Source organism: Paenibacillus sp. IHB B 3084 (assembly GCF_001447315.1).
GTDB lineage: Bacteria > Bacillota > Bacilli > Paenibacillales > Paenibacillaceae > Paenibacillus.
The window spans coordinates 2,668,014-3,129,386 of sequence record NZ_CP013203.1; the positions used below are offsets into that span (position 1 = coordinate 2,668,014).

The 461,373-nt window shown below is 46.4% G+C and carries 431 protein-coding genes, 1 tRNA gene, 26 pseudogenes and 5 riboswitches (2 of these 463 running past the window's edge); of the genes and pseudogenes, 295 read left to right on the forward strand and 163 right to left on the reverse strand.

Annotated features, from left to right (window positions below; all coding sequences use genetic code 11):
• On the forward strand, nucleotides 1-163 hold the 3' end of the coding sequence (rlmH, locus tag ASL14_RS12465; protein WP_134911800.1) for a 23S rRNA (pseudouridine(1915)-N(3))-methyltransferase RlmH. Its footprint begins 317 nt before the window's first position; 163 of the gene's 480 nt are visible here — the last part of the coding sequence; its start codon lies beyond the left edge, outside the window; its stop codon occupies nucleotides 161-163.
• Between the two features lie 213 nt (nucleotides 164-376).
• Here the strand turns inward: rlmH and ASL14_RS12475 are convergent, their stop codons facing one another.
• Both ASL14_RS12475 and ASL14_RS12480 read right to left on the reverse strand, forming a co-directional pair.
• Complete coding sequence (locus ASL14_RS12475; protein ID WP_134911801.1) at nucleotides 377-1,561, reverse strand: MFS transporter; 1,185 nt, start codon at nucleotides 1,559-1,561, stop codon at nucleotides 377-379.
• A gap of 22 nt (nucleotides 1,562-1,583) precedes the next feature.
• Nucleotides 1,584-2,594: an alpha/beta fold hydrolase gene (locus ASL14_RS12480; protein WP_134911802.1), complete on the reverse strand. Its 1,011-nt coding sequence runs from the start codon at nucleotides 2,592-2,594 to the stop codon at nucleotides 1,584-1,586.
• Nucleotides 2,595-2,729: 135 nt separating this feature from the next.
• Here ASL14_RS12480 and ASL14_RS12485 point away from each other — a divergent pair, with 135 nt between their 5' ends.
• From ASL14_RS12485 to ASL14_RS12500, 4 genes are all read left to right on the forward strand, one after another.
• Entirely contained in the window at nucleotides 2,730-3,626 is an 897-nt protein-coding gene (locus tag ASL14_RS12485; RefSeq protein WP_134911803.1) for a LysR family transcriptional regulator, read from the forward strand.
• A gap of 449 nt (nucleotides 3,627-4,075) precedes the next feature.
• Entirely contained in the window at nucleotides 4,076-4,162 is an 87-nt protein-coding gene (locus ASL14_RS29550) for a winged helix-turn-helix transcriptional regulator (protein ID WP_420873700.1), read from the forward strand.
• On the forward strand, nucleotides 4,128-4,292 hold the full coding sequence (locus ASL14_RS29555) for a winged helix-turn-helix transcriptional regulator (RefSeq protein ID WP_189338256.1): 165 nt from the start codon (nucleotides 4,128-4,130) through the stop codon (nucleotides 4,290-4,292). The genes ASL14_RS29550 and ASL14_RS29555 overlap by 35 nt, the downstream gene beginning before the upstream one ends.
• A 128-nt stretch (nucleotides 4,293-4,420) precedes the next feature.
• On the forward strand, nucleotides 4,421-4,930 hold the full coding sequence (locus tag ASL14_RS12500) for a hypothetical protein (RefSeq protein WP_134911804.1): 510 nt from the start codon (nucleotides 4,421-4,423) through the stop codon (nucleotides 4,928-4,930).
• Between the two features lie 46 nt (nucleotides 4,931-4,976).
• Here ASL14_RS12500 and ASL14_RS12505 read toward each other — a convergent pair whose 3' ends face one another.
• Entirely contained in the window at nucleotides 4,977-5,216 is a 240-nt protein-coding gene (locus ASL14_RS12505) for a hypothetical protein (RefSeq protein ID WP_134911805.1), read from the reverse strand.
• Between the two features lie 173 nt (nucleotides 5,217-5,389).
• Here ASL14_RS12505 and ASL14_RS12510 point away from each other — a divergent pair, with 173 nt between their 5' ends.
• The 3 genes from ASL14_RS12510 to ASL14_RS12520 all read left to right on the forward strand — a co-directional run bounded on the left by ASL14_RS12510 (nucleotide 5,390) and on the right by ASL14_RS12520 (nucleotide 8,124).
• Nucleotides 5,390-6,724, forward strand: a complete 1,335-nt coding sequence (locus ASL14_RS12510; RefSeq protein WP_134911806.1) for an SMI1/KNR4 family protein — start codon at nucleotides 5,390-5,392, stop codon at nucleotides 6,722-6,724.
• Between the two features lie 170 nt (nucleotides 6,725-6,894).
• Complete coding sequence (locus tag ASL14_RS12515) at nucleotides 6,895-7,497, forward strand: class I SAM-dependent methyltransferase (RefSeq protein WP_134911807.1); 603 nt, start codon at nucleotides 6,895-6,897, stop codon at nucleotides 7,495-7,497.
• A 168-nt stretch (nucleotides 7,498-7,665) separates the two neighbouring features.
• Nucleotides 7,666-8,124, forward strand: coding sequence for a phage tail protein (locus ASL14_RS12520; RefSeq protein ID WP_134914531.1), 459 nt, complete (start codon nucleotides 7,666-7,668; stop codon nucleotides 8,122-8,124).
• Nucleotides 8,125-8,436: 312 nt separating this feature from the next.
• Here the strand turns inward: ASL14_RS12520 and ASL14_RS12525 are convergent.
• Both ASL14_RS12525 and ASL14_RS12530 read right to left on the reverse strand, forming a co-directional pair.
• A pseudogene (locus tag ASL14_RS12525) lies at nucleotides 8,437-9,797 on the reverse strand (IS1182 family transposase).
• Nucleotides 9,798-9,983: 186 nt separating this feature from the next.
• On the reverse strand, nucleotides 9,984-11,027 hold the full coding sequence (locus tag ASL14_RS12530) for a zinc-binding alcohol dehydrogenase family protein (protein ID WP_134911808.1): 1,044 nt from the start codon (nucleotides 11,025-11,027) through the stop codon (nucleotides 9,984-9,986).
• A 126-nt stretch (nucleotides 11,028-11,153) separates the two neighbouring features.
• On the opposite strand from ASL14_RS12530, the gene ASL14_RS12535 reads away from it, so the two are divergent.
• The 6 genes and pseudogenes from ASL14_RS12535 (at nucleotide 11,154) to ASL14_RS12560 (ending at nucleotide 13,997) form a co-directional block, all read left to right on the forward strand.
• Nucleotides 11,154-11,609 carry a winged helix-turn-helix transcriptional regulator gene (locus tag ASL14_RS12535; RefSeq protein ID WP_442953253.1) on the forward strand — a complete coding sequence of 152 codons (456 nt, stop codon included), beginning with the start codon at nucleotides 11,154-11,156 and terminating at the stop codon, nucleotides 11,607-11,609.
• A gap of 59 nt (nucleotides 11,610-11,668) precedes the next feature.
• Complete coding sequence (locus ASL14_RS12540; RefSeq protein WP_134911809.1) at nucleotides 11,669-11,881, forward strand: hypothetical protein; 213 nt, start codon at nucleotides 11,669-11,671, stop codon at nucleotides 11,879-11,881.
• 18 nt (nucleotides 11,882-11,899) lie between these two features.
• A pseudogene (locus ASL14_RS12545) lies at nucleotides 11,900-12,607 on the forward strand (IS4 family transposase); the annotation flags it as partial.
• A 111-nt stretch (nucleotides 12,608-12,718) separates the two neighbouring features.
• On the forward strand, nucleotides 12,719-13,009 hold the full coding sequence (locus ASL14_RS12550) for a JAB domain-containing protein (RefSeq protein ID WP_134911811.1): 291 nt from the start codon (nucleotides 12,719-12,721) through the stop codon (nucleotides 13,007-13,009).
• A 113-nt stretch (nucleotides 13,010-13,122) separates the two neighbouring features.
• Nucleotides 13,123-13,251: a winged helix-turn-helix transcriptional regulator gene (locus ASL14_RS12555; RefSeq protein ID WP_442953254.1), complete on the forward strand. Its 129-nt coding sequence runs from the start codon at nucleotides 13,123-13,125 to the stop codon at nucleotides 13,249-13,251.
• A 206-nt stretch (nucleotides 13,252-13,457) separates the two neighbouring features.
• Nucleotides 13,458-13,997, forward strand: a complete 540-nt coding sequence (locus ASL14_RS12560) for a hypothetical protein (RefSeq protein ID WP_134911812.1) — start codon at nucleotides 13,458-13,460, stop codon at nucleotides 13,995-13,997.
• A 67-nt stretch (nucleotides 13,998-14,064) separates the two neighbouring features.
• Here ASL14_RS12560 and ASL14_RS12565 read toward each other — a convergent pair whose 3' ends face one another.
• Complete coding sequence (locus ASL14_RS12565; protein ID WP_134911813.1) at nucleotides 14,065-14,445, reverse strand: hypothetical protein; 381 nt, start codon at nucleotides 14,443-14,445, stop codon at nucleotides 14,065-14,067.
• Between the two features lie 180 nt (nucleotides 14,446-14,625).
• Between ASL14_RS12565 and ASL14_RS12570 the strand changes: the two are divergent.
• Nucleotides 14,626-15,723, forward strand: a pseudogene (locus ASL14_RS12570) (SMI1/KNR4 family protein); the annotation flags it as partial.
• 427 nt (nucleotides 15,724-16,150) lie between these two features.
• On the opposite strand, the gene ASL14_RS12575 reads toward ASL14_RS12570, so the two are convergent.
• Complete coding sequence (locus tag ASL14_RS12575) at nucleotides 16,151-16,771, reverse strand: NAD(P)H-dependent oxidoreductase (protein WP_134911814.1); 621 nt, start codon at nucleotides 16,769-16,771, stop codon at nucleotides 16,151-16,153.
• 166 nt (nucleotides 16,772-16,937) lie between these two features.
• Here ASL14_RS12575 and ASL14_RS12580 point away from each other — a divergent pair, with 166 nt between their 5' ends.
• From ASL14_RS12580 to ASL14_RS12600, 5 genes and pseudogenes are all read left to right on the forward strand, one after another.
• Nucleotides 16,938-17,615 (forward strand): MarR family transcriptional regulator, encoded by a 678-nt coding sequence (locus tag ASL14_RS12580; protein WP_223264300.1) that lies wholly within the window; start codon nucleotides 16,938-16,940, stop codon nucleotides 17,613-17,615.
• 46 nt (nucleotides 17,616-17,661) lie between these two features.
• Nucleotides 17,662-18,003 (forward strand): annotated as a pseudogene (locus ASL14_RS12585) (helix-turn-helix transcriptional regulator); the annotation flags it as partial.
• Between the two features lie 239 nt (nucleotides 18,004-18,242).
• Nucleotides 18,243-18,600, forward strand: a pseudogene (locus tag ASL14_RS28025) (EVE domain-containing protein); the annotation flags it as partial.
• A 2-nt stretch (nucleotides 18,601-18,602) separates the two neighbouring features.
• Nucleotides 18,603-18,959, forward strand: a complete 357-nt coding sequence (locus tag ASL14_RS29300) for a hypothetical protein (RefSeq protein WP_335338637.1) — start codon at nucleotides 18,603-18,605, stop codon at nucleotides 18,957-18,959.
• Nucleotides 18,844-19,449, forward strand: a complete 606-nt coding sequence (locus tag ASL14_RS12600; protein ID WP_335338629.1) for an MFS transporter — start codon at nucleotides 18,844-18,846, stop codon at nucleotides 19,447-19,449. The genes ASL14_RS29300 and ASL14_RS12600 overlap by 116 nt, the downstream gene beginning before the upstream one ends.
• Here the strand turns inward: ASL14_RS12600 and ASL14_RS12605 are convergent.
• The 4 genes and pseudogenes from ASL14_RS12605 to ASL14_RS12620 form a co-directional block, all read right to left on the reverse strand.
• Nucleotides 19,432-20,052 carry an MFS transporter gene (locus ASL14_RS12605; protein ID WP_134911816.1) on the reverse strand — a complete coding sequence of 207 codons (621 nt, stop codon included), beginning with the start codon at nucleotides 20,050-20,052 and terminating at the stop codon, nucleotides 19,432-19,434. The two genes, ASL14_RS12600 and ASL14_RS12605, sit on opposite strands and share 18 nt — an antisense overlap.
• A gap of 316 nt (nucleotides 20,053-20,368) precedes the next feature.
• Nucleotides 20,369-20,606, reverse strand: a pseudogene (locus ASL14_RS28030) (hypothetical protein).
• 282 nt (nucleotides 20,607-20,888) lie between these two features.
• Nucleotides 20,889-21,830: an NAD(P)H-binding protein gene (locus tag ASL14_RS12615; RefSeq protein WP_134911817.1), complete on the reverse strand. Its 942-nt coding sequence runs from the start codon at nucleotides 21,828-21,830 to the stop codon at nucleotides 20,889-20,891.
• 91 nt (nucleotides 21,831-21,921) lie between these two features.
• On the reverse strand, nucleotides 21,922-22,809 hold the full coding sequence (locus ASL14_RS12620; RefSeq protein ID WP_134911818.1) for a LysR family transcriptional regulator: 888 nt from the start codon (nucleotides 22,807-22,809) through the stop codon (nucleotides 21,922-21,924).
• Between the two features lie 411 nt (nucleotides 22,810-23,220).
• Here ASL14_RS12620 and ASL14_RS12625 point away from each other — a divergent pair, with 411 nt between their 5' ends.
• Complete coding sequence (locus ASL14_RS12625; RefSeq protein WP_134911819.1) at nucleotides 23,221-23,754, forward strand: hypothetical protein; 534 nt, start codon at nucleotides 23,221-23,223, stop codon at nucleotides 23,752-23,754.
• 140 nt (nucleotides 23,755-23,894) lie between these two features.
• On the opposite strand, the gene ASL14_RS12630 is transcribed toward ASL14_RS12625, so the two are convergent.
• Nucleotides 23,895-25,340: a DEAD/DEAH box helicase gene (locus tag ASL14_RS12630; RefSeq protein ID WP_134911820.1), complete on the reverse strand. Its 1,446-nt coding sequence runs from the start codon at nucleotides 25,338-25,340 to the stop codon at nucleotides 23,895-23,897.
• Between the two features lie 646 nt (nucleotides 25,341-25,986).
• Here ASL14_RS12630 and ASL14_RS12635 point away from each other — a divergent pair.
• A complete protein-coding gene (locus tag ASL14_RS12635) occupies nucleotides 25,987-27,486 on the forward strand; it encodes a malate:quinone oxidoreductase (protein WP_134911821.1) in 1,500 nt (499 codons plus the stop codon).
• A 396-nt stretch (nucleotides 27,487-27,882) separates the two neighbouring features.
• Nucleotides 27,883-28,176, forward strand: coding sequence for an alpha/beta-type small acid-soluble spore protein (locus ASL14_RS12640; protein WP_134911822.1), 294 nt, complete (start codon nucleotides 27,883-27,885; stop codon nucleotides 28,174-28,176).
• 375 nt (nucleotides 28,177-28,551) lie between these two features.
• Here the strand turns inward: ASL14_RS12640 and ASL14_RS12645 are convergent, their stop codons facing one another.
• The gene (locus tag ASL14_RS12645; protein ID WP_134911823.1) at nucleotides 28,552-29,133 is read right to left on the reverse strand and encodes a TetR/AcrR family transcriptional regulator; all 582 of its coding nucleotides are present in this window, start codon (nucleotides 29,131-29,133) and stop codon (nucleotides 28,552-28,554) included.
• 318 nt (nucleotides 29,134-29,451) lie between these two features.
• Here ASL14_RS12645 and ASL14_RS12650 point away from each other — a divergent pair, with 318 nt between their 5' ends.
• From ASL14_RS12650 to ASL14_RS12675, 6 genes are all read left to right on the forward strand, one after another.
• Nucleotides 29,452-30,513 carry an LLM class flavin-dependent oxidoreductase gene (locus ASL14_RS12650; RefSeq protein ID WP_134911824.1) on the forward strand — a complete coding sequence of 354 codons (1,062 nt, stop codon included), beginning with the start codon at nucleotides 29,452-29,454 and terminating at the stop codon, nucleotides 30,511-30,513.
• Nucleotides 30,514-30,537: 24 nt separating this feature from the next.
• A complete protein-coding gene (locus ASL14_RS12655) occupies nucleotides 30,538-31,476 on the forward strand; it encodes an alpha/beta hydrolase (protein WP_134911825.1) in 939 nt (312 codons plus the stop codon).
• Between the two features lie 204 nt (nucleotides 31,477-31,680).
• Nucleotides 31,681-32,094, forward strand: coding sequence for a hypothetical protein (locus tag ASL14_RS12660; protein WP_134911826.1), 414 nt, complete (start codon nucleotides 31,681-31,683; stop codon nucleotides 32,092-32,094).
• A gap of 90 nt (nucleotides 32,095-32,184) precedes the next feature.
• Complete coding sequence (locus ASL14_RS12665) at nucleotides 32,185-33,141, forward strand: endo-1,4-beta-xylanase (protein ID WP_134911827.1); 957 nt, start codon at nucleotides 32,185-32,187, stop codon at nucleotides 33,139-33,141.
• Between the two features lie 435 nt (nucleotides 33,142-33,576).
• The gene (locus ASL14_RS12670) at nucleotides 33,577-34,872 is read left to right on the forward strand and encodes a GntP family permease (RefSeq protein WP_134911828.1); all 1,296 of its coding nucleotides are present in this window, start codon (nucleotides 33,577-33,579) and stop codon (nucleotides 34,870-34,872) included.
• A 21-nt stretch (nucleotides 34,873-34,893) separates the two neighbouring features.
• On the forward strand, nucleotides 34,894-36,048 hold the full coding sequence (locus ASL14_RS12675) for a glycerate kinase family protein (RefSeq protein WP_134911829.1): 1,155 nt from the start codon (nucleotides 34,894-34,896) through the stop codon (nucleotides 36,046-36,048).
• A 167-nt stretch (nucleotides 36,049-36,215) separates the two neighbouring features.
• Here ASL14_RS12675 and ASL14_RS12680 read toward each other — a convergent pair whose 3' ends face one another.
• From ASL14_RS12680 to ASL14_RS12695, 3 genes are all read right to left on the reverse strand, one after another.
• The gene (locus ASL14_RS12680) at nucleotides 36,216-37,256 is read right to left on the reverse strand and encodes a CdaR family transcriptional regulator (protein ID WP_134911830.1); all 1,041 of its coding nucleotides are present in this window, start codon (nucleotides 37,254-37,256) and stop codon (nucleotides 36,216-36,218) included.
• A 298-nt stretch (nucleotides 37,257-37,554) separates the two neighbouring features.
• Nucleotides 37,555-38,445, reverse strand: coding sequence for an RDD family protein (locus ASL14_RS12685; RefSeq protein WP_237171629.1), 891 nt, complete (start codon nucleotides 38,443-38,445; stop codon nucleotides 37,555-37,557).
• Between the two features lie 580 nt (nucleotides 38,446-39,025).
• Nucleotides 39,026-39,901 carry a GNAT family N-acetyltransferase gene (locus ASL14_RS12695; RefSeq protein WP_134911831.1) on the reverse strand — a complete coding sequence of 292 codons (876 nt, stop codon included), beginning with the start codon at nucleotides 39,899-39,901 and terminating at the stop codon, nucleotides 39,026-39,028.
• 173 nt (nucleotides 39,902-40,074) lie between these two features.
• On the opposite strand from ASL14_RS12695, the gene ASL14_RS12700 reads away from it, so the two are divergent.
• Nucleotides 40,075-42,021 carry a BglG family transcription antiterminator gene (locus ASL14_RS12700; RefSeq protein WP_134911832.1) on the forward strand — a complete coding sequence of 649 codons (1,947 nt, stop codon included), beginning with the start codon at nucleotides 40,075-40,077 and terminating at the stop codon, nucleotides 42,019-42,021.
• Between the two features lie 172 nt (nucleotides 42,022-42,193).
• Nucleotides 42,194-44,200, forward strand: a complete 2,007-nt coding sequence (locus ASL14_RS12705; protein WP_134911833.1) for a PTS fructose transporter subunit IIABC — start codon at nucleotides 42,194-42,196, stop codon at nucleotides 44,198-44,200.
• Between the two features lie 88 nt (nucleotides 44,201-44,288).
• Here the strand turns inward: ASL14_RS12705 and ASL14_RS12710 are convergent, their stop codons facing one another.
• Nucleotides 44,289-45,188, reverse strand: a complete 900-nt coding sequence (locus ASL14_RS12710) for a DMT family transporter (RefSeq protein ID WP_134911834.1) — start codon at nucleotides 45,186-45,188, stop codon at nucleotides 44,289-44,291.
• 110 nt (nucleotides 45,189-45,298) lie between these two features.
• Between ASL14_RS12710 and pdxR the strand changes: the two genes are divergently transcribed.
• The gene (gene pdxR / locus ASL14_RS12715; protein ID WP_134911835.1) at nucleotides 45,299-46,672 is read left to right on the forward strand and encodes a MocR-like pyridoxine biosynthesis transcription factor PdxR; all 1,374 of its coding nucleotides are present in this window, start codon (nucleotides 45,299-45,301) and stop codon (nucleotides 46,670-46,672) included.
• 107 nt (nucleotides 46,673-46,779) lie between these two features.
• Here the strand turns inward: pdxR and ASL14_RS12720 are convergent, their stop codons facing one another.
• Nucleotides 46,780-47,694 carry a phosphatidate cytidylyltransferase gene (locus ASL14_RS12720; RefSeq protein WP_134911836.1) on the reverse strand — a complete coding sequence of 305 codons (915 nt, stop codon included), beginning with the start codon at nucleotides 47,692-47,694 and terminating at the stop codon, nucleotides 46,780-46,782.
• A gap of 95 nt (nucleotides 47,695-47,789) precedes the next feature.
• On the opposite strand from ASL14_RS12720, the gene ASL14_RS12725 reads away from it, so the two are divergent.
• Nucleotides 47,790-48,332, forward strand: coding sequence for a C40 family peptidase (locus ASL14_RS12725; RefSeq protein WP_134911837.1), 543 nt, complete (start codon nucleotides 47,790-47,792; stop codon nucleotides 48,330-48,332).
• Between the two features lie 18 nt (nucleotides 48,333-48,350).
• Here ASL14_RS12725 and ASL14_RS12730 read toward each other — a convergent pair whose 3' ends face one another.
• Entirely contained in the window at nucleotides 48,351-49,241 is an 891-nt protein-coding gene (locus ASL14_RS12730) for a diacylglycerol/lipid kinase family protein (RefSeq protein WP_134911838.1), read from the reverse strand.
• 139 nt (nucleotides 49,242-49,380) lie between these two features.
• Between ASL14_RS12730 and ASL14_RS12735 the strand changes: the two genes are divergently transcribed.
• A complete protein-coding gene (locus ASL14_RS12735) occupies nucleotides 49,381-50,247 on the forward strand; it encodes an SDR family oxidoreductase (protein ID WP_134911839.1) in 867 nt (288 codons plus the stop codon).
• A gap of 257 nt (nucleotides 50,248-50,504) precedes the next feature.
• Nucleotides 50,505-50,846 carry a zinc ribbon domain-containing protein YjdM gene (locus tag ASL14_RS12740; RefSeq protein WP_044648825.1) on the forward strand — a complete coding sequence of 114 codons (342 nt, stop codon included), beginning with the start codon at nucleotides 50,505-50,507 and terminating at the stop codon, nucleotides 50,844-50,846.
• A gap of 42 nt (nucleotides 50,847-50,888) precedes the next feature.
• Here the strand turns inward: ASL14_RS12740 and ASL14_RS12745 are convergent, their stop codons facing one another.
• Complete coding sequence (locus ASL14_RS12745; RefSeq protein ID WP_134911840.1) at nucleotides 50,889-51,644, reverse strand: AIM24 family protein; 756 nt, start codon at nucleotides 51,642-51,644, stop codon at nucleotides 50,889-50,891.
• A gap of 247 nt (nucleotides 51,645-51,891) precedes the next feature.
• Here ASL14_RS12745 and ASL14_RS12750 point away from each other — a divergent pair, with 247 nt between their 5' ends.
• The gene (locus tag ASL14_RS12750; RefSeq protein ID WP_134911841.1) at nucleotides 51,892-52,944 is read left to right on the forward strand and encodes an LLM class flavin-dependent oxidoreductase; all 1,053 of its coding nucleotides are present in this window, start codon (nucleotides 51,892-51,894) and stop codon (nucleotides 52,942-52,944) included.
• 153 nt (nucleotides 52,945-53,097) lie between these two features.
• On the opposite strand, the gene ASL14_RS12755 is transcribed toward ASL14_RS12750, so the two are convergent.
• The 3 genes from ASL14_RS12755 to ASL14_RS12765 all read right to left on the reverse strand — a co-directional run bounded on the left by ASL14_RS12755 (nucleotide 53,098) and on the right by ASL14_RS12765 (nucleotide 55,810).
• Nucleotides 53,098-53,604, reverse strand: a complete 507-nt coding sequence (locus tag ASL14_RS12755) for a DUF1036 domain-containing protein (RefSeq protein ID WP_134911842.1) — start codon at nucleotides 53,602-53,604, stop codon at nucleotides 53,098-53,100.
• 82 nt (nucleotides 53,605-53,686) lie between these two features.
• Entirely contained in the window at nucleotides 53,687-55,195 is a 1,509-nt protein-coding gene (locus tag ASL14_RS12760) for an aminotransferase class V-fold PLP-dependent enzyme (RefSeq protein ID WP_134911843.1), read from the reverse strand.
• A 138-nt stretch (nucleotides 55,196-55,333) separates the two neighbouring features.
• Nucleotides 55,334-55,810 (reverse strand): DsrE/DsrF/DrsH-like family protein, encoded by a 477-nt coding sequence (locus tag ASL14_RS12765; RefSeq protein WP_134911844.1) that lies wholly within the window; start codon nucleotides 55,808-55,810, stop codon nucleotides 55,334-55,336.
• 263 nt (nucleotides 55,811-56,073) lie between these two features.
• Here ASL14_RS12765 and ASL14_RS12770 point away from each other — a divergent pair, with 263 nt between their 5' ends.
• Nucleotides 56,074-56,433, forward strand: coding sequence for a winged helix-turn-helix transcriptional regulator (locus ASL14_RS12770; RefSeq protein WP_134911845.1), 360 nt, complete (start codon nucleotides 56,074-56,076; stop codon nucleotides 56,431-56,433).
• Nucleotides 56,434-56,517: 84 nt separating this feature from the next.
• Here ASL14_RS12770 and ASL14_RS12775 read toward each other — a convergent pair whose 3' ends face one another.
• Complete coding sequence (locus ASL14_RS12775) at nucleotides 56,518-57,081, reverse strand: NAD(P)H-dependent oxidoreductase (protein WP_134911846.1); 564 nt, start codon at nucleotides 57,079-57,081, stop codon at nucleotides 56,518-56,520.
• Nucleotides 57,082-57,445: 364 nt separating this feature from the next.
• Here ASL14_RS12775 and ASL14_RS12780 point away from each other — a divergent pair, with 364 nt between their 5' ends.
• Both ASL14_RS12780 and ASL14_RS12785 read left to right on the forward strand, forming a co-directional pair.
• The gene (locus ASL14_RS12780; RefSeq protein WP_134911847.1) at nucleotides 57,446-58,405 is read left to right on the forward strand and encodes a radical SAM protein; all 960 of its coding nucleotides are present in this window, start codon (nucleotides 57,446-57,448) and stop codon (nucleotides 58,403-58,405) included.
• Nucleotides 58,406-58,706: 301 nt separating this feature from the next.
• Nucleotides 58,707-59,681: an aldo/keto reductase family protein gene (locus ASL14_RS12785; RefSeq protein ID WP_134911848.1), complete on the forward strand. Its 975-nt coding sequence runs from the start codon at nucleotides 58,707-58,709 to the stop codon at nucleotides 59,679-59,681.
• An 85-nt stretch (nucleotides 59,682-59,766) separates the two neighbouring features.
• On the opposite strand, the gene ASL14_RS12790 is transcribed toward ASL14_RS12785, so the two are convergent.
• Complete coding sequence (locus tag ASL14_RS12790; RefSeq protein WP_189338257.1) at nucleotides 59,767-60,150, reverse strand: hypothetical protein; 384 nt, start codon at nucleotides 60,148-60,150, stop codon at nucleotides 59,767-59,769.
• On the opposite strand from ASL14_RS12790, the gene ASL14_RS12795 reads away from it, so the two are divergent.
• The gene (locus ASL14_RS12795; protein WP_134911850.1) at nucleotides 60,149-60,346 is read left to right on the forward strand and encodes a hypothetical protein; all 198 of its coding nucleotides are present in this window, start codon (nucleotides 60,149-60,151) and stop codon (nucleotides 60,344-60,346) included. The genes ASL14_RS12790 and ASL14_RS12795 overlap by 2 nt on opposite strands.
• Here the strand turns inward: ASL14_RS12795 and ASL14_RS12800 are convergent.
• The 4 genes from ASL14_RS12800 to ASL14_RS12815 all read right to left on the reverse strand — a co-directional run bounded on the left by ASL14_RS12800 (nucleotide 60,341) and on the right by ASL14_RS12815 (nucleotide 64,827).
• Nucleotides 60,341-62,281: an ABC transporter permease gene (locus tag ASL14_RS12800; protein WP_134911851.1), complete on the reverse strand. Its 1,941-nt coding sequence runs from the start codon at nucleotides 62,279-62,281 to the stop codon at nucleotides 60,341-60,343. The genes ASL14_RS12795 and ASL14_RS12800 overlap by 6 nt on opposite strands.
• Nucleotides 62,271-63,032: an ABC transporter ATP-binding protein gene (locus ASL14_RS12805; protein WP_134911852.1), complete on the reverse strand. Its 762-nt coding sequence runs from the start codon at nucleotides 63,030-63,032 to the stop codon at nucleotides 62,271-62,273. Before ASL14_RS12805 ends, ASL14_RS12800 begins: the two co-directional genes overlap by 11 nt.
• Before the next feature lie 102 nt (nucleotides 63,033-63,134).
• Nucleotides 63,135-64,139 carry a sensor histidine kinase gene (locus ASL14_RS12810; protein WP_134911853.1) on the reverse strand — a complete coding sequence of 335 codons (1,005 nt, stop codon included), beginning with the start codon at nucleotides 64,137-64,139 and terminating at the stop codon, nucleotides 63,135-63,137.
• Nucleotides 64,132-64,827, reverse strand: a complete 696-nt coding sequence (locus tag ASL14_RS12815) for a response regulator transcription factor (RefSeq protein ID WP_134914533.1) — start codon at nucleotides 64,825-64,827, stop codon at nucleotides 64,132-64,134. Before ASL14_RS12815 ends, ASL14_RS12810 begins: the two co-directional genes overlap by 8 nt.
• Nucleotides 64,828-64,997: 170 nt before the next feature.
• Between ASL14_RS12815 and ASL14_RS12820 the strand changes: the two genes are divergently transcribed.
• On the forward strand, nucleotides 64,998-65,627 hold the full coding sequence (locus ASL14_RS12820) for a YfbR-like 5'-deoxynucleotidase (protein WP_044646380.1): 630 nt from the start codon (nucleotides 64,998-65,000) through the stop codon (nucleotides 65,625-65,627).
• A gap of 148 nt (nucleotides 65,628-65,775) precedes the next feature.
• Here the strand turns inward: ASL14_RS12820 and ASL14_RS12825 are convergent, their stop codons facing one another.
• A complete protein-coding gene (locus tag ASL14_RS12825; RefSeq protein ID WP_134911854.1) occupies nucleotides 65,776-67,314 on the reverse strand; it encodes an FAD-dependent oxidoreductase in 1,539 nt (512 codons plus the stop codon).
• Between the two features lie 288 nt (nucleotides 67,315-67,602).
• On the opposite strand from ASL14_RS12825, the gene ASL14_RS12830 reads away from it, so the two are divergent.
• Complete coding sequence (locus tag ASL14_RS12830) at nucleotides 67,603-68,589, forward strand: aldo/keto reductase (RefSeq protein WP_134911855.1); 987 nt, start codon at nucleotides 67,603-67,605, stop codon at nucleotides 68,587-68,589.
• Nucleotides 68,590-68,667: 78 nt separating this feature from the next.
• On the opposite strand, the gene ASL14_RS12835 is transcribed toward ASL14_RS12830, so the two are convergent.
• The 3 genes from ASL14_RS12835 to ASL14_RS28040 all read right to left on the reverse strand — a co-directional run bounded on the left by ASL14_RS12835 (nucleotide 68,668) and on the right by ASL14_RS28040 (nucleotide 70,352).
• Nucleotides 68,668-69,291, reverse strand: coding sequence for an acetate uptake transporter (locus ASL14_RS12835; protein ID WP_134911856.1), 624 nt, complete (start codon nucleotides 69,289-69,291; stop codon nucleotides 68,668-68,670).
• A gap of 111 nt (nucleotides 69,292-69,402) precedes the next feature.
• Nucleotides 69,403-69,753: a right-handed parallel beta-helix repeat-containing protein gene (locus ASL14_RS29305; RefSeq protein ID WP_335338630.1), complete on the reverse strand. Its 351-nt coding sequence runs from the start codon at nucleotides 69,751-69,753 to the stop codon at nucleotides 69,403-69,405.
• Nucleotides 69,741-70,352, reverse strand: coding sequence for a glycoside hydrolase family 55 protein (locus ASL14_RS28040; protein ID WP_223264302.1), 612 nt, complete (start codon nucleotides 70,350-70,352; stop codon nucleotides 69,741-69,743). Before ASL14_RS28040 ends, ASL14_RS29305 begins: the two co-directional genes overlap by 13 nt.
• A 338-nt stretch (nucleotides 70,353-70,690) precedes the next feature.
• Here ASL14_RS28040 and ASL14_RS12845 point away from each other — a divergent pair, with 338 nt between their 5' ends.
• From ASL14_RS12845 to ASL14_RS12880, 8 genes are all read left to right on the forward strand, one after another.
• Nucleotides 70,691-71,419 carry a YheC/YheD family protein gene (locus tag ASL14_RS12845; protein ID WP_134911857.1) on the forward strand — a complete coding sequence of 243 codons (729 nt, stop codon included), beginning with the start codon at nucleotides 70,691-70,693 and terminating at the stop codon, nucleotides 71,417-71,419.
• Between the two features lie 42 nt (nucleotides 71,420-71,461).
• Entirely contained in the window at nucleotides 71,462-72,361 is a 900-nt protein-coding gene (gene aepX, locus ASL14_RS12850) for a phosphoenolpyruvate mutase (RefSeq protein ID WP_134911858.1), read from the forward strand.
• Entirely contained in the window at nucleotides 72,361-73,521 is a 1,161-nt protein-coding gene (aepY, locus tag ASL14_RS12855; protein WP_134911859.1) for a phosphonopyruvate decarboxylase, read from the forward strand. Before aepX ends, aepY begins: the two co-directional genes overlap by 1 nt.
• A complete protein-coding gene (locus ASL14_RS12860) occupies nucleotides 73,518-74,630 on the forward strand; it encodes a 2-aminoethylphosphonate aminotransferase (protein WP_134911860.1) in 1,113 nt (370 codons plus the stop codon). Before aepY ends, ASL14_RS12860 begins: the two co-directional genes overlap by 4 nt.
• Nucleotides 74,631-74,646: 16 nt before the next feature.
• Nucleotides 74,647-75,387 carry a YheC/YheD family protein gene (locus tag ASL14_RS12865; RefSeq protein ID WP_134911861.1) on the forward strand — a complete coding sequence of 247 codons (741 nt, stop codon included), beginning with the start codon at nucleotides 74,647-74,649 and terminating at the stop codon, nucleotides 75,385-75,387.
• A gap of 157 nt (nucleotides 75,388-75,544) precedes the next feature.
• Complete coding sequence (locus ASL14_RS12870; protein WP_134911862.1) at nucleotides 75,545-75,901, forward strand: nucleotide excision repair endonuclease; 357 nt, start codon at nucleotides 75,545-75,547, stop codon at nucleotides 75,899-75,901.
• Between the two features lie 108 nt (nucleotides 75,902-76,009).
• A complete protein-coding gene (locus tag ASL14_RS12875) occupies nucleotides 76,010-76,954 on the forward strand; it encodes a helix-turn-helix transcriptional regulator (protein WP_134911863.1) in 945 nt (314 codons plus the stop codon).
• Nucleotides 76,955-77,020: 66 nt separating this feature from the next.
• Nucleotides 77,021-77,545 carry a DinB family protein gene (locus ASL14_RS12880; RefSeq protein WP_134911864.1) on the forward strand — a complete coding sequence of 175 codons (525 nt, stop codon included), beginning with the start codon at nucleotides 77,021-77,023 and terminating at the stop codon, nucleotides 77,543-77,545.
• On the opposite strand, the gene ASL14_RS12885 is transcribed toward ASL14_RS12880, so the two are convergent.
• The 4 genes from ASL14_RS12885 to ASL14_RS12900 form a co-directional block, all read right to left on the reverse strand.
• A complete protein-coding gene (locus ASL14_RS12885; RefSeq protein WP_134911865.1) occupies nucleotides 77,478-78,014 on the reverse strand; it encodes a Crp/Fnr family transcriptional regulator in 537 nt (178 codons plus the stop codon). The genes ASL14_RS12880 and ASL14_RS12885 overlap by 68 nt on opposite strands.
• Before the next feature lie 36 nt (nucleotides 78,015-78,050).
• A complete protein-coding gene (locus ASL14_RS12890; protein ID WP_134911866.1) occupies nucleotides 78,051-78,791 on the reverse strand; it encodes an SDR family oxidoreductase in 741 nt (246 codons plus the stop codon).
• Between the two features lie 28 nt (nucleotides 78,792-78,819).
• Nucleotides 78,820-79,398, reverse strand: a complete 579-nt coding sequence (locus ASL14_RS12895) for a TetR/AcrR family transcriptional regulator (protein ID WP_134911867.1) — start codon at nucleotides 79,396-79,398, stop codon at nucleotides 78,820-78,822.
• 138 nt (nucleotides 79,399-79,536) lie between these two features.
• Entirely contained in the window at nucleotides 79,537-80,082 is a 546-nt protein-coding gene (locus ASL14_RS12900; RefSeq protein ID WP_134911868.1) for a glutathione peroxidase, read from the reverse strand.
• A 203-nt stretch (nucleotides 80,083-80,285) separates the two neighbouring features.
• Here ASL14_RS12900 and ASL14_RS12905 point away from each other — a divergent pair, with 203 nt between their 5' ends.
• The 3 genes from ASL14_RS12905 (at nucleotide 80,286) to ASL14_RS12915 (ending at nucleotide 82,180) form a co-directional block, all read left to right on the forward strand.
• Nucleotides 80,286-81,017, forward strand: coding sequence for a YheC/YheD family protein (locus ASL14_RS12905; protein WP_223264303.1), 732 nt, complete (start codon nucleotides 80,286-80,288; stop codon nucleotides 81,015-81,017).
• A 198-nt stretch (nucleotides 81,018-81,215) separates the two neighbouring features.
• The gene (locus ASL14_RS12910) at nucleotides 81,216-81,662 is read left to right on the forward strand and encodes a GNAT family N-acetyltransferase (protein ID WP_134911870.1); all 447 of its coding nucleotides are present in this window, start codon (nucleotides 81,216-81,218) and stop codon (nucleotides 81,660-81,662) included.
• Nucleotides 81,663-81,748: 86 nt separating this feature from the next.
• On the forward strand, nucleotides 81,749-82,180 hold the full coding sequence (locus tag ASL14_RS12915; RefSeq protein ID WP_134911871.1) for an Rrf2 family transcriptional regulator: 432 nt from the start codon (nucleotides 81,749-81,751) through the stop codon (nucleotides 82,178-82,180).
• On the opposite strand, the gene ASL14_RS12920 is transcribed toward ASL14_RS12915, so the two are convergent.
• The 3 genes and pseudogenes from ASL14_RS12920 to ASL14_RS12930 all read right to left on the reverse strand — a co-directional run bounded on the left by ASL14_RS12920 (nucleotide 82,136) and on the right by ASL14_RS12930 (nucleotide 83,865).
• Nucleotides 82,136-82,396 carry a hypothetical protein gene (locus tag ASL14_RS12920; RefSeq protein WP_189338258.1) on the reverse strand — a complete coding sequence of 87 codons (261 nt, stop codon included), beginning with the start codon at nucleotides 82,394-82,396 and terminating at the stop codon, nucleotides 82,136-82,138. The genes ASL14_RS12915 and ASL14_RS12920 overlap by 45 nt on opposite strands.
• A gap of 189 nt (nucleotides 82,397-82,585) precedes the next feature.
• Nucleotides 82,586-83,282: pseudogene (locus ASL14_RS12925) on the reverse strand (SDR family oxidoreductase).
• A gap of 31 nt (nucleotides 83,283-83,313) precedes the next feature.
• Nucleotides 83,314-83,865, reverse strand: coding sequence for an NAD(P)H-dependent oxidoreductase (locus ASL14_RS12930; RefSeq protein ID WP_134914534.1), 552 nt, complete (start codon nucleotides 83,863-83,865; stop codon nucleotides 83,314-83,316).
• Nucleotides 83,866-84,078: 213 nt separating this feature from the next.
• Here ASL14_RS12930 and ASL14_RS12935 point away from each other — a divergent pair, with 213 nt between their 5' ends.
• Nucleotides 84,079-84,429, forward strand: a complete 351-nt coding sequence (locus ASL14_RS12935; RefSeq protein ID WP_134911872.1) for a winged helix-turn-helix transcriptional regulator — start codon at nucleotides 84,079-84,081, stop codon at nucleotides 84,427-84,429.
• 385 nt (nucleotides 84,430-84,814) lie between these two features.
• Here ASL14_RS12935 and ASL14_RS12945 read toward each other — a convergent pair whose 3' ends face one another.
• Nucleotides 84,815-85,555, reverse strand: a complete 741-nt coding sequence (locus ASL14_RS12945) for an SDR family NAD(P)-dependent oxidoreductase (protein WP_134911873.1) — start codon at nucleotides 85,553-85,555, stop codon at nucleotides 84,815-84,817.
• Between the two features lie 154 nt (nucleotides 85,556-85,709).
• On the opposite strand from ASL14_RS12945, the gene ASL14_RS12950 reads away from it, so the two are divergent.
• Entirely contained in the window at nucleotides 85,710-86,615 is a 906-nt protein-coding gene (locus ASL14_RS12950; RefSeq protein ID WP_134911874.1) for a LysR family transcriptional regulator, read from the forward strand.
• 6 nt (nucleotides 86,616-86,621) lie between these two features.
• Here ASL14_RS12950 and ASL14_RS12955 read toward each other — a convergent pair whose 3' ends face one another.
• Together ASL14_RS12955 and ASL14_RS12960 are read right to left on the reverse strand one after the other, a co-directional pair.
• Nucleotides 86,622-86,909, reverse strand: a complete 288-nt coding sequence (locus ASL14_RS12955; RefSeq protein WP_134914535.1) for a JAB domain-containing protein — start codon at nucleotides 86,907-86,909, stop codon at nucleotides 86,622-86,624.
• A 12-nt stretch (nucleotides 86,910-86,921) separates the two neighbouring features.
• Nucleotides 86,922-87,791, reverse strand: a complete 870-nt coding sequence (locus ASL14_RS12960) for an AraC family transcriptional regulator (RefSeq protein ID WP_134911875.1) — start codon at nucleotides 87,789-87,791, stop codon at nucleotides 86,922-86,924.
• 332 nt (nucleotides 87,792-88,123) lie between these two features.
• Between ASL14_RS12960 and rlmN the strand changes: the two genes are divergently transcribed.
• The 5 genes from rlmN to ASL14_RS12985 all read left to right on the forward strand — a co-directional run bounded on the left by rlmN (nucleotide 88,124) and on the right by ASL14_RS12985 (nucleotide 93,681).
• Nucleotides 88,124-89,221: a dual-specificity RNA methyltransferase RlmN gene (rlmN, locus tag ASL14_RS12965; RefSeq protein WP_134911876.1), complete on the forward strand. Its 1,098-nt coding sequence runs from the start codon at nucleotides 88,124-88,126 to the stop codon at nucleotides 89,219-89,221.
• A gap of 157 nt (nucleotides 89,222-89,378) precedes the next feature.
• Nucleotides 89,379-90,080 carry a dihydroorotate dehydrogenase electron transfer subunit gene (locus ASL14_RS12970; protein ID WP_134911877.1) on the forward strand — a complete coding sequence of 234 codons (702 nt, stop codon included), beginning with the start codon at nucleotides 89,379-89,381 and terminating at the stop codon, nucleotides 90,078-90,080.
• Nucleotides 90,061-90,993 (forward strand): dihydroorotate dehydrogenase, encoded by a 933-nt coding sequence (locus ASL14_RS12975; RefSeq protein ID WP_134911878.1) that lies wholly within the window; start codon nucleotides 90,061-90,063, stop codon nucleotides 90,991-90,993. Before ASL14_RS12970 ends, ASL14_RS12975 begins: the two co-directional genes overlap by 20 nt.
• 316 nt (nucleotides 90,994-91,309) lie before the next feature.
• Nucleotides 91,310-92,959: an ATP-binding protein gene (locus tag ASL14_RS12980; RefSeq protein ID WP_144435688.1), complete on the forward strand. Its 1,650-nt coding sequence runs from the start codon at nucleotides 91,310-91,312 to the stop codon at nucleotides 92,957-92,959.
• The gene (locus tag ASL14_RS12985; RefSeq protein WP_134911879.1) at nucleotides 92,956-93,681 is read left to right on the forward strand and encodes a response regulator; all 726 of its coding nucleotides are present in this window, start codon (nucleotides 92,956-92,958) and stop codon (nucleotides 93,679-93,681) included. Before ASL14_RS12980 ends, ASL14_RS12985 begins: the two co-directional genes overlap by 4 nt.
• A 51-nt stretch (nucleotides 93,682-93,732) precedes the next feature.
• On the opposite strand, the gene ASL14_RS12990 is transcribed toward ASL14_RS12985, so the two are convergent.
• Both ASL14_RS12990 and ASL14_RS12995 read right to left on the reverse strand, forming a co-directional pair.
• The gene (locus tag ASL14_RS12990; RefSeq protein ID WP_134911880.1) at nucleotides 93,733-94,752 is read right to left on the reverse strand and encodes a 2-hydroxyacid dehydrogenase; all 1,020 of its coding nucleotides are present in this window, start codon (nucleotides 94,750-94,752) and stop codon (nucleotides 93,733-93,735) included.
• A 17-nt stretch (nucleotides 94,753-94,769) separates the two neighbouring features.
• On the reverse strand, nucleotides 94,770-95,825 hold the full coding sequence (locus ASL14_RS12995) for an AEC family transporter (protein WP_134911881.1): 1,056 nt from the start codon (nucleotides 95,823-95,825) through the stop codon (nucleotides 94,770-94,772).
• A 277-nt stretch (nucleotides 95,826-96,102) separates the two neighbouring features.
• On the opposite strand from ASL14_RS12995, the gene mmuM reads away from it, so the two are divergent.
• Nucleotides 96,103-97,050: a homocysteine S-methyltransferase gene (gene mmuM / locus ASL14_RS13000; RefSeq protein ID WP_134911882.1), complete on the forward strand. Its 948-nt coding sequence runs from the start codon at nucleotides 96,103-96,105 to the stop codon at nucleotides 97,048-97,050.
• A 212-nt stretch (nucleotides 97,051-97,262) separates the two neighbouring features.
• On the opposite strand, the gene ASL14_RS13005 is transcribed toward mmuM, so the two are convergent.
• Both ASL14_RS13005 and ASL14_RS13010 read right to left on the reverse strand, forming a co-directional pair.
• Nucleotides 97,263-99,566 (reverse strand): GDYXXLXY domain-containing protein, encoded by a 2,304-nt coding sequence (locus ASL14_RS13005; RefSeq protein WP_189338269.1) that lies wholly within the window; start codon nucleotides 99,564-99,566, stop codon nucleotides 97,263-97,265.
• Between the two features lie 225 nt (nucleotides 99,567-99,791).
• Nucleotides 99,792-100,685 (reverse strand): AraC family transcriptional regulator, encoded by an 894-nt coding sequence (locus ASL14_RS13010; protein ID WP_134911884.1) that lies wholly within the window; start codon nucleotides 100,683-100,685, stop codon nucleotides 99,792-99,794.
• A 283-nt stretch (nucleotides 100,686-100,968) separates the two neighbouring features.
• On the opposite strand from ASL14_RS13010, the gene ASL14_RS13015 reads away from it, so the two are divergent.
• Complete coding sequence (locus ASL14_RS13015; RefSeq protein ID WP_134911885.1) at nucleotides 100,969-102,153, forward strand: acyl-CoA dehydrogenase family protein; 1,185 nt, start codon at nucleotides 100,969-100,971, stop codon at nucleotides 102,151-102,153.
• A gap of 238 nt (nucleotides 102,154-102,391) precedes the next feature.
• Here ASL14_RS13015 and rhaD read toward each other — a convergent pair whose 3' ends face one another.
• Genes rhaD through rhaB form a run of 3 tightly spaced genes read right to left on the reverse strand, consistent with a single transcriptional unit; the run spans nucleotide 102,392 to nucleotide 106,038 of the window.
• On the reverse strand, nucleotides 102,392-103,237 hold the full coding sequence (gene rhaD, locus ASL14_RS13020; RefSeq protein WP_134911886.1) for a rhamnulose-1-phosphate aldolase: 846 nt from the start codon (nucleotides 103,235-103,237) through the stop codon (nucleotides 102,392-102,394).
• A 50-nt stretch (nucleotides 103,238-103,287) separates the two neighbouring features.
• A complete protein-coding gene (gene rhaA, locus ASL14_RS13025; protein WP_134911887.1) occupies nucleotides 103,288-104,544 on the reverse strand; it encodes an L-rhamnose isomerase in 1,257 nt (418 codons plus the stop codon).
• Between the two features lie 12 nt (nucleotides 104,545-104,556).
• Nucleotides 104,557-106,038 carry a rhamnulokinase gene (gene rhaB, locus ASL14_RS13030; protein WP_134911888.1) on the reverse strand — a complete coding sequence of 494 codons (1,482 nt, stop codon included), beginning with the start codon at nucleotides 106,036-106,038 and terminating at the stop codon, nucleotides 104,557-104,559.
• A 292-nt stretch (nucleotides 106,039-106,330) separates the two neighbouring features.
• Nucleotides 106,331-106,434: riboswitch (purine riboswitch) on the forward strand.
• Nucleotides 106,435-106,591: 157 nt separating this feature from the next.
• Here rhaB and ASL14_RS13035 point away from each other — a divergent pair.
• The 17 genes from ASL14_RS13035 to ASL14_RS13110 all read left to right on the forward strand — a co-directional run bounded on the left by ASL14_RS13035 (nucleotide 106,592) and on the right by ASL14_RS13110 (nucleotide 123,621).
• Complete coding sequence (locus ASL14_RS13035; protein ID WP_134911889.1) at nucleotides 106,592-107,209, forward strand: xanthine phosphoribosyltransferase; 618 nt, start codon at nucleotides 106,592-106,594, stop codon at nucleotides 107,207-107,209.
• Nucleotides 107,203-108,510, forward strand: a complete 1,308-nt coding sequence (locus ASL14_RS13040; RefSeq protein WP_025686240.1) for a nucleobase:cation symporter-2 family protein — start codon at nucleotides 107,203-107,205, stop codon at nucleotides 108,508-108,510. Before ASL14_RS13035 ends, ASL14_RS13040 begins: the two co-directional genes overlap by 7 nt.
• A gap of 542 nt (nucleotides 108,511-109,052) precedes the next feature.
• Nucleotides 109,053-109,256, forward strand: a riboswitch (cobalamin riboswitch).
• Nucleotides 109,257-109,463: 207 nt separating this feature from the next.
• Nucleotides 109,464-111,047 carry an ABC transporter substrate-binding protein gene (locus tag ASL14_RS13045; RefSeq protein ID WP_134911890.1) on the forward strand — a complete coding sequence of 528 codons (1,584 nt, stop codon included), beginning with the start codon at nucleotides 109,464-109,466 and terminating at the stop codon, nucleotides 111,045-111,047.
• A 15-nt stretch (nucleotides 111,048-111,062) separates the two neighbouring features.
• On the forward strand, nucleotides 111,063-111,992 hold the full coding sequence (gene nikB / locus ASL14_RS13050; RefSeq protein WP_134911891.1) for a nickel ABC transporter permease: 930 nt from the start codon (nucleotides 111,063-111,065) through the stop codon (nucleotides 111,990-111,992).
• A 15-nt stretch (nucleotides 111,993-112,007) separates the two neighbouring features.
• On the forward strand, nucleotides 112,008-112,823 hold the full coding sequence (nikC, locus tag ASL14_RS13055; RefSeq protein ID WP_134911892.1) for a nickel transporter permease: 816 nt from the start codon (nucleotides 112,008-112,010) through the stop codon (nucleotides 112,821-112,823).
• The gene (locus ASL14_RS28980; RefSeq protein ID WP_223263970.1) at nucleotides 112,820-113,476 is read left to right on the forward strand and encodes an ATP-binding cassette domain-containing protein; all 657 of its coding nucleotides are present in this window, start codon (nucleotides 112,820-112,822) and stop codon (nucleotides 113,474-113,476) included. The genes nikC (ASL14_RS13055) and ASL14_RS28980 overlap by 4 nt, the downstream gene beginning before the upstream one ends.
• Complete coding sequence (locus ASL14_RS28985; RefSeq protein WP_223263971.1) at nucleotides 113,470-113,847, forward strand: ATP-binding cassette domain-containing protein; 378 nt, start codon at nucleotides 113,470-113,472, stop codon at nucleotides 113,845-113,847. Before ASL14_RS28980 ends, ASL14_RS28985 begins: the two co-directional genes overlap by 7 nt.
• Nucleotides 113,844-114,620 (forward strand): ABC transporter ATP-binding protein, encoded by a 777-nt coding sequence (locus tag ASL14_RS13065; RefSeq protein ID WP_134911893.1) that lies wholly within the window; start codon nucleotides 113,844-113,846, stop codon nucleotides 114,618-114,620. The genes ASL14_RS28985 and ASL14_RS13065 overlap by 4 nt, the downstream gene beginning before the upstream one ends.
• A gap of 142 nt (nucleotides 114,621-114,762) precedes the next feature.
• A complete protein-coding gene (gene nikA / locus ASL14_RS13070) occupies nucleotides 114,763-116,388 on the forward strand; it encodes a nickel ABC transporter substrate-binding protein (RefSeq protein WP_134911894.1) in 1,626 nt (541 codons plus the stop codon).
• A 46-nt stretch (nucleotides 116,389-116,434) separates the two neighbouring features.
• Complete coding sequence (gene nikB, locus ASL14_RS13075) at nucleotides 116,435-117,379, forward strand: nickel ABC transporter permease subunit NikB (RefSeq protein WP_134911895.1); 945 nt, start codon at nucleotides 116,435-116,437, stop codon at nucleotides 117,377-117,379.
• Nucleotides 117,379-118,209, forward strand: a complete 831-nt coding sequence (gene nikC, locus ASL14_RS13080) for a nickel ABC transporter permease subunit NikC (protein ID WP_134914537.1) — start codon at nucleotides 117,379-117,381, stop codon at nucleotides 118,207-118,209. Before nikB (ASL14_RS13075) ends, nikC (ASL14_RS13080) begins: the two co-directional genes overlap by 1 nt.
• A 19-nt stretch (nucleotides 118,210-118,228) precedes the next feature.
• The gene (gene nikD / locus ASL14_RS13085) at nucleotides 118,229-119,059 is read left to right on the forward strand and encodes a nickel import ATP-binding protein NikD (protein ID WP_134911896.1); all 831 of its coding nucleotides are present in this window, start codon (nucleotides 118,229-118,231) and stop codon (nucleotides 119,057-119,059) included.
• Between the two features lie 38 nt (nucleotides 119,060-119,097).
• Nucleotides 119,098-119,907: a nickel import ATP-binding protein NikE gene (nikE, locus tag ASL14_RS13090; RefSeq protein ID WP_134911897.1), complete on the forward strand. Its 810-nt coding sequence runs from the start codon at nucleotides 119,098-119,100 to the stop codon at nucleotides 119,905-119,907.
• 140 nt (nucleotides 119,908-120,047) lie between these two features.
• Nucleotides 120,048-120,857 (forward strand): transporter substrate-binding domain-containing protein, encoded by an 810-nt coding sequence (locus tag ASL14_RS13095; RefSeq protein ID WP_134911898.1) that lies wholly within the window; start codon nucleotides 120,048-120,050, stop codon nucleotides 120,855-120,857.
• A gap of 30 nt (nucleotides 120,858-120,887) precedes the next feature.
• Complete coding sequence (locus ASL14_RS13100) at nucleotides 120,888-121,604, forward strand: amino acid ABC transporter permease (RefSeq protein ID WP_134911899.1); 717 nt, start codon at nucleotides 120,888-120,890, stop codon at nucleotides 121,602-121,604.
• Nucleotides 121,605-121,608: 4 nt separating this feature from the next.
• The gene (locus tag ASL14_RS13105; RefSeq protein WP_134911900.1) at nucleotides 121,609-122,376 is read left to right on the forward strand and encodes an amino acid ABC transporter ATP-binding protein; all 768 of its coding nucleotides are present in this window, start codon (nucleotides 121,609-121,611) and stop codon (nucleotides 122,374-122,376) included.
• A 228-nt stretch (nucleotides 122,377-122,604) separates the two neighbouring features.
• Entirely contained in the window at nucleotides 122,605-123,621 is a 1,017-nt protein-coding gene (locus ASL14_RS13110; protein ID WP_134911901.1) for an asparaginase, read from the forward strand.
• A 139-nt stretch (nucleotides 123,622-123,760) separates the two neighbouring features.
• Here ASL14_RS13110 and ASL14_RS28055 read toward each other — a convergent pair whose 3' ends face one another.
• Both ASL14_RS28055 and ASL14_RS13120 read right to left on the reverse strand, forming a co-directional pair.
• Nucleotides 123,761-124,186, reverse strand: a complete 426-nt coding sequence (locus ASL14_RS28055) for a Gfo/Idh/MocA family protein (RefSeq protein WP_335338631.1) — start codon at nucleotides 124,184-124,186, stop codon at nucleotides 123,761-123,763.
• Complete coding sequence (locus tag ASL14_RS13120; RefSeq protein ID WP_134911902.1) at nucleotides 124,089-124,343, reverse strand: DUF6953 family protein; 255 nt, start codon at nucleotides 124,341-124,343, stop codon at nucleotides 124,089-124,091. Before ASL14_RS13120 ends, ASL14_RS28055 begins: the two co-directional genes overlap by 98 nt.
• Nucleotides 124,344-124,602: 259 nt before the next feature.
• Here ASL14_RS13120 and ASL14_RS13125 point away from each other — a divergent pair, with 259 nt between their 5' ends.
• Together ASL14_RS13125 and ASL14_RS13130 are read left to right on the forward strand one after the other, a co-directional pair.
• Entirely contained in the window at nucleotides 124,603-125,733 is a 1,131-nt protein-coding gene (locus tag ASL14_RS13125) for a hypothetical protein (RefSeq protein ID WP_223263973.1), read from the forward strand.
• Between the two features lie 172 nt (nucleotides 125,734-125,905).
• Nucleotides 125,906-127,307 (forward strand): annotated as a pseudogene (locus ASL14_RS13130) (transcriptional regulator).
• A gap of 207 nt (nucleotides 127,308-127,514) precedes the next feature.
• Here the strand turns inward: ASL14_RS13130 and ASL14_RS13135 are convergent.
• Nucleotides 127,515-129,254: an ABC transporter substrate-binding protein gene (locus tag ASL14_RS13135; RefSeq protein ID WP_134911904.1), complete on the reverse strand. Its 1,740-nt coding sequence runs from the start codon at nucleotides 129,252-129,254 to the stop codon at nucleotides 127,515-127,517.
• A gap of 146 nt (nucleotides 129,255-129,400) precedes the next feature.
• On the opposite strand from ASL14_RS13135, the gene ASL14_RS13140 reads away from it, so the two are divergent.
• The 4 genes from ASL14_RS13140 to ASL14_RS13155 all read left to right on the forward strand — a co-directional run bounded on the left by ASL14_RS13140 (nucleotide 129,401) and on the right by ASL14_RS13155 (nucleotide 132,013).
• Nucleotides 129,401-130,987: a DUF4153 domain-containing protein gene (locus tag ASL14_RS13140; protein ID WP_134911905.1), complete on the forward strand. Its 1,587-nt coding sequence runs from the start codon at nucleotides 129,401-129,403 to the stop codon at nucleotides 130,985-130,987.
• A gap of 13 nt (nucleotides 130,988-131,000) precedes the next feature.
• Nucleotides 131,001-131,567: a hypothetical protein gene (locus tag ASL14_RS13145; RefSeq protein ID WP_134911906.1), complete on the forward strand. Its 567-nt coding sequence runs from the start codon at nucleotides 131,001-131,003 to the stop codon at nucleotides 131,565-131,567.
• Between the two features lie 9 nt (nucleotides 131,568-131,576).
• Complete coding sequence (locus ASL14_RS13150) at nucleotides 131,577-131,756, forward strand: hypothetical protein (protein ID WP_134911907.1); 180 nt, start codon at nucleotides 131,577-131,579, stop codon at nucleotides 131,754-131,756.
• Nucleotides 131,757-131,839: 83 nt separating this feature from the next.
• Nucleotides 131,840-132,013 carry a hypothetical protein gene (locus ASL14_RS13155; protein WP_223263974.1) on the forward strand — a complete coding sequence of 58 codons (174 nt, stop codon included), beginning with the start codon at nucleotides 131,840-131,842 and terminating at the stop codon, nucleotides 132,011-132,013.
• 498 nt (nucleotides 132,014-132,511) lie between these two features.
• On the opposite strand, the gene ASL14_RS13160 is transcribed toward ASL14_RS13155, so the two are convergent.
• Nucleotides 132,512-132,691 carry an aspartyl-phosphate phosphatase Spo0E family protein gene (locus ASL14_RS13160; RefSeq protein ID WP_134914539.1) on the reverse strand — a complete coding sequence of 60 codons (180 nt, stop codon included), beginning with the start codon at nucleotides 132,689-132,691 and terminating at the stop codon, nucleotides 132,512-132,514.
• A gap of 238 nt (nucleotides 132,692-132,929) precedes the next feature.
• On the opposite strand from ASL14_RS13160, the gene ASL14_RS13165 reads away from it, so the two are divergent.
• Nucleotides 132,930-133,607, forward strand: coding sequence for a hypothetical protein (locus ASL14_RS13165; RefSeq protein ID WP_134911908.1), 678 nt, complete (start codon nucleotides 132,930-132,932; stop codon nucleotides 133,605-133,607).
• 182 nt (nucleotides 133,608-133,789) lie between these two features.
• Here the strand turns inward: ASL14_RS13165 and ASL14_RS29560 are convergent.
• A pseudogene (locus ASL14_RS29560) lies at nucleotides 133,790-133,979 on the reverse strand (transposase); the annotation flags it as partial.
• Between the two features lie 316 nt (nucleotides 133,980-134,295).
• On the opposite strand from ASL14_RS29560, the gene ASL14_RS13175 reads away from it, so the two are divergent.
• The 4 genes from ASL14_RS13175 (at nucleotide 134,296) to ASL14_RS13190 (ending at nucleotide 137,849) form a co-directional block, all read left to right on the forward strand.
• Entirely contained in the window at nucleotides 134,296-134,835 is a 540-nt protein-coding gene (locus ASL14_RS13175; protein ID WP_134911910.1) for a hypothetical protein, read from the forward strand.
• Nucleotides 134,836-134,853: 18 nt separating this feature from the next.
• Nucleotides 134,854-135,834, forward strand: coding sequence for a hypothetical protein (locus ASL14_RS13180; RefSeq protein WP_134911911.1), 981 nt, complete (start codon nucleotides 134,854-134,856; stop codon nucleotides 135,832-135,834).
• A 29-nt stretch (nucleotides 135,835-135,863) separates the two neighbouring features.
• The gene (locus tag ASL14_RS13185) at nucleotides 135,864-136,595 is read left to right on the forward strand and encodes a hypothetical protein (protein ID WP_134911912.1); all 732 of its coding nucleotides are present in this window, start codon (nucleotides 135,864-135,866) and stop codon (nucleotides 136,593-136,595) included.
• Between the two features lie 381 nt (nucleotides 136,596-136,976).
• Nucleotides 136,977-137,849: a copper amine oxidase N-terminal domain-containing protein gene (locus ASL14_RS13190; protein WP_134911913.1), complete on the forward strand. Its 873-nt coding sequence runs from the start codon at nucleotides 136,977-136,979 to the stop codon at nucleotides 137,847-137,849.
• 302 nt (nucleotides 137,850-138,151) lie between these two features.
• On the opposite strand, the gene ASL14_RS13195 is transcribed toward ASL14_RS13190, so the two are convergent.
• Nucleotides 138,152-139,525, reverse strand: a complete 1,374-nt coding sequence (locus ASL14_RS13195) for a tetratricopeptide repeat protein (RefSeq protein WP_134911914.1) — start codon at nucleotides 139,523-139,525, stop codon at nucleotides 138,152-138,154.
• 235 nt (nucleotides 139,526-139,760) lie between these two features.
• The gene (locus tag ASL14_RS13200; protein ID WP_223263975.1) at nucleotides 139,761-140,219 is read right to left on the reverse strand and encodes a WG repeat-containing protein; all 459 of its coding nucleotides are present in this window, start codon (nucleotides 140,217-140,219) and stop codon (nucleotides 139,761-139,763) included.
• Between the two features lie 124 nt (nucleotides 140,220-140,343).
• Here ASL14_RS13200 and ASL14_RS13205 point away from each other — a divergent pair, with 124 nt between their 5' ends.
• The gene (locus ASL14_RS13205; RefSeq protein ID WP_134911915.1) at nucleotides 140,344-141,021 is read left to right on the forward strand and encodes a hypothetical protein; all 678 of its coding nucleotides are present in this window, start codon (nucleotides 140,344-140,346) and stop codon (nucleotides 141,019-141,021) included.
• 111 nt (nucleotides 141,022-141,132) lie between these two features.
• Here the strand turns inward: ASL14_RS13205 and ASL14_RS13210 are convergent, their stop codons facing one another.
• A complete protein-coding gene (locus ASL14_RS13210; RefSeq protein ID WP_223263976.1) occupies nucleotides 141,133-141,417 on the reverse strand; it encodes a hypothetical protein in 285 nt (94 codons plus the stop codon).
• Between the two features lie 480 nt (nucleotides 141,418-141,897).
• Nucleotides 141,898-142,860 (reverse strand): tyrosine-type recombinase/integrase, encoded by a 963-nt coding sequence (locus tag ASL14_RS13215; protein WP_134911916.1) that lies wholly within the window; start codon nucleotides 142,858-142,860, stop codon nucleotides 141,898-141,900.
• A 102-nt stretch (nucleotides 142,861-142,962) separates the two neighbouring features.
• Between ASL14_RS13215 and ASL14_RS13220 the strand changes: the two genes are divergently transcribed.
• Together ASL14_RS13220 and ASL14_RS13225 are read left to right on the forward strand one after the other, a co-directional pair.
• A complete protein-coding gene (locus tag ASL14_RS13220) occupies nucleotides 142,963-143,535 on the forward strand; it encodes an HD-GYP domain-containing protein (protein WP_134911917.1) in 573 nt (190 codons plus the stop codon).
• Nucleotides 143,536-143,555: 20 nt separating this feature from the next.
• Nucleotides 143,556-144,104: a PilZ domain-containing protein gene (locus tag ASL14_RS13225; protein ID WP_134911918.1), complete on the forward strand. Its 549-nt coding sequence runs from the start codon at nucleotides 143,556-143,558 to the stop codon at nucleotides 144,102-144,104.
• A 200-nt stretch (nucleotides 144,105-144,304) separates the two neighbouring features.
• Here the strand turns inward: ASL14_RS13225 and ASL14_RS13230 are convergent, their stop codons facing one another.
• Nucleotides 144,305-144,817, reverse strand: a complete 513-nt coding sequence (locus tag ASL14_RS13230; protein ID WP_223263977.1) for a hypothetical protein — start codon at nucleotides 144,815-144,817, stop codon at nucleotides 144,305-144,307.
• Between the two features lie 261 nt (nucleotides 144,818-145,078).
• Between ASL14_RS13230 and ASL14_RS13235 the strand changes: the two genes are divergently transcribed.
• The 5 genes from ASL14_RS13235 to ASL14_RS13255 all read left to right on the forward strand — a co-directional run bounded on the left by ASL14_RS13235 (nucleotide 145,079) and on the right by ASL14_RS13255 (nucleotide 149,533).
• Nucleotides 145,079-145,396, forward strand: a complete 318-nt coding sequence (locus ASL14_RS13235) for a PTS sugar transporter subunit IIB (RefSeq protein ID WP_025684653.1) — start codon at nucleotides 145,079-145,081, stop codon at nucleotides 145,394-145,396.
• Nucleotides 145,389-145,721 carry a PTS sugar transporter subunit IIA gene (locus ASL14_RS13240; protein WP_025684654.1) on the forward strand — a complete coding sequence of 111 codons (333 nt, stop codon included), beginning with the start codon at nucleotides 145,389-145,391 and terminating at the stop codon, nucleotides 145,719-145,721. The genes ASL14_RS13235 and ASL14_RS13240 overlap by 8 nt, the downstream gene beginning before the upstream one ends.
• 85 nt (nucleotides 145,722-145,806) lie before the next feature.
• Nucleotides 145,807-147,135, forward strand: a complete 1,329-nt coding sequence (gene celB / locus ASL14_RS13245; protein WP_134911919.1) for a PTS cellobiose transporter subunit IIC — start codon at nucleotides 145,807-145,809, stop codon at nucleotides 147,133-147,135.
• A gap of 75 nt (nucleotides 147,136-147,210) precedes the next feature.
• Nucleotides 147,211-148,620, forward strand: coding sequence for a glycoside hydrolase family 1 protein (locus tag ASL14_RS13250; protein ID WP_149917088.1), 1,410 nt, complete (start codon nucleotides 147,211-147,213; stop codon nucleotides 148,618-148,620).
• 202 nt (nucleotides 148,621-148,822) lie between these two features.
• Entirely contained in the window at nucleotides 148,823-149,533 is a 711-nt protein-coding gene (locus tag ASL14_RS13255) for a GntR family transcriptional regulator (protein ID WP_044644208.1), read from the forward strand.
• A 98-nt stretch (nucleotides 149,534-149,631) separates the two neighbouring features.
• Here ASL14_RS13255 and ASL14_RS13260 read toward each other — a convergent pair whose 3' ends face one another.
• The gene (locus ASL14_RS13260) at nucleotides 149,632-150,168 is read right to left on the reverse strand and encodes a PadR family transcriptional regulator (protein ID WP_044644212.1); all 537 of its coding nucleotides are present in this window, start codon (nucleotides 150,166-150,168) and stop codon (nucleotides 149,632-149,634) included.
• 216 nt (nucleotides 150,169-150,384) lie between these two features.
• Between ASL14_RS13260 and ASL14_RS13265 the strand changes: the two genes are divergently transcribed.
• Both ASL14_RS13265 and ASL14_RS13270 read left to right on the forward strand, forming a co-directional pair.
• The gene (locus tag ASL14_RS13265; RefSeq protein ID WP_134911921.1) at nucleotides 150,385-151,641 is read left to right on the forward strand and encodes an L-lactate MFS transporter; all 1,257 of its coding nucleotides are present in this window, start codon (nucleotides 150,385-150,387) and stop codon (nucleotides 151,639-151,641) included.
• A 56-nt stretch (nucleotides 151,642-151,697) separates the two neighbouring features.
• Complete coding sequence (locus ASL14_RS13270; protein ID WP_134911922.1) at nucleotides 151,698-153,647, forward strand: oxidoreductase; 1,950 nt, start codon at nucleotides 151,698-151,700, stop codon at nucleotides 153,645-153,647.
• A 246-nt stretch (nucleotides 153,648-153,893) separates the two neighbouring features.
• Here the strand turns inward: ASL14_RS13270 and ASL14_RS13275 are convergent, their stop codons facing one another.
• Nucleotides 153,894-155,429: a family 43 glycosylhydrolase gene (locus ASL14_RS13275; protein WP_442953152.1), complete on the reverse strand. Its 1,536-nt coding sequence runs from the start codon at nucleotides 155,427-155,429 to the stop codon at nucleotides 153,894-153,896.
• 347 nt (nucleotides 155,430-155,776) lie between these two features.
• Between ASL14_RS13275 and hmpA the strand changes: the two genes are divergently transcribed.
• Complete coding sequence (gene hmpA / locus ASL14_RS13280) at nucleotides 155,777-157,006, forward strand: NO-inducible flavohemoprotein (RefSeq protein WP_134911924.1); 1,230 nt, start codon at nucleotides 155,777-155,779, stop codon at nucleotides 157,004-157,006.
• A gap of 100 nt (nucleotides 157,007-157,106) precedes the next feature.
• Here the strand turns inward: hmpA and serS are convergent, their stop codons facing one another.
• From serS to ASL14_RS27370, 3 genes are all read right to left on the reverse strand, one after another.
• Nucleotides 157,107-158,408: a serine--tRNA ligase gene (serS, locus tag ASL14_RS13285; protein ID WP_134911925.1), complete on the reverse strand. Its 1,302-nt coding sequence runs from the start codon at nucleotides 158,406-158,408 to the stop codon at nucleotides 157,107-157,109.
• A 298-nt stretch (nucleotides 158,409-158,706) separates the two neighbouring features.
• Nucleotides 158,707-159,153 (reverse strand): AbrB/MazE/SpoVT family DNA-binding domain-containing protein, encoded by a 447-nt coding sequence (locus tag ASL14_RS13290; RefSeq protein WP_134914540.1) that lies wholly within the window; start codon nucleotides 159,151-159,153, stop codon nucleotides 158,707-158,709.
• A gap of 36 nt (nucleotides 159,154-159,189) precedes the next feature.
• Complete coding sequence (locus tag ASL14_RS27370) at nucleotides 159,190-159,621, reverse strand: AbrB/MazE/SpoVT family DNA-binding domain-containing protein (RefSeq protein ID WP_189338154.1); 432 nt, start codon at nucleotides 159,619-159,621, stop codon at nucleotides 159,190-159,192.
• A 179-nt stretch (nucleotides 159,622-159,800) separates the two neighbouring features.
• Between ASL14_RS27370 and ASL14_RS13300 the strand changes: the two genes are divergently transcribed.
• The 4 genes from ASL14_RS13300 to ASL14_RS13315 all read left to right on the forward strand — a co-directional run bounded on the left by ASL14_RS13300 (nucleotide 159,801) and on the right by ASL14_RS13315 (nucleotide 164,063).
• A complete protein-coding gene (locus tag ASL14_RS13300; RefSeq protein ID WP_134911926.1) occupies nucleotides 159,801-161,189 on the forward strand; it encodes a helix-turn-helix domain-containing protein in 1,389 nt (462 codons plus the stop codon).
• Between the two features lie 229 nt (nucleotides 161,190-161,418).
• Nucleotides 161,419-161,598 carry an aspartyl-phosphate phosphatase Spo0E family protein gene (locus tag ASL14_RS13305; RefSeq protein WP_134911927.1) on the forward strand — a complete coding sequence of 60 codons (180 nt, stop codon included), beginning with the start codon at nucleotides 161,419-161,421 and terminating at the stop codon, nucleotides 161,596-161,598.
• Between the two features lie 988 nt (nucleotides 161,599-162,586).
• Entirely contained in the window at nucleotides 162,587-163,231 is a 645-nt protein-coding gene (locus tag ASL14_RS13310) for a hypothetical protein (protein WP_134911928.1), read from the forward strand.
• Between the two features lie 238 nt (nucleotides 163,232-163,469).
• Complete coding sequence (locus ASL14_RS13315; protein ID WP_187644847.1) at nucleotides 163,470-164,063, forward strand: hypothetical protein; 594 nt, start codon at nucleotides 163,470-163,472, stop codon at nucleotides 164,061-164,063.
• A gap of 372 nt (nucleotides 164,064-164,435) precedes the next feature.
• Here the strand turns inward: ASL14_RS13315 and ASL14_RS13320 are convergent, their stop codons facing one another.
• Complete coding sequence (locus tag ASL14_RS13320; protein WP_134911929.1) at nucleotides 164,436-164,786, reverse strand: hypothetical protein; 351 nt, start codon at nucleotides 164,784-164,786, stop codon at nucleotides 164,436-164,438.
• Nucleotides 164,787-164,885: 99 nt separating this feature from the next.
• On the opposite strand from ASL14_RS13320, the gene ASL14_RS13325 reads away from it, so the two are divergent.
• From ASL14_RS13325 to ASL14_RS13335, 3 genes and pseudogenes are all read left to right on the forward strand, one after another.
• Entirely contained in the window at nucleotides 164,886-165,632 is a 747-nt protein-coding gene (locus tag ASL14_RS13325) for a hypothetical protein (protein ID WP_134911930.1), read from the forward strand.
• Nucleotides 165,633-165,752: 120 nt separating this feature from the next.
• Nucleotides 165,753-165,842: pseudogene (locus tag ASL14_RS29565) on the forward strand (YolD-like family protein); the annotation flags it as partial.
• A gap of 530 nt (nucleotides 165,843-166,372) precedes the next feature.
• Nucleotides 166,373-166,672, forward strand: coding sequence for a hypothetical protein (locus ASL14_RS13335; protein ID WP_223263978.1), 300 nt, complete (start codon nucleotides 166,373-166,375; stop codon nucleotides 166,670-166,672).
• Between the two features lie 620 nt (nucleotides 166,673-167,292).
• Here the strand turns inward: ASL14_RS13335 and ASL14_RS13340 are convergent.
• Nucleotides 167,293-167,484, reverse strand: a complete 192-nt coding sequence (locus ASL14_RS13340) for a hypothetical protein (protein ID WP_134911932.1) — start codon at nucleotides 167,482-167,484, stop codon at nucleotides 167,293-167,295.
• A 155-nt stretch (nucleotides 167,485-167,639) separates the two neighbouring features.
• The gene (locus ASL14_RS13345) at nucleotides 167,640-168,455 is read right to left on the reverse strand and encodes an ABC transporter substrate-binding protein (RefSeq protein ID WP_134911933.1); all 816 of its coding nucleotides are present in this window, start codon (nucleotides 168,453-168,455) and stop codon (nucleotides 167,640-167,642) included.
• A gap of 136 nt (nucleotides 168,456-168,591) precedes the next feature.
• Here ASL14_RS13345 and ASL14_RS13350 point away from each other — a divergent pair, with 136 nt between their 5' ends.
• The 6 genes from ASL14_RS13350 to ASL14_RS13375 all read left to right on the forward strand — a co-directional run bounded on the left by ASL14_RS13350 (nucleotide 168,592) and on the right by ASL14_RS13375 (nucleotide 176,998).
• The gene (locus tag ASL14_RS13350; RefSeq protein WP_134911934.1) at nucleotides 168,592-171,144 is read left to right on the forward strand and encodes a DUF2339 domain-containing protein; all 2,553 of its coding nucleotides are present in this window, start codon (nucleotides 168,592-168,594) and stop codon (nucleotides 171,142-171,144) included.
• Nucleotides 171,145-171,306: 162 nt separating this feature from the next.
• Nucleotides 171,307-172,656, forward strand: a complete 1,350-nt coding sequence (locus ASL14_RS13355; RefSeq protein ID WP_134911935.1) for a sodium-dependent transporter — start codon at nucleotides 171,307-171,309, stop codon at nucleotides 172,654-172,656.
• 272 nt (nucleotides 172,657-172,928) lie between these two features.
• Entirely contained in the window at nucleotides 172,929-174,887 is a 1,959-nt protein-coding gene (locus tag ASL14_RS13360; RefSeq protein ID WP_134911936.1) for an acyltransferase family protein, read from the forward strand.
• A 358-nt stretch (nucleotides 174,888-175,245) separates the two neighbouring features.
• Nucleotides 175,246-176,202, forward strand: a complete 957-nt coding sequence (locus tag ASL14_RS13365) for a polysaccharide deacetylase family protein (protein WP_134911937.1) — start codon at nucleotides 175,246-175,248, stop codon at nucleotides 176,200-176,202.
• 115 nt (nucleotides 176,203-176,317) lie between these two features.
• Nucleotides 176,318-176,701 (forward strand): AbrB/MazE/SpoVT family DNA-binding domain-containing protein, encoded by a 384-nt coding sequence (locus ASL14_RS13370; RefSeq protein WP_134911938.1) that lies wholly within the window; start codon nucleotides 176,318-176,320, stop codon nucleotides 176,699-176,701.
• Nucleotides 176,702-176,998 (forward strand): type II toxin-antitoxin system RelE/ParE family toxin, encoded by a 297-nt coding sequence (locus ASL14_RS13375; protein WP_044644232.1) that lies wholly within the window; start codon nucleotides 176,702-176,704, stop codon nucleotides 176,996-176,998. It abuts the gene before it with no gap.
• Between the two features lie 101 nt (nucleotides 176,999-177,099).
• Here the strand turns inward: ASL14_RS13375 and ASL14_RS13380 are convergent, their stop codons facing one another.
• The 3 genes and pseudogenes from ASL14_RS13380 to ASL14_RS13390 all read right to left on the reverse strand — a co-directional run bounded on the left by ASL14_RS13380 (nucleotide 177,100) and on the right by ASL14_RS13390 (nucleotide 181,268).
• A complete protein-coding gene (locus tag ASL14_RS13380; protein ID WP_134911939.1) occupies nucleotides 177,100-178,227 on the reverse strand; it encodes a glycoside hydrolase family 88/105 protein in 1,128 nt (375 codons plus the stop codon).
• A gap of 50 nt (nucleotides 178,228-178,277) precedes the next feature.
• Nucleotides 178,278-179,792 (reverse strand): MFS transporter, encoded by a 1,515-nt coding sequence (locus ASL14_RS13385; RefSeq protein ID WP_134911940.1) that lies wholly within the window; start codon nucleotides 179,790-179,792, stop codon nucleotides 178,278-178,280.
• Nucleotides 179,793-179,919: 127 nt separating this feature from the next.
• A pseudogene (locus ASL14_RS13390) lies at nucleotides 179,920-181,268 on the reverse strand (right-handed parallel beta-helix repeat-containing protein).
• 328 nt (nucleotides 181,269-181,596) lie between these two features.
• Here ASL14_RS13390 and lepB point away from each other — a divergent pair.
• Nucleotides 181,597-182,220 carry a signal peptidase I gene (gene lepB, locus ASL14_RS13395; protein WP_134911941.1) on the forward strand — a complete coding sequence of 208 codons (624 nt, stop codon included), beginning with the start codon at nucleotides 181,597-181,599 and terminating at the stop codon, nucleotides 182,218-182,220.
• Between the two features lie 96 nt (nucleotides 182,221-182,316).
• On the opposite strand, the pseudogene ASL14_RS13400 reads toward lepB, so the two are convergent.
• Nucleotides 182,317-183,098 (reverse strand): annotated as a pseudogene (locus tag ASL14_RS13400) (GTP-binding protein); the annotation flags it as partial.
• A gap of 282 nt (nucleotides 183,099-183,380) precedes the next feature.
• Here ASL14_RS13400 and ASL14_RS13405 point away from each other — a divergent pair.
• On the forward strand, nucleotides 183,381-185,201 hold the full coding sequence (locus tag ASL14_RS13405) for a methyl-accepting chemotaxis protein (protein ID WP_134911943.1): 1,821 nt from the start codon (nucleotides 183,381-183,383) through the stop codon (nucleotides 185,199-185,201).
• Between the two features lie 153 nt (nucleotides 185,202-185,354).
• Here the strand turns inward: ASL14_RS13405 and ASL14_RS13410 are convergent, their stop codons facing one another.
• Both ASL14_RS13410 and ASL14_RS13415 read right to left on the reverse strand, forming a co-directional pair.
• Nucleotides 185,355-186,185 (reverse strand): carbohydrate ABC transporter permease, encoded by an 831-nt coding sequence (locus ASL14_RS13410; RefSeq protein ID WP_134911944.1) that lies wholly within the window; start codon nucleotides 186,183-186,185, stop codon nucleotides 185,355-185,357.
• Nucleotides 186,185-187,081, reverse strand: a complete 897-nt coding sequence (locus tag ASL14_RS13415) for a carbohydrate ABC transporter permease (protein ID WP_134911945.1) — start codon at nucleotides 187,079-187,081, stop codon at nucleotides 186,185-186,187. The genes ASL14_RS13410 and ASL14_RS13415 overlap by 1 nt, the downstream gene beginning before the upstream one ends.
• A gap of 190 nt (nucleotides 187,082-187,271) precedes the next feature.
• On the opposite strand from ASL14_RS13415, the gene ASL14_RS13420 reads away from it, so the two are divergent.
• The 4 genes from ASL14_RS13420 to ASL14_RS13435 all read left to right on the forward strand — a co-directional run bounded on the left by ASL14_RS13420 (nucleotide 187,272) and on the right by ASL14_RS13435 (nucleotide 193,474).
• Nucleotides 187,272-189,065, forward strand: a complete 1,794-nt coding sequence (locus ASL14_RS13420; protein WP_134914542.1) for a cache domain-containing sensor histidine kinase — start codon at nucleotides 187,272-187,274, stop codon at nucleotides 189,063-189,065.
• Nucleotides 189,058-190,719: a response regulator transcription factor gene (locus ASL14_RS13425; RefSeq protein ID WP_134911946.1), complete on the forward strand. Its 1,662-nt coding sequence runs from the start codon at nucleotides 189,058-189,060 to the stop codon at nucleotides 190,717-190,719. The genes ASL14_RS13420 and ASL14_RS13425 overlap by 8 nt, the downstream gene beginning before the upstream one ends.
• Nucleotides 190,720-190,825: 106 nt before the next feature.
• Entirely contained in the window at nucleotides 190,826-192,130 is a 1,305-nt protein-coding gene (locus tag ASL14_RS13430; protein ID WP_134911947.1) for an ABC transporter substrate-binding protein, read from the forward strand.
• Between the two features lie 315 nt (nucleotides 192,131-192,445).
• A complete protein-coding gene (locus tag ASL14_RS13435) occupies nucleotides 192,446-193,474 on the forward strand; it encodes an NADH:flavin oxidoreductase/NADH oxidase (protein ID WP_134911948.1) in 1,029 nt (342 codons plus the stop codon).
• Nucleotides 193,475-193,628: 154 nt separating this feature from the next.
• On the opposite strand, the gene ASL14_RS28075 is transcribed toward ASL14_RS13435, so the two are convergent.
• The 4 genes from ASL14_RS28075 to papA all read right to left on the reverse strand — a co-directional run bounded on the left by ASL14_RS28075 (nucleotide 193,629) and on the right by papA (nucleotide 197,115).
• Entirely contained in the window at nucleotides 193,629-194,297 is a 669-nt protein-coding gene (locus ASL14_RS28075) for an ATP-binding cassette domain-containing protein (protein WP_223263979.1), read from the reverse strand.
• Nucleotides 194,291-195,358: an ABC transporter transmembrane domain-containing protein gene (locus ASL14_RS28080; protein WP_223263980.1), complete on the reverse strand. Its 1,068-nt coding sequence runs from the start codon at nucleotides 195,356-195,358 to the stop codon at nucleotides 194,291-194,293. Before ASL14_RS28080 ends, ASL14_RS28075 begins: the two co-directional genes overlap by 7 nt.
• A 112-nt stretch (nucleotides 195,359-195,470) precedes the next feature.
• Nucleotides 195,471-196,874 (reverse strand): PapB family radical SAM/SPASM ranthipeptide maturase, encoded by a 1,404-nt coding sequence (papB, locus tag ASL14_RS13445; RefSeq protein WP_134911949.1) that lies wholly within the window; start codon nucleotides 196,872-196,874, stop codon nucleotides 195,471-195,473.
• A gap of 91 nt (nucleotides 196,875-196,965) precedes the next feature.
• On the reverse strand, nucleotides 196,966-197,115 hold the full coding sequence (gene papA, locus ASL14_RS29570) for a freyrasin family ranthipeptide (protein ID WP_189338156.1): 150 nt from the start codon (nucleotides 197,113-197,115) through the stop codon (nucleotides 196,966-196,968).
• Between the two features lie 299 nt (nucleotides 197,116-197,414).
• On the opposite strand from papA, the gene ASL14_RS13450 reads away from it, so the two are divergent.
• The 4 genes and pseudogenes from ASL14_RS13450 to ASL14_RS28085 form a co-directional block, all read left to right on the forward strand.
• Complete coding sequence (locus tag ASL14_RS13450; RefSeq protein WP_134911950.1) at nucleotides 197,415-198,344, forward strand: ABC transporter ATP-binding protein; 930 nt, start codon at nucleotides 197,415-197,417, stop codon at nucleotides 198,342-198,344.
• Nucleotides 198,337-199,047, forward strand: coding sequence for an ABC transporter permease (locus tag ASL14_RS13455; protein ID WP_134911951.1), 711 nt, complete (start codon nucleotides 198,337-198,339; stop codon nucleotides 199,045-199,047). The genes ASL14_RS13450 and ASL14_RS13455 overlap by 8 nt, the downstream gene beginning before the upstream one ends.
• Before the next feature lie 29 nt (nucleotides 199,048-199,076).
• The gene (locus ASL14_RS13460; protein ID WP_134911952.1) at nucleotides 199,077-199,811 is read left to right on the forward strand and encodes an ABC transporter permease; all 735 of its coding nucleotides are present in this window, start codon (nucleotides 199,077-199,079) and stop codon (nucleotides 199,809-199,811) included.
• Between the two features lie 4 nt (nucleotides 199,812-199,815).
• A pseudogene (locus ASL14_RS28085) lies at nucleotides 199,816-199,914 on the forward strand (putative holin-like toxin); the annotation flags it as partial.
• A gap of 173 nt (nucleotides 199,915-200,087) precedes the next feature.
• On the opposite strand, the gene ASL14_RS13465 reads toward ASL14_RS28085, so the two are convergent.
• Nucleotides 200,088-203,513 carry a family 14 glycosylhydrolase gene (locus ASL14_RS13465; protein ID WP_134911953.1) on the reverse strand — a complete coding sequence of 1,142 codons (3,426 nt, stop codon included), beginning with the start codon at nucleotides 203,511-203,513 and terminating at the stop codon, nucleotides 200,088-200,090.
• A gap of 370 nt (nucleotides 203,514-203,883) precedes the next feature.
• Here ASL14_RS13465 and ASL14_RS29310 point away from each other — a divergent pair.
• Nucleotides 203,884-204,009: pseudogene (locus tag ASL14_RS29310) on the forward strand (hypothetical protein); the annotation flags it as partial.
• Between the two features lie 393 nt (nucleotides 204,010-204,402).
• On the opposite strand, the gene ASL14_RS29575 reads toward ASL14_RS29310, so the two are convergent.
• Nucleotides 204,403-204,636 (reverse strand): glutaredoxin family protein, encoded by a 234-nt coding sequence (locus ASL14_RS29575; protein WP_025683858.1) that lies wholly within the window; start codon nucleotides 204,634-204,636, stop codon nucleotides 204,403-204,405.
• A 32-nt stretch (nucleotides 204,637-204,668) separates the two neighbouring features.
• Nucleotides 204,669-204,740: transfer RNA gene (locus ASL14_RS13485), tRNA-Cys, on the reverse strand.
• A gap of 139 nt (nucleotides 204,741-204,879) precedes the next feature.
• Here ASL14_RS13485 and ASL14_RS13490 point away from each other — a divergent pair.
• The 3 genes from ASL14_RS13490 to ASL14_RS13500 all read left to right on the forward strand — a co-directional run bounded on the left by ASL14_RS13490 (nucleotide 204,880) and on the right by ASL14_RS13500 (nucleotide 207,293).
• Entirely contained in the window at nucleotides 204,880-205,107 is a 228-nt protein-coding gene (locus tag ASL14_RS13490) for a hypothetical protein (RefSeq protein WP_025719393.1), read from the forward strand.
• A gap of 1,315 nt (nucleotides 205,108-206,422) precedes the next feature.
• On the forward strand, nucleotides 206,423-206,857 hold the full coding sequence (locus ASL14_RS13495; protein WP_134911955.1) for a sigma-70 family RNA polymerase sigma factor: 435 nt from the start codon (nucleotides 206,423-206,425) through the stop codon (nucleotides 206,855-206,857).
• Nucleotides 206,858-207,047: 190 nt separating this feature from the next.
• The gene (locus ASL14_RS13500) at nucleotides 207,048-207,293 is read left to right on the forward strand and encodes a helix-turn-helix domain-containing protein (RefSeq protein WP_134911956.1); all 246 of its coding nucleotides are present in this window, start codon (nucleotides 207,048-207,050) and stop codon (nucleotides 207,291-207,293) included.
• 313 nt (nucleotides 207,294-207,606) lie between these two features.
• Here the strand turns inward: ASL14_RS13500 and ASL14_RS13505 are convergent, their stop codons facing one another.
• From ASL14_RS13505 to ASL14_RS27380, 5 genes are all read right to left on the reverse strand, one after another.
• Entirely contained in the window at nucleotides 207,607-207,912 is a 306-nt protein-coding gene (locus tag ASL14_RS13505; RefSeq protein WP_134911957.1) for a hypothetical protein, read from the reverse strand.
• A complete protein-coding gene (locus ASL14_RS13510; protein ID WP_134911958.1) occupies nucleotides 207,894-208,970 on the reverse strand; it encodes an anti-sigma factor in 1,077 nt (358 codons plus the stop codon). The genes ASL14_RS13505 and ASL14_RS13510 overlap by 19 nt, the downstream gene beginning before the upstream one ends.
• Nucleotides 208,957-209,463, reverse strand: coding sequence for a sigma-70 family RNA polymerase sigma factor (locus tag ASL14_RS13515; RefSeq protein WP_134911959.1), 507 nt, complete (start codon nucleotides 209,461-209,463; stop codon nucleotides 208,957-208,959). Before ASL14_RS13515 ends, ASL14_RS13510 begins: the two co-directional genes overlap by 14 nt.
• A gap of 1,657 nt (nucleotides 209,464-211,120) precedes the next feature.
• On the reverse strand, nucleotides 211,121-211,843 hold the full coding sequence (locus tag ASL14_RS13520) for a phospholipase A2 family protein (RefSeq protein ID WP_134911960.1): 723 nt from the start codon (nucleotides 211,841-211,843) through the stop codon (nucleotides 211,121-211,123).
• A gap of 70 nt (nucleotides 211,844-211,913) precedes the next feature.
• Nucleotides 211,914-212,084: a hypothetical protein gene (locus ASL14_RS27380; protein ID WP_155252347.1), complete on the reverse strand. Its 171-nt coding sequence runs from the start codon at nucleotides 212,082-212,084 to the stop codon at nucleotides 211,914-211,916.
• A gap of 250 nt (nucleotides 212,085-212,334) precedes the next feature.
• Here ASL14_RS27380 and ASL14_RS13525 point away from each other — a divergent pair, with 250 nt between their 5' ends.
• Together ASL14_RS13525 and ASL14_RS13530 are read left to right on the forward strand one after the other, a co-directional pair.
• On the forward strand, nucleotides 212,335-212,565 hold the full coding sequence (locus ASL14_RS13525; protein ID WP_223264349.1) for an IS3 family transposase: 231 nt from the start codon (nucleotides 212,335-212,337) through the stop codon (nucleotides 212,563-212,565).
• A 42-nt stretch (nucleotides 212,566-212,607) separates the two neighbouring features.
• Nucleotides 212,608-212,919, forward strand: a complete 312-nt coding sequence (locus ASL14_RS13530; RefSeq protein ID WP_257721108.1) for a DDE-type integrase/transposase/recombinase — start codon at nucleotides 212,608-212,610, stop codon at nucleotides 212,917-212,919.
• A gap of 334 nt (nucleotides 212,920-213,253) precedes the next feature.
• Here ASL14_RS13530 and ASL14_RS13535 read toward each other — a convergent pair whose 3' ends face one another.
• The 3 genes from ASL14_RS13535 to ASL14_RS13545 all read right to left on the reverse strand — a co-directional run bounded on the left by ASL14_RS13535 (nucleotide 213,254) and on the right by ASL14_RS13545 (nucleotide 219,095).
• Nucleotides 213,254-214,177: a S8 family peptidase gene (locus tag ASL14_RS13535; RefSeq protein WP_134911963.1), complete on the reverse strand. Its 924-nt coding sequence runs from the start codon at nucleotides 214,175-214,177 to the stop codon at nucleotides 213,254-213,256.
• A 475-nt stretch (nucleotides 214,178-214,652) separates the two neighbouring features.
• A complete protein-coding gene (locus ASL14_RS13540; protein ID WP_134911964.1) occupies nucleotides 214,653-216,866 on the reverse strand; it encodes an alpha-glucuronidase family glycosyl hydrolase in 2,214 nt (737 codons plus the stop codon).
• Nucleotides 216,867-216,899: 33 nt separating this feature from the next.
• The gene (locus ASL14_RS13545) at nucleotides 216,900-219,095 is read right to left on the reverse strand and encodes a glycoside hydrolase family 52 protein (RefSeq protein WP_134911965.1); all 2,196 of its coding nucleotides are present in this window, start codon (nucleotides 219,093-219,095) and stop codon (nucleotides 216,900-216,902) included.
• A 181-nt stretch (nucleotides 219,096-219,276) separates the two neighbouring features.
• Here ASL14_RS13545 and ASL14_RS13550 point away from each other — a divergent pair, with 181 nt between their 5' ends.
• From ASL14_RS13550 to ASL14_RS13560, 3 genes and pseudogenes are all read left to right on the forward strand, one after another.
• Nucleotides 219,277-220,218 carry a helix-turn-helix domain-containing protein gene (locus tag ASL14_RS13550; protein ID WP_134911966.1) on the forward strand — a complete coding sequence of 314 codons (942 nt, stop codon included), beginning with the start codon at nucleotides 219,277-219,279 and terminating at the stop codon, nucleotides 220,216-220,218.
• A gap of 92 nt (nucleotides 220,219-220,310) precedes the next feature.
• Nucleotides 220,311-220,454 (forward strand): annotated as a pseudogene (locus tag ASL14_RS13555) (SDR family oxidoreductase); the annotation flags it as partial.
• Between the two features lie 254 nt (nucleotides 220,455-220,708).
• On the forward strand, nucleotides 220,709-221,152 hold the full coding sequence (locus ASL14_RS13560; protein ID WP_134911967.1) for an Lrp/AsnC family transcriptional regulator: 444 nt from the start codon (nucleotides 220,709-220,711) through the stop codon (nucleotides 221,150-221,152).
• Here the strand turns inward: ASL14_RS13560 and ASL14_RS13565 are convergent.
• Nucleotides 221,138-222,319 carry a serine hydrolase domain-containing protein gene (locus tag ASL14_RS13565; protein ID WP_134911968.1) on the reverse strand — a complete coding sequence of 394 codons (1,182 nt, stop codon included), beginning with the start codon at nucleotides 222,317-222,319 and terminating at the stop codon, nucleotides 221,138-221,140. The genes ASL14_RS13560 and ASL14_RS13565 overlap by 15 nt on opposite strands.
• A gap of 185 nt (nucleotides 222,320-222,504) precedes the next feature.
• The gene (locus tag ASL14_RS28095) at nucleotides 222,505-222,888 is read right to left on the reverse strand and encodes a hypothetical protein (RefSeq protein WP_223263982.1); all 384 of its coding nucleotides are present in this window, start codon (nucleotides 222,886-222,888) and stop codon (nucleotides 222,505-222,507) included.
• Between the two features lie 6 nt (nucleotides 222,889-222,894).
• On the opposite strand from ASL14_RS28095, the gene ASL14_RS13575 reads away from it, so the two are divergent.
• Together ASL14_RS13575 and ASL14_RS13580 are read left to right on the forward strand one after the other, a co-directional pair.
• On the forward strand, nucleotides 222,895-223,095 hold the full coding sequence (locus tag ASL14_RS13575) for a MerR family transcriptional regulator (protein WP_134911969.1): 201 nt from the start codon (nucleotides 222,895-222,897) through the stop codon (nucleotides 223,093-223,095).
• Entirely contained in the window at nucleotides 223,092-223,793 is a 702-nt protein-coding gene (locus tag ASL14_RS13580; protein WP_134911970.1) for an SDR family NAD(P)-dependent oxidoreductase, read from the forward strand. Before ASL14_RS13575 ends, ASL14_RS13580 begins: the two co-directional genes overlap by 4 nt.
• Nucleotides 223,794-223,858: 65 nt before the next feature.
• Here the strand turns inward: ASL14_RS13580 and ASL14_RS29580 are convergent, their stop codons facing one another.
• On the reverse strand, nucleotides 223,859-224,053 hold the full coding sequence (locus ASL14_RS29580) for a helix-turn-helix domain-containing protein (protein WP_189338158.1): 195 nt from the start codon (nucleotides 224,051-224,053) through the stop codon (nucleotides 223,859-223,861).
• A gap of 865 nt (nucleotides 224,054-224,918) precedes the next feature.
• Between ASL14_RS29580 and ASL14_RS13590 the strand changes: the two genes are divergently transcribed.
• Complete coding sequence (locus tag ASL14_RS13590; protein WP_223263983.1) at nucleotides 224,919-225,365, forward strand: hypothetical protein; 447 nt, start codon at nucleotides 224,919-224,921, stop codon at nucleotides 225,363-225,365.
• Nucleotides 225,366-225,751: 386 nt separating this feature from the next.
• On the opposite strand, the pseudogene ASL14_RS13600 reads toward ASL14_RS13590, so the two are convergent.
• The 4 genes and pseudogenes from ASL14_RS13600 to ASL14_RS13615 form a co-directional block, all read right to left on the reverse strand.
• Nucleotides 225,752-226,654, reverse strand: a pseudogene (locus ASL14_RS13600) (helix-turn-helix transcriptional regulator).
• Between the two features lie 82 nt (nucleotides 226,655-226,736).
• Nucleotides 226,737-228,098, reverse strand: a complete 1,362-nt coding sequence (locus ASL14_RS13605) for an amidohydrolase family protein (RefSeq protein ID WP_134911972.1) — start codon at nucleotides 228,096-228,098, stop codon at nucleotides 226,737-226,739.
• A 208-nt stretch (nucleotides 228,099-228,306) separates the two neighbouring features.
• Complete coding sequence (locus ASL14_RS13610) at nucleotides 228,307-229,068, reverse strand: ABC transporter permease (protein ID WP_134911973.1); 762 nt, start codon at nucleotides 229,066-229,068, stop codon at nucleotides 228,307-228,309.
• Nucleotides 229,065-229,803: pseudogene (locus ASL14_RS13615) on the reverse strand (ABC transporter ATP-binding protein). The gene ASL14_RS13610 and the pseudogene ASL14_RS13615 overlap by 4 nt, the downstream one beginning before the upstream one ends.
• 270 nt (nucleotides 229,804-230,073) lie before the next feature.
• On the opposite strand from ASL14_RS13615, the gene ASL14_RS13620 reads away from it, so the two are divergent.
• The 3 genes from ASL14_RS13620 (at nucleotide 230,074) to ASL14_RS13630 (ending at nucleotide 232,986) form a co-directional block, all read left to right on the forward strand.
• Nucleotides 230,074-230,652: a TetR/AcrR family transcriptional regulator gene (locus ASL14_RS13620; RefSeq protein WP_134911974.1), complete on the forward strand. Its 579-nt coding sequence runs from the start codon at nucleotides 230,074-230,076 to the stop codon at nucleotides 230,650-230,652.
• Nucleotides 230,653-230,825: 173 nt separating this feature from the next.
• Nucleotides 230,826-232,232, forward strand: coding sequence for an alanine/glycine:cation symporter family protein (locus tag ASL14_RS13625; RefSeq protein ID WP_134911975.1), 1,407 nt, complete (start codon nucleotides 230,826-230,828; stop codon nucleotides 232,230-232,232).
• A gap of 109 nt (nucleotides 232,233-232,341) precedes the next feature.
• A complete protein-coding gene (locus tag ASL14_RS13630; protein ID WP_134911976.1) occupies nucleotides 232,342-232,986 on the forward strand; it encodes an SDR family oxidoreductase in 645 nt (214 codons plus the stop codon).
• A 90-nt stretch (nucleotides 232,987-233,076) separates the two neighbouring features.
• On the opposite strand, the gene ASL14_RS29585 is transcribed toward ASL14_RS13630, so the two are convergent.
• A complete protein-coding gene (locus ASL14_RS29585; RefSeq protein ID WP_134911977.1) occupies nucleotides 233,077-233,184 on the reverse strand; it encodes a DUF2568 domain-containing protein in 108 nt (35 codons plus the stop codon).
• A 115-nt stretch (nucleotides 233,185-233,299) separates the two neighbouring features.
• Here ASL14_RS29585 and ASL14_RS13640 point away from each other — a divergent pair, with 115 nt between their 5' ends.
• Together ASL14_RS13640 and ASL14_RS13645 are read left to right on the forward strand one after the other, a co-directional pair.
• Nucleotides 233,300-234,013, forward strand: a complete 714-nt coding sequence (locus tag ASL14_RS13640) for an MBL fold metallo-hydrolase (protein WP_134911978.1) — start codon at nucleotides 233,300-233,302, stop codon at nucleotides 234,011-234,013.
• Between the two features lie 121 nt (nucleotides 234,014-234,134).
• Nucleotides 234,135-235,763, forward strand: coding sequence for a glycosyltransferase 87 family protein (locus ASL14_RS13645; protein ID WP_223263986.1), 1,629 nt, complete (start codon nucleotides 234,135-234,137; stop codon nucleotides 235,761-235,763).
• Nucleotides 235,764-235,869: 106 nt separating this feature from the next.
• Here ASL14_RS13645 and ASL14_RS13650 read toward each other — a convergent pair whose 3' ends face one another.
• The 4 genes from ASL14_RS13650 to ASL14_RS13665 all read right to left on the reverse strand — a co-directional run bounded on the left by ASL14_RS13650 (nucleotide 235,870) and on the right by ASL14_RS13665 (nucleotide 239,274).
• Complete coding sequence (locus ASL14_RS13650; protein ID WP_134914544.1) at nucleotides 235,870-236,574, reverse strand: Crp/Fnr family transcriptional regulator; 705 nt, start codon at nucleotides 236,572-236,574, stop codon at nucleotides 235,870-235,872.
• A 61-nt stretch (nucleotides 236,575-236,635) separates the two neighbouring features.
• The gene (rd, locus tag ASL14_RS13655; RefSeq protein ID WP_134911980.1) at nucleotides 236,636-236,806 is read right to left on the reverse strand and encodes a rubredoxin; all 171 of its coding nucleotides are present in this window, start codon (nucleotides 236,804-236,806) and stop codon (nucleotides 236,636-236,638) included.
• 2 nt (nucleotides 236,807-236,808) lie between these two features.
• Complete coding sequence (locus ASL14_RS13660; protein WP_134911981.1) at nucleotides 236,809-238,002, reverse strand: NAD(P)/FAD-dependent oxidoreductase; 1,194 nt, start codon at nucleotides 238,000-238,002, stop codon at nucleotides 236,809-236,811.
• Nucleotides 238,003-238,038: 36 nt separating this feature from the next.
• The gene (locus ASL14_RS13665) at nucleotides 238,039-239,274 is read right to left on the reverse strand and encodes an FprA family A-type flavoprotein (RefSeq protein ID WP_134911982.1); all 1,236 of its coding nucleotides are present in this window, start codon (nucleotides 239,272-239,274) and stop codon (nucleotides 238,039-238,041) included.
• 256 nt (nucleotides 239,275-239,530) lie between these two features.
• Here ASL14_RS13665 and ASL14_RS13670 point away from each other — a divergent pair, with 256 nt between their 5' ends.
• On the forward strand, nucleotides 239,531-239,872 hold the full coding sequence (locus ASL14_RS13670) for a cupin domain-containing protein (RefSeq protein ID WP_134911983.1): 342 nt from the start codon (nucleotides 239,531-239,533) through the stop codon (nucleotides 239,870-239,872).
• A gap of 88 nt (nucleotides 239,873-239,960) precedes the next feature.
• On the opposite strand, the gene ASL14_RS13675 is transcribed toward ASL14_RS13670, so the two are convergent.
• Together ASL14_RS13675 and uxuA are read right to left on the reverse strand one after the other, a co-directional pair.
• Nucleotides 239,961-240,815 carry an SDR family oxidoreductase gene (locus tag ASL14_RS13675; RefSeq protein ID WP_134911984.1) on the reverse strand — a complete coding sequence of 285 codons (855 nt, stop codon included), beginning with the start codon at nucleotides 240,813-240,815 and terminating at the stop codon, nucleotides 239,961-239,963.
• Nucleotides 240,812-241,948 (reverse strand): mannonate dehydratase, encoded by a 1,137-nt coding sequence (gene uxuA, locus ASL14_RS13680; RefSeq protein WP_134911985.1) that lies wholly within the window; start codon nucleotides 241,946-241,948, stop codon nucleotides 240,812-240,814. The genes ASL14_RS13675 and uxuA overlap by 4 nt, the downstream gene beginning before the upstream one ends.
• A gap of 143 nt (nucleotides 241,949-242,091) precedes the next feature.
• Between uxuA and ASL14_RS13685 the strand changes: the two genes are divergently transcribed.
• The 8 genes and pseudogenes from ASL14_RS13685 to ASL14_RS13715 all read left to right on the forward strand — a co-directional run.
• The gene (locus ASL14_RS13685; RefSeq protein ID WP_134911986.1) at nucleotides 242,092-243,723 is read left to right on the forward strand and encodes a response regulator; all 1,632 of its coding nucleotides are present in this window, start codon (nucleotides 242,092-242,094) and stop codon (nucleotides 243,721-243,723) included.
• Nucleotides 243,720-245,504: a sensor histidine kinase gene (locus ASL14_RS13690; protein ID WP_134911987.1), complete on the forward strand. Its 1,785-nt coding sequence runs from the start codon at nucleotides 243,720-243,722 to the stop codon at nucleotides 245,502-245,504. Before ASL14_RS13685 ends, ASL14_RS13690 begins: the two co-directional genes overlap by 4 nt.
• An 82-nt stretch (nucleotides 245,505-245,586) precedes the next feature.
• On the forward strand, nucleotides 245,587-245,700 hold the full coding sequence (locus tag ASL14_RS27385; protein WP_161797149.1) for a putative holin-like toxin: 114 nt from the start codon (nucleotides 245,587-245,589) through the stop codon (nucleotides 245,698-245,700).
• 409 nt (nucleotides 245,701-246,109) lie between these two features.
• The gene (locus tag ASL14_RS13695; protein WP_134911988.1) at nucleotides 246,110-247,777 is read left to right on the forward strand and encodes an ABC transporter substrate-binding protein; all 1,668 of its coding nucleotides are present in this window, start codon (nucleotides 246,110-246,112) and stop codon (nucleotides 247,775-247,777) included.
• Between the two features lie 14 nt (nucleotides 247,778-247,791).
• The gene (locus ASL14_RS13700) at nucleotides 247,792-248,766 is read left to right on the forward strand and encodes an ABC transporter permease (protein ID WP_134911989.1); all 975 of its coding nucleotides are present in this window, start codon (nucleotides 247,792-247,794) and stop codon (nucleotides 248,764-248,766) included.
• Nucleotides 248,767-249,234: 468 nt separating this feature from the next.
• Entirely contained in the window at nucleotides 249,235-250,158 is a 924-nt protein-coding gene (locus ASL14_RS13705) for a carbohydrate ABC transporter permease (RefSeq protein ID WP_134911990.1), read from the forward strand.
• Between the two features lie 48 nt (nucleotides 250,159-250,206).
• Nucleotides 250,207-252,363: an endo-1,4-beta-xylanase gene (locus tag ASL14_RS13710; protein ID WP_442953263.1), complete on the forward strand. Its 2,157-nt coding sequence runs from the start codon at nucleotides 250,207-250,209 to the stop codon at nucleotides 252,361-252,363.
• A gap of 52 nt (nucleotides 252,364-252,415) precedes the next feature.
• Nucleotides 252,416-252,682, forward strand: a pseudogene (locus tag ASL14_RS13715) (family 43 glycosylhydrolase); the annotation flags it as partial.
• Nucleotides 252,683-253,011: 329 nt separating this feature from the next.
• On the opposite strand, the gene hxlB reads toward ASL14_RS13715, so the two are convergent.
• Both hxlB and hxlA read right to left on the reverse strand, forming a co-directional pair.
• Entirely contained in the window at nucleotides 253,012-253,569 is a 558-nt protein-coding gene (gene hxlB, locus ASL14_RS13725) for a 6-phospho-3-hexuloisomerase (RefSeq protein WP_134911992.1), read from the reverse strand.
• Nucleotides 253,570-253,574: 5 nt separating this feature from the next.
• Nucleotides 253,575-254,210 (reverse strand): 3-hexulose-6-phosphate synthase, encoded by a 636-nt coding sequence (gene hxlA, locus ASL14_RS13730; RefSeq protein WP_013312540.1) that lies wholly within the window; start codon nucleotides 254,208-254,210, stop codon nucleotides 253,575-253,577.
• Between the two features lie 427 nt (nucleotides 254,211-254,637).
• Here hxlA and ASL14_RS13735 point away from each other — a divergent pair, with 427 nt between their 5' ends.
• A complete protein-coding gene (locus ASL14_RS13735) occupies nucleotides 254,638-255,429 on the forward strand; it encodes a DNA-binding protein (protein WP_223263988.1) in 792 nt (263 codons plus the stop codon).
• Nucleotides 255,430-255,703: 274 nt separating this feature from the next.
• Here ASL14_RS13735 and ASL14_RS13740 read toward each other — a convergent pair whose 3' ends face one another.
• Together ASL14_RS13740 and pepT are read right to left on the reverse strand one after the other, a co-directional pair.
• Complete coding sequence (locus ASL14_RS13740; protein WP_134911993.1) at nucleotides 255,704-256,540, reverse strand: methyl-accepting chemotaxis protein; 837 nt, start codon at nucleotides 256,538-256,540, stop codon at nucleotides 255,704-255,706.
• A gap of 199 nt (nucleotides 256,541-256,739) precedes the next feature.
• Nucleotides 256,740-257,975, reverse strand: a complete 1,236-nt coding sequence (gene pepT, locus ASL14_RS13745) for a peptidase T (RefSeq protein WP_134911994.1) — start codon at nucleotides 257,973-257,975, stop codon at nucleotides 256,740-256,742.
• A 177-nt stretch (nucleotides 257,976-258,152) separates the two neighbouring features.
• Here pepT and ASL14_RS13750 point away from each other — a divergent pair, with 177 nt between their 5' ends.
• The 5 genes from ASL14_RS13750 (at nucleotide 258,153) to gpmA (ending at nucleotide 264,097) form a co-directional block, all read left to right on the forward strand.
• Nucleotides 258,153-259,217, forward strand: a complete 1,065-nt coding sequence (locus tag ASL14_RS13750) for a LacI family DNA-binding transcriptional regulator (protein ID WP_134911995.1) — start codon at nucleotides 258,153-258,155, stop codon at nucleotides 259,215-259,217.
• Between the two features lie 214 nt (nucleotides 259,218-259,431).
• Entirely contained in the window at nucleotides 259,432-261,726 is a 2,295-nt protein-coding gene (locus tag ASL14_RS13755) for a glycoside hydrolase family 2 protein (protein ID WP_134911996.1), read from the forward strand.
• A gap of 235 nt (nucleotides 261,727-261,961) precedes the next feature.
• Nucleotides 261,962-262,249, forward strand: a complete 288-nt coding sequence (locus tag ASL14_RS13760) for a hypothetical protein (RefSeq protein WP_134911997.1) — start codon at nucleotides 261,962-261,964, stop codon at nucleotides 262,247-262,249.
• A 170-nt stretch (nucleotides 262,250-262,419) separates the two neighbouring features.
• The gene (locus ASL14_RS13765; RefSeq protein WP_134911998.1) at nucleotides 262,420-263,160 is read left to right on the forward strand and encodes a Bax inhibitor-1/YccA family protein; all 741 of its coding nucleotides are present in this window, start codon (nucleotides 262,420-262,422) and stop codon (nucleotides 263,158-263,160) included.
• A 187-nt stretch (nucleotides 263,161-263,347) separates the two neighbouring features.
• Nucleotides 263,348-264,097, forward strand: a complete 750-nt coding sequence (gpmA, locus tag ASL14_RS13770; protein WP_134911999.1) for a 2,3-diphosphoglycerate-dependent phosphoglycerate mutase — start codon at nucleotides 263,348-263,350, stop codon at nucleotides 264,095-264,097.
• Nucleotides 264,098-264,174: 77 nt separating this feature from the next.
• On the opposite strand, the gene ASL14_RS13775 is transcribed toward gpmA, so the two are convergent.
• Nucleotides 264,175-265,671 (reverse strand): alpha-amylase, encoded by a 1,497-nt coding sequence (locus ASL14_RS13775; RefSeq protein ID WP_134914545.1) that lies wholly within the window; start codon nucleotides 265,669-265,671, stop codon nucleotides 264,175-264,177.
• A gap of 261 nt (nucleotides 265,672-265,932) precedes the next feature.
• Here ASL14_RS13775 and ASL14_RS13780 point away from each other — a divergent pair, with 261 nt between their 5' ends.
• The 5 genes from ASL14_RS13780 to ASL14_RS13805 all read left to right on the forward strand — a co-directional run bounded on the left by ASL14_RS13780 (nucleotide 265,933) and on the right by ASL14_RS13805 (nucleotide 271,262).
• A complete protein-coding gene (locus ASL14_RS13780; RefSeq protein WP_134912000.1) occupies nucleotides 265,933-266,742 on the forward strand; it encodes an HNH endonuclease in 810 nt (269 codons plus the stop codon).
• A 570-nt stretch (nucleotides 266,743-267,312) separates the two neighbouring features.
• The gene (locus ASL14_RS13790) at nucleotides 267,313-267,744 is read left to right on the forward strand and encodes a DUF1641 domain-containing protein (RefSeq protein ID WP_044644287.1); all 432 of its coding nucleotides are present in this window, start codon (nucleotides 267,313-267,315) and stop codon (nucleotides 267,742-267,744) included.
• A gap of 27 nt (nucleotides 267,745-267,771) precedes the next feature.
• Nucleotides 267,772-268,953, forward strand: coding sequence for an NAD(P)/FAD-dependent oxidoreductase (locus ASL14_RS13795; protein ID WP_134912001.1), 1,182 nt, complete (start codon nucleotides 267,772-267,774; stop codon nucleotides 268,951-268,953).
• A gap of 211 nt (nucleotides 268,954-269,164) precedes the next feature.
• Complete coding sequence (locus ASL14_RS13800; protein WP_134912002.1) at nucleotides 269,165-270,271, forward strand: hypothetical protein; 1,107 nt, start codon at nucleotides 269,165-269,167, stop codon at nucleotides 270,269-270,271.
• A gap of 193 nt (nucleotides 270,272-270,464) precedes the next feature.
• Entirely contained in the window at nucleotides 270,465-271,262 is a 798-nt protein-coding gene (locus tag ASL14_RS13805; RefSeq protein ID WP_134912003.1) for a copper amine oxidase N-terminal domain-containing protein, read from the forward strand.
• 80 nt (nucleotides 271,263-271,342) lie between these two features.
• Here ASL14_RS13805 and ASL14_RS13810 read toward each other — a convergent pair whose 3' ends face one another.
• Nucleotides 271,343-272,386, reverse strand: a complete 1,044-nt coding sequence (locus ASL14_RS13810) for a stalk domain-containing protein (protein WP_134912004.1) — start codon at nucleotides 272,384-272,386, stop codon at nucleotides 271,343-271,345.
• Nucleotides 272,387-272,657: 271 nt separating this feature from the next.
• Nucleotides 272,658-272,834 (reverse strand): CsbD family protein, encoded by a 177-nt coding sequence (locus ASL14_RS13815; RefSeq protein ID WP_068939077.1) that lies wholly within the window; start codon nucleotides 272,832-272,834, stop codon nucleotides 272,658-272,660.
• 154 nt (nucleotides 272,835-272,988) lie between these two features.
• Here ASL14_RS13815 and ASL14_RS13820 point away from each other — a divergent pair, with 154 nt between their 5' ends.
• From ASL14_RS13820 to ASL14_RS13830, 3 genes are all read left to right on the forward strand, one after another.
• Entirely contained in the window at nucleotides 272,989-273,504 is a 516-nt protein-coding gene (locus ASL14_RS13820) for a DUF2179 domain-containing protein (protein WP_025683910.1), read from the forward strand.
• Between the two features lie 73 nt (nucleotides 273,505-273,577).
• Entirely contained in the window at nucleotides 273,578-273,778 is a 201-nt protein-coding gene (locus tag ASL14_RS13825) for a cold-shock protein (RefSeq protein ID WP_134912005.1), read from the forward strand.
• A gap of 105 nt (nucleotides 273,779-273,883) precedes the next feature.
• Complete coding sequence (locus ASL14_RS13830) at nucleotides 273,884-274,096, forward strand: cold-shock protein (protein ID WP_044644293.1); 213 nt, start codon at nucleotides 273,884-273,886, stop codon at nucleotides 274,094-274,096.
• Nucleotides 274,097-274,222: 126 nt separating this feature from the next.
• Here the strand turns inward: ASL14_RS13830 and ASL14_RS13835 are convergent, their stop codons facing one another.
• From ASL14_RS13835 to ASL14_RS13845, 3 genes are all read right to left on the reverse strand, one after another.
• Nucleotides 274,223-275,236, reverse strand: coding sequence for a substrate-binding domain-containing protein (locus tag ASL14_RS13835; RefSeq protein ID WP_134912006.1), 1,014 nt, complete (start codon nucleotides 275,234-275,236; stop codon nucleotides 274,223-274,225).
• Between the two features lie 196 nt (nucleotides 275,237-275,432).
• Entirely contained in the window at nucleotides 275,433-276,617 is a 1,185-nt protein-coding gene (locus ASL14_RS13840; protein ID WP_134912007.1) for a glycoside hydrolase family 130 protein, read from the reverse strand.
• A complete protein-coding gene (locus ASL14_RS13845) occupies nucleotides 276,614-277,789 on the reverse strand; it encodes an AGE family epimerase/isomerase (protein ID WP_134912008.1) in 1,176 nt (391 codons plus the stop codon). Before ASL14_RS13845 ends, ASL14_RS13840 begins: the two co-directional genes overlap by 4 nt.
• Before the next feature lie 321 nt (nucleotides 277,790-278,110).
• Here ASL14_RS13845 and ASL14_RS13850 point away from each other — a divergent pair, with 321 nt between their 5' ends.
• The 15 genes from ASL14_RS13850 to ASL14_RS13915 all read left to right on the forward strand — a co-directional run bounded on the left by ASL14_RS13850 (nucleotide 278,111) and on the right by ASL14_RS13915 (nucleotide 296,687).
• Nucleotides 278,111-279,433, forward strand: a complete 1,323-nt coding sequence (locus tag ASL14_RS13850) for an ABC transporter substrate-binding protein (RefSeq protein ID WP_134912009.1) — start codon at nucleotides 278,111-278,113, stop codon at nucleotides 279,431-279,433.
• 67 nt (nucleotides 279,434-279,500) lie between these two features.
• Nucleotides 279,501-280,385, forward strand: a complete 885-nt coding sequence (locus ASL14_RS13855; protein WP_134912010.1) for a carbohydrate ABC transporter permease — start codon at nucleotides 279,501-279,503, stop codon at nucleotides 280,383-280,385.
• Between the two features lie 2 nt (nucleotides 280,386-280,387).
• Nucleotides 280,388-281,221 carry a carbohydrate ABC transporter permease gene (locus tag ASL14_RS13860; RefSeq protein WP_044644298.1) on the forward strand — a complete coding sequence of 278 codons (834 nt, stop codon included), beginning with the start codon at nucleotides 280,388-280,390 and terminating at the stop codon, nucleotides 281,219-281,221.
• A gap of 45 nt (nucleotides 281,222-281,266) precedes the next feature.
• A complete protein-coding gene (locus ASL14_RS13865; RefSeq protein WP_134912011.1) occupies nucleotides 281,267-282,316 on the forward strand; it encodes a glycoside hydrolase family 130 protein in 1,050 nt (349 codons plus the stop codon).
• A 12-nt stretch (nucleotides 282,317-282,328) separates the two neighbouring features.
• Entirely contained in the window at nucleotides 282,329-283,288 is a 960-nt protein-coding gene (locus ASL14_RS13870) for an acetylxylan esterase (protein WP_134912012.1), read from the forward strand.
• A 56-nt stretch (nucleotides 283,289-283,344) separates the two neighbouring features.
• Nucleotides 283,345-283,444: riboswitch (purine riboswitch) on the forward strand.
• Nucleotides 283,445-283,511: 67 nt separating this feature from the next.
• Nucleotides 283,512-284,690, forward strand: a complete 1,179-nt coding sequence (locus tag ASL14_RS13875; RefSeq protein ID WP_134912013.1) for an MFS transporter — start codon at nucleotides 283,512-283,514, stop codon at nucleotides 284,688-284,690.
• A gap of 52 nt (nucleotides 284,691-284,742) precedes the next feature.
• A complete protein-coding gene (locus ASL14_RS27390; protein ID WP_187644841.1) occupies nucleotides 284,743-284,886 on the forward strand; it encodes an RAxF-45 family protein in 144 nt (47 codons plus the stop codon).
• Between the two features lie 106 nt (nucleotides 284,887-284,992).
• Entirely contained in the window at nucleotides 284,993-287,095 is a 2,103-nt protein-coding gene (gene abc-f, locus ASL14_RS13880; RefSeq protein WP_134912014.1) for a ribosomal protection-like ABC-F family protein, read from the forward strand.
• Between the two features lie 462 nt (nucleotides 287,096-287,557).
• A complete protein-coding gene (locus ASL14_RS13885) occupies nucleotides 287,558-287,734 on the forward strand; it encodes a gallidermin family lantibiotic (RefSeq protein WP_134912015.1) in 177 nt (58 codons plus the stop codon).
• A 170-nt stretch (nucleotides 287,735-287,904) separates the two neighbouring features.
• Complete coding sequence (locus ASL14_RS13890) at nucleotides 287,905-288,633, forward strand: ABC transporter ATP-binding protein (protein WP_134912016.1); 729 nt, start codon at nucleotides 287,905-287,907, stop codon at nucleotides 288,631-288,633.
• Complete coding sequence (locus ASL14_RS13895) at nucleotides 288,630-289,430, forward strand: DUF2705 family protein (protein ID WP_134912017.1); 801 nt, start codon at nucleotides 288,630-288,632, stop codon at nucleotides 289,428-289,430. The genes ASL14_RS13890 and ASL14_RS13895 overlap by 4 nt, the downstream gene beginning before the upstream one ends.
• 12 nt (nucleotides 289,431-289,442) lie before the next feature.
• A complete protein-coding gene (locus ASL14_RS13900; RefSeq protein ID WP_134912018.1) occupies nucleotides 289,443-290,222 on the forward strand; it encodes an ABC transporter permease in 780 nt (259 codons plus the stop codon).
• 14 nt (nucleotides 290,223-290,236) lie between these two features.
• The gene (locus ASL14_RS13905; protein ID WP_134912019.1) at nucleotides 290,237-293,428 is read left to right on the forward strand and encodes a lantibiotic dehydratase; all 3,192 of its coding nucleotides are present in this window, start codon (nucleotides 290,237-290,239) and stop codon (nucleotides 293,426-293,428) included.
• Nucleotides 293,425-295,308 (forward strand): ABC transporter ATP-binding protein, encoded by a 1,884-nt coding sequence (locus ASL14_RS13910; RefSeq protein ID WP_134912020.1) that lies wholly within the window; start codon nucleotides 293,425-293,427, stop codon nucleotides 295,306-295,308. Before ASL14_RS13905 ends, ASL14_RS13910 begins: the two co-directional genes overlap by 4 nt.
• The gene (locus ASL14_RS13915) at nucleotides 295,305-296,687 is read left to right on the forward strand and encodes a lanthionine synthetase C family protein (protein ID WP_134912021.1); all 1,383 of its coding nucleotides are present in this window, start codon (nucleotides 295,305-295,307) and stop codon (nucleotides 296,685-296,687) included. The genes ASL14_RS13910 and ASL14_RS13915 overlap by 4 nt, the downstream gene beginning before the upstream one ends.
• 108 nt (nucleotides 296,688-296,795) lie before the next feature.
• Here the strand turns inward: ASL14_RS13915 and ASL14_RS13920 are convergent, their stop codons facing one another.
• A complete protein-coding gene (locus tag ASL14_RS13920) occupies nucleotides 296,796-297,800 on the reverse strand; it encodes a cellulase family glycosylhydrolase (protein ID WP_134912022.1) in 1,005 nt (334 codons plus the stop codon).
• A gap of 166 nt (nucleotides 297,801-297,966) precedes the next feature.
• Here ASL14_RS13920 and ASL14_RS13925 point away from each other — a divergent pair.
• The 3 genes and pseudogenes from ASL14_RS13925 to ASL14_RS13935 all read left to right on the forward strand — a co-directional run bounded on the left by ASL14_RS13925 (nucleotide 297,967) and on the right by ASL14_RS13935 (nucleotide 300,905).
• Nucleotides 297,967-299,198, forward strand: a pseudogene (locus ASL14_RS13925) (ABC transporter substrate-binding protein).
• Between the two features lie 16 nt (nucleotides 299,199-299,214).
• Nucleotides 299,215-300,081 carry a carbohydrate ABC transporter permease gene (locus ASL14_RS13930; protein ID WP_134912023.1) on the forward strand — a complete coding sequence of 289 codons (867 nt, stop codon included), beginning with the start codon at nucleotides 299,215-299,217 and terminating at the stop codon, nucleotides 300,079-300,081.
• Nucleotides 300,081-300,905, forward strand: coding sequence for a carbohydrate ABC transporter permease (locus ASL14_RS13935; protein WP_134912024.1), 825 nt, complete (start codon nucleotides 300,081-300,083; stop codon nucleotides 300,903-300,905). The genes ASL14_RS13930 and ASL14_RS13935 overlap by 1 nt, the downstream gene beginning before the upstream one ends.
• Before the next feature lie 109 nt (nucleotides 300,906-301,014).
• Here the strand turns inward: ASL14_RS13935 and ASL14_RS13940 are convergent, their stop codons facing one another.
• The 3 genes from ASL14_RS13940 to ASL14_RS13950 form a co-directional block, all read right to left on the reverse strand.
• Nucleotides 301,015-302,709 carry a DUF4179 domain-containing protein gene (locus tag ASL14_RS13940; RefSeq protein ID WP_134912025.1) on the reverse strand — a complete coding sequence of 565 codons (1,695 nt, stop codon included), beginning with the start codon at nucleotides 302,707-302,709 and terminating at the stop codon, nucleotides 301,015-301,017.
• Entirely contained in the window at nucleotides 302,669-303,229 is a 561-nt protein-coding gene (locus tag ASL14_RS13945; RefSeq protein ID WP_134912026.1) for an RNA polymerase sigma factor, read from the reverse strand. The genes ASL14_RS13940 and ASL14_RS13945 overlap by 41 nt, the downstream gene beginning before the upstream one ends.
• Before the next feature lie 313 nt (nucleotides 303,230-303,542).
• A complete protein-coding gene (locus tag ASL14_RS13950; RefSeq protein WP_134912027.1) occupies nucleotides 303,543-304,550 on the reverse strand; it encodes an acrylyl-CoA reductase family protein in 1,008 nt (335 codons plus the stop codon).
• 355 nt (nucleotides 304,551-304,905) lie between these two features.
• Here ASL14_RS13950 and ASL14_RS13955 point away from each other — a divergent pair, with 355 nt between their 5' ends.
• Nucleotides 304,906-306,315 carry an MATE family efflux transporter gene (locus ASL14_RS13955; protein ID WP_134912028.1) on the forward strand — a complete coding sequence of 470 codons (1,410 nt, stop codon included), beginning with the start codon at nucleotides 304,906-304,908 and terminating at the stop codon, nucleotides 306,313-306,315.
• A 194-nt stretch (nucleotides 306,316-306,509) separates the two neighbouring features.
• Entirely contained in the window at nucleotides 306,510-307,523 is a 1,014-nt protein-coding gene (locus ASL14_RS13960; RefSeq protein ID WP_134912029.1) for a LacI family DNA-binding transcriptional regulator, read from the forward strand.
• Nucleotides 307,524-307,708: 185 nt separating this feature from the next.
• Here the strand turns inward: ASL14_RS13960 and ASL14_RS13965 are convergent, their stop codons facing one another.
• Nucleotides 307,709-308,665, reverse strand: coding sequence for a sugar kinase (locus ASL14_RS13965; RefSeq protein WP_134912030.1), 957 nt, complete (start codon nucleotides 308,663-308,665; stop codon nucleotides 307,709-307,711).
• A 339-nt stretch (nucleotides 308,666-309,004) separates the two neighbouring features.
• Here ASL14_RS13965 and kduI point away from each other — a divergent pair, with 339 nt between their 5' ends.
• From kduI to ASL14_RS14005, 8 genes are all read left to right on the forward strand, one after another.
• The gene (gene kduI, locus ASL14_RS13970; RefSeq protein ID WP_134912031.1) at nucleotides 309,005-309,835 is read left to right on the forward strand and encodes a 5-dehydro-4-deoxy-D-glucuronate isomerase; all 831 of its coding nucleotides are present in this window, start codon (nucleotides 309,005-309,007) and stop codon (nucleotides 309,833-309,835) included.
• Nucleotides 309,836-309,910: 75 nt separating this feature from the next.
• Complete coding sequence (locus ASL14_RS13975; RefSeq protein WP_134912032.1) at nucleotides 309,911-310,555, forward strand: bifunctional 2-keto-4-hydroxyglutarate aldolase/2-keto-3-deoxy-6-phosphogluconate aldolase; 645 nt, start codon at nucleotides 309,911-309,913, stop codon at nucleotides 310,553-310,555.
• A gap of 50 nt (nucleotides 310,556-310,605) precedes the next feature.
• On the forward strand, nucleotides 310,606-311,382 hold the full coding sequence (gene kduD / locus ASL14_RS13980) for a 2-dehydro-3-deoxy-D-gluconate 5-dehydrogenase KduD (RefSeq protein WP_044644320.1): 777 nt from the start codon (nucleotides 310,606-310,608) through the stop codon (nucleotides 311,380-311,382).
• 238 nt (nucleotides 311,383-311,620) lie between these two features.
• Nucleotides 311,621-312,859, forward strand: coding sequence for a CynX/NimT family MFS transporter (locus ASL14_RS13985; protein ID WP_134912033.1), 1,239 nt, complete (start codon nucleotides 311,621-311,623; stop codon nucleotides 312,857-312,859).
• Nucleotides 312,840-313,991, forward strand: coding sequence for a winged helix-turn-helix domain-containing protein (locus ASL14_RS13990; protein WP_134912034.1), 1,152 nt, complete (start codon nucleotides 312,840-312,842; stop codon nucleotides 313,989-313,991). Before ASL14_RS13985 ends, ASL14_RS13990 begins: the two co-directional genes overlap by 20 nt.
• Before the next feature lie 91 nt (nucleotides 313,992-314,082).
• Nucleotides 314,083-315,447: an MFS transporter gene (locus ASL14_RS13995; RefSeq protein WP_134912035.1), complete on the forward strand. Its 1,365-nt coding sequence runs from the start codon at nucleotides 314,083-314,085 to the stop codon at nucleotides 315,445-315,447.
• Nucleotides 315,448-315,496: 49 nt separating this feature from the next.
• Complete coding sequence (locus ASL14_RS14000; RefSeq protein ID WP_189338159.1) at nucleotides 315,497-316,084, forward strand: GNAT family N-acetyltransferase; 588 nt, start codon at nucleotides 315,497-315,499, stop codon at nucleotides 316,082-316,084.
• Nucleotides 316,085-316,356: 272 nt separating this feature from the next.
• Nucleotides 316,357-317,523 (forward strand): cation:proton antiporter, encoded by a 1,167-nt coding sequence (locus ASL14_RS14005; RefSeq protein ID WP_134912036.1) that lies wholly within the window; start codon nucleotides 316,357-316,359, stop codon nucleotides 317,521-317,523.
• 173 nt (nucleotides 317,524-317,696) lie between these two features.
• On the opposite strand, the gene ASL14_RS14010 is transcribed toward ASL14_RS14005, so the two are convergent.
• Nucleotides 317,697-318,332: an NAD(P)-dependent oxidoreductase gene (locus ASL14_RS14010; protein ID WP_134912037.1), complete on the reverse strand. Its 636-nt coding sequence runs from the start codon at nucleotides 318,330-318,332 to the stop codon at nucleotides 317,697-317,699.
• A 256-nt stretch (nucleotides 318,333-318,588) separates the two neighbouring features.
• Here ASL14_RS14010 and ASL14_RS14015 point away from each other — a divergent pair, with 256 nt between their 5' ends.
• The 3 genes from ASL14_RS14015 to ASL14_RS14025 all read left to right on the forward strand — a co-directional run bounded on the left by ASL14_RS14015 (nucleotide 318,589) and on the right by ASL14_RS14025 (nucleotide 322,205).
• Entirely contained in the window at nucleotides 318,589-319,542 is a 954-nt protein-coding gene (locus tag ASL14_RS14015; RefSeq protein ID WP_134912038.1) for an alpha/beta hydrolase, read from the forward strand.
• Between the two features lie 211 nt (nucleotides 319,543-319,753).
• The gene (locus ASL14_RS14020; RefSeq protein WP_134912039.1) at nucleotides 319,754-320,311 is read left to right on the forward strand and encodes a glycerol-3-phosphate responsive antiterminator; all 558 of its coding nucleotides are present in this window, start codon (nucleotides 319,754-319,756) and stop codon (nucleotides 320,309-320,311) included.
• Nucleotides 320,312-320,501: 190 nt separating this feature from the next.
• Nucleotides 320,502-322,205, forward strand: coding sequence for a glycerol-3-phosphate dehydrogenase/oxidase (locus ASL14_RS14025; RefSeq protein ID WP_134914547.1), 1,704 nt, complete (start codon nucleotides 320,502-320,504; stop codon nucleotides 322,203-322,205).
• Between the two features lie 99 nt (nucleotides 322,206-322,304).
• Here ASL14_RS14025 and ASL14_RS14030 read toward each other — a convergent pair whose 3' ends face one another.
• Nucleotides 322,305-322,982: a CidB/LrgB family autolysis modulator gene (locus ASL14_RS14030; protein ID WP_134912040.1), complete on the reverse strand. Its 678-nt coding sequence runs from the start codon at nucleotides 322,980-322,982 to the stop codon at nucleotides 322,305-322,307.
• On the reverse strand, nucleotides 322,979-323,350 hold the full coding sequence (locus ASL14_RS14035) for a CidA/LrgA family protein (protein WP_025683925.1): 372 nt from the start codon (nucleotides 323,348-323,350) through the stop codon (nucleotides 322,979-322,981). Before ASL14_RS14035 ends, ASL14_RS14030 begins: the two co-directional genes overlap by 4 nt.
• 131 nt (nucleotides 323,351-323,481) lie before the next feature.
• Between ASL14_RS14035 and cidR the strand changes: the two are divergent.
• Nucleotides 323,482-324,380, forward strand: a pseudogene (cidR, locus tag ASL14_RS14040) (cidABC operon transcriptional activator CidR).
• A 95-nt stretch (nucleotides 324,381-324,475) separates the two neighbouring features.
• Here cidR and ASL14_RS14045 read toward each other — a convergent pair.
• Together ASL14_RS14045 and ASL14_RS14050 are read right to left on the reverse strand one after the other, a co-directional pair.
• A complete protein-coding gene (locus ASL14_RS14045; protein WP_134912041.1) occupies nucleotides 324,476-324,658 on the reverse strand; it encodes an aspartyl-phosphate phosphatase Spo0E family protein in 183 nt (60 codons plus the stop codon).
• Between the two features lie 135 nt (nucleotides 324,659-324,793).
• On the reverse strand, nucleotides 324,794-325,783 hold the full coding sequence (locus ASL14_RS14050; protein WP_223263990.1) for a diguanylate cyclase: 990 nt from the start codon (nucleotides 325,781-325,783) through the stop codon (nucleotides 324,794-324,796).
• Nucleotides 325,784-326,042: 259 nt separating this feature from the next.
• Between ASL14_RS14050 and ASL14_RS14055 the strand changes: the two genes are divergently transcribed.
• Genes ASL14_RS14055 through ASL14_RS14065 form a run of 3 tightly spaced genes read left to right on the forward strand, consistent with a single transcriptional unit; the run spans nucleotide 326,043 to nucleotide 329,553 of the window.
• Nucleotides 326,043-328,409, forward strand: coding sequence for an ATP-dependent DNA helicase (locus tag ASL14_RS14055; protein WP_134912043.1), 2,367 nt, complete (start codon nucleotides 326,043-326,045; stop codon nucleotides 328,407-328,409).
• Entirely contained in the window at nucleotides 328,399-328,908 is a 510-nt protein-coding gene (locus ASL14_RS14060; RefSeq protein WP_134912044.1) for a MarR family winged helix-turn-helix transcriptional regulator, read from the forward strand. The genes ASL14_RS14055 and ASL14_RS14060 overlap by 11 nt, the downstream gene beginning before the upstream one ends.
• A gap of 36 nt (nucleotides 328,909-328,944) precedes the next feature.
• Nucleotides 328,945-329,553 carry a pentapeptide repeat-containing protein gene (locus ASL14_RS14065; protein ID WP_134912045.1) on the forward strand — a complete coding sequence of 203 codons (609 nt, stop codon included), beginning with the start codon at nucleotides 328,945-328,947 and terminating at the stop codon, nucleotides 329,551-329,553.
• Nucleotides 329,554-329,638: 85 nt separating this feature from the next.
• Here the strand turns inward: ASL14_RS14065 and ASL14_RS14070 are convergent, their stop codons facing one another.
• A complete protein-coding gene (locus ASL14_RS14070; protein WP_134912046.1) occupies nucleotides 329,639-330,247 on the reverse strand; it encodes a hypothetical protein in 609 nt (202 codons plus the stop codon).
• A 213-nt stretch (nucleotides 330,248-330,460) separates the two neighbouring features.
• On the reverse strand, nucleotides 330,461-330,637 hold the full coding sequence (locus ASL14_RS14075) for an aspartyl-phosphate phosphatase Spo0E family protein (RefSeq protein WP_134914548.1): 177 nt from the start codon (nucleotides 330,635-330,637) through the stop codon (nucleotides 330,461-330,463).
• 206 nt (nucleotides 330,638-330,843) lie between these two features.
• Here ASL14_RS14075 and ASL14_RS14080 point away from each other — a divergent pair, with 206 nt between their 5' ends.
• From ASL14_RS14080 to ASL14_RS14140, 14 genes are all read left to right on the forward strand, one after another.
• Nucleotides 330,844-331,800 carry a nucleoside hydrolase gene (locus ASL14_RS14080; protein ID WP_134912047.1) on the forward strand — a complete coding sequence of 319 codons (957 nt, stop codon included), beginning with the start codon at nucleotides 330,844-330,846 and terminating at the stop codon, nucleotides 331,798-331,800.
• Between the two features lie 443 nt (nucleotides 331,801-332,243).
• A complete protein-coding gene (locus tag ASL14_RS14085; protein ID WP_134912048.1) occupies nucleotides 332,244-332,849 on the forward strand; it encodes a hypothetical protein in 606 nt (201 codons plus the stop codon).
• Nucleotides 332,833-333,363, forward strand: coding sequence for a hypothetical protein (locus ASL14_RS14090; RefSeq protein WP_134912049.1), 531 nt, complete (start codon nucleotides 332,833-332,835; stop codon nucleotides 333,361-333,363). The genes ASL14_RS14085 and ASL14_RS14090 overlap by 17 nt, the downstream gene beginning before the upstream one ends.
• 169 nt (nucleotides 333,364-333,532) lie before the next feature.
• Nucleotides 333,533-333,874 carry a PAAR-like protein gene (locus ASL14_RS28105; protein ID WP_237171575.1) on the forward strand — a complete coding sequence of 114 codons (342 nt, stop codon included), beginning with the start codon at nucleotides 333,533-333,535 and terminating at the stop codon, nucleotides 333,872-333,874.
• Nucleotides 333,875-333,921: 47 nt separating this feature from the next.
• Nucleotides 333,922-334,389, forward strand: coding sequence for a DUF4163 domain-containing protein (locus tag ASL14_RS28110; protein ID WP_223263991.1), 468 nt, complete (start codon nucleotides 333,922-333,924; stop codon nucleotides 334,387-334,389).
• Nucleotides 334,386-335,189: a hypothetical protein gene (locus ASL14_RS14100; RefSeq protein WP_223263992.1), complete on the forward strand. Its 804-nt coding sequence runs from the start codon at nucleotides 334,386-334,388 to the stop codon at nucleotides 335,187-335,189. Before ASL14_RS28110 ends, ASL14_RS14100 begins: the two co-directional genes overlap by 4 nt.
• Nucleotides 335,190-335,209: 20 nt before the next feature.
• Nucleotides 335,210-336,538: a phage late control D family protein gene (locus ASL14_RS14105; RefSeq protein ID WP_223263993.1), complete on the forward strand. Its 1,329-nt coding sequence runs from the start codon at nucleotides 335,210-335,212 to the stop codon at nucleotides 336,536-336,538.
• 348 nt (nucleotides 336,539-336,886) lie between these two features.
• Nucleotides 336,887-337,231: a hypothetical protein gene (locus ASL14_RS14110; RefSeq protein ID WP_014278613.1), complete on the forward strand. Its 345-nt coding sequence runs from the start codon at nucleotides 336,887-336,889 to the stop codon at nucleotides 337,229-337,231.
• A gap of 175 nt (nucleotides 337,232-337,406) precedes the next feature.
• Nucleotides 337,407-338,480, forward strand: coding sequence for an ABC transporter substrate-binding protein (locus ASL14_RS14115; protein ID WP_134912050.1), 1,074 nt, complete (start codon nucleotides 337,407-337,409; stop codon nucleotides 338,478-338,480).
• The gene (locus ASL14_RS14120) at nucleotides 338,480-339,409 is read left to right on the forward strand and encodes a nucleoside hydrolase (RefSeq protein ID WP_134912051.1); all 930 of its coding nucleotides are present in this window, start codon (nucleotides 338,480-338,482) and stop codon (nucleotides 339,407-339,409) included. Before ASL14_RS14115 ends, ASL14_RS14120 begins: the two co-directional genes overlap by 1 nt.
• 27 nt (nucleotides 339,410-339,436) lie before the next feature.
• Nucleotides 339,437-340,258 carry an ABC transporter permease gene (locus ASL14_RS14125; RefSeq protein ID WP_134912052.1) on the forward strand — a complete coding sequence of 274 codons (822 nt, stop codon included), beginning with the start codon at nucleotides 339,437-339,439 and terminating at the stop codon, nucleotides 340,256-340,258.
• Between the two features lie 6 nt (nucleotides 340,259-340,264).
• A complete protein-coding gene (locus ASL14_RS14130; RefSeq protein WP_044644351.1) occupies nucleotides 340,265-341,053 on the forward strand; it encodes an ABC transporter permease in 789 nt (262 codons plus the stop codon).
• Nucleotides 341,054-341,069: 16 nt separating this feature from the next.
• The gene (locus ASL14_RS14135; protein WP_134912053.1) at nucleotides 341,070-342,128 is read left to right on the forward strand and encodes an ABC transporter ATP-binding protein; all 1,059 of its coding nucleotides are present in this window, start codon (nucleotides 341,070-341,072) and stop codon (nucleotides 342,126-342,128) included.
• 28 nt (nucleotides 342,129-342,156) lie between these two features.
• Nucleotides 342,157-343,884, forward strand: a complete 1,728-nt coding sequence (locus ASL14_RS14140) for an adenine deaminase C-terminal domain-containing protein (RefSeq protein WP_134912054.1) — start codon at nucleotides 342,157-342,159, stop codon at nucleotides 343,882-343,884.
• A 49-nt stretch (nucleotides 343,885-343,933) separates the two neighbouring features.
• On the opposite strand, the pseudogene ASL14_RS14145 reads toward ASL14_RS14140, so the two are convergent.
• Nucleotides 343,934-344,299: pseudogene (locus ASL14_RS14145) on the reverse strand (Rpn family recombination-promoting nuclease/putative transposase); the annotation flags it as partial.
• Between the two features lie 1,430 nt (nucleotides 344,300-345,729).
• Nucleotides 345,730-346,038 carry a hypothetical protein gene (locus ASL14_RS27395; protein ID WP_134912056.1) on the reverse strand — a complete coding sequence of 103 codons (309 nt, stop codon included), beginning with the start codon at nucleotides 346,036-346,038 and terminating at the stop codon, nucleotides 345,730-345,732.
• A gap of 170 nt (nucleotides 346,039-346,208) precedes the next feature.
• On the opposite strand from ASL14_RS27395, the gene ASL14_RS14155 reads away from it, so the two are divergent.
• From ASL14_RS14155 to ASL14_RS14170, 4 genes and pseudogenes are all read left to right on the forward strand, one after another.
• Nucleotides 346,209-347,438, forward strand: a complete 1,230-nt coding sequence (locus ASL14_RS14155) for a M20 metallopeptidase family protein (RefSeq protein WP_134912057.1) — start codon at nucleotides 346,209-346,211, stop codon at nucleotides 347,436-347,438.
• A gap of 234 nt (nucleotides 347,439-347,672) precedes the next feature.
• Complete coding sequence (locus ASL14_RS14160) at nucleotides 347,673-348,152, forward strand: Dps family protein (RefSeq protein ID WP_134912058.1); 480 nt, start codon at nucleotides 347,673-347,675, stop codon at nucleotides 348,150-348,152.
• Between the two features lie 150 nt (nucleotides 348,153-348,302).
• Nucleotides 348,303-349,426: pseudogene (locus ASL14_RS14165) on the forward strand (nitric oxide synthase oxygenase).
• Nucleotides 349,427-349,600: 174 nt separating this feature from the next.
• Nucleotides 349,601-350,059: a hypothetical protein gene (locus ASL14_RS14170; protein ID WP_134912059.1), complete on the forward strand. Its 459-nt coding sequence runs from the start codon at nucleotides 349,601-349,603 to the stop codon at nucleotides 350,057-350,059.
• 68 nt (nucleotides 350,060-350,127) lie between these two features.
• On the opposite strand, the pseudogene ASL14_RS14175 reads toward ASL14_RS14170, so the two are convergent.
• The 5 genes and pseudogenes from ASL14_RS14175 to ASL14_RS14195 form a co-directional block, all read right to left on the reverse strand.
• Nucleotides 350,128-350,564 (reverse strand): annotated as a pseudogene (locus ASL14_RS14175) (AbrB/MazE/SpoVT family DNA-binding domain-containing protein).
• 192 nt (nucleotides 350,565-350,756) lie between these two features.
• Nucleotides 350,757-351,476 (reverse strand): 3-ketoacyl-ACP reductase, encoded by a 720-nt coding sequence (locus ASL14_RS14180; protein WP_134912060.1) that lies wholly within the window; start codon nucleotides 351,474-351,476, stop codon nucleotides 350,757-350,759.
• Between the two features lie 159 nt (nucleotides 351,477-351,635).
• Nucleotides 351,636-352,430, reverse strand: a complete 795-nt coding sequence (locus tag ASL14_RS14185; protein ID WP_134912061.1) for a DUF4097 family beta strand repeat-containing protein — start codon at nucleotides 352,428-352,430, stop codon at nucleotides 351,636-351,638.
• A gap of 57 nt (nucleotides 352,431-352,487) precedes the next feature.
• Complete coding sequence (locus ASL14_RS14190) at nucleotides 352,488-353,045, reverse strand: DUF1700 domain-containing protein (protein WP_134912062.1); 558 nt, start codon at nucleotides 353,043-353,045, stop codon at nucleotides 352,488-352,490.
• On the reverse strand, nucleotides 353,038-353,367 hold the full coding sequence (locus tag ASL14_RS14195) for a PadR family transcriptional regulator (protein WP_014278596.1): 330 nt from the start codon (nucleotides 353,365-353,367) through the stop codon (nucleotides 353,038-353,040). Before ASL14_RS14195 ends, ASL14_RS14190 begins: the two co-directional genes overlap by 8 nt.
• Nucleotides 353,368-353,757: 390 nt before the next feature.
• Here ASL14_RS14195 and ASL14_RS14200 point away from each other — a divergent pair, with 390 nt between their 5' ends.
• Complete coding sequence (locus ASL14_RS14200; RefSeq protein ID WP_134912063.1) at nucleotides 353,758-354,291, forward strand: DUF6985 domain-containing protein; 534 nt, start codon at nucleotides 353,758-353,760, stop codon at nucleotides 354,289-354,291.
• 56 nt (nucleotides 354,292-354,347) lie between these two features.
• Here the strand turns inward: ASL14_RS14200 and metE are convergent, their stop codons facing one another.
• From metE to ASL14_RS14220, 4 genes are all read right to left on the reverse strand, one after another.
• A complete protein-coding gene (gene metE, locus ASL14_RS14205) occupies nucleotides 354,348-356,675 on the reverse strand; it encodes a 5-methyltetrahydropteroyltriglutamate--homocysteine S-methyltransferase (protein ID WP_134914549.1) in 2,328 nt (775 codons plus the stop codon).
• Nucleotides 356,676-356,833: 158 nt separating this feature from the next.
• A riboswitch (cobalamin riboswitch) is annotated at nucleotides 356,834-357,029 on the reverse strand.
• A gap of 291 nt (nucleotides 357,030-357,320) precedes the next feature.
• Nucleotides 357,321-357,818: an anaerobic ribonucleoside-triphosphate reductase activating protein gene (gene nrdG, locus ASL14_RS14210; protein WP_134912064.1), complete on the reverse strand. Its 498-nt coding sequence runs from the start codon at nucleotides 357,816-357,818 to the stop codon at nucleotides 357,321-357,323.
• Nucleotides 357,815-359,764, reverse strand: a complete 1,950-nt coding sequence (locus tag ASL14_RS14215; protein ID WP_134912065.1) for an anaerobic ribonucleoside triphosphate reductase — start codon at nucleotides 359,762-359,764, stop codon at nucleotides 357,815-357,817. Before ASL14_RS14215 ends, nrdG begins: the two co-directional genes overlap by 4 nt.
• 295 nt (nucleotides 359,765-360,059) lie before the next feature.
• The gene (locus ASL14_RS14220; RefSeq protein WP_134912066.1) at nucleotides 360,060-360,530 is read right to left on the reverse strand and encodes an AbrB/MazE/SpoVT family DNA-binding domain-containing protein; all 471 of its coding nucleotides are present in this window, start codon (nucleotides 360,528-360,530) and stop codon (nucleotides 360,060-360,062) included.
• Between the two features lie 288 nt (nucleotides 360,531-360,818).
• Between ASL14_RS14220 and ASL14_RS14225 the strand changes: the two genes are divergently transcribed.
• From ASL14_RS14225 to ASL14_RS14235, 3 genes are all read left to right on the forward strand, one after another.
• Complete coding sequence (locus ASL14_RS14225; RefSeq protein WP_134912067.1) at nucleotides 360,819-361,829, forward strand: LacI family DNA-binding transcriptional regulator; 1,011 nt, start codon at nucleotides 360,819-360,821, stop codon at nucleotides 361,827-361,829.
• Nucleotides 361,830-361,974: 145 nt separating this feature from the next.
• Complete coding sequence (locus ASL14_RS14230) at nucleotides 361,975-364,956, forward strand: glycoside hydrolase family 3 C-terminal domain-containing protein (protein ID WP_134912068.1); 2,982 nt, start codon at nucleotides 361,975-361,977, stop codon at nucleotides 364,954-364,956.
• A 66-nt stretch (nucleotides 364,957-365,022) separates the two neighbouring features.
• Nucleotides 365,023-365,517, forward strand: coding sequence for an Rrf2 family transcriptional regulator (locus ASL14_RS14235; RefSeq protein ID WP_134912069.1), 495 nt, complete (start codon nucleotides 365,023-365,025; stop codon nucleotides 365,515-365,517).
• A 75-nt stretch (nucleotides 365,518-365,592) separates the two neighbouring features.
• On the opposite strand, the gene ASL14_RS14240 is transcribed toward ASL14_RS14235, so the two are convergent.
• The gene (locus ASL14_RS14240; protein WP_134912070.1) at nucleotides 365,593-366,684 is read right to left on the reverse strand and encodes a diguanylate cyclase; all 1,092 of its coding nucleotides are present in this window, start codon (nucleotides 366,682-366,684) and stop codon (nucleotides 365,593-365,595) included.
• A gap of 227 nt (nucleotides 366,685-366,911) precedes the next feature.
• Between ASL14_RS14240 and ASL14_RS14245 the strand changes: the two genes are divergently transcribed.
• The 3 genes from ASL14_RS14245 to ASL14_RS14255 are packed head-to-tail and all read left to right on the forward strand — an operon-like array spanning nucleotide 366,912 to nucleotide 370,896.
• Entirely contained in the window at nucleotides 366,912-368,543 is a 1,632-nt protein-coding gene (locus tag ASL14_RS14245) for a spore germination protein (RefSeq protein WP_134912071.1), read from the forward strand.
• Nucleotides 368,521-369,759 carry a Ger(x)C family spore germination protein gene (locus ASL14_RS14250; protein WP_223263994.1) on the forward strand — a complete coding sequence of 413 codons (1,239 nt, stop codon included), beginning with the start codon at nucleotides 368,521-368,523 and terminating at the stop codon, nucleotides 369,757-369,759. Before ASL14_RS14245 ends, ASL14_RS14250 begins: the two co-directional genes overlap by 23 nt.
• A gap of 24 nt (nucleotides 369,760-369,783) precedes the next feature.
• Nucleotides 369,784-370,896 (forward strand): GerAB/ArcD/ProY family transporter, encoded by a 1,113-nt coding sequence (locus tag ASL14_RS14255; protein ID WP_134912072.1) that lies wholly within the window; start codon nucleotides 369,784-369,786, stop codon nucleotides 370,894-370,896.
• Between the two features lie 49 nt (nucleotides 370,897-370,945).
• On the opposite strand, the gene ASL14_RS14260 is transcribed toward ASL14_RS14255, so the two are convergent.
• Nucleotides 370,946-371,254 (reverse strand): YczF family membrane protein, encoded by a 309-nt coding sequence (locus ASL14_RS14260; protein ID WP_134912073.1) that lies wholly within the window; start codon nucleotides 371,252-371,254, stop codon nucleotides 370,946-370,948.
• A gap of 185 nt (nucleotides 371,255-371,439) precedes the next feature.
• Here ASL14_RS14260 and ASL14_RS14265 point away from each other — a divergent pair, with 185 nt between their 5' ends.
• The 6 genes from ASL14_RS14265 to ASL14_RS14290 all read left to right on the forward strand — a co-directional run bounded on the left by ASL14_RS14265 (nucleotide 371,440) and on the right by ASL14_RS14290 (nucleotide 376,750).
• Entirely contained in the window at nucleotides 371,440-371,835 is a 396-nt protein-coding gene (locus ASL14_RS14265) for a Fur family transcriptional regulator (RefSeq protein ID WP_134912074.1), read from the forward strand.
• Nucleotides 371,811-372,650, forward strand: a complete 840-nt coding sequence (locus tag ASL14_RS14270) for a winged helix-turn-helix transcriptional regulator (RefSeq protein WP_134912075.1) — start codon at nucleotides 371,811-371,813, stop codon at nucleotides 372,648-372,650. Before ASL14_RS14265 ends, ASL14_RS14270 begins: the two co-directional genes overlap by 25 nt.
• 145 nt (nucleotides 372,651-372,795) lie before the next feature.
• Nucleotides 372,796-373,209 (forward strand): BlaI/MecI/CopY family transcriptional regulator, encoded by a 414-nt coding sequence (locus ASL14_RS14275; RefSeq protein WP_014278583.1) that lies wholly within the window; start codon nucleotides 372,796-372,798, stop codon nucleotides 373,207-373,209.
• A gap of 3 nt (nucleotides 373,210-373,212) precedes the next feature.
• Nucleotides 373,213-374,073, forward strand: a complete 861-nt coding sequence (locus ASL14_RS14280; protein WP_134912076.1) for a M56 family metallopeptidase — start codon at nucleotides 373,213-373,215, stop codon at nucleotides 374,071-374,073.
• Between the two features lie 120 nt (nucleotides 374,074-374,193).
• A complete protein-coding gene (locus ASL14_RS14285; protein WP_134912077.1) occupies nucleotides 374,194-374,601 on the forward strand; it encodes a DoxX family protein in 408 nt (135 codons plus the stop codon).
• Nucleotides 374,602-374,758: 157 nt separating this feature from the next.
• Entirely contained in the window at nucleotides 374,759-376,750 is a 1,992-nt protein-coding gene (locus ASL14_RS14290; protein WP_134912078.1) for a methyl-accepting chemotaxis protein, read from the forward strand.
• Nucleotides 376,751-376,845: 95 nt separating this feature from the next.
• Here the strand turns inward: ASL14_RS14290 and ASL14_RS14295 are convergent, their stop codons facing one another.
• Nucleotides 376,846-377,826 carry a DMT family transporter gene (locus ASL14_RS14295; RefSeq protein WP_189338160.1) on the reverse strand — a complete coding sequence of 327 codons (981 nt, stop codon included), beginning with the start codon at nucleotides 377,824-377,826 and terminating at the stop codon, nucleotides 376,846-376,848.
• Between the two features lie 179 nt (nucleotides 377,827-378,005).
• Here ASL14_RS14295 and ASL14_RS14300 point away from each other — a divergent pair, with 179 nt between their 5' ends.
• From ASL14_RS14300 to ASL14_RS14330, 7 genes are all read left to right on the forward strand, one after another.
• Nucleotides 378,006-378,863 carry a LysR family transcriptional regulator gene (locus ASL14_RS14300; protein WP_134912080.1) on the forward strand — a complete coding sequence of 286 codons (858 nt, stop codon included), beginning with the start codon at nucleotides 378,006-378,008 and terminating at the stop codon, nucleotides 378,861-378,863.
• A gap of 70 nt (nucleotides 378,864-378,933) precedes the next feature.
• Entirely contained in the window at nucleotides 378,934-379,647 is a 714-nt protein-coding gene (locus ASL14_RS14305; RefSeq protein ID WP_134912081.1) for a pirin family protein, read from the forward strand.
• 15 nt (nucleotides 379,648-379,662) lie between these two features.
• On the forward strand, nucleotides 379,663-379,998 hold the full coding sequence (locus tag ASL14_RS14310; RefSeq protein WP_134912082.1) for a hypothetical protein: 336 nt from the start codon (nucleotides 379,663-379,665) through the stop codon (nucleotides 379,996-379,998).
• A gap of 868 nt (nucleotides 379,999-380,866) precedes the next feature.
• Nucleotides 380,867-381,268 carry a hypothetical protein gene (locus ASL14_RS29590; RefSeq protein ID WP_442953153.1) on the forward strand — a complete coding sequence of 134 codons (402 nt, stop codon included), beginning with the start codon at nucleotides 380,867-380,869 and terminating at the stop codon, nucleotides 381,266-381,268.
• Entirely contained in the window at nucleotides 381,207-381,644 is a 438-nt protein-coding gene (locus ASL14_RS29595; RefSeq protein ID WP_442953154.1) for a transposase, read from the forward strand. The genes ASL14_RS29590 and ASL14_RS29595 overlap by 62 nt, the downstream gene beginning before the upstream one ends.
• Nucleotides 381,645-381,879: 235 nt before the next feature.
• Nucleotides 381,880-382,320 carry a hypothetical protein gene (locus ASL14_RS14325; protein WP_134912083.1) on the forward strand — a complete coding sequence of 147 codons (441 nt, stop codon included), beginning with the start codon at nucleotides 381,880-381,882 and terminating at the stop codon, nucleotides 382,318-382,320.
• A 24-nt stretch (nucleotides 382,321-382,344) separates the two neighbouring features.
• Nucleotides 382,345-382,524 carry a hypothetical protein gene (locus ASL14_RS14330; protein WP_134912084.1) on the forward strand — a complete coding sequence of 60 codons (180 nt, stop codon included), beginning with the start codon at nucleotides 382,345-382,347 and terminating at the stop codon, nucleotides 382,522-382,524.
• A gap of 74 nt (nucleotides 382,525-382,598) precedes the next feature.
• Here the strand turns inward: ASL14_RS14330 and ASL14_RS14335 are convergent, their stop codons facing one another.
• Nucleotides 382,599-383,000, reverse strand: coding sequence for an ArpU family phage packaging/lysis transcriptional regulator (locus tag ASL14_RS14335; protein ID WP_237171576.1), 402 nt, complete (start codon nucleotides 382,998-383,000; stop codon nucleotides 382,599-382,601).
• Between the two features lie 702 nt (nucleotides 383,001-383,702).
• Here ASL14_RS14335 and ASL14_RS28115 point away from each other — a divergent pair.
• From ASL14_RS28115 to ASL14_RS14350, 3 genes and pseudogenes are all read left to right on the forward strand, one after another.
• Nucleotides 383,703-383,858: pseudogene (locus ASL14_RS28115) on the forward strand (transcriptional regulator); the annotation flags it as partial.
• Between the two features lie 266 nt (nucleotides 383,859-384,124).
• A complete protein-coding gene (locus ASL14_RS14345; protein ID WP_134912086.1) occupies nucleotides 384,125-384,670 on the forward strand; it encodes a PadR family transcriptional regulator in 546 nt (181 codons plus the stop codon).
• Nucleotides 384,648-385,145 carry a hypothetical protein gene (locus ASL14_RS14350; protein WP_134912087.1) on the forward strand — a complete coding sequence of 166 codons (498 nt, stop codon included), beginning with the start codon at nucleotides 384,648-384,650 and terminating at the stop codon, nucleotides 385,143-385,145. Before ASL14_RS14345 ends, ASL14_RS14350 begins: the two co-directional genes overlap by 23 nt.
• 134 nt (nucleotides 385,146-385,279) lie before the next feature.
• Here the strand turns inward: ASL14_RS14350 and ASL14_RS14355 are convergent, their stop codons facing one another.
• The gene (locus ASL14_RS14355) at nucleotides 385,280-385,798 is read right to left on the reverse strand and encodes a DUF3231 family protein (RefSeq protein ID WP_134912088.1); all 519 of its coding nucleotides are present in this window, start codon (nucleotides 385,796-385,798) and stop codon (nucleotides 385,280-385,282) included.
• A gap of 185 nt (nucleotides 385,799-385,983) precedes the next feature.
• Between ASL14_RS14355 and ASL14_RS14360 the strand changes: the two genes are divergently transcribed.
• The 19 genes and pseudogenes from ASL14_RS14360 to ASL14_RS14440 all read left to right on the forward strand — a co-directional run bounded on the left by ASL14_RS14360 (nucleotide 385,984) and on the right by ASL14_RS14440 (nucleotide 404,747).
• On the forward strand, nucleotides 385,984-386,226 hold the full coding sequence (locus ASL14_RS14360; protein WP_134912089.1) for a WGxxGxxG family protein: 243 nt from the start codon (nucleotides 385,984-385,986) through the stop codon (nucleotides 386,224-386,226).
• Between the two features lie 423 nt (nucleotides 386,227-386,649).
• On the forward strand, nucleotides 386,650-386,820 hold the full coding sequence (locus tag ASL14_RS27400) for a hypothetical protein (protein ID WP_189338161.1): 171 nt from the start codon (nucleotides 386,650-386,652) through the stop codon (nucleotides 386,818-386,820).
• Between the two features lie 238 nt (nucleotides 386,821-387,058).
• On the forward strand, nucleotides 387,059-388,684 hold the full coding sequence (locus ASL14_RS14365) for a spore germination protein (protein ID WP_134912090.1): 1,626 nt from the start codon (nucleotides 387,059-387,061) through the stop codon (nucleotides 388,682-388,684).
• Nucleotides 388,684-389,906 (forward strand): annotated as a pseudogene (locus ASL14_RS14370) (Ger(x)C family spore germination protein). Before ASL14_RS14365 ends, ASL14_RS14370 begins: the two are co-directional and overlap by 1 nt.
• Complete coding sequence (locus ASL14_RS14375; RefSeq protein ID WP_134912091.1) at nucleotides 389,899-390,123, forward strand: hypothetical protein; 225 nt, start codon at nucleotides 389,899-389,901, stop codon at nucleotides 390,121-390,123. The pseudogene ASL14_RS14370 and the gene ASL14_RS14375 overlap by 8 nt, the downstream one beginning before the upstream one ends.
• 39 nt (nucleotides 390,124-390,162) lie before the next feature.
• Nucleotides 390,163-391,335 (forward strand): GerAB/ArcD/ProY family transporter, encoded by a 1,173-nt coding sequence (locus tag ASL14_RS14380; RefSeq protein ID WP_134912092.1) that lies wholly within the window; start codon nucleotides 390,163-390,165, stop codon nucleotides 391,333-391,335.
• Between the two features lie 107 nt (nucleotides 391,336-391,442).
• Nucleotides 391,443-392,288 (forward strand): uroporphyrinogen-III synthase, encoded by an 846-nt coding sequence (locus ASL14_RS14385; RefSeq protein WP_134912093.1) that lies wholly within the window; start codon nucleotides 391,443-391,445, stop codon nucleotides 392,286-392,288.
• 171 nt (nucleotides 392,289-392,459) lie between these two features.
• The gene (locus ASL14_RS14390) at nucleotides 392,460-393,014 is read left to right on the forward strand and encodes an LOG family protein (RefSeq protein WP_134912094.1); all 555 of its coding nucleotides are present in this window, start codon (nucleotides 392,460-392,462) and stop codon (nucleotides 393,012-393,014) included.
• 57 nt (nucleotides 393,015-393,071) lie between these two features.
• Nucleotides 393,072-393,255: riboswitch (cobalamin riboswitch) on the forward strand.
• Nucleotides 393,214-393,441 carry a hypothetical protein gene (locus ASL14_RS27170; RefSeq protein ID WP_189338162.1) on the forward strand — a complete coding sequence of 76 codons (228 nt, stop codon included), beginning with the start codon at nucleotides 393,214-393,216 and terminating at the stop codon, nucleotides 393,439-393,441. (Overlaps the previous riboswitch by 42 nt.)
• Nucleotides 393,442-393,569: 128 nt before the next feature.
• Nucleotides 393,570-395,405: a precorrin-3B C(17)-methyltransferase gene (cobJ, locus tag ASL14_RS14395; protein ID WP_134912095.1), complete on the forward strand. Its 1,836-nt coding sequence runs from the start codon at nucleotides 393,570-393,572 to the stop codon at nucleotides 395,403-395,405.
• Nucleotides 395,406-395,500: 95 nt separating this feature from the next.
• Nucleotides 395,501-396,645, forward strand: a pseudogene (locus tag ASL14_RS14400) (sirohydrochlorin chelatase).
• On the forward strand, nucleotides 396,642-397,421 hold the full coding sequence (gene cobK / locus ASL14_RS14405; RefSeq protein ID WP_134912096.1) for a precorrin-6A reductase: 780 nt from the start codon (nucleotides 396,642-396,644) through the stop codon (nucleotides 397,419-397,421). Before ASL14_RS14400 ends, cobK begins: the two are co-directional and overlap by 4 nt.
• Before the next feature lie 147 nt (nucleotides 397,422-397,568).
• Nucleotides 397,569-398,213, forward strand: coding sequence for a precorrin-8X methylmutase (locus tag ASL14_RS14410; protein ID WP_014278561.1), 645 nt, complete (start codon nucleotides 397,569-397,571; stop codon nucleotides 398,211-398,213).
• 74 nt (nucleotides 398,214-398,287) lie between these two features.
• On the forward strand, nucleotides 398,288-399,433 hold the full coding sequence (locus tag ASL14_RS14415) for a cobalt-precorrin-5B (C(1))-methyltransferase (RefSeq protein ID WP_134912097.1): 1,146 nt from the start codon (nucleotides 398,288-398,290) through the stop codon (nucleotides 399,431-399,433).
• A complete protein-coding gene (cbiE, locus tag ASL14_RS14420; protein ID WP_134912098.1) occupies nucleotides 399,426-400,682 on the forward strand; it encodes a precorrin-6y C5,15-methyltransferase (decarboxylating) subunit CbiE in 1,257 nt (418 codons plus the stop codon). The genes ASL14_RS14415 and cbiE overlap by 8 nt, the downstream gene beginning before the upstream one ends.
• A 29-nt stretch (nucleotides 400,683-400,711) precedes the next feature.
• On the forward strand, nucleotides 400,712-401,428 hold the full coding sequence (gene cobI / locus ASL14_RS14425; RefSeq protein ID WP_134912099.1) for a precorrin-2 C(20)-methyltransferase: 717 nt from the start codon (nucleotides 400,712-400,714) through the stop codon (nucleotides 401,426-401,428).
• Nucleotides 401,425-402,219 (forward strand): precorrin-4 C(11)-methyltransferase, encoded by a 795-nt coding sequence (gene cobM / locus ASL14_RS14430; protein WP_134912100.1) that lies wholly within the window; start codon nucleotides 401,425-401,427, stop codon nucleotides 402,217-402,219. The genes cobI and cobM overlap by 4 nt, the downstream gene beginning before the upstream one ends.
• Nucleotides 402,212-403,300, forward strand: a complete 1,089-nt coding sequence (locus ASL14_RS14435) for a cobalt-precorrin 5A hydrolase (protein WP_134912101.1) — start codon at nucleotides 402,212-402,214, stop codon at nucleotides 403,298-403,300. Before cobM ends, ASL14_RS14435 begins: the two co-directional genes overlap by 8 nt.
• The gene (locus tag ASL14_RS14440; protein ID WP_134912102.1) at nucleotides 403,293-404,747 is read left to right on the forward strand and encodes a cobyrinic acid a,c-diamide synthase CobB; all 1,455 of its coding nucleotides are present in this window, start codon (nucleotides 403,293-403,295) and stop codon (nucleotides 404,745-404,747) included. The genes ASL14_RS14435 and ASL14_RS14440 overlap by 8 nt, the downstream gene beginning before the upstream one ends.
• 164 nt (nucleotides 404,748-404,911) lie before the next feature.
• Here the strand turns inward: ASL14_RS14440 and ASL14_RS14445 are convergent, their stop codons facing one another.
• Nucleotides 404,912-405,361 (reverse strand): AbrB/MazE/SpoVT family DNA-binding domain-containing protein, encoded by a 450-nt coding sequence (locus ASL14_RS14445; RefSeq protein WP_134912103.1) that lies wholly within the window; start codon nucleotides 405,359-405,361, stop codon nucleotides 404,912-404,914.
• A gap of 425 nt (nucleotides 405,362-405,786) precedes the next feature.
• Between ASL14_RS14445 and ASL14_RS14450 the strand changes: the two genes are divergently transcribed.
• From ASL14_RS14450 to ASL14_RS14500, 11 genes are all read left to right on the forward strand, one after another.
• On the forward strand, nucleotides 405,787-406,425 hold the full coding sequence (locus ASL14_RS14450) for a ThuA domain-containing protein (protein WP_134912104.1): 639 nt from the start codon (nucleotides 405,787-405,789) through the stop codon (nucleotides 406,423-406,425).
• Between the two features lie 102 nt (nucleotides 406,426-406,527).
• Nucleotides 406,528-406,887, forward strand: a complete 360-nt coding sequence (locus tag ASL14_RS14455) for a phasin family protein (protein WP_134912105.1) — start codon at nucleotides 406,528-406,530, stop codon at nucleotides 406,885-406,887.
• Nucleotide 406,888: 1 nt separating this feature from the next.
• Nucleotides 406,889-408,559, forward strand: coding sequence for an ABC1 kinase family protein (locus ASL14_RS14460; protein WP_134914551.1), 1,671 nt, complete (start codon nucleotides 406,889-406,891; stop codon nucleotides 408,557-408,559).
• A 23-nt stretch (nucleotides 408,560-408,582) separates the two neighbouring features.
• Nucleotides 408,583-409,155 (forward strand): hypothetical protein, encoded by a 573-nt coding sequence (locus tag ASL14_RS14465; RefSeq protein ID WP_134912106.1) that lies wholly within the window; start codon nucleotides 408,583-408,585, stop codon nucleotides 409,153-409,155.
• 92 nt (nucleotides 409,156-409,247) lie between these two features.
• Nucleotides 409,248-409,487, forward strand: a complete 240-nt coding sequence (locus ASL14_RS14470; RefSeq protein ID WP_044644405.1) for a hypothetical protein — start codon at nucleotides 409,248-409,250, stop codon at nucleotides 409,485-409,487.
• The gene (locus tag ASL14_RS14475) at nucleotides 409,488-409,910 is read left to right on the forward strand and encodes a type II toxin-antitoxin system VapC family toxin (protein ID WP_134912107.1); all 423 of its coding nucleotides are present in this window, start codon (nucleotides 409,488-409,490) and stop codon (nucleotides 409,908-409,910) included.
• Nucleotides 409,911-410,181: 271 nt separating this feature from the next.
• Nucleotides 410,182-411,630, forward strand: a complete 1,449-nt coding sequence (locus ASL14_RS14480) for a SulP family inorganic anion transporter (RefSeq protein ID WP_134912108.1) — start codon at nucleotides 410,182-410,184, stop codon at nucleotides 411,628-411,630.
• Between the two features lie 220 nt (nucleotides 411,631-411,850).
• Nucleotides 411,851-412,516: an amino acid ABC transporter permease gene (locus ASL14_RS14485; RefSeq protein WP_134912109.1), complete on the forward strand. Its 666-nt coding sequence runs from the start codon at nucleotides 411,851-411,853 to the stop codon at nucleotides 412,514-412,516.
• The gene (locus ASL14_RS14490; RefSeq protein WP_134912110.1) at nucleotides 412,497-413,174 is read left to right on the forward strand and encodes an amino acid ABC transporter permease; all 678 of its coding nucleotides are present in this window, start codon (nucleotides 412,497-412,499) and stop codon (nucleotides 413,172-413,174) included. Before ASL14_RS14485 ends, ASL14_RS14490 begins: the two co-directional genes overlap by 20 nt.
• Nucleotides 413,175-413,192: 18 nt before the next feature.
• Nucleotides 413,193-413,948 carry an amino acid ABC transporter ATP-binding protein gene (locus ASL14_RS14495; protein ID WP_134912111.1) on the forward strand — a complete coding sequence of 252 codons (756 nt, stop codon included), beginning with the start codon at nucleotides 413,193-413,195 and terminating at the stop codon, nucleotides 413,946-413,948.
• Nucleotides 413,949-413,965: 17 nt separating this feature from the next.
• Entirely contained in the window at nucleotides 413,966-414,844 is an 879-nt protein-coding gene (locus tag ASL14_RS14500; protein WP_134912112.1) for a cysteine ABC transporter substrate-binding protein, read from the forward strand.
• Between the two features lie 308 nt (nucleotides 414,845-415,152).
• Here ASL14_RS14500 and ASL14_RS14505 read toward each other — a convergent pair whose 3' ends face one another.
• Nucleotides 415,153-415,422 carry a helix-turn-helix domain-containing protein gene (locus tag ASL14_RS14505; RefSeq protein WP_134912113.1) on the reverse strand — a complete coding sequence of 90 codons (270 nt, stop codon included), beginning with the start codon at nucleotides 415,420-415,422 and terminating at the stop codon, nucleotides 415,153-415,155.
• A 226-nt stretch (nucleotides 415,423-415,648) separates the two neighbouring features.
• Between ASL14_RS14505 and ASL14_RS14510 the strand changes: the two genes are divergently transcribed.
• Nucleotides 415,649-416,008 carry a hypothetical protein gene (locus tag ASL14_RS14510; RefSeq protein ID WP_134912114.1) on the forward strand — a complete coding sequence of 120 codons (360 nt, stop codon included), beginning with the start codon at nucleotides 415,649-415,651 and terminating at the stop codon, nucleotides 416,006-416,008.
• A 405-nt stretch (nucleotides 416,009-416,413) separates the two neighbouring features.
• Here ASL14_RS14510 and ASL14_RS14515 read toward each other — a convergent pair whose 3' ends face one another.
• Nucleotides 416,414-417,646 carry a PHB depolymerase family esterase gene (locus tag ASL14_RS14515; RefSeq protein WP_134912115.1) on the reverse strand — a complete coding sequence of 411 codons (1,233 nt, stop codon included), beginning with the start codon at nucleotides 417,644-417,646 and terminating at the stop codon, nucleotides 416,414-416,416.
• Nucleotides 417,647-418,037: 391 nt separating this feature from the next.
• On the opposite strand from ASL14_RS14515, the gene ASL14_RS14520 reads away from it, so the two are divergent.
• Entirely contained in the window at nucleotides 418,038-419,582 is a 1,545-nt protein-coding gene (locus tag ASL14_RS14520; protein ID WP_134912116.1) for a phytoene desaturase family protein, read from the forward strand.
• Entirely contained in the window at nucleotides 419,554-420,168 is a 615-nt protein-coding gene (locus ASL14_RS14525) for a TetR/AcrR family transcriptional regulator (RefSeq protein WP_134912117.1), read from the forward strand. The genes ASL14_RS14520 and ASL14_RS14525 overlap by 29 nt, the downstream gene beginning before the upstream one ends.
• Before the next feature lie 18 nt (nucleotides 420,169-420,186).
• Here the strand turns inward: ASL14_RS14525 and ASL14_RS14530 are convergent, their stop codons facing one another.
• Entirely contained in the window at nucleotides 420,187-421,608 is a 1,422-nt protein-coding gene (locus ASL14_RS14530; protein WP_134912118.1) for an SMI1/KNR4 family protein, read from the reverse strand.
• Between the two features lie 208 nt (nucleotides 421,609-421,816).
• On the opposite strand from ASL14_RS14530, the gene ASL14_RS14535 reads away from it, so the two are divergent.
• Nucleotides 421,817-423,406, forward strand: a complete 1,590-nt coding sequence (locus tag ASL14_RS14535) for a DUF6138 family protein (RefSeq protein WP_134912119.1) — start codon at nucleotides 421,817-421,819, stop codon at nucleotides 423,404-423,406.
• Here ASL14_RS14535 and ASL14_RS29600 read toward each other — a convergent pair.
• The 8 genes from ASL14_RS29600 to ASL14_RS14570 form a co-directional block, all read right to left on the reverse strand.
• Complete coding sequence (locus ASL14_RS29600) at nucleotides 423,396-423,599, reverse strand: DUF7716 domain-containing protein (protein WP_442953155.1); 204 nt, start codon at nucleotides 423,597-423,599, stop codon at nucleotides 423,396-423,398. The genes ASL14_RS14535 and ASL14_RS29600 overlap by 11 nt on opposite strands.
• Complete coding sequence (locus ASL14_RS14540; protein ID WP_134912120.1) at nucleotides 423,509-423,745, reverse strand: hypothetical protein; 237 nt, start codon at nucleotides 423,743-423,745, stop codon at nucleotides 423,509-423,511. Before ASL14_RS14540 ends, ASL14_RS29600 begins: the two co-directional genes overlap by 91 nt.
• A complete protein-coding gene (locus ASL14_RS14545; RefSeq protein ID WP_134912121.1) occupies nucleotides 423,726-424,286 on the reverse strand; it encodes a hypothetical protein in 561 nt (186 codons plus the stop codon). Before ASL14_RS14545 ends, ASL14_RS14540 begins: the two co-directional genes overlap by 20 nt.
• A gap of 97 nt (nucleotides 424,287-424,383) precedes the next feature.
• Nucleotides 424,384-424,479, reverse strand: a complete 96-nt coding sequence (locus ASL14_RS28125; RefSeq protein ID WP_223263997.1) for an immunity 26/phosphotriesterase HocA family protein — start codon at nucleotides 424,477-424,479, stop codon at nucleotides 424,384-424,386.
• 30 nt (nucleotides 424,480-424,509) lie between these two features.
• Nucleotides 424,510-424,749 (reverse strand): hypothetical protein, encoded by a 240-nt coding sequence (locus tag ASL14_RS14550; protein ID WP_223263998.1) that lies wholly within the window; start codon nucleotides 424,747-424,749, stop codon nucleotides 424,510-424,512.
• Nucleotides 424,750-424,916: 167 nt separating this feature from the next.
• Nucleotides 424,917-425,438: an SMI1/KNR4 family protein gene (locus ASL14_RS14555; protein WP_134912122.1), complete on the reverse strand. Its 522-nt coding sequence runs from the start codon at nucleotides 425,436-425,438 to the stop codon at nucleotides 424,917-424,919.
• Between the two features lie 49 nt (nucleotides 425,439-425,487).
• Nucleotides 425,488-426,117: a hypothetical protein gene (locus ASL14_RS14560; protein ID WP_134912123.1), complete on the reverse strand. Its 630-nt coding sequence runs from the start codon at nucleotides 426,115-426,117 to the stop codon at nucleotides 425,488-425,490.
• A 282-nt stretch (nucleotides 426,118-426,399) separates the two neighbouring features.
• Nucleotides 426,400-427,044, reverse strand: a complete 645-nt coding sequence (locus ASL14_RS14570) for an immunity 50 family protein (RefSeq protein ID WP_134912124.1) — start codon at nucleotides 427,042-427,044, stop codon at nucleotides 426,400-426,402.
• Nucleotides 427,045-427,472: 428 nt separating this feature from the next.
• Between ASL14_RS14570 and ASL14_RS14575 the strand changes: the two genes are divergently transcribed.
• The 13 genes from ASL14_RS14575 to ASL14_RS14640 all read left to right on the forward strand — a co-directional run bounded on the left by ASL14_RS14575 (nucleotide 427,473) and on the right by ASL14_RS14640 (nucleotide 444,428).
• On the forward strand, nucleotides 427,473-429,776 hold the full coding sequence (locus ASL14_RS14575; protein WP_223263999.1) for a DEAD/DEAH box helicase: 2,304 nt from the start codon (nucleotides 427,473-427,475) through the stop codon (nucleotides 429,774-429,776).
• Between the two features lie 239 nt (nucleotides 429,777-430,015).
• Complete coding sequence (locus ASL14_RS14585; RefSeq protein WP_134912125.1) at nucleotides 430,016-430,984, forward strand: cation diffusion facilitator family transporter; 969 nt, start codon at nucleotides 430,016-430,018, stop codon at nucleotides 430,982-430,984.
• A 114-nt stretch (nucleotides 430,985-431,098) separates the two neighbouring features.
• Nucleotides 431,099-432,121 carry an LCP family protein gene (locus tag ASL14_RS14590; RefSeq protein WP_134912126.1) on the forward strand — a complete coding sequence of 341 codons (1,023 nt, stop codon included), beginning with the start codon at nucleotides 431,099-431,101 and terminating at the stop codon, nucleotides 432,119-432,121.
• Between the two features lie 154 nt (nucleotides 432,122-432,275).
• Nucleotides 432,276-433,439, forward strand: coding sequence for an AI-2E family transporter (locus ASL14_RS14595; RefSeq protein WP_134912127.1), 1,164 nt, complete (start codon nucleotides 432,276-432,278; stop codon nucleotides 433,437-433,439).
• Nucleotides 433,440-433,536: 97 nt separating this feature from the next.
• Nucleotides 433,537-434,556 (forward strand): LLM class flavin-dependent oxidoreductase, encoded by a 1,020-nt coding sequence (locus ASL14_RS14600; RefSeq protein WP_134912128.1) that lies wholly within the window; start codon nucleotides 433,537-433,539, stop codon nucleotides 434,554-434,556.
• A 231-nt stretch (nucleotides 434,557-434,787) separates the two neighbouring features.
• Entirely contained in the window at nucleotides 434,788-435,681 is an 894-nt protein-coding gene (locus tag ASL14_RS14605) for an ABC transporter ATP-binding protein (protein WP_134912129.1), read from the forward strand.
• Between the two features lie 10 nt (nucleotides 435,682-435,691).
• A complete protein-coding gene (locus ASL14_RS14610; RefSeq protein ID WP_134912130.1) occupies nucleotides 435,692-436,492 on the forward strand; it encodes a hypothetical protein in 801 nt (266 codons plus the stop codon).
• A gap of 87 nt (nucleotides 436,493-436,579) precedes the next feature.
• On the forward strand, nucleotides 436,580-437,056 hold the full coding sequence (locus tag ASL14_RS14615) for a glutathione peroxidase (RefSeq protein WP_134912131.1): 477 nt from the start codon (nucleotides 436,580-436,582) through the stop codon (nucleotides 437,054-437,056).
• Nucleotides 437,057-437,440: 384 nt separating this feature from the next.
• Nucleotides 437,441-438,802 (forward strand): FAD-dependent oxidoreductase, encoded by a 1,362-nt coding sequence (locus ASL14_RS14620; RefSeq protein ID WP_134912132.1) that lies wholly within the window; start codon nucleotides 437,441-437,443, stop codon nucleotides 438,800-438,802.
• 386 nt (nucleotides 438,803-439,188) lie between these two features.
• Entirely contained in the window at nucleotides 439,189-440,037 is an 849-nt protein-coding gene (locus tag ASL14_RS14625; RefSeq protein WP_134912133.1) for a formate/nitrite transporter family protein, read from the forward strand.
• 359 nt (nucleotides 440,038-440,396) lie between these two features.
• Nucleotides 440,397-442,529: a molybdopterin-containing oxidoreductase family protein gene (locus ASL14_RS14630; protein ID WP_134912134.1), complete on the forward strand. Its 2,133-nt coding sequence runs from the start codon at nucleotides 440,397-440,399 to the stop codon at nucleotides 442,527-442,529.
• A gap of 47 nt (nucleotides 442,530-442,576) precedes the next feature.
• Nucleotides 442,577-443,830 carry an MFS transporter gene (locus ASL14_RS14635; protein WP_134912135.1) on the forward strand — a complete coding sequence of 418 codons (1,254 nt, stop codon included), beginning with the start codon at nucleotides 442,577-442,579 and terminating at the stop codon, nucleotides 443,828-443,830.
• A gap of 103 nt (nucleotides 443,831-443,933) precedes the next feature.
• Nucleotides 443,934-444,428 (forward strand): GNAT family N-acetyltransferase, encoded by a 495-nt coding sequence (locus ASL14_RS14640; protein ID WP_134912136.1) that lies wholly within the window; start codon nucleotides 443,934-443,936, stop codon nucleotides 444,426-444,428.
• A gap of 109 nt (nucleotides 444,429-444,537) precedes the next feature.
• On the opposite strand, the gene ASL14_RS14645 is transcribed toward ASL14_RS14640, so the two are convergent.
• A complete protein-coding gene (locus ASL14_RS14645; protein WP_134912137.1) occupies nucleotides 444,538-445,086 on the reverse strand; it encodes a GNAT family N-acetyltransferase in 549 nt (182 codons plus the stop codon).
• An 84-nt stretch (nucleotides 445,087-445,170) separates the two neighbouring features.
• Nucleotides 445,171-445,896 carry a copper amine oxidase gene (locus tag ASL14_RS14650; RefSeq protein WP_134912138.1) on the reverse strand — a complete coding sequence of 242 codons (726 nt, stop codon included), beginning with the start codon at nucleotides 445,894-445,896 and terminating at the stop codon, nucleotides 445,171-445,173.
• Nucleotides 445,897-446,104: 208 nt separating this feature from the next.
• On the opposite strand from ASL14_RS14650, the gene ASL14_RS14655 reads away from it, so the two are divergent.
• Nucleotides 446,105-447,784: a glutamine--tRNA ligase/YqeY domain fusion protein gene (locus tag ASL14_RS14655; protein ID WP_134912139.1), complete on the forward strand. Its 1,680-nt coding sequence runs from the start codon at nucleotides 446,105-446,107 to the stop codon at nucleotides 447,782-447,784.
• A gap of 192 nt (nucleotides 447,785-447,976) precedes the next feature.
• Here the strand turns inward: ASL14_RS14655 and ASL14_RS14660 are convergent, their stop codons facing one another.
• Nucleotides 447,977-449,200, reverse strand: a complete 1,224-nt coding sequence (locus tag ASL14_RS14660) for an MFS transporter (RefSeq protein ID WP_134912140.1) — start codon at nucleotides 449,198-449,200, stop codon at nucleotides 447,977-447,979.
• A 197-nt stretch (nucleotides 449,201-449,397) separates the two neighbouring features.
• Here ASL14_RS14660 and mobA point away from each other — a divergent pair, with 197 nt between their 5' ends.
• Nucleotides 449,398-450,078 carry a molybdenum cofactor guanylyltransferase gene (gene mobA, locus ASL14_RS14665; RefSeq protein WP_134912141.1) on the forward strand — a complete coding sequence of 227 codons (681 nt, stop codon included), beginning with the start codon at nucleotides 449,398-449,400 and terminating at the stop codon, nucleotides 450,076-450,078.
• Here the strand turns inward: mobA and ASL14_RS14670 are convergent.
• Both ASL14_RS14670 and ASL14_RS14675 read right to left on the reverse strand, forming a co-directional pair.
• Nucleotides 450,075-450,521: a DUF3592 domain-containing protein gene (locus tag ASL14_RS14670; protein ID WP_134912142.1), complete on the reverse strand. Its 447-nt coding sequence runs from the start codon at nucleotides 450,519-450,521 to the stop codon at nucleotides 450,075-450,077. The genes mobA and ASL14_RS14670 overlap by 4 nt on opposite strands.
• Before the next feature lie 237 nt (nucleotides 450,522-450,758).
• On the reverse strand, nucleotides 450,759-451,220 hold the full coding sequence (locus tag ASL14_RS14675; RefSeq protein WP_134912143.1) for a VOC family protein: 462 nt from the start codon (nucleotides 451,218-451,220) through the stop codon (nucleotides 450,759-450,761).
• Nucleotides 451,221-451,379: 159 nt separating this feature from the next.
• On the opposite strand from ASL14_RS14675, the gene ASL14_RS14680 reads away from it, so the two are divergent.
• Nucleotides 451,380-451,814, forward strand: a complete 435-nt coding sequence (locus ASL14_RS14680) for an Lrp/AsnC family transcriptional regulator (protein WP_014278505.1) — start codon at nucleotides 451,380-451,382, stop codon at nucleotides 451,812-451,814.
• 89 nt (nucleotides 451,815-451,903) lie between these two features.
• On the opposite strand, the gene ASL14_RS14685 is transcribed toward ASL14_RS14680, so the two are convergent.
• From ASL14_RS14685 to ASL14_RS14700, 4 genes are all read right to left on the reverse strand, one after another.
• A complete protein-coding gene (locus tag ASL14_RS14685) occupies nucleotides 451,904-452,836 on the reverse strand; it encodes a 1-phosphofructokinase family hexose kinase (protein WP_134912144.1) in 933 nt (310 codons plus the stop codon).
• 14 nt (nucleotides 452,837-452,850) lie between these two features.
• Complete coding sequence (locus ASL14_RS14690; RefSeq protein WP_025683394.1) at nucleotides 452,851-453,165, reverse strand: DMT family transporter; 315 nt, start codon at nucleotides 453,163-453,165, stop codon at nucleotides 452,851-452,853.
• Nucleotides 453,165-453,506 (reverse strand): DMT family transporter, encoded by a 342-nt coding sequence (locus ASL14_RS14695; protein WP_025683393.1) that lies wholly within the window; start codon nucleotides 453,504-453,506, stop codon nucleotides 453,165-453,167. Before ASL14_RS14695 ends, ASL14_RS14690 begins: the two co-directional genes overlap by 1 nt.
• A 64-nt stretch (nucleotides 453,507-453,570) precedes the next feature.
• Nucleotides 453,571-454,164: a TetR/AcrR family transcriptional regulator gene (locus tag ASL14_RS14700; protein ID WP_134914552.1), complete on the reverse strand. Its 594-nt coding sequence runs from the start codon at nucleotides 454,162-454,164 to the stop codon at nucleotides 453,571-453,573.
• A gap of 266 nt (nucleotides 454,165-454,430) precedes the next feature.
• Here ASL14_RS14700 and cls point away from each other — a divergent pair, with 266 nt between their 5' ends.
• On the forward strand, nucleotides 454,431-455,942 hold the full coding sequence (gene cls / locus ASL14_RS14705; protein WP_134912145.1) for a cardiolipin synthase: 1,512 nt from the start codon (nucleotides 454,431-454,433) through the stop codon (nucleotides 455,940-455,942).
• Nucleotides 455,943-455,984: 42 nt separating this feature from the next.
• Here the strand turns inward: cls and ASL14_RS14710 are convergent, their stop codons facing one another.
• Nucleotides 455,985-457,523 (reverse strand): phospholipase D family protein, encoded by a 1,539-nt coding sequence (locus ASL14_RS14710; RefSeq protein ID WP_134912146.1) that lies wholly within the window; start codon nucleotides 457,521-457,523, stop codon nucleotides 455,985-455,987.
• A 375-nt stretch (nucleotides 457,524-457,898) separates the two neighbouring features.
• Here ASL14_RS14710 and ASL14_RS14715 point away from each other — a divergent pair, with 375 nt between their 5' ends.
• The 4 genes from ASL14_RS14715 to ASL14_RS14730 form a co-directional block, all read left to right on the forward strand.
• The gene (locus ASL14_RS14715) at nucleotides 457,899-458,324 is read left to right on the forward strand and encodes a DMT family transporter (protein WP_044646203.1); all 426 of its coding nucleotides are present in this window, start codon (nucleotides 457,899-457,901) and stop codon (nucleotides 458,322-458,324) included.
• Between the two features lie 57 nt (nucleotides 458,325-458,381).
• Nucleotides 458,382-459,086: a Crp/Fnr family transcriptional regulator gene (locus ASL14_RS14720; protein ID WP_134912147.1), complete on the forward strand. Its 705-nt coding sequence runs from the start codon at nucleotides 458,382-458,384 to the stop codon at nucleotides 459,084-459,086.
• A 35-nt stretch (nucleotides 459,087-459,121) separates the two neighbouring features.
• Entirely contained in the window at nucleotides 459,122-459,613 is a 492-nt protein-coding gene (locus ASL14_RS14725) for a DMT family transporter (protein ID WP_025683387.1), read from the forward strand.
• Between the two features lie 334 nt (nucleotides 459,614-459,947).
• Nucleotides 459,948-461,373: the 5' portion of an IS1182 family transposase gene (locus ASL14_RS14730; RefSeq protein ID WP_134912148.1), read on the forward strand. It continues 134 nt past the right edge of the window; only the first 1,426 of its 1,560 coding nucleotides appear in the window; it begins with the start codon at nucleotides 459,948-459,950; its stop codon lies beyond the right edge, outside the window.

Genomic DNA, 461,373 nt, shown 5'->3' on the forward strand with positions numbered 1-461,373 from the left:
CATTGGCGGTAGTCATGGTCTCTCTGACGAAGTCCTCCGCCGCGCCCAGCAGAAGCTGAGCTTCGGAAGGATGACTTTGCCTCATCAACTGATGAGGCTGGTGCTGGTAGAGCAGATTTACCGAGCGGTGAAGATTAATCGGGGTGAACCGTACCATAAGTAGGGCGAAATTTTTTCCAAGGAAAGGATTGGGCGATCTCCCGCATTTCAACCCTGATCTCGATTTCGATGAAGGACCTGCTTCGGTAAGAGAGCTACGGACACAGCTTAGGCGGCAAATGGTGTACTTTTATGCACATCGGAATATGGGAATGACGTGCCGGTGTGTTAAAAATGACTTGGATTTGAATGCTGGGATTGTAGAAAGAGGAGCTATTTAATATTTTTCTTTAGTAACAGTAGACGTTCCAATCCCACTGCTCATTTTTTTGAATAGCAAGATGGCAAGAAGTAATGCAACGCTTACAGCAGCCAGACCTACCCAATTCAAATTCAGAACAGAGGTACGACTGATGACAAGGCCGCCTAATCCAGATCCTAGCGCAAAACCAAATTGGATGAAGGAAGTATTTACGCTCAGGGCAATGTCTGGATTTCGAGGTACCAGAGTGACCAAAAATAGCTGCTGAGCAGGGGAAATGCTCCAGGTTGCTAACATAAAGATCATTAAAACTAAGATTAATACAATGATATTGACACCAGCTAGAGTGAATAAAAGGAGCATTGCTCCCTGTAACAGGAGTCCAATACAAATTGTGAATTTTGATCCCTTTGTATCTGCCAATTGTCCACCCACTTTGGATCCGATGAAGCTGCAAATTCCCGCTAGGAATAAAACACCGCTAATTTCGGTTATGGAAAGAGAGGATGCGGCTTGCAAGAAAGGTGTAATATAAGTAAAGAGCGTAGAGTAACCACCAATATAAAATAAAGTAATAGCCAAGGCAGTTACAATTTTTGAATCTTTTAAAATAGAGAGCTGCATCCTGAGGGTAACAGCTTCTTCTTCTCTGATTGTAGGAACCTTTTTATAGATGATAAACAATGGAAGAACGCTTATTATACCGATCAAAATAAACAAAACTCTCCATCCAAACATCTCGCTAAAAAATGTGCCAGCTGGAACACCCAGAACTAACGAACTACTGAGCCCCATCAAAATAATACCGATGGCATTGCCCCTTCTTTCTTTTTCGACGAGTCGTGTCGCTACTGCCATGGCTACTACGGTTGCGATTCCTCCACTAGCCCCTTGAATAATTCGTACCCATAGTAATGCTTCGTAAGAAAGGTTTACAAACATAAGTCCGTTGGTGGCAATAAACACACTGAGGGCAGCCATCAGCAGCTTCTTACGATCCATATTTATGGTTACTGCAATTAGAACCGGAGCAATAATGGCCGCTGCCAGAGCAAATACGGTCACCAGTAAACCAGCCTCGGAAGTAGATACTCTCAAATCCACGGCGATCATTTCAATGACTCCTGTAATAATGTATTCAATGGTTCCGATTAGAAAAACAGCAAGTGCTAGGATATATATAATCAATTTATTTTTCAATTTAATCCGCTCCTCCTCAGTTTCATTCAAGCAAGAAACTTTTTAGACTTTTATCTATAAATACGGAATCTGGTTCATGCTGTCCAATGCCTGCGCAATGCCCCCACTTGGATTCAATCGGGAGGAAGAATGCATTTGGTATATGTCGTGCTTCAACTTTGCTATCCTGGGGAGGGAAGAAAAGGTCTGTACTTCCCGGCATAACCAGGGCCCGTGCTGTTATCCTGCTTAATGCAAGGTCAAAATCGCCGTTATACGTCGGATTAGCGCTAATGTCACCTGTAATTCCGGTACGTAACATGGTGATCAGGTCATTAGCGTCAAAGGTCAAAAATACTTGATCCCAGTAATCGACGAGATATTCCTCCAGTGTGTGGTAGCCCTCTTGCTGATAGAGCTGCTCTAGATAATAAGCCTGAGAGAACCCCCAAGCTGCGTAGACTCGACCCATGGCTGCCAATCCCGTTTTGGGTTTCTGCGTGTAAAAGCCATTTTTCCAAGCAGAATCAGCCTGAAGGGCAGCGATCATTCCTTCAAATACAACCTTTGCATGTGGCCGGGTCATGGCAGTCCCGCCGAATGGAGCGATTCGTTTTACCATATCGGGATAGCTTGCCCCCCACTGAAAGGTCTGCACAGCGCCTAGTGACCAACCTACAACGAGGGCGATTTCTGCAATACCAAACTTTTGATTCACCAGTTGATGCTGCAGTCGCACATTATCATAAATCGAAATCAGTGGAAAATTCGCTTGATGATAGGGCGATGGCGTATTGCTTGGCGAGGAGGAGAGTCCATTGCCCAACATATTAGGGACGATGATAAAATATTTTTCTGGATCCAGTGCCTTGCCAGGTCCGATTAACCATTCGTTATCAGTATGCAAGCCGGCAAACCAGGTGGGATATACAATCACATTATTTTTGGCTGCATTTAGCATGCCGTATGTTTTGTAGGCGAGAATGGCATTTGGCAGAGTGTCACCGGATTGCAGCAGAACATCTCCTAGTTCATAAATTTCATAATCTCTCATATAAAAAACTCCTTTTCATAGCTAAAAGTATGCACTGCCTTCCTTGTCATCACTCTACGATGCTGCTATTGTTAAGTCAAAGAAACGTTTATGAATAGAACGTTCATTTTTCTTGAATTAAGGAGCGGGAACTCGATGGAATTGCGCCAATTAAAAACCTTTTATACGCTTGCTTCCACACTCAACTTTACCCGAGCTGCAGAAGTGCAGAACTATGTCCCTTCAACGGTTACGATGCAAATGAAGGCCTTAGAGGAAGAATTGGGTGTCAAGTTGGTGGACAGATTGGGTAAAAATGTGACTTTGACCGATGCAGGGAGAACGTTCCTGCGCTATGCAGATAACATATTGAGTGTGGTTGAAGAAGCACAACATGCCGTCAAGCAATCCGGCGAATTGACGGGTACGGTAGTCATAAGTGCCGATGAAACGTTGTGTACGTACCGGCTGCCGGCTGTATTGCGCCAGTTTCGTTTGTGCTATCCAGGGATTCGGTTAATGTTTCGACCGCTGGCTAATTCGAACCTCAAACAGAGCTTGCGTGAAGGGGACGCTGACATTATTTTTATGCTGGATGAGGACAAGGGTGAGACAGGATTTTGCGGTGAAAAAATGCTGGATGAGCCCTTTTATCTATTGGTATCACCAGATCATCCTTTGGCTGCACATACTGCATTGGCCATTGAAGATTTTCATGGCGAGACCTTTTTGTTGACGGAGAAGGGATGTTCCTATCGCACTTTTTTTGATCGAAGTCTTTCACAGAAGGGCATGGGGGGAATTACCGAATTGGAGTTTAACAGTGCTGAGGCTATTAAACAATGTGCGAAAATAGGAATCGGCATTGCCATATTGCCTGAAATGGCCGTGATCGGAGAAGTGAATCGGGGAGAATTGGTTCCGTTGCCGTGGGATTTGACCGCCACATCGTTTGCAACCCAAATGTTTTGGCATGAAGCGAAGTGGATCTCGCCTGCAATTGAAGCCTTTTTGAGCTTGACCAGAGAAACATTTTTGAAAAATAACACCTAAAGAGATTTCGCGCACAGGTGTGCAATTAGAATGATACTTTATCGGACGTGGCGATCGTAAAGGGTACGCTGGACAGTTTATTCAAACCGACGCTAATGCGACTAGATCTGAATCGTTACTCATGATCCTACGCATGCTGAATGCCAGTCTTGATCATTCGCTAGATTTAGAATATAAGAATAGAGTCGCTTGAATTCGGCAGGTACTGGTCAAACGGTATCTGCTATTTTGTATGCGGCTAAGATGTCGACAGAGTGTTTCGTCGCACTGGATTTTTCGCTGATAGACCTGTTAATCTGAACCGTATCATAAGTGATAGGAATGCAAATTCGTTACCCACAATGAAATGCACTTAAATATATTCTACCTAGTTCGGTGCAAAGACTCATGGAGGTTTTGTATTTTATGTCTAAAAAGCATGAAGATAGGGAGAATATTGCATTGCACGTCTGGATAAGGTGCTGTCAGAAGCGTTGAAAGAATTGGTTACTGACAGTCTCGTTGAACGGACGGTATATTCAGAAATACCCGCCTAAAGTCTGTTATAAGATCACGGAATATGGAATGACACTGGGTTCGATATTTGAAGTGTTGCATGAATGGGAAAAAGAACGCAATAACCAGTCGAACTACCGGCAACGGCTAGTTTTGCTTCCAACGTTTTGAGCAGGCTAAAGCCCCGATGACGACGAACCCATCAAGCGATTTTTGGCGTGCGCATGCCCCATTCGCACAAGCAGGCAGCCCGCCCCTGGCGTAAACTGAATTATAATCAGTGAGCGAGGTGAACTTCCATGGCACAATCGAAAGAGATGCGTGCACGGGCTAAGAAGCTTCGAGGCCGTCCGGTCTACGTTACCCTGCACAGCGGAGAGACTTACGTCGGCTACATCACCGACGTTAATCGCGGCGGGTTAATACTTGCCGGTGCTGCTGGAGCTCCCCCACATGCTTCTTCCGGGATGAAAGACTCCCGATCTCTCAAACGCAGAGCCGGTTCGCATGCCCCGAGCGCCCGTCTCGGCAACCGGAGAAGCGGCGCGCGTAAACCGCCTGGCCGTTCGCGCTCCCGCAAGCCGGACGCCAAGGTGTCTGCATTCCTGCCGATGATGGGCTCACTGTTTGGCGGCCTGGGCGGGCTTGGCGGTATGCTCGGCGGCGGCCTGCGGCTGTTCGGCATGATCCAGAAATTTGTCCCGGTCGTGAAGATGGGCTACGGCATGATCAAGTCCATTCGCCCGTTTCTCGGCGCCGTTCAAGGCTTGATGCCCCCGGCCGGTCCGGCCACGCCGGATAACGAATAATCGTATACCTGCGGACTTTAAGCCCCTTTTGAGTGGTCAAAGGGGGCTAGCCTACCCCATCACTTTCTAACAAGGAATAAAAATGATCACGGTCTTCGTCATCACATTTGCCAAGTGTCCGTATCCTAACAAATTCGTGTTGGCCATACATGTCTATTTCCTCACCGTACCTATTGTAGAACGCGATCATATTGCTATCCTGATTCAATTCCATGTACCCGTAACATTTTGCTTCAGGCGCTTCACCGTAAAAGAGCGTAAATTTGATTTTGATCACTCTGTGCATGCAGGTCCTCCTTTTCTGTCTTTCATAATTTACTGCACCGGTTGTATACTGGTAAAAACTTACTTAAAGATACATATCATTGTAAAGAGAGGTACGACCCATAGAAAAAATAATAAAATTGCTGGATAAGCAAACAAAGGAAACCTGGCTATGGTCAACAGGAGGGTTCAAATATGTGGTTTGGGAAGAAAGAAACGCAACTGGATCGAATAAAAAACAAACTGAGTCAAGCCATGCACAAAGACACGGCTTTCTCGGTGTTTGGAGCATCCTCACATCAATACAGGGTTAATGAGAAGCTTACAGCAAAAGGGCTGGCGGACTGGCAAGCCCACAATCAGGTCACACTTCCTGAGCCTTACGCGCAGTTTTTAACGAAAGTCGGCAACGGAGGCGCCGGACCCTATTATGGAATCTATTCGATCGAAAAGGCAGCTTCCTATACCGAGCGCCAGGCACTCCTTGCAAAATCCGTTCTGCATCCCGGGATGATCAAAGAGGAATGGAACCATCTGATTGAGCCCCTGACCAAGGATGAGGACATCCCCGATGAGGAATACGACGAAGCCTGTAATAAGGTGCTGGGCGGCATGTTGTGCATAGGCACCCAAGGCTGCGAATACGAAATATATCTCGTACTTGAAGGGAAACACAGGGGGAGAATTGTGTACACCTCCGATTTTCATCCCGATCATCCCTTTTTCTTTGTCTATGAAGACAGCTTTCTGGACTGGTACGAGCGCTGGCTGGATGAAATTATTCTGGATTATGATATCGGGTGGTTTGGCAGTCGACTGCCAGGTGATGAGAATGCGCTGATCCAGATTTATCAGAGCGCTCCAAACGAAGAAACCCAAGCAAAAGCGCTTGATGGAATGTTCAAGTTTAAGAAAGTTTCTCAGCCAACCCTTGGTTTTTTGAAAAATATTGCGGAGCAAAGCCCAAAAAACCGGACCACAGCCATTTGGCTAATCTGCAAAACTTCTTTTGACGCGGGTAGAAAATATCTTCTGGAGCTGTTGCAATCGGATGAGCATGAGGGTTTTCTGCAAGCTTTACAGATTTTGCATGCCTCCAGTAAAACTGTGAATTTAACGGAATTTATTCCAGTGATCTTGCAAAGGCTTGACAGGATTCACGACCCGGAAACGTTGCGTTATGCAGGGTATATCTTGGAAGATAACGGTGCGATTACTCTCCAGAACTTTGCGCCTTTCTTGTGTCACGCCGACCCGAAAATGCAAACCACTGCCATCTATGCCGCGCGCAGTTGCGAAAACAAGCTGGGAAGCTGGCAGATCATTGAACAGATGTTGATGGGGGGCGGCCCACAGGTGCTGAATAACTCGATTTTATACTGGGGCATTATTCCACATGAGAAGTTGCTGCCTTACTATAAGGCGGTATGGCCGGAATATAAAAGCAATCCGAATTTCAGAGAAAAATTTATCGGTTGTTTGCGAGAACTGCATTTGCCAGATGATTATTTCGACAAAAACGAATCGTGAGGAAGGTGTACATGAACCAGCCCAAGGTTGTCTCCTCCATTCATACATAGATTTTGTTTTCCATAAGCACGAACCGAATAAGAATGTGGACTAAATGCAAATGCTTCGATAGAATATCATTCTATATTGTTGTATTCAGGATTTTATTAATACAGATTGGAGAGGAAATCATGGGAAATACGGATAAGTTTGAAATGATAGCTAATATATATGACACTTCTGAAAGAATTCAAATTGCAAAGGCATCATCTGATGCCATTCGTGAATATGTAGTTGACGTTAATAGTAAGAATGCTGTTGATTTCGGGTGCGGAACGGGTCTTGTCGGAATGAACTTGTTAAACGATTTTAATTCTATGCTTTTTCTGGATACTTCACAAAACATGATTAATCAAATAAAGCAAAAAATTTTCGATTTTAATATTCAGAATGCAGATACATTATGCTTTGATTTTGAAAAGGAAGGTCTATCGGATTTGCATACTGACTATATTTTTATGGCTCAGGTTCTACTCCATATTCATGATGTTGAATTCGTTTTATCAAGATTATTTGATGTTCTAAATGAAGGAGGACATTTATTAATCGTAGATTTTAATAAAAATGAAAAAGTAGTTTCAGATATAGTTCATAACGGATTTAGTCAAGAAGAGCTGACTGACATTATGACTAAAATAGGATACAGAGATATCCAGTCCAAAACTTTTTTTAACGGAAGTAAAATATTCATGGGACATGATGCATCTATGTTTATTCTTGATTCTAAAAAATAAACTTTTAGGCAGAAATGATCCCGTTAGTAGATTTGAGACTATTGAGTAGCGATATAAAAAAGTGCCACCCGTAAAGGATGTCCTTTAAACTTGTTATTACAGGCGGTGAACCGTAACATGGGTAGCGGCAAGTTTTTTGGAAATAATGAGATAAAAGGAGAGATGGAAATGTCCTATATCGTTGATTTTAATAATGTGTCTACGGTTGGTTTAGAGTCTTCACCTGTAGTAGAAGCGCTTGCTGGTTTGCGTGCTAATGAAGCCCGTTACTTTATGAACAAATACAAGCATGAATTTACGGTTGTGTCAGCTAGTGAAAGTCAGGAGACCCTTGATTATGTGAACCGAATTTTGAAAGAGCGTGATATTGAGTTTGCGGCCAAACCTTTAGAAACGTCACGTTTTCAAGTGGAAAATATTAAATTTGCCTGTGTCTTTTATGAGGATGGTCTTGAGGTCATCATGTATACGGTTGATGACCCTAAGAAGCGGGCCGTTGGTTTTAAGCTTTCTGAGGGGATGGAGGTACCAAAGGAGCTAGAAGGGAAGTTTAAGTTTGCTAGGCAGAAGTCAAAACTAGCTGGAACAATTCGGGGATCGTTTTTTGTAATTAAAGGAGAATACTAAATTAGGCAGAAGCGCAATTAGAGAATTCCATCCACTTGTTCTATTTGCAAAAAAGATGCGAGATCAAAGAATGGGCCATCCCGCAAAAGGATGGTCCTAAATCTTGCCGTTACAGACAGCACGGAGAACCGTATCATAAGTGATGGCAATTTTTTTACAAAGTTTGGCAATATTTTGTCTCGCCCGCACCATACCGTTGTACACAAAAAGGCCCCATAAGGGGTCTCAGATTGTCGAGAAACCCCATCTTTTTGAGACGTGGGTTTCTTTTTCTTTACATCATAAGGGTCTGGTATCTGGAAAAACGGGGGGTTACCCCTGTTTTTCCAGGCGATCCAGGCGGATCGCCATCTTCTTCATGTTCTGCACAGCTGCCGTCATGAGGGCTTGTTCCCTGACGTTCAGAAGTCCGCACAAACGGCAATAGCGAAACCCATGAGCTCTTTGGCATCCGCGAAGCTTCGCTCAATCGTCTTTTTTCGTTTGCGGTACAGCTGGTTTCCCGGATGGACTCAGCCGGTTGCTCCGTACCCACTCTTTGCTGTCTTCCCAGACATGCCGAGTCACCACTTTGCGCTGGTTTCGAGACTGGGTGCACTGGCCCAGTAGTGGGCATTGCTGGCACTGAGCTGGATCAGACGCATACTGTCGGTATCCCTTACGATCCGTCGTTCGGTAGGGCAGCTCCTGTTTGGCTGGGCATATATACACATTGCGTTTGGCATCGTATTCAAACTTCCATTTCGGAAACAGGCCTTGTCTGAGATGGAATCTTCGGTGAGCAATCACGGCAAAAATCTTTCGGTTTTGCAAACCTCGGCAAATCGGCGTCGTTAAATAACCGGAATTTAGTGCAACAGCTTCTACTTGAAAACCAAAACGCGCTCTCTGGCGGTCCAAACGGGACAAATAGGGGACGGAATCATGTACATTCCCCGGTGTCACATGCACATCCGTAATCACATTGTACTTCATATCCACCGTACGGTGGTCCAGATAAAAAAAGCCTTCGGGCTTGCCATCACGGATCATATAGCCGCTGTCCGGGTCTGTTTTGCTCACTTTAATTTCTTTTTCTTCGTTCACTTCCTCTCGAGATTTTAACGCTTTTTTCCGTGGTTTCTCCGGTCCTCTTTTACTGCTGCATTAAGCTCATCCATATAGTCTTTGGTATTCTGCAATACTTGCTCTTTGGTGTACTGGTGTTTATTGGCATTGGCTTTGACGTGTGTAGAATCGGTGATGAGAACACGCCCGCCCACCATTCGGTGAGAGATCGCCTGCAGCACCATTTCATCGAAGATATCTTGAAAGATTGTGGTGTCTTTGAAGCGTGTGCGGCGGTTCCAGCTTATCGTCGTATGGTCTGGAACTTTATCGGTTAAGCCCAGCCCCAGAAACCAGCGATAAGCCAGGTTCGTTTGAATTTCTCGCTTGAGTTGCCGTTCTGAGCGAATGCCATAGAAATAACCGAGAAAAATCATTTTAAACAACACGGTAGGATCAATGGCAGGGCGCCCATTGTCTGCACAATATAGCGGGCTTACCTTCTCATGAATAAAGGAGAAGTCTATATATTTATCCACTTTGCGAAGCAAATGATCTTGGGGTACCAGTTCTTCCAGAGAAACTAATTCAAAGGATTGTTGTTTGTCTCGATGAGATCGCAGCATACGAGCACCGTCCGTTCTATACGAAGTTACCTATATTATACAACATTAACGCGGTGTCGTCTTAAATAAAATCAACATAAAATAGGCTGTAGAGACTTTCTCGACAGCCTGAGGCCCCATAGGGGGCCTTAGTCTTGTTTATACACATTACCACTTTTTGGAACCGAACGCGCCTTCTTCGTAGTATCAGAAGTTTTCTAAAACAATTTTTCCAATGGACCGTCCAGTTTCCAACTTCTCATGTGCTAAACGTAGGTTTGCTGCATTAATGGGTTCTAGTCGTTCGTTTAGCGTAGTTTTTAATTTTCCATCATCAATTAAGTCCGCCAGGTCATTCAGTAATTCGTGTTGTTTAATCATGTCTTTGGTATGAAACAAGGACCGTGTAAACATGAACTCCCATACAAACGTTACACTTTTAGAAAACAGCAAGTCCATTTTCAGGCTTCCTGCCCAGGTAGCCTTATCTGCAGGAACGATACAGCAAATTATACCTTGAGGGGTAATGACCTCCGCCATATTCGCTAGATGTTGTACAGTATCATTCAAGCAAAAGATATAATCTACGGTGTCTAGACCAACTTCCTTGAGCTGAGGTTGAAAAGGGTTGTTGTGGTTTATTATAAAATCCGCACCTAGACTTTTAACCCATTGAGTTGACTCTGGACGCGAAGCAGTACCGATGACAGTCAAACCTGCTAATTTGGCAAGTTGAATAGCAATCGACCCTACTCCTCCTGCTGCACCGATAATAAGTATACTTTTGTTTTCATTTGCGTTTAGGCTAATTCCTAAACGATCAAATAGGCCCTCCCATGCAGTTATCGAGGTAAGCGGTAATGCGGCTGCGGCTGCGAAATCCAAACTTCTCGGCATATTTCCTACAATTCGTTCATCAACCAAGTGAAATTCACTATTACTGCCTGGTCGAGATACACTGCCCGCATAATAGATCTTGTCCCCAGGTTTAAACAATTGACAGTCAGGGCCAACTTGTTCTACGATTCCAGCAGCATCCCAACCAAGAATTTTCGGTGATTCGGCTTCGTAGTTATGGTTTTCGCGAACGCCTACGTCTGCAGGGTTGACAGAGATTGCTTTTACATTTACAAGCAAATCACGGCCCGTAGGTTCCGGTTTATCCAAATGCAGATCAATAAGGCTTTCCGGATTGGATATTGGGAGGTATCGGTAAGCACCGACTGCTTTCATCTTTTGGTGAGTATTCATGGGTATCCATCCTCTCAAATAGGAAATGTTGTACAGTTGTATTGTAAACCAATTCGATTACTTTAAGTAAGTACGCATATTTTTATGATATAGTATTAAAAATCAAACCTTTAGGGAGATGAGCTGATGGGAGACCGAAGAAACAAATATGGAGCGAGTCCGGATATGCAAGCATGTCCGGTTGAAACAACGCTGGATGTTATTGGTGGAAAGTGGAAGGGGATCATTCTCTATCAGCTCCTGGACGGAACGAAAAGATTCAATGAATTTAGGCGCCTCAATCCGGGAATTACGCAGTTTATGCTCACATTACAGTTAAGAGAGCTTGAACGGGATGGCATCATTCACCGAGAAATATATAAAGAGATTCCGCCAAAAGTGGAATACTCCCTTACTGATTTCGGAAGGACTTTGGAACCGGTCATTATGTCTATGAAAGCATGGGGGAGTCTTATAAAATGCGGCTTGATGAAAATCGAACGATACAAGGGGAGGAAAGTTAAAGGCAAGTTGGGTAACAAGCTAGGGGTGGGTATAAGGCCACAGTTACAGGAAGTAAATAGAATATACCAGGCCTGTTGATTAACTAAAAATAGGATAAAAAGAGCCGCCTTGAGCAGTGGAAAGGCTATCGCTCCGGCGTGGATCAAGCGTCGTTAAGTGGTTTGCCGACGGTTCATTACTCTACCTTCTCCGGGAAAGCCGCCGAGGTTCCTTTTGCTGTGTTCAAAACATGGTTTCACCAACTTCTTCAAAGCCGAGGACGAGCCGAACGGCGAACTTTACAGATTCCTCAGGAACTGCTGCTCATCGACTCGACCACCGTAACGGTAGGAAAGACTCGTCTGCCCTAGGCTCCTTATCATGGCGAACGAGCCGGCGTAAAGCTTCATGTCGCTTGGGATGCGACCTCTTTACAGCCTCGGCGCGTCGAAGAAACCACTGCCGTATGTCATGACGGCCCCCTGGGTGAAGTCCTCGCCGATCCGTCCTACACGCTGGTTCAAGATCGAGCCTATGGTAAAATCGAGCGTTTCGATCGATACCTGGAGCAAAAGCAAGGGTTTGTGATTCGCTTAAAAGAGAATGTGCACCTCGTTACTCCTCGGTCGTTACGACAGTGGAATCCAGAAAACGCTCCCGTGAAACGGGATATCACTTGTCGGTTAGACACGCCTGCGAACCGTTCTCAAAAACGGCATCATGTGGTGGTTTTTGAGGATGGGCACGGTCATGACATCCGCGTGGTGATGAATCTCATGCACATCACAGCTGAAGAAATAGCCTTGATGTATAAAGCTCGTTGGCAGATTGAACTGTTTTTTCGCTGGATCAAGCAACATTTGAATATTCCAACACGGTTTGGAACCACCGAAAATGCGGTGTATGGACAGTTGTTCTCAGCGCTTATCGTATACGTACTGTTAAAAACGATGTATGATCGCTTAAGCCTTCGTGTTCCCAAGCATGAAGCACTGGAGTTTGTTCGTTTTGCGCGCCTGCTCTTGCTAAATAAGCTTGCTGCTCATTGGAGATACCTTCTATATACCTTGAATATGAAGGATATCTTTCATCCTTAAATTCACAATAATTGGTTAATCAACAGGCCTGATATTATATTAATGAATAAAAATTAGAACCTAAGTGTCGTTTAGATACTTAGGTTTTTTTATGAGAAGGTAGGTAATAATATGCAGTCAGCAAAACGAGTAAACATCGTATCAGTAAAACTAGTAAAAGAAGCAAGTATGTTATACAAAGGTCGTCGCATTCGTAGCCCACAAGATAGCTATGAAATCTTCAAAGAGTTTCTAGGTGAAGTGGATCGTGAGTACTTTGTTATCATGTGCCTTGATACAAAGAATCAGCCAACTAATATCAATGTGGCACATATCGGAAGTCTAAATGCTAGCATAGTTCATCCGCGCGAGATCATGACCGTACCATTAGTGATGGTAAAGGAAATTCGTTACCCACAATGAAAAGCACTTAAATATGTTCTACCTAGTTCGGTGCAAAGACTCATGGAGGTTTTGTATTTTATGTCTAAAAAGCATGAAGATAGGGAGAATATTGCATTGCACGTCTGGATAAGGTGCTGTCAGAAGCGTTGAAAGAATTGGTTACTGACAGTCTCGTTGAACGGACGGTATATCCAGAAATACCGCTTAAAGTCTGTTATAAGATCACGGAATATGGAATGACACTGAGTTCGATATTTTGAAGTGTTGCATGAATGTGAAAAAGAACAAAACAACCAGTCGAACTAACGGCACGGTTAGTTTTGCTTCCAACGTTTGGAGCAGACTAATGCCCCGGTGACGGCGAGCCCATTAAGCGATTTTGGGCGTGCGCATGCCCCATTCGCACAAGCAGGCAGCCCGCCCCTGCCGTAAACTGAATTATAATCAGTGAGCGAGGTGAACTTCCATGGCTCAATCGAATGAGATGCGCGCACGGGCTAAGAAGCTTCAGGGCCGTCCGGTCTACGTTACCCTGCACAGCGGAGAGACTTACGTCGGCTACATCACCGACGTTAATCGCGGCGGGTTAATACTTGCCGGTGCTGCTGGAGCTCCCCCACATGCTTCTTCCGGGATGAAAGACTCCCGATCTCTCAAACGCAGAGCTGGTGCGTATGCCCCGGGCGTACGTCTCGGCAACCGGAGAAGCGGCGCGCGTAAACCGTCTGGCCGTTTGCGCTCCCGCAAGCCGGACGCCAAGGTGTCTGCATACCTGCCGATGATGGGCTCACTGTTTGGCGGCCTGGGCGGGCTTGGCGGCGCCACTGCGGGCGCAGGAGGGCTTGGTGGTATGCTCGGCGGCGGCCTGCGGCTGTTCGGCATGGTCCAGAAATTTGTCCCGGTCGTGAGGATGGGCTACGGCATGATCAAGTCCATTCGCCCGTTCTTCGGCGCCGTTAAAGGCTTGATGACCCCGGCCGGTCCGGCCGCGCCGGATAACGAATAATCGTATACCTGCGGACTTTACGCCCTCTTTGAGTGGTCAAAGGGGGCTAGCCCACAAACCATTACGACTACCACTGTTTAATCCAAATCGGATTTAACTCGGAATAGCCCATTTCTTTTAGTAAATCCCAGGCATTATCCAGAACTTGAGGCTTCCCCTGGATCCAAAGCTCTTGTCGTTTTGTCATCAAGTAAGAGATGATTTCAGCGATATGCTTGGGTTTACCCAGATGGATGACAGTTTCCATTTCATTATTTTGTGCTGAAATGTCATAAAAAGACCAAAAAGTACGAGGCTCCTCTTCAGGAGGATTTGCCTGAAAGATGAGCGTGATTTTGATGTTTTTATTCTCTTTGGGAGATAGGTTTAAGATGAAGCGAGACCCGCCTGAGTACCAATAAACGAAGGCATAACCGTCGACCGTAATATTTCTTAATTGGCTTTTCATTATTCTCCCCCTCACTATATGTTGGTTAAAAATGATCTGCGTTTGATGAGTTTAGTTAAATAATTATGTCGTTGAGATACATATCATTGTAAAGAGAGGTACGACCCATAGAAAAAATAATAAAATTGCTGGATAAGCAAACAAAGGAAACCTGGCTATGGTCAACAGGAGGGTTCAAATATGTGGTTTGGGAAGAAAGAAACGCAACTGGATCGAATAAAAAACAAACTGAGTCAAGCCATGCGCAAAGACGCGGATTTCTCGGTGTTTGGAGCATCCTCACATCAATATAGGGTTAAAGAGAAGCTTACAGCAAAAGAGCTGGCGGACTGGCAAACCCACAATCAGGTCACACTTCCTGAGCCTTACGCGCTGTTTTTAACGAAAATCGGCAACGGAGGCGCCGGCCCCTATTATGGAATTTATTCAATTGGAAAGGCAACTTCCTACACTGAGCGCCAGGCACTCCTTGCAAAATCCGTTCTGCATCCCGGGATGACCAAAGAGGAATGGAACCATCTAATTGAGCCCCTGACCAAGGACGAGGACATTCCCGATGAGGAATACGACGACACCTGTAATAAGGTGTTGGGCGGCATGTTGTGCATAGGCACACAAGGTTGTGAATACGACATGTATCTCGTACTTGAAGGGAAATACAGGGGGAGAATTGTGTACACCTCCGATTTTCATCCCGATCATCCTTTTTTCTTTGTCTATGAAGACAGCTTTCTGGACTGGTACGAGCGCTGGTTGGATGAAATTATTCTGGATTATGATATCGGGTGGTTTGGCAGTCGACTGCCAGGTGATGAGAATGCGCTGATCCAGATTTATCAGAGCGCTCCAAACGAAGAAACCCAAGCAAAAGCGCTTGATGGAATGTTCAAGTTTAAGAAAGTTTCTCAGCCAACCCTTGGTTTTTTGAAAAATATTGCGGAGCAAAGCCCAAAAAACCGGACCACAGCCATTTGGCTAATCTGCAAAACTTCTTTTGACGTGGGTAGAAAATATCTTCTGGAGCTGTTGCAATCGGATGAGCATGAGGGTTTTCTGCAAGCTTTACAGATTCTGCATGCCTCCAGTAAAACTGCAGATTTAACGGAATTTATTCCAGTGATCTTGCAAAGGCTTGACAGGATTCACGACCCGGAAACGTTGCGTTATGCAGGGTATATCTTGGAAGATTACGGTGCGATTACTCTCCAAAACTTTGCGCCTTTCTTGTGTCACGCCGACCCGAAAATGCAAACCACTGCCATCTATGCCGCGCGCAATCGTTGCCATTTATTATAATCTTATACGTATTTATTGTATTGTTACCTGAAGTTTTAATTGTTATATTTAGAAATTACATTCTAAATAAGTTTAGACGTCATAACGATGAGTAACGCATGAAACGATTCGGAAATGCCTTCCAGCTAAGTATTTCTTTGCTCAGTTGTTCATCCACAGATAATGCGTCATGTCAAACGGTTTAAGGTGAAAACAATGATCACAGATTTAATGTATAGCAATGAGAGGATTGGATTAACATGCGAAAAAAACTGAGAGGATTCTCAGTCTTTTTCGTTGCCGAAGCTGCCAACGAGGGGAGCCATATCATAAATAGTGGTAAAGCGGAGAATAGAGTTGTAGTTCGAAGCAGCAATGTTAACTTTGCGAGAAGTGGCTTGAGTATTATTTTATTGAAACGAGGAGTGAATTATAGCAGTGCGAAGCGTTGTTCTGTCTTATCAAGATATTTCACACGCGCATCTAAGCTACGATTTGACATGCCGGTATAATTATACCAATGGAGGTTTTCCCGTATTCCCATTTTGCGGAAGGTGCCTCTGAACAGGATTTTGGTGATGGGATTGCCAAAAATCCAGCGATAAAAGAAGTCGGGAGTGTTCATCACGGTCAGCAGGGAGACCCCTTTAATATTCGGGAGAAGGCATTTGAATGGCCGCCCAGGTTTGATTTCTTCGTATACAATGCCTTTTGCGAATACCTTATCGAGGAATCCTTTGGTAAGAGCAGGCATGGCCTCCCACCATATAGGGAAAATGAAGATGATGTGATCCGCTGCAATAAGACGTTGTTGGTAATTAATCACTAAAGGATCGATGGTCGTCTTTTGTCGCCAGGAAGCGAGTTCTTCACTTGACATGACCGGATTAAATCCGTCTTTATGCAGATCGACAAGGTCAATTTCATGGCCTTTGGTGGTAAGACCTCGCATAACGGATGCTAGTAGGGCTGCGGAATAGCTCCGCTGATGTGGGACATTCTCGGATGCTGATGCTCCGTATGGATGATCAAAAACAATTAAAACATTCATATATATCTCCTTTTTGATTAATTGTTTTCAGGAAATTAAATGATGATTATGGAAACAATAATACTATTTAAGTTTCCCTTTTGTCAATATTGTTTCCGAGAAACTTTATTTATGTTCTCTGTCTTGTTAAAATGAGAATAAGATGAACTTACGAGGAGACTGTACAGTGACCCATTCTTTCGATAATTTACCCAATAAGGATATTCTGATAAAAAAACTGATAGAGACTATTCCCAAATTACAAAAGCGGTTTCAAGCGGAGGATGACGAAGAGAAGGATTGGATGATTCAGCACTGCAGCAATCCCATTATTATTGATTTCCTCAAAGAATCCACAGTCATGATGCTTCATGTAATAGATGCTATTGGACAGCTTGAGCCGGTGAACGGCACTTCCATTTCAAAGCAATTCGGAATTCCTAAAGGCAGCGTGTCCAAAATCACTAGAAAATTAGTTCAACAGCAAATCATTCGCACGGAGTTTCTTCCGGATAATAAAAAAGAAGTGCTCTTTCTCACAACTCCCCTAGGAAAAGAAATATTCGATTTGCATCTAGCTCTGCATAAGCAGATGAATAAAGGGATAAATCGTTTTCTACAGAGATATGACGAAGATGAATTGTTATTTCTTATCAAAGGGTTTGAGGATACTTTAGAGGCGTCTTGGGTTAATTCAGAATCCGTTGTTGAAGAAGAGCGTTTAGATCCCAGGAAACATCTTGGGTCAATGGAAGACGAGGAAATGAGTCATATCGTAGACATGCTTAAACAACTTGATACACGCAGCCTCAAAAAAGCCAAGACGATCCTCAAGGATGTATTTTTTACATCTTTTGATGAGTAAGGTGACCTAGAGCAAATCGCGATTTGGTTAAAGGCCAAAATTAGGGAGGGTAGTTTTACGCACGGTTGCTCCTTACGGACTTGTACTTCATCAAGGGTCATGGGTACTCATCGCATGGTGTGAATTGCGACAAGGCATCCGTCACTTCCGGTTGTCCCGGATCACGGAACTTATTGATTTGGGAGATAGATTTAGAGAATTGAACAATTTCTATATAGATACCATAGAGGCTCATTCGGGATGCCTGTTGGTTACCTTTCGCGTTCGGCAGCCTGAGGAGCCGCTACAATGGGTGCTCGGATGGGGAGGTGGAGTGGTTGTGCTTGAGCCTGATTCCTTACGATATCGGGTCAGAAACGAACTGGAGAAAATGTTAAAACGCTACTGACATAATGGTGTCAGTGGCGTTTTTGTATACTTAGATAAAAAAAGAAACTAATGGAGTTGATAAATGATGTTTACAACAAAGGAAGCATTACAACGTTGAGATGTTGAATCATCTGCCCGATTGACCACTCGTTCTCACTTGGCTTTTGCTTCAGCTGATCCATATTGAATTGATCCAGTTCATGAATATAATTATCGCAGTTTCCTCAATAACAAAGGAAGGGAATTCAAGATATGAAAATGGATGAAATAAGCCAGAAGAGCCGCTTCTGGATTGGTGTTGTGTCCGCATCCCATGTGAAGATTGAGAGTTGGGCGGATTCGCTCAGCTCTGTCACGGCAAGTCAGGACCTTTAAGTAAGATGCGTGTAGGCAATTGGTTGATCTACTATTCCCCGCGTACAGATATGACGAGAGGGACACCAATCAAGCGTTCACCGCTATCGGGGAAGTGGCCGATGATAAAGTCTACGAATATCAGATGTCCGATTCGTTTGTGCCATTCCGCAGAAATATCCGTTATATTTCATGCCGGGAGGTACAGATTAGAGGTCTATTAGAACAGCTTTGTTTCACGCGAGGGAACCCAAATTGGGGGTTGTGACAGAACTGACCAAGCCAAGGGTCGATCTTGTATCCATTGTGATGTCAACCGTCGGTTTCGGCTGCGTCACCTACGGTTTCAGCCAAACAAGTGTCTCTCTTGAGCCTGAAGGTTACGGATCGATTGCAATAGGCAGCCTTTTCTTGCTCTTGCTTGTATGGCGCCAGCTCAAGAATCAAAGAGCCGTTGATCGATCTTTCAGTATTCCGGCATCCCACTTTTTCTCTGGTTGCGGTATTGATTGTAATTGTGATGATGGTTCTATTCGCCACAACAACATTGCTGCCGTTCTATATGCAGGATGTGATGAAGTTGACAGCATTCGCGACAGGCTTACTTCTAATGCCAGGTAGCATTTTGAACGGGATGCTGATGCCGGTGTCGGGGAAATTATTCGATAAATTCGGGCCGAGACTCGTAATTGTGCCCGGACTGTTCCTGATCGCCATATCGTTGTGGCTGTTTGACGGCATCGACAGTGATACAACACAAGGTTCCGTTCTGTTCAATCATGTCCTCTTATTCTTAGGCATGTCGTTCGTCGTCATGCCGGCTCAGACGACAGGATTGAATCAACTTCCACGTCACCTGGTCCCTCATGGCACAGCCATATACAATACGCTCCAACAGATTGCAGGGGGAATTGGCATCGCATTGTTCGTAGGCATCATGTCGTCTGGAGCCAATCGTTATCTTCACCATTCGCTCGATCCCACTGCGATGCATGAGAAGACACAAAGCATGGTTTCCGGTCTACAAACGGTTTTTTGGATTGAATTTATTCTTGCAATACTTATTTTGGTGCTGGGTTGGTTTATAAAAAAGTCACCTGAACATAATTGATTCATTACTAAGCACAAATTGAATCATAAGTTTAAAATTCAAGTACATGAATGCATAAATCATCGAAAATAGTGCGACAGGAATCACCATGTAGAACAGCCATCGCCAGTGAAAGGTATCGATAATCAAACCAGACAAAGCCGGTCCGATGACAGGAGCGACCATGATGACCAGCCCCATAGAGACCCATGGCGGCACCCCGGCGTTCTGGAGGATAGAGGGCGAAAATCGTATCAACGGGATCAATAATCCTGTCCCGCAAGCCTGAACAACCCTGCCCATCAGCAAGATTCCGAATCCCGGGGATACTGCGCACAAGCAGGTACCGGCCGAAAATAACGCCATCGCAGACATAAACAATTGGCGAGTCGTGAACCATTGCTGCAGTAATGCGGTCACCGGCACCAGTACGCCGATCACGAGCATATAACCCGTCGATAACCATTGTATGGCCGAAGCAGCAACGTTAAATTCCCTCATCAATCCAGGAAACGCATTGGTAAGTAAATTTTCGTTAAAAAACGCGACAAATGTACCGATGAGTAGAGTGGTTAACATCGGCCCTCTCTTCATTCCACTTGCCTCTTGAACCCGTTTGTCCATTTTCTACCTCCCGATTGTTCATTACGTTCCGTCCATTGTTTGTATATCGCTTATCCCACATCGCCTGAAGATCATTCTAAGTGAAGCGGGCTGAATTGGAAAAAGCGAAATCGCTCATCATACTCAGAAATTCATTCATATTTCGAAGGCATAAGGGGGGCTCCCCCACTATGTCCTCATTCGCACATTATTTCTTGACAAGATGAGATTTGGGGACTATGATAACGTGCCGGTCAACTCTACAAGGCAAAATAAAATCAAAAAGGCTGACTTTCCGTAGTGCCTTGGCACCGGAATCGTCAGCCTATCGTGCAGATTATCCTACACCATCACTTTCTAACAAGGAATAAAATGATCACGGTCTTCGTCATCACATTTGCCAAGTGTCCGTATCCTAACAAATTCGTGTTGTCCATACATGTCTATTTCCTCACCGTACCTATTGTAGAGCGCGATCATATTGCCATCCTGATTCAACTCCATGTATCCGTAATATTTTCTTCAGGCGCTTCACCGTAAAAGAGCGTAAATTTGATTTTGATCACTCTGTGTATGCAGATCCTCCTTTTTTGTCTTTCATATTGGCTTTGAATATATACAGTATTATCCATAAAATGTCAACAATTATTATAATGGTATATGGAGTTATTATTGGAGAATAAGGATTATTAACATGATATAAGGCTTGATCGATCAGATTATAAAAAAACTCTGGGTTCCTTGGTTGTAGGTACCCAGAGTTTCGCTTTGTTGATGGTATGCAGGGAGCCGTGCGGCCCCACTCTTCGGACGTAAATCAGCTTCTGATCTCTCCGCAAATATTATCATGACTTGGATTAATTATCTTTGGAATGTCGCTCCCCCACTTGGTACTCATTTGCATGTTCAAACATATATTTCACCGTTACGGGATCTTTGCCCGTCAGCTTTTTAAAGTCGTCCGTAAATATATCCATTTTCCCTAAGCGAATAGCTTGTCCAAAAGTAACCATACCTTCAGAAGAAAAGGGGGCTTCGGAATCTTCTGCAAATTTGCCATCCGTTGTTCTGGGAACACCCATTGCATCAAATATGGCGTAGTTTTCTTCATCCGTGATCTGCTTGTAGGTAATATGATGACCCGTTACTTCATTTCCAATCTTGATAAAGTCGGACATTGTTATTAATTCAGGACCATTTATATTTAATATCGCCTCATGATAATTGCTTGCTGCTAATGCATAAGCGACAGCCTTTGCACAATCTTTCCGTGAGATATAGGCCATCTTGCCGTCACCCTGGTTATTTTTCAACACTCCGTCAGACTTCACATAGGTGAAGTAATTGGTAACCATGGCTTCCGCATATTGCGAATTACGCAGGAAAATATAATCTAACCCGACACTTTTGATATAATCTTCGGTATATACATGGTCCAGTTTCTCAACACTTGGATTGGATTCATCCGCCGCATTAACCAATGAAGTATAGATGATTTGTTTTACTCCAGCTTCTTTCGCCGCATCGACCACGTTTTTGTGTGCATTTTGGCGTTTTACCCCCACAAAAGGCATGGAGATTAAAGCAAGCTTATCTGCATTAGCAAAAGCTTCTGCAAGCCCGTCTATTTTATTAAAATTGGTCACATGCGTTTCAATGCCTTGATCTGCATATTCTTGTAAAGATGCTGGATCATATGCGCAAAAAATAATTTGGTCTTTTTCCACTATTTTTAATAAATATTCAGCCGCTTGTCTGCCCAGATTGCCATCTACACCGGTTAATAATAACTTACCCATGCTCATCGTCACTCCTTGCTGAAATGATCTACACTTATATATTATGTGAAAAAAATAACAATGTATAACACAAAAAACTTATGGACTATTGCTAAAACGAATTTTGTATTTGATGTAGGAATGAGTATAATGCCGGATTTGAATTATTTTTTAAGTAGCCGATTTCGATTTTAAAAGTATGGTGTGAATCATGTATAGGAATGAGTCGGACCTCTTCTTTCAGGTCAGCAAGATCATAGTTATCTGGAAAAAAGCCAATTAAATTCTCTGTAATGATATAAAACAGCTCTGTCTCGACATCATCTGCGGTTCGAAGGATGCTTGGCTGGTAACCATCTTCCATGGCATGTTGAATCATTAAATAATAGGAGTCTCCAATGACCATTGGATTCAGCATAACAAGCGGATGCTCATATAATTGATCCTTTGAGATGGATTCAAAACAGAAGAGGGGATGTTGTTTACTTACAGCCGCGCAGTATCGTCCGCTATATAATGTATGGGTTAGAATTTCCTCTTTCCCATGAAACTCTGAGTCAAAGGCAACGGCCACGTCATATATTCCTTTTTGCAGATACTCAGCGATATCCTTTAGCAATACTTTATTTAATTCAAGTTTAATCTTTGGATGATTTTCTTTAAATGAAGGAATGAATTTTAACAAGCTTTGGATATCTGTGATTGCAGCATATTCGATGCTCAATAGTTGGGTATTATTTTTCTGGAAATTTTCCATGCTTGTTTTCATATGATTATATTGCTTCCAGAGCACGACGGCCTCTGCATAAAACAGCCATCCCGCTTTTGTGGGTTCAATCGGAATTTGTTTTCTGTCAATTAACTGAATGTTGAACTCATTCTCAAGTGCGGCAATTTGTTGGCTAATTGTAGTCTGCGATACAAAATTTTTCTTTGCTGTTTCTGTAAAGTTTCTACATTCAACGAGATCTATAAAATATTTTACCCTTTTTAGATTCATGTGTACCTCCAATTGTATGAAATTTATTATACCTTACGTTCCCGCCATAAATTCAAGCCAGCATACCCTAATGTTAATGTCAAACCGGCGGTTCATAATTTGGAGGTAATGTCAGCTTATTGGCGCGCGTTGCTAAGTAAAGATATCACGCTTACGGATTCTTAGACACGCCAAGCAGACATGCAAAATGTGTGTATCTGCTGACCCGTTGTTAATGTACCGGAGCATCCAAGTTTATCCTAAAAACGGATAAGATAAACCTTATCACAAATAACTGCAAGTTCATTGAACGGAGTAGGGGGAAGGTAGTATGCTTATTTCTAATCATTTAAAAAAGTATAAACAGGCGATGCTTTACTCCCCAAGGCTACATTGCTATCCAAAGAAGACCTGCTGGTTGATGATTTTTTAATGGAGCGCAATGGGCTCCTTGAAATGTACTACGCGCCGCATAATGAGTACATTAATCCTTCTGCCAAGGTGGTCATTATTGGGCTAACGCCCGGTTGGAGACAAATGAGAATAGCTATACAAGAAGCAAAAGCAGGCCTGGAAAAGGGCCTTTCAGATGAGGAGGTATGTAGAAAAGCGAAAGAAGCAGCCGGATTCGCGGGAACAACGAGAATCCATTTGATCGACATGCTTAATGCACTTGATCTTCATCGGCAGTTGAACATATCGTCCTGCGGAGAATTGTTTCAGCAGCATCGGGGGTTGCTGCATACCACTTCTTTGTTACGGTTTCCGGTTTTCGTTGCGAAGAAAAATTATAACGGAACCCATCCCAATCTAATATCAAACCCATTTCTTAAGAAGGCTGCCCTATTGTCTGTGCATGAAGAGCTCAGAATCGTGAACCAAGCGCTAATTATACCGCTGGGAAAAATGGTGGAACGTGTTCTTCATCTTCTTGTACGGGAAGGGAAGCTAGATGCTGAACAATGACAGAACAATTAAACATCTACCCCGCATCGGAAAAACAGCCCAAAGAGAGATCGACCTCTATTCAAAAAAGGTGATCTCTCCGTGGTTAAAGATTCACATCCACTGAATTGCTTTCAGCCATTTTTCATGCCGTGTAGCTTCTACCTATTCCCCTTACGCACCTTTAACAGCTTCCCTTTTACGGTCGTATTCTTCATAATCTCCAGTACCAGTGGGCCCTTGCCATTCAGAATCTCAACATCTGTCACATTATCAAGAATCGTAATAATCCCGATATCGTCTGCGCTTACCCCGTCCAGCTTAGCGATTGTCCCAACAAAGTCGACAGCTCTGAGTTTCTTCTTCTTGCCGCCATTGAAGTTCAGCTTCATAATCTGTTGGTTTAATTGCTCGCGCTTATCTTTTTTGAGTTCAGTTCTGACATGTAGCTTCTGTTCAAAATCTTCTCTACGGAGATCCACAGCCTCTTCTGAGGGAGCTTTTACGTTCGGAATCGCGAATCCAATATATGCTTCAATATCGGCTAATCGTTTGCTATCCTTAGGAGTGACCAGGGTAATGGCTTTCCCTGTCTTGCCTGCACGTCCCGTACGTCCCGTGCGATGAACATAGCTTTCCTTCTCAAGTGGAATATCGTAGTTAATGACATGGGTGATATTGGTGATGTCGATCCCCCTTGCGGCAACATCTGTCGCGATCAAGTAACGGAACTGCCCCCTTCTGAACGCATTCATCACCTCAAATCGCTCATCCTGCTCCATACCACCATGAATGCGATCACATGGATATTCAAGATCAGCCAATGCTCTGAATAATGTATCTACATTCTCCTGCGTACGACAGAAAATAATGCAGCTGTCAGGATTCTCAACAATGAGCAGATCTTGCAGCAGTGCCAGCTTGTCCGACTCCTTCACCTGAATAAGAGAGTGATCAATTGTGGCGGTCGTTATACCGGTCGCTTTAATTTCAATTTCAACAGGCTTGTTCATATATTTACGTGACAGTGTGGCCACATCCTCAGGGAAGGTAGCGGAGAATAACATCGTAACCCTGTCATCAGGCAGAGCCTGGATGATGGACTGAACTTGCTCGATAAAGCCCATATTCAGCATTTCGTCAGCCTCATCAATCACGAGATAGGCAATCCGATCTAACGATAGCGTGCCTCGTTCAATATGGTCTAGTACACGTCCTGGCGTACCTACAGCGACATGCGTTCTTTGCTTTAACTCGGCCTTTTGTATATGAAAAGGATGCTTGCCATAAAGGGGCGTTGCTTTTATCCGCTTAAAGCGTCCAATATTCGTGATGTCTTCGGTGACCTGTAATGCGAGTTCACGGGTTGGCGTCAGGATTAAAGCTTGGGGTTTATTCTCATTCCAATCTACTAACTCGCAAAGTGGAATACCATATGCCGCTGTTTTGCCGCTACCTGTTTGCGATTTGGCGACAAGATCCTTCTTTTCAAGCGCAACTGGAATGACTTCCGTCTGAATTTCGGTGGGCGTCTCATAACCCAAGCTATTCAGCGCTCGCACAATTTCTTCACTTAATGGGTAATCTGAAAAATGCTTTTGACTCATTTTCAACCTCTTCTGCGCTGTATTTGAATACCTATACATATAGAATGTCATCGTGTATCGAACTTATACTCATATAGTATACTCTATATTCAGGTTCACTCTAATACATATCAATGATTCCCCCAAGCTTGCCGTTACAGACATCGCAGTGATTGTATCCCAAGCGACATGCACGAGTGCCACAAATGCCTCTTGGTCACGAAACTGATATAGCCCCGTTTGGCTGAGTTGGCAATGACCTGCTCGGCAGAATAGGGGGGTACTGATTAAGCCCAGGGACTCTGTTGACCTTTAAGTTACGATCAATATTCCTTTGGATGACTCAACAAAAGAAAAAATGAAGAGACTCCTTGGCTCAGGTCATCGCTTTACTAGTTAAGCAAGTACGGTGAACCGTACCACAAGGATAGTAGAGCGGAATGTCGAATTAGTCCTGTATAATGAGTTGTGGGCGATTTATCACTTTTTTTTTCATAACGAAATGGTTTATAATTAGTAGATAATAGTCGATATAATTTTTAAAAGACTATAAACTAGTTATAATGGAGACAGAAAAGGTATGTTCCTGAGTGGAGCCTTCTTCTTGTATCACCTAAGCAGGAGGGCCTGCTCTTTTTTGCAAATATAAGAGATAAGGAAGGTTTTTATGAGCAACATACAGAAAAAAACAGACGTTATCTTAATTGGTGCCGGAGTCATGAGCGCGACTCTGGGATCATTGCTGAAAGAGTTAGCACCGGAATGGGAAATCACAGTGTTTGAGAAACTTGCAAGCGCAGGAGAAGAAAGCTCTAACGAATGGAATAATGCCGGTACGGGCCATGCTGCACTGTGCGAGCTGAACTATACATCCGAGAAAGCTGACGGATCTATAGATATTAGTAAAGCTGTAAACATTAATGAGCAGTTTCAGCTCTCAAGACAGTTTTGGTCTTTTCTTGTAAACAGCGATTTGATTCGTAATCCGCAGGACTTTATCAAGCCAATACCTCATATGAGTTTGGTAAGCGGAGAAAAAAATGTATCTTTTTTAAAAAAGCGATTTAAAGCGCTATCAAACGTTTCTCTGTTTCAAGGAATGGAATTTTCCAATGACCCTGAAAAGCTGAAAGAATGGATTCCGCTGATCATGGAAGGCCGCACATCGAATGAACCGATCGCGGCAACCAAAATCGACTCCGGAACAGATGTCAACTTTGGTGCTTTAACACGTTTGTTGTTTGACCATTTAAAAAGTAAAAACGTCGAGATCAAATACAAGCATAGTATTAAGGATATTAAACGCACGAGGGATGGCTCGTGGGAAGTCAAAGTGCATAATCTTGATAACGGTAAAATCGAATACCATACTGCGAAATTCATCTTTATCGGCGGTGGGGGCGGAAGTCTGCCTTTACTACAAAAAACCGGTATTCCTGAGTCCAAATATATTGGAGGATTCCCGGTAAGTGGACTATTTATGGTATGTAACAATCCTAAAGTTGTCGCGCAGCATCATGCAAAAGTATACGGTAAAGCTAAGGTTGGTGCTCCTCCCATGTCTGTTCCGCATCTGGATACAAGATATATCGGCGACAAAAAAGCACTGTTGTTTGGGCCGTTTGCTGGCTTCTCACCAAAGTTCTTGAAAGCGGGTTCAAATTTGGATCTGATCTGTTCTATAAAACCAAATAACCTCTTCACGATGTTGGCAGCAGGTGTAAAAGAGATGGCGTTGACCAAATACCTGATCCAGCAAATGATGTTATCGAATGAAAAGCGCCTGGAAGAATTACGCGAGTTTATTCCGAACGCCAATATCGAGGACTGGGAGATCGTGGTAGCGGGTCAACGTGTGCAGGTGATCAAAGATACGGAGGTCGGTAAAGGCACCCTTCAATTTGGTACGGAAGTGGTTAGTGCCGCTGATGGCTCGATAGCTGCATTGCTCGGCGCTTCTCCGGGTGCTTCTACTGCTGTTAACGTTATGCTGGAAGTATTAGAAAGATGCTTCCCACAACATATGAAAGAGTGGGAACCGAAAATAAAAGAAATGATTCCTTCTCATGGCGTGTCACTGGCGGAAAACCCAGAGCTTTTCCAAGAAATTCATGCTTTCACAACGCAGGCGCTGGGTTTGGGCGAAAAAGAACCGCTTCATCGTTAATTTTGGATGTAGAAACAAGGATATCTCGGGCTTGTATTACTTTCTTTAGAAGCAGTTCGTTGATATATTGATATATCCTTTTTACCGTACTTTTACCTTTCCTTCGGTATCAGTGCTTTCCTTGCTCAATTATCCATATTATCCTTAGATGCAGATAATGTGTCATACCAAACGGTTTAAGGTGAAAATAATGATCGCAGATTTAATGCAAAAAGTGATGTTTATTTATAGCCAATGAGAGGATTAGATTAGCATGCTATATAGACTGAGAGCATTCTCAGTCTTTTTCGTTGCCGAAGCAACCAACGATTGTAACCTGCACCGAAGTGGAAGCGGGATGAAATTTTGTGCTTCCGGGCATGTTAGGGAAAAAGACATCGAGGGGAGTGCATCAAGATGGCAAGAAGAAGGAGGAAATATGCGGTGCCAGGGGTGGAACAGGGAATGCAGGCTTTCAAAGCAGATGTAATGAGGCAGGAAGGATATGCCGTTGATCCGAATCATCCGGACGACGTAAAATACGAAGTTGCTAAGGAGCTTGGTGTACCTCTGCATCCAGGTGACAATGGCAGTCTGACTACGGAATCAGTGGGCCATGTAGGCGGCAAAATTGGCGGTTCCATGGTTCGGGAAATGATCCGTCTCGCCCAAGAGCAATTAGCGAACAGGGACAGTCCTGAAGACAACTAGGAGTACGCCATGCATTGGAAAAAGCTATTGTAATGATCGTTTGTATCACATTCGTATGGCCTTTTTTGACAGCAAATTCTGAAGTGTCTGCTGCATCTTATGAAAGCATTGACACCATTACACTGCAGAAGTCATCTTGCTCTATAGGCGAAGGGTGAACTTTGGACTTATCATACAGCTCTAGCCAAGAAGTCAACCCAAAGCGGCTTGCTCGCAAGGCTGAGGATCAAGAGAAGAGTACGACGTATCCTCCTACGCTCAAGAGGCCTTAAAGTTGGAGTATGAGAAGTAGAAGTTGGAAAGGGCACCCGATTGGGTGCCCTTTAAACTGCCGTTTTAGTGATTCTCATTCGTTAAAATTGAACTCGTTCCGAATTACTTAAGCAGTGTAAGTGTCACCTTTATCGTGTTATCAATAAAGGATCGCTCTGGACGAGACTTTATCATTACGGTCAGTCCAATTAACGATACGACTAGCGCCTGTGATACAGCCTTCGCATCTAGCTCGATCTCAAGCTCACCTGATTGTATACCTCGTTCAATGGTTTCTTGAAATATGACCGATAGGTACATTTGATGTTCCCTTGTAAGAATTTCAAATTTCTCATCATGAGGTGCAAGTTCAACCATTGTATTGATGCAAAAGCATCCTTTTCTAGGGTTTTCTGCATATTCCTCCTCGACCACACCTTCAAAAAAAGTTCTAAATGCTTCTTTTACAGATGGGTTGCTTTGAAGTTTGGTTCGGATCAGAGCAGCACGGGACATCATGTATTTGCGCAGCGCAGCTTCGAACAATTCTTTTTTGCCTCCAAAAGCTGAATATATACTGGGGCGTTGAATTTCCATTCTGGAAGTTAAATCACTTAATGAGGTAGCCTCATATCCCTTCTCCCAAAATATTTGCATAGCTGCATCTAATACTTTTTCTTCGTCAAATTCGCGGATTCGTCCCATAATCAATACCTCTCATTACTCTTGATTTTATTCTTAATTCAATGACTCTGATCATAATTGACAGGAGTCTTTATTTGCGTACCAATTAGTATGTTATTATCTTATAATTAGCCTGTTAGATTGTCAAATGCAGTTTGGTTTATCGCACCAAGGAGATATCGATATGAAGATAAATCAAAGTGTTTTTACTAAATTTATTGACATTATTCTTTTTGATGAGTTATATTTACTGGGAAAAATATTTTACCGATCGGTATGATATTTTATCGGTATTTAATTGGCATACAAAGAAAGCTATTAGAATTGGAGAGATGGACCATGGAGATAGGTATTACTTCGTTTGTAGAAACAAAGCCTGACGTTCAGACAGGTGAAGTGATAAGTCACGCACAGCGATTGCGCGAAGTTGTCGAGGAAATTATCCTTGCTGATCAAGTGGGACTTGATGTGTTTGGGGTAGGTGAGCATCATCGGCAGGATTATTCGGCATCTTCACCAGCAGTTGTGCTGTCAGCGGCTGCAGCGCAGACGAAACGGATTCGGCTGACTAGTGCAGTGACAGTGCTTTCTTCAGCTGATCCCGTTCGCGTTTTTCAGGATTTTGCTACGCTGGATGGTATTTCGAATGGACGTGCGGAGATTATGGCAGGCCGGGGTTCCTTTATTGAATCTTTTCCACTGTTTGGCTATGACTTGGATGACTATGATGAACTGTTTGAACAACATTTGGAATTGCTCCTTAAAATACGGGAGTCCGAAAAAGTAACCTGGAAGGGCGGGCATCGGCCAGCGATTAACAATTTGGGCGTGTATCCACGACCGGTTCAGAATCCTTTACCGATATGGGTTGGCAGCGGGGGCAGGCAGGATTCTGCTATCCGTGCAGGTCTGTTAGGACTGCCCTTGATGCTGGCGATCATTGGTGGGAATCCAATGAATTTTGCACCGCTTGTGCAGCTTTATAAGAAAGCAGCAGCGCACGCTGGTCATGACGAATCGCAGCTTAAGGTTGGATCGCACTCGATAGGATTTGTCGGAGAGAATAATGAACGAGCTGCAGATACATATTTCCCTTCTACGATGGCAGGTATGAATAGATTAGGCAGGGAGCGGGGCTGGGCGCATTATGATCGTTCTAGCTACGATGCCGCGCGCAGCTTTGAAGGTGCGCTGTATGTTGGTGATCCTGAGACTGTTGCTCAGAAGATCATTCACCTTCGCAAACATGTAGGCGTTACACGCTTTATGCTGTATGTTCCGTTAAGCACGATGCCGCATGCCGAGGTGATGAGGGCCATTGAGCTGCTGGGAACAGAGGTAGCACCCCGAGTTCGGAAGGAAATAGCCCAGTGGGAAGCGGAGACGGAAAAAAGATTATAAAAACCAAACATAGGAGTGATTCGCATGGATTTTGAAAATCGTTTGTTACCAGAATTAAGGTCGGTAATCGCACAATTTCCTGGCTTTCAACTGGAAGAAAATTTAGAACTGAGCAGAAGCTATTTGTCGAGTCCTCCCATTGAGCAGTCGGAGCACGTACGCACGACAAGCCGGATGATTCCGAGCGTAGCAGGCGAGATATTAGTCAAAATCTACGAACCTGCCCAGCGAACTGACGTTAGGCTTCCGGCCATGCTGTGGATTCACGGGGGAGGCTATGTGATGGGCCATCCTGATATGGACGATGCTTTGTGCGAACGCTTCGTGCAGGCGGCCAAATGCGTCGTCGTATCGGTCGATTACCGACTTGCTCCCGAGCACCCTTACCCAGCTGCCATCGATGACTGTTATGCCGCTTTGACGTGGATGACCGACAAAGCTGAGTTCCTAGGCATCGACTTGGATCGCATCGCGATTGCCGGTGCAAGCGGGGGCGGCGGTTTGACCGCAGCGCTTGCTTTAATGGTTCGCGACAAAGGCGGGCCAGCCCTGATCTTCCAAATGCCGCTGTATCCGATGATCGATGACCGCAATATTACGGCCTCAAGTCATGAAATTACGGCCGATAATGCACCATGGAACCGGACGAACAACTTGGCGGCCTGGAACATGTACTTGGGCGATCGTACCGAAGACAGCGAGGTGTCCCCATATGCGGTGCCATCGAGAGCGGAAAACTTGGCTGGCCTGCCGCCGACCTATACGTGCGTAGGCCAGCTCGATCTGTTCCGAGATGAGACGATTGAATATACGACGCGCCTTGCCCAAGCGGGTGTAGACGTCGAATTCCATCTGTATCCCGGCACATTCCACAACTTTGAAGGGATGGTTCCGCAAGCAGAAGTAAGCCAGCGTGCCAGCCAAGGTTATGTGGACGCGATTGCAAGAGGGCTTAATCCTTAAACAATTAAAGGGGCTGTCTCCAAAGGTCTGAAACGACTTGGGAGATAGCCCCTTTGTAATACACAGTTCAGGATTTTGCAAATTCCTCAGTTATCAAAGATGGTAGGGAATGAAATTCGTCATTTCAAGGATTACACGTTTGTTTGTCTTAAAAGGAGGCCCTGGTACGGGGAAATCAGGCTTATTCGAGGAATTGGAGAGCATATGGCACAGCAAGGCTATGAGATATGGATTCTTCATTGCGCAGCGGATAACGATTCGTTGGACGGAGTAATTATAACCAATTTAAAAGCAGGAATCGTGGATGGAACGGCACCACATGCCATTGAGACCGAACTGCCTGAGACAGTCATCGTACACGTGGATGTAGAGCAGGCGGCCGATAGGCTTCAGTTGAATCTGCAGAAGCAAGAAATAGACAGCTTGACCGAGCAGATCTCTATATCCAGATTCACTCTAATACATATCGAATATTCCCCAATCTTGCCGTTACAGACTGCAAAAGCAATTTTTCGCTTAGATTTAATTGAAACGATGTATAGCAAAGGATCGCAGATGTTTGGCTGTCCCGCAAAGGATGTAAAGTTTTTCGGGTTAAATCTTTATTTTCACATGTAGCAAAAAATAACCATTAATTATTATAATTGTAAATGTAAGCGCTTATTTAATTGGAGGTATTAAACCTAATACGTGTGAGGAGGAGATTATATGTTGAGATTTAAAGTAGGCAAGTTGGTGAGCAGTTTAGCGTTGGCAAGTGTGTTGTTATCTTCTGTTCTGGTAAATCAGGCTGATGCTGGTCTGGCGAAGGGAAACAAATTCCTCGGGAATGTCATTGCCGGCAGTGTCCCTCCTAGTTACGGAACGTACTGGAATCAGGTGACGCCGGAGAATTCAACCAAGTGGGGCTCGGTTGAAGGCAGCCGTAACAACATGAACTGGTCTCAGGCGGATACCGCCTACAATTATGCCCGTAATAATGGCTTCACTTTCAAGTTTCACACCTTGGTATGGGGCGCCCAGGAGCCAGGATGGATTGGCGGACTGTCGGCTGCTGATCAGAAGGCGGAAGTGACTCAGTGGATTAAAGCTGCCGGTCAGCGCTATCCGAATGCGGCGTTTGTAGATGTGGTGAATGAGCCACTGCATCAGAAGCCGTCCTTCCGCAATGCGATTGGTGGTGACGGGTCGACCGGATGGGATTGGGTAATATGGTCGTTCCAACAGGCCAGACAAGCTTTTCCAAATGCCAAGCTGCTTATAAATGAATATGGAATTATCAACGACCCTTCATTAACCGACCAATATGTCAATATTATTAATCAGCTCAAGAGTAGAGGCCTGATTGACGGAATTGGCATTCAATGCCACCAGTTCAGCATGGACACTGTCTCAGTTAACACGATGAACACTGTACTGAACAAGTTAGCGGCAACAGGATTGCCAATCTATGTGTCGGAACTGGATATAACCGGTGATGACAATACCCAGCTTGCCAGATACAAGGAGAAATTCCCGGTATTATGGCAGCATTCCGCGGTGAAGGGAGTTACGTTCTGGGGATACATCCAGGGGCAAACCTGGATATCGAATACACATCTGCTTAATACGAACGGCTCGGAACGTCCCGCGCTCCAATGGTTGAGACAATATCTGGGCAGCTAGTGCCAATGGCGATGCCAAAAACCCCAGATGTGGAGTTTTGCTGAGCGGGGGAGACGTTTACTTGACTAAGTCTTTTGTAGAGCGACTTTAAAGCTTAAGCCTTGGGTGAAAAGATGTGCTCCCAAGGCTTTTTTCTTTTTAACCTATATGCACGAATACATAGAGCAAACTTTGCAGGACATGGTGAGGCAAAAGGTACACCAGAAACAGTTAGCTCAATCGTTTGAAAATGAGATAAAATATATAGTGGTCTAAGTAGAAAATATGCAAACCAGTCTTTTTTTGAAGGGTGTTCAAAGACCAGATTCCTGAAGGGAAACATGGACTTTTTTATGTGCAAATGCACAATCAATTTCGTCTGTTCTTCAATATTTTTCACCCTCCGCAATCGATATAATGAAAGCGTAATCAAAAATGGCCCGGGGGGTTAGACAGATGGAAGGATTGACGATCAGTTGGATAGGAGCTCTGGCAGGGCTGGCTATTGCAATTATTCTGATATTAAGAAGGCTGAATCCGGTTTACGCTTTATTTTTGGGAGCTATTGTAGGCGCTTTATTGGGCGGAGCCAATCTGGAGCAGACGATCAGCGTGTTAATAAACGGTACGCAAAGTGTGATGGGGACGGTCATTCGTGTGCTCGCCGCAGGTGTATTGGCAGGCGTAATGATGGAATCCGGGGCAGCGGAGACAATTGCGCAGGCTATTGTAAAGAAATTTGGCGGTAGCAAAGCGATTCTTGCACTAGCCTTGGCAACGATGATTATTACGGCGGTAGGCGTATTTATTCCCGTTGCAGTGCTAATTGTGGCACCGATTGCATTGTCTGTCGGTAACAAAATGGGGATTTCCAAGCTGGCGCTCCTGTTGGCTTTGTCTGGAGGCGGAAAAGCGGGGAACATCATCTCTCCCAATCCTAATACGATTGCGGCGGCACGCGGATTTAATCTGGATTTAAGCCACGTTATGTTGGCGGGTGTGGTTCCTGCGATATGCGGTTTAATTATGACTGTTTTGGTGGCATCTATGTTGAAAACCAAAGGTGTTAAGGTGTCCGATCAGGATATCATGGACAGTGATGTCGATACATCGAAATACCCGGCGTTGGGACGGGCGATTGTAGCCCCACTGGTGGCTGTTATTTTGCTGATGATTAACCCGATTGGTTCCATCTCCGGCATTGAAGCACTTTCGAGTTTCAAGGTGGACGCAATGTACATTTTGCCGATCGCCGGGATTGTGGGTATGCTGGCAATGGGGCAAGGGCGCAATATTTTGAAGTATTCGGCCTCCGGTTTGAATAAAATGACGGCGACCGTGCTGATTTTGATCGGTGCAGGCGGGATTGCGGGTCTGATCTCTGCCTCCAATTTGTCCGCTCAGGTGGTTGGCCTGATTGAAGCTTCGGGTGTTTCCGGTACCTTTTTGGCACCGCTTGCAGGTATTCTGATGGCAGCTGCCACGGCGTCCACCTCGACGGGCGTTATCTTGGCGACAGGCTCGTTTGGGGAAGCTATTCTGAATATGGGAACGGCCCCACTTGCTGCAGCTGTCATGGTGCATACAGGAGCTACAGTCATTGATTCTTTGCCGCAGGGCAACTATTTTCACGTCACGGCAGACAGCATGAAAATGAGCATTAAACAACGGATGGGATTGATTCCTTACGAAGCTATTGTGGGTGGAACGATGGCAATTGTAGCGACACTCATGTATGGATTTTTACTTTAATATTCACGATGGGGTGAGAAGATGAGAGAGAAAACATTTGTGCTGGCACCAGATTCTTTTAAAGAAAGCATGACGGCTAAAGAAGTATGTATCGCGATGGAGAAAGGACTGCGCAAGGTCTATCCGGTAGCGAATTATGTCCACGTACCTATGGCGGACGGCGGTGAAGGAACGGTGCAGTCACTGGTGGATGCGACAGGCGGGCAGATTCGTTATATCGAGGTGACAGGACCGCTTGGTGAACCTATAACTGCTGCATACGGCTTGCTGGGAGACGGCACCACGGCGGCAATCGAGATGGCATCCGCCAGTGGAATCCATCTGGTTAACAAGGATAACAAAAACCCGCTAAAGACAACAACCTACGGCACGGGTGAGTTAATCCGTGAATGTCTGAATCAGGGAATTCGAAAAATTATCATCGGCATTGGCGGAAGTGCGACAAATGATGGCGGTACAGGAATGGCTGAAGCGCTGGGTGCCAGATTTTTGGATGCAACAGGCAATACTCTTCCGCGCGGCGGCGGTAGTCTGGGCGAGCTGGCCAGTGTTGATATTTCATCACTGGATGGTCGCTTGCAGCAGGTACAACTGATTGTAGCCTGTGATGTGACAAATCCGCTGTGCGGAGCGCATGGGGCATCTTATGTATTCGGCCCGCAAAAAGGGGCAACCCCGGAAATGGTGCAACAATTGGATGCCAATCTTGCCCATTACGCGGATGTGGTGAAGCAGCAACTGGGCAAGGATGTACGCGATCTTCCGGGAGCGGGCGCAGCAGGAGGATTGGGTGCGGGGTTGCTGATTTTTACTCAGGCGGTACTGCAAAAAGGCATTGAAATTGTGATCGAATACACCGGATTAAAGCAGAAGCTGGCGAATGCGGATATCGTTTTTACGGGGGAGGGCGGTATTGATTTTCAGACCAAATTCGGTAAAACTCCTTATGGAGTAGCTCAGGCGGCAAAACAGTCTGGTAAAAAGGTCATTGCGGTCGCAGGTTACATTGGGGAAGGGATCGACACGTTGTACAAGGAAGGAATAGATGCGGTGTTCGGCATCGTGCCGGGAGCCTCGGAGTTGGGTAAGCTGCTGGCCGAAGGGCCGCAAAACGTAGAGCGTACGTGCGAGAATATCGCAAGAGTACTCCAATTCAGCGAGAAATGGACAGATTGAGAAGCGGGTTATAAACGTAAAACGGCATAATACAAATACGATATAATACGAGCGCTCGCCTGTAATCCCGAGCTTAGCCAAAGCCAGATTGACTGAGAAATTTGGGAGTGACGGCGAGCAGAAATATGTTATTTTTACCGAAAATTGATCTGGCATAATACAGCAGTTCATTGATACAGTGCCAATAAGCCGTGCGTAAGCTCAAAAAGTTGAAGGAGATTCCGGGGATCTTTACCCGTTAAGGTATGGATGCGCTTCAGGCGGTATTGCAGCGTATTTCGGTGAATATTTAATTCATCTGCGGTAAGGGAGACACTGCCGTTATGGTTAATAAAGCTTCGCAGCGTATCCAGCAAATCCACGGTATCTTCCAGCTTGCTAACCAGATAGATCGTGTTCGTCAGGTTCGTTTGACTCAATTTGACCAGAAATTCGACTTCCACAAAAGAAATTTTTTGCACAGGCGGGCGCAAAGCCAGTAAAACATTCATAGCTGACTTGGCTTGCATATAAACATCCGCAATGTTGTGCTCTTGTCTGCTGACCGTAATCAGCACATCGGGATGGCTGCACACAAGTGGCTCTAGCAGTTTGTCTGTCGGCTCCTGATTTTGTATTAGGATGAGATAGCAGTCTTCCTCCATACGAAAGGATGGATGCTGCATGAATATATTGGACAACTCGGCTAAATGAGCTGGATCAGCAGGCAGGTACTTTACATATACAGCCGAAGTTTTTAGAAGCAAATCAATGTGATATTGAGCTGCTTCTTTTTTTATTTTTTGCGTGTAGGCTCCCTGATGATTTAACAGCATTTCCAGCACAGATTTTTTGCGGTTGGCTTCGTGGGCCAGATGCTCCAATGAGATCCGCTGTTCAATCAGGAGAGACACCGTAGTTTTAACAATATTGCAAAAAGGACGCACTTCATCAGGAATGCCTGAAATACCAATGACACCAACTAACTCATGATGAATGACAATCGGTTCATTGGTTCCCTTTTTCTCATAGTGGCCGTCCTGCCACACTTCAACCATTTTCCCGGTTTCGAGCGCCTGAACAGCTCCTTGGTGAATGGTTCCGATTCGTTCACTCTCGCCGCTGCCCATGATAATGCCTCGTTCATTCATAATATTGATATTGTATGGAATATCCTTCATCATTTTGTCTACGATGTCTTGGGCTTGTTTTTCGGAGAGCTGAAACAAATCAGGATTCCTCCTTTATCTATAGTGATATAGTGTATTTTAATGTACCACCTTTATGAAAGGGTTTTCAATTTATTGTGCATCTGAACAATATGATAAGGCAGGTCGCCGAGCATGTCAGTCCATTTTATCATAGGTGTGAAATTGCAGCGTATTATGATAATCCATTAGACGATGTCATATATTTTAGTATTGAGTTGTAATCTACGGAGGAGAGTGTAGTTGTACGCAAAAAAACAGGGCTCTAAGGAAGCACCTGCTTTATGTGTCTTATCCTTTTTATTGCCAGCCACGCAGTCTAATGATGAACCTCGCGGAAGCTATAGGTAATGTCGTGTAGTTCTTTCTTTAAACGGCCGTCTTTAGACGCTGGTGCATATCCAAGCACCTGGTAGTAATTCTTTTCGGTCTCAATAATCGCTACATGGGTGACATATTTGTCCACATCTTTTTTACCTTTAATCACAAACTCAAGGGCAGGATATCCATGAATGGTTGTGTTAGAGACAGGTCCTACACTGGACAGGTTCCACTCTTTGGTTAAGTTATTTTCAGCTTTCTTACCATACTGTTGAAGAGTTATATTGCCCAATTGTTTTTTCGAGTGGGATAGTACCACAACGGACTTTTGGATGTACGGATTGAATATCGCTATCTCTGCTTTTCCTTCACGGTCTGGGTCTGTTGACCAGTCCAATGGGGCCGTGATTTGAAATCGTCCATCTTTACTTACATAGCTTTGCTCTTTCTTGTTCACTGGAGCTTCAGGAGGCACGTAATTGTTTGCCAGTATAAAAATAGCATTTACAAACGAGGCTCCCAAGATCACCATTGCAGTAAAAAATATAAAGAGCGAACGTTGCATTGTCTTTTTGCTAATCGGCTCTAAATCCCGTACCTTTACAACATATGTACCCGCAGCTAAATCACCAATTCGTTGTCTTGATGCAGTTACTAACACACTGATACCAGCAGGTATCCCACCCATTAGCAATGGATTGGTGTCTATTAGCCTGAGCAGCGTACGAATGAGTGATTTAAGAAAACCAGGAGGCTTTCCTTCCCCGTTAACCACCTTAATACGAAAAACGAACTTACCAAGCGTATAGCCTGTGTAACCTTCCAAAAGCAAATAATAGCTGAAGAAAGCAATAAGCAGAATACAACGGGATGCGATCGCTAAAGGCAAAAACCATCTATCCGTTATTTGAATGACAGAAATAAAAAAACAAATATACCCGATTAAAAAAATATGAAATCAAAAACCGTTGCTCCCCACCGTCTAAACAGAGTAGAATTCCCGTACGTTTTTGATATTTCGGCCATTCTATTGGTGTCTGTCCCATAATTTTGACCATGCCGAATGTACATCTGTCTTGATGAAGTTTCCTGCGGATTGTGTGATACGTGCTGTTCGTCCAAAAAATACACCTCTTCTTAATAATTAAAAACACACTCCTTATATTAACGGTCATTTTACAATCCATGTTTAGGAAAACATTCTATAAACAAAGAAATTATTATAAATATCCCTTCCTCTCATTGAACTGCATTCAGGCGCTAGTAGAGCCAGAGAATGCACAATCCTTGCGTTTGCTTGAAAAAGCAGGCTTTCGGCAAGAAGGGCTCCTCTCCCAATATGAATTTACGTTAGGGAAATATGATGATCTTTACATGTGCGCATTGGTCAAATCAGAGTATATCAATCGTTCTCAGAAATGATAGATGTAGGTGAATCAAGCAAGGAGCATGGATAGGAAGAAGGTTGATCATTGTACAACATGATCAACCTTCAGCGGCATACACATTTCATATTGCTCTATGGGGTTTTTCGAGAGACCTATTTTTTGGATAAAGCCTTCAAGAGAGTCATTGTCGGACAGACAAATGTACACCTTCTCAATCTTGTGGATCTCTGCTGCTCTATGAAGGAGGGCGCGTCCTAATCTTTGGTTGCGATGCTTAGGATCGACCCAAAGAAAGTTGATTTTACCCTGAGCACTCATGCTCACCATGCCGAGACACGTTTGATTCACTTCGTAGATGCCGAGAAAAGCTTCCTGTGTACTGGTGGCGTAATAAGGTGTGTCACTTTGCCAATGGATGTGGCAGTTGGTGAGGGTCTTACGAAAAGCTGCGACGTCATCAAATGTAACTTCCTTAAGAATATACGAAGATGAGAGGGCAGCGGGTGGGGCGGAGGGCAGAGTGCCGTTGTAGTATTTCAGCGTATAGCGTGGCTGATAGCCTTGCTTTTCATATAATTTGACGGCCCGATGATTATCCTTGATGACTTCGAGCCATAGCTGCTGGCAGTCCGCGGAGATGGCTGTTTGTTTATGTAATTCCAGCAACTTGTTGCTAATCCCCTGACCACGGTAAGCCGGAGCGACGCATAGCGTACCGCAACGCATGGTCTTGTACCCGTCGAACTGCCGGACACCGCCGAGAATTAAGCCGATCGGTTGATTCTCATCCATGGCAAGGAAAGAGTGATTCCGTGTATTACCCTCTGGACCAAAAAAACGTGCTGCGAAATCGTCCTGAACCGTGGTCAGCCGAATGGAATAATCCGAGAACCCAAGCAAAAATGCTTGAAATATGTGTTCCATGCTGACATCATTGCATCTCATATAGGTGATCACTGTTATTCCTCCTGAAAATCCAGTATATTTGGATTGTCTTATTATACACTCCTTATGTTGTTGTAAGGTTACAATTAGTATCGCTTAGCTATACTTAAAGTCAACACAAAACCAGCAAAAATATAACTCGAAATGCCCTGGACATTCTTTATTTTGGAAGATGGGAGAATGGAATGAATAAAAGGCAAATGGAAATTTTACGCATGTTGTTAACTGAACCGGACCGGTTGTGGTTAGCGCAGGATCTGGCGGATCTCACCGACTGCTCTGAAAAGACGATCCGTAACGATCTGAAATTAATTGAAGATTATATCGTCAAGCATTCTGATGCCAATCTGGTGAGAAGGCCGGGACGCGGCATTTATCTGGAGATGGGTGAAGCGGATCAGAATGAATTGTTCCATCGACTGTATGCGGATGAGAGTACAGCCCAACACGAGTCCGATGAGGAAAGGGTGCTGCATCTCGCCTATCGGCTCTTGATGAATGCCAAGCCTGTGACCATCCAGGATCTAGCTTCACAGTATTATGTGAACAAGACGGTGATCCGTAAAGATATGGAGAAGATTGATGGCTGGCTGCACAGCTTTGATCTAGCCTTGATTACCAAGCAGCGCGTAGGCTTGACCATTCAAGGCTCTGAGAAAAATAAGCGAATCGCATTGGCGCGGATGAACCAGCTGATTGACAGTCCTGAGTTAACAGGACAGATGATGCGCAAACAGTTTGAATCGCACGAGATTACAACCATAAATCATGAATTAAAAGCATTTCAAAAACGCCATGAGCTCAGCTTTACTGACGAGGCTTTCGAAGCTCTAATGCTGCATATCCTCTTAATGGTCAAACGAACCAAGATGGGACAACCCATTTCTCTCTCCAAGCAGGACATTGCCTTTTTGCAGGAGAAACGCGAATTTACATGGGCTACGTCTTTTTTGCAGCAGTTGCAAAAGTTGTTTGCCGTGCCTTTTTCCAAGGAAGAGACGGCGTATTTAACTCTGCACCTGCTTAGCGGGAAGTTCCGTTACCAGCAGGAGGAAAGAAGGGGAAGACAAGGCGAGCTGGCAGATAGCCACCCGCTTTTGCCTGAGTTGATTGAGCAGTTAGTCCGGCGGATGTCCGAGCTGAATATGATTGCCTTTTCCAAGGACAAGATGTTGCTGAAAGGGTTGAATGTCCATTTATATACGACCCTGAACCGTCTTCAATATGGGTTGACCGTGTCCAATCCTATGCTGGCCGAGATCAAGAAGATGTACCCCTACATGTTCGACCGGGTTATTATTACACTGGAAGAGGTGGGGAAGTGGATCCGGCTATCATTCCCCGAGGAGGAAGCGGCGTATTTAACGCTGCATTTTCAGGCTTCTGTGGAGCGATTGCACCAGAAAGAGAGTCATCCCCAGAGAGCCATCATCGTGTGTCACATGGGCATCGGTATGTCCCAACTGCTGCGCACCAAGGTGGAACGTAAATTTCCGGCTGTACATGTGGAGACAACCCTTTCCAAAGCAGAAGTCCAGGACTATCTGGCAGCCCAGGAGGTGGATCTCGTCATTACAACCGTAGATCTCCCAGAGATGAACGTTCCGCACATTCTCGTCTCTCCATTGCTGGATGCCAAGGACGAGCGTCGACTGGAGCAAGTGATCCGACGACTGGATGAGCCGGAACAGAGGACGGCAGATGAATCTGTATTTTTTAAATATACAACACCTTTTTTGGTCTTTCCCCAGCAGGAAGTGCAGCATCCAGAACAATTGATCTCCAAGCTGGCGCAAATACTGGAGGACAAAGGATATGTTGAGCCCGGTTACAGCGTACTGGCGCGAGAAAAAATGTCTGCTACGACGATTGGGGGAGGCATAGCCATCCCGCATGGCGGTTCTGAGTGGATAAGGCAGTCCTCTATTGTAATCGCTACCTTGAAGCAGCCGCTTACCTGGGGAACCGAGAAAGTAGAGCTTGTGTTCTTGCTTGCGGTTAAACAGGATGGGCGGGAAGAAATGCGCCAGTTATTCAAGGAATTGTCCCTGATCAGTGAGCAACCTGCTTTGGTTCATGCCTTATCTAAGGAGACCGATGCGATGAGATTATTAGGGAAAATGAAGGGATAAACTAAAATCAAAAGAAGCTGTGCTCTGGAGCAGGACTTATAGATAAGTCCTGTTTTTTGTCGGTATAATTCCGTTTTTCCGAAAGTTCCGGTAAAAAGTTCGTCCGATAACAGCAAGATAGGCGTTTATACTATCAATGTAAGCGGAAACACTAGAGAGAAGGGGAATGACTATGAAGATATTGGCGATTACCTCATGTCCTAACGGAATTGCACATACGTATATGGCAGCTGAGAATCTGCAAAAGGCAGCAGCAAAGCTGGGCATCGAGATGAAGGTCGAGACACAAGGCTCCATTGGAGTCGAAAATCAACTGACCGAGCAGGAAATCCGTGAGGCAGATGGCATTATTATTGCAGCGGATAAAACGGTGGTTAAAGACCGCTTCGTCGGTAAGAAACTGCTGGTCGTTGGCGTACAGGATGGCATTCGCCGTCCGGAAGAATTGATCCAGCGGGTGATGAAGGGTAATGTACCTGTGTACCAAGCAGAGTCACGTTCTGCCGAAGCTAGCTCACAGGAGAACAAACCGAAACAAAATCCCATTTACCGCCACTTGATGAACGGTGTATCCTATATGGTACCCTTCATCGTCATTGGGGGATTGCTCATTGCCATTGCGTTGACGATTGGCGGTGAGAAGACACCAGGCGGTCTGGTTATACCGGACGGTTCTTTCTGGAAGACGGTTCAGAATATCGGTTCGGCTTCGTTTACCTTTATGATACCGATCCTCGCCGGATTTATCGCGATGAGCATTGCGGATAGACCGGGGCTTGCACCGGGTATGATTGGCGGATTCATTGCTGCGAACGGTAGCTTTTATGGAAGTGAGGCGGGGGCTGGATTTATTGGCGGGATTATCGCTGGTTTCCTGGCGGGTTATGTTGCACTTGGGATTCGGAAAATTAAAGTTGGCCGAGCATTACAGCCGATTATGCCTATTATTATTATCCCTGTATTGGCATCGCTAATTGTTGGATTAATCTTTGTCTTTGTGATTGGTGCTCCAGTCGCACAATTGTTTGAAGCTTTAACGGGTTGGCTTGCAGGTATGCAAGGTACAAGTTCAATTCTACTGGCATTGATTCTAGGTGCGATGATCTCCTTCGATATGGGTGGACCTGTGAACAAAGTCGCTTTCTTATTCGGTTCGGCCATGATTGGCGAAGGGAATTATGAAATTATGGGGCCAATCGCCGTTGCGATTTGTATTCCGCCGATTGGGAGGGGACTTGCAGCGATGATCAACAAACGTAAATTTGCACCTGCGGAACGCGAGGCTGGGAAGGCAACATTCACGATGGGGTTGTTCGGTATTACCGAAGGTGCGATTCCATTCGCGGCACAAGATCCACTGCGTGTTATTCCCAGTATCATGGTAGGTTCCATGGTCGGTTCTGTCATCGCCATGTTGGGAAATGTAGGTGATAAGGTAGCTCATGGTGGACCGATTGTAGCTGTACTTGGTGCAGTGGACCATGTGCTTATGTTCTTCATCGCCGTTATTGTCGGCGTAGCCGTATCGGTTGTCCTGGTGAGCTTGCTGAAAAAAGATATTGCAGCAACTGTAACTTCGGATGTTGCTGGGGAAGCGATGCCCGGACATTCTACCGCAGGAGCTGGACAATCTGCGATTACTACAACGGCCGCTGCGGAGTCATCTGCTTCAACAACCGTTACAAATAACGGGCCAGCCGTGTCTCCGCAAGCCATTCACATTGAGAAACTGACGGATATTGTAACGATGGATCTGATTAATTTGGATCTGGAAGGAACGACACGAGATGCTGTGGTTGATGAAATGATCGGAGCACTTGAGAGAACTGGAGCCGTAAGCTCTGCCAGTGATTTCAAACAGGCGATATTAGCCAGAGAGGAAGAAGGCTCCACAGGCATTGGAATGAATATTGCCATTCCTCATGGCAAATCGGAAGCTGTCCTGAAGCCAAGCGTGGTCTTCGGCATCAAGCAGGGCGGTGTTGACTGGAATAGTGCAGACGGAAGTGAAGCAAAACTGATCTTCATGATTGCCGTACCGCGCAACAGCAAGGAAAATGCGCATCTGAAAGTGCTGCAAATGTTATCGCGTAAGCTGATGGACGATCATTTCCGAGAGGCGCTTCTGGCAGCTACAACGAAGGAAGAAGCATATCAATTGCTGGATCGGGTGCATTAATTCAATGCGCTAAGAACTTGAATCAAAGAAGTGGGGCTCCCGAAGTTTCAGCCGGGAGCCTCTTTTTTTGAGAAAGTCTTTGCGTGAGTCAGCGGCGTTCACCGCGTGACATGAGCATGATGCCCAGAAACACAAAGCCTGCACCAGCTAGATGAGCAAATGAGAAGGATTCACGGAGGATGATATAGGACAGCAACAGTGAACTGACGGGAATACAACCCGTGTATACAGCTGCTGTACTAGCCGATACCCTTGACACGCCCCGAAACCATAATACGTAGGCTAATGCTGTGACAAAGATACCATAATATAAGACAAGCCCAATCTCCCCTGCTCCAACGTGGTTAAAGTTGAACTGTCGGGCCTCCCCGAAGGAACAACCCAGAAACATGAAGAATGAAAAGAGTGTTATATACATGGTTCCAAGCAGGGAAGAGACATGGCTGGATAGCATCTTGCGTAACACTGTCAGTGCCGCTTCTCCGAACACAGCAGACAGAACAAGCAGCATGCCAATGAACGAGGTTGCGTTGGGAGCATTGAACCAGAGCGCCGATATGTGAGGTACTTGCAGTGCCAAAACACCGAGCAGTGAACAGGCGATCCCGAGACCGGGGCGTAGCGTAATCTTTTCTCTCAGCAGTACATACGAAAGAAGTGCAACGATAGCTGGGGTCAAGCTTGTTAAAATTCCACTTTCGGAAGCAGAGGCGTAGGCCAGCCCGTACAGCATTAGGACGCGGAAGAGAAACATGCCGATCAGAGCCTGAATGAACAGGATTAATGCATCCCGTTTGCTGATCCTTAGTGAATATTTCTTGATGAATACAATGGGTACCAAGAACAGAAGGGCAACGGCCAGACTGGCAGATTGCGATAAAAAAACAGGCAGCCGCATCACGACCAGTTTACCGACTACTACAGAACTGCCGACAATGGAGGTTGCGATCACTAATTCCATGTAAGTCGAAAAGGTTGGTTTGTTCATTTCATCTCACCTCTTGTACAGATATTGATATATACTGTAGCAATAGAAACTGGGCACTTGTAGATCCAGTTGAAGAGGTTTTTGACAGTACCGCTTGAGGGGGGCAACCTATGTGGTTATCTATCGATAAGAATGTGACAGTTCCGATGCTGCGTCAGGTGTATCAAGCGATACGGGACCGTATTTTAGCCGGAGAACTGCATGCAGGATATAAACTTCCTTCGACCCGGGTGCTGGCCTTACAGTTGAACGTTTCCCGGAATGTTATCCTCGAAGCTTATGAAATGCTGCTAGCCGAAGGCTTAGCCATTGCGCGCTCGGGTTCAGGTACCTATGTAGCCGAGGGGGCCGTTCTTCCAGGTTATGTATCCGCACCGCCTATCGAGGCGTCTGCGTCTGCAATGAATACTTCATATTCAAATGAGGTGTCGGTAATATCCTTCCGGACAGGCCTCCCCGCATTGGAATTGTTCCCGCGCAAATCATGGGCCGACTTGCTTCAGAGCGTATGCAAAGAGGCTCCTGATCTGGCACTGGGTTATGGCGACCCTGCTGGAGAGCCTGAGTTACGAAGGGAGCTGGCCGACTATTTGGTTCACACCAGAGGAGTGAAAGCCAGACCGGAACATATTGTAATCACTAGCGGAGCAGTACAAGCGATTCAGCTTGTCACCCGTCTGTTACTGTCAGCTGGAGACGAAGCTCTGGTAGAGGAACCGACAAATGAAGATTTAAAAAGCATTCTGTCGGCTACAGGGGCCACACTGCGGAGCATACCTGTTGATGATTTGGGAGTTATAACAGCCGATCTGCCGCAAAAGAGCCACCCCAAGCTGGCATATCTTACACCCTCGCACCAGTTCCCGCTGGGAGGTATCTTGCCGATCCAAAGGCGGATCGAGCTTATCCAGTATGCGGCCCGGACAGGATGCCTGCTGCTCGAAGATGATTATGACAGTGAGTTCCGGTATGACGGGGCGCCCGTCCACTCCTTGCAGAGTCTGGATCCAGAACGGGTGTTATATGTCGGGACGTTTAGCAAAATTTTGTTCCCCGCACTGCGGATCGGCTATATTGTTCTTCCCCCGTCACGAGTCGCTGATTTTATCCGTTTAAAGCAACTGGCGGATTACCAGACGGCGAGCCTGGAGCAAATTGTGTTGAGTCGGTATATCAGGAAGCGACTCCTTCATAAGCATGTACATAAGATGAAAAAAGTGTACGCCAAGCGTCGTCAGGTCCTGCTTGATAGCCTGGAGCAGCATTTTACAGGGCAATACCGGGTATGTGGCCGATCGGCTGGTTTACATTTGGTAGCAGAGTTTCAGTTCCCACTCCGAGAGAATTTGCTAGAACATCTCCGTAGCGAAAATGTATTTGCGGCACAGCTCGAAGGGAATCGACTGCTAATGGGCTACGGGCATCTAAAGGAAAACGAAATTCGTGAAGGGGTTAGCAGGATTAGGAATGCCCTGCAACGGTAGTACACGCAAAAGCAGCCTATCCTTAAGTGAGGATAGGCTGCTTTTTTCATAACAAGATATCGTGTTCTATGGTCACCTATTCATAAGAGGTTTGAGCCATGTAATCGCTACATAAAGTCAAAAAAATAACGGATCACGTGAAAAAAGACGGGCGAGGTGTAGGTCAAGCTATCCACCCGGCTTAAGTAGCTTTTTTTCAAAGCATCGAACTTATCGTCATCGCCGATTAATAAATCTCGCTTCAGCACGGAAACCGTTAAGCTGCCGAAGAAACCGCTCAAGCTGATCAGCATGCCGAAAATAATTCCAAATTTCGGGTCAAACGGCGTCAGGTAGGGATAGATGAGATAGGAAGCCGCTATAGTTACGGGAAAAGCGAATGCAAAGCCTTCCCAAGTTATATTGGGATTGGATGTCGGGACGATTTTTCGCTTTCCGAAATAGAGTGATGCTAGATAGTGTACGACATCATTGAGCTGCGTCAGTACCACTAGAAAAAGTACAAGTTTCGCTCCGTATTGCGGCGTAGCAAACTGAAAATAGGCCAGATGACTCAACCCGAAAACCATCAGCATGAGTCCCCATTGGGTCGAGCTGACACTGCGCAAAAAACCAACCGTTCCTTTGTTAATCAATCGCGGGAGCGGTAGCAGCAAGAATACATAGATAGGGATAAAGACAATAAACATTCCGTACCACCCGATATAAATCCAATAAAATTGTACGGGAATCGCCAAGTACGCCCATAGAAACAATCTGCGATCAGCTTTTCTGGATCTAATCATGGAAAAGTATTCTTTTAGCGCAAAAAAGGTGAGTGCCATCAGGGAAAGCAGTGAAACGATCGGATTGAAAAGTGTTGCCAAGCAAAAGATAAAGAACATACCCCACCATGTCTTGATGCGAAGCCCAATAGCTGCATAGTCTTTGTCTGGCTGTGTTTTGACTACTACTATGTAAATTAGATGGATGACCAATAAGGCTGTAAAAATAAGAATTAACGTTAATAGCGAACTGTCCATTACCACTCACCAACTTATCGCGAAATAGGGTTCCATTAGGGTTCCTATGTTATTATGAAGGAATAATTCAAACTTGATAAGGGGAAATTTCGTAAATGGTAGCAGATCAGTCCGTCTTTATCTTGCTTACGAATACGGGAACGTTTCTTACGAGAGTCATTAAAAGCTATACGAGGGCGCCATACAATCATGCCTCCATTTCCTTCAACCGGGAACTTTCGGAGTTATACAGCTTCGGGAGAAAGACCCCCAACAACCCGCTGGATGGTGGTTTCGTGAAAGAGGATATTAAGACAGGTACATACAGCAGATTTCCGAATACAACATGTGTCATCTACGAGCTTCAAGTAACCGAGCGTGAAGTCGAAAAAATGAAACGGGTCCTACACGTCTTTATCCGAAGTCGTCAAAAATATATGTATAACTTACTGGGTTTGATTGGTATTGCACTCAAAGAACCAGTCGAGTTCAGCAATTCCTATTTTTGTTCGCAGTTCGTCGCAGAAATTTTACAGCGATCCGGCATAAAAATATGGAACAAGTTGCCCGCTCTTATTACGCCGGACGATTTTCGGCAAAGCGACCGACTGCATTTGATTTATGAAGGAAAATTGAGCGAGTATGATCCTCAAGCTTGAGGACCAGCACCGCATTACTTAGACCTCTTCCGGCACAATCACCTCAATATGACGTGGTAAAATCCGAAGCTCGATGGGTAAAGACGGCCCTGCCTCCCCATCTACATTCGTACTGACCGATTCTGCGGAGCTGACACTTACATGCTTTGCGGTAAAGTAAACTACATCCTTATGATCTTTCAGGCTGCCGAACAATAAAGATAGGCTGGCCGTCACAGTATTCAATATATTGAGGTTTTTGAAAATAAAGCAGTGAAGCAGACCATCGTCAACAGCAGCATCGGGCGCCAGTTTTTCGAATCCGCCGACCGAGTTGGTTAAAGCAGCGAGAAAGAGAGGGGATTCCCCTTCCCAGGTCTGTTCATCATAACGTATGACGAGAGGGTGGGCAGCATTGCCGATGAGTTCTTTAATTCCTTCTTTTAAGTAGGCAAAAGCGCCAAGCTTGGACTTATCGTCGGACGATACGGAAGACAGCGATTCAGCGAGTGAGCCTGCGGCAACAATGTTGGCAAACAATTGGTCGTTTAATCGGCTCAAATCTACTGTTTTTACGCTGGAAGAAGTGAGTGTACGGATCGCCTGCTCGGGGTTCAGCGGAATTTGTAAGGCACGGGCAAAATCATTGACCGTCCCAAGGGGGACAACACCCAGCTTAGGGCGGTGGTCTTGATCCATAAGGCCGTTGATCGTTTCGTGAAGTGTGCCATCCCCGCCGATGGACACGACCAGGTCATAGCCTTCCTCGCACGCCGTGGTGCAAAACCGCGTAGCGTCCAGTTTTTTTGCCGTCTCCTTGATCGTAACGTCGTATCCTTTGTCACGTAGAATGTCTTCTACGTTTCTGACATGTTCGACTGCCTCCTCTTTTCCAGAAGAAGGATTTACAATAATCATGGCTTGCTTCATACACATGTTCCTCTCTATATGAGAAAGTTTGGATTACTAACCCTTACCCGAAAAGCAGACCTTTTGACTCCAAATTAGACAATCGTCATATTTATAGTTACTATAGAAAGGTAAATAAAATCTGAATGGAGGATTTCATATGAAAATCGCATTAACAGGAGCAACCGGGCAACTGGGTTCCATCGTGGTAGAGGCGTTGCTTGCATCCGTATCGGCAGAAGACCTTATTGTTAGCGTGAGAAATCCGGAAAAAGCAGAAAACTTGCGTGCCCGTGGCGTTGACGTTCGTCATGGCGACTTTGATAAACCGGAGACGCTGGACCAAGCGTTTGCTGGTGTAGACCGACTGCTGATTATATCCGCAGAAGGCGATAATGATACGAGAATTCGCCAGCATAAGGCTGCTGTGGATGCTGCTGTACGTGCGGGAGTAGGCTTCATCGCTTATACCAGCGCTGCCAATGCGGCCGACAGCACTTTGTTCCTTGCACCTGTACATCGTATAACGGAAGAGTTCATTCGCGAATCGGGCATCCCTTACTCTTTCCTGCGCAATAACTGGTATCTTGAAAATGAAGCAGGCACGATTCAATCCGTGCTGGCCGGGGCTCCCTGGCTGACCTCAGCAGGTTCCGGTAAAGTAGGTTGGGCTGCCCGTGCAGATTATGCGCAAGCGGCGGCAATCGTATTATCCGGCGAAGGGCATGAAAACACAATATATGAGCTTTCCGGCAAGCCGATTACCCAAGAAGAGTTTGCGGCGATTCTTGCTGAGGTGCTGGGTAAGGATGTGCCTGTACAGCAGGTAGACGATACTGCGTATGCCGACATTATGCTTGGTGCGGGCGTACCGGAAGCCGCAATCCCTATTGTGGTCGGTATTCAAAAAGCCATTCGCGAAGGAGCTTTGGATGTTGTAAGCAACGATTTCGAGAAGCTTCTGAAACGCCCGCTTACGCCGCTTAGCCAAGGAATTCGTGAGCTGGTTGAGCAAACAAAGGTATAAACGTGCCGTAGAGTACATTTTCAATATATGATTCTGCTCATGATGAAGGATGCTACCTAACGAGGCGGGCATCCTTTTTCAATCATCATCATCATTTCAAAAGGAAAGGAAAATCCTAAACTAATTTCCTCTATTAGTGGAATCGTTGCTGATTATCCAATATACTTGTAAGGAACTCCAAGGAGGGCTTGGAGCAAGGTTTGTTTCATAGGATGATCACAGGTGTAGAATTGATAATGAATGGAGTACATACAAATATGTCTAATTTGCCAAATTGCCCGGAATGTAATTCAGAATACACGTACGAGGATCGGAGTCTTTTCATTTGCCCGGAATGCGCTCATGAGTGGTCTTCCGATTCAGAAGCAGCAAATAACGAAGATGTAAAAGTCATCAAAGATGCCAATGGTAACGTTCTGCAGGACGGTGATTCTGTAACCGTCATTAAAGACCTTAAAGTCAAAGGAAGCTCATCCGTCCTGAAAATCGGCACAAAAGTAAAGAATATCCGTCTGGTGGAAGGCGACCATGATATTGATTGCAAAATTGATGGCTTCGGAGCGATGAAATTAAAATCCGAGTTTGTGAAAAAGAACTAAAATGTAAAAAAGGAGAAGCCGAGGGCTTCTCCTTTTTTATGTTTATAATGGTGCTAACCATACGGTTCCTGTTCCCCTGTACACATTGACCAGCCCTTCGCCGGAAGCAGCCGAGCCCATTTTGGTTTTTCCGGATTTTTCGACGGTGAACTGTAAGGTATTGGACCACATGAGGGCAAAGTTACCATCCACCTTCAGCACATCGTTTTGCAATTCTATAACGACCGCTTCCTCGGAAGGGATTGGCGCTTGAAGTGCCAGAACTCCTTTTCCGCGGGCGCTTAAATTAAATAACCCTTCTCCACCCAGTGCGGCAGAGGAAAGATTACTACGTGCAACGACGGATATGTCTAGCGTCGTGTCACAAGCCAAAAACAAGCCGTCTTCGATGGCAATGTGATCATTGTCGACATCAATAAGCCAAATGTAACTATAAGTAGGTTCCAGCATAATCGTACCTGTGCCTTTATAGAGAGGTTTGATGGCACTTGTTCCCGTTACAGCACCGGACACCAAATTTCGCATTAAGCCCCCTACGCCTTTTACGCCGGTAGTCATCTCCATACTGCCCACCGTATATTGCATGGCGCCCGCCTTCATCATGATTTCACTATTGTTGATTTCGATCATGAGCTGCTTGCGGCGCATGTTACTTTTGCTCATATAGTAATTGGCTTCCGCAGCCGCAACCGAGGTGCAGCTTAAATCCGAGATGTATTCCAATACGGTAAATCCACCTAATTGGTCTGCGATGGCAACATTGCTGTTATCCTTTAGGTTATTGATGACAAAAGCCATGGATGTATGAGCCCCCTTGTTGTATTCACGCTGTGAGGATTGAGATCTCTTTTATTCCATAAAATATTCGACAGAAAGATATCGTTTCCTGCGGAAAATCCTCAGGTTCTCTTAAGCCGGTTCCATATTTAGAAAGCAGAGCTTGAAAAAGTTATAAAAAAGTTCAAAATAAAGATATCGGTTTTTAAAATGGTTTGCTTACAAAGCAGCCGATGGGAACGAGACATTGAAGTAGGGGGTAGGGCAAGTGGAGATAGGTATCAGCACATTTGTAGAAACAACGCCGGATACACAAACGGGTGAGGTCATCAGTCATGCGCAACGAATACGTGAAGTTGTCGAGGAGATTGTGCTTGCAGATCGGGTAGGGCTGGATGTATATGGCGTGGGAGAGCATCATCGTAAAGATTATGCGGCATCTGCTCCTGCGGTAATACTAGCTGCTGCTGCTTCGCAGACCCAGCGGATTCGGCTGACCAGCGCGGTCACAGTACTTTCCTCAGATGATCCGGTGCGTGTATTTCAGGATTTTGCTACGCTGGATGGTATCTCGAATGGACGGGCTGAAATCATGGCAGGCAGGGGTTCTTTTATCGAATCCTTCCCGCTGTTTGGCTATGATTTAGATAACTATGACGAACTGTTTGATGAAAAACTCGAACTGTTGTTGAAAATACGGGATTCGGAAAAAGTCACCTGGAAAGGTGGACATCGGCCTGCGATCAATAATCTGGGCGTGTATCCACGTCCGGTTCAGGACCCGTTGCCCGTATGGATTGGTAGCGGAGGCAATCAGGAATCTGTGGTTCGCGCGGGCTTGCTTGGGTTACCATTGGTTCTGGCGATTATTGGCGGTAGTCCTGTGCAGTTTGCGCCGCTTGTGGAGCTGTATAAAAAAGCGGCTGCGCACGCAGGGCACGACGCATCATTACTTCCGGTTGCATCACACTCCCATGGTTTTATCGCAGAAAATACCGAGCTTGCAGCCGACAAGTTTTTCCCTTCCACCCAGCAGAGTATGAATGTGCTTGGGCGGGAGCGTGGATGGGGACCTTACACTCGTTCCAGCTTTGATTCCGCGCGTAGCTTTGAAGGGGCGCTGTATGTAGGCGATCCCGATACGGTTGCCAAGAAAATCATTCACCTGCGCAAGCAGGTAGGCATTACACGCTTTCTATTGCACGTACCTGTAGGCACGATGCCGCACGAGGATGTCATGAGAGCCATTGAGCTATTGGGAACAGAGGTAGCCCCACGGGTTCGCGAGGAAATATCCAAATGGGAAGCCGAGAGTAAATAAGTGGATTTACTCAATAGATATAAGAGAAAGGAGCAGACCCATGGGGATGGGGTCGCTCCTTTTTTTGGTTCTAAAATAATCTGTATGTGCGTGCTTGAAAAGGTAATTCTTTAGCTTGGCTTAGCTAGCCTGTTTTGCGAAATGCCCAATTATTTATTTGGTCCGTTTTTTATGCGCGATGCGTTTTTGCAATAGAGGTTTCCCTTGTTTTAGTTTCTTAGGTGTTGCAGGGACTCTGCGTAAAGGTTTTTCTTGTGTTGCTTTTGAAGGCAGTGTCATGCGGAGAGTGGATGATTCAGGTTTTCTTTGACTACTGCTCGTTATAAAGTTGATGGTGTAGTTCAAGACGAACGGACTAACTGCGATTCTCCGCAGTCCCACGCTTCTACAAGTGGTACAGCCTGTATCCCAGCACCAATCGAAGGCCGTCTCAGGAACTTGAGTGAAGTATGAACCCCGCCATTGGCGTCCAAAATCATCTTCAGCGTAATAAAAGAACGTATTGCCTCCTGCGAAGCCGCTCCACACCTGGATAGTCTGTCCGGGGTTAACACGGTACCAGCCTGCTTTAGAGTAGTTAACAGGACTACAGCTGAAGTCCGGGTAGGCAAAGACTACAAAGATAGCCGCATTGGTACTGTTGCGAAAATTGAGACCCATTTGTCGTCACTTCTTTCCTCATATAGTAATCTTACAGAGTATTCTATGAGAGTTTTGAAAGAAGGAAACGGACAGGAGTCTCCTAATCGCTAAAATTGAACCATTTGCTGATGTCTATTTTGTTATGTTCATTCATAGATCGCCATTCGTTTGATTCTGGTTGATAGGTATAATCTTTTTGCCAGGTCATGATGTTTTCCACGATTGCCCGTATGGAAGAGGCGATATAGGAGACTTCCTGATTCGTCATCATGGGATGGAGGGACAGGCGCACCCAGCCGGGTTTTCTCGATAGGTCTCCCGCATGGATGAGGTCTGACATCTCATTAGAGGTTTGTTGGTCGATACCCAGCAAACAGTGTCCATACGTTCCTGCACAGGAGCAGCCGCCGCGGACCTGGATTCCGAACCGATCATTCAGTAATTTTACGATCAGATTGTAGTGGATATGGTCAACAACGAAAGAAACGATTCCGAGTCGTTCTTGGCTTCTTCCACCTAAAACGTGCAGGCCTGGTATTTTATCCAACCCGTTTAACAATAACGACGTTAGTTCATTTTCGCGCTCCAACATGCGCTTTTGTCCCATCTGTTCTTTTAGCCGAATGCAGAGTGCCGTTCGAATGGCCTGTAGAAAAGCAGGAGTCCCCCCATCCTCGCGTGCTTCGATATTGTCTTTATATTCGTACCCACCCCAAGGATTGGTCCAGCTTACCGTACCGCCTCCAGGCTGATCCGGGGCATGGTTGAGGCTTAGTTTCGAATCCATAATGAGAACACCGCTTGTTCCGGGGCCGCCGAGAAATTTGTGGGGAGAAAATACAATAGCATCCAATCTTTCAAGCGGCTCTGCGGGATGCATGTTGATCGCGGCATAAGGAGCGTTTGCAGAAAAATCAATGAAACACACCCCGCCATGCTCATGCATTTTGCGGGATAGCTGATAAATCGGCGGCTCAAACCCCGTAACATTGGAACAGGCTGTAAAAGCGCCGATCTTGGTAGGGCGATGACGGAATTGAAGCAGCAAACGTTCCAGATTTGCCGGATCAACGGTACCACTGGGACCGGGAGGAATGCACACGACGTCTCCAATCGTTTCAGCCCAGGAGATATGATTCGAGTGATGCTCCATATGGGTGACAAAAATAACGGGACGTTCTTTTTCAGCGATAGGGTAGTGATGCTTTAATTTTTCATGTATTTTCAATCCCAGCATGCGTTGAAGCTTATTTATTGCCCCTGTCATACCGGACCCGGCAAACAGAATGATGTCTTGTTCGTTGGCATGAACGTGGTTCTTAATGATTCGCTTTGCCTCTTCGTAGGCTTGGGTCATCAGGGTACCTGTCAAATTAGACTCCGTATGGGTATTCGCCACAAAAGGACCGAGATGGTTAGCTATTTTGGACTCAATAGGTCCATACAGACGACCGCTGGCAGCCCAATCCGCATACACCAGCTTTTTTGACCCGTATGGAGATTCAAAGGTTTGACGATATCCAATCGTACCTTCCCGATACCGTGCGAAATAAGCCTCGCCAGAAGGCTGGTACGCACTATTGTTGCTTCCGATCCGAGCCTTGAGCATACTGCGGCGCCTCCCACGTGGTTCTGTCGTTCTAGGGTACGTAGGAAGACCCGAATGGGTTAAGAAAAATAGGCGAATGTCATCATTTTGTCAAAATAAAAGCCTCATCCGAGAGTCGGACAAGGCGTGAGTTACAGCTTATATGAACAGCTGCATATCGGATTCGAGCGCGTCTTTGAGATACGTTTTAGCCTCGATAATTTCTAGTTCAGGTATGAATTCTTCGGGTTTAAAACCCATAATGTCCACCGATAGCTTGCAGGCATAAAATTTGACGTTCTTTTTCCGTGCCCCCTTCAAGAAATGAATCAGCTTCGGGGCTTCGTTATCTTCGATCATTTCCGTCAGCATCAGCTTGCCCAGACCGCTAAAATTCATTTTGGACAACGGCAACTCCTCAGGTCCTTTTGGAGTCATCCAGCCCATAATTTTTTCATAAATCGTCTTGTCCTCAAGCGTCATTTTATCAGGATCACGAACCAGAAATAATCCCCAGAACGCAAAAAACATCGTCACGTCCACTTCCAATTCCCGAGCCGTATTCGCCAAAATCAGTCCAGCCATCGCCTTATCATAATCCCCGCTGAACATGAGCAGGTTCATCTTTTTGTCCACTACCTTCCGCCTCCATTACCAACAGATATATTCAGTATGGATTTGGAAATGAGAAGTATGCCCAGTTCACATATTGCTCACAATTGGAGGGCAACTATCGTAAGAAGGAATGAATGTCAAATCGTTTTGCCAACTTATTAAAAGCATCTTTAACCAAGCAGTATAGCGAAGAACCGATCTTACTTTACCTCCTTTCAGTAACACTGTAAAATGCACAGTATGCATATTTATGTCTTATACCCACCCAAAGGAGAGTGTAACTTATGAGTGAAAGCTGTGTTCCTACTGGTGTGATGCTAAAAGATACTGGGTTCGGATATACGTTGTCCTTAATAGGCGGTAAATATAAAATGATCATTTTGTATTGTCTATCTGAAAATAGGGTTATGCGGCATAATGAGCTGAAGCGAAGGATCGGTACCATTTCTTTTAAAACGCTAAGCATCATGTTGAAAGAACTGGAGGCAGATGGCCTGATCATACGCAAAGAATTTCCCCAAGTCCCTCCAAAAGTTGAATATTCATTATCTGAACGCGGTCTTTCTCTCATTCCATTGTTAAATATGATGTGCGAGTGGGGAGAGAATAACAGTTCGCCAGCTCTGGAGGCTATACAGCGGTAGGCATATCTATTTAGTCTAATTCAAAAAGAAGTATCTCCTAAACAAGGAAATACTTCTTTTTTGTAGCTTTAATAAAGCTACCTATTACAGGTTGTCCACAAAATTCAAATAATCTTTCGCGCTATTTTCCAAATGGGGTGTAACCAGCTCATTTTCTTTGCCAGGCTCATTTTCACCAGGTTCGCTTTCTATACCATAAAACGCAAAAAACGAACGATAATCCGCATTGCAGTATAGCAATGTAGTTTCAAAAGGAGATAATAAATGTTCAAGCGTATAGCGGTATCTTCCCTCTTCGCTGTAATCTTCTTTTTTGATTCCGGCAGATACAGCCAAGCCGACTTTACGATTCTTTAATTTATCCCCTCCATTTGAACCATATGCCCAACCATAAGCAAAAACATCGTCAAGCCACTTTTTAAGAAGTGGCGGACAATTAAACCAATAGACCGGGAACTGTAAAACAAGATTACGATGTGATTCAATTAATTGCTGTTCTTTTTCCACATCAATGTTGCCGTCAGGGTAAATGTTATACAATTCGTGTACAGTATACTTTTCAGAATATTTTTTGAGTTCTTCTACCCATCGCTTATTAATCACGGAATTTTCTATGTTTGGGTGCGATACGATAATGAGAGTTTTCAATGATTTGCCCTCCTTGAATATGATTTACTTCTAGAGTATAGAGTACGCAATGCAAATAAGTAAGTATGCACTTTTAGTACAGGTACTTACATAAAGGTTAGTGTCAATTCAGTTTTGTATATTTTTTAGCCTACAGATTTATAGAATACTATTATTTTTGCTGGGCGGTTGGTATGGGGTGTTATAGGCATAATGCGACTAAAATACATGACCGGATAAAGCCATGTCTTCTCGGTTATATGCGTGTATTCCATACCATTCATTTAAAGTGACCGTTACCAATGTCATATCTCCCAGCCATCCTGATTCTGTATAATCTCAAGGGAATTCAAGACACAAGCCTGAGATCGGGAGGGTCATGGAAGTGACTACAGAGAATAAATATAAATCGCTTGAACTGGAAAAGCCGGGTATCTACGAGTTGGAGGGGCTGGAAGTTGGGGTCACCTCCAATTGTAATTTCAAATGCGATTATTGCTGCGCATACCAGCGTAATGATGGACAATGCATCAGCAGTAAAGAAGTGATACGCATCATCGATGAAATTCCCACCTTAAAGCGCGTGCGGCTGTCCGGGGGAGAGGTGACCTTGAAGTATCAGGATTGTCTGGACATTGTGGCTCACTGTTCGAGCAAGGGAATCGCTACCCAGCTCAACACTAATGCCAGCTTGCTCAGTCCTGAACGGATTGAGAGGTTGCGTGACGCGGGACTTTCCAACATCCATATCTCCTTCAACTTCACGGACCCCGAAAAATATGCGGCATATTATCATGTTCATCCTCGCATGTATGAGACAATCGCCCAGAATATTCGGTTATGTACCGAAGCCAAGCTGGAAACGGTGCTGGAGACTTTGTTATTTGCCGAGACGCAGAACAACATGCCGGCAATCAGCGAGAAAGTATATGAACTCGGTGTACGCATTCATGAAATCCAAAATAGCATCGTGATGGATCATACCAACTGGAACGCTATCTCCACCAAGGAAGCACTCGTCCGTTCCGTTCATGACTTGATCGCACATAAAAAGGAAGACACCGCGCTGTATTTCACTTGTATGGATCGCTTTGCAGAAGCTTTAGGCTTCAAGGAGCAGCCGGGTGTTTACTTTTCAAACTGCGTGGATGGTAAAAAGCAGCTTCATCTTCACGGGAATGGTGATATTCTGATCTGTGAACTGTGCCACCCCGTGGTCATCGGCAACATTTACGACGGAACCTCTCTAAAAGACATTTACACCCATAAACCCAAGCCGCTTCAGGATTTTCTCGACAAACTGCCTTGTCCTGCATACGATGCGCTTTTTCCAATAGGGATCTGAGAGAGGAAAGATGTAAATAACGGAGTGGTTGCCCTTAAAAGCGGCTATTGCTAAATAGCAGGGATGTTACAGCATTCTTGCTATTTTTTATTATATATTTGATCACAATTCCATCAGCATTTACAATGCGGAAAAGTGAAATGAGGCAACCATCTTAAGTATAGATTCAAGGTCAGCCAGCTCAATAAAGTCAATTGCTGCCCTTCATGCAACTACCTGATTTCTACTTCATATATTTTCGTGAAAGGGTTTACATGCTAGAATATAAGAATGCTATCCTCTTACGAAAGAAGGAACAGATATGAAATATAGAAATGTAGGCAACAGTGGTCTTAAAATCAGTGAAATCGGTTTGGGCAGTTGGTTGACGTACGGAACAGCCGCCGAGCAGGAAGCAGCTCATACCTGTATTGCCAAAGCCTTTGAACTCGGAATTAATTTCTTTGATACCGCCAATGCGTATAATCGGGGTGAAGGCGAAAAGGCTATGGGAGCCGCTTTGAAGCCTTATCGAAGAGAAAGCTATGTGTTATCTACGAAGGTTTACTTTCCTATGGATTCCGGTCCCAATGACAGGGGACTGTCACGCAAGCACATTATGGAGCAATGCGAGGCTAGTCTTAAGCGTCTTGGCACGGATTATATCGACATTTACTTCTGCCATCGTTATGATCCGGACACCCCTTTGGAAGAGACGCTGCGGGCTCTGGATGACCTTCAGGCTCAAGGCAAGATCCTGTATGCTGCGGTAAGCGAATGGAGTGCTGCCCAGCTCACGGATGCTTATGGCATTGGAAAAAGGCTGAATCTGCGTCCGCTGATTGCCAATCAGCCGATCTATAATATGTTTGAGCGTTATATCGAACATGAGGTACTCCCCGTATCGGGGCAGGTAGGTATCGGCCAAATTGTATTTTCGCCTCTGGCCCAAGGTATCCTCACGGGTAAATACAAACCGGGACAACCTTTACCGACGGGCAGCCGCGGGGCTGATGCCTCCGTCAATAATGTCATCAGCAGTTACATGAACGATACCGTTCTAAACTGTGTCCAGGAGCTGGATGAGCTGGCGAAGGATTTGGGTGTCACCCTGTCACAGCTCGCGCTTGCCTGGATTCTGAGAGAACCGGGTATCAGCGCTGCACTCATTGGGGCCACTAAACCGACACAAATCGAAGAAAATGTGAAAGCAGTCGAGGTGATGCTTCAACCGGAGACATGCGCGGAAATCGAGCGGATTCTGAAGCAAGTAGAAGGATTTGAGCCTTTGCGTTAAGCATGTATACTGTTCTTGAAAAGGGAATATTCCCACGGATAAAGCCTCACGCTTCTCTGTCACAGACATGAAGTGAGGGGTTCTTTTAACTTGCTCCTAGCATGGCATAAATACCTGAAATCTCACTTAATAAAATGCCGCTGATCACAAAAATGGATTGTTTCTTACTGAGATCAACCCGATCGAAAACAATAGGTAACAACCATTTTATACTTATGAAGAACCATGCGGCCTCCAACAAACCTATGATTAATACTTTTCTCCCCCAGTAAAACTGCATTTCTGATGTGAGCGGACCGGAAAAACTCAAGACACTTGAAGTACGGATATTCCAGGAAATGATGACTACAAATATAAGAAGAATCAACAGGGTCAAAAAAATATAGATGATATCTTTAACAGCCTCTTTTGTGAGCTTTGGCGATTTTTTAAACTCAGGTAAACCAATCAGGAAAAAAACGATCCCCATGAAAATTGCCACGCCTACAGAGGAACCAAGTATAATATTGGCTACGATGCTGATGCCATTGATGAGTAATAATAAAATAAGCTCTCCCCTTTGGGGTAACGATGATAGTCATTTTATTGTACACGCAGGAATAAAAATGCTCAATCATTTGGAAAAAGCCCCAGTACTTTCGCCTGGAGCTTTTGACCAATTATAATGCTGCTTTAATGACTTTTTTATAATACAGGATGGATAGTATCCCGAAAATGGAATATAAGGCGGTGTATAGTACCATAACGATAATCATAGGCATCCAAATTTCAGTTCCAAACAAGAACCAGCCGGATTGGACGGCGAAATAGCTGTGTGAAAGGCCGATTACTAATGGAATGCCGAAGTTAAAGATTTGTTTTATTTTGATGCCTCTAAGCAGGTCCCCTTGTGTGAACCCTAACTTTCTCAACACCGTATAATTGGCTTTTTCGTCTTCGCTCTCATCCATTTGCTTAAAGTAAAGGATACAGCCTGATGTAATGAGAAAGGTGAGTCCTAAAAATCCAACTACAAACATGATCACTCCCATGTTCCGCTTCTGATTGCTGCTCATTTCAAGGCGTGATGTTTGTTGATCATTAAAATTGGCAGCTGTAAAGAGGCGATCGGCTTCTTTGATCTGGTCTTCATTCATCATATCAATTCCAATATATAAGGATGATTTCTTTTGAATCTCAGGATTCACATCTTTCTTTAACCGCTCAAATATGGTTTCGTCTACAATGGCAGTGGGTAGTCCCCCGGCTGTAAAATAGTAGGGAATAACATATTCCTTTTTTAGACCCAAATATTGTTGATGTATGACTTCCTTTTTCCCCTGTAAATCCAATGGACCCGAGTTTTTCAAGGACATGAATTTCTGAAGCAGATCGTTATAGCCCGTTAAAATGGTTTGATCTGGAGATACATCCGTCCCTTCCACGGATTGTTCGCTTATAACAGGCAACGTCATGGAATTCGCACCGATATTTAATCCTTCCAGAGGAGTCTCCATGATTTGCGCTGTGTCCACACTGACTTGAATGACTTCAATTTTCTTTTCACGATACTTTATATCATGCTCAAGCAGTATCTTTTTGAACTTCTCCGCATCCGATATATTCGTCATTGAAAAATGGGAAGGCACATTGTTCTCAGCTGCTTGATCCGCAGAATAATAGGCGATATAGCTTAAGGAGAGTAAACCGATGGCAAGTGCCGATACCGTTGTAATAATGGTCAACAACAAAGCATTGGATTTCATACGGAACATAATGGATGAGAGAGACAGCACCTCATTAATGTTCAAATACCCGCCTTTACTTTTTCTGATGATATTTGAAATAAAGCGGATAGATCCTTTATAAAAAAGTAGTGTTCCGATGATGACAGAGCCCAAAATAAACACCATAGCCATAAATAATTCATTCATGGATGTAAAGTCTCCACCAAATAATTTGGAAGAAACATAGTATCCTACAGCGATAAATGAAACTCCAATGATCCCGATGATCATCTCATAGATAGATATTTTCTTGATTTTCCCTTCGGTGGTTGAGGTCACTCTGAACAAAGACAAAATACTCTGTCTTTTGATAAAGGAATAATTCATGAGCATGATCAACAGATAGATGATACCAAAAACGATGAGTGTTTGAGTCAGTGCTTGGTTAGAGAGATATAGAGTGGCAATGGCTTCGACGCCCGTCGTCTTAAATAAAATCATGATCACTAATTTGGAAAAGGAAAATCCAACCCCAATTCCAATGAATAGTGAACTGAAGTATAGAATTAAGTTTTCAGCACTTAGGATGCGAAAAATTTTGTTTTTAGTCATTCCGATCAATTGAAATAGGCCAATTTCTTTGCTGCGTCTTTTTATGAATATATTATTAGCATACAAAAGGAAGATGCAGACAATAGCGACCAGTAAAACGGATGCTGCCCGTATGGAAGCTGCACCTTTAACGGAACCCTTCACTTCGTCCATGGAGGGATCGTATTGTAATGTGACAAAAGCGAAATAGAGCGCCACACTGAAAATGAGGGCAAAAACATAAAGGTAATAATTTTTCAGGTTTTTTTTCAAATTTTTCAGGATGAGTTGATTAATGTTCATATTGGACCCCGCCTAAGACCCCTTGGGTTCTCATGATATCTTGGAAGAAGCTTTGTCTTTCTTGTTCACCTTTATGAAGCTGTGTATACATTTGTCCATCCTTAATAAAAATGACTCTACTGCAATGGCTGGCAGCGACCGGATCGTGCGTGACCATAATGATGGTTGCCTTGCGCTTCTGGTTTAACTGGCCCAGCTTGTTCAATAAATCGGAAGCTGATTTGGAATCCAGCGCACCCGTAGGTTCATCAGCAAAAATAATACTGGGCTCATGAATAAAGGCTCTAGCCGCAGATGTACGCTGTTTTTGTCCGCCCGAAATTTCATTAGGGTACTTATCTTTCAGTTCATAAATTCCCAGTTCTGTAGCTACTTCCTGAAATTTTCGGTTTGCTTCTTTTTTAGGAGTTTTGGTGATGGATAAGGGTAAAAGAATGTTCTCCTTCACGGTTAGCGTATCCAGCAGGTTATACTCTTGAAAAATAAAGCCCAGATGTTTTTTGCGGAATTCAGCCAGTTGCTTCTCCTTCATTTTCGTCATTTCGATGTCTTTAATTTTGATGGACCCGTGGCTTACCTTATCAATGGAGGAAAGGACATTGAGCAGAGTGGTTTTACCTGAACCGGAGGCTCCCATAATACTGACAAATTCCCCTTCTTCAATATGGATATCAATTCCTTTTAATACCTCTTGAATATTTAGTTTGTTGCCGTAGCTCTTATGAATTTTATTTGCTTCTAAAATATTCACTTCGACGCACTCCTTTTTGTTCTTGTAACTTTATTATAAAAATAGGGAAGCTGCTTTTCCTTTGATTGAGCGAACAATACATAAAAGCATGTGACATCTCTGTCACATGCTCACCATACTCACGAAGTCATTTTGTTTGGGAAAAATTAAAGTAAAGGTTGTACCGGCGTCCGGTTTGGAATGCATATCTATATGTATGAGCAAAGGCGTTGCTGCCTTTTTCGTTAAATATAACCCCATGCCCGTTGAAGTATGATCAGAATGTTGGGTCGTGGATGTAAAACCTTTCTCGAAAATACGGGGTATATCCTTCGGATCAATACCGCGACCAAAGTCTTGGACTTCAAGCCGTATTCGATCATTTTGTTCATAGCTGTGAATGATAATATCACTGGCATCGCTATATTTGATGGCATTGGTTAAGAGCTGCCTAACGATAAAAGCAAGCCATTTGGCATCACTCAGCACTTCCATGTGCTCCAGTTGGATATCAAAACCGATCCCTTTTTGGATGCACCATGACTGTAATGCTTTGATCTCTTTAAAAACAAGAGATTTTAAATTCACTTGCTCGACATACAAATCATTTTCAATAAAAGATATGCGTTTGTGATGGAGCTGCTGATCCAGCAGTAAGTGAATTCGTAGCCATTCATAGGTTAACTGAGCTTTTAGGGACTTGTCGTCCAACCGCTCAATCATCAAATGCATGGTGGTCAAAGGTGTTTTCACCTCATGAATCCAGGATAATAGTTCATCTTTTTCGTGTTCAAGTGTCAATTGATTTTGCGAGATGATTTGTTGTAACCGTTCGGTCTGGTCAGTGATTTTTTGTTCAATGATTTGCTCAAATGGACTCTCCGGTTCGCCTATACCCGTTAATTCGAGAGGGCTTTCCCATTCTTCTAGTGTTTTATAGAATTTGGTTTCTTTAGGGTAGCGGATAATTAAAAAAACCAAGAATACCATCATAGATAAGAAGACAATATAAAGGATCGGCATAAACGGGATTGCTGCATCCACATAAGCAATGAGCAGGATAAGGAATTGCTGACATACAAAAAGTAGAATCCAGCTTCGCCTTTCCATAAGATATTTTTTAATCATAGGCATGTGCCTCTTCTGTAGCCATGTAGCCTTGCCCCACCTTCGTTTCAATGAAACGGCCCAAATCCAGCTCATCCAGTTTTTTTCGCAGGCGATTCAAGTTGACGGTCAGGGTATTGTCGCTGACAAAACGTTCATCATCCCAAAGGCTTTTAATTAATTCCTCCCGGGAGACAATTTTGTTTTTTTGCTCAATTAGAAGCTTTAAAATATAAATTTCGTTCTTGGTTAATTCGATGGAGCCAGCCTCATTGGCAACTACATTTTTTTCGTAATCGACCGTGGCTCCACACCATGTTTTCAGGGAGACAGGTTCTGTATTGTAATTGTACACGCGGCGAAGTGTCGCCTGTAATTTTGCAATGAGTACATCAAAATGAAACGGTTTTTGGATAAAATCATCCGCTCCAAGCTGCATCGACATCACCATATCCGTAGGGTGATCACGTGATGATAAGAAGATGATAGGGACGTTAGAGCGGGATCGAATCATTCGACACCAATGAAACCCATCAAATTTCGGTAATTGAATATCAATCACGACCAGATCAGGCTTTATCATTGTGAATTCCTGAATTACCTTACTAAAGTCCTGGATGCCATACACGTCATAGGCCCATTGAGTTAATCTATCTTTAACTTCATGAAATAAAGTTTCATCATCTTCAATTAGTAAGATTTTAAACAACGATTTCACCGCACTTTTAACTTTTTTATATAAAGTGTATAGCAAAATTGGTTTGTATGCTATATGTGTAATTCTCCACTTTATACTGCGCTAATCTGCTGTTAACAGTTGAGCCCTATAGTAGGATCTATATCCACAAATATCATATAAACTAAAGGATGGATGCAAGTATGGGGATTCATACGTATTTTCGATCGCTAAACGAGCTGGAAAGAATTATTCGTTGTCCAGGCAAGTTTAAATTTGAAGAACACAGCGTATCTGCTCATTCATGGAAAGTGGTACAGTATGCCAAAACGCTGGCTGATATTGAAGAGCGAAACGGGGTTAGCATTGACTGGAAAAAGCTTTACGAGATCACAAGCAGTCACGATTACGGGGAGATTTTTATTGGAGACATTAAAACGCCTGTTAAGCATTCCTCCAAGGAACTCCGGTTATTAATCCAGCAGGTCGAAGAAGGTATGATTGAGTATTTTATTGAAGAGAATATTCCGGAGGAGTTCAAAGCCATTTTCCGCAAACAGTTACGGGAAGGCAAAGACAATTCAGTAGAAGGTTTGATCCTTGAAGTTGCTGACAAGATGGATCAGGTGTACGAAGCATTTGCCGAACTACAGCGGGGAAATACTGAAAAAGAATTTATAGTCATGTATCGTAATGCGCTTGTGAAAATCAAAAATATCCAATTAAAATGTGTTGATTATTTTTTGGAACATATTTTGCCGGATATGGTTAAGGAAGAAACGCCTTCATCCATTGATATTAAAAAGATTACGGAAGAAGCCTTAGCACTATAAATGAAAATTTCCTTACCGTCCAGAAGCTACAGAAGCGCTTCTGTTCATACATAATGATGTCCATTTCTGCTTGCAATGCAATCACGAAAAAAAGAGCAATAAGGGACAGTGATTGAACTGTTCTTATTGCTCTCTTGGGTTGATGGTGCTATTCGAATTCAACCTTGCCAAGCGATTTTTTGGCCGGTCCTTCGATTACTTCGCCTTGATAGGAATAGCGAGAGCCATGGCACGGGCAATCCCATGTTCTTTCCGCCTCGTTCCACTCGACTTCGCAGCCCATATGGGTGCAAGTTGTGTCCACTAGGTGCAATGCTCCTTGTAGATCTCGGTAAGCGCCCGCCCTTTTGCTATTTACCTGGATGACCGCTCCTTCGTCATGCTGTAGTTCTTCGGCTTTTTTGTGGATCATTTCCAACTTCCCAGCAATCAAGTGTTTAGCCACATTTGCATTTTGTGTCACGAATGTTTTAATGTCGGGGTCCATATGAAACCTTGAGGGGGAGAAAAGATCCTGGTACGGGCTTTCCTTTCTGGTAATCAGATTCGTATTTAATAAAGCTGCCGCCACACTTGTGGTCATCCCCCATTTTCTATAACCCGTAGCAACAAGGATGTTAGGGATGGTGGATAGCTCCTGCCCGATATAGGGGAGCTTGTCTAGCGTATACAAGTCTTGAGCTGACCAGCGATAAGTGATTTCCTTTAATCCAAATGTTTGCTCTGCGAACTTTTCTAAAGCTTCATAGTACTGGAAGGTGCAGATTCCTTGGCCCGTTTTGTGGCCTTCCCCACCGACGATGACCATCGGTTCTCCGTTTACCAGCACCGAGCGAAGCGAACGTTTTGGGGTTTCCGCACTTAGGTACATACCACCCGGGTAGATTCTGTCGGTCTTGACGGCTAGTACATAAGAACGCTCGGCATGCAATCGCGCAAAATAAAGACTGTTTGGATCATTGAATGGAAAATGCGAGGAGGACACGACATGGTTGCAGGTAATTTTATTTCCGTCGTTTGTTTTAATGATGGCAGGGTTTCCTTTTTCCACACCTACAACGGTGGTTTGCTCATAAATTTTCCCGCCCTGACGGATGACTTGGTTTGCCAAATACCTTAAGAAAGGAACCGGATTAAACTGGGCCTGGTTTTTCATCATAATAGCTGCTTTAGTTGAGAAAGGCAGAGGCGTTTGCTCGACATAACCTCCCGGGATGCCCAATTCTTCGTAGGCTTTATATTCGGCGGCGATTTTCTCCACATACGTATCTGCACATGTATAAACGTAGGCATCTTCTTCTGTAAATTGACAATCGATATTATACTCCTCTACCGTTTGTTTAATGAATTGAAGAGCGTCACGGTTGGCTTCGTAATAGAGCCGGGTTTTTTCCTTGCCAAAATGTGAAAGAAACTCGCTGTAGATCAAGTCATGCTGGGCGGTTATTTTGGCGGTAGTATGGCCCGTTGTTCCATGAAGTATCCGCCCTGCGTCGACGACCGCGACGTTTAGTCCTTTTTTAGAAAGTAAATAAGCAGTGGTAATACCGGTGATCCCCGCACCTACAATGGCAACATCCACCTGAATATCCCCACTAAGCTTGGGAAAACTGGGGATGTCAGTTGAAGCTAACCAATACGATTCCGGAAATTGCGGAAATTTTGTATGAGATTCATTTTGATCCATTATTACAACCGACCCCTTTGATTACACTTTATGTGTATTATTTCCATTGTAGGCTTCTATATTCACTAAACGACTCTCATTATGATAAATTGGCCTGCACCTTCCAGGCTTTTTTAACGTTGGCTTCCATTCCTGAAAATCAAAAATTCTCCTGAATAATTTGATATAGAGCGCGTCACGAGGCAACGCTTGACTTCAAGTTAACTTTAAGTAGTAACATAAAGGATGTAACGTGATGGGGCCAGAAAGGCGAACGACAAAATTCTTTCAATATAGGAGTGATGGACATTGAAAAAGAAACAATTGGGTAAAAGTGACCTTCAAGTATCTGCACTGGGTCTGGGCTGCATGGGAATGTCCGAATATTATGGTGAGCTGGATGATCAGGAGTCGATCAAAACGCTTCATCGTGCGCTGGAGTTAGGGATAAACTTCTGGGATACTGCCGATACCTACGGTGTGGGGGAAAATGAAAAACTGATCAGTCAAGTTTTGCGGAGCCACCGTGATGAGGTTGTATTGGCTACCAAATTTTCGATTATGCGCGGAGAAGATGGTGCATTTCTGGGTGTAAACGGCCGTCCTGAATATGTGAAAGAAGCGTGTGATCGCAGCCTGCAAAGACTGGGTGTAGATGTGATTGATTTGTACTACCAGCACCGTGTCGATCCGAATGTACCTATCGAAGAAACGGTGGGCGCGATGAGTGACTTGGTTCAGGCAGGAAAAGTCCGCTATCTGGGACTATCCGAAGCTTCTCCTGCGCTCATTCGACGTGCTCACAAGGTACACCCGATTACAGCCCTGCAAACAGAATACTCCTTATGGAGCCGGGAAGCGGAAGATGAAGTTATACCGACGTGTAAGGAACTGGGCATCGAATTTGTGGCCTACAGTCCACTTGGACGCGGCTTTTTGAGCGGGCAAATTCAGAAGTTTGATGATTTTGCAGAAGACGATTTCCGTCGCTCCGTGCCACGTTTTCAACCTGAGAACTTCCAGAAAAATCTCGATCTCGTGCAGCATGTTAAAGACCTCGCTGCTCAAAAAGGTGTTAAGCCTTCTCAACTGGCTTTGGCATGGTTGCTTGCGCAAGAGGGGATTGTTCCGATTCCAGGCACCAAGCGGGTGAAGTATTTGGAGGAAAATGCAGGGGCAGTCGATATCACTTTATCCGCGCAGGAGATGGAAGCCATTAACGCGATCATTCCAAAAGGAATGGCAGCGGGTCTTCGTTACCCGGCAGAGCGGATGCCGAATTGGCAAGCCGAATAATTCCAACTTTATAACCCAAAAAGCCGTCCTTAACGCGGATCGGCGCGAAAGGCGGCTTTGCGGGGCTTTCATATACAGCTAAGGACGTGGTTTGAAAATACCGAAGGGACGTCCTACAGGCAGGAACGTACGGCCAAAGTGAGCATTCAGAACGGCGGCTCCTGTACCGTACAGCGAGAGAAGACCAATTCCCATTTCAGCATAAGCCGCGATGGTATGGAATACCTCAGGAGCAACACCGAATGCATCGAAGCTAAGACCGAGGAACAGAAAATCAATCAATACAAAGATAAAAAACAGAACCTTATGCGTCTCCATCGCTCCAATGGTCATGAATAGCGTGAAGATGAGATAGCCCGCAAAGGCAAAACCGAGCTGTTTACCGTCTACAGCAGAAGCCAGCTCAGGGCCGAATACGCCCATTTTGATCATCCAGCTACTAGCTACGGCTAACCAGAAGAAAGCGTAAGCGCCGAATGCCGTCATGCCAAAGGTGTTATTATGCTTTGCATCCTGAATGCAGGCAAACAGCTGTGCAAAGGCACCAAGGAAGATTGCCCAAGGGATGATGAAGCTCAAGCCTTCAGTGAGACCGAGCTTTTGGGATGAAGCCACAAGCGTTACAATAGCCAAGCCAAACAGACCGATCGCGCTCGGATCGGCCGTTACGATTTTTACGTTAGAATGAGATTCGTTTTGCATGAAAAAATAGAAGCCTCCAATAATGTTCAAGTACGCGTCAATCTGCCGATGCCAGAGTCACACTGACATATTGTAACGGAAACAGAGGAACTAGCATAGTACATAATTCTGCTACCGATTGCGATTTCCTGTATTGACGTTATTACTTCCCCCCTCGATACTGACTGATTTGCCTGAAGTATCTGTGATGTTGTCCTTAATTTCATTGGATCTGGAATCGGTAACCCGTATTCCTATGTTGGAGAATCCGGAGTATGTGGTCATTTCGTTACCAATAATTTTGTTGTTATTGGCACTGGAAAGGCGGATGATTGCGTCAGGATTAAGTGAAGAATTGGTTTGAATAAATTCATTGTCTGTGAAGGTATTGCCATCCGATTGGACTAGCAGACCTTGCAGGGATGCATTTTTTACCGTATTCCCGTATACGTTGTTACCTGTCGCTCCAGTCAGTACAAAGATTCCCCGAGGAAATTTTCAATTACATTATTGGTTACGGTATTGTTGACCGTCGTGTACGTTGCGCGTGACAGATTGATTCCACTGCCTCCACCCGAGTTGGTAATCTGGTTATTCGTAATTTTGACGTTACGGAACTCACCTGCCGGATAGCTTTCATGTCCGATGGTCGTGTCACGAATCTCTACTCGATCCAGCGTGAAGTGCGAGACGGCCACATCTATAATAATACCGCCTACCTGACTTTCTCCGTGGGCTTCACGGTTCGTACGGTCTGCATCAATCGTAAGATTGGATAATTTCACATTTAATCGCTCAGAATTATCCCGCAGGACAGGATTCGCAATAACGTATTGGCTTTTGGTGCCTGTTTTTTTGAAAATGGTTTTTCCCATTCCGTCCCCGTTCATACTCACCCCGGCATATAAACGGATCGAATCGTCAACCAGATACGTACCTGCCGGGAAGTACACGGTTCCCTCTGTACCACGATCATAGAAATACTTTAACGCATTCTGAATTTCCCTCGATTGTGAGGAATTCGAGTTGGGTTTAACGCCAAAATCCTTGGCATTAATCTCATTGTCGGCTGCTTGGGCCACATGCGGGTTTCCTCCTATAGAACCTTGAATAACGAGAGCAATGACGGCTACCAGCAACAAGCTGAGCCTGGCCTTGTCTGACTGGAAATAAAAGCTCCGCTACCTTCCTGGTTGCGGAGCTTTTGTGATTTGGCGACAGCCTATTTTCTGTGGTCCGAACCCCGAGCCTGTCCGAAAGGTTGTCTCCTAGGGGTTTTCGTATTTATAACAAGCTGGGACATGCCGTTTTGTGACATGAATCTTGGTTTCTAGCAGAGGTAGCGGCCCACGCAGAAGGGGATCTGGATGCATATGCATACTGTATGCGCAAAAACCCAAAAAGATAAGAGGGATGACAAGTGCCCATTGGAAAAATGAAAAAGCATAAAGAAATGTTGCAACATCCCGTTTTGCGTCCGCATTTACCTGAAACCCACTGGTTTACGGATTCGAGGACCTCGCGGATGCTGAATACCTATTCATCGGTCTTCATAAAACCTAATCACGGGAGTGGTGGCAGCGGGATTATCCGGGTCAAGAGATTGAAGAAAGGATATGAGGTTCGTAGGGGCTCAAGTCGAAGGATTGTTGGATCTCGTTTTGTCTTGAGAGCAATTAAGTCATACCAGAAATCCAGACACATGTATTTAGTACAGAAGGGACTTCGGTTAGCCAAGTACCATGGGTCGATTTTTGACACAAGGATATACCTACAGAAACCAGGGGGGAAATGGGTGATTTCCGGCACGGCCGCCCGTGTCGCGGCACCTCATAAGTATGTTACCAATTATCTTAAAGGAGGGCATGCAGTATCCTTGCATCGAGTGCTTTTCAGCCTTTTTAAGCACAACCGCACGAAAGCGGATGCCTATTTTCGTAAAATATCCAAACTATCTGTCATCATTGCCAAAACGATTAATAAACGGCATCCAGTTCGCGAATTGGGGGTCGATATTGCCATAGATAAAAAAGGCCGTATTTTGATTATCGAGGCCAATTCACACCCCGGACATATGCTGTTTACCCAGCTTCCCGATCCTACTATGATCAACACGATCATGAGAAACAAGAGGCTTATTTGGAAGTAGATTCCTTGCACATTATTTTTAGGGGAGAAGGAGAAAGTTTCAATGAAAAAAACAAAGCAGCTAAGAGAGTTGGTCAATTCTCAAAAACTGGAGTTTATCATGGAAGCTCATAATGGTCTGTCAGCCAAAATTGTGGAGGAGGCGGGGTTTAAAGGAATTTGGGCCAGCGGGTTGTCCATCTCTGCAGCGATGGGAGTCAGGGACAACAATGAGGCTTCCTGGACGCAGGTATTGGATGTTTTGGAATTCATGAGTGACGCTACTTCCATCCCGATTTTACTGGACGGAGATACGGGGTACGGCAACTTCAATAATGCAAGGCGGCTGGTGAAAAAACTGGAGCAGCATCATATAGCGGGGGTATGCATCGAAGATAAGCGGTTCCCCAAAATGAATTCTTTCATTAACGGTCAAGGGCAGACTTTGGCTGATATCGAAGAGTTTTCCGGGAAAATTAAAGCGATGAAAGATACGCAAACGGACGCGGACTTTACGGTGGTGGCCAGAGTAGAGGCATTTATTGCCGGGAAAGGGCTTAAAGTGGCGCTGCAGCGGGCAGAGGCGTACCGGAAGGCAGGAGCCGATGCCGTATTTATACACAGCAAAAGATCGGATGCCGCAGAGATTGAAGCGTTCATGAAGGAATGGGCCGGAAGATTGCCGGTAGTGATCGTGCCTACCAAATACTATACGACTCCAACCGTCAGGTTTAAGGAGATGGGGATCAGCCTTGTGATTTGGGCAAACCATAATTTGAGAGCATCCATCCAAGCCATGAAACAATTATCTGACCGAATTTATCGGGATGAAAGCCTTGTTCATATCGAGAAGAGCGTCGCAACCCTCGAAGAAGTATTCCGGCTTCAAGGGGTCGAGGAGCTGCAGGCTGCGGAACGGCAATACCTCCCGTCGTCAGAACCGGATTCGGGTGAGCACGTATAATGGACACAAAATTGTTAGGAGAAGAGCTGGGAAAATTAGGATTTACCTTTTTCAGCGGTGTTCCATGCTCCTTCTTGAAAAGCTTGATCAATTATGCCATAAACGAATGCGATTATGTTGCAGCGGCTAACGAAGGGGATGCGGTCGCCATTGCATCCGGAGCTTATATAGGGGGGAAGAAGTCGGTAGTCCTTATGCAAAATTCAGGACTAACCAATGCTGTTTCGCCATTGACCTCTCTTAATTACCCTTTTCATATTCCGCTGCTTGGATTTGTCAGCTTGCGCGGAGAACCGGGGATACCTGACGAGCCTCAGCATGAACTGATGGGCCGGATTACAACGCAAATGCTGGATGTGATGGATGTGGAATGGCAGTATCTCTCCAAAGATTTAGAGGAGGCAAAAAATCAGCTGATCCAGGCTAATGAACAAATTGCGCGGCGTCGCTCGTTCTTTTTTGTCGTTAAGAAAGGGACTTTTGACAAAGAGCCATTGCAAAAACTGCAAACCTCCATTCATGTAAATCAGGTCCGGCAGCATGGTCATGCGGATCATCAAATGCCTACACGGTATGATGCATTATCTGCGATTAACTCCATGAAAGACGGTGATACCGTACAGCTCGCAACAACTGGTAAAACCGGGCGTGAGCTGTATGAAATTGAAGATGTGTCTAACAACCTGTACATGGTGGGTTCAATGGGATGTATAGGTTCCTTTGGACTTGGTTTGGCTCTGAGCCAACCAGGCAAAAATATCGTCGTGATTGACGGAGACGGATCTCTGTTGATGCGTATGGGGAGTCTCGCAACCAACGGGTATTACCATCCACCCAATATGGTTCATATTCTGCTCGATAATAACGCTCATGAATCAACAGGCGGGCAAAGTACAGTATCCCATAATGTGGATTTTATAGATATTGCGGCTTCATGCGGGTATACGAAGTCGATTCATGTTCACAGTCTCGAGGAACTGAAAGCCTCTTTACAGGAATGGAAAGTGAATAGAGAACTTACGTTTTTGTGCCTGAAAATATCTAAGTATTCCAAGGATCAGCTTGCTCGACCGCATATGAAGCCTCACGAAGTAAAAGAACGTCTGTTGCGTTTTATTCATAACAGTCCTTTGAAGGGCAAGGAAGTGGGCGGTTCATGAGTTCTCCCGTCAAGAAAAATATTTTGCTTACCCCTGGTCCGGCAACGACTACAGAAAGTGTGAAATGGTCACAGGTGGTTCCGGATATCTGTCCTCGTGAAGCCGAGTTTGGCCAAATCATGGAATATATTTCTACAGAGCTTACCCGGCTGGTCGCAGACCCGGATCATTATGCAACCGTATTGTTTGGTGGATCGGGTACTGCAGCGGTGGAATCCATCATAAGCTCGGTCCCGAATCACGATGCAGTGGTCATTGTCAGCAATGGAGCCTATGGAAAACGGATGTGCGAGATAGCGAAGGTTTATGGAGTGGACTATTTTGAATTCAAAAGTCCTCCCGATGATGCTATTGATTTGGCTGAATTAGAAAGATATATCCAATCTTCCGAACGCACCGTCTCCCATCTGGCCGTCGTACACCACGAGACGACAACGGGCCTGCTTAACAAGGTAAAGGATATCGGAGAATTATGCAAAAGGTATCAAATCGACATGATCGTGGATGCCATGAGCTCATTTGCGGCCATTCCAATTCAATTGAAGGAAATGAACATTGCCTACCTGGCGACAAGCTCCAACAAAAACTTACAGGGAATGGCCGGGGTTTCGTTTGTGATCGCCGAAAAAAGCAAATTGGAGAATTTGAAAGGCCAGAAACCAAGAAGCTATTATTTGAATTTGTATGCTCAATACAACTATTTTGTGGAACATGGGCAGATGCGGTTTACTCCTCCAGTCCAAACCTTATATGCGCTTAGACAAGCGATTGAGGAATTAAAGCAGGAGGGGGTGGATAAAAGATACGAAAGGTACACGACATCCTGGAAAACCTTAATTAACGGGTTAGCCCGCTTAGGTCTAACCTATATCATTCCCGAAGAGCATCATTCCAAAATCATTACTTCCATTCTTGAACCTCATTGTGCAGGTTATGATTTTCAATCTATGCATGATTATTTTTACAGCAAAGGTATTATGATTTATCCCGGCAAGCTTGAGAAACTAAATACGTTCCGGATTGCCAATATAGGTGATATCACGTATAAGGAAATGGAGTTATTTTTGGAATGGCTTGAACGCTATCTCAGTAGCATAAAATGCGGATGAGAAAGGTGGAGTCCCCATGGCATCAGCAGCAAAAGATAAGTGGTACAAATATTTGTTATTGAGAAGGTATGCGTCTCTGAGGTCTTATGTCCCCGAAACGAAGCTCCTGGACAGGTATAATTTTTCGAAACTTCTCTCCAAGTACGTGCATGTTATCGTGAAACCGGTGTGGGGGAGTCGTGGACAGGGGATCTTCCAGGTCTCCTGGCTAGGAAACCATAAGTACATTGTACATTACGAGAATAAACGAGTTTTAGTACGGGGCAGAACCAATACGTATCATTATATTAGAAGAAAAATCGGGAACGCCAGTTATATGGTTCAACGCAGAATTACTCGTCCGACCATCCACAAACGCCCTTTTGATATGAGAGTCATCATTCAACGGAGAATCAACTCATCTGTATGGGTAGTCACAGGAAAGGTTATCAAAGTTGCAGGCAAAGGCTATATTGTATCCAATAATACACGGAGTAAAGGGACATTGCTCAGCTTTAAATCCGGTATTCAGCAATCTTCTGTTCGGCACTTGTCTGCCAGTGCATTAGAGTCCCATATTGATCGTGTTTCCATCCGTTCCGCGAAGAGATTAAGTGCTTTTTTTCCGGGACACCGTATATATGGACTGGACATTGGAATAGACCGGAAAGGAAGTATCGGGATTATTGAAGCTAATCTTTATCCGGCAAGGTCCCATTTCCGTAAGCTGAAGGATAAAACGATGTATTACCGCATTACGGATTACAAAAACGGATAACATAAAATGAAAAGGTGGCTCTGTATTCATCAGAGTCATCTTTTTCTCATACAGTTTCTAAGTCGGGAGTTTTAGTCATGGGACAAGGATTATTGAATGGTGTTACATCGGGATTTGTGATAGTATTTACACCTATATAGAATGAGGAAGTGACATAGTGATAAACATAACGATTCCAACCCCGGACATCACGATTACCAAACAGGTTAACCCTGAGCTGAGCCATATTTATGGATTTACAGATTTCCACCTGATTCCCAGAGATAAGAGTGGTATTTTTATGTTCTACAACGCGCAGGAGGAATTGCTGTTCGTTGGTAAAGCAAGAAAGCTGAGACAAAGAATCAAAAAGCATTTTGAGGATACCGTATCACCAATCAAGGACAAGCGGAACGAAGTGGCGATTATTGAGGTTTGTATTGTGGAAGATGCGGTAGAGCGAGAAATCTATGAAACCTACATCATCAATTCACAAAAGGCTAAATATAACGTCGAAAAAGTATTTTTTAAGTAATGAAGTAACTTCCGTATGAAAAAAGAGCAATAAGTCGCAGTGATGTACTGCCCTTATTGCTCTTTTGTATTACTGTATTTTAGATCCTTCCAGGGAGGGTGCCGTGGTATGAACAAAACAGACCGCCTGCTAGCTATCTTGCTAGAATTGCAACGTAAAGATATTTTACGAGCCGAGGATTTGGCGGCCATATTCGAAACAAGTGTGAGAACCATCTATCGGGATATTCAGGCACTAAGCGAATCGGGTGTACCGATTATAGGTGCACCCGGCATTGGATATTCCCTGATGGAGGGATATTTTTTGCCCCCGGTGAGCTTTAGCGTGGAAGAAGCCGTGGCGTTGCTAATCGGGACAGATTTTGTCGAACAAAAATTTGATGCAAATTACGGCATCAAGGCGCAGGCTTCTCGCAGAAAGATTGAAGCTATTTTACCGGAGAGTGTTCGCAGGGAAGTTTCCCGGGTGCGTACGACCATCAGGCTGCTCGCGGTGGGTGAAGGGGCAAACCTTAAAGAGAAAACCTGTTTGGAAACGCTGCGTCTCGCTATATTGGGAAAACGGAAGGTACGGTTCGGCTATTCCAAAAGAATGCCAGAGGATGACGGGAATCGTCAAAGTGTGCGTGTGGTCGCCCCCTATGGGCTTGTGCTGATTCGTGGTTCGTGGATGTTGATTGGGCAATGCGAATTGCGGCAGCAACTTCGCCATTTCCGCTTGTCCCGGATGGACGAGCTTATCGTGCTGGAGGAGAGGTTTCAGTTCCCCATCGATTTTAATTTGCAGGATTACAAGCAAACCGATGATCGCCATGTACGTGTTCGTATATTAGCCCGTTCGGATATCGCTGATAAAGTGAAGGAAGCGAACAATTTTTACATGGAGGCTGTAGAGGAGCGTGCGGATGGACTGCATGTACTCTTCCGCGTCAGGCAGCCAGAGGAATTACTACAATGGATACTCGGGTGGGGTGCAGATATGGTCGTGCTGGAGCCTGAATCGCTCCGGGATCGGGTACGATCGGAAGTCGAAAAAATGTTGAAATGCTACTGACATAAGGCTGTCAGTAGCATTTTTGTATAGTAAAGCTACTTGAAGGAGAGGGGCAGTTAATAGTATATGAATACAACAACCGAAACATTGCAGCGTTTTGAACAAACGGTACAACACTATCTTCTTGAATTGGACCACTTTAGCTTGGAGCAATTGCAGTACACACCGCAGGAGGGCGAATGGTCACTTGGACAAATGTACCTTCATTTGGTGAACTCTGCTCTTTATATGCATCTGAAGAACGTTGATGTTTGTCTACAGCCTAATGGGGAGACAGGGGTTAAAACGGAAGCAGGCACGGCCATCTTTGATCTGGGAGGCTTTCCGCCAATACGTATCCAGGTCCCGTCATCCCCGCAGTACACTCCACCACAACCGACTAGCAAAGAAGAAATTGTAGAGGGATTGAACGCGGTAATCCGCAAAATGAGAGAGATTGAGCCGAACGTTGGGGAAACAGCAGGGAAGTCTACCGTTTCTCATCCCAGATTCGGCGCGTTGAATGCTGGAGAGTGGTTTACGCTCATCGAGATGCATTATCGCCATCATCTTTTGCAGAAGGAGCGCTTGAAGCACGCAATAGCCGATTAATCGTCTCCCGGCGCAGACCGATGAACTGGCCGATTTCCTCCTGCGTTAGCACGTCTGTTAGCGTGGCGGGTGCGATGTAGGAGTGGAACCAGCGTTGAAGCTTCCGAAGCTTCTCGGCAGGTGACACCTCGGTAAGCTGGTCGATTCGTTGCTGCATCATGCGCAATTTATCCTGTAGCTGCAAAGCGACAGCCCGACATCGCGCCGGCTCTTGCTCCAGCGCGAGATACCATTCCTTTTGCGACAGAACTTCAACCTCTGAGGTTACCAGCGCCACTGCTGTACCGTAATAAGGATTGGGACTGATCAGGGAGTGATGCGGGATGATTTCATCGGGCACAATCACATTAACTAAAATTTGCGAGCCGTCTTCATGGACTCGGATAATTTTTAACAGGCCGCTCTTTAAGTGATATAGAGGGCCGGATTCCCCTTGCCGGAACAGGGTCTCGCCTTTGTGTAATATCATGAGCGTGAACAGCCTCCATTTCATGTATTCCAGCTTTTAAATGAATCCGCCGTTGACGCGAATTGTCTGTCCGGTAACCCACTGTGATTTGGCGCTGACCAGGAACTCAATCACATCAGCGATATCTTCCGGTTCACCGAGACGACCCATCGCATTCATTTTTTTCATGACTTCGATCTGTTGCTCGGTTTTTCCTGCTTGAAAAAGCTCGGTGTTCACGGGACCGGGAGCCACGGCGTTGATCGTAATTTGTTTACTCCCGAATTCTTTCGCAAGCTGGCGGGTAAATTGCTCCACCGCGCCTTTCGTACCCGCGTATACGCTATAGGTCGGAAACATTTGTCCGATGACGGACGTAGACAGGTTCACGATTCTTCCGCAGTTTTCCATGTATTTCATCGCTTGTTGACAGGCAAAGAAAGTCCCTTTTACATTCAGTGCGAATTGTTTGTCAAAATCGGACTCGGTTACCTCAGCCAGAGGTTTGGTGATCATCAATCCGGCATTGTTAACCAGAATATCCACTTTGCCGAATTCAGCAATCGTATGTGTAAATAAGGCTTCAATATCACTCATCTTGCCCAGATCAGCGCGGAGCGCTATGGCTTTTCCGCCTTTTTGAATAATGCCCTCCACGACTTCCTGAGCTTTGTCCGGACTGCTGGCATAATTGATGACTACATTAGCGCCCAGATCAGCCAGTTGCTCGGCAATAGCACGTCCAATTCCTCTGGAGGAACCGGTGATAATCGCTATTTTTCCGTCCAAATGTTTCATAGGTATTTAACCTTCTTTCTATAATTTTTTAAGAGATTCCTTTTTCTAAAAGCATCCACACATCCGAAAACTCCTGATCAATCGCAGGACTCTTCCATTCGTAAGCATGAGCGGGATGATGAAAACGGGCTGTGGCATAGAAAAGGGTACGCGCCAGTTGGGCTGGCTGATCCGATGTGATGTTCCCGTGTGCAATGATGTCAGCGAGCTGATCCACAATGTGGGCGATATGCTGGTCGATTAAATCAGCGGCTTGCTCGGTGACCCGGGTATACATCTCGAACATCTCCTCGTCATCGCGGGCATAATACTGCTTGAGTTCGATCAAGGTCTGTATATATCGTTTTAAATGCGGCGTTCCCAGCAGGGATGAATCCTGACACACCTCCGTTAACGGAGCGATAATCTTTTCATTCAGCCATTTTTCGGTCACGCCTTCAAGAAGTTCGGCTTTGCTTTTAAAATGTCGATAAATGGTGCCATGACTTACTCCTAATACTTTGGCAACATCGGTCACGGAGGTTTTAGCTACACCAAAACGTCTAAGTGTGTCTTCTGTAGCGATGAGAATCTGTTGCTTGGTTAAAATATCTGAGGATTTTTCCATAGAGACACGGTCAAGTTGCCGTGTGAGTCACCTCCTTGAAGTCAGGATAACACAAAAGAGTATCAAATGACAAATATTCATTTTTGTCATTTGATACTCTTTTTCTTCTAAACAAATTCAAAGGAGTAAACTGAAACCCTACAACAGTGATTCGATGACAGAATCTATTTCAAAGGGCTCCGTCGTTGATTCAAATCTTCCATTTACATGACCATCGCGATCGATCAGAAACTTGGAGAAATTCCACTTGATCCCGTCGCCAGCGTATATTTCCGGATACTTATCCCTCAGGAAATCCTCCATCCATTGACCGTCCTTGGTTTGGGTATCGAAGCCTTGAAACGGTGCCTGTTGTGTCAGATATTGAAATAAAGGATGAGGAGATGGACCTCTTACATCCGTTTTCTCAAATAGCGTGAATGTTACTCCATGGTTAATTTGGCAGACCCCCTGAACTTCCGAATTGCTACCCGGCTCTTTTTCATTGAATTGGTTACAAGGAAACGCGAGAATTTCAAAACCTTGTTCCCGTCGACTTTCATAGAGCTTCTGTAGATCAGCGAATTGACGGGAAAAGCTACATTTGCTGGCTGTGTTTACGATGAGGAGAACTTTTCCGCTGTAGTCTGACAGTTTAATCGGCTTCCCGTTAATTGAGGTTGCTTGAAAATCATAAATAGACATATTAAAGTCCCTCCTCATATTATTTTTTATACATCATATATCCAGAGTGTCTATTGGTCTAATAGATTATTCGAATGACCTTTATAGGTAGAAGGGGGTTCGCCTCTTTCATAGCAAACTGTGACATTAGCCGTTACCAAGATAGAATATGGATGCATATTCATGTAATGCGTGCAAAAACCCAAAAGAATAGAGGGATATTCGTGCCCATTGGAAAGATGGTTCAATACAAGGAAATGCGACATCATCCCGTTTTGAGCTCTCATTTGCCTGAAACCCACTGGATTTCTACTGCGAAGACCTTACGTATGCTAAATACCTATCGCACGGTCTTTATCAAGCCCAATTACGGGAGTGGGGGGAATGGTATCATACGGGCCAAAAAGCTGGGAAGGAAATATGAGGTCCGTTGCGGCTCCAGTCGCAGGGTCGTCAAATCCCATGCGGTCCGTAGAGCCATTAGATCCTACAGGAAGCCCCATCGGCGCTATTTGGTACAGAGAGGACTGCGGTTAGCGAAGTACAAAGGCTCTATTTTTGATGCCAGAGTGTACATGCAGAAACCGGAATCAGAATGGATCATTTCAGGGATAACCGGGCGTGTGGCAGCCCCATCCAGATTCGTGACCAATTACCGGAAAGGGGGACATGCGGCTCCGATATCCAAAGTGCTTTTAAGAGTTTTTAAAAATGACAGAACGAAAATGAGACAGACTCTGGATCAGATCATCGAACTTTCCAAAATGATTGCCGACACGATAGAGCAAAACCATTCAGTTCGCGAGTTGGGCATTGATTTGGCTATTGAGAAGAGTGGTCAGATCTGGATTATCGAGGCCAATCCGCACCCCGGACATATGCTGTTCACGCAACTCCCTAACCAAACCATGATCCGTACCATTTTGAAGAACAAGCGTCGGATTAAAAAACATTAGTATAGAGTTGCTCAAGCACATTGGAATCTCATCAATCAAAAACCAGTCGAAGCACGAAAATAAAGAAGTGTTAGGCTGGTTCTGTTTTATCAAGCTATGATAGTTCATTAGTGAAATGTGCTAGTTATCTCTAATGCTTTGCATATTAATCCTCTATATAGTATATTTATTCAATCGTAAGCAAGAGGGGGAGTTAACATGTCATTTATCGTAAGAAATGCTGAACCTAACGATGTGAATGGTTTGACGGAGTTAATGTATGAGTATATTGTTGGTTTTTATAAGAATCCCAGACCGGCTGCTGAGAAACTACATAATTTGATTTTTAACCTTTTCGAGAAGCAGGCAGGTATACAGTTCGTAGTAGAGCAGGATGGGGAGCTGATTGGATTCGCTACATTATACTTTGCTTTCAGCACGATGAGAGCAGATAAAATTACCATCATGAACGATCTGTTTGTTATGGAGCCATACAGAGATACTGAGGTGGAATCGCAACTGTTTTTGGAATGCCGCCGATACTCACAAGAGCATGGGTATGCGTACATGTCCTGGATCACGGGGCCCAGCAATCAGCGGGCACAACGTTTCTTTGAAGAAAAGGGTGCTGTCCAGGCAGATTGGATTAACTATTCCATTAACTAAATCAAGGGTTCTTGCAAGCTAATGTGAAGCCATTGACGCCCTCGTTTTGTTGGAACTATACTGATTACAACAAAGAGGGTGATTCGATGAAACAAATTAGCAGCCGATTTTCAATTGCGGTGCATACCATGTCCATGATTGCTTTGCGTCCATCGTTATGTACAGGCGATTACATTGCCAAAAGCGTCAATAGTAATCCTGTCATCATACGCAAAATCATTGCGCAATTAAAAAAAGCCGGATTTATCCAAGTCAAAGCAGGTGTCGGTGGGGCTTCTTTATTAAAAGAAGCAGAGCAAATTACACTACTGGATATCTATAAAGCCGTTGAAGCATCAGACGATGGCGACCTGTTCAGGTTCCATAAAGACCCGGACCCCGAATGCTCGGTGGGGAAACATATTGAAGAGGTACTGCATCCTGAGATGGTGCAGGCACAGTTGGCGCTGGAAGGAAGGCTTTCTTCCGTCACGTTAGGACAAATTGCTGCCCAACTTCAGCAAAAAGCGGGCTACTGATGAGCAGAAGAGGCCAGAGCGCAGGTTTTTGGCAAGCTCCAAAGCTTGCTCGGTCCCCGAAACGATGACATAGGGATAGACCGTGGCTAATTGAAGCTCGGCGTCGGGAATAGCCCATTGTCTGTCAGACGGCTTTCCGGTGATTTTTTCATAATGGGCTACAGCCGACTCCAGACTACTCGCAAATACCGGAATAAAATGATCTGTAATATTCATAATTTCATCCTCCAGTTGAGTTGTACAATACCTTATAGCATCGTTGTAACTAATTTTGTTATAACAATATTAGTTACAACGTAGGTGCGATGTCAAGTGAATTCTATGAATTGCTGTTTATAAATCTGGTCGACCTTGCTAAGGCTTGGGAGCTGTGCTATATAGCTGACATGATTTTTGGCAAAGCGTTTATGTTAGAGCGTGTCCTCCATCCACATGAAGAATGGTTCCGGTCACAAAATGATTTTGGATTAAATAAAGTACGCCTTGTGCAACATCCTCCGCATGTCCCACTCGTTTTACAGGGAGCTTATTTGCCACTGTATCATAGAACTGATTACGTGCATTTTCAGGCATTTTGCTACGGGAAGGTGTATCGATAATGCCAGGTGAGACGACATTCACGCGGATGGGAGCAAGCTCCAACGCCAAGGTTTGACCAAGATTCGAAACGGCTGCATTAACAGCACCAAGCGCTGAGGATCCAATCATCGGTTTGAATGCCACCACACCGGAAAATAAGGTAATGGAACCCTTTGCTGAGAGTTTGAGTGCTCCGTATTTAGCCGCATAATATTGGCCCCAAAACTTGTTTTCGAATAGCGTGCGTGCGTGATCCGTTTCCAACTGGAGGAATGACCCCCCGGATGTTTCGGCAGCGCTAATGACCAGATGATCATACTTGCCGACTTGTTCAAAAAAGGACTTTACCTGCTGCTCATCTGTCGTATCCAGCACGGGGTCCCAGCATTTCTTTGGCCTTGTGCAATTTATCTTCCGAGCGGCTGGCGATAACCACTTCCGCCCCAAGCGAAATGACTTGCTTAGCTGTCTCTAAACCAATACCTGAGCTTCCACCAATAATCACAATTTTTTGATTTTTCAAATCAATAACCTCCTATGTTTTGCTGAATGTATTAATCATTGAATACGGCTTGTAGATGTGTATCAAGATCAGTAATAAATTTAGGGATATTTGGGTTTTTAATGACGTCGTAGCATGCATAGCTCTTTAGAGGCTTCATACCGAGAAACGTATGTGCAGAGTGCAAATGACGGAGCGCTCCTTCTAAGCTATCGCCATTAAAAAATCGAGTTGGATCATTAAAGGCTTTTTCCGGGGCATTCCAAGTCGTTGAGAACATATATTTCTTGTCGGTTAATAAACCGCCGCTTCCATATTCACGAGCACCCGTGAAGAATACACCGTAAGCGTAAACTTCATCCATATAAGTCTTCAATAACCCAGGAACACTGAACCAATAGATGGGGGTTTGATAAATGACCACATCCGCCCATAAGAACTTTTCTTGTTCTTCGCTAATGGTGTATCCGTTTTGAACAGATGTTGTTTTGATCTCGTTCTCTTCACTTAAAAGACGCACCATATGGTCCATCAATGTTTGGTTCAATTTTCCTTCGGACGCATCATACTTTTGATGACCATTAATGATTAATATATTATTCATTTCTCCATCTCCTTTTCCCACTGTCTTTGTTGCCCCTGTCCCCAACCGCTAATCACCTCCTCATGTTAGAGAAAGCGTTACTTACTACATCAATATCGTATATGTATTAAATTCATTTAGGGAAGTAGTGATATTTAATTCATATAGTTACCAAAAGGAATTATTGTGATATTATTGGGTTTAACAGTTATTTTTTTGGGGAGGATGGTTCCTATGCACGTTCAAGAACCAATTCAATTGACCAAAGGGATACCAGGTGAGCCATGCCCTATTGCCCAGACGCTTGATTTGATCGGAACGAAATGGACTTTTTTAATCATTCGTGACCTTCTTATCGAAGGAACACTGCGATTTAGCCAACTTCTGAAATCCATGAAGGGGATTAGTCCCAAAACACTTTCCCTACGCCTGAAGGAGCTTGAAGACAATGGTCTGTTAGTGAGAAAGGTTTATCCCGAGGTTCCCCCGCGCGTTGAATATTCGTTAACGGAAAAAGGGAAGCGACTGGAAAGTATTTTTATTGAGTTGAAGAGATTTGGTTTAGATTTAAAAGCAGATCATTGAGGGAGCGCCCGGGAGGCATAAAGTTCTTGCCGCTCTAATACAAATTGCAACCGAAACATTCCAGGGTATCGTCAAGATAAGACGATACCAATTTCCTGTACTCTGAAAAAGGAAAATGCGAATCAAAATGTTCACTTATGTGGTGGTTTCCACTATCTATATAATAACGAAGGTAAACAGAAGGGATGATGGAAATTACCAACAACTAAGAAAGAAGATTTTTATTTTGGTTTGATGATGTGTTTGGGGATGGTATCACTGCTTTCGTATTGGAATTATTTATTGTCGGTCCAGTAGCAAAGAAAATAGCCTTCTCAATACTATACGATTTCTTGCTGGGAAGGCGGTTTGTTTTTTTATCAGAAGTCCCAAAATCTTCGCGTTATTACAGCGTTTGTCCGCTGTCCACCGTAATAATCTGGCCTGTCATGGCTTCCTGTTCCAAGGCAGAGCAAACCATGCTGGCGATATCTTCGGGCGTGGAAATGTGCTGTAGCAGCAAATGAGGAAACAATTGTTTCATTTGATCCTCCCTCCCCGCCCACCATCTTGTCGCTACCGCTCCCGGCACGATGCAATTGACGCGGATATCTGGTGCCAAGGCTCGTGCCAAAGATTTTGTTAGCCCGTGAACGGCCGCTTTAGATACGGCATAAGGGAGTGAGGAACCTAGCCCCGTCTGTCCCGCTATACTTCCAAGATTAACGATGGCACCTTGTTTACTACTCTTCATAAAAGTAGCTACGGCTCTGGCGCAGTAAAACATGCCTTTTACATTTACATTAAAAAGATCATCCCATACCTCTTCCGTGGCCGCCTCCAGATCATCCATAGGAATGTGATGTGTAATGCTGGCATTATTCACGAGTACATCAACGGTGTCGAATTGCTGAACAATCTGGTCCACCATATCTCGTACCTCTTTGTCTTGGGAAATATCTGCCTGTAACGAAATAGCTAGCCCACCCTTTTCAAGTATCATCCGCACGGTTTCCTCAGCATCTTTTTTAGAGCGCGAATAGTTGACGACCACCGTAGCCTTTCGATCTGCCAGCGCCATGCATACAGCTCTCCCAATTCCTGTACCCCCACCTGTAACCAATGCTACTTTTTGATGTAAATCCATATACAATCGCTCCTTATCCGTCCATTTGATTTTGCTTCTGAAAAAATAAATACCATCTGATATGTATCATTGTAGGGGATGTACATGGTTCTGTATAATTGAATTAAATGAATAGATGGTTCAATAAAATTGAATTCAGATCAGGAGTATGAGGATGGATATTAAAACACTCAAAACATTTCAAATGATCGTGAACTACGGGAGCTTTGTTCGTGCGGCGGAAGAGATGAATTATGCGCAATCTACAGTTACGATGCAAATGCAAAAGCTGGAGTCGGATATGGGAGTTCAACTGATTGAACGAGGCAAGAAAATAAAGTTAACTGAGGCGGGCAGGGTGTTTTATGAGCAAAGTCTGCACATTGTAAAGGATATGGAGCAATTGCAGAAGAACATAGAGGATCTGCAATGGGGCACCGCAGGCCATATTCGTTTAGGAGTGACCGAGCCGACCGCCAGCTACCGATTACCGGCGATTCTAAAGCGATTCTTATCCGATTATCCGAACATTCAGATCTCCATCGAGTTTGGAAATACCCCCACCTTGAGTGAGTGGATTCTCAAAGGGGATATTGATTTAGCGCTGTGTTCCGCACCAGATTTGGGCACTGAGCTATATTTTGAACCTTTATGTAAGGAGAATTTTGTGGTTTTGATGCCTGAACATCATCCGCTTGCCGAAAAAACAAGCATTGGGCCAGAGGATTTACAGGGACATCGGTTGCTAATTACGTCAGCCACCTGCCCCTATCGTCGCAAACTAGAAATGGTCATGAAGGAATATGGAATAACCACGTTAGATACCATGGAAATTGGCAGCATGACGGCTTTGAAATTCTATGTGGAAAGTGGGTTAGGTATTGCCCTTGTACCCCAAATTCTAGTGAATCCCGTTCCGGCAGGAACAACGACGAGGGAATTAAGCGGCAGTTTGATAGATATGACTTTCGGTATTCTCTGTAAAACAACAGAGTATCCGCTTAAGCTGGCAGGTTCAAAGCTTTATTCTGTGTTGAAGCAAGAGCTTAAGGGGGAAGCCTTTCAAAATAATCTGGACTGATGTTCACTACATGAGCCCTTCTTCCTTCATGCTAATGAACGTTTTGTCTCCTAATATGACATGATCCAGCAATTCGATGCCGAGTAAAAGACCTGCGTCTCGTAATCGGAGGGTCGTGCTTACATCTTCTGAGCTAGGAACAGGTGTACCTGAAGGATGATTATGACAGGCAATGATAGATGCAGAGTTGGCAAGTACGGCGAGCTTATAAGTTTCTCTTGGATGAACCAATAAAGTATTCAATGTACCGCAAGATACTGGATGTACAGCAGAAAACCGACTGCCTTTGGCAATCGGTTCATTGGTTTACTTTTTGCTAATCGGAATCCATACCTCGCATCGGTAATCCTCAGCACGGGAATCTCCCATAGTATACACTTCCAGCTCCGGTCCGCCTGAATGCTCATAATTGCTGGCAGGGAACCATTCCTGAAAAATTCTTTGCCATACCTTTTGGATCGAGTGAGGCATAGGGCCGATGGATGTAAACACGGCCCAGGTTGCAGCCGGAATCGTTCTGGCATCCAATCCGTTGGAAGCGGCTACGTCCTCGGTGCCCTCTGCGGCAATCAGGTACGTGAATTTCTCTTCCCCATGCTTGAAATCCAAACAAATACCGAGGATATCCTCGCTTGTTCCCAAGGCTTGAATCCGATCCGATGTACCATCCGCCTTCAGCTCGTCCCAGAATTTCGGGATTTCCCGGAAATTTTCACCGTCTTTCGTTGTGACTTGGATGGACTTGCCAATGACCGTAAAGGCCGCTTTCTCTACGATTTTATAATCCATATCCTGATCTCCCTTCAACGATAGATGGAAGGTAATGCGTGGAAAGGCTTTCAGGTTCACCCCAGGGCTTCTGGCCTCAGAGGGAGATATACCGTGTACCTTACGGAACGCTTTAGAAAAAGATTCGGGGGAATCATATCCGTATTTGAATGCTACATCCAAGACTTTGGTGGTAGAAAGACTCAATTCCTGTGCAGCCAAGGTCAATCGACGTTTACGTACATATTCGGCTACCGTGACGCCGGTAAGCATATGAAACATACGTTGAAAATGAAAAGGAGACGAATAGGCTGCCTTTGCAATTTCGTCGATATCCAGCGGCTGCTGCATTCTTTCTTCCATCAGATCCAGTGCGTTCTTGATCCGAAGTAACCATTCCAACCGCATCACCTTCCTTGGTTGTAATCATATCATTAGCGGTGTCCGTAATCCTGTCTTTGCGTGCTCTTGTTGAACAGGCTCTGTCGCCTAGTTTAATGGGAGGCATACTCTGTTTCAAGTCGGAATTTCATACTGAAATTTTAGAGGATACATTTCGCCTGCCCCCTTGTGTTCATAATTAAAATTTGGGACAATGAAAGAAGCGTTTGAATAGCGAAGACTGCTTAAACATGCTATGATGCAATGATGGCTGAGACGATTGGTAAGTGCTTTGTTTTAAATAAACGGATTGTATATAGAGGAAGACGAATTTTAACGTTTTGAAAAGAGGATCGAACATGAAAAAAGAATCCATTTATGGATTAACGCTAGATCAGTTGACAGCATGGCTCATCGAGCGTGGACATAAGAAATCCCGGGCGTTGCAGGTATGGGACGCACTGTACCGGAAACGGATTACTGATTTTGCTGCGATGACGGAGATTCATGAAAATTGTACCCGCCTGTTGGCAGAACATTTTCCGATTCAAACATTGGAAGAGCATGTGAAGCAGCAGTCGGCGGATGGGACGGTCAAATTCTTGTTCCGTCTTCAGGATGGTAATTTGATTGAAACAGTATTGATGCGGCACAAGTTTGGGCTGTCGGTGTGTGTGACAACGCAGGTGGGCTGTAACATCGGGTGCAGCTTTTGCGCGAGCGGGCTGTTGAAGAAGAGCCGTGACCTGTCCAGCGGTGAAATTGTAGAGCAGATTATGAAGGTGCAGTTGTTTCTGGATCAGGAACGTCCGGGCGACCGGGTCAGTCACGTCGTTGTGATGGGGATTGGTGAGCCGTTTGATAACTTCGTGAACCTGTCCGACTTTATCCGGGTCATTAAGGATCATAAAGGGCTTGCGATTGGTCCGCGACATATTACGGTTTCTACGAGCGGACTTGCCGATAAAATTATTGAATTTGCCGATTCCGATCTGCATGTCAATCTGGCGATTTCCCTTCATGCGCCGAATAATGAGACTCGCACCCGCATCATGAAGATCAATCGGGCGATTCCCATTGAGAAGCTGATGGAGGCGATTGATTACTATCTGGATAAAACAAATCGTCGGATTACGCTGGAGTATATTTTGCTGAAGGATGTTAATGATACTAAGGAACATGCGCTGGAGTTGGCTGAGTTGGTGGGCCACCGTCGCAATTTGGCAAATGTAAACCTGATTCCATACAATCCGGTAGATGAGCATAGCCAATACCAGCGGAGTGAGTCGGAGTCGATTACGGGCTTCTATGATGTTCTGAAAAAACAAGGCATTAGCTGTAGTGTTCGGTTGGAGCATGGAGTCGACATTGACGCGGCTTGCGGACAGTTGCGCAGCAAGCAAATCCGCAAGGATGCAAAAGGTAGTCGCACATCGGAACGTGAAGCGATTAGTTAATACAGAAGCGTACTCTTTAACAGGAGTACGCTTTTTTTATGCTGGATTATTGAGGAGAAAGAAAAGCACTCAAACCTAACTCAGTCTATAAATGTGAAAATAGTCACGTAACCATTGCTGTTTTTACGTTATAGTGAGTGGTTAGTGGAGGGGTTATATGGCTAACGTAATTTCGAATGTGGCGCTCGTTCCGGGCATTTATGTTATGAAAATAGAGGGAACCTTTAAAGGGGAAATGGGCCAGTTTTACATGCTGCGCAGTGGAACCGGGTACCCATTGCTACCTAGACCTATTAGCATTTACGATATCGGGGAAGAGGACATTTCCTTTCTATATCGGGTTGTGGGAGAAGGGACAAGTTTGTTTTCCCGGTTGCAGCCGGGGCAGGAGGTTCAGTTGGAAGGGCCTTTCGGCAATGGCTTTCCTCAGGTAGAAGGTAGCTTGGCCTTAATCGGCGGTGGTATGGGCACGGCTCCATTGCTGCTGGCTGCAAAGCATTATCCGCATGCACATGTTTATCTGGGGTTTGCGCAGCAAGCCTTTGGGGTGGACGCTTTTGAAGCTGTGGCAGCCTCTGTACACGTTCGTGTAGGGGGGAGCATCGTCGAGAAGGTCGATCCCCATCTCTATGTGAATCTGTTTTCCTGCGGGCCGACTCCGATGCTACAAGCACTTGCGGTGAAAGCAGCAGGCTCGCCGTCCCGTTTATATATATCAACAGAAAGACACATGGCCTGTGGTATTGGCGCGTGTTTGGGCTGCACCATGCATACCCGTGGAGGTAATAAGAGGGTGTGTAAGGAAGGGCCTGTATTCCCGGTAGAGGAGGTGGATTTTGATGATCTCCATGGCGTGTAATATTGCGGGCGTCCCGTTCAAGAACCCGATCATCATGGCATCCGGTACATTTGGGTTCGGACGTGAGTATGCGGAATTTTACTCTCCTGAACTGTTGGGCGGTATCGTCGGCAAGGGATTAACCCTTCATCCGAAGGCTGGCAATACCGGATCACGCATACATGAAACAGCATCCGGTATGCTCAATAGTGTGGGACTGGAAAATCCGGGTGTGTCGGCCTTTTTGAAGGATGAGCTGGATGACATGACGCGCTGGAATACGGCTGTAATTGCTAACGTGGGTGGCTCCAATCTGGAGGAGTACGTTCAGGCCGTAGCCATGATTACGGAAAATGCGCAAAAACGGCGCACGATGAATCGCAGAGGCGTTGATATGCTGGAGCTGAACATTTCCTGTCCCAACGTAAAGCAGGGCGGGATGCAATTTGGCATTCAGACCGAGGTGGCGCGGGACGTGGTACGGCAGGTGCGCAACGTAACAGCGCTTCCGCTGGTCGTGAAGCTGTCTCCAAATGCAGAGAATATTACGCAGATGGCGGTCATGTGCGAGGAAGAAGGCGCAGACGGTGTCTCGCTGATCAATACATTTTCTGCGATGAAAATTGATATACGTCGGCGACGCAGTGTTTTTACGAATACGTATGCAGGTCTTTCCGGTCCGGCAATCAAGCCGATTGCCTTGCGCATGGTTCATCAGGTGGCGCAGGCGGTATCCATTCCGGTGATCGGGATGGGTGGCATCAGCTCGGTGGAGGATATTATTGAATTTACGATGGCAGGAGCAGCTGCGATTCAGGTGGGAACATACAATTTTGTCCACTTGCACGCAGGAGCTGAGCTGGTCTACGGTCTTGAACAATGGATGCAACGGGAAAAGGTGCAGACGCTGGATGAGATACGGGGAATCTTGTGAATTTCGTACTCGTTTGCATAAACTTAAGCATACGAAACCGGCTTGTCTTCCAGGGCAAGCCGGTTTTGTATTTTATTGTACCGAAACAGCCAAGCTCAACTAGTGGTTAATATCGCACTTGTTCAAGATGAACGAAATTTGGTTATTCAGCAAATTGTCTTATTTCAGATAGAGGCTACGTTTGTTGTCGTTGGAAGGTTTTTAGAGCTTGCAGATTAAGAAGGAATTTGTCAAACGTTGTCGAATATCAAGGGATTATAGGAGTAAAAGACATGCTCTTCTTCCCAATGGAGAGCTTGAAAAAAGAAGCAAGGTGATGGGGTTGTGGTTCAAACGTAAGTCGAAACCGAGACGACAATTCAAAGTTTCGCTACAGTTCATGATTATTATTTTGGTTGTTTTAGCTATCATTATTTCCTTAATTATTTCCTTGCTTCTCATTCGTAATTTCGTGATTAACAAGCATTTTGATAATACGAAGGAAAAACTTTCGGGTATTGCCAAGGTCATTGCAAGTGACAGCGATGTCATTCGAAATGTCGAGCAGGGAGTTCCTGTGAAGCAGATTCAGGACTATTCGCTTAGAGTAATGAATAATGTTAATGTGGATTTTGTTGTCATTCTGAACCGCGATTTAATTCGGCTATCCCATCCAGATGCAACGATGATTGGCAAACCGTTCTCTGATTTGAATGATGCCAGAAGAACGCTGTCCGGTCAGGGGCATTTTTCTGAAAATATAGGTATTTTGGGCTCAGGCTACCGATATTTTGCGCCGATATTTAATAAACAGAATGAGGTCATTGGCATTGTATGTGTGGGACTGACCATGAGAACTCTAAATTATGATTTGATGCAGGCGCAGTATACCATTTTTGGAGGACTGATGCTTGGGCTCTTTAGTGGAATTCTGGGTGCCATCTTCCTGGCTCAAAAAATCAAAACGATTTTATTCGGGCTTGAGCCGCAAGAGATAGCAGCACGATTACGTGAAAAAGAAATTATTGAAGATGAGGTCGCTGAAGGAATTATAGCCATTTCGGCTGACAAGAAAATTATACTCATGAACAAAGAAGCTCAGGCCAAGTATCAACTGGCGAACCAGGACATGGAAACCCCGATTGGCGAGCAGGTCGATACCAACTTTTATAATGTGCTCTTCAAAAGAGTGTTTGATGACAAGAAGAAGATCAAGGATCGCTCATTTTATGTGAATGGTATAGAAGTCATTGCGACAATAACCCCTATGTATATTGAAAATGAGTTTTTTGGAGCAGTTGCAACGCTGCGAGACCAATCCGAGATGATTCATCTTAGCAACCAGTTAAGTGGTACAAAATATTATATTAACTCACTTCGCGGACAGACCCATGAATTTATGAACAAAATGCACGTCATATCCGGACTGATTGAGATGAGGCAATATGCAGAGGTCAGTCAGTATATTCAGCAGCTAAATCACCGGTATCAAAATGAGGTAGGCTTTCTGACCGAGAGAATTAAAGTTCCGGCATTAGCAGGTTTTATTATGGGTAAAATCAACGAAGCACGCGAACAGAATATTTCGGTTCTTCTTGAAGAAAGCTCGAATGTCTCTAATGTGGAGATGCAGGACATTGTTCATAATGTCATACACATACTGGGCAATTTTTTTGACAACGCCATAGACTCGATTTTACAAAAAAAACAACCTGGTAGAATTGAGTTGAAATTAAACTATGAGTGTGAGGGAAATGTATTCATTCTGAAAGTGAAAGATAATGGTATGGGGATTGATTTTGAAATGCAAAAAAGAATATTCGAGCATGGTTTCTCAACCAAAGGAGAAGATAGAGGCTACGGCTTGAATCTGGTTAAAACCATGGTGGACAATCATCAGGGAATCATTGAGCTTGACAGCCAGCCGGGCCTGGGAACAAGTATATATGTAGAGTTGCCCTGTACATTGGAGGTGACAAATGAATGAAGGTTCTGATTGTTGAGGATGATCCCATGGTTGCTGAGCTAAATCAACAGTTTATTGAGCGCATGGACAATTTGGATGTTGTATGTAAGGCAGATACTGTAAAGAAAGCACAGGATTGTCTTCAAAAATGGACACCGGATCTGGTATTGCTGGACGTTTATTTACCTGGAAAAAGCGGATTAACTTTATTATCACATATTCAGGAGCATCAGTATCATGCGTCGGTTATTTTAATTACGGCTGCAAAAGACATTCAAACGGTGAAGGAAGCTGTTTTTTATGGAGTTGCAGACTATTTAATTAAACCCTTTACATTCGAACGCTTTAAGTTGGCTGTTGAGAAAATCCAGCGTCTGGCCACGGTGATGGAGGAAGGGAACGGAATTAATCAAGCTGCCATTGATCATTATTTTAATAAAGATGAGCATACGGGTATGGAGAAGAAAGGATCTCCTGAAAACCTATCCAAAAATCTTTCCAAAAACCTGTCCAAACTGACCATGACCACGATACTGAAGAGCATCCAAGAGCTGGATGGTCAATTTTCAGTCGAAACCTTAGCCAGAGAAGTGGACTTGTCCCGTATTACGGTGAAAAAATATATTCAGTTCCTGGTGGACGATGGCTTCTTGATTGAATCGATTGAATACCACAAGGTTGGAAGGCCGCTAATGCTCTATCAGGTGAATCCTAATTTAAAAGAACCGCCATTTCCATTGTAATCTGGAAATAGCGGTTCTTTTTTTGTCCAACAATAGTGCCGAGCTTTCTAATTATTTCATAGAAAGAACAGGGAGCGGGACCAGATTGTCCGAAGATTGGGTTGCAAGTATATCACGGAAGTTGTCGTAGCTGGTTTCAATCATGTTGGATAACGCCGTAACGGTATTCGAGCCAGCATGAGGCGTTACCAAAACTCTTGGATACAGCTCCACAAGCTTCTGGATCGTTGGGTCCGGGAGCATTTGCCATGGATCAAATGCTCTAAAGAATAATTCATCTTCTTTAGGGAAGACATCCGTAGCGAAGCCTTCCAGATGATTGCTGAGCAATGCGTCCAAAATAGCTTGGTTATCTTGTAATTCTCCACGTGAAGTATTGATTAGAATAGATCCCTTTTTCATTTTTGCTAAAAAGCTGGCGTTAATCATCTTGTCGTTCTGTCCCGGCAGATAAGGAACATGTACACTGACGATATCACTCTCTGCCAATAGCTCATCTAAAGTTGTGAATGGAATGACTTCCTTGGCTGCGTCGGATTGGTACACATCATAGCCAATAACGGATGCTCCTAATCCTTTAAACAATTTGGCTTCCGTCAGACCAATGCGACCGACCCCGATAATCCCAACTTTACAGTTATGGATCTCTTTGCTGAATGTATGCTCGTCCACAATGAAATTTTTAAACGAGCTTTTGGTAGTCATATAGGCTGTGTGACGGAACAACATCATAGCCAGAGTTAAGGATAGCTCCGCGATGGCATTCGGAGAATATGATGGCACACGTGCGACCTTCATTCCGAATTCGCTGCAGGCATCTAAATCAATGTGGTTGATTCCGACCGTTCTGGTGAAAACATATTGAATGCCGTAATCCTTGAATTTCGTGAGATTCTCTCGATTCGCAGCGCAGTTTCCTCTTAACAAAACGGCATCGTGATGCTGCGCCAATTCTGCATTGCTGGAAGTTAACAGTTCTTCTACCAGCGTTAGTTGAAAGTTATATTTATTGAGGTCATGGAAATATGGTTTCTCATAAGAACGGACGCCGTAGCAAATTATTTTTAACATGTTGTTTTCCCCCTGATTTAGAAAATGCCAATTTTATCAATGATATTTAGCGTAATAATCCAAACTGGAATCATGACGACAGAAGTTATAGTTGATAGAAGCGATGCATTGGAAGTCAATATGGCTTCCTTATCAAAGCTGATGGCATAGGCTGCGGCTACGGTAGCTGTAGGAGTAGCCATCATAATGACAATAGTAGATAAAGCGACAGTATCGACCGACAGAATATGGGATACAGTTAACAAAGCCAGCAAAACGATGTTGACAATGGGTACAAGCCAAACCTTAACTATGCTGTAATACCAAGAGGTCTTGTCAGTAGCTGCCGACTTGAAGCTGATCTCACCCAATGTAGAGCCAATCGATAACCAGGCTAATGGTGAAGCTAGCCCAGCAAGGTAGGTCATGGGCTTGAACAACCAGACAGCGGTTTGATCAATTCTTAGAAAAGCGAATTGCTGAATGGCCCCATCCTCAGTAGCTACGCTCATCTGTGGCAAATAACCCTGAAACAACCACACAAACAAGCCTAGAAAAGTGGCGATAACGATCGGATTTAAAAACATGGTTTTGAGATTTTTAAGCTCCATTTTTAAGCCGCTCATTTTGATATAGCCATAGGAGTATAAGAAAATGCGGTAGCCTATGTTAAAAATGGAACTGTACATAACTCCGGTAGGACCATAGATTGCCGCAACAATTGGAATTCCGAAAAAAGTAGTAGAACCGAAAATAGTTAATACCCGCAGAACATCCTGTTTATCCTTGTTGTAGCTCAGGAAGAAAGGTTTTGAAATAAAAATGAGAATAATATAAATTAAAATTCCCCATATTAAAACATTCATGCCTTGCTTTAATATTGTAGGATTAATATCCTGCATGAAAGAATTAAAGGCTAGCGCTGGTAAAGCCACGGTTAAAACAACCTTGGACAGCAGCTTTCCTACTTGTGCTGTAAAAATCCCCTTCTTGCGGCAAAAGAAACCGAGAAGGATAATAAAAACGGTGGAAGCGATGGAACTGAGAATATTATTATCTGTTAAGGTCGATGTAATCATTTGTAGTAAAGACATAGATAAAACCCTCTCTTGTACCTTTTTTCACAAATATGACTATGCAATTCCCTGATCTTTTGGCCAAAGTGGTTGGTTTGCACTTTTATAGTAAAATGACTTTGTGAAAAAAAGAACAATATCTAATTAATTTAACTTATGAAACTAATTTAAAAAATTTATACGTTACATCAGATGGGCAAATGAGAGGTACTCATCAACATACATGCTATAATATAAAAAATTAAACCCAACTTGATTAGTGGGTTAAATAGAAAAGACGAGCAGGAGGAACCCTATGAATCCGATACAACATATACTGGACGAATTTCCGCTGATCGTGCTCGATGGCGCAATGGCTACTGAATTGGAGCGTCACGGGCATGATCTGAACGACAGCTTATGGTCGGCTAAAATACTCCATGAGCACCCGGAGTCTATCAAGCGTGTGCATAGAGACTATTTTGAAGCGGGTGCAGACTGCGCGATCACTGCGAGCTATCAGGCTACCGTTGAAGGCTATGCCAAACGGGGCTTGAGCGAAAATGAAGCGCTGGAGTTGATTCAGTCCTCAGTACGGATTGCCGTACAGGCACGGGATGAATTTTGGGCAGATATTACGGCCGGTGCAAAACAACAGCATCGCCCCAAGCCGCTAGTCGCGGCCTCCGTCGGCCCTTACGGGGCGTTTTTGGCGGATGGCTCAGAATACCGTGGTGATTATACGCTGAGCGAGGAACAGCTTGTAGAGTTCCACAGGCCGCGTATGAAAGCGCTGATCGAAGCGGGCGCGGACATTTTGGCCTGTGAAACAATACCCTGTCTGGTCGAAGCCAAGGCCATCGCGCGATTGCTAAAGGAATTTCCCGGCACGTATGCCTGGATCAGCTTTAGTGCAAAGGATGGGCAGCACATCTGCAATGGGGAGTCTGCCGCCGCGTGCGCCGAATGGCTGGATGAACATGAGCAAGTGGCTGCTGTAGGTATTAATTGTACTTTGCCGCAGTACATTCCATCGCTCATCCACGAAATGCGCAGTTATACGGATAAGCCTGTGGTGGTATATCCCAATCTGGGGGAGGAATATGACCCGGTTACCAAGACATGGCACGGTACGAGTTGTACAGAGACGTTCGGGCAAAGTGCTCGCCAATGGTATGAAGCAGGAGCCCGTCTGATTGGTGGTTGTTGCCGGACTCAGCCGGAGGATATCCAAGGGATTGCGAATTGGTCGAGAGACGCATAGGCGGGGCTGAACGAAGGATGAAGAAGGCAATTCATAAGGGACGGCCTTCGACTATACTGTAAAAGTAAACAGGCTGAACCAAGTGACTCTCCAGTAATGGAGGGCTTGGTTCAGCCTGTTTTTGTAATGACAAATAGTCTTTGTATCATGCAGGAGTGACGTACAACAGCGTGACAGCATCCCACTTGATACACGATCTCCACGATCTCCGGTTAGCTGTCTGACAGCCGTTCCAGCAACGCATCCCCGTTCTGACTTACCCGAATGTGAGCATAATGAGCGTTCTGTTCAACATTACGCCCGGTTCCCTCAGGGATGAAATAATTCTCAATACCGTACTGAATACGTGAACCATTCCATTTTCCATTTAGAATAACCTCATGATTGGCAAGCTTGTCACCATCCTGATGCAGTCGATCAACGGTGTATACTCCTTGGCTATTCGGCGCAAGCACGACTTTAACCTTGCCCTGATTCCAATTGTCCTGCGAAAAAGGGGTAGAGATATCGTAATTCAGCATGACATAATCGCCTTGTAACAGAGAGCGAGGGTCTACAGGAGCTAGTTTGAGCTTGATGGAAGCGCCTGTGGCAAGCAGGCTTTCACTTCTTACGGTCTGATAGCCGATCACACCGAGCTGTAGCACGATAACTACAGCGATCAGCAGCGGGCTTAAGCGCATGAAGCTAAAGCTGCGGTGGTCGGCATCAAACGCTGTCTTGCCGCTATGGGCCATCCGCCGATCCGCCCACCACGCAATTCCGAGTGCAATGACACCCAGCAGCGCCAGCGTAAAGGACTTATACAGTAGCGTCCACAACAAATCATAGTACTTGAAGCCAATAAAAATAAACCAGAACGCTACGCTCGTGATGGCCTCCGATCTTTGTTTTAGTCGGATGAAGGTAAAGACCATGCCTGTAACGATAACGAAATAAAGAATGTTAATCAGCACATAAGAGTGTGGAATGACATCCTTGAAGAAGGTCGCCCACAACATAAACAGCAGGCTGAAAAATAAGGAGCTATCCAGAAGGTGTTCCCGCGATGCCGTCTTGGGTATAAAATAACTTGCTGCATACAGCACAGCATTGACCAAGAAAAGAGAGAGGATAATGTACTCAAAGGACCAGTTCCAAGAATCCCACTCCTGAAACTGCTGAAATAGAATGGTCGCCAAATTCAGGTTTACAAAGGTATAGGTGAAAAAGAGTTGCCTTTTCCCTTTGGAACGAAACCATCCGGCGATGGAAACGATCAGAAATAATACCGAAAGCAACGTCATATCTGACCATAAAATGGCTACCCAGCCTGTAATAAAACTGATCGTCAACAGGGTATAACGTATTACAGAATCCAGCTTGGATTCCGGAATGACAATCATCGAAATCATAAGCAGCAACGACACACCCAACAGTACATATTCGGTGTGGTTTACATTCGTGCTAATGTTAATCAGTCCGATCAGGGATATACTTCCAATCAGCACTCCAACCACTTTGATCACACGGGATACGGTTTTGCTGATCCATTCACTGCTACGTTCTTCGGGAACGGTTGTCTCAGTCTTTGATGTACTGATGCCCGTTGTCTCCGTATCGGATTTTGCGATATCCCCTTTGTTCTCGTTGGATATTTCCCCAGCTTCCGGCGGTGTTTTCCCCAAACGATTCAAATAACGGAAAAACCATACATTACCCGTCAACAGTAGCGCCACAAAAATCAACCCAAAGACAAAGAACAGCGATGAAGAGTACGCTTCCGCCAGCTCAATAAATTTAAAGACAGCAAAAGCGGAGGTCGCCAATGCATTCAAGGTGAGCAGCGTTCTACTCAGTCGGACCTTGGTAAACACATAAAATCCAATAGCGATTACAGCGATACATGGTATGTTCATAACGAGACCATATTCATCCAATGCAAAAGAGTTAGTCATCGTCAGCACGGCTATATGGAAAACGATAAAGCTCATATATTTCAGCGGTCCAGAATGTATACGATGAAGGAACGTCAATAGAAACAACACCAGATTGACCAGTGCGAACACTCCGGCAATGGACAACGATCCCAGTTCGCTATAAGACGTACTTTGCATCGTAGGATAAAAGTAAAGCCACAAACCGAGATGAATTAATACATAGGACAGTATATAAAAAGGATTGTAGCGTGTAATCCAGCTTAACAGCAGAGCCGGAACCGACCAAATCAAGAACAACCCGTAACTGTCCGCGTGGGAATTGTATATTTGACCGAGCAACGCCACGGAAATGCCAAAGGCTATACAGCCAGCCACCAGAAATATATTCGATAGAAAGACTTGCTGACCGGGAATAGCGCGTATACGTGCAAATACAAAGGACAAGCCATAGAACAGAACGATAAGCGCAGCAGCCAGCACAATTTTGACCGTCCGATCCAGTCCACCCCAATTGGAGGCGAAAAAATAAATAATCGCGGCCAGTACCAGTGAGATGCCTAGCAGATAGCCCGTACGTATCGCATTGAATCGCAGCATTCGTTTCACGTACCTTTCCTGTTGGTTTGATGCCTATTATAACGTTGAAAGGTCTGAGAACCAAGTAGGAATTAGGATCAGGTCATAAAAAAAGGAGAACCACCGTATACGGTGGTTCTCCTGTATCACTGCTGAACTCCATGCCAGCGTACTCGTGCTATCTTTTTTGCGCCAAATAACAGGGTAGTAAAGAGTGATGAAACCTACGCCATACGGTACTATGCATTAAGCGTTGGCGGTACGGAACTCTTGCCGGGCTTGATGCCGGAACCGATGCTCACGCGGCGGAATTCCAGCCGTTTTCTTGAATGCCTTGGAAAAAGTGGACATATCCGTGTAGCCGATGGACTGGGCAATGATCGACAAATTGTAAGTCGTTTGCTCCAGCAATCTTTTGGCCTCATCGATCTTGAGGTTTTGCAAATACTTGGCGGGGGAAATCAGGAAGGTGGAATGGAATTTGCGTGAAAAATGCGCGCGATCCACGCCTACATGCTCGGCAATCTGTTCAATCGTAATGCGGTCACAATAGTGCATATCAATGTAATCTTTCCCCTGTTGTAGCCAATAGTCAGAGCATACATAGTTGCGCATTGTATCCGATGTGTTGCGGGACAGCTCCTCGAAAATCTGGTGCAGTGTAATAAGACGCGCGAGATCGCTGTCACGTCTGCTGCTGTCATTTACAATGGAAAACAAATTCGAGATGAGTCCAATGACTTCTTCGCTTACTGCATTGGCCAAAAAAGGCGTACAGGGTTTAATCCCGATTCGCTCCAGTAAAGCAAGAGATTTGGGTCCCTCAAAAGCAATCCATACCTTTTGTAACGGGTTCTCCTGATCCGTGTAGTATTCATGTGCAAGATGTGGGAAGAAGCAGAATAGGTCAGACTTCTGCACATGATATTTCTTTTGCTTATAAATAAACTCAGCCTGACCGTCAAGCACAAAAATTAAATAGAAATAAGGCACAGCCTTGGGGCCGACATGACAGCTGGTCTTGGAAATATCCATACCGAGCCTGACTGGCCATATCGCGCTGGATTTTTCCAGTTCAGTAGCTGTGAAATAATGGTCTTCCACGATGTCGAAGTGATCTTCGTTCTTTACTCTTTTCACAACATGTCACCTCTCCTTTGGTGGAGATAAGGGGATTTTGACTTTATTGTATATAAAGGAATGGATAATTACAAGTTAATTCATTGGAATTTGGGGGTATCAAATCAAAACCATTTCCGGAGGGTGCTGTTTTTTTGTCAATTTGATCACATGCTAAGGAAAGTAGATCACAAATTGACATAGACGCACCGTTTGAAAGCTTGATACTATTAAATGATAATCTCTATGGAATATCTTATTTAGGCTATATTGGATAAGCTTCTAGGCAAAAGGAGGGGCTTCATTGTCTTTATTAGAATACGGATTCGCTACAACAAAAGAGCAAGTGGACAAGCTAAAGCTGATTGGAACCATTGTGGAGCGCCATCACGAGACGGCACGTAAGGCGGACGAAACGAACGAGCTTAACGCAAGCCTGCTTCACGATCTAAAGGAAATCGGATATCATACGCTCTCCGTTCCCCGCGAATATGGAGGGCTGGGGGCATCCCTGACTGAATTTCTGTTATACCAGGAAAGAATTGCTCAGGTTGACGCTGCGATGGCGTTGGCTTTGGGCTGGCATCATATTATCCTGTTCGGCTTGTCCGAGGATCGTCCTTGGCAGGAGGAACAATACGCTGCGTTATGTTGTGAAGTAGTCGAACGGGGGGCGCTGGTGAACCGTGCCGATTCGGAGATTGGCACTGGAAGCCCGACTCGTGGGGGCAAGCCCCAGACCTTGGCAGAACGGACAGAACAGGGCTTTGTCCTCAACGGGACCAAGGCGTTCACGTCTCTTTCGACCGCGCTGGACTACTTCATCGTGTCTGCCTCGGATACTGAAACCGGAGGCGTATCGGAGTTCCTGATTCCGAAGGAAGCGCTGGGGGTATCCATTAACCGGACCTGGAACACGGTGGGAATGCGGGCGACAGCCAGTCATGATCTTGTGCTGAAGGATGTACAGCTTCCCGAGCACGCAAGGGTACACCAGCGGCAGCCATCCCGCAAAAACGTGAAGCCCGGCTTCTTTTTGCTCAATATTCCGGCTGTCTATTTGGGGATCGCACTGGCTGCTCGTCAGGAGGCGATTCAATTTGCTTCCAGCTATCAGCCGAATAGCTTGCCGCACCCGATCATCGAATTGCCGCATATCCGGCAAAAACTCGGACAGATCGAGCTGGAGCTGACAGCCGCCCGGCACCTGTTATATGGCGTAGCTGCGCGTTGGCAGCCGAATGCCACGGTGCCTCCCGAGCAGGCGAACCCGGATCTCGGCGCAGCCAAGGTGTTTGCTGTGCAAACAGCTTTGTCTGTAGTGGATCTGGCGATGAAAATCGTCGGGGTACACAGCCTGTCGCTGTCCCATCCGCTACAACTGATGTACCGTAATGTGCGCTTCGGTCTGCATAACCCGCCAATGGAGGACGCTGTCCTGAATCAGTTGACGGATCGGGCTATTCGTGAAGCTTCCGAATCCAAGTAACCGTCATGAATTAAAAAAATAGGTAACGAAACGAAAACAGGGCTCCTTAAATGCACACCAGCACAGGAGTCCTGTTTTCTATTGTTTTTAATCAGTCGGGGTGATTATTTCGCAACACCGAATGAATATAGAGAGCAGCATAAAGCGTGATATCCCGTAGGCATGACAAAGGCTCCATGGCTGGTTTGAGACGAGCCGTGGAGCTTTTTAGGTTGTGAGCTATGAGGTTAGCCTATGTTTATACGTTCAGGATTCCTTCTTTTGGAGTAACGTTAAAGGCTTTAGCCAGATCCGCCAATTCCTGATCCGTAATCCGCTGCTGGATATCATGCTGTGCAATGAGCATATAAATTTGCGCCGCTTTTTCAATCGTTTCAATCAGGCCAAACGCTTCATCAATGGAGCTGCCTGTTCCGAAAATACCGTGATGAGGCCATAATACGGCGTGATGATCTTTCATTTTTTTGGCCGTTTCGCGGCCGATTTCGCTGGAGCCCGGTACCATCCAAGGGATTACACCGATACCGTCTGGAAAGACGACAATACATTCGGTACACATTTCCCACAGTGTTTTGGTGAACTGGTTTTCGTCCAGGCTATGAATGAAGGTCATGGCAATGACATGGGTGGCATGATTATGGATCACAACACGATGGTTAGGATCCACCTTCAATCGTTCGATATGGCTCATAAAATGAGACGGCAATTCGCTGGTAGGTACCGCGTCATGCTTGAGGCCCCACAAGACTTCCAATTGCTCGCCATCCTGCGAGACACGAAGGACACCTAAATTGGCTTCCGGATCGGCAAGGACGTTCTTAAAATATTTACCTGATCCAGTGACAATAAAATATTTTCCAGCCAGCTCATTCACTGGAAAAGCAGGCTTAATCGTCCGAATGACTTGATGAATATCAAGATATTTGGCAACCTCTGCTTCATCCAGAATATAACTGACATTCCCTCCGTTACGCTCATCCCAGCCGAATTTCCACATGTTTTGCGTAATTTCCGCCATCTCGCGGACGAATGGAATATCCAGTTCTGATTTCCGTTCTTTTTGATTCTCCAGCACAGTAGTCATGGATGATCTCTCCCTTTGGGTGATATAAATATAAATTATCAATGCAGTAGTTACCGTTTCAGCAGTACCTGTTGTTCATAGTTTTTTGCTTCGGCCAGCCATTCTTCACGAACAGGGACACTATTTTGAGCGCAATAGTAATCCCAGATGGCCCCGAACGGATACGATTTAAATTCTTCGACCAGGGCAAGACGAGTGGTAAAGTCCCGTTCCTCTTCCGCCTGCTTCAATGCTTCAATCGGTTCCAGCATAGCGCGAAGCAGCGCTTTGATCGTGTTGCGTGTTCCGATGACCCATGCAGCCACATGATTAATGCTGCCGTCAAAGAAATCAAGGCCGATATGTGTTCGGGAAAGCAAATCTCCGCGAACCAGCTCACGGGCAATGTCGAGTAATTCGTCGTCCATGGTCACCACATGATCGCTGTCCCAACGGACGGGTCTGCTGACATGGAGCAATAATTGATCGGTGAACATCAGCACGGAAGACAGTTTATTCGAAATGACTTCGGTCGGATGAAAGTGACCGGAATCGAGACAAATGGATTTGCCCCGCGTCAGCGCGTAGCCCATATAGAACTCATGCGATCCGACGACATAGCTTTCCGAGCCGATGCCGAACAGCTTGCTTTCAACCGCGTCTATGTTGTATTCTTCACTGATTTTTTCGCTGAAAATCTCGTCCAGAGAATCCCGTAGCCGCTCTCTTGGAGCCAAGCGGTCAATCGGGGTATCCTTGTAACCATCCGGCATCCAGTGGTTGGTAACACATGGCTGACCGAGTTCTTTTCCAAAATGCTCTGCAATCCTGCGCGATTTTTTGCAGTGTGTGATCCAGAAGTTACGAATTTCCGGGTCCTTGTGGCTCAGTGTGAAACCGTCTTCCGCTTTGGGGTGGGAGAACAGTGTGGGGTTAAAATCAAGTCCGAGTCCCTGCTGTTTGGCCCAGTCTACCCAGTTCTGAAAATGGCGCGGCTCCAATTGATCCAGATCCACTTGTTCTGTAGTATCCGCATAGATGGCGTGCAGATTGACCTTGTGTTGACCCGGAATGAGCAACAGGGCTTTCTCTAAATCCTGACGCAATTCATCCGGTGTACCTGCTCTACCCGGGTAGCTGCCCGTTACAGCAATGCCCCCGCTAAGCTGTTTGTCTTTGAACAGGAAGCCCTGAACATCATCTCCCTGCCAGCAGTGTAATGATATTTTGATCTCTGAAAGTTTCTGTAAAACGTCATCCACCTGAATACCGTGGCGGGCATACAGCTTTTTCGCTTCGTTATAACTGGCTTCAATGGCTTGATTCATGGGTTTACTCCTTTATCGAGATATCTGAATAGAGGACGCTGTCTGCTTCTTGAGACTCTCCCAGCGATCCAGAAGCCCTTCAATCCCGCCCACCGTCCTCGGTTGATATAACTGGGTCGGGAAGGATTGGGCAATGACGCTGCCAGCAGCTTGGAGATCGTCAAGAGCGCCGGTGCTGATGAGCTGCACGACAATATTACCGATGGCCGTAGACTCCGAAGGGCCCGCGTGAACCTCAATCCCCAAAAGATCGGCTGTTAGCTGACACAGCAATTCGTTATTAGTGCCTCCGCCGACAATGTGCAGTCGGGTAATGGTTTCGTCTGTTAAACGCTGTAGTTCATACAAGGCATCCCGGTAGCTTAGGGCCAGGCTGTCGAAAATACAGCGGGCGAGCGAACCCGGAGTTCGGGGAATGGGCTGCCCCGTTTCCTCGCAAAACCGTTGAATTTCAAGGGTCATGCTATCCGGGTTTAAAAATGCGGGCAGGTTGCAGAGAACGAGACTGGCAAACGGCGTTTCTGCCGAAGCCAGTTGGGCCAATTCGGCAAAGCTATGAGCGGAATCGCCCTCTTTTCTTACCTCCTGAATCATCCATAGGCCCATAATGTTTTTCAGAAAACGATATGTGCCGTAAGCGCCCCACTCATTGGTGTAGTTCGCCTGCATGGCTGCCTTGGTATTCAAGGCTTGAGATCGTTCCATACCCAGTAGCGACCACGTTCCGCTGCTAATATAAGCCCACGATTCTTCCCGTCGTGATGGAACACCCGCAACCGCCGAAGCTGTATCATGCGTAGGCACGAGGATGAATTGGCAGTCTGGAAGATCGTGCTTCTGAACAAGCTCCGGCAAAATAGTACCCAGCACCTGACCAGGCTCAGCAAGCTCCAAAAATTGATCACGCCGAAGCTGGAGCAGGGACAGCAGGTCCTCATCAAACTCTCGGCCGTTCACATTTAGAAGCTGCATGGTAGATGCGTTCGTCGTTTCATTGACCATGATGCCTGTAAGGCGATAGTACAAATAATCGGGTACCATCAATATTTTATCCGCCTGGGCAAGCTGTTTCCGGTCATGGACGAACAGTTGATACAGCGTATTAAAGTTCAGTTCCTGAATGCCTGTTTTCTCATATACATCTTCCCGGCTAATGAGCTGGTGCAGCTTGTCGGGTGCATGAAGGGTGCGTGCATCCCGGTAAGCGTATATCTCATGAATGCGATGGCCTTCCTTATTAAGCAGTACATAATCTACAGCCCATGTATCGATGCCGATCGTACAGGCATGAATCCCTTTTTGTTTGGCTTTTTGCAGTCCTTTAATAATCTCATCCAACAGATCGTCGACATTCCAGTAATCATGTCCGTCTCTTTCGGTAAAGGAGTTGTTGAACCGATGAAGCTCTTGCAAGTGAAGCAGACCGTCTTGCAGAGTTGCGTGCACGAGCCTTCCGCTTGAAGCTCCAATATCAACAGCAAGATAGTTATCCATAACCAATCTCCTTTTATTTCTTAACTAATTCAATACTACTTCCGTTTATCTTTGTAGTCAACGCAAACGGAAATATAATTTATGGTTTTATTTTTGTTTTTCGCAATTGTAAATAAAATATAATGTTGTTTTGTATGGTTTTACGTGTTTCGGTATCTGTTTTCTACAATATATGTACTTTAATTGGAGGAGGAAATTGTTTTGCGATGTTAGAATTATGGAATGTTCTTCAAGTGCCGCTGTCTGTATGAAAAATAGTCTTGAAACCGCCCGCCAGAGGGTGTAGTATACAAGATATCAATTTCATATGACTCGTATAATATTGGGGATATGGCCCAAAAGTTTCTACCGGACGACCACTGTAATCGTCTGACTATGAGTGATAGCGCATCGGCTTCGGATGAAATGCGGGCATTTATTTGTGCGCTCATCCGTCAGGGATTACAACCCCAGGGACAGGCTTCACTTGAGAAACAACTCAAGGGAGCCTGTCCTTTTTTGGTTTTGGCAGGTTTATTCTATTTTAAAGTAAAGAAGGAGCGATACCCGCATCATGAAAGTTTTGGAGGAACGTATTCGTCAAGAGGGACAGATTTTATCCGACACGGTATTAAAGGTAGATTCATTTTTGAATCATCAGGTAGATACAGCATTGGCGCTGGAGATTGGTAAGGAGTTCGCACGTCTTTTTGGCGGTGCTCCCATTACGAAGGTGCTTACGATTGAAGCAAGTGGTATTCAGTTTGCCATGGCTACAGCCATTGCATTGGGTGTTCCGTTCATCTACGCGAAGAAAAAGAAGGCAATCACGCTGAACGAGCAGGTATACTTCGCTGAGGTTCACTCGTTTACACGGCAGGAAACCTATCAGGTAAGTATTTCCCAAAAATATCTCGATGCCAGCGACCATGTGCTGATCGTGGATGACTTTCTGGCGACCGGTGCAGCATTGGTCGGACTTACAGATATTGTGAAGGAAGCAGGAGCGGAGCTGGCCGGGGTTGGCTGCGTGATCGAAAAGAGCTTTCAGGAAGGCCGTGGACTGCTGGAACAAAGAGGCATCGCCGTACGCTCTCTTGCACGTATCGCATCCATGGCACCGGGCGAGGTTCATTTTATAGAAGAAGCGGGTGCGGTAATTCCTTCCGTTAAGGAGAATGTGGGATGTTAAGCAAACAAAAGTTATTCGCGCTGGGCTTCCAGCATGTGATGGCGATGTACGCTGGAGCGATTGCCGTACCTCTCATTGTAGGGGGAGCATTGCACCTGACGCCAGCCCAGATGGCCTATCTGGTGGCTGCCGATTTGTTCACTTGCGGGATTGCTACGTTATTACAGATTATGGGCACGCGGTTTTTCGGCAGTAGATTGCCTGTCATCCTGGGCTGTACGTTTACGGCGGTGGGTCCGATTATCGCGATTGCGTCGACCTCGAATTTGGCAACCGCGTACGGAGCCATTATTTTATCAGGTATATTCGTGGTGCTCGCGGCACCGTTGTATGGCAAGCTGCTACGCTTTTTCCCGACGGTGGTTACGGGTTCGGTTGTTACGATTATCGGCCTGTCCCTCATTCCGGTGGCGATGAATAACGTAGCAGGGGGTCAGGGTAGCGCGGATTTTGGACAGCCGCGTAATTTGTTGCTGGCGTTAGTTACTTTGCTGGTTATTTTGCTTGTGAATCGGTTGGCAAAAGGCTTTTTGCGCTCGATTTCCGTGCTCATCGGTCTGTTTGCGGGTACGGTGGTTGCTTATGCGATGGGAATGGTACATTTTGCTCCAGTGGCGCAAGCGTCTTGGGTGAGTGTTGCGCAGCCGTTTTATTTTGGTAAGCCTGAGTTTAGCATTATGGCAGTATGTACGATGATTATCGTTAACATTGTCAGCATGGTCGAGTCTACGGGCGTTTATTTGGCAGTAGGCAAGGCGATTGATCAAAAGGTAGAGCAGAAGCAAATCGTCAATGGTCTGCGTTCCGAAGGACTTGCGATTATGCTTGGTGGTATTTTTAATGCGTTTCCTTACACGGCTTTCTCGCAAAATGTAGGTCTGATTTCGCTGACACGCGTCAAGTCGCGGAACGTTATTTTTGCTGCGGGTGGTATTATGGTTGTTCTTGGTCTGTTGCCCAAGCTGGCTGCCTTAACGACAGTGATTCCTAATGCTGTGCTGGGCGGGGCGATGATCGTTATGTTCGGTTCGGTTGCTGCGTCGGGCATGTCTATTTTGTCAGAAGTGGACTTGCGGAAGGAAAGCAATCTGCTGATCGCGGCATGTAGCATTGCGGTGGGCCTCGGCTCTGCCGTGCTGCCCCAAATGTTCGACCAACTGCCGAGCTTTGCCAAAATGCTGCTGCAAAACGGCATCGTATCCGGCTCGATCACGGCGATTGTCTTGAACATCGTTTTAACGAAAAAACAAGCCGAATCGGTCAAAGGTGTGACAGTGTCGGAGGTTCCGCAGAAGGTTTGATAATTAGGATTAGATAAAGACAGCCGGAGAGAGGTCGTAAGCCTCTTTTTCCGGCTTTTTGGCATAGAGTTATTGATAAAGCCCTCTTTCTGTATGAAGAAGGGAATTTGAGATTCTATTAGAAGAATTTGCTAGAGTGGTAGGCAGAGGCGTGGTACGGAAGTTTCGGAACAAGCGAAAACCCACCGCGTAATTAGGTTGGCCCCTAACGGTGGGTTTCGTTTGCATTAACATTCAGTTATGCAGCGCGCCGTGGTGGTGATCCACAGCCTTTCAAGTCCTAAGAGTCTTTGCCGTTGGTAGCGGCGAAGACTCTTTTTAGTATACGGACACGATGGGTATCTCTATACCTAATTTTATCACGTCCATTGCGTGCATGCAACGCAAAGTCATAGCCTTGATTCTCGCCGTATCGTTCAAATTTAAATTATTATGCGACATTTGTTGACAAGCCTGTAACAACAAAATAAGATAGTCCTAAATCGTAATGAAAAAGAATAAAGGAAGAAAACAGGTGTGAGCCGGACTTTCTATCTACAGGGTTTCGTTGAGATCATGTAGATGGCTGTTGTACGTGCTCACTTAAAAGGGAAGTTCGGTAGATTCCGACACGGACCCGCCACTGTATACAGGCATCAGCAGGGAATTGCTGTAGCTTTCGGAATAGCCACTGGAACTGTGAAGAACCGGGAAGGCCTGAAAGATACGCCTGAAGTCAGGAGACCTGCCTGTTTTAACATCACTGTCAGACCCACGGGATGCTGGGGAGGTGGTTGGGCGTGCTGCTTACGGAATGTCTGAAACCGATCCGATCCCTTCTATGATTAGAGGTGCTTTGAGGTGAGCTTTGGCATTTTATAATGAAAGCATTTCTGACTGCTGATCAGGCGGTCGGGGATGCTTTTTTTTGCGTTAGGTATTTGTGAATGACAAGATAGAGGGGGATAAATAAGATGATAAGCAATCGTAAAAAGCGTTCATGGTCCATATGCACAGGGGTGATGCTGCTACTGGCAGTTATGGCTCTTGCGGGATGCTCCACAACTAATAAGACGGCGGACAGCTCCGACAAGGGCGAAAACACATCCGCACAACAGTCCACAACGGACAAAAAGCTGGTGATGGCGTATACGTGGAAGCCGTCAGGCGTTGACCCGCATGGCGATAATAGCTGGGATGTTATGCGTTCTGGCGCAGGCGAGACACTTGTCCGTTTGAATGAAAAGCTGGAGCCTGAGGCTTGGCTGGCCAAGGAATGGAAGCAGGATAGCCCCACAGTCTGGACGTTCAGCTTGCAGGATAAGGTCACTTTTCATAACGGAAAGAGTATGGACGCGGAAAGTGTAAAAACTTCCCTGCTGCGCTCCATTATGAAAAGCCATCTGGCGAAGGATTTGCTAGATGTAAAGTCAATTGACGTAACCGGGCCGCTGGCGTTGAAAATTACGACAAACCAGCCGAATGCGGCGCTGGTGTCCAATCTGGCTGATCCGTCGACGATTGTGCTGGATGTAGCGTCCATAAAGGATGAGCAGAGCTACCCTGCGATGACAGGTGCTTTTAAAATTAAAGCGTTCAACAAGGATCAATCCTTGGTCGTAGAGCGTTATGACGGATATTGGGGCGAGAAGGCCCGGCTGGCTGAAGCAACGATGAAGTTCATTACGGACGGCAATTCGCGCCTGCTGGCGCTGCAATCCGGCGAAGTAGATGTAGCGACCGATATTCCGGTGGATAACGCGGAGGTATTGAAAAAGAACGATAAGCTGCAAGTGCTGTCGGCTCCCTCTTTGCGCACCCATATGATCGTGTATAACATGGAGTCGTCTCTGTTCAAGGATGCCGCGAACCGCAAAGTAGTGGACAGCTTGATACCACGTGCATCCATTGTGAGTGCGATCATGAGAGGCTATGGTACGGAGGCAAGCAGCCCATTCCCGAGCATTCTCCCCTTCGGTAAGGTCGAGCGTAAAGCGCTGGACGGAACGCCCGAGCAGCTATTGACGAAGGATGGCTGGAAGAAGGATGCCCAAGGCACATGGACCAAGCAAGGCAAGCCGTTCGAAGTTACGTTGCTGACCTTTCCTCAACGTCCAGAGCTTTCGGTGATGGCTGAGGTGATTCAGAGCCAACTGCTGAAGGAGGGCATCCAGGTGAAGATTCGCAAGGTGGAAAATATCGACGAGGCACTGACCAAAAACGATTGGGATTTTGCCATGTACAGCATGCTGACTGCCCATACGGGGGAGCCGCAATATTTTATGGACATGTTTTATTCCTCTAAAAGCGAAGCCAATGTAAGCCGTTATAGTTCCAAACCGCTGGAGAACCTTCTTGGCAGCTTGAAGCTGGCGAAGGATACAGCGCAACGTAATGCTGTGACACTGCAAGCGCTGGATATCATTAATACGGATTTGCCGCAGTCGTTCATTGTTCATCCGGACAATGTATTTGGGGCGAAAAAAGGGGTGAAGGGCTTCACGCCGCATCCGATTGAGTATTACTACATTACGGCGCAATCCGATATTGCGGAATAACGGGCTGCATACCCTATGATTCGTTTTATTCTGGAACGTGTGGCGCAACTGGTCATCATTGTGTTTGTTGTATCCACGCTGACGTTTGTGCTGATGAGGCTGGCTCCCGGCGACCCTGCTACCATTCTGCTCACCGCGCATAATGTGCCTGCCTCTGAGGAGGCGTTGACGGCGCTGCGTAAGGAGCTGGGCTTGAGCGAGCCGCTGCATATTCAGTATGTGAACTGGCTGCGGGATGTGTTCACAGGGCACTGGGGCACCTCCTATGTATCCAAGGAGTCGGTGCTAACCGAACTGTGGAACAGACTGCCCGCTACTGTGGAGCTGGCTTCGGCGGGCTTTGCCGTCATGACGGTCCTGACTCTTGGAATGGGACTGGCCGCCTCAGTAAAATCCAGTGGTTGGCTCGATCGTCTGGGAAGGCTGTTTGCACTGCTGGGATCGTCCATTCCCTCTTTTTGGCTTGGCTTTCTGCTGATTTACCTGTTCTCCGTCTGTTTGGGCTGGCTCCCGTCCATGGGTCGTGAGGATTGGACTCATTTGGTACTGCCAGCGCTGACCCTTGGGGCAGGTTTGGGGGCTGTGCAAGCCCGTGTGCTGCGTGCCCAAATGCTGGAGCTGGGTGACCGGAATTTTGTGAAGGCGGCGAAGGCCCGAGGCTTTTCCCGCAAGCATATTCTGTTTTTTGAGATATTCAGGCATGCGATTTTGCCGATCATTACGCTGTTAGGCACAAATTTGTCATTTATGCTGGCGGGTAATGTCATTGTAGAGACGATTTTTTCATGGCCGGGTTTGGGCAAGTATTTTATAGATGCGATTACGCAGCGGGATTATCCGGTGATCCAGGGGTATGTCATTTTTGCTGCATTTTTAATCGTAGGTGTTCAGTGTTTGGTGGATGTGGTTCAAGCGGCTGTAGATCCGAGGTTGCGTTTGCGTTAGGGGAGGAAGTTGAAAATGAAAAACATGCGGCTGTCCTTCAAAGGGAGCTTGCTGACGGGAGGCGTAATGCTGGGCCTGATCGTATTGCTCGGGCTACTTGCTCCATGGGTTGCCCCTCATGATCCTCTCAATGTCGATCTCCTGAAGCGCTTGGAGCCGCCCAGCCGGGAATATCCTTTGGGTACAGACCATTTGGGGCGAGATGTGCTGTCGCGCCTGATTTACGGGATTCGGACCAGCGTACTGATTGCTTGTGCGATTACAGTGACCACCTTGTGTATCAGTTTGCCGATAGGCTTGCTCATTGGCTATGTACGCGGGCGTGTGGACCAGTTAGTCATGCGCGCCATTGATGGCGTGCTGGCTTTTCCCGATATCATTTTGACGGTGGCGATTGTGGGTATCTTGGGTCCGGGCTTTGTAAACATGACCTTAGCGATTATTGCGGTACGGTGGGCGGGATATGTTCGGTATATTCGCACCCTTGTTCAAAAAGCCTGTCAGGAGGACTATGTCCGATATGCCCGTTTATCCGGTAATTCACATGTGCGCGTGCTGAGACGTTATGTGTTGCCGCAGGTACTGCCACAGCTGCTTGTGTACGCGGTCTGGGACATTGGACGAGTCGTGCTTATGGTTGCCGGACTTTCCTTTCTTGGGCTGGGTGTACAGCCGCCTAAGCCGGAGTGGGGTGTGATGCTGCATGATGCGACGTCGTATTTTCAGGTGGCACCGCATGTCATGATTTTTCCGGGTTTGGCGATTATGCTGTTTGTGCTTGCGTGCCAGCTTCTCGGAGACCGTTTTTCGGAAAAGGGGGCGGCGAAATGAAGGATGGGACAGGGCATATGAAATGGGATATGGCAGGGCGCAAGCCACTGTTGCACGTGGAACATCTGGAGATATGCCGCATAGGCACAGGAACATCCGTTAGGACAGAAACTAGTGCAGAAGCAGGCGAGGGAACAGGGATAGGGGCAAGATCTTGTACACATATTGGCGCAGCAACAGGTGTGGGCGCGGGTAGAAAACCGGGCGCGAATGGGAAAATAATGCCGATAAGCGGTAATCAACCGCTGCTCCGAAATGTCAGCTTTTCCGTATATCCGGGGGAAATTGTGGCTCTAACCGGGCCGAGCGGATGCGGCAAGAGTCTGATCGCGCATGCGATCGCGGGCATGCTGGAGCCGGGAATCGGCGTTACGCAGGGGCATATACACTACAACGGGGAGGATATCGTCCCGTTCGATGAACGGCGCTGGCAAAGGCTGCGTCGCGAGGACATTGCCCTGCTCATTCAACAATCGCTGAGCGGGTTGAATCCAATCCGTACCGTCCGCACACAACTGACGGACACGCTCAGACTGCACGGGCGGCGCTGGATGCCACCCGACCAGAAGGGGCATGCGGATGCCGCTCCCTCCCTTGCTGCACCGCAGCAAGCCCCCCTCAGGGCTTGTTGCCCCAGGTGCGGCAAATGCTGAGCTGGATTGCACAGATGGCCAGAGGCCGCGTTACTCAAGCGCAGGAGGCTTATCTGTGCTCTTTATTGAGGAAGGTCGGGTTTGCAGACCCCGAGCATATTTTGTCCTCATACCCTTTTGAATTAAGCGGAGGGATGTGTCAAAGGGTACTGCTGGCTGCGATGCTAAGCTCCGGTCCGCGCCTTTTTATTGCCGACGAGCCTACCACGGCGCTGGATGTTATCAACCGGGATAAGGTTCTGGCATTGTTTCAACAGTTGAGAGAGGACTTCGATCTCACCATTTTGCTAATTTCTCATGATCGTCAGGGTGTGAGCCGTGTGGCGGATCGTGTGCTGGAGATGAGCCCGGAAGGAAGGATACGCGAATGATACTGGAATTAAAGCAAGTGACCAAAGCCTATCCTGTCCGCAAACGGAGAAAGGGCTGGTCCAAAACGCAGGATACCGAACAGGCTGTGAAGCAGGTGAGTCTGGAACTGCAACGTGGAGAGTGTCTGGGATTGGTCGGTGAAAGCGGAAGCGGCAAGAGTACGCTGGCAAAATGTATTCTGAGACTGGAACCGCTGACTTCGGGTGAGATTTGGCTGGATGACCAGCCGATTCACATCGGGAGGATAAAGGATATCCATCTGTACAAACGAATCCAGCTGGTCGCGCAGGACTCGTCTTCCTCGCTGCATCCCCGCATGACGATCCGAGATATTTTGGAGGAGCCGATCTGCAACTATTTTCCTGAACGAAAAGCGCAAGCACTGAATATTTGCCTATCCTTGCTGGAATCGGTGGGGCTGACTGCGGACTGTCTGGAGAAATACCCATCGCAGCTAAGCGGCGGGCAAAAGCAGCGGGTGTGTATTGCCAGAGCACTGGCAGTGGAACCGGATATCATCTTGTTCGACGAATCGGTCGCCAATCTGGATACGACAACGCAATCTTCTGTGCTGGACATGCTCAAGAGAGCGCAGGTGGAGCGCCAGCTATCCTATCTTTTTATCACCCATGATCTTCAATCCACGCGTCAGTTTTGTGATCGGATTGCCGTCATGGTTCAAGGGGAGATCGTGGAAGTACTCAAGGAATGGGATGAAGACTTGTTACAGCATGAGTACACGCGTACTCTGTTTCAGACGTTGGCGGAATGATCCATGTCTTTCATATTCTACAAATTTAAAATAAATATAGGCTTCCTTTGCCGAATATTGTTGACAAAATAGGATGTGATACCTATTCTAAATATGATTATGATAATCATTATCACGTACATAGAAAAGGGGAATTACATTGATGTCCGTTCGACACCGCAAGACTGCCACCCTTATGTTGGTGGCACTCCTCTTATTATCCGTTATTTTGGGCTGCGCGAAGCAGGAGAACACACCTGCATCCACCTCAACTGGCGGAGCTGCCAATGAAAAGTCGATCACGCTATCGTGGCCGCGCGACATTGGTACCATGAACCCTCACGTATACAATCCTTCCCAACTTTTTGCACAATCCATGATTTATGAGCCGTTGGTCAGCTACAAGCAAGGAGGCAAGCTGGAGCCTGCTTTGGCTGAATCCTGGACCATTTCCAAGGACGGCAAAATATATACGTTCAAGCTGCGCCAAGGCGTGAATTTTTCAGATGGAACGCTATTTAATGCGGCTATTGTCAAAAAGAACTTTGACGCTATCATGAAAAATGAGAAAACGCACAGTTGGCTTGGGGTGGTTGGTGTTCTCGACAAAACCGAAGCTGTAGATGACAGCACCTTCCGCATGACGCTCAAAGAGCCATACTATCCGTTGCTTCAGGACTTGTCTGTCGTTCGCCCGTTCCGTTTTCTGGGTGAAGCCGGGTTCCCGGATGATGGAGATACGTCCAAAGGCATCAAGAAACCTGTAGGTACAGGGCCTTGGATGCTGGATGAATACAAGCAAGATGAATATGCAACCTTTAAGCGTAATCCGAATTATTGGGGTACTGCACCGAAGGTAGATAAAATTATCGTAAAAATCATTCCCGATGGCGAAACACGTGTAATGGCCTTTGAGAAAGGCGATCTGGATCTGATTTACGGTGAGGGCGTCATCAGTCTGGATGCTTTCAAGCAGCTTCGCGATACAGATCAGTATGTCAGCAAGCTGTCCGATCCTGTCGGTACAAGAAGCCTGTTGCTCAACTCTTCCAATCCCAAGCTGGCAGACCTTCGGGTACGTCTGGCGCTCCAGCATGGCTTTAACAAGCAGGCGATGGTGGAAGGTGTGACCTCGGGGCTGGAGGAAAAAGCGGATACTGTTTTATCCAAAAACTATCCGTATACAAATGTGGACTTACAGCCTGTTGACTATGATGTGGAAAAATCCAAAGCGTTGCTGGATGAGGCTGGCTGGAAGCTGCCCGCAGACGGTACAGTACGGGAGAAGAACGGACAACAGCTGGATTTTGAGCTGATTTTTGATAAGACCGATCCAGTCCAAAAGGCGATGGCCGAAACCATTCAGGCGGAATGGGGAGAACTGGGCGTCAAGGTGAAACTGACCGGGCTGGAGCTGACAGTTCAAATCAAGCGCCTTAGATCCAACCAGTTTGATCTGTACTTCTGGTATAACTATGGTGCGCCTTATGATCCGCATTCCTTTATTAATGTCATTGCCAAGAAGAGCTTCGGGATTTCCGAGGTACTGAGCGCTCTTCCGATGAAGAAGGATCTGGATCAGCAAGTACACGAAGCACTCTCATCGACAGACGAAACCAAGCGTCAAGAGCTGTATGCTTCGATTCTGAAAACCCTTCAGGAGCAATCTGCCATTGTGCCTATTTCGTATATTAAGAAAACCGCAGTATATCAGAAAAAGATTACAAACTTTGTATTCCCGGCCAATCGGGATGAAAATCCGTTTGAGGGAATTGAAATCGGGAAGTAGTTGAAACCGAAGGGTAACGGTAGTTTACAAGATAGGAGGACAACTCATGATCAGCTATATCGGGAAGCGAATGGTAGCGGTCATTCCTATTGTTCTCTTTGCCACCCTCGTTACCTTTGCACTCATTCATATTTCACCGGTTGATCCGGCCGAGGCCTATTTGACGGCTGCTCATATTTATCCTACTCCGGAAATTCTGGAGCAGAAAAGACATGAATTCGGGCTGGATCAACCTTTGCTGACGCAGTATATGCATACACTTCAAAGAATCAGTCGACTGGACTTTGGTACTTCATATCTGACAAACAAGCCGGTGTGGGATGAGGTTAAGGTTCGGCTGCCCGCCACTCTTGAATTGGCTCTGAGCAGTATGGTGCTATCTATCGTGGTGAGTATCCCGCTGGGCGTGCTGGCGGCGATGCGTAAAAATGGCTGGATCGACATGCTCAGTCGAGGGATTTCATATTTTGGAGCGTCTATTCCCCAATTCTGGCTGGGATATCTGTTGATCTTCTTTTTCTCCGTTCGGCTGGATTGGCTGCCTGTAGAGGGGCGGGGGACATGGCAGCATCTGGTGTTGCCTACGTTGACCCTGTCGCTGGTTCTGATTGCTCTATATACGCGCCTGCTGCGCTCCAGTGTATTGGAGCAGCTTCAGGAAACATATGTCCAGTATGCGAGAACCAGAGGAATTCGTGAGCGGGTGATTATGCTCAAGCATGTGCTCAAAATTGCCATTGCCCCGCTGATTACGGGTATGGGCATGAATCTGGGCAAGCTGCTGACCGGAACGATTATTGTCGAGCAGGTATTTTCATGGCCCGGGTTTGGCCGTTACTTTGTGGAAGCGATATTTAACCGGGATATTCCCGTCATACAATGCTATGTGTTTTTGGCGGCATGCCTGTTCATCGTATGCAATTTGCTCGTTGATCTGGTGCATTTGTATATGGACCCCCGAATTTCATCGAAGGGACGAGCAGAGCAGTGATGATAAGGTTGCGTACAATGTTCAAGGGTCAAAAGGTGATCGTGGTCTGCTCTATAGTGCTAATGGTTCTTTTTATCATTATGGCGCTGGCCCCGTGGCTGGCTCCCCATGATCCGGTTAAAGTCAATTTACTGCACAAGCTGGAAGGACCTTCAAAAGAATATTGGCTGGGAACCGATCATTTGGGTCGGTGTAATCTGTCCCGGCTGCTGTATGGAGCACGGATTTCGCTTGGCTTTGCGACATTAATTTTCCTGTCTTCGCTTAGCATTGGTGTCGTGATTGGATCGGTTGCAGGTTATTTGGGCGGCTGGGTCGATAGTGTGCTGATGCGGTTTTGCGAAGGAATTATGGCGTTTCCGAATCTGGTGCTGGTGCTGGGGATTGTTGGTATTTTTGGGCCGGGCCTCATGCAGGTGCTGCTTGCCTTGATGATGGTGCAGTGGGTGTATTATGCCAGAATGTGCCGCAACATGGTCGTCAGTCTGAAAGAACGGAATTTTATAGCTGCTGCAATGATTAGCGGGTCCTCCTCAGGGGCCATTATCCGGCGGCATATCATTCCGAATGTGCTGCGGCCGATTGTGGTCATTGGTACGCTGGAGATGGGCTGGGCGATCATGGATATTTCCGCGTTGTCATTCCTCGGTCTGGGCATCCAACCGCCGACTCCTGAATGGGGAGCGATGATTCATGAGGGAACGGGATACATCCGCAGTCATCCGGAATTAATGATCTATCCGGGCGTCATGATTCTGGTGGTGGTGATGGCCTTCAATCTATTGGGAGAAGCGCTGTCCGACCGATACGGAATTGCCAAACGTCAGTAAAACAGGAGTGAGAACAACGATGGATGACGGGGCGAAGTCGAAGGTGCTGGAGGTCAGCCGCTTGCAGGTGAAGCTCAAAACCGATGCAGGGACGGTATCTCTGCTGGAGCCGATCCATTTTGAGTTGAAAAAGGGACAGGTTCTGGGTCTTGTCGGCGAGAGTGGAAGCGGCAAAACGGTGACCTGTAACGCGCTGCTCCAGTTGCTGGATCGCCAGACGATGGACGTGGAAGGCAGTGTCCGCCTGAACGGGCGCGAGCTGAACGGCATGGCAGCCGAGGAGATGCGGCGTATTCGCGGCAAGGAAATCGCGTTTATTATGCAAAATCCGATGAGCGCTTTTACGCCAGTGTATACGATCGGAGCTCAGTTTATGGAAACGATCCGTACGCACACCGGATTAACCAAACGACAGGCCCGTGATCTTGCCATAACGGCTTTGGAAAACATGAATCTGCCTGATCCGACCAAGCTGATGAAGCGTTATTCGTTTCAGTTGAGCGGGGGAATGCTGCAACGGGTCATGATCGCCATTTCCATGTGTCTGCGGCCAGCAGTGGTTATTGCGGATGAACCGACGACGGCGCTCGATGTGGTCAATCAGCTACAGGTGCTTAGAGAGTTGGATCGCTTGCGTACGGAATACGACACTTCCATTTTGCTGATTTCGCATGATCTGGGCGTCATTTCCCAAATGGCGGATGAAGTGGCCGTCATGCAGCGGGGACGTATCGTTGAGCAGGCGGAGGTTCATCAGTTGTTCGACCACCCGCAGCATGAATATACGAAAATGCTGCTGCATGCCAGACCCAAGTTGTCCCTTCAGGGCATAAATCAGGCAGGCGGTTAGTCGCCTGTTGGACGGTTACACTTTCAAAAGGGGAGCGAATGCGCATGCTACAAGTGAAGGAAGTAACTCATAGCTATGGAAGGCGCAAATGGCTGGGGCGCTCCGAACCACGCCCCCCTGTGCTGGCTGACGTGTCGCTTACCATAGAGAGCGGATTTTGCCTGGGGTTGCTTGGAACCAGCGGAGCGGGGAAAAGCACGCTGGGCAAAGTCATTCTGGGGCTGGAGAAGCCGCAGGAGGGTCAGGTGCTGTTCCAGGGGCAGGACATTTATAATGGAAGCCAACAAGTTCGCAGGGGACTGCGACGGGATATGCAGGTCGTATTTCAGGACTGCTATTCGGCCGTAAATCCCCGGATGACCGCCGGGCAGATTATCGGAGAGCCTCTGGACAATTACGAACGGTTATCGGTGCAGGAGCAAAAGAGAACGGTCGAAAACCTGCTGGAACGGGTCGGTCTCAAGCCGGAGGATCGGAATAAATATCCGCATCAATTCAGCGGCGGACAATTACAGCGGATCAACATTGCACGGGCGATTGCGCTCAAACCGAAGCTCATCGTTCTGGATGAGTCCGTCAGCAGCCTGGATATGGTTCACCAGATGCACATTTTATCCCTGCTGGGAGAGCTGAAATCTTCGTTTGGATTGTCGTATCTGTTCATCACGCATGATATTCGGGCGGCTTATGCTGTTTGTGATGGGATTGCTGTGATGGAGCAGGGAAGATTGATCGAGCGCTGTGACGAGAAGGACCGGATTTTTGAATCCACTCATCCGGCTGTGCAACGGCTGATCTCGTCCATTTTGCCTGAACATCCAGCAGACCGTCTTCCGCTTCATGGATGACAGCGGACCCGCAAGGGTCCTTTTTTGTGTGCAACATATGGATAAGTAATTGAAATTAAATTTAGCTGTTGTATTATTTGAATAACCCGTTATAATATAAAATCATACTAAATTACTTGGATTAAGAAGGGATATCACATATGAAGAAATCTGCTTTTGTTGCAGCGATTGGCCTATCTCTCGTGTTATTGACCGGAGCCTTGAGCGGGTGCTCCTCAAAGGAAGTGGCGTCTGGGGATAAGGTGATCTATGTTGGCACACAAAATGACTACCCGCCGTTCGCTTTTACGAATGATAAAAATGAGCTGACCGGGTACGATGTGGAAGTGGTCAAGGAGATTGACAAGAAGCTGGACGGCTATAAGTTTGAGTTTGTGCCTTCCGGCTGGGACGGAATTTTCCTGGCGCTGGAATCGAACAAAATTCAGGTCGTAGCGGATGAAGTCGCCAAAAATCCTGAGCGTGAGCAAAAGTATTTGTTTTCGGATGAATCTTATTTCCAGGCTCAATCTGTCATTGTTGTGAAAAAAGGCAGAACGGATATCCACTCTCTCAAGGATTTGGAAGGCAAGAAGGTAGCTGCTTCCGTAGGGGATTCCTACACTCAATTACTGGAGCAGTATAATGCGAAGAACGGCAACAAAATTATTCTGAAATACAATGACACGGGCACTTCATCTGACAACCTTCAGGACGTGCAAAATGGCCGGGTGGATGCTTATGTGAATGATCCGGTTATGGCGGCAGCAACGATCAAGAAGGAAGACTTGCAGGTGGAAGCTGTGGGCGAGCCGGTGCAAAGCGATAACATCAACCTGGTGTTCAAAAAGGATAAGCAGGGCGAAGAGCTGAAAGCCAAAATCGACCCGATCATTAAGGAACTAAAAGCGGACGGAACGCTGAAAAAGCTGTCTGAACAATGGACAGGCGGGGAATATATCCCGCAGTAACAACAATGCAAAGGGTAAAGTGGGGTTCATATGGAAAAGCTGTTTGACCTTGATTATATGCTGAAAAGCCTTCCCCGGATCGTGGAGTATCTCCCCGTTACGCTATGGATTGCATTTTTGTCCATGCTGCTGGGTTCGATCATCGGGTTGGGGACGGCGTTAATTCGGATATACAAGGTGCCTGTATTGGCGCAATTGTCTACGTTGTATGTCTCGTACATTCGGGGAACGCCGCTCATCGTGCAGTTATTTCTCGTATATTATGGTATACCCAAGTTTTTATATTATTTTCAGAGCGAATATGGTTTCTTACAGCAATTAAATATCTACGTGATTCCACCCGAGGTTTTCGCATTGTTGTCATTTTCACTAAATCTCGGGGGTTATCTGTCGGAGACGTTCCGAGCGGCGATTAATTCGGTGGATCGGGGGCAATTTGAGGCTGCCAATTCCATCGGTATGAGCCAAACACAGATTATGCTTAAAATTGTGCTGCCGCAGGCGTTGACGGTGGCTTTGCCCAATTTGGGGAACACGCTGATCAGTACGGTGAAGGATACGTCTTTTATCTTTATGATTGGTGTTGTTGATATGATGGGACAGGCCAAAATTATGGGCGCGCGGGCGCTGGCCTTTTTTGAAGTATACGTTGCGGTGTCCCTGATCTACTGGCTGGTGTGCATCATTATTGAGCGCGGGCTTGTCGTGCTGGAGAAGCGTATTCGAATTTACGAAAGAAGTGAGTAAGAGCATGATTCAACTTCATCAAATTCATAAGCATTTTGGACAGCATCATGTGTTGAAGGGAATAGACCTGACCGTAGGCAAGGGAGAAGTCGTGGTTATTCTGGGGCCAAGCGGATCGGGCAAGTCCACATTGCTGCGCAGCATCAATTTCTTGGAGCAACCGACCAGCGGTATCATTGAGATCGACGGTGTGAAGGTGGATGCAGCCAAGGCGGGGAAAAAGGACATTCTCGGACTGCGTACGGCAACGGCGATGGTATTCCAACAATATCAATTGTTCAAAAACCTGACTGCCCTCCACAATGTCATGATCGGCCTGACCAGTGTCAAAAAGCTGGACCGCAAGCAGGCGAGGGAGATCAGTGAAGGCATTCTGGAAAAGGTCGGTTTGAAGGATCGCATGACCTACTACCCTGCCCAGCTTTCGGGTGGACAGCAGCAGCGTGTGGCAATTGCCCGCGCCTTGGCGCTGAATCCGCAAGTGCTGCTGTTCGACGAACCGACGTCCTCACTTGACCCCGAGCTGGTGGATGAAGTGCTGTCGGTCATTCAAAAGGTAGCGAGTGAAGGCAATACGATGATTATCGTCACGCATGAGCTTGGCTTTGCGAGGGATGTCGCGGATCGGGTCGTGCTGATGGAGCATGGTGTGATCGTGGAGCAAGGCCCGGTGGAGCAGTTTTTCACCAATCCGAAGGAAGAACGGACACGGCAGTTCCTGGGCAAAGCGTTGGTACAGAGAGCACCACAGGAGCAACCCGTATCTCTGTAAGAGTGCTCCCCCATAGCAAAAGCACGGCAGGCAAGTCGCAGGAAGAAAGTAAAACCTGCGCTTGCCTGCCGTGCTTTTATTCATTTTAGATGGCAAAGGTAAGGCTAGAGGTTGATTCCACGTGGAACAATTCTTTTCTTTACCATTGCAAAGTAGCTTATCACACTTATTCATGATAAATTCTAAGAACAATAAAGTGAAGATGTAATCGGGAAGGAACATGGGCACATGAAAAAGGTTCTATTCATTAATACCGGGGGGACGATCTCTTCCTCTTATCAGGAAAATGGCCTGACGCCAACCCAATCAGCTGAAAATATTTTGGCGGAAATTCCGGAGTTGAAGGAAATCTGTGAAATTGATGCCCATAATCTGATGAGCATTGATAGCACGAATACACAACCGGAGGACTGGGCTTCCATCGCCCGAATGGTACATCGTTCTCTCGATCAGTACGATGGCATCGTCATTGCCCATGGCACGGATACGATGGCTTATACAGCTTCGGCTTTGAGCTTCATGTTGGGAACCGTAGACAAGCCGGTCGTGGTGACGGGGTCACAGGTGTCCATTCTGGCCGAGCACAGCGATTCCAAAAAAAATGTAATCGACTCGTTTTTGACCGCCTGTGGCGAGGTAGCGGGGGTATTTGTCGTATTTAACGGCAAAATCATCAATGGCAGCCGCAGCTCCAAAATCAGAACGCGCAGCTATAACGCTTTTGAGAGTATTAACTATCCGTACATCGGCCTCGTGGAAGACGGGAAGGTGGTCTATACAGAGGGCGTATTTGCGAATCGCGGTACAGTTCGCCATCCGTACAATGACGGGTATGCTTCAGAAGTATTTCTGCTCAGGCTGATCCCGGGGACGAATCCGGCGATTTTTGATGCCATTCAGGGCTTGGGCTATAAAGGGATCGTGATTGAGGGCTTTGGCATGGGTGGCGTGCCCTTCAAGGAAAGAAGCCTGATTAGTAAAATTGAGGAATTAATGAAGGATGGCATGAGTATCGTCGTGACTACCCAATGTCCTTATGAAGGCGGCGATCTGACGATTTACGAGGTGGGGCAGAAAGTGCTGGAAAAGGGTGTTATTCCGGGTTATGACATGACGACGGAGGCACTTGTGACTAAAATGATGTGGGCGTTAGGCCACACCACTGACCCTGCCGGGGTAGCAAAAATTATGGCCACAAACTATGCGGATGAGGTTTCTTTGCCTACGGATACAGCCTCCCTGTAAGGAAGGAAGGCTGATTTCCGCAACAGGAACAGGTAATCAGGACAGGTGACAGGGGCGTTCGGCTAACGCTGAGCCTGCCCCAGTCTATTTTGAATCTGAATAGCCATTTCTAATGAGTGTATGGCTTGCTCCAGTGGAATCATACATTCCGAATGTCCGCCAAAACATTCAAGTGCGTGATCCAGACTTTTTTCGTATGGATTGGTGGGTTCGAGATTGATCTTTTGTTGACCAGAACCTTTTTACCATATTGCTGCTCAGCCTGTTTCATAAGGAGAGCGTCTTCGAGATCAAAGCAAACTGGCGTTTCACAAAATACATGCTTTCCGTGCTTCAACGCATCAACGGCATGTGACCTGTGTACATGAGAGGGCAGGCATATATCGACCACATCTAGGTTTGGATCAAGCAGGATATATGTATAAATCATCAAAAAAACACCTGCCTGTGGCAGATGCTTTTGCTTGTTACGTCCAGGCCCAGAGGAATCCGTCACGATCCCAGGCGATTTTGCCGCCATGAAGCTTACGAAACGCTTTTTTGATTTCCTTTTCGAGAGATACATGACCGTGCTCACTTATAAACACATACTGCTCTCCATACTCAGAGCGTACATATGCAATCGCGTCCTCTTGTTTCAAGATTCCCACTTCACGGATTTGTGCGACCATCCATGCTGCAATTTGCTGTTCTGTTGTAGGGGTATTGTCTGTTTTGTCCATGTGTCGTATCCTTTCCCTTGTTCCATAATAATCCATATTATAGTTATATTGACCTATGGTAAGATAAATGTTTTTCCATTCACTCTCCATATAGTATACGCAAATTACGAAATTACCAAATCTGTCGGCAGTCGCCCCATTCATAAATATACATCTACGAAATAAATACTATGAACTATATGTTTTTAGTTTTTTATATTTTAGAATAGTAATCATTGTTAGGCTTTATTGGAATTATATGTTATAAGGGGTGTGTGAGATGGAGAGAAGAACTGTCGGCTTGTCCGTAAAAAACTTGGGCCGCAAAATGATAATTGCAGCGGTGAGCACTCTGCTGATCTCTACGGTGGCAATTCCCGAAGCTGAAGCTGCCATGAGTGACAGAGAGCAAGGGAATATCGCCGGTTACTGGTCGCCTGTTTTGTATCAGGATGTCGGCAACGGGCCTCATACGGATATTCCGACAGCGGTAGATTTTGACGGTGACTGGAACGGAACAAACAACTGGGAGAATATCGACAATTACGCCAGTGGAAAGAATCCTTTGTATCCATGGTTATACTGGTCTCTGGCAGAGACGGAAACCCATTATTTTATCGGATATGATGTGTTCTACGCCCGTAATGATCCGGAGGGTGTCGCAGGACCGATTGGGGATGGACTGGGAGACCACGAGAATGACATGGAAGGGATGCTGCTGGTCGTCCGTAAACCGGGGGTGACCAGAAAAGACGGCTCCGTTGTGGATCGCTCACAGTTTCCGAATGGCGAGTTGGAGCTGCTGTTGGCAGAGCGCCACGGCAAGCTGGGTATGTATTCACCTTCTAATCAGGCTATCCGTTACTCGCCGGGACAGGATTCCGTCTACTATGACTATGGATTTACAACGATTAAGGATCAACGCGGTGAGCATGTACGTGTCTATAGCGCACAAAATAACGCACCGATTACTGAGCCTCAGGGAGATGTGGGACATGCGCTGCGGGCATATGACGGCAAGGGTGCCAAAGGGAATAGTGGCTACATTTTTGAATGGGGCGGAGCTGGTGTGCAACCACAAAATTTAAACAGCAAGGATCAAAATTATTGGAAAAATTATTTATCTGATTTTGACGAGTCCAAACGCATGAATTATGGCTTGAAGGCATTACAGCATACGCTGTGGCCGCTCAGAAATGATTTTTCTATTCAATTGTGGTCAAGCTATGGCACCTTTAAGGGAGATAACGGCAAAGAAGACGCAGCGAGTGCGCCATGGGGCTGGAGCTTTAAAGGCTATCGTGATTTAGGACGCGGTACCATCCTTACAGATCCGGCATCATTCGTCGATGCTTTGTTCAAGGACAAGGGACCTTACTCTAAGAACTACCTGACCAATCCATATCGTTAAGCTTGTGATTCGTGTGATTTCAGGAAACGGTTGACTCTGTCCAGATATATTTTAAGTAAATGAATTTTACAGTTGGCGAAGTAGGTTTTGTTTTGTATAATTAAGGGAATATTCACGGGAATTTTCTTTTTTTGAATTGTAAACATACAAGTAATCCCTGGGGGTGCCTGATTTGAAGGAAACAACCACGATTCGTGCAGAGCTGGAACAGTATATCAGACGTGAAGGAATCACGATTAGTAAGTTTGGGGAGAACACGGGTATTAACGCAGGAACGATTAGTGCCATTATCAACGGCAATCGGCCGATTGCGATGTTGCTATTGGATCGGATCGCGGCAGGCATGGGGCTTGAAGAGGGAAGTCTCTATGAACTATACATTGAAGAATTTATACGGAATACGGCACCGAATTGGCGGCGGGTTCGCCCATTTTTGTACCGCTGTGCAGAGCTGAACAAGCTGGATTGTATGGAACAAGTTGTGGAGTTCATGATGGACTATCTGATTTACGCTCCGGCCTTGTTTGAGACGGCAGAAGAATTGTTCAGAGAAGGCAAGTTTGCGGCAGCGGCTATCATCTATAAAAATGTCTCGGAAAGCGAGAAGTATCAACATTCCGAGCGTCTGGCCCTCTGCCAGTATCGGTTATTTACCATCGCTGTCGGTGATGATCAGGACGAAAATTTATGGGCCGCCACACACTTTGAAAGCTTTGTAGATCGATTGGGTGAAGCGGATCAACTGGATGCATTAAAAGATTTGGCCAATACTTATGTTTCGCTGCGTCGCTGGGATAAAGTAGAAGCATTAGCTGATAAAATGTGTCGCAGGGCTAAAGCGCAGTATGAACGAAAATATGGAAAAACCAGAAAAGCAGAGCGTGGCAAGGAAACAAAGGGTCCTTTGTTTATGTATATTGTATACTCTTACGTGCTGCGTGCCGGTATTTGTGACGAACGAGGGGATTATGAAAAGGCCTTGGAATATGTCTCCCTGTACGCAGATCTAAGCTGGGTGCAGGAGGACACGGAAGAAGCGCGCCGCTTGAAGGAGCAGTGTAGTAACTGGGCTGAGGCCAACGGATATCTGTATCAGCTCATGTCCGGTAAACTGGACGTCATTCCACAGTATGTGGCCTATCTGGAAAGAAACGAAGGCGAGATTCTGATGGGATTGTTCAAAATCATGCTGGCCGCAAATCGTTATGATTTTAATGTGGATGACGTACTGCAACGTTTCGAGAAACAAATTGCTGCATTAGCCAATCAGCATGCCAAGGTGGGCACCTATACGGAGCAGGTATCAGTCGATCTCTATGCGCGTTTTCTGGCGGAGCTGGCTTGCTACGATCTCAGTAAAAAGCGCTATACAAAGGGTATGAAATTTTTATTGGAAAGCCTGTCCTATTCTGTGGTACTGAATGGTAATCCTGTAACGATTAAATGTGTAGGTTTATTTGAAAAATTCCGGCATACTGCTTCTCCTGAGGCGACGGAGGAATATAAAAATTTACTTGGAGAGGTAAGATCATTTCAATGAAAAAAAAGATCTTTTTTTTTCTGCTCGCGTTTAATTTTTTTATCATACTGAATTCTTCACCCATTGCTCCCCCAGTAGCAGACCCTAGTGAAGTTCATAGTCATGGGATGGGCGGTTGGGCATTGTCATCCCCGGAACCGTCTGCTTAATAGGTTGGGATAACGCTATGAAAGGTATTCTCTTGTAAAAGAGGATACCTTTTTGTATTGTGGCCGCACATTCGCGTATGAACTCTTTTCCATTAAGGCTTGGAGGTTTGCGGTTGAGCAGGCGGGAACCAGACATGACGCAGATCCACCCACCCCTGACTGTTGAAGGAAACGCCGCGCACGGAAGGAAGATATGCTGTCTGAACTGGCTTTTCATATAAGATATGGAGCTGGTGCTCATGAATAAGTCGGGTTTCGATATGCTCGAATTGACGCGCTCTGACCGTATGATCCGCTTCTCGTGCAATATCTCGCAGCAGTCTTTCGATATCAACGCGGCTATGCGGCTCGACATGCCCGGATACATTGAGATACAGATCGAACAGGCGCAATTGCTCATCACGGTCACGAAACAGAGAAAAGATGATCAGGTCCGACTCCATACGGATAGAGGAGCTTTTAAATTCATTCATGGATGCGGCCACGATGTTACAGGTATACCCGCACGATTCCAGTTGGGCCGCGACCCGGTCTGCATCAGCTCTATACTCGGGAATGGTCGCAATTTGCAATGTTGCCGGGGGTTCATACGAATCGTCGGCAACATTCACCATCGGAGGGAGGCTGCGATGATCCAGGCACGCGACAATTCGGGCGCGCACTTTCGGGTTACGTAACGGCCCATCCTTATGCGTATTGCATGTGATAAATTTACGCACCGAAGCCGCTGAGTGAATCTGACTCCATGCAGTATCCGTGTTCCCGGCCAATACGGGATTGTGGATGATATGAAAAGGCGAAGCCGTATCTGCGGTATCTGCCGCCGATTCTGGCTTGGCCGCCCACGGGAGCTGAACAATTTCCACCCGGTCGAGATGAGCGCGGCCTTGAAAATAAGGAGCGAATGCCTCCAGTATGCATAAGCTCTCGTTCATCTCCGTGACCTTGAAAGCCCCTGTGCCAACAGGGCGGATACCAAAGGCCGCTTCACCCGCCTGATTCAGCTCACGGGGTACGATGGCGGCACGACTGGTACACAGGAAGGAGAGAAACAGCTCGTTCGGTTCCTTCAGTTCGAAACGTACCATTGTCGGACTTAGCGCCTGTACTTGCTTGATCTGCCGAACGATAAAATGGTACAGTCTCCGTCCTGGCGCGCGAATCAGCCGCTCAAAGGTATAGACGACATCCTCGGCGGTCAGTATTTTGCCGTTATGGAACAGCACTTCCTTACGTAAGAAAAAGGTCCATTGCGTACGGGTAGCATCTACTTCCCAAGCGTGCGCCAGTCCCGGTAAAATCTCACCGCTCTCGTTTGCCCGGCGGGCCAGCCCGTCAAAGACATGGCTGGATACGAAGGACTCCGCGAGCCAGTTCATGTACAGTGGGTCCAGCGTATACAACTGCTGGCGAATGGGCAGACGCAGTGTGTCGATCTGCTGCTGATCGCTGCGAACCTCTGCATGATGCCCGAAGTAGTTCAGCAGCCAGCCTTGCAAATGCTCCTGCATCGTGGATGAACGCGAATGGGTCCGGATTTCATCTAGCGCGCGTTTGATGTCGTGGCGGTCGATAGCCTGCATCATGGACTGCACCGCAATGTCCTCCGGCTGAATCAGGAAACGCAGGCTGGAGCGGCGGCCCCTGCCTCGGCGGGGAGTCCACTGTATCCAGTCATGTTGCTCCATTTTCTGGATGATCATCAAGGCGTTGCGGTGGGTACAGTCAAAAATAGCCGCAAGCTCATCCAGTGTAGTCTCTATCGTAAGGTTCTCGTCCCTGTCGTCAGCAGTGTGCGAGTGAAGCCGTAAAAATTGGGCATGAAGTTTCATAAATGGTTGCTCCGTTTCCCCTGTGGATGATTAAAGTGCAGTCGTATATATAAAATAGGAAATTTAACGTCGATTAATTTCTCTTTATCTTCTTATTTTATCATCTACAATAAGGGTTATAAAGCATATTTGTGGAGGTATTTACCATGCATGACAAGTTGAGTGGAACGTCTTTGCCGAAACCGTCGTTTCTGTCCGCCTTTGCTGCCGCGATTGTGTTGGCACTGGTTCATCAATATCTGTTTTACGGGCATGCACTGGGCGTGTCTCTGCCGATTTTTGTCATTCTGTTCTATACCTATATGTATGTCTATAACCGGGATCGTATCCAGCTTGACTCGTGGATGGGGCGATTGCTGTTTGCCGTGGTTGTGCTGCTGTCACTGACATATGTGTTGTTCGATAATCCAGTTCTATATGTGCTAAATGCATTGGCTTTACCTGCTCTGATTAGTGTACATATGGTGATGCTGCTCGGGGAGAAGAGACATAGCTGGTCGGAACCCGGTATCATCGGGCAGGCGTTAAGCCATTTGTTTTATCAAAATCTGCGGCATATTGTGACTCCGTTTCGGATGTTCAAGACAGCAGCCCTTCGGAATGTAAAGGATGAGCGCAAGCGTGTATTGGGGAAAGTGATAGTCGGTTTGCTGATCGCCCTGCCGCTGCTGTTCATCATTATATCTTTGCTGGCATCAGCGGATGGGATGTTCGAGAAACTGTTATCGGGTATACCTTCATGGATCGGCACGCTGTCATTTGGTAGCGGAATGCTGCGGCTGATCTGGACCTGTTTTTTTACCTTCTGTTTTTTCTGCTATTTGTGGGGATTTGTACAGCCTGCTCCGCGTAATATGGAGAGAGAAGTTCAGTCATGGCATGGGTTAGACGAGCGCACGAATGGTCAAACCGCCGAGTATGATGGTCACTCTTCAGTGATGATTAACAAATCAGCAGTGCCTTACCACGAGCCGGTCGCGATCAAGTTTGATCCTGTGATTACCGCTACGGTGCTGATCGTTATGAATCTGGTGTATGTTGTGTTCGTCGTGTTGCAGTTTGGATATCTGTTTGGTGCATGGGAAGGCGCTCTGCCCGAAGGAACCTCGTATGCAGAATATGCGAGAAGGGGCTTCGGGGAGCTGGTTATGGTGACAGGTATCAACTTTGTCCTGATGATCAGTGTGTTGAAGTGGACCGAATTCGGCTCAAATCTATTGCTAAAAATGAACAACGGCCTGCTGTATGTACTCGTTGGCTGCTCGGGTGTAATGCTGTATTCGGGCTATACCCGGCTGGTTATGTACGAAGAGGCCTACGGATATACGTATACCCGTTATCTGGTACACGCGTTTATGATTTTTCTGGGCTTGTTGCTGCTCATTGCAGCGGTGCGCATTCATGTCCGTCAGCTTCCGCTGGCGAAATATTATATTGTACTCGCTCTGGTGGCGTATGTCGTCGTGAATTATGTAGGCATTGATGTACGGATTGCTGAAAATAATCTCGAACGTTATCGCACTACATCGGTGATAGATAAGGAATATTTGAGTGGGCTATCGGCGGATGCTATTCCGCTGCTGATTGAATTTAGCCGTAAGGAACACGGAGCGATGGATGAATTTTTACAAGCTCGCCTGACGAGCATGACGAGGGAAGAAACGGCATGGCCTGCGTTCAATTGGGCAGAATATCGGGCACAGCGCAAGCTGCACGACTATATTTTGGAATGAGAGGTGCTTGGGAATGATCGGAACAGATGCAGTGCGGGGTATGGTGTTGGAGTTACAAAATGAAATGTCACAGTATCAGCATCAGTTTGATGTAAGACGGAACGCTTTTCTCGCGGAGACTATGTATCTCGGCTTGGGTGAGGGGGAGGCCCGCTCTTATGCTATCCAGAGCATCGGTCCGGTCGTTCCCGTCACATGTATGCCCACGCTGGCTCCCGGCAAAACCCGGCCGCTCAGTCCGATGCTGGAAGCACGCTACCGTTATGCCGGGTACTGGCAGGACATGGGAGATCATATGCTCTTGCCGGATGACGTGCTACGGATCGCAGGTACAGAGCGGTTTCGCAGTTGGATCAGCGATATGCGGAATTATTGGGTGGAATCGGCCCCATACCGATTTGGGGATGATCGTCTTTCGCTGCTGTCGGTCGCCAATGAGGAGGAAGGCCACTTTTCCATGCTGGTCTGGAAGGAACCTGATGAGGAGCCAGAGGTGTGGACCTACGCTTCGCAGCATGAATACAGATTCAGCCATCTGTTGCACTGGTTCAAGTGGCTGAACGGGCGGAGCGAGGATTGAGGGGTAACCATGACTAAAAAGAATCGTAATTGGATCATCCTGTTTATCGGCATCGCTCTGATGGTGGGAGTTGCGGACTATTTTACACAAGTTAGACAGGCTACTCCTGAGCTTATCGTTCCAACTATAATCAGTAAAGAAAGCCTTCATTTATTTGATGATACGTTAGTGAATGATGCAGACAAGTGATGTTGAACAAGAAGAACTATTGCTCTTTCCTCTGCTTATATCGTTGGGACATTCTCTCAATTCTACGGATCATTTCTGCTCTTATGTCCGGTGGTTCGATAGACGAGGTGAAGGAGCTGTTTTTGGCGAAGGTTCCGGGGTATGATGAAATCCTATCGGCTATCCGTGAGACGCTGGAGGTTTTTGAAATCCAAATGAGAGAAGCCACGATCATTTTGGGATACGATCAACAACCGGTTCAGATCAGGTTCGAGTAACTAACGCGCTTTGCTGGGAGCTTCTCTTCCGGCAAGGCGTTTTATATTTTTCCAGATTGAACGCATCTTTTTTCCAGTTCGCGCCATGTCACCATAAATACCTCATTCCAGGCATGTATGCTTATTTTTAATCTACTAATATTTTTGAAATAAGGAGGTTTTTTCTTGGATCGCGTAGGAATGGTCAGGGACCTGGATAGCTTAGGTCGGATTGTCATCCCCGTAGATATAAGGAGGCGTCTTGGGATTGGCAAGCATACAGCCATGGAATTTTGGATGACGGAGAGTGGTTTGATCATGCGACAATGCGTAGGGGAAGTCTGTACCTTATGTGGCGAGCTTCAAAATCTTACATATTTTAAAAATGCTTGGATCTGTATCTTCTGTATGAATGAACTGAAAAATAAACGATAAAGCTGGCAATCAGATGAATCGGCATGTATGTTACAATAAAAGGGCGAGCGACCCACCACAAGTTTCTCGCCCAGTCGATTGCCTTCAAGCGATCGGCTTTTTTAATTTTGTATAGTACATCCGATGATATTGATTAATCAGCTCGTCCAAAACCATAGATTGCCGGAGTACATCCATGTGACCTAGTCCGTATTTCGCTTGCAAATTATAGAGCCGTTGTCGATTGTTCTCCAATCGTTGTTGCAAAGTTACCTCACTTTCCATCATACATCCCTCCTTAGATGGTACTTATTTTAGGGTGTCATGTGTATTTATGGGAAAAGTGAAAGTGCATGATGATACTTTACTAAAAGAAAAAGCCAGTTATAGGAGCTGTCTGTAAGGTAAAATCAATATCTACAAGTGGCTTATATTATGCTACGTCTATAATAACGCTCAGCGCTAATGATAAAGCTTCATACGATCTTGCTTATAAAAGATATTAATTAAGGAGGTACGACCAATGAGAACTAGCATGAAGAAAGCATTTATGTTCTTGTCCATTTTCACTACGGTTGCAATACTGGCTTCTGGTTGTTCAAATCCTAAGGTAGACAAGAATATAACGAAGTCTGGCGAAATTCCAACTAGCTATATACAAGCATCATTTGTTATAGATATAAATAACCCCAAAGAGGTTGTAGGTTATGCTGACTATGCATTTGTAGGCCTCGTAGAAGAAATGACGGGAACGGAGTATAAATTTCCTGTCACGAAAGAAACGGAGGATGGCCCCAAAGTATTGACGATGCCCTATACGAATTATTCGGTTAAAGTGCTTGATAATATAAAAGGTAATTTAAAGAAGGATGTTTCCATTCCAATTCAAAAATTCGGAGGTCTGAGTGATGATAAGAGCGAATATTTCTTAAATGAAGACGATCTTCTTCCACAAGAAGGAAAAATTTATGTATTCACTGCTAACGCACGGCCCGATGGTTCTATGTTAGTATCAGGTCCTAATTCTAACATAGAGGTAAAAACAGATTTCTTTTCGAAAAACAGTATCCAGGCGCTTAGTGAAGAGAGCATTGCTAATGAACTAACCAAGACAGAGGAGTATAATACGTATCAAGATGCCTATAAAAATGAGATTGTTAAAGATCGAGAAAGATTTACTTCCAAGTATGAAGCTCCTTAATATGAGCATACTACTGCGAAACCCTGAATCCAAGTCCTGATATAGATTTAATTTTTTTGTAAAGCAGTCTAAACCTCAAATAGGCTCTTCGCTCTATTGGATGGGTAAAGCCAGCTAGAGTAGAAACATAGGTTGGACTATTTTAATAGACTTCTAACCATTGGTATAAAAGGGGAGGGGAACTACCCTCGACGAGCTGCGAGCGTTGGAAGTCTAGGCTTATTCGCCGTCATGTACACCATTGCGATCAAATTTTGGACATTACGGTAGCCCCGTACCTTCTCTTAGCAGCTTGGATCAGCCCATTTATCCTTCCAGCAAGCCGTTCGTCATCCGGCTGTGAAACCATCGTGAAATGCCTTCTTCATGTCGCTTCAAGGTTTTAGATAGTTCCATCACAAATATTTCTAAAGAATTAAATATTATTTTGAAACTTGATGTTTGTACAGAGTTCGAATATTGCAAAAAGCCTACTATATCAAGTGTAAAGCAAGGTAATTGAATGGGATAAACAAGTGGTAAAGTATTAGAAAAGAGGAATTTCACTTGGTTTATATTGGTATTTGTATAGTCATCTAGTCAATGACAAGATAATATTTTCACCCTATAATAGGGATGAATAGGTTGATAGTTTACATATATGGAAATGTATACATTACATTTTGGATTTGATCTTAGGGAGGTAAAAATGCTTAAAGACAAATGGAAATTAATTTTTATTTTAATAAGTTTAATCCTAATTGTCGTGGTTTCAAATTACTTCACAAGAGATAAATACACCGTTACTAATGAGGATACAATCAAAAAAGTTGCAAGCAAAGAAAAGTTTGAACTACTAAACTACAAAATAGTAAATATTGTAGACAAGCCATTTTCTCTGATTGCTTACAAAGATTATAGGCGTATCGGAGTCGGAATGTTAACTATAGTAAATGGACAAGAGGAATTTGTAAGAGAATTAGAGATTCAGGAAGATAAAAAGCAGGTAGTGCAAACCATTGGACGCAAAAGTGGCTCTCCGTATTTGGCACTTTTCATTAACAGTGAGGAAATTCTTATGTTTGGCAAAACTATATCTATTACCTTTCCAAATCAGCGTACACAGACAAAAAAAATGAACGTTAAAGAAACAGCATACATCTTCATAAGTGATAGTTCTGATACACGTTTTAAACCAACTGAAGTAGATATTCGAGATGGTCAAGGTAAAGTGATTTATAAAAAATAACTAAGTGAGGGTGTCGCATTGAAATTCCTAAATAAAAGAATGACAATTATACTCTTGCTGGTACTTGTTTGTACGTTTGCAACTATATCTGTAAGCCAGGATTTTAAAAGTAAAGAAGTCAATCTGCCCACAATTGCACAGCATACAACTTCTAATACTATAAGTGATTTGTTGATATATGATATTCACTATTCCATAAAGACGTTGGATTTATTGGGAGAAACCTATAATTTTTCTGAACTTTCGAGCAAAATAAGACAACTTGATGTTAAGGCGTACTTATCAGGGCAAAATTCTTTATATAATCTATGGTTACTTTCAGAAATGAATAAGCAGGTAAATACTAAACCTAAAGATATCAATTCTATTTCTGATTACATTTTAAATCTCCAAAGTCCTAATGGTTATTTTCCTTCTTATTCAGGGGAGAGAATAAACAATAAGCTCAATTACCTGTCTTCTACAAAAATGGTTATTGATATCTGTAGTTATTACGATATTAACCCAGACTTTGAACGTTTAGAACAATGGATACAAGAAATATCTCTAACATTAAGTAATACTGGCTCTAAAGAAGATTTTCTAAGTTTTGGAGGTTATACTGCGTCTTTAAAACAAATAGACGATTACTATTATAAGAAAACCGGAAAACATTCTGTAGACGCGAATGTTTATAAAAATATGTTAGATAAATTAAAGTATAAATATAGCACTATGGAGAATTCCATCGAAAAATATGATACTGCTCTAAATTTGGAGCAGCACTTTGGAGCCAAAATTTTCAAAATAGATAAGAGAGCACTGCAAGACTACATGAAAAGAGCACAACTTCAAAATGGGAGCTTCCCTATGTTTGGAAATCAGGGGGAAGATTCTTTATCTACCTTTATAGCAATAAATGTACTCAAAAGTTTACAACTTAAAATACCTAAAGAACTAGAATTGAAGAGTCATTTAAAACAAGTTCTAAATGAGAGTTTGGTATCAATTAAAAATTGATATAAATTTATTTAGAGGAGATGTGTGTTGTGAAAAAATTTTTATTTGTCGTTTTAAGTAGTGCAACTGTCCTAGCAGCTTCCCTGGTTCCGAGCTCGAGTTATGCAGAATCTGTTGGAGAAAATGATGGTATGAAACAATTGAGCAGTCAACAACATGAACTAAATGGCGAAAAGTTTGATCTTGTAACTTGGAAAGATGGAAATGGAAATCTTATCTATACAATTCCTACAGAAGTAAAGCAGAAGTCAGAAATAGCAGCATATGCAAACAATTTAGTTAATCCTAACAGAGATATACAACCACAAGGTTTTAAATATGCATGGAGTGCCAATCGTTCAAATACTGATGATAAAGGAAGACTTGACTGGAGCGTTAGTGGATATAATGAAGAAGCTTATCTCTACCCAGCTACTCAAAACCAAATGGTGATAAATCGCGGGACGCTACAGTCTTATTACACTGGGTCGGGTAATGCTGATAAAACCATAATGTCCTATAGCTATACTTTTAATGGAGCCAGTGTTGAGATTTCCTATCCACCGTCATTATCATTGTCTAATGACACTGTAAGCTGGACATCTGATCCAGTGGAAAATCAATGGTATGTAACCGCACCTACTTTATCCGCAAGCGCAGGATCGAGAACATTTTTTACAAGAGGGAAGATAGAAGCAACCTCTGATATATATAAAGGCTCGTATATTTATCGGCCACGAGTGACAAAAGAATTATCCTATCCTGTAACTTCGAATAACTAGGTTTTTATGACATAATTAAAGTAGGAAGGGCTGCACAATTGTGTAGTCCTTTATTGTATTGACTTAATCAATCTCAAACCTTTGTTGCTCTTTCAGTAATTATTTAAATGTACATCTCCACATTTTCAAATAAAAATATAATTCCAGTTTTAAAAAGAGGAGATGTGTCTCAAAAGTGTTTTTTTCTATAATTGAAACTCTCTTTTTTAAAAATTGGCCAACCAGAAGTACATAGTTAGAATTTTTTCAGCTATACACAATTGATGGATATGGAAAAACGTATAACTGCTGGGAAGTCTGTAATTACAGTTTCTTTGGAAAATTATAATAATCCTTACGGGAATTCAAATGATAAAATAAGTCCTAACGGAGGGGAAGCCAATGAAATCAATAGTCTCAACTGGGATAACCATGTTATCCTCCGCTTTACTTGCAGTTGCTCTGTTCAGTACATCTTCTGTAGTTAATGCAGCTCAGACTGATCATTCTTTGAACTTTAGTGGAACGTCCTTACTTAAGGTAAACGATTATGATGTCCTGTACTGTGCACCCGTTGGTCCATATACAAACAAAGAAAACCGTCTAATGGCTCCCCTCCGTTCTGTTTCTGAACTTCTTGGCGCAAAAGTGGAATACAATATGAAGTCACAGGAGGCTGTTGTTAACTGGGGAAAAAATAAGATTGTGTTTCACAAAGGTAAGAATATGTATGATTTGAACGGCCAGTCTGTGCAAATGGACACTTATCCTGAAGTGAAGCAGAATTCTTTTATCATTCCACTTGGTGTATTACTAAGAGCAATGGATATTCCATTTGGATATAAAAATAATAAGGTTGTTTTGCAAAATGAATCCTTTAACCAAAGTAAAGTTCTTCAACATGTCACTGAATTAGATTGGGGTAGAAACAATTTATTGGATAACAATTCTATTTTGGATATTCAAAGTTTTAAATTAACATCCAAGATAAATTCTACTGGAGAACTAGAGGGCAATTTAACTGTAAGTGCTTTGAATCGTTCAGGTTCTGCGATTAAGGAAGGCAAGGAGGACTTACACGAAATCTTCGTTTTTAATCAAACGATTAGTATGGATGCCGATCAGGCTTCTATAGATATTCCCGATAGAAAACGTCCAAGGATTGAAATAGGAAGCTCAGTTTCTCGGAGCATTTCATTTGTTACCGTAAAAGATCCTCTTCAATATGTATTAGTTGCCGGTAGAACCATAAAAACAAAAGATGAGCTTAAATGAAAAGGCTAAAATATTAAGAGCGCCTTCGCCGGGGATATTTCCTGAAAGGCGCTTATTTTATTGTTCATTGACGAACCCAAAGATTGGCATTTATTTAAATGTATTCTCTTACTTTGCAAATCCTCAAAAGAAAAAAACAGCTCGAAGAGCTGGCTCCACGGTATACATGCTTTAACAAAAATCATCAAACCCCACCATGTTGGTTAAATAGTTGGTAAGTAGACCCTGTTTCTAAATGCTGTATTGGAAAGATCATTATTGCCACTAACAGAAGACTAGTCGTCCAAAGGAGTAGCCTTAACTTATTCTTCATCATTACGCACCTCATTAATTAAAGTTTGGTAGGATGTTATTATATCGGAAGATGCATTTTTTCTATAACGCTCGATCAATTTCACGCACTCAATTATATAGGGTCTGTTATTAGTTGTTGAGGATATTTCCAAGCTGTTAATTAAATTTTTAAATCCCTTTTGATACATACCTTTACGTAAGTAGTAATCAGCTAATCCTTTTAAAAAGCGAGCGAAGCTCTCTGACATTAATTGCTGGGTGTACACGCCCACGCTTTTTTGTTGTTCCTCTAAAGACTGTATCTCTAATTCAAACTGCTTGAGTACATCATCTACATTAAAATCATATTGATTAGCCGCTTCAATTATGTTCACCAGTGCATGTACAACCTCGTTTTTCTTGGAAGTAACGTAAGCTAAATAGTCTGGAAGGACACCTATATCTCCAGCCAACAGCTTATTCACGTAAGTATTAGCCTGCGCCCATTCTGTAAACCGTCCCTTCCATAGTAAGGTCTGTTCATCCGTTTCCTTCACCCAACTTAAATCAGCGTAAGTGTACGTATACTCCAATGCCTGATTGTAGTCTTTTTGCGCTTCACAGACACCTGCACGAAGTAAATAGGAGTAGGCCCAATACACAAATGGGGGATTGACCGAAGTTCTCTTCTTTTTCCGCCTTTTTAACTTAATCTGTTGATTGATCTCGCACTGAATGGCAGCCTTGTCTCCCATGATCTTAGCGAATATGTTTACCTTACTCCATTTCCGTAATGAGCGATATGTATTCACTAAGTCTTTTAACGCGTCGAGTTGGTCAGCATCATCAAGCCGTTCAACGTAATCCTCAAAATGGATCGCAGCCTGGTAATTTATTTCCTGATCGTCCCCTTGCTTGGCCATAAAAATGCGGTACTGACAAAGGGCTAGTCGCTCAGAGTGCTGCTTTTTCTCACCGACGGCTATGCTTTCATACAGGATGATGGACGCTGCAAATTTTCCTTGTTGGAAAAAGTCCTCAGCTATGGTAAACAGGGCATCGGCGTATGTCAGCTTTTCCATGAGCAAGCTGACGACCTGCTCAATACAATCCAACATGTCCAACTCCGCGCAATTGTACAAAAGGGGTCTGACTCTACGGATGTTAGGGGTTGTTGAACTCAAAAATTCCTCAATATAATTCTTGTAAAAATGCCCTTTGGAGTGGCCTAACGTAGCTGTAATGCGATCTAACTGATGAACGGAGAGTGCACGGTTGCCTGTGACGATCCCGCTTATTGTGCCTGGATTGATGTCTGCCACCAGACCGAATTGGGTAATGTTTAACCCATTCTGTTTCATGAAGTTTTCCAGTTCTGCGCGTATCGTGGTTGTAGGTTCCAAATGTAACAACCCCTTTAACGTAACGTTTTATGTAGTCCGTAAGATACCGATCTATAAGGATATTTCTTGGGACAATCCGATGCTAAAATATAAAGCTATTCTGGGAGATATTATACCATCTTATGGATGTATTATATATACTTTTCAAGTAATTACTTTTTGTGAATTATGGATGTGTAAAGCTGGAGAGAGATCAAAGTCCTAAGTACAAAAAACCCTGTATATCTTGAGATAATCAAGACACACAGGGTCGTTCACAGTAAAGAAGTTTCCAAACTACGTTGGTGGAGGCTATAGTGATCTTGGCCTTTCCTTCGCTAAACAAGTTAGCTTCGGTATACTGGCAAGGAATGACCAGTGTTCCTTTGGTATTAATGTACCCATAGAGATTGGTTTTTGTATTTTTCACAACGGCTCGTTGCTCATGAAAATCACCAATGGGTTTAAGCTCGGCGGGAAGAGAGAAAGCTTTTTCTCCTTTGGTATTATAAAACACGAGGTTTCCAGCGGATGTTTCGGCAGCTAATAAGCCATCATGAAAAGCACCATCGCTTAGGGGGCGAGCGACGTTGTAATCCAGCGGTGTTTTAGAAACTTCAATGGCTGCTGTAATACTGGGAGCAGCCCAACCTGTTCCAAAGACGGAGATACCAGTAACCAAAATCAATGCAGCTAATCCTAACTTTTTTAACACGCATAAGCTCCTTTGCAAGCTGATTTACCATAATATAGACGAATCATATGTAAGAATGTTTCTTGGAATTCTAAATTTTTCTAATTTCCAGGACAAAAGAAAGAGGGAAACGGAGGTACGACCAATGATAATTCACATGAAGAAAATATTTATTTTCTTGTCCCTTTTCACTACGGTTGCAATACTGGCTTCCGGTTGTTCGAATCCTAAGATAGACAAGAATATAACGAAGTCTGGCGAGGTCCCGACCAGTTATTTACATGCTTCATTTGATATCAATGTAGATAACCCTAAAGAGGTTGTAGGTTTTGCAGACTATGTATTTGTAGGATTTGTAGAAGAAATGACTGGAACCGATTATAAATTTCCTGTAACTAAAGAAACGGAAGATGGGCCCAAAGAATTGACAAGTCCCTATACGAATTATTCCATTAAAGTGCTTGATAATATAAAAGGTAATCTACAGAAAGATGTTTCCATACCTATTCAAAAATCTGGGGGACTGAGTGAAGATAAGAGCACATATCTTTTATATGAAGATGACTCTCTCCCACAAAAAGGAAAGGCATACGTATTTACTGTTGCGACTCAGCCCAATGGTTCGTTGTTAGTATCAGGGCCAAATTCTAACATAGAGGTAAATACTGATTTCGTTTCGAAAAACAGTATCCAAGCGCTTAGTGAAGAGAGCATTGCTAATGCACTAACCAAAACAGATGAGTATAAAGAGTATCAAGATGCATATCAGAACGAAATTGTTAAAGATCGAAAAAGATTTGCTTCCAAGTATGACGCTTCCTAACTTATCCAAAAAAAACAGAAAGGGAGCAAGCCAACGCTCGCTCCCGCTCCTATCTAAATTTGCAGTTATATCTTTCGGATGCTCAGCAGCGAGTTGCCGTTACGCATAAACTCATACGGCACCTTGACCTCCGTCACCCGCAAGCCTTCTGCCTCCAAGAATCAAACGATCCAGCAGATCATAACGAGTCCCCGTTAAATCTGTCAGAGGAAAAATCCGTACCTCCTCTGAAGCGACTCGCAGTAGCTCCTGTATCGTCTTTTTATGAAAATCATAATCGAGTCGGTCACTGTACATAAACAGAAAATGGGCAGACAGCACCATATTAAACTGTTCATACTCAAAGGGCGTCTCCGGCAGTATGGTAGCAACGTAGCGTTCTGGATGCTTCCTCATATCCTGTGCACAATCCTGGAGTGCTTGATGGCGATGCTCGGTAAAGGGGATGCATGTGCTTCTTGAAACGCCAGATCAGGTAGATGGAGCGGATTCCGGAGTCGATGGCCTTGGACAATTCTCCTGAATAATTAGCAATATCATGGGCGCATAGAGTAAATGAAAGAGGGAAGCTGCTAATCACAGCTTCCCTCTTATAGATTTTACAAGTAATCATTGTATTGTTATCACGGATATATGAGTACCGACAATTCAGTATGATTATGTTATCGACTAAAGTCCTGTTCAAAGGGCATAATTGTAAAGAGAAATCCTATATCTTAGGAACTATCTAGACACTCTTTTGATTGGTAAATATTAGAAATGGATAGCGTACAATATTCATTGTGCGATATGTAAAATGAACTAAAAAAAGAATATTTCTTATTCTATTTTAGTTATTTAAGACTATTTTTTCAACCCCCTTTTGTAACTAAATACCTATAATATATCTTTTAGGCAGTCTTCCACATAGTCGGGGGCTGCTTTTTGCATTTGGCTAACCGTATGAAGGTATCGTTGCGTCGTATTGATGTGGGAGTGTCCGAGATTTTCCTGCACCTGCTGTAACGATGCACCATGAATCAAGGCTAATGTAGCATTCGTGTGGCGAAACCAGTGGGGGGTTATCTTTTTCGTGATCCCGGCTTTTTCCCTGGCCAGCTTAATAATCGTCTCCACTTGCCTTACTGACAACGGAAACAACCTCTCTCGCATATTTAATGGGTCCTCTTGCTGGAAAGCGTCTCTGTACTGCTTGTACATCTCCCAAAGTCTTGCGGGTACTTTGACCTCGCGCTGTTTGCCTCCTTTTCCGTTAAACACAGTCAGCCATATGAACATTTCCGTCGGATCGGTATGGAAGTGATCCCACTGTATAGACACCATCTCAGACACCCGAAGCCCCAATAAAACCAGCGTGAGCGCGATCAGATAATTTCGTTCCCCCTGTGTTTTTAAATAGGCTAAAAGCTGACGCAGCTCATTTTTGGTTAAGAAATGATTTTTACTGTTCACTGGAATCCTGGGGGTTCGCACACTTGTGGTGGGGTTGTGCTGAAAAATATGAATGCTCGGATCACTCCCCCACTTGTATAGCGATTTTAATGGGGCCAAGAAGCTGGCAATGGTCGCTGGTGCAGGTGTTTGCTTGGTAGGACTGCAAGCACCCTCTAATAAGCCGATTTTATAGACCTCTATATCCTGCCATGTCACTTTCCGTAACGGTTTACCAGATGTGAAATTTCGAAACTGCTGAATGGCCCTCTTGTAGTTGCGCAGGGTATACGGGGAGTTACTGCAAGTACTTAAAAATAATCCTGTAATTTCGTCATCCGTGTACGTCTCTGGGTTATGCATGGAAGGGGCATGTAGCTGAGAAGATGTCATTTTAGACGTATACATAAAAAAATTCCTCCTGTTCGTTCGCACAATGAATATTGTGCGATATCTATTCTCAATATTAAGGCAAATCGCTGACCGCGCGTCAAAACTGGAGGAATATTTATGGAAAATGTTTTAGTGAGCTGTCTAACTCGCCTGCTATCCAAAGATAAACAATTGTATGAACACTCCATGAGGGTTGGCAATATGGCTAAGCAAATAGCTCCTTACCTGGATTTTGATGACCAGCAGACACGGAAATTCGTCATAGGTTGTTGCATTCACGATGTTGGAAAAATGCTGCTGCCGGATGACATATTGAATAAATCAGCTCCTTTAAATGAAGAAGAGTGGAAAGTCATGAGGCTCCACCCTCTGTTGGGTACCCAGCTTATTTTAAGAGAGGGCATGCTCGACCAGGATATTGTAGATATCGTCCGATTTCACCATGAACGCTGGGATGGACAGGGCTATCCGTTTGGCATAAGTGGGGACAAAATCCCACCAATGGCTCGAATGTGTTCTATCATGGATGCATTTGATAGTATGATTTCCGATCGACCGTATCGCCAGGGCATGTCCATTCAGGAGGCCAGAGAGGAGCTTTGGCGTCACATTGGAACACAATTTGATTTGCTATATGTTGAACGGTTTTTGCATTTGCCTGAGGACCTGTCGAGTGCCCTTGGACAATAATTCAGAGGGAGGCATGTTCCATGATATCCACCATCGTAGGTCTTATCATTTTTATGATCGTTGTATGCTTGGTCAACGGAATTATTCATTTCATAGATTTAAAAAAACAATTGGGTATTAAAGAGCTGGAGAAAAAGGAAATTAAGAAGTTACTGGAGGAAGCCAACAGCAAGTTGAATCGGCGGGAAGCCTTTCGTTTGGGTATTCCGGATGAGGGCTGTGCGTTTGAGTTTTTACATTTTGGAGATGAGACTCTGGCAAGGCTTACTCATAGAAAAGGGATCGGTAAAATACAAGACATTAGCGTGAAGGGGTTAAAGCTGATTTGCGATTATGATCTGCCTTTGAAAAAACCAGTCCTCATTCAGGTTGAATTTGAGCTAAATAAAGAGCCTTTTGTCTTGCAGGCACATTTAATCCGAAAAGAGGCGCATATTAGCCAGCCTTTTATAACCTATGGGCTTGTGTTTGATGAAATGAGTTCCAGCGACCAGGAAAGGCTGATGTACTGCATTAATCAGCGTGTTTTAAAAACCGCAGCTCCCACCACACCTACACCTGTGGTATAAAAAAGCCACGATCGCTTTTGTGTATGTGTCCCCGCTATGCAATGACCTGAGCCATTGGGGAAAGGATCACAAGACGAGTGGCTATTATATCTATTGTCCGCTGAGCGGTATATATAGATGGATCGAAGCTCAGGGTATGCGCCTGCCCGCTGTTCTCACCTTCACTCTGCTGTACTCCTTTCTGTATTTCCTAATAACAACTACAAATATTGACGCTTCAGCTCCTGTACCTGGGCTTCAATTCGTTCCGGTATGATGCGAAATAGCGAAGACCATGGCATGAACAGCTCCGGCGCGAAGTAGTATTCTTCAAATTCCATAGCTGGTACGAAGGACAACGATTGGAGATGACGCCGTACAAGTCCATCAATTTCATCGTTCGTGGCAATCAGGCTGTGAAACAGCTCGTTCGTCAGCAGCCCGTCCACCCCAGCGCGTTCGTTCGCATTGGTGTACAGGTCAGGCAACAATTCAAAAATGTCCGTGATCGGCGAGAAGGCGTGCTTTCCCGGTTGGGAGAACAGACGCACATGTGTACCATCAAGCACATTGCTACGATCCTTGAGCAGTCCTTTGAGTACTCTGCCGTGAAAGCTGGCTTCGCAGTCCACAACCTCACCGTCATGCCCGTCATAGACCCACGCATGCTCCAGTTCATAGAGGTGACCGATTTCGTAGTCCCACCAGATGGCATACTCCACAATATGCTTCACTCTATGACATCCAGTCTGAACCTCGATGGGCAAAATGCGCCTTATCCTACTATTGTGAAACCTAATTGTTATTGAAAGATTAAAGAAAAGAGATCAACGCGTTAATTTTACGAAAATAAAAATGGACGAATTGTCATTTCAAAAAAAGTCTATACATATAATTTAAATGTATAGACAAATCAAAAAAGCGGATTTATAATTACTCTGTAAACGTTTTCTACTAGTTAGCATCCAATCAGACCTTGAAGGGAAGGAACAATCATGAAAAATATTTTATTGGCGTGCAGCTCGGGTATGTCTACAAGTTTGCTGGTTACCAAAATGCAGGATTATGCCAAGTCTATTGGAGACGAGGCTGAAATTTGGGCAGTAGGTCAGGATCAGGCAGCAGAAGAAATGGCTAAGGCGGACGCGGTATTGATCGGACCACAAATGAGCTTTCTTAAAGGACAACTGCAAAAGGAAGCTGCTCAATATGGTATCCATGTAGAAGTGATCGACATGATGGCGTACGGATTGGTCGACGGCAAGAAAGTCTATGAACAGGCTTTGAAGCTGGTGGAGCGTAAAAATGGATAAAGTCAACATAGCCGATCTGACGGAAGAGCAAATTAGTTTCCAACTCATTCTTCATAGTGGAAGCGCTCGCAGTAAAGTGATTCAAGCACTGAGCGAATACCGGAATGAGAACACGGAAGGTGCAGACGATCTCATTAAGCAGGCGAAGCAGGATTTGCGGGCTGCGCATGATATCCATTTTCAAATGGTGAAGAATGAAGCCGGAGGAACCCCAACTCCTTTGTCGCTCCTTCTGATGCATGCGGAAGATCATCTCATGTCCACGGTCACTATGAAGGATCTGGTTCAAGAGCTGCTAGAGCTTTTCAAATCCAGAAATTTATAATCTGTACACAAGAGTTTGTGAAATTAGGGACATGAAAATTTCACAACAAACCTGATGCAAGTTACTTCGCGGGGAGGAATAGGCTTTGTTTGAAAAATTAAGCCAAATTTTAATACCTATTGCCGGTAAACTGAACAACAACCGCTATCTTACTGTACTGCGTGATGCATTTATGTTGTCATTTCCATTAACGGTTTTCGGCTCCATTATCGTCGTTATTATTAATCTGCCGTTTCTAAAAGGGTGGATGGGCGAGAGCAATTTGACTGCTTTTCAAAATCTGCTGAATATTGCGCCTAATGCAACACTGAATATCATGACCATGTTCGTGGTCGTCGGGATCGGGTATTATCTATCCCGAAGTTATAAGGTAGAGCCGATATTTGGCGGCATGATCGCTTTGGCCAGCTTCCTGATGCTGACTCCGTTCGTGCTGACTCAAGAGAGTGGCGCTACGATTGCAGGTGTTATTCCGGTCGACCGGATTGGGGCCAAAGGCATGTTCCTCGGGATGATCGTCGCTTTTATCGCGGCTGAGATTTACCGAAAGGTGACGCAGAAGAAGATTGTTATTAAAATGCCACCAGGGGTTCCGCCAGCGGTTGCCAAGTCTTTTGCTGCGTTGCTTCCTGCGTGTATTACGCTGGGCATATTTTTAATCATCAACGTAGTGGTCACTTTGACGCTTCACAATAATCTGCATGACTTGATTTATCATGCCGTTCAGGCACCGCTGGTGCATTTGGGCAGTGGCATTATCCCTACATTGATTGCAGTTTTCTTTGTTCAGCTTTTATGGTTCTTCGGGCTACATGGTCAAATTATTATCAACTCGGTCATGGACCCGATCTGGAATACGCTGGCACTGGAAAACTATGAAGCGTACTCCAAAGGTTTGGAGCTGCCGCATATTATCACTAAGCAGTTTGTGGATATTTATACAGTAGGTATCGGTGGTACAGGTATGACCCTGGCCGTGGTACTTTCGATTCTGTTCTTCCTTAAGAGCAAGCAAATGAAGCAGGTCAGTAAGCTGGCCCTTGGACCGGGCTTGTTCAATGTTAACGAACCCGTCATATTCGGTCTGCCGATTGTGATGAATCCGCTGATTTTTGTTCCTTGGGTGATTTCACCCATGATCGTTACGCTGATTACTTACTTTGCCATGTCTACCGGAATTGTGCCTCCACCTAATGGGATACAGGTTCCTTGGACGATGCCATTGTTCTTTAGCGGAATGATGGGGACGGGTTCCCTGATGGGCGGAGTGCTGCAACTGTTTAATATGGTTGTCGTCTTTATCATCTGGTTCCCTTTCCTGAAAATTATCGACCGGGTAAATGTTCGTAAAGAACAGGAAGAGGAACTAAGCCAGGCGGCCATTGCAGGCAAGGATCAATCGATAGGAATGTAATGTGAATCTTCTGCTACGCCAGCAGCAGTTTCATGGAACAAGAGAGAGGAGTAGAGAGCTGTGAATCATACCGAAATGAAAGATACAGAGCAGCAAACCGTTTCATACCTTTTTCCATCCGACTTCTGGTGGGGTTCCTCAGCTTCGGCTACCCAGACAGAAGGAACCGTGGAGGGAGACGGCAAAGGACCGAACATATGGGATTATTGGTTTGAGCAGGAGCCGAACCGTTTCTATGACGGGGTCGGTCCTGCGGATACGTCCCGTTTTTATACACGCTACAAAGAAGATATTGCACTGATGAAGGAGCTGGGCCATAATTCATTTCGGTTTTCCATCTCCTGGTCGCGCCTGTTTCCGGCGGGAAGAGGTGCTATAAACCAGCAGGCGGTTCAATTCTATAATGCAGTGATAGAAGAATTGCGTCAGGCCGATATTGAGCCGTTCGTGAATTTGTATCACTTTGACTTGCCGATGGCCTTGCAGGAAAAGGGAGGCTGGGTAAATCGGGATACGGTCGAAGCTTATGTGGATTACGCCAATACCTGCTTCGAGCTGTTTGGGGATCGTGTAGCCAAATGGTTTACGCATAATGAGCCAATTGTCCCGGTGGAAGGCGGCTATCTGTACGATTTCCACTACCCGAATGAAGTGGATTTCCGTAAAGCTGTACAGGTGGGGTATCATACCCTGTTATCGAGCGCCAGTGCCATTCAGGCATACAGAAAGGGAGGCTATAAGGGCAAAATTGGCATTATTTTGAACCTGACGCCAACCTATCCGCGTAGTCAGCATCCGGCAGACGTGCAGGCTGCTGAAATATGTGATGCGTTCTTTAACCGCTCCTTTTTAGACCCATCTGTGACGGGAGAATTTAATCCTTTGCTCGTGGAGCTGTTACGCCAAGAGGATTTTTTACCAGTAACGGAAGAAGGGGACCGGGAGATTATACGTCAGGGTAAGGTTGACCTGCTGGGCATTAACTATTATCAGCCGCGCAGAGTCAAGGCCCGCGAAAGTCTGCCGAACCCGGACGCGCCTTTTGTGCCTGAACGTTACTTCGATTATTACGTTATGCCTGGTCGCAAGATGAATGAGATGCGGGGCTGGGAAATCTACGAAAAGGGAATATACGACATTTTGACTAATGTCAGAAAAAATTATGGTAACATCGAATGCTTCATTTCAGAAAATGGAATGGGCGTTCAGGGTGAGGAAAAATTCAGGGATGAACAGGGTATGATCTGCGATGACTATCGCATTGATTTTATCCGTGAGCATCTAAAATGGGTTCAACGAGCGATCTCGGAGGGCTCCAATGTGAAAGGCTATCACCTGTGGACGTTTATGGACAACTGGTCCTGGTCGAACGCCTATAAAAACCGCTATGGCTTTGTATCTGTCGACCTGCAGGACGGAGGTAAACGATCCGTTAAACAAAGTGGGCACTGGTTCAAGCAGGTGATTGAAAATAACGGATTTTAAGGTGGTCCTCTGGACCGCCTTTTTTTCTTCATCACCGAAAATGGACTATGCCGTATGCCGCTGGTGAGAAAGTGTAATGTTCGGTATACTTACTTATACCGTAATACCTTAACGTCCCGCCTGCAGAACAAAATGAACCAGCGATACCGATGTTTTGGTAAAATGCTGACATAAAACAATTTTTAGTACAGGTGGTAGACTGATGAATAAATACGAGCGGATTGCGCAAGAAGTCAAACAGCGGATTATGGATAAAACCTATAGCGGTGATGATCCGATCCCCGATGAAATCTCGCTGGCAAATGAGTTTCAGGTGAGTCGGATGACGATTAAGAGGGCATTGGATACGTTGGTGATGGAAGGACTGTTGAATCGTAAAAGAGGGCACGGGACCTTTATCGTCAAATCGGTTCACAATGGTCCTGTTAACGTCGTCGTGAATGAAATGCTGGGCTTAACCAACGTCCTGCGCGGAAAAGAAATCAAAAATAAAATCGTAGCCTTTGACGTTCAATTTCCATCCGAGGAAGTAGCGGCTCATCTATTTATTGATGCCAATTCTCCTGTATATCACCTCATCCGTCTGCGTGTTGTAGAGGGCGAGCCCTATGTTATCGAGCGCACGTACATGCCCACGAAGCTGATAAGCGGTATTACCGAGCAGGTGCTGTATGGCTCGGTGTATAAACATATTAAGGAGGAGCTGGGCCTTAATATTGTCGGTTCACATCGTACAATTCGCGCGTCCAAGTCGACAGAACTGGATCGGGAGCATTTGGACTGTGCAGCGGATGATCCAATCTTGGAAATTGAGCAGGTGGGTTATCTGGATACGGGTATTCCGTTTGAATACTCTTTCTCACGACATCGGTACGACAAATTTGTGTTCACCACAGTGAACCGGATGCGTTGATAAGTAAAGAATAAAAGAATAAGCATAAGGATTCGAGCTACAGATCTCGGATCCTTATGCTTTCTTTTGGTTAACCATTTAGGGGAAAAGGAGACGTTCTATTTTTTACAATAAGAAATAAAATTTTCTAACCATTGTATGATTCCAGTCTCGCGTAAAATAGCACCATCTAATACAAGATAATCGCCAAAGTTATCACTATCAAGAGGAGGAATAGTTTCATAGCGTTCTTTATTTTTGCGTAAATGTTCCAGCCTATCTTGATGTTGAAGCAGCTGATGTTCCAACAGATCTAATCGGGTTGTTACATCCAGATGATTAGAAAAATACATTCTCAGCCTAAACACATCTTTGGGAGTCGGTTCAATAGGCTCTGCTTTTTTTAACCATTGTAAAAAATCTTCTTTGCCTTCCTCCGTAATCGAATACAATTTTTTTTCTAAAATCTCTCCGCTAATTTGGATTTCGTAGACGATAAGTCCCTCATTAAGCAGTTTTTTTAATTCTGGATAGATCTGACTGTGCTTTGCAGTCCAAAATTCGCCTAAATCTCTACTGAATTCTTTACCGATATCATAACCAGTCATAGGTTCTTTATTTAACAAGCCTAGGATGGCATATTTTAAAGTTCTCATAAGGCTCTCTTCCTTATACATATTCGTCGTTTATTGGTTAAGTATAACATATTTAGCGAGTCCAGAATAAGATTGATACATATATTCAAAAACACGTTCGACAAATCATATAAATACATACATGTTTCTGTTGATATATTAGAAAGTGCGTGTTAATATTAATTCGAAATATGTGAATGATTTCACAATACAACGACGAGGGAGAAGAAGATCTTAGTGGAACTTACAAAAAAGAGATGGATTATTCTGATTGCAAGCTGCTTTATTAATCTGTGTATTGGATCAATTTACGCGTGGAGTGTATTTTCTGCCCCAATGGCAGAATATTTGAGCAGCGTCACAGGACTTAGTTTAACACCGGGGAATTTGGCTATAGCATTTACGATTACAAATTCGGTAGGTCCTATCACGATGATTTCAGGTGGCTGGATTAATGATCGGTTCGGGCCCAAGAAAGTGATCTTTGCAGGGGGCTTGCTGTTTGGAGGCGGTATGATTTTATCAGGATTTGCAACATCTGTAGGTTACCTGGTATTGACTTACGGTATCGTACTCGGCCTAGGAACGGGAATGGTTTACGGATGCACAATTAGCAACTCTATTAAGTTTTTCCCTGACAAAAGAGGATTAGTTGGCGGTATAACAACGGCTGCTTATGGAATAAGCTCAGTTATTATACCTCCTATTGCCAATAGTTTAATCAGTAGGTCTGGTGTGACATCAGCATTCATTATCATCGGTATAGCATTTCTTATTATTGTATGTGCTGCTTCTTTCTTCATTGAGAAATGTCCATCTGATTTTGTCCCTGCAGGATGGACACCCAAGACTGTAAATGTTGGCCGTTCTATTCAGAACGACAAAGACTGGAAAGGCATGCTCTCAAGCCCTCTGTTTTATATCATGATCTTGTTATTAATGTGTGGTGCTTTTGCCGGACTCATGTGTACATCACAAGCTTCTCCTATAGCTCAGAAAATGATTGGTATGTCTGCGGCAGCCGCTACGACAGTTGTTTCCGTATTGGCATTGTTTAACACGGGCGGACGAATCGTTGCAGGCTATATTTCGGACAAAATCGGTCGAATCAATACCCTGGCATTTTCTTCTGTCTTTTCGGTCATAGGACTCACATTGCTTTATTTTTCAGGCGAAGGTAGTGTGTTGACATTCTATATTGGTATTTCAGTTATTGGTTTATGCTTTGGTGCACTGATGGGGGTATTTCCTGGATTTACTGCCGATCAGTTTGGTGTGAGAAATAATAGTGTGAATTATGGAATTATGTTTATTGGATTTGCAACAGCAGGATACTTTGGCCCATCCATTATGAGTCATGTTTACAGCACAGACAGTAGCTATCAGAGAGCTTTTGTCATTGCGGCCGTACTTGGCATAACAGGACTTGTTCTAACATTTGTATATAAGTTGGCTGCCCGAAAAAATCAGAAGATGGCTGTGGATAAGAATTAGAAAGCTATCCATTAAACGTAAGAAAGCAAATAAATACAAATAAGGAGAATGAAATCATGCAAAGAAAATATCCAAACCTATGTAAACCAATCACGATTGGAAATGTGACTTTCAGAAATAGAATGTTTGGCGCTCCTATGGGAGGTACAGATATTACAGCTGACTGCACTATTGGACCGAAATCTACAGCTTTTTATGAATTAAGAGCAAAAGGCGGTGCTGCGTCAGTCACGGTCAGTGAAGTTGTAGTTCATCCCGAAACGGAAGCTTCCCATATGTACCATCTGGATCTGGGGACAGTAGATTCTCTTGCTAGTTTTACCTATACTGCAGACGCAATTCGCCGTCACGGGGCAATTGCCAGTGTGGAATTGTCTCATTCTGGACAGTATGCAGGAACTTATCTGACTGACAAAAATAAGAAACAAGGACTTGCTCAGTGGGGACCCAGCCCCGGAGTACGCCCGGACGGCAGAGAAGTAAAGGAACTTTCGCAAGAACTAATTGATGATATCGTAGCAGCTTATGGTAGATGTGCTGGACTTGCCAAGAGAGCAGGTTATGAAATGATTATGGTTCATGGCGGACATGGATGGTTGATTAATCAGTTTTTTTCTCCTTATTTCAACCGCAGAACAGACAAGTATGGCGGATCTTTGGAAAACAGGGTGCGTTTTGCACAGGAGGTTTTGGACAGTGTCCGTGAAGCGGTGGGTTCTGGCTTCCCAATCGAGTTTAGAATGAGTGGTTCGGAGTTATTTGAAGGCGGCTATGACCTGACAGAAGGTATAGAAATTGCTAAATTAATCGAATCAAGAGTCGATTTGCTCCATGTATCTGCTGGAACTTATCAGACAGGCTTTGGTATCACACATCCTTCGATGTTCTTGCCTCATGGAAGTAACGTTTATCTTGCAGCAGAGATTAAGAAGCATGTAAGTGTTCCGGTTGCAACGGTCGGCGGATTAAATGACCCGGCCCAAATGGAAGAAATCATTGCCAGCGGTCAGGCGGATGTTGTTGAAATGGCTCGCGCACTGCTGGCTGATCCAGAGCTTCCAAAAAAGGTGATGAGTAACCGCGACGAGGACATTATTAAATGTCTGAGATGCTTCACCTGTATGGCTGAACGTGCAGAAACATCCACAAGACGCTGTACGGTTAACCCATTAATTGGTCGTGAAATGGATGGAACAGAAATATATCCTTCCCCTAATCCACGTAAGGTTCTAGTAGCCGGCGGAGGCCCAGGCGGACTTTATGCAGCTCTTACTGCAGCTAAACGGGGACATAAAGTCATTCTATGTGAGAAGTCTGACGAGGTAGGTGGTATCTTGAGGGGAGAACAGGCGATTCCTTTTAAATATGAGATGTATGAGTTAGGTGTTACTCTCGGAAAACTGGCCAAAGACGCTGGCGTTGAGATTCGTTTAAATACACCTGTTACTAAAGAGTATGCGGAGAAAGAAAATGTGGATGCGTTAATTATAGCGGTTGGTTCCGTACCGCTTGTTCCTCCGATTCCTGGATTGAATGGTGATAACGTAGTTATTGTGAATAACTACTTTTTGGAGAAGGACAAAGTCAGCGATAGCGTAGTCGTATTGGGAGGCGGTCTGGCAGGCTGTGAAGCAGCCATTCACTTTGCCCAGGAAGGTAAGACTGTTCATCTGGTAGAGATGAGAGCAGAGCTGGCTCCAGATGCTAATATTAGACATCGTCCCATTATGCTAAAAGAAATCGAAAAGAATAACATTCAAGTTCATTTAGGATTTAAAGGGCTATGTGTTACAAAAGAAGGTGTTGTTTGCGCTGATTCAAATGGTGAAGAACATCTTGTTCCAGGTACTTCAGTCATTTGTGCGCTTGGACAACGAGCAAGAAGAAACGTAGTAGATGAGTTAATGGATTGTGCACCTTATGTTTCACAAATCGGAGATTGTGTGAAGGCATCTACGATCACGACTGCAATCTATCAAGGATATCATGCAGCGCTTGATATCTAATGACCTGCGACTCACTATCACCACCTGGCCTGGGACGCTTCTGGAAGTTTAAGAGAGGCACTCGAACATAGCGGTTCAACACAAATCGCACAACTCCTGCAAATGAGTACAACATTGTGCAAGAGTTGTGCGATATTTTTTAGGACTACAGATTGTATGGATGGTCAGCATAGCATAGCCTTTGGTGAATTTGCCCGTAAGGTCTTACGATCTCAAGGGTCTAAGGCAATATTCCAGATGCGAAAGTTAGTTACCAAGCAGTCTGACTTCATGCACCGTTGGGGTATACCAGTTGTTCGGGTTATTAAACAGCACCGCATTGAAGAGATTAATCCGCACGTAGCGTGCTTGAAAGTTAACCTTATCACTGGTAAATCCATACGTAGTATTACTGGTACGGTCAATCGTGGAATAGTTAGTTCCATCGGTGCTATATTCAATTTTATACTTATAATACGCCTCAGACCCTTTGTACATAAACCAGGAAATATCTACTTCGCTGATTGTCTTCGTGCTGCCCAGATCAACCTGCCACCAGGCGGGCCAGGATGCAGATGCGGCCTTCCATGAGGTTTGGGCGTTGCCGTCATTCGCCAGCGAAGCCGGAGAGCCGGATGCGACTGAGTTAGCAGTCGCCGTTTTGCCTTGCGCGTGATTCACAAGCGAAGGCAGAATCACGTTGCCTGTCGCGGCATCCAGATCCCAACTGCTGTACCAGTTCAGCGTTGCTGTTTTACTGGAGTCATTCAGGGTCAGCGGTAGCCATATGAACTTGTGGTCGCTCAGATTGAGCGGATTCCAACGGTCGCCCATATAAATGTAGCTGGTGCCTGCGCTCCCTGTAATGGTGGCGATGGAGTGAATCTGTGAGCCGTAGGCCGCCGGGTCACCGAAGGGTGAAAGAGCAGACCAGCTTCCCGTCATGGAGCTGGCGGTTGCATAAGCACCCTGATTCGGATACCAGCCGGATGCCTGCGAGGTAAACAGATAGTAGGTGTTGTTCTTTTTTACAACAGCAGGGGCTTCACGGTAACCATTCTCGAAAATCCAACCAACAAAAGATTGCACGCCCATATAATCGTCGGTCAGCTTGAAGATCGCCATCGTATCGTTGGCTCCGCCATTTTTGCGAGAAGCGGTAACGAGGTAGCCACTGTCGTCCGTATCCGTGAATACGGTCATATCGCGGGATTCATAATTCAGCGGGCGGAAGCTGCCTTGATAGGCAAAAGTTCCGTCTGGTGTATCGCTGGTAGCAACAGCTACGCGACCTAGCGAATAATCGGTGCCATTTTCATAATGAGCCCATAGCACGTATTTTCCGGTTGCTTTGTTATAAATGACCTTGGGACGCTCAATTTTGCTGGAATTCAGCTCAGGGGCGGAATCCTTGGTGAGAATACTGCTGCGGAAGGACCAATTTTTCAGATCGGTTGAGGTATATACGTTCACTTTTTCGAATTTCCAGTTCTCGGCATGCTCGCCGTACCAATAATAAGTGGAGCCTACTTTTAGAATATTGCCGCTGTTCGCCTGAATCGGATTACCTGCGGTATCTTTCCAATCCGTTCCGTTTGTAATGGCAGTGCTTGCTGCTGCGTTCAGCGATAGTGCTGCATCAGCATGAATGGTATCCAAACCATTCAGCGCTTCGACTCCGTAGGTTGCATGGGTCACACCTGTCGAATCGGCATGTGCTGCATTCGGTTGAAGCCCTGTACCGACCACTGCAAGTATGATGCATATCCATGCGCCCAGCCATTTGCTATTGATTAACTCCACGATATCATCTGCCTCCCTTAATGCGGATAGGATGGGCCAGAAGGGCTTGTCGGCACCTCATCTTCGATTTTATCTTAATTGGAAGCGTTTACAAGTGGAATAAATTGAAGTTTTTAGAATGGTGAAACCGTAAAGGGGAAAGGTCATTGCTTATATTCTGGAATGTTTATGATTGTGCGTTTTGTCATTGACACGTTCACAAATTATTTCAAATTTAAAGTGACTGCAATCACATTAAAGGCTACTTTATGTGGGTATACTGGGCTGTAAATGGAGGGTTAACGATGGGGTGCATATGTTGAAACACCCTTTGTTCATCTTATTTTGGAGAGAAGAGGGATACAAAGATGCTGAGTGAGCAAACCATTGCAACGATAAAATCGACTGTACCTGTCTTGGAGGTGCGCGGAACTACGATCACCAAGCGTTTTTACCAAATGATGTTCGAGGCTCATCCCGAGCTGCTGAATATATTCAATCACGCTAACCAGAAGCAAGGACGTCAGCAAGGGGCGTTGGCCAATGCTGTATATGCGGCTGCACAGCACATTGATCGTCTGGAGGAAATCCTTCCGGTGGTGCGGCAGATTGCACACAAGCATCGCAGTTTGGGAATTAAGCCTGAGCATTATCCTATCGTCGGAAAATATCTGCTCGCTGCGATCAAGGACGTGTTGGGGGATGCGGCTACAGACGAGATCATCGCCGCATGGGCCGAGGCCTATGGTGTGATCGCTAATGTATTTATAGACGTGGAAGCTGAAATGTACAAGGAGGCTGGACAGCAGCAGGGAGGCTGGTCAGACTTTAAGAGCTTTGTTGTGCAGAAAAAGGTCAAGGAAAGCGACCAAATTACGTCCTTTTATCTGGTGCCGCAGGATGGACAGGTGCTGCCTGAATTCGAGCCTGGGCAATATATCAGCTTAAAGATGGAAATTCTGGGCGAACACAATACCCACATTCGTCAATACAGTCTTTCGGATGCACCGGGCCAACCTCACTACCGGATCTCCGTAAAGCGCGAGGATGAAGTAGGGTCCCGTCCGGCAGGTAAAGTATCCGTGTATCTGCATGAGCAGGTGCAAGAGGGTGATGTGCTTCAGGTATCTGCACCAGCGGGTGATTTTACGCTGGATCGGGCAGATCGCAGACCTGTCGTACTGATCAGCGGTGGGGTCGGGCTAACACCGATGGTCAGTATGCTGGCTTCCTTGGTGAAGTCTGCCCCGGATCGCCCCGTCACCTTTATCCATGCAGCAGTCAATGGGGATAACCATGCTCTGCGTAATGAGGTGGAAAAGCTGGTCGCCGCACATGCACAGACCGCAGTTCGGTGGTGTTACAGCAGACCAACCGAGCAGGATCGGCTGGCACAGGCATTTCACAAGGAAGGCCGCTTGGATCTGGCCTGGTTGCAATCCGTGATACCGGAACGTAATGCGCAGTATTACTTTTGCGGCCCTGAGGCGTTCATGCAATCGGTGTATGGTCTGTTGAAGGAGTGGAATATTCCTGCTTCGGATATCCACTATGAATTTTTTGGCCCCGCCAGTGCGTGGGAAGCCGAAGCGCAGTGAGGAGTTTAAAAAGGCGAAGGATAGTTTCCTTCGCCTTTGTTGATCATCACGTTTGGAGTTTATATTAATGCTGTTCGTGTTACTTAAGTGCTGTTAATCCTCAGACTGTTCCGTCCTGACCGGGAGGTCGCAGAAATGCTGCACGATGCGGCATATACTGGCGTAAAGCCTCCGGAATACGGATCGCCCCGTCCTCTTGCTGGTGATTCTCCAGCAGCGGAATCAAAATACGGGGTGAAGCAACTGCCGTATTGTTGAGCGTGTAGGCATATTGCAGCTTGCCGTTCACATCCCGGTAGCGGATGTTGGAACGCCGCGCCTGAAAATCAAGCAATTGGGACGACGAATGCGTCTCGCCATAAGCCTGTCGGCTAGGCATCCATGTCTCAATATCCACCTGCTTGTAGGTTTTTTGTGCCATATCGCCTGTACAGACGGCCATTTTGCGATAAGGCAGCTCTAGCAGTTGAAGCAGGTCTTCCGCATTGCGCGTAATTTCCTGAAACATCTGCTCCGAAGCGTCCAGACTGGCTTCGCAGATCACCACCTGCTCGACCTTGGCGAACTGGTGCACACGATACAGTCCGTGCACATCTCTTCCGGCCGAGCCGACCTCATTACGGAAGCATACCGATACGGCCGCCAACCGGATGGGGTCCGTAACGTCCACGATTTCACCGCTGTAATACGAGACAAGCGGAACCTCCGAGGTACCGACGAGCCATTGATCCTCTCCTGCGATACGGTACGTCTGATCCACCCCGAGCGGGAAGAAGCCAGTGCTGTGCATCGCCTCGGCGCGTACCATCAGCGGAACGTCCAGCAACTGAAAGCCCCGTTCGGTCAGCAGGTCCACAGCAAGCTGCTGTACTGCCCGGTGCAACGTGACTCCGGCTCCTGTCAGGTAGTAGTTCCGGGTTCCGGCTGTTTTGACGCCGCGGGGAACGTCGATCAGGCTGTGAAGCTGACCGAGCGCCATATGATCGCGTGGCTCAAATCCCAAATCGGGAATCGTACCGATCCGCTCCAGTTCTATATTATCCTCATCCGATCTGCCCCGTGGTGTATCAGGCGAAACGATATTAGGAACCAGAAGCATGAGCTGTTGAAACTGCTCCTCCACTTCCCGCTGCGGGGCTTCCAGACGGTCTAACTGTCCGTTAATTTCTTTGACCCGCCGCTTGGTTTCTTCCACCTGATCGCTCTTCCCGGCATGAATCAGCGCGCCAATATCCTGACTACACTGATTCCGCGTCTGACGGAGTTGCTCCACTTCCTGAAGCAACTGCTTTCTCCGGTTATCCAGGGTGAGCAGCTCTGCAACCGAGACCTGTATTCCTTTTCCATTTGCTGCTGCCTGAACCCGTTCCTGATGTTCTCTGATCCACTTGATATCCAACATGACACCGCTCTCCTTTTCGGATAAAAATACAAAAAGCGCCCTCATCCACATGGGACGAGGAGCGCTCTGATCTCGCGGTGCCACCCAAATTGACCGGACAGCATGACATATGTCATGACTCTCCAATCCACTTTGCTCCGCTATAACGGGCGGGTGTCCGGTTTACTTAGGAATACATGTTCATCTTGTACACTCATGTATGTTCCTTGGCGTAAACGCCTCCGAGTTGGATGCTCTTCACGGGCGTAATGTCGTTTGCTTTTTTGTTAGTATACGGATTTTTGGCAGGTTAATCAAGCTACAACAACTTTTTAAGCTGCGATATACGGCCTTGCGACACGCCAAGCCATTGTGCATATTCGCCCTGCTTGGCATGGGGATGTTCATGTACCATTTTTCTTAGACGCTCGACTAATCGTTGTGATGATTGGTTGACTCTCTTTCCTTTGTACGCAGGTTTCTTAACCATTGGAGCAGGAGTGCGACTAACGCCTATATTTCCTTTTATCTCTTGTATACATTTTTTACATAAAAGTGAATTTCTAAAATAGGTCAGATCTTCGTCAGCATTACATAGATTACAGGCGACTCCGATATACTTTCGCATACTCAAAAAACCCGTTTCAATATCCATATAAAATTCTAAAGGATCGCCAACATCGATACCCATAGACATCCGCATTTCTTTAGGAATAACGATTCGTCCTAACGAATCTAAAGAGCGAGTCATACCTGTATTCTTCATCATGATCCCCTCCTTCTTCATCTGTCTTGGCAAAGCTCATTCCTCCAGTTGGGCACTTGCCTGATAGAACACTTGTTGTATGAGCTGGCTTATGCGAGCTTCTGAGATACCCAACATGCCAGCATATTGCTGTTGTGTGGCATGTGGATGGCTTTCATATAGATCTAAAAGAAGTTGGGCCATGATCTCTTTGGGTTGAAAGGCTTGTACACGCATAGATACGGTCTTGAGCATATAGCTGCAATTTTTACATATGAGAAAGCCTTTGAAACCACTTAATTCTTCGGTAGAGAGACAAAAATGACAAGACTGCCCATAGTATCTTTGTAGTAATAGCGTACCTGTCTTTTCATCTGCAAAAAATTCAATAGAATGACCGTGAAGAATATCGCATGTATATAGGATTTGCTTGGGAATGACCAAGCGCCCTGTAGGGTCTAAGTTTTTTGTCATTTTTACATGAGGCATTGCCAAAAGACCTCCTATTACCAAGATAAAAAGCAATAAAATAGAAGTATTTATTGTTATTCCAAAAGGTGGTATCATCAGGAGTAGTCAAAACTTTTATCATATTATAAGTTTCCAAAATATATTTTTAAAAAAAATGTGTATCATATTAAAGTTCACGCTGAAAGGGTGGTTTATTCATGGAAATCACACCTACGATTAGAGCAGAATTAGAAAGATACCTCAAACAAGCAGGCTTGAGCATGACCGAGTTTGGACACATTGCTGGCATGAATCCGGGTACAGTAAGCGGTATTGTAACGGGCAATCGTACCATTTCGGTGCACCAATTGGATCGCATTACGTTAGGAATGAATTTACCAGCAGACCATTTCTATGAAAGATATATTGAAGAAAGTGTGATAGATGCACCGCTGAACTGGAAAAGAATTAGCCCGTTCTTGTACCGCTGTGTGCAGTTTCAGCGCATAGACTGTTTGCAAAAAGTAGTAAGTGTGCTGCTGGATAATCTGGGCTATCTTCCTTATCTCTTTGCATTAGCAGAAGATTGTTATAAACAAGATTATCGGGAAGCAGCGGCTTACCTATACGAGAATGTCGCTGAGGGCGAAAAACAGCAGCATTCGGAACGACTTGCGATCTGCCAATATCGCTTGTTCACCCTTGCGATCGGAAAGGATCAGAATCGCAATATGGACGCCGCCGCCAAATTTGAATCGTTTGTCCATCGCTTGCATGAAGTCGACCAACTGGATGCGTTGAAGGATTTAGCGAATGTGTACAGAGCATTGAGCCAGTGGGACAAGGTATATAAGTATGCAAAGCAGATGGGACAATTAGGACTGGTTCAATATGATTTGGTTCATAACTCCAAACGAAAAGCAACAGAGCCGCAAAAGAAACCAACTTCTGGCCCATTGTTTGCATACATAGCCTATTCCGAGTTGCTGTGTGCTCATGCCTGTGATGCAAAAGGAGACCATGAGCAGGCATTAGCACATCTTCGGGGGTATGCCGATCTAAGCTGGGTCAAGGAAACTGACCCGGACACGCTTCATTGGTTGGGTCAATTCCAGCATTGGGCGAAAATTAATACGTATGTGAATAAGCTAATGTCAGGAGATGTGAGTGTCCTGCCGGATTACGTAGAATATATGGCAGGCGAGAAAGAGATTTTTGCAGAACTCTTAAACGTTATTGAAGCAGCCAATCGTTATCATATTGATGTGGATCATATCCTTCGGCGCTTTGAACCTCAAATTACGGCGTATCAGGAAGTATTATCTACGGATATGTACACACAACAATTCTTACCACAGCAGTATGCACGGTTTTGGTATAAGATGGCTAAATACAGCTTGAATAAAGGTAGATATTCATATGGTTTCGAGTGCCTTTTAGTTGCTTGGGAACATGCTCTTACAATGAATAATCAACTGATTATTTCAAATTGTGTACGATTATTTGAGCGCTTTAGTGTGAATGCTGTTCTTGAAACAGGAAGAAAACTTCAAAAAATGTGGAAAGAAAATGATCAAAAAGATGGCTTTGCTCTTGACAGCAATTAGCTTTGTACTGGTACTCGTACTACCAGTTCAGGCTAAAGATCCTACCCTGGGCACATTTAAACCGCAAGAACACATTGGTGGAGCTTGATCCGAGCACTATTTCATTACCATTGACCAGCCTAGACGCTGGTCTTTTTTTGCTATATTTTGCTGATTTTTGATTGCTAAAATAGCCATTCATATTTCCACATTCCATCCTAAAATGAGATACATTAGGAGGGAATGCGCTATGAATACAGATGAAACGTTAAATCAACAGTTGGAAGATGCCCGGCAACGATTGCATGATCTGTACAAACATTATGGTTTCGGACATGCCTGTGTGCTTGAACAGTCTATGTTTTTGGATGAACTGATTAATCAGTACAACCGTATGTTTCAGACCAAGAAGCTGACCCAACTGATATAACCCAACATCCTCATGCTTTCAAAGCCACATCACCTACATTGTTTTTCTTGCCTTAGCATGACGCCTGGTTTCGTTCAAGTAAATAAAACAGATGCCGTTTATGCAAAACTATTCCTCCTCTCATCTAACTAATATAATCATTCTATATAATGGCTTTTTTAAAAGAAAAATACATTAACATGTCATAAAATGTAATTAATTCTGGAGTGATTAGGTAAGAGTTAATGCACATATTAATTTCAAAAACCAACCAATGACCAATAAAATCTATCCTTTGACCTAAAGGAAATGGCAATGCAAGCTTGTTAAAAGTTTGTGAGGTTAGCTATCTAGGAGAGGGGATTCATTTATAGGGGATTATTGAACATTTGCGTAGAAAAACAGAAATCGTGTGATATAATTATTATTGAAATAATTACCACTAATTAAAAATTTATGTATTTCAGTAATGCAAGATGTATACACCTCCTATCTACTTCAATAGTGCATAGGAATTTGTATAAATATCATTTAACAAGGTATTTAAGCTACTTGTTTGGAGAGGAGTCTTGGCTGTGAAAATGTAGTGACATACGAAGCAAGATCAATCGGGAGAGTGACCGGGTCAAGGGCAGCGAAAATGCCACCCAAGACCGAATGTGGGCATCAGGGGGGATAAGAGCGCCCGGTCAAGAAGGGAGGGGATATAAGTGTCTGGATAATGAGATGATGGATCACCTACTTTTTTGCATCATGATCCTTCCAATAAAAATAAATACAAAGAACAATTAAGATCAGTGGGAATAAGTAAAAAGCATCATTAAATCCTGCGGAACTGATGTGTTCTAGATAGTATAAAAGCCAAAACATAGACATGCTTGATATTAAAGCTATGGTACCGCTTACGGAATACATGTATATCTCTCCTTTATGAAGTGTGATAAAACGCCTGTAAAACAGATGTTAATGTCATCATTATAATGTAAATATATGACCAGGAGGAAATCTTATGAAAAAATTCGCGATTATTCTTTCTGCTTTACTGCTTTTTGTTGTAGGTGCTCCTAACATTTACGCAGCACAAAATGATGCAGCAGTACCCCAACCTGATGTTGTTTCTGCGACTATTGTGGTCGATGGAGCCTATAAAACTGTTTCTTTGGATAACGGCGATGTAGTGTCCTTTTTGACAAAAGAAGATTATGATTCATACGTAGCTGCTTCAAATGATAAGAATACCACAGTCCAGTTAGAAGCTGTCGACTCTGTAATACGGCCTTCGAGTACCCATATTGAAAACACGTTTATTTCAGGTACTACAAGAGATCACCAATTTATCAATTATCATAAGAATACTCCTTACTGGGCCAAAGCAAGTAATTATACAGTTAATAGTGGCGAAACCTATACCGCTTCTACTATGCTAAAATACGACGATGTATCTTTTACTGTTGGAGTTTCGTACTTGTATTCAGTAGCAACGCAAATCCCAGCAGACCCGAGTAGATTTAGTAGACTAGGGGTTTCGGCTGACTTAACTCTTAAAAAGTATAGAGCCGTCCAGTATGATGATTACACTGGACAAAGAATAAGCTCATGGGATTTTGTCGCTACGAATGTTCGCAATACTTACCTTGCACCTGCTTACCAATAACAACCGGGTAGGACAGCAACTTTCTGATTTTTTAAAACAATGCTACTGAAAAACAGAAATGTCACGAAGGACGTCTCCGGAATTGATCTGGGGCGTCCTTTTTAGTTCGTGAGATTCTGAATGTTCAACAGTTACACTTCCTATCCTATTCTTCCAATAATAGATAGAATTTGTCACGCCTATTGACTTTTCTTATCAGGAAATAGGTTTACAAAATAATTAGAATGGATGTGTGGCTGTGAAATTCAAAGCGGCAACTTGTGGGCTCATTATTTTGGCAGTAAGTGCTAGTGTATTAACTGTTGTTATTACAAATAGTGTGCCTGCTGATCACGATGCTCCTATTCCAAATGAAAGCGTTACTTACGATCCTGTTCCCTCTGCTGACGTACTAGACAGACTTTATCATCCTGATAAGATTTCTGCGAATACATCCACTACGGCGACTCAAGATGTCGGTACAACAACTACTGGTGACCATGTAGTAACTCCGCAAAACGTCGGAAATACTTTCGGCAGTAGAGTACAAGGAGGTGCAACTGTCCAAAGTTCCTTTGATGTTCCTAGAGGATATGGCCATGTTAAACTTACTCTGAAAAATAACTCTAGTTATCCAGTTAGAGTAAGTTTATTGCACAATGATTCAGGTAAAGAGTACATCTCTGGAACAAGAATCTCGCCTGGCAGTTCAATTACTTGGAGAAGTACTGATGAAGGTTACACAGACGGTTTGCGTTCAGGAAGCTACACTCTTCAATGGCGTGGTGGCGATTATAACGTTAATGCGGAATTCAATGGAATTGCCGGTTCACGGCCTGCGGATATCAGATAGCTTAACGGCTATTGTAACGAAGCAGAGAAAGCCCCAACCTTCATCTATTTATATCAGAAAAAATTGAGGATTTGGGAAATCTCGAAGACGCTACAAATAGAACTCACTATTTTAGATTCTTGTATCATCGGGCTGTTTACTATACTAAACAGGCCTGTTGATTAACCATATTCTGAAACTTGAAACGAGCGAAAACACTCCCTATAACTATCAATTTTTAACTAAAGACTAGAAGAAAAAAAGTAAGTGAATACTCTAAAATCTCTGCCAACCAATTAAGGTTAGCAGAGATTTTACTATTTTATGGGCCAATTCGGGGTTAGTAGTATGGGGAGAGACTTCATTTGGACACGGATGATGTTCTCCGTTATATTATTTTTTTTCTCCAAACAAGCTATAGAACAATAAGCAGCCAGACAACATAAATATTAGGCTAAGACCAGAGAATAGATAATTTTCTACCAAGTAATAAACTATAACTAAAAGTGAAGGTAGAAAAGCCAAGAAAAAAATATCCCTTTTAAATGCTATTTTCAGACCTCTTACGAAAATTAATGAAAAGTATATTCCTAGTAAAAAATATAAAATCCATTGATATGTTAAATACGGTTGGAACTTATAAGTAATAGACATTTGTTCTTGAAAGAAATATTCTGAATTTTTAATTAATTTTACAAAAAGTATAAAACCAAGAATCCATGCAAATTTAAATATTATTTTCATTTATTTTCCTCCTGTGTATTGCCATTTGTATACTTTTAATGTATAAATAATATCATAACATACATTAGGAGGAAAATTAATAAAAAAAAGCTAATTATCATGTCGGTTGTGACTGCTCTTTTATCAATTCCATCTTTTGCTTTTGCAGATTCAAATGGTGTTAGTACAGAAAAACCAGCTACATATCAAGTTAACCAAGCTACAAATGTGGATGAAATCATTAACCGTGCTGAAAAAGGAATCACCGACTTGGATATTGGAGATACTGTTACAGAATCTACATACAGTATTGATGGACAAGTTTTTAACGTTAAGACTTATAAAACTGCCAAGTTGGTTGGTAATGAAGTGAACAGATCATTCAGTACTCTCAACACAAAGCAAAGTAATGAAGCGAATATTTATGCTGTTTCTGCGGCAGCAGTCTATACCAGTTCAAACTATGAATCAAAATCAGATGATAGTTACTCAGTGACTACTTATTCTACTATCTATATTTTAAAAGAAAATATAGATGAAGGAGTTTACGCCAGCCTAACACGTGTAACTGGAGGATGGAAAATTAATGACTATACTACTCCGGTTTCAATAGGATTTAAAAGATATCGCATGGGGCAAAATGGAGTTAACAGAAACGGTTCTACATTTGATCAAAATGTTAAGGCTATAGCTATAACAAATCCTGGACCTAACACCTTTGATCAAAATGTAAACTATGGCTGGAAACCAGTTGCTTTAGGTCAGAGGGATTTTCTCAAAGCCTTAGTTGGGGTAACAACTGAAGCAGAAATAACCGTTCATGGAAAATCTTTAAAGTTGATTTTAAGTAACAATTATAACTACTAAGATATTTTCTTTCCCTGCTAGCAATTCGCTAGCGGGGATTTTTTTATGTATAGAGTAGGAACGAGTGTGTTTGTAAATAATCCTTGTGAGAACAGAAGATTGTTACACAACGCGAATAGATTGGGAAAGAAGTTTGAGGGGAACGGAATATTCGAGAGTTCGCGGATCATCATTCCAGAACACAAGGAAGCTTATTTAAAGCTTATGAAAAATCGCCGAATGCCTCCGAAATATGATCGGGATATCTACAAAGAACGCCACTTGGTAGAATGTTTCTTCAATCGAATTAAATATTATCGTCGAATTGCTTCACGATTTGAAAAATTAGCTTGTACCTTTCAAGATTTTTTGACGTTGGCTTCCATCATGATTTGGCTGACTTAACTCTTAAAAAGTATAGAGCCGTTCAGTATGATGATTACACTGGACAAAGAATAAGCTCATGGGATTTTGTCGCTACGAATGTTCGCAATACTTACCTTGCACCTGCTTACCAATAACAACCGAGTAGGGCAGCAACTTTCTGATTTTTTAAAACAATGCTACTGAAAAACAGAAAAGTCACGAAGGACGTCTCTGGAATTGATCTGGAGCGTCCTTTTTAGTTCGTGAGATTCTGAATGTTCAACAGTTACACTTCCTATCCTATTCTTTCAATAATGGACGGGATTTGTCACGCCTATTGACTTTTCATATCAGGAAATGGGTTTACAAAAGCAACAACTTGGGGGCTCATTATTTTGGCAGTAAGTGCTAGTGTATTAACTGTTGTTATTACAAATAGTGTGATTGCTGATCACGATACTCCTATTCCAAACGAAAGTGTTACTTACGATCCTGTTCCCCCTGCTGACGTACTAGACAGACTTTATCATCCTGATAAGATTTCGACAAAGGATGGATTGTTTGTAAAAACACCTCAAGCTGAACAAAAATTCAGTCAAGATGAAGTGGTGTACGATGTTTCAGAGGCTACAGATAAAATCAAAGTAATTATTGCGTATGACGCTACTTATATCAAGGAAGAAGATAACAAGTAAATTTGTATCCGGAAGGCGGCTCCATTGGGTTCGTCTTTCGATGTTAGGTTGATATGACATGTCTAACAGACGGAGATTCGTGAAGTCGTTCGTCATGAGCGATCGGAAGGCCAGCAAGAAAAAGATATTTTAGGAAAAGGCCGAAAATGGCGAATTTTGAGAATCGGAGGGTTGGCTTTTGTACAAAGGGTTTTGGACACATGTGTGGGGGATCGTTCGGATTTTCGGCGTAAGACGGTCAAAATGAATCCAGACGACGATCAGGCGTGGAAGCAGCTAGACGGGATAGAAACTATTATTATCTGCCTTTTTCTGTACGCCTAATAGATTCGATAGCTTTCCTCCAACCCAAATTTATTCGAAAAATTTTTGCATTAACTTTCCATTGTACCCGCTAATAATCTCATATGAAACAACGCTATTTTTAGGAACGGTCGAATTGTATTTATAGACTACTAAATTTTTTCCTCCCAATATGGTTAATCCAAGTTTTCTTTCTTGTTTTGATCTAATAGTGATCCAGTACAAGTCGGACGAGGGAGTACTGAAATTGGATTTTTTCAGCTGTAATTGCGAAAATAAATTTATGATTTGATTAATTGATTTAGGGTCTGACATAGTTATTTTTTTTCATTTGCAGAATTATCATCTGATTTAATAATTTCAATTGTGTCAATTTCCCCTAAATTTACTTGTCCCAAAGCTGCTTCTTTAAAAGATATAGTCATTTTAGATGTAAGAATGACTCCTGCAACGACTATTATTACAAGAAGTATTATGAAACTTAGGACGTATTTTTTTTGTATTTTCATAAAGTCCTCCTTATAAATCATATGTACATAATATACCATTAATATCAAACAAATTACCATAAACATATATTAAATCTTCATCACATCAAATAATTCAAAAAATTTGTATTAATGTAAGGGGAAATGCGTACAAAATGCAGGGTTTTGGACACATGTCAGCTAAGTAATGCCATAACTCTCCAATCCACCGAGTCATTTGGCCCTGTGGTGTTTCGGTCTTCCAGTATATTACGGATGGTATCCAGCCCTTTGGATTGTCCCATGGCGAGTGGGCCTACAATTTCTGTACCCACGACGTACATATGCTTGTTGCGGACAGCCTTTAGGCCCTTCCATACTGGATTCGTCTCCAGCTCCTTCAAGCTCGTTGCCGTTTTTTTCGTGTAGTCTTCCCCAACGAAAATATAATCCGGGTCGATTTTGCTGATTCCTTCCAGGCTGATTTGACTATTATTCTCCATACTCTCCCAACCTTTGAAGCCCAGATGCTTGTAATAAGGCTCCATCCGTGGACCCGCGAAATAGTAGAAGCCTTTGTCCCATGTCATCATAAATATGGCGATTTTACCCTTTTGTCCTTTTTTATCCAGGTCTGAAGCCAACTGGTCCAGCTTGTGATTGTAATCTTGAATGTACTGCTCCGCCTTTTGTTCTTCAGCGAGGGGGGCGGCTACTTTGGTAATCGTATCCTGCCAATTTTCCGATCCGGGGACAATAATCGTCTTTGCGATTTTGGAGAGCTGATCATATAAAGCCTCGTCCTGATCAGAGATAATAATAAGATCCGGTTGTAAGGCAAGAATGCGCTCCAGGTTAATCTTATCGCCAAGATTTTGAATTTTATTCTGGCTGGTATACGGTTGGTATACTTTAAAGTTTTGCAGTGAAGACAAGCCTACCACCCCGGATACAGCATCTTGTTCACCGATGGCAAACAGATGCTCAGCATATGGGAAGTAGGTAATGGCAATCCGCTTGGGTTTGGACTAGATGACGGTTTGGCCTTTAACGTCAGTAATTGTTTTGGGAAAAGCGGGGGGCTATAATGCTTTTTTAATTTCATGTAAAATGTAATGATTACCATAATGGACAGTGATGGAGGGAAACATGAAGGATTTTAAAGATCGTTTACATACGATCCGCCAAGAGCAGAGCAAGCTGCTTAAGGAATATCAGACGTTAATTGCGGACTATGAAGCCTCGGATGTCATTCTGGAGAATGAGGTGCTACGGAAGAAATTCGAGGATGTTCAGGCCCGCTGCCTTCGACTGGAAGAGCGGGTACAACATATCGAGCAGGAAAATGGAAAGCTGCGCACGGCGCTGACGGAGCAAATGCTGAGTGAGAAGGCCAATATGATCCGCATCTCGCGTGAAAAGCTGGAAACCTATTTTGCTTCCAGAACAGCAGAAGGGACGAACCGATTGACTGCCTTTGAGTACGGGGCTAAAAATCGTGTAGACCAGCTTATTCAGCAAAGCACTCATGAGCTTAAAGAGGATCAGGACGAGATCGTCGCCAGATTGCGGCAGTTCTCGGAAGAGATCCGTGAGCGGATCATGGAGCAGCGCCGACGTTTCCAAGAGGCTGAGCAAAATCTACTTCATCATACGGCGAACGGGCTGGACCAGCTTCAAGAAGAAGAAATCAGCGAAGAAACGATGCAGAAGCGCATGAAGCAGAATCAGTTCGAAATGAAGCTGGGCTTGAACTGGATCAACAAGCTGGGGATTTTGCTCATTATTTTAGGTGTAGGAGCTGCCTTTAAATATTCATATTCCAACTGGTTTACAGGAAATATGAAGGGCGTGGCCTTCTTTCTGTTAGGAGCGCTGATGCTGGGTGGCGGCGAGTGGTTGTACCGCAAACAGAAGCAGACCTTTGCGCTCGGGATATTGGGCGGCGGTATTTCGGTGCTGTACGGGTCGATTTTTTACAGCTACTTCTTACTCGAAATTATAGGAATGTTTACAGGCATTGGCCTATCCGTGCTGGTTACAGTGACTGCTGTGCTGCTGTCGTTAAGGTATGAATCCCGAACGATTTGTTCTTTTGGATTGGTAGGGGGATATCTCCCGTTGTTTTCCTACATGGCGGCGAACGGGCTGGAAGGGAACTCGGTTTACATCGCCATGGGCTACCTGTTCCTGCTGAACCTGCTGATTCTGCTCGTATCCTTCCGCAAACGTTGGGTCGTCGTGCAGTATATCAGCTTTCTGCTGAATACGCCCCTGATGATTGTACTGGTATGGTTGTCGGATAGCACGGCTGCAAGCATGTTGTATGCAGTTATTACATTTGCAATGTACCTCGGGATGACGCTATGGGTGCCGTTCCGATTAAAAGAAAAGCTATCGTGGATAGACTTCTCTCTGCTGGCTCTGAACACAGTTGTAAGCTGTGCCGTGCTGTACTCTCTGTTCGACGATGCGGGCCTGGATGGTTACAAGGGCTTGCTGGCACTCGTCTTTTGCCTGGTATACGGGGGCTTGGCGCAATGGGTCAGCCGATTTATTCCGGAAGAGAAACAGACGAAGGTGCTATTTTATGCTACCTCCCTGACCTTCGCCATTCTGATGATTCCGTTCCAGTTTGGAGTCAAATGGCTGTCGATGGGCTGGCTAATCGAGTCCGTTCTCCTGACGTTGTATGGCAACCGTTATCGGTTGAAGGAATTGGAGCGGGCGGGCTGGGGCATTTTATTACTATGTATGGGTGCGTTCTTTTTCGTCGATCTTCCTATATATCTGCTGTCGGGATTTGAGACGGATTATTTTGGGCTCAAATACACGCTCATTACGCTGGGTATGCTGATCGTTACCGTCTTTTATGCGATTCAATTCAGCCGCCCGGATGCTTTCAAAACCAATCGTTTGTACGAAATGCGTATTATGCAAGGGTTTAAATATGTAGCTTTGGTGAACGTGTACTGCTATCTCTTGTATGAAGCCGGGCATTGGTATGACATCGTCGTATCGGACGGATTTTCACACTATACCTTGTACAAGGTATTGCTGTACACCTGCGTATCGCTGGTTTTGGCTTATTTCCTGCCTAAGGTAAAGCTGCTGTACGATCGGGTGATTAAATACTACAGCCTGGTTCTATACATCATAGGCTATGCGTTGGGACTGTTGGTTACCGTAGCGGTTCCGACCTTGCATGAAAATTACGCGCAAAATACGGCTGCTGATTATGTAGCGTTGACGGTACTCGCAGCTTTTAATGTATTGGTCTTCTTCAGCAGCAGGGATTTCCTGAACGCTTTGATGACACGCCATTATAGAAGCACAGAGTTGTATCCGGTCATTATGGGTGTATATTTGCTGGGCATTATTACTGCCTTCCTCGGAGTTCAGTTCCGTCTGGGGGATGCAGGTCTCGCATTCAGTCTGGTGTATCTATTGCTGGCGATTCTGTATATCGTATACGGCTTCCTTAAGCGGGTAGTCTATATTCGCAGATTCGGCCTGGGATTGACCCTGCTGTCGACAGGTAAGCTGCTGCTGTATGACCTGCATCTGTTAACGACAGGAAGCACCATCGTAGCTTACTTCTCCTTTGGTGTGGTATTATTGGCGATTTCGTATATTTATCAAAAAGTATCGAATCGCATGGGAGAGGCCATTATAAAGAAGGATGTTGAAGGAGAAACGTAGTTTTTTGTAGGATTATGTAGATATCCGACAATATGAAAATAAATTTGATAATAGTGAAAAATATTGTATGACCTTACATCCTACTTACGCTATAATGAGAAAAAATTATTCATGTACGCATGCTAATGTTTATGCGGAAGTAGAGAGAATGAGGGGGATATAATGAATTTGAGCAAGGGGCAGAATAGCCTGAACGATAAAAATGAACGCTTCTCGTCAGCCGGGTTCATATTGGCAGCGATCGGGAGTGCGGCAGGACTAGGTAACATTTGGAAATTCCCATATATTACTGGACAGTATGGCGGAGCTGCATTTTTCTTGTTGTTTATTGTCTGCCTGTTGCTGGTTGGTTTGCCTGTATTGCTGGCTGAGCTGGCGCTTGGTCGAGCGGGCCGAGGAAGTGCTGCTTCTGCAATGGTAAAAGTAGGCGGTCATCCGATTTGGGGCAAGATGAGCATCATGTTTGTTATCGTGCCGTTTGTTATTTTATCGTTCTATGCCATTGTAGGAGGCTGGACACTGCATTATGCTGTAGAGGCATTTAGCGGAAATTTGTTTTCAAATAAGGATTTTGCTGGACAGTTTGCTTCCTTTTCTTCCGGCTACGCTCCGTTGGTTTGGCTGTTAGTCGTTTTTGCATTTACGGCAGTCGTGGTTACCCTTGGGGTATCGAACGGGATTGAAAAGTTCAATAAAATTTTGATTCCTGCCAAGGTTATTCTGTTGCTCGTGTTAATGATAAATGCTCTTATGCTGCCAGGCTCTGGTGCGGGTGTATCCTTCTTTCTGAATCCTGACTTTTCTAAGCTTAGTATAGAGTCTGCATTGGTTGCTTTGGGACATGCCTTCTTCTCGCTCTCACTGGGGATGGGGATTATGGTCACGTACGGTGCTTATGTGGATCGTCGCCAATCGCTGGGTGGAGCCATGCTGGCAGTTGGTGGCGGGGATTTAATTTATGCGTTTATCGCAGGTATGATTATTTTCCCTACAACCTTCTCCTTTGGTATTAACCCGGCTCAAGGGCCGTCTCTGGTCTTTATTGCTTTACCGGCTGCGTTCTCTGCCATGCCTTTCGGCGCTTTCTTCGGCGGTTTGTTCTTCGTACTGCTGGCGGTTGCTGCATTAGGTTCTATGGTATCCTTGCTGGAAGTACCCGTAGCCTATGTTATGGAGCGGTTCCGTTTGAGCCGGGTTCGCTCGGTTATCGTCGTATCTGTCCTGTGCCTGTTGCTGGGTATCCCTTCTGCATTGTCCATGGGACTGGTTCCGGAATTAAAAGTTGGCGGCAAATCATTCTTCGATTTCGTTGACTTCACAGCTTCCAACATCTTCTTGCCATTAGGCGGCTTGTTGATTGTTATATTCACAGGCTACTACTGGAAGACTGCGGGTGAGCAGGCGAATCTCAAACCCTTCTGGTTCCGCATATGGCTGTTTGGTCTTCGGTATGTTGCACCAGTCCTGATGTTATTGGTATTCCTGCATACCTCAGGCATCATTAAATTTTAAGCTCAAATCAATAAAAAGGCATTTTCTTCCGAAGGGAAGAGATGCCTTTTTTTGTATATCTATCAGTGGTTACCTAACTGTGGAAAGGAGTGATATAATAAAAACATTGTCATTAATTTTAACTTCAATGAAATCATTACGAATATGAAGTTCTATATAATGAACGAAAAGGCTACAGAGCATCGCACAAAACGATGTGCAGGAGAGGGAAAGGGCAGAAGAGCATTGAAACAGACAGGGAGCTTGAATTTGCATGAAGGATGGCGGCTGAAATGAAGTCTAATCCGTTGCCATCACAACGTCGGTATATGCCGGGTCTGGACGGATTAAGAGCATTAGCGGTTATCGCAGTCATTGTGTATCATCTGAATCCGGATTGGTTGCCGGGAGGCTTGTTGGGTGTAGGCGTTTTTTTTACGTTGTCGGGGTATTTAATCACGGATATTCTGGTAAGTCAATGGGATACATATCATAGTTTCAAAATGAAAGATTTCTGGTTGCGTCGGGCCAGAAGGCTGCTGCCTGCCATGCTGACGGTTGTAGCTGTTATTGTCCTGTGCTCGTTGCTTTTCGATCCGTCACGGCTTGTAGCCTTGCGCGGAGATGTGCCTGCCGCATTGGTATATATGAGCAACTGGTGGTTTATTTTTCATCAGGTATCGTACTTTGATAGTTTTGGTCCGCCTTCGCCGCTTGGACATCTGTGGTCGTTGGCAGTGGAGGAACAATTCTATATCCTGTGGCCGTTGTTGCTGGCGCTTGGGCTGAAATACATGCCCAAGCGTATTGTGCTCGCAGGCTGGGTAACTTGCCTGGCGTTGATCTCTGCGCTGCTGATGGCAGTGATTTACGTGCCGGGAACTGATCCGAGCCGGGTGTATTATGGCACGGATACGCGTGGATTCGCCCTGCTGATCGGTGCCGCGCTTGCCTTGGTATGGCCTAGTAGCAAGCTGAAAGTGCAAGCGTCTGCCAAGGCACGGTTGCTGTTGGACGGCATCGGGGCTGTAGGCCTGCTACTGCTGTGTCGCTGGGCATGGGCCTCAAATGAATATGACCCTTCTTTGTATCGGGGTGGCTTACTGGGCATAGCTTTGGTCACTGCTATTGTGGTCGCAGTGTTAGCGCATCCGGTGAGCCATCTGGGGAAGCTGCTTGGACTCAAGCCGCTGCGCTGGATCGGTGCCCGTTCCTACGGGCTATACCTGTGGCATGTTCCGGTTATCACCCTGACGACACCGCAGGTGGATACCGAGGGTGTGCATGTGCTGCGAATCATTTTACAACTATTAGCAACGGTACTGCTGGCTTCCCTCTCCTTTAAATATATCGAGGAACCGATCCGTCACGGAGGATTCCGTCGCTGGGTTGCAGGAATCCGTACAGCGGTTCGCAGACAGGCACGGTGGAGGTGGTTGCCTGCAACCGCGGCATCTATGCTTTTTATAGGAGTTCTTATAGGCACCATTCACCTATACGTGGCGTCTACTGACGCAACCACGCAGGCAGCAGCGGCGAATGAAGAGAATCCAAGCAGGAAGACGAAGGCGATGCCGCCGCTTCACGGAACCGTATCTGTGGCTTCGAAGGAGCCGAAAGCCAAGCCGCAAGGTTCCGGGGGCAACAACGTGCAGGACAAAACTAAGGTCCAGGCTCTAGCCCAAACGCCAAAGAATACGGAGACTAAAGCTGGCACTACGGAGGGGACTAAGGTTCAGTCGGATACTTCGACTCAACAAGCTACGCCCAAAGCAGATGATGGCTCAGGTGTGACCGCGATTGGGGATTCTGTCATGCTGGATGTGCAGGCGTACATTCAGCAAGCTTTTCCAGGCGCTGTTGTAGACGGGCGCATCGGACGACAGATGGCGGAAGCGCCTGCTGTGCTGGAGCAGTTGAGACAGAATGGACAGCTCGGGAAGACAGTCATTATTGAGCTGGGCACAAACGGCGCTTTTACCAAGGATCAATTGACCGATTTGCTCGCCAGTCTGAAGGATGCGAAGCGTATTATCCTCGTGAATACCCGTGTCCCGCGTCCGTGGGAGAGCATCGTGAACAGGCATCTTGCAGAAGCTGCGTCCCAGGATACACGGATTACGATGATCGACTGGTACGGAGCCAGCTCGGGCAAAAACTCGTATTTTGAACATGACGGAGTTCATTTGAAGCCCAAAGGCGCCAAAGCCTATGCATCTTTGTTGGCCCAGGCTTTGACGAAGCAATCTTAAATGGCAATCGTTGTCAGGTAGCTGTGATGCGCAAATATCACGGCTCCTTTTTATTTTATTGAGCTATTTCAGTTGGTTTCTTCTATCTTAAATATGAATTGTTATTTATATTTTCGTCATAACTATTCAATTTTAGAAATCGGGTGGTGAAGCGGGTTTTCGTTGGTGTGACAAGGATCGACGGAATATGACAATTTTCAGGGAATTCCACTTGTGATTTTTGAAGCCTAAAGGGTAACAACTCTTTGCTATTTGGCTACAATTTTTAAATTTTCATTCTACTTATTTATGGTAAGGTTACCTAGACGAACATGCCTGATTTCGGGAAATATTAATTGTGGTGGGGGTACATAAGCTAATGGAAAAGAGTTACACACATAGCAGGACAAGAGAGCATCGCTTGAAGAGAAACAAAAGAAGATTGCTATTCGTTGCTATTTTATTATTCGTGATCGGTTGTATTACGCTCATTGTGCTAAAGGTGTCAGATAGCAAACCACCAGCCCAAACACTGGAGCAAGCTAAGAAAACAGATACCGTATCCAATGCCAAACCAACAGGTAAACCGACTGCCGAATCGAATGGTAAAGCAGCTTCACATAAAGACGAGGCCGGAGTGGAAGACGTAGCCTTTGTCGAAAAATATTTAAACCAACAAATGCTGGGGCAGATGCCTGATGGAGCCGATGGTAAAAAAGTAGCTTATTTATCTTTTGATGATGGGCCATCCGTGACTGTGACACCTCAAATATTGGATATTCTTAAAAAACAGAAGGTTAAGGCAACCTTTTTTGTCGTAGGCAAGGAGGCAGATGAGAATGAACATACGAAGAACATCATCAAAAGAATTGTTGCAGAAGGTCACGCTATAGGGAACCATACGTATTCACACAACTATAAGTATTTATATCCTCACAAGACTGTAAGTACGAACAACGTCATGCAGGATATTGAAAAGAACAACCAAACCTTAAAAAGTATTCTGGGTCCGGATTTCTCCACAAGAGCGATCCGATTCCCCGGAGGTCATATGACGTGGAAGAAAAACGATCCCAAGGGTATGGGCGCATTAGATGCAGCTTTACTAAAAAAGGATTACCACCAAGTGGACTGGAATGTATTAACTAAAGATGCAGAGGGGCCATCCAAGAAAGCGAACGGACTCATAAACCAATTCATAAAGACTGTTAAGGGTCGGGAAAAAGCCGTGATATTAATGCATGATACCTATGGTAAGGAAGAAACAGCAAAAGCTTTGCCGACAATCATAGAATATTTAAAAAAGCAGGGATATGAATTTAAGATTATGAAGTGAATATATGTTTAGGTTGCTTCCTTTTCGAAAACTACCTATACTATAAGTAGAGAAGTAAAGAAACAAAGAAAATTTGTTTCTCGGAATAGAATGGGTGGAAAAGGGGGAGTATACTATGGTAATAGCTAATGAGGCGGTGGAACGAGTGGAATGGAAACGTGCGCGTGTCTCGCAAAAACGCCAAGTCACAATACCTCAAAAACTGTATGAACAGGCTGGAATTAAGGATGAAGTGGAATTCGGGATCAAAGGAAATAACATCATTATTCGTCCTGTACGTGAAAATACTGCGAATGACCATTTTTCAGATCTTATCTTAGCTGATCTCATTAAGGAAGGGTACAAGGATCAGGAACTGCTTCAAAAATTCCGTGAAAGACAGGCTGAGCTTCACGGGGCTGTAAAGTCATTAATTGCTGAATCCGGAGAGGCTGCCCGTAATTTTAAATCTGGCGATGATGATACGGATGAACTATTTGGCGATGTGGTGGAGGATTAAATGCTTCCAGTCACATACTTAGGTCCTGCAAAACGATATTTTAAAAAGCTTTCTGAAAGACCATTAAAGTCAGCCTACCTGGATGCTATTACAGCCATACGACTTGATCCCTCCATTGGAGAGCACAAAACAGGTGATCTAAGCGGAACTCTTGGCTACAATGTATTTTATAAAGGTACCAATTATGAAATTGCGTATCGGCTAGAAGAAAATGAGGAAGGCGAACTCATTGTAGTCATATTGGCCGGTTCCAGAGAAAATTTCTATGAAGAACTCAAGCGTTACTTGAAAAGCTGAAAACTTTAGATTTCAAAGAAAAAATGATAGATAACAAGAAAAGGACGAGGGCCATTGGCCCCGTCCTTTTCTTGTTATAGAAGGTATACAAATCGTCCGCTTTAGAGCTGTTCCGCTTCAGCCATCGCCTGAATGAAGGCTCCGATACCTTTGGGATCGTTCGTCACAATCGGCTCGCTGATATAGTAAGCGAAGGTACCGTCCCGACGATCTTTACCGCCCAAACCGCTTACTTGCACCGTTTTGTTCAGATTCACGAGTCCTTCTTCGGTAATCGTGATAAATTCATCAATAATGCCTTTACGGATGATCTCCGCTTCTTGACGATAATGCTCTGGGAGATAACCTTTGCGAACGCCTTTGGCGATAGCATAGAGAATCATGCAGGAAGCGGAGGCTTCCAAATAGTTGCCTTTCACATGGCCCAGGTTGAGCACCTGATAAAAGACTCCACTTTCTTTATCACGTACTTTCAGCAGAGCTTCCAGTGTTTCCGTCAGCATATCGAGCAAGGCAGGGCGATCTGCGTGATCTTCTGGAATATAGTCCAGCACGTCAACGAGTGCCATAACGAACCAGCCGATAGAGCGTCCCCAAAAGTTCTTGGAGCAGCCTGTTTGCGGGTTGCTCCATGGCTGTTCAAGCTTCTCATCCCAAGCGTGGTAGAGCAGGCCTGTTTGAGGATCACGCGTATGTTCATAGCAGAGCTTGAATTGTAAGGTAACATCGTCAAACTCTGACGGATCTCCAAATTCGCGGATAAATTCAGCGTAGAACGGGGCACCCATGTACAAGCCGTCCAGCCAAATTTGATACGGATAAATTTGCTTATGCCAGAATGCGCCCTCGCTTGTGCGAGGGTGTTTTTCCAACTGACTGCGTAATTGGTAAGCTGCCTTTTTATATCGTTCGTCTCCTGTGGCACGATACAGAGAGAAGAGCAGCTTTCCGTTATTCACGTGGTCAATATTGTACTCATCTACTTTATAGCCCTGAATCACGCCATTTTCGTCAACAAAATGATCCATATGTTTTTTTACAAATTCCATATACTTGGGATCGCCTGTCAGTTCGCCAACCCATTCCAGACCTCTGTAAATAACGCCGTGGTCATATTCCCATTTTTCGTAAAACTCCGGACTCCGCTGTAGAACAGAATCGCTCATACGTACAGCCCAAGAATCTGTTTTTGTAGGATTGGTTGTCGGTTGTGATGTTGGATTTGCCATGATACAGTCACCTCTATGGAAAATATTTGATTGGTAATCGTTGTTTGTGCTTACATGGAAGGCGTATGTGATTTGGGGTCAGCAGGTTTGTTCTTGAAACCTACATTATTGTTGCCCCAGCACCGGTCGTAAGTAAAACCTGTCAGATCCTCGAATACTTTTCGAGCTTCCGGTTTGGCTGACTTCATAGAGCCGCCGTTTTTGAGACGATCAATTTCGGTAATCAGCTTCTTGTGGCTGTCGATATCCAGCTTCATCACGAGAGACGCAATCATACCGATGATCGCCAAAACGATGGTTCCAACGACGAGCACGTAAAATATAGCATGCTGAGCTGCGACCGGCTGACTATCAGCCCCGGATACGAATCCGAAATGCTGTAACACCCAGCCAAGTATGAAGACGACGACGGCTCGCACCATTTTACCTGCGAAAGTCATCATACCTGCATAAATTCCTTCCCGGCGACGGCCAGTCAGTGCCTCATCTACATCAGCAAGGAACGTATATTGATTCCAAGGAATATAGTAGACCCCGCCTGTACCCAGACCCATAAACAGTGTGATGACATATAGCCATACCATCGTATTGGAGGCTCCCGTTATATAGAGCAGGCCGTAACCCGCTACGCTAAAGCAAACGACGACGAGTGCGGCGATAAAAGGCATACGGAACCCTTTGCGCACACAGAACTGGATGAAGAAATAGGTGGAAATTAATTGAATGACAGAGTTAAAGCTATTCAGATTAGATACCAACTCCGAGCTTTGGAACAGGGAAAACACAATAAAGTACGTAAAGGCAGAAGTGAACAGCCACTCGGCTGAAAAGCCGCCCAGATACATGCCCAGATGATGACGGAACGTCTTCACCCGGAAGGTCGAGGAAATATCAATAAACAGCTTTTTCATGGAATCTATAAAGGAAAGCGGAGCTTCACCTTCCAGTTCCTTTTGCAGTTCCTCCGTAGGGCGTTCCCAAGAGTTTTTGTACAAAAATGCCATTGCAATGAGCAAGATACCTGCAAACACGAGTCCGGTATAAAAGAAGGGCAATGGAGAGTCTTTGCCATACTCAGCGATAAAGCGACCAGGGATAAAAGCGGCGGCAAAATTGGCAATTTTACCGAACATGGCCTTCCATCCGGTCAGTCTGGAGCGCGCGCCGAAATCGCGAGTCATCTCTGCGGCAAGTGCTTCATAGGGCACCATGACAGAGGTATACACCAGTTCAAACAGCACGTACGTACTTAGGTAATACCAGAAACCCAACCCATCTACCCAAAGCAACGGATATACGAGCATCAGTGGAATACCCATCATAATGAAAAAACGGCGTCTGCCGAATTTACGGCCCAGGCGGGTTCGATGAAAGTTGTCGCTAATAAAGCCCATGATCGGATTGCTGACTGCATCGATGATGCTGGCAACGGAGAAAATGGCTGCGGCCTGAACGGGAGACAGTCCGCAAAAGGTTGTATAAAAGTACATTAACCATGCGCCACTAATAGCAAGTGCACCGCTTCCCAGCATGTTGCCGCTTCCATAGGCGAGTGTATGTTTCATTGTGATTTTCGTTCCATGATCTGTTCACCTCATATTTTTCTGGTTATGAGGACTATCACCGGTCGCTATATTATGCTGAATGTCTATGTTGGTAGATGGGCCAGGGCGTCCTGATTGGGTTGGGCTTTTAGCGTGCCCCTATATTGTTGCCGCTCGGAGTGCCCGAGCCGATCAGATCGCTTCCTGAAGCCAGCTTGAGGAAGTTACCTAGCTGGATGGAACCGTCTGCACTTCTAGTAACGGAAGGAACGAGACTGACAAAGTCAGCGGCGCTGGCGAGAAGACCTTTGGCATTGGTGCTTTTTTTGCTTTTCCACCAGACGTTAGAATTATCTTGATCGGTTCCACTGGTCTTGTCACTGGCTGTTCCTTCAAAGGAAAGATTGTTAATGAACACGTGTTCCCCTTGTCAAAAGCAAAATTGCTTTCGCCATTGCTCCATGAGGTATTATTAGTCAGGGTAATGGAGCCGGGGTTGCTATTGTAGGTAAAGCCGTGCTTTTTGTTCTGAAAGGCAATGCTGTTTTTCACGATATGGTTGACCTTGATTTTGTCCCCGCCCAGCTTAAAACCATTGCCGTCACTGTTAGCGGTAGACGTTCCGTCAGAAGTCTGTCCGTTGTGGTGGGCGACACTGTTCAAGATGGTTACCGCTCCGATAGGACCCGTTTCCGTTTTGGTGTACAAATCCCAGCCATCGTCTACGTTGTACGCAGCCAGGCAGTTATCGAACACATTCCCTGGTCCTACGGTCAGCTTGGCAGCAAATCCGTCGGCATCCTCACCGTTATCAGGATCAGCATTATCATGAGAGTAGGCGTTCAAGATTAGGTTGTTCGAAGGCCATTCACTGTTAGCGGCTGTAGTGGAATAGCGTCCGAGCTGAAGACCGGTGTCCCGGTTATGGTGAGTTTCCACGTTTTCAATCCGGTTGTTGCTGCCGCCGATATAGATACCGTTATCCCCGGCACCCTTTACTTCAAGGCCTTTTACCAGCCAATAGTCTCCGAAAAGCTGGAGTCCACGGTTAGCGGAGCCAAAGGCTTGACCCGAAAAATCAAGTACAGGCTTTTCACTGCCGTAAGCAACCAATCCTTTGAGGGAGCCATTGCTGCCATTATTTCCATGCTGAACGGTAATCGTTGAGGAATAGGCGTAGTTGCCTCCGCGCAGGTAAATGGTTTTACCAGGAGCAATTTGTGTAAGTGCGGCTTCAAGAGTAGTAGGACTGGATATGGTGCCTGGATTGGACACGTTACCATTTGGCGCTACATACAAGTCGCCTGCCGCCAGTGTGGTGGAGATAGCAGATGAATCCGTTGCACTGGCAGCCTCTTCTGAAAGGGAAGAAGAAGGAGCATTGGATGACGTATCTGCGTAAGCGGTTCCAATAAGAAAAGAAGAAGCGAAAACAAAAGAAACACCGAGCCTCAGAGCGTTAAACCCGTTTTTTGGACGTTCATTGCGTTTAAACATGTAAATTCCTCCTTATTTCATCTTTTATTTTAAAAGAAGATAGCACTATAAAAGCGACTTATACTGTCTATCATGTGAAACGAGGACACCTCCCGGGTGACGGATTAACTGGCATATGTCTAAAACGCTCTAAGAAGTATAAGCTCAGTTTAATATATGTTAACGTTTGCATCAACTGTTTTTTGATGATAATTTAAGATTGTGAAAAAAAGTTCACACTTTTGTTTCAACTTTAAACACGGTTTTGCCAAGCTGGGAAATATTGATTATACTTATACAATATACACATATTAGGAATAGAATCTATGAGAAAAGGCGGTTTTGACGTATGGATAACGGGAATCATTTGACGAGTCCAGCTACACGGAAAGTTCCGGACAAGCAGCCGCAAGTTAAAAATGAGATCGTGGATTGGCTTAAAGCGATTACGGTGGGTGTTGTTCTCGTGTTCATTATGCACGGGTTGCTGTCTGCACCATCTGTCGTTGAGGGAGCATCCATGGAGCCGAATTTCAAAACAAATGAACGGGTTGTCTTGAATAAACTGATTTACGATTTTCGTGATCCCAAGCCCAGTGAGGTCGTTGTATTCCATGTGAGGAAGGAAGGAAGAGACTTCATTAAGCGTGTTATTGGGGTTGCGGGAGACACGATTAAATATCAAGGCGACAATCTTTACGTGAATGGTAAGAAGGTGGAAGAGTCATACATTCAGGGAGCTGTCCAAGAAGCACATGCCAAGGGCGAGCTGTACAACAATGTGGACTTTCCGAATGCAACAATAACCGAGTCCAAGGTTCCCGAAGGTACTATTTTTGTCATGGGCGATCATCGTAATAATAGTAGAGACAGTCGTGCGATTGGCTTTGTTTCGATTAAAGATATTGTTGGACGTGCGGATGTGATTTTCTGGCCGCTGGGCAGCGCGCAGTGGGTAAAACATGAAGAATAGAAGAGCGCCTAAGACGGAATGCTGTTCCCCGTTTTAGGCGCTCTGCGTGTCTCTGAAGCTGTTATATTTTTTGGGTAAAAGGGTCAGGCAACTTTATTCCTCTGTCTCCGGTACGTGTTCTTCTTGTTCATCTCCTGGATCCAGCGTGCCGCTTGGCTGGCTGTTTCAAAGTCGAAGCGATGCGTGTTCAAAATCTCCTTCGGGTCCACTTTACCGTACTTGGAACGAATGATTTTGGCGTTCGGTTGAATACCGCGCAGCGCTTTTTCCAGTCGCTCCAGCTCCTCGGGGGATACCAGATCGCATTTGTTAATAATCAGCACATCACAAAATTCCACCTGCTCTACCAGCAGATCAACAATGCCGCGCGCATCTTCGTCCGCAACCTCCTGCCCGCGATCCTTGAGGGAATCTCCGGAGTGGAAGTCCTTCCAAAATTCCGGCGCATTCACAACAGTAACCATCGTATCCAGCCGGGTCAGCTTGGTCAGGTCGATGTCGTTTTCTTCATCTACATAACTGAACGTTTGGGCTACCGGGATGGGTTCGCCGATGCCTGTGGACTCAATAAGGATATAGTCGACCTTTTTATCCAGCGCCAGCCGCTCTACCTCTTTTAAGAGGTCTTCCCGCAGGGTGCAGCAGATGCAGCCGTTGGACATTTCCACCAGCTTCTCATTAACGCGGGATAATCCTCCGCCGTCCCGAACGAGATCCGCATCAATGTTTACCTCGCTCATGTCATTGACAATGACAGCTACCCGCAAGCCTTCCCGGTTATTCAGCACATGATTGAGCAACGTGGTTTTGCTTGAACCGAGATACCCGCTAAGTACCGTCACCGGTATTTTCTTCTCCAATTCCATAGTGTTTGCCAACGTAATCACTCATCCCTTCGAAAGTGTTCATGAAATGCTGAATGTGTTGTAGTGGCTACAATGTCAGATAGGGAAGCTGCAATGCTCCCCTTGTCGGTTTCTTTTAATCGTAATAATTACGAGTAGTAAAATCAGTAAATCATTTGCCGTATCATACCTGAAAAGTTGTATTTCAATAATTGAAACTTACGAATTATATTTAACTGTTTCAAATGACAAATAGGCGTATAATAACCCCATTAGACCTAAGAAAATTGTCCCATACAAAGGAGATATTTTAGAATGAAGATTGGTAAAAAACTATCCATTAGTTTTGCAGCCGTATTATTGCTTACATTGGTTGTGGGCGTAATTGGTGAGTATGCTACTTCGTCTTTACATACATCTTATCAAAGCATGATTGATGACAGAGTCGATAAAATTTTGATTATTAAAGAATTGCAGTATGATGCTGCGAGCCAGACCAAGTATTTTCGCGGGTATCTGGTGACTGGCGATCAGGATGAAATGAACAGTTATCTGAAAGCACGCGAAACCTTTGCAACGACCATGAAGAAGCTGCAATCAACGCCAGCACTGGACAAGCCCAAGCAAATGGCAGCAAAACTCCAGCAGATGGAGGCTGAATATGCAGATATCGTGAAGGAAATTACCTCATATAAGCAGCAGGGGGATGTCGCGACCTACACGAGATTAGTGGAGGGAAAATGTAAGCCGATGGCACTTGCACTGGAGCAGCAGTCACAGGTCATGGAGCAATACCAGATGGAACTACTGAATCAATCCCAAGTCGAGCAGGGTGAGAAGCTTCAATATGTACAGACGATGATTATCATTGCGATGGCGCTTGCGCTGGTAATCGGGATCGTATTGGCGTATGTAATCACCCGTATGATTGCCCGTCCGGTGGTTCAGGTGGCTCAAGCCGCGCGGCGTATTGCAGAAGGGGATCTGACACAGGAGGATATTCAAATTCGGCAGAAAGATGAAATTGGTGAATTGGCACAGAGCTTTAACGATATGAAACGCCAGCTTCGTTCGCTGCTGCAAGTGATTTATCAGAATGCGCAAGGAGTTACACTGGCTTCGGGTGAGCTGTCCAATGGCTCCGGGCAAGTGGCGGAAGGTACGCGGCAGATGGCGGAGATGGTACAGGGAATCCACGATTCGGCAGGCAATCAGGTTGAGCGAAATCGTGAAAACCAGCAGGCGGTCAAGGAAAGCGCAGAAGGCGTTCAAAAGATTGCCCAATCCGCATCCATTACCGCAGAGCTGTCCGAGCGGGCGATTCACGAGACAGAGCGCGGCAATGCAGACCTGGAGGAAACGGTTATGCAAATGCGCCATATTCAGGATACGATGAAGGACTCGGTCAAGGTCATTCAGGACTTGGGCGAGCAATCGAAGAGAATCCAAAGTGTAACGCAGTTCATTCGCGATATCGCCAAGCAAACCAATTTGCTGTCATTGAACGCCTCCATTGAAGCGGCCAGAGCCGGGGAATCGGGTAAGGGCTTTGCTGTCGTGGCGGGTGAAGTGAAGAAGCTGGCGGAACAGACAGGTCAAGCATCCCAACAGATTGCTGTCTTTATGGATGCCATGGCGGATACAGTGAACCAGGCCGTAGACTCGATCCAGAAAGGCTCCAGCGAGGTTGAGGCTGGAACAGATCTGATTCATCGCACCGGGCAGACGTTTAGCAAAGTACATGAAGCAGTACAAACGGTCGCTGAGCATACGCAGGAGGTGTCGGCTGCGACCGAAGAATTGTCTGCCATTACCGGGCAACTGCTGGACTCGGAGCAAAAGCTGGTAGGCTTGTCCCGTGAGATTGCAGAGGAATCGGAGTCGGCTGCGGCTGTGTGCGAGGAGCAGCTCGCTTCTATGGAGGTCATCGCAGATTCTGCCGATTCGCTGCGTCATATGGCCGCCGAGCTAATGTCGGAAATACAGCATTTCCGCATTACAAACGATGCAGACGAGAACAAGACCTCGGCTTCGACTCATCCAAAGGATACGAATGGCGGGCGCGGCACGTCTACCAGACGTACGTCTATGGATAGAATTTCAATTTCGGATACACCGATTCATCCAGCTTCCTGAGCGGGAAGTGTTAAATAACAGAGTCTTCCGGGCATCCAGGCTGAAACCAAGAGGACTTGCGCAAACAACACGCAAGTCCTCTTTTTTGCTATCTGGCTTCGTATACTCATATACGCTGACTTTTTACATTCGCCGGGTATTGCTACTTTGTACTCAGCCTTTGACTGCTCCCGCGACAACACCTTTGACGATGTATTTTTGCAGGAAAATAAATACGACGATGGAAGGCAGCACAGCCATCACCATGGCTGTCATGGCATACTGCCAGTCTGACGTATACTGTCCGACGAAGGTATAGGCCGCCAGCGTAAGCGTTTTGGTGCTGGGTGAACCGTTAACCATGAGCAGGGGCAGCAGAAAATCGTTCCAAATCCACATCACGTCGATGATCACAATGGTGGCGGTGACCGATTTTAGCAAGGGGAAAATCACCGAAAAGAAAAGCCGGAAGCCAGAGGCTCCATCGATCTTGGCACTTTCGTCAATCTCGTTGGGAATCCCTTTGACAAACCCGTGATAGATAAACACGGCGAGCGGTGCGCCGAAGCCCCAATACAGCAGGCCAAGTCCCAAGGTACTGTCCGCCAGATGCAGGTCTTTCGCGAGTCGCAAGACAGTCAGCATAATGGACTGAAACGGGATCAACATTGGCATAATGCACAGCATGTAGATGGCGGAACTCCATTTGCTCTTCGTCCGTGCCAGCTTATAGGCGGCAATGGAGGATACTAGCACGATACCTGCCAGCCCGACTACGGTAATGATCGTATTATTCAGAAACAAGCGTGGATAGTTAATGAATTTCCATACATATACGTAGTTATCCAGCGAAAGCTGCTTGGGCAGCGCAATGACGTCAGTCATGACCTCAGCGAAGCTTTTGAACGAATTGTTAATGGCAAGAAACAGCGGATACAAAAATAACAGCGATAATACGATCATGCCCGCTTCCAGCAAAATACGTCCCATACGACTGCGTTGCATCAGGCCTCAACCTCCCTGCGTTTGAAAATAGACAATTGGATGATCGTAATGATCAGCACTGCGACGAATAGCAGCAACGCTTTGGCTGTTCCGTAGCCGTACAGATTGTTCTGGAACGTGTCCCGATAAATATCATAAGCAATGCTGTATGTTGTACCTCCCGGTCCACCGCCAGTCAGGGATAGAATGACGTCGAACACCTTGATCGAGTTGGTCAGAGCCATGAAAACCGAGATCGTGATGGAAGGGGCCAGCAGTGGCAGCGTAATACTGAAAAATCTCCGAATCGGCCCCGCTCCGTCCACAATAGCGGCTTCCTTCAGATCCTCCGGTACGGACTGCAAGCCTGCAATGTAAATGACCATATAAAAGCCAATAGATTGCCAGATAGATACCGCCAAAATGGAAATAAACGCGAGCCCTTCTTGCCCTAGCCAACTGAGCTGGAAGATGCCCCAGCCTGTACTGTGTCCCAGGGACTCAAAGCCTTGCATAAAGATAAACTTCCAGATAAATCCGACAATCACGAGACTGAGGATATAAGGGATAAAAAAGGCCGCCCGCAGCCACGCCGAGCTTTTCAGCTTCATGTCGAGGACGAGCGCCAGCAAGATAGCCAGCACGTTAACCAGTACAATGTACAAAATCGCGTATTTGACCGTAAACCAGGCCGCATGTGCAAAGTTGGCGTCTCCGAGCAGGATTTGTTTGAAATTATCCAGGCCTACAAATTTCGGATGCTTGGATATTCCATTCCACTTGGTCAGGGAATAGCGTATTGTCATCAAAAACGGAATATAAAATGCAATCGTAATGCACAGGATGACGGGCAGTGTGAACAAGCCAAACTCCAATTTACTGCCCTTATCGCCCCGGCTTCCCCTTTTTTTCAGCATAACGCACCTCTTTTTCTCAACATTTTCCGATCTTTCGTTCTAAGCCGTTTGAGATATAATGAAAGTATAGGATAGCCCCTGGGGCCGGACCAATGGATTTAAGAAAACAGTTGAGGGTAAAAATGTGTACGCTTTCAAAAGGGGCGATTTTATCGTGATACCAGAGCGAGCAGGTGTAGTTCTCAGATCCATGTGGAGACGAATAACGCAAAAATTGGTGAACAAGCTTATTTTGCTTTTTACCTCGGTGATCATTCTGGTGGTAGGCTCGCTGACGATTATCTCCTATCAGATGATTGAAAGGGAGTCGGTGAATCATAGCATTGCCAGCACAACGAATAATCTGCTGCTGGTTAATCAGAACCTGGAGGATTATCTGGTTGGGATGCAGCAGCTAGCCCTGCCGCAGCTTCGTTATAACGATATTATGAACGCGATTGCGAATGAAAATCGGGACTATGCTTCCCGAATGGTCATTGAAAATTACTTACGCAGCATGTTTTATTCCCGTAATGATCTGGAAGCGATCTATCTGTACGTGGCAGATCGTCATCAATATTATGTGGTGACCCGGGAGACGTACAATATTACGGTGCGCCAAGGGATGAACACGGATATTCCCAAGCTGCCCTGGTATAAGGAGGCGATGGCGAGCACGGCCAACGAATCGTTTCAATCCTTTGTGGGTTCCCGCTCGGATATGGGGTATGTGGCACCACAGGCCAGCTTTATGGCGTACCATCGGGTGCTGAGGTCGATTGCATCTCGTCACCCGCAGGCGGTGTTGTCCTTTTACTACAATACGAGCGCTGTGGATGATATCATGAAGAACATTCCACTCGGCAAAGGGGATCATCTCATGCTGCTAAGTCCTGAACGTATTCCCTTTTACGTGGACAGCCTTCCGTTATACGAGCGAATGAGGAACTCGGGGGTGCTGGAACAGATTGGACAGGGAGGGAGCGGACGAGTAACATGGTCGGACAGTAGCGGCAGTCAGGAGTATCTGGTCGTGTATGATGCCGGGAAAAAAGAAGGCTGGCGGCTCGTCAAGCCGATCCCATACCGTCAAATTTACGAAGCGGCTACGACGACACGAAATTGGAGCTACGTGATCGGGATTTTGTTTTTAGGGGTGTCTATTATTTTGGTAACGCTGACCTCGAATGCCATTACCAGTCCCTTACACAAGCTGTCCACCCAGATGAAGCGGTTTAGTACCGGGGACTTCGGGGCAACGGCCCTTGTGAAGGGCCATGACGAGATTGCGTATTTGTCACTGCATTTTAACGAAATGGTCCAAAGAACCGAAGAATTAATTAATGAGCGTTATCGAATGAAGCTGGTCGAGAAAAACGCCATACTCAAGGCGCTGGAGGCTGAAATTAACCCCCATTTTCTGTACAATGCGCTGCAAGCTATATCCACACAGGCATTAAAGCGTGAGATGTTCGATATGGCGGATATGGTCGATGCGTTGGCCCAAACCCTGCGGTATTCCATCAATGGCAAGGATATCGTGGTTGCCCGCGAAGAACTCCAGCATATTGAACGGTATATGGGATTGCAAAAGGCAAGGTTCGGGACGAGACTGCGAATAGAGCTGGAGTGGGAGGACACGCTGATGGAGCTGCGAATCCCCAGGTTGTCCGTGCAGACGTTGGTGGAAAATTCGATCAAGCATGCGCTGGAAAAGGTATCAAGCGATATTCTGATTGTCATTTCAGCCGAATCCAGCTCTACAGATGCCACGATTACAGTCCGGGACAACGGCCCGGGGATCTCGGAGGATAAGCTTAGACAGGTGCTGGATTCGTTCGAAGAGAAATGGGAGGAACGGGAGAGTGAGCATATCGGCTTAAAAAATCTGAATACACGATTGAAGCTGCTGTATGGAGATCAGGCGGGACTATCCATACATACGGATGAAACGGGAACAGAAATCCAAATGCGCATCCCCCAGGGAGGAAGTAGTCATGTATAACGTATTGATCATTGACGATGAGGAGCCGCTACGCGAAGCTATTCGTATTGTCGGAGACTGGAACAACCTCGGCATCGGGCAGGTGTTTGAGGCGACGAATGGCAGACTTGGACTGGAGCTGCTGGAACGGCACCCAATAGATGTGGTCATGGTGGATATGAAAATGCCGGAGCTGAACGGTATCGAATTTCTTCGTGTCATCGAGAAGGTGTATCCTAATCTGCTGACGATTGTCATTAGCGGCTATGACGATTTTGAATTTACACGGCAAGCGATTCAATCCCGGGTGGTGGATTATTTGCTCAAGCCGATCAATCGGCAAGAATTGAATCAGGCGCTGCGCAAGGCGGTAGATATATTGGAGAGTCGCAAGCAGAGCGAAAGCAAATTCATTAGTCAGAACATTACGCTGAACATGTCACTGCCTAAGCTAAAGGAGAAGCTGTATTTATCTATTCTGGACGGTAGCTTTAAAAGGCAGGCGAATGCGGCGTTACTCCCCATGATCGGTGCAGATCAACCGGGGAACCGCTTTGGGGTGATCGTGCTGCGGTTGCTGAACAGGGATGAGGTTCGCATGACACGTTTTCACGGGGAGACGGATCTGATGGATTTTGCCGTGACGAACGTGTTGGCTCAGACTTCGGATGAACGATTGAGCTGTTTTAGTTTTCCTCATCCGAGACGGGAGCGCGAGGTCGTTTCGATTTGCACATTGTCTCCGGGGCAGGAACAACATATGCCTCTTCTGCTGGCACAAGTGACACAGAAGGCGGTGACGAATCTGCATGGATTGTTTGGCATGGTGGTAGCTGCCGGTGTGGGTAAGCCTTGTACGGACATACTGGAACTGGCATCTGTTTATACGGATGTCAAGGCGCTTATTCACAGCACAGACGTATTGAAGCTGACAGGAACATCGGTCATGCATGTCGCGCCCCGGCAGGGAATGATGCCAGAAGAAGTGTCGTGGACGGATCGGCTGCTGTTGATCCAGAAGGATGCCCAGACAGGCCAGGCAAATCGAGCAAAGGTGCTGCTAAACGACCTGCTGAAGCAGTTGGCATCCGGCCCTGCTTTTCGTTTGCAGGATGCAGATCGGATGATGGGCGAGCTTCATTTTTTACTGAGAGAAGCGGCTATGGAGCCGGGTGCTTTCCTATCTGTATCTGCATCTGTGTCTGAGCCGGAGGGGGCTTCGGGGGAACAGAGAAAAAGCGTGGCTGAGGGCGATATTGCTGCGGATTTTACGGACTTTGCCCAGTATGGACAGCGGCTGCATCGGATGCTGGAGCTTTACATTGCCGGGGTTCAGCATGCTCAAGGGGGGAGTCAGCCCTTTGATATTACGGAGATCAAACGGCATATTGACCGATATTACTTTGAAGATATCAAAATTTCATTTTTTGCCGAAACGTATTTTTTAAGTCGGGAGTACTTGATGAAGCTGTTCAAGCAGCAGTTTGGTTACGGGATTCACGAATATGTGCAGAAGGTCCGAATGGACAAGGCGAAGGAGCTGCTAGGCGATTCCAACCTGAAAATTCAGGAGATTTCCGATATGCTTGGCTACAAGGACAAGAATTATTTCAGTAAGGCTTTTCGTAATTATTATCAGGTGTCGCCGTCGGAGTATCGTGTGAGCTTGCAATAAACCACTTTTTTACCCTTAATGCTTCACTAATCTGCCTTTTTAAATCGGACTATATTTTTTAGAATGAGCGCATGGACGTTGATCACGAATAAATGGGGGAGTATCCATGTTAAAGAAGATGATGGCGTTATCCGGCAGTTTGCTTTTGACGGTCGGTTTGTTGAGCGGATGCGGAAGCAGCGGCGACTCAGATGCGGCGAAAGGGAATGCTGGCGGCAAAGAAGAATTGAAAACGGTTACAATAAATATGTTCACAGCCTCACCGGAGTATACCGATGCTTTTAACGCGTATATCGAAGAGTATAAGAAGGTCAAGCCAAATGTGAAGATCAATCTGGAAATTATGCAGGCGGACTATAACACCATTCTCAAATCCAAAATTGCCTCAGGCAGCACGCCGGATGTATTCCAGACCACGGCCGGAGGCGACATCGACACGTATGCTGATTATAGCGCCGATCTGACGAATGAGCCGCTGGCAGCAGCTATGACAGATGCTGTTCGAGCGAATATGAGCTCCAGTGACGGTAAAGTGTTGGGCTTCCCGGTGAAGGGCAACCTGTTTGCGCTGATTTACAACAAGGATTTACTCACCAAGGCCGGTGTAACCTCCCCGCCGAAGACGATTGCAGAGATGCAGGACGCAGTCACCAAGCTTGAGGCGAAGGGCATCACTCCATTTGCGAATGCATATAAAGAGTGGTGGGTATGGAAGCACATCTTCCAGCATTATGTGGATGCTGCCGCACAGGATGCAGGTGTGGAGCCGAAGCAGCTCGTTAATGATTTTATTGCAGGCAAAGCGAAAATCAAGGACTATCCGGTGCTGTATAACAACTTTTTTAGCTTTATTGATCTGACGGTGAAGCATGGCACGGATAAGCCGCTGGAGCGCGACAGCAATGCGGAAGTGAGCGATTTTGCATCGGGTAAAGCTGCGTTTATGACGGGTAAAGGCGCGTGGGATGAGGAAGCGATCAAGAAGATTAATCCCGATCTCAAGATTGGCATCATGGGATATCCGGTGAGTGACAAGGCGGATCAATCGGTCATCATTACTGGTGCGGATCAAGCGCTGCGTATCAACAAGGATTCCGAAGTATCCAAGGAAACGATTGAATTTTTTAACTGGCTATACACTTCGGAATACGGTAAGAACTGGTTCTCCCAGGTAGCGAAGGTGATTCCTCCAATTAAGGATGCACCGCTTCCTGATCTGGAAATGCCTAAGGAAATGGAAAGCATTTTGAAAACGTCCAAGTCCGGTGATCTGTCTGTTAACTACTCGCTGGATACGTTCCACCAAAAATTTGGCGAGCTGATGCAGGCTTATATCAGCGGCAACATGAACAAGGATCAGGCAGTTGCTGAGATTGAAAAAGCGTGGGTGCAACTAGGCTCGGCACAATAAAGCTGGTTTCGCAAAGGCGTCCGTAAGGGCGTCTTTTTGTGTTATAGCTAGGAAGCTGGGAGGGTGTGGACAAAAAAATATTTAATAATATTTAAATATTTACTTGCAAAAAGTTATTGAGTTGTGGATAATAGATTGTGTGCAATATATCTACGACATACGACAACCATAATGACTGCACGGTGCAAACACGAGGGATACTCCGGTTGGGGAATCTCTTTATTCCGTTTGGACTGTGCCGATTATGCTTAATAGACCGTGTAATTTGGAACGTATTTTCGTTTATGCGGCAAGGATAAAAAGGAGATGAACGTTTTGGCGAATTCGTTGTTTACACCGTATACACTGAAAGATTTGGAATTAAAAAATCGGGTAGTCATGGCACCGATGTGCCAATACTCGGTGACAGCCAAGGACGGCATTCCGAATGATTGGCATCATGTTCATTACCTGAGCCGTGCTATTGGTGGCACAGGCCTGATTATTATAGAAATGACGGACGTAGAGCCGGATGGACGGATTACAGATTATGATCTGGGCCTTTGGTCAGATGAGCATATCCCGGCTTATAAGAAGCTGGTTGACGGCATTCATGCGCACGGGTCCAAGGTAGGCATCCAGATTGCTCATGCAGGCCGTAAAGCTGAGGATGCAGCAGAGCCAGTGGCTCCTTCGGCAATTGCATACCCGGATGCAAATTATAAACAGCCGCGCGCACTTACCACGGAGGAAGTACGTGGCATGGTGCAGAAATTTGCAGATGCGGCTCGGCGTGCGGTTCAAGCGGGCGTGGACACGATTGAGCTTCACGGTGCACATGGTTATTTGATTCACCAATTCCATTCGCCGCTCACGAACAAACGGGACGACGTATACGGTCAGGAGCTATCCCGTTTTGGCGTTGAAGTCATTCAGGCTGTACGCAAGGAAATGCCTGAAGGCATGCCGTTATTTTTCCGCATCAGCGCGGTCGAATACGTAGATGGCGGATACGATGTGGATCATACGATTGAGCTGAGCCGGGCGTATCAGGCTGCGGGCGTAGACGTGATCCATGTGAGCACGGGCGGAGAAGGCCCTGCGGGAGCCAGAAAGCCGGGCAACTATCCGGGCTATCAAGTGCCATTTGCACGCCAAATTCGCGAGGCGCTGAACATCCCGGTAGTCGCCGTCGGCGCACTGGATGATCCAGCCTTGGCGCAGTCCGTTATCGGCAATGAGGATGCCGATCTGGTCGCCGTGGGGCGCGGGTTGCTGCGCGATCCATATTGGGCGACTCATGCAGCGGTGACATTGCGCGGCGAGAAGCCTTCCATTCCTGAACAATATCAACGTGGCTACTGAGGCCTAAGTAATCCCACGTTGTTTATATATAAACAGGGCACCTGCAACGAAGTGTACGCTTCGTCGCAGGTGCCTGTTTTGTTGTTTAGGACTGCCTTTCCTGTACTTCTGCTCACAGGTGAGGAAACTCAGTAGTCTATACAAAGCAGTTTCCTTATTTGTAGGATGGCTCCTGTACTTCATTTTGTAGAAAATCTTTTTGTTTCATGTAAGAGTTAGAATAAATACTGCTATACGACATTAGATCAGCATGGCTGCCCTGTTCTATAATTTGACCATTTTGAACAACTAATATATGATCCGCATGAATGACTGTTTGGAATTTATGAGCAATAATGATGATGGTTCGCTTACCTTTAAGCTCATTTAAAAGATGCAGGATTAGTGATTCAGTTTCAGCGTCAAGAGCAGAGGTCAGCTCATCAAAAATGAGCACGGGTGCATTATGAAGCAATGCCCTTGCTATAGCCAGACGTTGTTTCTGACCTACAGATAGGTCATATTTTTCGGAAGCGATGTAAGTATCATATTTTTCGGGAAGTGATGAGATATAGTCATGTAGCCCCACCTTTTTTGAAATATCAACAACTTCATATAAAGTAGCATTCTTGTTACCGAAAGCAATGTTTTCGAATATGGTTCCAGTTGTTAATAATTCTTCTTGTGTGACTACCGCTATATTTTTATAGAAGGAACTTTTATTCAAATCGTGTAATCTGTAATCCCCATAGAGGATCTCACCCTGAGTCGGAATGACTTCCCCAGTTAGAAGTTTCACAATAGTCGTTTTACCAGATCCACTTTCCCCTACGATACCTAACATTTGATTTTTTTGATTTTAAAAGAGATGTCATTAAGAACAGGAGCTAGATTATTGTAAGAAAATGATACGTTTTTTACATGTATTTCATCTTCCACGAATCCCCTAATAATTTTACCGTTCCAAACATCATTTAAATTGAAAAAGGTAAGAATCCTTTCGGCTGAAGCTACCGCTGATTGCACACCTACGTTTAATTGTGATAAGCGTGATACCGGTTGTAGCAGCTTGACTATATATGTACTGAAAGCGACCAGCGTGCCTAAGGTGATCTCTCCTTTAATTAGTAAAAAACCTCCAATAACTAGTAAAAGTAAAGGGAAAAATCCACTTAAAAAGTTACTGATTATACCTAGTAGCAGTTCTCGCGCAAAAAGTTTTTTCAAAAACCGGACCAAAAGTATTTGTTCTCTGCAAAATAGGGCACTAATATATTTTTGACGGTTGAATCTGATTGAAGTCCATTTTTGTTTTAAACCTGATTGAAGGGTTTCTGTCATATTTTCATATTGTTTTTTGTAGGCAACATTTAATTGGTACACTTTCTTTTTGGAATTGTAGTATAAGAAAAAGTAAATAGGGATAAAGATCAGGGAGACTGTTGCTAATTTCCAATTCATAAAATAGAGAACAACAACGGTTGCGATGATTGTTAAACAATCCGTAAACATAGCTATAAACGCTTGATTTAGTAATCCAGTAAGAGCCTCGACATCATTATAGAGTAAGGCAATAACTTTTCCGTTAGGCTGATGACTTCTTAGATTAAGATTTTGATGATAAATATCATTCCTCAATCGAAACTGTAATAAATTACGGATTCTAAAAATAATCGTATCTCTCAGTGCTCCTGTCAATCCTCCACCAATTAGTAGTAATAAAAAAAGGCTACCTAAATAGCTGATTTCTTTAGTCGAGAGTGTTTCTGTGTTATAGGAATCTATTAGCCTTTGCATTAAAATAGGTTGGTAGATCATGAACAATATATTTATGATAATGATACAAAGCACAGTAATTTGCAGTGTCAGTAAAGGCTTAATGTATTTTCTTATTAGCTGGAACATAAAATAGGCCCTCCATATTTGGGGATAAAGCCAAATCGAATCAAAGTAGCTAGATCGGCATTGTTAATAAGTGCATATGAAGTGATAGAGGCACAATGCCGAGTGGTTATTACTAGCCCAGAAGGATGCTTTTTTGTTCTTGGGTAAGTTGGAGGTATAAATTTATAGTAGCGTTAATGAAGTTCTTAGTTACTTTGCAAAGTTTACCGACAGGTTGATTGACATTTCCGTTCTCTGCGAAGTTCTCTTGATGGCATCCACCACCACAAAGATTTTTGGCCCAACACTTTGAACAGGTGGTTCTATTTCTTACTTTTGAATTCTCAATGAAATCATACTGTTTGCTCAATGGATCTTCATCAAATAGATTGCCAATAGAGCATTCATCCTCGCCTACAAAACGATGGCAAGGGAACAGATTTCCCCTAACATCAACAGCGGCAGCATTTGTACCTGCACCACAAAAGTGAATTCTAGGACCTCCGGAATGTATTTTATTAAGCATTCCAAGGACATTGGACATTTTTTTGGCTGTAGTATAGTCTTCGTGTTCCAGTAAATCATGGAATTGATCCACAAGTTTAATCATTTCTTTGGATAAAGTATTGTAATGCTTGTCTGATAAGGAATAGAGCGCTGGTGATAGGTATATGTTTCTAAAGCCCAATTGTACTAAATGATTAAAAGATTTATAAAGGTGAAGTTCTGCGGGAGTTACTGTACCCCGCGCGCCTATTGTATGATCCTTTCTCATTTGTTCTGTACGCTTCAATAATAAATCATAAGACCCTTGTCCACCTTTGAAAAAACGATTGAAATTATGTGTTTTCTTATCACCATCTATGCTGGTTTGTACATTAAAATGATGATTGTAAAAAAAGTCTTTGATTTTAGGAGTGATGAGAGTACCATTCGTAGTTATTGAAAAAGAGAATTTCTTATTATGAATTTTGGATTGCTCATGAACATACTGCACCGTTTCTTGTATGAGAGGGAAATTTAATAGGGGTTCTCCACCGAAAAAAGTGATGTTTAACCTCTCTAACTCTCCCGATTGTTTAATCAGGAAATCCACAGCAGTTTTAGCGATTTCAGAGGTCATTTTTCCTTTCTGGTTATATTCCCCTTCTTCTCCATAACAGTAAGTACATCTAAGGTTGCATTCTTGTACCATAAATAAGGTCAGAGAGGATAATTTGAAGACCTTTTGCGAGTTATCAAGCACACCAATTTTTTCGACTTCTGCTATGTTGGTGTCAGTGGTAATAATATAAGCTTCCTTCATGTTTTGTATAGCTTCCCTAACTTGTGGTAGCTCATAGTGTTTGGACAATTCCTGAACAACAGTTTCCTCAATTTTTCCCTTACTATGTAAAATATCAATAATTAATGAATCGATCTCAAATATTGCATTCGTTACGACATTATAAAAGTAGGTTTTTGAGTTGACTTCAAACAATTTATAAGGGTGAAAGTGAATGATTTCATCTTTTTTATCTTGAATCAGATTAGCCATTTCAAATACCTCGCTTTTATTATTAGGATGATTTAAGAAGAAGGAACGGGATTAATTAAAATTAATCCCGTTATTTAGATATGGATAAATACTAGGTATCACTGGAAATACAGAAATCCAGTGCATCACATGAACGGCAGTAATCTTTGAGATCGCAATAATAGCAATCATCATTTTTTGGACATCCGTACGTAAGAATGGGTTCTTTAACACCAGAGATAACGTTGATTTGTTTTAGCATGTTCTTCACCTCCTTTTATTAAGCTATGCGGTGTATGGATATGTAAGGTATATAGAAATCATACAACTAAAAAGGCAAAATATGTGTTACAAAATTTTGTATAATATTATTATTTTTTGTATTATTTTGTTTAAATTTGAGTGATTTATATCACATCTTTAAAAGCCTTCAAGATGTAAAATACCATTTGTTATTTATGGTCAAAAAAATACAAGAATACTAAAAATGTAATGATTTATTGATTCGTCTCCCCAATAAATGTATGATAAATGGTGATTATTGCAATAGGAGGTTTGAAAGTGGAATATATTATTGAAACGAAAAAGCTCCGCAAACAGTTTGGGATGTCAAAAGCCGTAGACGACATATCCTTACATGTGGAGCGTGGCAGTATCTACGGTTTCCTCGGTGAAAATGGAGCTGGCAAGACAACCACTATCCGCATGCTAATGAGGCTAATTGAGCCTACAAGTGGGGAGGTTTTTTTATTTGGCGAGCGGCTGGAGAAAAACTATCCTTCTATTTTCTCGAAAATAGGTACAATTATCGAAATGCCTGGTTTATACGAAAATTTGAGTGCACGCGATAATTTAAGAATTTGCTGTATGTACATGGGGGTGCAGGATGATGGGAGAATTGAACGAACATTAACTACTGTGGGATTAGAGCATACCGGCAAGAAGAAGTTTAAGGATTTTTCCCTAGGAATGAAGCAAAGATTAGGGATTGCGAGGGCGCTTGTTCATGACCCTGAGTTGCTCATATTGGATGAGCCGACGAACGGACTGGACCCATCTGGAATTAAGGAAATTCGTCAGCTATTAAAGCGGTTGTGTGAGGAGAATGGGAAAACCATTCTTATTTCCAGCCACATCTTGAGTGAAATTCAGCAGTTAGCTACACACATCGGGATTATACATAATGGAAAGCTGTTAACAGAAGACCGTTTGAGTCGGTTGGAGGAAGAATTTGAACAATACACAGATATAAAAGTAAACGATGCAAAAACAGTACAAACGTTTCTGCAAGAGCACATGGGACAGCAGCTTCAATCTAATGTGATATCCCCACAACAACTAAGAATTCATAGTCCGATTGAGAATACAGCCACGTTAAATAAACAGTTAATAGATCATCATTTTCCAGTCTATGAGATACACACCTCCAAGCAGACGCTAGAGGAGTACTTTTTGTCTCTCATTTCAGGAGAGGGTGGGCGACGTGATTAGAGCAGAGCTCATTAAGCTTAAAGGCTCTAAATCTTTTTTCTTGAGCTATATTATATTGCTGGCTGTTGTACTGTTGGTGTTCAGTTTGGGCGCTATTTTTGACAGATATTCAATTGATAAAAAAGGTTGGGACTTCTATTTTGAGGATATTGTCCTCATGGTTAATATTGCAGCTGGGTTTATCAGTTACTACGTATTAGCTGGTCATATATTTGCAAGGGAATACCAGGAAAACACGCATCTGTTTATGTTTACCACGCCTATAGTCAGAGTTAGGTTCTATATTAGTAAATTAATAGTTATTTACGTATATATTATTTTTTCTTTATTTTCCATCCTGCTTTTGTCTGCATTATTAGGGATGTTGATTACTGATCGTCCCTTAACAACGGCTATTTGGGTACACCAGATTCAAGTGTTTGCTAAGATGTGTGTGATGCATGCGATGTTAATTCCGATTGCCTCTTTTTTCGCTATACGTTGGAAAAGCCTTATGGGGGTCGTGCTCGTAGTTTGTGTTGCTGTATTTTTAAATTTCATTTACAAAAGCGAATGGTATCCGTGGATTGTTCCGTATCTTTTATCTCCCAATGAAGGAAGTATGGTCAAACATGTCGATATCTCAATAGCCTGGTTCAGCTTATCCCTTACCTTTATTGTGGGATTATTTTTATCCATATGGTCATATCAAAGAAGAGGCTAAAATTTAGATTTTTTGAAAGGAGGGCTACTATGTTTGACCTGTTTAAAGCAGAGTGCTTGAAGCTGAAAGGAACCAAAATTCTTTGGTTGAGTGTAATAATTTTATTATTAACTATTGTTTTAGAGTTTTATAGTTACTCGGGGAGTCCCAAGTACTCTATAGACCGTGATGGTTGGAACGACTACTTTATGAGTGTTGCGATTCTTATTAATTTTCTGACCGGGTATATGAGCTATTACATTTTGACCTGCTATATCTATGCGAGAGAGCATCAGGAGAACACCCATATTGCACTGTTTACAAACCCTGTTCGCCGAACTCGGATTTACTTCAGCAAGCTACTCGTTATTTACATATACATCGCTGTCAGTCTGCTGTTGGCATTTATGCTATCTGCGATACTAGGCACTATTATTACGACCAGACCGCTAACTTTTGAAATCGTTATGTATCAGCTTGGGATATTCGCTAAAATGATTGTCATGCATGCAATGCTTATCCCGATCATCACGTTCTTTGCTATTCGTTGGAAAAAATTTGTACCCGCCATTATGGGAATGTGTACGGTCATGTGTTTAAATTTTGTTTTGGTTAATGCACCGGGGAATACCTTTTATCCATGGACGGTGCCGTTATTGTTTTCTCCCCATGGACAAATGGGCAGAACATTCACGTATGTTCCTGGAGGGATCATCAGTATTTGCTTCATTTTTGTGCTGGGTCTTTTTTTAGCGTTGCGAAGTTATGTTCGTATAGAAAAATAGTAGAATGTGTGCTCTGACATTAATGATGATGTTCGGCACGCTATTAGTAGCGTTGATTGGATTAATCGTTACAATTGTTATTGCGTTGACCAAAACAAAAAGAAATAGACCGCCCTGCTTAAGGGGAAAACGGTCTATTTCTGTAGATCACCTTTGAACAGCCGACCGCTCTTCAAAGCGGCTGTTGCCAAGAGTAGGGATGTTACCAGCATCCTTGCTCTTTTTTAGTATATCCTTCTATCATTTATTTTAGCACAATTGAATAATCGATGTAACTCATTTGGTGAAAACTTTAACTTCCTTTGGACCGAGAGTCACGGTGATCGAACCGTTGTTGATCTGAATGGAGTCGTTGCTTAACTGGTTGGTCAGACGGGTGCCGTTGGACAGGTTGTCAAAGTTGCCAATCGTACGGGTTTGGCTGTTCCACGAGTTGTTGATAAGTACAATGGCCTCGTCACCGTTTTTAGAGCGCTGGAAGCTGTAAAAGGAGTCGTCCGCCCATTTTTCCTTTTGGCTGCCGTTTTGCAGAGCGGGGTGGCTGTTGCGCACACGGTTCAGCTTGGCAATGTACTGGTACAGCTCATGGTTGGCGTTGAACACGACATTTTCCCGGTTGGCGGGATCATCTCCGCCACTAAAGCCTTGCTCGGTGCCTTGATAGATGATTGGAATCCCGCGCGACGTCAAAGTAAAGCCTAAGGCTGCTTTGAGCTGTGGCCATTTTTCAGAGCTGGCACCAGGCTTGCCGGAGGCCTCGTTAAGGAAACGTTTCACATCATGATTGTCGATAAATACGCCGTTGGTTTGGGCATCGCGATAGTGACGGTCATCCGTATAGCGTTCCTTGATTTTGGTCATGGATTGATCGCGTCCAAACACATCCTTGATCGTATAATACATTGGAAAATCCAGTGCAGCATCAAGATATCGGGTGTAATCGCCCACATAAGCGGGATCGCTGCTGTAAATTTCACCGATGGTGAAAGTGTTGGCTGCTTGGTCAAAATCCTTTAAAAAGCCTTTCGGTACATGTTTGGCGGTGTCTACTCTCAGTCCGTCGATGCCCGTCTCGTTCAACAGCCACTTGATCCAGTTTTTAAGTTCGCTTGCGGTTGCAGGGTTGTCCTGATTCAGATCATCCAATCCGGCCACGTCACCGTTTTCGATTTTTGATTGGTTATTGGAGCTGTAGTCTGCCCCTGTGATGTCGCCATTGTGATGATACCAGTCTGCTTTATCAAAAGGAGCCTTGGCGAAGCCGTTTCCTGGTTGAAAATCGCCCGTGTGATTGGGGACTACGTCCAGCATAACAGCCATATTTTTGTCGTGTGCTTTACGGACCAACTCCTTGAACTTGTCCATCGTGCCAAGATGTCCATCTACCGCATAAAAATCATACGTATGATAGCCGTGGTAAGCGAATTCGCTCTTTTGCATCGTTACCGGAGTAATCCAGATGGCGGTAAAGCCCATATTTTGAATGTAGTCGAGCTGGTTGATAATGCCTTGAAAATCGCCGCCATGCCACTTGCGCTGGTCGCTGTTGTTGGAGTTGAAGCCACCGTAATTATCGTTGGATGTATCCCCGTTGCTGAATCGGTCTGTCATGATAAAGTAAATGCTCTGTTTGCTCCAGTCTGTGCTAAGGGGAGTTGGATTGGAGGGATTACCCGGATCAGTGGGAGTAGAGCCGCCCGAAGGCGACCCCGTTTGGATAGTTCCCGCGGCTCCGTTAGAGCCGGGCGTGTAGGTAGAAGTTCCTGTACTGAAGAAGTAATTTTTGGTGTTGTTGCTGTCCCAGCTGTTATTGCCGTCGTTAAAAGCGGCTTCCAATTGGGAGGCAGAGCCGATATCGACGGTAATTTTAGCATAGCCGCTAATCTCGGCATCCTGCATTTTCACACCAGGTACGGAAGTCCAATTTCCGCCAGCCGGGCGGTAGTGAATGTAAGGTAAGTTGAAGCCTTTTTTGTAGTATACGGTTACTTTATTGGTTGTACCGCCGCCATCTCCGGGGTTAGTACCCGATGGAGCACCTGAGGTGATGGTTCCCGTATTGCCGCTGTTGCCTGGCGTGTAGGTAGAAATGCCTATACTGAATAAGTAGTTTTTGGTATTATTGCTGTCCCAGTTGTTGTTGCCATCATTAAAGGCAGCCTCTAGTTGGGAGGCAGAACCGATATCGACGGTGATTTTGGCATAGCCGCTAATCTCGGCATCCTGCATTTTCACGCCAGGTGCAGCAGTCCAGTTTCCGCCAGCCGGGCGGTAGTGAATGTAAGGCGAGTTGAAGCCCTTTTTGTAGTATACGGTTACTTTGTTGCCTGTACCGCCTCCGTTATCGCCGGGCTTGGCCTTGCTTACGATAACCTTTTTGAATCCATCCATATCTCCGGTGGGTGAGCCATCACTGTTAACGAGATTATTAAGGCGCAATAGTGTAAAGCCGTGGTAGCCGAACTTCGTGATTTTTTCTTCGATTTTCTGGAAGCCACTGCCTCCCGTTGGGAGTGCGTTTTCACCATTCAGGCGAACACCCTTGCTATTCGCAATGGAGGAGACGGTATCTACCAGTGTGGATGGCAAGGAATAATTCGGTGCTGTGCCACTGTCGTTCATCTCCAGCGCAGTAAAGGTTAGATCCAGATCAGCATCCTTGAACTTCTGAATAAGACGGTTGTAATCATAATATCCACCTGCATGCTCTGTGCTGTGAGGCATTGCAGGATTGTTCATCTGCCAGTGCAGGCCGGAAATCTTCGCTCCGATGCGGACACCGAACACAGAATCGAAGTTTTTGTGGGCAGCAGCTCCGATGACACCCAGATGGTTTTCAAGCACGCTTTGGTACCACGACAGGAAATCCTTCCCGTACGTGGAATTATACCCATCGTTCGTGTAAAATCCGTCCCCGTCGGTCGGAGGATTAATTTGGCTAAGGCTGCTTAGCTTGGTACCCCAAGCCGCATTAATCTTGTCCAATGATCCATACTTTTCATTCATGGCAGTGCGGAACGCATTTTTGGCTGTTTCGGTGTAGGCTTGGAATTTGCCCCGTGCAGGATAGCTCCATCCCGCTGCCGGATAGTATGAAGGATATCGCAATTCTCCAGACGGCCCACCGCTTAAATAGATTTTGGGAATGATGCTTTTGTAGCCAGCAAAGGTTTCAGCAAATGACGCATACAGCTCGTCATATTGTTTGCCAGTTCCGCTCCATAATGGGGAAAGGGCTTCGTTATTCACATAGCCGCCTTCATCCTTGAATTGCATTTCATCTGCACTGCCCTTGCTCGACAGCCAGCTTGGCAGCGGGATGTTACAGTCATCACCCACATTTCCGCCGCACTTATGCGTAGAGATAATAGGAACCCATTTCAGACCTACCTCTTTCACAGCGTCTGCATAGGTCTTGTAATAGCTCCAATCGAACTGGTTATCTCCTGCGCTTTCCACATAGCCCCACCAGACATCGGTGGTGATGGCATACACGCCGTTGCTTTTCAGCGTTTGCAGTTGCTTTTTGAATGCGCCCCAGTCACTGATTTTCGCCAGCGGCCCCATGACGGAAGCTTGAAAATCGTCAGCGACTGCAGCGCTTGCCGTATTGGAGGGGGAGCCAATGAAGGCGGTCAAAGACAGCACAAGGCTTAATAGAATCAGGCACCCTTTTTTCCATATACTTCGATACAAGGTCAAAGCGATCATCCTCCCCAAAGCATAGTCTATTTCGACAACATTCTGTAAACGTTTACAAAATAATTATAAAGCAATCGGTTGCCCAAAAAGAAGAATTTATTGCACTCTCGAAGGGGAGAAATATGACATTTTGAGTTAGCGACCGTGTCCTTAAAATGAGTTCAGGCAAAAAAATAAGGCATAGGTCTGAGTAAGACGAATGCCTTTTAGTAATGTGCGGATAGCCAATGCCAGCGTAGGGGAAAGAGAACCTAGACGTATAGAAGCTTTGTTCCAGCCTGTATGAAAGTATTGCCGAGGCACTTGCTTAATAGTTGCTTGCTTAATAAATAGGGCGATTCTTCTGGTCGGCCTCAAAGACATCTAGTTCAGTCTGCGTGAGCAGCTAAATGAAAGGATCTATGAATAGGTGCTGGAGCATCAGGCTGAACATGCCAAAGAATGGAGGGATCGGATCAATACGTATTTCTACCGTAAAAGCGGCATTACGAGTGAAGTTTCCACGTTTTACACGAACCTGTCCAAAGGATTGTGCTCACTAACGAGAAGTATATATCATGTGAAATTGAATATAATTTACAGCTATTCTTACAGAAATAGCTTACTTGGAAGGTGTCTATATGATCTTCCATTAGGATGCTGTTATCACACAAGTGAATTTTTTTTTGAATCAGATTCATTTTTAGAGTTTCTTAATAGGCTAATCCTTTTAATTGTAGTATTAAGCTGATTCATTGAGTTGTCTAACTTATCTAATTTTTCTCCTAGAGTCTTCAAAATGTACCAAAGAAGAATAAAACATAGGGAAACGGGGAATCCAACATTTGTAATTAATGAAATCATTGCCTCTACACTCATAGATATCTTCCCTTCAGAAGAGATTTTGAAATTATAGAAGCGTCTCCCTAAGCTTGTTTGGATTGAATCCGCAGATAACTGTTTCTTTGCCAGATCTCTTTATGATTGTGTAGGGTACGCCTTTAATTTCACGAAGTAACTTGAGATCATTTATATTGGTAATATCAATATCAGTAAAATTGATCTTGTTTTCCCCCATCCACTCCTTAATTTTTTGGCAAAATATACAATTTGACTTTGTGTAGATAAGTACCTCATTTAGCATTTACCTTTCTCTCCCATCAAATTAAATTAGCAAGGGGGTACCCGGACTTGAACCGGGGATGAAGGTTTTGCAGACCTTTGCCTTAGCCTCTTGGCTATACCCCCAAACTTAATTGGTGTTTGAAAAGTAAAGTGATAGTAGTTTTAAAAAGTACAACCCAAAAATAGTTTCTATTTTTTTAGGTTGTTCTATCAGTCCACTGCCTCACTTTATTAAATATAAAATATTTTGGAGGCGATCCTGTTGGAAGAATTGCACGCTTGGAGATCAAGACATCATAATTTTAAAATTGAATTATTGAAATTAAGTAAGAAAATAGAAGAAACTGAAAATACTAGTGATATTTTATTTTACCAGGAGATATGTGAGAAATATGCTTATCATCTTAAAAAAATTGAATCCGCTTGCTACGATAAAGTAGGTGTCACAATTTGTGGTTGTAACTTTAATCCTGAACATTGTACGGATTAGTGCTCCTTTCCTTTGTCAAGTAAACAAACATGTGAATTAAAATTATATGAGTTAAACTCTTAAAGTATAGATTAAACAGATGGGGCCAATAGTGTTATAGAAGCGAGACGGCAGCTTTTAAAGCATTACCACCGAGCCTTCTGCCCTGATTATAGGATTTAATTAAGCGGTATTAGGAAGGGGAAAAGGGGCACGATCTAACTGAGTAGTAGTACTTGTAAGTTCAGCTTAAATAATATAGCGAAACTCCGCTTCCTCTTCGGAAGCGGCTTTTTTCATTTCTCAAAGAGCTAATGTCCATAAACGTTTTATTCAAAATCTGAACCAAATGTTTTGTTTTTCAAGTTAATCCCAAGTGATAAATGTTCAAAGAAACACGGTCAGTTTTCGATAGCCCTTTACTCACGACTTTGTAAGCAAATAACTCCATGGTCCATTGAAAACTTGCCCGTAAGTGACTGGGGTAGCCTTACAGGTGCTTTTAATATGGAATTTCCAAAATACAATGCTTTTAAATTTCTATTTTATCTGTATTCTTATCATGGATTTTTATATAGACCAATTCAATCCTAAATTGTAATATCACCAGCTATGTAGAGAAAATCAAACCTTTTACACCATTTTATTAAATAGAGGGTGCCAAAAGATTTTTTATGAGACCACTTCCAGTCTGTCTTCCTCAACTACAACATTAATTTCGAAAATCAATCGTTGGTGTTTTGTAACGATTTTTTTATTTTATTAGGGTGTTTTCAACTCAAGCCTCTTGCTGATAAATATAAACAATCAAGGTAATAATCGGCATTAAGATAAAGTATATAGAAAAATATTCTCCCGCTCTTCATTGAGCATCCCCCATAGTGAAATGGTTTATACAGAGTCGTAATACTCCGGTAATTCGCTTCGCGATGTAAATGTTTTCGTAGCAATAATTCTTTAATTCAGGCAAGTTTGTAAGATTACTATTTTTAGCGGTTAGTTATATAAGGTTTTAAATAAAGAATTCCAATATTATACAGTTTTTACGTTGATTATTATGGAACGATTAGAATTCAAACTCTCTCAAAATTTCTCGATATTAAAGCCTTTGACAAGTTTTTTTACAATTTTTTTTAAAAAACACCCTTTTAAACATTTATGGTTGTGATTTCGCCAAGTTGTATCACTTTGATTAAACATACTGTTTTTTTAGGAGGGAAATTATGAACTCTTATATACTAAATTTTACTGAACTTGTTAGCATTCTTTCAAAAAAAAAATTATAAATGAGTTTTTGAATAACCCAGAGCACTATGCTTTATTCAAGGAAAGTATTATGTTTCCATCTGATGCTAATAATAAGGAACTAGATGAAAAATTCAAACAATTCTTTTTAGAACTTCGATTTACAACCTATATATCATCCTTGATCCATTATGCTTCGATAGATTTTGACAAGAAACAAAGAAGAATCCGAAAAAAAAACGTGTTATTACCTGAAGAGGATTCACACAATCTTTTTAAGGATGTATGTACACAATATGAATTTTTGAAGGATAAGCGAACAGCTAAGATAGAAGATGTGGTAACGAGTTCAAAGCTACATAAAGCGATAAATTTATTAACGGAAAAGGAAAAAAGTATTTTGAGCGCTTCATATGTTATGAATTGTTCGGATACTGAAATTGCTAAAAATAATAACGTATCACAGCAGGCCGTTTCAAAAACAAGAACTAGGGCATTAAAAAAACTTAGAGATTTTTTGGCGTAAAATGGATTAATATATAGTACTGCAATCAAAAAATTTCCTAAATATATTCGCGAAATAGGGGAAGCTCGCTCAAAGTAGAATACTGCAATCATATAAAAGAACAGTGTCAGTCCAATCTGTTATGATCAATGACATCAATCCTCTCGGAAAAATAGAGCAAGCAATTCGTTATATGAAAGGGAGATAAGCAGTGAACTCTTTTATCGATCTAATTAAGAAAGCACAACAAAGAGACGCACGAGCAATAGCAACTATTATTGATAAATTCAATCCCAAAATTCAAAAATCTCTTATACAAACAAAACCTCAAGATCGTAATGACTTAAGACAAGAAGTAAGCTTAAAATTAATCGAGGCAATCTATAGATATGATTTGAAATCAGTGCCTGGTTTTTGGGAATTTGTAAATAAAAAAAATGAAGAGACAGGTAATTAAGTCTGGTGCTGTAAGCCGGGACTGTCTTATGAGAGTGGGATATCAAAACATATTGCAATTTAAGCGACCAGTCGCCTGAAATCTATCGGCGACTGGTTATTTAGTTTTGTTTGAATGCGAATTAAGTTAGTAAATAGCATGATGTATATATCAATTCATTCGCATTATGATTTTATAATAAACCAAATCTGTTGGATAACTGATAGATAAAACCCAAATAGTTTTTTAATTTATGTTAAATATAACCTAATTATTCTGGAAAGTGGCGACTTAAAACCATCTATAAAATATGAATCATTTACCGCCGTTTTTATCATGGTTTAGGATTAATTGACCAAGCGAGTATTAGTATCACGAAAGAGAAGAGGAGTACAAAAATATTCAGTCCAATCCCCCACCATGCATACATTTTAGATCGCCTTGTAAATAGTGCTACAATTCCCGAAAAAATTCCTAGTACTGGTATGCTATATAGTGCTTGAGGAAGAAAAAAAGAAGAGAGAAATAAATAGTTAATATTTAATTCAACTAATGAAAAAATACCGCACAAGAAAGATATCATTCCTGTTATGGGGTGTAAAAGGGTTCCCTTTTTATTTTTTATGAATGCCAATTCCATAACTCTACCTCCCCAACTTTTATTGTGCGCACTATTTTATTACTTTTAAGTTTTTTTAGTTCTTCAGATGGCCCTGTAACGACGACTCCATAGGTGAGTATTCCATTTTTCTTTATATAATCCAAACGTTTAGAGAAAGATGTATTCTGGTAGTTTGGAAAAGTTGATATTAGCTTTTGTCGCTGAGCCAACTGTTCGACAATTTTAAGAAATATAGGTTGAATTCCTTGTTTAGCAACCTTAGCTCCGAAAAATGGAGAAAATAAATTGGTATCAGAATGCGTAGGGTACCCCAAAGGAATTATTTGTTCACTATTTTGTGAGTTTTCCACTCCTGAGTTTACTGCAAGCCACAGAGTATCAATACTTTTGGGGAGCTCGTGTTCCACTTCTTGGGGAGAATACAAATCATCGAAAGAAATGTACAATTCGGCGACAGACCCAGAAGACAAACCGTTTAAAACCTCCCACTCCTTATTTTTATCAAAATTCAGGTTGTTACTCGGGAAAATGAAATGATTTTTATTTGACTCAGATACAGGTATACTTGTTTTAGATTGCCGTTCCACAGCAGAAAATTGTTTCATTGTGTAATGCACTTTGAATGCCTCAGAATTAAGACTTTGCTTCCCAACACGTTTTAAAGTGTTAAAATTTGCGTCCATAGAAAAAAAACCAATTCTAGTATCGAACCCTTCTTCTAACATTGTGTTAGGTTTAGTTACGTAGATTAAATTCTTGGTGGTGTCTAGTAAGTCGTTAGCTCGGTTCCCTGTTCCGTAATATAAATAGGAACAAAGTGTTAGAACAGGTACAATTAAAAGTAAAATGGTTAGAACAATGAGGATTGTACTTATCTTTGCTTGGTATTTTGCTAATTTTATAATGCCTTTTGAAGCTTTTTCTTCAAAGTGTAAAGTGGTCCCGAGATCTAAATTAGCTTTTTTAAACAACTTATCGTATTCATCATTAGTCACCTCTTGATCTTTTTCAGGTGTTAAATTACTATTAGTACTTTTTTTATCGAGAAATTGTTCGTTATCGTTATCCTTCTTCATGTAGTATGCCCCTCTTTTCAAGAATCGTTTTTAACTTTTTCCTCCCGCGATAAATATGACTTTTTAAAGTATTAAGATTTAACCCCAGCACTTCAGCTGCTTCGTGCATTTTGAGTTGATGTAAATCACATAAAAGGATGGCTTGGGATTCTTTTTCGGGTAGAGTATGAATTGATTGTATTAACTGGCTTAATTGATCACGCTCTATGAACTGATTTTCCGGAGTATTGTTATCCAATAATTCTAGTCCCTTAATTTCTTCAATAAGCGAATTTTTTTTGTTTTTTCGTCGTGTGAAATCAATAAATGCATGGTATCCAACTTTAAACAACCAAGCCTTAATGTTTCCAATTTCATTATCTTCAAGATGTAAAAAGGCTCTAAAGAAAGTTTCTTGGACTAGTTCCTCTGCAACGAAATGATTACAGGAGAGGGAAAGCAGGTATCTATACAAGTCGTTAAAGTAGCTGGAGTAAAGAGTTTCTAGGTTCATTCTTTCCTCCTTTCACTACAACCACGAATGAAGACAGGAAAAAGTTGCAGTAAATAATAATTTAATGATGAAGTTTAAATTTATTACATACCGATTATTGTGACGGTCCTAAAGAAATAAATATTCAGCTTATGGTCTGATCATGTGAAATATAGTTACCAAAATACATTCGTGCAGATGAATCTCGATTCATTAACTCCTTCATCATAGCACAATCGAAATAGCTCAATTTGAATTCCTTAAACGGTAAGACTGAAGAAAGATAACAATGATTAAATGACGGATTGTCAATCCAAGTGCAACAGTTCCTCTGTAAATCGTTCGTGAGTGATTTTCCAGTCCAGACATTGTCTGGGCGGTGGTTGATGAGGAAGAGCATGCTCCAGTTCTTCATCTGTAATTTGAGTAAAGTCACTGCCTTTAGCGAAAACTTATTGAAACAAACCGTTTGCGTTCTCGGTAGATACTTGTTGCCATGAAGAGTAAGGGTCTGAAATAGACTTGAGGTGGTGGATCGCTTCGAGGCTCGCGTAACAGGCAAACTCCATTTCCCCGAGGGGTAAGTAGCTGTAACGTTTTGAAACGTTCCGGAAGAGTACTAGAAAGCGACTACGCCAAAGTAATCTCCATGGACAAGGCCTATGAGATCCGGCACTTTTATCGCGGTTTACAGGCGCATCTTCAGTTTGATGAAGGTAGTTAAGCAGCAGTTTTTACTTTTCCCACGACTGGGTATTACCGTATCCAGTTCCCAGTACGAAAGGTTCCCAAGAGCATACTTCTTTGACGCGCTCCTGAATTGACTTCCTACCGCAAACTTCCCACGTTTCTCTGTCGGTTGTTTCTGTTTGCCTCTGTGCCCTAGCTTCTAAGGAGACACTCGTCAACACACCAGCATACAGCTTGCGCTAGAGCGTCAGGCCATGGGCCATTTATTCCAGTAGGTGCCGCATTTCATAATTACAATCCGTCATATATTAATTTGTAATTTGGAGTATTCGGTGATGAAGGTAATTTTTATTAGAGGCTAAATTCCACTGTGGCCAAATGCCCTGCTGTCCATTTATCATAAGCAATGAAAAGCGCGAAGTACCGGAATTTGACTAGAATTTAGACACGGGGAATGGGAGAACACAATCAAACTTAGTTGAGGTGTGTTCCAATGAGTAAAAATTAGTTTTTAAGGCCTCCGACTGATAATTATTCAAGGTGAAGGAAAGGGGGGGTCCAAGTAGCGAGGGGACTGGGAGTCTTGCGACAAGCTGTATCTGTGGGTAGACGAGTACTAGCAGTATGGAAATCTTTTTAAAAAATTACAAAGATCAGCGTGAGGCTCAAAATAAATAGTAGGGAAAGGTACCTGCTTTTATTCCGCTAAAAGAATTCACTCTGCTTAAGGCTACATGTTCCTAGTCAATACAAACATATTTATCGTAAGTCGTCTTAATATTATCGTTTTCAAATAGTAGTTTATAAGCCTATAGAACAGTTTCTTGTTCTGCTCCTTCTGAAAAAGAAATCACCCTTTCTATATGGAAATATCCCCTTCAAGTTTACTCTTTCCTCATGTGACATAAGGTTTTATTGAGTGTCTACTTGAAAGGGATAGTACTATTTTTAGAAGTGAAGATATTTATACATTTTTAAGTATTATCTATTAGCATCCTTCGAAATAAATGATAATGGCATTAGCTATAATATAATATTGAGTTCTATATCTGCGAGCGCAGTTCTCGAGAATCCCATCGCATTCGCAGTTACCTTCACCGAAATTTGCCCAGCAACGATCATGTGCTACGCAACATTCATCTAATTCGTTAATGGGGGCGCCCCCACCTCTAGCCATATTGTATCCACAGTTTTTACCACAATGCTGATAACCACCAGGAGCACAAAACTCCGTAGGATCCCAAGCAGTAGTAATTTTACTGTTAGTTTCTCCGGGGGTGTATGTCTCGTCATGAAAAGGTGGAGTTTCCACATCTACGTCTAGATCAACTCCATCATAAGGTGAATTAGTGACGTGAGTTCTCCCTTTTTTCACATCTAACTGTTTCAATTCGTTTCCCTCTAAAATATCTACACCAAGGGAGTAAGTAACTTCTATACTGTCAACTTCATTATAACCAAAAGCATGAAATACTAATTTCTTATCTTCACTAATGAAATAAATCATTTTCCCTACATTTAATTTTTTGTTTGTTGTATATAAGTCACTCACAAAAGTAGCTTTGATTTTTAGGTTTTCAAGAGAAAATTTCGAATACTCTGTATCAATTAACTTTGAAATTTTCTTATAATCAGGGCTTTTTGTAAGCTCTGATAAAAAATCGGTTGTTTCGATTTTTGTCATAGGTCGACCATTAATTATATTCATCATAACTGTATACACTCCTCTAAATTTGAAATATAAAGGCGGATAACACACAAATCTTATCAAAAGCTAATCATTAAGGTGAACAGCCACATGAATAAAAGACCTGCTTGTTGTTAAACACGCGAAATGTTGCTGGGCAGTCAGGCCCGGAACCACAGCACTTAGGCAGTTGGTAACAGCCGATTTCTGCTTGAATCTGCACTTGCTTGGAAGCATTTGTCTGAGTAGTTTGCTTTTCATTCATAATTTAATTTCTCCTTTCTATTTAATTTGTTACAACTATAAAAGTGAGTTATGTACTAGATATAACAACCCAATATTTATTAATTTAAGACGAATGGAGTTCGTTTTTTTGAAATGGATAATTCCCAATCACTTTAGCGATGCGAAGTGGTTTCAAAATATTGTAATTTATCGGTTTCCTACTCCCTTTATTAAAGCTGCATACATGAAGCGCCCATATTGATGCTAGACTAAAAAGTGGACTCCGAGAAATCTACCATTATCTCATTAAACTGGGAATTGACGTGTCTGAAAAGACTGTAGCCAAGATCATGAAGCAGCTGGGTATGAAATCCAGGATCGTGAAGAAATACAAAGCGACAACGAATTCCAAACATCAGATGCTTGTCCATGAAAAACACCTGTACCAGCAGTTTTCTGCTCAAACGCCGGGGGAAGTATGGATGACGGATATCACCTATATTCCCACCGATGAAGGATGACTTTACCTGCCCAGCGTCATGGATCTGTATATCTGACAGATTGTGGGCTTCCAAATGGGATTCAGAATGAAAAAGGAACCGGTCCTTTCAGCATTGGAGCGTGCTTACCAGACTCACCGTTCTGCCAGTGAAGTTCTGCATCATTCGGATCGCGGCAGTCAGTATGCAGCTCAGAAACACCAGAAAAAGCTTGTGGAATACGGCATGAAAGTCAGCATGAGCCGAAAAAGGAATTGTTATGACAATGTCTGCATTGAATCGTTTCACAGCATTTTAAAAAAGGAACTCGTGTATTTGGAGCATTTCAAAACGAGAGAGGAATATATAAGTTTTACTTGGAGTTCTACTGCTTGAGGGAGGGAGTTCCTAACAAGTAATGACGCTTTTTCTTGGAAGCTACTAATTCAATAGTAAATCAAACGTGGAAGTGTTCTAACGTCTTACGTCCGGAGTGTATAACTTGAACTTAAAACATGCCTAGAGACTTTTAAAAAATCGTGTAATTACAGACTTATAGTAGTTGTGAGAAACATACTTTCATAAGACCATTCTACAGAAGTTTTGCGGTGATGAGAGCAACTCATGAACTGATTCTCTTGTATGAATGTAATTATAGCTATATTTCACACTAATCAGGTCATGAGTCGTTTTTTCTTAGCAGGCGATAAGTTTTTAATTTTAGATCAACTTATCCAAAGCTCTTTAACAAATTCAGCATTCCGTTTCCTTCTATAGCTGGATTTCCAAAGAGCAGCGAACTGCTTTTAATTAATTGAGCATAAATTTCTGGTTCAGTAAGATCCCTTTTGAATAGGATCCTGCCTTCTTCGATGATCAATGCTAATGCACCAGCAACGAAAGGGACTGCCATAGATGTACCACTAAAAGAAGCATATTTATTATTAAGGAATGTGGAATATATGTCTTCACCCGGAGCGACAATGTCAAGTTGTTCGTTCTGGTTGGAAAATTTTGAAATTAATTTTGTTGCTCCGATAGACCCAACTTCTATCACTTCATTGTAAGCACCGGGATATCTATATTCCCGATCACTCTCCCCATTTCCATCATTTCCGGAAGCAGCGACTATAGACAAGCCGTGTCCCACTGCATAGCGGATAGCATCATGCAGAAGAGGATTGTCTTTTTTGGTACCCAAAGACATTGTCATAATGTTAACTCTTTCTCCGTTGGGCCCTCTCCATAATATTGCGTAGTAAATAGCCTCAATTAAATTATTAATATCTCCATCTCCGTCATTGGTTAACGTTTTTAAAATGAGAATGCTGGCTCGTGGGGCAACTCCAATGTTAACTTTTTTATTGTTAGCTGCAATAATTCCTGCAACATGAGTCCCATGTCCATTGCCATCCTGATAGTTATGCGGATCATTGTCATAGTTTGAAGTGAAATTTCTTCCACCAATGATGTTGTTTTGTAGATCTTCATGCTTCATATCTATTCCGGTATCCAACACAGCAATGACAACATTAGATCCAAAAATATTTCGCTTCCAAAACTGTTCAGCATGAATTATTTCTAAACCCTTGTTTTCTTTGTTTGTAGCTGTTTTAATGTTATAGTTTGGTAATCCTATCGATTGTATTTTCACTCTATCTCACATCCATTCTCTTTTGTTGATTAAGAAAGTGTCAGTGATATTAAAAAATACAACTAAAGTTTTAAAATTAAAAGTCGGTCATTCAAGGAACGTGTAACAGATGCTCTGACATTGAGGCATGCATTACACTCACCCCCAGAGTACACGTGCTCATTGATAAAACTCGAAGTCAAATAGTCGATGTCCCGTAAGGGCAACTGCTAGGATAATGCTCAATGGATACTAAAAAAGATGACTCCTGATTAATTCAGAAGTCATCTTTTTGAAGCCTGAAGAGTCTTGGTCAAAACCAGTCGTCCATATATGAGATTCAGTTCAGGTAAAACACGGTCTATTTCCAACAGCTAATCACTTTTTATCTGACATTTTTAAATCGGATGCTGCCAAGAGTAGGGATGTTATCAGTATCTTTAAGTTAACATTGTTCCTTAAAATTTTAATTTCCATTGAAGACGAGACAACTTGCTTAATAAATAGGGCGATTCTTCTGGTCAGCAATGCCGCTTTTACGGTAAAAATACGTATTGATCCGATCCCGCCATTCCTTAGCATGCTCAGCCTGATGCTCCAGCCGCTCCAGCACCTGTGCATAGATTGCCTCATCCAGATGATCCCTCAAACTAACCCATGTGTCTCTAAGGTTGGCCGCATGTTCCGCACCCTCAAAATGTGTATCATAAATGTGCTGAATGACAGTTTGACCAGAGTGGAGCATGTGCGTATAAGGGACGTGATGAAAGAACAATAGCAGCTCATCCGGGCAGGTTTCGGTAGATTCATAGATATCCGCTTGGGGAGAGAAATATTGCCCGGCATAGCCTGTTCCAGTCGCGATAGTGCGATCTACTCCGATGCCACGGCAATCGGCAAAATGGTAGGTGCCCCACATCGAATATTCGTAGCCATCCACATCCGGCCCATAGTGGTGACCGGGACTGACCATCCAGCCGACCCCGAGAGGGGCGGTGTAGGACTCGTAGATATTCCACGAATCGAGCAGCATTTTTTTAATGACAGGAACTAGATGTTTGCTATTGCCCGTATGGGAACGATTCCTATGTCCGCCAAACGTCAGCCGAACCCACTCATCTGCGATTTCGTCTGCGGACAGCTCCGGGTCCCATGCCAACCGTCCGTAGCCGTACAGATTGGACTGGGCGAGCAAATGCCCGGTCCAGTTGGTGTCTGCCCCAATATTGGATACAGCAGCGATCCCATAGTTGGTGTACTTGGTGGAGGAAGGGGAAGCAGGACTGCCATTTCTACCCAAAGAGCCGCTCACGATTCGCTTGATGGTGGAGCCTTTTCCCTGAGCATAAGTGTCAAAATCCAGAACCTCCTTCCACTGCGGAACAAGGTAGCATAAATGCCGTTGCTGTCCTGTGTATTCTTGGGTAATCTGAAATTCCAGCAGTACCTGAGTGGCTTGCAGCGCCCCGAACAGGGGGGAGACAGGCTCCCGCACCTGAAAATCCATGGGACCGTTTTTGATCTGTAAAATGACATTATCGCGGAACAGCCCATCCAGCGGTTTAAAATGGTCAAAGGCCGCGCGAGCCCGATCCGTCTTGCGGTCACGCCAATCCTGCTTGCAGTCGTAGACAAAGCAGCGCCAAATAATCCGTCCACCATAAGGCTGCAACGCATCTGCCAGCATGTTGGCTCCATCGGCGTGATGGCGTCCGCAGCTGAATGGACCGGGCCGATTCTCGGAATCGGCTTTGACCACGAAGCCACCCAGATCGGGAACGGCGGCGTAAACCTCCCGGGCTTTGGCCCGCCACCATTCCGCTACACCGGGGTCTAGAGGATCGGCTGTGGTTAGTCCGCCGAGCTGCATAGGGCTGGCATAGTTAATGCTCAAGTAGATTTGGATGCCATAGGCTCGAAATATTGCAGCTAGCCTGGCTACGTCCGATAAAAATTTGTCCGTAATCAGCTCGGTTTCTACTTGATGGACATTCACATTGTTAATGGATAACGACTGAATGCCGACAGATGCGAGCAGACGGGCATAGTCCCTAAGGCGGTCCATATTTTTAGTTAAGGCATTATTTTCGTAAAAAATGGATGCCCCCGCATATCCCCGTTCAACGCTGCCATCCATGTTATCCCAGTGATTGATCATGCGGATGGGATTAACCGGATTGGACAATACATCCAGAAACGGACCATCCGATGATTCGGATGATTTGCTGGTGGCTTGTAGCAGAAGTTCGCCATCCAGTCTTTCTTGTAGCCAGCGCAGCAGATGAAAAACCCCATATAATACGCCTTTGCTGGTCTGACCGGCGACCGTGACGTACGGCCCTTTTATAGCATCATACGAAGCTGATTGTGCCGGGTTTATCATCTCAGTTCCACGAATTCGGTAGCCTTCTGCGTTCACATCAGCCTGTTCCTCTGCACTAAATCGTTCTGCCACCAGTGGATGGTCTCTAAATGTAACGAGTGTAATAAACGGCGCATCCACAGGAACGACGCTGATCTTCGGCTGCTGTCCGAACATGGAGGTCAATCCGCGTTGTAGCTCATTTGCAGCGGTTTGGAGCACTTCATCCTCCCCGGTGACCACGATAACATTGCACCATGCGGGCCGATTCTCTGCATGACTGCTGCGGGGATAATGGAGCCAAGCGTCATAGCCGTTCTCTTTTTGCACATCCATATGATTGCTCATATTCGATCCTCCTTGTGCAGATGAAGGTCCGTCTCAGGCATGCTGCTCCTGCTCCATATGCTGCGGTAAGGTCAGGCGATTGCTCTTGCCTTCACACAGCCATAAAATAGCGGTGACTCCGCGTGGGTAATATTTGCTGGCGTGGGCAACGCCTGAGAGCATTTGGTCGCTCCAGCACCAATAGGATTCCTCAGGGTGAAGGAGCCAAGAGACATGGGCAGCATCCGCAGCTTGCCCTGCTTCATCCCAAGGGAACTCCAGCAGCTCGCGGGCAATGAACTGGGACAGGTAGATTTTACTCAGCCAAGAGTTGTTACTGGTCGAGGACAGCTTCCAGCCTCCATCTTCGAACAGGCAAACTCCCGGTGCCAGCACCGTGTCCAACTGGCGTCGAAGGGCCTGTATATATCCGCCAAACCGCCCATTGAGTTGAAGGGCATCCTCGCATCCTGTGAAGTAAGGGAAGATCAGCCCCTCAATAGCGGGGATAATCTGTGAATCATTCCCCTCTTGAATGACCGCCGGGATATATCCCTTATCTGTCATCTGCGCCGTGATCGCTGCTGCGCATTTGTCTGCCTGTGAGCCAGCTTCCCGTGAAAGGGTATCGAGTCCTTCCGAGGCAAAAAGCTTCTCCAGCGCAATATATACCGCCCAGCATTTGCTGCCCAAATAGATGTTGTTGCGGGACTGCCCCAAAGAAACGTCCAGACTATCGTAGGTCGTAATTTCCGCGCCGCCCTGCGTTCTGGTGCTGTCCAAGCCCATTAAGCCGTTTCGGCGCGACGGATCAGGGTGATCCCGTTGTAACATGCTGGCGAAGCATTCACGCAAAACGGGCAGCATACGTGTCGTAAACGCCCGATCCTGTGTCTGTTCGATATATACCGTGGCGCAGCATAGCCAGTTTACCAGCTCCTCGTGGCTCATGTAGGAGAAGCAATCGTCAATCCCTGCCAGCTCATACGCGGAGTACCCCGGACGGGAAAATACATTAGCTACGCCCATATCATGCGTAAACGTGATGCCGCCTGGATAGGTCTGTTCCTCTGTCGGGAATCGTACCTCATCGCGGTAGCTGTACCGTTTTACAAACCACTCCAGTTCGTTGCGTACCGTCCACGGGTTCAAAATCAACTCAAAGTAAAGCTGATCTGCCGTTAAATCCAGCGTATTCATCATCCGATATTCGCCTTCATTGACGATCCAGATGGGCTCTTCATCCGCTTGCTGACTGAGCAATTGGGTACTGCCATAGTAGCTGTGGATCGCCTGTGCGAGCATAAATTCCTGATCCTTGCTCAAGCCTGCCGACTCGATCCAGTGATTCGCCTGGATACAGGATGCCTTCAGGGCTGTAAAATGCTCCAAGGCATAGCCCGCCACGTCTTCAATATCCGTGAACAGCCGGGTGTAATAATACGCTGTGTCGATACCTGTAGTGACGATGCCGCCCCGGTAAAAACAGACGGCAAAGGCATACGTGCGCTTCTCGCCTGCGGGAACGTCCATCAGGAGCGCAGCCGTTCCACCCAGGCCGAAGGATAAGTTCTCGGCAATCGACTCCCCAAGCAGCTTCTCCAGCGTAAATCCGCAGGCAGGTACCGCTTCACTGCTGTTAGTCACAATGGCCGTGCTGCGCCCTTGTCCGACGCCCGTGATTTTTCCCAACGTCCCGACATTCAACCCCGTAGCTTCCCCGCGCGGGTCTTCGCCAACAATGCGCATGCCGCTGTACGGATCACTGCCCTGATAGCCGAAAAAGGCTTTCCGCGCAGCCGTTCCCTGCGTGTTATCAATCGTAAGCTCGGCGAATACCGCCGGAACCAGCGCAGCCCGCAGCTCATCCACATCCGCTTTCCCCGGTTCTGGAACCGGACGGACAGGAGAATACAGCCGGAACGTCAAATCTCCGGCGCTCCATGTATCTGTGCCAGCTTTTAGCTCACGGGTAATGGCTTGATCGGCAAAGGGAACAAGCTGTGGCTCCGTTCGTTTATCCTTTTTCTCCACATCGTATCGGGCGCTTTCGTCCTGTGCGGCTGCAAAAAAGGGGAGCGCCTCATAGACCTCGCCGTCTCTGGATTGAAGCCCGATATATACATTTTCATCCGCGGGCTTGCCTAGCTCCAAGCCGAGTCCACCCCGATTACCCTTGAACCCGAGTGTAAAGCTGGAAAAGGCACCGACAGGTGAGTGTTGCGTGTTATAAAATATATTTTTCGTCATATAATGAAACCCCTTTCAATATAAAGAGTGACTTTCAGATACAAAAGTATTTTGCAGCATCCTCATATAGAGCCTAGCATGCTAAGGTTCAGGGAACCATTGTCAAATCGCTCCATCATTTATCCAAATCGCGCTAAAAACGATATACTGGAGTAAAACCATCAACGTCAGGAGGGGAAGCATGTCGTCACCACGTTTACCGAACCGCCCAGAGCCTACAGACCTTACGGCTACTGGTGAGGAGTACTTTTTTCCCGATGTACGAACGACGGTCAATCTGTTTGCCATCCATACGCGAAGAGTCGGAAGGGAATGGAGCTACCCGCCACATACGCATCCTCAATATGAAATTAATATCGTGCTTGCAGGAGAGCAGGTGATGGTGGTGGATGGCCGCAGCTATACACAACGGCAAGGTGATCTGGTGCTGCTGCGACCGGGAATTGTTCACTCCAGCCACAGCAGCGGGGAGGGCTTTACGTATTTTTGCATGCATTTCGACATTGATGACAAGCTGTTCCTCTCGTTACTGAGCCGACTGGAGCAGGTATTGTTTCCAGCCGAAGGTGCGGTGGCGAGGCAGATAGGACCCGCGCTGGATAAGTTGCTCGAACTTTCCACACCCAATGCAGAACAAGCAGGGGATTCGGTGGCCAAGCGTATGCGGATTCAATCTGCGGTGTTTGAGCTGTTCGCTACGTTATGGGAGGCGGTATCCAGCGAAGCGGCGCATCTGCCGGGGCGCGGATACGTGCAGGCTGAGCTTGCCCATCAGATTGCCAGCCGACTTCAAGGCAGGGTGAATCAGCATTTTGGACAAATCGACTCTGTAGAAAAGCATGATGGGATTGAAGGCATTTCATCGGAATTAGGGATTAGCGTTTCCCATTGTAATCGTGTATTTCGTAGTGTTTTTGGTGTATCTCCCCGTGTGTATCTGTCTGGTCTTGTCCTGCACGAGGCTAAGTTGCTATTGGCTGATCCGCAATGGACGGTGCAGCAAATTACCGATATGCTCGGCTATGGAAACATTGCGCATTTTAGCAGGCAGTTCAAGCGCTGGTCCGGTCAGTCGCCGACATCCTACCGTAAAAGCACTGTGCAGGAAAGCCCATCCGAATAAAAATATGTGTGATCATGAAATAGTTACGATATAATCCCTTTAAAGGAACTGAGAATAATATGACGGCCCCGAGGGCGAACAGCGGGCGCAAGGCTTTTGAGGAATATAAGGAAGTAACCTTGCTCCATCGGGTGGGTTATAACGAGGAAATCGCGCATACCGTGTTGTATCTGATGACGAACAAGTTCACCACCGGAAGCGTGCTGTTCCCGGAAGGCGGCTACACGCTGATCTAATCCAAGCCACACGCAATCAACTGGTAGGAAACCTATTTTCTAAACAAAAACCGGTCTAACACGTATGCATCGTGTTAGCCGGTTTTCTTTGGCTATAGGGTATCAAGTCCTTCTCTAAAGCAGTTCTCTTTACCGTCATAGTTTTACATGGTAATATTCGATTGTTGGATATAATTCAAAGTCATTGTCTGAATAGATGATAAAAAATAAAGTATATATGCAATATAACCTTGTATTTAAGGAGTAGATTACCTATGGACCAAGTGGATCATAAAATTTTGTTATGTCTACAAAACCAGGCACGCATCTCCATGACCGAGCTGGGCAAGGAGGTTGGGCTTTCCCAGCCCGCTGTCACGGAAAGAGTAAGGCGCATGGAGGATAAAGGCATTATCACTGGATATCGGGCCATGGTTTCACATGAGAAAGTCGGAAAGCCGATCATGGCTCATGTGCTCGTGCACACGAATCAATGCAACTCATTTGTTGAGTTCTGTCAATCTGCGCCTGAAGTCATTGAGTGCCATCGAATTAGCGGCGAGCAAAATTATCTACTTAAGGTTATGGCCGAATCCATGCTTAAGCTGGAGCAATTCGGGGATGAGTGCGGAAAGCACGGTCACTCTACCACGTTAATCGTCCTGTCCTCGCCTGTAGAGCATAAACATGTAACTCCCGCTTTATTAGACCCTATTTGAGCTGCCGTAAATGGCTTGGCAAAGCTCGGTTGTAAACGGACCTGACATGCCTTCGAACGCTGTATTGGTAAAGGCAACGACGCTGAGTCTTTGCGCGGGATCAACGAACCATGAATGACCGTAAGCTCCTCCGAGACGCCACGTTCCAGGGGATTCTGCTGTTTCGCCTTCGTCGGGATTTTGGAGTACGGTGAATCCCAGTCCGAAGCCCCGTCCCGGCCAGCCTGCCAAGGGGAGATTCCCGGTCTGGATGGTGCCCATTTCACGTACCCATTCCTCAGAAAGTAATGGATTGCCACCGTTTCGCAGTGTTTCCAGCAGCCGCATGAAGTCTTTTGCGCTGCCAATCATACCAGAGCCTCCTGAGTGGAAAGCCGTCGGATCAAAGGCGCGTGCAGGCTGAAAACGAAGTCCCGCTGTGCCTTCATAAACCTGCGCAACCTCAAGCTCACGCATCCGGCGGGGTTCCAGAGTATCGTTGACATAAGCGGCGGCAAGTCGTTCGGGATCAGCAACCGTGAAGCTAGTGTCTTGCATACCGAGGGGGTCTGTAACGAGCTTTTTAACAGCCTGCTCAAGGGTTGTGCCGCATACGCGGCTAATGATAGCGCCGAGTACATCGGTGGCAATGGAATAGCCCCATGCTTTACCCGGTGTATACAACAGAGGCACAGAAGCCAAACGTTGCAAGTTCTCTTCAAGGGTAAGATTTGAAAAATCCATGCCATCTGATACGCCTGCACGTTGATAGGGGCCGCCGCCTTCTTCCTCTAAAAAGCCATAGGTCAACCCGGCAGTATGTGTGAGCAATTGCCGTACCGTAATGGATGGTTGCTCGCCGCTGATCAGTCGGGGCCGGAAATCCGGCAACCAGCGTTCAATAGATTCATCGAGTTTAATCAATCCTTGGGCTGCCAAAACCAAAGCCGCAGTAGATACAATTGGCTTGGATATAGAAGAGAGCCGAAATAAAGCATCCTCGCGCATAGGAAGATTTTCTTCTCGATCAGCCAGCCCTGCCGCTCGCACATACACGGGTGAACCATCGATATATACCATGACGACTGCGCCAACCAGGCGCTTCTCGGCAAGGGTTTGATCTATGACTGCATTCACACGTCCGTCCAGACCATCTTGTATCGCTAAAACTCTATTTTCCACACTCATGAATATCTCATCCTCTCTATGATCCAGCGGTTATCGCTTGATGAAACTTAGTTTACAGGATGGGAAGACGACATTACATAAGGTAACAAAGGTATTCAGTGAGTATTCACGTTAAAATAAAATTATTTTAAAAGGATGGCCTTGAATTTAAATGAAAGGGGTTTTACAAGAAGCTATGCCGCGTTTTACAGTAACTTTTTAAGCTGAGATACACGCCCTTGTGACACACCAAGCCATTTTGCATAGTCATATTGTCTGGCATCGGGATGCTCCTGAATGAGTTGTGTTACGTTTGTAAAACTAACAGAAGTTGGCCGCGAGCTTGTAGCCAAGTCCACTGCCGTTTGGACAGAAATGGAAAGGATAACGTCGAAAGGGCTTTTGGAGCAAGAAAAAGAGCTGTTAATCTCTTTATCGCAAAAAATTTCAGCTAACATGGAAAGTAGAATGTAATGCCGTCGTGCCGGCGGACCGGAATCCCAATCGTGCTGCGTTTCTCGCAATGGAAGGCCAGTGGCTACACAGCGAAATTGGCTGAAACGTCGGCAACCATTCAGCATTTGAAGCATACTGATATGTCCATTAGTCAAATAAAGCAGTATGTGGATTGGATAATGCAAGGTGATGAGACGGTCCCCAAGCGTTTGGCTATGTTGACAGCACATTGTCAGGAAATTCTTGAAGAACTGGCAATGCGTAAAGAAAGTTTAAGGGGCGTCGAACTAAAGATTGCCTGTTATCAGCAGTATGTAGAAAAAAAGGAGAATGAAAGATGACAAAGACAGCGTTAGTAACTGGTGCGAATAAAGGTATTGGATTTGAGATTGCGAAGCAGTTGTTAGAAGTGGGGTATCGTGTTTTAGTTGGGGCACGTGATCAGAAGCGAGGAGAAACGGCAGTAACTGCCCTCCGAAAATTTGGTGATGCAAAGTTGGTGCTGTTGGACGTTGCCGACCTAGAGAGTATTGATAATGCAGTGACAACAATTAAGCAGAATTACCCAGAGTTGACGCTCTTGGTTAACAATGCGGGTATTCCAGGCGATATGCATAAACCTGGATGGGAGTTTACGGTTGAAGATCTACAGGTAACCCATCAAGTTGACTTTATCGGTCCTTTTGCACTTTCAAAAGGCTTGCTACCACTATTGATCGCCAATAAGGGCACTATTGAAAATATCAGTATACCTATTGAGCCACAACCTTTCTTCAATGCGTTTGCCTACCAAACAGCCAAGGCACCTTTGAATGTTATGACAAAGTCTTGGGCAATGAGTTTTGAGCAGGAGAGTATACCTGTGGAGATTTTTGCGGTGATGCCAGGGGCGGTTTCGACGGATTTGAATGGGCATATAACGGGAGATTTTGTAAAAACACCTGTTCAGGCTGCGGAATTAATCGTGAGCTTTGTTTTGGATGATGAAAATCATAATGGACAAGTGATTAATTACGACGGCACTCTAGCAGAATACTGATTTGAATAAAAAGATTTACGCACAACATCTGATCTACTTCCGCGTCTATGAACGCCCTTTCTCTACTAGAGAGAGGGCTGTGAGGCCCCTCGGGAGGCAATTTCTTTCTTATATTGGGAAGGCAGCATGCCGACCCACTTCTTGAACGTTCTCGTGAAATGTGCCTTGTCGAAGTAGCCGACTTCAGGCGCGACCGTCTGGATTTTGTAATCAGTGGACTGCAGCAGCGCCTTCGCTTTCTCGATCCGGAACTGATGCACATAGTCATATATAAAAGCAGGTACAGGATATCAATGTGGTGGTCGGTACGTCTTCGGAAGGGTAGATTCTACATTTAAATCAAAAAGGCAGGTTCCCGTTCAGTGGATCTGCCTTTTTCGTTTGTACGTTTATGCGGCTTTGAGAGAATAGTCCTCTATGTACGAAAGGGCATGTTCGAAAGTACAATGCAATTACGGATATGACTGACGTTTCGCACCCTGGAGATACTAACTGGGAAACATTCATACGTTTTTTTGAAACGGATTGCGTGAGTATCACAAATAAAACCGTATGATGAATTGAAGTAGGTTGAGGGGTGAGGAAATTTTCCTGTAGACGACTTTCTCCAATACCATTCAAATGTAGAGGGACTCATCATACCCAAACAAGGCTAACAACCGTCGCTGCTCTGGTCGCAGGGGTCCACCCAATTGGCGAAATAGGCTGCCGTCAACCGTAAATAACCCTACTAGATGGACTCAATTACGCCCAAGAACCTCGTAAAATCACATAACCAGGAAGGTGTCCGTTTAAAATGGGCACCTTCCTTTTAGGGTGTTTTAATTTATTCAGTATGCTGGGGATAACAAAAAATGATAGATATTGAGGAAATAAATGAGCGACAAAAAATAAGAACAAAGATCATGGAGGAATTGTATGAACTCGTCCGCCAAGGGTATCGAACATGTAGAATCTAACTATATCTAAATTTCAGCGTAAAAGTTGGCTTATTCCTAAATACCATCTCTTTATAGGTTGGGAAATGGATGGTAAAATTTACAACAAAGGAGATTTTGTTCATTGGAGATTGTACTGCGTAAGAAGTTGGCTTGCTTGGTTGTCTAGGGAGGGATTTTGACTGTAATGGCTACAGGTTTTGGAGGGGATAAAGAACCTTATAAACTTCCCGATAAGCCCAAAGAGGCTGCTGTCTCGACATTTTCAGAATATATGAATGCTTCTATGAGTCGTGATTATGATAAGATGCTTTCACTGTCTGATGATTATCGTTTCAAAACAGAGCGGGCACGGCTTAATTTTCTAAAAAACCAAGGAACACCGATAGACTATCGTATCATGTCTGTAAATGATTCTGACCCTTCAAAAATTGTTATTTCGTCGATAACGAAGTATGAGGATATGGAGTTACCTCCCATCAAGTATATTGTTGCTTTTGAGGAAGGGGAGTACAAGCTACAAATGAGGAATGTTGTGGTAAATATGATTCCCTCATCACCCGACTATAAGATGGTCGAGTACGAGCCTGAGAAGGTAGACGATAGTTTAGAGGATAATTTCAATGAATTTTAATTTTTCAATCTTCTAATTAGACGATCCAAAACCAAACCAATAAGATACCAGAAACCTAGTGTAGTTAGGTATACAATGGCTATTGGAATATCTGCTTCTCGCACAAATCGAAATGATTCATACATCCAAACCAACGGGCTAATGATAGCCAATAGTATATTATAGTCGTCGTACCCCGTAATATTTACAGTAATAACTAGACATGAGATTAGGACTAACCAAAAACGAAATGATTTCATTGCCTATACCTCCAAACCAATATTGTAACAACGTATTACCACGGACTAGCATTGATGCTTGTTCATTTTGCAGTTTTGAGGAAAAATAGAAGCCGCAAGACGATTAACAGCATCCTGATCGTAGCGGCTTCTTGGGATTCTTTTTCTCTACACTTTTTTCACTGGACGTAACACTGCGTAACCGTATCCCTCCGGGAAATGCCGTTGATAATCCTGCTTCATTTCCTCATCCCATTCATATCCCATACTGGTAGGGTCAAAGTTCCAAGCTTTTTCCTCCACCATTCTCATAACCTCTCCATTGTTTTTTAGATAATTGAAGGGCGGGTGAAAAAACATCAGGTAATCTGATTCGTGGATGTCCCGGCACTCCATACCTAATGGAATCTCTCCGGCGTAGTCAGCGGCAACCGGTATTCCATAGAGATAGCCCTTCTGAGCATCTTGGTAGAACTAGCCTGCGGTCTGACCCAATTGTTCGGGCAGTTTGAGATGAGACATGCTTTCCAGTGTTCCGCAAATTTCATCACAATTATGACCGTTTCTCCAGAAATCACCGTAGTTTCGAGAAGAGGCATCCCAGATTCCAATAAATTTGTGTGCTGGTATACGCTCAATTTTGATTTCGGCTTCTTGCAAATGAACCTTAACCATCTTATCCCGCTCCTTCAAATGGTAATGATAAGGAGAGAACACTTCAACACGAATCGCTAACGGAATAGGTCTAGGCTCTCTTTGGTATACAGCCGGAGTTACCTCAAAGGCTTTTACAAATGCTCGTGTAAAAGCTTCTTGTGAAGAAAACCCATACTTTATGGCAACATCAAGGATGAGGACATTGCTATCCCGGAGTTCAAGGGCTGCACGGCTAATCCGACGCATCCACACATAATCCCTTAGCGTCATTCCTGTAAGAGAATGGAACTGTTTTGTACAGTAATAAGGAGAGTAGCCTAACTGATTGGACATTCTCAACAACGATGGTGCTGAAGTAAGATTATTATCAATCCAATCAATCATGAGTTGGACCATTTCGTTCCATTCGTACACGATGGTTCCCTCCTTTCGGTTCCATCTTAACAGGAGGAATGCAGGAATATTTGACTTGAGTTGCATGGCACCCTACAGCAAATCAGATTGGCCATGCTTCTTCAGGCACCCCGTATTGTGAGAAAATATAATCCCTCGACTCATTGGCTAACTTGCGCAAGCGTTGGATGTCTACATGCAGCATTTTTCCGTTCCGTTTGACAGCTTTTCCAGCCACAAACACTGAATCGACGTTGCTCGTGTTGGCACATTGCACAACAGCACCGATTGGATGATTTACCGGAAACATATTCAGATCGTTGGTTCGAATCATAATCAGATCGGCTTCTTTTCCCGGAGTTAACGTACCGATCTTATGATCCAGTCCCAATGCTCGGGCACCGTCAATCGTCGCAAATTCTAAAATGTCCCGTGCTGAAATGGTGAGTTCCACCGGCATTTCTCCTGTGGATAAAATCTTTCCATTGATTCTGGAACGTTCTGCTTGCAAGGCGAACTTCATTTGCCCAAACATGTCTCCACCGGTCGATACTACGACATCGATCCCTAATGACGGTCTTCCTCCGTTCTCCATAAACAGCCCTGTAGCCGGATAACCATGCCCCATCATCATTTCGATTTCCGGAGTAACGGAAATGGAGGCACCCGAATCTGCGATTAGTTTATACTCCTCATAGCTGAGTGTATTGGCATGGGCAAAGTTAAGATCCGGTCCGAGTAGTCCAGCCTTATGCAATTTTTCAATCGACCGATCCACCGAACCCCATGTTCCGAACCCTAAATGCATTGTACACAGCACACCGAGCTCCCGAGCGAATCGAATCTCATCGACTGCTGTTTCCCATGCGCTGAATTCCGGCCCTCTTATGGCTAGCCCCATGGTAAGCAACTGGTCATCTGATGAGAAATACTGCTTTTTCACCCGTCTGCTGTCATCGGATTGTCGTATCTGGCTTTCTCTGGACCAATATTCGCCATCACCAGGAACTCCGTGGGCAAAGACCGCTCGTGTTCCCGATTCTTGCAAGCCCCGGATCAGCTCGTCCGTATGATCGGGTGAATTAATCATCGACCAATCCAGTAGCGTGGTAACCCCTGCATCCAATGCTTCCAGTGCGCCAAGCAGATTCGCTACATATCCATCCTGCGGACGTAATTTAGCTCCAATATTCCCATAGTACATACGCCCCAGGTACTTTTCGAGCGACCAATCGGCACCTACATTACGAACGACAGATTCCCAGGTGTGGCGATGTGTATCCACGAATCCCGGCATAACAATCATGTTTGTAGCGTCAACAACTTCACAATCGGATGCTTCTAGCTCCGGTTGAACAGCGACAATTTTTTTCCCCTCAATGAGAATATCCGCTTTCTTAAAATCACCGATTGTCTTATCGAGCGTGAGTACACAGCCGTTTTGGATTAATAAACGATTGTTCATCTTTTTATCTCCTTTGTGTGTTGTTAGATGACTTATTTCTATGCCCTCTCTTAGATCGACATTTAACCTATATATGTATATTGTAAGCCTGATGATATAAAATCACAGTATATCTTTTCGTGCAGGGACAAGAATATACACCAAAAAGCCTACCTACCGACCATCTGGCAGATAGACTTTTGCAAAATAAAGCTGTGTTGGATAGGGATTAGCGCTCCCATGCTTCTGTGCGAAGCTGCTGCTGGCGGGTAAATAATGCCGGATAAATAAACAGGCTGAGCAGTACGCTGGTCAAAATCGCAGAGGTCATGGTGGTAAATACGATCAGCAATTGCAGGCGGACGGCGGCAATCGGATTGGCACCTGCGATGATCTGCCCGGTCATCATGCCGGGAAGCTGGACCAGCCCCAGCGTTTTCTGTCCCTCAATGGTTGGAATCATACTGGAGCGTATGCAATCCTTGAGTATCGGGAAAATAGCTTGTCTCGGCGTGCCGCCCAGTGCCAGAATGAGCATAATTTCAGGCTTGCGCAGCAGCACTTCCGACTTGAGCCGGGACACCAGCAGGCTAGACAAAATCATGGAGCTGCCAATGATCATGCCGCTAATCGTAATCATATATCGGGCTGTCGCCGGAATGATATGCAGGCCAATCAGAAATGCCTGTGTAACGATTTCCACACACAGCAGCGTCAGGAACGACTTCCACACCAGGCCGGGAATGAATCTTCCTTTGCGCGCGACATTTTGGGAGGCCACAGTGATCATGAGCAGAATGAATAATACGATAAATCCGTAGCTTTGCATTCCAAAAATCAAATGCAGCACATATCCGATGGCCAGCAACTGAACCGATGCTCTGATCGTGGCGATAATGATATCCCGATCCAGACCGAGCTTGAAGGATTTGGACATGACGATGGCGATGAACACAAAACCGAGAGAAAGAATCAGGGCAACAATCGTCATACCCATTCTCCTGCTATAAACTTGCGGGTTTCATTGTGCTGTGGTGCATGGAAAAAAGTCTCGGTATCCGCTTGCTCCACGAGCTTTCCGTCGATCATCAGCCATGTTTCATGGCCTACTCTGCGTGCTTGTTCCATATGATGCGTAATCCAGATCATCGTCGTTCCCTCTTCTTTGTTCATTTGAAGCAACAGTTCCTCTACCTCTTTGACCGAGGCCGGGTCCAGTGCGGAAGTAATCTCATCCAGCAGTAAAATATCCGGGCGGTTCGCAAGCGTTCGCGCCAAGGCCAAGCGCTGTCTTTGACCCGGATAGCTCCTGCGCCTTTTGCTCCAGTAGATCGCGGGTAAGCCCTACACGCTCTAACAGGTCGCCTGGGTCATGCAGCACCGTGCCATGCAACCGTTCTACGGTCTGAAGATTATACAGAACGGTTCCTTGCAGCATGGGGGCATCCTGAAAAACCAGTGCGACTTTTCGTCTCAGTTCAGGGATTTCCCATTCGGAAAGGGGCTTGCCGAATACGCTGATTTCCCCTTCATCCGGCGTCAGTAGAAGATTACACAGTGAAAGCAGCGTGCTTTTGCCAGACCCGGACGGGCCGACCAGCGTGGTGATTTTGCCGGGAGAGACTCTTGCTGTAATTCCGTTCAGGACAGCACGTTGCTGTTCAGACCCGGTAAAATATTTGGTGACGTCTTTAAATTCAATGGCTGGAAGTGACTTGGACTCCATAGATATAGCTATCTCCTTTGCATGGGATTGAAAAAGTGGTCAGACCCGCTCTATGATCTTGTTTCGTTCATTATATCAGTAAAAGCTGATATGCTTGCAAACCATAACTTCTTTGTATAAACTAACAGAATTAGTTAAAATAGAAATGAGATTCATTATGTATATTTATACGTCAGCATTTTGTATCATTCGATTCCTAACGCTCGAAAGTACAATAAATAGACGAACGTAAATACTTTACATAGAAATTCGATTAAAGGAGAAATGCTGATGTCACCCAGAAATGGAGTGAAGCTGCAAGATATTTTACAGGCTGCTGAGGATATTGCCAATGAACGGGGGATGGGCGATGTTACGCTCACCACGCTGGCGCAGAAGCTGCACATTCGCCCCCCGTCTTTGTATAACCACGTGGACGGGTTGAACGGACTGCGCCAAGTGCTGGCTCTACACAGCCTGGGACAGTTGGAGGAAGCTTTGATGAGCGCGGCGGTTGGCAGAGCGGGTGACGATGCAATGACCGCTATGGGGAAAGCCTATATGCGATATGCCCGCGAGCGACCCGGTTTGTATGAAGCGATGCTGTATGCAACAGATCGAAATGATCCCGAAATGAGGCGTGCTGCGGATCGCGTAGCGGGGCTTGTTATTTCTGTTCTGTCCAGCGGCTACGGATTTAAGGAAGAGGATTGTGTTCATGCGGCGAGGGGATTCCGCAGTCTGCTTCACGGTTTTGCCTCGCTCGAACAAAATGGCGGTTTTGGTTTACCCGTGGAAGTGGATCGGAGTATTGAAGTCATGATGAACACTTTTTTGACAGGTCTGCATGTGCAGCAGAAACGGGGATAAGATGAGAAGCGAACACGGTTCTCTTTCCTGGTAATGGTTTCTATTCAGTAAAATGTATAATTATCTGTTCTGTGCGGCAAAAAATTGATATACTCGAAAAATACTGCTTAACAGCCGGATGTGGAACCGGTTTTACAGAGGAAATGATTCAAAGGATATTAGGGGGATTGTGGATGCAACAGGTTTTACAGGATGTGATCGGTGTAATTAACGACTTTTTCTGGTCCAAGTTGTTAATTGTCATGCTGATCGCATTGGGGCTATTTTTTACGTTCCGCACTAAGGGTCTGCAAGTACGAATGATCGGAGACATGTTCCGGGTCCTCAAAGAATCAAAACGCGGCTCCCGAGACAGCATTTCGCCTTTTCAGGCATTTTGTATCAGCATGGCGGCACGCGTAGGTACGGGTAACATTACGGGGATTGCTCTTGCCATTGCGCTGGGCGGTCCGGGTGCGGTGTTCTGGATGTGGATCATTGCGATCATCGGCTCGGCCTCCAGCTTCGTCGAAAGTACATTAGCACAGGTATATAAAGTGAAGGACAAAGATGGATTCCGTGGCGGTCCGGCGTATTATATGGAGATCGGATTGAGAAAGCGGTGGATGGGTATCGTCTTTGCGATACTGATTACACTGAGCTTTGGTCTGGTCTTTAACGCGGTGCAGTCCAATACGATTACGCTAGCTTTTGAAAATGCCTTCGGCACGAGTCGGCTGGTCGTGGGTCTGCTGATGGCGGCTGTGTTTGCGGTCATTATTTTTGGGGGTATCAAGCGGATTGCCAAAATGTCGGAATATATCGTCATTGTACTGGCAGTGCTGTATATCGGAATTGCGCTGTTTATTGTGATCATTAATATTCAGCAATTGCCGCAGATATTGTCCCTGATTGTACGCAGTGCGTTCGGTTTCGAGCAGGTTGCGGGAGGCTCCATCGGGGCAGCTCTGATGCACGGCATCAAGCGTGGTTTATTTTCCAATGAAGCAGGAATGGGGAGCGCACCGAATGCGGCAGCTACGGCAGACACCAGCCATCCGGTCAAGCAAGGCTTGATCCAGGCATTCGGGGTGCTGACGGATACGCTTATTATATGTACGAGCACGGCAATGATTATTTTGTTATCCGGTGCATATACGAAGCCGGGACTTAGTGGTATTGAGCTGACCCAGGCGGCTCTTAGTGTGCACATCGGCCCGTGGGCGTCCGGTTTTCTTGCCATCATGGTATTCCTGTTCGCTTTCAGCACATTGATCGGTAACTACTATTACGGTGAAACGAACATCGAGTTTATGAAATCCAAGAAAATCTGGGTATGGCTGTATCGCGCTGCTGTAATCGGCATGGTGATTTTTGGAGCGGTGGCCAAGGTGCAACTGGTGTGGGATTTGGCTGATTTATTTATGGGCATGATGGTTGTCGTCAATCTGATTGCCATTGCCCTTTTATCCCGAGTCGCTTTTGCAGCCTTAAAGGATTATTCACGGCAGAAAAAGGCGGGTCACGACCCTGTGTTCTACAAAGATAGCATTCCGGGGCTGGAGCAAGTGGAGTGCTGGGAGCGAGAAGCCAAGCTGTAAGACAACCTGATCACAAACTCGACATACCAATCTGATTGCGTCTTGAACCATACGGGTAAAATACTTCTGTATAATGTAGATGAGAGACTGCGAATACAGGAGGGATAGTGTGAACGTACTGGTGATTGGCGCAAATGGAAAAGTAGGCAGACATCTTGTTCGTCTGCTGGGTGAAAATGACTTGCATCGCGTAAAGGCGTTGATCCGCAATCAGGATCAGGCCGAAGCGCTTGAACGTTTGGGTGCGGAAACGGTGATCACTGATCTCGAAGGAACGGTTGACGACATTGCCGCAGCCGTAAAGGGTAGCGATGCTATCGTATTCACGGCAGGTTCCGGTGGCAAAACAGGCGCGGACAAAACCCTGCTTATCGACCTCGATGGAGCGGTCAAGGCTATGGAGGCTGCCAAGCAGGCAGGCATTCGCCGCTTCATTATGGTCAGCGCAAGGCATGCGGAGAATCGGGAGCAATGGCCTGAGTCGATTAAGCCGTATTACGTGGCAAAGCATTATGCAGATCGCTTGCTGGAAGCGAGTAATCTGGATTACACGATCCTTCGTCCGGGTGGATTGACAGATGATCCCGGTATCGGAAGGGTCGCTACGGGAGATGATTCTTCCGTTAGCACCATTTCCCGTGAGGATGTAGCGGCAGTGGTAGTAGCGGCACTGGATGAACGGCAGACGTATCACCGTGCGATTAATCTGGCGTCAGGCAGCACGCCCATTGCTGAGGCTATCCAGCAGGGTTGATGGATAGGGGAACATTCGCATCATAGTTGGAGAGAGGCAGATCAACGGTATTATTCCGGGGTCTGCCTTTTTGCTGCTTCTTTTGGCTATTTATTGTCCCAGTCGTATAGGTACGTTAACCCCTGTTTTAAACCCCCAATATACAAAAGCGACAATACCGCAGACTTCCAGCAGGAAACGCACAGCCAGATTGAGCATTCTAGTCCCGAAAGCAGTTCCAAATGAATATCTGCGAAAAGATTTGCTTAAAACTAATAATGTTATTTATAATACTAATATAATTAGTTTTAATCAAGATGAGGAGATGAGACGGATGCGTGTTGTTCAGGTGCAGCATATAGTTCAATTGACGTTTCTGCCGAGGCTGTTCCCGGTGAATTGCTATTTGGTGCAGGAAAAGGAGGGGCTGACATTGATAGATGCCGGACTTCCTTATAGTGCAGATGGGATCGAAAAGGCTGCTGCGCGGATGGGGCAACCTATCATACGCATTGTGCTTACTCATGCTCATGAGGATCATGTGGGTGCGCTCGATAGGCTGAAGGAACGGTATTCGGATGCGCAAGTATTCATTTCCGGGCGGGATGCCCGACTGTTAAAGGGGGATGTATCACTGGATGCGGGGGAACCGGATACTCCGATTCGGGGCAGTGTGCCCAAAAACATCCGTACACAGCCTGACGTTCTGCTGGAAGAAGGCGATCATGTGGGTTCGTTGCAGGCGATCAGCGCACCGGGACATACGCCAGGCTCGATGGCGTTTTTGGATACTCGCACCCGTGCGCTGGTTGCGGGCGATGCGTTCCAGATTCGAGGCGGTGTGGCGGTGTCTGGGCAGTTCAAGCCGTGGTTTCCTTTTCCGGCACTGGCTACCTGGAACAAGGAAATTTCACTGGAAAGCGCCAAAAAGCTTGCGGGATTCAAACCATCTCTGCTGGCTGTCGGACATGGTAACCTGCTAGAACATCCACAGGATGCACTCGAACGGGCCATTCAGGAGATGGAGCGGCAATTTATGAAGAAATGATTCCATATTCAGCCAACTTTCAGCCAGAACTCACGATGCCCTCAGCTATGGCAGATACAATATGAGGAAAATAGATACAGAGAGAGGTGCATCGGATTTGAACGCGTGGAAAGAGAACCGCATGAAATATATACTTCTGTTCAGTCTCATATTGTGTGCTGTGATTAGTGTGGTTTCGTTATCAGGAAATGTAGGGCAGGATACCGATTCATCCACCCAAGGTACATCGACATTGGGTGACAAAGGTACAACGACCTGGAATGACACGTCTACCTCCGGAAGTAACGGTGCTGCCAGAGACGGGCAACAGCGAAGTCCGGGCGGTATGTCCGGTAACGGCGGCCCTGGTATGGGCGGTGGAAGAGGCGGACATTCTTCATCTGCTTCTGCGACTCCGCTGGCGATCTTTGCCGCTTTGTTCTTCGGTGCGTTTGTATTCATTGTGTATCGTTTTCGGACCAGTGTATGGAAGATCGGGGAACGTAACCGGGGGCTGATGTTATGGACCGTGCTTGGTGTGGGATTCTTTTTAAGAATGGCGATAGCGCCGTGGATATCGGGGCACATGGATTTAATGCTATTCCGGAACTGGGCTACAACAGCAGCGGATAGCTTAACGGGATTTTACACGAACGGATCAAGTGACTATCCACCGTTCTATATTTATATTTTATATGTGATCGGTAAAATCGGCTCTACGGACGCTTTCAGTCCTTATATGTCGGTGCTGCTGCGGCTGCCCAATATATTGGCGGATATCGCGACAGCGTACATGCTGTATCGGTTGGCGAGCAAACGGGTCGGCTTTGGAATCAGCATCGGACTGGCATTGTTCTATGTATTTAACCCGGCGGTGTTCATCAACTCCACCTTCTGGGGACAAGTAGATTCATTCTTTACATTGCTGATTGTAGGCATGGTTGTGCTGTTGGTGGAAAACAGAGTAGGCTGGTCCACTGTCTTGTTTACGATAGCGGTGCTGATGAAGCCACAGGGGATTATTTATGGCCCGATTCTGTTCTTCGAGCTGTTGAGACAACGTAAAATACAACCTTGGCTGCTGGCTATAGGTGGAGCGGTTGTGACGACAATTCTGGTTGTGCTGCCATTTTCGTGGGGGCAGGAGCCATTATGGCTGCTTGATTTATACCAAGGAACGGTCGGTGAGTATCCATATGCTTCCGTGAACGCGTATAATTTCTTCGCACTGATCGGTGGTAATTATACGCAGGATACGACGACGTTGTTCCTGTTCAGCTACCACACATGGGGTATGATCGGCATTGTGCTGGTGACTTTGTTTACGTGGTGGATGTATGCGCGCAGTGGCAAACCACAGTTTGTGGCCGCGGCTGCACTGGTACAAATTGCAGGTGTGTTCACTTTCGCTTCCAGCATGCATGAACGGTATCTGTTCCCGGCCGCAGCGTTGGCTGTACTAGCATATCTGTATTTGCGGGATCGGAGATTTTTATGGCTCGCGGGTGGATTCAGTCTCACGATTTTCCTGAACACCTTCGATATTTTCTATAGCTCCAATACTCGGGATCAGTACGGTATCATATTGTGTGTGACCTCGTTGTTGAACGTGCTGCTGTTTGTGTATCTGGTCAAAGTTGTGTGGGATTGCTCCAAATCCAGCACGATGGAGGCATCTCCTTCAAATGACCCGGTTCCGTCAGAGCTTGCTTCCGGGAAGCACGTATGGGGAGCATCTCCTCAAGGTGTGAACACAACGATTGAAAGATAGCCCATTATGGAATAGGGTAAAAAACCGCCCTTTGGCGAAATGGAAGTGGCAGGTCAACCAACCACAAACCATTACGCCAAAGAAGCGGTTTTTTTATTGATGTTCCTCAATCTATATATTCGTTCAGTTTCTGTATATCGCAGATGGTAATCTCTCGTGTACCCTTAGTATGAATAATCCCCTGCTGTTCAAATTTTGCGAATTTGCGACTGATGGTTTCGCGTGTGACACCCACATAATTAGCCATTTCTTCGCGTGAAAGGGGGAGGTTGATTTTAATGTAGGAGCCGTCCCTTTTGCCGTATTTATGCCCAAGCTCAAGAATCATATAGGCAATACGGATTTCCGGGTCTTTGGTAGCCAGGCTTTGAGCCAGCTTTTCGGTATGTGCCAAGCGTTTGGTAATGGTTTTGAGCAGCTTCAAAGAGATATCGGGATTGTTGTGAATCAACTGCTCCATATCATCCTTGGTGAGCATACAAATATCAGTATCTTTTAAGGCATACGCACTAAAGTTACTCAGCTCATCGCTGTTAAATATGTTCAACTCGCCAAAAAAATCGCCAGTTGTCAGAATGTGCAGAATTTGCTCCTTGCCCTGAGGTGTCATTTTCAGAAGCTTAACATGCCCGCTTTTAATAATGTACAGCGTATCGGACGCTTGTTCCTCGATAATCAAGGCCTCGCCTTTCTGATATTTCCGGTGTCGGATCATGGAGCTGACCTTACACAAATCTTCGCAGGACAAAGAGGAAAAGATAGGCACTTTGCGGGCACATGGCTCCTTTTCGCACTGGCAGGGACAGGACATCTCATTCACATTCATTCACTCCATTCATAAACCGGAAACTAAAAAGTATAGTGCGTTCTTGTTATTCTGTATCATCTATTGGGGCAAAATGGCTTTGATCCTCACCGCAGACTGGACAAACCCAGTCTTCCGGAAGGTCCTCAAACGCTGTACCAGGCATCACGTCTTCATCGGGGTCACCCAAAGCAGGATCATAAATGTATCCACAGGGTTGACATACATATTTTTTCATCTTTAGCTCTCCTTGTCACCCAAAATTTTTGTAAGCTCTGGCGCGTCCGGTTTGAGTCCCTGAATGATGGCTGTTTTGTATGGAAGTGAAGCGAGGGCATCCCCAAAACCGATCACGCCGCAGATAGAGCCGTTTTGTATGAACATTCGTGTATAAGAAGCTTGATTTTCACTGGTCAGGCTGGTGTCGCATTCCTGTTCATCTACTAGGCCAATGGAAAAGAGAGGGGATTCATAGCTGTTCGATAGAGTTACAGGGATGGGACGCTGATAGCTGACGGATGAACCCGTCATATTAGCTCCTGCTATTTTCCCTTGCTCCATTGCGCTTTCCCATAACCCATCTACTCTACTCTGAAATTCGGCTGCATCACCTGCTGCATAGATATTGGCGGAGCTGGTCTCCATTTGCGCATTCACCAGAATGCCTTGTCCAATATCAAGGCCGATTTGGCGAGCAAGCTCCGTATTCGGTACAATTCCGATAGAGTACACGACATGCTCGCAGGGGATAACAGAGCCGTCCTGTAGTTCCACACCTTCTACGTGATCTGTGCCTTTAATACGTTTTACGCCTTGCCCAAGGTGGACCTGAGTACCCCGTTCGGTCATTTGATCGGTCAAAATAGCGGAGGCCTTTTCATCTAGCTGGCGGGGCATAAGCCGATGCGAAGCTTCCAGTATGGTTACAGCATACCCGGCTTGCTGGAAGGACCAGGCGGTTTCCACGCCTTGAATACCGCCGCCGATGATACATATCCGGTCTCCCTGTCGCAATTCCGCTTTAAGGCTATCTGCATCTTGTCGAAAACGGATAGAATGGACGTTCCTTAGAGAAGCCCCATCTAGCACAAGCTTACGGTTGTGAGCTCCTGTACACAGCAGCAGCTTGTCATAAGCAACGGTTTGTCCATCTATTGTTTTGATAGTACAGTCCTCAGGATGTATCTCGGTTATCTTGATGCCGGAATACACATGAATTCGTTGATTGGCAAACCATTTTTCCTTTTTGATCAGGATTTTGTCGCTGTGCAAATCAGTGAATAGTCCCTTGGAAAGTTTGACTCTGTTATACGGAAAGGATGCTTCCTCCCCGTAAATAGAAATTTCGGCCAGCTCATCATGATCTCTAATCGCTTTTGCCGCGTTGACGGCGGCGACACTGCCTCCGATAATAACGTAATGTTGGTTACCCATTCAGTATCTCTCCTATTCGCTATACGCTACTGTGTTTTAAATAACACTAAGCAGTAGATCTGAGACAAATTCAGCGGCATTTTTAATTTTTTTCACTTTTTCAACTTCTGTAGGAGAGAAACGAATACGTACCGGGAATTCCACATGGGTCATACCCGTTGATTTGATTACATCTGAAGTGCTTTGGACCTTCATATTAGTACCGTTCAAGTAATCCTGTACAACTTCAATGGCTTCCCCGCTCCAGCCATAGGAACCAAAGGCAGCAGCCAGCTTGCCTTCCAGATTCATCTTTTGCATTTGTTGCAATAGGTCTTCCAATTTGCCCGTCATGTCGGCATATTTGGTAGAGCTACCGACGAAAACAGCATCTGCTGAGGCAATACTATTCAATATTTCCGTTTCATCGGCTTTATCCACGTCCCATAGCTCCACCTTGATTTGGTTCTCCAAAAAGCAGTCTTTCAGGATGTTTGCCATTTTTTTAGTATTATTTTTTAAAGTGGCATAGACAATTGCTACTTTTTTATCATCCTTAGTTTCGGTGCTCATAGATGCGTACAAATCAATAAACTTGGCAATGTCATGTCGGATTGCGAAGCCGTGGGAAGGAGCAATCATCTCAATATCCAGATCGGCAACAGCTTCGATTAATGTGCGCACATATCTGCGGTGCGGATGAATAATAGCCTGATAGTATCCGATAAAGTCCTCGGTAATGTCAAAACCGGCCTCATCGGCAAATAGATGCTCTACAGCCACGTGTGTACTGAAAATATCACAAGGGAACAAGATTTTATCTTCTATGCAGTACGTAATCATGGTTTCTTCTGTATGGAGGTAAGGTGTTTCCTTGAACAGCAGCGTCTTGCCTCCAATATCCAGTTGATCCCCGTCCTTGATCACCAGGAAGTTGCGATGCTGAAGCTTGTACATTTGTTGAATTTCCGGAACGGCAATCTCAGTGCAGACAATCGTAGCGTTCGTTGCTTTGGAAGCAAGTGCCGCCAATCCGCCTGAGTGATCTGGTTCCGTGTGATTGACGATAATATATTGAATGTCCAGCGGATCGATCAATTCGGTTACAGCTTCGGCAAATTCCCTACCGAACGCCATATCCACGGTATCCACAATGGTTGGTTTTCCAGTTTTCAATAGATATGCATTATATGTTGTACCCTTAGATAGTAGAAGACGATGAAAGGGAACCTCACGATTATCAATTTTTCCTACCCAATAAATATCCTTTGCCAGTTGAAATCCGGGCTTCATAGGAATAACCTCCTGCTTGTTTTTGTTTGTCTGACACAATTCGATTCTAGTTGGATGTGTCGATGAAAAAGAGGATTGAAATCAAATTTTTGAATATTTCAAAGTTTTTAATACTTAAATTTATATTTGTGATTGCAATCACAAGGCGAGCTTAATAATCAAATACAATAAGACCATATAGATTGAAACCTGAGAACATGCCAGGTATCTAATCCATCATAGGCAAATCCAATTTCAAACAGGAGAGTGAACCTACATGAAAAAATCTAACCTCATTCAGTTTCAGGAATATAAAGAAGCTGCGTTTACAAAACGAATTGTGCATAAAGAAGCCGACAATGTAATTTTTATTCTCAACTTTACTCCTAATGCTGAGTTGCCAACACATAATCATCCAGGAGCAAATGTATATTTGCTTGTTCTTGAGGGTAACGGTACTGTAACTGTGAATGGTGAAGAAACGGAAATTGTCCAAGGGGATATGATCCATGTTACAGGAGATGAGCGCTTTTCCTATCGGGGTGGTGCGGAGGCGAATTCCAGCCTGCATGTGGTGTTGACCAAAACGCCAAGTGAAAGCTATGCGCAAAATATATAAATTATAAAAATCAGAAGAAGAGGAAAAGAACTCCACATATAAAAAAGCCGCTTGGGCATTAAGCCAAGCGGCTTTCTTTAGTGGGGGGTCACACCCCGGAATACGCCATGAACCCACCGTCTACCGGGATCACTGTCCCTGTGACAAAACCGGATGTTTGTTCATCCACGAGCCATAGCAGAGAACCCAGCAGATCGTCCGGTACACCAAAACGGCGCATAGGAGTATGGGCAATGATTTTATCCGCACGTTCAGTGAGGGAGCCGTCCTCGTGGGTGAGCAGGCTACGGTTCTGTTCAGTGAGGAAGAAGCCGGGGGCAATGGCATTGACGCGAATGCCCGCTTCGGCCAGATGGACAGCCAGCCATTGCGTGAAGTTGTTAATGGCAGCCTTGGCTGCGCTGTAAGCCGGAACCTTGGTCATCGGGCTGGGGGCGCTCATGGAAGAAATGTTCAGGACAACTGCTCCTGCGCGTCCAGTCATACGCTGTGCGAATATTTGTGTCGGAATAAGCGTTCCAATGAAATTCACGTCCAGTACTTGGCGAAAACCCGGGATGCTCAGTTCAAAGAAGGTGGTGATATCCGGCTGCGCCAGATCCTCCAACCGGAAGGTTTCGCGGGTTGTATTGGCGCTCGCGTGATTCCCTCCGGCTCCATTGATCAGAATGTCACATGCGCCGTATTGGTTGCGTACGACCTGTTCTGCCTGCTGTACGCTGGCGGCATCGGTAACGTCGCAGGCTACAGCTATCGCTTCTCCGCCTGCGGCCTGAATAGCATGAACTACGCGTAGGCCTTTTTCCTTCGTTCGGTTCAGAATGGCCACCTTCACGCCTTGTCTTGCCAGCTCGTGGGCCATCGCGCTGCACAGAACTCCGGCGCCGCCTGTAACTACTGCTGTTTTGCCTGCCAGAGAAGGGTGTAGAGATTGTGTGCTCATAGGATCGACTCCTTCGGGTGAACGGATTCGGTTAGTGTGGACTCCACATGATGAGTGGGGTTGTTGTGTTGGGCTTGGCTTCGTGTAAGCGCATCCCACAATCCCCACAAATACATAATTCCGAGTGCGCGATCATACAGTCCATACCCGGGTCTGCACTTCTCTCCCCACAAGTGACGACCGTGGTCGGGTCTGACGTAGCCCGTGAAGCCAACATCATGATACGCCTGAACGATGCCTGCAATATCGACGGTTCCATCCTGAGTTCGGTGGGATGTTTCGATGAAGTCTCCGTTGGCGGACACACGCACATTGCGGATATGAGCAAACGGAATCCGGTCCTTGAACTCATGAATCATGGATACGATATCATGATCGGGGTTGGCTCCCAGCGAACCAGAGCATAGCGTAATGCCGTTGGCCGGACTGTCGTACAACGCCAGCAGCCTGCGCAGATGGGTCTGACTTGTGATAATACGAGGTAGTCCGAATACGGACCATGGCGGATCGTCGGGGTGGATAGCCATCCGAATGCCGCTGCGTTCGGCGGCGGGAATGACGGCCTCCAGAAAGTAGGCCAGATTCTGCCACAGGTCATCTTCCGTGACGTGGGTATACGCTTCAAACAAAGCTGTCAGATGCTCCAGCCGCTCCGGTTCCCAGCCGGGCATGGTTAACGAGCTGTTTTCGTTAATTCGGCGTACCAGCTCGAACGGATCAAGACCTTCAATTCGTGACTTCTCGAAGAAGAGAGCCGTCGAGCCATCCTCCAGTTCCTTATGCAGATCGGTGCGTAGCCAGTCGAATATGGGCATGAAATTATAGCAGACGACCTTGACGCCGTGCTGCCCGAGCTTTTCCAACGTGCGTATGTAGTTGCTGATATACAAATCGCGTGTCGGCCGTCCGAGCTTGATATCTTCATGCACATTTACACTTTCTACGACCTCATGGTGAAAACCGGCCTGTACAGCTTGCTCCTGAAATGCCACAATATGTTCCAAAGGCCATTCTTCTCCGGCCGGGATATCGTGCAGCGCCCACACGAGTCCTTCTACCCCCGGAATTTGTCGGATTTGTTCCAGTGTTACTGTATCGTTCCCTTCACCGAACCAACGAAATACCATGCGCATGCTTTGCACCGCCCCATTCGTCATATGATAGGTGTAACGGCAATTTCCATTTCCCGATGTTTCCACATTACCATATTGCTAGAGGTGATTGGAATAGTTATCCAAAATAAAATGACGCACAAACCGAAAGGAGGAAGCGGGTTATGAAGCTGCATCGAGCCATTGTGGTGGATGATGAAATATTCACCCGCAAAGGACTGCTTCAACTCATGGATTGGGAAGCCTGCGGCTTTGAGGTCGTTGGGGAGGCTGATAACGGCGAGGATGCACTGGAACTGATCGGTAGCGTTCATCCTGATCTGGTCATCACCGATATTCGTATGCCTGTGCTGGACGGATTGGAGCTGATTCGCTGTGTACTCGGGCGGGGGACGGATCATCCTGCGTTTATTATCTTGAGCGGCTACAGCGATTTTGCTTATGCACAGCAGGCACTTCGCTACGGGGTTCATGATTTTATGCTCAAGCCGATTGATGAGAAGGACTTTTCGTCTACACTGCGCAGGCTGAGTAAAAGGCTGCATCAAGAGCAGCAGAATGCACAGCTCTATCAGAGTCGCCGCACAGGCGAGTTGTTGGAGACACTGATGGTGAATGAGGTGGATGATGCCGTGGTGACGGCTTGGGAACAGCAGCTACGCCTTGGAGAAGCTGCGCATATGTACTATGTGCTCGTCGAGCTGAATGATCAGCATCCGTGGCGTTCCGATGGCAACGGTGTTCCGCTGTCGCTTTTCCAGTTCAGGGAGCTTGTAGAGCAGGCGCTTTATCGTTTGATCGACGGCAAGTATCCCCTCTACGTCCATGAGCATCGTAACCGGATTGGCATCATAGTGCCGGACTTCTTTTTGGAGTGCTTTGAAGCTAGTTCAGACACTTTTATGAAAGCGCTACAACGGGAGTTGGAGGGCATGGAGCTACTGCAAAATCAGATGGGGAGCCGGGTCTTTGTCTACGTGGGAAGCCCTGTTCAACGATTGCAAGATCTCCATCGGTCCTATGAATGTGCCAAGGAAGCGGTGCTCCATAAATACATTCATGACCGCAGCGGCATTGTCGTGTATCAGGAGGAGGGGATGCCAATGCTCCACTACAGGACGATCCATCAGGATGTACTGGATTGCTTGACGGAGCAGGTGGAGGAGATGCGGTTGGAGGAGTTATATGCGACCGTAGATCATCTGTTTTGCAGCTTTCGTGAGCAGCATTACGCCCCGGAGGCTGTGAAAATGAACTTGCATCAATGCGTAATTAGCATTGTGCGGGTCATTCAAAATATGCAGGGCGATGAACGCTCGCTTCTGTCCTTAGAACCGATGATGGGCTGGCAGGATATGAATCTGTCGCTGGGTGAATTACAGCGGCTGTTTACGGCTTTTGCCGAGGAAAGCAGCCGAACGATTAGGGTGTTGCGCAAGGAGCGTCAACAGGGAGGAATTCAGCACATCCGCACCTACATTGAGCAGCATGCGGCAGAGAATATTAACCTGAAAAGTATAGCAGCCCGCTTTTATATGAATCCGGTCTACCTGGGCCAATTGTTCAGAAAAACGTACGGGGTGTACTTTAACGAATTCCTGCTGCAATTACGGGTTCAGGAGGCTAAACGGTTGCTGCGTCAGACTGATTTGCGCATTTATGAAGTTGCCGAACGGGTGGGCTTTGGCAGCCCGGATTATTTTGTCACCCAATTTGAAAAAATGGTGCAAGCCACACCAAGTGAATATCGCAACAGCCTGAATACCCGTGTGGAGCCGCAAAGGGGCAGCGAATGAGGATGCTACGCTCAACCCTTGATCATGTCCGTCTGCGGGATAAAATGCTGCTGCTGTATTTTCTCTGTGTATTTGTGCCAGTGGTGCTGACCAATCTGATTTTCTACCACGTCACCTCGCAAAATGTGAAGGAACAGCGTATGCAGGATATTTCCCGTGCGCTGGAGCAGATCAAAATTGAGTTTTACCGTGAGTTTGAAGATGCGATGGAAATCTCGTCCATCTTTTATACCGATCATCAGCTAAACGAACTATTGGAGCAAACATACCCCCATCCCGCTGAATATATTGCCGCCTATGATTCTTATTTGCGTCGTATGTTAAACAATACTTACAGTCCTGTATACCATTCTGTGGGTGGAATGACGATCTACACAGATAATCCGACTCTACTGGATTCCGGGGGAATCAGCTTTATAGATGAGCGGGTTAAAAGCTTGCCCTGGTATGCCAAAATCCCGCCCGGACGGCAGTCCAAGCCTATATTTGTACGTACTGACGACGGTACGGGCGAACAACTGCATCCCTTTAGCCTGATTCGGCGGATGAATTATTTTTATTCCGAAAATGGCCACGAGAAAATACTGAAAATAGAGCTGCGAATGTCGTCCATTCAAGAGATTTTCCATAATCTGAATTTGCGGGGCAGTCTCTTTCTGCTCAACGAACGGGGGGAAATCGAATATACGACCGATCCCAGGATTGATATCAATCATAAGGTCGTGGCCTATAGCACCCTCCAGCAGCCCAAGGACACTATAGAGTTCAAGACAAATTATGTGCTGACAAGTAATCTCAATGGCTGGAGCATTGTGACTGCGGTGTCGGGCGATGAAGTGCTGTATGAAATGGAGAAATCACGCAATTTTGTGCTGCTGTTAACCTGCATGAATATGCTGCTGCCTACCTTGATCATCATCTGGATTACACGTTCGCTGAACGTGCGCATTCATCGTATTCTGAAGCATATGAAAAAGGTGAAAAATCAGCATTTTGAACTGATTCCCGGTACAGAATCGAGAGATGAAATTGGGCAGCTAACAGGTGAATTTAATCGAATGATGCTGAAAATAAAGCGATTGATTAACGATGTCTATGTAGCGGATATTCAGCGAAAAAATTTGGAGATTCTACGCAGGCATGCCCAGCTTAATGCACTTCACAGCCAGATCAACCCTCATTTTCTGTTCAATGCGCTGGAGACGATACGTATGCGAAGCCTGATGAAGCATGAAGACGAGACAGCCCGCATTATTCATAATATGGCGCGAATTTTCCGCAATTCGTTGGTGTGGAACAAGGATAGAGTCACGTTGCGGGAGGAGTTGGAGCTGATTCGTTGTTTTCTGGAAATTCAGCAATACCGCTTTGGGGAGCGGATACAGTACGAAGTGCAGGCACGACCCGAGGACCTGGACTATCTGCTTCCCAAAATGGTTGTGCTTACGCTGGTTGAAAATGCAAGCATTCATGGCATTGAGCCGCTGAAGCATGGGGGGCGCATCGAGATTCATTTTGAGCGTCGGGAGGAGCGGCTGATGCTAACGGTACGAGATGATGGAGTTGGCATGTCTTTGGAACAGGTACAACGGCTGTACGGTTACATGCACAGACAGGAGGAAATGGGCGAGCGTATCGGTCTGCAGAATGTCATCTATCGTCTGAAGCTTTACTACGGAAGCCGCTTTGAGCTTGATATTCGCAGCGCACCCGGCGAGGGGACAGAGATTCGTATTATCATTCCTGCGGATCGGGAGTCTTTTAGTTCTTCCGCTCAATGATATCCATATGGTATAATTCCCCTAACAACAGAACGGCTTAGATGGCGCGGTCGGCTAGTCTCCTGCAAAGGAGGTGATGCCTGTGGAGGTTAAAGATACGCTGACATTAATGATGATGTTCGGTACGCTAATTATTGCGTTGATCGGATTGATCGTCACGATTGTCATTGCATTGAACCAAAGCAAAAAGAAATAGACCGCCCTTCGGACAAAGGTTAGCGGTCTATTTCTGCACCTAGTTCACAGCCACCGCCCTTATAAGCGGCTGTTGCTAAAGAGTAGGGATGTTAACGCATCCTTGCTCTTTTTTTATTATAATCTTCTTTGTTTCATTTTATCACAACGTGAATCCTATTGACAATGGAGTCAAGGGGTATTGCAGTAAAAATGGACGCTGATGCTGGATCGGCGTTTATTTTGCTTTGTTGGACTTACTCCTATAGTTTTCTAAGTAACACCTTTAGATTGACAGGTGAACGAAATTAACGGCATTTTATAAAATGAAAGTGCTTACAATTTGGAGTGTGCGGGATTTCCAGTGCTTGAGGTACGGCCGCTCGATATTCACACAATCGACAAAAGAGGCTGAAAGGGGAAGGTCTGGCATGACAAGCAAAAGGTTCGGGATCATCAGTCTGGTATTCATCATGATGGTATCTATGATCACTGCCTGCTCAGGAAGTGCGGGCAAGGAGCCTGCAACAGGAGATCCTAATGAGAAGGTCACATTCACGTATTTTAATGCCACTGCGGGGAGGGACATCCATACCAATGAAACGCGGATCGGCAAAATTCTGGAGGATCAGACAGGAGTAAACTGGAAGCTGGAGCATTTGGTGGGGGATTCCAATACGAAGATCGGTACGTTCATTGCCAGTAACGATTACCCGGACGCCATTGTGCCTGATGGCACGATTGATAAGCTGCTGGATGCCGGAGCCTTTATTCCGCTAAATGATTTGATTGATAAATATGGTCCGAATATCAAGCGTGTATATGGACCGTATTACAACCTGATGAAGGCGGAGGATGGGAATATCTATTTCCTGCCACTCAGTGCGGTGGTAGGCGATTATTTGCCCGCGCCTAACGTGGAGCAGGGAGCTTTTTGGGTACAGCGCAGGGTGTTGAAGGAGGCGGGATATCCAAAAATAAAAACGCTCGACGAGTATTTGACCCTGATTCGCAACTATGCGAAAAAGCATGCAGACGAGGGCTTGACCGGGTACTTGGCGTTAACCACACAGGATAGGTTTTATGCTCTTACGAACGCGCCGATGCATCTGGCAGGCTATCCGAACGATGGCGGCACGATGATTGATATGAAATCGCACCAGGCGACGGATTATGGGGATGAGGAAATCACGAAGCGGTATCTCAAAGAGCTGAATCAGCTCAATGCAGAGGGCCTGTTCGACAAAGCATCCTTTGTGGACAATTACGATCAATATTTGGCGAAGTTGACCTCGGGCAAGGTGCTTGGCTTCTTCGATTATCGCTGGCAGGCGGGGCAGGCTCTAAATAACCTACAGGAGGCTTCCAAGCAATCGGGCAATGATGATATGGAATATATAGGGCTACCTGTTGTATACGACCAGAATATAAAGGATCAGTACATTGACCCTTCGTCATTCGTTAATAACCGAGGTATTGGAATTACGGTTAGTGCCAAGGACCCGGTACGTATCATCAAGTTTTTTGACAATCTGCTGACCAATGAAAACCAGGTGTTATCCAACTGGGGGATCAAGGGCGAAACCTATGATGTAGATAAAAAAGGGCGCTTTTACCGGACCAAGGAGCAAATTAAGCAGACGGGTCAGGATGCGTTCCGCGAATCATTCGGGTTCAAATATTTTGAATACAGTTGGCCGCGATACGGTAGTGGTTCTACCCTGCCTGACGGCAACTCGGTTGGCCCCGGGCGGCAGCCTGAGGTTGCGCGTATGTCCTACACCGAGGGAGATAAAAAGCTGCTAAAAGCCTATGGTGTAGAGTCCTTCTCGCAAATGTTTTCTGCCCCAGACAAGCGCCCATGGTATCCGGCTTGGAGTATCCCGATTGCCCAAGGCTCACCTGCGCAGCTCTTCCAGCAAAAGAAGGGCGACCTGCAACGCAAATATTTCCCACGTTTAGTGCTGTCTGCACCGGGGCAGTTTGAGGCGATTTGGAATGAGTACACTACTGAATTCAACAAGCTGGATGTGAAGGAATATGAGGAGCTGATTACGAAGGAGGTTGTCAAAAAAGTCGAAACTGCTGGTAAAAAATAAAGGAGGAAGCAGCTATGGGCAACACGGCACCTATCACGACCTCACAGAGCCATTTGCCGCCCTCACGGCGAACTGGCTTTAGAGGATTTATGCACAAGCTGAACCAGCAGCGGGCACTGGTATGGATGTCCATCCCTTTTTTAATCTGGTTGTTTATTTTCAAATATTTGCCTATCTGGGGCTGGACGATTGCTTTTCAGGATTTTAAGCCTGCGCGTAAGCTGCTCGATCAGCAGTGGGTTGGGTTGAAGCATTTCCGTTTTCTGTTTCAGGATGAGCATTTTCTGCGGGTCATGCGCAATACGCTGGCGATGAGCTTCATTAATCTGGTGCTGGGCTTTGTAACTGCTATAATATTGGCAATTTTGCTGAATGAGCTTCGTCAGATCGTGTTTAAGCGAGTGGTGCAGACGATCAGCTACCTGCCGCATTTTATTTCGTGGGTGGTAGCGGCCAGCATTATCAGTACGGCGTTGTCTGCGGACGGCGGCATTGTCAATGAGGTGCTGATGTGGCTGGGACTGATTAAGGAGCCTGTGCTGTGGCTGGGCGAGGGAAGCTATTTTTGGGGCATTCTCGGTGCATCGGAAGTATGGAAAAATGTCGGCTGGAACACCATCATTTATTTGGCCGCGATGACGATGATTGATCCGTCACAGTATGAGGCGGCTGAGATGGACGGAGCAGGGCGTTTTCAGCGAATTTGGCATGTGACGTTGCCGGGATTGAAGCCTGTATTTATCATCCTTCTCATTATGAATATCGGGAATCTGCTGGAATCCGGCTTTGAGCCGCAATATTTGCTGGGCAACGGTATGAACGTGGATTACTCGGAAAATCTGGACATTTTCGTGCTGAAATATGGTATTCAGATGGGCAATTTCTCACTTTCGATTGCAGCAGGGATGTTCAAAACAGTAGTCAGCTTCATTTTGCTGTTTAGCGCCAATCATATTGCGAAGCGGTTAGGGGAGGAGCGGTTGTTCTGAGAAAAAGGGAGTTATGGTGGGGTACGGCCGCTCCGCTGCTACCCGCCATAAAGTCACTTTTTTTAAGAACTGAGGGTGGTGGCAGGGGAGAACTTGAGGGAAGGCGCGTGCTCGCGCTTCCTTGTAGTAACTGCACGATCATGACTGGCTCAGCTTCGCTATCGCTTGTTTTTAGGACTGAGCTAGTGGTGGTGATAACAGAAGGTGCGTGTTCATGCATACTACAGGTGCAGGTCAGTGGATTTTTAACAGGCCGCTTCGCGGACCTTATCAAGACCTTATGGACGAACTGGATTACAACTTCTAATAGAGATAATAATCTATTAAATTAACATTTATTCATATAACAATAGAAATATAACAATAGAAATATAACACTCCAAAATATAAGACCCATATCTCCACCAGCAATTGTCCTGATCATCGAACTAGAGTGCTTAAGCTACTTTTTAGAAAGGAGAGGGAGTTATGGACAAAGGAAAAGCGTTGCATGGGCGGTTTCGGGCGCCATCGGATCGGGTTTTTGATGCGTGCAATATTGTATTTATGCTGTGCCTGATGGTGTTCACGCTGTATCCATTTTTGAATACGCTGGCGGTTTCGCTGAATGAAGCGAATGATTCGATTCGGGGTGGTATTTATTTGTGGCCGCGTGAATTTACGTGGAGTAATTACGAATTTGTATTCAAGGAAGCGACGATTTTTCATGCCACGTTGATTTCTGTGCTGCGTACAGTGGCGGGTACGGTGACCTCGGTGTTCTGTTGTGCGATGGTGGCGTATACGATCAGTCGGCCGGAATATTTGCTGCGTAAATTTGTATCGCTGGCTTTTATTTTGACGATGTATTTTAACGGGGGGCTGATTCCGAACTTTCTGCTGATTCGTGAGCTGGGGATGCTCGGAACCTTTTGGGTGTATGTGGTACCGGGGTTGATTGGGGTGTTCAATGTGATTGTGATTCGCTCCTTTATTGAAGGCTTGCCGGAAGGGATTTTGGAGTCGGCGCGTATTGATGGGGCGGGGGAATTTTCGACTTTTATGCGTATCGTTTTGCCGCTGTGTGTCCCGGTACTGGCAACGGTGTCGCTGTTCACGGCGGTTGCGCAATGGAATTCCTGGTTTGATGTGTTTCTGTACAATTCGTCGTATGAGCAGTGGAGTACACTCCAGTATGAGCTGATGAAAATATTGCAAAATTCCAATACGTCCGTGAACGCTCAGAATTATGCCAGCCAGTTTGCAGGCTCGGAAAATCTGGCGAAGTCGGTCACTCCTACCTCGATTCGTGCCACGATGACGATTGTGGCTTCCGTACCTATTATTTTGGTGTATCCTTTTTTGCAAAAATATTTTGTGAAGGGTATGACTCTGGGCGGCGTTAAGGGGTGAGCATGGACCAGAAATGTGCGGAACTCACTTTCTTGTATTTTTGAAAATATGAGCACGGGAGGGATTGTGTTGAGGTCATTTTTGTACAAATCTTTTGGTCTGGTGCTGGTCGGGGTGCTGTTATTGCCAGTGGGGTGGTGGGGTCCTTCTGTAGCGGAGGCGGAGGCTCCGTTTGTGGAACATTCCCCGCCAGTTGCGGATTCGGTTCTGTCAACGGGAAGTGTGGATAAGACCATCGGGACCTATGGATTTGAGCAAGGCAATAGCGAGGGCTGGAAGCCTCGGGGGACTTATACTCAAATCGCGTCCGTCACGGAAGCTGCATATGGCGGCACACACAGTCTGAAGGCAACCGCTCGCACGGCGACTTGGAACGGAGCGGAACTGGATGTGAAGTCGCTGTTGCTGCCGGGGGTGGAGTATGAGATTAGCGGCTATGTGAAGCTGGACGGCAATTCCGCGAATCCGAGCGTGATTAAGTTTACGGTGGAGGAGCAGCCAGCAGGCGGGGCTACGACATGGAAGACGGTAGCGCAGACGGAGACGACGGATACATCGTGGGTCAAACTTCAAGGCAAATATACTTTTACCGGGGGGATGGATGCATTGAAGCTGTATGTGGAAAGCTCAAATCCCGCGCAGGCATACTATGTGGATGAGGTAGAAATCAGGCAGGTATCGGAGACACCAACGGAACCGACCAGTGGTATCGTATCCGGCTTCGAGGGCGGTACAGCTCAAGGCTGGGTATCCCGTATGGGGGCCGAGACGGTGCAAGTGTCAAATGCGGATGCACGAACCGGATCGTACAGCCTGCTGACGACAGGCAGACAAAAGACGTATGCCGGGCCTAAGCTTGATGTGACTGCTACGGTGCAAAAAGGCAGCCGTTACACGGTCAGCGCTTGGGTAAAGCTGGCACCGAGCGAGCAGCATCCTGCCAAGGTACGGCTCAGCGTACAACGCGATCACCAAGGTGAAAGTGCGTATGAAACTGTTGTAGGCGACACGGCTACCACGACAGGGGGATGGATGCATTTGTCTGGTACGTATACTCTCGCGCATGATGCAGACACCGTTTCTATGTATTTGGAAACGGCAGAAGGAACGGCTTCCTTTTATATGGATGATTTCGAGCTGTCACTTGTACCGCCGCTGGCTATTGAAAAGGACATTCCCTCTTTGCACGGATTATATCAGGGACAGTTCAGCATTGGCACGGCGATTGAGGCTTTCCAGACAGAAGGGGCTTACGGAGAACTGGTGCAGAAGCATTTTAACAGCGTCGTTGCAGGGAATGCGATGAAGCCGATTTCCTTGCAGCCGTCCGAGGGACAGTTCCATTGGGAGGAAGCAGACCAAATTGTGCAATTTGCTAGACAGCACGGACTGGAAATCCGCTTCCATACCTTGGTGTGGCATAACCAGACCGGGGATTGGATGTTCAAGGATAAGAATGGACAGCCGATGACGCCGACTGCGGAAAATAAAAAGCTTTTGCTGGATCGACTGGAGACGCATATTCGTGCTGTCGTGGCGCGTTATAAAAATGTGATTACCGACTGGGATGTCGTGAACGAGCCGATTGATCCTGACCAGCCGGACGGCATGCGCCGCAGCAAATGGTATCAGATTACCGGCACGGATTATATTGAAAAAGCCTTCCGCGTCACGCGGGAAGCGGCGGGTCCGAATGCCCGGCTGTTTATTAACGATTACAACACGCACGAGCCAAAGAAACGGGATTTCCTGTACAATTTAGTGCGTGATTTGCTCGCTAAAGGTGTACCGATCGATGGAGTAGGCCATCAATCGCATATTCGGCTGGAGTTTCCGACGATTCAGGAGATGGAACAATCCATTGAAAAGTTTGCTTCACTCGGTCTGGATAACCAGATTACGGAGCTGGATATGGGCCTTTATTCCAATGACACGGATCGCTACGAAACGATCCCTGAAGCCATGCTGATCCGGCAGGCTTACCGCTATCGGGCGCTGTTCGATATGTTTTCAAGGCAGCAGGAGAATATCAGCAATGTGACGATTTGGGGTACGGATGATGGCAATACGTGGCTCAGCACGTTCCCGATTGCCCGGCTGGATAAGCCGCTGCTGTTCGACGAACGGTTAAAGGCCAAATATGCTTATTGGGCGCTTGCTGATCTGTCCAAAGTACCGCCGTTGCCAGCGGGGAGTAACGAATAAATAGCTTGAATCAGATCAATCAATAGAGCTGTCCAACAGGAGAGCTGGAGCTATGGCTACCTTACGCTATACGAATCCGGTTGTTCCCGGATTTTATCCTGACCCGAGCGCGATACGTGCCGGAGAGGATTACTACATGGCGGCAAGCTCGTTTGAATATATGCCGGGCTTGCCGATTTTTCATAGCCGTAACCTGACGGATTGGCGGCAGATTGGGCACGCGTTGAATCGACACAGCCAGATTGATTTGTCTGCACGGAAAAGCTCGGAAGGCATATACGCGCCCACACTGCGCTATCCTCAAGGTACATTTTATCTTTAATAATAGTACGACAACAGAAAATAGAAATCGTAAACGGCCAAGTATAGATAAGGATGAAATCGTTACACGTAGCCTGGATATGCCATATCCAGGCACGATAGAAAACAAAAAATCATTAAAGGTGAACTGGAGTATATCCTTTTTAAAGGAAGAACTCTAAAGTGGTAAACTGTTATACCCAGACGATATTGTTTTTCTTGCAGAAGGTCCATGGTCTATATAATGGGTAAAAGTACAGCTGATCCGAAAAGAAATTTGATCAGCTGTACTTTTTAATTTTTAGTTTTTGTGTATTGCAAATTCAAAATATCAAAAAGCAATAAAACTTACTCCAGATTGGCGTGTTGACCAAACATAGATTCAGAGGTCAGTCTGCGTAGCTCCATCGTTCTGAGTACCAACGCATCGCCATACAACAATAAGGTTTGCTCAAATAGTGAGCCCATGGGCTGAATCGTTTGGTAATCCTTGTTGGACGGGTCCTTAGGTGCGCCTGGAAGCTTGACGATAATATCAGCCAGCTTGCCGATGGTCGATCCGGGGGAAGTGGTAAGAAGCGCCAGAGAAGCACCAAGCTTTTTCGCCTTTTCTGCCATCGAGGTCAGACTTTTGGTTTCACCAGAGCCTGAACCGATAATCAGCAAGTCGCCTTCGCTCAAGCCGGGGGTCACCGTTTCCCCGACCACGTAAGCCTGAACACCCATATGCATTAGCCGCATCGCCAGCGAACGGATCATGAAACCTGAACGTCCTGCACCTGCCACGAACACTTTATTCGCGGAGGCAATGGACTGGATCAGTTGTTCCGATTCTACATCACTGATGAGCTGTGGAACCCATTGCAGCTCCTTGAGCACCTCGGATAAATATTGAGAGGTTTCCATTGGAATTAACCTTGTTTAATGAGCTGTTGCATTTGGGAAGCAACGGCTTTTTTGTCGTCCTCGCCAGTGATCCCGCCGCCGACAATAACCAGATCCGGTTGAGCCTTAACGACCTCAGCCAGGGTGCTCAGCTTAATGCCGCCAGCAACGGCTGTTTTAGAGTTTTTCACGACTTTTTTAACGGTTTGCAGTGCTTCGAACGGGCTTTGTCCTTCAGCTTGCAGATCGTAGCCTGTATGCACGCAGATGTAGTCTACGCCGAGGGCGTCGATTTCCTTAGCGCGTTGCTCCAGGTTTTTAACACCGATCATATCCACCAGGATTTTTTTGCCGCCTTGTTTTTTCGCTTCTTCTACCGCACCCTTGATCGTTGCATCTTCAGCTACAGCCAGAATCGTAACGATATCTGCGCCAGCTTCGGAAGCTTTCAGCACTTCGTAACCGCCTGCATCCATAACTTTCAGGTCAGCCAGCACTTTCAAATTCGGAAATGCTTCTTTCATTGCTTTTACCGCATGTAGTCCTTCGTTAATGACAATCGGTGTACCGATTTCTACGATATCAATATACGATTCTACTTCTTTTACCAATGCAATCCCTTGCGGGATATCTACTAAGTCTAAAGCCAATTGAAGTTCCATGTTATTAACCTCACTCCTTTAGTGAATTTGTATTTAATGAACAGGTACATACTCTGTTGAGTGCTGCGAATACTTTCATGCACAGGTTTGATTGTAAGCCCCCGGTATCCGATTGAAAAGTACGCACTAATTCGTAACGTAGTTACCTTGAGGATACTATGGCTTCTCTTTGGCCTCCCTTGGAGGGCCTGATTCGCGTCTTTGTTATGGATTATTTCTATCGAATAAGTCATTTATTCATCGGCTATAAACCATACACGGTAATGTCAGGTTGCAAAAGAAATTGCATATCTATGATTGAATTGACTTCAAGTTAGGTTTTGTCTATATTTGTAATATACTGGTATGCGAGAGGAACGACAACGCGGATGCTCCTGATGAGAATACATGGGTAAACGTCATTTTCAGGTTAGGGAGGCGGGTTTTAGTGGAAGAGGTCCTGAACCAAAGGGAAGCTATTTATTTGTTGTCGGACAGCCACGAACTCGACAAGGCTTGTGAGTTGTTTAGAATCAGCTACACACATAACGATTGGGACGAAGCGAACAAAGTTGCAGACTATTTGCATGCTTTGGCTGAAGGCCTGTATCACACCCAACTGAGAAATGCTGCGGACGGCAAGCACGAGACATTGAATACCAAACATCCGTTGGTATTTTATTATGCATACAGCTATCTGGCGAAATCTATTTATTATCAGAATAAAGGCAAGTATGATGAAGCCAGAGATTATATTATGAAGTATAGCGAGATGGGCTGGTTTATGGGGCTGGATGAGAGCGGTCTTGAAGAAGTAGAAAGATTTCGCTTTCTCGCCAAAGCCAACCTGTTTACGATAGAATTGCTTTCGGGAAAACGGGAGCTTCTGCCCGAATATATTCAATTTCTTCACGCCAATGATGAGGAACTGCTTCCGGGATTGGTCGGTATTGCCGAAGCTGCTAATTTGAATAATTGGAACATTGACGATCTGCTAAATGATTTTGCCCGCGATATTGAGATATTTGCAGGTTATGAAGATAGAGGAAACCGCGTATATTATTTAAAGCTGGTTAACCAATTAGCCATTTATTATTTCAAACAGGAGCAGTACACCGTTGCGTTAAATTATGTCCTTGTTTCTCTTCAATCCTCTGTTAGTGTAGAAACAGATGCCGATTTCAGGACACTGGTCGCTCTGTTTGAGGCTTATCGAGATTTGGCAACACCGTCACAGTAAGAGCAATATCAAACCATTTTATTAAGGGGGCTTCATAATGAAAAAGGCTTTAATCTCGGTAACTATGGTCTTGGTGTTTCTTAGTATTGTGATTCCTTCGGGAACTGTACTGGATGAGCTCAATCCCGTGAATCCTTCCAATCACGGTGTTTTCTAAGTTACTGTTTAAACTCGGTTTGAATGATAGGTCCCGGCAGGGATTTTGTAAATAAAAGGAGCACACTTTAACGCTTTTGGTGATAAGTGTGCTCTCTTTTTTCGTACGGAGTTATGTTTATTCCATAATATATGAAGTGAGGTTATTCGCTAACTGCTGCATCGTTTCACTCGCTTGTTGCATACGCTCCATCACTTCGGTAAAAGAGCTTACGAGAGTCGCTTGCTCCTGAGAGGAGGAAACGATTTGCTCAATTTCCTGCTCCATCTGACGAATGGAGTTTTGCACATCCTTGAGAGCTCCTTCGATATCGACCGTCGCTTTTTTGGATTCTACGGATAGCTTACGCACCTCTTGAGCCACGATGCCAAAGCCTGCTCCCGCTTCCCCCACACGTGCGGCTTCAATAGCGGCATTCAGCCCGAGCAGGTTGGTTTGCTCGGAAATTTCCTTGATAAATACAGCAACTTGATTGATTTTGCCTGAGTTTTGCACGGCAATTTGGGTGTTCTTCAAAATCTGCTCACTGGTAGCCTGTAGCTCCTCGGAATGCGCTGCTACATGCTGCACCATGTCAATGAGATGCTCGGTGATGGAAAGGTTCTCAGTGACGATTTGATCCAACTGATTCTTGTTAGTCAAATTATAGGAAGCAGCAAATGCTGCAACGACCTCGCCATTTTCGTCAAACACAGGAATACTGACCATATCAAGAGGATACCCCAGCAGTTCAGCAGGAACGTGGGTCAGGCTGGGCTCGCGCCCATTTTTAAGCATGGAAAAATTTTGGTAGCCCTCGAGCAGCTCTGAGCCAGTTTCAAAGCCGAGCTCCATCCCCTCCGACTCGCTATAAGCCAGAACATGAGTACGGTCTAAGAGGCAAAGGGTTACCTTCTCACGCATAATCCGTTGTATGTAGGGAATGGCTGCTATTAATGCATCTACTGTATTCAAATAGATTACCTACCTTTCTTTACTAGGTATATTTTTTATAGTCACATATATATTTGTCGGTCTACGGAGGGAGAAAAGTTATAAATGTAATGAAGAATTCAACGGGTATGAGAGTTTCAGAAGAAAGGCACACCGCTTCCAGTCAGGAAACGATATGCCTTTTCGTTTTATAATGATGAAAAAGCTTCTTGTATTCGGTTCACTCGCCGCGCTGTTCGAATAATTGTACGATTTCGACAATGACCTTGGTTGCAAGCACCATGTTATCTACAGACACATACTCGAACTTGCCGTGATAGTTCTCCCCACCTGTAAAAATATTCGGTGTAGGCAGTCCCATATAGGACAACTGTGAACCATCTGTACCACCACGAATCGGCTTCATAATCGGATCAATGCCCAGCTTTGTCATCGCTTCATGGGCAACATCCACGATGTGCTTGACGGGCTCGATTTTTTCCTTCATGTTGTAATACTGATCTCTCAGCTCCAGAACGATACGGTTTTCCCCATATGCAGCTTGGAGTTCTTTCACCACGTTCGTTAAGTAAGCCTTCCGGTTTTCAAAGCTTTCACGATCAAAATCACGGATGATATAGTACAGTTTGGCTTGTTCTACCGTACCCTCAAATTCCAGCAAATGATAAAAGCCATCGTATCCGTCCGTGTATTCCGGAGCTTCATTCGCCGGCAGTCGTCCGTTTAGCTCCATGGCAATTTTGACAGCGTTAATCATTTTGTTTTTGGCTGTACCTGGATGGACATTAACGCCATGAATGGTAATATGGGCGGCTGCGGCGTTGAAGCTTTCATATTCCAGTTCTCCGAGCGGTCCGCCATCCACTGTATAGGCATACTGGGCACCAAAAGCAGCTACATCAAACCGTTCCGGTCCTCTTCCAATCTCCTCGTCCGGTGTAAACGCGACGCGAATCTTGCCGTGCGGGATCTCCGGGTGATCCAGCAGATAATGTATGGCTGTCATAATTTCTGCGATCCCGGCTTTGTTATCTGCACCAAGCAATGTAGTACCGTCCGTCGTGATCAGGGTATGACCTTTATATTGGGACAGTTCGGGGAACTCGCGCGGAGAAAGGTTCACACCCAGCGATGCATTCAGCGTAATATCGCCCCCATCATAATTTTCCGTCAGTTGGGGTTTTACCCCTGCGCCGGTCATTTCGGTAGCGGTATCGAGATGGGCCAAAAAGCCGATAACGGGAACTTCTTTATCCGTATTGGAAGGAAGGGTTGCCATGACATAACCGTTGTCGTCCATCGTTACATCTGTCATACCAATGGCTTTCAGTTCGTTGACCAGCAGTTTGCCCAGTGTGAGCTGTCCGGGTGTGGTCGGGCAAGTGTTGCTGCTTTCATCGGATTGGGTATCCACCTGAACATAAGTGGTCAGGCGTTCAATCAGTTCCTGTTTCATTCGTATATCCTCCTTGTGGTCATTTCTGATATGCTACATATTTTATCATGATTGGACTTGTTATATGAAAAATTTGGCTGTACCTTCTAAAACGACAGCTTGTGTTGCACAGAGACGACGAGTAAGATAACAGTAAAAGAACGTAAAAATGGAGTAAAACCATCAAAGGAGTCTGCAATGCCTACGTTAAAAGATATTGCTCAGGAGGCGGAAGTTTCCATATCGACAGTTTCCCGAGTGTTAAATTATGATGAAACACTGTCCGTTTCGGAGGAAACACGGCGTAAAATTTTCGAGGTTGCCGAGCGTATGAAATATACGACAGCCAAACGTAAAAATGGCGGTATCGGGCGTCAGCCTCGTAAAAAGGCCGAGGGGCCGATTCGGCTCGGTATGGTGCATTGGTTTAGCGCGTATGAAGAACTGGAGGACCCGTATTATTTGTCCATCCGGTTCGGCGTGGAAAAGGAATGCCGCCAAAGCGGAGCGCAATTGGAGCGCATTTTCCGGCGGGAAGACCTGGCCGCACTGAAGACGCTGTCCGAAGGGCTGCACGGGCTGATCGTGCTCGGACACTTTAGCAGCGAGGAAGTGGAGCACATGCTGGAGCTTCCGATCCCTTGTGTTTTTCTGGATCACCCCGTGGAGCGAACGGGTGCGGACTATGTCGTCATTGACCTCGCTCGTGCTGCGGCGGACGCGCTGGATTATTTGATGGACGCGGGCCATCGTCATATCGGTTATGTGGGTATGGGTAAGGATGAGCAGGCCCATGATTTCAACCAGACGGAACTGGATGCGCGTTATGAGACCTTTTTACAGTATAAAGGGCAGCATGCGCTATGCACATCGAGCGACGTTCATGTGTGCGGCGGGACGGCGGCAGACGGCTTTCGTGCGATGGAAGCGGCCATTCTGGCGGGGCCAGAGAACCTGCCTACAGCCTTCTTTGTTGCGAGCGATTCGGTGGCGATTGGTGTATTAAAGGCGCTGGAGCAGCATCAAATCGCTGTCCCTGAACGTATTTCAATCGTCGGCTTCAATGATATTCCGACAGCGGAGTATTTGACACCGTCGCTGACGACGGTCAAGACGTATACCGAATTGATGGGGGAAACGGGCGTTCAGCTCTTGCTGCATACGGTGCGCAACGGTCCGAACGAGGTGGGTCGAAAGGTCACCATTCCGACCGAGCTGATGATTCGTAACAGCAGTGCGTCGCCGTTTACGGCTTCGATATAGAAATGTGCTCCATTGTGTGTTTAATGACCTTTACAGCTCCGGATGCCGGGGCTGTTTTTTTTGTATGGGCAAAAGAAAAAAAACGGAATTGACAAATGTTTTGTAAATGCTTACATTAAAAATATATTTATTTTACTAAGTTTTACTCGTTATTTTTACTTAAATATTTTACTATGGTAAAAAAATGAAAAATAAAAGGTTGAGGTGACTGTCCATGCGTACCATTTTGCCGTTGAATGACCAGTGGTTTTACCGTCCCGAGTATGTTGAGGGCGAAATAAGCGCAGGAATTGATGCGAGTCGGTATGAGCCTATTCTGCTGCCACACACCAATGTAGAGCTGCCGTATAACTATTTTGACGACAAGGCGTTCCAGTTTATTTCCACGTATAAAAGGGAGCTGAACATTCCGGCAGATACCAAGGGGAAACGGGTGTATGTCGATTTTGAAGGGGTCATGACTTACGCGCAGGTATATCTGAACGGGGTAAAAGCGGGGGAGCATAAGGGAGGCTACACACCGTTCAGTATTGAATTGACCGGACTTGCCGAATACGGAGGCTCCAATGTACTGACGGTCATCGTCGATTCCACGGAGCGGGACGACATTCCTCCTTTTGGGGCAGTCATTGACTATCTGACCTATGGCGGTATTTACCGTGAGGTGCAACTGCGAGTTGTCGAGCCTGTGCATCTCGGCACGGTATTCGTCCAGACACCGGAGCCACTTGCGGCAAGCAAGGCGGTACGCGTGGTCGCGGAGCTGGAGGGGATTGGCGATCAGGAGGACGACTTAACGGTCGCCCTGCGATTGCTGGACGGAGCGAGCGTGAAGGCCGAAATCCGGCCGACAGAAGTGAAGTCAGCGGAAGTCACACTGGAACTGAAAGAGCTAAATGGCCTACAACTTTGGGATATAGATGATCCCAAGCTGTATGAAGCAGAGCTGACACTGCTGCGGAATGGTGAAGAGCTGGATCGGCTGAATGTGCGCTTCGGCTTCCGCGAAGCCGAATTTCAGCCGGACGGGTTTTACCTGAACGGGCGGAAGCTCAAACTGCTGGGCTTGAATCGTCATCAGTCCTACCCGTACGTCGGGTATGCGATGCCCAAAAGAGCGCAGCGCCGTGATGCGGATGTACTCAAAGAGGAATTGGGCCTGAATATGGTCCGGACATCACATTACCCGCAGTCCCGCCATTTTCTGGACCGTTGCGATGAGATCGGATTGCTCGTTTTTGAGGAAATTCCGGGCTGGCAGCATATTGGTGGCGAAGCGTGGAAGGAGCAGGTGGTCAGGGATGTGGAGGACATGATTATCCGTGATCGTAATCATCCGTCTATTGTGATCTGGGGCGTGCGGATTAATGAATCGCAGGATGATCATGAGCTGTACGCACGTACCAATGAGCTTGCACGCAAGCTTGATCCGACTCGTGCGACTGGTGGGGTGCGCTATATTGTAGGCAGCGAACTGCTGGAAGATGTGTATACGATGAATGATTTCGTTCATGACGGTGGGCATCAAAAATATTTGGTGAAGGAAATCCGCAATTTCGATACGTATGACGATACAGAAGGTGTAGATGGCGAAACGACAGGTCTGCGCGAGCCGTCCATCGTCACCAAGCTGGATCATCCGGTCCCTTATCTGGTGACGGAATATAACGGGCATATGTACCCGACCAAGCGCTTTGATCAGGAGGAACGGGTGATGGAGCATGCACTGCGCCATACGCGGGTGCAGAATGCTTCCTATGCCGACGAAGGCATTGCTGGTGCGATTGGCTGGTGCGCTTTTGATTATAATACACACGCGGATTTTGGCTCTGGCGATAAAATCTGCTACCACGGTGTCATGGATATGTTCCGCTTGCCCAAATTCGCAGCGAACGTGTATCGCAGTCAGAAGCGGGTCGAGCAGGAAATCATTTTGGAGCCAGTCACTTACTGGTCACGTGGCGAACGGAACATCGGGGGCGTTGTGCCGCTGGTTGTGTTCACCAATTGTGATGAGGTGGAATTCATTTATGGTGACGAGCGTAAGGGCGTCTATCGTCCGAACCAGGAAAAGTATCCGGCGCTCCCGCATCCTCCCGTCGTTATCGACGAATTGACAGGTCACTGGGGCATGAAGTGGGAAGATGCCGTGTTCATCGGGTACGTGGACGGTCAAGAGGTCATTCGCAGACGCTATTCCCGTAATCCTGTACCCACGGAGCTGCGTGTAGCTGCGGATGATACAGTGCTGGAGGCGGGCGATTGGGACGTGACGAGAGTTGTGGTGGATGCTCTGGACGAATACGGGAATGTCCTGCCTTTCTATGCTGATCCGGTTTCGGTGGAGGTCGAGGGAGCGGGTGATTTGATCGGTCCTTCAACCTTATCCCTGATTGGTGGACGCATTGCGTTCTGGGTTCGTACAAAGGGAGAGGCGGGTAATATCCGTGTGAAGGTTTCCGCGCCATCCCGTTTTGACCCGCGGGAAGTAAGTATTCTCGTGCAGTAGAATTAAAATAGAACATTTAACGTTATATGGTGTAGGTTATTTCTTCGTTTATTTAAGAAGGGGATGTCCGATCAGATTCTACAAAGGATCTGAGAAGGCAACCCTTTTTTGGCTTGTGATAGGGACTTTAATCTATGAATCTGTAAACTTTGTGTCTTCCTACTGAGTCAATTGACGTTGCGTTCATAGATTGGAAGCATAGAATACTTTATCAAGCACAAGGGAGGTGAATCCTATGGCGATTCTGTTACCTCAGCAATTCTATTCTCTCGCTGCCAATATTGGTAAATCCTACTTTGAAAACTTGAACGGTGGCGCGAATGCTACAATTACCGTTAATAATAACGGTCCGGCTCCGATCGATCTTGTCGTCACTCGTGTCAACGCACCTGTGATCACTTATGTTATCCCTCCAACTAACAGTCTCACGTTGGCTGTTGCTTTACTGCTGGTAGCCGCTCTGCAGACTACCGCAGCTGGAGCAGCTACGGGTACGATCCAGATTGCGACAGCTGATTTTTAAGCTGTAACGACCTGATCCTCTAACTCTAGTTTGCCGCAAGGTGAGCTAGAGTTTTTTGCTTTGAAAATTTTCTGAAACTTTTTTCAGGTTGTACCGATATATACATATACAGCACAAAGAATCGACAGGCCAAACTTAGAAATTAACACATTTGAAAAGGAGCATTCTGAATGAGCTTAAGCAATCCGGTTTTACGTGATGACATTTTTTTGCGAGAAGATGAAAGAGAAGTTAGCGAACAACGCATGACCATTGGAGGAACGGTAAATAAAACGTTGCTTCTACTTGTTTTGCTTATCGTTTCTGGCAGTATAACCTGGTATATGAATGACCAGGGTATCATAGAGGTTCTATCCTTGATGACTGCAGGTTTGTTCGGTATGGCTGGTATGGCCCTTGCGATATTCTTTTTTCCAAAAACAGCTCCACTTCTTTCGCCAATCTATGCGATTTTCAGTGGCTTTGCTTTGGGCGGTATTTCAGCTTATATGGAGTATGAATACCCCGGCATTGTGGCCAATGCCATTTTGCTGACCGTAGGTATCTTGTTACTGATGCTCTTTATGTACACACAGCGAATCATCAAGGTGACACGGGGCTTTATCTCATTCGTTGTTTTGTGTACGCTGGCTATTGCTCTGGTCACACTGGTGGACTTTATCTTGAATTTTTTCGGTATGAATGTTCCGTATATCCATGAGACAGGCTGGCTTGGCATCGGCATCAGTTTATTTGTTGTGATCATTGCGGCTTTGAATCTGCTGGTGGATTTTAATTTTATTGAGGAGCAGACCGAGCAAGGGGCACCCAAATACATGGAATGGTACGGCGCTTTTGGATTGCTCTTGACCCTGGTATGGCTGTATGTGCGGATTTTGGAGCTGTTGTCCAAGTTCAGTAAGGAGGACTAAGTGTCTGCGATTCATGAATAGTTTCACTTTAATGTGCAGATAGGTGCAGGATAAGGAGAAGAGGACGGCTGAATGTCGTCCTTTTTTGTATTAAAGAGACGGTTTAAAAACTGCATTTTACGTTAAATACATAGAAGTTAGGTAAAACATAAACATAACGATAAACAGGAAAGGAGTGGGGTCTTCTATGTATCAAGTAGTGCTGGTGAGGCATGGAGAAAGCGTGTATAACCGTCAAAACCTGTTCACAGGCTGGACGGATGTGGACCTGACCGAGCAGGGAACCCATGAAGCCATAGAGGCAGGGCGTATTCTCAAGGAGAACGGGTATACGTTTGATCTGGCGTTCGCTTCGGTGCTGAAACGATCCATTCGTACGCTGTATCACATTTTGGACGAGCTGGATCATTTGTGGATACCCGTACAGAAGTCGTGGAAGCTGAACGAACGCCATTATGGTGCTCTTCAGGGGCTTAGCAAGCTGGATTCCGCCGTCCAATACGGTGAGGAACAGGTTCATATCTGGCGGCGTAGCCTGACGGTGCGGCCTCCTATGTTGGATGAACAGGATGAACGCAGTCCTCGCAGGGAGGAACGATACCGCAACATTAAGCCGGAAGAGCTGCCGCTCGGAGAAAGTTTGGAAGATACGGTGCATCGGGTCGGTGAGTTTTGGAGGCAGCGGATTGTGCCCTTGGTTCAAAAAAAGGAACGGGTCATTATTTCCGCGCATGGCAACACCCTGCGGGCACTGATCAAGTACATGGAGAATCTGGACGAAACCGCACTGCTGGATTTGAATATTCCGACAGGCATTCCGCTGGTATATGAGCTGGACGAGCATATAGATCCCATTCGGCGCTTCTATCTCGGTGATCCGAGTCATGTGGAGGCGAAAAAACAGGCTGTGGCTAACCAAAGCAAGGTGACGGAGTGATTTTCGATAAAAAGAGGACAGGGCGCTTCCTCGCATCCTGTCCTCTTTGTGCTGGGTATAAGTTAATAAGTAATATATTAAGCGTCCACGTCGTCATCTGCTTCCTCCGGGCTGTCATCCTCGGCAGGAAGCGCCCATACGGATACACTGCCGGCACGAACCGGGAATATACCGTAGCCATCCTTTTCAATTTGTACGATATGATCGTGGCGGCCCGTCAGATCGGTCCATTGCTCTCCTGCACGGTGTTCTCCCACGAACATACGCTTCTCTCCGTTGTCGGCGTTGGTGACCACCACGGCGCAGCCGGAGCCTTCCAATTCTGGCACGCCCTGACGAACCCATCCAATCGTATGGGGATCATCAAAATAATCCTTTTGCTCACCATAGGCTTTATGATAGCGGGCATACAGGAGCGGATCCAGCTCGGCCTGTTTGCCTTTCACGGGCGTTTGCCCTTGAATGCCGTAGTAATCGCCGTAGAATACACAGGGGTAACCGTCCTTGCGCAGTAGGATGAGCGCGTAGGCGCTGGGCTTAAACCAGTCCTCTACCCACGATTCCAGGGCTTCGTGCGGCTGGGAATCATGATTATCGACAAAAGTGACGGAGTTCAGGGGATGAGTCTGGACTAGCGTATCCTCGAAAAGGGTGCTTAAATCGAAATCCTTTCCACCCAAGGAAGCGCTATGTAGTTTGTAGTGGAGGGATACGTCAAACAGGTCGATTTTATAATCAATGGTATCCAGAAATTTTTGACATGATTCCAGATCGGGTTTCCAAAACTCACCTACCATATAAAAGTCCTGTCCGCGTTTTTTGATCATTTCCGTAGCGAACTCCCGTACAAATTCATGATTGATATGCTTGATCGCATCCAGACGAAATCCGTTGCATTGCAGGGTATCCACCAGCCATTTGCCCCAGTGGATCATTTCCTTGCGCACTTCCTGATGATTATAGTCAATATTGGCGAACATCAAATAATCATAATTGCCGAATTCATCATCTACATGCTCGCTCCAGCTTTTATTTTTGCCTAAAATACGATAAATTCCTGTTCGGTCCTGACTTGCATCATAATCGGTTCCGTTAAAATGCTCAAAATTCCATTGAAATGTGGAATACTGACTCTGACGGCCGGGGAACGTAAATTTAGTCCAGCCTTCGATATCGAACGGCTCGGAAATGACCTCATTGCGGTTATCCGGGTTGACCTCGACGACCTTGAATACTTCCGTTTCATCCGCGCCAGCTTTATGGTTCATGACCAGATCGACATAGACAGCCACACCGTGGCGAACGCAGGCAGCAATAGCCTCCAGCAGATCTTCCCGGGTTCCGTATTTGGTGCGCACCGCACCTTTTTGATCAAATTCACCCAGATCGTAAAGGTCATAGACGCCGTATCCCGTATCCTGGGGGGATTGGCCCTTAGTGACAGGTGGAATCCATATCGCGTCAATTCCTTTGGCTTTTAGTTCCGGTGCCAGGCGGGCAAGTTTCTTCCAGTGGGAGCCATCAGCCTCGACGTTCCACTCGAAAAACTGCATCATCGTATGGTTCCTTTTCATCATGCGTCCCTCCTTCATATATAACAAGTTACCCACCAAGCAAGGGGGGCTAAACGTCAGGCGGTTAATAAGCTGCCGAACGAAGAACAGGGAACGCTGTATAACGTATGCCAAATGATTAAAATTTGTTATACCTTGAAGGTATATATATTCGATTGGCTAGAAAAGGGGACGTGAAAACGGTAGAATGAATTTAACTTAGCAAAAGTTCGGGTTTCAAGTATTCAGTAAACGTGAGCAACGGGGAAAGGAGGGGCGGACATGACGGAATCGCAGTCAATCAGGAACGAAGCGGGTAAACCGCTGATGAAAAAATGTACGTATTGTCAGGAGCTGAAGCCTTTAACGGAATTTCAGCGCAGGACCGGTCGCCGGTCCGGTCCTTATTCCCGGCGTGGTCCTTGTCGTTCCTGCCGAGGGCTAGCGGCGCAAGAACGTGCGTCTGCGTCCGCTCCTTCCGGCGAGGGAACAAAGCCCCTCACGGCTTCCCTAGCATCGCATGACGCTGGGGATGAGGCAACTGTGCAAGGCATGGAGCCGTCCACACAGCCTGATGTGCAGCCTCAGCTGCCCCGCAGGAAGCCAGTCACGGATAAAGCCCGTGAGCGTCATCGGCAGCGTGTTCGACATTTGCTCAGCAGGCTGAAGCCTGCGGATACCAAGGTTCTGCGGCTCAACCGTAACGGCATGATTCGGTTAAGGGGCAAAACCGATCAGGGGAGACGTTGGCATCAGGAGATTGAATTTGATCTGGCGGTTACCCTGGTTAGAGAGCGCATGGCAGTGGTTGTTAATCCGTACACCATCCGCAGACTCTACAGCAATAAGGAATTCCGTCAATATGTGCTCAAGCGTGATCGCTATACCTGCTTTTTCTGCGGGGGTTATGGTGATACCATTGATCATTTGCTGCCTCGTGCCAAAGGAGGACACACTACGCCCGTCAATTGTGTATGTGCTTGCAACGAATGCAATCAATTCAAGGCAGCCCGCGATTTAGATGAATTCATCGAATCCGGTGTGCCGTTGCCTTCTCCTGATGATTCCGATGCCCCTGAGGACTCCCTATGAAAGCCGGGCACTCCCGCGAATCAGACCGCAAGCGCCCGCGTCGTGGGAGTCCTGCACACCAATGACGAACGTATCCGGATTGGCCTCATATGTTTTGTGGTGATTTTCATGTGATCGCGATATGAGATTCACTCTCTCTATTACCCTTGCATGCTATGATATGACCCTTTTTTTACGGAAAATTGGACAAAAAACGAGCTTATTCTAATTTTTATCTAAAATAACAATAAAAATTTTGTAGAAATTTGTGCAAATTTAAAATTTCTTCGACGATTGTGTTGTAAACAGTGTAATATAGAGGTATAGGGTTCCGTTTCGGCCTGTTGTAGTCACGAAGGAGCGCTTCGTGGGATATTCCGCAGCAGTAACAACAGAATACCGTCTGAGCAATATACAATTGGCGTCTGCGATAAATCAGTCTTGCCCTTTAGGGTATAGGCCGGTTTTAGCTGTGCTTCTTGCATGTTTAAGGGCGTGAATTCAATGAACGTTTTATTGCTAGAGTTTATGGATACAGGTTACGAGAAAGGAATGGACTTCTATTTTCACAGTAAAGGAGGACGTTCACGCATGTCTGAAAACCAACAAGAGGTGGCTGTAACACAAGAAGCTACTAAAGAGTCTCGGGATGTATTGGACCAATTGATGAAACCGGAGGTTCAGCAATCGCTGACCGTACTGGTTGAGAATCTGCCCAAGTTGACTGAGATGGTTACTTTGATGACCGACGCTTATGATGTAGCCCGTAGTTTGGCAACCGACCCTGTATTTATCGGCGATATGAAAAGCTCCATGGGAGAGTTTGTGAAGCCTGTTACAGAGTCGGCTAAAGGCTTGGCTTCTGCTGCCATTGAAGCAGGAGACCGCGTACAAACTACAGACGGCAGTGTAGGTCTGTTTGGCCTGCTCAAAATGCTTAAAGATCCAAATGTACAAAAAACGCTGCGTTTCAGCCAGGCTTTCCTGGATATTCTGAATGAGCGCCAACGCGAGAGCAAATAATTACCTGATCAAGAACGGAGGATGGACATGTCGAAGCAAATTTTGATCTTGGGCGGCGGATACGGCGGCTTGCTGGCCGCTCTGACAGCACGCCAGCATCTGGACGCTAGCCAAGCAACCATTACAGTGGTAAACCGCTTTGCGTCGCACCAAATTATTACGGAGCTGCACCGTTTGGCGGCAGGTACAATTGCCGAGAAAGCTGTTGCGCTTCCTTTGGAGAAACTGCTGCGTAACAAAGAAATTATCCTGAAAGTGGATACCGTTTCGGAAATCAAACCGGACGATAAAAAAGTAACTCTGGCCAGTGGCGCTACGTTGAGCTATGACGCTCTCGTTATTTCCCTGGGCAGCGAAACGGCTTACTTCGGTATTCCGGGGCTGCAAGAACATAGCTTCACGCTGAAATCAGTGGCAGAAGCAAACCGCATTCGCGCACACGTAGAAGCTCGTCTGGATGCTTACAAGCAATCCGGCAACAAAGCGGACGCTACAATCGTTATCGGCGGTGGTGGTCTGACGGGTGTTGAACTGGTGGGCGAATATGCTGACAAGCTGCCTGCGATTTGCCGTGAAAAAGGCATCAACTACGAAGATGTTAGCCTCTACTGTGTAGAAGCTGGACCATCTATTTTGGCAGGCTTCCCTCAAGCACTGGTTGATCGTGCAGTAACAAGCCTTGAAAAACGTGGCGTTCAAATCGTAGCCGGTGTTCCGATTACAGAAATGAAAGCCGACGAAGTTCTGCTCAAAGACGGACGTTCGATCCAAACGAACACCCTGATCTGGACAGGCGGCGTACAAGGCAACGCACTGGTTGGCGCTTCCGGTATCGAAGTGAACCGTGGCCGCGCAACCGTGAACGGTGCACTGCAATCCACTTCCCATGAAGACATCTTCCTCGCTGGCGACAGCGCAGTGGTGTTCCCTGGTGAAGGCGAGCGTCCATACCCTCCAACTGCTCAGTTGGCTTGGCAAATGGGCGAAACCGTGGGTTATAACATTTTTGCTTACTTCAACGGAGCGAAAATGGAAAACTTTAACCCAGTATTCTCCGGTACGCTGGGCAGCTTGGGCAGAACAGACGCGATCGGTACGGTAGGCGCGAATGGCACCCAACTGAAAGGCGCTGTAGCTACTTTGATGAAGGAAGGCAGTAACATCCGTTACCTGTCCCACATCAAAGGACTTTTTGCATTGGCCTATTAATATTCCTTACTTTTTATATGCTTTATTGGAAGAGAGCGCTGTTCTGCGCTCTCTTTTTGTTGCATCTTTTTTTGATATGTAATTCAACCTTCTATATGTCATGATGTGTAAAAAGATATGTTCTTTATTTAGGCACCAATTGTAAATTGTGGTTGAAAATATACATTTGTGGAGGTATGCTAGTTTTGAAAAATAACTAGGAGGTTTGTGTATGTTTAGGAAAAAAAAGTTTTTAGGCATGGGATTGGCAACCATTCTCATGTGCTCTTCACTTTCGGGAAGCCTCGCCTATGCGGAATCGAAAACTAGTACGTACGACGCTTCATTTTTTGAAAATCTCAAACAGCGGGCCATAGTCCATGAGCTTCAAGAACACAAGATCGCTGTTAATCCGAAAGCATCTATTGCTGAACTGCTGAATACAGCGGATAGTACATCACTAAAGAGTAAGAATAATAGTGATCTACAACAAAATCTGGAGAAGCTTAACAAATCGGAATACATATATCTTACGCTCGATGGAGAAGTATACAGCTCAGAAAAAGGTTATGTAGGTATGGCGGATAAGGTTGAATCGAAAGAAGATAGTGTTACGGATGCTACTTATACGGAAACAAACTCTTTGAGTGAATCAAGCAACAATCATGATGTTTCCATATCAAGTAAAAATAATCCCACTCCATCACAAGTGAGTGGAGGGACAACGGGAACTTTCTCAAGGGTTCAATTGGATTATGAAGGTTTTGATGGGGTTAATGCAGGTGTTATTTTGCCAAAGGCTGAAAATCTAGGAGCAGGGGAACAACCGTGGATGTATTACGGTTTTGATGCAAAGAATGGACGGGGAATTGAGGGGGGATTTTCCTATCAAACAGGTAGAGGAGTATGGCAGGGGTATATTAGGAGCAATGGTTTCAAATACTCTTCAGAGACGTGGATAAATAGGGAGGGATTTAACTCGGTTAAATTTTATATTGATAACAGTACCTATAACGCTTATCTGTTAGCCTACTACAATCAAGTCGTTGTTATGCAAACCCCTTTCGACTCTTCAGACTTATCGTCCATGTCAGTTAAGAGAGTGACGGCAATAGCGAAAAATAACTTTGATGGTAGTAATATCTATGGTAGTTCTGTCACTGGAGAGTTTTCAGAATTGGTAGTCTCGAAATTCAATTCGGATTATTATTATCCATGGGATGACTATCGGGATTATTCATTTTGGGATGGAAGTAAGTGGTTCGGGACGATTGATTGGCCAACCGATTATATTACTCATTTTGAAACAAGTGTGTGGATTAGAAATCCGAACCGATAAGAACAGTTACTTAAACAACGGTTTAAACTAAAATATACCGGAATGACATCTGCCATTTTCCTTTGTTGTTAGGTAGGACTACAACAATACAGGATTTGCAGATGTTTTTCCATGTTTAGCCTTGCTTCTTACTCAACTGGATTCCTAACTCACAAACTTGGTTTTGAGACTAAGAAATAACTAGGAGGGCATTATGAAAATCAGGTTATTAATCAGTATTATGATTGTACTAAGTTTTGCTACTGCACACTCGAATTCGACATCAGCTCAAGCTCAAACCCCCATACATCTGAAGGTCAATGATCATTACGTTCTATATACTTACCCTGCATCACCTTTCTTGGATAAAAAGGACAGACTACTCATACCGCTGAAAGCGGCTGAGGATATACTGGGTGGTAAAGTAACTTACAATGCAGCGAGCAAAACCGCTTCTGTTGATCTTTTGGGCCGTAATGTAACGGCAACGATCGGATCACCCGAAATATCGGTTAACGGCGAGCCGGTCACAATGGATACAGTCCCCATCATGAAAAGTAATGCGATGTTTTTGCCGGTATCCATTTTGTTGAAAGATACAGATGCGAAGATGGAGTGGGATCCCAAGCGTGGCTTATTGAAACTAAGGCATGATAGCTTTACGGAAAGTCCAGTTCTTATGAAATTTAAGGGACAAGACTTGGCCCAAGTCATTGACGCGAATGCGTTTGATCTTACTTCCTTTGATTGGGATCGCAAGAAAGGCATATTGGATATTTATGCTATGTACGAGGGCGGCTTATCGCCTGCTTCCAAGCAAATCGACTTTAATCCTCTGATTGTTTATAGTAAAGGAACCTATAGTGTAAATCCTTATTCTAGACCCAGTATGTTTTACAAAGTGAAAATCACCACTCCTGGTAATTTGGTTTATACAAGAAATATAGATACGACCAATGCGGACAAAGATTATGTAAAATATATTACTTCCGTAGGAAGGTTGATTAAGTAGTGGAATGTATGTTGCTTGTACATCATAAAAAAGGCGACAAAGGCTTAAGGGCCTTTGTCGCCTTTTTTGAAGGATTAATCTTAGAAGGTAATGATTTGATTGCCGTTTCCTTTATTGCGTATATATCCCGTGACTTTGGATACAGACTCTTTGTCTTTAAGATAATCAACGACGCCGTCTGTCAGGGTGTTTCTTTGACTGTTTGACATTTTATTCCAATCATCCGAATTTACATAAGCTTCAACGATAGCTTCACTGCTGTCGCCTCTTACGGTGAAATCAAAGCCGACTCCGGCATAGGTGCCATATCTATCGGACAAACTACGTTGGATACTGCTTTTATCTAAAGAAGAAGCTACATCCCTCAAAGTAACATCGCCTCTGCTGTTGGTTGTAAAGGTCGCCATTTTATCCCTATTACTGGAGTTTTTAACCGTACCCTCAATATCGGCATCCTTATATTCTTTCAAAATATCTTCAACGATGTCCTCCAAGTAGCTTCTCTTTTTACTGTCGGATAGTTCAGTCCATCTGGATTTTGTCATTTCGATGGTCACCGTAATATCGCTTTTGTTACCATCTAACGTGATATCCGAGTTGGTGCTGTAGTCATCGCTGTGATCATCGTTCAGTTCCTTCTGGAGATCCTTCAAGGAGCTAGAACTGTTTTTGCTTGCGTCATCTTTTAACGTCTGATTGTCTTTTTGCAATTGAGCGATGGTAGCATCTTTCGTCGTGTTCGCTGCTTTTGCTGTGTTCAGTTCCTGGGTCAGCGTCGTAATCTGGTTGTTCAATGCTGTAACTGTAGATTGATCAATCGGAACGCCTTTGTCAGCAATGACTACGCGTTTGTTGGTACCGTCCCAATCTACTTTTTTATCCAAAGCTGTACCTGCCAGACGAAGCGGGAGATAAGTCACGCCATCCAGCATAAATGGTTCTGTTTTTGCATCATAAGGAACCTCAGTTCCGTTGTAGATGATTTTGATATTGTTATAAACTGCTTGGATCGGCTTAGTTACTTGCGCGGCATATGTGGATTGGCTGAAAAGAGCCCCCGATATGGCCAAGGCGGATACGGCAGTGATGATGATAGGCTTTTTCATAGATTTCAATGATTTCATTCGTTGGTCTACCCCTTTATTTAAGAATTATAGCCTAGTTCATAGACTAGAGTAACATTAATACCTACAAAATCCAACACGTTTGGAGGGATATTAGCAGATGTGCTTATATTGGTTAGACGCAACTGCAACAGTAAAAGTTGCCCTGTTTTCGTAAAAGTTTTTCGAAAAGCCGTTAAACAAAACAAGTCAAACAAAACAAGCCCGCTGCACAAGACAGCGAGGCTTGATGGGAAAATAGTACGTCAAGGCTCATATCCAAATATCGGAATTATTTGCCATCCTTCAGCTTGCCTGCCGTTTCCTGAAGATGGCCTTTGGCCTTATCCAGCTTACCTTCGGCTTGAAGGGATTTATTATCCGTGGCATTCCCGATTTGATCCTTGATTTCACCTTTGGCTTTGTTAACATTACCTTTGATTTTATCGCTGATTCCGTTATCCTTCATGTTATAGCCCTCCTTATGTGATCGAAATTTCCTTCAGCATGCTGTAGTTAGTCTTTACCCGAGCGAGGGTGATGCGAAACGGAAAGCTGTGCGACATACAAGGGTATAATGATGGATACAGGCCAAATCAGAACGTGAAATGAGGAGTGGGCGTATGCTTAAAATTTTGTTATTTATTTTCGTTATTCAAATTATTTACGTGTCTGCGTATACACTGCGTATGATTTTGACGCTGAAAGGACAGAAGTACGTTGCTGCGCTCATAAGTACTGTAGAAGTTACGATCTATGTGCTGGGCCTGAACATGGTACTTAAGTATTTGGATCAGGTGGCAAGTCTCGCGGTTTATGCTATCGGCTATGCGCTGGGTATTCTCATTGGAGCATGGATTGAGGAAAAAATAGCGCTCGGCTACGTAACCGTCAAGGTGATCAGCAATGAGGTCAACGGAGGTATCGCTAATGCGCTGCGTGACAAAGGGTACGGTGTTACAGCATGGCTGGGCAGTGGGCGGGATGGAGATCGGCTGGTGATGGAAATTTTGGCTAAGCGGAAAAATCAGAACAAGCTGTACCAATCCATTCTGGATATTGATCCCAAGGCCTTTGTTATTACAGTGGAGCCGAAGCAGTTTCATGGCGGTTTCTGGACCAAGGCGATCCGCAAGTAAACATTTTGGAAAAATACGCATATTTTTCAGAGGATGGAGCATATTAATACCCGCACAGGAGGGATTTAACAATATGCCAACAGGAACAGTGAAATGGTTCAATGCAGATAAAGGCTTCGGCTTTATCGAGACAGAGGGCCAGGATATTTTTGTCCACTACAGTGCTATCGACGGCGAAGGCTTCAAGACGCTGGACGAAGGCCAGCATGTGAAATTTAATGTGGTGGAAAGCCAGCGCGGGCCGCAGGCGGAGCATGTCACCAAGACCAGCTAAAACGGGTCAGGACGAGCTGATCAGAGGAGCCTCTTTGCCGCTTCGTTGGGCGGGGCTCCCTTCTAATGTAGGGGATTACCCCATAAAACCGAGGGGGGAATGTAGATGTACAGGCGCCAGGCTCCGGAGATTATCCCAGAGGAAGATACGGCGATTTGGTCGTGTACCAGCGAGGGTTGCAACGGCTGGATGCGGACGGATTTCACCTTTTTGAGCGAACCGGTTTGTCCGTTCTGCCAAGCCTCCATGGGACAGGAAACGCGGATGCTCCCGATTCTCAATCGAACGGGCAACTCTTTTGTGGCCCAACGCTCCTGAGTAAAGGCGAGTATGTTGACCACGTGTGTAGAAGATATGAACATCAAAAGCCGCTCCAGCGACATGCTGAGCGGCTTTTGGTTGTGAAGCTTTGAGAATGGGCCAATTGTCCAAAGCACACATCGATCACGGCCTCTCCATGCGCTGCACGGAATCACGATACACGATGTGACCTTGTACAAGGACCCGGCCAAAACGACTGCCGGGATGGCTTATTTTTTTCATCATGGATTCAATGGCAGTACGGGCCATCTGTTCAATGTCCACTCCGACGGTGGTCAACTGCGGAACAATAAGGGTGGCATATACATCGTTGTCGAAGCCAACAACAGAGCAATCTTCAGGCACGCGGTATCCCAGAGCAATGAGCTTTTGCACCAGGTTGTACGCGACCTGGTCACAGTTGCATACGAAGGCGGTTGGCAGTGGCTGAGGCAGCTCCATATCAACGTATACACCCTCGTCGTCCCGGTCGCTGAGTACCCACTCGTTACGCAGAGGCAGCCTGTGCTCCAGCAAGGATTTATAGTAGCCGAGGAAACGGTCCTGAATGCTACTGGTGGAGTAGAGATTACCCACATATGCAATGTCCCGGTGTCCCTGGGCGATCAAATAGTTGGTCAGCTCGTAGGCTCCGTAAAAATTATCGGTTACTACGGAGTCGATATCGGCATGCTCATCATAAAAATCAAGAAACATTTTGGGCAGGTCCATGGACTGCACTAGCTCAATATATGGCTTGCTCACTTGTCCCAGAAGAATGAAGCCATCCACCTTGCGATCGTAATAGATACGTGGCAGATTAAGCTGTTCTTCGTCCTCGCGATGGAGGATGTGAAGAATGCCGTAGTAGCCGTATTGCTCGAGTTCCCGCGAAATTTGCTGATAGATGTGCAGATAAAACGATTGGCCGGGGCCGGTAAAACGCTCGGGAATGACAACACCAATGTTATAGGTGAGGCCCTCCTTCATGGACTTGGCAGCGGTATTGAAACGGTAGCCCATTTCGCCCGCAAGCGTCTTGATGCGCTCCTTTAGCTCATCGCTAACTCCATCCTTGTCATTGAGCGCCTTCGACACGGTCACGCTGCTAACCCCCAGCTTTTCTGCAATGTCCCGCATCGTTACGTTGCTCTTCATTTCCTGTTCCGCCTTCCAATTTAAAAAAGATCAACATCAGCAGCGTAGCCGCCCTGTCGAGAAAAATCAGCAGCATAGCTGTCCTTTAAAGAAAAGAGTAGCAGCATAGCTGCCCAGAGAACAGCCATTAGCCTGCGGATAACAGTTGTTCTCTGGATAGTATACATGGTTCCGCATGCAGGATAAAGCTTGCGACTTAATGAGGGCGTGCTTGCAACAGCGCCTCATTGCGCTGAATCAGCTCACGGCGGATAGCGGCGCTACCGAGTGAACGCAGTGGGTCAGGCGGTGTGTTGAACGTGTAGTCCTCCAAGCGGGCGACGGTCGTTGTTGCCACGTGGATACGGGTATCACTGGAGGCGTAGTAAATAAAGACTTTATTTTGCTCGTTAACCACTGCTCCATTGCAAAAAATAACGTTCGAGACATCCCCGACACGCTCTTCATCATAGGGGGCTATAAAGTGCCCGCCGGGCTTGGCGATGACGCACGAAGGGTCCTCCAGGCTGGTGGCAAAGGTGTACAGCACATATCGCAAACCAGCGGCGGTATTGCGTACGCCATGAGCGATATGAATCCAGCCGCGGCTGGTCTTGATCGGAGCGGGCCCTTGCCCGTTCTTGGCTTCGTACACCGTATGATAGCAGCGCTCGTCAATCACTGTTTCGCTCTCAATCACAGGCTGTGTAATATCCTTGCACAGACCGAAGGCAATGCCGCCGCCCGAGCCGGTGGAAATAAATCCGTCCTGCGGACGAGTGTAAAAGGCGTATTGGCCGTTCACGAATTCGGGGTGCAGGACAACGTTACGCTGTTGCGGTGATCGGCTGGAGATATTCGGTAGACGGGTCCATGTGCGAAGATCGCGGGTGCGGACCAGTCCGGCCTGAGCGACAGCGCTGGAGGTGTCGTGTGCTGGTGCGTCAGGGTCCTTTTTCTCCGAACAATAAATGCCGTAGATCCAGCCGTCCTCATGCTTCACCAACCGCATATCGTACATGTTCGTTTCGTCCGGGTCGATATCGTCCCATATCAATGGGGCATCGATGAACCGGAACTGGTCAATACCGTTATCACTCTCGGCCAGAGCAAAAAACGATTTCCGATCCAGCCCTTCGGTGCGGGAAACCAGTATATATTTGCCCTCATGATAGATCGCGCCCGGGTTTAACGCTGCATTCACGCCCAGACGCTCCATGAAAAACGGGTTCGTCTGCTCGTTCAAATCAAACCGCCAGTGCAGCGGGACGTGATGACGTGTGAGTACAGGGTAACGGTAGCGTTCGTAGATGCCATTGTAAAAGGTGGTGTTGACCTCATTCGGGCGTGTAATCAGTTCCTCTTGCTGCGCAAGCAGTTTATTGTATTGAGTATGAATCATTTCGTTCCCATCCTTTCCAGCATTTCAATGCAAAATCGACTATTGTGATAAGGGCATTTCCAAGGTCCTGCAACTTCTTTTGGATCAGGTTTGCCATCCGCTTGAACGGACCAGAACCATTCACCTCCAGGTCGTGGATCTACGATATACCGCCGAGTGTAGGCCCACAAATCCCGTACAATCTGTAAGAAACGTTCGTCCTGTGTTCGTTGATACGCATTGTAAAAGCCGACGACTCCTTCTGCCTGTACCCACCAAATGCGCGAGGTGTCTACCCGATCGCCTTCCCGTTCGTTGATCAGTGAACCATCTGGCTGAACAGCACGTTCGGCTACCGCATGGGCGATATCCACCACCATGTCTACATATTCCGGGGGATGGTGGTCCAGTACGTTCATAGCTTCCTCAATCAGCCAGCTAGCCTCGATATCGTGACCGTACGAGGTCAGGTCGAGCAGAGAGCGCCAGTCACTGTCGAAAAATACCCCCAATCGCTGGGCGGAAGCATCGTAAACACGACTGTATAAAATGTCCAGTACATTCACCAGTGCATCTCGCACGCTTTCATCCGGCCACACGCGCAGTAATTGGGTATACGCTTCCAGAACATGAATATGTGTATTCATGGTGATATGCGCAGTAACCCCGTTTTCGCTGAGTAGCTCATTGGGCTGTGTGTTCCACATACGGTCAAATTGTTCACCGTATGCCTGACGGGTGCGATCATATCCTTTTTGCTCCAGCAGGTGAAACAGCTCCTTAGCTAGTGGCAGTGCATCGGGGTCGCCCGTTGCCCGCGCATATTCGGACAAGGCATAAATGGCGAATGCCTGTGCATAGACGTGCTTGCATGTGTCGGCAGGACGGCCCATATGATCTGCCATCCAGTACATTCCTCCATATACCGGGTCTATCAGGTGCTCTTGCAGGAACAGGAAAGCGTGTCGTGCAGCATCCTTATAGATGCGTTCCCCGGTCACACGGGCTGCCGCCGAGAATGACCAGAGTAATCGTGCAGTAGCAATCCCACCCTTGTTCGCCTTTGTATGGATGTGCAGATCGACATCCACCTCACCATAAAATCCACCGTGCGCTTCATCCTTCAACCTTAGCCAGAACGGGAGTATATGATCCTTCCATTCCTGTCTGATCTCATGTAGCAACGTGTCCAAGAGGCAAAATCCTCCTTTGTAAATTCTATTAGGTTATCGTTAACTTTATTTAAAATCATAATCACGTATTTCAAACCTGTCAACTCTCCTGATTCATAACCGTTACCCCAAGGCTAATGGTTATGTTTCAGATCAGCTATGCTGCTATCGTTATTACTCTGGGTGGGAAGCACTGTCCAAATTATATTGCATTATGAAGCTTTTATAGCTCTGCTTATATATTCACAAAATAATAAAATTGACATAGTAAGCGTTATCATAATAAAATGATTTTGTTAGTTTAACGATAACCTTATTTAAAAAGTCGGGAGGGGTCGTTTTATGAAGTTGTCCAAGGTTTTGGTGCCGTTACTATCGGTGCTATTGTTAGCGGGGTTGTTTGCAGGGTGTGCCCCAAAAGGATCAGATACGCCAGCAGCCAGCTCTGATCCGAAGGATGTGGAGGGTGAAATCACGGTCATTACACAACGGACGGACATTGTGGATACGGTGTTTCAGGATTACGCCAAGGAATTTAACAAGCTTTATCCGAAGGTGAAGGTCAATTTCCAGGCATTAGCCGATTATGAGAGCCAGATTAAAATTCGGATGGGCACCAGGGATTACGGAGATGTTTTGCTTATTCCTACCAGCATTCCCATTGCAGAACTACCCGAATTTTTCGAACCGCTAGGCACTTATGAGGAGATGAAGAGCAAGTATACCGGCATTGAAGAGCGTATGGTGGACAATAATGTCTACGGTATTCCGGTAGCAATGACGTATTCCGGTGTGATTTATAACAAAAATGTGTTCAAGGATGCGGGGATCACGCAACTTCCTAAAACCCCGGATCAATTTTTGAAAGCGCTACAGCAGATTAAGGACAAAACCAAGGCAGTGCCGCTGTTTACGAACTATGCCTCCGGGTGGGCACTGACCCAGTGGGAAGCTGATTTGGCTACAGTGGCGGGTACGAAGGAATATGTGAACGTCACACAGCCGAATACAGACGACAATTTCACGAAGGGTCAGCCTCACTATGAGCTGTATAAGATCATGTACGATGCGGCTAAAAATGGTCTGATCGAAAAAGACCCAACCACCACGGATTGGGAAACCTCCAAGGCGGATTTGGCTCAAGGGAAAATCGGTACGATGGTACTTGGCTCCTGGGCCATTGATCAGATCAAAAGCACAGCCACCAACAAGGATGATATCGGCTTTATGCCGTTTCCGACGAATGCCTCCAAGGTGCTTGTTCCGCTGGCAGGCGATTACAACCTCGGTATTAACGTAAACAGTGAAAATAAAGCGGCAGCTCGTGCCTGGGTGGACTGGTTTACTGACAAGTCCAATTATGCCGTAGAGCAGGCGGGTAGCATCAGTCCGCTACAGGGTGCAAAATTACCTGAAATTTTGAAGCAATACGGAGATCAGGGAGTTGTCTTTGAAACGCTCACTCCTTCGCCAAAAGGGCAGGAAGGGATTGTCAATAAAATCGACACAAAGGGAGAAATCGGTTTGTGGCAGCCGGACTTCAAGAAACGCATTATTGAGGCAGCGCTTGGTAACCGCCCGGAATCATATGACACCATTATGAAGGATCTGAACGACGCATGGGTGAAGGCGCGTGCCGAAGTGGCTGCGAAGGAAGCCAAATAGTCATCTGAACTGACGATTAGAAAGGATCGAAGTAGCAGTCGATGGACGGATAGCCAGGAGGTGCAGCATGTTTAAATTTTCGAATCTCAGCTACTCCAAACAAAGATTGGCGATTATTGCAGCCTTTTCATTTATTCCGCTGGCGCTGCTGGTCACTTTTGCTTACTTACCGGTGATCAACATGTTCAAATACAGCTTTTCGGACTGGAACGGCTATAGTAAGCGTCTGGAATATGTGGGCTTTGAAAACTATATCAAAATCTTTACCGACCCTGAGTACTTCTCGGTGTTTAAGGTCAGTTTGTATTACTTTGTCGCCACGTTTGTACAGATGGGCCTGGCCCTTTATTTTGCAACCATTCTCAGCTTTCAAACCTGGTTTAAAAATGTGTTTAAGGGCATTTTATTTTTCCCTTCCCTGATGAACGGGGTGGCCATTGGTTTTATTTTTCTATTCTTCTTCAAGCCGGACGGCACGCTGGATACACTACTTCAGGCACTGGGGCTGGGCTCGTATATCAAGCTGTGGCTGGGCAACCCGGAGATTATTAATATTTCACTGGCTGGCACGTCGATCTGGAGATACATGGGCTTTAACTTTATTGTGTTTCTCGGTGCGATTTCCTCCATATCAAGTGATCTGTATGAAGCGTCTGATATGGACGGGGCCAACCGCTGGCATCAGTTTCGGTACATTATTTTGCCGAGTATCAAGCGGATTTTGCAGCTGAATCTCATCTTGGCGATTAGCGGTGCGATCAGTGCATTCGATATTCCGTATATTATGACTGGCGGCTCTAATGGTAGTAAAACGTTCGTCATTCAGACGATTGACGTGGCGTTCAAGTACAGCAAGGTCGGTCTGGCCTCGGCGATGGCGGTTATTTTGCTGCTGATTGTGATCGTGGTTACGCTGCTGCAACGTTTGCTGATTCGGGGAGAGGAGGATTAACCGTGTATATGTTAAAAAGAATGCTGGCGAACAGCATCAAGTATGCCGCGCTTTTGCTGGGTGCGTTCGTCGCACTGCTTCCGATTGTCGTGATTTTCTTTGCTTCCTTGAAAACAAAGGCTGAATATGCGGCTACCAGTCCTCTGACTCCTCCGGACAATTGGTTCAATTGGGCCAACTATGCCAAAGCCTTTGTGAACGGCAACATGCTGACCGGATTTGTGAACACGGGCTTTATTCTGATCATTTCGATCATCGGCGCGACGTTGACCGGCTCTATGATCGCGTATATTTTGAATCGTTTTAAATTTAAAGGCAAAAGTCTCATGCTGGGTGCGTTTTTGCTCGCAACCCTCATTCCGGGGGTAACGACACAGGTATCGACATTCCAGATTATCAACAAGCTGGAACTGTTTAACACGCCTTGGGCAGCTATTTTGCTGTATTTGGGAACCGATATTATTGCGGTGTATATTTTTCTGCAATTTCTGGATTCCATTGCGGTGGCACTGGACGAATCGGCCATGTTGGATGGTGCCTCCTATCTGACCATCTACTGGCGCATTATTTTGCCCCTGCTCAAGCCCGCCATTGTGACGGTCATTATTATCAAAGGGGTTAATATTTACAACGATTTTTACACCCCGTTTCTGTATATGCCGAAAACAAGCCTTCAGGTCATTTCGACGGCGTTGTTCAAGTTTAAAGGGCCGTATGGCTCGCAATGGGAAGTGATCAGCGCGGGTATAATCATTGCTATTATTCCGACGTTAATTGCATTTTTGGCATTACAAAAATATATCTATAACGGATTTGCACAGGGTTCAGTGAAATAGAAAAATTGATAAAATCAAGTGTCTCGGTGAGAGGAGAGCATATGTATGAGTAAATTGAATGTGGATTTGGATGTAGGTAACGTACGAATTGTGGGAGACAGTCTGCCGGAAATGCCGTGGCAAGATAAGCCTGAAGGCAGTGAGGCTCCGGTATGGAGACATACTGAGAATCCGGTCATTGGACGGAATCCGGTGCCGGGCATTGCCCGTATTTTCAACAGTGCAGTAGCTCCGTATGAGGGACGGTTTGTGGGGGTGTTTCGGGCGGAAACGATTAATGGACGCCCGCATTTGCATCTGGGCTGGAGTGACGACGGGTTGGCTTGGGACATTGAAACGGAACGTTTGCATTTGGTCGATGAGGAAGGGAACGATTACCAGCCCAATTATGCTTACGATCCGCGTCTGGTCCGAGTGGAGGACACGTATTATATCATCTGGTGTACAGATTTTTACGGTGCTGCGTTAGGGATAGCGCAAACGAAGGATTTTAAAAGCTTTGTACGATTGGAAAATCCGTTCCTGCCGTTTAATCGAAACGGTGTGCTATTCCCCCGCAAACTAAACGGAAACTACGTGTTGCTATCCCGTCCGAGCGATAGCGGTCATACGCCGTTTGGTGATATTTTTCTCAGTGAAAGTCCGGATCTGGTGTACTGGGGCAAGCACCGTCATGTGATGAGCAAGGGCGGACAGGGCTGGTGGCAATCGGTGAAGATTGGCGGCGGGCCGGCTCCGATTGAGACGACCGATGGTTGGCTGATGTTCTACCACGGGGTGACGGGCACGTGTAATGGGCTGGTATACAGCATGGGAGTAGTCGTTCTTGACCGGGATGAGCCGTCTAAAGTTAAATATCGTTCCTCCAATTTCGTGCTGACCCCGGAAGAGTGGTATGAGGAGCGGGGCTTTGTGCCGAATGTGGTATTCCCGTGTGCTACGCTGCATGATGCGGACACCGGACGGATTGCAATTTATTATGGAGCCGCCGACACGTATGTAGGTGTCGCATACACGACAGTATCCGACATGATGAAGTATGTCATCGCAACGGATGAAGTGGTCGCAGACGACCATGAGTCGGGCCGGATGTAGGAGGGGACTTGAATGCCGGAGGATATGTCTTTACAGCAATTGCAGTCGTATACGGGCAGTAGTCCGAAGCCGCCGGATTTTGATGCGTACTGGGAACGGGCGCTACAGGAGCTGGAGCGGCAGCCGCTGGATTATACGCTGGAGCCAGCCGATTTTGTCTCTCCGCTGGTGGAGTGCTTTCATCTGTATTTTACAGGAGTAGGCGGAGCGAAGGTTCATGGAAAGCTCGTCCGACCCAAGCATTTTACAGAAAAAGGTCCGGCTTTGGCGATGTTTCACGGATATTCCTGTGACAGTGGCGACTGGTTCGATAAAGTGAGCTATGCAGCACATGGATTTACCGTGCTGGCTCTGGACTGTCGGGGGCAAGGCGGTTTGTCTGAGGACAACTTGCAGGTTCAGGGAACGACGATTCGCGGGCATATCATCCGGGGAATCGACGACCCGGACCCGGATCGGCTCTATTACCGCAATGTATTTCTGGATACGGTACAGACGGTGCGTATTCTGATGTCAATGGAGCAGGTAGACCCTGATCGAATCGGCGCGTTCGGATGCTCCCAAGGGGGAGCATTGACAGTTGCCTGTGCTGCATTGGAGCCACGTGTGCGTGTAGCGGTTCCGGTATATCCGTTCCTGTCGGACTATAAAAGAGCTTGGGCGCTGGATGCCACCACATCCGCATATGAGGAGCTGGTGTATTATTTTCGCTGGTTCGATCCGAATCATGTGCGCGAGGAAGAGTTATTTCACCGATTAGGCTACATCGATATTCAACATTTGGCAGACCGTATTCGCGGTCGGGTGCTATTTGTGACGGGGTTGTCGGATACGGTTTGCCCACCCTCCACGCAGTATGCGGTGCACAATAAAATCGTATCGGACAAGGAAATGCTCCTGTATCACGAATACGGCCATGAATACTTACCGTATCTATCGGATCGTGCCATGAGTGAATTTTTACAGCTTTAGGGGGTTGAACTTCGAGTTAGGCTCCTTTATAGTAATGTCTATAACCTTCGTGATGCGTGATCAATGAATGTCCCATTTGTATAACCTCAATAATATGGTTTGAGGGTCTCTACCAGGAACCGATAAATCCTGATTACAAAAAATGTGCGTCTTGTACATTTCTTGTGGTCAGGATTTTTTACGTATATCGAGGGATTTACATGATAGCAAAGGAGCTTATGTAATGAACTTTAAAGTAGTTATCTTAACGATTGCGACCTTTACGGTGGGACTGGTGGAGTTAATTATTGGTGGCGTTCTGCCCCAGATTGCGCAGGATTTGAATGTCTCCGTAAGCACGGCGGGACAGCTTATTATGATCTACGCGCTTGTCTATGCTATCGCCGGGCCGACTTTATTGGCGCTGACCGCCAGAATTGAACGAAAACGGCTGTATTTGTGGTCGATGTTTATTTTTATTCTGGGAAGCCTGTTGGCCTTCTGGAGCCCGAATTATGCGGTCTTGTTTATATCCCGTATCGTTACCGCCGCAAGTGGATCGTTGATCGTGACATTGTCACTGACCATTGCGGTCAAAGTGGTGTCCAAGGCTTATCAGGCCCGCGTCCTCGGAGTCATCTCTATGGGGGTTAGCTCCTCTATCGTGCTTGGCATTCCAGCCGGGGTGCTGATTGGAAATGCGTTTGGTTGGCGGGTGCTGTTCCTGATTATCGCCGTGTTGACGGTAGTTGCTATGATCGTCATGAATCTGTTTATGGAGCGGATTCCGACGGAACATGTCGTGCCGATGCGCGAGCAACTGAAATCCTTGAAAAATGTGAAGGTGATTAGTGCACATCTGGTGACTACGCTAACGTTGGCGGGTCATTACACACTGTATGCGTATTTCACTCCATTTATGGAGAATATGATGGGCTTGAACGCATCGTGGATTAGTGTAGCCTATTTTGTATTTGGACTTTCGGCCGTTGGGGGCGGTTTTATTGGCGGCTCTTTGGCGGATCGTTTTGGCACAGCGAAAAGTATTTTGATCATTGTGGGCGTATTTATCGCCGTGATGTTCTTGCTGCCATTCTCGGTTCACTCGATGTATGTATTTGCGCCGTTGCTGATCATCTGGGGTATATTAAGTTGGGCCTTGTCTCCGCCGATGCAGAGCTATCTCATCGAAAATGCCCCCGAATCAGGAAGTATTCAGCAAAGCTTCAATTTCTCTGCTCTCCAGATCGGGATTGCTCTCGGTTCGGCTTTGGGCGGTGCGGTAATTGAGAATAGTGAATCAGTTGCCACGAACGCCTGGGTAGGCGGTGCCTTTGTGATTGTCGCTTTTGTATGCGGCATATTTTCGATTACGAGAAGCGGAGCATCGCAAACAGTTAGTGGGCATCGCCCTCTTTTATAAGGCGAGAAGATATGCTATACTACACCCAATTATGAAGAAGGAGGTGAGGTAGGTGAATCACGAGATGCTGAACAACCGTATTAGCCAGCTGCCGATTGCTATGGCTGGCATTATGCATGCTTTTCCATTCAACGGGAGAAGTCTGTCCAATTTTAATCATACGGTTGTAAACATCGCGAGAAGACGCCTACCTTAACTCGAACGGATTGCTGTATCATCCAAAGAGTCGCGGGCTACTAGCTCCTGCGGCTCTTTTTGTGTTGCGCGGGTAAGGGTCTTCCTAAATAAAGGAGAGCCTAGACATGTATATTGTGAACGGTCAACAATTGAAAAAATACCACGGTGCCAATCTGATTCTGGACGGTGCATCGTTTGATATTCATACGGGGGAAAAGGTGGGGCTCATCGGCCGCAACGGAAGCGGCAAAACCACCCTGCTACGCCTTATTGCGCGTTTATCCCGACCGGATGAAGGGCAGCTCGTCATCGCCAAGGATACGAAAATCGGCTATTTGCCGCAAATCCCGGCGGAGTTTGAGCACTTGAGCGTGTACGAAACGCTGGCTTACGCCTACCGAGAGCTGAAGGATTGCCGCAATCAGATGAGCGAGCTGGAGCGTGAAATGTCCGATCCGGTAGTAGCTTCGGATGCAAATCGTTTGGAAAAGCTGCTGCAATTGTATGCCGCCTTGCAGGAACGGTTTGAGCGAAGCGGCGGCTATGAAATGGATGCGAATATCGATCAGGTAGCCGACGGGCTGCGTATCCCCAAAGCCATGTATACGCGCAGCTTTGGTTCGTTGTCCGGCGGGGAGAAAACGAAAATTGCACTCGCGTCCCAGTTGATTGGACGACCGGATCTGTTGCTGCTGGATGAGCCGACCAACCATCTGGATTTAAAAGGTTTGGAATGGCTGGAGCAATTTTTGCAAGGCTATACGGGCGCGTGTGTGGTTGTATCCCATGATCGATATTTTCTGGATCGCGTTGCCGTCAAGATGATTGAGCTGGAGGATGGCGAGGCGTTTACGTATTATGCAAACTACAGTGGCTACGTCAAGGAGAAGGAAGAACGGCTGCTGCTGCAATTCGAGGACTACAAGGAACAGCAAAAGCGGATCAAGAAGATGAAAGAGGCCATTCGGCGTTTTGAAGAGTGGGGACGCAATGGGGATAACGAAAAGTTTTTTAAAAAAGCGAACTCGATCCGTAAAGCATTAGAGCGCATGGAGCTGGTGAAGCGGCCTGTACTGGACCCGCAAGGGGCTGAGTTTAATTTGAGGCTGGAGGACCGTTCGGGCCGGCGGGTGCTGCATTTCGAAGAAATGGCCAAAGCCTACGGGGAGCGCCAGATATTAAACGGTGCTACAGGAAGTCTGGAATTCGGGGAAAAGGTGGCTCTGTTAGGAGATAACGGTTCGGGAAAAACGACACTGCTCAAGCTGCTGCTCGGTCAGGAGAGTGCGGATGCAGGCATGGTGCAATGGGGCGCACGCGTGGAGTATGGATATTTGGCGCAGCAGGAAAGAGAGCGGGACAGTCGTGCGACCGTACTTGTGTACTTCAAGGAAGAAGCGGGTGTCGAGGAAGGCGAGGCACGCGGGCTGCTGGCGAAGTATTTGTTCTACGGAGCAGATGTGTTTAAGCCTGTTAGCATGCTGTCCGGTGGTGAGTGGTCCCGCTTGCGGCTGGCGTTGTTGGTCATGAAAAAGCCGAACTTGCTGGTGCTGGATGAGCCGACCAACCATTTGGACATCGACTCACGTGAGGCGCTGGAGGAAGCGCTGGATAGTTACACAGGAACCGTGCTGGCGATTTCGCACGACCGTTATTTTGTGAATAAGCTGGCCAGGCGTGTCTGGGAGCTGGAGGACGGAAAGCTGGCCTCTTATCTGGGCGGCTTCGATGATTACCGGGCGAAGAAGCGGGAGCTGGAACACGCCCGCTTCCTGAGCACAGGAGATGCCGGGGGGCTCACGGCATCCGGAAGCAGAGCCGCATCAGGTGGCGGCTCAGGCTTGGGCGGGGCAGCATCTGCCAGTGCAGCCAGCAACGGAACGGCTTCGGCTGCGCGGACAGGAGCGCCTGCCGAGGCCGATGCGAGCCGTACGCGTCCGGGTGCGGCAGGCCGTTTGGACTCGTCCGCCGCAGGTGGCGGGTCGTCCGCTGGCACGGGGGCACGCGGAGCGAAGGCCGCGAAGCCGTCCCGCACGCCCGCCGTATCCAGCGAGCGGCTGGAGCGGGCGATTGCCGCCAAGGAAGCGGAATTGGCGGCGGCGGATGCCGAGCTGGAGCAGCTCGGCGCGAGCGACGACACGTCGCATATGGCGGAGCTGTGGGATGCGCGTGAGCGGCTGCAAGCGGAGCTGGACACGCTGCTCGGCGAGTGGATTGAACTGGAGTAGGTGGCGGGATGGTCACTGGATGAGCATTGCTAGAGCAACAAAGGTATAATTTTATACAAAGCATAGCCCTGAGGTAGAACGTTCGCCGCAGGGCTATTTGGGTACGGTTTATAGAAACACCGAATGATAATTAATAACCACATATTAATATAAATGAATATTTATAAATTATATTCATGCATTTGGTATATACCTTTTTCATTTTGCAACATGTGATATTCTTGTGTCTATAGAGATATTATACAACCTTGTTAAAAGAAGTTTTGGTTGCCAACAAAGAACATACATATAAATTGTCCACGTAGTATATGGCAATATTTCGAGTGGGTGACGATCTGGTCGGGGTGTTGTTCATATAAATCCTTCTTTACGTTGTAAAGAAGGGAAATCATTCGACGGGCGAATTTTTGGCAGCTCGTTGAAAATGAAGGGTACGACTAAAAACGAAAGGGGGAGAATGCAATGGCTGACAATTTATTTGATCTGGATGTTCAAGTAAACAAATCTCAAGGTTCTGTGGAACCTCAAGTATTGAGCATTGTGGCATGTTCTAGCGGATGCGGTAGCGGCAAAACAGCTGCCAGTTGTGTTGCAACCTGCGGAAACAAATGCTTTACCAACGTCGGTTCACTTTGTTAATCCAAGTGTTGCCTTTATAAAAATAATGAATGGCTATTGTATATTAATAATCAAGCAAAAGAAGAAGGGACCTAGAAATCCCTTCTTCTTCCTTGAAAAAAACATGGATTTTTCAGCTGTGAAACGGTTGGAAACATCCTTTATATCGGTTTGGTAATGGAGGAAAACGTATGTCTGATGCCTTATTGGAAGTCCAGCAGGTAACCAAAAGAATGGGGAAACGAGATTTGTTAAATAACATTTCCTTCGAGCTTGAAAGAGGGAAGATATATGGTTTCATCGGACCGAATGGAGCCGGGAAAACGACGATGATGCGGATTATGACAGGACTCATGCAGCCAACTAGCGGCTTTGTAAGGATTGCCTCTTACGATGTGCAGACGGACCGGGAAAAGGCGTTGTCTAAAGTAGGCGCTATCATTGAATCCCCGGTCTTTTTTGATTATATGACAGGCAGACAGGTATTGCGTAATTTGTCTCGGCTGCACATGGAAATTAAATCTTCGGATCGGGAGAATCATATTGAGGAGCTACTAAAAAGGGTGGGGCTGGAATCGCGGGGAGATGACAAGGTCAAAGCTTATTCTCTGGGGATGAAGCAGCGGCTTGGTATTGCCCAATCTATGCTGGGTAGTCCGGAGCTCCTTCTGCTCGATGAGCCATCCAATGGCCTTGATCCTATGGGAATGCGAGAGCTGAGAGATATTATTCTTCGTTTGCGCGATTCAGCGAATTATGCTTTTTTTATCTCCAGTCATCTGCTGGATGAATTGCAGCAAATGTGTGACGAGCTGATTGTCATCAAAGAGGGAACGCTAGTTTGGAAGGGGCCTGCTGATCAACTGGTTGAGGAAGGTCAACGGCTGGAGGATGCCTTTATAGGGCTTATGGGACTATGAAGCTACTCATTTACAGCGAGTTTGAAAGATTGTGGAAAAGGAAATGGTTCTGGCTCCTGATTTTATGTACACCTGTGTTGGCTTATTCTACAGGGGGATATTTTCTACGCATTATGAAGGTTCCTATGGAGGTATTATCTAAAAGCTTTATGGTTACAGGCTTGCGTGAAAATTTGTATTTAGTATGCAATATTGCCGTAGCTGCCTTGGTTGCTGCTGTGTATACAGAAGAATTTCGGAGTGGGCAGATGCGTTTGCTATTTATGCGTCGATTTACCCGTGGCCAGATATTTTGGAGCAAGCTATTCGTGGTTAACATCTCTATTTTGCTTCTTCTAGTGGTTTTTGCGGTATCCTCGCAGGTGATCGTTGAAGTATGGAAATCCTCATACGATCTAGGTGAAACTAGTTTTCTAGGGAATAAATGGATCTATGTATTCGAATATTACGGTTGGGCGTTTGCTTCGCTACTCGCTATAAGCTCCCTCTATTCCTTTATTGCTATGTGCAGCAAAAGTGTAACGTATGCGATTGGTGCCTGTATGACTTACAATCTGGGTGCCTTGCTGTTTGATGGATTATACCTAAAATTAGCTTCCCTTGCCCCTCATACTTCATATTTACACGATGTCATTGCTTTTTTGCTTATTCCTTATATGCAATATACAGGGCTGGATGGATCGCTGGAGGGAAATGGGTCTGTGAATGGGGCGATTACCACAGTTGTCGCTTTTTATTTAATCTTTTTTACGTGGGCCGCATACCGTCGTTTTGCTGCCGGTGATTATTTGTATTAGGAGGATCTTTGTATGCTGGGAATTTGGCGAAGTGAAATGGAACGGATATGGAATCGAAAATCCACAATTTTATTATATATAGCTTTTGTACTTATCGTTATTGCAAACATTTGGAGCCTGAAAATAACAGATACAATGAGGTTCCGGTTCGGGGAAGGGATTGTTGCTGTTAACAATTTGAATTTGCCGTGGCTCATGATGAGTGAAGTTTCCTTATTTCTGATCACGGCGATGTTACCCATTTTGTATGTGGATCAGTTAAGCGGGGATATTCATTCTGGTGCGTATCGCTTATACGTATTGCGGCCGTACCGGCGTTTTCAATTCTGGTTGGGTAAGCTGCTCGCATTATCAGTTACGACGATATTTTTTACAGGAACGACCCTGCTTATAGGTGTGTTTGCCGGGTGGATGTTGTTCCCGAACGCCGCTACCTTTTTTAAATACGGTTCGACATTACCCTCCACCTCAACGGAAGCTGTCTCATACACCCTTGCGTTTTATCTGTTGCTCACGCTGGTTTGTCTGGCAAAGCTCATGCTGAGTAGTGTCGTGTGCTTGTTCATCTCCAGACCTTTGTTTGCCTTTATTGCCATTTTGGCTTTATCCATGTTTCTCTACCCCATTTTCAAGCCGCTTGTGGTATTAATGGACCCTTTTCAGCAAATTCTGCTTGCGTTAAGAGTGGATGGTTCCTTCAAATTCTGGATGTGTTTAGGTATGACTGTACTACTGTGCTCCATCGTTAGCTTCACTCGTTGGCAAAAAAGGTTATCTAGAAGCTTGGTTTAGAACGGAGGTTTCACATGAAGACGAAAGAAAACCTTTATAAAACCTTAGATTTCTTTATGCTCCGTACCCCGGTGCTGCCTATAGAAGAGTTTGCAAAATGCTTTCCAACCTGTGTCGGAGAAGATGAGAATGTCAGAGAGGTCACATTGCATCATCTATCCGAATGGTCCAGCAACCCATTCATACGTGAAGCACTGGCAGCTTCCAGCCCTACGTTGCTTGAATCTTTATTACATATTAGCAACCCGGACAATCCGCGCAAACAGGGACAGGTCATCAAAGCCTTCATGCGCTATATCATCAGAATGATGACACGACCCACACCGTTCGGCTTGTTATCGGGGGTCACATACGGGCAATTCACGGAACAATCACAGCTTTGTTTACGAGGGACGGATACTTATCAAAAGCGTGCAAGACCCGACATGGAGTGGCTGCTGAAAGTGATGGAGCTGATCGAAGGCCGTCAAGAGGTGGTACGTCAGTTAAGGATTCAGCGTAACACCTTAATTTACCGTCAGGGCAACCGTGCTAAAATTCCCTATACGACAAGGCATGGAAGTATGGTTGACGGTGAAGATCAGAGTGTGTCCGTTCGTACGACCCAAGTGTTTGATTGTGTGATGGACGTAAGCTCGGTCCCCATTCCTTATCTGGAACTGGTCGATCATCTCCAAAAGGAATTTGTGGGTGCTAGTCCTGAAACGATTGACCGTTATGTGTGGCAGCTATTTGAGCAAGAATTTCTGATTTCTGAGCTTATTCCTCCTACGACGACTCCTGACCCGCTAAATCATATACTATCCACCTTGAAACACGTAACGGGTATGGATGAATTCAAACAAAAGCTTATTTACATTGCAGATGCTATTCATGAATATAATGGTTTACCTATCGGTCAGGGAGAAGAATTTCTGGCTGAATTAAGACGCTACATGGACGATATGTTCAGTGTGAAATCCAGTTTGCAAATCGACCTGTCTATGGAGGATCGAGGGATGTCCCTTCCGCACGCCATTCGTAAAGATGTTGAGCGTGTTGCTGACTTGTTGACCAAGCTTTCGACGCGTGAAAACAGACCCTTGGACGAATTTTGTGTGGAATTTCTGGAGAAGTACGGTCCGTACCGAGAGATTCCCTTGCTGGAACTGCTGGATGAGGATACGGGCTTAGGGGCTCCCGCAAGCTACAAGCATCCCCTGAGCCGCCGAGTGCGACTAGAGAATATGTCTCCATCCAAGTCGAGAACGCATTATGAAAAGCTTTTATTTCAATGGTTCGTGTCCTGCATTCATGAAGGAAAGAATGAAGTCGTGCTGACAGATGCCATGATAGACGAAATTGTAAAGGGGCAGGAGCAGGGGAAATGGCTCGCAGCACCTTCTATGGAATTGATCTTTCAGCTTTCTGCCTCGGACCAACTGGCTGTGGATCGCGGCGAATATACCTTGCTGTTAGGACCTAACCAGGGGTCTGATGGGGCGGGGAAGACATTCGGGAGATTTTTGGACCTGTTTGGGCAGCCTTTTGCGGACCTATTCTCTCAAATTCAGCTAGAAGAGCAACGATTACAGCCTGAAAAGTTGCTGGCTGAGATATCCTACTTGCCTAGCTCGGGAAGAACGGCGAATGTGGTGTTAACGCAGCACACCCGGCCTTATGAAATTGCAATAGGAACCAATCACATCATACCAGAGGAACGGCAAATTCATGTTTCGGACCTCGCCGTAGGAGTACGGAACGACCATTTCTATTTGAAGTCGATGAGCCGCAATCGTGAGATCATTGCCAGAGCCGGACATATGCTCAATGCGGAATTGACCCCTAACATATACCGCTTTCTCTTGGAGGTCAGCGACGACGGTTACCGACATTGGTCGCCTATGGAGTGGGGGTTCGTCGCGCACGCTCCTTTTACTCCGCGTCTAAGATATGAGCATATTATTCTTCACCCGGCGACATGGAGAATGATATGTGATTCAACACTGGATGCATCCAAGGACGCGGGGCTTTTTGAGAAGTGGGTGCGTCAGTTCCAAAAAAAATGGAGTCTGCCGCGTTATGTGTACATGATTGAATTAGATAATCGCATTCTGCTGGATATGGAACACCCGCTGCATATGGAGCAGATTTGCAAGGAGCTTCAATCCAAAGGCAAAGTCACTCTGATTGAGCATATAGGTGCAGTCGAAGATATGCCCGTTTCTCGCAGCGGTAGCCGTGTAGCGGCCGAATTTGTGTTTCCGCTCGTGCGTCGCAACCAGGTTGTTGATGCGCATCGTTTTGGAGAAGAAGTGGCTGCTTCCCTATATATAGATCAGGAGGAAACCAATCACCACCCCACAGAAGTGGCCTTTGCTTATTTGCCGGGTAGCCGCTGGTTCTACGCGAAGCTATATGGTATGAACAGTCGGCAGGATGAGTTTATTGGTGGGTACTGGGAGGATTTTGTGCGCCAGCAACAAGATAGTAGTGTGATCCTTCAGGGCTACTTTATCCGCTATGCTGATCCAGATAAGCATATTCGCGTTCGGTTCGAACAGTCGGAGAATCGGGAGGGCAATGCGTTCCTTTCCCTGTTCCATCAATGGACAGAGACGCTTTTGCATGAAGGATTGATATCCAGAGTGGTCATTGATACCTATGAACCTGAAATAGAGCGTTACGGCGGTAAGGAGCCTATGGCGTGCGCGGAGCGAATGTTTTCCTGCGACAGTGAGGTAGCGGCTAGGCTTGTACATCTGATCCGGTTCAACCAGACCTCCTTGCAGCAGGATGTGATCGCAATCCTAAGCGTCATTAACCTCCTGTCTCAGTTTGGGTACAGCGAGGAAGATACCTTCAAGCTCCTGAATCAGCATTTTGACGTCAAAGAGTATTTGGATGATTTCCGCAAGGAAAGAAAGTTCTTTTTACAATGGATGGCATCGGATCAGGAAAATCTAAATTCGATTCAATCCAGCCGTGACTCCATAGAGAGTATTTTTAACATGAGAAAAGAAGCGGTAGCGCGGTATAACCGTGTGATCCATGAACAGGAAGCGAAGGGGGGAGCCACCAATACAAGAGATGATATCGTATATAGTGTGATCCATATGCATCTAAACCGATTACTAGGGATAGACAGGGATCGGGAACGTAAGGTGATGATTATGGCCAGACATGCGATGCACAGCTTGATTCAGTATCGGTGGAATTGCCAATGAGCAGCGTGCAGGAAAGTACAAAGCTTGAGGTTGAGTCCATCTGGAGGTCCATACGACAAGGTTTAAAGCTTTTTAGACTGGTATTTGGCATGAATAAGCCGTATATGGTTTCCAGTATTTTTTTGCACATCGTCCAAGGCTTGATGCCTGTTCTTACATTGATTATTATGCAAAATCTGCTCAATAGCATTGTTTCTTCCAGCCCGCGGGGCATCTCCCTGATTATGCTTCAATTTGGTCTGTTTATAGCCATTCATGTATTAAAAAGTGTGGTGACGATGAGTCAAAGCTATGTAGAGGGCACGCTTGAAGCTGTACTGTCCAAGTCCCTGAATATTATGATCGGAGAAAAGTCAGGTTCCTTGGGACTGGCGGATTATGAAAATTCGGAGATCAACGATCAGCTAAAGCGGGCTTCTCAAGAGGCTTCTTATCGTCCGTATCAGTTATACACTCAAATGGCAGGCATTATATCGAGCTTGGTTACCATGCTGTCTTCTGCAACGCTGCTCTTCCTATGGAAATGGTGGGTTGTCGTCATTCTTTTTATAATCTCTTTGGTATCTGTGTATTCCATTTTCAAATTAAATAAAGAACAGTTTGAAATTTACATGAATCGTACCCCGTTATATCGGGAGTCCTGGTATATGACCTATTTGCTGACCAATGATCGTGCGGTCAAGGAAGTGAAAATGTTTAATCTGGGACCTTATTTGCTGAAAAGATACGGGGCTTTATTACAACGATTTTTTGTAGAGGACAGACGAATATTGGGCAAAAGGGTTAGGATTACGTTTCTGTATAGCCTACTGGAGCTGACGGTTTTGCTATGGGTCGTATGGCTGGCGATTCGGGAAACCTTTGAGCAAAAATTATTAATAGGCAGTTTATACGGCTACATTCAAGCTATTATGCTGACCCAAAGCCAGATGCAGGCCTTGATTCAGGGGATTGTCCAATTTTCGCAAAACAATCTGTATATGGAGCAGTTATTTCTATTTTTACAGTTACCCACATCGGATCCGGTTCGTCGTCAACGGGAACAGGCGCTTCCGATCCGCCCGGAATGCAGTACCGGCTTTGGTATTGAGCAAATTTCAATAGAAGGCGTTTCTTTTACCTATCCCGGTCAAACCGAGCCGTCCATTCGGGATATTCATTTAACAATGGATAAAGGCCAGACCATAGCCATTGTAGGGAAAAATGGTTCAGGGAAATCAACGCTCATGAAGGTGCTGATGCAGCTCTATTCGGATTACAGCGGTGTGTTCAAATTGAATGGGCGTCCTGTTCAAGATTACGATCTGGAACAGATTCAGGAGAAAATAGGCGTGGTATTTCAGGATTTTATGCATTATGAAATGTCTGCTCGTCACAATATCGGCTTTGGTTCGCTGGAGCATATGGGGCAGGATGAGGAGCTAATGCATGCTGCCGAATACGCAGCTATAGACCGCATTATAACCCAATTGCCACAGGGCTTGGACACACAGCTTGGAAAATGGTTCGAGGATGGCTACCAGCTCTCGGGAGGCCAGTGGCAGCGGGTGGCTATCGCAAGGGCCTTTTTACGGAAAGCGGATGTGTATATTTTGGATGAACCTAGTTCTTTTTTGGACCCGGTGGCAGAGAGGGACTTGCTCGTCTTGTTTCTGGATTTAATGAAAGACAGCATCGGAATTTTTATTACTCATCGCATTTCCTCAGCACGTCTGGCTCAGAAAATTGTGGTGATGGATAATGGTTTAATTGTGGAGCAGGGGACCCATAGGGAATTGATCTTTCTGGATGGGTTGTATGCAGAGATGTATAGGATTCAGGCCAGTTCGTTCAGTGAAGAGGATTCCTTAATCGAAGCCGGAGGGAGAGTTTCAGGATGACGACGATTTCATATACATGCGACAGTTGGATACCCGTCGAGGGGGAAATGAAAGATAGGATATCTGCGGTCTTGCTGGAGATTGCCGAGCGTTATAGAGACCCAGAGCAGGTTCGTTTATGGATGAAAAAAGTACCTCCGATCGAATCTGACGGAATGAAGATTGAGCGTTGGTCAGATGAAAGCTTGGGAAGCGGGTTTACGGGCATATGTTTGCTGATGGGTCAGTTGGATCGACTCTATCCCGAGGATGGCTGGGATAGGGTAGGACATCAATATCTGGAGCGGATTCGTTTGGTCATGGAACAGCAAGGTATCCATGATCTGTCGCTGTATAGTGGGTTAGCAGGTATTTTGCTGGCCATTCGCTCCTTATCGAGAAAGGGTACGCGCTATCAAGGGATGCTGGACACTCTCGCCTCCTGGTTCGAAGAATCCGCGCTGCATAGTGTGGCTTTATGCCAAGAGCAATGGGAAAAAGGACAGCTACAAATGAGTCAGTATGACGCCATATCAGGTTTTACGGGGATAGGACGCATCGCCATGTTATTTTCTGACCGCCCCACTATGCGTACGGTATGGAACCAGACCATTGAGTTGTTTCAAGTGATGTGCAGCGACCGAATTAGGAATGGCCATTCTGTACCTGGCTGGCACATTTCCTCAGAACATCAGTTTCAGGAGAATGAAAAGCTACAATATCCTCAGGGGAATTTCAATTTAGGACTTTCGCATGGTATTGCAGGTCCCTTATGTTTTCTGAGTCTATCTGCTCTACATGGAGCGGACTCCCTTCTTTTAGTGAACGATATACATAAACTGGCCAAGTTTATACATCATTGGCGCGTTCAGGATAAAGAAGGCATAATTTGGCCTGGTCGGGTTTCTTTTGAGGAGTGGCTGGATGATCAACCTTTGCCGGACAGCGCTCAAAATCATCGTGATTCTTGGTGCTACGGTGTACCAGGCATTGCACGTTCGATCTGGCTGGCAGGACAAGCAGTTCAAAATGAAGAATGGATTGAAACGGGACTTCGCGCCTATTTGGATATAGAAAAACGGCTTTATCGCAACGGGGGATTAACCTCTGCCACATTGTGTCATGGTGTCGGAGGATTGCTGCAATTGGTTCAGCGTATGTATTCAGATACCGGACATGAGCAGCTAGGTGCGATGCGGAATAGGCTACTGGAAGATGTATTAAATATGTTCGATTCTGAATCGCTGTTTGGTTTTTATGATCACAGTCTACTGGCTGGAAGAATGGAAGAAGTGGATGAGGCTGGTTTTCTGAATGGCAGTGCGGGTGTTGCTTTGGTGTTGGCTTCATTGATTGGGGGAGAAAATCCGGAGTGGGACGCTGCTTTTTTAATTCGCTAAAACGGAGATATAAGCTTTAATCGATAAAAAGGAAGATCCAATCGACCATTAGCGGGTCGCTGGATCTTCCTTTTTGAATACCAATACCTCGTGAGCCTCAGTCAGACCTTAGTACACCGAAGCTGTCTTTGAAGTGTTCTTGATGCCGTTGGCATCGTTCAATACGGTATTGCCCCATGCCGTCGGCGTTTTCCAGTCGCTGCTGTTCACAAGGTCAAGCCATGCGTTCTCGCTGTTGTTGCCCGTCCAGGACCAGGCCAGATAGCCGATGCCTTTGGCTTGGGATTGCTTCATGACCTCATAGGGATTCACGGTGGTACCCAGATTGTTGTTGCCGTTGTTATAGTTGTAACCAAACTCGCCCACGATTACAGCCAGCCCTTTATCCTTAATGGCTTGCAGCTCAGAGCCGATTTTGCTGGAATCATTGTAATTAGCGTACATATGGACGGAGAACAGCAAATTATGGTTTGGATCATGCTGTAGCAGCTCAACGCCATGGGCCTTAATGGGGGAGGCATATTGTCCCCAGCCGGAGCCGTCGATCACAATCGTATTCGGCAAGCCTGCGTTGCGCAGGGTGGTGATCGCCGTTTTGTAAGCGTCTCGCCACGCGGCATCGGTGAGGTTGTGGTCACCCCACTCATTCGCGATATTCACGAGTACGTATTTCTGGTTATCGGCCAGTACCTTTTTCACCGCTGGATCAGCGAAATAACGGGCCATATCGTTCAAACGGTTGGCGTCATTGCTACCCGTAACATCGTGCAGTTCAACGACGGAAATGAGCTTGAGCTGTTTGGCTCGGTTGATGATTTCCTCCAGCCTTTGTGCTGATCCATTTGTTTGCCACACAATGCGAACGGTGTTGGACTTCGTGGCCGCAATGGTATCCAATGCCTGATACGCCTGTGTATCGAACCAAATATGAGGGTTATTCACTCCGCGCATGACAAAGGTATTCCCATTAGCATCCTTCAGACTGGTTCCGCTTACATAAAACCCTGAGGCTGCAAACGATGTACCTCCATTCAACAAACCAATGCCGGAAAAAAGCAGAAACACTACAGCGAATACCAGTACCTTTTTGCCATATAACCGCCAATCTCTCACAAACCAACGCCTCCTCCTCTATAGTCAAGTTAATCCTATGTTGAAAATGAATACATATTACACCTATTGTGATGTTGGAATGACATATCGTTTCTTTTACATAGACTTCGGGTATTAATTGTCTAGTCACGCAATAGATTGACATAGGGGAAAAGGAGGTATGAGTATGTGGAAATGGGGCAAGAGGCTGTCATTACTAGCTTCGATACTTCTAATGGCGATTATTGTAAGCGCATGCAATAAAGATGACGCGTCAGGCAAGGTGAAGATTGAATTTTTCCAGAACAAGCCGGAGGCCAAAGGTTCCTTCGATAAGCTGATCTCCCGATTCAATCAGGAGCACCCCGGCATTGAAGTGACACAGGTCAATCCGCCGGAGGCAGAGACGGTGTTGCTGACCCGGGTTGTCAAAAATGATGTACCTGACATTGTGGGGCTTGGGGCCACCGATACTTATTCCATTTTGGCGCAGAGCGGTATTTTTACGGATTTGGCGAATACGGATCTGCCGCATACCGTGGACCCGATCTACCTCAAAATGCTCAAGGATGTGACCGGGGCCGATCCGGTGTACGGAATCCCTTATGCCGCCAATGCAAATGGTGTGATGTACAACAAAACACTTTTTAAGGAAATGGGATTACAGGTGCCCAAAACGTGGGACGAACTGATCGCAACGGCACAAAAGATCAAGGCCGCAGGCAAAATCCCATTCTATTTTACATATAAAGATGATTGGCAGACGAATCTTCCCTTCAATGCACTTGGCCCGAATCTGGTGGGCATTGATTTTTCCTGCAACGACGTGCAAATCAGGTCACCTTTCAGGACAAGTACCGCGAGGTTGCGGAAAAGCAGCTGGAGCTGCTGAAATATGGACATGGCGATAATTTTGGCAAAAACTATGCGGACGGGAACCGTGCCTTTGCTAATGGACAGGGGTTTATGTACATCCAGGGCTCATGGGCGATATCTGAAATCCGCAAGGCGAACCCGAAGGTGGAGCTTGGATTCTTCCCGTTACCGACAGGGAACGATGAAAAGGCGGTCAAGCTGGTGTCCGGTATAGATACACTGTTAGCTGTTTCGGAGAGCACTCCGCATAAAAAAGAGGCCGAGGAGTTCATTGCCTTCCTGCTCAAGCCGGAGAACAGCAAGCAGTACATCACGGAGCAAACGCTGTTTTCAGCAGTGAAGGGAGTCACGCAGGATGATCCGAGTGTAGCGGAGCTGCTGCCGTATTTTAAAGCCGGGCGTGTGATTGATTTTGCCGATCATTATATTCCGAAAGCCGTACAGTTAAATTCCATTGTGCAGGCCTTCCTGCAAAACGGAGACATCGACGCTTATTTGGCGAAGCTGGACAGTGAATGGAATAAGGTAGCTAACCGCCGATAGGGGAGGAGGATAAGTCATGAATAAGCGACTAACGGCTTTCTATTGGATGACCGTGCCGGCTGTCCTGTTGTTTTTTATATTTTTGACATTGCCTGCTTTGCAGGGCTTTTATTATTCGCTCACGAACTGGAACGGCTTTGGTCATCAATATCACTTTGTCGGGTTCAAAAACTATGTCAATCTGTTTCAGGACGATAATGTGGGGAACGCATACTGGTTTACCTTCAAGTTTGCCATTGTGGTTACGATTGCGATTAATGTCCTCAGTTTACTGATTGCGCTGGGACTGAATGCTAAAATACGGTTCCGTAACTTTTTTCGGGGCATTTATTTTCTGCCTAATATTTTGAGCGTGCTGATTGTCGGGTACATATTCAATTACTTGTTTTCGAACGTGTTCACGATTTGGGGGCAAAATTTAGGTATTACCTCATTGTCGACGAACATCTTGGGCAGCGAGCAATTGGCTTGGGTGGGGGTTGTGATTGTAGCCGTATGGCAGGGGATTGCCTTCAATACGATTCTGTATCTGGCCGGGCTGCAAACCATTCCAACAAGTCTGTATGAGGCATCCAATCTGGACGGTGCAGGCAAATGGCGTGAATTCTGGAGTATTACGTTTCCGCTGATTGCCCCGTTTTTTACGATCAACATGGTATTGGCGATGAAAAACTCCCTCATGGTGTTCGACCAAATCGTGGCCTTGACGAACGGTGGACCGGGACGGGCGACACAGTCGATATCACACTTGATCTATACAGGGGGCTTTAGAGGCGGGGAATTTGCTTATCAGTCGGCGAACTCTGTCATTTATTTTATTGTGATTGCGATGATTTCCATCTTGCAGCTGCGATTCCTCCAGGGAAGGGAGATGGATAACTGATGAGAACGAACAGACGTACCAACTGGCCTGTACTGCTTTTGGTGGCGTTGGGGACGATATTTATCCTGTTTCCCCTCTATATGACGGTGACGATTGCGCTTAAAAATCCCGAGCAGATGGCGCATTCTGCCTTTGCCTTTCCGACCGAGCTGCATTGGGAGAATTTTAGCCGTGCGGTGAAAATGACCAGCTTTTTCAGTGCTTTTCAGAATAGTGTAGTGGTCACAACATCGACGGTAGTGTTGACGCTGCTGACCAATTCCATGGTCGCTTATGCGATTGCGCGTAATATGCAGCGGCGCTTTTTTAAAGGATTATATTTTTATTTTGTAAGCGCCATGTTCATTCCGTTCCCGATCATCATGCTGCCGATTGTTAAACTGGCCTCGGGACTTCATATGACCAATCTGTTTGGCCTGATTATGCTGCATACGGTGTACGGGCTGGCATTTAACGTGTTCGTCTATGTCGGCTATATCCGCTCCATTCCGGTGGCGCTGGAAGAGGCGGCTACGGTAGACGGAGCGACGACATGGGGCACGTTCTGGCGAATTATTTTTCCGTTGATGGCACCGATCAGTGCTACCGTGGGGATTCTCACCTGCCTGTCCACCTATAACGACTTTCTGCTGCCGCTTATTATTATCAGCGACCCGGAGCAGTACACGCTGCCGCTCGTTCAGTATGTGTTCCAGGGACAGTTCAATACAGACTTTAATCTGGCCTTTGCCTCGTACCTGATGGCCTTGCTGCCGATGATTATCGTCTATCTGATTGCACAAAAATGGATCATCAACGGCGTTACGCAAGGCTCCGTGAAGTAAGCGGAAATAAAATAACTCCAAGAAACACTGAAGCTCACTGGGGAAAAATAAGGATGTCCCATTTACCGCAGCTCACACAGGTATATGGGACATCCTTTTTATAGCATTACTATTTAGATGCTTCGCTTTGGGTCGTCAGAGGCTGTAAAGGTACAGTTATCTCTGCTTCTGGTTCGTCCGTTGTATAGAAGAACATATAGATAGAAGCCTCGGTTCCCTTGAAATTCTTATAGACATCCACCGCTTTGTTATTGCCGTCCCCTGTAAAATTAGCCGAGATCGGTTTACCCAAAATCCGTTCTTTACCCAAGCCAATATGGGTCTGGTTGATCCCGCCAAAACGAGCGTCCTCGCTTTCAGTTTCTACGAACAAGTCCGCCCCTTGCTTGTAGTAGGTCCACTTCACAGGATAGCCGCCGATTTGTGTAGTTAGCGTCTGTTTTTGTTCAGAAATATCAGTTAGACGCTGTGGCGTTTTGTCATCCGTATGGATCGTAACCTTATATTTCCCTGTAAACGTAATCGGTGTATCCTTGGTAATCACAAGATCGGAGGGGCGTTCAAAACGGATGGTGGTCAGATCAGGAGTGCTACTGGGTGATGACCATTTGTTACCCTCCAACGTTTTACCGTTTACGGAAAGGAAGTATTTTTGATAAGGTATATCGGCGAATTTCTTCTTGCCTCTGATCGTGAGACGGATTTGCGTAGGTGTGACAACCATCTGTTCCATTGTGAAATTCGGATTTCCTTTCTCCAAAGGAATATTCAGGACGGTTTTAATGGTTCCGCTCTCCATTTGTTTTTTGCTAAGGTGGAGATCAAATACAATGGGGCCGTCTATGCTTTTCTCCAATTTTGAATAGTGCAATTTGAAGGTGGTTTGTTTTTGCGGTATATCCTCTCGCTTAAAATACTGTTGTGACGTATATTCCCCGTTCTCTCCTGGTGTGCCGGAAGAACCTCCGGGCTGCCACATCACAGGTTCCCCGCCTTTGTAGGCGGTAATTTGCGGATACTCCCATTTCTTTGGCATGGAGGAATCAAATGCAATCGCCGAGGAAAGTATCAGCTTATCCTTTCCTTGTTCAAATACTTGCACCTTCATATTCTGCAAACCGTCACGATCCAGTGTGAAAGTTTGCGGCTCTGACGATTGGATATCGATTGGCAAATCCAGTTCTTGTCCGCTTACGAGCTGTATACGATTTACGGTCAGCCGTATGTTCTCTGTCTCCTGCTGCGGTGTCCAGTCACTTTCAAAGTACCCATTGTACCGTTGGTTTTTCGGGTCCCATTGCTGAAAGTTATACTCCCCTTCACCGCTTTTCCCCGTAGCATTTTTAAGCGAAATGCCTTGGACACTCCAAAACTCATTGTCTGTACTTTTTGCCACATTCAAGCTGTACAGGATCACGGTCCGGTTCTCATCCACAATAGCCGTATGCAGCGTCAGTTTCACTCCATCTCTGGTGATGGACTGCTCTAGTGGCTGCCCAAGGTCTTGATTTAGTGCCGTCTGAATGCCGCTTCTTCCGTGTAGCAAATTGTCCCAATTATAATGGATGGCGGCATAGACAGGAACAGCAATGAGAAGTGCGCTCAGAGAAGCAGCGATAGCTATTTTGCGCCAATTTCTGTTTCGGCGTGGAGTAACTGATTCGACTGATTCGGAAGCATTTGTTAAAGTGGAGGCAGTCTGTCCTGCCTGTTCCATCCGATCCCACATCTTCTCGAAGTCAGGATAGGCAACTCCCGAATCATCATTTAATTTGCGCTTCAATGCCTGTTCTACTTTTTTCATAGTTTTCTCCTTCCAGCTCGGGAATCTGTGCGCCTGTATCCCTCAGTATTCGCTCCATTAGCCGAAGTCCTTTGTGCGTCCTTGATTTGACGGTTCCCAGCGGGATTGTCAGCAACTCGGATATTTCCGCCAGCGTGAAATCATGCATATATCGGAGTGTTAGCACAGCGCGGATTTTGACCGGAAGATGATTCATATAAACAGCCCATTCCTCCGCGGATTCGCGCTCCTCCACCAGCCTGTCTACGGGCTTGCTTTCGGTCCCGGTGAATAAATAGGGATTAGCCGACACCTTCATATGCAAGCTGTTTCGGCGTTTAAGGTAATTTAGACAATGGTTTACTGTAATTTTCATAATCCAGGCTTTTAGGTGTTCGATATGTTCGCGATTGCTGCTAAACAAAGTGATAAACACTTCCTGAGTTAAATCTTCTGCATCCGATGCATTATGTACCATATAGTAGCAGGTCCGGTATACATCCCGTTGATACAGATCAAACAAATCTCGATTGCTCTCCAATATGTGCCCTCCTTTCCTGTGCAGGTTACCTATATAACAACTGCTGCTCCAAAAAGGTTCATTTGTTGTGAAAATTAAACGTCTGCGTCGGTGTATTTCGCTTTTCTTCAAATGTACCATGTTTTTCTGTACCATTATTTTCAGGTTGCTTGCTCATCCATTAATGATGAAATGGTAAAACGCAAAAGAAGCCTGTAAATCTCAAAAACTGCAGATTTACAGGCTTCTTACATTTTCCGAAGTTAGACACGAAGGAATGAACAGTCCTTTACGCGGAAGTACACTGACGGACAGCGTGCGGATATACTTCCGCTTAGTCAGCCACCCGCACGAGCGTTCTGCCCTGCGAGCGGGCCGCCAGGATGTCCTCCAGCGCGTTTGGCAGGTCAGCCAGTCTGATTTCGCGCTCGACAAGCTGCTCCAGCCGTTCCGGCTTCCAGTCGCTGCCAAGCCGCTTCCAAATCGCTACGCGGGTTTCATAAGGGCAGAAGACGGAGTCTATGCCCAGCAGGCTTACGCCGCGCAAAATAAACGGCAGCACCGTGGTAGGCAGCTTGGTGCCTGCCGTCAGACCGCTCACGGCAACGGAACCGTTGTAGGCGACTTGGCTGAGCAGCGAAGCGAGCGGCTTCCCGCCTACGGGATCAATGGCCGCTTGCCAGAGCTGCTTGCCGAGCGGCCGGATGCTCTCCGCGCCGTCGTAGACCTCATCGCGAGAGATCACCTCAGCCGCTCCGAGCGCCTTGAGGTAGTCGTGCGCCTCGGCTTTGCCGCTGCTGGCTACAATATGGTAGCCCCTCTTGCCCAGCAGGGCAATCGCGGCTCCGCCTACGCCACCCGTTGCTCCGGTGACGAGCACCTTACCTTGATCCGGCGTAACGCCGTTTTGCTCCAGCCGATGTAACGACAGGGCCGCGGTAAAGCCGGCTGTCCCGTAAATCATGGCCTCTCTTGGTGTGAGTCCGTCCGGAAGAGGAACCACCCAGTCCGCAGGCACGCGCGCATATTCGCTGAATCCCCCGAATTGAGACACGCCGAACCCGTATCCGGTAACGAGAACAGCTTGTCCTTCGCGGAAACGGTTATCCTCTGAAGAGACGACGGTTCCCGAGCAATCTATACCTGGCACAAACGGATAGGCTTTGACAATATTCCCATCCTTGCGGGCGGCAAGCCCGTCTTTATAATTGATGCTGGAATAAGCGACACGAATCAAAACTTCTCCAGCAGGTAAACTGCCAGTTTCCAGAGAGCGTACCTCTGCTTGAACTTCACCGTCCTGCGTCTGATCGACGACAAGGGCTTGAAATGATTGAGTCATTTATAAAAGCCTCCTTTATTGCAATATAAGCCTTTGATGGCGGAACATTTTAGTATACTTCAAAAATCATGCGTAAACAGTATACAACCATCCGCGCAGCCTGTCAGCGGTAATGCTCACAGGTCCATATTCTATGATACCCTTCTGCTCATAATTCCGTCGAAAAAGCCCGGATTACAGGGGCTATTTTTGCCATATTGTGTTTCAATAAAGTTCGATAATCAATTGAAAGAAAGTGATAAATGAATTCTTGCGTGTTTTGCAAATCATTTTACGCAAACGGGATGTATTTTCAGAATGACTGTGCTAACATACCTTTTGATCGTTAAATAAATCTATGAAGAAAGGTGAATGAATGACAACCAGAGCACTAAAAAATGGTTCGGTATTGTCCGAAGCCAAGGAACTGAATTTGTTCCGTTTGACATGGCCTATTTTCCTTGAATTGTTCCTGTTTATGCTAATGGGAAGCGTCGATACATTCATGATCAGTTCTGTATCTGATAATGCAGTGTCGGGTGTGGGCGCGTCCAACCAAATTATTTCAATTGCTATCCTTGTACTGGAGGTTATCGGCAACGGCGCTGCTATCGTCGTAGCTCAATATATCGGTTCTAAAAAGCTTGTCGAAGCGGCCCAGGTTACGGGTACGGCCATTACTTTGAATCTAATGGTGGGTCTTTTGCTTAGCGTGATTTTTCTCGTGTTTGGTACTCATATGCTGCAATGGCTGAATGTCCAGGGAGATATTCTGGTTTATGCGGAATCGTATATGAGCATCGTCGGGGGTGCCATTTTCCTTCAGGCATTGATTAACGCGCTGGCGGCGACGATTCGTACACATGGTTTTACCAAGGAAACGATGTATGTGTCTGTGCTGATGAACGTGATTCATGTCATCGGTAACTATGTTTTGATTTTCGGACATTGGGGAATGCCTGCGCTCGGCGTAGAGGGGGCAGCTATTTCTACGGTGGGAAGCCGTTTTGTGTGTCTCCTGATTTTCTTCTGGCTGATGTACCGCGTAACCGAGGTGCGTGTCGAGTGGAGATATTACGTTCAATTGTCCAAAAAGTTTATCGCTAAAATTTTGCGCATTGGCGTACCCTCCGCGCTGGAGTCCATCATGTATCAGTCGTGTCAGCTCATTTTCACACTGTACGTGACCTATCTGGGCGCAGAAGCGATGGCGACCCGTCAATATGCCAATAACATTTCGAGCTATATCTACTTGTTCAGTATGGCGGTCGGTATGGGTACGGCCATCGTGGTCGGAAGACTGGTCGGAGCCAGACAGAAGGATACAGCCTACAAACGTGTAATGAGTAGTGTAAAATGGGCGCTCCTCGTGACCGTTGTTATTGATGTGGTGGTTATCTTTTTCCGTGTGCCTTTGCTTGGTCTGTTCACCGAAAACCCTGAAATTATCCGTTTGGGAGCACAAGTCATTTTACTTAGCATCCTGTTGGAAACCGGCCGGACGACGAATATCGTCATTATTAACTCCTTGCGTGCCGCAGGAGATGCCAAGTTCCCGGTCTTCATGGGATTGATCTCCATGGTCTGCATGAGCTTGCCACTCGGTTATCTGCTCGTGTTCAAGCTGGATATGGGGCTGGCAGGTGTGTGGCTGGCGATTGCTGCTGATGAATGGACACGTGCAGTCATTATGTATGTCCGCTGGAAAAGCCGTTTGTGGGAAAAACATGCGCTGATTGAGCACGATGCACCAGATCAGCCTGCAACCCCGATTCCGGTACACTGATTTGAGGATCATTTATGATTATGTAGAGGTAGTTCAAGAGAGCATCTTGAACTGCCTCTTTTTGCTGTGCGGAGGGAAAATAGTAGTTAATCATGGTATTCATAAATAGAAGTATGGTAAATTTACTAAAAAAAGATATACTTTTGTTGCACTAATGCAGTGCATGCAGTACATGAAGGACAAGGAGCGTATCCATGAAGAAACCGACGATTGAAGATGTTGCCCAGAAGGCGGGAGTGTCTAAAAGCACAGTCTCGCAGTTTCTGAACAAACGATATAAATACATGAGTGACCAGACCAGAGACCGGATTTCCGAGGTCATTCAAGAACTAAATTATCAACCTAACGGACTGGCACGCAGTTTGAAGCAGAACCGGACGTTTATGGTGGGTGTCATTGTAGCCAACATTGATTACACGCTGTCGATCCAGTCCATTCGGGCTATTGAGGAGGAATTGCAGCGTTTTGGCATTCAGGTCATCATCTGTAACGCCGACGAGAACCCAGACAAGGAGAGTCAGTATATTGAAATGCTTAAGGCCCGTCAGGTGGACGGCTTGATTATTTTCCCGACAGGCAAGCATGCGGATATTTATAACCAGCTCATTCGTGAAAAGTATCCGCTGGTGTTTTTGGATCGTCTGGTAGATGGTGTGAACACGCGCAGTCTGCTGCTGGATAACGAAATGGCGGTCAAGCTGGCGATTCAGGAGCTGGTGGCCCATAAGCATGAACGGATCGCGCTGATTACCCTGCCGCTTGGACTGAACCGGATTACTCCGAGGGTAGAGCGGTTGAGCGGGTACAAAAAGGCGCTGGAGGAGCGTGGCCTCCCTTTCCGTGAAGAGTACATGCGCAGCGTGCCGAAGGAGGATATCCAGCAGACGCTGGAGGAGCTGTTTCAGTTGCCGGAGTCGCCGACTGCGCTGCTGGCCGGGAACGATATCGTGCTGGCAGAGGTGCTGAAATATGTGAATGCCCGCCGTATACGCATTCCGGCCGAGCTGTCCATTATCGGAATTGACGATGCGGAGTTTGCCCATATTTACAATCCGCCGATTACGACCATTACGCAGCCGATTGCGGATATGGGGAAGCAGGCGGCAAAAACGTTGCTGTCCAGCATCGAGGAGGGCGGCGAATCGGTTCCGATCATTTACCGCTTTGTACCTGATTTAAATCGGGGCGAATCCGTCAAAACGTTGTAGAGCATCATCAGGCATCACGTTATAAAAGTAGCCCGTATTCCTTTCTGCGTCCCAAGCCTGTACGTACTGCTTGGCCGCGCATAAGTGAATACGGGCTATTTGAGTTATCTTCGAAGATTCCTGATTCATCCTTGCGGAGCTTGCGAATCCGGCCGTGAAGAAAAAGGCAGGGGAATAAACCCTGCCTAATTCGTGCTGGCGCTGAGTAAAAAAGACTCCAGCTCAGCTCGTGTCGGATAGCCGTCCATGTCTCCGGCTGACATGACCGCCAGTGCGCCAAGGGCGTTCCCGCGTTTGACCGCTTCGGCCAGGGACGAGCCCTCCAGCAGCGCGCTGATGACGCCTGCGGCAAAGCCGTCGCCCGCCCCGACGGTATCGACGACATGCTCCACGCGGAAACGTTTGACATATCCTTCTGCATCGGCGGATTTATAATACGCGCCTTCCGTTCCCAGCTTGATGATGACCAGCGAAGTACCACGGTCAAGGTAGAAGGAAGCGATATCCTCTGGTGAGGTGTAGCCTGTCAATATTTTACCTTCATGAATGCCCGGCAGAAGCCAGTCGCAACCCTCAGATGCCTCGTTAATCGCCTCCACCATTGTTTGCGTATCAGGCCATAACTTGGGTCTGAGGTTCGGATCAAAGGATACGGTTTTCCCTGCCTTTTTCATAAACTGCCGCGCATGTCGGGCGAAGTCACGACACTCAGGGGAAAGGGCGACAGAAATACCTGTAAAGTGCAGATGGCGTGCTCCGGCAAAGTATGCCTCGTTAAAATCGGCGATACTTAATGTGGAAGCGGCAGAGTGTCTGCGAAAATATTCGACCTCCGGGTCTCCGCTTGTGACTTTGGATTTAATCAGCATCCCGGTGGAGTGGTTTTTGGTAAACATGACGTTCTGGGTGTCGATCCCCTCCTGACGCAGCGCCCCGGCAATGAACCTGCCGAATGCATCCTCGCCTAGTTTGGTCACGAGTCCCGCCCGCAGTCCCAACCGCGCCAAACCGGACGAAACATTCGTCTCCGCCCCGGCCAGCGCTTTGGTGAACGAACGCACCTCATCCAGAGAGCCTGCCTCATTGGCATAAAACATGGCCATCGGTTCTCCGAAGGTAACAGCATCCAATGTTGCGGTCATTCTAAATTCCTCCTTTGTTTAGTAAACTAAATCTGTAAGCGTATGCACCAACTGAATAAATTGAAATTATCACATAAATCGGTTTTTCACAATGAGGAAGTTGATATATTTGCTAAAAACTTTTTGGATAATGTAGATAAAAAATATGATTTTGTTTATCAAAAGGTAGAAAGAGTGTAAAAGTTCGTGAATATTAAGGATTTTTCAAGGAATAGTGAAGATTTGGGTTGACACCCTCTTAGATAATAATTACAATTCTAGCTAAGAAGTAGAGTTAGAAACCGCTTTTATAACGATTCCGTTGATAAAAAAGTTTACCTAAACAGGAGGAATGTTTTTATGGAAATGCGTTATTCAACTCATCCCGAACATGCCAAACATTTTACGACTGAAGAGTTGCGTCAGCACTATTTGATACAGGAGCTGTTTGTGCCTGAGAAAGTTAAGCTGGTCTATACGCATGAAGATCGTGTCATTATCGGGGGCATTTATCCCGTGAATAAATCCGTTGCGCTGGAAGGCAACGATCAAATCAAGGCGGAAACCTTTTTGGAGCGCCGGGAACTGGGCATTTTTAATGTTGGCGGCAGCGGTACTGTAAAGGTAGACGGTGAAACCTATGAGTTGAACACGAAAGACTGTCTCTACGTAGGCAGAGGGGGCAAGGAGTTGATCTTTGAAAGCGATTCCAGCTCAAAACCTGCAAAATTTTACATTGTCTCGGCGCTGGCTCATACCACGTATCCGACAACGAAGCAGTCTTTTGCCGATGTACCGTCTGAAAGTCTGGGTGCGCAGGAAACCGCCAATAACCGCACCTTGCGCCGCTTTATCCATGATGAAGGCATTCAGAGCTGTCAACTGGTTATGGGGATGACGACACTGGAAAACGGCAGCGTATGGAACTCCATGCCGACACATGTGCATGACCGTCGTATGGAAGTGTATTTCTACTTTGAGCTGGATGAGAACGCCAGAATGTTCCACCTGATGGGTGAGCCGAACGAGACGCGCCATCTGGTGATGAAGAACGATGAAGCGGTTATTTCGCCACCTTGGTCTATTCACTGTGGTGCGGCTACTGGCAGCTATACCTTCATTTGGGGCATGGCCGGTGAAAATAAAACGTACAAAGACATGGATCAGGTAGCCATGAGTGAGTTGCGTTAATCCGGCATATTGGAGCGGGGTACTTGCAAGCGGCTACTGGAACATAGCCATCCCATCGTGGAAAGGATCAGGAAAATGACGAAAAAGAAAGTTTTGGAGCATATCACTTCGGTTGGGGTTGTCGCGGTCATTCGGGGAAACACAGCGGAGGAAGCATACCAAATGTCCAAAGCCTGTATTGAAGGCGGTTTGGATAATATTGAGCTTACGTTTACCACGCCGGATGCGGATCAGGTGATTCGCAGATTGAGAGATGAATTTAAGGACCGGGCAGTGATTGGTGCAGGAACCGTACTAGAAGCGCTGACAGCCAGAATTGCTATTTTGGCTGGAGCGGAGTTCGTGGTGAGCCCTTCTTTTGAAGAAGAAACGGCGAAACTGTGTAATTTGTACGCGATTCCCTATATGCCAGGTTGCATGACGCTGAATGAGATCAAGGAAGCGATGAAGCTGGGCAGTGATATTGTGAAGCTGTTCCCCGGCAGTGCAATGGGTGCGGATTTTGTTAAGGCGGTCAAAGGGCCAATGCCTCATGTGCAGATTATGCCAACGGGCGGCGTGGATCTGGATAATATGGAAACATGGCTGCGCAACGGAAGTGTCGCGGTGGGTATCGGGGGCAACCTGACGGCCCCGGCCAAGGAAGGCCGCTACGATCTGATCACAGAAAACGCTGCGCGTTATGTAGCTAAATATAAGGAAATTCGTGCAGCGCTGTAGGATTCATTAGAGGTATATATTTTAAACTAAAATATGATGGAGGCGTGGACATGGGTCTGGACAATTTTTCATTGGATTTTTTCAGTCTGAAAGGTAAAACGGCTATTGTAACGGGAGGCAACAGTGGTTTGGGTCAGGGCTATTCAGTAGCTCTAGCCAAAGCGGGCGCTGACCTGTTCATTGTAGCTAACAATGATGATTATGAAGAAACAAGACGTTTGCTGGAACCTACAGGTGTGAAGGTTGTCTTTCATGAGGCGGATCTGACGCAAAGAGAATCTATTACAAAGATTGTAGAAGAAGGCGTCAAGGCATTCGGTAAAATCGATATTCTCGTAAATAACGCAGGTACGATCCGTCGCGCTCCTTTGCTGGAGTACAAAGATGAGGATTGGGACGCTGTAATGGAAATCAACCTGAATGCCGTCTATCACCTGAGTCAGGAAGTGGCAAAGGTGATGGTTGAGCAAAAAAGCGGGAAAATTATCAATGTTGCTTCCATGCTTGCTTTTCAGGGTGGAAAGTTCGTTCCGCCGTATACAGCAAGTAAGCACGCAGTCGCTGGCTTGACCAAGGCGTTTGCCAACGAGCTGGCGGTTCATAACGTTCAGATTAATGCGATTGCCCCTGGTTATATTGCTACGGCGAACACAGCTCCAATCCGTGCAGATGAGAGCCGCAATCAGGAAATCTTGTCGCGTATTCCTGCGGGACGCTGGGGTGATCCGTCCGATTTGATGGGGGTAGTTGTTTTCCTCGCAAGTCAGGGCTCCGATTACATGAACGGTCATATTTTGGCAGTGGATGGCGGCTGGCTGGTACGTTAAGCGGCACTGGATGCATCTAAATCATGGACCGAAAGCTGCCTCAAAAGGAAAGCATCCTTTCAGGCAGCTTTTGTTTGTAGTTGTACGCTGAATTGAAGATTTGAAGGCCACGCTTATCCGTCCTATGCATATGACATAAATGCCATTATAATTTAATGAGATAGAAATTGCTCAGGCTCCAGCCGTACACTCGGTTGGAGCCTTTGAGCATAACACAGATAGATTGGAGAATGGAGAGATGAGTTCACAGCAACACCAACGAGCTTTGGTATACAAATCCTTGTGGCATGCCGGTCCTTGGGTTCTTGCCGCAGGGATCATTTTGGTAGGTGCCAATCTGCGCGCCTCGATTACCTCGGTGGGACCTCTTATCGGTTTGATTAAGGATTCTTTGCATATTTCGAATACACTGAGTGGTCTATTAACGACATTACCGCTGCTTGCTTTTGCACTGTTGTCGCCTTTTGTAGCTAATCTGTCGCGCCGCTTCGGGTCGCCTCTTATTATTTTTGCGGCATTGCTGCTCTTGACCGCAGGTATTGTGGTGCGCTCCACATTGGGAGTGACTGCCTTATTTACCGGGACAGCCATGCTGGGACTGGCTATTGCAGTGTGTAATGTTTTGCTGCCCAGTCTAATCAAAGAGGAGTTTCCTCGCAACAGCGGACTGATGACCGGCGTATATTCAGTATCTATGAATGTGGTTGCTGCAACGGCGTCCGGATTGAGCGTGCCTTTGGCTCTAAACGGAGGTTTGGGCTGGCGCGGTTCTTTGGGGATATGGAGCATTGTGGGTGTAGTAGGTATTCTACTGTGGGTGCCCCAGCTTCTCAAGACGCGCAAAACAGTCAATAAGGCGGTGGTGTCCGCCCGAACCGTGAATGTGTATAAATCGTCTTTGGCCTGGAAGGTGACGCTGTTTATGGGGTTGCAATCTGCCCTGTTCTACGTCCCTGCCGCATGGTTTCCCGAGATGATGGTTGGACAGGGTATGGATTCGGAGACTGCGGGATGGATGCTGTCCGTTATGCAATTTTCGCAAATGCCGTTTACTTTTATTGTGCCTATTTTGGCTGCACGGGTGAAAGATCAGCGGGTATTGGTTCTGATTATGGCTGCGCTGTATTTTATCGGTCTGGGTGGATTTCTGCTGGGGGCTACGCAGTGGAGTGTGATTTGGGTCATTTGTATCGGTATAGCGGGTGGTTTTGCTTTCCCGTTGGTGATGATGTTCTTTAATTTGCGGACGCGGACACCGCAGCAGGCAGCAGAGCTGTCTGGTATGGCGCAATCCTTTGGTTATTTGCTAGCAGCGACAGGGCCGACGCTGTTCGGTTATTTACATGATGCAACACAAGGCTGGACAATTCCGCTGCTTCTACTCTTGTGTCTGAGCGTTTTGCTCATGTTTACAGGGCTGGGTGCAGCCAAGAAACGATATGTCGGAGGCGAGGTGGATGATCAGGCTACAATTTGATGCAGACGGCTATAGTGTAATCTGTAGTGCAGATCGTGTTATGTTGTTGGCTAAAGAGTTTGCGCTACTGCGCTTCCTATACGATAACCGGAATCAGGTGTTCACCCGGGAACAACTGCTGGATCGTGTGTGGCCGCTGGAGTATCCGGTGGAGCGCACGGTGGATGATCATATCTATAGATTGCGCAAAAAGCTAAAGCCATGGAATGCTCTTCGTATTCATACAGTCCGGGGGTATGGCTACAGCTTGACCCTTACTGGCGTGCAACGACAGAACCATCCGTCCCTGCGCGATCAGGAGGTACAAGACGCTGTCCACGGACTGTTACGGAAATACCAATTGCTGGGACAGGGCAATTCCATCGTGGCGCTGGCTGCTCAGCAGGAGCAGATGGGATTCGAATTGTCTCCTTTTTATCAGATGTATACCCGGTTTGTGCAGGCCGATATATTGTGGTTTTTGGAACGGGAGGACTTTTCTCCTGAAGATAGACTTTACTGGATGTTACTGCTATATATAGGTACAGCAGGGGTAACGGATCAGAAGCTTGCTCTATGTGAGCAGGCGCTTTCCAGTGGATTACTATCCGCCGAGCAGGAGCGGGAATTGCGTATTCTCAACATCCTGGAGGCTTATGTGGAGAATGGACAACCTGAACGCGCACTGGAGAGACTTCCGCTGGCTTTTGCAGTGATGGAGCGGGATGAGCTGGACAAATTTGTGATGCCTGTTGCGCTGATGGAGATGTACATGCATCTGACCGCCAACCGTATGGAGGAGGCTAGGGTACTATCCGTTCGATTGGAAGGGATGCTATCTGAGGCTCCATATTTGCGGGAGCTGGGACGTTATCGGATGATGCAGGGATTCATGCTATTGCTTACCGGGGGAGTGAACGAGGCCGAGCGGCTACTGGATGAGGGGCTGGATACGCTTGGTATGGCTAAACAGGAGTTGCTTAAAATCAAGGCGGTCTGTCAAATCTGCGGTTTTTTGAAGTGTTATGGTGGCTTTCCTTCATTGGAAAAGAAATATACGGCTCAATATGAACGGCTTGATCGGGACAATGGCTTAACGTTACATGGTGCGACGCTGGGGCTTTGGTTGGAGCGAACCTTTTCTGCGATCTGATGTTTTTCGCTGTCTGATTTTCCTCTGATATAGGCCCGCTAGAATGTTTTTATTGCTACTAATGTAGAAAATGAAAGCAGGGTGAATAGAAATGAAGGAAAAGAAAGAATCAGAATCCACGCCTAGCATTTGGCGCAACGGCCGTTTTCGGCGGATGTTTGCGGCGCACACGGCTGCTTCCTTTGGCGATTGGTTTGATGCCATCGCCATTCAGGTGCTCGTCGCTTACCGCTGGGAAGCCGATCCCATGCTAATTGCGCTGATTCCGGTAGTGATGGCGCTACCGGGTCTGCTGCTCGGCTCTATCGCAGGTACGTTAGCCGACCGGGTGCATAAGGCCCGGCTGATGATTGGCTGCGATGCAGCTATTGCCTTGCTGACGCTGGCGATTCTCGCTGTTCCGGGCCCGGCGTGGCTGTTGCCTCTGCTGGGTCTGCGTGCGGCGGCTGGCGTATTCCAAATGCCATCACAGCAAGGCTTGACCCGCACCGTAGTCGCCAGCGGCGACCTGTTTCAGGCGACCTCGCTGAATGGGCTGGTCAATCAGGCTTCCAAAGTGGCGGGGCCATTATTGGGCGCCATGACCTTGGCTGTGCTGTCGCCCCAAGCCTGCATTATCCTCAATGCGCTGCTGCGCCTGTGCTCCGGCCTGGTGCTGTGGCCGCTGCGCGGAATCGGCCCCGCCCTCGACAGCGTAGAGCAGCATACGACTACTGCTGTGCAACAAGGAAAGCCGGATTCGCCAAGCGAGGCTGAGGCTGATGAAGCCGAGCATCGGAAGGAGCGCGTCGGCGCGTCCCGTTTTTTCAGCCAATGGCGCGAGGGCTGGGCGTTCCTATGGCGCAGCCGAATGCTTTTGCATACGCTTGTGTTCGGACTTTTCGGCATGATCGCCATTCTCATGATTGACTACCAGTTTCCGACACTGCTGCGAGTGCTCGCCCCGGGTAACGAATCGCTGCTCGGCTGGCTGGTTTCAGCCATAGGTGCTGGTGCCGTCGGATGCATGCTTGTGCTTAATCGCTTGAATCGCATAAGCGCAGGCTGGGGGCTCGGTGGAGGTTATGTGCTGGTTGGTGGAGCTATTGCCGCTTTAGGCTGGGCGCAACCGGGGACAGGATTACCCGTACTGCTTATGATTGGGGCCATGCTAGGCGTGGGCAACGGCCTGTACATCATCACCCAGAATTACATATTACAAGCCGGAACTCCGGCCGATATGGTGGGGCGCGTCTTCGGTATCCAAAGTACCGTGACCGGAGCTATTATGATCGTCTCACCGCTTATCGGGGGTGTAATGATTCGCATAGCCGGAGCAGGAACTACCTTTGTTTGGATTGGGGTGACGATTGGGGCTTTGGGTTTAGTCGGACTCATGCTTCAATCCGTCATTTGGCGCGAGTCACCTGCTGATTTCAACAATTCTGCTGTGAAAAATGCCGACCCTGCACAGTAGTTGGTTTCCAAATTTCGTAACTGCACATTTTTAGAATAGGAGGATGATTATGACTCAAAAATCTTTGCCCACAACACCAGTGGCACGGTTACTGGAAGGATCGCGGGTGTATCTGCGTCCGATTCACGTGGAGGACACCGAACTGTACTATAATACGTTGTTTGATCAGGACGTGAGGAGGATGACGGGTACGCAGCGCAGCTTTACCAAGGATCAAATTGGGCGTTATATTGAATCCAAAGGGCAGGATACCTCCAGCCTGCTGCTAATCATTGCCCTTCAGGAAGATGATCGTATCATCGGTGACATTGCTCTTCAGGATATGGACAGCCTGAACCGCAGTGCCAACATCCGCATTGCCATTAATGAACAGGAGAATCAGGGAAAAGGCTACGGCACTGAGGCGCTTGTGCTAATGCTGGATTACGGATTCGGTATCTGTAATCTGCATCGAATTGAGTTGAACGTGTATGATTTTAATGAACGGGCCATCCGTTGCTATGAAAAAATAGGCTTCCAACGTGAAGGCGTGCAACGGGATGCTTTATTTTATAATCATCAATACCATGACTCCATTCTGATGAGTATGCTGTCCTCTGAATACCGTGTCCGCTATGTAGAAAAAGCAGAGAACTGATTCAAAACGTTTACAGCGGTTTAATGAAAAGGTATAATCAAGATATAATTTGCGAACTTATGTAGGTTACTGAAAGACAACATAAAATGACAATGAATTACCGGAGGAGCCTGTCACCAAGGCTCCTCTTTGTCTTTTTTTAAGGGGATCTGTAATTACAGGTTCCTTTTTTGTTGTGTTCAGGGCACGTCAGCACATATTTTGCGCAAAGTTTTAGCATTTTATCAATACTAGATGTCTACCATTTGATGATTAAAGGAGGTATATGAGCCATGCAATTTATATTGTATCTTTTGCTGATTCTGCTGTTTACTAAAGTGGCTGGTGATCTGTCGGTAAGGCTCGGTCAGCCTTCGGTGCTAGGGAAGCTGATTGCTGGTATTGTACTCGGTCCGGCGGTATTGGGGTGGGTTCAGGACAATACACTTATTCATGATATGTCTGAAATCGGAGTGCTGCTGCTGATGTTCATTGCCGGGCTGGAGACGGATCTGGATCAGCTTCGTCGTAACTGGAAACCTGCGGTAGCGGTAGCAGTTGGGGGAATTATTCTTCCGTTGATCTGCGGTTTTGGAGTCGGGGAAGCCTTTGGATTTTCGGTGCATGAAGGATGGTTTCTCGGTGTTGTCCTGAGCGCCACTTCCGTCAGCATTACGGTGCAGGTGCTAAAGGATATGAACAAGCTTAACACCCGGGAAGGCTCGACGATTTTGGGTGCAGCGGTGCTGGATGATGTACTTGTCGTGGTGTTGCTTGCAGTGATGATGAGTGTATTCGGGGTAGGAGGGGGAACATCTCTGGGGCTTCTCGTCGGCAAAAAGCTTCTTTTCTTTGTCGTCGCTATATTGGGAGGTTGGTTTGTGGTTCCCTGGATCATGAAAATACTGGCTCCGCTCAAGGTGACAGAGGCCACCATTACCGCTGCTTTGATCATCTGCTTCGGGTTTGCATATTTTGCAGATATGTTGGGTATGGCGGGCATTATCGGAGCCTTCGCTGCCGGGATTGCCATTTCGCAAACGAGCTTTAAGCATGTCGTAGAAGAAAAAGTGGAGCCTATCGCTTATTCCATCTTTGTCCCTGTGTTTTTTGTCAGCATTGGATTAAATGTTTCTTTCGAAGGAGTAGGGCAGCAGATCGGATTTGTCGTTGCTTTGACACTGGTTGCAATGGTTACGAAGTTGATCGGTGGCGGAATCGGGGCACGTTTGACAGGCTTTAATAACCGTTCTTCGCTCGCGATTGGCTCCGGTATGATATCTCGCGGCGAAGTCGCGCTCATTATCGCAGCTACCGGGCTGCAAACGGGTCTGCTGGCACAGCAATATTTTACATCCGTCATTATTGTTGTCATTCTGACGACTCTGGCTGCACCTCCGATCCTCAAGCTATGCTTTAGCGATAAGAAGTCTCCCGGCCGTGCAGAAGAAGGAAGCTGAGGCCTGACAGCATTGACAGCATCCTTAAGTTATACCTAAAAGACCCTGCGGGTTCATATTCTCACAGTGTGCATGGAAAGTCCGATTTGTAGCAAAACCGGACTTTCCATGACATATGGGACATGACCGAAGGGTCTTTTTATCATACGTATATGTCGGATTAAGTGCAGGAATTAGGACTCGGATACCACGGTGAAGCGTTGGTTCAGGTGTTGTGGTTTCTCGATTTCGTCAATTACAGCCACCGCATAATCTTCATAGCTGACATAGCTTGCGCCTTTGGAATTGGCTTGCAGCACATCTTTGCCAATTTTATAAGAGCCGGTGCGTTTGCCGAGAGCAAATTCAGCGGAAGGACTAATGAAAGTCCAGTTCAGATCGCTGGTTCCACGCAAAATTTCCAGGTTCTTTCCTTGATTATTAGCCGTTGGGTATACGAAATCAGGGAAACCAGGCGTGTCTTTTACCAACAAGGTTTGGGACTCATCTGTGAACAGGCTGCCTGCACCGCCCACAACAATCAGGCGAGTACCGGACACATTACGCAGTGCTTCAATCAGAACGTTACCTGCATCTACATGCAGATGCTCTTGACCGAGTGGAGCAGCAAAAGCGTTAACGACAACGTCAAAGCCTTTCAGATCGTCTGTTTTCAGATCGAAAACGTCTTTTTGTACCACAGTCGCACGGCTGTCTGTTACTTTGGCAGAGTCGCGAACGATCGCCGTTACCTCATGCCCTCTGTCCAATGCCTCTTTAACTATGTTGCCTCCTGCTTTACCACCTGCACCAATAACTGCAATTTTCATAATGAATAACCTCCTATAAATGTTATTTAGATTACTAGTTTGATCATGGGTTTGCCCTGTTCATTCACGAACTCAGATATGTAACTATTATAGTTACAAAATATAATGAAAGTCAAGCCCTTGAGTTGGGCATCCTAAAGCCATCAGATTAAAAAGAAATGATCTTGTTTAAGTATATAAGGTGAAGCTGAATGAGCCTAGATAAGTAACTTTGGATAGATAAAAACAACAGACAGGAAAGGAAGAGTAAACCGATATGAGTAAAAAGGTACAGCTTGAACCCGCAGCGCAGAAGTTCGCAGACGATAACGCCAAGCCTCCGTTTCTGTACGATTTGGGCCCTGAAAAGGGACGTGAAACGGTCAATGAGGTCCAATCCGGTCCGGCAGACAAGCCTGCCGCAGACGTGGAAGACTTGTCTATTTCCGGCGGCCCAAGCGGGGAGGTCAAGGTCCGGATTGTTCGTCCACAACAGGTGACAGGGAACCTCCCGGTTATTGTATACATCCACGGGGCAGGATGGGTATTCGGTAATGCCCATACGCATGATCGTCTGATCCGTGAACTGGCCGTGGGTGCGCAGGCAGCGGTTGTATTCCCGGAATACAGCTTGTCACCTGAAGCCAAATATCCGACGGCAATTGAGGAAATCTACGCGGTCGTTCAGTGGGTGGCTCAGCATGGACGCGAGCATGGGCTGAAGCATGATACGCTGACGGTAGCTGGAGACAGCGTCGGTGGTAACATGACCGCAGCCGTAACGCTGCTTGCCAAGGAACGCAGCGGCCCTGCTATCCGACAGCAGTTGTTGTTCTATCCGGTGACAGACGCTTCTTTTGACACGGAATCGTATCATGAATTCGCCACAGGGTATTTCCTGAGCCGAGAAGGGATGCAATGGTTCTGGGATCAATACACGACAGATCCCAATGAACGGGCACAGATTACGGCATCTCCGCTGCGGGCAACGACCGAACAGCTCAAGGGGCTGCCGCCAGCATTGGTCATCACAGGCGAGGCTGACGTGCTGCGGGATGAAGGGGAAGCTTACGCGAACAAGCTGCGTGAGGCCGGGGTGGATGTGACCGCAGCCCGCTTTCAGGGCATCATTCACGATTTCGTAATGCTAAACCCGCTATCGGAAACCGCAGCCAAGCGCGGGGCGATTGCGCTGGCTACCTCATGGCTGCGCCAAGGGTTTGAGGGCTAGTGCAATATAAAGCTTTTCAAAGGCACTGACATATGATGTGGTCTATTTCTGTTAAGGACTGAGGCTGTTTTCCCGAAGGATTTACTTTCGGGAGGACAGCTTTTTATATATGCCTAAAATGAAACCGCTTCACGTTCATTGAACAGAGTGATAATATAAAATTTGAAAGATTTGACCGACATTTTAGCCTAGGGATTTAAGGGGGATATCCATGCCATTTCAGGGACAACGCATTTTGCCTGCTGCCAAGCACATGAAGCAATTGGAGGGCATTTTGGACAGCTCCTATGAGTACGCGGTTTTTCTGGATACGCATGTAGCGCAGCTACGCAGCCTGTATCAGTTGGCACGGAGCCGCAACAAGCAGATGCTTTTGCATGCCGATCTGGTACAGGGCTTGAAGAATGATGAATATGCCGCTGAATATTTGTGTCAGGAGATTAAGCCGTTCGGTATTATTTCGACTCGATCCGGCGTGATTGCGACCGCCAAAAAGAAGGGGATTCTCGCTGTGCAACGGGTATTTATGCTGGATACGATTGCGCTGGAGAAAAGCTACGCACTGGTGGAAAAAACGCGACCCGATTATATCGAGGTGCTGCCTGGCGTTGTTCCCCCCATGATTACAGAGGTCAGTGAACGCACGGGTATTCCCATTTTGGCAGGAGGGCTGATTCGTACCCCGGAGGATGTGGAAGCGGCTCTCGCCGCGGGAGCTACAGCGGTTACAACATCCAATAAACAGCTTTTTGAGCATTATAGGCAATAGCTAATAACCCCTTTTCATCGTGTACGGTGTGTGCTACGATATGGATAAGTTAATACTCGTCAGGAGACTTGGAGAGACCATGAACCGCTCGGCATGTGCCGCAGCGATGTTCGTGGTCTTTTTTTGTATCTTTTGATGACTGGGTTGGCAGATCGCATCGTGAATATATACAAAGCTGGAGGGATAGATGATGGGAGAACAGGGATTTGCTGCGCAGGAGAGAACGGCTGTTTTGGAGCGTATGGGGCGTGAGCATTTTGATATTTTAATTATTGGCGGCGGCATTACTGGAGCCGGAATTGCACTGGATGCCGCGGATCGCGGTTTGAAGACGGCGCTGGTGGAAATGCAGGATTTTGCAGCAGGCACGTCCAGTCGCTCTACCAAGCTGGTGCATGGTGGTCTTCGATATTTGAAGCAGTTTGAGGTTAAGATGGTAGCCGAGGTCGGGAAGGAGCGAGCGATTGTATTCGAAAACGGCCCGCATGTGACCACGCCGGAACGTATGCTGCTTCCATTTCACAAGGGGGGCACGTTCAACGCGTTTACCACTTCTGTCGGACTGCTGGTGTATGATTTTCTCGCCGGGGTTAAGCATAGCGAACGCCGCCGGATGCTGAATATTCGGGCCACGCTGGAGCGGGAGCCTTTGCTGAAGCGGGAAGGACTGAAGGGAAGCGGCAGCTATGTGGAGTACCGTACGGACGATGCTCGCCTGACGATTGAGGTCATGAAGGAGGCCGTGGCGCGAGGGGCTCTGGCTGTAAACTACGCCAAGGCCGACAAGCTGCTGTATGATGACGGACGAATCAGCGGCGCAAGCGTAACGGATCGGGTAACGGGGCAGTCTCATGAAATCCGGGCTTCGCTGGTTATTAACGCCGCCGGACCGTGGGTGGATACGCTGCGGGAGATGGACCGGTCCAAAGAAGGCAAGGTGCTTCGCCTGACCAAAGGTGTCCATCTGGTGTTCGATGCCAAGCGATTCCCGCTCAGACAGGCCGTTTATTTTGATACACCGGATGGACGGATGGTATTCGCCATTCCCCGTGACGGGAAAACGTACGCGGGTACGACCGACACGGTATATGAAGGGGATACAGCTCATCCCCGAATGACCACCGATGACCGGACCTATGTACTTCAAGCGATCAACGGCATGTTCCCTGAGGTGAAGCTGTCCGTCAAGGATGTGGAATCGAGCTGGGCAGGTGTGCGGCCGCTCATTTATGAGGACGGCAAAAGCCCTTCGGAAATTTCACGCAAGGATGAAATTTGGGAATCCCGCTCGGGCCTGATCACGATTGCGGGCGGCAAGCTGACAGGCTACCGGAAAATGTCCGAGCTGGTTGTAGACCGCGCGGTACGGGAGCTGGGCCGCTTGCATGGACAGAGCTTCCGGGCATGCCGCACCAGGCACATCCCGATCTCGGGCGGCAACGTAGGCGGCTCCGCCGATTGGGAAGCCTTCGTGAGCGGGCAAGCGGTAGCGGGTGCTGCGCTCGGGTTGCCGCCAGAAACCGCAAGGGCGTGGGCCACCCGATACGGCTCCAATGCGGAGCGGCTGTTTGCCATAGCGGCACGCGGCATGAAGGAGGCCAGCGAGACGGAAGCCGCGCTGCCCGTGGAAGTGCGTGTCCCGCTCCTGTATGCCATGGAGCAGGAAATGACGGTGACACCGTCTGATTTTTTCATACGCCGAACCGGGGCGTTGTTCTTTCAGATTGACGGGGTGAAGCGCTGGAAGCAGCCTGTCATTGCGCTAATGTCTGAGCAAGCAGGCTGGAGCGCCGCGCAAGAGCGCCAATATGCAGCAGAGCTGGACGCTTATTTACGTGAAGCTGTGACACCTGTTGAGGCAGATGAGAAATCCGGCGCTGTTAAAGCGATTTGATTGCATGAAAGATGAGGGGGCCTTGCTCCCGAATAGGCGAAGAACCCCCGTCCCACTACAGCTAGTGGAACGGAGGTTCTTTGTTTGTATATGAAGAACTCACAGCATCAAGTGGAACAGGAGCGGCGCAGCCGCCAAGGTAAAGAGAGCGGCGAGCACCATAGAGATGCTGGAAATAGTGCCCGTCAGCGAACTGAACTCGAACGCTTTGGAAGTACCCGTACCATGAGCCCCGGTACCGAGCAAGACACCGCGCGAAACTTCATTTTCGATACGGAACAGCTTAACGATCATCGGACCGATGATGAGGCCGCTCAATCCGGTCAAAATAACGAACACAGCCGTGACTGTCGGATTACCGCCAATGGTTTGAGAAACATTCATGGCAATCGGTGTCGTAATGGAGCGAGGAATCAGGCTGCTCATCAGCGAGGAATCCAGATGCATCCATTTGGCGAGTACCATGGAGGATACTACGGCTACGACTGAACCGGACAGCACGCTAAGTACGATTTGAGCCGCATGTTTTTTCAGCACAGGGAAATATCGGTATAAAGGGACGGCAAATGCAATCGTGGCTGGCTGGAGCAGCATGGAGAGCAAATGGGCACCCGAGTTATAGGAACGGTAATTTACACCCGAAAGCGTTAAAATTAAAATAATAATGATCGGTGTAATGAGTAGTGGAGACATATACACCTTGGGCAGTGTGCGGTACATGCGTTTGGCCATCCAGTAAATAGCGAGCGTCAACACAATACATAGAAGACCGGTCATGATGATTTGTGCTCCTTTCGTTTGCCGAGCAGACTGGCGATCATGCCCGTACAGGCCATCACGAGAAAGGTACCGAGCAGTACGACCAGCATAATGCTCATACCATCGTGCTCCAGCATCGGCCAATAATTCATAACGCCGACAGCGGAGGGAATAAAGAATAATAGCAGCTCGGCTAGCAGCCAGTTTGCGCCGATCTCAATCCAGCTTAGGCGGATCACGCCCGTTTGCAGCAGAATAAAGAGAATCAGCATGCCGATAATGCTACCGGGTACAGGCAGGTGGAGCCAGGAGACCATCGCGTTCAGGATGAGCGAAAAGGCCATCAGGACGGCAATCTGGAGGACACCGCGTATGAAGCTTTTCATATATAATGGCTCCTATCTATGAGTTCTGTTATTTTCAAACTGTAATGAAATTTTACATCACATGCTTTCATGAGTAAAATGCATATAAAGAATAAGATGTATTCCGTTTATCTATGGAAGAAGGTGATAGGATGGATATTCGACATTTGCAGTATTTTTTGGAGGTCGCGCGCTTGCGCAGCTTTACGAAGGCGGCCCAGAGCCTGTTTATTACACAGCCGACGATCAGCAAAACGATTAAAAGTCTGGAGGATGAATTGGGTGTCGCTTTGTTTGACCGGATCGGCAAAAGAATCGAGCTGACGGACGCGGGCAAGGTAATTGAGCTTCAGGCGCAAGCGATTGTGAAGTCCTTCCAGAGCTTGTCTTCCGAGCTGAGTGATTTGATGAACCTGAAAAAAGGGCACATCCGTATCGGTCTGCCCCCATGGTCGGATCGAGCTTTTTTCCGCGTGTCATTGGGGAATTTCACAAGGCATATCCCGATGTGACCATTCAGCTATTTGAGGATGGGGCGAAAAAAGTAGAGCAGGACGTAGGCGCGGGTGCATTGGATATCGGCGTAATTGTGTTGCCGCCGAGTGGGGACATATTCGAGACGTTTCTGTTCGTGGAGGAAAAGCTGAATTTGCTGGTTCACCCTACGCATGTACTGGCAGAGCGTACAGAGGTACCGCTGGCAGCGCTGGCGGAGGAATCGTTTGTGCTATTCCGCGAGGATTTTACACTGCATGACCGTATTATTGCAGAGTGTGTCCGGGCTGGCTTCCAGCCGCGAGTCGTCTATGAAAGCTCACAATGGGATCTGATCAGCGAAATGGTTGCTGCGAACCTGGGGATAGCGCTGCTGCCGGAAGCGATTTGCCGTGACCTTGATTCCGAACGATTGCGTGTTATTCCACTCGTTGATCCCGTCATTCCCTGGCATCTAGGGATGATCTGGCGAAAGGATCGGTATCTGTCCTTTGCCGCCAGAGAATGGATTACGTTTACGCAGGAACTACTGCGGACGCAGTACGGAAGAAAGTAGTGTCCTACCGGAAAGTTAACGTGTACAGGTATGGGAATGGGATACGACGCTATGTACAAAAAAGCTGCCCTTACGGGCAGCGGTGTAGCTTTCTTCTATGAATGTGCCTGATTGCTACCATTTACCGCACGCTTGGTGTGGAGATACTTGTCCATAATTCGGTCAAGCCGAGAGGACTTGTCCAATACACGTTCATCCCTTAATCCATGTAAGGTTGCCATACGATTTAGTTCGCGGCGTTCTTTTTCCATGAGTTTTTCCAATTGTTCGAGGTTCAAAAAGCCCACCCCCCATGTAGATTGTAAGGCATGTCTCCTCTAGCGGCAGAAGGTATTTCTAATACGATTCTTATTTCCATTTTACCACTTTTTATTAACAATAATCCAGCTTTCCTGACATTTAGCGACTTATAATTATCGTTTTGCTATTACTACCCGATTGCGTCCTGAGTGTTTAGCTTCATAAAGAGCGTCGTCCACCTTCTCCAATAATTTATCCGCTGCAATGGTAGGAAAGCTGCCTGCTCCGATAGATACCGTCAGAGGAACGATGGTTCCGTCATTTAGTTGAAAGGGACCGTTTTCCACAGCCTTTCGAATCTTTTCGGCAAAGCTTGCTGCTTTCTGGCTGTCGCAATCTCCAATCAGAATGGCAAATTCTTCTCCACCTTTACGGGAGGGGTATGTCCTCCTTGTAGACTCCCGGTTTAACAAAATTCCCAATTGGTTTAAGACGGTGTCACCGTTTAAATGACCATACGTATCATTAATATTTTTAAAGTGGTCAATATCCAGCATCACGACCCCAAAAGGTTGCTTTGTAGCCTTGGAAGTATGAAAGACCTCTTCAAATAGCGCATCAAAAGCACGCGGACTGTATAATCCGGTTAAATGGTCCCGATTCGCAGCCTCTTCGAGTAGATGAATGGCCCGTTCTGTTTTTTTGATATGGGACACCATAAAATAAGTGAACAGGCCGCCAAGCAACTTAACGGTTGTGACTATTATAATAGTTTCATTATTAGGAGGATTAACCACATAGAAAGTAGATAACAGCGACACAACAGCAGCTCCAAGCACGGCTGACATCCATTTGCGGAGGGTTAGGCTTTTTTCTCGAATGAAGGTAAGTGAAATGCCCAGTGTCATGAAGCAATTGACAGTAGCAGTCAGAGAAACATCTGTCCAACCACCGGTGATGTAAATACGGTACAGGCTTATGATCAGGGTGGTCAACAGACCGGATATCGTTCCTCCCATATAAACAGATATGATAATAGCCAATTGGCGCAGATCGACCACAAAATGCCCGCGGACCCATACACCTGTCATCATCAACAGAATACCGAACATCCCCAGCATCAAACCGTTTAACACCCGATAAAGCCATACATGCTTTTCCATATAACGCTCGTATTTTCGGAAAAATAAGTTCCCAAAGAATAAGAAACTTGTTAATAACGCAAAATTGTTGATTAGTTCTTTTAACATATCCCTATCCCTTATGATTGTAATGTGAGTTGTAGTATCGTTAAGAAGTGAAAGCTAAAAGCCCTATTTCTATATTTCGGAAAAAAGAGGTCATGAGTGAATACCAGTTAGATGACAAACAATCCTTTTGCCTCTTACGTTTCGTCTGTCTACGTGGTACAGTGAAAGGACTATGACCGGAACGGGTGATCGTATGAAGGAACCAATTAACATATCGGTGCGACCCCTTGTGGAATATGTGCATCGGAGCGGCAGCATTCACGGTGGTTTCCGCACGAACAGCAGCATGCTGGAAGGAACACGCGTGCATCAGCTTATCCAAAAAAGCTATAAGGAGCATGACCGCAAAGAGGTACATCTGCGCACAGAAATTTTATATGAGGATGCCCTATTTATCGTTGAGGGCCGCTGTGATGGACTGATTGAGCTGGACGGCATATGGACGGTTGATGAAATCAAATCGGTCTCCATTCCTCTCGAAGATATTCCGGGGGATGGTCAACCTGTGCATTGGGCGCAAGCATTTCTGTACGCCTATATGATTGCCCGCGAAGAGCAGCGCAATTCCATGCAGGCCCAGCTTACTTATGTACAGGCACACAGCGGAGAAATTCAGCGATTCAGACGGGAGTTATCCTTTGCAGAGCTGGAGACCTTTGCGCTGAGGATGGTCGAGGGTTATGCGCCGTATGCTTTCCTGTTAAGAGCGCATGCGGAGAAACGGGATGCCAGTATTGTAACACTGGTCTTTCCCTTTGACACATATCGTTCAGGCCAGCGGCCTCTGGCGGGTTCGGTATACAAGACAATTGCAGAAGGTGTCAATCTGTTTGCGAAAGCGCCTACGGGTATCGGTAAAACGGTATCCACCCTGTTTCCTGCGATCAAGGCCATCGGTGAAGGGCTGGCTAGCCGTGTGTATTATGTGACTGCCCGCACCACGACCCGCGCAGCAGCAGAAGAAGCGTATGCCAAGATGCAGGCCCAAGGGCTGCATATGCATGTAGTAACCTTGACGGCGAAGGATAAAATCTGCTTCAAGGATGAAAATGATTGCGATGCCGGATCATGCAGCATGTGCGAGGGATATTACGACCGGATCAACGGTGCGGTGTCCGATATTTTGGCGAACGAGACGTTAATGACCCGAGCGGTGATCGAGTATTATGCACGTAAGCACAGGGTATGTCCCTTTGAATTTTCGCTGGATGTGGCGTATGCCTCGGATGGTATAATCAGTGATTATAATTATGTTTTTGATCCGCGTGTTTCCTTGAAAAGACTCTTGGAGGAGCACAAGCGAAAAGGTGTTGTGCTGGTGGATGAAGCGCATAATCTGGTGGAACGCGGCCGAGATATGTTTTCGGCGGAAATGTTGAAATCGTCTTTTTTGGAATTGAAAAAAGAGTTCAAGCTGCAAAGCCCGGAGATTGCCGGGGCGGCCAGTGCAGTTAACGCGCATATGATTGCGTTGCGCAAGCTGTACGCGGATACGGGAAAAGCAGTGAATACGGAGGCGCCGCATGAGGTGCTGGGGCTGCTGGCACCTTTTGTAGAGGCAGCCGAACGTGAGCTGTTAACTGGCGCCGGTAGTACGAGCAGCTCAGGAGCGGCCTATACATTGCTGTTGGATACGTATTTTGCCGCTCAAAATATGCTGCGGATTGCAGCTTTGTACGATGAACGCTACGTTACCTATATCGAGGCGGGACGCAGTGAAGTGCGGGTCAAGCTGTTCTGCCTGGATCCTTCGCATTTGCTGGGTCAGGCTGTGAAGGGCTATCGCTCGGCCATTTATTTTTCTGCGACGTTGACGCCGCTTGCGTATTACCGGGACATGCTGGGAGCGAGGGAAGAAGATTACACGTTGCAGGTTCCTTCCCCTTTTCATCAGGAGCAATGGGATGTACGCCTGCTGCCGCTCTCTATTCGTTATCGGGATCGTGAACGCTCGAAGGGGGCGATTGCAGATATGCTGGCGGGATTGGCTGAGGAGCGTAAAGGGAATATGCTCGTGTTTTTCCCTTCCTATCCGTATCTGCGAGAGGTATATGAGGAATTTACGGCCCGGGGCGTGTCTGCGGATACGCTGGTACAAAGTCCAGGCATGACCGAACCGGAGCGGGATCACTTTCTGGAGGCTTTTCAGCCGGGGCAAGAGCGTACCCTGCTTGGGTTTGCCGTACTGGGGGGCGTGTTTGCCGAAGGAGTTGATCTGCCGGGTGATCGCTTAAATGGGGTAGTGGTCGTCGGCGTTGGCTTGCCGCAAATTGGAGCAGAGCGGGATGTGCTGCGGGATTATTTTTCGGAGCAGGGACGGAATGGCTTCAACTATGCGTATGTATATCCGGGGATGAACAAGGTTCTTCAGGCAGGTGGCAGACTCATTCGCACAGAGCACGACGAAGGCTTGCTGGTCCTGGTAGATGATCGTTTTGCCAAGGAACCGTATGCATCTTTGCTGCCAGAAGAATGGAGAAGCTACCGTTTGACGGAACAAGCGGGATTAAGAAAGGAATGGATAGACTATGAATTTTAATTTTCATAATGACTCCATACGCGGGGTGCTGCGTAGCTTTGGACATGAGGATGCCGAAGTGGAAAATATAGAGACTTTTGTGACATTTGCGCGCTTGGCTAACGGTATTTTCAGAGAAATGGATACGGATCTAACCAAGTTGGGGGCTTCTCAGGGCCGGATCATCGTCCTTAGCCTGTTGCATTGCCATGCGCCGCATCGCATGACACCATCAGAGTTGGCGGAAAAAGCCGATGTCACGCGTGGAACCATGACCGGGCTGATCGACGGGTTAGAGCGAGAAGGCATGATTGAACGTGTGGCTCACGAGAGTGACGGACGGATGGTGACCGTGGGATTAAAGGAGGCAGGAGGAGAACTGTTAAGCAAGATAGTCCCTTATTACACGAAGCTGATCCGATCGTGTATGTCTGAGTTTACGGCACAAGATCATAAGATGATGAAGGGTTTGTTGGGGAAAATGAAAAGCGGTTTTGAGCATTCCTTGCCGAAAAGCTGAGTTCCTGATCTTAGGGATAAGGTATAGGGGGAGAACATGTTTTTTTATACAGATGAGGTCTATGAAGCCCGTGATTTTGGTTCGATGGATGCCCGGGAAGGTGAGTGGAGAAATTGTGAGTTTATCCGCTGTCGCTTTCGGGGTGTGGAGATGAATGAATCTCTTATTGAAGACTGTACTTTTGTAGATTGTGATTTTACGGGGGCCACGCTGAATGCATCACATTACAAGGAGTCTGCTTTTACCAATTGCCTGTTTACCAGCGCAAATCTGTTTGTGGCCCGGTTCGATAACTGCAAGCTGGTAGGCTCAGATTTCGCAGGGGCGAATATGGATGGTATCACGATTACAGGCGGAGATTGGTCTTATACGAACTTGCGTCATGCAGATTTAAGAAAACAGGATTTGCGAAAAATACGATTCAAGGAAGCTGACTTATCCGAATGTAATCTGGAAAGGACAGATTTGCGGGAAGCGGATCTTACCCGGGTAAGGCTGCACCGGGCGCAGCTTCAAGGAACGGATCTGCGTGGTGCGAAGATGGATGGCGTGAATTTCAAAGATTTGAATATCACCGGAGCCAGGCTCGACATCCAGCAGGCGGTAGCCGTGGCCCGATCCTATGGAGCCAAGGTGGAAGAGTAAAAAGCACGGAGATTCGCAGGAGCTGGCGGCTTGCCCCGGGATATCCCCATGCTGGTTTAGGTTGAAAGTGATGTAGCTGTCGGGACTAGGATTTGGGTTCCTGATCTTTATCGGAAGCGGGCAGCAGTGGGATCGCTGCTTCCAGGTTCCGGCCGGGCAACAGTTCAATTCCCGCAGGGTCCAAAGGCTGCTGCGGTACGGTCCAATTGCGGGCAATATCCGCCGAAGCCTGCTGCTCCAGCAAACGCTTGGCTACTTCATAGCACTGTTCGACATGTCGATTGCCAATGGTGCGCATCGCGGTAAAGCCAATCGCGGCAGCCAGTCCTTGCCCCAGTAAGGGTACAAATTTGCTAACCTGCTTGGTGGCGATGCGAACGCCCATCTTTTGCAAAATTTGCACGATCACCTCGCGGGTAATGATTCGACCGATCAGCTTGCTACCGATCGAGGTGATAAAGCCATACACCATGGATTTTGTTTCCGCATCCAGACCGTTTAACTGTTTTTCGGATAATCCGAATTTCCCGTTAATGGCAGGCAGCAACTGCATCAGAATGCCAACATCGGCCAGAACGTCAGCCCCTGGAACTGGAACCAATACTGCTCCGCCCGAAGCCGCAGCCCTTTTCGTCACCATGGATCTGCACTCCTTGCGAATTTGCTCCAACTCTTCTATTGTTCGGGCTGTCATATGCATCTCTCCTTAGTACGCTTCCGAATAAACTCATGCTTCTACTCTGTTATTACACACATTTGTACCTTTCTTATGCACGAAGTAAAAAAAAATCCCTGCTCCAGCGGCAGAACCTGAGGATCAGGACCGGGACCGGACAGGGAAATGGGTGCTTTATATGTTGAACTGACCCGAGAGGGGAAGGATTGTATGGTGGGGACCAAGGGGGCATTAGTTTCTCTTCTTTCTTTGCTGGGCAAGGACTACATAATGATCCAGACGCTGACTTAGCTCTACTATGGAGGGGTCGGTAAAGGCGGCATGTTGTGCCTTTGTAATAAGCTCTCTGCGCAATTCTTCAATGATGGCAAGCAAACCATCCCCGGATGCATTCAGATTGGATACCATAGGCTGCACCTACTTCCCTGCTGCTCGTAAGAGTATAAAAGCAATTGCATAAAAATTGAATTATACATTAATGGTAAATATAGGGCTTTTTTTCTTGATGTAAAGTAGTATAGCACATTTACTCCCGTGAAGCGATCAGTCATAATGAAAGATGATTGCCGATGAGAACATGCCTGTTACGCGGGGATAGAGGAAGGAAGAGACAGATGAGTCAGACAAACGTTTATTTTAATCATGATGGTGGAGTGGATGATCTGGTATCCCTGTTTATGCTGCTTCAGATGGAGCAAGTTCATTTGACCGGAGTATCGGTTATTCCAGCAGATGGTTACCTGGAGCCTGCGACGGATGCCAGTCGTAAAATTATTGATCGTTTTGGTAAAAATAAAGGATCTGTGGAAGTCGCGAAGTCTAATTCACGCGGTAAAAATCCATTTCCTGCTGCTTGGCGTTTACATTCCTTCTATGTAGATGCACTACCTGTACTGAATGAATCGGGACAAATGGAAGCGCCGCTTTCCGCTCTGCCGGCTCATCAGCATCTGATCGAAAAGGTACGTGGAGCCGAAGGCAAAACACTGCTCCTTTTCACTGGACCACTGACCGATCTGGCACGCGCGCTGGATGAGGCACCGGATATTGAAGAGAAAATCGACAAGCTGGTATGGATGGGCGGCACCTTTGAAAAAGGTAATGTAGAGGAGCCTGAGCACGATGGCACAGCAGAATGGAATGTGTTCTGGGACCCCGAAGCGGCATATCGTGTATGGCAAAGCGGCATTACCATTGATCTGGTAGCGCTGGAAAGCACGAGCAAAGTGCCATTAACGCCAGCCGTACGCAAACGTTGGGCTGCTGAGCGCCGATATGAGGGCGTGGATTTCCTGGGCAACTGCTACGCAGGGTGTCCGCCGCTCGTCTATAGCGAGACGAACTCGACCTACTACCTGTGGGATGTGCTGACCACCGCATCAGTGGGACGTCCGGATATTGTAAAGAAAAAGACAGTACATTGCAGCGTCATCGCAGACGGCCCGAGTCAGGGCAGAACCGTGGAACAGGCGGAAGGCCGCCCTGTCAATCTGGTATATGACACAGACCCGGAAGCCTTTTTTACGTACATGTCGGATTTGGCCAAGCTGGCTGCTCCCAAGCGTTATTAGGCTCAGCCCTGCACATATACGTAAGTTTAGAGTGACATTACTACCCATTAGCAAACATCCATGACATGAAAACCCGTGACGATATCCGTCACGGGTTTTTGTGCCCTTTTAGGCCATGTATGAGTAGAATCCAGCCTCTGCTTTAAGCAAATTCCTGATATGTTTTCAATGTCAGGTGTAGTGTAATCTCAGTTCCGCTACCGGGCTTTCTACTCCAATTTACCTATTCGCTTGCGCAAACCTTCATTAAATAGGTCTGATACGGTCGTTTCTTCGAGAGTATTTGGCTAATTATTACGCATTTATGAAGTGAAATAATTATTTTCATTCATTTTCATAAATCCATATGTACTCTCACGATATGAAAATAGTGTAATAAAATAGGGGAATAGAACCAGTAATATCATGTAAATATTCTATATAATAGGTTCAGAGGTGGAATTATGAATAGACTTGAAGCCCTAGAACACTTCCATAAGACCTATGCGAAAGATGTGCTGAGCCAGAAATTACACCAAGTAGCGTCTTTGTATGAGCAAAGAAAACAAGAGTTAATGTTATCCTTCATTCAATCCTTTCAGCGGACTTGCCTGCAAGCCAGTCATATAGACGCGGCAAAAGCAAGGATCGGATACATTACCTATTCAATGAGGCGTACATACCTGGTGGATCGCAACTATAACTATGTCATCGAAGCCTACGATAAAAGCTGGTTCTTCGATCCCCAGCCATGTCAGGGATTCTATGATGCAGGATGGGCCTTTAGCTTTCTGGGAGAACTGGAGGATGAATTGAACCAACTTCGAAAACCCTATATGAATAAAATTATTGAGCCTGATGTCGAGCGTTTCGTACTTCAAGCTGCGGAACAATTCCATGCTTACATTGTGAAGCTGGCTAAGGATGCTATTCCACAGGCTATACAACTACCGGAATTCCAGGCGCTGAACTACGAGGACGATTTGGAAGTAAGAATAGGAGAATATAAAGGAATCAGTGAGGCGGTGTATTCAGCAGCGTATGGAATATTACATGATTCAACAAGATGATCGTATTACAGATTATATGTATCCGGTAGAGATAGATCGCAAGCAGCTATGGGAATGGGCGGAAAGCTTATCCGTCGCTGATGAAGAGTCTATTTTGCAATTTTATGTTTCTGGTGATGCAGACTATATCGATTTTATTGAGCATCCGGTATCCATAGTTTCAGAGCAGTTAAAGGAAATCTTTGATATATATCAAGCCGGATTAAGCTGGAAGTTGGTTGTTTTTGCCGATATGCAGCGAATGCAGCAAACGAGGTATTGGCTGGCTAATCCGCCTAGCCTTAAGTGTTTATCACCACTTAGTGAATATCATAGGGACGGTACACTGAGGAAAATCATTTTAGATGAATATGCAGTGGAGAAACATAAGATATTCAGGATTCAGAATGCCAATCATCATATCATTGTGGATCTTGATGTGGCTGAATGTATTTTAAAGTTCAACTTGGCAGGCTTGAAATTACAAAAGGTCGATACAGAGGGGCCATCTATACAAAGGAGAGTCCAAGAATGAGTGAGAGCTATGTAGTGGATGGAGCACAGATACAGTGTAACTATGGAAGTCATACAGGAAGGTTTAGTGTTTCAGCTAACAGGGGCGTTAGTATTGGTGATAAATTGCAGGGGAATATTCAAGATTTTCACCCACAGACCATATCCCTTCATTCGGAATGTGCCGCAGTATGCATAATCCTGCAGTTTCTTCTGCTAACAAAGGTAATTCCGGAAAAATCATTCCGCAGCCCTGCAAACCGAGCGTTTCTATGCCTTGGTTGAATGGAAAGAAGGATGTATACGTAGATCAATCTCCGGCTCTTATGAGCTGCTCCACAAATTTATGCATGTGGTGTGGAAAAATTTCATTCACGAGGACAAGCGCAGGATTTTGGTGGGAGCAGCATAATATGAATGCTCTGTGTGACAAAGGTGCAACTGTAAGGCAAATTACTAAAAAAGTTAATGGCGGGTACAATGGATTAAAAGATAGAGAAATGTATTACAAGAAATGCGAGAATATTTTCTAATAAATTTTGAGGATTTATTCTTAACGTTGTGAGATGAGGAAAAGCTCTTGATTAGAATTCATTATAAGAAAATAGCATTTATTATACTTGTGTTAATGATAATGGCTTCGTGCGGTAAAGTTCCAAAAGATGTAAGTTCAATTCACGTTGAAAACAATAAAGGTAATGATGCTTATAATCAGCAAAATTATGAGCTTATTCAAGCGAAATATTCGGAAAATGGGATCATTATTAAATATCCTCAAATTACAAAACTCAAGGATGCTGTAAAGCAAAAATCTTTAAACCAGATTCTTAAGACCGAAGCTGTAAAAGGATTACATGAATATGCCGATTCTGATACTGAAGTTCATGTAGAGATTGATTATGAAATTAAACGGCAAAGTGAACGGTTCTTGAGTATTCAATATACGGGTATTCGTTATGTGAAAGATGCGGCCTATCCTAATCATATTTTTTATACGACCAACTTGGATATGAAGCAGGCTTTAAGATTAAGATTGAGTGATCTGTGAAGATCGAGAAACCTTTTATAGAGCTTTTAAAAAATGGGAAAATTACAGCTGTACAACCGGAGCAAAAAGGCTTAATCGGTGATTTTACTCAAAATGAGTTAAATCAATGGTTAACAAGCGCAGATGTACCGGAAGGTTCAGTCGAGGAGTCAGAATTAGATACGTTTAGTTATCTTACAAGTGATTCATTGGGAGTGAGTATACCCGTGGCTCATGCAGTAGGGGACCATGCAGAGTATGAGATTCGTTTTGCGCAAATTCCAGATGGCATTAAGCAAAATAAGGAATTATGGCAAGAACTAAACCCTGTTGTTGATCAGTCCGCTACCGTTGTTAACGGGGGGGAATTGGATACCGACCAATTTAACATTGATGAGCAGCAGTCCTTTGAAACCAGTTTTGAAGGATGGGGGCATGTCAAGTTTGTTTCGACTGTTGGAATGATCGAGGAAGCCCGAGGGAATTATTTCTTTTTGTTAGATGAGCAAGGTTATATTCTATACTCGTTCCCTGAATTTTATGGAAATAACTGGTCTGGAGAGGATGGGCTAGCAGCAGTAGCTTTTAAGGACGTGAATAAAGATGGACTAAAAGACGTCATTATTATCGCTTACGTCGACGCAGGAGCAGGGCCAAGTCTAATTGAGCCTTTCCCTATAGCAGGCATATATTTTCAGAAGAAAAATAAAACCTTTACCACGCTCCCTACACTGGATCAGGCTCTCAACGATCAGGCACATAATCAAACCGTTAAAGATGTCATTCAATATGTAAGTAAACAACGGATAAACATAAACTAGCTGACAAAAGGAGCAGAAACATGGGATATCCAATCATAAAGTATAACGGAACTGTTCTATCTCTTAAAAATCCGAAAGTTAAAGTTGTGCAAAAAATGAATGAGCATGTAAAAGTCTTTTTGACGGGTGTGTTAACTGGCACTCAAATGGAAGAGTACACGGATCATATGGAGGCAGGAGCTAAGTTAGTTGTTTCTTACCTGAATGATGATCAGAAACAGATTGTGTTGTTCCGAGGATTAGTCACACAGTTCAGAATCAAGTTGGTGTCCAATGTAGCCTATTTGGTCGCCGAAGCCCTATCCTATACTAGCCAGCTGGATGAAGTGCCTCATAGACAATCCTTTCAAAATGTAAAAATGAAGCTACAGGCTTTGCTTGAACATGTCCTCAAATCATATCCTAAAGCCAATTGTACCAGTCGCTTAAAGGATCAGCTTTTACAGGAATTTACGATGCAATTCGATGAGACGGACTGGTCGTTTCTGAAACGTATAGCGTCTCGGCTTGGTTGGGGACTGATACCTGATTCGATAGGAGAGAACCCTCAGTTTTATTTTGGATTACCTGATGGTGTCCATAAAGGTGAGCTGAAACAGTATAACTACTCCATGATCAGAAAAACCAAACCAGGGGCAAGCAAAGACGACAATCTTTTGTATTATAAAGTGCAAACGACGGGGCCGAAAGATGTCCTGCTACAAATTGGGGCTGAGGTTAAATTCAAAGGGAAAGCTTTATACGTCTTGCAGTCTGTTGCGTTTATACGACACAATTCCTTATGGCATGAATATGTGCTAACCACCTCTGATGGAATGAAGCAGGAACTGATTGTAAACGAGAACATTCGTGGCATATCATTGAAGTCGAAGGTGATTGGAATTGAAGAGGATCATGTGAAGGTGTTTTTTTATGAAATGGATAAGGTCAAGCCGAACGTTAAGGAAACCTGTGCTTTTCCACATGCTACATTTTATACATCGGAAGGAAATACGGGGTGGTACTGCATGCCGGAGCTTTTCGATTTTGTAGATATCTACTTTCCGACCCATAACGAAAAAGACGCTATTGTAACCCACTCGATCCGAAAGAGATCTAAAGGGGGAGACTTTATTAAGGACCCGTCAACGAAAATATTTATGACCAAGTACCGCAAAGCTATTATATTTGAGAAAAATGAAATTTTAATCACGGGGAATGACGATGAAGTGGTGATTCGACTGCTGGATGACCATGGAATCGAACTGCGGAGTAAAAAGGACATCCGTGTTAAGGCTGACGGCAACTTAGTATTCAATGCGGGTAACACAATACAAGTCACAGCGAAGGATGTCAGCTACATAACATAAAAAAAACCGTACAATCGCTAGGGGACTCCCGCGGGGTACGGTTAAATGCGTTTAAATAAAAACTACATATATAGTAGAAGAAAAAAATATTCTCCCAGAGTGGTGACGATAACGCCTTTGTAGTCTGCTTTAATTTTCCTGCGGGGAATATAGTATCGTTCGGAAGCTTAAGGGTTAGACGAAAAAAGTGTAAAAATGTTGAAAAGCTACAAAGTTCGACATATTGTTCGCTTTTTCGCATCATATGTTATTGCATTAGGGATTTTGTTTGCTATTTATCATATATTTATGTATAATCTATCGTGTTGAAAGGTTGATTGTACGTAATATGCTGATGAGGGTGGGTTCATGACGCTGCTCGACAGTAATGAAAGCAAGAAGCGGATGTGCCAGATTTACAACGAAATTTCAAAGGAACTGTTCGGCTTCGGGACCACGCTACTGCGGGCCACCGTTGAGAACAACATTGTTACCTTTGTGGCGAAGCACCGGCGTTCTCCACGCTCGGCGGCATTGGAAGTGGAAGCCCCCGGCTTGAAGCTGGAAGTGGATTTCCGAATGTCCATGCTGTATAAGAAGAGACTTCGCGAGAAGCTGATTGAGGATATGGGGCTCGATATTGAAGCTCTGCTGCGCGACTATGATTCAGCAACGCAGTGGGCAATCACGAACATCATACTGAAGGAATCCTAATACAATTGGATATTCGGCTTTTCGCTTCGGATCTATCTGAGGGGAGAACCTGTTATAACGCGCAGCGGGATCAACTTATTCTTTGTTTACGAAGAAAAGTATTCTTGTTTTACAAGAGTACTTTTCTTTTTTGTGTTATCAGGTTCGCAGAATGAATAAATAGGGGGAGTTTCAAATGAAAAAATGGTTTAAAGGGTTCATGGCTTTGACCTTGGCATCTGTTGTGCTTGCAGGTTGTGGCAGCAATGCTACCGGAGGTCAGGAAGATGGAAAAAGCAACTCGGCTGATGGCAAGAAGAAGCTAATCATTTCCACATGGGGCTTCTCCGAAGACTTCTTTAACAAAGAAGTGTACGAGCCTTTTGAGAAGGAACACAACGTTGATATTGTAGTGGAGATTGGGAATAACGCAGAACGGTTGAACAAAATTAGTCAAGGAAGCACAGACGTCGATCTGATTTATCTGTCTGATTATTATGCCCAACAGGGGATTCAACAGGGTTTGTTTGAAAAGCTGGATCGCAGCAAGGTGCCGAACCTGAATCAAATTTATGATATTGCCAAAGCGCCGCTGGGTGAGGAATATGGCCCTGCTTATACGATTGGGCGCCTCGGTATTGCTTACAACCCGGAGCTGGTTAAAAAGAATGTGACTTCTTGGGCTGATCTGTGGGGCAGTGAGTTCAAAGGAAACGTGACTCTGCCGAACATTACGGCTACGGCTGGACCGATGGTTGTTGATGCGGCCTCCAAGGTAGCGGGTAGTAAGGAATTTAATGAGGATCAGGCATTCGGGAAACTGAAAGAGCTGAGTCCGAATATCGTTAAGTTTTATAGCAAAACCTCCGAGTTCGTCAACATGTTCAGTCAGCAGGAAATCGCGGGCGGACCGATTATGGAGATGTATTTCAAAGATTTGCAAGCAGCTGTGCCTGGAGCCAAATTTGTAGCGCCGAGTGAAGGGGCTTATGCAGTAATGAACACGATCAACGTGGTTAAAGGCTCCGACCAAAAAGAACTGGCTGAGGAATTTATCAACTGGCAGCTGAGCAAGGAAGTTCAAGAGAAGTCTGCCAAGGCAAAGGTTGATTCTCCGGTGAATACGCAGGTGGTGCTGTCCGGTGCGGACACAGAAGGAATTACGTATGGTGCAGATGTGGTAAACAAGCTGACCAAGCTGGATATGAAATTCGTCAATGACCATATCAAGGAATGGACGGACCGCTGGAACCGGGAAGTTGCCCAATAATGAAAAAAGTCATATTAGATGTAGATACAGGTATTGATGATGCGTTGGGTATTTTATTAGCGGCCAAAAGCGGCCAGTTGGATGTTACAGCTATTACTACCGTGTGCGGTAATGTATCGCTTAAACAGGCAACATTGAACACATGCAAAATCCTCGACCTTTTGGATAGACCGGATATTCCGGTCTATCAGGGGGCCGATGCTCCCTTGATCCGTAAAGGATTGCATGAGCATCGTATTCATGGAGAAGACGGCATCGGCGGCGCATTGAGTGGGGTTGTCCCTGCTATTTCTGCGTCCGAAGGCTTTGCGCCGGACATCATCATTGATACAGTCATGGCTCATCCGGGAGAACTGACGCTGGTTTGCACCGGGCCGCTCACGAATCTGGCGTTGGCGCTTCTGAAATGTCCGGAGTTGACGCAATACGTCAATGAGGTCATTTTTATGGGCGGTGTTATTCACGAGTGCGGCAATATTACGCCTGTAGCGGAATATAACATGTATGCTGACCCGGAAGCGGCGCGGATCGTATTTCATGCCGGATTTGGGCGCTTGATACAGGTGGGACTGGATGTAACACGGAAGGCACTGCTGACAGCGGACCATATTGCCCGTCTCACCGATCCGGCGATTCGCGGCTATGTGGCTGATAGCACCGCCATCTATACCAAGCGCTATGAGGAACGCAACGGGGTAAAAGCGTGTGCGCTTCATGATCCGCTTGCTGTAGGCGTTGCTCTGAATTCGAGTCTGGTAGAAACTTCGCCCATGTATGTCGATGTGGAAACCTCCAGTCGGATATGTGACGGACAAACGGTGGGCGATGTGCAGAATCGTCTCAATCATAGTCCAAACATGAACGTGTGTGAACAGGTGGACAGCGAGGCATTTCTGGAGCTATTTATTCAGGTGCTGAACAAGGAATAACATTTTGATAACCGCAAGGAGCTACCCATGAAGAAAACATACTTGTATTGGCTGCTGCTGCCAGGTCTGCTCTTTCTGGCGGTGTTCATGGTCATTCCGATTGTGTTGACGATCGGCTCGACCTTCGTACAGAACAGCTCATTCACCCTAGAAGGCTATCTCCATTTCTTCAAGGACCCTTATTTTCTGAAAATATTGCTGACTACGCTGGAAGTCAGTGTCGTTACGACGCTCGTATGTGTACTGCTCGGCTTCCCGACAGCTTATTATATTTCGCAAAAGGCCCCGCGCCGTAAAGGGGTTTTGCTGGCCTTGGCTATCTTTCCCTTACTGACCAGTCCGGTGGTGCGGTCATTTAGCTGGATGGTCATTTTGGGTCGTAAAGGGCTGTTGAATAATGTGCTCATCGATTTAGGACTCGTTGATGAGCCGCTGAATATTTTGTATACTCCGGCGGCAATGATTATTGGTTTGGTTCATTTGTTTCTACCACTGATGATTATTTCACTGATTGGTGTACTCGAAAATATCGACGGTGATCTTGTCCATGCGGCTCAAAGTCTCGGTGCATCACGTTTCAGTGCATTCCGTAAAATTGTGTTTCCGCTGTCTGTACCGGGTCTGATTATCGGAAGCATTCTCGTTTTCGTGGGCAGCCTGACGGCTTATACGACACCAGCACTACTTGGAGGAAAACAGCGCGTCATTGCTACATTTTTGTATCAAAATGCGATGACGCTGAATGACTGGTTTCTCGCCTCCGTTATTGCAACGATTATGATTGTCATTACATTTATCGTGGTCGGTCTCTTAAATAAGGCGGCCCATAAACTCAATCAGAAGGGGTAGGTGGATATGCGGGAGAAACATTACGGACTAGGCTTCTTTAGCCTGCTGGTCTTCGTCTTTCTGCTCGGTCCGCTGTTGATCATATCGGTCACTTCTTTCGAGCCGGGCACGGTATTAAAATTTCCTCCGCAGGGTTTTTCCTTGCGCTGGTATCAAAATATTTTTGAAGTAGACCTGTTTATGTCCACGTTCAAAACGTCGATTGTCGTCTCTCTGCTGGGTAACATTTTGGCGCTGCTGATCGGCATGCCTGCCGCTTATGCGCTTAGTCGTTTTTCGTTTCACGGGAAGGATGCGCTAAATGCCTTGTTCCTCTCCCCGCTGCTCATACCGGGTATTGTGCTGGGCTTTACACTGCTGCGTTATCTGATCATTGTTTATCATTTGCCGGTATACGCAGGACTGTTGATCGGACATACGGTGATTATGCTGCCGTTCATTATAAGGGTCATTGCGTCCAGCTTGTCCAACTTTGATTTTGCGATTGAGGAAGCAGCGCTCAGCTTGGGAGCTGGACGGCTGGAAACCTTTTTCAAGGTGGTTCTGCCCAACATCCGCTCAGGTATTATTGCGGCTATCCTGATTGCCTTTCTGGAATCATTCAACAATGTCGACATTTCCGTCTTCATGACAGGACCGGGCTTCAGCACCCTGCCCATTCAAATGCTGACCTACGTCGAAAATTATTTTGACCCGACGATTGCAGCGATTTCGGTAATGCTGATGATATTGACCGGTATTCTGATGTTCTTGATTGAACGACTGATGGGATTGTCTTACTTCACTAAAAGGTAATGGAGGCTTCAACGATATGGCACTGCTTACTCTGGATCGCGTATCGGTCGCTTATGACAATCAACTGATCTTGCAGGATTTCGATTTGCAGCTCGAACGGGGGCAATTGCTCTCGCTGCTCGGACCGAGTGGATGTGGCAAAACGACCACGCTTCGTCTGATTGCAGGATTTCTCGAAGCTAAACAAGGAACATTTTTGTTTGGCGATAAGGATTACACTCGGGTTCCGGTGAATAAACGGAATTTCGGTTTTGTATTCCAAAGCTATGCGCTTTTCCCGCATTTGTCCGTTTTTGATAATGTTGCCTTTGGCCTGCGGTTGCGCAAGGTGAAGGAAGATGATGTAAAACGCCGTGTTATGGCTATGCTGGATACGGTCAGTCTGGGGGGCTTTGAAAAGCGGTTCCCCGGTGAATTGTCCGGTGGACAGCGTCAGCGTGTTGCGATTGCGCGGGCACTTGTGATTGAACCCGACCTGCTGTTGTTCGACGAACCGCTGAGCAATCTGGACGCGAACCTGCGTGTGAATATGCGTGTGGAAATTCGCCGTATTCAACAGGAATTGGGGATTACCACCGTATACGTATCGCATGATCAGGAGGAATGTTTTTCGATTTCTGACCGGGTTGCGATTATGAACAAGGGGAATATCGAGCAGTTGGATGCGCCATCGACGATTTTTAAATATCCAACCACCGAATTTGTCGCCCGTTTTATTGGATTCAATAATTTCCTGTCCTTTGACGAGCGTGCTGAGGAGGGGGAACGAATTCGTCTGAGTACAAGCGATCTTTCGTTCAGTGTGGCCCGTAATCAGGGTACAGTCCAGCCGGGTGCCCGTCAGGGGGCTATTCGTCCGGATGATTTGGTTATTCGCACAGAAGGCAATGAGACGGGGGAAAATGAGCTTCCCGGCATCATTAAAGTGAGCACCTACCTGGGACGTAGCTATCAGTATGTGATAGAAACGGCGAAAGGAAGCTTCACCGCCAATCAGGAGATGGACACGCCGTACCTGAGCGGTCAACGGGTTACGCTGCATTTTCCGGCAGATAAAATGGTGCTGGTCCAATAATCAGCGGGTTCAATGAAGGAGATACATCATGCGTGCAGACAAAATGATTTTACAAGTAAAAGTGTATAACAGCTATTACAAGACGTTCGAGGAAGGCAATGTTGCTATACTTGACGGAAAGTTTATGTATATCGGTCAGCGCGGTCTGGAGTCGTTTGAAGTGAATGAAATTGTGGAAGGGCACGGGAAATATATGATTCCCGGCCTGATCGACATTCATCTGCATATCGAGAGTACAATGGTGACACCGGCAACCTTTTCCTATGGGCTCATTCGCAACGGTGTAACGACGATTGTACCGGAACCGCACGAAATGGCGAATGTTTTCGGATTGGAAGGCATCCAGGAAATGATGACGGCCAGCAAGGAGTGCGTAGCTGATATGTTCTATGGCATTCCAAGCTCTGTCCCGGCAACACCTCTGGAGACCTCGGGTGGGGAGATTGATATTCCTGAGATTGATGCACTGTTGCAAACCGGTGAGATGATCTGCCTGGGTGAAATTATGAACTATGTGGATGTGATTCGTGACCCGGAGAGCAAGACCAATCGCATTTTACGTCATGTTCGTGAACATTACCCGGAGCTGATCATTGAAGGGCATACGCCGCAGTTGCTTGATCTGGACCTGCATCAGTTGATCTATGCGGGAATTGGCTCGGACCATACCCACCAAAGCATTGAAGGCATGAAGGCGCGTATGGCTGCGGGGATGTTCATCGAGATTCAGGAAAAATCCATGACCCCTGAAGTGATGGAGTATTTGATTCAGGAAGACGTGGCGCAGCATTTTTGCTTTGTAACGGACGATGTGATGCCGGATTCCTTCGTAGAGCGTGGGCATCTGAACCATATTGTAAGCAAAGCAATCGGGATGGGCATGAAGCCTGAGGATGCGATCTATGCAGCTACGTTCACGCCTGCGACACGGATGCGTATGCACGACCGGGGCACGATAGCGCCAGGGAAAATAGCTGATTTTGTATTGTTGTCCGACCTGAACCATCTTGAAGTAGAACGGGTGTACAAGGATGGGCAAAAGGTATTCGATAAATTTGAGGAGTATCATCAAGAGTCGTTAAGCTGCCGTTTTCCACCTCATTTTTACCAAAGTGTAAAGCTGAAGCCACTCACGGAGCAGGATTTTACTGTAGAGCTGGATGTAGCGGATGGTACGCATCATTGCCGTATTATGATGGTGAAGGACGGATCGACCTTTACGAGCGAACGAATTGCACCTGAGCAAGTGGCGAATGGTGAGCTGATGTGGGAACAGAGTGAACACGGGCTTATCGCTACTTTTGAGCGGTATGGCAAGAATGGTAACCGGGCCTATGGTTTGATCGGGGGAGACACGATTAAGCGCGGGGCGGTGGCAACCACGTATTCGCACGATAACCATAACTTGCTGGTCGTGGGGCATAGCAAGCAGGATATGATATTGGCGGCGAATACAGTTCTTTCCAGTCAAGGCGGCTTTTGCGTAGTTGAAAATGGCAAGGTGCTGTCCCATCTGCCGTTAACCGTAGGCGGGATTTTAACAGAAGGACCGCTGGAAATGGTAGCGGCCCACGTGAAGGAGCTGCGTTCTGCCTTGCTGTCGCTCGGCTACCGCCATTACAATCCAATCATGTCGCTGAGCACTCATTCTTTGCCAGTCAGCCCGGCTTTGAAAATTACGGATCACGGTCTGATTGATGTAAACGCAGGCAAGGTTGTACCCTTGATTGTGGACCCTTCGGAGATAAAAGAATAATAGTAGAGCCGACCCTCTTACGGGTCGGCTCTTTTTTGAGTGGTTAGGGTTATGGTTGAAGTGATTTTACTTCACCTACTGATAACCCGGATGCTTTAGTGATAATATCTATATCTACGCCCAAACGGAGCATATTTCGTGCAATTTCAGCCTGGCTTTCGGCTTTCCCTTCGGCTTTCCCTTCGGCTTTCCCTTCGGCTTTGCCTTCCGCCTTACCTTCTTCTTTTGCTCCTTCAATCATGGATGCCTCATCGTGTAAATATCGTTGTCTTGCTTCATATTGAAGACGGGCTTCCCGATCCTGACTTAGAAATTCCAAGGTGTTCATCGCTTTTTTCAGTACAGGCTCGTTCATGGTCAGCACCTCCCATTGTGATGGATTCGCTCCTTTTAGAAACAAAAGCCAGTTTACTAATTATATAAGATGATCTTAAAAAGTTACCTATAGTGCCACTCCGCAGACAGATGGTGCTTCCCATCGCCACCGCCCCCGGATTTCCGGAACAAAGTTTATAATCAGGGGAGAAATCCGGGGACAAAAGCGACCGCTTCGCTTGTACAGCACCATTCTATCTACTCCGTTTTCTATGTGAATTTTCAAGTTCATCTTATATTATTATATATATCGGTATTTCGATCAGTGGTATTTTTCCAAAAGAGAATATTTTCTTATTGTGCTCACTTATGAATACGTTTAGTTTCACCTTGGCCAGCTAAATTTTAATTATGTGAACTTTTTTTAAATCCTAATGCGTGAATTACAATGCCAGCAATATAAGCCAGCATCGTTATATCTATTAATTTATTAATACAAAAATGGAAGAACTCAACTATTTGGAAATGTGCCAGTTCTTTTGCTGATTTATCCAGTTCGATAATGACAGGAGTTGTGGGCATTGGTACAGCAAAATGTAAACAAAATGCATAATAGAATGTTTGGATGTAATAGGGAATTATTTTAGCATAATATTCGAGAATGTTTGTATAGTTGTGAAAGTTTTGTATATTGCTTGTTGAAAAGGAGAAATACAAAAGTGAAAAAGTTATGTCAGCAAAGATAATTATTATAAACACCTTGAAAAATAACTTGGAAATTTGAAAATTGCTCATTTCCTTTACTTGGATACTCATAGCATCTTTTTGTATTAATTTTATTAAAAAATTTATTATGAACACTGTTAATATTAATGAGAATATTAACGCTCCAAAATTTATTAAAACATTATTGAATGAACTAACTATAGCTAATGTAACTGAATTTTCAGGATAGTTTTTTACGAAAAAAATGAGAAAAGTTATAAAGAAAAAAAAGTAAACAGCAAATCCTAAAATCCAAATTGTAAGTTTTAGTATCACAGCAAGTAACTCAGGAAAGCTTTCTACTTTTTCTGTAAGAAATTTTTCGAATTTCTCACCTATTTTTTAAAAGACCAAAACGAAATAATAGATAAGGTAACTAAACCTATTATGAAATAAGAAACTACCATGTACATTAAAGTTGGTATCAGTATTAGTGTCAGTATTACATAAGCTATATAGCTTTTAATTGCCTTCGTACTGATAAAATAAGCCGTTATTAATATGTACGAAGCTAATAAAGAAACAATCTTAGCACCAATATTATAGTTTAACATAAAAATAAGATAGCAAAATGATATTGGAATTATAAGCAGGATATGTTTACTCCATAAATTTTCAAACTTCTTAATATACTTTCTAATCATAAATAAATTCTCCTAAAAAACTATTTGGAATATAACAAAAATAATTCATGTAAGAAATCTTGGAGCAAAAGCCAATGGAAACACCCAACCTATGTAAAAATCAGGGGATAAGGCGCGGTTACTACACTTGTCCAGCATTTTTCTGCCTACTCCGCTTCTTTCTATGTTCAGTTTTAAGTTCAAAACGTAAAGAAAAAGATCTTTGCGAGAATAAAGAAGATCTTCCATTTATATCATTTATTCTATTATACCATGTCATCCAGTGATCAAGCACATATTGAGCAGCACTTTGGCAAGCCAGATTTTTTAACGTCAATAACCAGGAACGAGAAAATCGTGTAGTTGGGTGATCACATCCAATTTTCCCCGTGTGGTAGGGTTCATGAGTATATAAAGGAGATATATTCTGAACTGGTGCTTTAGCAGACAAAATTAACATCTTCTATACTCGTATTGATGTAACCTATGTATAACGCGTTGACGGCTTGCAGGGATAAAGACTACATTTAGGCTGATATATACTATAAATATTCCGATAAGATTTTTTGGTTTTAATTTTATGCAGCCTGTAGTTAACAAAGCAAAGGAGAGTGTTCAATAATGACTCGTGCTTTTGATGATCTTGTAGTGCCGGACGCGTTGGAAACGGATTTAATTACATTTCGACGGGAATTGCATCGTTACCCGGAAGTTTTGTTTGAGGTGGAACGGACGGCTGCGTACATAGCGGAGCTTCTCCAAAGCTGGGGGCTGGAGGTGCAGACAGGAGTCGGGAAGCATTTTGGTAAGGGAGTTGTCGGTATATTGCGCGGGACACAGGCCGGGGATACGGTGCTACTGCGTGCGGATATAGATGCTTTGCCTGTAACAGAGCAAAACACCGCCGATTATATCTCCATGATCCCCGGAGTCATGCACGCGTGCGGGCATGATGCACATACGGCGATGCTGTTGGGAGCCGCTCAGGTGCTTAGTCATAATCGAGATCAGGTTCGAGGTACGATTAAGTTTGTTTTTCAGCCAGCAGAGGAGGGGGCGTTGGTGTCTCCCCTGGATGGCAGGCTGATTAGTGGAGGAAGGGATATGATCGAGGATGGTGTCCTGGAGGATGTAAAGACAGTATTTGCCATGCACGTATGGCCTGATTTCCCTGTAGGGACGATTGGATTTCATCCGCACACGGCTATGGCCGCTTCTTCTCATTTTACAATCCGGTTTGCCGGACTTTCGGGACATCACAGCACGCCCCATCTTTCCTCAGATGCTATAATTATGGTCGCTCAATTTATCACGGATATTAAAATATTTATGTCCACCGCCATCGACCCGCAGGAAGCGGCTGTCCTATCTTTCGGTACACTGCAAGCAGGCAGCGCCAAAAATGTCATCGCAGGGCACAGCGAAGTTACTGGAACCTTCCGGGCTTTTCGCACTGAGACGGTTGAACGGATCACCCAAGCGATTGCGGATCGCGCGAACAGCATTGCATCTTTACATGGCGGCTCCGCACATATTACGCAACGAACCGGAACGGTTCTTCATAATGACCCTGTGGTCGTACAAGCAGCGGTGCGCGCGGCAGAGAAAGTCTTTGGAGCGGAAAGTACGAAGCTGCTGGATACTCCCTTTTTGGCCGGGGAAGATTTTGCGCTGTACACACAGCATATTCCCGGCGTATTTGGTTTTATAGGGATAAGCACGCCAGATACACAGCAAGCATATCCGCTGCACCATCCCCAATTCGATATCGACGAACGAGCCTTGATTTTGGGTACACGAATGCATATAGAGTTTGCGTTGCAGGCATTGAACGAAGTGAAGGATAACTGAATTTTCAAAGGCTCTGACACTTCACGTAATCTTCATGATTAAGACCTGATAAGCTCTTGAAAATAACTGAGTTAGTGTTATAATTAAAACAGGATTTAGATTAAGTCTAAATTAACTACTGAGTATTTATTGGGATCACGTATGGGATTTACAGGTTAATCAAACACTAATGTCAACGGGCATTCAGGCTTCACTCCAACTATACTATTGATGATCATGAGAGGGGAATTACACATGAGTACATTAAATCACACGAACGTTCAACCTACACAAGAGGCTATTCAAGAATTGCATAAGGCTTTGAACCGTCAGGTAGCTACCTGGTCGGTGTTGTACACGAAGCTGCATTATTTCCACTGGTACGTAAAAGGACCTCATTTCTTCACACTGCATGCTAAATTTGAGGAGCTTTATAATGAAGCGACAGCTAATCTGGACACTATTGCTGAACGTTTGCTGGCTATTGGTGGCCGTCCGGCTGCTACCTTGAAGGAGCACCTACAACTGTCAGCTATTCAGGAATCCGCAGGTGAGCAGGCAGCCGAAGATATGGTAAAATCCGTGGTTGCGGATTTCAAAACCATCACGACTGAGCTGGCTAACGGCATGGAAGCAGCGGATGCGGCACATGACAAAGCGACAGAGGATCTTCTTAATGGTCTGAGAGAAACAGTGGATAAACATATCTGGATGCTTAGTGCATATTTGGGATAAGATTCCGGGAGGGATTCCCACGGATATGAAGATCAGGTGAACAAGACACTCATCCCGTTGGTTCCAGACCGCCACTGGAGTATAATGACGGATAGGCGTGAAAGACAACGGGCTCATAAGTATGGAGAACTGCCGGGATGGGGTGTACGTATGGAAGTAAAGCAACAGCTTTTGCGTGAAGCAGAACAGTTTATATATACATGTTATGAGGAGCTGGGCCGAAGCCGCGATGAAGCGGAGGCCCGGCTTCTTGATATTCGTCATGACATTGAAACTACGGGAACGTATGATCATACCTATGATGAGCTGGAACATGGGGCGCAGATGGCTTGGCGTAACAGCAATCGTTGTATCGGTCGTTTGTTTTGGGACAAGCTTCTGGTAAGGGATGCCCGCGAGGCTTCCAGTATGGCAGAAGTCGTCCATGAGCTGTGGGAACATATACGGATAGGCACAAATGACGGTAAAATCAAGCCGACGCTTACCGTGTTTCGCTCGTCCAAGCCGGGCCAACCGGATATTCGCATTTGGAATCATCAATTGATTCGATATGCTGGCTATGAGGCCGCTGAAGGGGTGATCGGGGACCCGATCTCGGTTGAATTCACAAATGCGTGCCGCCGCATGGGCTGGCAAGGAGCGATGACTCCCTTTGATGTATTGCCGCTGGTTGTGGAAGCAGGTGGACAGCCTCCTGAGCTGTTTGATATTCCCAAACATCTGGTATATGAGGTACCTATTGAACACCCGGAGCTACCAGGTTTGGCTTCGCTGGGTTTGCGTTGGTACGCCGTGCCTATGATTTCGGACATGACGCTGGAAATTGGCGGTATTATCTACACGGCAGCTCCTTTTAATGGCTGGTATATGGGGACAGAGATTGGAGCGCGTAATTTTGCCGATACCTTCCGTTATAATATGCTACCGCAGGTAGCTGAGCTGATGGGGCTGGATACTACCAGCGAAACGACATTATGGCGTGATCGGGCGCTGGTGGAGCTGAACAGTGCGGTGCTCTATTCTTTTAAAAAGCGGGAGTCAGCATTGTCGATCACCATACGGCAGCTACACAATTCCAGCTGTTTGAGGAACGGGAAGCCCAGGCGGGGCGTGCGCTCACAGGCGATTGGACATGGCTGATCCCGCCGTTATCTCCGGCGACCACGCATATTTTTCACAGTTCCTACGATAATCGGCTTGTAAAGCCGAATTTTGGAGTACAAGAGAAGCCGTATATGCCGAAGAAGCCCCAAGGCTGCCCTTTTCATTCTTAATCATGGAAAGCTTTAAGCATCGGAATCAGGTTCCAGATTATCCCATGCAACGATAAATAGGGTAGCTAATGGTGTATAATATCTTACTGTGTAATACATGAATACATTCATTATTCTATATGATTAGAGTACATTCAGCTTTTTCATATCATAAGTTTGAGGAGCGAAGCGGAGTTGGAAAGAAATCAGGCAGAGTGCATCGTCGCTGAGCTTTTGCAACGGGCTGATATAGGTGTGACGGTCAAGCTGGAGAAACGGTTTCCCGGAGGGCGGCTGATTGGGGGCAAATATGCCATGAATGCTCACGCCATTACGATGTATACAGACACGATTGAAACACAATGTATACAGATGTTCGGTAGCGTTGAACGAGTCGAGGAGTATTTTATGGTTGTGCTTGCGCATGAGATTGGGCACTCCGCTGATTCTGAGCTGCTTGACCTTTCCGATGCATTGGAGCAGGAGAGCGGGTTAGGGGCTCGACAACAGCTTGCGCTGCAAATTGAAGAAAACGCATGGAACTATGCGCTCAAATTGGTGCCGGAGATTGAGGAAACATTTATTACCGCTGTTATTGAAGAGTCTTTGGTGGCCTATCGGGTCCCGGTTATGGAGCAGTCTGACATTGCATAAGGATGATGGTCCGAGAGCCGACAGGCTCTTTTTTTGTGGCTAGATTAAACGCTTATAATTGGAACGATTCAAAGCAGCAGTTTTTTAAGCTGTGACACGCGTCCCTGAGACAGTTCGAGCATCTCGGCCAATTCTTTTTGTGAAACATTAGGATGCTCTTCCATGAGCTTTTTTAGTTTATACAGGAGTTCAGTTTGATTTCTGTAATTCCGTCTTTTCTTGGGCTGAGCAGGACGTGTTTCGCTTAAATGACTGGAAGGATTATCGCTCTTTAGCTTCTCAATACAATCACTGCATATCAGATGATCTCTGAAGTAGCTCAGGTTATCTACGGCACCGCAAAAATAACAAGATACCCCTGTGTATTTACGGATCATCAGGCCCTCGGGTGTAATAAAAAATCAAGGGCGTCTCCAATATTGATATTCATAGAATTGCGCAGCTCCTTGGGTAGCACGATGCGGCCCAGATGGTCTAATGGTCGTGTCATTCCTGTATTTTTCATTATTCATTTCCCCTTCCATAAATGCGCTTATCGGTGCAAAAATCGTAGGTTATGTATGTTGTAAAGTACAAAGCGCGTATATTGTAGTTTGAATTGTATTAGCTATGAACAAAAAAAGAAGCTCCAGCATGACGAATAATGACGTCTGCCGGAGCGTGGTACAGCCCAATGAATCTAAGATGTCGAGTCAAATTATTGTGGGTTGGTTGTCCAAATACCGGCTACTTTTAATTGAACCCGCGAAGGCAGCTTCAATGCTGCCAATGTCAGATCGGCCATATCTTGTGGCTGAAGCATGCGATCCTCGTCGCCAATCGGCAAACCCGCATTTGCCGCCAGTTCGGTATTGACCGTGCTTGGAGTTAGCGCAGTGACGCGAATGTTGGATTTGCGAACTTCCTGCATCAGCGCCTCCGTGAAGCCCATCAAAGCAAACTTGGATGCGCAATACGCCGAGCCTGTTGCAAAGCCCCGTTCCCCTGCTGTGGAGGACACATTAATAATGTTGCCGCTCTGCTGAGCAAGCATGCTTGGAAGAACCGCATGTGTGACATAATAGGTTCCCAGCAAATTCACGCGGATTATGCGTTCCCACTCTTCCGGGTCCATGTCTGCGACTGTGCCGAACGTAGCAATTCCTGCATTGTTGATCAAAATATCAACAGCGCCCAGCTCATGCTCCAGCGAGGCTACAGCCGCAGTGGCCTGTGCGCGATCAGATATATCCGCGACAGCGCTAACCACCTTCACGCCGTATGTACTCCCCAGTGAATCCTGCAGCTTTTGCAGGTCAGGTAGTGTGCGTGAGATTAGTCCCAGGTTGACGCCTTCCTTGGCCAAGGCCTCGGCAATGGCTTTACCAATGCCTTTGGTAGCGCCTGTAATAATGGCTGTTTTATTTTTAAGTTCCATCCAGTCTCCTCCTTATAGCTACATATCATAGTTGTGCATTTGGGCACATGGTATATATTATACTGTTTTCATTTCCCTGAACCAAACTTCCACTCCAGGTCGCTTATTTCGCTTTGTTGCGACCTGGAGTGGAAGGCTTCTGACAATGGTCATGATGGCCTATTTGGAAATATGAATATCGCCTGAAGTCGTTTTGACCTTTATAACGTTCACACTGCCGGGAACGGATTCGGGAGTATCTATACTTCCTGAGTCGGAGCGGACATTATAAATACCTTTAAAATCAGGAGCCTGCTTAATCCTTACATCACCGAAGTCTGAATCGACTTTCAAGTTAGCTGTGGTACGTTGTGTGATATTCGTACTACCGGAGGTCAGGGAAACTTGACCATTGCCGCTATAATCGCGAATTTTGGCATCCCCTGAAGTGAGGCGCAATTCCATATCTGCTGTAATCTGACTAGCCGTAAAATTGCCGGATGTTAACTTGGCGACCAAGCGGATACCTTGGAGGTTTGAAATCTCGGCATTGCCTGAAGTGGCTGTGATGCTTGTGTTTTGAATGGAGGCATCCTGCAGTTTTACGTTCCCCGAATGTACATCTGCCTGTAGCCCTTTCAGGGTTTCACCAGCGGGCATTTCTACTGTGATCGTTTGTTTCAACTCAGGAGAGATAGAGAAGAATGCCAGGGAAAGGGGTGGCTCAGATTGAATGGAAAGCTTACCGTTCTCAATGCGGGCATTGTGAATCTGGTCGGCTACTTGCGTCTGAACTTCTCCGCTCATGCGTATCGTGCCCTGCTCGCCGGAACCGGGAGTAAACACAATAGAGACATCATTGGAGCTATTCACTTTAAGATCCTGTAGCTGTCCACGTGTGAACGTCCATTTTTTATCAATAGCTGTTATTTCCCCCATCGCTTGTTGATTCCATGAAGCACCGTAGGCCACCATCCCGGCCACACCGATGATGATACATAGACCCGCTGCAATAAACCATTTTTATTCATGTTACTCGTTAGCTCCCCTCAAGGTAGTCTGATTCCATTTCCAGTATTGAACCGTACCTCTGACCAGAAGGTTCAGAAGGTAGCGTACTCCAGGCAGCAGTAATAGGCCAATCCCGGTCAACGTGATAACAAAAAAGAATTTAGCGGGATAAAAGTTGCCGTTCAGCGCATAATCTGTGACAGCGAGAAGCGGGGCCGCTATGAAGCTGACCGCTGCTGCGGCCAACGAAACCCATACCGCCCATAAAGAGGCTAAGACAGGAATGGAGATTAGCAAATTGAGAAACAGCAGCCCTAAGAAAGTAAATAGATTGCGTGCGAAGCTTCCCTGGCGAAGCGGAGAAGGGGAAGTATTCCAGGTTGCGTTGGGATCATCCAGCGCTTCGCGAGCGATATCCTCGGGGTTGCCCAGTTCACTGGCAATTTCGGCCTCACTTTTTCCATTCACCAACCCATAGTCAAAATGCTGACTTAAATCACCAAGCAGCTCATTACGTTCCTCTGCGGGGAGAGGCGAGAGACGTTGCTCCACCTCTGTAAGAAACTGTTTTTTATTCATCGGGATTTCCTTCCTCCAGTAGGCTTGCGACATGATGGACAAATTCATTCCATTCCCGTGTAAGTATTCTCGTGTAATTGCTGCCTGCATCAGTCAGTCGATAATATTTACGCGGGGGTCCCTCGGTCGATTCCTGTAAATAAGTTGTACAGTATCCCTCTGATACCAGACGGCGAAGCAGCGGATATAAAGCTCCTTCGGCTACTTCGATATGACGTGAGACGGCCTGAGCCAGTTCGTAGCCGTAACGGTCCCTGCGCCCAATTAAAACAAGAACGCACAGTTCCAGCACCCCTTTTTTGAACTGGATGTTTACATTCACGAGCGGTGCTCCTTTCCTGGATGTTATCGTTGCTTCATAGGTGCCGTTTGGAGTATGGGGGAGAAATGTGTGCTTGAGCATAAATTAGTTCAGGTACTAATCATAAATCAGTAGTCAGGTATAATTTAACATCATGTACTGATTAATGCAAGGTACTAAAATTTTAAAAAATAAATCTACGGGCTCATTTCAGGAGTTTTCTTTTGCTTTTAGAGTCAATGAGATAGCGAATGCTGTTGAAAAAAGTAGTTTTATTTAGAAATACGCCGAATCCTGGGGGGATTTACGGAAAGGGGCCCGCTTTAATTTCATCCATTAGGATGTTAAATTGTAAAATAAAAGGATCCATAGAGTTGAAGATCATTTCTTATGAAAAGGATGGGGCAAAGGATGAATTGGGAACGCTGGTATATGGAGCTGGATCAGGATGATGAGACTTGGGATGTATCGGAGGAAATCGTGCTTCGGGGCGCGATGCAGCTCCATTTTTGCGGACAGAAGTCGGAGGTGGAGATAGAGTTTATGGTGTCCGCCGATTCTGAGGAAGAAGCGCAGGCCATAAGAGAGCCTAAGCAGGATCAAAAAAAGACATGGGAGCAATATATGGCACATGGGTCCGACATTCACCCTCATGTGCTGGAAGCGATACATCATTACTATGCAGGTATAGTAGAAAAGTACCGGAACGCTTATATCTCGTGGGGAGAAAATCCGGATGAATATGCGCCCTGCGTGAAGGATTCGGCACAATTACTGGAACGGCTACAGCTCGTGTCTATACTGGTTCCTGACTCATCAGAAGAGGATGAGCTGTACTTGAATTTTAGCTGTTCATGGGATAGAGAGCATGGCTTGGGTGTGCATCTGAAGCAGGGACAACCCGAGCATATTCAAGGAGCTTATACATTATATGATTTGGAATAGAATCCCCTTCCGGCTTGCAGGGATAAAAGGGGCCAGGAAGGGGACAGGTATAGAAATTAGCTGGATACAGTCAACGAATCTCTGGCAGCTTGAGCGGCCAGCACCATTTGCCGCAATGCAGCTACAGATTCATCCTTGGTGCGGGTTTTCAGGCCGCAGTCTGGATTGACCCAAAATAAATCGGAAGGCAGTACGCGCAGGGCGCGCTGGATCATACTCAGCATTTCCGATACATCGGGAATGCGCGGACTGTGGATATCGTATACGCCCAGACCAATGCCTTTGTCATACACCTGATCCTCAAAGCTGACAATCAGTTCTCCGTGGCTTCGCGAGGTTTCAATAGAAATAACGTCGGCATCCATATCGGAGATGGATTGGATCATATCCTGAAATTCGGAATAGCACATATGCGTATGGATTTGGGTGGCGGGTTCGACAGTGGCAGTGGTCACAAGGAAGGCTTGAACCGCCCACTCCAGATAGGCCTGCTGCTGTTCCTTTTTCAGCGGAAGCCCTTCACGGATCGCCGGTTCATCCACCTGAATCATACCAATCCCCGCTTGTTCCAGTGCTTCTACCTCAGCTCGCAGAGCCAGTGCTAACTGTAAAGCGACCTGACTGCGAGGAATATCATTCCGTTCGAAGGACCAGTTTAAAATCGTTACCGGACCTGTCAGCATCCCTTTGACTGGCTTGGAGGTCAACGATTGGGCGAAGGCCGTTTCTTCCACGGTCATCGGTTGATCGAACGACACGTCTCCGTATATAATCGGTGGCTTGACACAACGGGAGCCGTAGGACTGCACCCACCCGTTTTGTGTAAAGGCAAAGCCTTTCAGCTTTTCGCCAAAAAACTCAACCATGTCGGTTCGCTCAAATTCCCCGTGTACGAGCACATCAATGCCAATGTCCTCCTGAATATCAATCCATTCTTTGATTTGCTGCTGAATGAATGTCCGGTACTGCTCGGCAGACCATTCCCCTCTGCGATAGTGCAGGCGGGCTTTGCGAACCTCAGCCGTTTGCGGGAAACTGCCAATCGTCGTCGTAGGCAGTGGAGGCAGCTTCAGCTTGTCCTGCTGAATCACACGACGCCCAGCGAAGGGAACGCTGCGTGACTGCGGCTCTTTCGCCAGTAGAGCCGCCATATCGGCCGCGGTCTGTACTCGTGCCGCCGAGCTGTTGAAGCGAGCTACCGCGTCCGCACTCTGCTCAAGTTTGGCAAGTGCCGAGGGTTCGCGTTTGCCAAGCGCAGCGGTCAAAGCTGCGATTTCTTCCAGCTTTTCATCGGCAAAGGCCAGCGCTTGCACCAGGTCTGGGTCCAGCTTATGCTCTGCTTCCAGACTGACCGGCACATGCAGCAGACTGCATGATGGCTGTACGATGAGCTGGGCGGCGGTTGTCTGTTTCGCCAGCTGTCCAAGCAGCACAGCTACGTCGTTCAGATCGGAGCGCCATATATTGCGCCCGTCAATAACACCAGCGGCCAGCGTTTTGCCTGCGGGGAAGCCATGCCGGAGCACATGTTGAAGGTTTTCGCCATCATCATGTACAAAATCCATACCTAATCCCTGTACCGGGAGCGTGGACAGGTGCTCATAATGATCCAGACTGCCAAAGTAGGTTTGCAGCACGATATTTAAGGATGGAGCAGCCTCGGCCAAAGCTTCATAAGCCTCCTGAATAATGTCCAAATCCTCTGCCGGGAATGAGGTGGTCAGGACAGGCTCATCCACCTGCACCCACTGAACGCCTTCCGCAGCCAGCTCAGACAGGACGCGGGCGTACAGTGGCAGGAAGCTTCGTACAATGGCGGCCAAATCCTTACGATCATAGCCTTTGGACAGGGCAACGAACGAATAAGGACCGATCATGACGGGTTTACCCTCAATGCCCAACTCCTGTTTCGCTTCACGATAAGCCTGCAACGGCTTATTCTCCGTGAACACCGGGGTTGCATTCGCCAATTCCGGTACGATGTAATGGTAATTGGTATTCAGCCATTTGGTCATTTCACTGGCGGTGGCACCCTTTTGTCCACGGGCTATCCCGAAATAGACGGATAGGGTAACAGGTCCCTCGAGACGGTAGTTGAACCGTTCCGGCACCAGACCGAACATCACGGATGTATCCAGCATGTGATCGTAATAGGAAAAGTCTCCGACTGGAATTCGATCAATTCCCTTGTCACGCTGCTTGCTCAGATGCTCCAACCGCAATCGTTTCATCTCGATATGCAGTTCACTTTCATCCATGCTGCCTTTCCAGAAGCGTTCCAGTGCTTTCTTCCATTCCCGGTTCCCGCCGATACGCGGATATCCCAGGTTACTGCTGATCAAGCCGGGCAATTCAGGCAATTCAGGCAATTCGGTAAATGACATGTACTTTTCCTTCCAGGCTGGTAGCCAGTTTATTTTTGCGTACAAAAAAAGACATTCCTCCCCGGGGTAAAAATGAATAGGGGAAAGAATGCCTCCGTTATTTAAAAATAAAAATTCGGCGACGGCTCTTAACACCTCCCTATCTCCCGTAGGTACTTGCGATGTTGTTGAAATAGGCAGGTCTCCTGACTTACGAATCATGACTTTCAGCGCTCCTTCCCGGTCTGTGGACCAGTGGGTGTATCAACAGCTGAAAATTCCCCGTTTACAGTGGCGGGACCGCGCCGGACTTGCACCGGCTTCCCTTTTAAGCCTGAACTGAATAGAACAGACACCTATCTCCAAGCTATGCGATTATGGTATGACGAATAATTATGCACTCGTATACTTGTTCACCATCATAAGTGAAACTTGCGGGATGCGCAATAGAAACTCCGTTTGAACCTGCAATGAAACGATTAAGTTCATGGAAGCACATTCAAGTTTATTAAAAGCGTTCTGCTCATCAGTACGCTATCCCGTGTTCCCGATCTGAAGCACCTTGAAGCATCGCCCTTGTCAATTACACGCAAAAAAAAGACAAGTCCTCCCATAGGGAAAGGACTCGTCTTAAGGCATAACAACTCATGCGAGTATAACATCGCCTCAGGCTAATGTAACGATAGATCCTGCCAGAATGCTGGCCTTCACATCAACCAGTCGCTGATTGCGGCTGCCTCGGAAGGGAAGGGTCAGATCCTTTTGCTGTTCTACAAAGGGACCATCCACAACCACATCGCACAGCAGTGCCAACTCCCGCCGGGCCTGATCCGTAAGTAGTTCTTCGTAGACAAAGCCCGTATAGGCCCACACGGTTCGGTCAGGGCAGGCTGCGCGGAAGTCGCGCACAAACTGCGAGCATTCCGCTGCCGAGAAAAAGGGGTCTCCTCCGCAAAGAGTTAACCCGTCCAGCAATGGATTATCGGCGATGTCACGGATAACCTCCTGCTGCCGCCCCGGTGTGAACGGTTCGCCTGTACGGAAGCTCCAGGATGCCGGATTGAAGCAGCCGGGGCAGGCATGGCGGCAACCGCTAATGAACACAACGGTGCGCAGGCCGTGTCCTTCGTTCAGAGATTCCGGAATGTAGCCGCATAAATTCACCGATGCTTCACCCGGTCACGTACCTCGGCTTGTTTTGCGGCGTTGAACCGGACGGTATAATCACCTGTCAGATATCCGGTTACCCGGCGCAAGCGCTGAAAATGCGTATGTTCCTCATCAGCACCGCAATGGGGACAGCTTGTCCCGATAATGCCCTCGTAGCCGCATTCCGGGCAGCGATCTACGGGATGATTAATGGAGAAGTACCCAATGTTTTGATGAAGCGCATATTGTACAATTTTAAGAAACGCCTCCGGGTTATTCCGCGCATTGCCATCCAGCTCAATGTACGAAATCGCGCCAGCGTTGCACAGGTTATGAAATGGGGCTTCGAGGCTGATTTTACGGGCAGCCGGAAGCGTGTAATACACAGGAATGTGAAAAGAATTCGTGTAATATTCACGATCATTCACACCGGGAATGACACCGAAATCCCGCTGATCCAGCAACGTGAATTTACCGGATAGACCCTCGGCAGGCGTAGCGAACAGCGTAATGTTCAGGTTATGCAATTCACTCATCCGATCGCAGTAGACACGCATGGAAGCTATGATTCGCTGCGCCTCGCGGTATACAGCGTCATCCTCCCCGTGGTGTTTGCCGTACAGTGCCTTCATGCACTCAGCTAACCCGATAAATCCGATGGAAAGCGTACCGTGCTTGAGTACGCTACCTACCTGTTCATCCGGCTCCAGCTTTTCTCCGCCTTCCCATACCCCTTCGCGCATCATAAAGTCTGAGGCCTTGGCCGGCTGGCTGGTCTGTATATGATAGCGATGGATCAGTCCGTCCACGGCAATACGCAAAACCTCTTCCAGTCTGGTATCAAAGCCATCCCGGTCAGGTGCCTTGCGCTTGCCTGTGCAAATGCCGTATTCAATGCCAAGACGCACCAGATTAATCGTATTGAATGAGAGATTACCCTTGCCGCTCTGACAGTTTCTGCCGAAACGGTCAGCAATGGTGCGGGTGCGGCAGCCCATCGTCGCAATAATGGTATCCGGATCATCTGCGCGGTAATAGGGCAGGTTGAAGGTAGCATCCACATTGACAAAATTGGGATACATTCGTCTGCTGGAGCATTCTACCGCCCGCAAGAACAAATCGTAATTGACGTCGCCCTCTGCCTGGTTGATTCCCTTTTTGCATTGGAAAATATGCTGTGGAAAAATAGGAGTTTCCCCGCTGCCCAAGCCACGAATAGTGGCCTCCAGCAATGATTGCGTAACAAGCCGCCCTTCAGCAGAAGTACACATCCCGTAATTCAGTGAGGTGAACGGAATTTGTCCGCCTGCCCGACTGCTCATGGTATTCAGGTTATGAATAAGGGATTCAGCGGCCTGGCGGGTCTCCGTCTCCGTTTCTTCACGTGCGAATGCGTATGAACGAGGGCAGACCTCATGTAATAGGCTGTTGGCTATATGTAATTCTTCATCAGGCAGAGCGGGCTCTATTTCTTCTCCGAACAGGCGGAGTCCCTTACGCAGATGCTTCCGGAAAGACCGGGCCACGAATGGAGCGAGATCCCAATCTATTTTATTAGCAGAAACGCCTCCAAATTGGCTGTTTTGCTGAGACTGGAATATGATTGCCACCAGTGCCATAGCAGACATAATGGTTTGCGGTGTGCGCACAGAGCCGTTGCCTGTATTAAAACCGTCTTGCAACAAGCGACCAAAAGGAATAAAGATACAGTTCGTAGTCCCGAGCGCATATTGGTCCAAATCGTGAACATATACATATCCACGGTCAATCGCGTCCGTCAGTTCAGGCGGAAGCACACGCAGGCGTGCATACCACTTGGCATACTCGGAACCGAGCTTGCTCATTTTGCCGCTGAACGATTCTCCATTCAAATTTGCATTCTCCCGTAGCATGTCCAAATCCTGTGCCCCAATGACCCGTTCGCCGATGTCATATAATTGATGTTCCTCCAACACCTTCATCGCAAAACCCTCCATATAGTAAAATATATATTATTCTCCCAAAAACAATATATTGACGATATCGTGTACTAACCAATTGTTTAAGTCTATATATTGTATATATGGATGGATGGAGCGTATGTGATTATTGTCACGCTGATAGGGAGGAGAACGCACAAAAAAGTCAGGTGAAAGTTAGGAACACATCAACAAATACGCTCCTTATTCTACACCTGACGATCGAATATTTGACAGAAAACAATAGGATGGCAATCCATTGGATCTGAGTATGTTTTGTAATAAATTACTGAATAATTTAAAGCAGCTTTTTCAGTTGGGACACCCGGCCTTGTGAGATATCGAGCATTTCGGCATATACCTTTTGCGGCAGGTTGGGATGTTCCTGAATCAGCTTTCGGAGCTTTTTTACCATTTCTCCTTGCTGGACTCTGGCTTGTTTAGGCTGCCAGGTTGTATGGTTACGAACCGGCTTGGTATGTTCTTGAGCCTGGATGGCTTCGGTGCTAGTGGGATGTACATTTTCCTCTGTCTTTAATACCTGAATGCAATCGGCGCAAATAAAGCTATCACGAAAATAAGTCAAATGATCAACTGCGCCGCAAAATTTGCAGGATACACCTGTATATTTCCTTAATACAAATCCTTCTTCATTCACGAAAAATTCGAGCGAATCACCAATATTGATATCCATCGTGGTGCGCATTTCCTTGGGAAGCACGATTCGCCCCAATTGATCCAGAGGCCGTGTCATTCCGGTATTTTTCATAAACCTTTCCTCCTTCGATTGTATATCCTGATTATACCAAAAAATATTATTTTTTGCTTTGTTTATTGAAGAAAATATACAATTTTTTTTATGCATTTATCATATACCTTCACACGTATTGCCGGGGGCAGAAGATGGTTTATAATATAAATATCGACTGTTGGAGTAAGAGGCTGCGAAGTATCGTGGCCTCTCCCTAATCCGGTAAGTGCTTTACCGCCTACAGTTGAACATTTTTCAGGGTTTTAGGATTCTTTGAAATGATCTCAACTTGTAAGGAAGATGACTATGAAAAGCAACAAAATCTCAATGAAGGAAATTGCACAATTAAGTGGAGTTTCTGTAGCAACCGTTTCCAGGGTCATCAATGAGAACGGGCGTTATTCGGATGAAACCCGTCAAAGAGTGATGGACATTATAAGTAAGTATCAATACGAGACAAACAGTATTGCGAAAAGCTTGCGTATGAACAAATCACAGACAATCGGTGTGCTGGTGCCCGACATTAACAACGAATTCTTTTCGGTGATCGTACAGGAAATTGAAAGATTTTTTTTCGATCTGGGCTATTCGACGATTATTTGCAACACAGCCAAGAGCGCCGAAAAAGAAAAAGAATATTTGAAAATATTGGACAGTAAAATGGTCGATGGTCTGGTTTGTATATCTGGTCAGGAGGAAGTGCTGACAGATGTATTAAAACGGAAGATACCTATTGTATGTATTGACCGCCGTCCAAAGATTGACTCTAATGTTGCTTTTATAGCATCTGATCATTATGCTGGCGGGTTTATGGCAACCGAAGAGCTCATTCAAAAAGGGTGTCGTCGCATTTTGGTACTCACTAAACAGCAAAACCTTTCATCCGTGAATGAACGTTTAAACGGGTTTAGTGATGCGATGTTAAAGCACAATCTCATGCTAGGTAAAGAGCAATATGTTGCTATTCATAGCGATCATAACAACCTGGATGCAGCTAAACAAAAGGTGCAGCAGTTGATTGAAAACAAGATGAAGTTTGACGGTATTTTTGCTACCAATGACTGGCTGGGACTGGGTGCCTTGCTTGCTTTGCAGGAAAACGGGATACAAGTTCCCGACGAGGTTAAAATTGTGGGCTTTGACAATGACACGATTTCCAAGTACTGCAATCCTCCTTTGACGACCATCAATCAGGATAAGGCTGCTTTGGCAGATAAGGCCTGCGGCATTTTGCTGGAGATGATTGAAGGGAAGACGCCAAGTGGTGAGCAGCAGCAATTGTTGCCGGTTAGTTTGGTGGAAAGACAGACAACTTAATGGAGATCAAGATCAAGTAATGACATGAGTGATAGAAGGAGTGCTTCGGCGTTGTTGCTGGGGTCCTCCTTTTTCGTTATGATATATTAAAACGCTTTCATACACCTTTTCATCATATTTTGATTGGGATAAGGAGATGACGGATATGAGTCATGAAACAACGGATTTAGAATATCTTTTTCAAAATCCGAAGATTCATCTGGACGAACGTGTACGGGATTTGGTATCCCGGCTAACCTTGGAGGAAAAGATTGAATCCATGCTGCAATATCAGCCTGCCATTGAACGATTGGGGGTCGCCGCCTACAAGCATGGTACGGAAGCAGCACATGGTATAGCCTGGTTGGGAGAGGCGACTTCTTTTCCGCAACCTGTGGGGTTGGCTTGCACGTGGGATACGGAGCTGATGCGACAAGTCGGCTCGGTCATTTCGGATGAAGCGCGTGTCTACTACCGCCGTGACCCGGCGCTAAATGGACTGACGTTGTGGGCACCAACCGTAGATATGGAGCGTGATCCGCGCTGGGGGCGTAATGAGGAAGCGTATGGAGAAGACCCGTATTTGACGGGAGAGCTGGCAAAGGAATTGGTCAAAGGGATACAGGGCGATCATCCGGTATATTTGAAAGCGGTTGCGACATTAAAGCATTTCCTCGGTAACAATAACGAGGTGGACCGGGGAAGTGATTCCTCCAGCATAGACCCGCGAAACCTGCGTGAATACTATCTGAAAGCCTTCGAAAAGCCTTTTACAGAAGGCAAAGCCCAGTCCATGATGACCTCTTATAACCTAATTAATGGGACACCTGCTACGCTGTATCACGGTGTTAACGATATTGTCAGGGACGAATGGGGAATGGACGGCTTTGTGGTCAGTGATGCCGGTGATGTGATGGGGATCGTAAAGGATCATCAGTATTATGACTCCCACACGCCGGGTGTGGCTGAATCTATTCGCGCGGGGATCGACAGCATTACGGATGATGCGGATTTGTCCAAGCAGGCCATTCGTGATGCTTTGGCGCAAGGAACGCTGCAAGAAACGGATCTGGATCAGGCGTTGTTCCATACATTTCGTGTTCGCTTTCGTCTGGGGGAATTTGATCCGGCGACAGACAATCCCTATGCCTTGATCGGGGAAGAGGCCCTGATGACAGAGCAAGCCCGTGAACTGTCCTTGCGTGCAGCGAGGGAGCAGATCGTATTACTGAAAAATGAGCACAAGCTCCTGCCGCTGGACCCTATGGGGTGCGGCACGGTGGCGGTAATCGGGGCACTCGGCAATGAGGTATACCGCGACTGGTATTCCGGTACTCTTCCATATCGGGTGACACCGTTGGAAGCGATTCGCGCCAAGCTGGAAAGCGAAGGCGGGCAGGAGCGCGTCGTATACCGCGATGCCAAGGATCGAGTGACCTTCGCGGCGGCGACTGACGGAGCGAAGCTTATGGTCAATTCTTCCGGTGATATGCGGCTGTCCCTTGATGCCGAGCCGACGATTTTGACCGTGAGCGATTGGGGCTACGGCAGCGTCACGTTGACCGACGAGCGTTTGGGCACCTATGTGACGAGCGATGAGGAGACGCTTCGTGTGACGGCTAAGGAAGCGTATGGCTGGTATGTCAAAGAAGTCTTCGGGGTGACTCCTGTTGAAAACGGAGGTAGTCTGTGGACGACCTGGAACGGCAAGCCTGTGATCACAGGGCCAGAGGGCACATTGAAGGTAGCCGAGGCTGCGAGTTCCGCGCCTAACGCAGTAACGGGCAACGGGACGATGGCTTCGATAGCCCCGGAAGTAGATACAGCTTTCCGGGTAGATACAGTGTCAGATGGTGTAGCGGAAGCGATAGCCGCCGCCCAAGCGGCAGATACGGCAATCGTATTCGTCGGCAATCACCCGCTGATTAACGGCAAGGAAGAGAATGACCGTCCGGGTCTTGAACTGGCAGCATCCCAACAGCGGCTCATTGAGGAAGTGTATCGGGTAAACCCAAATACCATTGTGGTTCTGACGGGCAGCTATCCGTTTGCCATCCCTTGGGTGCAGGAGCATATTCCTGCTATCGTATACACGTCTCATGCCGGGCAGGAGCATGGCACAGCAATTGCAGATGTGTTGTTTGGGGATTATGCGCCAGCGGGCCGTTTGAATATGACATGGTATCAAGCGGAGGATCAATTAGGTGATATCAAGGATTATGATATTATTCGCGGCGGACGTACCTACCAATATTTTGAAGGTGAACCCTTGTACGCATTCGGCCACGGTTTGACGTATTCTCCATTTGAGTACAGCCATGTGCGTACAGATGCCCAAGCGCCCGATACGAACGATAGCTCTGTCACTGAAGGTAGCGTCAACTCTCTTGCTACACTTGATGCCTCGGATACTCTGAAAGTGTGGGTGGATGTGACCAATCAGGGCATAACCGCCGGGGAAGAGGTTGTACAATTATATGTGCGGTCCGGGGCCTCACGGGTCAAGCGACCGTTGAAGACGCTTTGCGGATTCCAGCGTATTCGTCTGGAGCCGGGCGAGACGCGAACGATTACATTTACGGTGCGGGTAAAGGAATGGGCAATTTGGGATGTCACACGGGATCGCTATTGTGTTGAATCAGGCGAATATACATTGCTGGCAGGCGCTTCTTCAGCGGATATCCGGCTGGAACACCGGGTTCACGTTCGAGGCGAAGCTATTCCACCTCGCCAAGTCGGACAAAGCATCCGCGCTGAAAACTTTGATGATTGCTCTGGTATTCTGCTGGATGAAAGCAAGGAGCATAAGGAGGCCTGTGTTCGTCCGCGCTCACCTCAGCGTCCCGGCTGGATTGCCTTTCACGGCGTCGAGTTGGGAACGGCGGGTGTGACCCGACTTCAGTGCCGCGTGTCAGGCAATCGCAGTGATGCGGCGCTGGAGCTTCGCTTGGATGCACCGGATGGCGAAGCTGTAGCACGTATGAACGTCGGTGATACGGGAGGGGCACAAGCATGGGTTACGCTTTCCGAAGCACTGGGCACAGCTTCAGGTACACGTGATTTGTACTTGTGGTTGAGTGGTGAAGTACGACTGAGTCACTTTACTTTACGCGCTTCGATTACAGCGGATTCCGGCCTTCAGGCTTGAACTTGCTTCTGACTTCACGTACAATGCATTCAACGAAGTTTCTACAGCTTAGGGGTGTCATTTCATTTGAATAGTGAGAAAAGACTACGCACCGCAACGCCCAAATGGCTTGGAATCGCGGTCAAGGCGCTTGTCTATTTGGAAAAGCATGGAGAACTGTGTGCCAGCGGTTCCATTGCCCGCTCCATTGACTGCGAAGTAACCTTGGTGCGCAGGGTGCTGACGCGACTTGTACAGGCAGATTTAATTGCGGCACGCGAAGGCCGCGAGGGGGGCTATGTGCTTACCCGCTCGGCAGATCATATTACACTCGCCGATATATACCACGCCATTGAAATATGCGATCCGATTTTTCCCGGCATGATGCATGAGCCGCAGAGCAGCCCTTTTTGCGAGGATTTGGCGACAGCCATATCGGAAATTGTAGCCGAGAGCGAACGCCGGATGCTGGAAGTATGGGAATCCCATACCCTGGCTTCGCTTGCCAAGCGTACCACGCTGGTGGTGGGCGGTTGTCATCGTGAAGGCAAGGATGCCAAGGCTTCTTCCAAAGGGGATTAACACATTTTTTTTCAAAACGGATAATAGCCGATACGACTCTTCCGAGAGAGGGTTGTATCGGCTATTTCTGTAGGGTTATACCTGATAGGAGCAGACCCGATTACGCCCTGCATTTTTAGCTTCGTATAGTGCTTTATCCGCCTGTTCCAGCAAAGCAGCCCCGGACATATCCCCCCCGGTATCGGGAAAGGTCGTTACACCGATAGACACCGTGACTTTAAGAACAAGCCCGTCCGATAAAACGAACTCGTACTGATCTACCCCACCAAGGATCTGATTCGCTATGCGTAACGCTTGCCGGAAAGCACAATTCGGCAGAAGTACGGTGAATTCCTCCCCGCCGCTGCGGGTTACCACATCAGAGGAGCGACATTTGTCTATCAAAATCTGACCTAGCTGACGCAGCACCGCATCCCCGGCCGCATGACCGTAGGTATCGTTCACTTCCTTAAAATGATCAATATCCAATACAAGTACAGATAGATGCTCATGACGTTGACGAGCTTGAGGAAGCTGCTCTTCCAATGAAAATTCGAGCTGTCTTCTGTTGCTTAAATTGGTGAGATGATCTGTATAGGAGGTATGCTCCAGACGAAGTAACAGCTCATTGGAGGTATTGATGGACTCAGCAATGAGATACAGAAGAAATCCGCCTGCCATAGAAACAATAAAATGGAGTGGATAAACGTCCAGAACATCATTAATATCATTCAAATTAATTGTGAGAGAGCAGAAAATAATGCCCAAAGCGAAAACGTTCATCATCATCATCTTCGTTAAACGTGACCAGGACAGATGTGACAGCAGAGCGCAACCCAGGCCCACGAGCATCATAAAAAAAGCCCCCACAATGGCTTGAGTGGTGATACCAAACAGCATTAATCTGCCTAAGCATATAAATAGGGTAGCCATGAGTGTTGCCGGTCCGCCAATGTAAGCTGCCGTAGCTACGATGGCCAGATGACGAAGATCGGCAATTGTATTAAAACCCACTGGGAACGAATAGTACATCAAGATAATGCCGTAGCCACCAAATAGAGCGCCACCGATCCAATGAGCCTTGCGTTTTAAATTTTGGAGACGTATTTTATATCTTTGCGATATGAGACCGGTTATGTACAGAAAGGTGACAAGAATACAGGTATTTACAAAAAACGTACTAAACAAGATGCTGACCCTCCCGAGAGGCATATTACTTCATTTTATCAAAAAAAATGTCACTAAGCTTGAAAATGAAGAACTTTATTGAAATTTAATACGTTAGCGTGGATTATAGCGTTTCGTTCCTGCGTTTAATGCATAAATGGGAATAGATTGAGCATACTCCAAATATGAAATAATCAGGAAAAAATAGGTGGAATATATTACTACCACTCTGGAAATGAGGTTTGTTCATGATTCGCTATCCCTATCGCAAACATAACAAAAAGTCGGATGCGGACAAAAATAATAAAAATTCTTCGCGTTATTTAAAGATCGAAGCTCATTTGGAAACCAACTTGCAGCAATTTAAGGAATTGACGTCCAACAGCCCGGACTTCCTGATTCGCCGCTTTAGTCTGAGGTTGAAGGCAGACGTCCCTGCGGCCATTGTATTTCTGAGTAGTATGGTCAAGACGGATATGGTGAATGAACTCGTCATGAAATCATTGCTTAGCCATCCATCTGCCGAGGTGGCTGCCGAGGCAAAAAGTGCAGAAGAGCTTTTCAGTCGGATACAGAGTCATGCGCTCGAACTGGGTGAAGTGAAGGAATGTGATGATTGGAACTCCATGATGGAGCAAATATTGACGGGATATACGATTATTTTACTGGAAGGCTGTGAAAAAGCCATTGCATGCGGTACACGTGGAGGAGAGGCGCGGGCGGTCGCTGAGCCCACTACACATACTGTCGTCAGCGGACCGAAAGAAGGATTTGTAGAATCACTGTTTACAAACATCTCTCTTATACGCCGACGGATTAAAAGCTCCGATCTTGCGATAGAGATGTTCAAAGTGGGAAATACGTCCCTCACGAATGTCGCCATGCTGTATATGAAGACTATTGCAGATCAAAGTGTCATAGATGAGGTTCGCAGACGGGTAAAATCTATCAATATTGATGCGATATTTGAATCCGGCATGGTAGAAGAGATGATACAAGATCATTATCTAACCCCTTTACCGACCATTTATAACTCGGAAAGACCCGATACGATTAGCAGCAACATTATGGAGGGGCGAGTAGCGCTCATTGTGGATGGAACCCCGTTTGTGCTAGTTATGCCTACGGTATTTGCTCAATTTTTTCAGAGCTCTGCAGATTATTCGGAACGTTTCAGCATGGTGATCGTCGTGCGGCTCATCCGGTATATCAGCTTTATTATTCTGATCCTGGGACCGTCTCTCTACATTGCCTTAACGACGTATCATTATGAAATGATACCGACCCCACTGCTCATCAGCATAATGGCGCAGCGGGAATTTGTTCCTTTTCCGGCATTTATAGAAGCGTTTATTTTGGAGGTCACCTTTGAGATCTTGCGTGAAGCTGGTATTCGAATGCCGCGTGTGGGCGGGCAGACCGTATCCGTTATCGGTGCGCTTGTATTGGGACAAGCGGCTGTGGAGGCTGGACTCGTCACCCCGCTGCTCACAATTGTAGTAGCGCTGACGGGGATTGCCAGCTACGCCATTCCGGCATATAACATGGCGACTGCCGGAAGACTGTTCCGGTTTGCCTTTATGTTGCTGGCTGCGTTTATGGGCTTGTTCGGTATAACATTGGGGCTGATTGCGCTGATTGCTCACATGAACAGCCTGCGCTCCTTCGGTGTGCCCTATATGGCTCCCTTCAGTCCCTTTATACTGGAGAACCAAAAGGATGCTGTATTGCGGCTCCCATTCTGGATGATGCAGGAACGTCCTAAAAGTATTACATCTACGAATCAGAAACAAATGAAGGATGGAAGTGCGAGTTCCCCTTCCAATGAAACTACACCGCAGGAGGGGGGCGCTCAGGGTGCATCAGGGGAAGGGGAATGAACGAAGCACAGCAACCTTCAAGTGGAGAATGCGGGTTCTGAGTTTGGTAGGACTGTTATGGATTCCATTTATATCCGGTTGCTGGGATTCAGTGGAGCTAAATCAGAGAGCGATAGTAGCGGCTATAGGCATTGATATGGATGGAGAATCCGGTTATGAAGTTTCTCTACAGGTTATCGTGGCGAGTGAAATCTTAGGAAATAAAGGAAGGGGAGATAGCCCTGTCGTGTTATACCAGCAGAAGGGAAGAAGCATATATCAAGCAATCCGCAGGGCGTCGCAGAAGATCCCGCGGGATATTTCCCTCTCCCATGTGAGGCTTGTTGTTCTTGGAGAGAAGCTGGCCCGCCATGGAATCGGGCATACCCTTGATTTCATGGAGAGGTATGTAGAAACCCGATCAACGATGAAAATGATGGTGGCCCGCGGTAAAACTGGAAAGGATGTATTGGCATCCATGACCGCGATGGGCCGCATTCCGGCTAGAGACATCTCAGGAAAATTAGAAAGATCCCAACGTATGTACGCAGGTCATTACTCAGTGAATCTGGATGATGTTATTCGCGGCATGTCCAATAAGGGCGGAGGGCCTGTCATTACCGGTGTAGAAGTAGATGGTGATTTGGAACAAGCCCGCAAGTCTAAATTGGAGACCACTATTCCAGAAGCTATGGTTCACATTAAGGGGATGGGAGTGTTTCGAAAGGATCGTCTCATCTATTGGTTGGACGATGATAAAGCCGTTGGTTTGTCCATGGTGAATAACAAGATAACAGGATCCGAAATGGTGCTGGATTACGGTAAGGAAAGTGGAGTTATCGGTATCACCACTGTATTTTCGCGGACGCGAATACACAGTCTGATGGAACGAGGTAAGCCTGTATTTATAGTTGATCTAGAACAGACGGGTTCCATAGACGAGGTCGAGAGTGCAATTGACATGAAAAATCCACAGGTGATGAAATATTTGCAATATCAATGGTCGAGGGAAACCAGGAAGATTATGGATTCGGTTATCAGGGACGTTCAGCGTATGCACAGCGATGTTCTCGGATTTGGGCATGAACTGGAAATGAGTCACCCTACACAATGGGAGAAGCTTTCTTCTCAGTGGAGCCGACATTTTGCAGAGAGTGCTGTTCGTGTTCATGTAACTTCGGTAATAAAGCAATCGCAGACGCTGATAGAACGCCATTCGAGGAGCGATACGGATTAGTGAATTAAGGAAGGTGAGGACACTGTGAAGAAGGAGCAAGTGATAGATGCAATGGAGATGATCTCCTTAATGTTACTGTTTGAATTAGGAACCACGGTGATTTCTATCCCTGGGAGGGATGCGGGTAAGGATGCATGGCTAGCTATCTTATTGTCTACGGGCTTCGGCGCTCTCCTTTTCTTTTGCTACGGCACTCTTCATCGGCGTTTCCCTGGCATGCTGCTGACCCAGTACATCAAGGTGATTACGGGTAGAAAAGTAGGAAGTGTACTTGCTTTCCTGTATATTTTGTTCTTTCTGTACGGCGGGACGCGTGATTTGAGAGATGCCGGTATTCTGATTTCTGATACCACTCTTTTTCGTACACCGTTGGCTGTAATAAGCGCCCTGATCATAGGGGTAGTGATGTACGTAATGTATTTGGGAATTGAGGCCGCTGGACGGACAGCGATTTGGCTGTTGTCCTTTCTACTATTGCTGGGCTTGACTACAACTATCTTGCTCTCGTTATCCGGCTCTATAGACTGGAAGAATATGATGCCCATAGCTCAGCATGGCTGGGGGGAAATATGGAAGGCGGTTTATACCGAAGGCATTATGCTCCCGTTCGGCGAGATGGTTACGTTTACGATGATTCTTCCTTCGTTAAAAAAAGATTATCGTGCCAATGTTGTGGGTATTACTTCTGTGCTGCTGGGAGGCATAGCCTTTTCCTTGATTGCGTTGATAAATGTGCTGGTTCTAGGAGAAGATTTGTTCCAGCGAGCAACATACCCGCTGCTCACGATGATCGGCAAGGTGGAAATAACGGATTTTATCGACAGGCTGGATGTGATTGGCGTTATGACCGTTATCATTGTAGACTTTTTTAAAATTTTTATTTTCTTTTATGCGGCGGTTAAAGCAGGAAGCGATGTACTGCGTGTTCCTCCCGACAGATTGTTGTTGCCATTTGGACTGATTATGCTTACCTCCTCCTTGCTAATGGCCCAAAGCTATCAAGAGCATATTGCCATAGGTCAGTTTGTGCTTAAGTGGATGTTTCCGACATTTTCAGTGATATTTCCTCTTTTGCTGCTTATCGTGTCAGGATTCCGAAAAAAAGGTAGCAGTAAAGGAAAAGGGAATGCTTCATAAGACACTATCTTAATGTTGAACGACACGTCAGTATCATTTACTTGCCCCGTTATTTGTTGTTACCTCTTTTGCCTTGTTGCTCTTTTGTAATGGAAGCAGAGGTGGAGGCGGGAACACTCAGAAATCGTGACCATCGAGAGAAAAGAAAGCGAAATGTGTATCCAATTTGCTTTTTACCTACGGTAACCAAGAGCAGCAGTAGCATTCCTGCCAAGACGATATATTCGGATGGTCGCGTGGTGCGAAAAGCCAATAACATAGGCTCCCAGGGATTATGAATACCGAATAGCCAATTTACCAGCAGATTGGTTCCGAGAATGAGTACCATAAAGAGTGTGAATATCCAGAGTATTTTCATCAAATATCCCCCTCGTGTGTATGAGTTGAACGTATATCTTGTATACATTGTGTTGCAAAGTGGCTCAATTTATCCGATTCCATTGACTTGAAATGAATTAGGATTTATACTTATTCTAAATTAATTTTTGTTATGATTATAAGTTGAGAATAAATATAATCTGCGTTCGTTAAGGGAGATGCGGTATGAGAACTTTGAATTTAACTTCGCAGCGCCAAGCAGTGTACGATGTGGTCCGTGAGGCCCACGATCATCCCACTGCGGCTGACGTTATGAACCGGTTGATGGAGCGGGGATATAATCTTGCCTATGGAACGGTCTATAATTCACTGCGTTATTTGACGGATAAGGAATTAATCCGCGAATTAAAGCTGGGGGAGGCCGCCAGCCGTTATGATGGGCGGATGGACGACCACCAGCATATTATCTGTCAGGTGTGTGGACAGGTAGATGAAGTGATGAGCGAGGTTCCACATGATTGGATTGAGACGGTTGCGCATGAAACGGGGTACACTATTGCCCATGCCCATGTCGTATTCGGAGGAGTGTGTCAGGAATGCCAAAGCAAGCGAATCAGGTAACGAATCAGCTCAAAGCGGCAGATATGCCGAGACGGGTGAAGGGCATCTGGACCTCCATGATGTCAGTTCCCTCTGTCCCTGCGTTCCAGGCGGTTCCTTCCAATGAGCCGTTGTACTGTCCGACGACGCGTCGCATCGTTCTGATCAGCTCGGTTCCAGGTGTGGTTCACGGCTTGGTGCGTACGTTGTCAGATGCATGCTTTGACGTGATGGTTTTCCACCGCTGGGAGCCTGAAGTACAACGTCATCTGGGAAGCGATCTGTTGATTTACGATTTGACCGCTACGGATACACGGAGTGAATTACTGGATATCCGTAATCGTCTTGAGGCGGAACAGATGAATGACACACCCGTCATGTATGTGATTCAGGATCGGATGGCTGTACGTGCGCATGAGCTGCTTCCTTCGGAAGAAGTTCTGGTATGGCCGCTGGCTTCCAATCATATGGTGCATGATATTGAACGGATGATTGTACGTCATCCGGCAGCTTCCCGGCAGGCTGTGCAAGGCAGCCGTCGTACGGTGTTCAAGGACATCTGGATTGACCGTGATAAAATGTTAGTATATAAAGAAGAGAGTCAATTGAATCTGACCAAAACGGAATACGACTTGCTGTTGAAGCTGATGGATGCTCAAGGCAAAGTCATTTCTCGTGAGCAGATGATGCACGATATCTGGGAGACGGATTTTGTAGGCGGCAGCAATGTCGTGGATGTGCATGTCAAAAGCTTGCGCAAGAAGCTGGGCGACCGGCCTGCGGAGCCTGAATATATAGCAACGGTAAGAGGTGTAGGCTACAGATTGGCGGATTGAACGGAAGCTGATCAGGCTATGAATTGCCGCCGGATGGAGACATTCGGCGGATGTATATAAATCCCTTTGAAGAAACTGACATTAGGTGTGACGGTTGACTTTATCAGGATATATACACTACAATCGGTAGTGCGAGGTGCTTCTTATGAAACGACTGAATTTTAAAACTGGCGAAACCGGACTCAACCGTTTTTTTGGACCTCTGGAAGCCAAAATTATGGATATTTTATGGTCCACTTCGGATCGGAGCATCAAAGAAGTGCAGACCGCGTTGGAGGGGGATCGGGACTTTAATTTCAATACGGTGATGACCGTGATGAACCGTCTGGTGGAAAAGGGAATACTGAGCAAGAGTATACGTGGGAGAACGTCTTTGTATCGACCGGTTTTGAGCAGGGAAGAATTCAGGGATGAACAGTCCAAGGAGTTAAGCCACGAACTGGTGGATGAATTCGGCCCACTCGCTGTAAATCATATGATTGATGCTCTGGAGGTGGCCGATCCTATGCTGATCGAACGTCTGGAACAAAAAATTAAACAATGGAAAAAGGATATATAGACGATGTGGAAAACACGTTCTAAATTACTGTTTACAGCAGGCGCCTTTATTTCGGGTTTCGCCCTTATACAGATGGGTATGTACGCCGGGCAGCATATTTTCGGCTGGAAATTGGATTTTAACGTGTTTCAGATTTGTAGAAGTCTGTTGCAGAACTACGGAATTGGCTACATGGTGGATGCGCTCAGTGGACTCGTCTTTCTCACCTTTGGGATTGCCGGGGTAGAAGCGATACGACAGTGTATGGCCACAAGGGCGGCTTTCCGCAGACTGCACCAGATGCGTGATTCGGTGCTTACGGAGGCTCTGGGTACACGATATCGCGACCTTGGAGCTGACCGGATTTGGGTCATTAATTACGCCAAGCCTGCCGCATTCACCATGGGCTTGTGGAAGCCACGTATTGTGCTGTCCTCCGCATTGCTGTCAGTACTGGACAAGCATGAGGAGGAGGCAGTTGTATACCATGAGGCGTATCATATGAAGCATTATGATCCGTTGAAGACCTGGCTGCTGCAAATGTGTGCTACATTGCTGTTTTATTTGCCTGTGCTGCGTCATATTACCAAGCTTTACAAGACAGCCCGCGAAATTTTGGCTGACAATGAAGCAATTAAACGCACAGGTTCACCAATGGGAATTGGAAGTGCATTGCTCAAACTGCTGAGAATGACGCCCGCGAATGCCCATCTGGTGAATTCCGCCGCTTGTTCCTCTTTTGCAGAAACGTCCATTAATTATCGGATCTCACGTATTTTGGACCCTCAGCAAGAGCTGGTAATCCAACTGCCCTGGCGTTCGATTATGTTTTCCGGTTATGTACTGGTGATGCTGACGCTTATGTTTGGACTGGCGTTAATGTAGTTTGGCAAGTTATATCCTAATGGGTGGCGCTTTACGCGCTACCGATTATTGATATGTAATACACTACACATTGTAGTGTTTATTACCTAATCTGTACACAACCTAAAAGGAGATGAGCATATGAATCAAACACTTACGAATATTGGATTACTGTTGGTACGAATCTTTACAGGAGTCATTTTCAGTGTTCATGGATTACAAAAATTTCAGGGACTGGACGGAACCTCCGGCTTCTTCCAAAGTATCGGACTTCCTGGTTGGTTGGCTCCTGTGGTCGCTACAGTTGAGCTAGTTGGCGGTATTGCACTGGTACTGGGTATTGGAACACGACTTGCCGGAGCAGCATTGACCATCGTTATGATCGGTGTATTGCTGACTGCTAAAAAAGGACAGCCCTTTGGCTCAATTGAATTTGATCTGCTGGTTCTGTTCGCCAGTCTTCAGCAAGCACTTGTTGCTGGACGTTTTCTGGCGGTGGATCAGTTGTTTGGCCGTAAAAAGCCTGAAAGCAGTAACGTACAGGTCTAAATGATCATATAAACCGCGTCCTTAGTCTCAGGGCGCGGTTTTTTTGTTTTGCTCATTTACGAAAATTGGATGTAAATCATTTGCTTTATTTAACCGATATAACTTCCATCGAGTGTAATTTCAAAAACATAGCTTTTCAAGTAAAGGGGAAAAACACATGGAAAAAATGCAAAAGAGAAAAACCATTTGGACACTCAGGAACAAGCTGATTTTAGGATTTTTACTTGTTTTGTTGGTCCCGAGCTTAAGTATATCTATCGCGACTTATAATTCATCGTTTAATGCTATGGAGAAGCAGCTCTACAGCAGTGCAAATCAGGGAGTAGCGACGGCTAATTCGGTTATTGATTATGCACTTGCCAGTAAAATCAAAGATGTGGGTTATTTAGCTAAGGGACTCGACAGCTCCATGATTGATGGTCGAAACAGCCCGTTGATTCAGCCCAAGCTGATTCAATACATAGGTCTGCACGAGGATGCGACCGATATTTTTGTCGGTACAACAGAGGGCTTGATGATCCGCGGCGTACCCAAGGAGAACGAAGGTACATTTGATCCCCGCAAACGACCATGGTACATCGAAGCGATGAAGCAGCCCGGTAAGGTGATGATCACCCCTGTCATCATCAATTCTTCGGGTATTCCTGTTGTCGTGGTATCTCAAACGCTCCCCGATCAGTCTGGTGTTATCGGGATCTCTCTGAATCTGGAAAGTGTACGTAAACTGGCTTCCATCAAAGTGGGGCAAGAGGGATATATCATTATTTTGGATCATACGAAAAAATTTGTGGTCCACCCTACGGCTAAGCCGGGTACATCTCTTGATGCAAGCTTTATTAATGATATGTACGCTGCGCCGAGCGGGCAGTATACATATGTATATGAAGGTCAAGAGAAGTATCTGAACTATGCAACGAATAAGGAAACCGGCTGGAAAATTGCAGGAACCTTCTATCAATCCGAGATTAGCGCTGCCACCGCTGCCATGCGTTACGTAACCATTTTCGTGCTGGCAGCCTCGTTGGTGCTTGCACTTATTGCGATTTTCCTGATTACCCGTTCCGTCCTGGTGCCGATCCGCAGACTGCAAAAATCGGCAGAGCAGATCAGTGAAGGCGATTTGACAGGCGATTTGGAAACAGGAAAAACTGATGAGGTTGGTCAGTTGTCTTCCCACTTTCAAACGATGGTAGACAGCTTGCGCACGATGATTCGAAGCGTACACGAAACAACAGATCGGGTAAGTTCCTCGGCAGAGGAGCTGGCTGCGGGTGCAGATCAGACGACCAAAGCCATCGAGCATGTCACCATTGCTATTCAGGATGTAGCCGTAGGCAGCGAACACCAGGTCCAGAGTGTAAAATATGGCTCCGGGCGTATGGAGGAGCTTGCCCGGCAGGCTGAGAATGTATCTGAGCGTATGATGGGCGTATCTGAGAATGTGAAGCGAAATGCCGAGTCAGCTCAAGAGGGCAGCAAGGCAGCTACGCAAGCTGTACAGAAGATGCATGACATCGACGAGACGGTTAATGATCTGGGACAGGCGATGGATTCTCTTAGCGAGCGCTCCGGTGAAATTGTGAATATTATCAGCGTTATATCCGGAATTGCTAAACAGACGAATCTGCTGGCACTGAACGCGTCCATTGAGGCGGCACGCGCCGGGGATCATGGTAAAGGGTTTGCTGTGGTTGCGACAGAGGTACGTAAGCTGGCCGAGGAATCGGCCAAATCGGCTACCTTGATTTCGCAGCGTATTGATGCGATGCAGGTGGATATGAACCATGCTTTGGCAGCTATGCATCAAGCACGGACACGGGTTACGGAAGGAATTGATTCGGTAAGCACGTCGGAGCAATCCTTTGCAGAAATTAGCCATGCCGTGGAACGAGCGATGGAGCATATCAAAGATATTACCGGAGTGACACAGGAGATGGCTCGGGGAGCAGTAGGTGTCGTTGGAATTATGAGCGACATTTCCCAGATTTCGAACGAGGCAGCGGGCAACACGGAGTCGATTTCAGCCGCCGCTGAGCAGCAGCTCGCCTCTATTGAGGAAATTGCTTCTTCCTCAGCGGACCTGAGCCAAATGGCAGAGGAACTGCGCGAACTGGTCGGACGTTTCCAAGTGGAAGGAAAAGATCAATAAAACGATAAAAGCGCCCAGATACATGAGTTTATCTCATGTCCGGGCGCTTTTTTTGCATGCATTTTGCCACAACTTCTTTGTCGTAGATTTAAAGACTATCTTTGGAATGACTTGCGACGATCCAGCCGAAAACGCATGCGGCGCGGACTATCGGAAGTGCGTAGAGAACTTCTCTGAACCATATTGTTGAGCAGCAACGCGAAAATGACCAGCAATGTCCCGTACAGCTCAAAATGACTGATGGTATAGCCTTGGAAATACATAAGCACCAGTGTGGTAATTGGTACAAAGTTAATAAACAAAATTCCGTTCAGTGGTGACAGCATTCGGATTCCGGCATTCCAGCTCAGTAAGGCTGCAAGTCCTGGAAGCAGGATCATAAAGCTCATTTCATATTTGACCGACCATACATGCTGCCAGTCTGGTACCGCAACCCAGTTGAAGGCGGAGGCGGTTGCGACGACTACAAAGGAAACCAGAGTTCCGAGCAGGCAGGTTAAGGTAGAGTATCGAAGAGTGGACCACCCTGCAAAATGGCTGCCTCCCATGGAATACACGACCCATCCAATCACCCCTGCGAAAATGAGCAGCAACGGCAGCAAATGCTGTCCGGCGAGTGTGAAAAAGGCCCATTTTCCGTTCGTAATCACGAGTATAGCTCCAGCCAGTGCGATCATCATACTGATCAGTGTGTATTTTGGCGGCATTTTACGGGTCATGACCCATATCATCGCAATCGAAATCATCGGCATCAGCACTTCCATAATAGAAGCTACAATGGTACCTGCTGCACCCATCGCGTGCTGTCCCTGAAAAACGGCCATGTTGTAGATGGTAAATCCCATCGTACCGAAGAACAGCAACGTCTTGCCCTTGCCCTCAAAGCGAAATGCAGCCCGTCCCTCCTTGAGCCACAGCAGGACAATTAATATGAGCGTAACCGAGAAATAACGTAAAAATGAAAAGTACAGTGGATTGACTTGTTGCAATGCAATGTGCGAAACCGGAAACATGGCCCCCCAGGACATACTAGCGATCAGGCACAATAAAGATCCGGTCATGATTTGTCTATTCATGGTGAAAAAAAGCTCCTCCTTGCCGGCCTCAGCGGACATATCTTATGGACACATCATAATGGACAGGGAGCTGTTGGTAAAATGATTGAAAATAAACGTTAACATCATTTAAAATGATAATAAGTGACAAGGCCCGTCAATTTTGATGGCCTTGTCCTTCACGATAAGGGGGAGCAGTAGTGGATCTGAACGACTTAAACATTTTCCAGACGGTGGCTGCTCATGGCAGTGTCAGCAAGGCGGCAGCCGAGCTTAGCTATGTCCAGTCCAATGTAACGGCCAGAATCAAGCTACTGGAAAAGGAGCTGCAAACGCCTTTATTTTATAGACATAAGCGGGGCATGATCCTCAACGCAGAGGGCAAGCGTCTGTTGCAATATACGAAAAGCATTTTGTCGCAATTCGAGGAAATGAAACATGCGTTTCAGAGTACCTCAGCGCCTTCGGGGGTGTTGGAGATAGGGATCGTGGAGACGGTGATCGCTCTCCCGGCGATTTTACATGCTTACTATAGCAAGCACCCGGATGTCGAGCTGTCCCTCAAGGCAGGGGTTACGGAGCACCTGGTACAGGAGGTTGCGGAGATGAGGCTGGATGGTGCCTTTGTGACCGGACCGGTGAAGCATCCCCTCATTGAACAGTTGGATGTGTTTCAGGAAAAGCTGGTCCTTGTTTCCCAAGGAGATGACTTTTCCGTTGAGGATGTAACGACCCGTCCGCTCCTTTTATATAAAAAAGGCTGCGGCTACCGTGGGCGGCTGGAAACCTGGCTCAAGATGGAGGGCATTATTCCCAAGCAGATTATGGAGTTTGGAACATTCGAGACGATTATCGGCAGTGTGGCGGCTGGCATCGGAATGACGGTTTTTCCTGAATCCTCCATCAGCGGGCTGGCTGCTCAGGGTCTGGTGCATTGTCATGCAATGCCTGAGCCGTACAACGAAGTGACAACGGTATTTATCCGTCGTAAGGAAGCCTATGTGACCAGTACCTTGCAGTCTTTTATGGATGAAATTATCGCCCAGACGGGGGCATAGCTTTAACTCCTGGGCTCGGGTACAATGAGAATGAATTGATCTCATTTTTACTTCCTGAAGGAGGGCTATTATGTTCAAAATATATCCGGCTGCTTCCCGATTCAGCTTCGATAAGGGATGGCTGCGGGGCAGTCACAGCTTTTCATTCGCGGAATATCAGGATGAGAACAATACAGAGTTTGGCCCCATGCGTGTCTGTAATGACGACGTGATTGCACCGGGACGGGGCTTTGGGGCGCATCCGCACAGTGACATGGAGATTGTCTCCATCGTACTCTATGGAGAGCTGCGCCATGAGGACAACCGTGGACATGTGGCGGTGACCCGTTTTGGAGGCATTCAGCGAATGTCGGCGGGCCGCGGCATCGTCCATACGGAGCACAACGCTTCGCAAACAGAGGATGTCAGTCTGCTGCAATTGTGGTTTAGCCCGCTTACGAGAGGACTGGAACCGTCGTATGAAGCTACTGCGTTCAACCCTGAGCGATTGCACGGTCAGCTTTTGCCTGTCGTTGCCGGGAAGCGTGTTCCAGGCACAGATGGCGAAATAGCTGCGATTAATCAGGATTTGACGATTTATTTAAGCAAGCTTCAGACCGGAGAGCGTGTGGAATTCACACAGTCCGAGGGGCGACGCGTGTTCTTGTTTGTTATCGAAGGCTCACTGCGTGTGAACGGTGAACATATGCTGAACGGGCGCGATTCGGCCCGCATTGAGCAGGAGCCGAAGCTGTCACTGGAGGCACAGGAGCCTGTCTTTTACATGCTGATAGATTTGCCCTAAAAGGAGGTGCGCGCAATGGCGCAGCAGGAAACATGGCTGATCAAGCATGCCGTCACGGGTCGCAGCTTTGCTGACAGCCGCAAGCAGGTATTCGATTGCCATCTGGAATCGGTGGACGGCGTGTTTCGCTTCACGCTTCAAGAGCTGCCGCGTGAGGCGGCGGAGGTGATTGTGCGTTATAGCGGGGAACTGAATGTATTCCGTTTTGTAACGCCGGAGAACGGAGCAGTTGTGAAGCATTGGTATTACGTTAACCCGGAAAACGTGAAATATAATGATCAGACAGGCGAGCTTACACTCGAAGCTGATTCTAAGATTGAATATCATCCCGAGGAGTATTGGGGAGATTAACACCATTTTATATTGAATTTTTGAAGTGGCTGTCCAAGTAAGGTGCGAATGTGAAGCTCACATAAAAAACCCGGGTCCTTCGCACCTCGAATTTGTCGATAAAGGCTTGGAAAGGGTGTTGGCGATAAAAGTCAACGCTTGATTCAACTCTTATCGGCATCGTTTATTACGGAAATGTGAGAGATTGATACCATTGGGGTATGAATCTTTCCATACCGTAACGTCGCACTACCCCACATATCTACATTTGCTCCTTCAAAAACATTCAAGAAGATTCCCCCCTTTAACACAAGGACGTGGCCTCAAACAAAACTGTTTTATACCATCCCATCTACCCCATACACAACCTTTGCATTTTTTCGTCTGTTTTGGTGGTCCTTTCATGTGTAGCAAAATTCCTTTCGTCTGCTTCTTCTTCAAAACCTTTTCAACCTTTCAAGGCAATAAAAAAGCCACCCAAATGAGTAACTTGTATCTGCCTATGTATTTATAGCACCAAAGTAACACAGGCACTTATTAAAACCCGAAAAAATAAACAGCGATAAAACCTATTCCCGCAAGCGGGATGCAAAACGCTTCGCTGTTGCATAAAAGCATTTGTACTAAGTTACTAGAGAGGAATGACAAGACCATTTTACTGATCACCGAGACTCGAAAGCTGTAGTGTATTCCTCATTTGATTTTCCATGATACAAATTTACCACATCAAAAGTCTAACGAACGGCCATCATTCGGTCATAAATTGTTCAATAAACAGTCACTTTTCATAGGCTATAATAACCATCATCGGGTTATTCACAAGTGTAGCCGAGAAACACGCCGAAAACTTACGTTTCCCAAAGAGTTACTCCTCATCGATTCGACTACCATGACGGTGGGAAAAAAACACGACTACCCTGGGCTCCTTATCACGGGGAGCGTGCAGGTATTAAACTTCATGTCGCTTTACGAGTCCAAAATGGGCAACCCCTTCGGGTGGTCGAAACGCTCCAAACATGATGGCCCCGTGAGTGAAGCGTTGGCTCAACCGGACTACATTGTGGTGATGGACCGTGCTTATGGGAAACTGGAGCGTCTGGACGACTTCAAAATCCAAGGACAATCTTTTGTCATTCGGCTTCGCGAAAACGTCAAATTTGGAGAAACCTCATGCACTTTCCCGTCTCAAGAAGGCAGATTCATCCGTCATTCGGGATATCACTTGCCAGTTGGGGACACCGCAGTGTCGTTCCGAGCAACGTCATCGTGTGGTGATATTCCGGGATTTTGAAGGTCGAGAAATCCGAGTCGTTACCGATTTAATGCAGGTCACGGCGGAACAAATCGCACAGATGTATAAAGCTCGATGGCAGATTGAGGTCTTTTTCCGTTGGATCAAGCAACATTTGAATATTCCAACGCTGTTTGGCACGACCGAAAATGCGGTTTATGGGCAACTCTTTTGCGCGCTCATCGTTTATGTCCTGCATAAATGGTTATTTGATGCCGCTCAAGGGACGTGGCCCAAACATGCCATTCTTTCTTTTGCTCGATTTTCTCGTCTTTTTCTTCTGCAAAATCTACCGGTGGAATGGCTGATCCAGATTCAGCATGTTCTTCTTAAGCGTGTCTCTGCTTCTATGAATCAAATTACTTATTCTGGTTAATCAACAGACGTGCTACTATATCCCTCTATTTTACAAAAAACATATAATTCATGTTAGTATATTGATGAATATACCAAATTTATGAAGAGAGGATTGATTTTATGCAAAAGTTTAAGCAATTGGGTATCGCGTCATTATCAGCTCATATGTTGTCATCGTTTACATTTCTGCTTTCGCCAATGCTCAAGCTGCAAACAACGTAGAATCTTCTATAACTTCAGAGACTAAGATTGACTTGGAAAATGGAATTGTTGATGAAAGAGTAGAGCAAGAATTAAGACAAGTTGATTATGATGACCTTTTCAAAACTGTAGGCACTAATCTTGGACTGGTCGATACTCAACGTCCATCTGGAGAAGTAAGTACACAAGGCTGGAGATCAAAGTTCGCAAAAGAAGTAGCGTTAGAATTAATTTCTAAACTAAAGAATATTGGATCACGTGCTTGGAATGAACAGATAAAAATTTATGTAGATAAGATACCGCTTTTGACCGACGGTGCAAAAGAAACTTTGAAATATTATCTTGGCTATCAAGTAATAATGCAAGCTTTGGATATCATGGTAGATTTCACAGGCACAGCAGAGGATGGTCTTGCTTACGCCTTAAAATATGTTGGATTGCCTGCATGGTTGGCCGAACCCGCATCGAGAGCAATTGTCTTCTTCCTGCTGTAAAACCGAACAAAAGGGGGACTAAACGTGTACATACTCGCATTGATTATACTTATTACTACAGGTTTGGTATCCATTGCTGATATTCTGTTCGATATAAAAGATTCAGGTGAAGGAATCAGGTTGATGGTTAAAACTTCACAGGCTCTATTTTTCTTATCATTGTTGTTTTTTGTAGTAAAAAGCGGTACCAAGAAAAAAGACTGAAATCATCAAACATAGAAAAAGGGTGGAGTTGATAAAATATATCACTCCACCCTTGTTTGTTATGGTAGCCTGGCTTAACAAACAACTTCACTTCCATAGTTTATTTGTTCTTTAATCACTTCCAGTCTCAATGCAGCAGCTAAAATGCTTAATGCCTCGATCTTGATCGTACTCTCGCTAATTCCCATCTCCCCGCAACTGATATAATCAAATTCAGCCTCATTGTCTAAATAGCTCCTCTGAATAACCTCACGCTGAATGTTGGAAAGTTTGCTCATTGCCATATCAAGGAGCCGATCTTTAGCCTGAAACCTTGCTTCCTTGTCCACGTTGTACGTAGCGATGTCCTCCGTTTGTTTGCTGATCGCGTTGGTGGACTGATGCTCTCTATATGAATACGCCTGCGTAATTGCCGCTTCGCGCCGTACAAAACCAATCTGCTGATACTGCCGAACCGTCTCCAGATATTCCTCCACGGCAAGGCGGATCGCTTTATGATCAATCGGTAGAATGTTAAAAGTTAATTGTAAGTTGTTTTTCTTCTTTTCCCCATTATCGCTATCCTCTCACCCTTGGTATAATTTGGTGAGATTTAGTCGATTGACCCCCGCGACCCGGAAAAGGAATACGGGGGTTGTTTGTACTACTCCGAGATGCATACCGTGCAGAACTCGTCCCATTCGGCCTGACATTCTTTCAGACTCTATCCGCTTACCAAGTCTCATGGATAGCCGTATTCCATCAATAATTTTCGATAATCTGTAGTCATTTTAATATCTAATCCCTTCTGTTCTATTAGACATTCGCAGCTAACAATCTGACCCCTTAACAGGTCGTATAAAATCTCTTCACTCTAACAAGCAAGCCATCTAACGAAAGACTAGCTTTTCTGAAATATAGTATTCCTTCCTCTACAACCTCAACAAATGCCTCGAACATCAGCCAGATCGCCGTTCCGAGTTGCGTTGAAACATGTCTCGTAAATACATATGTCGCACTCTATATGATAAACTGCGCCCAACTTTAGACATGGGCTTAAGATGTCACAGAGGACTGTAGTTGGTATTCTTCCGGAGACAGTCTTTTGATCTTCTCCTTGGTTCTAGCAAGGTGGCTGAGAACTGCTACACCAACTGTTGGAAAGTATTCTGGTTTGTTATGCGAATATTGAAAAAAGACTATTGACTTTGGCAAACGTGCATAGGTCTTTACGTAAATGGGACAAGGTTGAGGAAATGGCGCGGCAAATGAGAGGGAAAGCGGAAGTACATTATTCAAAAAAACATCAAGCGAAACGAAATTCCCAAGAACTTGAGAAAGAGACAAAGGGACCTTATTTGGATACATCGGATAACATCCTTTGGATTTATTTTTGTTTATTTTGAAAGCGTAGTACTGTTATTCTTTGATTCTGGTCCGGCGTAGCTTAAATAATCTTTCCAAATAAAATTTCAGCAACCGCTATTGACAAATCGATCGTCAACTCTTATGTTATACATATCGAATCGATATATATAAATTCGCTACATGTAAACAGATATAAGTTCCCTTTGATTTCAGAAGGATAATTCACTATGCAAGGAAAGAAGGGATAGATTTTATGTTGATTTATGTAATACTTGGGTTCCTCTGTGAAAAGGATATGACAGGATATGAAATCAAGCAGAAGATGGCGTTAAGTACTTCCAACTTTATTGATGCCAGCTTCGGAAGCATATATCCTATGCTGAAAAAAATGCAAAAGAGGGAGCTTATCACGTATGAAGAAGTGGTAGAGGAAGGCAGATTCAAAAAATCATATGGTATCACGGAAAAAGGGAAGAGTGAATTTATAGAATGGTTAAAAACACCATGTACTTTTTCCCCTTTTAATTATGAGTATTTGAATAAGCTTTTCTTCTATAAATATCTTGACGAGCTTGAGGTTGTTCGATTGATTGCCAGCTTTCAAACCACTGTCGCCTGTGAACATAACAAGCTTGCCTTGATAGAAGAGAAGCATGTTCATGAGATGGGTGTATATGAGCACGCGACGTTGATGTTTGGCAAAGAATATTTTCAAATGATTATGAATTGGCACGATGAACTCACAAGAAAAATTATAGGAAAGAAGGATAATGAAGATGAGAATGACAAAGAAATTTAAATTGCAGATTGCAGCTAAAAATGTGGATTTGTACAAATGGGTAACTGAGATGACTCCAGCTGAATATGAAACATTTTCAAAAGCTCACAAGGCAATGGGCAGTTATTTTGAAAATGATGAATTCTATATGGTTAATGTGGAAAATATGGGGAATGAAATGATTGTTCAGCACTATCAATTAAAAGAGCACGCAGAGGATCATTTGCGTTTCTACTCTGACAAGACTGAAGCATATATATGGCGATGGATACCCGCCATTGTTGGAGTTCCATGGGAAATGAAGATCACGCCTATTGATAACAACTCTTGCGAATTTAGTTGTACGATTGGAGCGGACTTTCCATCTCGGCTACTGGCTTTTGCAGCATGGATAAATGGTTTTGGTGGATTCTTTATGAGAAAACATTTAGCCGATGAGGGCGGAAAATTTGCTGAAGATATAGAAAAGAAATTTAATAACGTCAGGTATGTATAATTCATGAATGAGCTGATCAGAAGATCGGAGGTGCTTAAATGTAAGCAAAGCCAATCCCCGCTAACCTTAACTGGTCGGCGGGGATTTTTGTTGAAGAATCTAAGGAACAGTGTGTTGAAGATCTTACAGGAAATTTAGGCTTTAACTGGTTCAGGTCGTTTTAATTGAAGAGGAGGAGGTATTAGCCACCCCTTTTCTTTGTTCATTTTTAGAATACGAACTCCCAAAGCAGTCTTAGTTAGATGATATTTCGCAAATAAAGCCCCGATGTCTACTCTAATGGATTGACCCATAGCTTGGCTGCAAGATGTCAATCCCACAGAGGTATCTAATGCGATTTTAGCTGCAATTTCGGGATCAGTAAACCTTGCACCAGCCGGGATATCCTCAAGTTTCACAGGGGGTCTTTCAGGCATAATAGGGGCTGGGGCAATACCATTATCAGTAAGCATTGCGTCGCATTCTTGGATTTCCAGTTTAGCTTGATCAATAAGATCATCCAGTACTTTTTTGAGTTCTTTATCTCCTGCGTGGTTTGAAAATGCTTGGTAAAATGAAACGCTGCCCTTTGCTAACGCCGAAAACTGCCACACACTATAAATTTCTCCGTAATGCATGGGCTCGTCTTTTGGATTCCCGCTTAGGATACCCATTATAAAAACCACTCCTTGTTTATTTTAATGTTGTACAAATTTATGATTCCCAGTAGTGAAGATTTAATGTGAAGGTAAGAGTAATGCTTTCATTACAAATAATGTATAAGAAATAAGTTCTACTGGGCATGCTAAATACATTAAAGAATTGATTGGAAACACAAATTTAAAGGAGTGGTTTAGGCATGTTGAAAAAAATGAAGATAATGGTTGTTGTTGCATTAATGATTTCAAGTTTTGGAGCGGTAGTAGCATTTGCTGAAAACAATGAAACCAATATGGGCACAAAGGACAATGGTAGAACACAAATGCTGACTACTAATAATAACGATGACGATAATGATAATTGGGGATGGCTTGGTCTGTTAGGATTAATTGGATTGGCAGGGTTAAGACGTCGCGACCATGAAAACCACAAAAAAAGATAATCGTAAGTAATAGCTCAAAAAACACCTTAAAATCCCTGCTGTCCTTAACTGGTCGGCGGGGATTGTTTTGTTGAAGGAATTACCACATCGTTCATCGAATGATTATCGAGGTGATCAGCATGAACCATACATATAAAGTGTTAAAATCGGATATAGAACTATTTGCAGCTGCATTAAGCCAGGTAAGATGGGGATTTATTTTATGGGAATTTTCAAAAAAGTGTTCGTACCCATTTTGGCATCGGTATTACTCTGCGCAACTATTTTACCTTCAGTAGGTAGTGCGGAGCAATTGACTGAGTCAGAGGAAAATCAGATCCAAACCGAAGTTATTCAGACCGACCGTGGAGAAGTAACTATAACAACAAACTTTAAAGACGACGCCCATCGAATAACTACTGTTGTCCCTATCGGGTGTACTCCATGAACAAATTTTTAAAACGTTATGCGGGTATTTTGCTAGGCTATGCAATAGGCATAGGAATTTTTTATGCACTGGGATATAAGCTGAATGCTATGATGTTTTATATTATTTTGACTGGAACTGTAACTGGAGAGATAATCAATTTTACATTGTCAAAACGAGAGAAATAAAAAAAGCTCTGCTAACCTAAATTGGTCGGCAGAGCAGGGCGGTGGCGATGGGAAGCACCATCCGACTGCGCAGTGGCGCAATAGGTAACTTTTAAGATCAGATTAAAAGAAGACTCCAAAACCACCTTAAAGTGGAACTGGAGTCTTCTCTTTGTGCTTATTGGATACATAATCCTTTGCAGGCTGGTACATCCTACATGTCATATTCCTGATCGGCCATTCGTAGAGGGGGATAACGATGAAGAAAGTACACTTTCCCAAGCTGCCGAGATTACCGTGGAGCCGGCGCACGATTCCGGCTGCAGATCGCAAGACACGAAATTACGATGCTCTTAAAGGACTGCCTGAACCATCATGGTTGGAACAGCCGCTGCGGAGCAGTCTGGAAGACAATTTGACTGCTTTGCGTGATATTTTCAAGGATTGCTCTGATTTCGTCTATCGAGAGCTGATGATTTCCCCTGAACGCAAAGGGATGTTGGCTTATATTGAAGGCACGGTGAAATCGGAGGATTTGCAGGATCATATCCTGCGGCCTTTCATTTTGGGCATGATGCTTAAGGACCCCGAGGTAAACGGAACATTAGATCCGCTGGATGAAACTCGGATTTCCATGTCCCAGACCAAAACGATGGATCAATGGAAAATGGTCTCGGCGGCGATACTGGACGGCAATGCCGCCTTGTTCGTAGACGGTAAGTCTCGTGCGTATATCTTCAGTGCTAAGGGAGGCGTTCGCCGTGGCGTGGAGGAGCCTCAGACCGAGGCGGTTATTCGTGGGCCGCGTGAAGGATTTACCGAGACCCTTCGTGTAAATACCGCTTTGCTGCGATTCAAGCTGAAGACCTCCAAGCTCAAGATGCACAGCATGACCATGGGAACACAAACCCAAACAGGTGTTGTACTTACCTATATCGAGGGTATCATAGATCCGAAGCTGGTGGAGGATGTAAAAAAAAGGCTTAGCGATATCGAAATAGATGGTGTGCTGGAGACAGGATACATTGAGGAACTGATTGAGGATCACCCTTTTTCACCGTTTCCGGAAATGGAATACACGGAACGTCCGGATACGGTTACCGCGCAATTGCTGGAAGGACGTTTTGCCATTTTTGTGGACGGTACGCCCTTTGCCCTGATTGGGCCAGTCACGATGTGGCAGATGATGCAAGCGAGCGAAGACTATTACGAACGCTTTTTCATCAGTAATATGGTGCGCTGGATTCGGTTTCTTTTTCTCATATTAGCCCTCTTTTTGCCTGCATTATATGTAGCGGTCACAACTTATCATCAGGATATGCTGCCGACGACGCTCATTTTGAGTATTGCGGCGGCGCGTGAATCTATCCCTTTCCCCGCCCTGGTGGAAGCATTGATTATGGAGATTTCCTTTGAGGCGTTACGGGAAGCGGGGATTCGTCTCCCCAAAACGGTCGGCCAGGCTGTCAGTATCCTCGGCGCGCTCGTTATCGGTCAAGCCTCTGTACAGGCGGGAATTGTGTCGGCACCGGTAGTTATTATCGTGTCACTCACAGGTATTGCGTCGTTTACTATTCCGCGTTTTAACTTTGCTATCACCGTTCGTTTGCTGCGGTTTCCGATCATGCTGATGGCGGGGGTATTCGGATTGTTTGGAATCATTATCGCAACCACACTGCTCGCTACACATTTAACCCAGCTAACGTCGTTTGGTGTGCCTTACATGAGCGGGTATAGCCCGTATAATCACATGGACCAAAAGGATATCGTCGTTCGTGCGCCATGGTGGAAATTGACCAAACGACCTTCCTGGATTGGAAAAGGCAACAACAAACGAGCGAAGGAAAAGATGAATGGATCGCCTACAACCGAGGAGGGATGGTGATGAAGAAGCCCGAAGGATGTAATGCAGGAAAAGTGTGTAAAGCGGCTGTGCTCGGTTGTTTGTTGCTTTGTTCTGTTCTTTTGGGGGGATGCTGGGATCGTCGTGAAGTGAACGATGTAGCCTTTGTAATGGGTACCGGTTTGGATAAGGAAGGGGATCAATACCGTGTAACGATGCAAATTGCTCTCCCCGGACAGCTCGGTTCTTCGGGAAGCACAGGAGGTGGGGGAGGCACAAGGGGAACGAAATCCTATTATCTGGAGTCCAAGATAGGTCCAAGCTTTCGGGGAGCAAGCGCCGAGGAACAGCGGGGAGTTTCACGAACGCTGAATTTCTCCCATCGACGGGTACTATTATTCGGCGAGGCACTGGCACGTGAGGGGATCAGCAAATTTATGGATGTATTGGCGCGTACTCCGCAGAACCGTCTGTCTTCGCTGGTAGTCATCACGAAGGGCTCGGCGCTGGAAGTGCTTCAGGCGGATGCCCCGATTGAGCAATATCCAGCAGAGATGGTGCGTGAGCTCAACTTTGCATATATGAAGAAACCCCGCTCCATTAAGTTGTTTATGAATTCAGTCCTGCTGGATGGTATTGATCCGGTTGTGCCGGTGATGTCTCTCGTGAAAAATGGTCCCGCTAACATAAAGGACAAGAAGACGAATATTCAGGTGGATGGGCTGGCTGTATTTCGCAAAGACAGGGTAACAGGGATTATCGATAACCATCTAAGTCGGTTTCTACTATTGGGGATGGAGCAGGCCAAGGATACGGAGATATTCATTTCTCCTCCTAAAAGTGCTGGTTATATATCCGTTCATCTCATCGAAAATAGCGTCCATATCAAGCCTCATATTCAGGGGATGATATACGAATGACCATTCGTCTGAACTGCAATGGGAATGTAAGGGAGCATGAGACAACTTTCGATATATCCAATGAGGAAAATTTGAAGTGGCTGGAGCAGCAGGCTGCCGAAGAGATCAAGAAAGAGCTGGGTGAGGCTGTCCGGGTTATTCAGCAAAAATATCATTCAGACATACTTGGCTTTGGCCGGGCTATCATTATGAGTCGTCCAGATGAATGGAAACGGATTAAACCTCGATGGGAGCAATTGTATCCCAAGGTGGAGGTCACCATAAACCCGATCGTGCATATTGAGAATATCGGTGCGATCACCAAACCATTCGGGATCAAAAAGGAGCAAATCCAGAATGAATAAAGTATTTTTGTTACCCTTGGTGCTGGTTATGCTGTTCATGTATCTGATTGAACGCAAAAGTCTGAAAGCTGCACCTGCCGTCAATCGCTGGGTCTCACGCGTATTGTATGTCATTAGCATGGGTCTCTGGATCTACGGAACCTCGACAAAGAGTTCCGTTTATGTGGCCACATGGCTAAGCCGTTTTATTGATATGTGGCTCCCTCCTGCGTTGTAACGAGCGCAAGATGCCTGTGGGAAAAAGGAGGTCTCCTGTATGAAACAGTTCACAACCAGACAAATCGTGCTGCTTGGTATGTTGATGGAGGTCAGTATTACCATTGTGCATGCTCCGACGCAGGCAGCAGATTACGCGCATCAGCATGCCTATTGGACCTGTGCGATTGCTGCCATCGTAATATGCTTGCCGATCTGGGCGATGTTGAAGCTTAAGCGGCGTTTTCCGGATCAGGATCTGCTACAGGCCATAGTCAGTTCTCACCCCGTGCTAGGGCGTATGCTACTTGTGGTTTATATTGTTTTATTTCTGATCATTTTTGCACGAGATATGAGAATTATTACTGATCTGGTGGAAATTGTACTTTTGCCGCTGACTCCGATTGTTGTCATATCCCTTATTATGCTGCTGACCTTAACGTTCATGGCCAAGGGCGGTATAAGCACCATTGTGAATATGGCGGAGATTTTTGTACCGTTGTCGATTCTGACGATTCTGACGATGCCGCTCTTTTTCGGGCGTAGTATGGATTTTTCGGAACTGAGACCGATTTTGCACCCGGATGTAAGTGGAGTTATCAAAGGTAGCTGGCGTATGCTCGGATATATGGCAGATATTATGATGTTGCCTTTTGTGATTTCGGGAAAAAGCTATGGTCCCCGGAGTGCGTGGCTTGGACATTTGACCGGAACCGTTTTTATCATTATCATGGTGCTGCTGTCGGAGCTGGTTATCGGTATTCCCATCTTGTCGCGGCTGTTTTATCCATCGTATGAACTGGCGCGTCAATTGCAGTTAACCGACTTTCTGGATCGGTTCGACTTGTTTGTGGCTGCACTGACTGTACCAACCCTGCTTACAAAGATTGGTGTTGATCTGTATGTAACCAGTTTGGCGGTAAAGCGCATGTTTGCCCACACACGGGGGAGTCTGATGGTTTGGCCCGTAGGCTTGTTGGGTTATGTCTGTTCCTTTATGCTGTTCTCTAATATCGTCCAAATTTATGATTTCAGCCGGGAATGGACGATGGTAATGGTTATTTTCTTTGTTTTCATGCCTTTTGTGCTATGGCTGCTGCTCCGATCCAAGCCTAAAGAAGATAGCAAATATCCTAAGCCATCTGGAGAGAAGCAGGATAGTGTGAGTCAGCAGGATAGCACGAGCCAGCAAGAAAGCCAACAGGCAGGCAGAACAGGACAAGCTAACTTATAAGTTTACTATATTCATTGGAAAAAGAATTCTTATTTGTCTTTCAGCCCTCTAATTGTATACTTGGTAGAAAGGATTATGACTTCGATTTCTACAAGGGAGGGAACAGGATGGCACAACGCATGGCAGGCAAGAGAGTTGCCCTTGCCGGTCCCCGTAAAGCAGACGAAATGGCATTGCTGGTTGCAAAAATGGGAGGCGAGCCAGTGCAGCGTCCGGCCCAGGGTACGGTTTTTCTGGATGATATTGAGCTGCGCAATGCGGTTGTATCGTGGGTGAAGCAGCCGCCGGACTGGAACATTTTTACGACAGGTATGGGGCTGGACGCGCTGTTCGATATGGCGGAGGATATGGGCGTGGCGGAGCAGATTATGGAGCTGCTGCAATCCTCGAACATTGCGGCGCGCGGCTACAAGACGGTCAATGGACTCAAAAAGCGTGGCTTCATACCAGATGTACGGGACGAGGATGGAAGTTTGGACGGGTTGACGCGTGCTTTTGCGCCGTATGATCTGAAGGGGAAGGAAGTGCTGTTGCAGTTGCATGGTGATCCGACCCCACGGCTGGTGAAATGGCTGGACGAGCAGGGGGCAGTTACCCGGCAGGTGCTCCCTTATAAGCATATTCCACCCGAGGAAGCGAATTTGCAAGCACTGCTAGCGGATATCGTAAATCGTAATGTTGATGCAGTTACGTTCACCAGTGGTCCGCAAATCCGCTTTTTGTGCCAATATGCGAGGGAACAGAAGCAGATGGAAGACGTGCTGGAAGCTTTTCGCCATGATGTGATCGCTGTGTCGGTAGGCAAGGTGACGGCGCAGTCCATTTTGGAGGAAGGTATTGAACGGATCGTGTTTCCAGTGGAGGAACGAATGGGCGCGATGATGGTGGAGCTGGGAAGATATTTTGAGCATAGCGCCTCGGTGCACGGCTACGGTCTTGAAGTTGTGAACTGAAAACTAACCTATATCCTTGTGATAAAGGGTAAAATAAAGATAAGGGCCTACAGGGTCTTTATCTTTTTTTGTTGGAAATGCATCGACAGAAGTTTTTGTTATAACGAAAATATTTATTTAATATAATGAAAAAGCCTCGATGCGGGATACCAGAACAGGAGCTGAGACATTATGAATTCCATTTGTGTATTTGCCGGGTCCAGACCCGGACATTCATCGGTATATCTTCAGGAGGCAGGCAAGCTTGGAGAGGCTATGGCCCGACATCATGTTCGTCTGATCTATGGAGGCTCCAGCAAGGGGCTGATGGGTGAGGTCGCAGATGCGATGCTGGCCGGGGGCGGTCAGGTCACCGGGATTATGCCGACCCTGTTATTCGATGCAGAGATTATTCACCGGGGAGTCACCGAATTTATTGAGGTGGCAAGCATGCATGAACGCAAAGCGGTCATGAGCGAAATGGCGGATGCCTTTATTGCCCTTCCGGGGGGATTGGGAACATTTGAAGAGCTGTTCGAGGTGCTGTGCTGGGCGCAAATCGGCATTCATCGCAAGCCCATCGGGCTGCTGAATGTGAACGGATATTTTGACCCGTTGGCGGAAATGGTGCGTCATAGTGTGCGCGAGGGATTTACCGGAGTTGACCATCCAACGCTGCTGAGTATCTCTGCGGACCCGGACGAATTGTTGCATATGTTAAAAAATAAGGCAGAGAACTTGAAATAAAGCGTTTTTCATGCTTGCACAACTGATTGAGCCAAGGTTATGATAAGACCCATAATCAAATAGCGGACAGACAAGGTGCCTTTGTGATAGCGAAGGGTAACAGGGAATCGGGTGCAAGTCCCGAGCGGTCCCGCCACTGTAAGGAAGAGGATTTTTTCAGACGTCACTCGTGAGAAAACGGGGAAGACGAAAAAATCTGTTGATGCCGAGCCAGGAGACCTACCTTGATCTGTATGCACCGTTAACCTTCGCGGAGAGGATGGGTGTACGAAATCAGGAAATCAGGCGCACGCTGCTTTTTCCATGTTGGTTGCAGGTTTGCGTGGAGCTGAACATGCAGAAGCATTTCAAGCGTGAACAGGCAGATGGAAAGCAACGGCACGATGGCGGAAGACAAGAAGTGTCTTCTTATGCTGTGTCCGTCTGATGATACGATGCGTACATAGGAAACCCATCCGGGCAGGATGGGTTTTTTTTAGTTACAGGATGTCCATATATAAGTGAAATAGATAGAAGTGTGGAAAACATAGCATAGATTTAAGAAGGAGGATAACGATGAGCCCATTAGGAAAATTGCTCGTGATTGGATTCGGACCGGGGGATATGGAACATATCACCAAACGGGCGCTGGACGCGCTGGCCGAGAGTGAGGTCATTATCGGTTACAACACCTATGTAGATCTGATCCGCCCGTTGTTGAACGGACAGGAGATTGTGCGCACAGGCATGACAGAGGAAGTGAGCCGTGCGCAGGAGGCGGTTCGACAGGCGGAGATGGGCAAGAAGGTAGCCGTCATTTCCAGTGGAGACGCAGGCGTATATGGCATGGCCGGGCTAGTGTACGAAGTGCTGATGCAAAAGGGCTGGCGCCGTGAGGACGGGGTTGAGGTAGAAGTCGTGCCGGGAATATCGGCGATTCAGTCCTGTGCTTCGCTGTTGGGTGCGCCCGTCATGCATGATGCATGCACGATCAGTCTGAGTGACCATTTGACCCCTTGGGAAACGATTGTGAAACGTGTAGAAGCGGCAGCTTCGGCGGATTTTGTCATTGCACTGTACAATCCGCGCAGTGGTCGGCGTACACGCCAGATAGTTGAGACGCAGTCCATTTTGCTGCGCTACCGTGATCCGCAGACTCCGGTAGGGCTGGTCAAGAGTGCTTATCGCGACCGTCAGCAAGTAATTGTGACGACGCTGGAGAACATGCTCAACCATGATATCGGTATGCTGACGACCGTCATCATCGGCAATTCTTCGACGATGGTGTATGACGGTCTGATCGTGACGCCGCGCGGGTATCAGCGCAAGTATACGTTGGGTGCGACCGAGCAGGCGCTCAAGCCGCATCAGCGGCTCCGCACGGAAGCGGAGCCGTGGTCGCTGGGTGCGGAAGAGGATCGCGCGCTGAATGCGTCGCAGACAGGCGCAGCACCCGCAGTGCCAGCCCCTGCGGGAGCTGGCGGGACCGCGCCCGCGCCTTCCGCGAGCGGTGCTGCTGCGGTTGCCACGCAGGCACGCCCGCAAGCGGTGGCTGCCGTGCAGGCCGCGCCTTCGGCGCAAGCCGGGGCGGCCCCGGCATCGCTGGCAGCGGAGGCGCTGAGCCGCCTCGCTGCGGGCGGCAAGCTGCCGGGCGAAGCGAGCGCGCGCTGGAACGGGCAAGCGCCCGCCGTGAGCGTCGCCGGAACGGCAGCCGTGGCCGGAGCGGTGGCTACGGCCGGGACAGCGACAGGCAGCTTTGGCAAGCCTGCGCTGTTTGAGGTGGGCGTTTCCCCCGGCGTGGGAAACAAGAAGTTCACCGCTCGCCAGATGGCGCTGCTCGCCGAGGTAGCGGGTGATGAAGGCGAGCTGGAGTACACGCCGGATCACCAGATCGTGCTGCGCGTGCCGTGCGCGGACCCGGAGGAGCTGGTAGGGCGGCTACGGGATGAACGATTCATCGTGATGCCGATTGGCGATGTGTTTAAGATGAAGGCGTGCGACTTCTGCAATATGGAGAAGGATGACGCTGTGCCTGTGGCGGAGCATCTACAGGTTGTACTGGGCGGATTGCAGGCACCCAAGGAAACGAGCATTGCTTTGAACGGCTGCGGTATGGCCTGCTATGGAGCGGTGCTGGAGGATATCGGGATTGTGTACCGCAAGGGAGGATATGATCTGTTCCTCGGCGGCAAAAAATTCGGACGCAACGCTCATGCCGCTCAACCTGTGGCAGAGGGCATTCCGGGGGATCAGATTACGGATATCGTTGAGAATGTCATCGCTGAATATAAGGAAAAAGGGCATCCGAACGAGCGTTTTCATAAATTTTTCAAGCGTGTGGGCGTGGTAGCGGGTTTTCGGCATGAAGATGCGCCTGCAATAGTGGAAGTGAATGCCGTCTGTGGCGATTAATGGGCTAGAAAGCCTGTTTTTATGGATGTAAGCATATAGATAAAATAGGGCGTCTTGCAGGTCATCCCTATTTTGATGAGGAGGAAAATACAGCAGTGAATGCAATATTGTTGGTTGGACATGGAAGTCGGGACCCGGAGGGGAATCAGGAGCTGATGGAATTTGCACAGGCGGTGGCAGATCGGGTACCGGATATGTGCGTGGAAACCTGTTTCCTGGAGTTGGCACGTCCCGGCATTGCCGAAGGAGTGCAGACATGTGTGGAAAAAGGGGCGACGCGTGTCGTTCTTATTCCGATTATTTTGTTCGCAGCGGTACATGCCAAAATTGATATTCCGATGGCGATTGACCGGGCAAAGGCGAAATATCCGCAGGTGGAATTTGTATACGGACGTCCGATTGGCGTTCACGAAAAATTGTCAGTATTCTGCAAAGCCGCTTGAAAGAGGCCCGTCCGGTTGCGGTTCCAGCCGGTATGGATAGCGCTGTGGAGGCTTCTGCCGAGGTGACGGATGAAGAAACGGCTGTGCTGGTGCTGGGACGCGGAAGCAGCGATCCGGATGCGAACAGCGACTTTTTCAAAATTACCCGTATGCTGTGGGAAAAACTCCCGTATACGTGGGTGGAGAGCAGCTTTATCGGTGTGACTCAGCCCTCTTTTCCAGATGGCTTGGAACGCTGTCTACGTCTAGGTGCCAAAAAAATCATCGTGCTCCCATACTTTCTATTCACGGGTGTGCTGATTAAGCGTATCGGAGAAATGACAGAGGAATTTGCGGAGTCTCATCCTGAATTACACGTGGAAATGGGCGGATATTTTGGGTTCCATCCACAATTGGTCGAGCTGGTGCTGGAGCGTGCCAACGAAGGCTTGGTTGGCAAGGTGATGGCCAATTGCGATAACTGCCAGTTCCGTCTGGAGGCGCAGGAGCACCACCATCATCACCACGACCACGACCATGATCACGATCACGGACATGACCACGATCACGGACATGACCACGATCACGGACATGACCACGATCATCACGATCACCATCATGATCATCACGACCATGACCACCATGCACATGGACACGATTATCATCATGAGGAACACTCACATGATCACGAGCATGAGCATGTACATGCGCACAGCCATGATGGCCATGATCATGAACACCACCACGATCATTCACATACGCCGTCTATGGTGAACGGGAGCGGCATTTCTGGCAGCGGGCAGGTGAAGGGCTCATGATATTCATGCTATGCGGAACGAGCGATGCTCGGGAACTGGCGCTGCAAATCCGTGACAACGGCTTCAAAGTATTGGCCTCCGTCGTAACAGAAAGCGCGGCAGCGAGCCTGTCCGAAGTGGGGCTGGACGTACGTACAGGTCGAATGACAGCCGATGAAATGGCAGCAGTGGTTCGGGAACAGGGAGTGCAGACTATCGTTGATGCCAGTCATCCTTTTGCAGAAGAAGCACATGCGAATGCCATGACAGCAGCCCGCGAGTCCGGGGTTCCTTATGTTCGCTATGAGCGGGCAGGGCTGGTGTATGACAATCATTCGTTACTTCACATCGTACCTTCCTATGAGGAAGCCGCATTGGAAGCGAAGCAGCTCAAAGGCTCCATCATGCTTACAACAGGCGGCAAGACGCTCGGCACGTTCACCAAGCATTTGCTGGGAGACCCGGATATTCGTTTGGTTGCCCGCATGCTCCCGCGTCTGGACAATATGGAGAAATGCGGCGAGCTGGGCATGGAGCAAAAAAATATTATCGCCATGCAGGGACCTTTTTCCCGCGAGATGAACGAAGCATTGTACAAGCATTTCGGCACGACGGTGATGGTCACCAAGGAAAGCGGACGAACGGGAGCGGTAGATGAGAAGGTTCAATCTGCCCTGGAGCTGGGGATTCATGTCATTTTGATATCCAGACCGGAAGTGGAATTTGGCACCGTATTTGATCATTTTGACGGAGTGATCGACGCACTGCGCACAACCAAAGTGGACCCTTCGATCTGAACTATGACCCTGTGAATCTGATCGATCCGGGTAATTAACAACCCAGTAAATCCGATAAATCCAGAACTTTTTCTGACGTGTATTTAAAATATAGTCATCTTAAAATACGTATATAAACTAATTTTCCATAAAGGAGTAGTCGAAACGATGGATTTTAAAACAGATTTCAAACCGTTAACGGTGCAGCCGCAGGAGATTGAGGGCAAAAGCTTCGAGATGATCACGGAAGAACTGGGAGAGCATCCTTTTACAGAAGCGCAATATCCAGTCGTACAACGTGTGATTCACGCGTCTGCTGATTTTGAACTGGGCCGCAGCATGGTGTTCCATCCGAAAGCGATTGAAGCCGGGGTTGCAGCCATTCGCGCAGGGCAGCAGGTCGTTGCTGACGTGCAAATGATTCAGGCGGGACTCAGCAAGGATCGTATCCGTCAGTTTGGCGGAGATGTGCATGTGTACATTTCGGACCCGGACGTGATGGAGGAAGCAAAAAGACTGAATACGACACGCGCCATTATTTCGATGCGTAAAGCGATTCAGGCAGGCGAAGGCGGTATCTATGCGATTGGTAATGCGCCGACAGCGCTGCTGGAGCTGATTCGTCTGGTGAAAGAAGGAGCGGCCAAGCCCGGCCTGATTATCGGAATGCCTGTCGGCTTCGTATCGGCGGCAGAATCGAAGGACGAGCTGCGCAAGCTGGATATTCCGTTCATTACGAATATTGGGCGCAAGGGTGGCAGTACCATCGTCGTGGCGGCATTGAATGCGATCTCCTTAATGGCTGTCCGCTAGATGCGGTTGTCTGTTTGCTGTATCATGAAATGAATTGGAGCATGATCAGCATGAGAGGTTAAGGAGGAATGGGCATGGAAAAGGAAGCGGCGTCCGCCGACAGACCCAAACGGATGAAAAGTGGTGAAGCCCCCGCGCCGGACAAGCCGATGCGGTCAGGCTTTACAACCGGAGCCTGTGCGGCTGCGGTTGCCAAGGGAGCGGTGCAACTGCTCATCACGGGCATTCCGCCGAAGGAAGCGGTGATATCGCTGCCAGCGGGATTCGATCATGCGTTTGAGCTGATCGAGCCTGTGCTGAACGCGGACGAGGCTTCCTGCACGACGATCAAGGACGGCGGCGATGACCCGGATGCGACGCATCAGGCGAGAATTATCGCGTCTGTTAGCTGGCGTGAGGAGCCGGGCATTGAGCTGGACGGAGGCATCGGCGTGGGGCGGGTGACGAAGCCCGGCCTGCCTGTACCTGTCGGGGAAGCAGCGATCAATCCTGTGCCGCGCCGGATGATTACGGAGGCCGTCACAGGCGTGCTTGAAGAGCATGGATCGGCCAAAGGTGTCCGTGTCGTCATCAGCGTACCGGACGGCGAAGAAATCGCCAAGAAGACGCTGAATGGGCGACTTGGTATTCTTGGCGGTATTTCCATACTGGGTACGCGAGGTGTGGTGGTTCCATTTTCCACGTCGGCTTATAAAGCCAGTGTCGTGCAGGCCATATCGGTTGCGCAAGCGATGGATTGCAAGGAAATTGTCCTGACCACAGGCGGCAGCAGTGAAAAATATGCAATGCAAATGTACGATCAGCTGACGGAAGAAGCCTTTATTCAGATGGGCGATTTTGTCGGCTTTGCAATCAAGCATGGAAAACGGCTGGGAATGAAGAAAATTATTCTTGTCGGCATGCCCGGCAAGCTGTCGAAGGTCGCTCAAGGTGTCATGATGGTTCATTCCAAGAGCGCCCCGGTGGATTTTGGCTTTTTGGCCGAGGTCGCGCGTGAAGCGGGTGTGGACGAGTCGCTTGCAGCAGCGGTGGCCGAGGCAAATACAGCTACCCAGGTGGCGGATATGATGACCGAAGCGAATGCGTTGAGCTTTTTTGAAAAGCTGTGCACCTATGGCTGTCAGCATTGTCTGGAGCATGCAGGTGGCGGAATCGTTGTAGAAATGGTACTGGTAACGATGAAAGGGAATGTGCTGGGGAGGGCGAGAGTCGGTGAGTAGAGTGATCCGTGTCATTGGTATCGGCGAAAATGGAGCGGCAGGTCTGTCGCAGGAGACGCTGGAGCGAATCGAGCGTGCGGACGTGCTGGTTGGCGGAGAGCGCCAACTGGCCTTTTTTCCGACAGCCGCAGGCGAAAAACGAACATTAAAGAGCGGCTTCTCCGCCGTGGTGGAAGAATTGGGACGTTTGCGTGAGGACAAGGATATTGTCGTGCTTGCGTCAGGCGATCCGCTTTTTTTTGGAATTGCAGGGTATTTGTCCGCCAAGCTGGGGGCTGAGCATCTGGATATTTTGCCGCATCTCAGCTCGGTTCAGTTGGCATTTGCACGTCTGGGAGAGAGCTGGCAGGATGCGGTGCTGGAAAGCGTACACGGCCGTCCGATGACCGGACTGGTTCAGCGGATCGACGGACAGCACAAGGTCGCGCTGCTGACGGACGACCGGAATCATCCCGCCGCAGTCGCTGCCTATCTGCTGCATTATGGCATGACGGAATACGATGCCTTTGTCGGCGAGCATTTGGGCGGACCGGGTGAGACGTATCGGCATTATACGCTGGAAGAAATGGCGCAGGGAACGTTCCAACCATTGAATGTGGTTATTTTGCGCCGCCGTAAGGGTGCGGACGTGCCTGCGATTCGTCGGGGATTTGGTTTTGAGGATGCGGAATTTCACCAGCGCAAGCCGGAAAAAGGGCTAATTACGAAGCGTGAAGTGCGCGTGTTCAGTTTGTCCGAGCTGCGTCTGACGGAGCGAAGCATTGTATGGGACATTGGAGCAGGGTCCGGCTCTGTAGCTGTGGAGTGTGCGCGGCTGGCGAAGTACGGGCAAGTGTTTGCCATTGAGAAGAATGAAGGCGATCTCGCCAATGTGGAAGCGAACAAGATCAAATTCCGCACCGATTTTCCGGTCATTCACGCCAAAGCGCCTGCCGGACTGGACGAGCTGCCAGACCCGGATGCGGTGTTTATCGGCGGAAGCGGGGGAGAGCTGGCGGAGCTGATCCGTCTGTGTTCTTCTCGTCTGCGTGCGGATGGACGAATCGTAGTGAATGCCGCAACGATTGAAACGCTGCATGACGGCATGAAGGCGATGCAAGAAGCGGGGCTGGAAACCTCGGTGACGTTACTGCAAACAGCGCGTAGCAAGCCGATTTTGAATATGACGCGTTTTGACGGACTGAATCCGATATATGTCATTACAGGGCGGCCGTCGGTGGAAGCGGCTGACGAGGTAGCAGGGGAGTAATTTGGTAGATCAAGAGGGGGAGAGACAGCATGAATACGGCGGCAACAGGAACACTTTACGGCGTAGGCGTGGGGCCGGGTGATCCCGAGCTGATTACGGTCAAGGCGTACCGCATGATTCGGGAATGCGCAGTTGTGGCTTATCCGAAAAAACGTCGTGGAGGCAAATCGTATGCTCATGAAATCGTGGAGCTGTACGTAAACCCGGAGGAAAAAGAGATGCTGGGGCTCATTTTCCCGATGACCAAGGACCCGGTTGTACTGGAACGGGAGTGGAACAAAACGGTGGTTGCCTGCTGGGAGGCTCTGAGTCAAGGCAAGGATGTAGCCTTTGTTACAGAGGGAGACCCTAATCTGTACAGTACCTTTATTCACTTGGCACGGCTCATGAAGGATCTCCATCCTGAGGTGCCGATTGTATCTATTCCTGGAATTTCGTCTGTGTTGGGAGCGGCGGCAGCGCTGGAAGTGCCTTTGGCAGACGGAGATCAGCAGGTCGGTATTATTCCGGCTACGGATGATCGGGAAGCGATGAAGCGGGCGATTGAGAATCACGATACGGTCGTGTTTATCAAGGTTGCCAAGGTGCTGGATTTGATTTTGGATGTGCTGGATGAACTCAATCTTGGGGACCGTGCATCTGTCATTACCAAGGTCACTTCTCCTTATGAAATGGTATGGCGTAACGCGCGCGAGCTGCGCGGACAGGAGCTTGAATATCTAAGTCTGATGGTGGTGAGCAAATGAGCTTGGAGCCGAAAGTATATATCGTAGGAGCGGGTCCCGGCGACCCGGAGCTGATTACCGTCAAGGGCTCCCGGATTTTACGTACAGCCGATGTTGTGTTGTATACGGATTCACTTGTGAACGACGAGCTGATTGCCACGGCCAAGCCAGAGGCGCAGGTGCTGCAAAGCTCAGGCATGGATCTGGAGCGGCAGGTCGAAATTATGAGTGAGGCTGTACAGGCTGGACGCAGTGTAGCTCGTGTACATACGGGGGACCCGGCAGTGTACGGGGCGATTTTGGAGCAAATGGTATTGCTGAAGCAGCGCGGAGTCGCTTATGAAATCGTGCCCGGTGTTAGCTCGGTCTTCGCTTCTGCTGCCGTGCTTGGCGCAGAGCTGACTGTGCCTGACCTGACGCAGACCGTCATCCTGACGCGCGCGGAAGGCCGCACACCTGTACCGGATCGGGAAAAGCTGCGCGACTTGGCATCCCATCACTGTACAGTGGCGTTGTTCCTTAGTGCAACGTTGGCGAAGAAGGTCGTTGTCGAGTTTCTGGCGGCTGGCTGGAGCGAGGACACACCTGTAGCGGTTGTACAACGTGCAACCTGGCCGGACCAAAAGATCGTGCGCACAACGCTCGCTCAATTGCCTGCCGATCTGCGCGCAGCGGGAATTACGATGCATGCGATGATTTTGGCAGGTTGGGCGCTGGACCCTGGTCTGGTAGACAAGGACGCGCATCGTTCCAAGCTGTATGATAAGTCGTTCACCCACGGCTACCGGAAGGGAGTGAAGCCCGGTGAGTAATCCATTTGCCGCTGTGGCGATCACGAAGCACGGAGTGGAGATGGTTCGTCATTTAGGAGCCAGCTTTCCGGGCACGGATGTGTATTACATGTCCAAGTTTGAGCGGGGTGACGAGCAGGAGCGCGGCATTCAATTGTTCGAAGGCTCGGTTAAGCTGATTTTGCCGGATTTATTTAAGCAATATAACGGTATTATTTTATTTATTTCCCTCGGTGCGGTCGTCCGTATGATTGCGCCGATTTTAGTGGATAAAAAGGTAGACCCGGCGGTGGTCGTCATTGATGATCGCGGGGAGCATGTCATTAGCGTACTGTCCGGGCATTTGGGCGGTGCTAATGAACTGACCCGTCATGTGGCTTCCGTACTCGGCGCACGCCCGGTAATTACTACTGCATCGGATGTACAGGGCACGATTCCGGTGGACATGTTCGGTCGGGAATTGGGTTGGGTGGTCGACAGCTTCGACAAGGCAACTCCGGTGAGCGCGGCTGTTGTGAATGAGGAGCCTGTGGCGCTTGTTCAAGAGACAGGCGAACGGAACTGGTGGCGTTATGACAAGCCTGTGCCTGCCCATATCAAGGTATATGGTTCGATGGCAGAAGCGTCACAAGAGCCGTTTAATGCGGCCTTGGTCGTTAGCGACCGCCTGCTGGAGCCGGAGGAAGAGGAACAGTTCTTAACGAATGGCGTGCTGTATCGTCCGAAAAGTCTGGTACTCGGCATCGGCTGTAATCGGGGTACTGCTGTGGAGGAGCTGGAGGCTGGCGTGCTGGACACCTTGAATGAGCTTCGCTTGTCTGTGAAAAGCGTGCGCAATATTGCGACCATTGATCTGAAAAAGAATGAAGAGGGCCTGCTTGCCCTTTGCGCCAAATATGGCTGGGAGCTGGTGACGTATACGCCTTCAGAGCTAAACACCGTACAGCTTCTCAATCCATCGGAAACGGTCTTCAAGTACACAGGAGCGTACGGTGTCAGCGAGCCTTCGGCCTTGCTGTCCTCCGGTGCAGACCATTGGCTGCTGGAGAAGAAAAAAAGCGGCAACATGACCATTTCCGTAGCACGGGTTTCTTATGACTGACCGCAATAAGCAGGATGTGCGGACGGATCAGGCCGCTGGTGCACCCAGAAGCCGTATCGTCGTGGCTGGAACGGGCAGCGGCGCGGGCAAGACGACCGTTACCCTTGGGCTGATGAAAGCTTTTGCCGATAGCGGCCTGCGGGTGCAGGGCTTTAAGTGTGGACCGGATTATATTGATCCGACCTATCATACCGCCGCGACCGGAACGCCTTCGCGTAATCTCGACTCATGGATGACCTCGCCGGACACGGTGCGTGAAACCTTTATCCGCGCCTCCGAGGGTGCGGATATTTCTGTAATCGAAGGCGTCATGGGGCTGTATGACGGCAAGGACCCGCTCAGCAATACCGGGTCGACCGCCGAAATCGCCATGCTGACGGATAGCCCTGTGCTGCTGGTCGTTGATGTGCGTAGTATGGCACGAAGCGCTGCCGCTATTGTACTCGGCTTCCAGCGTTTGGAGCCGAAGCTGCGCATTGCGGGTGTGATCGTGAACCGCTGCGGAAGCCAAGGACATTATAGCATCGTCCAAAAGGCAATCGAGCAGGAGTGCGGCATCCCCGTGCTCGGTTGGCTCCAACGCGACGACGGGCTGGATATTCCCGAGCGTCATCTGGGCTTGGTCCCGGCTGTCGAGCGCGGCGAGCTGGAACCGCTCTTCCAACGGGCGGCAGAGCTGATCCGCGCAGGCACGGATTTGGACGCGCTGCGGGCACTGGCGGACTCGGCTCCGCCGCTGTCTTTGCCAGCGCAGCCGTTATTTGCCCCGGATCGGCTTTCGTCGGAGAAGCAAGCCGACGCCGGGGAATATCCGGTCATTGCCGTAGCCAGAGATGCGGCGTTCAATTTTTACTACCCGGAAAATTTGGATTTGCTGCGTCAGTCGGGAGCTGAACTTTCCTTTTTCAGTCCGCTGGCAGGAGAACGCGTACCTGAGCATGCAAGCGGCCTATACCTGGGCGGCGGTTTCCCCGAGGAGTTCGCCTCAGATATCGCTGCGAATACAGGCTTTCTGGAAGATATCCGCAACGCGGTAAACCGGGATATGCCTCTATTCGCCGAATGCGGTGGTTACATGGTACTGGCACGTACGCTTACAGATCGTTCCGGTGCTGTGCATAGCATGGCGGGGGTCATCCCGTCCGATGTGCGAATGCAGGACAAGCGGGCCACGCTCGGATACCGGGAAGCAACTGCATTACAGGATTGTCTGTTGCTGGAGGCTGGAGAGACAATTCGGGGACATGAGTTTCATTATTCCGTGATGGTCTATGATGAATCAGCCTCCCCGTACCCTTATGCCTATCAAACTAAGGGGATGCGGGGGCTCCAGAGCGAAGGCTATGCAAAGGGTAACCTGTTGGCAGCCTACACGCATATTCACCTCGCCTCTTTTCCCAAAGCAGCAGCACGCTGGGTGGAAAAGTGCAGGGCATACGGTCAGTAATCCGCTATATAGCAACTGTAGTCCCTAACAGGATAAATGAAGAACTTGATATGTACGCAAAAAGGCCGGTTCCCTTTATCACAAGGGTCCGGCTTTTCTAAACTTAGGCAAGATTCAATCTTACATTGCATGGAAGCGTATTCATTACTTTTTTGGTGATTCGCTCACATGAGCTTCTTCAACTGGGAAATCCTTCCCTGACTCACGCCTAGCATAGAAGCGAGTTGTTTTTGTGAGGATGCCGGGTGCTCTTCCATAAGCTCTCTCATTTTTTCCAGAATAACATCTGTACGCTGATAAATCTTTTTCATATGCATATTTTGCTTGATTGGAGCCGAATTGGTTTCTGCCGAAGTGACTGGAAGCAAATCTTCCGTTTTCATTGCGGCTGCACATTCGTCACAAATAAACTGGTCCTTAAAATAGGTGTTTGTATCAACCGCACCGCAAAATATGCAATTGGTTGATTTGTACTTACGGAGCATGAGTGTCTGGTCTTCAATAAAAAACTCTAATGGATCGCCGATGTCAATCTCCATCGTCATGCGCAACTCTTTAGGAAGCACAATTCGTCCCAAGCTGTCCAAAGGCCGGGTCATTCCAGTCCTCTTCATTCATGCAACCTCCCCGGTTTTTAAGATTCATAGAATGTATAAGTTTTAAGCAAAGCTTAACAATTCTACAACCGCAAGCATAAACTTCACTAAAAAGCGATCCAGCCTTTTAGAAAACGCATGGACACGCTTTTTTTCTTACGAGTATACCATAAACCGATGAATTCGCCAGCGTTCACGCATATAAATTTTTGAGTATGTTTATTCCGATCAAATATATATGCTATAATCTTCTGCTAAAGGATTTCATAGCCCGCCTGTAGAATTATTTATATATGCCGTAGCCCGGACGATGATGGCGTTGTTATGCGCAACAGGTGAGGGTTAATTGAAATTTTGGAGCGCCCGATCCACCAATAAGAACAAATGACACGGGGCATCGCCTTTAAAATCCTTATATACAGATTAGGCAAGGAGGATTCATCATGGAAAGAAGAAAAGCATTGTTGTTAGGAGATTATACGTATCCGGAGTTTCACCCGCTACAAGGGGTGGACGGAGAGATTAGCCATATTTTACAGGATTGGATGACGGTACAATGCAGCGAAAATCGTAAAATGCTGCTCAAGGAAAACCTAGCCTCATTTGATTTGTGCATCTCGTACTGCGACAGCCGCAAGGAGGTTTTGTCTCCCCAGCAAACAGCAGGGCTGCTATCCTACGTCAGTGGCGGAGGTGGACTGCTCGTACTGCATAACGGAATTACGTTGCAAGGTCGGTATGAAATTGCACAGCTCATTGGGGCGCGTTTTTTGCGGCATCCTGCTGCGGGTCAGTTGTCCTTCAAGGTGACGGAGCCGGACCATCCGATTATGGAAGGGATTGAACCGTTTGAGATCGAGGAGGAGCCGTATCGGTTTGATTTTGACCCGTTTACTGAAAAAACACTGCTGATGGAATACGAACACGAGGGCCAATGGTGGCCAGCAGCTTGGTCGTTGTCCTATGGCTTGGGTCGGGTCGTCTACTTGATGCCTGGACACAATCAGCCAAGCTTCCAGCATGAAGGATATCGTAAGCTGATTCTTCAGGCTGCCAAGTGGGCTGGACGCTTGCCGGGCTAACATAGCTGATGTCGTCAAAACTAGGGAAGGGGAGCTGCGGACTTTATGCGGTTCCCCTTTTCGGGTTATACTATAGGAAATACAGGTAGGGGAGGATATATCATGAGCGATTTGTTCAAAAAAGCCATCTCATTGGGATGGGGCCTCACCATTGTCAGCAAAGAAAAGGTGGAAAAAGCCGTCGAGGATCTTGTGAACCGGGGAGAACTTGCACCCTCGGAATCCAAAGCGCTGGTTGATCGTCTGATCGAACGGGGCGCAGAGGAACAGGGACAATTCAAAACGGCAATCCGCGAGCAGGTTAGCCGCATTTTGCAGGAGCTGGATATACCTACCGAAAATGATGTCGCAAGTTTGGAGCAACGTGTGGCATCCCTGGAAAAACAGGTAGCGGAGATGGAAAAAGAAAAGGCGGCGCTTACGGGTTCGAGCGATGCTGAGGAAGGGAATCGACTGGATTAAAATGGCGGTTCGTATAAAGCACGCCGGTCGTTACCGGGAAATTGCCATGGCGCTGGCGCGTCATGGCTTTGGCTATATGGTGGAGGAAATGGGCCTGTTCCAGCTATTATCGCTGCCCCGCAAGTGGCTGACGAGAGAAACACCAGAGTCCAAAACGCTGGGCGAACGGATTCGACTGGTGCTGGAGGATTTGGGGCCTGCGTTCATTAAGCTTGGACAGTTGGCAAGCACGCGCGCAGACCTGCTGCCGGAGCCGATTATTCGTGAGCTGGTCAAGCTTCAGGATCAGGTGCCGCCTTTTTCCTCTGAAACCGCACGTGGCATTTTGGAACAGGAGTTGGACACGTCATTGGAGGATATCATGGCCCGTTTTGACGATGTTCCGCTGGCTGCTGCTTCCATTGGTCAGGTGCATCTGGGGAAGCTGCACAGTGGAGAACTGGTCGCCATTAAAATCCAGCGCCCCGGCGTTAATCGCATCATTCGGCGGGATCTGGATATTTTGAGGGAACTGACTGCAATGGCGGTCAAACGCTGGGAATGGGTGGAACGCTATCAGCTTAGCCAGATGGTGGAGGAGCTGGGCAGATCGCTCATTCAGGAACTGGATTACAACCATGAAGCTCGCAATACGGAGAAAATCTCGCTCCAGTTCGAGCAGGACCCGCATATTCATATTCCTAAAATATATTGGGACCATACCTCCTCGCGTGTATTAACCATGGAGTTTTTGGATGGTACTCATCTGGGCAATCGCGAAGAACTATTACGTCGTGGATATGATTTGAAAGACCTGGCGCAGCGGCTGGTCAACAGTATGCTGCATCAAATATTTATTGAAGGTTTTTTTCACGCCGATCCTCATCCGGGAAATTTGCTTGTCCTGAAAAATGGCAGTCTCGCTTATTTGGACTTCGGCATGACTGGGAGGCTGAGTGAAGAGATGAAGAATCATCTGGCCTCGCTTATTATCGCGCTGATGCGCAAAAATACCGATGCCATGGTTCGGGCTATCGAACGGCTGGGGCTAGTTGAGCCAGATACGGATATGAACGCGCTGCGTGCCGATCTGGATAAGATGCGCGAAGATTACTCGGACGTTCCGTTTTCGCAGGTCAGCATCGGGAATGCCCTGAACGACCTGTTCGGCGCAGCACAGCGCCACCGGATCGGCCTGCCTTCAGACGTCTTGCTGCTCGGCAAGTCGCTGCTGACGCTGGAAGGGGTCGTTGAGCATCTCGACCCTGATCTTAGCATTCTTGCTCTGGCGGAGCCTTTTGGCAACAAGCTGTTAAAGGAGCGCTTTAGCGGCCGTCGTATCCGGGGCAAGCTGCTGGGCGGTGCGACCGAGCTGGTCGAAACGCTGATGGAGCTGCCAGGGCAGGCAAGGCATCTGGCTTCGATTATTAGCAAAGGCAAGCTCAAGCTGGAGGTCACCGTGCCCGAGCTGGAAGTGCTCCTGCGCAGGCTGGATCAAATCAGCAATCGCCTGTCGTTCAGCATCGTACTGCTGGCGTTCAGCATTATTATGGTCGGCCTGATTATCGGTTCATCGCTGAATCATCAGGCGACTGTGCTGTGGAATGTGCCTGCGATTGAGATTGGCTTTGTCGTCGCTCTCTTAATGGTTGCCTTTTTACTATATTCTATTTTTAAATCGGGAAGATTTTAGATACCGATCGGAAAGGATGAGGCATGGATAATCATGAGATCAACACCATCCCCATTCATAGTTTCCAAATCACCGATGTGCCGTGGCACCGTCTGACGACTCCATATGGCAGGGGTACCGAACTGCCGCAATTGATATCGGACGGAAAATATGATGACATTGCTAATCTGATTGAGCATCAGGGCACATTGTGGCAGGTTACGCCGTGGGCTTTGCTTTTCTTATTAAGAAATATACATGCGAGAAAAGTGAATGATATCACGCTAGACGAATTAGAGTGTTATCATGCAGTTATCGAGGCATTGGACATGGAAAATGCACAAGCCGATTCACAGAAGTCTGTCGAATCCCTGACCATGCTGTTGGATGAAAAATATCTGTGGCCAGAAGATACCGATCCTGAAGAAGATGAACTGGAGTGGGAAGAGGAAGAAGCGCGAGGCTATGATCCGGTGGCCTTTTGGAGCTATTACGATTATAGTTATCGGTTATTGAAGCGGGCACTACCTGATTTTGAGAGTATGCTCCAGCATAGCTCCGACCCGGATATCTCTGACGCCTTATTAGAGCTTGTGCAGGAATTGCGAAAATTTTAAATATAAGAAAACGAATCAAGCGAGCTGGTGTTCAGCACCCCAATATCAGGTGGACCATGCTGGAAACTAATTTTGGCTAAGGAGTGTTTCTGATGGCTAAGAAATTAACGGATATACATCGTATACGCCTTCTAAGTCTCCTTCGGGATATTGGGTTCGAACCATCTAAGGTTACTATAGAAACTAAGGAAGGCGAAACCGAGGTTATTGATTTAGAGCCTTCATTACCTAAGGGACTGCAAGCTGTTTTGAAGTCGCGAGGCAGCTTAAGTAAGGAACAATTGCTTGAGATTGAAGAGAGCGTCAAGCAATCCAGGGAGAATTGGGAATAGATGGGGTACTTATTTGATACGAATGCAGCTATTGCCCTTCATAGACTTGATTCTTCCTTGGATGAAGTAATTCGACAGGCTGAGAAAGATAAAGAAAATATTTTCTTTTCAACTATAACCCAGTCCGAGTTTATAGCTGGGTTACCCACTGAAACCGACTTAAATTCGATACCTTTTCTTGGCGGAGATTTTATTTCAGTTGACTCAGAGATTGCAATTAAAGCGGGTCGTATCAGAAGAGAACAAAAAGATAAGTGTGGGAGAAAGCTTAAGACCCCAGACGCTTTGATTCTTGCGACAGCTATCATAAACAAATTGATATTGGTTACGGCGGATCAAGATTTGCAGTTCGCGGAGTTCGAGTATGAGGTTAGAGTGATAAATTTTAACAAACCGGAGTCTCAGGAATTGCGAAAATTTTAAATATAAGAAAACGAATCAAACGAAGGAAACAGGCGATATTCCAAGGAAACGCCTGTTTTCTTTTTATAAACAGCCTCTTACCTGACTCGTTTCCGCGAATCCCTTACGTTATAATGATGGACTGAATGTAACGGGCGGGTTCGTGTGAGAGAAACGAGCCGAATCATAGGAGAGCCTATGCGATTGACCGCTGAACGGAGGCCCGGAACGATACCGGGCTGCGGGTCAACACGCGGTTCTCCGTTAATATAGGAGGCTGGAAAGAAACCGTATGAATTTTAGACAACAATGGTTCGGTAATATCCGGGCCGATATACTTGCGGGCATGACCGTGGCGCTGGCGCTGATCCCGGAGGCGATTGCCTTCTCGATCATTGCCGGTGTCAATCCGATGGTCGGACTGTACGCCTCCATCTCAATGGCAATTGTTATTTCTTTTGCAGGCGGACGTCCGGCGATGATCTCGGCAGCAACCGGGGCTGTAGCGGTATTGGTCGTCGGTTTGGTTAAGGATCATGGCGTGGAATATCTGTTTGCGGCTACTATTTTGGCAGGTATGATTCAGGTGCTGCTGGGTGTTTTAAAAATAGGACGATTTATGAGCTTTATTTCGCAGCCGGTCATGACCGGGTTTGTGAATGCGCTGGCGATCCTCGTCTTTATGGCACAGCTCACCCACTTTCACGGAGCCAATTGGATCATGTACGCGATGGTGGCGGGTACGCTGCTCATTGTGTATATTTTGCCGAGGTTTGTGAAAAGCATTCCCGCTCCATTGACGGCAATCATTATCATGACGATCATCACGTATACGTTCGGGTTAAATGTTAAAACCGTAGGCGATATCGGTACGCTGACCAGCTCACTGCCTTCATTCCATTTGCCGCAGATTGAGTGGTCGTTGCATACTTTGTGGATTTTACTGCCGTATTCCTTTACGATGGCGCTGGTGGGACTGCTGGAATCGCTGCTGACAGCCAGTATTTTGGATGAAATGACCGAAACGAAAAGCAATAAAAACCGGGAAGCCCGCGGGCAAGGAATTGCCAACTTTGTAAATGGCTTTTTCGGCGGTATGGGTGGCTGTGCCATGATTGGACAATCCGTTATTAATGTCAGCTCGGGAGGTAGAGGGCGCTTGTCCACCTTCACGGCAGGGATGTTTCTGGCCTTTCTGCTGCTGGTGCTCGGCGGGGTTGTGAAGGAAGTACCGATGGGCGCACTGGTGGGAGTCATGTTTATGGTGTGTATCGGGACAGTGGACTGGAATTCGCTCCGAAATATCGCCAAGGTTCCCAAGGCGGACACATTTATCATGGTTACGACGGTCGTCATTGTGGTGGCTACGCATGATTTGTCCAAGGGCGTTATTGTGGGCGTGCTGCTGAGTGCCCTGCATTTTGGCTGGAAAATGGCTAAAATTCGCATCAGCGCAACAGAGGACAACGATGAAAAGGTGTACCATGTTAGAGGTCCGATGTTTTTTGCTTCGACGACTCATTTTGTCGACCATTTTGAACCTTCGGATGATCCGAAGCGCGTTGTGGTCGATTTCAGCCAATCGCATATTTGGGATCATTCTGCGGTAACCGCCATTGGGAAGGTGCTGCAAAAGTACACGAAATCCGGTAAATTGATTACCCTGCGGGGACTGAACGAGGAAAGCCGCTTGATTGTGGAAAAGCTCGGCGGCCCTGTAGTTACGGAGCCACTGGTGTGATAAATCGTATAGAATAGATCAAAGCCTGGAATGGAATTTAACCATTTCAGGCTTTTTTGCATGTATTTCTGAAATGAAACGAAGGTTTTCTTTCTAAATCATAGATAAATATGACGAATTTTTGTCAAAGTATTGACGTAATAATTGGGCTGGAATACAATCATTGTTATTAAACTTACAAAATACATAGGATTAATTGAAAATTGAAAGGTATGTACATATGAATCTAGACTGGGAGTTTATCGTAGAGAGCTTACCACTGTATGGTGAGGCGATGTGGCTTACATTGAAGATTGCTTTTTGGGCCATCCTTTTTTCGCTGATCGTTGGTTTGTTGTGCAGTATTGTGTTGTATTACAAGGTGAAGGGAATTAGCGGCATTATTACAGCGTATATCGAGCTTTCCCGAAATACACCACTGCTGGTACAACTGTATTTTCTGTATTATGGCTTTACCAAAATAGGTCTGCATATGAGTGAAATGACGTGTGCCATCGTCGGTATGACCTTTTTGGGCGGAGGTTATATGGCAGAGGCATTCCGTGGCGGAATTGAAGCGGTGAGTAAAACGCAGACGGAATCCGGGCTTAGCCTGGGACTGTCCAAGGTGCAACTGGCGCGGTATGTTATTTTGCCGCAGGCCTTTGCTATCAGTGTTCCATCAGTGGGTGCGAATGCGATTTTTCTGCTCAAAGAAACCTCCATTGTTGGCGCCATTGCTTTGCTAGATATTATGAATGTGGCAAAAGACCTGATCGGCATGTACTACAAAACGGCGGAATCGCTGATTCTGCTGGTGCTGGCTTATCTCATCCTGCTTTTGCCTTTGTCGATGCTGCTGACATGGGTGGAAAGGAAGGTGCGATATGCAGAATTCGGGGATTAATGTGCTTTTTGAAGGTTCCAATTTTGAACGTCTGTTAGGTGGATTACTCGTTACGATGGAAATTGCATTTATTTCGATTGTGATCGGCACACTGCTGGGCATCGTGATGGGGCTATTGCGCACTTTAAAGTCGGGTCCGATTCGATTTGTATTACGGCTTTATCTGGAGACATTTCGCATTATTCCGATTTTGGTCTGGCTGTATGTCGTGTACTTTGGCTTCACGCCTTTGCTGAATGTGAACATTAGCGGGGAACTAACGGCAATTATCGTGTTTAGCCTTTGGGGTGCGGCGGAGATCGGTGACATCGTTCGTGGTGCGCTCGAATCATTGCCCAAGCATCAGGTGGAATCCGGGCAAGCGCTCGGTTTGACGTATGGACAATTGTACCGTCATGTGCTCATTCCTCAGGCGGTACGCCGAATGCTGCCGGGTTCAATTAATCTGGCGACACGGATGATCAAAACGACGTCATTGGTGGTGCTGATCGGTGTGGTAGAGGTGGTAAAGGTCGGACAACAGATTATTGAGCTTGGCGTGATTAAAGCGCCAGCGGCATCCTTTTGGGTGTACGGTTTTATTTTTATACTATATTTTCTTGTATGCTATCCGTTGTCCAGACTTTCCAAGAGATTCGAACGCAGATGGCAAAATTAGCAGGATGGGGTGGGCGTCATGGCAGAGGCTGTGGAGGTTTTGCTGGAGATTCGAGGGCTGGACAAAAGCTTCGGTGATCGAAAGGTACTCCAACAGATTGATCTGGAGGTAACGAAGGGTGAGGTCGTGGTTGTTCTTGGCCCTTCGGGCTGCGGAAAAAGCACACTTCTGCGATGCCTCAATGGTCTGGAACCAGTCCAAGGCGGAGAAATCCGATATAGAGGACAGGATCTTACGGACAAAAAAGTGAATTGGCGGGAGGTACGGCAGCATATCGGAATGGTATTCCAGAACTATGAGCTGTTTCCCCATATGACCGTCTTGGAAAATATATTGCTAGGCCCGCTTAAAGTGCAGCGGAGAAACAAGCAGGAAGCGCTCAAGCAAGCGGAGCAATTATTGGAACGAGTTGGTCTGCTGGATCGCAAGGATGCGTATCCGAGAGAGTTATCAGGCGGACAAAAGCAACGGATTGCAATTGTACGCGCACTGTGTATGAACCCTGAAATTATGCTCTTTGACGAAGTTACGGCATCGTTGGACCCGGAAATGGTCAGAGAGGTGCTGGATGTGATGCGGGAGCTGGCACGACAGGGGATGACGATGATTATCGTGACGCATGAGATGGGATTCGCCAAGTCGGTGGGGGATCGCATCGTTTTTATGGATCAAGGACAAATATGCGAAATGACCACGCCACAGCAATTTTTCACCCAACCGGAAACAGAGCGTGCCCAGCACTTTCTGGATATATTTCAGTATGAAACTACATAAACAGGGGGATGAATACGATGAAAAAAGGGTTGAAGTTAACGGCATTATTGCTGGCAGTAAGCTTGTTGCTTATCGGAATGACGGGCTGCGCGGGAGCAGGAGGCAATGCCAACGGCAATTCTGGCTCGGCAAAATTTGCTTCGATTGAGGACATTAAAAAGAACGGCAAAATCCGAATTGGTGTTTTCGCGGATAAGCCACCTTTTGGCTACGTGGATTCGGAAGGGGAAAATCAGGGATTTGACGTCTATATTGCGAAGCGGTTTGCCAAGGATCTACTGGGCGATGAGTCCAAGGTAGAGTTCGTGCTGGTGGATGCTGCCAGCCGGGTCGCTTATTTGCAATCCAACAAGGTAGACATCATCATGGCTAACTTTACCGTGACGGACGAGCGCAAAGAAAAGGTCGATTTTACTAATCCATACATGAAATTATCCTTCGGCATTGTATCACCCGACAGCGCTCCGATCACTACGATTGATCAATTGAAGAACTCGGATCAGAAGCTGATTGTCGCAAAAGGAACGACGGCTGAGACTTATTTTACGAAAAATTATCCTGACATCAAGCTGCTCAAATTCGATCAGTACACGGAAATTTTCTCAGCTCTCAAAGACAAGCGCGGCGCGGCCATCGCTAACGATAATACAGAGCTGATCGCTTGGGCGAAAGCCAATCCCGGCTTCACCGTAACCATTCCGGCCTTTGGCGGCCAGGATACGATTGCACCCGCAGTAGCGAAGGGAAATAAGGAGCTGTTAGACTGGATCAACAATGAGCTGGCTACATTAGGCAAGGAAAACTTTGTGCATCAAGCCTACAAGGACACACTGACCTCTGTTTACGGAGAAGGCTTCACAGACCAATTGGTCGTAGAAGGCGGCAAAGTGGAATGATTGAGGAAGCTGTATGTAAAGAAGAGGTTACTCAACCCGCTTAAGAACGATCTGACGTATTCGCAAAAAGACACTGTATTGAAGAGAGGCCACTGAAAAACTGTTGATTTCCGAAAATACAAAGATTTTAGGGGTACAAATATGTCTCCCTGAACGCGAAACGAGCCTTAGAAGCGATTCTAGAGGCTCGTTTTTCTTTGGATATTCTCTTACTCTCAACAATGGGGACTTTTTCAGTGGCCTCGATTGAAGACAGTGTCTTTTTGTTATTTAATTTGTTTATTTTGACATTAATATCACAGGCAGAATCAATGATTGTCCATTTCATCCTCAGGAATGTACTCAACAATATCAGCAAGAGAAATAGTCCGTGTAAATCTCCGTTGGCGGGCAAATTTGTTCAGAGCATCAAGTATGTGGACGAGTGTTTCCAGTTCAAGTCTTTTGGTTTTTCCATTTACCATGTCAATGACGGTAGCAGGACGTATTTTCGCTTCTACGGCCAGTCTGTTACGTGTAATATCAAGTTCTTCCAAGATGTCACCAAGTTTAAAATGGTATCTATTTTTAACATCCATAATTTGAATTCTCCTCTTGTGTATCTAAAGTATGGATTTGATCGCGTTATAATAAAATAATCACGAAAATCATTGAAGTTTTACTACAGAAGTATTATTATAAAAGTACATTAAATGTACTTCAGAAGTTTTACTGTTGTTTTTTAAGAATATTTTTTTAATGAATTGTTAATAGGTCTGCCCTAATAGTAATACTCTAATTTCATAAAGAGGGAGCTAAATTCTAATGAACAAAAGTAATTTTGAAAAAGTAAGCCTCATTCTTGGTCCCTGCGATCTTCCGCATATGTATGAGCTTTTTGAGGGCTATCTGATCAAGGACCGTTACGTCATGATGATCGACAATAGCGTGCTTACCCTTCGACATGTAAAAAAGGAAAGACATCATTCCCATCTATATGTTGACGGCGATACAGGTGGCATCACTCTTGCAAGGCATGTACAACGTGAAGACATAGATGTGATTACTGAGTTGGTCGAACGATTGCGCAACATGGATGCATTAAGTTTTCTTACAGACGAACTGTTATGGAATACATGTCGGGAAGATATAGACTTTGGTTTAGTTCGGAATAAAGGACTATGAAAAAATGGCGAACGTAAATTCTGATTCGAATTTTTGTTCTCGCTTTACTTATATAATGTAACACAGAAGCGTAAAAGGGTGAAATAAACTCCACCATACGCAAGCTACATATTTACTAATATCCTTTAGGTGCCTTCTTTAGATAGCAAAACAACGCCAAACGGGTATCGAACCGCCTGGCGCTTTATTTTTAGAGGTATATAAGCCAAGTTCAAAAATGAACATATAAACGGAGTAGGCGGAATAGTGCTGTACAAGCGAAGCGGTCGCTTTTGTCCCCGGATTTCTACCCTTGTGAAAGGCTTTATTCAAGAAATCCGGGGGCGGTGGCGATGGGAAGCACTATCCGACTGCGTAGTGGCATGATATGAAACTTTTAAGTTCGGTTTATATACAAACATCATTTTATTTCTTTTGTGCAAACAGCCACTCAATCATATCCTGATTTTGCAAAGCGGGAACCCAGGAGAAGTGCCCTACGGGTTTGATAATGCCTGCCTCATATTCAGTAAAATGAATGAGATTTCCGTTTTGTGCTTGAATGGCAGATACCATTTCTTGCGAGTTTTTAGGGCTTACCGAGGTGTCGTCTACGGCATGAAAGGCCCAAATAGGGACGTTTTTCAGTACTTCGACGTGTTTAGGATCAACAGGTGCATACATGTTAACGGCTTTTTCATAGTTGGTCAAACCGGCAATCGGCACACCTGCGGCGAACAAATCAAGATTTTTCTCCAACAATCTCCATGTTCCCATAGCTCCTTGAGAAATACCAACGATATAGATTCGGTTGGTGTCGATCGGATATTTTAATGCCGTTTCACGTACCAGATCGGCTACAGCGCTGTTGCGCGGCTCATCCGCCCAAATGAACTTATGTTCCAGGTCAATCGGGCTTTGTGGAGCGATTACGAAGGAAGGGTGTTTGGCTTGCTGCTCAGGAGAAGCCCAAGTAACGGCACCAGCATTCGCCAGTAGGTTCACTCCGTTTCCGTCACCACGTTCACCGTTTCCGTGCAGGAACACAACCAGCGGGTAGGTTTTGCCAGACTCTACTTTAGGCTCAAACGTAAAGTAGTTCAGTTTGAAGCCGTCTTTATTTTCAAAGGTGTTTTTTTGGAAATCGTCCACGATCGGTGTAACTTTATCGGTTGCTTTTATAATCTGTGCAGTGGCTGGAATGACTGCTTTCTTTTGAGTTGCAATGTCTTTCTTTTGACTAATGTAATAATTCAACGTGTTGATGCGGTTGACGCCACTCGTTGCATCATAAGTAAGGGTACTTGCATTTTTATCCTGTGTATCCAGTTCGATCACGACATATTTGCCATGAGTACTGCGGTTGGTGATGATTCCAGAATCGTTGGTATACACACCAGTCACGGTTCTGTCTGTGTATACATCATTGAGCACAGATTGTACCTGAAAGCTGGATTTGGACAGGGATGCCCCGTCGATATTGGCGCTATATTTCAGTACAACGGCAGAAACGACTTCACCTAAAGGCTGTACCTGGGTGAGCAGGGTGGCCTGTGGTGCTGGAACATCGGATGCTGCGGCAGAGCTGGAGGACGGGAAAACGATCGTGAGCAGGAACACGAAAGATAGTAAAACAAGGGCGAAAGGTCTTCTTTGCATGAAATTGATCTCCTTTGGTGTCATTTTTTTAAAGCGCTTACACATGCTTGGGATGGTTGACTGTATAATGCTGCATCGATATAAAATCAAAAAAAGGCAAACTCCGGGTACACAAATGTACTCGGGTTTTGCCTTTTCAGTAACAATCCCACTTGCAGGATAGCATCTTCATTGGAATTTGACAAGTGAAAGCGCTACAATTTTGGATGTTTTTTGTATTATCTCAACTTTTGCAGCTGTAATAAGAGCTAAATTTCTTATGTTTTGATGGTTAGCCCCGGCAGATAACCCCAAAAACCGGGGCTTCCCAAACGTAATGTTGTGGGTTATAATCCCTTTAACTTAACAGTGTTAATTTAAATAACAATGTTAAGTTAAAGGAGATGAAATCATGAACAAGTATGATGTTATCGTCATCGGCGCAGGTTTGGGCGGCTTGTCCTGTGCAGCAAGACTCTCCGCGCTCGGTTACCGGACGGCTGTTTTTGAAAGTCATACCCTGGCCGGCGGATTCGCAACTGAATTCAAAAGAAAGGGTTATACTTTTGACGTATCCCTGCACGGCGTCGGCGGACTCGAAGAAGGCAGCTTCGCTCAGTTGCTGAAAGACTGCAAAGTGGACCGACGGATCGTACCTCTCCGCAAAAAACACCCGTATTCCATTCGTTGGGAAGGGCAGATCGTTGATATCCCGTCCGATGTGCAGGAATATGTGCAGCTCCTCAAAAACATGTTCCCTGCTGAGAAGGCAGCCATCGACAGCCTGTTTGCAGGTATTCGCCGTTTTGAGGAAGGCTTCTCCGCCTTCTCTTCCTCTTCCCTCACTTCCTGGCGCAAGGCGGCTGGCCTGCTCAAAGCAGGAACCTTCTTCCGCTGGACGCAAATGACCACTTGGGAGGCTGTAAGTCAGTTCGGGCTGTCTGAGAAATTCACGGAATTTTTCACTGCGCTCTGGCCTTATTATGGATTGCCCCCGAAGCGGCTTGCCGCCTTGTATTTTTTCATTCCCTGGATCGGCTATCATTTGGAGGGAACGTATTACATTCAGGGAGGCGCACAGGCTTTATCCAATGCGCTGGTTGCCGCCATTGAGTCAGCCGGCGGAGAGGTTCACCTGCGCAGTCAGGTGTCCGAGATTGTACTCAAAGGCGGCAAAGCAGTTGGTGTACGCCTGAAAAAAGGGGACGTATATGAAGCCAATTGGATTGTGTCCGGTATCAGTCCCCATCATACCTATGGCCGTCTGCTATCGAACCATGATGCTGCCCACCGTGAGCTGGAAGCCGTCAGCGGCCTGGAGACCAGCACGTCTCTCACCCAGTTATATCTTGGGTTATTATGTGAACCCCATGAGCTTGGCATCACCGAAGAAGACTTAATCCTGTGTAACGAGCCGGATTCGGAGACAGATTATGAAGTCATGATGAGCGGTCAGTATACCAAAGGCAACTGGATGCTCACCAATTATAACGCCATGGACCCTAAGCTCAATGAACCGGGAAAGGGTGTCATCGCAATTACATTTTTGGACAGATTGGAGAACTGGCCTGTCGCACGTCCCGAATATAAAGCCAAAAAAGAAGCCGTGACACAGCAGATATTGGGATGCCTAGAACAGCTATATCCGGGTTTTGGCAGTAAAGTGGTGGTAGCCGAGTTGGGCACACCGCGCACGATGCAGCGTTATACCGCTAATCCCGACGGGGCCGTCTACGGCTACGCACAAACGGTCCGGCAGTCCGGCATGAAAAGATTGAAGCGCAAAACAGCGGTGAAACGCCTGTCATTGGTGGGGGCATGGACACAGCCGGGGGGCGGGTTCCAAGGGGCAATGAACTCAGGTATAATGGAAGCTGATCGCATCGCCGCCAAATTGGGGCAGGCAGAAAGGGCTAGTACATTTACTCATGAAACATATCAAACGCCGAGAACGTGAAAGCAGTGAGATTCGCCGGAAAATAATTGAGGCCGCCCGTTCGCTTTTCCTGAACCAAGGGTATGCCGAAGTTTCCATGCGCAAAATTGCGGATCAGATCGAATATTCGCCAACGACCATTTATCATTATTTTGCCAATAAGGAAGCGATTGTCCGTGAACTGCTGATAGAAGGAAATTCCATGTTTTTACAGTCTCTTCAGCAGCGTGCGGAAGAAGCGCAGGCAGCAGGATTGAATGCCTTGGATGTGCTGAAAACAGTGTCCGACGCTTATGTTCGTTTTGGAACGGCTAACCCGGAATATTACAATATCCTGTTTATCAGCAACCTGGAATCTGTAAGTTTAATCAGCCTTATTGACAGTGAACGCTTTAAAGGCTTTGAACTGCTTGAATCCGGACTAAAAGCTGCTATGGATGATGGCAGCATAACTCAAGGGGATGAGCGCCTGATCGCTACATCCGTATGGAGCATGCTGCACGGCTTGACTTCCCTGCTCCTGAATTTTGATTTCCCTACGGCAAAATCGAATGATGAATTAATTTCATTCACTATAGATACCTTTTTCCGGGGGGTAAGCCGCTGATGCAGCGGCTCCAAAAGGCTAACATTGCTCCAAATCAGAAAGCTGCTCCAGCACTGCTTCAATACGGCGTTTATCTTTTTTGAGCATAACAAGCTGCAAAGAAGCATGAAGCAGGTCTGAGATGTTAGCCCAAGTGTCTGCTTCCAGAGTGGGAAGAAGATCCCGTTGAATCATGATATTCAATGCTTCGGTTGTGATTTTCTGATGAAGCTCGCTGTCGGATAGCCATTCAAGCAACTGTTTAGTTGTAGGACGGGAGTGGGCGAAAAGCGCTGCCCAGCCCTCTACGGGATGATTCACCTTATCCCGCATCCAGTCAATGACCTGTGGTGAATGAAAATGCTGTAGCTGCCCGTTAGCGGTGTATCCTTCTAATTTACCATCCACCGCTGAATGCTGTAGCAGGTAATTGCACACGTATGCCAAGCCTTCATGCCCGGGCAGACAGCGGGCGGTCAGGTAGGCACGGGTGGATACAAATGTACCTACAGCAATAGAGTAGCTATTGGGAACCGAAGAAGAAGTCCACGCTTGCACGTTGCCCGGCTGCCATAAGGAGCGGACCCAATCGGCAGCCCCGTCGCCAGCGGTTTCTCCTATAAAAACGGCCCATGTATCGAGTTGTGTAGGGTTATGCTGAATGCGTTGCTCCCAGGCAAGGAAAATATCCTTCGGATCATAGGGCTGAAAAGCCTGCAAAACGGCAGGATTATCTACGCCATGCATCGTGGCATATTTAATCAAATCTTCAAGCGAATGAGCAGCCTCCAGCCTCACATTGCAGAACGCATCCAGCCAGCGTACCCACATTTGTAGTGGGAGACTTTTGAGCTGAATGCCATGCTCGTCAATCACTGTCGTCCAATCCCATACCCATAGGCCGTGCAACGTGAGGATGGTGTCTATATAGGCGGGCAGATTGTCCGCAAGCAAGGTGAACCGATCCTGCTCGTGATCATAGCAGAACACCGCAGGCTCGGTAGTGGATGTCGCCAAATCGAGTAACACTGGATCGCCCGCACCGTTATAGTTAAAAATCAGATACCGATGTTCGTCCATTGCCGCTGGTGAGTCTGTATTTTCCCCATAGGATGTGAAATAGCTAATGTACTCATGGTTCCAGCCAAACTCACCCGTGATATCGTCGAGTATGTTCAGTCCGTCATCAGAGGTGAAACCATATTCACCTGTACGTCCCGATACATCAGCTACAATGCAATGTTGAGGAAGCGACCATAACAGATATAAGCTGCCGCACCGTTGGATCAGTTCAGACAGGGAGGCGGGTAAAGGTCTCTGTAGTCGTTCCTCCAGCGCAGTTACCTCACCTGTGGGGATGCCCTCCGTCCACTCGTATTCCACGTCAGGCATTCCGTTTTGTCTCAGAAGGTCGGCGATATGCCCCAGCCTCTCAAGGGTTTGCTCAAAATATGCCGTCATTTTCATTCGTCCTCCTCTTACTTTAAAATCCGGCAATGCTGCTTCTGCAAGAATAATAGAATCTCATTCCGGCACTCTATCTATAGGGATAGAGTCCAAAAGTAAATGAGAGATATGCTATAATCAGGAAATAAAATAGTTTTAGATTAGTCTATCTTAATTTCGTTAGAACTACAATTTGTAAGGGGATGAAGGAGGAGCACATTGTATGGCATCAGGGGTACAAGCATACATAGATCCGATTTTCGAGGCAATTGATAAGGCGTACGCTTCTGAGCAAAAGCGCATTGCCGAATTCCAGACAAAAAGTGTCCTTCACGAAGGGATTCATGAATACTTAAAAGTGACCTGTAAGGAGGACGGGCTATGGGTGGATACCTATGAACCGTTTGATTGGGATAACCGTAGACCGGATACGAAAATTTCTGGTTTTACGGAGGGGGTAACGCTCCAGCAAGTGCAGGACGAATGGATGCCTGTGTTCAGGGAACGGATAGAGGCTCTATTTAAGTCTGAAGAATGTAGTCCCATGTTCTTTCGTTATCGGCTGGAATTTCATCTGGAAGTGGCCTTGGAAAAGAAATCCAGTCATTTTACATTCTCGCTCCTGAACGAAGATAAACGGCAGCACCTGTTAGCCATTATCCAGCAGTTTGTAGAGCAGAAGCTCAACCCTGCCAGTAAAGCTGTGCCTAAGGAAAAGGACGATTTTTTCTTTGTGAGGCACATGCTCGATCCTCATTTGTACCCTATAGATGCCCAACGGATGGATGAGCTTCTGAATCGAATGGATGCAAAAGTGAAAGTGAGCCGCAATCGTGAGGAAGCATGGAGACATCAGCTCAACAGTGGTTTAAAGCGTTGGGCTGAAGATGAATTTTTGGCGAAGTCCGATATTCATCCTTCAAATATTCCTGCGCCAGCCATGGAGATGTTCCTGCTCACCGCGATGCGAGTGGGTTCGACCGATGCTGATGCACGGCAGAAATATTTGGAGATCGCTGCACAGCTAGGCTCGGAGCAGGCTGCCCAGTGGCTCAAGAGCGGGTCAGGAAGCATTCCAGCGCTATATACAAGCGAGCGCGTCGCCTGCCAAGCGAATGATATTTTGCAAACGCTGGAGGTTCATATTCTTTCGGAGGAAGAAGAGAGCTACAGGGAAGCGCTCGTATATGTATGCGATATTTTACAGAAGGGCTTTACCAAGGAATACCGCTTGAAGCTCAAGAGCAAGGTGAAAAATTTCCTGCCTGTGCCCAAGCTGGCTAAATCCACGTTGCATCGTTTTTTTGCCAATGCACTGGAATACCCAGCTCTCCACCCGCTACTGGCTGAATATGCAGATATGGTGATGGAAGAGTTCAAGTGGTACAACGATGTGGAGCCAGGAGAAAAATCGGCGATGCCGGGCACCTATGTGGTGATGGGGCTGGGCCTGAAAGGAACGGACTATTTTCCATTGGTGATTCGCTATATGAAGCTGGTGGATACGGAGCATCAGTCGGTACAGGATGGCTACGCGGCTGTTTTTGCAGATGCGCATGGACTGACACCGGACACGATTCCAGTTTGGACGAAGATTCTTCTGGCAGGCAACCAAAGTGCCAAGCCGTTGAAGTCGTCTGGAATCGAAAGCGTAGAGCAGGCACGGGTGTTGGTCGAGGAGCTTGAGAAGCTGGAGGATTACGACAAAGAGCTGCTCGTTTACCGAATTTGGGGCGGCGAGAAAAAGCTGAAAAGCAGCCTGAAACAGGCTGCTCCTGAGGTAAAAGCACTGCTGGAATCTCTTATTCCATAAAAGCATCATATTCGTGGTAATACTGAAGTCCCTGTGCGATGCGGTGGATGTCCGGCTCGTTTCCACTGCGGCGTAGCACTTCAAAGACATCCTGCACGGTCGCTATCTCCAGCCATGTCTGTGCGTGATGATCGGGAAGGGACGCAGGAATATTTTCATCGTGACGGTGAGACCTGCATCCTCCAGCTTCCATAGCTCTTCCTCCGGGATAATATAATAGGTGGCATCGACAGGATTGCTCTGAAAATGTTCCAGATTGGTGAATACCCATTCATTCATATCTGTTTGGCTAACGGCTCGAACTAATGCTTCTAGGTTGTCAAAGGTTTGTATACTCACGCTCAGAGCTTCCTCCTTCGGATGCTTGCTTATGCTGTAGCTTTTGTAATATTTTCAAAATGGCCTGGCGATTCTTCGCATCCTTAATGTATTTGGGGATCGAGTGAGAAGCTGTGCGCATCATAGTCAAGATAGTATGCTGGAGATGAAAAATAGGGTCCTTTCCATCCTGAATTACGTTTGTACGCCATTCATGCGAGGCAACGCGATGTACGGGAACCTGGTTGTGTGTCTCACAGTGAGGGCAGTCTATATTCGTATATTTGTGCGTGGCTGTTCTGTCATCGTGAATCTCTATATTAAAATATCGCTCGCAATGGCTGCATACGCCGCGTGCATCGTATTTAAATGATTCCGGTTCCTGACAGGCATAGTAGCAATGGGAGCATCGGATGACGTAGTAACAGTCTTTTTTGGATTTGGAGATAAAAGCTTGCTCTTGGCAACGGGGACAATGAACAGCTACCTGTTCTTCTCGCCAGATCACGGCGCCAAAGTCATATTTATAGCCGTATTCATCCTTGAAGCGTTGCTGTTCCATCGTCGTTCCTCCTTTTCGGAAAGATCGTAAAAACGTACATTTTATTTGTCATATGCTATAATATTCCTCAACAACAGAATGGCTAGATGGGGGTCGACTAGTCTCCTGATTCTTTCCTTCCATTCGCAAATCTGCCGTCATGCATAGGGATGACAAAAATATCGCCTTCCTGATGTTTGATTCTTTTGACCATGATCGTGGCTCCTTTGGCTTTGCAACCTCGTCAGGCCAGCTCTTCCTGAATGATCTCTGTTTTCAGACCTTTGGCGCTGGTAATCGTAATGCTGATTGCATCAAAGCCGTTTCGCTTCACCTCTTCAAAATCGCATAGCTCGCCGTTGATCAGTTCAAGCTGCCCATCCTCATCCACATCGTCTGAAAACTCGTCATCCCAATCGACATTATAATAAGCGGTCACGTTTACCTCAAAGGTATCTTCACCGTCTTCATCTAAATAGGGCAAAAGGGGGGTCACTCCTGCTCGATCCATGCCTCCGGGTTTTCGGGTACAGCCCATCTTTCCAGATAAGCGGGCCCCAAACGATATTGTTGTGTTTCTGTCATAAGTAAATCATTCCTTCCTATCTTTATTTGCGCCGTTCCGTAGAAGTCTAAGTATAGACCTGTCTATTATTTTAGGTACGGAAGGTTGGCATCCTGTTCGTTGAGCAGTTCGATCACACGATTCAAAAACGTTATAAAGTCCATCGCCACCAAATATAAATGCCCGCATTCATCCTGCTCTGCGATATCATAGTGCAGTTTATCGTCATAGGCATGAAGGTGCGTCCGATCCCAGTAGTACACATAAGGAGTATGTTCACTGCAAATCACAACGTAAAAATTATCACCCGCATCTGCACCAACGATTAACGCATTATCAACATGACTGATTTCATCCAGAAATTCATGGTTAAGCGCCAGAAGGTCATGATTTTTATTGTCCACCTCGTAACCGAATAGACAAGTCATATCAATGTCTCCGTTATCCACTTTATCGAAGGGAACATTGCAATAAAAAGGGGAGGCTACATAAAAGCCGTTATATTGTGAAAGGAAACGCTTGTAGCCGACAGGCAATATGCGCTGTGTCTGTTCCTCCAAAGCCGTGATTGCGGCAGGAGCAAGCCCTGACTCCATAACGAATGACATCAACAACCATCCTCCTCGAATCTAAGCAATACTATAAACCTTTATTTTTTTATATCATGGATAGAGTGACGATTTTGTTGTCCTCGTCCACATCTACTTTTACGGTAATTCCCAGCTTGTCCTTGAACAGCTTAGTGATATTGATATAGTTATCTTTCACCTGACTGCTTGATCCACCAGAGCTGCGAGTCATACCTGTAGTGATGATGGAGCGAACATATGCCTTGTCAAGTCTGGCTTCGGGGTTATAAGTATAGATGACTTGTTCCTGCTGGTTATAATAATGCTGTAACTGGCTGTAATCGTTGGCGTTCTTATATTTCTTCTCTTGCCGGACGTAATCGGGATGATCCATGGTGTAGTGAATTCTTCCGTCCAGAAAAGGATTTTCTTTGGAGGGCCTGAGTTCATATTGTCCATAGGCTAACTGAAACAGGTACTCCAAGCCGGCGCCTTTCGCCTGATAGTAGAGCTGACGGTCGACGCCTTTTTTGTCTATAGCGGTAAAGCTGCTGATGACAGGCCATGCATCATACTTTTCACCCTCCACGTCCACGGCAACCTTGTACTGTACAAGTACCTTTTCATTTTGAAATAACCCAAAGCTGCTCATGATGAAATAGGCGGGAACACATATTACCCCGATGATAAGTATGAATATAAATATTTTGACTCGCATGAGTAGGTTGATTCTCCTTTGGATGTCGATTATCTTGACAGTTCCCGCTTGGCAGACACGCCGAATTCTTCATGTTGCAGCAATTGCTTCAGGGCATGTTGTGCGAAGGGGGATTTCAGGTATCTATCTGCTTGTCATTCCCGGATACCTTTTCTCTATAGAAACAGAAAGCTTCTTTGACCTCGCCCCCCTCCAGAAGCACCATCACCGTATTAGGAAATGGTATCTACCCAATTGTCGAGTGTGTTAATTTGCTCTGCGGTCAGCTCCCGAGACTCCTGTTTATTCATTCAACTCTGCAATCTCCGCACGGATGCCTCTGCACAGGAAGCTGCCTGACAGTCCGGTCAGTGCATCAATATCAATGACCATGTCCGCCTCCTCATAACGGAAATCAAGCTGTAAAATGATATTTTCCGTTTCCATAGCGGTCAGCTCGTGTTCCTTTGTCTCTAAAAAAGTAAAAGTCACCGCGTAACGGGGTACAGTTGCCGTTGAAGACGTGGAAAGCGAAGGCTGTTCAGCCGAAGGAGTCAGATCGGGTGATTTGGGTGTCAGTATGGTAACGGGTGATAGTTCAATCGTTAATGTTATCTGGTCTTTTGTGATATCTGCTGCTGTAATTTGGTCATAATGAAAGGGAGGGAAATATCCGAGCTTTTCCACGATTTTATCTGCTCCTTGAATGGAGACGGTCGGTGAGAAAGCCAGTTCAAGCCCGATGGAGCCTGCCAACTGGCTCTCATATTGCGGATTGATACGTAAAAGAGCCTGTTCCGCCCCTACCTCCACAATCGTGCCGATAAAATACTGCTTGCCATGAATCAGAACAATATCATGCGGAACGAACGGCAGTGCGCCCCCGGCTTTGTAATGAATGAGATAATCGTTTTCTTTTTTTTCAACGTCTTGAATCTGAATATGCATAAGTTTCAACCTCCTGATGTTTAGTATAATGGATTTTTTCAAGTATGTGGTAAAGAAAAGCGATTCCATGATTGGAAAACATGATTCATATCGGGGGTATCCTGTTCAAGCGTTTCTACTATCATAATATATGACAGGGCAACTAAATTCACCTTTTGCAACTGTTCATTAAAATGGTTTGGAAACCCGTTCATATTCGCGTATACTAGGAAAGTCATATATGGAACGGCCTGAGCCGCATTGCGGCCGTATGTTTTGGTTACATGAACAGAATCAACGATAACGGATAAGCTCCCTTCCTGAAAAGGGTTGAAAGAGAACCGATACAAAAATGGGAATTCTGAACTATGGAACGATGGATGTCATATGGCACATGAACCTATTTTACGTGACACATATTGAATACAGATAAGGGAAGTGAATACCACTTGAAGAATTTTGCAGCATTAGGCGTAGAGCAGCATTGGGTAGACGCCTTGAAAGAGCAGGGAATTACAGCACCAACACCTGTACAGCAGGAGTCTATTCCGCTGTTGATGGAAGGTCAGGACGTTATTGCCGAGGCGCATACGGGAACAGGTAAAACGCTTGCGTTTTTACTGCCGATTTTGCAAAAAATGAATCTGGACAAGCGCCATCCGCAGGCGCTCGTGATTGCTCCAACGCGTGAGCTGGCGCTCCAGATTACACAGGAAGCGAACTTATTGGCGGCTACGGAGCCAAGCTTGTCGTTGCTGGCTGTTTACGGAGGACAGGATGTAGAGCGTCAGCTTCGCAAGCTGAAGGGCGGCGCACAGTTGATTATCGGTACACCCGGACGACTGCTGGATCATCTGAGACGCGGCACACTGGATTTGAGCGGTGTTAAAATGCTGGTGCTGGATGAGGCCGACCAAATGCTGCACATGGGCTTCCTGAATGATGTAGAGACGATTCTTCAGGAAGTTCCGTACCGGAGGCAGACGATGCTGTTCTCTGCTACGATGCCAGCAGGTATCCGCAAATTGGCTCGTGTATATATGAATGAACCCGTGGATGTAAAAGTGAAGTCCGCTTCTTCCGTTCCGGTGAGCCAAATCCGTCAGGTCGTTGTACAGACGACAGATCGGGACAAGCAGCAGGCATTGGTGGATATGCTGAATACAGATCGTCCGTATTTGGCTGTGATTTTCTGCCGTACGAAGCGCCGCGCTGCTGCGCTAAATGAGCAGTTGCAAGAAATGGGCTTCCAGAGCGGCGAGCTGCACGGGGACTTGTCCCAGAACAAGCGTGAGCAAGTAATGAAGGCGTTCCGTGAAGCGAAGCTTCAACTGCTCGTAGCGACCGATGTAGCCGCACGCGGCCTGGATGTGGAAGGCGTAACGCATGTCTTTAACTATGACATGCCGCAGGATGCCGAAAGCTACATTCACCGCATCGGGCGTACCGGCCGTGCCGGAGGCAAAGGTGTGGCGGTAACGCTCGCCACGCCACGGGATGTTCCAGAGCTTCGGAACATCCAGAAGGTTGCTGGTGTTACCTTCACCAGCAGCGAGGGCGGCGGGCAGCGTAGATCTGCTGCCAATACAGCTGAGCGGCAGGGCGGAGAACGCCGCTCAGGCAGAAACGACCGCCGTTCCTTCGGCGGCAACGGTTCCGGCGGCGGACGCCGGGGCAGCGGCCGCGAACAGGCGGGTCGCCGTGACGGCGCAGGCCGTGGCCGCACCGAGCGGGAGCAGCCGCGCGAAGAGCGTGCTGCATCCGCAGGCGGCGAACGTCGCTCCAGCCGCAGCAGCAGCGAACGCGGCGGATATGACCGCAGCAGCGGCGGCTCCGCGCGAGGAGGCCAAGGCCGTTCCGCAGGGCAAAGCAGCGAACGCAGCGGGTATGACCGCAGCAGCGGCGGTTCCGCGCGCGGGGGCCAAGGCCGTTCCGCAGGGCAAAGCAGCGAACGCGGCGGATATGACCGTAGCAGCGGCGGCTCCGCGCGAGGAGGCCAAGGCCGTTCCGCAGGGCAAAGCAGCGAACGCGGCGGATATGACCGCAGCAGCGGCGGCTCCGCGCGAGGAGGCCAAGGCCGTTCCGCAGGGCAAAGCAGCGAACGCAGCGGGTATGACCGCAGCAGCGGCGGTTCCGCGCGCGGGGGCCAAGGCCGTTCCGCAGGGCAAAGCAGCGAACGCGGCGGATATGACCGTAGCAGCGGCGGCTCCGCGCGAGGAGGCCAAGGCCGTTCCGCAGGGCAAAGCAGCGAACGCAGCGGGTATGACCGCAGCAGCGGCGGTTCCGCGCGCGGGGGCCAAGGCCGTTCCGCAGGGCAAAGCAGCGAACGCGGCGGATATGACCGTAGCAGCGGCGGCTCCGCGCGAGGAGGCCAAGGCCGTTCCGCAGGGCAAAGCAGCGAACGCGGCGGATATGACCGCAGCAGCGGCGGCTCCGCGCGAGGAGGCCAAGGCCGTTCCGCAGGGCAAAGCAGCGAACGCAGCGGGTATGACCGCAGCAGCGGCGGTTCCGCGCGCGGGGGCCAAGGCCGTTCCGCAGGGCAAAGCAGCGAACGCGGCGGATATGACCGTAGCAGCGGCGGCTCCGCGCGAGGAGGCCAAGGCCGTTCCGCAGGGCAAAGCAGCGAACGCGGCGGATATGACCGCAGCAGCGGCGGTTCCGCGCGCGGAGGTCAAGGTGGTCGCGGTGGACAGGCCAAAGGCGGCCCGCGCGGAGCTCAAGGACAGGGAGGCCGTCTCGGACGGTCCAGATAAAGCAAGAGTGTTCTCATAGAACGCTCAACTATGGTTATGATAATAGCCCCGGAGAGGCTCATCTTCCGGGGCTATTGTAATCTCCACCCATGCCGCCGATGCGGCAGCATCATAGGATGACATAAGCAGCATTACTGCGCTGAGCAACTAAAGAAAACCAGCAGCTTAGCTGCCTTGAAAGTAACCGATTGACTTGGGGTTAACGGTTGCTTTCAAGATAGATACGGAGGTTATACATCATGCAGGAACAGGATATGGGCAAACGCGCTATGGTGACAGCGTGGATCAGCCTGATCAGCAACATCCTATTAACCGGCATTAAGATCATTACAGGCGTCATGTTCAGCAGCAAGGTGCTGGTTGCTGACGGTGTGCATAACGCCGGGGACGTAATCGCCTCGGCAACGGCACTGGGGGCGATGCGTATATCGAGTCTGCCGCCGGATGAGGATCATCCATATGGTCACGGCAAGGCAGAGGTTATTGGAGCTAGCGTGGTGGCGGTTATTTTGTTCGCAGCCGGCATATTTATCGGCTACCATTCTATTATGGCGCTGTTTGAACCGATGCCGAAGGAGCATATACTGGCATTGGTGGCGGCGATCATCTCCCTGCTCTGGAAGCAATGGCTGTATATATATACGATCCGTATCGGAAGGGCAGCCAATAGCCAGGGTCTCATTGCTACGGCCAAGGATCATCTGGCGGATATATATGCCTCCGCTGCTGCTGTACTGGGTATCGGTTTGGGCTTGATCGGGGAGCACTGGAGCATTCATATTTTATCCTACGGTGACCCGATTGCCGGGTTTGTGGTCGCATTGCTGGTTCTGAGGCTGGCGTGGGAGATGGGCCGTGAATCCATAGATGTACTGATGGAAAAGGCGATTGCAACCGAGGAAATCGAAAGCTATGCCGAAGCAGCCCTAAGTGTAGCCGAGGTTCAGCGAATTGACCGCATCCGTGCCCGTGAGCACGGTCATTACATTATTGTGGATATCCGCGCTTCTGTGGATGCCTCCCTGACGATTCAGCAGGGACATGATATTATCCGGCTGATCAAAGGGGCTGTGATGAAGCAGGAGCCGAGGGTTTACGAGGTGCTTGTGCATCTTAATCCATGGTACGCGGACACTCCTGACAATGCTAACCTGGCGCCGCAAGAACATAAGAATAACAGCGTGGCAGACAAGGAAAATTACCATTAGTCACAGGTCAATCGTGTACGCTGAACAGACGACGCAAATTGACAGATAACTTGCAGGGAGGGTATGCTTTTATAAGCTGAAAGATGTTGAATAAAAGCGAGGTTACTCGAAAATATGCGAAAAATATTAAAATGGCTGGGCATTTCTGTGACTGCGGCAGTTCTTTTGGTGGGCGGATATTATGCTTACTCTATATATCATTTTACAAATCAAATTTCGGTCGCTACCGGTCAGGATTCGAAATTTAAGCCGCAAGCACAAAGCCAGTCCCCAACGAATGTACAACCTGTAGAAGTGTCTCTTCCCCCGGAATGGGATGGAAAAGAGAGAGTGAATATTTTGCTGCTGGGCGGCGATTCACGCGGGGAGGATTCAGGACGTTCTGACTCTGTTATGGTTGCTTCAGTTGATCCGGTCACGAAGAAGGCTACGCTTATGTCGATCCTGCGTGATACGTACGTCGACATTCCGCGCCATGGACAAAGCCGATTGAATGCCGCGTTTTCTTATGGCGGGCCTGATCTGACCAGACAAACGGTGAGCGACCTGCTGGGCATACCGATCCAATACTATGTATACACGGATTTTAATGGCTTTATTGCGCTGGTGGATTCCGTGGGCGGTATTGATCTGGATGTCGAAAAGGATATGCACTACACCTCCAAAGCAGATAAGCACCAGTTTGATATTGATCTGAAAAAGGGAATGCAGCACATGGACGGTAAAACGGCCTTGCAATATGTGCGTTTTCGTCATGATGCCACTTCCGATTTTACGCGTACGGAGCGGCAACGTAAATTTATTACCGAGCTGGGTGGCAAAATTCAGTCGACCTCGTCTCTGATTAAGCTGCCAAGTATTTTAAACAGCATTTCTCCTTATATTGAAACGAACCTGAGCACAACAGAAATGCTGCAATTGGCTTCATTGGGCTTTAATATCGATGCCAAGACGATTGCGAAACAGCAAATTCCACCGAATGAGCTGGTGCGAGAGACAACGGCTAAGGGGGCGCAGGTGTTGGGTGTGGACCAGAGAAAGCTCAAGCGCTTTGTACAAAACCTGTTTGAGCAGGAAAACAGGCCTGTAACCACAACGACGGATTCTGCTGCTACCAAGACAAATGATACTCCGTAAAATCCCAAAGCAAGCAAAGCTTGTATGAAGTTGTACAACTTTGTTTGCTTTTATGTTTATTCGGGTATAACCTTGTATATTTTGATCTAAAAATATATCTTATCTGTATGAAGGATCATTACACTTATTTGCTTATAGAGAAGGGGAATGTCATGTGGAAACAACTCCGGCATGGAAAGACCGATTCAAAAAGTTTTTTCTGAACAACAAGTTTGTGTTATTCCTGCTGGTACTGCTGCTCATCGGTTTAAATGTATTGGTGCTCACCAAAATTTCGTATATATTTACCCCCGTTATTGTGCTGCTGAAAACGATCATTCTCCCTGTCATTTTGTCCGGTGTTTTGTACTATCTGTTCAATCCGCTGGTTGATATGCTGGAGCGCAATAAGGTCAAACGGATATACTCCATTATTGTGCTTTATTTGCTTATCTTAGGGATTATTACCATCGTGATTACATCGGTAGTGCCAGTGATACGTGATCAGATTCAGGGGTTGATTCAAAATGGGCCTGCATACAGCGAACAAGTACAACGACAATTCGAGAAGCTGATCGGCAGCAATTTTGTGAATCAGTTCCAGAATACTATTCAAATTAATCCATCTGAGATGGCCTCCAAGGCTTCGGAAAAGATATCTGCTTTCATCAACAATGCATGGACGGGTGTGGGGAGCTTCTTGGGCGCATTAACGGAAACTGTGCTTTCTATTGCCACGGTTCCATTCATTTTGTTTTACTTGCTGAAAGATGGACACAAGCTGCCACAGACGATTCTGAAAATGTTCCCGCCTATGCTGCGTAAAGAAACTGACCATATAATGGGTGAAATTAACCATCAAGTCAGCTCGTATATCCGGGGGCAGATTATTGTCAGCTTCTGTATCGGGGCGCTGTTGTATATCGGTTATTTGATCATCGGACTGGACTATTCTCTGACGCTTGCCGTCATTGCTTCCTTTACGAGCGTTGTTCCTTATTTGGGACCCGTGATAGCCATTACGCCTGCATTAATTGTAGCTTTGGTAACATCTCCGGTTATGCTGCTCAAGATGGTCATCGTATGGACAGTTGTGCAGCTCATCGAGGGTAAATTTATTTCTCCGCAAATTATGGGCAAGTCTCTCCGGGTGCATCCGATCACGATTATCTTTGTCATTCTGACGGCAGGCAATCTGTTTGGAGTGGTAGGGATTATACTGGCGGTTCCGGGCTATGCTGTATTGAAGGTTATTGTCACCCATCTGTTCAATTTCTTTAAGAAACGTTCACACCTCTATGAAGCAGATAAAGCCAGAGAGAGTCTCTACGAAAAATAGAGCTTTCTGGTCGATCAAGGCACTCTTGGGTAACTGTGGCTTTACGTGCTATAATTAATGCCTATTCCTATTCCCAAACAGAAAGGTCAGACTTTAAATGATAAAACTCAGCATTCTTGACCAATCTCCGGTATCGGAAGGCATGACGCATGCGCAAGCGTTACAAAAGACCGCCGAGCTTGCTATAGAGGCGGAACGCTTGGGTTATCACCGTTTCTGGGTGTCTGAGCATCATTCGGCCTCCAATCTTGCAGGCTCTAGCCCGGAGGTATTAATTTCGCATCTGGCGGCTCGTACATCGAGCATTCGCGTCGGCTCGGGCGGTGTGATGCTGCCGCATTACAGCGCTTATAAAGTAGCGGAAAACTTTCGTGTGTTGGAAGGGTTATACCCGGAGCGTATAGATTTGGGTTTGGGACGGGCGCCGGGAGGAATGCCAACCGCCACCAGAGCCTTGCAGGAGGGCAAAATCAGGGGCGGGGTTGATCTGTACCCTGAGCAACTGGATGATCTGCTGGCCTATCTGCATGACAGTACAGGCAGTGAGCATCGCTTTGGCTCGTTACAGGCGATGCCGCTCGTAGAAACCGCGCCGGAAATGTGGCTGCTCGGCTCCAGCGGCGACAGTGCAGGGCTTGCAGCCGAACGCGGCGTGGGTTTTGCATTTGCGCAGTTCATCAACGGCGAAGGCGGCACAGGAGCCATGAAGGAGTATCAGGAGCATTTTAAGCCTTCGCAGCATAGTGACCGTCCACGTTCACTTGTCGCCGTATTTGCTATTTGTGCGGATACCGAAGAGGAAGCCAACCGATTGGCTTCCAGTATGGACCTGTCTCTGGTGTTACTGGAGCAGGGAATGCGCTCCGCTGGTACACCTTCCGTAGAAAAGGCATTGGCGTATCCGTATACGCCATATGACCGGATGCGCATCCGCGAGAATCGCAAGCGTATGGTGGTGGGTTCGCCTGAGCAGGTGAAGCACCAAATTGAGCAATTGAGTGAGGCTTATCATACACAGGAAATCATGGTCGCAAGCATTATTCACGATTTTGACGCCAAGTTGAAATCCATACGTCTCATGGCTGAAGCATTTGGGCTGCGTTCTATACAGTCTTGATGTTGTCTGCCGGATATTAGAAGATCACAGCTTTGAGGAGCTGTGGTCTTTTTTGTGAATTTTCGGGGTCATTTTCCGTGAAATGATTCGTATGCTAAAGTGAAATGCGCCAATCAACACTTGATAATGATTATCAATATCTTTATTATATAAAGATAGGATGAAGTTTTGATGAATAACGTGCGTTAAGCCCGTGACTATATATTAGATAAGGGAAAGGAATGATTCCGAATGTTTCGTCTGAAAACGGCTAATCTGGATATTGCTTATGAAGATCGGTTGATTGTGGAGGATCTGAACGTTGAAATACCGCAAGGGAAAATCACAGCATTGGTGGGCGCAAATGGCTCCGGCAAGTCCACTATTCTGAAAACGATGGCTCGCATTATGAATCCTAAAGGCGGCAGCGTTCTGCTCGACGGTAAATCCATTCATAAGCAATCCACCCGGGAGGTAGCGAAGCAGCTGGCTATTTTGCCGCAAAATCCGACTGCACCAGAAGGATTGACTGTGACGGAACTGGTATCTTACGGACGTTTTCCTTATCAAAAAGGCTTTGGCTCCATGAAAGCAGATGATCGCAAAATGGTAGAGTGGGCCATTCAGGTGACAGGAATGAGCGAGTTCCACGACCGCCCAATCGACCAGCTTTCTGGCGGGCAGCGCCAGCGTGCATGGATTGCCATGGCGCTTGCGCAGGATACGGATATTTTGTTTTTGGATGAGCCGACTACCTTTTTGGATATGGCGCATCAATTGGAAGTGCTGCATTTGCTAGAATATTTGAACACTTCGGCCGAACGTACCATTGTCATGGTCGTGCATGATTTGAACCATGCAGCCCGGTACGCCCAGCATATGATCGCGATCAAAAAAGGGAAGGCAGAGGCTGTAGGAACGCCAACCGAGGTCATGTCCCCTGACGTGCTGCGCGAGGTGTTCGGTATTGAAGCGGATATCGTAACAGATCCTCGTACGGGTGTACCGCTGTGTCTTCCATATGCTTTGGCCGGACAACCAGCAGTAAGCCAAGCCGTAAAGGGATTGAAACTGGAAGAGAATCAATTAGTAGGCTCCGTTTCCGAGCGGCGTGAAGCCAGACCACAGGTAGCGGCAAGAGGATAAAGGAGACCTAATGAAACCACTGGATTATGATCAGCTTGAGCAATTGGCGCGAATAGTGACAGACACACCAGAAGATGCGGTATACTCCGGGCCTGTGGCAGAATGGCTTGAACCGGATAAGCTTGGCTCTGTGATGGAGTATTATGGTGAGTTGCTGCGTGCGGAAGACGGCTTGACCACAGCCGTTTATTTTGTGAACCAGTTGCGTGGTCTTGTGTTTGCTCAGCATTTTATGGTGTCTTTGTGTGAACGCCGTCTCGATCTGTCGGTTTCCAATCTCAGATTTCATATTTGTTATCAAGGGAAATATCCCGCCATCAGCTTTCAGGTCATCGACACAACTGAGCTGGACAACATCAGGCAGGACGAGCATCATTCATCCGGGCAGGCGCAACAGGCGTTGCGTGACTTTTACAGCTTGCAGATCAGACCGATACTGGAGGCGATGGCTGCGGCTGGAGACGCATCTGTTGGACAGATGTGGGGACAATTTCCGCTGACTTTGCTGTATTTTAAGGATAGAGTACAGCCATCGCTGACCGATCCACAGGATGTGGAGCATTTTGAACAAGATTATTATTATGTGACGCGGGAGCTGGAGGGAGAGGTATTCGGGCGTAAAAGAAACCCGTTTACGGTTCGTCTTGTTGAGCTGGATAACCCTTACCGTCCCGGTGAGAAGGCATATATGAAACCGTCCTGCTGCCAATATTACAAGACAGGTGGAGGCCAGCGGTATTGTTTTGCGTGTCCGAGGATGTCCGCTTCAGAACGTGAAGAACGCAGACTCGAAGTGGCAGCGTCCCGCTAAAGTATCGAGGGATGTTGGCATGTCCGTTTCGTTTTGGGTAAAATAGGTGATGAAACTTAAACCAAGCGAAACAAAGGAGGATGCTATATGTCTGTCTATTCACATCATGCCGTAACACCAGCGAATCAGGAGGTTCCTCTGGATACCTACACCGGTAAGGTGCTGGTCATCGCAAATACCGCAAGCAAATGCGGACTTACCCCGCAATATGGGGATTTGCAAAAGCTATATGATCAATATAAGGATCGGGGACTGGTTGTATTAGGCTTTCCTTGTAACCAATTCGGCGGTCAGGAGCCGGGCAGCAGCGAGGAAGCGGCTGAATTTTGCCAACTGAATTACGGGGTTAGTTTCCCGGTATTCGCTAAAGTGGACGTTAACGGCCCGGATACAGCACCTCTGTTTGAATATTTGAAAAAGCAGCAGCCTGGAGAGCAGGAAGACGGTACGATTCAATGGAATTTTACGAAATTCATTGTGAATCGTGAAGGTGTGCCTGTGGATCGCTTTGAACCCAAGGAATCGCCAGAGGCCATGAAAGCGGCCATCGAGCAATTGCTATAATAGCTTCTGCTTCATCAGAAATATGCGTTTAGATAAGGTTGAATTTCCGGTGTTTTTCCGGGGTTCGGCCTTTTTTGTTGTCTGCATTTCACATTCGGTTGATCGTTGCAGTAGCATTTGGAAGCCTGATAAAAGGCATAATCAAGCCCCGTACGGGAAAAACTGAATGAAGCAAAGTCGTTTCAGCAAACGGCTGACTTTGTATCTTCCTGACTTTAAAAATGTGGACAAATTGTGAATATCATAGAAAGCTATTGCAATGTGAAAAATGTCACATTATAATAAGCGCATGAAGTGAAATAAATCACAATCAACAACGCCGTTACGTGAAAAAATTCACAATTATTATACATTGTATGCCCACACACCAAGGAGGAATTTAACATGAAAGTAGCAGTTATCGGATGTACACACGCAGGTACGGCAGCCATCGTCAACACAGCCAAATGTTATCCAGATGCCGAAATTACCGTTTACGAGCGTAATGACAATATTTCGTTTTTATCTTGTGGTATTGCACTGTACGTAGGTGGTGTCGTCAAAGATCCGCACGGATTGTTTTATTCTTCCCCGAATGAACTGGCTGAGCTGGGTGTCGTGACCAAGATGCTTCATGAGGTAACGAATGTCGATACAGCAGGCAAAACGCTGCAAGCACGCAATCTCCAAACAGGAGAAGAATTTACGGACACCTTTGATAAATTAATTGTAACTACGGGCTCGTGGCCTATTATTCCGAAGTTGGAAGGTATTGAGCTTGATCATATCTTGCTCTGCAAAAACTATAATCATTCCAATGACATCATTGAGAAAGCCAAGCATGTACAGAACATTACGGTTGTCGGTGCCGGATATATCGGTGTTGAGCTGGTGGAAGCTTTTCAAATGAACGGCAAGAACGTAACGCTGATTGACAGCGCTGATCGTATTTTGAATAAATATTTGGACCCGGAATATACTGACCGGATTGAAAATTCCTTGAAGAAGCATGGCATCAAGCTGGTGCTGGGAGAAACAGTGAGCCGTTTTGAAGGAAGTAACGGTAAGGTGAATAAAGTGGTGACATCTAAAGGAGAATATGAAACAGAGCTTGTTATTCTCTGTATCGGCTTCCGTCCTCAAACGGATCTGCTTAAAGGTCAGGTAGACATGCTGCCCAACGGCGCGATCATTGTGAACAATTATATGCAAAGCAGTTGCCCGGACGTATTTGCTGCAGGTGATAGCTGTGCAATCCACTACAACCCGACAGGTAAAGCAGCTTATATTCCATTGGCAACCAATGCTGTTCGTATGGGTACGCTGGTGGCACGCAATTTGGTACAACCGACCATTGCTTATATGGGAACACAGGGAACCTCGGGTATTAAAATTTATGAAGATAATATTGCAGGAACAGGTATGACAGAAGCGGCAGCAACGGACGAAGGTATGGCTGTAGAGGCTGTTACCATTGAGGACAGCTACAGACCTGAATTTATGCCAACCTCCGAAAAGGTACTGCTGAAAGTTGTATATGAGCAGGAGACACGGAGAATTGTTGGGGCACAAATTATGTCGAAGGTGGATTTGACGCAATCCATTAACACGCTATCCGTAGCCATTCAAAATCATATGACCATTGATCAATTGGCCTTTGTCGATTTCTTCTTCCAGCCGCATTATAACAAGCCTTGGAATTTCCTGAATGCAGCCGGTTTGCAAGCCTTGCCGCCAATGTCTGAACGGAAGCCAGTTACCGTATAATTCATTTTGTCTGTGACATTGTTCATAAGTTTGTCAACAATCTGAGACGTATGGACGAATCCTTATAGTACAATATAGAGTAGCATAAGGATTAGGGGGTAAGTAGCTTATGGGTTTGTTTTATATCCTTTTTCTTGTAGTCGTGGCGCTGGGAGGCCTCGGTGGAGTTATTTGGTTCTTGAGAGCAGTTGAAAAGGAAGAATACAACTAAATATAAAGCGCATAGTAGCGCAGTAGACGTAATAATACATGAAAAACAGTCCTTTACCCAAGGGCTGTTTTTTTAATATTTAATAAAGTGATTTTTTTCACAAACAAAATCACTGATTTTAAATAAAATATGAGAGAGAACATTCGAGTGAAAAGATGTTAAAGGAGCGAAATATATGGCAAGTTATAAACCGGGGCAAATAGCCGAAAAGACGGTAGAAACAGGAGTGGCCAAAGCGAACAATCCATGGACTGTGGCGGTGGTATTGGGATTTTTGGCAGGTGCATTTATTGCGCTGGGTTTTTTGCTGGATATACGTGTTATCGCAAGCGCACCCAAAGAATGGGGAAGTATCGCTACCTTTATTGGAGCAGCCGTTTTCCCTGTAGGTCTGGTATTGGTATTGATCGGCGGCGGAGAATTGCTGACTGGTAATATGATGGCTGTGCCACTGGCGAGATGGGCAGGACGGATCAAGACTGGGGCGATGTTCCGTAATTTGGCGATTATTACGCTAAGTAATTTTGCGGGTGCGTTGTTTGTTGCCTTTTTCTTTGGTCATGTGCTGGGTCTAACCGAGACAGGACCTTATTTGGACAAAGTGGTGGATATGGCGGGACACAAGCTGCATGAAAGCTTTTTGCAATCGTTTATATCCGGTATTGGATGTAACTGGCTGGTAGCGCTAGCTGTATGGTTGGCGTATAGTACGGATTCGATCGGCGGCAAAATTATAGGGATCTGGTTCCCGACAATGTCCTTTGTAGCTATCGGATTCCAGCACGTTGTTGCCAACATGTTTCTTATTCCGGCGGCTATTTTCGCAGGTCATTTTTCATGGACAGATTATATTATGAACTTCATTCCAGTTTGGCTGGGGAATTTGGTGGGAGGAAGCCTGTTTGTAGCTGGGGCTTACTGGTTGGCGTATTTGAAAAAGCCTCATACCGCTGTGCATCCTGTGAATGAATCATCTCAGGCACCCTCGTCTACTGCAACAACTCCGTTGAGTGACCATGCCTGATTAAGCTAAGCTTAGAAAATGGGAACAAAGCAAATCCGCCATGGCAGGTCCGGGGGAACGAAACCTGTCATGGCGGATTTTTTTGGGAGTGGTCCATGATTTGGCATGGAGGATGAGTGTGCTCTCGTCCATAATGCCTTGATCTCTTTTACCCTTGGCATTCAATAATGAAACAGGTATGATCAAAATATAATATAGAATATTAGAAATCCGTTTTGCTGTGAGCAGCAAGCGGATTTTTTTGATTTTTTGGACGGATTTGGGTTGGCAAAATCCTTCTCTTGCCATAGGACATAGCTGTATATATGATAAGAACAGTGTAATTTTTGGAAACAGTAACGGAAAGGAGCATCAACAACATGGATCATCGTAACAGCGCGCCTCCTGAGGCTGTGCTTCAGCAAGACTTGCAAAGAGGGCAGCAAATGACGGAGCGCACGGACGGTGTTTTTCCGGCTGTATGTCCGCTGGATTGCCCGGATACGTGCGGGCTCCTGCTCCACAAGGAAGACGGAAAGATCGTCAAGGTGACCGGTAATCCGGATCATCCCATTACAAAAGGGGCCATTTGCAACAAAGTTCGCAATATGACGGAGCGAGTGTATGACCCCGAGCGGCTGCTCTATCCGTTAAAGCGTGTAGGTCCCAAGGGGCAAGGGAAGTTCGAACGAATTAGCTGGGAGGAGGCAGTCGATACCATTACAGGCCGCTTCAAGGAACTGATTCGCACGGACGGCCCGGAATCTATTCTCCCCTACAGCTATTATGGCAATATGGGCGTGTTGAGTGTGGATGGGATGGATCGCCGTTTTTTTAATGCGCTGGGTTCAAGCCAACTGGACCAGACGATTTGTAGCGTGGCTGGGAATGAAGGCTGGGCATCCGTCATGGGTTTTAAGGGCGGCACCAGTCCGGAGGATACAGAGGATGCTGACCTCATTATTGTATGGGGAGGAAATGTCATCAGCACCAATATGCATCAGGTGGTATTGGCTGAGAAGGCACGTAAAAAAGGTGCCAAGGTAATTGTCATTGATGTTCACCGTAACCGGACAGCGCAATGGGCGGATTGGTTCATTCCGCTATACCCGGGAACAGATACCGCGCTCGCGCTGGGTGTCATGCACGTACTGTTCCAGCAAGGGCTGACGGACGATGAATTTTTGCGTCGCTATACGGTCGGTCATGAGGAACTGCGCGAGCATGTGAAGGCATATACCCCGCAGCGGGTCTCACGCATTACAGGCGTGCCGGAAGCAGATATTATCCGTCTGGCGGAGATGTACGGGCAGGCGCGAGCGGCGTATATCAACATTGGCAACGGACTTCAGCATCACGATAATGGCGGTATGAATGTACGCGCGGTTACATGCTTGCCTGCGCTCACCGGGCAATGGCTGAAGCACGGCGGGGGAGCATCGCGTTCCAACGGCGCTTACGGCAAATTCAACGGCGCCAATCTGGCACGTCCTGATCTGCGTAAGAACCCGGATGCCCGGGTGATCAACATGAACCAAATCGGCGAAGCGCTGCTACAGAAGGACGAGCCGATCAAGGCGCTGCTCGTGTACTGCAGCAATCCGGTTATCGTAGCACCGGATGCCGATCGGGTGACGCAGGGGTTTGAACGGGAGGATCTGTTCACGGTCGTTCACGACCTGTTCCTTACCGATACGGCCCGCTATGCAGATATTGTACTGCCTGCGGCGTCTTCTTTTGAAGGCACAGACCTGTATAAATCGTATTGGCATCATTATATCCAGATGCAGGAGCCGGTCATTGCTCCACTTGGGGAAAGCAAAAGCAACTATGAGCTGTTTAGCCTGCTCGGACAGGCTATGGGCTTTGACGAGGCTGCTTTCACGGAAAGCGAAGAGGACATGATCGCGGGTGCACTTGATAACCCGACAAATCCTTATCTCAACGGTGTGACTTTGGAAGCCTTGAAAAAGTCACCTTTTGTCAAACTGGACATGACGCCGAAGGCTACCTATCTGGATCGTCTGACTACGCCTTCGGGCAAGATTGAGCTGTATTCAGAAAAGATGAAGCAAGCGGGTTTACCCGCGATGCCTTCGTATGTGCCGCTGATTGAAGGATACGACGGAGAGCATCGACCGCAAGCGGACACGCGGTTTCCGCTGATGTTTATTTCGCCGCCGAATCATAATTTTCTGAATTCCACGTTTGCAAATTTACCCAAGCATCAGCGGCTGGAACGGGAGCCTTTGCTGCAAATTCATCCGGAGGATGCTCAGGCAAGAGACATCGCGGACGGTGATCCGGTTACGGTATGGAACGACCGGGGAACGTATGAGCTGAAAGCCAAAGTCACGGGTCTGATGCTGCCCGGTACAGTAATTAGCCAAGGGTTATGGTGGGAAGGTAAAGGACGCAGACAGCGTGCTAATGCGTTGACCTCTGATCGGTTATCGGATATGGGCCGGGGAGCTACTTTCTTTTCAACGGTGGTGAATGTGAAGCGCCAATGAAATAATGTGTTGTTATGGTGTCCGATGCTAAAGGAGAAACAAAATATATGAAATGGTTGGATTCTTATCCGAAAGAAGTGAAAGTGTTTCTCGTCGCCAGCCTGATTAATTCCGCCGGAAGCTCTCTAATGTGGCCGTTGGTTAGCATGTATGTGTTTGACGAGCTGCACCGCAGTATGGGAGATGCGGGGATTGCGATTTTGGTGCAGTCTCTGGGCGGAATTTTTGGTCAGGTGTTAGGAGGAGCCCTTTATCACCGCATTGGGGCCAAAAAACTGATTGTCGGCTCGCTGGCAATGAACGCGTTGGGACTTCTCACGCTTCCGTTTACCAGCGGTCACTGGATTGCGTTTGTTATTATGATGGGCTTTATCGGCTTTTTTAATGTCGTATCTGTGCCCGCGATTCAGGCATTTGTAGGTTTTCGCTTTGCTGACCGCCGTGGAGAGCTGTTCAACATTATCTATGTTGCCAATAATATAGGGGTAGCTTTGGGAACGGGACTGAGCGGCGTTCTGGCCGATCTCTCCTATCAGCTCAGCTTTGTCATGAACGGGATTACCTCTGCGGTATTTGCCGGATTTTTCTGGTCCTATCTGAGCAGGGTAGATCGGGAAGAGGGGGAAGTTCAGCTCAGCAAGTCTGTGAAGAAAAGTACAGAGGAAATACCAGCACGGCTGCTCTTCCGTGATACCAGGCTGTATCTCTTCGTCGGATTGGGCTCGCTCTTTTTATGGTTCGGTAATTCGATCTGGAATACGGGAGTGTCCCCGTATATTATTGAGCAGGGCTTACCTAAAACGATGTACGGGCTGTTATGGACACTGAACGGTGTGCTTATTTTTGTTGCACAGCCGATTATTTTCTGGCTCAAGCGTCTTTATGCCCGGCATGCTTCGGCTCAAATGACGTGGGCCGGAGGATTTTATTTGGTAGCCTATATCGTCATGCTAGGCACACAGAACTATACGGGGATGATATTCGCCATGGTTTTGGCAACCCTGGGAGAGATGCTGATCGCACCAGCGGTTCCGGCATTTTTGTCCGACCACGGAGGTCGGGGAGCACCCTTTTACATCGGGTTAGTCGGGGGGATTGGCGCTGCCGGACGGGTGATGGGGCCTTATATTATGGGGAGGCTATATGATGGCGGAGGTCTTCCACCCACACTTTGGCTGGCAGCGGGCGTGGCGGTTTTGTCCATCCTGTTCTTTATTCTGCATAGCGGATTGAACCGTTCCCGCTGTGAAGAGGATGCTTTTGAGACTACTACGTCCAAGGCAGACGTTTCCAGTTCTTAAGTCCTAATAAAGACTGTGACAAGCCCGTGATTATGGTACAATAAATGACGAATGGTTGCTGCCTATACTTCAGGAATGCCTTCACAGGAAGGATTGAAAGAAATTGCTTACAAGTCAACCCCTGACGATACGTCATTCGGAGATGAAGGATGCTCCTGATCTGATTGCGCTGGATGAATTGGTATGGAATGAACGAACGGCCCCCGCCTCGCTGTCATGGAAGTCGCGTGGGGAGTTTTTGCGCAATACGCCTCCGGGCTCTCAACTGGTCGCTATCGAACAGGGAGTGCTCTGCGGTTATATCGGATTTCGTTCTCCAACGCTGTTGGCAAGTAATTGTCATGTGTTGGAAATAAATATAGCCGTGCACCCAGCCTATCACCGCAAAGGTATTGGGACAGCGCTTATGAGTGCCATGAAGGATATTGCAGCCGCTGAGGGCATTCGCAAATTAAGCTTGCGGGTACTCTCGTGCAACACGGAGGCCCTTATGTTTTATGAAAAATGCGGATTCTCGATTGAAGGACGTTTGCATGAGGAGTTTTACATAGCGGGCCAATTCGTGGACGATGTGTTAATGGCTTCTTTCTTGAAATAGACATGGATTCTACAGCGCAATCAGCTTCTTATAAGCCTTCTATAAGCCGTTCATAAGGAACAGCGCCGCAGACCCTAAACGGGTTGCGGCGCTGTTTTATGGTGCAAGGTTACCGAAGCTGTTTCCACTCGCTCTGGAGCATGCCGTACACAGCATGGTTCATATAGCCGTCGGGCAGCAGTTCCGCTTCGCGGATAATGCCTTCGAGCACGAAGCCCAGACGTTCCGGGATACCCCGGCTACGGCGGTTGGTGGTGGCGCAACGGATTTCGATCCGGTGCAGGTCCAGCTCAATCAGCGCATATTCGATGAAAACGCGGCATGCGCTGGTCATGAGACCTTGTCCTTCGTAACCGTGTCCAAGCCAGTATCCAATACTGACCGAACGGTGAGTCCAATTGATTTCATGGTAGCTGATGATGCCAGCCAACTCATTATCCAGCCAGATTCCTGCGGTCACGCTCCCGTTCTCTGCGGCTTGCTTCAAGGCGCTTTGCACAAACTGCTCTGTGTGGCTGATTTCCGTGGTGGAATCCACCCATGGAAGCCACTGACGCAGGCGGTCACGGGACATTTCGATCAGCTCAAACAGAGGCTGCACATGCTCTTTGGTGAGCGGACGAAGGACTGTGCGTTCGTCCAACGCGTATGTAAACATGATTGATCCCCTCTTTCACTCGGAAAATCGCTAAACCAGCCAGTCTAGCATTTAATCCCATGCTACCTTATTCTGAGAGAGTCGTCAAAACGGAGAGGAAGCTGCAAACTCAATAGGTCCCACCCGGAACCGTCCATGCTCATATACATACTTCAGCTCCAAATCCCCTACAAATTCGGTTGGGGATACGCTGCCGGATACGGTGGCGTGCAGAGGACGTTGTTCGGCATCATACATGACGACAGAGCTGAAATCGAGGTGGTCTGTAAAATGGGCTGGATCATCGTAAAACGCAGATGCTTTTGGGTCGAGCGTGTGTGTGATGCCATCAATCTTGACTGCAATATGCACCTGTTGGTTGTGGTCACGCAGCTCCACACTGCTGTGGACGCGCCGGGACACAGCATCTGCCGCCGATTCAACTGGATATTCGTCCATGGTCTGTGCGTTGACGATATGAAGCTCCTGCAATTCGACACCTGTGCCTGAGGCGAGGGTCAGTATGACCACCGCTTCGCGAACACCATCGCCGTTTACATCCGTATAGTACAACTGCGGTGCGGTGGCGATATCTGCCGAGCCTGACCATGCGAATGCACGTCGCTGCTGGCCGATTTCCAGCGTAGCTGTACGGAATAGTCCCTGGGAAGGCTCCATAACATACAATTTGACGGATGAGTCTTCAGGAGCGACGGCTAACGGACGAGATTGTATGGGTTCAGGCACCGGGTCCGGTGAAGGATGACCGGAAATCATACCGGAGGAGGACAACAGCATGGACAGCAGGATCACGATGAGTAGCTTAAACACAGGCGGGTTCTCCTTTTCCGGGTAAAATAAAAGATATATACACTATAACGAATTTATTTGTCAGAAATGTTAACTCTTTTTCATAACTTGTTACTTTTTGGGCTGAAGAGGGCATAAGGTTTTTCATTTTATTGAGTTATGCGGTGTGAAAGGGTATATTTAAGGGAACAGATTTTGTACAGATTACACGGAAGAAAGGTTGATTAGCGTGGAGAAGCCGATCACTCCCCCCAATTTTATTAAGAGTGTCATTGAAGAGGACTTACGTACTGGTAAGGTAAAGGAAGTTGTTACACGCTTTCCACCGGAGCCGAACGGATATTTACACATTGGACATGCCAAAGCCATCTGGATCAATTTCTCGTTGGGAGATGAATTCGGAGGACGCACTAACCTGCGTTTTGACGATACGAATCCGGCGAAGGAAGATACGGAATACGTAAACTCCATTCAGGAGGACGTGAAGTGGCTGGGTTACGAATGGGAGGAGAAACATTTTGCCTCCAACTATTTTGACGAAATGTACAAGCGCGCTGTTTTGCTGATCCAGAAGGGTAAGGCCTACGTGGACGATCAAAGCGCGGATCAAATCCGCGAAACTCGTGGCACACTGACCGAACCGGGGCAAAACAGTCCATACCGCGACCGCAGCGTGGAGGAAAATTTCAAGCTGTTTGAAGAAATGCGTGCAGGAAAATACCAGAACGGTGAAAAGGTGCTGCGTGCCAAAATTGATATGGCTTCGCCGAACATTAATTTGCGTGATCCGGTAATTTACCGTATTTCGCATACCGAGCATCACAACACGGGTGATAAATGGTGCATTTACCCGATGTATTCCTACGCTCATCCGCTGGAGGATGCCATCGAGGGTGTAACGCACTCGCTCTGTTCGCTGGAGTTTGAGGATCAGCGGCCGCTGTACGATTGGGTTGTAGCTGAATGCGAGATGGAAAAGGTACCGCACCAATATGAATTTGGACGGCTGAACCTGGCTCAAACCGTAACCAGCAAACGCAAGCTCAAGCTTCTGGTAGATGAGAAGCATGTAGACGGCTGGGATGATCCGCGTATGCCGACGATTTCCGGCTTGCGCCGCCGTGGCTATACGCCGGAAGCGATCCGCAGCTTTGTATATGAGACGGGTATTTCCAAAGCCTACGGCGTGATCGACCTGCAAGTGCTGGAGCATTTTGCACGTGAGGACTTGAAGCTACAGGCACCTCGTACAATGGCGGTCATTGATCCGTTGAAGGTGGTCATTACGAACTATCCTGAAGGACAGGTTGAAATGCTGGAAGCGGAAAACAACACGGAAAATCCGGAGCTGGGCACACGCCAAATTCCGTTTTCACGTGAGATTTATATCGAGCGTGAGGATTTCATGGAGAATCCGCCGAGCAAATACTTCCGCCTGTTCCCTGGCAATGAAGTACGTCTCAAGCATGCTTATTTCATCAAATGTAACGATGTCATTAAGGATGCCGACGGTCATGTAACGGAAATCCATTGTACCTATGATATAGAAACCAAGAGCGGATCCGGCTTTACCGGACGTAAAGTGAAAGGTACAATCCATTGGGTGGAGGCTACTCAGGCCGTTCCTGCTGAATTCCGCCTGTATGAGCCTTTGATTAATGCAGAGGACCCGGAAGCGATTGAAGAGGATGGAACGGAAAAAACCTTCCTTGACCAATTGAATCCGAACTCTCTCGAAATTGCTCACGGTTTTGTCGAGCCGAATATGAAGGAAGCACGATCGCAGGACAAGTTCCAATTTTTCCGTCATGGTTATTTCAGTGTCGATCCGAAGCTTTCCAAGCCGGGTGAGCCTGTATTTAACCGTGTAGTATCACTGAAAAGCTCTTTCCAATTGCCCAAGCAATAGTTATTGGACAGCGTGGGACGGATGGTAGCCTCGTGCGACCAAGTCAAAAAAGGAGTCTGCCATCGGCAGACTCCTTTACTTTACGCTCACGGGCTCTATATATAATGATAATTGGCGATATTTAGACATTTCCTCCCCTGTTCGTAACGGGCAAGCAAGTGAAAAAAAGGGTGTCACGTCCCACGGATGTTTTTAAAGGGCTTCTTCTGCTCGTTTGTGGTCGTCGGCATGAAAGGGCTGATAACCGTTCTTGTACAGCGTGTACCACATGATGGTGAATCCCGCAAAGCCGAGCAAGGCGAAGAAAACGCCTGCGTTGTACATCATTTCACCACCGAAATTCTGGAACAGCCAGCCTCCTGCAAAGCCTGCTACAATGCCAGATATCCCGCTCCACGTCAACGTATATACGGCCTGCCCGGATGAGCGGTAAGCTATCGGTGTGAACAGGACGGTCAACTGGGTGCCTACATAAAAATAACCACCGAAGGTGACGCAATGAAGTGCCTGAATGAACACGATCTGAATCGGGTCTGTGGCCAAAGCCATTAGCTCCCAACGTAGAGCAAACAGCAAACTAACGAGGGCCAGACAGCCGACCATAACCGTCATTTTTTTCTTCAAAAAGCGATCAAACAGCAAAAAGACAATGATTTCGAATACCGATGACATAAAGACAGCGAAACCCAGCATCAGCTTGGAGCCGCCCAGTTCGGTGATATACAGGGACATAAAGGCGCTGTTGATCGAATTCGGAATGGATACCAAGATCCCCAGTAAAATGAAAGATATAAAGTATCCGTTCATTAAAATGCTGCCAAAGCCACGCAAATGAATGGTTGCCGTTTCAACAGTGCTTTTCAGCGGTGGAATCGTCAGGGTACAGATCAGGGCAGCCAGAAGCAGCACCGTAAAGATGTTGGATATGCTGGATACTCCCGTTTGGTCAATGATCAGACCGGCGACGGCCGCCGTCACAGCCCAGCCGAAGGAGCCCCAGATGCGGAAGGAGCCGAATTTTCGGTCCGTGCCCTCAATGTAGCTGAGAATGAGACTGTTACTTTGGGCAAACAAAGGACTTTGGAAGAAATAAAAGCCAATCATCGACACATAAATCATGACATACGTATGGACATGAAATAAAGCTTGCAGCAGCAATAATGTACCTGCAATCATAAACAGTAAAATACGCCGAAGGTTACGACTCCGGTCACTGGTATAGCCCCAGAAGGGATTTGCGAATACCGATACAAAAGGCCCAATCGCCATCAGGCTCCCAATCTCAAGCTTGTCCATGCCGATCTCTTGCAGATACAACGGGAAGAAGCTGGAGAAAATGACCATGGCTCCATACAGAAAAAAATTGTACAGCTTTAAGGAGTATAGAGGAGTCTCTTGAATTTCTCTATTTTGCAAGACAAGCCATTCCTTTCTTAGCCCGGTAGAGAATAAAGCATAGGATGCCGATCTATGGGAAGGTTCTCTATCCAATGTATCATGTGTTGAAAGGGTTAACAAACCAATAAATTAACAATTATGTAATATTAAATTTTGTCCAATAGTTCACGGGGTTATTTTATGAACTTATTTCATTGAGAAAAGGGGATGTGGTCGTGAAGGTGACTGGTATTATTGTCGCTGGAGGACGTTCCAGTCGAATGGGACAGGATAAGGCCCTGCTTGAGATTCAGGGAGCTACTATGCTTGAACGGACGGCTGCCGCTTTAGAGCAGGTGACCGAGCGGGTTATTGTCGTCACTCGTGACGGGCAGGGGTATGGGACGATTGGTTTGGAGAATGTACCTGATGTATACCCGGGCATGGGACCTTTGAGCGGCATCCATGCAGGGTTGTCTGCTTCTGGAACGGAGTGGGGCATCGTTATCGCTTGTGATATGCCTTTTGTACAGCCAGAGGTGCTGCATGTCCTGCTCGCTGTAACTGAGAAGTGGGCGGAGTTGCAAGGGACGACAGAACCAGCATTGCAAGCTGTAATCTCTTCTGTGGACGGACGTATACACCCGTTGCTGGCTGTGTACCATCAGAGTGTGCTGCCGTCTGCCGAGGAATGTTTGCGCAGTGGACGACTTCGTCTCACTGATTGGTTAGACAAGCTGAACGTTCGTTATGCGAAGATAGAGGATTTGCCGGGGGTGAGTGAAGACATATGGCATAAGGCCACATTTAACATGAATAATCCGCAGGATTACCAGCTTGCTATAGAGCAGTTGAAGCATAGCGTACAACAGAACACGCAGAACGTGAAAAACTTAAAGGAAACACAGGAGGATTAGGAACGTACAAGCTCTTTGTTCGAGAAAACACCGATCAGAAACAGCATAACGGCAAGGCAGCCTGCACCATTTACACCGCCTGCGATTAGGGCATCCCGGGGATTTGCCGGATTGTATAATACGTTAATCTTTCTGCCAATCCGGTTGAAGCTCAGATTGGTGCTATAAGGATTCCAGAATTCTACGGCTTCACCTGAAGAGGTGTAGAAGCGTACTTTCAATCGGCGGGTGTAGCTGGTATCTACCGGATCATCACGGTCAAAGGGAACGACATCAACGTCGACTTCGATATGCGCATCCACGATTTGCCCCTTGGTACGAACCCAATGGCGTTTGCGATAGCGATGGCGGCGGATCGTTCTGAATCCAAAATAGATGAGTACCAGTCCAAGCAAGCTGAAGAACGGCATCAGCAGTTCGGAGCTAAAATGAAACCAATACACATTGAAATCAATTGAGATGGTAATCTACTCCTTTACGAGCTTAATATTAAATATAATTTCGTGACCATCCATGTTGGTGAAAAAAGTAGCTTATCAATATATCGGTCCTTGATTAAAATCGTTTTAATTCTTGCAGATTGATCATAGATCAGGGTTAAGTGAAATATGAAAAAGCCCACTTCCTGGGGAAGCGGACTTTTCAGTAAATTTGAAATCATGAGCTTATAACGATGCTGACTATTTTTTGTTGGAATAAGACATATCAAAATCTACATCCTCGATAAATTCGATAACCTCGCCATTGGTGCTGTAGATCACAGCGTTTTTTACCACCAGAGGGGGTTCACCAAGCGTGAGCTGATCCGGTTCTACAAAGGTTCTTGCTCCATGAGCAAGGGCTTTTTGGTATATTTCGTTTACATCATCCACATAAAATGCGAAGTGCAGCAAAGCACCGTGGGCAATTTCATCCTCGGAGGAAGCTTTTTTTCCTTGAGCAGGAATGACTGCGTCGTTATCAAAAATCTCAAGACAGGTTCTTTGATCCGGTGAAATGAGCATGGAAGCTTCCCGAATTTGAAAAGACGGCAGACTCCAATGATGTCCTCTTTTAAAACCCAATACCTCCGTATAGAATGCAATGGTTGCTTGATAATCCTGGGCTTGAATCGCCACATGTGCAAGACCCTTCACGCTCATTCAAAATCGCCCCTTATAAACAAGTTCACCTTATTATATGGATAATAATAAGGTTCATATATATGAAAAGTGAGGATTTTAGCCTATATTAGTTATTAAATAAAAGTTAATTCGTACAAAAAACATTATTTTTTAAAATTAAAACAGGAGGTGCTTGATATGCATCATCACATAGACGATATTGACCACAAAATTATGCAGTTGCTTCAGCATGACGCCCGGATATCTATTTCCCAGATCAGTAAAGAAATCTCGATGTCTCAACCTTCCGTTAAAGAAAGAATGATGAAGCTGGAGGAACGAGGAATTATTTCCGGGTATAGCACCGTATTTAATTTACGGGAGCTGAATCGTGGGACGACCACGTTTATTCTATTAAAGACAGAGTATTGCCAGGAGCTGGTCGATTTTTGTAGAGAAGCGAAGGAGGTCACCGATTTATTTCGCATCAGCGGGGAATTTAATTACCTCATCAAGGTACAAACCGCGTCGGTAGAGGAAATTGCAGAGTTTCAGGATTCACTGGTGAAATTAGGCCCTTCGAAGTCGCATATTTGTATGAAAAATATACTGGAAAACAGGGTCTTGCTGTAAGTCAGTCGGAGAACAGGACATTCCGAGCATCAAACATTCGCAACTTCGAACAAACGAATATTGGATTGTATGAAAAAAAGTGACGCCGATTACAACAGCGTCACTGTAATACCCTGCTCCAGACGTTGCACGTCCTGGAGCTCAATCTTTCCGGCCATGGCGTGCAAAGCCGCCGCCGTGCCGCAGGCCGCTCCCTGCCGTAGCATGGCCGGGAGCTCCAGCCCCGCCGCCGCGCCGGTGACCAGCCCGGCGACCATGGCGTCACCGCTGCCGAGCGCGCTGACAATGTCCGCGTTCGGCAGGCTCACGCGGTAGCGCGCATCGCGCGTCACCGCCAGCGCCCCGCGCGCGCCGAGCGAGATGACGGCCAGCTGCGCTCCGGCCTCAAGCAGCTGCGCTGCCGCCGCTTCAGCGGCATCCGGGCGCGCGGCGTCGATGCCGGCGAAGCGGGCGGCCTCGTCCTCGTTAGGCTTCACGAGGTCGGGCCTTCCGCGCAGCCCCAGGCGCAAGGCCTCGCCGCTCGCGTCTAGCGCCACTCGCGCACCGCGCGCCTTCGCCAGCGTGCACAGCTCGGCGTACAGATCCGGCGGGCAGCCCGGAGGCAGGCTACCCGAGAACACGACCCAAGCCGAGTCCGCGGCAAGGGTCGTGATTTTGCGCCGCAGCGCGGCCAGTTCAGACGGCCCGATAGTCGGGCCGCTTTCGATCAGCTCGGTCTGCGTGCGCGTGGACGGGTCGAGCACGGTAATGGCGAGACGGGTTTCCCCGTGCTCCATTTCGATAAAATCGGCGCTTACGCCTTCCGAGCTCAACCCGTCGATGAGCAGCCGCCCAGTGTGTCCAGCGGCAAACCCGGTCGCCCGCACAGGCTCGCCCAGCGTGCGAATGACACGGGCGGCATTGACGCCTTTGCCTCCCGGCACCGTCAGGCCGCCCTCGATCCGGTGGACGGCATTCATACCGAAGCCTGCAACCGTGTAGATTTTATCCACAGCCGCGTTAAGCGTTACGGTGGTAATCACAAGGCATCACTCCTTTAAGAAATTAGCTTTAAGCCTAGGGCTGCGGCAAGAATCATAGCGATAAACAACACACGCAATACGCTTTTTTGCTCACCGTACAAGAACATACCCGTAATCGTGCTACCGACCGTTCCGATACCTGTCCATACGGCATAGGAAGTTCCCATAGGCAAACTTTTCATGGCATAGCTGAGTAGAGAGAAACTAAGGACAAAGGATAAGACCATAAGCACTAATGACTTCCATCCTTTGCCCACCGTAACTCCCTTCATACCGATAACTCCAAACACTTCCGAGCATCCCGCGATAACCAATGCAATCCAAGCCATTATGCGCCACTCCCTTCCTGAGCATCACGGTCGGTAACTAACTTCAGGCCGACCACGCCTGCCAACAAAAGGGCGATTAACAGCGTTTTGGACCATTGAAACGGTTCCCCGAATAGCAGCATTTCACCTACGACCGTTCCCCCTGTCCCCAGTCCGGTGAATACAGCATATACTGTGCCCACAGGCAAACGGTTCGCAGCCTTCATGATCAAATAAAAGCTGGCCACTACAGCCAGCACGGTTACAATCCATGCGAGTACAGAATCCGCATGCTTCAGACCCGAGACCCATACGACCTCAATAAGGCCACCAATAAAAACATAAATCCAGCTGCGATTCATGATGAGCGTTCCCCTTTAAATATAGATTAGTTGTAAATTAATCACTCGTTACGTTCTTGTTCCTTCACGCTTCATGAGGCGGGGTTAACGTAATTCCACGCCAAAAAATAGGCCACGCAGCGTTCAGTCTTCGGTGGTAGTTCAGGCTCCCACTGTACAGCAGTTCCACCATGATTCCGTCGAGCAGTGTTATGAAGGATAAAGCCACATCCACTGGCTCCATATGTCCAAAGGGTTCCCTATCTCGTGCATTCCGGAGGTGGCGAGTTAATTTTCGCTCCATATTTTCCAGAAAAGGATTAACAATATCCAGAACCTCGTTATACAAAGATACAGGCGGAAAGAAGGAAAAACGAAGCATAAACTTGGCTGTATTGTTGTTCTTATATTCCTGTCCCATCCAAAACAGGAAGTCATGCAGTGTATGCTCCAGCGACTGATCTCTGCGTTCCGAAAAGTATTCAAAAATACGTAAATTCTGCTCTTGAAAAGCGTACCTCGCTAACTGTAGAAACAGATCCTCCTTGCCTTGAAAATGCGCATATATAGAAGGTTTTCGAATACCAACCTCAGCGGCAATATTGCTTAAGGATGCCCCCTCATACCCATTGGCGGCAAATTGGAAAAGAGCGGCTTTTCGAATGTCTTCCATTCCCATCATTTTCACCTACCTAACGTTCGTTAGTTTATTTTTGCACGAAAAAAAGTAAGTGTCAACCCGGCTTTATCCGGTTTTGTTTCGGGTTTTCCCCGGATTTTTTTTTTTTCTTTAAAACCTTAACAAAAAAGTGGGAAGAAATAAGGTGCTCATGTACAATATAATGAAGATGTCTATTTTTTAGCGATGAATCATCTAGTTCATATATACAGTGTCTGTTTCTTGCTGTTTGGTGAGGATGCAGTACATTGGAAATGAGGTAAATTATGAGGCGAAGTTTACTGGCTGTGTTAATTGCGGCTATGGTTTTTGTTATTTATTATTTTGGTTTGTTTAATTACATTGGCAGAAATGAAGGAACGGTCATCAGTATTTTCTCCACGCTGACGGTCATTTCCATCAGTCTGATTATTTTTTCGGAGAATCGCAATCCCTCCACTACGATGTCCTGGATTTTGCTGCTGGCCTTGCTGCCGGTGGTTGGACTTCCTCTTTATTTTTTGTTTGGGCAAAATGTGTTCAAACGCCGCAAGTATAACAAAAAGGCATTGCGTGACCAGCAGGCTTACGACCGTATTGAGAAGGATGCCATGCACGTCAAACGCGATCTGACCTGCTTTACAGATGAGCAGCAGCGGTTGATGCGTTTGGCACGCAGGTTGGCCCGTTCCCCGATTTATTTTGCGGCGGAAACCCAAATCTTGAACAACGGAGATGAAACCTTCTCCACACTATTGGCGGAACTACACAAGGCAGAGCATCATATCCACATGGAATACTACATTTTTCGGTCGGATGATATCGGCACCAGCATTCAGAAAATCTTGATCGAAAAGGCCAAAGCTGGCGTCAAGGTACGGTTTATGTACGATGCGGTGGGCAGCATTCAACTGTCGAAGGCTTTCTTGAAGGAAATGCGGGATGCGGGGGTAGAGGTCGTCGCTTATGGCGGTGCACGGATCTTGTTCTTTTCCAGCCGGGTAAACTACCGTAATCACCGTAAAATTGTGGTTATCGACGGCAATATTGGATTGATTGGCGGTCTGAATGTAGGGGATGAGTACCTCAGCCGTAACAAAGCCTACGGCTTTTGGCGTGACACGCACATGATTGTGAAGGGCGAGGCTGTGCGAACGCTGCAACTTATATTTTTGCAGGACTGGCTTCATATGACGGGTGAATCGGTGCTGAATAAGGAATATCTGTCCCCAAAAATCGAGCCAATTACGGACGGAGGCGTGCAGATTATTGCCAGCGGCCCAGATAATGAGCGGAGAGTGCTCAAAAATCTGTTCTTCTCCATGATCACATCCGCCCGCAGATCGGTATGGATTGCCACTCCTTATTTTATCCCGGATGAAGATATTTTGACCGCGCTACGGATGGCGGCTCTGTCCGGTTTGGACGTGCGGATTCTGTTTCCTGCCAAACCGGACAAGTGGCTGCCGTTCCTCGCGTCCCATTCGTACTTCCAAACGTTGCTGGAGGTTGGGGTCAAGGTATATGAGTATGAAAAAGGCTTCCTTCACTCCAAGCTCCTCATTATTGACGGGGAGGTTGCGACCATCGGAACGGCTAATATGGACATGCGTAGCTTCCACCTGAATTTTGAAGTGAACGCTCTGTTGATCCGAACGCATAGTGTACAGCAGATGGTGGCGGATTATGAGCGGGATTTGCAGTCTGCCAGCCTGATCGTACACGAGGAATTTATGAAAAAGCGTCTGTTCAAGCGTTTGATGGAATCACTCGCCCGGCTGCTTTCACCACTGCTGTAAGTTGAATGAATAAAGTAAGCACGCTACAGTGCCCTCCTAATTTTAAAATGTGGTAAAGCCCAAGATGTCTTGTAAACGATATAGTATACCTTTCCAAAATGTAGATTTGTCCTCGTAAGCCTCCAGATCCAGACTGTATTCAGCTCCCCGGTTATTCCATAATGTATCAAAATAGGCCGCAATCTGTCGGGTCAGCTTGCTGTCCGCCGGAGCGGCCACCCACAATTCATTTTCCAGATTCAGGTCGTTCAAATTACGTGGTGTCAAATTCGTGGAGCCGCCCAAAATGATGTGATCTCCCTGTCCCTTGGCAATATAAATCAGCTTGGTATGATATTGCTCATGGGTCGTATTGTACCAGCGGATTTGGATTTTTTCGCCCGATTTATCGGACAATTCTTTGGCGACCGGACGATTGGGAATGCCGATTTTTTCCTGTCCAAACGCGTTTTGATTCGGGTCCAGCAACAATTGGATGTTCACACCGCGTGCAGAGGCATCCAGCAGGCTGTTCAACACTTTACGGTCTGCCAAATAAAACATGCCCATATGAATGCTATCGCCTTTCTTTGTCTGCCCGATGGCATCCAGAACCGATGTGTATACCTTGCCTTCGGTTAGATATTTGATCCGGTAGCTGTCTTTTCCCGATCGAGCAGAGGCTTCCGCTTGTGGCGTATAGGCAGGAAGCTGCCCTCCGCCGGAGAAGTCCAGCACCGCCTGCTCGGTTTGTAAAATGTCCCCGATGATGGGTCCCTTCACCTCCAGCGCCACATTGGAGTGATATGCGCTCGCATCGTGAACATTCCCTGTGGAAATGAGCGCTGTTTGCTCGCTGGCAACCAATTTTCGATGATTGGCCTTGACGTTTAACAGCTTGAGATAAGAGCGTGCCGTAACGTCAGGTCCGTCACTGGCCATCAGGTTGGGAATCCAGCCTGTGCCCTGCTGTCCGAACCATTGGAAAAAGGTACGCCACACCGCAGAATAGCTTGGCGTGGAATCCCGCAGCGGGTCCACATCGGTCTGCACAACCTGAATCCCCGCTCGTTTCATATTCTCCAGCAAATGATTGGGGGATGAATTGTAATTGGTATTGACTTCATCTGTAATGAAAAAGATAGGCATATCAGGATTGGCCTTCTTTTTGGCAATAAGATGCTCGGTCATCTGTGCGCTGACTTGGGGGACGCGCTGGCCCTTATGTTTATAATCGTTGAACAGAAACAGGTCGATGACGATAAATTGTTTGGCTTCGTCAACGATCCCAAGCATACGGTTCAAAATTTGCCCTTCGTGCTGTGCGGTACTTCCATCCCCGGTAGGATAGGTCAAATCCGTCCAGAAGTTTACCTCGTTGGTCGAATACTCCTGACTTTCATAAGAAACGAAGGGGGGCAGTGGCTTATGGGTCTGATAGATCATGATGGCAATCAGCCACAGGATGAGTAACAGGATAATGATTTTAATAGCGCGGCTTGTTCGCCCGGATTTCCTTTGGAATAGCTTTCTTTTAGATATCTTTTGTTGGGAAACAGGGTTATATGCCGGCTCAGAATGCAGCGTATCATGCTTAGCCATATGGGGGTCAACTCCTCTATTGAATGCTGCATTCCACTTCATCGTACCGGAACATGCAGTTTTAGGATGGGATACTGTCTAGTTATTAACGCAAGTGTACAGGATTGAAGCGTAATGACTGGAAGGAAAGGTATGGATGGTTGGAATGGGCACCCATTATAGATTATGTGGAATCGGAATAGATCATAACAGTATAGGTTCCCATCCCTTTCTCATTTACGGAGAGCATTTTCACAGAACAGGTGGGACATATCCTAATCCTCTTATTATGAAGAGGGGATTTTTTTGTTGATTCAGGACATATGTCCTTTATGGTGAGACTAACCTATACTTTAATAAATAGAAAAGTCACTTAGATAGGGAGAATAACGATTCATGAGAGGAATTTTATTTGCTTTTTTGGGAGGCGCTTGTATTACGCTGCAAGGGGTGGCGAATACACGGATAAGTCAGGATATCGGTACATGGCAGGCGGCTACGGTTACTCAGTTGACGGGTGTTATTTTGGCGGCATTGATCTGGATGTTCACACGAGATGGAAATGTGGCGGAGATGAAGCAGGTAAAGCCTATGTATCTCTTGGGTGGCGCTTTTGCAGCTATCATCATATTCAGTGAAGTGACCGCTATTCAGCATATCGGAGTTACATTCACGATCTCGGCGCTGTTGATTGCCCAGTTGTGCCTAACCTTTCTGGTTGATATTAACGGATGGTTTGGTGTAGTGAAGCAAAAAATGAAGCTGCCGCAATTTATAGGCATTGGCATGATGATCGCGGGTGTGATCATTTTGAAGCTCTAAATAGAACTTCATTCGGAGAAGGAACCCAGAACGTAGAAAACGAAGGTGAGCTCAAGCATGAAAGAAATTCAGGATCAAGAGCAACTGAAGCATTTTTTACAATTGCATCAGCTGGAAACCATACTACATGAGCCGCTGCGGCCTTATTTGTCACTGCATCGTTTGGAACAAGGGGAAAAACTGTGCTCACAAGGGGATTCCATTGAACATCTGTACATATTGGTACAGGGCAAGGTCAAGATCTATACCAGTTCAACGGAAGGCAAAACACTGGTTCTCTGCTTCAAAACGCCAATTGAGGTTATTGGGGATGTTGAATATATTCGCAGAAGCAACGTGATCAATACGGTGGAGGCTGTGTCCCCTATATATGTAATCGGTATTCACCAGCAATGGATGAATAAATATGGCAGAGACTATGCTCCAATGCTGCAATTTTTGCTGGATATCGTTACCCGGAAGTTTTGCATGGATTCCGACTTTTCCAGCTTTAACTTAATGTATCCTGTGGAAGTCAGACTGGCCAGTTACCTGCTATCCGTTTCTTTTGAGGAAGGGGATTCTTCTTCTTTTCATGAAGAATTGCGTGCATCCAGTCTCGTAGATGTGGCGAATTTGATCGGAACCAGCTACAGGCATCTCAACCGTGTGATTCGCAAGATGAGCGCAGATGGATTGGTGGAACGAGTACGGGGCTATATTGTGATTCATGACAGAGAAGGCTTGGACCAACTGGCAGGCCATAATATTTATGAAGCATAATCATTTGTAAATAATTAGCAGGGGAGAGCTGAATCATGCTATTAGGAATTGTACTGGCGGTAATCGCAGGAGCCTTTGTTAGCCTGCAAACGATATTCAATAATAAGGTGAACGAACGGACAGGTTCATGGGCCACAACCACACTTGTGCTGGGAACGGGGTTTCTGGCCTCCTTGCTCGGCAGTCTTATTTTTGCAGGAAAAAATACATTTACACTACAACATATGCAGCCGTGGTACTGGGTCAGTGGGATGATTGGTGTTGGCGTGGTGTTCTGTCTGGTACAAGGAGTGAAGCTGCTTGGTCCGACTTATGCGATATCTATCGTATTAACGGCACAATTGGGTACTGCTTTGCTGTGGGATTCGTTAGGATGGCTGGGACTGGAAAAGATTCCGTTCACCTTTACCAAGCTGATCGGCGTGCTGGTCATTATCGGTGGCATCCTGATATTCAAGTTTGGTAACGGGCGTACGAAGGAGCAGCAGGAAAGCATTTCACATGTACCTGATTCCATGAAGGGATGACGGATTTTACTTAAAGAAGGGGCTGTCCCAAAAGCCATGAAATGGCTGCTTGGGATAGCCCTTGTTTTTGAGTAGGATATACGTGAGCGTTTGGTGAGGACGCTCCGCGAACGGAACGTTGTTCCAATCGCTGTTGTATCCAGATTTTATTTATTTGACTTAGCGGTAAAAATCCGGATACAAAGGCGACCGCTGCCGCTTTTCCACAATCGTTCCGTCCTCTCCGCTGTTTAAGCGGGAATCGTATCTACAATCCTTCTAAAAATCATAAAAAAAGAAACCTTTCTTTGGTAAAATGGAAGTGCGACCAACCATTTCAAAGGAGAGGTTTCTTTTGTACATTCAATATAACATGGACCAACTTTGCTTGCCAATGGATTTAGAAGAAGATATTCCTCCTAATCACCTCGTTCGTGTCGTTAATGCAGCCGTGAATCGACTGGACGACACCATCTTTGACGCCGCCTATCCCGGCGGTGGCCGCAACAGCTACCATCCTAAAATGCTGACAAAAGTCATCATCTACGCTTATACACAGCGCATTTACTCCTCCCGGCAAATCGCTAAAGCGCTTCGGGAGAATATCCCCTTCATGTGGTTGGCCGGACGGCAACGCCCGGACTTCCGTACCCTTAATCGTTTCCGTTCTCAGCGGATGAAGGACGTTCTTGAAACGGTATTCACCGCCGTGCTTCAATTTCTGGCGGAAGAAGAATACGTCTCCCTGGAGCATTACTTCGTAGATGGTACCAAGATCGAGGCCAATGCCAATCGCTACACATTTGTTTGGGGCAAGGCCGTGACTAAACACAAGGCCAAGTTGCAAGAGAATGTACACGTGCTGTTTGCCAGCATCGAAGCCGCAGAGCACCAGGAAGAGTGCGAGCACCAAGGTAAAGATCTTGTCGAACTCGGCGAATCGTTAGAGATGAGTAGTGAGAAACTCGAACACATGACCCAAGCGCTGGAGTCGCAACTTCTGGACAAGCCCAAGGACAAAACGCTGAAGAAAGCCGTTCGGAAGCTTCGCAAGAATTTGCTGCCAAGGCTGCTGAAGTATGAGCAATACAAAACCCTGCTTGGGGACCGAAACAGCTTCAGCAAGACCGACCCGGACGCGACCTTCATGCGGATGAAGGAAGACCACATGCGAAACGGTCAACTGAAACCCGGATATAATGTGCAGGTCGGAACCGAAAACCAGTTCATTTTAGCCTACAGTGTTCACCAACGACCGACGGATACTCGCTGTTTGCAGCCGCATATGGAAAAAGCTCAGAAACTACTGGGGGGATTTCCACAGACCGTCATTGCAGACGCAGGTTACGGCAGTGAAGAAAACTACGCCTATCTGGAAAAGGAAAAGATCCAGGCTGTCGTTAAATACGGCAGCTACCATAAAGAGAAGAGCAAGGCGTGGAAAGCGGATATCGGAAAGATAGAGAACTGGACATACAACGAGGCAAAGGATACATGGACCTGCAAGGCTGGACAAACACTGCATTTCCGCAGAGAAAGAAAGGAAACCTTAAAGAGTGGATACGAGATTCGCAAACGTCATTACCGAAGCAACTCTTGTGACGGCTGCCTCCTGAAGGACCGTTGTACGAAGGCGGAAGGAAATCGGGAAGTAGTCGTCAGTGTGGAACGGCTAAGATACCAGAACCAAGCTCGGGAAATCCTTCGAAGTGAAGAAGGGTACACCTTGGCCGTGCGCCGAATGACGGAACCGGAAAGCGTATTTGGACAACTGAAAAACA

Coding starts and splice junctions, on each gene's coding strand:
- ASL14_RS13325 (WP_134911930.1), top strand. CDS start 164,886: ATGTCGGTTGTGACTGCTCTTTTATCAATTCCATCTTTTGCTTTTGCA.
- hmpA (WP_134911924.1), top strand. CDS start 155,777: ATGCTGAGTGAGCAAACCATTGCAACGATAAAATCGACTGTACCTGTC.
- ASL14_RS14190 (WP_134912062.1), bottom strand. CDS start 353,045: ATGAATAAAAAACAGTTTCTTACAGAGGTGGAGCAACGTCTCTCGCCT.
- ASL14_RS12575 (WP_134911814.1), bottom strand. CDS start 16,771: ATGAATGTTTTAATTGTTTTTGATCATCCATACGGAGCATCAGCATCC.
- ASL14_RS14600 (WP_134912128.1), top strand. CDS start 433,537: ATGATAAAACTCAGCATTCTTGACCAATCTCCGGTATCGGAAGGCATG.
- ASL14_RS12520 (WP_134914531.1), top strand. CDS start 7,666: ATGTCCTATATCGTTGATTTTAATAATGTGTCTACGGTTGGTTTAGAG.
- ASL14_RS12960 (WP_134911875.1), bottom strand. CDS start 87,791: ATGCGGTTGGAATGGTTACTTCGGATCAAGAACGCACTGGATCTGATG.
- ASL14_RS14525 (WP_134912117.1), top strand. CDS start 419,554: ATGAAACATATCAAACGCCGAGAACGTGAAAGCAGTGAGATTCGCCGG.
- nikD (WP_134911896.1), top strand. CDS start 118,229: ATGGATGACGGGGCGAAGTCGAAGGTGCTGGAGGTCAGCCGCTTGCAG.
- ASL14_RS13885 (WP_134912015.1), top strand. CDS start 287,558: ATGGCTGACAATTTATTTGATCTGGATGTTCAAGTAAACAAATCTCAA.
- ASL14_RS14460 (WP_134914551.1), top strand. CDS start 406,889: ATGGCGGTTCGTATAAAGCACGCCGGTCGTTACCGGGAAATTGCCATG.
- rhaB (WP_134911888.1), bottom strand. CDS start 106,038: ATGGATAACTATCTTGCTGTTGATATTGGAGCTTCAAGCGGAAGGCTC.
- ASL14_RS14075 (WP_134914548.1), bottom strand. CDS start 330,637: ATGGTATCCAATCTGAATGCATCCGGGGATGGTTTGCTTGCCATCATT.
- ASL14_RS12920 (WP_189338258.1), bottom strand. CDS start 82,396: ATGAATATTACAGATCATTTTATTCCGGTATTTGCGAGTAGTCTGGAG.
- ASL14_RS14055 (WP_134912043.1), top strand. CDS start 326,043: ATGACCGGAACGGGTGATCGTATGAAGGAACCAATTAACATATCGGTG.
- ASL14_RS13690 (WP_134911987.1), top strand. CDS start 243,720: ATGAGGATGCTACGCTCAACCCTTGATCATGTCCGTCTGCGGGATAAA.
- ASL14_RS14610 (WP_134912130.1), top strand. CDS start 435,692: ATGAAACCACTGGATTATGATCAGCTTGAGCAATTGGCGCGAATAGTG.
- ASL14_RS14485 (WP_134912109.1), top strand. CDS start 411,851: ATGAATCTAGACTGGGAGTTTATCGTAGAGAGCTTACCACTGTATGGT.
- ASL14_RS12910 (WP_134911870.1), top strand. CDS start 81,216: ATGTCATTTATCGTAAGAAATGCTGAACCTAACGATGTGAATGGTTTG.
- ASL14_RS13790 (WP_044644287.1), top strand. CDS start 267,313: ATGTCTGAAAACCAACAAGAGGTGGCTGTAACACAAGAAGCTACTAAA.
- ASL14_RS14275 (WP_014278583.1), top strand. CDS start 372,796: ATGAAACGACTGAATTTTAAAACTGGCGAAACCGGACTCAACCGTTTT.
- ASL14_RS12645 (WP_134911823.1), bottom strand. CDS start 29,133: ATGGGACGAATCCGCGAATTTGACGAAGAAAAAGTATTAGATGCAGCT.
- ASL14_RS13250 (WP_149917088.1), top strand. CDS start 147,211: ATGAAAGATACAGAGCAGCAAACCGTTTCATACCTTTTTCCATCCGAC.
- ASL14_RS12505 (WP_134911805.1), bottom strand. CDS start 5,216: ATGCACAGAGTGATCAAAATCAAATTTACGCTCTTTTACGGTGAAGCG.
- ASL14_RS13425 (WP_134911946.1), top strand. CDS start 189,058: ATGTATAACGTATTGATCATTGACGATGAGGAGCCGCTACGCGAAGCT.
- ASL14_RS14295 (WP_189338160.1), bottom strand. CDS start 377,826: ATGAATAGACAAATCATGACCGGATCTTTATTGTGCCTGATCGCTAGT.
- ASL14_RS12655 (WP_134911825.1), top strand. CDS start 30,538: ATGGATTTTGAAAATCGTTTGTTACCAGAATTAAGGTCGGTAATCGCA.
- ASL14_RS14060 (WP_134912044.1), top strand. CDS start 328,399: ATGAATTTTAATTTTCATAATGACTCCATACGCGGGGTGCTGCGTAGC.
- ASL14_RS14505 (WP_134912113.1), bottom strand. CDS start 415,422: ATGGATGTTAAAAATAGATACCATTTTAAACTTGGTGACATCTTGGAA.
- ASL14_RS14480 (WP_134912108.1), top strand. CDS start 410,182: ATGAATTTTAGACAACAATGGTTCGGTAATATCCGGGCCGATATACTT.
- ASL14_RS14030 (WP_134912040.1), bottom strand. CDS start 322,982: ATGACCGGTCTTCTATGTATTGTGTTGACGCTCGCTATTTACTGGATG.
- ASL14_RS13565 (WP_134911968.1), bottom strand. CDS start 222,319: ATGAGTGTGGAAAATAGAGTTTTAGCGATACAAGATGGTCTGGACGGA.
- ASL14_RS13825 (WP_134912005.1), top strand. CDS start 273,578: ATGCCAACAGGAACAGTGAAATGGTTCAATGCAGATAAAGGCTTCGGC.
- ASL14_RS13100 (WP_134911899.1), top strand. CDS start 120,888: ATGGAAAAGCTGTTTGACCTTGATTATATGCTGAAAAGCCTTCCCCGG.
- ASL14_RS14450 (WP_134912104.1), top strand. CDS start 405,787: ATGGAAAGAAGAAAAGCATTGTTGTTAGGAGATTATACGTATCCGGAG.
- ASL14_RS13800 (WP_134912002.1), top strand. CDS start 269,165: ATGTTTAGGAAAAAAAAGTTTTTAGGCATGGGATTGGCAACCATTCTC.
- ASL14_RS13145 (WP_134911906.1), top strand. CDS start 131,001: ATGATCGGAACAGATGCAGTGCGGGGTATGGTGTTGGAGTTACAAAAT.
- ASL14_RS28075 (WP_223263979.1), bottom strand. CDS start 194,297: ATGTTAGGTATCGTAGGGGAAAGTGGATCTGGTAAAACGACTATTGTG.
- ASL14_RS12755 (WP_134911842.1), bottom strand. CDS start 53,604: ATGGGTCTCAATTTTCGCAACAGTACCAATGCGGCTATCTTTGTAGTC.
- ASL14_RS12800 (WP_134911851.1), bottom strand. CDS start 62,281: ATGAACATTAATCAACTCATCCTGAAAAATTTGAAAAAAAACCTGAAA.
- ASL14_RS13205 (WP_134911915.1), top strand. CDS start 140,344: ATGATAATTCACATGAAGAAAATATTTATTTTCTTGTCCCTTTTCACT.
- ASL14_RS14490 (WP_134912110.1), top strand. CDS start 412,497: ATGCAGAATTCGGGGATTAATGTGCTTTTTGAAGGTTCCAATTTTGAA.
- ASL14_RS28105 (WP_237171575.1), top strand. CDS start 333,533: ATGCATAATCCTGCAGTTTCTTCTGCTAACAAAGGTAATTCCGGAAAA.
- ASL14_RS29590 (WP_442953153.1), top strand. CDS start 380,867: ATGACGGTGGGAAAAAAACACGACTACCCTGGGCTCCTTATCACGGGG.
- ASL14_RS14120 (WP_134912051.1), top strand. CDS start 338,480: ATGAAAAAAGTCATATTAGATGTAGATACAGGTATTGATGATGCGTTG.
- ASL14_RS12890 (WP_134911866.1), bottom strand. CDS start 78,791: ATGAAACATTTGGACGGAAAAATAGCGATTATCACCGGTTCCTCCAGA.
- pepT (WP_134911994.1), bottom strand. CDS start 257,975: ATGAAACAGGAACTGATTGAACGCCTGACCACTTATGTTCAGGTGGAT.
- ASL14_RS14285 (WP_134912077.1), top strand. CDS start 374,194: ATGAATCAAACACTTACGAATATTGGATTACTGTTGGTACGAATCTTT.
- ASL14_RS13625 (WP_134911975.1), top strand. CDS start 230,826: ATGCAACAGGTTTTACAGGATGTGATCGGTGTAATTAACGACTTTTTC.
- ASL14_RS13895 (WP_134912017.1), top strand. CDS start 288,630: ATGAAGCTACTCATTTACAGCGAGTTTGAAAGATTGTGGAAAAGGAAA.
- ASL14_RS13955 (WP_134912028.1), top strand. CDS start 304,906: ATGACAACCAGAGCACTAAAAAATGGTTCGGTATTGTCCGAAGCCAAG.
- ASL14_RS14560 (WP_134912123.1), bottom strand. CDS start 426,117: ATGCGAGTCAAAATATTTATATTCATACTTATCATCGGGGTAATATGT.
- ASL14_RS13505 (WP_134911957.1), bottom strand. CDS start 207,912: ATGGAATTGGCATTCATAAAAAATAAAAAGGGAACCCTTTTACACCCC.
- ASL14_RS14135 (WP_134912053.1), top strand. CDS start 341,070: ATGGCACTGCTTACTCTGGATCGCGTATCGGTCGCTTATGACAATCAA.
- ASL14_RS14050 (WP_223263990.1), bottom strand. CDS start 325,783: ATGGAAAAGCATGTATGGCTTTATCGGGTGTTAAACGGTTTGATGCTG.
- ASL14_RS14225 (WP_134912067.1), top strand. CDS start 360,819: ATGAAAAGCAACAAAATCTCAATGAAGGAAATTGCACAATTAAGTGGA.
- ASL14_RS13220 (WP_134911917.1), top strand. CDS start 142,963: ATGGAAAATGTTTTAGTGAGCTGTCTAACTCGCCTGCTATCCAAAGAT.
- ASL14_RS13650 (WP_134914544.1), bottom strand. CDS start 236,574: ATGTCCTGTCCCTGCCAGTGCGAAAAGGAGCCATGTGCCCGCAAAGTG.
- ASL14_RS12810 (WP_134911853.1), bottom strand. CDS start 64,139: ATGATTAAAAAATATCTTATGGAAAGGCGAAGCTGGATTCTACTTTTT.
- ASL14_RS13815 (WP_068939077.1), bottom strand. CDS start 272,834: ATGAAGGATAACGGAATCAGCGATAAAATCAAAGGTAATGTTAACAAA.
- ASL14_RS13710 (WP_442953263.1), top strand. CDS start 250,207: ATGAGCACGGGAGGGATTGTGTTGAGGTCATTTTTGTACAAATCTTTT.
- ASL14_RS13810 (WP_134912004.1), bottom strand. CDS start 272,386: ATGAAATCATTGAAATCTATGAAAAAGCCTATCATCATCACTGCCGTA.
- kduI (WP_134912031.1), top strand. CDS start 309,005: ATGGAAATGCGTTATTCAACTCATCCCGAACATGCCAAACATTTTACG.
- ASL14_RS14605 (WP_134912129.1), top strand. CDS start 434,788: ATGTTTCGTCTGAAAACGGCTAATCTGGATATTGCTTATGAAGATCGG.
- ASL14_RS13685 (WP_134911986.1), top strand. CDS start 242,092: ATGAAGCTGCATCGAGCCATTGTGGTGGATGATGAAATATTCACCCGC.
- uxuA (WP_134911985.1), bottom strand. CDS start 241,948: ATGCGCATGGTATTTCGTTGGTTCGGTGAAGGGAACGATACAGTAACA.
- serS (WP_134911925.1), bottom strand. CDS start 158,408: ATGTTGGATATCAAGTGGATCAGAGAACATCAGGAACGGGTTCAGGCA.
- ASL14_RS29575 (WP_025683858.1), bottom strand. CDS start 204,636: ATGCTAAATGAGGTACTTATCTACACAAAGTCAAATTGTATATTTTGC.
- ASL14_RS14680 (WP_014278505.1), top strand. CDS start 451,380: ATGCATCATCACATAGACGATATTGACCACAAAATTATGCAGTTGCTT.
- ASL14_RS14495 (WP_134912111.1), top strand. CDS start 413,193: ATGGCAGAGGCTGTGGAGGTTTTGCTGGAGATTCGAGGGCTGGACAAA.
- ASL14_RS12550 (WP_134911811.1), top strand. CDS start 12,719: ATGCAGTCAGCAAAACGAGTAAACATCGTATCAGTAAAACTAGTAAAA.
- ASL14_RS13775 (WP_134914545.1), bottom strand. CDS start 265,671: ATGAAAAGGAACCATACGATGATGCAGTTTTTCGAGTGGAACGTCGAG.
- nikC (WP_134911892.1), top strand. CDS start 112,008: ATGAAAAACATGCGGCTGTCCTTCAAAGGGAGCTTGCTGACGGGAGGC.
- ASL14_RS14200 (WP_134912063.1), top strand. CDS start 353,758: ATGAATTGGGAACGCTGGTATATGGAGCTGGATCAGGATGATGAGACT.
- ASL14_RS14510 (WP_134912114.1), top strand. CDS start 415,649: ATGAACAAAAGTAATTTTGAAAAAGTAAGCCTCATTCTTGGTCCCTGC.
- mmuM (WP_134911882.1), top strand. CDS start 96,103: ATGAATCCGATACAACATATACTGGACGAATTTCCGCTGATCGTGCTC.
- aepY (WP_134911859.1), top strand. CDS start 72,361: ATGGACACAAAATTGTTAGGAGAAGAGCTGGGAAAATTAGGATTTACC.
- ASL14_RS13820 (WP_025683910.1), top strand. CDS start 272,989: ATGCTTAAAATTTTGTTATTTATTTTCGTTATTCAAATTATTTACGTG.
- ASL14_RS13035 (WP_134911889.1), top strand. CDS start 106,592: ATGAAAGTTTTGGAGGAACGTATTCGTCAAGAGGGACAGATTTTATCC.
- ASL14_RS13135 (WP_134911904.1), bottom strand. CDS start 129,254: ATGAAACTTCATGCCCAATTTTTACGGCTTCACTCGCACACTGCTGAC.
- gpmA (WP_134911999.1), top strand. CDS start 263,348: ATGTATCAAGTAGTGCTGGTGAGGCATGGAGAAAGCGTGTATAACCGT.
- ASL14_RS14530 (WP_134912118.1), bottom strand. CDS start 421,608: ATGACGGCATATTTTGAGCAAACCCTTGAGAGGCTGGGGCATATCGCC.
- ASL14_RS13415 (WP_134911945.1), bottom strand. CDS start 187,081: ATGCTGAAAAAAAGGGGAAGCCGGGGCGATAAGGGCAGTAAATTGGAG.
- ASL14_RS13640 (WP_134911978.1), top strand. CDS start 233,300: ATGCGTGTTGTTCAGGTGCAGCATATAGTTCAATTGACGTTTCTGCCG.
- cls (WP_134912145.1), top strand. CDS start 454,431: ATGAGGCGAAGTTTACTGGCTGTGTTAATTGCGGCTATGGTTTTTGTT.
- ASL14_RS14350 (WP_134912087.1), top strand. CDS start 384,648: ATGAGAATGACAAAGAAATTTAAATTGCAGATTGCAGCTAAAAATGTG.
- ASL14_RS13855 (WP_134912010.1), top strand. CDS start 279,501: ATGTTTAAATTTTCGAATCTCAGCTACTCCAAACAAAGATTGGCGATT.
- ASL14_RS14160 (WP_134912058.1), top strand. CDS start 347,673: ATGAGTACATTAAATCACACGAACGTTCAACCTACACAAGAGGCTATT.
- nikB (WP_134911891.1), top strand. CDS start 111,063: ATGATTCGTTTTATTCTGGAACGTGTGGCGCAACTGGTCATCATTGTG.
- ASL14_RS12930 (WP_134914534.1), bottom strand. CDS start 83,865: ATGAATAATATATTAATCATTAATGGTCATCAAAAGTATGATGCGTCC.
- ASL14_RS13160 (WP_134914539.1), bottom strand. CDS start 132,691: ATGGAAAGTGAGGTAACTTTGCAACAACGATTGGAGAACAATCGACAA.
- ASL14_RS13605 (WP_134911972.1), bottom strand. CDS start 228,098: ATGAACAATCGTTTATTAATCCAAAACGGCTGTGTACTCACGCTCGAT.
- ASL14_RS12665 (WP_134911827.1), top strand. CDS start 32,185: ATGTTGAGATTTAAAGTAGGCAAGTTGGTGAGCAGTTTAGCGTTGGCA.
- ASL14_RS13270 (WP_134911922.1), top strand. CDS start 151,698: ATGCAAAGAAAATATCCAAACCTATGTAAACCAATCACGATTGGAAAT.
- ASL14_RS13305 (WP_134911927.1), top strand. CDS start 161,419: ATGAATACAGATGAAACGTTAAATCAACAGTTGGAAGATGCCCGGCAA.
- ASL14_RS13850 (WP_134912009.1), top strand. CDS start 278,111: ATGAAGTTGTCCAAGGTTTTGGTGCCGTTACTATCGGTGCTATTGTTA.
- ASL14_RS13120 (WP_134911902.1), bottom strand. CDS start 124,343: ATGGACAAAACAGACAATACCCCTACAACAGAACAGCAAATTGCAGCA.
- ASL14_RS12900 (WP_134911868.1), bottom strand. CDS start 80,082: ATGTCTATTTATGATTTTCAAGCAACCTCAATTAACGGGAAGCCGATT.
- ASL14_RS14000 (WP_189338159.1), top strand. CDS start 315,497: ATGACTCAAAAATCTTTGCCCACAACACCAGTGGCACGGTTACTGGAA.
- papB (WP_134911949.1), bottom strand. CDS start 196,874: ATGGCTAATCTGATTCAAGATAAAAAAGATGAAATCATTCACTTTCAC.
- ASL14_RS13750 (WP_134911995.1), top strand. CDS start 258,153: ATGCCTACGTTAAAAGATATTGCTCAGGAGGCGGAAGTTTCCATATCG.
- ASL14_RS14155 (WP_134912057.1), top strand. CDS start 346,209: ATGACTCGTGCTTTTGATGATCTTGTAGTGCCGGACGCGTTGGAAACG.
- ASL14_RS13110 (WP_134911901.1), top strand. CDS start 122,605: ATGAAAAAGGTTCTATTCATTAATACCGGGGGGACGATCTCTTCCTCT.
- ASL14_RS12660 (WP_134911826.1), top strand. CDS start 31,681: ATGGCACAGCAAGGCTATGAGATATGGATTCTTCATTGCGCAGCGGAT.
- ASL14_RS14700 (WP_134914552.1), bottom strand. CDS start 454,164: ATGGGAATGGAAGACATTCGAAAAGCCGCTCTTTTCCAATTTGCCGCC.
- ASL14_RS14390 (WP_134912094.1), top strand. CDS start 392,460: ATGAATTCCATTTGTGTATTTGCCGGGTCCAGACCCGGACATTCATCG.
- ASL14_RS13510 (WP_134911958.1), bottom strand. CDS start 208,970: ATGAAGAAGGATAACGATAACGAACAATTTCTCGATAAAAAAAGTACT.
- ASL14_RS12620 (WP_134911818.1), bottom strand. CDS start 22,809: ATGAATCTAAAAAGGGTAAAATATTTTATAGATCTCGTTGAATGTAGA.
- ASL14_RS14140 (WP_134912054.1), top strand. CDS start 342,157: ATGCGTGCAGACAAAATGATTTTACAAGTAAAAGTGTATAACAGCTAT.
- ASL14_RS14555 (WP_134912122.1), bottom strand. CDS start 425,438: ATGTCATTCGTTATGGAGTCAGGGCTTGCTCCTGCCGCAATCACGGCT.
- cobK (WP_134912096.1), top strand. CDS start 396,642: ATGATATTCATGCTATGCGGAACGAGCGATGCTCGGGAACTGGCGCTG.
- ASL14_RS12790 (WP_189338257.1), bottom strand. CDS start 60,150: ATGGGGATCGTTTTTTTCCTGATTGGTTTACCTGAGTTTAAAAAATCG.
- ASL14_RS14180 (WP_134912060.1), bottom strand. CDS start 351,476: ATGGAACTTAAAAATAAAACAGCCATTATTACAGGCGCTACCAAAGGC.
- ASL14_RS13835 (WP_134912006.1), bottom strand. CDS start 275,236: ATGAAGAGCAACGTAACGATGCGGGACATTGCAGAAAAGCTGGGGGTT.
- ASL14_RS14535 (WP_134912119.1), top strand. CDS start 421,817: ATGGCATCAGGGGTACAAGCATACATAGATCCGATTTTCGAGGCAATT.
- ASL14_RS13900 (WP_134912018.1), top strand. CDS start 289,443: ATGCTGGGAATTTGGCGAAGTGAAATGGAACGGATATGGAATCGAAAA.
- ASL14_RS13255 (WP_044644208.1), top strand. CDS start 148,823: ATGAATAAATACGAGCGGATTGCGCAAGAAGTCAAACAGCGGATTATG.
- ASL14_RS13865 (WP_134912011.1), top strand. CDS start 281,267: ATGAGTAAATTGAATGTGGATTTGGATGTAGGTAACGTACGAATTGTG.
- nikB (WP_134911895.1), top strand. CDS start 116,435: ATGATCAGCTATATCGGGAAGCGAATGGTAGCGGTCATTCCTATTGTT.
- cobJ (WP_134912095.1), top strand. CDS start 393,570: ATGAGCCCATTAGGAAAATTGCTCGTGATTGGATTCGGACCGGGGGAT.
- ASL14_RS14035 (WP_025683925.1), bottom strand. CDS start 323,350: ATGAAAAGCTTCATACGCGGTGTCCTCCAGATTGCCGTCCTGATGGCC.
- ASL14_RS14020 (WP_134912039.1), top strand. CDS start 319,754: ATGCCATTTCAGGGACAACGCATTTTGCCTGCTGCCAAGCACATGAAG.
- ASL14_RS13210 (WP_223263976.1), bottom strand. CDS start 141,417: ATGAGGAAGCATCCAGAACGCTACGTTGCTACCATACTGCCGGAGACG.
- ASL14_RS14110 (WP_014278613.1), top strand. CDS start 336,887: ATGACGCTGCTCGACAGTAATGAAAGCAAGAAGCGGATGTGCCAGATT.
- ASL14_RS14415 (WP_134912097.1), top strand. CDS start 398,288: ATGGAAAAGGAAGCGGCGTCCGCCGACAGACCCAAACGGATGAAAAGT.
- ASL14_RS13795 (WP_134912001.1), top strand. CDS start 267,772: ATGTCGAAGCAAATTTTGATCTTGGGCGGCGGATACGGCGGCTTGCTG.
- rhaD (WP_134911886.1), bottom strand. CDS start 103,237: ATGACTACTGTGCTGGAGAATCAAAAAGAACGGAAATCAGAACTGGAT.
- ASL14_RS12795 (WP_134911850.1), top strand. CDS start 60,149: ATGAAAATTGCCACGCCTACAGAGGAACCAAGTATAATATTGGCTACG.
- ASL14_RS14585 (WP_134912125.1), top strand. CDS start 430,016: ATGCAGGAACAGGATATGGGCAAACGCGCTATGGTGACAGCGTGGATC.
- ASL14_RS12950 (WP_134911874.1), top strand. CDS start 85,710: ATGGATATTAAAACACTCAAAACATTTCAAATGATCGTGAACTACGGG.
- ASL14_RS13940 (WP_134912025.1), bottom strand. CDS start 302,709: ATGAAAAAAGTAGAACAGGCATTGAAGCGCAAATTAAATGATGATTCG.
- ASL14_RS28095 (WP_223263982.1), bottom strand. CDS start 222,888: ATGCTTCAAATGCTGAATGGTTGCCGACGTTTCAGCCAATTTCGCTGT.
- ASL14_RS14115 (WP_134912050.1), top strand. CDS start 337,407: ATGAAAAAATGGTTTAAAGGGTTCATGGCTTTGACCTTGGCATCTGTT.
- ASL14_RS12990 (WP_134911880.1), bottom strand. CDS start 94,752: ATGTTAAAAATAATTTGCTACGGCGTCCGTTCTTATGAGAAACCATAT.
- ASL14_RS14305 (WP_134912081.1), top strand. CDS start 378,934: ATGTTCAAAATATATCCGGCTGCTTCCCGATTCAGCTTCGATAAGGGA.
- ASL14_RS13150 (WP_134911907.1), top strand. CDS start 131,577: ATGACTAAAAAGAATCGTAATTGGATCATCCTGTTTATCGGCATCGCT.
- ASL14_RS13190 (WP_134911913.1), top strand. CDS start 136,977: ATGAAATCAATAGTCTCAACTGGGATAACCATGTTATCCTCCGCTTTA.
- ASL14_RS14440 (WP_134912102.1), top strand. CDS start 403,293: ATGACTGACCGCAATAAGCAGGATGTGCGGACGGATCAGGCCGCTGGT.
- ASL14_RS13575 (WP_134911969.1), top strand. CDS start 222,895: ATGTCCATTAGTCAAATAAAGCAGTATGTGGATTGGATAATGCAAGGT.
- ASL14_RS13700 (WP_134911989.1), top strand. CDS start 247,792: ATGGGCAACACGGCACCTATCACGACCTCACAGAGCCATTTGCCGCCC.
- ASL14_RS13665 (WP_134911982.1), bottom strand. CDS start 239,274: ATGAAGCCCGGATTTCAACTGGCAAAGGATATTTATTGGGTAGGAAAA.
- ASL14_RS13310 (WP_134911928.1), top strand. CDS start 162,587: ATGAAAAAATTCGCGATTATTCTTTCTGCTTTACTGCTTTTTGTTGTA.
- ASL14_RS14090 (WP_134912049.1), top strand. CDS start 332,833: ATGATTCAACAAGATGATCGTATTACAGATTATATGTATCCGGTAGAG.
- ASL14_RS13140 (WP_134911905.1), top strand. CDS start 129,401: ATGCATGACAAGTTGAGTGGAACGTCTTTGCCGAAACCGTCGTTTCTG.
- ASL14_RS14590 (WP_134912126.1), top strand. CDS start 431,099: ATGCGAAAAATATTAAAATGGCTGGGCATTTCTGTGACTGCGGCAGTT.
- ASL14_RS13460 (WP_134911952.1), top strand. CDS start 199,077: ATGTTTGACCTGTTTAAAGCAGAGTGCTTGAAGCTGAAAGGAACCAAA.
- ASL14_RS13805 (WP_134912003.1), top strand. CDS start 270,465: ATGAAAATCAGGTTATTAATCAGTATTATGATTGTACTAAGTTTTGCT.
- ASL14_RS13590 (WP_223263983.1), top strand. CDS start 224,919: ATGGCTACAGGTTTTGGAGGGGATAAAGAACCTTATAAACTTCCCGAT.
- ASL14_RS12615 (WP_134911817.1), bottom strand. CDS start 21,830: ATGGGTAAGTTATTATTAACCGGTGTAGATGGCAATCTGGGCAGACAA.
- ASL14_RS14310 (WP_134912082.1), top strand. CDS start 379,663: ATGGCGCAGCAGGAAACATGGCTGATCAAGCATGCCGTCACGGGTCGC.
- ASL14_RS14675 (WP_134912143.1), bottom strand. CDS start 451,220: ATGAGCGTGAAGGGTCTTGCACATGTGGCGATTCAAGCCCAGGATTAT.
- ASL14_RS14470 (WP_044644405.1), top strand. CDS start 409,248: ATGGCTAAGAAATTAACGGATATACATCGTATACGCCTTCTAAGTCTC.
- ASL14_RS12885 (WP_134911865.1), bottom strand. CDS start 78,014: ATGATATTACACAAAGGCGAGACCCTGTTCCGGCAAGGGGAATCCGGC.
- ASL14_RS12880 (WP_134911864.1), top strand. CDS start 77,021: ATGAATACAACAACCGAAACATTGCAGCGTTTTGAACAAACGGTACAA.
- ASL14_RS14720 (WP_134912147.1), top strand. CDS start 458,382: ATGAAAGAAATTCAGGATCAAGAGCAACTGAAGCATTTTTTACAATTG.
- ASL14_RS13005 (WP_189338269.1), bottom strand. CDS start 99,566: ATGCTGCGATTCAATGCGATACGTACGGGCTATCTGCTAGGCATCTCA.
- ASL14_RS13765 (WP_134911998.1), top strand. CDS start 262,420: ATGAGCTTAAGCAATCCGGTTTTACGTGATGACATTTTTTTGCGAGAA.
- ASL14_RS13985 (WP_134912033.1), top strand. CDS start 311,621: ATGAGTTCACAGCAACACCAACGAGCTTTGGTATACAAATCCTTGTGG.
- pdxR (WP_134911835.1), top strand. CDS start 45,299: ATGTGGTTATCTATCGATAAGAATGTGACAGTTCCGATGCTGCGTCAG.
- ASL14_RS13420 (WP_134914542.1), top strand. CDS start 187,272: ATGTGGAGACGAATAACGCAAAAATTGGTGAACAAGCTTATTTTGCTT.
- ASL14_RS13915 (WP_134912021.1), top strand. CDS start 295,305: ATGACGACGATTTCATATACATGCGACAGTTGGATACCCGTCGAGGGG.
- ASL14_RS13380 (WP_134911939.1), bottom strand. CDS start 178,227: ATGGCAAATCCAACATCACAACCGACAACCAATCCTACAAAAACAGAT.
- ASL14_RS13040 (WP_025686240.1), top strand. CDS start 107,203: ATGTTAAGCAAACAAAAGTTATTCGCGCTGGGCTTCCAGCATGTGATG.
- ASL14_RS13340 (WP_134911932.1), bottom strand. CDS start 167,484: ATGAAAATACAAAAAAAATACGTCCTAAGTTTCATAATACTTCTTGTA.
- aepX (WP_134911858.1), top strand. CDS start 71,462: ATGAAAAAAACAAAGCAGCTAAGAGAGTTGGTCAATTCTCAAAAACTG.
- ASL14_RS14630 (WP_134912134.1), top strand. CDS start 440,397: ATGGATCATCGTAACAGCGCGCCTCCTGAGGCTGTGCTTCAGCAAGAC.
- ASL14_RS13360 (WP_134911936.1), top strand. CDS start 172,929: ATGAAGTCTAATCCGTTGCCATCACAACGTCGGTATATGCCGGGTCTG.
- ASL14_RS13695 (WP_134911988.1), top strand. CDS start 246,110: ATGACAAGCAAAAGGTTCGGGATCATCAGTCTGGTATTCATCATGATG.
- ASL14_RS13905 (WP_134912019.1), top strand. CDS start 290,237: ATGAAGACGAAAGAAAACCTTTATAAAACCTTAGATTTCTTTATGCTC.
- ASL14_RS13290 (WP_134914540.1), bottom strand. CDS start 159,153: ATGAAGAATACAGGTATGACTCGCTCTTTAGATTCGTTAGGACGAATC.
- metE (WP_134914549.1), bottom strand. CDS start 356,675: ATGTCATTTACCGAATTGCCTGAATTGCCTGAATTGCCCGGCTTGATC.
- ASL14_RS13975 (WP_134912032.1), top strand. CDS start 309,911: ATGACGAAAAAGAAAGTTTTGGAGCATATCACTTCGGTTGGGGTTGTC.
- ASL14_RS12970 (WP_134911877.1), top strand. CDS start 89,379: ATGGCTAACGTAATTTCGAATGTGGCGCTCGTTCCGGGCATTTATGTT.
- ASL14_RS28980 (WP_223263970.1), top strand. CDS start 112,820: ATGAAGGATGGGACAGGGCATATGAAATGGGATATGGCAGGGCGCAAG.
- ASL14_RS12500 (WP_134911804.1), top strand. CDS start 4,421: ATGGCACAATCGAAAGAGATGCGTGCACGGGCTAAGAAGCTTCGAGGC.
- rd (WP_134911980.1), bottom strand. CDS start 236,806: ATGAAAAAATATGTATGTCAACCCTGTGGATACATTTATGATCCTGCT.
- ASL14_RS13410 (WP_134911944.1), bottom strand. CDS start 186,185: ATGCAACGCAGTCGTATGGGACGTATTTTGCTGGAAGCGGGCATGATC.
- ASL14_RS14355 (WP_134912088.1), bottom strand. CDS start 385,798: ATGGGTATCCTAAGCGGGAATCCAAAAGACGAGCCCATGCATTACGGA.
- ASL14_RS13580 (WP_134911970.1), top strand. CDS start 223,092: ATGACAAAGACAGCGTTAGTAACTGGTGCGAATAAAGGTATTGGATTT.
- ASL14_RS13965 (WP_134912030.1), bottom strand. CDS start 308,665: ATGACCGCAACATTGGATGCTGTTACCTTCGGAGAACCGATGGCCATG.
- ASL14_RS12825 (WP_134911854.1), bottom strand. CDS start 67,314: ATGGATCAAAATGAATCTCATACAAAATTTCCGCAATTTCCGGAATCG.
- ASL14_RS14260 (WP_134912073.1), bottom strand. CDS start 371,254: ATGAAAATACTCTGGATATTCACACTCTTTATGGTACTCATTCTCGGA.
- hxlB (WP_134911992.1), bottom strand. CDS start 253,569: ATGGAAACCTCTCAATATTTATCCGAGGTGCTCAAGGAGCTGCAATGG.
- ASL14_RS13515 (WP_134911959.1), bottom strand. CDS start 209,463: ATGAACCTAGAAACTCTTTACTCCAGCTACTTTAACGACTTGTATAGA.
- ASL14_RS13675 (WP_134911984.1), bottom strand. CDS start 240,815: ATGAGCACACAATCTCTACACCCTTCTCTGGCAGGCAAAACAGCAGTA.
- abc-f (WP_134912014.1), top strand. CDS start 284,993: ATGTATATTGTGAACGGTCAACAATTGAAAAAATACCACGGTGCCAAT.
- ASL14_RS13995 (WP_134912035.1), top strand. CDS start 314,083: ATGAAGGAAAAGAAAGAATCAGAATCCACGCCTAGCATTTGGCGCAAC.
- ASL14_RS27370 (WP_189338154.1), bottom strand. CDS start 159,621: ATGCCTCATGTAAAAATGACAAAAAACTTAGACCCTACAGGGCGCTTG.
- ASL14_RS14185 (WP_134912061.1), bottom strand. CDS start 352,430: ATGGTGGCCTACGGTGCTTCATGGAATCAACAAGCGATGGGGGAAATA.
- ASL14_RS13385 (WP_134911940.1), bottom strand. CDS start 179,792: ATGAAACATACACTCGCCTATGGAAGCGGCAACATGCTGGGAAGCGGT.
- rlmN (WP_134911876.1), top strand. CDS start 88,124: ATGAAAAAAGAATCCATTTATGGATTAACGCTAGATCAGTTGACAGCA.
- ASL14_RS13355 (WP_134911935.1), top strand. CDS start 171,307: ATGAATTTGAGCAAGGGGCAGAATAGCCTGAACGATAAAAATGAACGC.
- ASL14_RS12640 (WP_134911822.1), top strand. CDS start 27,883: ATGGCAAGAAGAAGGAGGAAATATGCGGTGCCAGGGGTGGAACAGGGA.
- ASL14_RS12820 (WP_044646380.1), top strand. CDS start 64,998: ATGGGGATTCATACGTATTTTCGATCGCTAAACGAGCTGGAAAGAATT.
- ASL14_RS12535 (WP_442953253.1), top strand. CDS start 11,154: ATGGGAGACCGAAGAAACAAATATGGAGCGAGTCCGGATATGCAAGCA.
- ASL14_RS13095 (WP_134911898.1), top strand. CDS start 120,048: ATGAAGAAATCTGCTTTTGTTGCAGCGATTGGCCTATCTCTCGTGTTA.
- ASL14_RS12705 (WP_134911833.1), top strand. CDS start 42,194: ATGAAGATATTGGCGATTACCTCATGTCCTAACGGAATTGCACATACG.
- ASL14_RS12975 (WP_134911878.1), top strand. CDS start 90,061: ATGATCTCCATGGCGTGTAATATTGCGGGCGTCCCGTTCAAGAACCCG.
- ASL14_RS12530 (WP_134911808.1), bottom strand. CDS start 11,027: ATGAATACTCACCAAAAGATGAAAGCAGTCGGTGCTTACCGATACCTC.
- ASL14_RS13520 (WP_134911960.1), bottom strand. CDS start 211,843: ATGATGAATATAATTAATGGTCGACCTATGACAAAAATCGAAACAACC.
- ASL14_RS12770 (WP_134911845.1), top strand. CDS start 56,074: ATGAGTGAAAGCTGTGTTCCTACTGGTGTGATGCTAAAAGATACTGGG.
- ASL14_RS14725 (WP_025683387.1), top strand. CDS start 459,122: ATGCTATTAGGAATTGTACTGGCGGTAATCGCAGGAGCCTTTGTTAGC.
- ASL14_RS12560 (WP_134911812.1), top strand. CDS start 13,458: ATGGCTCAATCGAATGAGATGCGCGCACGGGCTAAGAAGCTTCAGGGC.
- ASL14_RS12835 (WP_134911856.1), bottom strand. CDS start 69,291: ATGCAAAACGAATCTCATTCTAACGTAAAAATCGTAACGGCCGATCCG.
- ASL14_RS13240 (WP_025684654.1), top strand. CDS start 145,389: ATGGATAAAGTCAACATAGCCGATCTGACGGAAGAGCAAATTAGTTTC.
- ASL14_RS13065 (WP_134911893.1), top strand. CDS start 113,844: ATGATACTGGAATTAAAGCAAGTGACCAAAGCCTATCCTGTCCGCAAA.
- ASL14_RS14520 (WP_134912116.1), top strand. CDS start 418,038: ATGAACAAGTATGATGTTATCGTCATCGGCGCAGGTTTGGGCGGCTTG.
- rhaA (WP_134911887.1), bottom strand. CDS start 104,544: ATGAATCAAGCCATTGAAGCCAGTTATAACGAAGCGAAAAAGCTGTAT.
- ASL14_RS13165 (WP_134911908.1), top strand. CDS start 132,930: ATGAGAACTAGCATGAAGAAAGCATTTATGTTCTTGTCCATTTTCACT.
- ASL14_RS12515 (WP_134911807.1), top strand. CDS start 6,895: ATGGGAAATACGGATAAGTTTGAAATGATAGCTAATATATATGACACT.
- ASL14_RS27400 (WP_189338161.1), top strand. CDS start 386,650: ATGAACAAATTTTTAAAACGTTATGCGGGTATTTTGCTAGGCTATGCA.
- ASL14_RS13405 (WP_134911943.1), top strand. CDS start 183,381: ATGAAGATTGGTAAAAAACTATCCATTAGTTTTGCAGCCGTATTATTG.
- ASL14_RS14385 (WP_134912093.1), top strand. CDS start 391,443: ATGGCACAACGCATGGCAGGCAAGAGAGTTGCCCTTGCCGGTCCCCGT.
- ASL14_RS14085 (WP_134912048.1), top strand. CDS start 332,244: ATGAATAGACTTGAAGCCCTAGAACACTTCCATAAGACCTATGCGAAA.
- ASL14_RS14010 (WP_134912037.1), bottom strand. CDS start 318,332: ATGAAAATTGCAGTTATTGGTGCAGGTGGTAAAGCAGGAGGCAACATA.
- ASL14_RS12875 (WP_134911863.1), top strand. CDS start 76,010: ATGAACAAAACAGACCGCCTGCTAGCTATCTTGCTAGAATTGCAACGT.
- ASL14_RS14570 (WP_134912124.1), bottom strand. CDS start 427,044: ATGCATATTCAGATTCAAGACGTTGAAAAAAAAGAAAACGATTATCTC.
- ASL14_RS13125 (WP_223263973.1), top strand. CDS start 124,603: ATGGAGAGAAGAACTGTCGGCTTGTCCGTAAAAAACTTGGGCCGCAAA.
- ASL14_RS12670 (WP_134911828.1), top strand. CDS start 33,577: ATGGAAGGATTGACGATCAGTTGGATAGGAGCTCTGGCAGGGCTGGCT.
- ASL14_RS12935 (WP_134911872.1), top strand. CDS start 84,079: ATGCACGTTCAAGAACCAATTCAATTGACCAAAGGGATACCAGGTGAG.
- ASL14_RS13495 (WP_134911955.1), top strand. CDS start 206,423: ATGTTTCCATCTGATGCTAATAATAAGGAACTAGATGAAAAATTCAAA.
- kduD (WP_044644320.1), top strand. CDS start 310,606: ATGGGTCTGGACAATTTTTCATTGGATTTTTTCAGTCTGAAAGGTAAA.
- ASL14_RS13560 (WP_134911967.1), top strand. CDS start 220,709: ATGGACCAAGTGGATCATAAAATTTTGTTATGTCTACAAAACCAGGCA.
- ASL14_RS14380 (WP_134912092.1), top strand. CDS start 390,163: ATGAAACAGTTCACAACCAGACAAATCGTGCTGCTTGGTATGTTGATG.
- ASL14_RS13215 (WP_134911916.1), bottom strand. CDS start 142,860: ATGTATACGTCTAAAATGACATCTTCTCAGCTACATGCCCCTTCCATG.
- ASL14_RS13830 (WP_044644293.1), top strand. CDS start 273,884: ATGTACAGGCGCCAGGCTCCGGAGATTATCCCAGAGGAAGATACGGCG.
- ASL14_RS13960 (WP_134912029.1), top strand. CDS start 306,510: ATGAAGAAACCGACGATTGAAGATGTTGCCCAGAAGGCGGGAGTGTCT.
- ASL14_RS13870 (WP_134912012.1), top strand. CDS start 282,329: ATGCCGGAGGATATGTCTTTACAGCAATTGCAGTCGTATACGGGCAGT.
- ASL14_RS12675 (WP_134911829.1), top strand. CDS start 34,894: ATGAGAGAGAAAACATTTGTGCTGGCACCAGATTCTTTTAAAGAAAGC.
- ASL14_RS14125 (WP_134912052.1), top strand. CDS start 339,437: ATGAAGAAAACATACTTGTATTGGCTGCTGCTGCCAGGTCTGCTCTTT.
- ASL14_RS14230 (WP_134912068.1), top strand. CDS start 361,975: ATGAGTCATGAAACAACGGATTTAGAATATCTTTTTCAAAATCCGAAG.
- ASL14_RS12480 (WP_134911802.1), bottom strand. CDS start 2,594: ATGAGAGATTATGAAATTTATGAACTAGGAGATGTTCTGCTGCAATCC.
- ASL14_RS13300 (WP_134911926.1), top strand. CDS start 159,801: ATGGAAATCACACCTACGATTAGAGCAGAATTAGAAAGATACCTCAAA.
- ASL14_RS12995 (WP_134911881.1), bottom strand. CDS start 95,825: ATGTCTTTACTACAAATGATTACATCGACCTTAACAGATAATAATATT.
- ASL14_RS12720 (WP_134911836.1), bottom strand. CDS start 47,694: ATGGACAGTTCGCTATTAACGTTAATTCTTATTTTTACAGCCTTATTG.
- ASL14_RS14455 (WP_134912105.1), top strand. CDS start 406,528: ATGAGCGATTTGTTCAAAAAAGCCATCTCATTGGGATGGGGCCTCACC.
- ASL14_RS12635 (WP_134911821.1), top strand. CDS start 25,987: ATGAGCAACATACAGAAAAAAACAGACGTTATCTTAATTGGTGCCGGA.
- ASL14_RS12945 (WP_134911873.1), bottom strand. CDS start 85,555: ATGGATTTACATCAAAAAGTAGCATTGGTTACAGGTGGGGGTACAGGA.
- ASL14_RS12760 (WP_134911843.1), bottom strand. CDS start 55,195: ATGCTCAAGGCTCGGATCGGAAGCAACAATAGTGCGTACCAGCCTTCT.
- ASL14_RS14645 (WP_134912137.1), bottom strand. CDS start 445,086: ATGTTTACATACGCGTTGGACGAACGCACAGTCCTTCGTCCGCTCACC.
- ASL14_RS13105 (WP_134911900.1), top strand. CDS start 121,609: ATGATTCAACTTCATCAAATTCATAAGCATTTTGGACAGCATCATGTG.
- ASL14_RS14475 (WP_134912107.1), top strand. CDS start 409,488: ATGGGGTACTTATTTGATACGAATGCAGCTATTGCCCTTCATAGACTT.
- ASL14_RS12485 (WP_134911803.1), top strand. CDS start 2,730: ATGGAATTGCGCCAATTAAAAACCTTTTATACGCTTGCTTCCACACTC.
- ASL14_RS14445 (WP_134912103.1), bottom strand. CDS start 405,361: ATGAAGAGGACTGGAATGACCCGGCCTTTGGACAGCTTGGGACGAATT.
- ASL14_RS14360 (WP_134912089.1), top strand. CDS start 385,984: ATGTTGAAAAAAATGAAGATAATGGTTGTTGTTGCATTAATGATTTCA.
- ASL14_RS12785 (WP_134911848.1), top strand. CDS start 58,707: ATGAAATATAGAAATGTAGGCAACAGTGGTCTTAAAATCAGTGAAATC.
- ASL14_RS14500 (WP_134912112.1), top strand. CDS start 413,966: ATGAAAAAAGGGTTGAAGTTAACGGCATTATTGCTGGCAGTAAGCTTG.
- ASL14_RS13375 (WP_044644232.1), top strand. CDS start 176,702: ATGCTTCCAGTCACATACTTAGGTCCTGCAAAACGATATTTTAAAAAG.
- papA (WP_189338156.1), bottom strand. CDS start 197,115: ATGCTAAAACAAATCAACGTTATCTCTGGTGTTAAAGAACCCATTCTT.
- ASL14_RS13550 (WP_134911966.1), top strand. CDS start 219,277: ATGTCGTCACCACGTTTACCGAACCGCCCAGAGCCTACAGACCTTACG.
- ASL14_RS13875 (WP_134912013.1), top strand. CDS start 283,512: ATGAACTTTAAAGTAGTTATCTTAACGATTGCGACCTTTACGGTGGGA.
- ASL14_RS13910 (WP_134912020.1), top strand. CDS start 293,425: ATGAGCAGCGTGCAGGAAAGTACAAAGCTTGAGGTTGAGTCCATCTGG.
- ASL14_RS14690 (WP_025683394.1), bottom strand. CDS start 453,165: ATGGCTTGGATTGCATTGGTTATCGCGGGATGCTCGGAAGTGTTTGGA.
- ASL14_RS13660 (WP_134911981.1), bottom strand. CDS start 238,002: ATGGGTAACCAACATTACGTTATTATCGGAGGCAGTGTCGCCGCCGTC.
- ASL14_RS13045 (WP_134911890.1), top strand. CDS start 109,464: ATGATAAGCAATCGTAAAAAGCGTTCATGGTCCATATGCACAGGGGTG.
- ASL14_RS12605 (WP_134911816.1), bottom strand. CDS start 20,052: ATGGACAAACGGGTTCAAGAGGCAAGTGGAATGAAGAGAGGGCCGATG.
- cobM (WP_134912100.1), top strand. CDS start 401,425: ATGAGCTTGGAGCCGAAAGTATATATCGTAGGAGCGGGTCCCGGCGAC.
- ASL14_RS13225 (WP_134911918.1), top strand. CDS start 143,556: ATGATATCCACCATCGTAGGTCTTATCATTTTTATGATCGTTGTATGC.
- nikA (WP_134911894.1), top strand. CDS start 114,763: ATGTCCGTTCGACACCGCAAGACTGCCACCCTTATGTTGGTGGCACTC.
- ASL14_RS12625 (WP_134911819.1), top strand. CDS start 23,221: ATGGAGCGCAATGGGCTCCTTGAAATGTACTACGCGCCGCATAATGAG.
- ASL14_RS12745 (WP_134911840.1), bottom strand. CDS start 51,644: ATGGCTTTTGTCATCAATAACCTAAAGGATAACAGCAATGTTGCCATC.
- ASL14_RS13930 (WP_134912023.1), top strand. CDS start 299,215: ATGAATAAGCGACTAACGGCTTTCTATTGGATGACCGTGCCGGCTGTC.
- ASL14_RS12915 (WP_134911871.1), top strand. CDS start 81,749: ATGAAACAAATTAGCAGCCGATTTTCAATTGCGGTGCATACCATGTCC.
- nikC (WP_134914537.1), top strand. CDS start 117,379: ATGATAAGGTTGCGTACAATGTTCAAGGGTCAAAAGGTGATCGTGGTC.
- ASL14_RS13620 (WP_134911974.1), top strand. CDS start 230,074: ATGTCACCCAGAAATGGAGTGAAGCTGCAAGATATTTTACAGGCTGCT.
- ASL14_RS14710 (WP_134912146.1), bottom strand. CDS start 457,523: ATGGCTAAGCATGATACGCTGCATTCTGAGCCGGCATATAACCCTGTT.
- ASL14_RS14280 (WP_134912076.1), top strand. CDS start 373,213: ATGTGGAAAACACGTTCTAAATTACTGTTTACAGCAGGCGCCTTTATT.
- ASL14_RS14515 (WP_134912115.1), bottom strand. CDS start 417,646: ATGCAAAGAAGACCTTTCGCCCTTGTTTTACTATCTTTCGTGTTCCTG.
- ASL14_RS13705 (WP_134911990.1), top strand. CDS start 249,235: ATGGACAAAGGAAAAGCGTTGCATGGGCGGTTTCGGGCGCCATCGGAT.
- ASL14_RS12730 (WP_134911838.1), bottom strand. CDS start 49,241: ATGAAGCAAGCCATGATTATTGTAAATCCTTCTTCTGGAAAAGAGGAG.
- ASL14_RS13990 (WP_134912034.1), top strand. CDS start 312,840: ATGATCAGGCTACAATTTGATGCAGACGGCTATAGTGTAATCTGTAGT.
- ASL14_RS14215 (WP_134912065.1), bottom strand. CDS start 359,764: ATGAAGGTGTTGGAGGAACATCAATTATATGACATCGGCGAACGGGTC.
- ASL14_RS14025 (WP_134914547.1), top strand. CDS start 320,502: ATGGGAGAACAGGGATTTGCTGCGCAGGAGAGAACGGCTGTTTTGGAG.
- ASL14_RS13935 (WP_134912024.1), top strand. CDS start 300,081: ATGAGAACGAACAGACGTACCAACTGGCCTGTACTGCTTTTGGTGGCG.
- ASL14_RS13235 (WP_025684653.1), top strand. CDS start 145,079: ATGAAAAATATTTTATTGGCGTGCAGCTCGGGTATGTCTACAAGTTTG.
- ASL14_RS13175 (WP_134911910.1), top strand. CDS start 134,296: ATGCTTAAAGACAAATGGAAATTAATTTTTATTTTAATAAGTTTAATC.
- ASL14_RS12735 (WP_134911839.1), top strand. CDS start 49,381: ATGAAAATCGCATTAACAGGAGCAACCGGGCAACTGGGTTCCATCGTG.
- ASL14_RS29585 (WP_134911977.1), bottom strand. CDS start 233,184: ATGCTCAATCTGGCTGTGCGTTTCCTGCTGGAAGTCTGCGGTATTGTC.
- ASL14_RS12985 (WP_134911879.1), top strand. CDS start 92,956: ATGAAGGTTCTGATTGTTGAGGATGATCCCATGGTTGCTGAGCTAAAT.
- ASL14_RS14375 (WP_134912091.1), top strand. CDS start 389,899: ATGAATAAAGTATTTTTGTTACCCTTGGTGCTGGTTATGCTGTTCATG.
- ASL14_RS14465 (WP_134912106.1), top strand. CDS start 408,583: ATGGATAATCATGAGATCAACACCATCCCCATTCATAGTTTCCAAATC.
- ASL14_RS13645 (WP_223263986.1), top strand. CDS start 234,135: ATGAAATATATACTTCTGTTCAGTCTCATATTGTGTGCTGTGATTAGT.
- ASL14_RS12510 (WP_134911806.1), top strand. CDS start 5,390: ATGTGGTTTGGGAAGAAAGAAACGCAACTGGATCGAATAAAAAACAAA.
- hxlA (WP_013312540.1), bottom strand. CDS start 254,210: ATGGAACTTCAATTGGCTTTAGACTTAGTAGATATCCCGCAAGGGATT.
- ASL14_RS14005 (WP_134912036.1), top strand. CDS start 316,357: ATGCAATTTATATTGTATCTTTTGCTGATTCTGCTGTTTACTAAAGTG.
- ASL14_RS28125 (WP_223263997.1), bottom strand. CDS start 424,479: ATGGTCAAAAGAATCAAACATCAGGAAGGCGATATTTTTGTCATCCCT.
- ASL14_RS13370 (WP_134911938.1), top strand. CDS start 176,318: ATGGTAATAGCTAATGAGGCGGTGGAACGAGTGGAATGGAAACGTGCG.
- ASL14_RS14635 (WP_134912135.1), top strand. CDS start 442,577: ATGAAATGGTTGGATTCTTATCCGAAAGAAGTGAAAGTGTTTCTCGTC.
- ASL14_RS13320 (WP_134911929.1), bottom strand. CDS start 164,786: ATGAAAATAATATTTAAATTTGCATGGATTCTTGGTTTTATACTTTTT.
- ASL14_RS13755 (WP_134911996.1), top strand. CDS start 259,432: ATGCGTACCATTTTGCCGTTGAATGACCAGTGGTTTTACCGTCCCGAG.
- ASL14_RS12700 (WP_134911832.1), top strand. CDS start 40,075: ATGAATAAAAGGCAAATGGAAATTTTACGCATGTTGTTAACTGAACCG.
- ASL14_RS12710 (WP_134911834.1), bottom strand. CDS start 45,188: ATGAACAAACCAACCTTTTCGACTTACATGGAATTAGTGATCGCAACC.
- ASL14_RS14015 (WP_134912038.1), top strand. CDS start 318,589: ATGAGTAAAAAGGTACAGCTTGAACCCGCAGCGCAGAAGTTCGCAGAC.
- ASL14_RS13540 (WP_134911964.1), bottom strand. CDS start 216,866: ATGAGCAATCATATGGATGTGCAAAAAGAGAACGGCTATGACGCTTGG.
- ASL14_RS14345 (WP_134912086.1), top strand. CDS start 384,125: ATGTTGATTTATGTAATACTTGGGTTCCTCTGTGAAAAGGATATGACA.
- lepB (WP_134911941.1), top strand. CDS start 181,597: ATGGATAACGGGAATCATTTGACGAGTCCAGCTACACGGAAAGTTCCG.
- ASL14_RS14130 (WP_044644351.1), top strand. CDS start 340,265: ATGCGGGAGAAACATTACGGACTAGGCTTCTTTAGCCTGCTGGTCTTC.
- ASL14_RS14065 (WP_134912045.1), top strand. CDS start 328,945: ATGTTTTTTTATACAGATGAGGTCTATGAAGCCCGTGATTTTGGTTCG.
- ASL14_RS29600 (WP_442953155.1), bottom strand. CDS start 423,599: ATGGAAGCTGGAGGATGCAGGTCTCACCGTCACGATGAAAATATTCCT.
- ASL14_RS12865 (WP_134911861.1), top strand. CDS start 74,647: ATGGCATCAGCAGCAAAAGATAAGTGGTACAAATATTTGTTATTGAGA.
- ASL14_RS28080 (WP_223263980.1), bottom strand. CDS start 195,358: ATGTTCCAGCTAATAAGAAAATACATTAAGCCTTTACTGACACTGCAA.
- ASL14_RS27380 (WP_155252347.1), bottom strand. CDS start 212,084: ATGAATGAAAAGCAAACTACTCAGACAAATGCTTCCAAGCAAGTGCAG.
- ASL14_RS13840 (WP_134912007.1), bottom strand. CDS start 276,617: ATGATTCATACTCAATACAATAAACTGCTTGCGCAGCAAGAGGAACTG.
- ASL14_RS14220 (WP_134912066.1), bottom strand. CDS start 360,530: ATGAAAAATACCGGAATGACACGGCCTCTGGATCAATTGGGGCGAATC.
- cobI (WP_134912099.1), top strand. CDS start 400,712: ATGAATACGGCGGCAACAGGAACACTTTACGGCGTAGGCGTGGGGCCG.
- ASL14_RS14545 (WP_134912121.1), bottom strand. CDS start 424,286: ATGGAACAGCAACGCTTCAAGGATGAATACGGCTATAAATATGACTTT.
- ASL14_RS14620 (WP_134912132.1), top strand. CDS start 437,441: ATGAAAGTAGCAGTTATCGGATGTACACACGCAGGTACGGCAGCCATC.
- ASL14_RS13155 (WP_223263974.1), top strand. CDS start 131,840: ATGTCCGGTGGTTCGATAGACGAGGTGAAGGAGCTGTTTTTGGCGAAG.
- ASL14_RS14245 (WP_134912071.1), top strand. CDS start 366,912: ATGATTCGCTATCCCTATCGCAAACATAACAAAAAGTCGGATGCGGAC.
- ASL14_RS13545 (WP_134911965.1), bottom strand. CDS start 219,095: ATGACGAAAAATATATTTTATAACACGCAACACTCACCTGTCGGTGCC.
- ASL14_RS12650 (WP_134911824.1), top strand. CDS start 29,452: ATGGAGATAGGTATTACTTCGTTTGTAGAAACAAAGCCTGACGTTCAG.
- ASL14_RS14365 (WP_134912090.1), top strand. CDS start 387,059: ATGAAGAAAGTACACTTTCCCAAGCTGCCGAGATTACCGTGGAGCCGG.
- ASL14_RS13950 (WP_134912027.1), bottom strand. CDS start 304,550: ATGACTCAATCATTTCAAGCCCTTGTCGTCGATCAGACGCAGGACGGT.
- ASL14_RS13350 (WP_134911934.1), top strand. CDS start 168,592: ATGAAGGATTTTAAAGATCGTTTACATACGATCCGCCAAGAGCAGAGC.
- ASL14_RS14290 (WP_134912078.1), top strand. CDS start 374,759: ATGGAAAAAATGCAAAAGAGAAAAACCATTTGGACACTCAGGAACAAG.
- ASL14_RS14695 (WP_025683393.1), bottom strand. CDS start 453,506: ATGAATCGCAGCTGGATTTATGTTTTTATTGGTGGCCTTATTGAGGTC.
- ASL14_RS12980 (WP_144435688.1), top strand. CDS start 91,310: ATGGGGTTGTGGTTCAAACGTAAGTCGAAACCGAGACGACAATTCAAA.
- ASL14_RS14265 (WP_134912074.1), top strand. CDS start 371,440: ATGAGAACTTTGAATTTAACTTCGCAGCGCCAAGCAGTGTACGATGTG.
- ASL14_RS13890 (WP_134912016.1), top strand. CDS start 287,905: ATGTCTGATGCCTTATTGGAAGTCCAGCAGGTAACCAAAAGAATGGGG.
- ASL14_RS12740 (WP_044648825.1), top strand. CDS start 50,505: ATGTCTAATTTGCCAAATTGCCCGGAATGTAATTCAGAATACACGTAC.
- ASL14_RS14270 (WP_134912075.1), top strand. CDS start 371,811: ATGCCAAAGCAAGCGAATCAGGTAACGAATCAGCTCAAAGCGGCAGAT.
- ASL14_RS28985 (WP_223263971.1), top strand. CDS start 113,470: ATGCTGAGCTGGATTGCACAGATGGCCAGAGGCCGCGTTACTCAAGCG.
- ASL14_RS28055 (WP_335338631.1), bottom strand. CDS start 124,186: ATGTATCTCTCGAAAAGGAAATCAAAAAAGCGTTTCGTAAGCTTCATG.
- ASL14_RS12895 (WP_134911867.1), bottom strand. CDS start 79,398: ATGGAAAAATCCTCAGATATTTTAACCAAGCAACAGATTCTCATCGCT.
- ASL14_RS14615 (WP_134912131.1), top strand. CDS start 436,580: ATGTCTGTCTATTCACATCATGCCGTAACACCAGCGAATCAGGAGGTT.
- ASL14_RS14410 (WP_014278561.1), top strand. CDS start 397,569: ATGGATTTTAAAACAGATTTCAAACCGTTAACGGTGCAGCCGCAGGAG.
- ASL14_RS13430 (WP_134911947.1), top strand. CDS start 190,826: ATGTTAAAGAAGATGATGGCGTTATCCGGCAGTTTGCTTTTGACGGTC.
- nikE (WP_134911897.1), top strand. CDS start 119,098: ATGCGCATGCTACAAGTGAAGGAAGTAACTCATAGCTATGGAAGGCGC.
- ASL14_RS14080 (WP_134912047.1), top strand. CDS start 330,844: ATGAGTCAGACAAACGTTTATTTTAATCATGATGGTGGAGTGGATGAT.
- ASL14_RS13610 (WP_134911973.1), bottom strand. CDS start 229,068: ATGACGATTGTTGCCCTGATTCTTTCTCTCGGTTTTGTGTTCATCGCC.
- ASL14_RS12565 (WP_134911813.1), bottom strand. CDS start 14,445: ATGAAAAGCCAATTAAGAAATATTACGGTCGACGGTTATGCCTTCGTT.
- ASL14_RS14625 (WP_134912133.1), top strand. CDS start 439,189: ATGGCAAGTTATAAACCGGGGCAAATAGCCGAAAAGACGGTAGAAACA.
- ASL14_RS12725 (WP_134911837.1), top strand. CDS start 47,790: ATGGTAGCAGATCAGTCCGTCTTTATCTTGCTTACGAATACGGGAACG.
- ASL14_RS14105 (WP_223263993.1), top strand. CDS start 335,210: ATGGGATATCCAATCATAAAGTATAACGGAACTGTTCTATCTCTTAAA.
- ASL14_RS13365 (WP_134911937.1), top strand. CDS start 175,246: ATGGAAAAGAGTTACACACATAGCAGGACAAGAGAGCATCGCTTGAAG.
- ASL14_RS12860 (WP_134911860.1), top strand. CDS start 73,518: ATGAGTTCTCCCGTCAAGAAAAATATTTTGCTTACCCCTGGTCCGGCA.
- ASL14_RS13780 (WP_134912000.1), top strand. CDS start 265,933: ATGACGGAATCGCAGTCAATCAGGAACGAAGCGGGTAAACCGCTGATG.
- ASL14_RS12630 (WP_134911820.1), bottom strand. CDS start 25,340: ATGAGTCAAAAGCATTTTTCAGATTACCCATTAAGTGAAGAAATTGTG.
- ASL14_RS14715 (WP_044646203.1), top strand. CDS start 457,899: ATGAGAGGAATTTTATTTGCTTTTTTGGGAGGCGCTTGTATTACGCTG.
- ASL14_RS14070 (WP_134912046.1), bottom strand. CDS start 330,247: ATGACAGCCCGAACAATAGAAGAGTTGGAGCAAATTCGCAAGGAGTGC.
- ASL14_RS13760 (WP_134911997.1), top strand. CDS start 261,962: ATGGCGATTCTGTTACCTCAGCAATTCTATTCTCTCGCTGCCAATATT.
- ASL14_RS13260 (WP_044644212.1), bottom strand. CDS start 150,168: ATGAGAACTTTAAAATATGCCATCCTAGGCTTGTTAAATAAAGAACCT.
- ASL14_RS13670 (WP_134911983.1), top strand. CDS start 239,531: ATGAAAAAATCTAACCTCATTCAGTTTCAGGAATATAAAGAAGCTGCG.